Raw genomic sequence first — 461,373 nt, 5'->3', positions numbered from 1 at the left:
GCGATTGTCGACGGCCGCACCGTCGAGGAAGCGGTCAGCAAGCTTGTTTGGCGCGACGGTGATGTGATCATGGTCGGATCGAGTCGGCTCAGCGCACCCAAGCGCCTTTTCCTCGGGTCGACGGCGGCGAAGATGCTGCGGGTACTGGAAGTGCCGATGGTGGTTGTTCCGAGGGACCAGTTCGAGGCCGCGGACCTGCCGTGAGCGAAACCGCGGACAGGCGATGGTCGGTCTGCTAGCACGCTGCGGTGACAAGTCGTCGAAGTTATCCCCAATCGTCTCTTCATCCACAGGTTGTCTGAAGCGGACTCGGGGAGGGCCGGTTGTGGCGGTGGGTGTCGTTAGCGTTGTGGTATGGGCGAATTCGTCACCGGTGAGGCGGCACGTGAGCGGTTTCGCGTGCTGCTGGACCAGGTCGACTATGCCTATACCCAGATGCGCGAGCTGTCTTCCGACGAGGTGGGCAACGCGTTTCGGGTGGAGATGGCCGAACGCCTCGAAACGCAGGAACGCACCAACCGGGGGTTGATGTATCGGGTGTTCGGCCAGATCGCCGACCCACCCGATGAAGTCGGCTTGGTGGGCGGTGTGGTCGACAGTCTGTGGGCGCGGCTGCGGATCCCTGTCGACGAGATCAAGCGGCGGATGAAGGTGGCCGCTCGAATCTCCCCGCGCCGCCAACTCAGCGGACCCGCGCTGCCGCCGCAACTGCCGCTGCTGGCCGCGGCCGTCGAGTCCGGCGTAATTGGCGAGGACCACCTGCGGGTGATCAGGAAGGCCATGGACCGGTTGCCGTCGTGTGTGTCGGCAGCTGACCGCGTGGAGGTCGAACGCAGCCTGGTCCGCGAGGCGGTCAAAAACGACGCGCAGATCGTCAGGGCCGCCGGCCGTCGCATCGATGAGATCTTCAACCCGGACGGCGATTTCGATGAGACCGACCGGCAGCGTCGGCGCGCCATGGTGCTGGGTCCGCAGGGCCCCGACGGGATGTCACGGCTGTCGGGGTGGATCGACCCCGAAACCCGCTGCTATGTCGAAGCCGCCACTGCCGCGGTGCGGCCGGGCCGGCATCTGCCCGACGGGACACCGTCTGAAGTCCACGATGACCGCAGCGCTACCCAGCGCTGTCACGACGGCATCAAACTCGGACTGAAGCTGGGCATCGCCTCCGGCGAGATGGGTTCCCATCGCGGCCATGCCGTCACGGTCATCGCCCGCACCACACTGGCCGAACTCAACCAGGCCGCTCACGCCGTGCACGATCCCGACATCCCGATGCCCTCGCCGGCACGCACCGGAGGGGACACCGCCCTGCCGATGCGGGACCTGATCCGGATGGCCACCGACGGGATCCACTACCTGGCAGTGTTCGAGGACCACAGTGAACGCCCCATCTACCTGGGCCGCCAGAAGCGCGTGGCCACCACCGACCAACGCATCATCTGCTACTCACGCGACGGCGGATGCACCCGACCGAATTGCACTGAACCCGGCTATCACAGTGAGGTCCACCACGGAGTCGACTGGGCCGCAGGCGGCGCCACCGACGCCGACATGCTGTTCTTCGCCTGCGGGCCCGACCACGCAGCAGTCAGCACCCGGCGATGGCACACCACGATCACCGACACCGGACGACTGGCCTGGACCGATGGAACCCGACCTCCAGAGGTCAACCATGCCCACCACCCCGAAGAACTCCTCCGCAGCGACCCCGACCCACCCGACGCCGAGTAATGGCACAGCTCGGCTGCGGTTAGAACATGTGTTCGATAAACTGCGTGGATGGGCTGGCATACCGGACCACCGAGCTGGACAGAAATGGAGCGGGTGCTCTCAGGCAGGTCGCTCCGGGCCGCCGGAGGGGCAAAACCGCGCCGTGCCGGCTGGCCCATCGACCAGCAGATCGGCGACGGCGGGGACAGTCCGGCCTGGTCGCGCAAGCGCGGGTCCTACGAGCCGCTGGACATCGACCGCTCCGGATCGTCGGTGCCGTATGCGGAGTTGCATGCGCATTCGGCGTACAGCTTCCTCGACGGCGCCAGCACGCCGGAGGAACTCGTCGAGGAGGCCGCCAGGCTCGATCTGCGTGCCATCGCGTTGACCGATCACGACGGGCTCTATGGGGTGGTGCGCTTCGCCGAGGCCGCCAAGGAACTCGACATGCAGACGGTGTTCGGCGCGGAACTGTCACTCGGCGGGGGTGACCGCACCGAGGACCCGGACCCGCCGGGTCCGCATCTGCTGGTGCTCGCTCGCGGTCCGGAGGGATACCGGCGACTGTCGCGCGAGCTCGCGAAGGCACATCTGGCGGGCGGTGAGAAGGGCAAGCTGCGCTACGACTACGACGCGTTGACCGAGGCGGCGGGCGGACACTGGCACATCCTCACCGGATGCCGTAAAGGTCATGTCCGCCAGGCATTCTCCCAAGGCGGACCGGAGGCGGCGGCCACCGCAATCGCCGATCTGGTCGACCGGTTCGGCCGTGACCGAGTCAGCATCGAGCTCACTCACCACGGGCATCCCTGCGACGACGAACGCAACGGCGCACTCGCCGAACTGGCGCCCAGGTTCGGCCTCGGCGTCGTCGCCACCACCGCCGCACACTTTGCTGAGCCGGCCCGCGGCAGGCTGGCCATGGCCATGGGTGCGATCCGCGCTCGGCATTCAATGGATGAGGCGGCCGGTTATCTTGCCCCGCTGGGTGGTTCGCATCTGCGATCGGGGGTGGAGATGGCGCAACTCTTCGCACACCGTCCCGAGGTGGTGACCGCGGCGGCCGACCTGGGCGAGCAGTGTGCGTTCGGGCTCGCGCTGATCGCCCCGCAGTTGCCGCCCTTCGATGTCCCGGAGGGGCACACCGAAGACAGCTGGCTGAGACATCTCGTCATGACGGGGGCCCGAAACCGGTACGGACCACCCGAGCGTGCCCAGCGGGCATACGCCCAGATCGAACACGAACTGAAAATCATTGAACAGCTGACTTTTCCGGGCTACTTCCTGGTGGTTCACGACATCACTCGATTCTGCAAAGAGAACAACATCCTGGCCCAGGGCAGGGGATCGGCGGCCAACTCGGCTGTCTGTTACGCACTCGGGGTCACCAATGTCGATCCGATCGCCAACGAGCTGCTGTTCGAGCGGTTCCTGTCTCCGGCGCGCGACGGACCTCCGGACATCGACATCGACATCGAATCGGACCTGCGCGAGGACGCAATACAGTACGTCTACAACCGCTACGGTCGCGACTACGCCGCCCAGGTGGCCAACGTCATCACCTACCGGGGCCGCAGCGCCGTGCGCGACATGGCCCGCGCGCTGGGCTTCTCCCAGGGGCAGCAGGATGCGTGGAGCAAACAGATCGGCCAGTGGGGCAACCTGACCGAAGCGACTCATGTCGACGATGTCCCCGAACCGGTGATCGACCTGGCCGTGCAGATCTCCAACCTGCCGAGGCACATGGGCATCCATTCGGGCGGCATGGTGATATGCGACCGTCCCATCGCCGACGTCTGCCCGGTGGAATGGGCGCGCATGGAGAACCGCAGCGTGCTGCAGTGGGACAAAGATGACTGTGCAGCAATTGGTTTGGTGAAGTTCGACCTACTCGGCCTCGGTATGCTCTCTGCGCTGCACTACTGCATCGACCTGGTGCGCGAGCACAAAGGCATCGACGTCGACCTGGCCAAGCTGGACCTGTCCGAGCCCGGGGTGTACGAGATGCTGCAGCGCGCCGACTCCGTCGGGGTGTTCCAGGTGGAGTCCCGCGCGCAGATGGCCACGCTGCCCCGGCTGAAGCCGAGGGTGTTCTACGACCTCGTGGTCGAGGTCGCCCTGATCCGTCCGGGCCCCATCCAGGGCGGGTCGGTGCATCCGTACATCAAACGGCGCAACGGGGAAGAACGCGTCACCTACGAGCACCCGTCGATGGAATCCGCCCTGCGAAAGACATTGGGTGTGCCGCTGTTCCAGGAACAACTCATGCAGCTCGCGGTGGACTGCGCCGGCTTCTCCGCCGCCGAGGCCGACCAGTTGCGCCGCGCGATGGGCTCCAAACGCTCCACCGAACGCATGCGTCGGCTGCGGGGCAGGTTCTACGACGGCATGCGCGCCCGGCACGGCATCACGGGAGAGGTGGCCGACCGGATTTACGAGAAGCTGGAAGCATTCGCCAACTTCGGTTTCCCGGAAAGCCATTCGCTGAGCTTCGCCTCGCTGGTGTTCTACTCGTCGTGGTTCAAGCTGCACCATCCTGCGGCGTTCTGTGCTGCGCTGCTGCGGGCACAACCGATGGGCTTCTACTCACCGCAGTCACTGGTGGCAGACGCCCGCAGGCACGGTGTCACCGTCCACGGACCGGACGCCAACGCCAGCCTCGCGCACGCCACCTTGGAAGACGCAGGGAAGGTGGTCAGATTGGGGCTCGGCAGCGTCCGACACATAGGTGACGAGCTGGCCGAACGCATAGTCGCTGAGCGAAATGACAACGGGCCGTTCACTTCTCTGCTTGATCTCACCCAGCGGATTCAGCTCAGCGTTCCGCAGACCGAGGCGCTGGCCACCGCGGGTGCGCTGGGTTGCTTCGGAATCACCCGACGAGAAGGGCTGTGGGCCGCGGGCGCGGCCGCCACCCAACGTCCCGATCGGCTCCCCGGAGTGGGAGCGTCATCGCAGATCCCCTCGCTGCCCGGCATGACCGAACTGGAACTCGCCGCCGCCGATGTGTGGGCGACGGGCGTCTCGTCAGACAGCTATCCCACCCAGTTCCTGCGCGAAAACCTCGACGCACTCGGCGTCGTTCCGGCCGACAAACTGCTGGGAATCCCCGATGGGACCCGGGTGCTGGTGGCCGGGGCGGTGACTCACCGCCAGCGGCCTGCGACGGCGCAGGGGGTCACGTTCATCAACCTCGAGGACGAGACCGGGATGGTAAACGTCCTGTGTTCGCGCGGGGTTTGGGCGCGGCATCGCAAGCTGGCGCAGACGGCGTCGGCGCTGCTGATCCGCGGACAGGTGCAGAACGCCACCGGCGCGGTCACCGTCGTCGCCGACCGCATGGGCAAGCTCGACATGCGGGTGGGTTCGAAGTCCCGCGATTTTCGTTGAGCGCTACCGTGAAGAAGTGACGCGTCGCGGGTACTTCCTCGTTGCCGCGGGGACCGCGCTCATCGCATGCTGCTATGGCTTCGCGCGGTTCACCTACGGATTGTTCGCACCCGTGTTCACCGAGGCTTTCGACCTCACGCCCACGCTCACCGGGGTGATAGGTGCGGGAAGCTACGTCGGGTACTGCGCCGCGATCATCGTCAGCCTGGTGCTGACCGAACGACTTGGTGCGCGTTGGGTGGCCGTTGCAGCCGGAGTCGTTGCGACAGTGGGTATCTCGATAGTCGCCGTCGCGACGTCAGCCTGGGTTCTGGCCGCGGGGGTGCTGGTCGCCGGGTGCAGCACCGGGATCGCCTCGCCGCCGCTGGCGGCGGCCGTCGCACAGTTCGTGCCAAGCGGAGCGGCGGATCGAGCCCAAACGGTCGTCAACGGAGGTACCGGAGTCGGCGTGGTGTTGTCCGCCCCGATTGCGCTGGCACTCTTCACGCAGTGGCGTCTGGCGTGGGCCGTATACGCGATCTTGGCCGTCCTCGTGACCATCGCGGTGATCCTGGCGATACCGTCCACGTCGGGCCCGCCTGCCAAGGCTGCAGCCGAACGATTTTGGCGCCCAGGTTCCTTCGGTCTCATCGCCGCATCCTTGTTGATGGGAATCGGCAGCATCGCGGTTTGGACTTTCGGTCGCGATCTGATCACCACGGTCGGTGGAGCCGATACGACGCGCTCGTCGCTCATGTGGATCGTGCTCGGTGCGGCAGGCATCGTCGGAGCGTTGGCAGGCGACGCCGTCGGCCGCTTCGGATTGCGGCGCGCGTGGATCGCAGCGACGGTGACGATGGCCGCTGCTTCGGTGCTGTTGGCGCTGGTGCCGTCCAGCCTTGTCGCGGTCATCGTCGCGGCCGCGCTGTTCGGTGCTGCCTATATAAGTCTGACGGGACTGCTCCTGTTGTGGAGCGTGCGGCTGTACCCGGACCGGACTTCGTCCGGGGTCGGTCTGTCGTTCTTCACCATCGCGGCCGGGCAGGCGTTGGGTGCACCTGCGGCCGGTCTGCTGATCGATGCTGTCGGCGCCGCAGCGGCGTTCGTGACGATCGCGCTGGTGGGCGTAAGCGTCGTTGCCCTGCGTCCGGCGGGGTCAGCTCAGCTTCGAAACGCCTAGCCTTCGGTCGGGGTGGTCCACACCTTGTCGACGTTGATCTTCAATCGCAGGTTGTAGGCCGACAGGAATTCCTCGGTGAAGCCAAGGCTGGCCGCCAGCTCGGCGTACTTGGCGCGATATCGCTCGTCCTGCAACGGATCTGCGTTCTCGGCGTCCACGGTGGCCGCACCACCCACCACGACGACGCCGGAGCCGGCGCCATCGGAATCCAGATTCAGGCTCACCCGAGGGTGGTTCCTGATGTGTCGGACCTTCGCGGCGTTGGGTTCCGAATAGACGAAGACGTCCTTGCCGTCGAAGTAGAACCAGACCAACCGCGGCACGGGCTGGCCGGATTTGGCCACCGTCGTCAACCATCCCGAATGATCGGCTGCAAGCCGGTCGGTGACCTCGTGCGTGAATTCGACTGCCATATCGCCGAATGTAGTCTCGAAATGTGACACTGAACTTGTCTGTCGATGAAGTCCTGACCACCACACGTTCGGTGCGCAAGCGGCTGGACCTCGAGAAGCCGGTGTCGCGCGAGGTGTTGATGGAATGTCTGGAGCTATCGCTTCAGGCGCCGACCGGATCCAACGCGCAGGGTTGGCAGTGGGTCTTCGTCGAGGATCCCGAGAAGAAGAAGGCGCTCGCCGACATCTACCGCCACAACGCCGAGCGGTACCTCGAAATGCCCAAGCCCACCTACGGCGATGAGCGCGACGAGCAGCGGCCGCGCGTCACGGATTCCGCGAAGTACCTCGCCGAGCACTTTCACGAGGTGCCGGTGATGCTGATTCCCTGCCTCGCCGGCAGCCCGGACGACGCGGTTGCGGGCAGCGCCGGGTTCTGGGGCTCGCTGCTACCCGCCGTCTGGAGCTACATGTTGGCCCTGCGCTCGCGTGGGCTCCGTTCGGCGTGGACGACGCTGCATCTGGTCGGCAAGGGGGAGAAGCTGGCCGCCGAGGTCCTCGGGATTCCGTTCGACGAGTATCGCCAGGGTGGCCTGTTCCCCATCGCGTACACCAAGGGCACCGACTTCCGCCCCGCCAAACGGCTGCCCGCTGAGCAGGTGACCCACTGGAATTCGTGGTGACGCTCAGACTGCGCCGCTGAATCCCTGCTGCCGCCACGCTTCGTAGACGACGACCGCTGCGGCGTTGGAGAGGTTCAGCGACCGCCGACCCGCGAGCATCGGAATGCGCAACTGCGCGGTGATGTGCGGGTCGGCCAGTGTCGCCGCGTCTAGGCCGGTGGGTTCGGGACCGAACATCACAACGTCACCCGGCTCATAACTGACGTCGTTAAATCGTGCGCCGGCATGTGCGGTGAACGCGTACACGCGTTGCGGGGCGATGTGTTCCCACGCGGCGGCCAGGTTGCGGTGCACGGTCACCGACGCGAGGTCGTGATAGTCCAAGCCGGCGCGCCGCAGTTTGGGTTCGGACAAATCGAATCCGAGCGGCTCGACGAGATGCAATTCGCAGCCCGTTGCCGCGACCATTCGGATCGCATTGCCGGTGTTGGGTGCGATGCGCGGCGAGAAGAACAGCACGCGGAACATTCATAGATCATTGCGTCGGGCGGGCCGACAGTCCAAAACGTGTTTGCTCTGTTATCACAAAGCGACTTGGACGTGCAGTTATGAACTCTGTCTGTTCAGTAAGAATTGTGGAATCAGCACGGCACGGCTGGCATACTCGACCAATTGCCAGGCGCACACCGCCAGCCCGTGGATGCGGGCGAATTATCAGGAAGCATATGAACCACGCTCCAAAACTGAAATGCCGACACGCGGGCGAACGCCGATGAACGCCTTTTCGCAGGTGGAGCCGTCGGGCGACGCGCCTGCCAATTTCGAAGCCAAAGCCGCGCCGCCGCCCACGAGGCCGAGCCGGTGGTCGGTTTCCAATTGGCCGGTCCGCTGGAAAGTATTTGCGATCGTATTGGTGCCACTGGTTCTCGCAGGTGTATTTGGCGGGTTGCGCATCTACAGCAGCGTCACCGAAGCAACGGATTTGCGTCGTGCCGCCGACCGCACCGAAATGGTGCCTGCGATCGTGGACTACATGGCGGCGCTCGACCGCGCAATGTTGGCGAGTTCCACCGGTGGTGATCCCCAGTCCGCCCTCACCGAGTTCGATTCCAGCAGGCAGGAATTGCAACGCCGGCTATCCGACGCCGACATCGCCGACGACGTTCGCAAGGGCGTCACGAGCATGATCGACGGCGGCCAGGCGCTGATGGACAGGGTCACGGCCAACAACATCAACCTGTTCGAGCGGGTCACTACCTATGCGCCGATCCTGCTCACCGCAGAGGACGCCATCAACGGGTCCGTCCGCGTCGACGACGAACGCATCACGGCCGAGACGCTCGGGTTGTCCCGCGCGGTCGGTGCCCGCGGTCAGATGATGATGCAGCAGCTGCTGGTGAACCTCGGCGGCGAACTGCCAGAACCCGAGCTGCGCACCAGGATGATCGCGTTGGCCGGCACGGAGCCCTCGACGCTGTTCGGCATGAGCCAGGTGCTCGGCGTCGGCTCGGCGGAGGCTCAGCAGTTGCAGGGCGAGATGGTCAAGCGGTTGGCGATCATGTCGGATCCGGCTGCGGTTCTGGTCAACAACCCGGACCTGCGCGCCTCCGAAGCGGTCACCGATCAGATCGCGGGCCAGATCATCACCGACGCCACCGATTCGGTGACGTCGACGGTGGACGAGCGAGCGGCCGCGCAGCGTACGGCGACCATCCGGGATGCGGCCATCGTCGGGGGAGCGATGCTGCTGGCCCTGATCGTGGTCATCGCGGTGGCGCTGTCGCTGGTGCGACCCCTGCGCCGACTGCGCGACAGCGCCCTGCGGGTGGCCCACGACGACCTGGCCCGCGAAATCGAATACGTGCGTGCCGGCGGCGATCCGGGACCGATCGACCCGATCCCGGTGTACACCTCCGAGGAGGTGGGCCAGGTCGCGCACGCCGTCGACGAACTGCACGAGCAGGCGGTGCTGTTGGCCGGCGAGCAGTCGCGGCTGCAGCTGCAGGTCGGCGACATGTTCGAGACCCTGTCGCGGCGCAGTCGCTCACTGGTCGATCAGCAGCTGTCGCTCATCGACCGGCTCGAGCGCAACGAAGAGGATCCCGAGCGGCTGGAGAGCCTGTTCCGTCTCGATCACCTCGCGGCCCGGATGCGCCGCAACGGCGCCAACCTACTGGTGCTCGCCGGCGCCAAGGTCCAGCGTGAGCAGGCGGAGCCGGTGCCGGTCTCGGCCGTCATCAACGCCGCGGCCTCCGAGGTCGAGGACTACACCCGCGTGGTGACCGCGACGGTGCCCGACAGCGAGGTCGCCGGCTCGGTGGCGGGCGACCTCGTGCACCTCGTGGCCGAGCTGCTCGACAACGCACTTCGCTACTCGCCGCCGATTTCACAGGTGCGGGTGTCCGCGGTGCACACCGGCCAGGGTGGCCTCGTCATCGAGGTCAGCGACATCGGTCTCGGCATGACCGATTCGGACCTGCGGGTGGCCAATACGCGTCTGCAGTCCGGCGGTGAGGTCACCCCGTACACCGCGCGGCACATGGGCCTGTTCGTGGTCGGACGGCTGGCGGCGCAGCACGGTCTGGTGGTCAGGTTGCGCAGCACCATTGCGGGCGAGCCGAATTCGGGCACGACCGCAGGGGTCTACGTCCCTCCCGAACTGCTCGGCGGTGCGGATGCGCCGCATCAATACGGCGAGCCCGAGTACGCGGCCGATGCGCACGCGGGCATCGCGACCGCGTTGGCACTCGACGACGACCATTCGGACGGCTGGGGTGACTACGAAGACGAGCCGCAATACCGCAACGGCCATTCCGAGGTACCGGTCGCGTTGTTGCCGCAACGCGATCCCGGCGCCAGTGGGATCTCCGACGTCCCGGCGTCGCTCGCACCGCCCACGCAGCAGGACGAATGGGCAGACGACGAGTGGCCGGAAGACGAGTGGCCCGAGGACTCGATGCCCGCCCAGACCGGCGAGTGGGGTGCACCTCCTGCGCCCGCCGAGCGCCCGACTGACACGTCGGGCTTCTTCGCCGCACGGCAGCAGGCGGCGAGCGACAGTGTGGTCGCCCCGGCCGCGGAACCGGTTCGCCCGGCACCGCAGCCCGAACCGCCTCGGCCCGCGCCGCAGCCCGCGGAGCCGTCAGCCACCTCGGGCTCGGACGATGCGATCTATCAGCGGATGCTCTCCGAATGGCTGGTCGATCCGACGGAGCTGGCCAACAGCGCCGATCTGAATTGGGAATCGGTGTGGGACAGCGGCTGGTCGGCCGCCGAAGCCGCCGACGAGGCTCCGGTCGAGCAGCACACCGAGGAGGGGCTGCCGGTGCGTGAGCCCGGCGCCCGGCTGGTACCCGGCGCGGCTGAATCCGCAGCTAGCGACGTCGAATACCACCGAAACGGCGGCGCTGACAGGAACACCGAGGTCGACGACGAGGTAGCATCGGCGGCTGAGTTCGGCTCCCCGGGGCCGGACGCATCATTCGCAAACGGTGATGTACCGCAGCGCGATCCCGATGCTGTCCGTGCGAGTATCAGCAGCCATTTCGGCGGTGTGCACGCGGGCCGCTCGCACGCGCGAGAGACCAGAGGAACAGATAGCCAGTGAACTCCCCGACCTACCCGCCACGATCGACGCAGCGCGATTCGCTCGACTGGCTGGTTTCGAAGTTCGCGCACGATGTCTCCGGGGTGACCCATGCGGTCCTGGTGTCCGCGGACGGACTCTTGATGGCCTCCAGTGAGCACATCCCGGTCGAACGTGCCGACCAGTTGGCCGCGGTCGCCTCCGGGTTGGCCAGTCTGTCGACGGGTGCCGCGCAGCTGTTCGACGGCGGCTACGTCATGCAGTCGATCGTCGAGATGGAGAACGGTTATCTGCTGTTGATGCGCGTCGGCGACGGTTCGAACCTGGCGACGCTCGCATCGCGCAACTGCGATATCGGCCAAATCGGTTACGAGATGGCGATTCTGGTGGAACGGGTGGGCGCCGTGGTGCAGTCATCGCGGCGGCGCGCACCTCAGCACATGTGAACGGCCGATGGACAACTGGGAGCGGGAGGTCGACGACGAGCCGAGTCTGGTCCGGCCCTACACGCTGACGGCCGGGCGCACCGAGGCCCGGTTGAATCTGCCGTTGGAAGCACCCATCGGAAAGCTCACGACGACCAAGCCGCCGCGCTGGCCGGGAAACGATGTGCGGGGCCGAATACTCACGATGAGCGTCGAGGTCCCATCGGTCGCCGAGATCGCCGCGGGCCTGGCCCTACCGCTCGGGGTCGCACGGGTGCTGATCGATGACCTCGTCACACAGGGATATCTGCAGGTACACACCACGCTCGGCGATTCGGAGACCGATGACGAACGACGAGATCTCATAGGAAGGACGCTGCGTGGCCTCAGGGCACTCTGAGAGGCGGCATGCCTCGACGGACCCGGCGACGAGGCGGGCCGCCGCTTCGACGAAGATCGTCATCTCCGGCGGCTTCGGCGCGGGCAAGACGACGTTCGTCGGCGCAGTCTCCGAGATCATGCCGCTGCGGACCGAGGCGTTGGTGACCAATGCGTCCGAAGGGGTCGACGGCCTGGACGCGACCCCGTCCAAGACCACCACGACTGTGGCGATGGACTTCGGCCGGATCACCCTCGGCGAAGACCTCGTGCTGTACCTGTTCGGCACACCCGGTCAGCGCCGGTTCTGGTTCATGTGGGACGACCTCATCCGCGGCGCTATCGGCGCGGTGATCCTGGTCGATGTCCGCCGCCTGCAGGACAGCTTCGCTGCGGTCGACTTCTTCGAAGCCCGCCGCTTGCCGTTCCTGATCGCGATCAACGAGTTCGATGGTGCACCAAGATATTCCACTCAGGCGCTGCGCAAAGCGCTGGCGCTCTCCGACCACATCCCGGTGGTCACGGTCGACGCCAGAGACCGACACTCGTGCCGGGAGGCGTTGATCGCGGTCACCGAATACGCGCTCGACGCCCTGTCCTCGCTGCCCGGCTGACTCGGTGGACGAGGACGAAGAGGTCTGGGTCGAAAGGGAGTTCGTCGCGTACGACTTTCGCGACGAGGATCTCAGCCGACTGCGCACCGAACGTGCGGTTTTCGACGAATGCGACTTCCGCGGTGTCGATCTGGCCGAGTCCGAGCACGTCGGCTCGGCGTTCCGGAACTGCCGATTCGAGCGGGCCAGGCTGCACCACAGCATATTTCGGCACTGCAGCATGCTGGGATCGGTGTTCACCGAATGTCAGATGCGCCCGCTTGAGCTGGTCGAGGTCGACCTCACGCTCGCGGTCCTCGGCGGTTGTGATCTGAAGAATGTCGACCTGTCCGGATGTCGGCTGCGGGAAGCCAGCCTCGTTGACACCGACCTGCGCAAAGCGGTGTTACGCGGCGCTGACCTTCGCGGCGCTCGCGTGCAGAAAACCCGCCTCGAGGAATCCGATCTTCGGGGAGCGCGCACCGACGCGACGTTCTGGACCACTGCGGCCCTGCGCGGCGCGAAGATCGACGTCGACCAGGCGCTGGCCTACGCCGCGGCTCACGGTCTGAACATCCATGGGGAATAACCGCTGTACCGTCTGGTTGAGAGCATCATGACTGCGCAGACGGGGTTTCACGACGGAGAACTCGCGGTTCAGGACCGCGCGGGCGTCCGCGCGCAGGCGGCGCGCCTCGGGGAGGCGATGCTCGCCACCCCTGATCTGAACGGCGGCATGGGTGCCTTTCTGGCGGCCCGCGACTTCGCCGTGCTGACGGCCCGTGACGCCGACGGCCGGTTGTGGACGTCGCCGCTGCTCTCCTCGCCCGGGTTCCTGCAGGCAGGCGACCGCGAGCTGAAGGTCCACGCCCTGCCCTCGCCCGGTGACCCGTTGCACGACCTCGCCGCGGAGCAGCCGGTCGGATTGCTCGCCATCGAGTTCGCCACCCGTCGCAGGGTCCGGGTCAACGGCACCCTGGCCCAGGTCGGCGACGCCGGTCTACTGCTCGCGGTCGAACAGGCATACGGCAACTGCCCCAAGTACATTCATCCACGCCATCTCGAACGTTCCGACACTGCGGCGCCGGCTATCGAACACCTCCCTGCGCTCAGCGCTGATCACGCACAGCTCATCGCCGGCGCCGACACCTTCTTCCTCGGCACCATCCATCCGTGTCGTGGAGCGGACGCTTCCCATCGGGGCGGCCCACCCGGATTCGTCCGTGTCGAGGGCAACCGCCTATGGTGGCCGGACTATCCGGGCAACAACATGTTCAACAGCTTCGGCAATCTCGCGGTGGATCCCAGTGCCGCGCTGCTGTTCATCGACTTCGACACGGGCACGACGCTGCACATCTCGGGCACCGCCACCGTCGAATGGGTGACGCCAAGCGACATCGACGGTGGGACGGGACGTCGCGTCAGCCTGACGGTCGAGTCGGTGGTGTGGGGTGCTCGCTGGTGAGCGCGCGCAGCAGATCTCGCGGGTCTGGAGCGAGACATTCTCACCCGACGACTGGCTGTTGTCCTGAAAGATGGGGCAATGGCAGCCACCTGGGACACGATCGACCGCTATGTCGTCATCTCGACGGACACGCACGCCGGAGCGGATCTCTACGACTACAAGAAGTATCTGCCCGCGCGACTCCACGATGACTTCGACGCATGGGCGAAGACCTATGTCAGCCCATTCGACGACCTGATCATCGCGACCGCCAAACGCAACTGGGACCACGAGCTGCGCATGTCGGAGATGGACGCCGACGGGGTGGCGGCCGAAGTGCTGTTGCCCAACACCGTGCCGCCTTTCTTCCCGACCTCGCCGAACATCACGATCAGCCTGCCGCGCACCCGCGAGGAGTTCGAGCACCGATGGGCGGGGGTTCAGGCCCACAACCGATGGCAGATCGACTTCTGTGCGCTGGCACCGGATAGGCGTCGCGGGCTGATCCAGATCTTCCCCAACGACATCGAGCTCGCGCTGGAGGAGATTCGCTGGGGCGCGCAGCAGAAGTGTTTCGGTGGGGTACTGTTGCCCGCGGTTTCGCCAGGTGATCCGAACGTCGCGCCGCTGTTTCACACGCGCTACGAACCGATCTGGGCGCTGTGCACGGAACTCGACCTGACCCTGGTTCAGCACGCGGGCGCCGGCAGTCCGGTGATGCCGATGGATCAACCGGCGTCCAACGCCGTGCTGGTGACCGAGATGGCGCTGTGGGCGCAGCGTACGGTCAACCACCTCATTCTGGCCGGGGTGTTCGAACGTCACCCGACACTGCGCTTCGTGCCGACCGAGCAGGGCACGATGTGGCTCCAAGACCAGATGGCCTTGCTCGACGTCATGGTGCCCAGCATGAAAACCGAGGCGGGCAATCGCACCTACGGCATGTTCGGCGGGTCGTCGATCGACGAGCTCACCCTTGTGCCGAGCGAGTATGCGAAACGCAACTGCTACCTGGCGTCCGAACTCACGCCCTACGAGAAGTCGATGATCGACTACATGGGTGCCGACCACATGATGTGGGGAAGCGACTATCCGCACGAGGAAGGCTTCACGCCGCATTCCAAACTGGCGATCCAGTGGGCGCTGCACGACCAGTCCGAGGACACCTGTCGAAAGATCCTCGGCGGCAACGCCGGTCGCCTGTACCGATTCGATCTGGACGCCCTTGCGCCCATCGCCGCCAAGATCGGGCCAAGGGTCGCGGAGGTCGGGACACCGTTGGGCGATACCGGTTACGTTGCTCCGCCCGCGTTCGGCTACCGGCCGTTCGAGGGTGGGCTGGCCCTCAAACGGTTTGCACCGCAGCGGGTTTGACCAGGATCGCGCGCGTGTAGAGCAGGTCGAAACCGCGTCGCTGCACGTTTTCCTGGGACTTCGAACCGGGCGCCGTCGTGACGACCGCGATGTCGCACCCCGCCGCGGCCGCGTCGACGAGCCGCGCCGCCAGCAGCGCCGTCTGTACCCCGCGTCGGCGGTGTGCGGGAGCGGTCGCGGCACCGGTGAGTTGCGCAATGCCGTGGGCGAACCGAACACTCGCCCCGCCCGCGACGGCTCCGTCGGCCGTCGCGACGTAGCGAGTCGCCCCGGCGGCCACCATGTCGCGGGTCGCGACGGCAACGACGTCGCGCGGGAATTCCTCGTGCGACGCGACGCCTTGGGTGTCCGGGTTGGCGAAGCCTTCGACGACCGTGTCGAGCCAGGTCTCGAAATCCTCGTCGGCGCCGGGTCGAACATCGACACCGGGCGGTGTGACCCGCTCCAACCCGTCGGCCAGCGGGCGGCCGAGCACGTTCTCGAAGGAGACCAGCTGATAGCCGCGGGCTGTCAGCGCCGCGGCGATCTCGGGGTCGGCCAGGTGCGCCAGCTCGACCTGGGTCGGGCAGCCGCGCGACCCGAAAGCTGCTTCGATCATGTCTAATTCGGCGTCGGAAGGCACGCCGCCGAAACCCAGCCCGACAACCTTGTTGAACGGCGAGTTCGCACCGGCGAAGCACGCCGCACCGCCGGCCACCGCGATCTCGAAGCCCTCTCTGCCACGGCGCCGTGCCGCGTCGGCACCGGCGGCAATGAGACCCGCCTCCGCACGCTCGATGCGCTCGGCCAGCGTGGTGCTGCAGAACATCGAATCAGTTGGCAGCGGCGAGCCGGATCTTCCACCGCACCAGGCTCAGGTAGCCGACGCAGATCAGCCCCTGCATGGCCATGTTGAACCACCAGGCGCCCGCGGTGTGCTTCCAGTGCGAGTCCTGTGGTGTCAGCGGGCCCGGTACGAGCCTGATCAGATCGATCGTCGATGCGGTCGAGGCGAAGCCCCAGCGGGCTGGGGTGACCCACGCCATCTGGTCGAGCACGATGCGACCGGTCACCGGGATCATGCCGCCCTGGAACACCAGCTGCGACATGATCGCGATCACCAGCAGCGGCATGATCTGCTCGTTCGACTTGGCAATCGCCGAAAGCGCCAAGCCGACCATGGCCGCGCCGACGCAGCACGCCGCGACGTCGACGTATAACTCCAGGGACCGGTTGGGTATCACCGCGCCGCTCTCGACGGCACCGGGACCCCATCCTTTGCCCCAGATGTTGATGGCGACAACGATGCCGGACTGCAGTAACGCAAAGCAGGAGAATACGAAGACTTTCGCGAGCATGTAGGCGGTCGTCGACAATCCGACCGCCTGCTCGCGCAGGAAAATCGCCCGTTCACCGATCAGCGCCCGGATCGTCAGCGCGGTGCCCATGAAGATGGCGCCGACGTTGAGCAGCACCAGAATCTGTCCCGGCTCGTTCGGCGCTTCACCGCCCTTGATCGCCGGAACGGGAACCCCGAAGCCGACGTCTCCGGGCACCGACAGCGACAGTGCGCCCATGATGAACGGCAGGAACGCCAGGAAGAGGAAGTAACCGCGATCCGAGATGATCAGTCGCATCTGGCGGCGGGCGATCGTCGAGAACTGCCTGCGCAGACTCGTCTTGGTCGGTGCGCCGAGATCGGACGGTTTCTCGATCGCCGGGGGCGGCGGTGGCGGCCCGTGCTGGGCGAGGTAGCGCTGCTTGGCCGCTTCGGGGTCGCCGGCGACCGAGCTGAAGATGTCGGCCCAGTTGGTGGTTCCCATCGACGAGCCGATCTCGCTGGGCGGCCCGTAGAACGCGGTCTTTCCGCCCGGCGCCAGCAGCAGCACCTGGTCGCAGACATCGAGATAGGTCAGCGAGTGCGTCACCACCAATACGACGCGGCCCGCGTCGGCGAGCTGGCGCAACATCGTCATCACCTGACGGTCCAGTGCCGGGTCCAGACCCGAGGTGGGCTCGTCCAGGATCAGCAGCGACGGTCCGGTCAGTAGCTCGAGGGCGACGGAGGCGCGTTTACGCTGACCGCCGGAGAGCTTGTCGACGCGGGTCTCCAGGTGCTTGGTCATCTCGAGTTCCTCGAGTACCTGCATGACGACCTGCTCGCGGTCGGCCTTCGTGGTGTCCGGCGGCAACCGCAGCTCGGCGGCGAACATGAGCGCCTGCCGGACGGTCAGCTGGCCGTGCACCACGTCGTCCTGGGGGACCATGCCGATCCGGGAGCGCAGCGAGGCGTACTCGGCGTGGATGTTGTGACCCTCGAAGGACACGGTGCCGCTCGTCGGATGGGTGTAGCCGGCCACCAGCTTCGCGAAGGTCGACTTGCCTGCGCCCGACGGGCCGATCACGGCGGTCAGGGTGCCGGGGCGCGCCGCGATCGAGATGCTGTCCAGCAGAGTCTTGTTGCCCTCGATGGTCCACGTCACCGAGTGCACTTCCAGGCCACCGGTCTGGGTGGCCGCTGCGGTCTCGGTGCGACGGGCCAGCGTGCCGCCGGTGAACACGAGGTCGATGTTGCCGATCGTGACGGTGTCACCCTCACGCAGCAGCGCCGAATCGACACGGGCGCCGTTGACGAAGGTCCCGTTGATGCTGCGGTTGTCCCGGATCTCGGTGCCGTTCGGTGTCGGCAGCAGTGTCGCGTGATGTCGGGACGCCAACACATCGGGTACGACGATGTCGTTGTCGGTGGCCCGGCCGATCTTGATCGCGCCCGGGCCGGCTGCGGCGGCGGGCCTATTCGGCCGCAGGATCTTCAGCATGCTCGTCGCGAGATTGCCCTCGCCCGCACGCGGCGCTGCGGTCGGGCCCATCGCGGTGACCGACTCGAGCGCCGGTTGCGACATCGGCTGTGAAATCGGAGGTGGCCGCAGCGGCGGCGCGGGGCTCGACGGGCTGGACGAATACGCCGGCCCGCCGCGGGCGGCCGGTTGTTGTGGCGAGGACGGGTATCGCGGTTGCGGCGCGGACGGGTACGCCGGCGGGCGCTGCGTGCCCGGTGGCGGCTGCGGCCGTGAAACCTGCGGCGAGGAGGCCGGCGGATGTGACGGTGTCTGCGTGGGCCACGACGTGTCAGCCGCGCGCGCCGCGTTGATGGGTACCGACTGGGTCGGTGTCCGGCCGGCGGCGCCTTGATGCCGCCCGATCTCGAAACTCAATTGCGGCCCATCGGGATTGCCGATGTTGAGATGCTGACCGTCCTGCAAGTCAACGGTGGGCACCCGACGGTTGTTGACGTACATCCCGTTGAGGCTGCCGTTGTCGATGGCGACCCACCGCCCCTGGTCGAACCGCAGCACAAGGTGCGCGCGCGAGATCAACGGATGTGCGATTCGGATGTCGGCGCGAAGATCGCGGCCGACGACTACGTCGTTGCCCGGCGCGAAAGTTCGGGTCGACCCGTCGTGTCGAACGGTCAGCGCGGGTGGGGCTGGTCGGCTCATCGCGACCAACTCTATCGGTATGACACCGATCTCGGCGCAGGTCTGGGGGTCGTCAATCCGCAGTCATCGGCGCGGAATGCGCCATTGGGCAGTGTCAGTGATCTGGTGCAGTGCGGTGATCCGGTCGTCTCGCGTCGTGATGACGTGAGCGAAAGCGGCATCGACGGCAGTCGCGCCGTCACGCGAAGGACCCCGGTACCGACCGATCACGACGATCCGGTCGTCGTCGACGGGGAGGAATTCGTCGGGGTCCACGGTCACGTCGTACAACGCGTCAATGCGGCCCCAGACCCCGGCGATCATGTCGTGCGGGCCGTTGTGCCGGCCGCCGACATCGTGGGGCATACCCGTGCTGACAGTACCGACGAAATCATGGGTGAGCAGCGCGAACAGCTCGTCGGCTGCGGACCGGGCGATGGCGTCGTAGAAGCGTTGCGCGACTGTGACGGGACCGGATTCGGAAAGGGACACGGGTCCTCCAACCTTCATAATAGAGAGTGATCTCTATTATGATAGGACGATGCCGCGGCCCGCGCGATACACCGTCGACCAACTGCTCGACGCCGCCGCGACCCTGCTGGCTGACGAGGGCCCGGCCGCCGTCACCATGTCGGCTGTCGCGCGCGCGGTGGGTGCGCCGAGCGGATCGGTGTATCACCGCTTTCCGACGAAGGCCGCACTGTGCGGCGAATTGTGGATTCGTACCGAAACGCGCTTCCACACCGGCGTCACCGCGGCGCTATCCGAACCGGCAGACCCGCAGACCCGGTGTGTCGCCGCAGCCCAGTTCACGGTGCGGTGGTGCCGCGATCATCCGAACGAGGCGCAGGTGCTGCTGGCCGGGGCCGACGCGCTGGCCGCCGCGGACTGGCCAGAACACCTGACCGCGGCCAGGCGACGTCTGCACCGCAAACTGCGGCACCTCATGAAAGAGGTGCCGGCCGCGACGGATCGAGTCAACGCCGCCGTTGTCGACATTCCCTATGCCGTCGTCCGGCGGCATCTGCTGGCCGGGCAAGCCATCCCCGGGAGCGCGGACAGCATCGTTGCCGACTGCGCGATGGCCCTCATACCTGCCGGCTGAAAAACGCAAATAAATGCCGGTTCGTCCGGCGAGTCGTTCGGCGTCGAAGCTGTGTTCGTGGTGTCGTTGGTCATGGTGTCCAAGCCGCCTGCAGCCCTGCTCACGGGCGTGGCGGCGGTGTTTGGAATGGCCGCGGCGCTCACGTCGCCGACGGCAGCCGCAGACCCGGCGTACCCCACCGATGATCGAGGTTTCGTCGACTCTCAGATTCGTTGCGACGCGCCCCAGTCGGCGGTCGCATTCAGCCGCACCGAGCAATCCATCGTGGCGATCTGCGTGGACCAGGCCGGCCGCTACCAATACCGGGGAGCGCAGGTGGCCAACAAGGACGCCGTGCTCACCGTGGTGGCCGAACCGACCGTGCCCGGCGAATTCTTCGCCCAAAAGGACGGCGTCACCTACACCGTGACCGCGCAGAACCTGATCATCAAGACCGACGAGTGGGTGCGCACCGAACCGGTGCTGCAATTCGGCACGCAGCCGATGCTCGCGGTGGAGATGCCACTGAGCCGCCCCGGCGGCGACGTCGCGCCGGTGCCGCCCCGCTAACCGGGCGAACCTGTGACCACACAGTGCGTGTGGCTGTAGATCGTGGCCATGCACTTGTTGCAGTGCGTGCACAGCGACCGGATCGAGTGGGCGTCCCCGTCGTCCCGGATGCGGTTGATCAGATCGGGCTCGGCGAGCAGCGCTCGTCCCATCGCCACGAAGTCGAAACCCTCGGCCATCGCCAGATCCATGGTTTCGCGATTCGTGATGCCGCCCAACAGGATCAGGGGCATCTTCAGTTCGGCGCGGAACTGCTTGGCGTCGCGCAGCAGGAAAGCTTCCCGGTAGGGGTAGGCGCGAAGGAACTTCTTGCCGGTCATCCGGATGCCCCAGCGCAACGGTGGCTTGAACGCCGCCGCGAACTCCTTGACGGGTGCGTCACCGCGGAACAGATACATCGGATTGACCAGTGAGCTGCCCGCAGTGAGCTCGATGGCGTCCAGACCGCCGTCGGACTCCAGCCACTTCGCCGTCTGCAGCGACTCCTCGAGTGAGATGCCCCCGCGCACGCCGTCGGCCATGGTCAATTTGGCGGTGACCGCGATCGGAGTGCCTTCGGCCTCCACCGCGCGTCGCACCGCCATCACCATGCCGCGCGCCACCTTGGCCCGGTTCTCGAGCGATCCACCGAATTCATCGGCTCGGCGGTTGATCAGCGGGCTGAGGAACGAACTCGCGAAATAGTTGTGCCCCAGGTGGATTTCGACGGCGTCGAACCCGGCTTCGATCGCCATCCGGGCGGCGTTGGCGTGCGCGGCGATGATGTCGTTGATGTCGTCGCGTGTCGCCTTCCTGGCGAACCGCATCGAGAGCGGATTGAAGAACCGCACCGGCGCATATGCCGTCGCCTTCGTTGCGCGGGCATTGGCCACCGGCCCGGCGTGACCGATCTGCGCGCTGATCGCCGCGCCCTCGGCATGGATCGAGTCCGTGAGCTTCTTCAGCCCGGGCATCGCCTCCGGACGCCACCAGATGACGTTGCCCTCGGTGCGCCCACCCTTCGTCACCGCCAGATACGCGACAGTCGTCATGCCGACTCCACCCGCGGCGGGCAGCCGGTGATAGGTGATCAGGTCGTCGGTGACGAGCGCGTCCGGCGATGAGGCCTCGAACGTGGCCGCCTTGATGATTCGGTTGCGCAGCGTCACCGGGCCGAGTTTGGCCGGGGTGAACACATTGGGCTGTGTGTTCATACGCAGTGAGCATGCCAGACTGGCTTCGCGGCCGAGCGAAGCGACGGGAGAATCTTGCGTGGGTGCGATCACATTGGACGGTAAGGCCACACGGGACGAGATTTTCGTCGACCTCAAGGAACGGGTGGCGGCGTTGACCTCCGCAGGTCACACGCCTGGACTGGGCACCGTGCTGGTCGGCGACGACCCGGGCTCACATGCCTATGTCCGGGGCAAGCACGCCGACTGCGCCAAAGTGGGCATCAACTCCATCCGCCGCGATCTGCCCGCCGACATCAGTCAGGCCACGCTCGACGAGACCATCGACGAGTTGAACGCCAACCCCGAGTGCACCGGCTACATCGTGCAATTGCCGCTGCCCAAACACCTCAACGAGAACGCCGCCCTGGAGCGGGTCGACCCCGGCAAGGACGCCGACGGGTTGCATCCGACGAATCTCGGCCGGCTGGTTCTCAACGAGCCTGCGCCGCTGCCCTGTACACCGCGCGGCATCGTGCACCTGTTGCGCCGCTACGAGGTGGAGATCGCAGGCGCCGAGGTCGTGGTGATCGGTCGCGGGGTGACAGTCGGCAGGCCCCTGGGTCTGCTACTGACCCGTCGCTCCGAGAACGCGACGGTCACGTTGTGCCACACCGCGACTCGGCATCTGCCACAGCACACCCTCGAGGCCGACATCATCATCGCCGCGGCGGGGGTGCCGCACATGGTGACCGCCGAGATGGTCCGTCCCGGCGCCGCGGTGATCGACGTCGGAGTCAGCCGCGACGACGCGGGCAAGCTAGTGGGCGACGTACACCCCGACGTCTGGGACGTGGCCGGTCACGTGTCACCAAACCCCGGCGGAGTCGGTCCTCTCACGCGCGCATTCCTGCTCACCAACGTGGTGGAGCGAGCCGAGGTGCTGGCGGCTCAGTGACATTGCGGGAGTTCGCGCGCAAGGTGTTCGGCCGGCAGTGGCCAATTCTGCTGCCCGGCGTGATCGTGGTGGCGGCCTTCGCGCTCGTGGTCGCCGGCTACTGGCGGCGCGGGGCGCTCGTCCTTGCCATCGGAGTGGCCGTCGCCGCGGTGCTGAGGCTGACCCTGCCCGAAGACCGGGCGGGCTTGCTCGCAGTACGCAGTCGCGGCATCGACGTCGCCACGACCGCCAGCGTCAGCGCGGCGATTCTCTACATCGCGTGGACCATCGATCCGTTGGGCACCAGCTAGCGCGACGCCGCCGGCGCTGAGGGCAGTAGGCCTTCGTTCCAATTGAAGTAGTCAACTACGCTGGCGCCCCCACTGGCGCCTTGCGACGCTCCACCAAGCCGACTAGAGCCCACGCGGCTCTGCTTGCGATGGAGGATGTCATGGTCGTGAAGGTCGAAAGCCTCGAACTGAGTACGCTCCCGCCCGTCCCGAAGAATCCGCTGTCGTATTGGCAGACAGTGCGTGCTGTCAGGTCGTTGCACTTCGGTGTCGAGCAGCTGCGCAATGCCGGCGGCCCGGTGACGCGATTCAGCCTGGGTCCGAGGTGGCTCATGCCTCCGGTGGTGTTGGCAGCCTCGCCGCAGGGCATTCGCGACATTCTGGGTCGCAAGGACGATTTCATCGAGAAGACGGTCGTCCATCAGGAAATGCGCCACCTGCTCGGCGGCAACCTGTTCGACCTCATGCACGACGAATGGTTGCCTCGAAGACGTGCGCTGCAACCGGTTTTCACCAAACAGCATGTCCGTCAGTTCGGCGGCCATATGTTCCAGGCCGCGGAGACGGTTGCGGCCCGCTGGCCCGACGGTGGCGAAGTGGACCTCGACACGCAGTGCCGCTCCCTCACCATGCGTGCGTTGGGTCGCTCGGTGCTCGGATTAGACCTCGATGAACGCGCCGACACCCTGGCCGAGCCGATGCAGATCGCCCTCAAGTACATCGCGGATCGGGCATTGCGTCCGGTGCGTCTGCCGAGGTGGCTGCCCACGCCCGCGCGCCGCCGCGCGCGGGCGGCCACCGATACCATGCGGCAGCTCGCGCAGGAGATCCTGCAGGCATGCCACGACGACCCGGCGAGGGACGCGCCATTGGTTCGGGCACTGATCGCCGCCACCGATCCCGTCACCGGAATATCTCTGTCTGACAGTGAAATTCGTGACGAGCTGATTGTCTTCATGGCCGCCGGCCATGACACCACCGCAACCACGCTGGCCTACGCGCTGTGGGCGCTGGGCCGTCAACCGGAATTGCAGGACCGCGTGGTCGCGGAAGTGGCAGAGCTGGGTGATCGTGAACTGACACCCGATGACATGTCGCGGCTGAGCTACACCATCCAGGTGCTACATGAAGCGTTACGACTGTGCCCACCCGGCGCCACCGGGGCGCGGATGGCGATGCGCGATGTCGAGATCGACGGTTACCGAGTCGAAGCGGGCACGCTGCTGTTGTTCGGTATCATGTCGGTGCAACGCGATCCTGCGCTGTGGGACGATCCGCTGACCTTTGATCCCGATCGATTCAGCCCCGAGAAGTCCAAGGGCCGCGACCGTTGGCAGTACCTGCCGTTCGGCGCGGGGCCACGGTCGTGCATCGGCGATCACTTCGCCATGCTGGAGGCCACACTCGCGCTGGCCACGATCATTCGGCTTGTCGAAATCCGCTCTCTGGACGACGATTTTCCGGTCGAGACGCCGTTCACGACCGTGGCCGCCGAGCCGATCCGTGCTCTCGTGAAAGCGCGGCGCGGGTGCACACCGTGACGTACGGCAGTGGAAGGCCGTTCGAGTTGGCCAGTGCGGGATGGGTGGCCAGTAATTCACGCACCCGGTCCAGGGTCTTGGTGCGCACCTTCTCCGGGGACGTGATGCAGTAGCTGCGTGAGGCGACCAAATCGATGACGGCCTGCGGTGTCACGTAATTCGTCCAGTCGACGCGGTGATGTGCGACATCAGTGAACACCTCTGGCAGCGTCGTTTTCTCGTTGAAGTGCGCATCCTCGTGGCCGATGATGGCGCCCAGATCCTTCACCCAGCCAAGCCGCTCGTCGCGCGCATTCCACACCAGGCCCAGCCGGCCACCCGGCCGCAGTACGCGCGCCACCTCCTTGACGGCGCGCTCGGTGTCGAACCAGTGCCAGGCCTGGGCCACCAGCACCGCGTCGACGCTGTCGTCGGGCAGCGGGATCTCCTCGGCCGTCCCCAGCAGCGCGGGGGTATCGGGAAGCGAATTGCTCAGTAGCTCAAGCATTTCCGGGATCGGGTCGACGGCGATGACATCCAGTCCGCGTTCGACCAGCCGCGTGGTCAGCTTTCCCGTCCCGGCGCCGAGATCGAGAACATCGCGCGCCCGGTCCGGCAACAGCCAGTCGATCGCCTCCGGGGGATAGGACGGCCTGCCGCGCTCATATGCCGCGGCTTCCGCACCGAACGACAGCGAGCGCTGCTGGCTGCTCGTCACCGCGCGGCCAACTCCAGCGTCTTGCGAATCAACTCGCCCACCGCCTCCGTCTCGACCAGGAACCCGTCGTGGCCGTAGATCGAGTCGACCACGTTCAGTTCGGTGCAACCCGGAAGCAGCTCGGCCAATTCCTGCTGCAGTCGCAGGGGGTACAGCCGGTCCGAGGTGATACCGCCGACCACCACCGGCACCGGGCAGCTGCGCAACGCCGCCTCCACGCCCCCGCGGCCGCGCCCGACGTCGTGGCTGGACAGGGAATCCGTCAGCGCCACATAGGTGCCGGCGTCGAACCGGGCCGACAGTTTGCGCCCCTGATACTCGAGATAGCTCTGCACCGAGTAGCGGCCGCCGGCCGCGGGATCCTCGTCGCCCTGTGGGGTGTTGGCGAAACGGTCGTCCAGTTCGGTCTCGCCGCGATACGTGAGGTGTGCAAACCGGCGTGCGATCTCCATACCGGTTCTCGGTGCGAGGCCGGTGTCGTAGTAGTCGCCATCGCACCAATTCGGATCGGATTTGATCGCCGCCACCTGCGTGCTCTGGGTGCCGATCTGGTCGGCGGTGGCGCGGGCCCCGACGGCCAGCACCAGCGCGGCGCGCACCTTGTCGGGATAGCCGACGATCCATTCCAGCGCCCTGGCACCACCCATCGAGCCGCCGACCACGGCGGCGACCTCGGTGATGCCCAGCGCACTCAACGCGGCGACGTCCGCTTCCACCTGGTCGCGCACCGAAACCGGCGGAAACCGGGAGCCCCACGCCTTACCGTCAGGATGCGGCGAGCTCGGTCCGGTCGATCCGCGGAAGCCACCGAGCACGTTGGTGGCGATGGCGCACCAACGGTTGGTGTCGATGGGCGCGCCGGGTCCGGCCACGCCTTCCCACCAGCCCTCGGTTTCGTCGCCCGGACCGGTTGGGCCTGTGACGTGGGAGTCGCCGGTGAGCGCGTGCAGGACGACCACCACGTTGTCGCGGTTGGGCGAAAGCTCACCCCAACGCTGCACGGCGATCGTGACGTCATCGATGACCGCACCGTTCTCCAGCGTCAGCGGGCCGATGTCGACGTAGCCGACTTCTCCTTCGGCGGGCAAGGTTTCAGGTTCCACGTCGAGTTCCTTATCGAGCAACGTCATCAGAATGCCGCCGCGGATTTCGGATCGGCCGACCCTCTGACCTGTTTGGCGGCGGCGAAGCCCTGTTCGAGGTCGGCCAGGATGTCATCGATACCTTCGATGCCGACAGCGAGGCGCACAAGCCCGGGAGTGACGCCGGTGGCCAGCTGTTCCTCGGGCGACAACTGCGCATGCGTCGTCGACGCCGGATGGATGACCAGCGACCGGACGTCGCCGATGTTGGCGACATGGCTGTGCAATGTGAGCGCGTTGACGAACGCCTTGCCCGCGTCGATCCCGCCGGCCAGCTCGAACGCCAGTACCGCACCGGTTCCCTTGGGAGCCAGCTTCTTTCCGAGCTCATACCACGGTGAGGTGGACAGCCCGGCGTAATTCACCGAGATGACGTCCCCGTGCCCGGCGAGGTACTCGGCGACGCGCTGCGCATTCTGCACGTGCCGTTCGACCCGCAGGCTCAATGTCTCCAGGCCCTGGGCGACCAGGAACGCGTTGAACGGCGAAGCCGCCGAGCCGAGGTCGCGGAGTAGCTGCACGCGCGCCTTCAATGCGTATGCGGGAGGGCCGAGTTCGGCGAACACCACACCGTGATAGCTCGGGTCGGGTGTGGTGAATCCGGGGAACTTGCCGTTGGTCCAGTCGAATGTGCCACCGTCGACGATCACGCCGGCGATCGCCGCGCCGTGCCCGCCGAGGTACTTGGTGGCCGAGTGCACGACGATGTCGGCGCCGTGGGCAAGCGGCTGGATCAGGTACGGCGTCGCGATCGTGTTGTCGACGATCAACGGCACGCCGTTGTCGTGTGCCACGGCGGCTACCGAGGGAATGTCGAGCACGTCTATTTGAGGGTTGGAGATCGTCTCGCCGAAGAACGCCTTGGTGTTGGGGCGCACCGCCGCCCGCCAGGAGTCCAGGTCGTCGGCGTCTTCGACGAAGCTGACCTCGATGCCGATCTTGGGTAGGGTGTAGTGAAACAGGTTGTAGGTGCCGCCGTAGAGCCGTGGGCTGGAGACGATGTGGTCGCCCGCGTTGGCCAGGTTCAGGATCGCGAAGTGCTCGGCGGCCTGACCGGACGCCAGGAACAGCGCCGCGACGCCGCCCTCCAGCGCCGCAATGCGCTGCTCGACGACGTCCTGCGTCGGGTTCATGATCCGGGTGTAGATGTTGCCCGGCTCGGCGAGACCGAACAGCGCGGCGGCGTGATCGGTGCTGTTGAACGTGTACGACGTGGTCTGGTAGATCGGCAGGGCGCGTGCGTTGGTCGCGCTATCGGGGGTTTGGCCCGCGTGGACCTGCTTGGTTTCGAACGCCCAATTCTGGCTTGGGTCTTCTGGCGCGCTCATGAGACGGCCCTCCATTTGTGTCAGGGGGCCCGACAAACGGACCCGCGCTTGCCGGCAACCGCTCGCTAGCGGCTACTCAACCTGGTCTTCACCCGGAGCACCCCACCGCGGTTGGAGGGTTGCCGGCCAGCAAGCCGGGGCTTGACGCTGGCGCTCATGACCGAGCACAGACTATCGCATAGGCCTGACTGCGTGCCAGCAGCCTGTTTCCTGCGCGCCGAAAGCTACCCGCCAGTAGCCGAAGTCCGCCCGGGAGACCCAGGTGGCCCACGCGTAGCGTCGTGTTCGACGCAATACTTATAGCCGCCGCGCACAACGCGGAGCTTTGTCGAACTGTCCGAGAAGACCCCCGGGAGAGCATCACATGAGCGAAGAGCAGCCGACCATCATCTACACCATGACCGACGAGGCGCCGCTGCTTGCGACCTATGGCTTCCTGCCGATCATTCGGACCTTCGCCGATCCGGCGGGGATCAACATCGAAACCAGCGATATCTCGGTGGCGGCCCGCATCCTGGCCGAGTTCGGCGATCACCTGTCCGAAGAGCAGCGCGTCCCGGACAACCTCGGCGAGCTGGGCAAGCTGACACAGTCCCCGGACACCAACATCATCAAACTGCCCAACATCAGCGCGTCGGTGCCGCAGCTCTACGCGGCGATCAAGGAGCTGCAGGAGAAGGGTTACGCGGTTCCCGACTATCCGGCCCAGCCGAAGAACGACGAGGAGAAGGCGCTCAAGGAGCGGTACGGCAAGATTCTCGGCAGTGCGGTGAACCCCGTTCTGCGCGAAGGGAATTCAGACCGGCGCGCTCCCAACGCCGTCAAGGAGTACGCCCGCAAGCACCCACACAGCATGGGCGAGTTCTCTCAGGCGTCGCGCACCCACGTGGCGACCATGAAGGGCGGCGACTTCTACCACGGCGAGAAGTCGATGACGCTGGATCGCGACCGCAAGGTACGCATGGAGCTGAAAACCAAGGGCGGACAGACGATTGTGCTCAAGCCCGAGACGGCGCTGGAGGACGGCGACGTCATCGAATCCATGTTCATGAGCAAGAAGGCGCTCGTCGAGTTCTACGAGCAGCAGATCGAGGACGCCTACAAGACCGGGGTGATGTTCTCACTGCACGTCAAGGCGACGATGATGAAGGTCAGCCACCCCATCGTGTTCGGTCACTGCGTGAAGGTCTTCTACAAGGAAGCCTTCGCCAAGCATCAGGACGTGCTCGACGAACTCGGAGTGAATGTCAACAACGGGATGGTCGATCTCTACAACAAGATCGAGGCGCTGCCGTCGTTCCAGCGTGAGCAGATCATCCAGGACATCCACGACGTCCACGAGCACCGTCCCGAGCTGGCGATGGTGGATTCGGCCAAGGGCATCACGAACTTCCACTCGCCGAGCGACGTGATCGTCGACGCGTCGATGCCGGCCATGATCCGCCTCGGCGGCAAGATGTACGGCGCCGACGGTCGCACCAAGGACACCAAGGCGGTCAACCCCGAGTCGACGTTCTCCCGCATCTATCAGGAGATGATCAACTGGTGTAAGACCAATGGCCAGTTCGATCCCACGACGATGGGCACCGTGCCGAACGTCGGCCTGATGGCGCAGAAGGCCGAGGAATACGGCTCACACGACAAGACCTTCGAGATTCCCGAGGACGGCGTCGCGGACATCGTCGACGTCGACACCGGGGAGGTGCTGCTGTCGTGGGACGTCGAGGAGGGCGACATCTGGCGGATGCCCGTCACCAAGGACGCGGCGATCCGGGACTGGGTCAAGTTGGCCGTCACCCGTGCCCGCGCATCGGGTATGACGGCGGTGTTCTGGCTGGACACCGAGCGTCCGCACGAGGCTGAACTACGCAAGAAGGTCAAGGCGTACCTGCAGGACCACGACACCGAGGGCCTGCACATCCAGATCATGCCGCAGGTCTGGGCCATGCGGTACACGCTGGAGCGGGTCACCCGCGGACAGGACACCATCGCCGTCACCGGAAACATCCTGCGTGACTACCTCACCGACCTGTTCCCGATTCTGGAGTTGGGCACCAGCGCCAAGATGCTGTCGATCGTGCCGCTCATGGCGGGCGGCGGAATGTACGAGACCGGCGCGGGTGGTTCGGCGCCAAAGCACGTGCACCAGCTGGTGGAGGAGAACCACCTGCGGTGGGATTCGCTCGGCGAGTTCCTCGCGCTGGGGGCCTGCTTCGAGGATCTGGGCAACAAGACGGACAACAAGCGCGCCACCTTGCTGGGCAAGACGCTCGACGGCGCGATCGGCAAGCTGCTGGAGAACGACAAGGGACCGTCGCGCAAAACCGGCGAGCTCGACAACCGCGGCAGCCAGTTCTACCTCGCCATGTATTGGGCACAGGAACTCGCCGAACAGAGCGAGGACAAGGAGCTCGCCGACCACTTCGCGGCGCTCGCGAAATCGCTTGCGGAGAACGAGGAGACCATCGTGTCTGAACTTGCAGAGGTGCAAGGGGATTCGGTGGACATCGGTGGTTACTACTGGCCCGACCCGGAGAAGACGACCGCCATCATGCGGCCGAGCAAGACGCTGAACTCGACCCTGGAGTCCGCGCGCGGCTAGCCGATGGCCTCGTGCGGCGGAGGCGTCGCGTGGCGGTCGGTGAACTCGACGATCAGGTCGGCGACCCGGCGCGGCGCCTCGAACATCGGGATGTGCCCAACGTCGTCGAGATGCGTGATCTGTGTGGACTCTGGCAGGTGAGTGGTGAAGTGCCGGGTGAACCTCGGATGCGGAAGCACCCGGTCTTTCTCGCAGATGACCAGGTGCGTCGGCGTCTTGGCCTCGGCGAGTTCCATCAGGCCGGGCATCAGCAGCGACTTGACCAGCAGCTGGTAGTAGGCCGGGCAGTGGGTGACGTCGTCGATGATGTCGCGCCACTGGTCGTCGTTGAGGCGGTCCGCTGTCGCGCTGATCGGCACGAAGCCGAGCTGACGGACGTAGGGCAGCTTGAGCGCACGTTCGCCCAGCAACTTGGCGCCCAGGTAGACGGGCAAGCCGGCCACGAACTTGAACACGATCTCGAACTTGGCGGGGGTGTAACGATGCCAGCCGCCGGCCGGCGCGATGCCCGTCAATGAGCGGGCCCGGCCGCGGCGCGAGAGTTCGAAGGCCACCCACCCCCCGAGCGAATTTCCGACGATGTGGGCGGTTTCCCAGCCCAACGCGTCCATCCGACGTTCCATGTCGTCGGCCAGCTCGACGGTGTCCAGGAAGAACCTGCCCTTGATACCGCCGTTGTGCCCGGGCATGGTCGGTGCCAGGACTTCGTACCGCCCGGTGTCAGCAATCAGCGGTGCGACGCCTTTCCACACGTTCTGCGACATCATGAACGGGTGTAGCAAAAGCAGTGGCTCTCCGGAGCCCAGGTGGATGGGTGCGCGCTCGATCATCTGCCCGACACTAAAGGTGGTACCGCCGGTACCGCAAGCCCGCCGCCCCGGCGATGGTCAGGGCACCGTCGAATATTCACCCGCTGTGGACTGTGAGCGGGGCGCATGACCGTTAGGGTCGGCAAATGACCGACGAAACCATCGCTCCCCGGCGTCATCGCGTCGTCATCATCGGGTCCGGCTTCGGCGGGCTGTTCGCGGCCAAACACCTCAAGCGCGCGGACGTCGACATCACCCTCATCGCGAAGACGACCCACCACCTGTTCCAGCCGCTGCTCTATCAAGTCGCCACCGGCATCCTGTCGGTCGGTGAAATCGCGCCGGCGACGCGAATCATCCTGCGTAAGAACAAGAACACCGAAGTCTTGCTCGGCGATGTGGTCGGAATCGACCTGAAGAACAAGACCGTCACCTCGAAACTGCTCGATTGGGAGCGGGTCACGCCGTTCGACAGTCTGATCGTGGCCGCAGGCGCACAGCAGTCCTATTTCGGCAACGACCATTTCGAGGCCTTCGCTCCTGGCATGAAAACGGTCGACGACGCGCTGGAACTGCGCGGCCGGATCCTCGGCGCCTTCGAGGCGGCCGAGGTGACGACATCGGAGGCCGAACGCAAGCGTCGGCTGACATTCGTCGTCGTCGGCGCCGGACCGACCGGGGTCGAGGTCGTCGGACAGATCGCCGAGCTCGCCGATCGAACCCTGGCCGGGGCGTTCCGCACCATCGACCCCACCGAAGCCCGGGTGATCCTGGTCGAGGCCGCCCCTGCGGTGCTGCCCCCGATGGGGCCCAAGCTCGGGCTGAAGGCGCAGCGCCGGCTGGAGAAGATGGGCGTCGAGGTCAAGCTCAACACGATGGTCACCGATGTCGACTACATGGGCCTGACCGTCAAACAGGACGGTGAAGAAGCCAGAATCGAAGCCGCCGTCAAGGTTTGGTCGGCCGGCGTGCAGGCCAGCCCGCTGGGCAAGCTGATCGCCGAGCAGTCCGACGGCACCGAGGTCGACCGCGCGGGACGTGTGGTTGTCGAGCCTGACCTCACGGTCAAGGGCCATCCGAACGTTTTCGTCATCGGCGACCTGATGAGCGTTCCCGGCGTCCCGGGGATGGCGCAGGGCGCGATTCAGGGTGCGGTCTACGCCACCAAGCAGATCAAGAGCGAACTCAAGGCTTCGACAGGCGAACGAAAGCCGTTCAAGTACTTGAACAAAGGCAGCATGGCCACCGTCTCGCGGTTCAGCGCGGTGTGCCAGATCGGCAAGGTCGAGTTCGGTGGATTCCTGGCCTGGCTCGCGTGGCTCGGTCTACACCTCTACTACCTCGTGGGCAGCCGAAATCGCATCGTCGCCGTGTACTCCTGGTTCATCACCTTCCTGGGCCGCGGCCGCAGCCAGCTGGCGATCACCGAACGGTGGGTCTTCGCACGCAGGGCCATCGAGGAGACCCGGGAACAGAGCGCTCAAAAAGCCATTGGCTGACCATGCCAAGATTGACGCATCATGAGCACTGCGCGTCGCGTCTTTTCCGGTGTCCAACCCACATCTGACTCCCTGCACCTGGGCAACGCCCTGGGCGCCATCAAGCAGTGGGTGGGCATGCAGGACGACTACGACGCCTTCTTCTGCGTGGTCAACCTGCACGCGATCACCATCCCGCAGGATCCCGAGGAGTTGCGTCGACGCACCATGGTGACGGCCGCGCAATACCTCGCGCTCGGCATCGACCCGTCACGGTCCACCGTCTTCGTCCAGAGCCAGGTGCCCGAGCACGCCGAACTCGCTTGGGTGCTGGGCTGTTTCACCGGATTCGGGCAGGCGTCGCGGATGACGCAGTTCAAGGACAAGTCGCAGAAGGAAGGTGCGGAGGCCACGACCGTCGGGCTGTTCACCTATCCCGTGCTGATGGCCGCCGACGTGCTGCTCTACGACACCGAACTGGTTCCGGTCGGGGAGGACCAGCGCCAGCATCTGGAGTTGGCCCGCGACGTCGCGCAACGGTTCAACGTCCGCTTTCCGGACACCTTCGTGGTGCCCGACGTACTGATCCAGCAGGCCACCGCCAAGATCTACGACCTGCAGGACCCCACGTCCAAGATGAGTAAGTCCGCGGCCACCGACGCCGGCCTGATCAGCCTGCTCGACGATCCGAAGAAGACCGCGAAGAAGATCCGGTCGGCGGTGACCGACAGCGAGCGCGAGATCCGCTACGACCCGGCCGCCAAGGCCGGCGTCTCCAACCTGTTGAGCATCCAGTCGGCGATCACCGGCACCGACGTCGACAAGCTCGTCGAAGGTTACGCGGGCCGCGGCTACGGCGACCTGAAGGCCGACACCGCCGAGGCCGTCGTCGAGTTCGTCACGCCGATCCAGGCGCGTGTCGACGATCTGATGGCCGATCAGGCCGAGCTGGAGGCGGTGCTGGCCACCGGGGCCGAGCGTGCCAGAGAGGTGTCTTCAAACACTCTGCAGCGGGTATATGACCGTTTAGGGTTTCCCCGGGGGACCTAATAGCCAACGCCCGCAACTCGCTTGGAGGCTCCAATGACACCTCCGGTCGAGCCGGGCAATTCGAACGAGTCCAAACCCGGAATTCTCGATCGCTTTCGCGCGCGATACCACTGGTTCGACCACGTGATGCGGGCCCAAGAGCGATACCAGGAGAGCAAGGGCGACTTCTACGCCGCCGGCATCACGTACTTCACCATCTTCGCGTTGTTCCCGGTGCTGATGGTCGGATTCGCGATCGGCGGCTTCATTCTGGCGAGCCAGCCCGAGCTGCTTGCCGAAGTCCAGGAGCGGATCAAGTCGACGGTGCCCGGTGACATCGGGCAGCAACTGGTCGACCTAACAGACTCTGCGATCAAGTCGCGCACGTCCGTCGGCATCATCGGCCTGGCCACCGCCGCATGGGCCGGGCTGGGCTGGATGGCGAACCTGCGTGAAGCGCTGAGCCAGATGTGGGGACTGGCGCGGCAGGAGCCCAAAGGTTTCGTCCGCACCAAGCTGTCAGATTTGGCGGCCATGGTGGGTCTTTTCCTCGCGCTCGTCGTGACCATCGGGCTGACCGTGCTGGGTAGTTCGGGAGCGATGAAGCAGGTCCTGGAATGGTTTGGGCTGCAAGATGTTCCGGGTGTGAATTTGGCGCTGCGGATTACGTCGCTGGCGGTGTCGGTGCTCATCACCTGGTTGCTGTTCACCTGGGTCATCGCGCGGCTACCCCGTGAGTCGGTCAGCTTCCGAAGCGCGCTGCGGGCCGGATTGATCGCCGCGGTGGCCTTCGAAGTCTTCAAGCAGGTGGCGTCGATCTACCTGCGCTCGGTGGTGACCGGCCCGGCGGGAGCGACGTTCGGTCCGGTGCTGGGCCTGATGGTGTTCGCCTACATCACCTCTCGCCTCATTCTATTCGCCACGGCGTGGGCCGCGACGTCATCGGATAACCTGGCGACGGCCCCGGTCGATCCGCCCAACCCGGCACAGATCACCCCGCGCGTCGAGTTCCGAGAGGGCCTGGGGATTCGCGGTGCACTGGCCGCGGCCGCCCTGGGAGCCGTTGGTGCGCTGGGAATTTCGCGGTGGAGCCGCCGCCCGTAAGCCCCAGCTGCGCTATACGGGCGCAGCCTCACCCGCGAGCACAGGCTCCGTCTCGGTCTCCACTGTCGTGGAATCCAGGGCATCGTCCACATCCTGCGCGACCTGAATGTCCAGACCGCGCAGCGTTGCCGGTGGTGTCATCAACGACACGACGACATAGGTCAGCAGGCCGGCCCCGAAGGCGATGAAGGTAGGCCACCCGTCGAACGATGCGGTGATGAGGCTGTTCGGGATGTAGAGGATCGTGTTCTCGACTCCGAACATCGTCGGCGTCATGACGAACAGCACGATCCGGACGACGAACCCGACGCCGATCGCGGCGACCGCGGCCGTCGTGGTCCCTCGGCGCCACACCAACCCGAGTATGAACGGCACGGCCAGGCAAGCGAGCATCAAGTCGAAGGCGAGCGTCAGCAGGATTCCGGTCTGCTGCACGTAGACCGCGAACAGGATCGAGAACAGCGTCATCGGCACCATCGCGATACGCGTCGCCTTCAGTAGCGGATCCTTCTTGCCGGGCTCATGCACCCGGCGGACGCCGCCGAGATTGCGCACGCAGACATTGGAGATGGCCAGGATCGCGCCGTTCGCGGTGGACATCGACGCACCGACCAACCCGCACAGCACCAGGACCGTCAGCCCAAGTGGCGCGTACTGGTCCAGCAGGACGAACAACACCGGGCCGTCGAGTTCCGCGGGCATGAACGAATGTGCCGCCAGTACAACCAATCCGAACGGGACGCAGATGGCGACGGTACCGACTGCCGCGCTGAAACAGGCCTTGCGCGCGGCCTCGGGCGACTTCGCGGAGAACACGCGGGCCATGAAGTCGATCGCCACGATGTCACCGATGCCGAGTGCGATCAGCGTCGCCCAGTTGATGACCGCGCCCTGCGCGGGGTCGGACAATTGACCAAGCGCCAAAGGCCCTGTGCCCTCGGCGATATCGAGACCGTGCGTCGTGGTCATCCACACGAGCAGCCCGATCGCGCCGATCAGGATCAGCGACATCTGGATGATCGCCGTGTAGGCGTCGGCGATCAGGCCGCCGGTTCCGGTGTAGGCCACCGCGATCGCCGCGATCAGGACCACACCCAGCCAGTAGGGCATGCCGAGGAAGTAGTTGAACAGGAAGCCGCCCGCGACGAGGTTGCCCGCCACCAGCATGCAGAACGCGACGGCCAGGAGTACCGAGGCGCCCACCTCGACCGAACGCCCGAACCGCAGCCGGTAGTAGTCGGGAAACGACGTCAGCCCCATCCGGTTCATCGGTTTGGCGAAGAAGATGCCGGTGATCGTCAGGCACAGCGCCAAACCCAGCGGCAGCGCCGCCCCGGCCCAGAAGCCGAACTCGAAGGCGAGGTCGGTGTTGCCGAGCGTCGCGTTGGTGTCGACGGCCGCGCCCATGAGTGCGCCGCCGACGAGCCAGAAGGGCAACATTCGGCCGCCGACAAGGAAATTGGAGCTGTCGCCCTCGATGCGTTTGGACACATAGAAGCCGACGGCCACGACAACGGCGATGCTGATCGCCACGCCGAGAAGAATCATGTGGGATCTCCCGAGGTGATGCGCGGAGGCGGAGCCTCCGCACGAGCGGAAGTCTCCCGGGCTTTTGTCCCGCCGTGGAACGGTCATGCGTCGGTGCCGGCCGCCTGCGTCTCTCGGACCAGACCCGGCATGCCGGCGGAACCCTAGACGCGCCCCACAACTTCTGTGAGTCCATGCCAGAAAAGACGCAGCTCGTTACGACCGGTCGCGACCGGTGTTAACGATGCGTTTCATTCAGCGCTGGACAGGAATACGCCGTCGTGCCGACAATGGCGGCAGGCGCCGTGCGATCCGGCGCCCCGGACGAGGTGCGTCGTACCCGGTCAGCGACAAGACGGCGCGTGAGGAGAATCTCGTGTCCGATTCAGCTGGCCATCCCGATCGTCCGGATCCGTCGCTGCCCAACGCCGAAGGCGCGTGGGCCCAGCAGGTCGAGGCCAGGCTCGGTGACCGCCGGTTGCGCGAGGAGATCGATCGCGGCCTGAGCTACGGCCTCGAAGCCGCCCCGACGATCAACGACCGAACCATCTCGACGTTCGTCCGTGGCGAGAAGCCGCACTTCGCCGGCGAGCGGGGCACCTTTCTGAAGTGCCCGTTCATCGAGGACGTCAACGAGGTCGACGACGCCGAGGTGGCGATCTTCGGTGTGCCGCTTGATGCCGGTGCCACCTACCGGCCCGGCACCCGTTTCGGGCCTCAGGGGATCCGTCGTTCCACAAACCTGTTCGGCACGTACAACTACGAGTCCGGCGTCGACCTGCGCGAGCAACTGAACATGGTTGACATCGGCGACGTGTTCACGATCCCGGGCAATCTGGAGAAGTCGTTCGACCAGATCAGTCAGGCGATGGCACACGTGGCGCAGAAGGGCGTCATGCCGATAGTTCTCGGTGGCGACCACTCGATCGGCTTTCCGACCGTTCGCGGGCTGGCGCCCTACATGGACGGCAACATCGGCATCATCCACTTCGACCGCCATGTCGACACCCAGGAGACCGACCTCGACGAGCGGATGCACACCACCCCGTGGTTCCACGCGACCAACATCAAGAACGCGCCGGCGACGAATCTCGTGCAGATCGGTATCGGCGGCTGGCAGAGCCCACGCGAGGGCGTGAAGGTCGGCCGCGAACGCCAGTCGACCGTCATCACCGTCGGCGACGTGGAACGTGTCGGCGTCGAGAAGATCGCTGAGATGGCGCTGGAAATCGCTTGGAAGGGTGCCAAAGCGGTCTATCTGTCGTTCGACATCGACGTGATCGACGCCGGTTTCGTGCCGGGCACCGGCTGGCCCGAGCCGGGTGGACTGCTGCCGCGCGAAGCGCTGAACCTGGTCAAGATGGTGTCCGAGCCCGGGTTGGCCGGTATCGAGGTGGTGGAGTGCTCGCCGCCCTATGACTGGGCAGAGCAGACCGCGCTGATGAGCTCGCGGGTGATACTCGACAGCCTCGCCGCGCAGGTCCGGTCCGGAAAGCTCGGCAAGAAGCCCGCCGCGCTGCCGCGGCCTGCTTGGGGGCCGTGACGGGGTCGCCGCCGGGAGTCAGTGCTGGGGGCGGCGATTGAGAGACCGGGCGCCCATGATGAGCCCGAACACGATGATCGAGCCGACGATGCCGACGCCCACGCGCACGGGCGTGGCGTCGATGTCGGCGAGTACCGGTGCGGCGTTGAGAGCCTCGGCGCCTGCGGCCGCTTCAGGCTTCGGCGCGAGCAGAGAAGGGTCGGGTTCGATCAGCGTGCCGACCTTGGTGCCCGGCGCCGTCGCGAAGCCGTAGTCAAGCAGATGCGCCGCCTGCTCCCACGGAGCGATCGGTTGGCGGGTTCCGCGCAGCAGCACCGCGACCAGTCGGCGGCCGTCACGGTTGGCCGCACCCACGAACGTCTGGCCCGCGTCGTCGGTGAAGCCGGTCTTGCCGCCGAGTGCGCCGGGATAGTTGGCGAGCAGCTTGTTGTCGTTCTCGATCGGATAGCCGGCATCACCGCGACCGGGGAAGTCGAAGGTGCGCGTGCTCACGATGTCGCTGAAAATCGGGTTCTGCCAGGCATATCGGTAGAACAGGCCGATGTCGTACGCAGACGTGCTCATGCCAGGACCGTCGAGACCCGACGGCGTCGCGACTCGCGTGTCGTGCCCGCCGAGCTTGTCGGCGAGGACGTTGAGCTTGCCGATCGTGGTTTCCATGCCGCCCATCTGGGCCGCCAGCGCGTGCGCGGCGTCGTTGCCCGAATACATCAGCAGACCGTGCAGCAGGTCGTTGATGGAGTAGTGGCCGTTTTCGCCGACGCCGACCTTGGTGCCTTCCTGCGCCGAATCCTCGGCGGTGCCTGGTACGACCTTGTGGATCGGCAGTTCCCTGATGGCCTGCATCGCCACGAGGACCTTGATGATGCTGGCGGGCCGGTGCCTGCCGTGCGGATCCTTGGCGGCGATGACGTCGCCGGTGTCGAGGTCGGCGACCAGCCACGCTTCGGCCGAGATGTCGTTGGGCAGCGGTGGGGTGCCGGGCGCGGTGATGACGCCGCAACCCGAGAGCGCATCGCCGCCCATCGGCTTGGCCGGGACGGGCAGCGGACCGGGTGCGGCCTGGCCGGGTTTGGGCACCTCGGACGCGTCGACGGCCGGGGGTGTCGACTGCTTGTACGGGCAGGCGTTGGTGTCCGGCGCGGCGTCCGGCTGAGCGGCGGCCACCGCGGGGGAGGTCAACAGAAACAGGGCCGCCACCAGCGCAGCAGCGCGCTTCGACGAGGTTCGTACGTTCGCCATGGTGAGCGCAGATTAGGACGTTGCGGGCGGGTTTCCCAGGAGGCGCGCTGTGACTGGTGTGATTGGAGTTTCAAATGTGACTTGGCGGGTACGGTCATCGCGCCGATCTAGCGCAAGGCCGTGGCCGCGAGGTCGACGTGCGCGACGGCCGGCGCACCGATGCTTCCCATCCATAATCTGCCGCCGGCTTCGACCAGACCGGTCACCAAACCGAACCCGGGATGCTCAGTGCGCACGCCCGCGACTGGGTTGCCGGTGTCGGGGTCAAACGCCACCGCCCACACCGTCGGCTTGATCTTCGGTTGTGCCCGGTCCGGTAGTCGCCACAGCAGCTTGCGCAGAACCGGCGGGCTCTTCGGCAGCCACTCCGCGATCGGATTGGTAGCCGACACCATCGCGCACCAGATGCGTCCGTCGGCACCAGTCGACAAGTTGTCCGGACTGCCGGGCAGATTGACCGCGAGCGGCGTCACCGTGCCCGCCATGTCGCCGGTTAGCCAGTACTTCGACAGTCGCCGCGCCTGGGTTTCGGCGAACACCAGCGCCGACCCGTCGGCGGTGGGAGTGATGCCGTTGGCGAAGTACAGCCCGGCGACCACGGTGAGCACCGTGCCGTCCGGGTCGCGACGGAAAACACTGCCGCGGTTGCGGGCCTCGAAGATCGGCCCGAGAAAGTGCTCGTAGGTGAAGGCACTCGTCGACTCGGTGAAATAGATTGTGCCGTCCGGCAATTCGGTGACGTTGGAACAGAATTGTAGTGGGCGTCCGTCGACCTCGGAGACCAGCGTCTCGACGGCGCCGCTGGCCGGATCGAGCGCCAGCAGGCCGCCGGGACTGCTGCAGATGAGCAACCGACCGTCGCGCGCGACGTGTAGGCCCAGCGGCCGGTTGTCGATCTCGGCGACGACCACCGGCGCACCGCCATCGGGCGGGATACGCACGATCTTGCCGTCGATCAGCCCGGCCCAGATGTGGCCGTCGCCGTCGACCACCACATCCTCGGGCGCATCACCCGGCACGGGTACCACCGTCACGTCGGCCGACGGAAACTCCGGCAACGGGTCGACCGGCGGCGGATTCCAGCGAACGGGGTCGATCGGCGGCTTGGGCTGTTTGGCAGGCACGCCGCCGACGTTAGCGCGGTTCGCTAGAGCAACCGACCCGCTTCTTCAAGGACGCCGCGAAGGATCTCGTAAATCGCGTCGAACTCCTTCTGGCCGCTGATCAGCGGCGGCGCCAACTGCACCACCGGGTCGCCGCGGTCATCGGCACGGCAGTACAGGCCCGCCTCGAAGATCGCGGGGGTAAGAAACCCGCGCAGCAGCCGCTCGGATTCCTCGTCGTTGAAGGTCTCCTTGGTGCTCTTGTCCTTCACCAACTCGATGCCGTAGAAGAAGCCCTCGCCCCGGACGTCACCGACGATCGGGAGGTCGTAGAGCTGCTCGAGCGTCGCGCGGAATGCCGGTGCCATCTCCTTGACGTGGTCGTTGAGACCTTCGCGCTCGAAGATGTCGAGGTTGGCCAGCGCCACTGCCGACGACACCGGATGCCCGCCGAATGTGTAACCGTGCGCGAACGTCGTCTTGCCGTCGTTGAACGGTTCGAACAGCCGGTCGGAGGCGATCATCGCGCCGATCGGCGAGTAACCCGACGTCAAACCCTTTGCGCAGGTGATGATGTCGGGTACGTAGCCGAAGTCGTCGCAGGCGAACATCGAGCCGATCCGGCCATACGCGCAGATCACCTCGTCGGACACCAACAACACGTCGTACTCGTCGCAGATCTCGCGAACCCGCTCGAAATACCCCGGGGGCGGCGGGAAGCAGCCGCCCGCGTTCTGCACCGGCTCGAGGAAGACCGCGCAGACGGTGTCGGGGCCCTCGAACTCGATCGCCTCGGCGATACGGTCCGCGCAGTATCGACCGAACGCCTTGGCATCGTGCTCGTACAATGCAGGCGCTCGGTAGAAGTTGGTGTTGGGTGCGCGGAAGCCACCCGGGGTGAGCGGCTCGAACTGCTCCTTGAACGCGGGCAGTCCGGTGATCGCGAGGGCGCCCTGCGGGGTGCCGTGGTAGGCGATCGCACGTGAAATCACCTTGTGCTTACCGGGTTTGCCGGTCAGCTTGAAGTAGTTCTTGGCCAGCTTCCACGCCGACTCCACGGCTTCACCACCGCCGGTGGTGAAGAACACGCGGTTCAGATCGCCCGGTGCGTACCCTGCGATGCGCTCGGCAAGCTCGATCGCCGACGGCGTGGCGTAGGACCACAGCGGGAAGAATGCCAGCGTCTCGGCCTGCTTGGCCGCCGCCTCGGCGAGCTCCTTGCGACCGTGGCCGACCTGGACCACGAAAAGCCCTGACAGGCCGTCGATGTAGCTCTTGCCCTTGCTGTCCCAGATGGTGACGCCTTCGCCACGAGTGATGATCGGCGGTGTGATGCCGGCGCCGTGGCGAGCGAAGTGGCCCCACAGGTGGCGATCGGCGGTGGCGCCCAGCTCGGCGGAGAGATCGATATCGGTAGAAGTCATCTTGTACCCCAATTGTATTGCTGTTTAACGAGTTTCAGGTAGACAAGTGTCTCTGTTGATATCACTCCCGGCAATGCGCGGATCTGGGTGTTGAGGAGATCGAGAAGGTCGTCGTCGTCCGCGCAGACGACTTCGACGATCGCGTCGAACGAACCCGCCGTCAGGACCACGTAGTCGACGGATTCGATGGTGGCCAGCTTCTCGGCCACCTTGGTGGTGTCCCCGGTGCACTTGATGCCGATCATGGCCTGGCGCGCGAAGCCCAGTTGCATCGGATCGGTCACCGCGACGATCTGCATGACGCCCGCGTCGACCATGCGCTGCACCCGCTGCCGGACGGCGGCCTCGGAAAGGCCGACTGCCTTGCCGATGCCGGCATAGGAACGTCGGCCGTCCTGCTGCAGCTTCTCGATGATCTGTTTCGACAGGTCGTCGAGTTGGAACGCCGCGCCAGGTCTGGACTGGTTGACACGGAACGACACGGGTCCAACGCCCGGGTTAGCCATGCATGAGATTGTGCACGGAATCCGTCGTAGCAAGCAACTATGACCATGAAATCACGCGTTTTGACCCCTTCGCGCTGCGGGAATGCGTAGCTTGGCCGGTCGGAGTCGGTTAGCGTTGAACGATGACCGTGTCTTCTCCCAAGACCGTGCCCACCACGTTGGCCGGCAGCTGGATCGATGGGGCGCCGGTGGTCACCGCCGGCGGCGTACATCAGGTGGTCAACCCCGCGAACGGATCGACGGTGGCCGAGATGGCGCTGGCGACTCCGGCCGACGTGGACCGCGCCGTGGCTTCAGCCCGCGCCGCGTTGCGCGGCTGGGCGACGGCTACCCCCGTCGACCGCGCCGGGGTGCTCGCCAAACTCGCCGAACTGGTCGACGCCAACGCGGAGGCGATCGTCGCCGAGGAAGTGAGCCAGACCGGAAAGCCGGTGCGGTTGGCCACGGAGTTCGACGTGCCGGGCAGTATCGACAACATCTCGTTCTTCTCCGGTGCGGCACGCCATCTCGAGGGCAAGGCCACCGCCGAGTACTCCGGAGATCACACGTCGAGTATCCGGCGCGAGGCAGTCGGCGTGGTTGCGACGATCACGCCGTGGAACTATCCGCTGCAGATGGCGGTGTGGAAGGTGTTGCCTGCGTTGGCCGCTGGATGCAGCGTGGTCATCAAACCCGCCGAGCTCACACCGCTGACGACCCTGACATTGGCGCGGCTGGCGAGCGAGGCGGGTCTGCCCGACGGAGTTTTCAACGTCGTGACCGGTGCAGGCGGCGATGTCGGCACCGCCCTGGCCGGACACCCCGACGTCGACGTCGTCACGTTCACGGGCTCGACCCCGGTGGGGCGCAAGGTGATGGCGGCGGCCGCGGTGCACGGCCACCGCACGCAGCTGGAGTTGGGTGGCAAGGCGCCGTTCGTGGTGTTCGACGACGCCGACCTGGACGCCGCGATCCAGGGCGCCGTCGCCGGTGCGCTCATCAACACCGGACAGGACTGCACGGCGGCGACGCGCGCGATCGTGGCGCGAGATCTGTACGACGACTTCGTCGCCGGTGTCGCCGAGGTGATGGGCAAGGTGGTGGTCGGCGATCCGCAGGACCCCGACACCGACCTGGGCCCGTTGATCTCGATGGCGCACCGCGCCAAGGTGGCGGGCATGGTCGAGCGGGCACCCGGTCAGGGGGGCCGCGTCGTCACCGGCGGCGTGGCGCCCGACCTGCCGGGGTCGTTCTACCGTCCGACGCTCGTCGCCGATGTCGACGAGGCCTCCGAGATCTACCGCGACGAGATCTTCGGCCCGGTGCTGACGGTGCGGTCGTTCACGGACGACGACGACGCGCTGCGGCAGGCCAATGACACCGCGTTCGGTTTGGCGGCTTCGGCCTGGACACGCGACGTGTACCGCGCGCAGCGGGCGTCGCGGGAGATCAACGCGGGTTGTGTCTGGATCAACGACCACATTCCGATCATCAGCGAGATGCCGCATGGCGGCGTCGGCGCGTCGGGATTCGGCAAGGACATGAGCGACTACTCGCTCGAGGAGTACCTCACGATCAAGCACGTCATGAGCGATATCACCGGGGTGGCCGACAAGGAATGGCACCGGACCATATTCACGAAGCGCTGACAGGGACTCGACCTACAGCCAGCTAGTCGGCCTTCGGGACCACGATCACCGGGACGTCGACGCCGGCCAGAATGCGTGCGGCGGTCGACCCGAGGAAGATCCGCCGTGGCGCCGCGAAGCGCGCGGAGCCGACGACCAGCAGGTCGCCGTCGTCCCAACGCAACTTCTTCAGGGCGGACTCCAGCGTCATACCCTCGGCGACGCGCGATTCGATCTCGGGTGCGTCCGGAAGCGCCCGCGCCGCGACGGCGAGATTCTCTTCGGCGGCGGCCTTTTGGAGCTGGCGCACCTCTCGCGCATTGGCGGCCTCGGCCAGGTTCTCAGAAGACACCAGCGACACCATCCGGATAGCGAGGTTGCCGGCGCTGGCGAGGGTGATCGCGAACGGCAGCGGGTTGTCGTCGCCCGGTCGGGTCGGGACCGCGGCGGTCACGGCCGCGAACGTCTCATCCGGGTCGTCGGCGTATCCGCGCGGGGCCAGCGCCACCGGAATCGGCGATGAGTGCAGCAGCGCACCCGTAACCGGTCCGATGGTGTGGCCGCCGAAGAACCCGTCGCGTGCACCTCCGACCACGATGAGGTCCGATTCCTTCCGTTCGGCGAATCCGACGAGAGATTCGGCGAAGGACTCACCCACCATCACGGTGGACGATGCGCTGACACCGTTGGCGGTGAGCCGGTCGATTGCCCGGGAGATCCAGTCCTCCCCGCGTTCGACGAGCATCTGCTGGTACTCGACGCGACCGGGGTGACCGTCGGGAAGTTCCTGCCGCACCACGAGAACGACGTCGACCTGCGCGTCGAAGGTCTTGGCGAGAGCGCTCGCCAGCGCGACGCCGTCGTCCCCGGTCGGGGTTGCGAGATAACCGACTGTCAGATGCATTGCAGGACTCTCTCTTTAGAAGGTGTCCGGGACCTTGACTTCGGTGTTCGCATTCAGCGTCTCGCCGCGGAAGAACCGCTTGGTCCCAAACGCGAAGCACGCCAACATCAGCGGGATGCCGAGCACGAGCATGCCGACGCCGAGCACGAAGACGCCGCCGATCGGTCCGAAGGCGGTGTAGCCGTAGTCCGGGGCGATCATGTCCTTGGCGCTGATGCCGAACGCGGCAGCCATCGCGATGCCGCCGATCAGCGGGAAGACACCCCGGAAGAACAGGTTTCGTGCCGAGGTGAACAACGTCGTGCGGAAGTACCAGACGCACGCGAACGCGGTGATGCCGTAGTAGAACGCGACCGCGAGCCCAAGCGATGCGACCGAGTCGGCGAGTGCGTTCTCCGACAGGAATGTCAGCAAAAGGTAGAAGAACAGGGCCGCCAGCCCCATCACGATGGTGCCGAAGGCCGGGGTCATGTACCGGGGATGCACATACGAGAACCGTTTGGGGATGGCCTCGTACACCGCCATCGACAGCGTGCCGCGTGCGGTGGGCAGGATGGTCGTCTGGGTCGACGACAGCGCTGAGACGGAGACGGTGAGCAACAGCAGCGACGCCGCGATGGTGCCTGCGACCGGCTTACCGAGCACGGTCAACACATCGTCGGTGTTCATCGGGTTGTTCAGGCCGATGCCCACGTCGCTGAACCCGGAGAACGACTGCACCGCATAGGCGACGAGGACGTAGGTGCACACCAGGATCAACGTGGTGATCACTGCGGCGATGCCGGGGGTGCGGCCGGGGTCCTTGGTTTCCTCGCCGACTGCCAGGCATGCATCCCAGCCCCAGTAGATGAAGATGCACAGGATGATCGCTGCAGCGATCGAGGACATGTCCAAACCGCTCGGCCACAGCCAGGACAGTTGGGGCGTTATCGCCTGGGCTCCAGCGGTTCCGGAGTACACGCGCACGAGCGCGATGATGCTGACGATGATCAGGACACCGAACTGGATGGCAATTAACACGTTCTGGAACCGCTCGGACACCACGATCCCTCGCGCACTGATCAGGGTCATGGCGATGATGAAGAAGGAGCCCAGCAGCACCTTGGCAAGAATGTTCTCGGCGAGGTCGTCGAGGCCGAGGAACTTCAACAGGTAGATCGCGGCGATCTCGGCCACGTTGGCCAGCACGATGATCGCCGACACGGCCAGCCCCCATCCGCCGATCCATCCGATCCACGGCCCGAATGCCTTGGTGCCCCACGTGAAGGTGGTGCCACAGTCGGGGGTGTCCTGGGACAGCTCCTTGTAGGCGAAAGCGACCAGCAGCATCGGGATGAAGGCGAGCACGAACATCGAGGGTGCCTTCTCGCCGACCGCGAGGACGACGTAGCCGAGGGTGGCGGCCAGGCTGTACGCGGGTGCCACGGCGGCGAGGCCGATGACGATGTTGCCGACGAGCCCGAGGGCACCTGCCTGCAGCCCCTTGCCACCGACGGCGGGGGCGTCGGGTTCCTTGATTGCCATGTGCGGAATATACGGTTTGCGCGGTTTTCCCGCGGCTTCTAACCGGGAATCGGGGAATAAGCGCGGTTTGGCTACGGAATCAGTGCACGACTCAGCGGTTCTAGACTTGGGCCATGACCCGGCTTTCGGGAACCACGCGGATCGATGAATTCGAGGAATTGCGGCCGCACCTGCTGTCGGTAGCGTACCGGCTGACCGGGACGATCGCAGACGCAGAAGACATCGTCCAGGATGCGTGGCTGCGATGGGATCGTGCCGACTCCGGCGCGATCACCGATCTGCGGGCGTGGTTGACGACGGTCGTCAGCAGGCTGGCGCTTGACCGGCTGCGGTCGGCCGCCCATCGACGCGAGATGTATTACGGCGAATGGCTGCCCGAGCCCGTCGTGACCGCGCTGGACGGCGACGATCCGCTGGCCGCCGTGGTAGCCGGTGAGGACGCGCGGTTCGCCGCGATGGTGGTGCTGGAGCGCCTGAACCCCGATCAGCGGGTGGCGTTCGTGCTGCACGACGGGTTCGCCGTGCCCTTCGGTGAGATCGCCTCGGTGCTCGGTGTCACCGACGCGGCCGCACGCCAGCTGGCATCGCGAGCGCGACGTGCGGTGGCGGCCGCACCGCCGGCGGTCTCCGACGATGTGCATGCCGAGGTGGCCGGTGCGCTGATGCTCGCGCTCGCCGCTGGCGACATGAAAGCCGTTGTGGCGCTTCTGCATCCGGATGTGACGTTCACCGGTGACTCGAACCGCAAGGCGCCGACGGCCGCGCGCGTCATCCGCGGTCCGGACAAGGTGGCGCGCTTCTTGTTCGGGCTGGCCGCACGCTATGGGCCGGGGTTCCTGTCGTCGAGCCAGATGGCGAACATCAACGGCCAGCTGGGTACCTACCTCGCCGGGTCGCCCGCGAACGACGGCTATCCGGAGGTCATGCCCCGGGTGACGGCGATGACGGTGCGCGACGGAAAGGTCTGCGCCATATGGGATATCGCCAATCCGGACAAGTTCACCGGCTCGCCGCTCAGGACAGGTCGGTCGCGGCCCACGGGACCCGGCACGCGTCGCCGGAGCTGAAGCCCTGCTCGGTGATGCCCAGCGCTGAGTACATCCGTGCCCGCATGTTCTCAACCCCGATCTGATACGTCAGCTCGATCACGCCGTCGTCGCCGAAGCGGCGCTTCAGATCGGCGACCTGCTCGTCGGTGATGGTGTGCGGGTCCGTGGTCATGGCGTCGGCGTAGGCGATGGCCGCGCGCTCGTCGTCACTGAAGAGCGGGGACGCGGCGTAGTCGTCGATGTGCTTGAGCCGGTCGACGTCGAGTCCGTCGAGACGCTGCAGCATCGAACCGAAGTCGACACACCACGAGCAACCGACGGTGCGCGCGGTCCAGAACACGGCGAGTTCGCGCACGTTCGTGGGCAGCTTCCTGGATGCCGAATCCAGCATGCCCTCGTGCACCACGTTGGCCAACATCAGCCGCGGGTGGTGCGCGGCCACGGCGAAAGGTTCGGGCACCTCGCCGAACTTGCGCTTGGCGACCCGGTACATGAGTCGGGTCAACATCGGTGCGTGGTTGGGGGATACGGGCTCGATGCGGGTTTTCTGAGTCATATGAGTTGGACGAGGCAGGCCGGCGATGTGTGACACGGTGCTTTGGAGGGCCCAGACACTTTGAATCCGCCGTTGGCGGGTAACCACGTCCGGTGAGTGATGAATCGACACCGTTGCCCAGTCGCGGATCGGTCTACAGCGCCCATCTCCGATCGTGCGCGGTGGTGGCGGTGCAGTTCGTCGCGGTGGCCGCCGCGTTGTGGGTGTTGGCGTGGGTGGTGGGCAAGACGTGGGTGATCGTTCTGCCCCTGGTACTCGCGCTGATCGTGTGCACCGTGTTGTGGCCACCCGTGCGCTGGCTGCGGCGAAAGGGTGTGGCCCCCGCCGCTGCGGTCATATCGGTTCTGCTGGTGGCCATGGCGGTGGTCGCCGGTGTGGTGGCGGCGGTGGCGCCTGCGATCGTCGAGCAGTCCGCGGAGTTGGCCGAACAGGCTTCCGCCGGCGTCGTGCAGGTGCGGGACTGGCTGGGCGGTCCACCGCTGGACATCAGTGAGGCACAACTCGATTCAGCGGTCGCCGCGATCAACGACCGGTTGACTTCCAGCAGTGCGCAGATTGCATCGGGGGTGTTCACCGGGGTGGGTGCAGCGACGTCGGCACTGGTCACCCTGTTCACCACGATCGTCGTGACATTTTTTCTGCTCAAGGACGGGCCACGTTTCATCCCCTGGTTACGCGGCGTACTGGGGCGTCCTGCGGCGCCGCACGCTGCGGAGATTCTCGAACGCATCTGGTCAACCCTGGGGGGTTTCATCCGGACCCAGGCGCTGGTCAGCCTCGTCGACGCGGTGCTCATCGGGATCGGCCTCGTCATCATGGGAGTGCCGTTGGCGTATGCGCTCGCAATCATCACTTTTATCGGGGGGTTCGTCCCGATCGTCGGCGCGTTCGTCGCCGGCGGTCTGGCCGTCCTCATCGCGCTCGTCTCCAACGGACTGGTCGACGCGTTGATCGTGTTGGCGATCATCGTGGCGGTGCAGCAGCTCGAGGGCAACGTGTTGCAGCCGTGGCTGCAAGGGAAGTCGATGAAGCTGCATGCAGTGATCGTCCTGCTCGCGGTGATGCTGGGCGCTGCCACCTTCGGCGTCATCGGTGCGTTTCTCGCGGTTCCGGTTGCGGCCGCGTTGGCGGTCGTCGTCCGTTACTACGGCGAGCAGGTACAGGAGCGGGCGGGCGAAGCTTCGCCTCCCTAACGCGCGAACATCAGCGCGCGCTTGACTTCCTGGATGGCCTGCGTGACCTGAATGCCGCGCGGGCAGGATTCGGTGCAGTTGAACGTCGTGCGGCAGCGCCACACACCGTCGACCTCGTTGAGGATGTCGAGCCGTTCGGCGGCGCCCTCGTCACGGCTGTCGAAGATGAACCGGTGCGCGTTGACGATCGCGGCCGGCCCGAAATAGCTTCCCTCGCTCCAGTACACCGGGCAGCTGGTGGTGCAGCAGGCACACAGGATGCACTTGGTGGTGTCGTCGTAGCGGTGACGGTCGGTCTGGCTCTGGATGCGTTCGCGGGTCGGCTCGTTGCCCGACGTCATCAGGTACGGCTTGATCGCCCGGTAGGCGTCGAAGAACGGCTCCATGTTCACCACGAGGTCCTTCTCCACGGGCAGGCCGCGAATCGGTTCGATGGTGATGGTCAGCTGCTTGCCCGCCTTTTTCGGAAGCAGGTCGCGCATCAGGACCTTGCACGCCAGGCGGTTGACGCCATTGATACGCATGGCATCTGAGCCGCAGACGCCGTGTGCGCACGAGCGCCGGAACGTCAGCGTGCCGTCCAGATACCACTTCACGTAGTGCAGCAGGTTGAGCAACCGGTCCGACGGCAGGCACGGCACGCGATAGCTCTGCCAGCCCCCTGAATCGGCGAACGTGTCGGGATCCTCCGGGTTGAACCGGGCGATCTTCAGCGTCACCATCACCGCGCCGTCCGGCACCGGTGGCAGCTCGGGGTCCTTGGTCGAGACCTCGGGAGCGATAGTCATGTCAGTACTTCCGTTCCATCGGCTCGTAGCGGGTCTGCACCACCGGCTTGTAGTCCAGCCGGACGTCGCTCAACAGGTCAGTGCCTTCCTTGTAGGCCATGGTGTGGCGCATGTAATTGGTGTCGTCACGGTTGGGGTAGTCCTCGCGGGCGTGACCACCGCGGGACTCTTTGCGGTTGAGCGCACCGACGACGGTGACCTCGGCCAACTCCAGCAGGAAGCCCAGCTCGATCGCTTCGAGTAGGTCGCTGTTGTAACGTTTTCCCTTGTCGTGCACGGTGATTCGGGAATAGCGCTCTTTGAGAGCATGGATGTCGGTGAGCGCCTGTTTGAGTGTCTCTTCGGTGCGGAACACCGCGGCGTTGTTGTCCATCGACTGTTGCAACGCCCCACGGATGTCGGCGACGCGCTCGTTGCCGTGCTCGGAGAGGATGTCGCCGACCCAGCTGACGACCATGCCCGCCGGGTCCGCGGGCAGGTCGACGAACTCGTGGCCGAGCGCGTAGTTGGCGGCGGCGATCCCCGCACGCCTGCCGAATACGTTGATGTCCAACAGCGAGTTGGTCCCCAGCCGGTTGGCGCCGTGCACCGAAACGCATGCGCACTCGCCTGCGGCGTACAGGCCCGGCAGGGGAGTGGTGTTGTCGCGCAGCACCTGACCGCTGATCGTCGTCGGGATACCGCCCATGACGTAGTGGCACGTCGGGTACACCGGCACCAGTTCGGTGACGGGGTCGACGCCGAGGTAGGTGCGGGCGAACTCGGTGATGTCGGGCAGCTTGGCCTCGAGCACGTCGGCGCCCAGGTGCCGGACGTCGATGTACACGTAGTCCTTGTTGGGACCGGCGCCACGGCCTTCGAGCACCTCGAGCACCATCGAACGGGCCACGATGTCGCGCGGGGCCAGGTCGACGATCGTCGGCGCGTAGCGCTCCATGAAGCGCTCGCCGTCGCCGTTGAGCAGCCGGCCGCCCTCGCCGCGCACGGCCTCGGAGATCAGGATGCCCAGGCCGGCGAGACCTGTCGGGTGGAATTGGTGGAACTCCATGTCCTCCAAGGGAAGTCCCTTGCGGAACACGATACCGAGGCCGTCTCCGGTCAGCGTGTGCGCGTTCGAGGTCGTCTTGTACATGCGGCCCGAGCCGCCGGTCGCGAACACGATCGCCTTGGCGTGGAAGACGTGGATGTCGCCGGTGGCCAGCTCGTAGGCGATGACACCGGTGGCGACGGGACCCGACTGCGTTTCGGTGATCGCGATGTCGAGTGCGTAGTACTCGTTGAAGAATTCGACGTCGTGTTTGACGCAGTTTTGGTACAGCGTCTGCAGGATCATGTGTCCGGTGCGGTCGGCGGCGTAGCAGGCCCGGCGCACCGGTGCCTTGCCGTGGTCGCGGGTGTGCCCGCCGAACCGCCGCTGATCGATGCGCCCTTCGGGGGTGCGGTTGAACGGCATGCCCATCTTTTCGAGGTCCAGCACCGCGTCGATGGCTTCCTTGCACATGATCTCGACGGCGTCCTGGTCGGCGAGGTAGTCGCCCCCCTTGACGGTGTCGAAGGTGTGCCACTCCCAGTTGTCCTCTTCGACGTTGGCCAGGGCCGCGCACATGCCGCCCTGTGCCGCGCCGGTGTGGCTGCGGGTCGGATACAGCTTCGTCAGCACTGCCGTGCGCGCTCGAGGACCGGCTTCGACGGCGGCCCGCATACCCGCGCCTCCTGCGCCGACGATCACGACGTCGTAGCGATGTTCTTGAATCATGAGGTGAGCTCCCCGTAAAAGGTCATGCGATGCTCGCGTCGAAGGTGACGAGCACGTAGCTGCCCAACACCAGGGTGAAGCCGGTCGCCAGCAAGAGCAGCGAGTTCAAGTAGAACTTCGTGGTGTTCTTGCGGGCGTAATCGCCGATGATCGTGCGCATGCCGTTGGCGCCGTGGATCATCGCCAGCCACAGCAGGGCCATGTCCCAGATCTGCCAGAACGGTGAGGCCCAGCGCTGCGCGACGAAGTTGAAGTCGATGCGGTACACCCCGCCGTCCCAGATCAACATGATGAACAGGTGGCCGAGCGCGAGAAAGACAAGGGCGACACCAGAAAATCGCATGAACAGCCATGCGTACTTCTCGAAGTAGGGGATGCCGCGCGGACGCCGCGGTGCCCGAGGATGGTCCAGGCTGGCCGGGCGGTCGTACTCCTTCTCCATCACCGGGGCGATCCGGCCCTCCCTGTGATGCGGTGTCCAGGCTCCGCCCGCCGCCCCGCCCGGCGCGCTCACAGGAACCGCTCCGCCATGTGCATCCCGATCATGCCGAGGGCCGGAATGAAGACGGCGAGAAAGATGCCGATGACGACCCACAGCATTTGTTTCTGATATCGGGGGCCCTTCGCCCAGAAGTCGATGAGGATCACCCGGATGCCGTTGAGGGCGTGGTACAGGACGGCGACCACGAGGCCGATCTCCATCAGCCCGATGATCGGCGTCTTGTACGTCTCGATCACCTCGTTGTAGGCCTGCGGGCTGACCCGCACAAGCGCGGTGTCGAGCACGTGGACGAACAGGAAGAAGAAGATGGTGGCACCGGTGATGCGGTGCAGCACCCAGGACCACATCCCGGGGTCACCCCGATAGAGGGTGCGTCTGCGCGACCGTTCGGATCGCGGAGCAGGCACCTCCGTGCTCGCGGGTGTTGCAGTACTCATCTGGCCTCCAACGCCTTCGGTGGACGTTTGGGCTCGGAGCCGCCACGGCGGCCGGACGCTGGCCGTGGCTGCGAACCGCTGCCCAAACCTCGGGGCGACTCTAAACCCACTTGTACTCCCTAACGAACTACCGTTTAGGCGTCGGTGCACGTAAAACGGGAAAATTTAGGGTTACCTTGGTCACTGGCCTACCGCGGGACGGGAGCTTCGGAATGCATTCAGAATCGCTACGGGCGAGAGCGACATGACGTCCGAAATCGACTGGAAAATGCTGCGCTACAAGGCAACCGAGGCGTCCGTCCATGCGTACGCCCCGTACTCGGGCTTCTCGGTCGGGGCGGCCGCGCTGGTCGACGATCACCGGATGGTGTCCGGCTGCAATGTGGAGAATGTCTCATATGGCCTAGGTCTCTGTGCTGAGTGTTCAGTGGTCTGCGCCCTTCATGCCAGCGGGGGCGGGAGGCTCATCGCGCTGTCGTGTGTGGATCGTGCGGGAGAGGTACTGATGCCGTGCGGGCGGTGCCGGCAGGTGCTGCTCGAGCATGGCGGGCCGCAGATGCTGATCGACCATCCGATGGGGCCACGGCCGCTAGGTGAGTTGCTGCCCGACGCGTTCGGACCGCAGGACCTGGCACGGCGTGAGGGACCCCAGGAAGAAGTACCGTAATCCGGTGATGCAGTTCACATTCGACGCCCCGACGATCATCAGGACTAAGCGCGACGGCGGCGTGCTCTCCGACGCGGCGATCGACTGGGTGATCGACGCCTACACCCACGGCCGGGTGGCCGATGCGCAGATGTCGGCGCTGCTGATGGCGATCTTCCTCCGGGGTATGACGCGATCGGAGATCACTCGCTGGACGGCGGCGATGGTGGCCTCCGGCGAGCGCATGGACTTTACAGATCTGCGCCGCGATGGAAAGCCATTGGCGTTGGTGGACAAGCACTCCACCGGCGGGGTGGGCGACAAGATCACCATCCCGCTCGTGCCGGTCGTGATGGCGTGCGGCGGCGCGGTGCCGCAGGCAGCAGGGCGCGGACTCGGACATACCGGCGGCACCCTCGACAAGCTGGAGTCCATCCCCGGGTTCACGCCCGAGTTGCCGAAAGCCCAGATTCGTCAACAACTTTGCGATATCGGCGCCGCGATCTTCGCCGCCGGTGAGCTGGCGCCGGCGGACCGAAAGATCTATGCACTGCGCGACGTCACGGGCACCACCGAATCACTGCCGTTGATCGCTAGTTCGGTGATGAGCAAGAAGATCGCCGAGGGGGCCGCGTCGCTGGTGCTCGATTGCAAGGTGGGCTCGGGCGCGTTTCTCAACACCGAGGAGGAGTGCCGAGAACTGGCCCACACGCTCGCCGACCTCGGCACCGAAGCCGGGCTGGTGACCCGGGTGCTGCTGACCGACATGTCGACGCCGCTGGGCCGTACGGTGGGCAACGCGATCGAGGTCGCCGAGTCCCTGGAGGTGCTGGCCGGCGGAGGCCCGTCAGACGTCGTGGAGCTGACGCTGGCGCTGGCTGCGGAGATGCTCGACGCCGCCGGGATCGACGCTGTCGATCCGGCCCAGACGTTGAAAGACGGCACCGCCATGGATCGGTTCCGCAAGCTGGTCGCCGCGCAGGGCGGCGATCCCGGTGCCCTCTCTGCGGACGCGTTGCCCATCGGTGCCTATACCGAGACCGTCACCGCGCCGCGTGGTGGCACCATGGACGACATCGACGCGATGGCAGTTGGTCTTGCGGTGTGGCGGCTCGGTGCGGGTCGCTCTGTGCCCGGTGAGCGCGTGCAGTCCGGTGCGGGTCTGCGCATCCACCGCCGTTCCGGCGAGCCGGTAGCACCCGGTGAGCCGCTGTTCACGCTGTACACCGAGACGCCGGAGCGGTTCGAGGCCGCGCTGGCCGAACTGGACGGCGGCTGGCGTGTCGGGGACCATGCGCCGCCCCGGCGCCCGCTGATCATCGATCGGATCACGAGCGGAGGTTGACATGGCTGCACTGACGTTGGAGTCGATCCGGCAGGCGCCCAAGGCGCTGCTGCACGACCACCTCGACGGCGGGCTGCGGCCGGCCACCGTGCTCGAGCTCGCCGACGCGAACGGCTACAGCGACCTGCCGGCCACCGACGTCGACGGGCTTGCCACGTTCTTCCGCACGGCGGCGCACAGCGGGTCGCTGGTGCGCTATCTGGAGCCGTTCGCACACACGGTCGGGGTGATGCAGACGCCCGAGGCCCTGCACCGGGTGGCCTTCGAATGCGTCGAGGACCTTGCAGCCGACAACGTGGTCTACGCCGAGATCCGTTTCGCGCCTGAACTTCACATCGACGCCGGCCTGTCGCTGGACGCGGTCGTCGATGCCGTGTTGGCCGGTTTCGCCGATGGTGAGAAGGCGGCCAGCGCGGAGGGCCGCTCCATCGTGGTGCGATGCCTCGTCACGGCGATGCGGCATCAGGCACGGTCGCTGGAGATCGCCGAGTTGGCGATCCGGTTCCGCGATAAGGGCGTGGTGGGCTTCGACATCGCGGGCGCCGAGGCCGGGTATCCGCCGACGCGGCACCTGGACGCGTTCGAGTACATGCGGGGCAACAATGCCCGGTTCACGATTCACGCTGGAGAGGCGTTCGGGCTGCCGTCCATCCACGAGGCGATAGCGTTCTGCGGCGCCGACCGCCTCGGTCACGGGGTGCGGATCGTCGATGACATCACCGAGCGGCCGGACGGGACGGTGGAGTTGGGCAGACTGGCGTCGTTGTTGCGGGACAAGAGGATTCCGTTCGAGATGTGTCCCAGCAGCAACGTGCAGACCGGTGCGGTCGACAGCATCGGCGAGCATCCGTTCGATCTGCTGGCCCGGCTGCGGTTCCGCGTCACCGTCAACACCGACAACCGGTTGATCAGCGACACGACGATGAGCCAGGAGATGCTGCGACTCGTCGAGACGTTCGGTTACGGGTGGAGCGACCTTCAGCGGTTCACCATCAACGCGATGAAGTCCGCTTTCATCTCGTTCGACGAGCGCCTATCCATCATCGACGACGTGATCAAGCCGCGCTTCGCAGTCCTGATCGGTTGAGCTGCAACCTCATTCGGCGCGCAGTCGCGATTCGAGGAAGGCTTCCAGCGACTCCCACTGTGCAACCGCCTTCGCGTACGGGGGTGTCGGTTTCCGGACATTTTCCGGATCCAGCACGTACGAGACGATCTTGCCCAGCGGCTGGTCGGCGTCCAGGGACTCTTCGACCACGGTGTCCTCGGCGTAGTCGCCTACGTCCCTGAGCAATTCGACGGCCAGGTCCAGCTGGTCACGGTCGATCGCGTCGGGTCCTTCGGCGAGATAGTCGACGATCTCCGTGAGTACGTACACGTTCTCATCGGCGACGTTCACGCGCAGCGACCCGTCGTTGGCGGCCGTGCGGATGTCGTCGTAGGTGGCCAGGTTCGAAATGTCGTGGTCGTGCTCGTCGGCCAGATACCGCGCCAATGCACGCTCGGATCCGAACACGCTGATGCGGCCGTTGCGACCGAGGAAGACCGGCTGATCGTCGAGGTAGCACCGCAGGGTGTAGTACGTACCGCCGGTGGTCATGATCCGGACCGGGTCGATGCCGACCTTGACCCAGAAGTCGTCGTCGCTGCCGAGCACCGCGCCGCCGGCATGGTCCTCGAGGTCGTCGGTCTCCTCGACGTCGTCCTGGTCGGTTTCGTCGACCTCGTCGGCAACCTCTTCCTCGATTTCGGGAGCGTCCTCGGCCAGCTCGGCGGCGGCCTTCTCCACGGCAGCCGCGTCGACCTCGGGGGTGCTGACGAGCTCGTCGATGGCGTCGACGACGTTGTCCCAGCTGCGACCGATCGCGGTCTCGATCTCGGCCCACCGCTTGCGTCCGGCGCGCCCCGAGAACGCCTCGACTCCGCCGCCCAGCTGCCCGAGGCCTGGGTTGCCGTTGAAGAACTTGCTGATCGCCGGCAGCTCGCACACCGATCCGATGGACGATGCGATGGCCAGCGACCGGTGCAATTGGGTCACGGTCTCGTCGCTGGGCTTCTCCGCGGCCAGTTCCGGGACACCGACGACGTCATACTGCCGCTCGTCGGTGGGGTTCAGCCGGTGCGCGTTGGCCTGGGTGAGCTTTTCCCAGGCGGGATGGTCGGCGAGGTCGTTGTCCTTGTTGGTCCTGACGAACGCGACCAGGTCAGCCACCGTTTCAAAGGCATAGAGATCCTCGTCTTTGCCGAGGAACGCCTCCCACTCGTCGCCCTCGTCGCGCCACCGCGGCGCCCATAGCGTGTAGAGGTCGCCCTTGGTCAGCCCAAGCCGGATCGGCACGATGTCAGCAGCCATGGCGCACAGGATAGCCACCGAGGTTGAGCGTGAGGCGCTCGCCGTCAGTAGGAACCCAGCCGGAACCCGCGTTCGGCCCGATCCGAGTTTCCTGCGCGCGCGTACGATCTCCTGATGCACGGAGCGGTGACAGTCCACATGGAAGCTTCGCCACTGGACATCTGGAAGCTGGTCGCCGATGTTCGCAATACCGGCAAGTTCTCGCCGGAGGTGTTCGAATCCGAATGGCTCGACGGAGTAACCGAACCCGCCCTGGGCGCTCGATTCCGTGGTCACGTCAAGCGCAATGAGATCGGGCCGGTGTACTGGTCGACGTGCCGGGTGACGGCGTGCGAGCCGGGGAGGGAATTCGGTTTTGCCGTGTTGGCCGGCGACCGCGCGGTGAACAACTGGCACTACGCCTTCGCCCCCAGCGGTCGCGGAACCGACGTGACCGAGTCTTTCCGGACCATCGAATCGCCGGTCTTGCGGCCGCTGGAGGTCCTGTTCGTTCTCCGAAAGCGACGGAATCTGCGCGATATGCGGACCACACTCGAACGCATCAAGGTCGTCGTCGAAGGCTGATCACGCCGTCGGACGCCAGAACCCCTGGAAGCCCTGCCCGGCGTTCTCGGTCCGGATCGGCGAGAGCCGGACAGGATCGCCCGCCTCGATCATGATCCCGTTCCCGACGATCATCGCGACATGGCCATCCCACACGGCGAGGTCGCCCGGCCGCAAATTGCCTGCCGCGACAGGCGCTCCGACGTCTTGCTCCTGTGCAAGTCGCGGAAGACTCAGTCCCGCTTCGGAATACGCCCACTGGGTGAGTCCGCTGCAGTCCAAACCGACCCCCGGCGTCGTGCCGCCCCAGTCGTACGGCACTCCCAGCTGTGTCAGGGCATGCCGGACCGCGCTGGCCGCCATCGCATTCGGCGCCGTGGCGGTGCTGCCGTCGGGGAGCCGGATCGCGACGCCGTCGCCGAAGACACCCGCTTCGGGTGACGATGCCGGCGGATCCGGCTTGAACAGCGAAGCCAGATCACCGAAACCCGAACCCGACGTGCCACCGGACATGGGGCTCATCGGCGCAACTCCGCCCATCCCCGAGCCCATCGACGGCATTGCCGAGCCGATCCCGGACGGCGCCGTCGATGCCGGTGGCGGAGCCGACGGGCGAGCGAGTGCCGAGGCGTGCCCCTCCAGCTCGGCCTCAAGTTCCTCGACGACTGCGAGGGCTTCGGCGAGCGACCGCTGCGCCTCGGCCCGCAACGCCGCGACGACCTCGCGTGAATCCAGGAACGGCTCCAAAGCTGCGGCGTGCGATTCGAAGTCCTCGATGATGTCGCGCAGCCGCTCATGCGCGCGTGTCACCGCGGCCCCGGCGGTGCTCGCCACCGCATTCATCCGGTCGGCACGATCGGCCAGGTTGTCGATGGCCGCCTGCGTCCTCGCCATGAAGGCAGCTGCCCCGTCGGCGCCCGCCCCGGTCCATTCGGTCTGACGCCACGACCGCCTGGTCGCCGCCGATATGTCGGAAAGCGCGTCTCGCGCCCTGGCCAGTGCGGCCACTGGCTCGGCAGCGGTGCCTGCGGACCATCCCGGACCGACCATGGACTGCACCGCTCGCAGTGGTGCCGTCAGCTCAGCGACCAGTGCGCCGGTCACGGCTAGGCGCCCGCGATGCGGGTGCCCGCGGCGCTGTCGGCCGAGTCGTACGCGGACGCAACGGCGTACGCCGCGGCATCCGACGCCCACAGCCGCTCGCTGAGTGCGGCCGCCGCGCGGGATCCGTCGGCCACGGCCTCGGTCAGGGCGGACAGGAAGCCGGCGCCGACGGGCCCCAGCGAGCTTCCGGATGCCGCAATCGGCAGTGACGACAGCGTGGCGGCAACGTCGGCGAGGTCGTCGGCATGAACCGAGTTGGCGGATCCCAGCGCACGTATCGCATCGGTATCGGCGAACATGCGCTTATGACGGCCTCCGGGCCCGATGGGTTCCACTAATGTGCGCGCATGGACGTTCGTGTCATCGACCATCCGCTCGCCGCGGCGAGGCTGACTACGCTGCGCGACGCCAATACCGACAACGCGGCGTTCCGGGCGGCGCTGCGTGACCTCACCCTCATGTTGGTTTACGAGGCCACCCGTGACTCCGCCGCCGAAACCGTCCCGGTCCGCACCCCGCTCGCGGAGACCACCGGGCACCGACTGGCCAATCCGCCGCTGCTCGTCCCCGTCCTACGAGCCGGGCTCGGCATGGTCGATCAGGCACACGCGTTGATCCCGGAGGCGCGCGTCGGCTTCGTCGGCGTCGCTCGCGACGAGACAACACACCAACCCACGCCGTATTTGGAGTCGCTGCCTGACGATCTGAGCACCCAACCCGTCATCGTGCTCGACCCGATGTTGGCCACCGGCGGGTCGATGGCCCACACGATCAAACTGCTGCAGGCCCGCAATGTTGTTGACGTGACGGCGATCTGCGTCGTGGTCGCACCCGAGGGCCTCGCGGCGCTGGAACGCGTGGCCCCGGATCTGCGTCTGTTCACCGCGACGATCGACGAACGACTCAACGACATCGCCTATATCGTTCCCGGCCTCGGCGACGCGGGAGACCGACAGTTCGGGCCGCGTTAGCCGCTTACGAGCTGCGCGCCGAACCGTGGGGATTAGCGGACAGCCTTTACCGGCGGTCACCAAACAATTGGCTATAAAGTCGTAACATTTCCCAAATTTGGGAATTCTGACCTGGGCCTGCGGCATCTCGAAATTCATGCCATTTCGCTTTGCTAAAAACCGACCATGACGTCACGTACGGTAGCTGCGTCATGCTGGACCCGGTATGAAAGTATGTTTGCGTGACAGCCGTACTGCTAGGCCGTGGCTAATATCGGCTGCGGCGGCGGCACGCGATCTAGCGGTGACAAATCGAAACTGCCAGTAACCAATGGCAATATTCTTGCACGTAAATAACAGATTGCCACGCAGCTTTCTCGGCGCATCAGTATTGCATCGATTCGCTCGTCGGGCTAACCTGGGTCCGCGCGTGTAGTGCTGAGGGTGTCACCCCAGCGGCTAGGCGGTCGAGTTGAGTTCGTCACAGCGCAGTGCGACAAGACTGGCTAAGTGTTAGCCTCCGCGCATAGCAATGAATTTGTCTGACTCGCAGTTTCTGTTCAGAAACCAGACGCGGTAACGGCGTAGCCAGCTAATGACTAAATCGGTAGGGGAATGCATTGCTGAAAGTGCGCATATGCGTTGAGTTTGCACAGCGCGCTGGCGTCGTGATCGACAGTGTCGCGGTCGCGCCGTGAGTGCCGAGATGGAGCTCATGACCATGTTCAACAGCGAACTCGTCGACATCGTCTGTATCGGATCGGGCAGCGCCTGCCTGGCGGCCGCCATCGCCGCCGCTGACGCCGGACAGTCTGTTTTCGTGGCCGAACCGCGTCGACGGACACCGCAGATCGGGTCCCTCGCCGACTCCGACGAGCCCTGGGCCGCGCAGCTGCAGAAGTATTGGGGCGCGAATGAGTTTGATGCGCCCACAACCGCCTACCTCCTAGAGCTGACGGGCGAGCTCGGTCCGGCGCGCCGCACCCACGCCAACGGTCAGCTGCCGACCGCCGCCGTGCGATCTTTCGAAGACGCCGCCACCGACCGATGGGCGCCGGTGCCACCGTTCTATGGGCATGCGCTGGCTGACTGGGCGCGCGACTGCCTGAACTCGCCGTTCGGTCTGGTGTTCAGCAGGTTGTCGGCGTTGGCGATGTCCGAGATGCGACTGCGGGACGGCACGTCGATCCTGGCCAGCGTCGTCGCAGACATTCCTTCGGCTCGACGGTCCGGGCTGACCTTGCGCCAGTGGCTGCGGGAGGTGGCCAGGGAACGCGGAGTAAAGGTCCACGGGTCCAGCGCGATTCAGCGACTGCTCTTCAACGACGGCCAGCCCGTCGGGGCCATGGTCGACACACCCGACGGAGTCCGCCACGTGCGGGCCCGCCATGGCGTGCTGCTCGGCACCGGCAACTCGGTCTCCGATGATCTGCTCGCGATGCACCCGGCGTCGGTGCTGCGCGATGGCAGGGTGAGCCTGGTAAGCAGGGCCGCAAGTCGGTTCGCCCGATTGGAACTGCTGACCACCGCCGAGAGCATGAGTCTTTGCGCACCGCAGAGTCAGCTGGCATGACCTGAGCCGCGGTTCACCACCGCCGCGCCTCGTGCCGCAGCTGCGCGGCCAACGCTTCGGCGCGTGAGCGCGCCTCACCAAGATCATGGATGTCGCCGCGCCGAACTTCGATGTAGCACTTCACTTTCGGCTCCGTTCCCGACGGCCGCATGACCACCCGGATCGTGGTCGGTCCATCCTCACCCGAGAGGATCACCGCGTCGGTGCACAGCGGCCCGCTCGCATGCCGCAGATCGGTGAGCGTCACGTCGAACCCCGCGAGTACATCCGGTGGCGCCGTGCGCAGCCGGTCCATCACTGCTTCGGCCTCACCGGAATTCGCGACCTGCCGCGACACCGTGGTCGTGGTGTGCACACCGTGGCGGCGGGCCAACTCATCGAGGGCATCGAGCAGCGTGTGACCGCGATGCCGAAGTGCGACCACCAGATCACATATCAGCACCGCAGCGCTGATGCCGTCCTTGTCGCGTACGGATGCGGGATCTACGCAGTGCCCGATCGCCTCTTCGTAGGCGTAGACCAGCGTGCAGGCCGGTAGGTCCTGGTCGGCGCGCGCCAGCCATTTGAACCCGGTCAACGTCTCCACATGACACGCGCCGTGCCCGGCGGCGATGGCCGCCAGCATTCGCGAGGAAACCACCGAATTCGCCACCACAGTGGCCCCCATGACGGGGCCGGGTTCGATCTGGGAAAGGATGTAATCACCTAGCAACCAACCAGTTTCGTCGCCGGTGAGCATCCGCCAACCGTCGGGTGTGGGTACGCCGACTGCGCATCGGTCCGCATCGGGATCCAGCGCGACCGCGATGTCGGCATCGACGTCGGCGGCCAGTTTCAACAGAGCGTCCACGGCGCCCGGTTCTTCGGGGTTGGGTAGTGCCACCGTGGGGAAGTCTGGATCGGGGGCGAACTGACTGTCGACGACGTGCACGTCATCGAAGCCGGCACGAACCATCGCGTCGAGCACGAACTCCCCGCCGACACCGTGCAACGGCGTGAGCGCTACTCGTACCGACCCGTGGGTATGTCGCACCTGGGCCGCGCGTTCGACATAGCGCTGAACGACGTCGACGCCCGAGGGGGTGACCGCCTGCCGGCGAATCTGGTCGGCGTGCGGGGCGTCGGCCATAGCCTGCTCGATCTCCCGGTCGACCGGCGGCACGATGGGGAATCCGTCGTCGAAGTAGACCTTGTAGCCGTTGTCGGTCGGCGGATTGTGTGACGCCGTGATCTGGATGCCCGCGACCGCACCGCCGTGCCGGACGGCGAACGCGACGATCGGAGTGGGCACCGCGGTGAACATCAACTGCGGGGAAAACCCATGAGCGGCAAGCACTTCAGCGGCGGCGAGGGCGAAATCGTCAGAGCCGTGCCTGGCGTCGCGGCCGACCACGACTTCGTGGCCCCGCAGGCCGCGGTCGGTCAGCACCTTGGCGAGGGCCCAGGTGGCGCGCAGCACAACCGCGAGATTCATCCCGTTCGGTCCGCCACGCAACGGCCCGCGCAAGCCGGCGGTTCCGAACGTCAGGGGATGTGCGAACCGCTCGTCGAGATCGGCGTCGGTGCATTCGCGAAGTTCGGCTGCGGTCCTCGGGTCGGGATCGTGTGCGATCCACTCCTGCGCGGCGGTCGAGGTCCACTCTCGCGCTGTCATTCGTTCAGTGTGCCCACTTTGGAGTCGGCATATGCGAGCTTGCGCAGCACCGGCGCCACGAGCATCACCAGGTCGAACTCGAGCTCCGAGAGATTGTCGCGCATGGTCGCGTGGAGCCACGCGTCGCGCTCGGCGCGATCGGCCTCGAGCAGTTCGGCGCCTGCGGCGGTGATCTCGATGAGCTGGCGCCGCCGATCGACCTCGTCGGGTCTGCGCCCGATCAGCTCACGGCCCTCCAGCGCGTTGATGCTGTCCGTCAGCGATTGCACCCGGACGCCCAACCGGACGCCGAGCTCGGCCGGGGTGGTCACGCCGGCACGGCTGACCTCTGCGAGCAGTTGCATCTGGCTGAGCGTCAGGCCGTGATCCGAGCGGTGTCGGCGCATCTGCTGATTGACGGCGACGATCGATTCCCGCAGCTCGGTGGCGGCCGATCTGCGCGCGGGTTCAGCCTCGTCCATATACAAGTTATACCTTGGTAATTGTCGCTAGTCCACGACAGTAGTCGCAATTTGCATCGATAACTTAGTAAGAGGATACTTGTAATCAATGGTGATAAGACGGGTGCTGAGATGGTCGTTGCTGGTAGCGGTGACCGTCGCCGTCACCTACCCGCTGACCCTGGTCGGGGTGCCTTCGGCAGCGCTGTTCGCCGCGCTTGTCGTCGGCATCGCCTTGGCGCTATCGGCCCTGGCCCCCACCCGGGTGCCGCGTCCGGCCGGCGTCGCTGCGCAGGGCGTGCTCGGCGTCTACATCGGCACGATGGTCGACCAGAACGCCGTCCATGCGCTCGGTCCGCACTGGCCGATCGTCGTCGCCGTCGCGGTCGCCACTCTGTTGCTCAGTGTCGTCTGTGGTGCGCTGCTGTCGTTGCACCGCGACGTCACTCCACTGACGGGGTCACTGGCGCTCGTCGCAGGCGGCGCGTCCGGACTGGTCGCGATCGCCCGTGAGCTCGGCGGTGACGACCGCGTCGTGTCGGTGGTGCAATACCTGCGGGTGGCATTGGTGACGGCGTCGATGCCCGTGGTGGTGACGCTGATCTATCACGCCGACAAGTCGCATCCCGGCGCGGCAATGACCCAATCCGACTCCGCTCCTTGGTATTTGAGCATTGGCATGCTCATCGCACTCGTCCTGGTCGGCGCCACCGTCGGCAAGCTGATCCGGCTGCCCGGCGCGGGTCTGCTGGGGCCGCTGGCGCTGACGGTGCTCCTCGAGGTGACCGGCCTGGACTTCGGCTTGGCGGTGCCGACGGTGCTGGTGCAGCTGGCCTATGCGTTGATCGGGTGGCAGGCCGGGCTGGCGTTCACCCGCGATTCAATGCGCGCGGTCGGACGTCTCCTGCCGACGGCGATCGGCCTCATCGTCGTGCTCAGCGTCGCAACGGCCGGGCTGGGCGTCGTGTTGGCGCACTTCACCGGACTCACCCTCCTCGAGGGCTACCTGGCCACCAGTCCCGGCGGCGTCTACGCCGTATTGGCCACCGCCGTCGAGACGGGATCCAACGTCACGTTCATCATCGCCGCGCAGGTGGTGCGGATCCTGCTGATGCTGTTCGCCGCGCCGCTGCTGGCCCGCAGCATGGTGTGGCTGAACTCCCGACTCAGCCGTCAGAGCCGGGCGATGACCCCGGCGAGCAGGGAACCCATCAGCGTCGCGGACTGACGGCCCGCCGCCAACACCTCCTCGTGGCTCAGCGGCTGGCCCGTCATACCCGCCGCGAGGTTGGTCACCAGCGACACCGCCAGCACCTGCGCACCGGCGGCGCGCGCAGCGACGGTTTCGTGCACCGTCGACATGCCGACGAGGTCCGCCCCGAGCGTGCGCAGCATCCGGATCTCGGCCGGCGTCTCGTACTGGGGTCCGTTCAAACCGGCGTAGACGCCCTCGGCGAGCGTCGGGTCGATCTCGCGGGCGACGGCGCGGAGCCTGGGGGAATAGGCGTCGACCATATCGACGAAATGTGCCCCGATCAGCGGTGACCGGCCCGTCAGGTTGAGGTGGTCGCTGATCAGCACCGGTTGTCCGACGGCGAAATCCTCGCGCAGGCTGCCCGCCGCATTGGTCAGCACGATCGTGCGCGCACCGGCGGCACACGCCGCGCGCACGGGATGGACGACATGGCGCAGATCGTGGCCCTCGTAGGCGTGGATTCTGCCGACGAACACCAGCACCCGACGGTCGCCGACGCGCAGCGACAGCATCTGGCCGCCGTGTCCCTCGGCCGTGGGTGGAGTGAATCCGGGCAACTCGACCACCGGTACCACCGCCACCGGATCGCCGAGTTCGTCGACCGCGGGAGCCCAGCCCGAACCCAAGACAATCGCGACGTCGTGCTGGTCGACGCCGGTGCGCGCGCGGATCTGTGCCGCCGACTCGGCGGCCACCGCATCCGGCGTCGTCACGGTGGGCAGCTTAACCGTCGAATCGGCACTCATCGGTGCAGTGAGATACTTCGAGGATGCCCAGAGCCACCGCGTCGAGTTGCGTCGAGGACGCCGTCAACCGACGCCGCGGTGATCTGGTCGGGCTGTCGCATTCGATTCATGCCGAGCCCGAACTCGCGTTCGCCGAACACCGCAGCTGCGCGAAGACGCAGGCGTTGGTCGCCGACTTCGGTTTCGAGGTCACGAAGGGGCTCGGCGGCCTGGACACCGCCTTCAGGGCCGACTACGGCAGTGGCCCGTTGGTCATCGGGATCTGCGCCGAGTACGACGCGCTGCCCGGCATCGGACATGCCTGCGGCCACAACATCATTGCCGCATCGGCGGTCGGTACGGCGCTGGCGTTGGCCGAGGTGGCTGACGAGCTCGGGTTGACGGTGGTGCTGCTCGGGACTCCCGCCGAGGAGGCCGGCGGTGGGAAAGTGTTGCTGCTCAACGCGGGAGCATTCGACGACATCGTCGCCACCGTGATGCTGCACCCCGGTCCGCTGGACATCGCGGCCGCGCGTTCGTTGGCGCTCTCGCAGGTCGCCGTCGACTACCGCGGGCGGGAATCGCACGCCGCCGTGGCGCCGTACCTGGGCATCAACGCCGTCGACGCGATCACCGTCTCGCAGGTCGCGATCGGGCTGCTGCGTCAGCAGCTCGCGCCCGGACAGATGATGCACGGCATCGTCACCGATGGCGGACAGGCCACCAACATCATTCCGGGCCACGCCCAGATGCAGTACACGATGCGGGCCAACGATGCCGCGTCGCTGCGTGAACTCGAGCAGCGGATGTCCGACTGCTTCCTCGCGGGTGCCGTCGCGACGGGCTGTGACTACACGGTGGCGGAGACCGAGCCGCCCTACGACGAGCTGAGCCCCGATTCGTGGCTCGCCGACACCTTCCGCGACGAGATGGTGCGGGTGGGCCGCACGCCGGTGCCGCCCGAGGTCGAAGCGGCTTTCCCGCTGGGCAGCACCGACATGGGCAACGTCACCCAGGTGATGCCCGGTATCCATCCGATCGTCGGGATCGACGCGGGTGGTGCGTCGGTGCATCAACCGGCGTTCGCAGCGGCGGCGGCCGGGCCCACCGCGGACGCGGCGGTGGTCGAGGGGGCGATCATGCTGGCTCGTACGGTGGTCAGGCTCGCCGAGACAGCGGCCGAACGGGATCGCGTGCTGGAGCTGAAGGCGAGGCGAGCGGCATGAGTCTGCAGGACGCAACCGAACTCTGGCTCGACGCCCACTACCCGGACCTGGTCGCATGGCGCCGCCACATGCATGCCCATCCCGAGTTGGGGCGTCAGGAGTTCGCGACCACCCAGTTCGTCGCCTCGCATCTGGCCGACGCGGGTCTCAACCCGAAGGTGCTGCCCGGCGGCACGGGTTTGACGTGTGATTTCGGACCTGAGCATGGGCCCAGGATTGCGTTGCGTGCCGACATGGACGCGCTGCCGATGGCCGAGCGCACCGGCGCTCCCTACGCGTCGGTGGTTCCCAATGTCACCCACGCCTGCGGACACGACGCGCACACCTCGATCCTGTTGGGCACGGCCCTGGCTCTGGCGTCGGTGCCGGAACTACCCGTCGGTGTGCGACTGATCTTCCAGGCCGCCGAGGAGCTGATGCCGGGCGGCGCGGTCGACGCCATCGCGGCGGGAGCGTTGTCGGGGGTGTCGCGCATCTTCGCGCTGCACTGCGATCCGCGGCTGGCCGTCGGCAAGGTCGCGGTACGGCCCGGTCCGATCACCTCGGCCGCCGATCAGCTCGAGGTGACGCTGCACTCACCCGGCGGGCACACGTCGCGACCGCATCTGACCGGGGACCTGGTCTACGGAATCGGCACCCTGATCACGGGTGTCCCAGGGATCCTGTCCCGGCGCATCGATCCGCGCAACAGCACGGTGATGGTGTGGGGTGCTGTGAATTCGGGCACCGCGGCCAATGCGATTCCGCAGACGGGCACCCTGGCGGGCACCATTCGCACGGCCAGCCGGGATACCTGGGAAACGCTGGAAGATATTGTGCGCGAGGCGATTACGGCGCTGCTGTCGCCGTTGAACATCGACCACACCGTGCAGTACCGGCGTGGAGTGCCGCCGGTGGTCAACGAGGAGATCTCGACACGCATCGTCACCCATGCGATCGAGGCGATCGGCCCCGAGGTGCTGTGCGACACCCGCCAGTCCGGTGGTGGCGAGGACTTCTCGTGGTATCTCGAGGAAGTGCCCGGCGCGATGGCGAGGCTGGGGGTGTGGTCGGGTCGCGGGCCGCAGCTGGATCTACACCAGCCGACCTTCGACCTCGACGAGCGCGCGATGGCGGTCGGGGTGCGGTTCCTGGTCAACATCGTCGACCAAGCCGCGCAGTTCTAGGTGGCGCCCCTCCCCGTCTAGGTGGTGCCCCTCCCCGCGAGCGGCCGAGTCTGTACGCCGACACGCCGTTAACCGCGTGCATTTCGGGGCCGCTCGTCCGCGGTCACCGTCCACAAATCGCGACCCATCCACAGATGCTCGTCAGGCCCTGCCCGACGAGCGTGCGCTATCCGATGCTGTTGACCCATGGATCCAGAACTTCAGCAGCTGTTCGATAGGCAACGGGGTGTAGCGACGAGCCGTCAGATCCTGACGTTCATGACCAGGCGTGCGTTCGCGTCTGCGGTGGATTCCGGTGTCCTGGAGCGGATTTGGCAGGGCATCTATTGTCTCGGTGAACCGGACGACGGTCTGCGCCTACGCGGACTCGACCTGTCCTGCGGAACCACGGTCGCCACCTGTCTCGGCACCGCCGCGGCGATGTACGGCTTCGACACCGAAGAGCCGGCCGACCTTCATGTGCTCAGTCCGCCGAATACGCACCTGCGATCGGCCGATGGACTAGTGGTGCATCGTCGTGATGGTGCGCCGCTGACCGTGGTTGACGGCCGTCCGGCGACGGCCCCCGCCTGGACGGCGGTCGAAGTGGCGCGCTCACTGTGGCGGCCACGTGCCTTGGCGACGCTGGATGCCGCGTTGCGCAGCGGTACGTGCGCGCGACCAGAAATGTGGCGAGCAGCGATGGAACAGGCGGGGCGCCGAGGCATCGTGGCCGTCCGGGACCTGATCCCGTTGGCTGACGGGCGCGCGGAGTCTCCCATGGAGAGCGAGGCGCGGTTGGCGATGATCGTCGGTGGCCTGCCCATCCCCGAGTTGCAATACGAGATCATTGACGGAAACGGCGAGCTCAGACGCGTCGACTTCGCGTGGCCGGAGCATCGAGTTGCCGTCGAATACGATGGTCTTGACTGGCACAGCGGGTCCGATGCCATGCGCCGCGATCGTAGACGCACGGCGGCGCTGCTGGACGTCGGTTGGACGGTCATCGCGATCGTCTTCGAGGACGTCCGCTATCGCTGCGAGGAGTTCGTGGCTCGTATCGATGCGCAGTTGCGGCGCACTCAGGCCGCGTGAGAGACCGCAAAATGTACGCCGCTTGCGGCGTGTCGGCGTACAAACACGGCCACTCGCGTGTCGGCGGCGGCTAAGTGGTGCCCGGGCCGATGTTACGGGCCGGGCGGGTGCGCAGACTGTGCACGTATTCCTCTGGCGCACCGGCAATTTCAGCGGCATCTGCCATGACGCCGATGTAGCGCGCCGAGGGCAGGCCGCCCTCCCATGCATCGACCACGTACAGCCACGCGAGCACCGGCTCGAAGCTGGTGTCCGACGCGGTGCGATGCACGCGGCACCGAATTTTCTTGTGTATGCCGAGCTCCGAGCCCTCCCAGCGGTCGAGGTTCTGCTCGTCGTCCTTGGTCATGTCGTAGAGCACGACGAACACGCTCGACGTGGGATCCTCGACGACGGTGGCCAGCGCGCCCTCCCAGCCGATGTCCTCGCCGCCGAACGTCAGCCGCCAGCCGTGCAGCCACCCGGTGCCGGCCATCGGTGAATGCGGGGCCCGCTCTTGCATCTGCTCTGGATGCATGTTGGAGCCGTAGGCGGCGTAGAGCGGCACCAGGAAACTCTAAGGCTTGCAGACCCGGCTTCGCCGACAGGCTGCGCGATCGACCGTCGGCTTGGCTAGCGTTGAGCCCGTGGCAACGCGCATCGTCATCATCGGCGGCGGCCCCGCCGGCTACGAGGCCGCACTGGTGGCCGCCGCTCGCGGACCCGAGGTCGCCGAGGTCACCGTGGTCGACGCCGACGGAATCGGCGGCGCGTGCGTGCTCTGGGACTGTGTCCCGTCCAAGACGTTCATCGCCTCCACCGGCGTGCGCACCGAGCTGCGTCGCGCGTCTGGCCTCGGGTTCGACATCGCGATCGAGGACGCCAAGATCTCGCTGGACCAGATCCACAACCGCGTCAAGACGCTGGCGAAGTCGCAATCCGCCGACATCGGTCATCAGCTGCTGCGCGAGGGCGTCACCGTCGTCCACGGACGCGGCGAGCTGGTCGACGACACCTCGGGCATGGCCCACCACAGGGTCAAGGTCACCACGGCAGGCGGTCGGGTCGGCACCCTCAAGGCCGACGTGGTGCTGATCGCGACGGGGGCCAGCCCGCGGGTACTGCCGAACGCGAAGCCAGACGGCGAGCGGATCCTGAACTGGCGCCAGCTCTACGACCTCACCGAATTGCCCGAGCATCTGATCATCGTCGGGTCCGGTGTCACCGGAGCCGAGTTCTGCAACGCGTACACCGAACTCGGTGTGCAGGTGACCGTGGTCGCCAGCCGCGACCAGATCCTGCCGCACGAGGACCGCGATGCGGCGGCTGTGCTCGAGGAGGCTTTCGCCGATCGCGGCGTGAAGCTGGTCAAGAACGCCCGCGCCGACTCGGTGACCCGAACCGCCGATGGCGTGCTGGTCACCATGGCCGACGGCAGAACCGTCGAGGGCAGCCATGCGCTGATGACGGTCGGCTCGGTGCCCAACACCTCGGGACTGGGGCTGGAGAACGTCGGTATCGAGCTGGATTCGGGCAACTATCTGAAGGTCGACCGGGTGTCGCGCACGTCGGCGTCGGGGATCTATGCGGCGGGCGACTGCACCGGTCTGCTGCCGCTGGCCTCGGTGGCCGCCATGCAGGGGCGCATCGCGATGTATCACGCGTTGGGCGAGGGCGTGACGCCGATCCGGCTGCGCACCGTGTCCGCGGCGGTGTTCACCCGGCCCGAGATCGCCGCGGTCGGGGTGCCGCAGACGGCCATCGACAGCGGCAGTGTGCCAGCGCGCACGCTGATGCTGCCGCTCAACACCAACGCCAGAGCCAAGATGTCGCTGCTGCGGCTGGGGTTCGTGAAGATCTTCTGCCGTCCCGCGACCGGTGTGGTCATCGGCGGCGTGGTCGTCGCCCCGATTGCCTCCGAGCTGATCCTGCCCATCGCCCTGGCGGTGCAGAACAACCTCACGGTCACCGACCTGGCCCAGACGCTGTCGGTGTACCCGTCACTGTCGGGGTCGATCGTGGAGGCGGCACGAAGGTTGATGGCACACGACGATCTGGACTGAGTCCACGTAACCTGGGTCAGGGCGAACGTACCGACCAGTAACTAGGAGCCGTTTCAGTGAGCGACCCGATCCCAGCGAACGGGCAGACACTGCTGAGTCCGGAGCAGCGCGCAGAGGCCTGGGAGCGCCTCGGCAGCGAGCAGTTCGACGTCGTCGTCGTCGGTGGTGGGGTGGTCGGTGTGGGTGCCGCCCTGGATGCGGCGACGCGCGGTCTGAAGGTGGCCCTGGTCGAGGCGCGCGACTTCGCGTCCGGCACGTCGAGCCGCTCGTCGAAGATGTTCCACGGCGGCCTGCGTTACCTCGAGCAGCTGGAATTCGGGCTGGTTCGCGAGGCGCTGCACGAACGTGAGCTCTCGCTCACCACGCTGGCGCCGCATCTCGTCAAGCCCCTGCCGTTTCTGTTCCCGCTGACCAACCGGGTGTGGGAGCGGCCCTACGTCGCGGCGGGCATCTTCCTCTACGACCAGTTGGGCGGCGCGAAATCCGTTCCGGCGCAAAAGCATCTGACGAAATCCGGCGCACTGCGGTTGGCGCCCGGGCTGAAGCGGTCGTCGCTCATCGGCGGTATCCGTTACTACGACACCGTCGTCGACGACGCACGCCACACCATGACCGTCGCGCGCACCGCGGCGCACTACGGAGCGGTGGTGCGGACTTCGACGCAGGTCGTGTCGTTGCTGCGCGAGGGCGACCGGGTCGTCGGCGTCGAGGTGCGTGATTCCGAAGACGGCCGGGTCGCAGAGGTGCGGGGTCACGTGGTGGTGAACGCCACCGGCGTGTGGACCGACGAGATCCAGGCGTTGTCGAAGCAGCGCGGGCGTTTTCGTGTGCGGGCGTCCAAGGGTGTGCACATCGTTGTTCCTCGCGACCGCATCGTGAGCGAGGTGGCGATCATCCTGCGCACCGAGCAGTCGGTGCTGTTCGTCATACCGTGGGGTACGCACTGGATCATCGGCACCACCGACACCGACTGGAACCTCGACCTGGCCCACCCGGCGGCCACCAAGGCCGACATCGACTACATCCTCGAAACGGTCAACACCGTGCTCGCGACGCCACTGACGCACGATGACATCGACGGGGTCTACGCCGGCCTGCGACCACTGCTGGCGGGGGAGAGCGAGGAGACCTCCAAGCTGTCGCGTGAACACGCAGTGGCGGTGCCTGCGCCGGGCCTGGTCGCGATCGCAGGCGGCAAGTACACGACGTACCGGGTGATGGGCGCCGACGCGATCGACGCCGCGGCCGAGTACGTTCCCGCGCGGGTGGCGACCTCGATCACCGAGAAGGTGCCGCTGATGGGAGCCGACGGGTACTTCGCGCTGATCAACCAAACGGAAAGTGTCGGAGTGCATTACGGCCTGCATCCGTACCGGGTGCGGCATCTGCTGGATCGGTACGGATCGCTGATCGGGGAGGTGCTGCAGATGGCTGAGGGCCGCCCCGATCTGCTGACGCCGATCACCGAGGCCCCGGTGTATCTGAAGGTGGAGGCGTGGTACGCGGCCGCGGCCGAGGGAGCGCTGCATCTGGAGGACATCCTGGCGCGGCGGATGCGCATCTCGATCGAGTACCCGCACCGCGGCGTGGACTGCGCGCGCGAAGTCGCCGAAGTGGTTGCGCCTGTGCTGGGTTGGAGCGACGAGGACATCGACCGCGAGGTGACGACCTACCTGGCGCGGGTCGAGGCCGAGGTGCGCAGCCAGCAGGAACCCGACGATGAATCCGCCGACGCCCTGCGGGCCGCCGCGCCGGAGGCACGCGCGGAGATTCTCGAACCGGTACCGCTCAATTGAGGCGTCCCGCACCGTTGCCGGTGCGTGACGGACTCGGCCCGGCGCGGGTGCGGTTGCGTGGGGGTTCGGTGCTCGTCGAATTGGCGTCTCGGTTTGGGGAGGGTGCCGCGGCCAAAGTGCTTGCGGGCGAGGTGGTGTGCGCTGACGGCAGCGTCGTCGGGGTGGGAACGGTTCTGCCGCCCGGTGCCTTCGTCTATCTGTATCGCGAACTGCGCGAAGAGATTCCGGTGCCGTTCGACATGCCGATCCTGTATCGCGACGAGGACATCGTCGTGGTCGACAAACCGCACTTCCTGGCGACGATGCCGCGCGGCAGACATGTCGCACAGACGGCACTGGTGCGGCTGCGGCGCGAACTGGACATGCCCGAGTTGTCGCCGGCGCATCGGCTGGACCGGCTGACGGCGGGCTTGCTGTTGTTCACGGTGCGGCGCGAGGTGCGCGGTGCGTATCAAACGATGTTCGCGCGGGGTCTTGTGCGTAAGACGTACCTGGCGCGCGCCGATGTCGATCCGTCGATTGAGTTTCCACTGACGTTGCGGAGCCGGATCATCAAGCGGCGCGGTGTATTACAGGCGATGGAGGAGCCAGGGGAGTCGAATGCCGAGACGTTGGTCGAACATCTCGGTGGCGGCCTTTACCGGTTGACACCGCGCACAGGGCGAACGCATCAACTGCGGGTGCACATGGCCTCGCTGGGGCTGCCGATCACGGGAGACCCGTGGTACCCCGAGGTGGTCGACGTGGCGCCCGACGATTTCTCCAGGCCGCTGCAGCTGCTGGCCCACCGGCTGGAATTCGACGATCCGCTCTGCGGTGAGCGGCGGGTGTTCGTCAGCAGGCGATCACTAGTGTGAACCCGCGGCGATCACCGCGCGGTTGCGCCCTGCCACCACCGGCAGGTCGACTTTCATGATCTGCCGGTCATAGGTCAGATAGCCGTTGACCTCGTTCTCGACGTCCGTGGTCTGCGTGTAGATCGCGCCTGACAAGCCGATCTCCTGCACGACCCGCTCGACGTCCAGGCTGACCTCTACATAGCGTTGGGTCAGCCGCTCCTTGCTGTCGGTCATCTCATAGGCCATGGGCGGTCCCGGCCACCGGTTGCCCTCTTCGTTCAGGCCCAGGCCCCCGTACTCGCCGTTGACGGTCACCCTGCCGTCCCGCACCACCGGACGGCCCGGACCCACGTAGGTATGGTCGTCGAAGATGTCGCCGGTCCGGCTGTCGCCGCGCGACTTACAGCAGTTGGCCCCGCTGTTCGGGACTACCAAGCGCGTGCGGTCCGCGGCCTTCACCGCCCTGGCGATCCTGGCCGTGTCGTACTCGCCCCAACCCTCGTTGAACGGCACCCACCCCACGATCGAGGTGACACTGCTCAGCTGGTGGACCATCTCGGATAGCTCGTTTTCGAAGTGCGCCTGGGCATCACGACGCGGTGTCGGTGCCGGCCCCGTCGGGACGTCGAGCGACACGTCCAGTGACGGCATGTCCTGCCACACCAGCAGTCCCAGCTTGTCGGTCCAGTAGTACCACCGGGCGGGTTCGACCTTGGCGTGCTTGCGGACGAAGTTCATTCCCAGCGCCTTGATCTGCTCGAGGTCGAACTTGAGTGCATCATCGGTGGGTGCGGTGTAGATCCCGTCCGGCCAGTAACCCTGATCCAGCGGGCCGTGCAGGAACGTGATCTTGCCGTTCAGCGCGATCCGCGCCCTGCCTTGTGCGTCCTTCACCGTGCTGATCGTGCGCAGGCCACCATAGCTGGAAACCTGGTCGACGACCTTGCCCGATCGGGTCACCAGCCGGGCCGTCAGGTCGTAGAGGTACGGATCTTCTGGCGTCCACAGATGCGGGGACGGCACCCGCAGGCGCAGCGTCGCACCCGGCTTCCCCGACGCACGTGCGACGACCTCCCCACCCGGCTTGGCGACGACGACTTCGGTGCGCTGATCGCTTGTGCCCGAAACGCGCGGCGTCACAGTGAAACTGGCCAGATCCGACGTGATATCGAGCTTCTCGATGTGGGCGACCGGCACCGGTTCCATCCACACCGTCTGCCAGATGCCCGACGCTCCGGTGTAGAACAGGCCTGCGGGGTTGTAACGCTGCTTGCCGACGGCGAAGCCGCCCCTTTCGTTGCGGTCCTCGACGCGCACGGTCAGTTCCTGCGGTCCCGACGGCCGTAGCGCGCTGGTCACGTCCGCGCTGAACTCCGTGTAGCCACCCTCGTGACGCGCGACCTGCTTGTTGTTCACCCAGACAGTGGCGATCTGGTCGACGGCGCCGAAGTGAAGCATCACATGCCGGTTGTCCCAATCCCGAGGAATCTCAAACACCTTGCGGTACCACATTTGATCGTCGTGTCGCTGTATCCCCGACAGTGCGGACTCCGTCGGAAACGGCACCAGGATCTGCTCGCGGTAGTCGCTTTCGGGCGGCGGCGCGGTCGCGCCGGCCTTGGCGGGCCTGCCGGTGTAACCCCACAAACCGTTGAGGTTCAACCATTTCTTCCGCGCGAGCTGTGGGCGCGGATACTCGGGCAGCGCGTTGTTCGGTCCGACCAAGGCGGTCCACCTCGTCGACAACGGCGGAGTCTTCGGCTGCCAGACGTCGGCCGCATTGGCAGGCGCATTCACGATCGTGATGCTGCCCAGCAGTAGTACCGCCACAGTCAAAGTGACGCGGACGAGTCGAATCTTCGTCATTGCATGAGTGCCGGACGGTTACGACGGGCGGCGCGAGCAGGCATGAACATCCCCCAGGAATCGAAAGAATCAGGACCTGACGTGGCGGCGCCTACCTTCAAGGTCCCCCGGCACACCGATGCGTCGCAGCAAACGTAGCGGGAAGTCGCCGCCGAGGGAAGTGGGCGAGCCTGGCAATTTCCGAAGAATCATGTGACTTAGGCGCAGGCTGCAGACGGCGATCCTACGTATGGCGTATGACGATAGGCCCGAAATGCCATCTAACTCGCTGCTTTTGATGCCTATCCGATTTGCGAAAGTCGCCAAGGGGGATTTCGGCTCTCGGCGGACCGCCATGCGGTTCGGCTGAGACGCCTGGCGCTGATGCAGGCCGGTGAACAGCTGCGACAAATATCACACAGCAAAGTAGGTGGGGGCGGGTGGGTGAGGCTTTCGGCCGATGCTGATCCCGGTTGTTGGTCAACTCGCCCAGTTCTTTCCATCGTGATGCGCGGGCGGGTGCGACAATTTCTTGCGCGCCGTCCTATCGGCGCCCGTTTCAGAGGAGCGAACGTGCGCAAAACATTGCTCTGTGCCGCGGCGGTGTTGTTCGCGGGCGGCCTGGTGAATGCGGGTACGCCCACCGCCGACGCCACACTGTGCGGATCCGTCGGTGGCAGGTTCGTCGACGTGACCGGCTGCAGCGACCCGTTGTCCTATCTCAATGACGCACTTCCCCCGCCTCCACCTCCGCCGCCCCCACCACCACCTCCGCCGCCGCCGGGCGCGCCTCCGCCCCCTCCGCCGCCCCCACCACCGCCACCACCACCACCTCCACCGCCGCCCTACTACGCACCGGTGGCGCCCAACGTCGATGTCTGCGCCAGCGTTGGTCGGCGCATCAGCGTCAGCGGTTGCATCTAGCCTCGACCGACGTCTGTTTGACTGACTTCGTGGACCGCGCAACGTTTGACCGCTTGTTCGACCTGACCGACCGCACCGCCATCGTGACCGGCGGCACCCGCGGCATCGGGTTGGCCCTGGCCGAGGGCTTCGTCCTGGCGGGTGCCCGGGTGGTGGTCGCCAGCCGCAAGCCCGACGCGTGTGAGCGGGCCGCGCAGCACCTGCGCGGGCTCGGCGGCGAGGCCATCGGCGTCCCCACCCACCTCGGAGACGTCGGCGCACTCGAGGCCCTCGTGGACAAGACAGTCGACACGTTCGGCGGCATCGACGTCCTGGTGAACAACGCCGCGAACGCGCTGGCGCAGCCCCTCGGAGAGATGACCGCCGACGCGCTGGCGAAGTCGCACGAGGTGAATCTTCGCGGACCGGTGCTTCTCGTGCAGGCGGCACTGCCGCACCTGAAGGCCAGCTCACACGCCTCCGTCGTGAACGTCATCTCTACAGGGGCGTTCAACTTCGCGCCGGGAACAGCCATCTATTCGTCGAACAAGGCGGCGTTGATGTCCTTCACCCGGTCGATGGCCGCCGAGTACGCCTCGGCCGGTATCCGGGTGAATGCCCTCGCACCGGGGCCCGTCGACACCGACATGATGCGAAACAACCCGCAAGAGGCGATCGCCCGCATGGCCGGTAGCAACCTGATGAAGCGTCTTGCCCAACCGGATGAGATGGTCGGTGCGGCATTGCTTTTGGCGTCTGATGCCGGAAGTTACATGACGGGGACGGTGATCATCGCCGACGGTGGCGGAACGCCTCGGTAGCGTCGGCCATCACGCCGCCCGTCGACGCGAGGATCTGGCTGCGGTTCTCCAGGTGCAGCGCCGATTCGAGGCTGGACGCGTCGAGGTTGGCCCACAGTACCTGCTTGGTCGACTCCACGCCGAATTTGCCGTAGCCACACAGTGTTTCGGCGATGGCTAGGGCGTCATCGACCGCTGCGCCGTCCGCGGACATACGAGAAACCAATCCGAGCCGCAGTGCCTCCTCGGCGTCGACCGCACGCGCGGTCAGAATGAGGTCGAACGCCGGCCCCGCGCCGACGATGCGCGGCAAGGTGTAGCTGACGCCGATGTCGCAGCCGCCGAGGCCGAGCTTGATGAACTGGGTGCAGAACCGCGCGGATTCGGAAGCGATCCGGATGTCGCAGGCCAGCGCGATCCCCATACCGCCGCCGTAGGCCGGGCCGTTGACGGCCGCGATCACCGGTTGCCGAAGGTGGTGAATCTTCGCGGTGAGGTCGGCGATCCTTTCCTGCCAACGCATTCCGGCCCTCGGGAACTCGGTTCCTTCGCCCGCCTTGTTGGGGTTCGGATCGGTGAGGTCGAGCCCGGAACAGAAGCCACGGCCCGCGCCGGTGAGCACCACGACCCGCAGGTCGTTGCTCGCCCGGATCCCGTCGAGGGTGGTGTGCAGGTCCTCGACCAACTCGTAGGACAGTGCGTTGAGCTTCTCCGGCCGGTTCAGCGTGAGGACGGCGATGTCGGGCCTGGGGTGGGTCAATTCGAGATGGGGCATGGGCGACACGTTAGCCCTGTGCCGGATGGCCTCAGATGGTACTGCGCCAGCCGGTGACGCCCACGACGATCATCCTTAGCTGCTTGACCGCAATGCGCCTGATCTCGTTGAGCGCGACCGAGTCGGTGGCGTCCTCGATGGACTCCGCGATCGAGATCATCGCGTTGACGAAGAGGCTGGCCAAGATGTTGAGATCCTCGCCGCTCCAGGTGTTGAGCCCGGGGAAGCGGGCGAGGTCGATCGCCAGTTCCGACGTGATCAGACGGATCTCGGTACGGATGGCGTACCTCAGGACGGTCACGCCGCTGGAGCGCTCACGGCCGATGAAACGCCAGTGCTCGCGACGTTCGTTGACGCCCTCGATCAAGATGTCCACCGACGATTCGATGACCCGGTTCGGATCGAGCTTGCCCGCCCGCGCTCCGCGCAGCATGTCGCGAAGGGCGCGGAAGGACTCGTCGATGAGCACGAGGCCCAGCGCCTCCATCGACTCGAAGTGGCGGTAGAAGGCCGCAGGCACGATGCCCGCCTCGCGAGTCACCTCGCGCAGACTGAGCGCCGCGAAGCTGCGCTCCTCCAGCAGGCGCAGGGCAGCGGCGACTATCGCCCGCCTGGTCGTCTCCTTGCGCTCCTCCCTGGAGAGGGTGTCGCGGGACCGGGGCTTGCTTGACCTGCTCGAACGGCTCGTTCGTGAACTGGGCGTACGATTGTTCACTTTGTGAAACCTACCACAACCTGGGCGAATCGGTTGACGCGCACCCCGTGAACGGCGCACGGTATACACATGTTCACTCAAACTTTGACTCGCCGCGTGCGACGGTCGCCTCTTCTGGAGCTGCTGACCGGCCCCCACGGCGTGGATCGATACACCGAGCTGGTCGACCCGACCTGGACGCGGGCAGACGCCCGCGCGAAGGTGATCGCAGTGCGTCGGCAGACCCCCCGCAGCGTCACGCTGACGCTGGAACCGAATCAGGCGTTCACTGGTTTTCAGGCCGGCCAGCACATCAACCTGACCGTCGAGATCAACGGCCGTCGCCGCACCCGGCCCTACTCGCCGGCAAGTGCCGAAGGCTCCCCGTACATCGAGCTGACGATCGGCCGCCACGAGGGCGGACTCGTTTCCACCTATCTGTGCGACCACGCCCGCCCGGGAATGGTCGTCGGACTTGACTCCGTGGGCGGGGACTTCGTGCTGCCGACCGAGCGGCCCCGTCGCGTTCTGTTCGTGTCGGGCGGCAGCGGCATCACCCCGGTGATGTCCATGTTGCGCACAATGCGCAACGAGGGGTCCGATCGCGAGATCGCCTTCATCCACTACGCACGAAGCCCGCAGGAAGCGTGTTACGCAGACGAGCTCGGCGCGATGTCCGGTGTCCGGGTACTTCACGGCTACACCCGGGACGGGCAGGGCGATCTCACCGGCTATTTCGATGCGGTTCACCTGGCCGCGGCGATGCCTGAGCCCGAGGCGGTCTACGTGTGTGGTCCGCAGGCACTCGTGGATGCCGTGCGGACGCACGCCCCGGATGCATTGTCGGAAAGCTTTGTCCCACCTGTGTTCACCCCGTCCACCGAGACCGGCGGCCGAATCGCATTCACCGACAGCGGTGTCGAGCTGATTGACGACGGCCGGCCACTGCTGGAGCAGGCCGAGGCCTCAGGCCTCACGCCGGAAAGCGGATGCCGGATGGGCATCTGCGGAAGCTGTACCCGCCGCAAGAGCAGCGGCGTCGTCAAGAACCTGATCACCGGAACTGTATCCAGTAGCGAAGCAGAAGACGTGCGTATCTGTGTATCCGCCCCCGTCGGCGACGTCGACCTCGCGCTCTAGATCCGGAACGGACCAGAAAGGAATCGACATGACTACAGCCACCACCGCACAACCGAAGACCATCTCGAAAACCGTCGGCGGCAAGACCGTCACCATGACCCCAGAGCAGGCCGACGCGTTCGGCCGCGAGCTCGACGCGCTGAAGGACCGTGTGATCGCCGACCTCGGCGAGCGCGACGTCACTTACATCCGCCGGATCATCAAGGCGCAGCGCGGTCTGGAAGTCGCCGGCCGTGCGATGCTCTTCGGCGGCATCTTCCCGCCGTTCTGGCTCGCGGGTACAGCGATGCTCGGCCTGTCGAAGATCCTCGACAACATGGAGATCGGCCACAACATCATGCACGGCCAGTACGACTGGACCGGCGATCCGACGTTGGCGGGCAAGAACTTCGAATGGGACACCGCCTGCCCGGCCGACCAGTGGCGGCACTCGCACAACTACATGCACCACACCTACACCAACATCGTCGGCATGGACCGCGATGTGGGCTACGGGATCCTGCGGATCAGCGAGGACCAGAAGTGGAAGCCGTACTTCCTCGGCAATCCCGTGTGGGCATTCCTGCTGATGGTGCTGTTCCAGTACGGCGTCGCGTTGCATGAACTGGAGACCGAACGCATCACCGCCGGCGAGATCTCGATTGCGGACAAGCGCGAGATCCTCGAGGGCATCTGGCGTAAGACCAAGAAACAGACCCTCAAGGACTACGTGGCGTTCCCGCTGCTGGCCGGCCCGTTCGCGCCATGGGTGTTCGCCGGGAACATGACGGCGAACCTGATGCGCAACGTCTGGTCCAATGTGATCATCTTCTGCGGACACTTCCCCGAAGACGTGCAGGAGTTCTCCATCGAGGAGACCAAGGCCGAGACGCGTGGCCAGTGGTACTTCCGTCAGATCCTGGGATCTGCGAACCTGGCCGGCGGCAAGCTCTTCCACATCCTGAGCGGCAACCTATCTTTCCAGATCGAGCACCATCTGTTCCCTGACATCCCGGCGCACCGTCACGCCGAGATCGCGCCCGAGGTGCAGGAGATCTGCAAGCGTTACGGCATCCCCTACAACACGGGACCGTTGCCGCGGCAGATCGCCACGGTCTGGCGCAAGATCTTCAAGCTGGCACTGCCTGGCTGACCCGCTACGTCTGACAGTTCGGACACCAGTAGGAGACACGGTCTCCGCTGGTGTCCGACTGTATGAGGGTGCCGCAGCGCCGGCATGGACGTCCCACCCGGCCGTAGACCCACAGGTCGCGGCCGGCGCGGGTGTCGCCGGTCGTGGTCCGATTGATCCGAGAGCGGTTGAGCCACAACATGTCACGAGCCCGCTGCACCATGCGCAGCGGGTCTTTGACGTCCCCCACCGGTGTCGTCGGCAGATACCCGGTGACAAAGCACAGTTCGTTGGCGTAGACGTTGCCGACGCCGGCCATCACCCGCTGATCCAACAACGCCTCGGCCAGCGGGCGCTGCGGGTCGGCCACCAGGTTGTCGCGCGCGATACGCGGTTCCCAGTCATCGCCGAGCAGGTCAGGTCCGAGATGTGCGACGACGTCCATGTCATGGTCGCGTTTGAGAATCTCCAGTACTCCAAGATCGATACCGGCGGTGCGCGAATCGTCGGTTTCCAGGATGATTCGGATCTTGTGGGGCTGCACGCGGCGGATCTGCCCGCCGAGCAGCCACGCCCCGTCCATTTTCAGGTGCGAGTGGATACTCGCATCGCCGACGCGGATGAAGAGGTGCTTACCCCTGCTGATCACCTCGTCCACGACGCAGCCCGTCAGATTCACCGTCGCAAACTTGGGAACCCGCACGTCGCATCGTGTGAGTGTCTTACCGGCAAGCGCCTCCCGTAACTTGGTCGCAGCACGAAAGACGGTGTCACCCTCAGGCATTGGCGGTCACCGCAACCTGAGTCCTCGCGGCGTGCGTGAGAAGCCGGCGCCGATCAGTGCGTCCTGAACGGCGGCCCGCTGACCGCCCGCACCCGGTTCGAGCACCGGCACGCCGTTGACCTTTTCGACGAGGAAAGACTGCACCCGCCCCGCGGTCACCAGATCCGCCAGCGCGGCCGCGGCCGCGTTGTGCGCGTCGGCGTCATCGGTGAAGCTCAGCAGCGAACGTCCACCGCGTTCGAGGAACCACACCAGTTCACCGTCCACCAGCGCGACGAGAGCCCCGGCTTTACGGCCCGGACGATGCGTGACGTCGTCGACGGAGGTGGCGCGAGTCGGCCACGCGAGTGCTGCGCCGTACGGATTGGCCGGGTCGGCGGCTGCCATCGCGACCGCGTGGTATTCGCGGTGATCGGGGTCGATGCCGTCGAGGTAGGACCGCAGCCTGTCGACCGTCGACGCCACCGCGAACTGCGCGCCGCCGAGTGACTCGACGAAGTACCCGCGCTGACACCGACCAGCGTCCTCGAATGCCGTCAACACCTTGTAGAGCATGGCGAAGCCGCCAGGCACCTGTTCTGATGTGACGGCGCCCTTGGTCAGGACGCCGTGCCGGCCCAGCAGCAACTCGGCTTGGAAATGTGCGCGCACCGTCGATTCCGGTTCTGCCGCCGGCAGCGCGGACCAGCGGCCGGCCACCACGGGGTCGGAGGTGCGCGTCTGCGCGTGCGCGACGCTGTATCGACTCAACCGCGGCGGACGCTGACGCTGGCGGTGCGCCGGTACCCCGCGCCGGCCAGTTGAGCGGCGGGGACCCGTCAGCATCGCCCGCACCGGCGCGAACGTATCGCCGCTGACCCAGCCCGCCCAGATCAGTTCCCAGAGCGCCTGTTTCAGTTCGTCGCCCGGATTGTCGGCGAGCTGGCGGAAGAAGTAGGCGCCGCCGCCGCCGAGCGTCTCCATGATCTGGCGGTGCGTGTCGGTGAACTCGATCTCCGTCGGTGCCGCCAGCGTCATCGGTGCCGAATCTGCCGGGTGGAAGGCGATCCACCCGTCGCCGCCCCCGATCTGTCCCCCGCCCGACCAGGTGACCTCACCGGACGCCAGCAGCTCGTCGAGCATCGCGGGCTGGTAGTCGCGCACCCGCAACCCGAACACCAACGGCTCCACCGCTGACGCCGGAATCGGCACGCCCGCCAACTGATCGATGACCGCCGCGAGCCCGTCAACGCCGCTGGTGTGCGTCGATCCGACCTGCTGCCACGCGGGTAGGAAGCGCCCATAGGCGGCGGTACTGACCGGCTCGACCTGCGCCCGCAGCGCGGCCAGCGATCGCCGGCGCAGGATCTTCAGGATGTCGGAGTCGCACCATTCGGTGGAATCGCTCGCTGTGTTGGATGTCGCCGAGGCGGCCTCCGTGGTGAACTCTCCGCGAATCAACCTGCCGTCGATCGCCATACGGCCCAGCACATCCGCGGTGACCCGCAGGCCGAGACCGAACCGGGCGGCCGCGTCATGTGTGGTGAACGGGCCGCGGGTGCGGGCATACCGGCTGAGCAGTTCACCCAGCGGATCGTCGACCGATTCGGTGAAAGCCGTCGGCACCCCGACCGGGACGGCTACCCCGACCCCGTCGCGCAGCAGCCCGATGTCTTCGACGGCCACCCACCACGTCCGGTCGGCGTATGTCACCGTCAGCGCGCGCTTGCTGGCCAGTAACCCGTCGAGCCAGCCGCCAACCTCGGAAGTGGTGCAGCGTTCGGCGATTTCGGCCTCCGTGAGTGGGCCTAACACCCGCAGCAGGTCGGCGACCCCTTCGGCATCGCGAGCCTTCCGGTCGTCGCTGAGGTGTTGCAACTGCCGCGCGGTCGATGCGATGACCTGCGGATCGAGCAGCTCGCGCAGCTCTACCCGGCCGAGCAGTTCGGCCAACAGCACGCTGTCCAAGGACAGCGCGGCCGCGCGCCGCTCGGCCAGCGGGCTGTCGCCCTCGTACATGAATGCGCCGACATAGCCGAACAGCAGCGACGCCGCGAACGGTGAGGGCCTTGTTGTCTCGACCTCGACCAGCCGCACCCGGCGTTGCGCGACGCGGTTCATCAGCTCCGTCAGCGCCGGCACGTCGTACACGTCCTGCAGGCATTCGCGCACCGCCTCCAGCACGATCGGGAAGTCCGGATACTTGCGTGCGACGTCCAGCAGCTGGGCGGCCCGCTGCCGCTGGTGCCACAGAGGTGACCGTTTGCCGGGGTGGCGGCGGGGGAGAAGCAGTGCGCGGGCGGCACATTCGCGAAACCGCGAGGCGAACAGTGCCGAGCCGCCGACTTCGGCGGTGACGATGGGTTCGATCTCGTCGGCGTCGAACACGAACAGGTCCGCGCCTGGCGCAGCGTCTTCGGTGTCCGGCAGTCGCACGATGATGCCGTCGTCGGATGCCGTCGGCTTCTCGTCGATGCCGTAGCGTTCGCGCAGCCGCCGGGCGACGGCCAAAGCGAGTGGGCCGTGCACCCGCAATCCGTACGGGGAATGCAGGATGACGCGCCAGTCACCGAGTTCGTCGCGGAACCGCTCCACCACGAACGTCGTATCCGTCGGCACGACCGACGTGGCCTGACGCTGCTCGTCGAGCAGTTGCCACAGGTTGTTGGCGGCGTACTCGTCGAAACCCATTGTTTGGCAGCGCTCGTCGAATTCGTCGCGGCCGAGTCGGGCCAGCTCACCGGTGAACGCGCCGACGGCCGCGCCGAGTTCGGCCGGCCTGCCTACGCTGTCGCCGCGCCAGAAGGGCAGCCGGGCGGGTTGCCCGGGCGCGGGAACGACCAGCACCCGGTCATGGGTGATCTCGGTGATGCGCCAGCTCGTCGCACCGAGCGAGATGACGTCGCCGGGCCGGGACTCGTAAACCATCTCCTCGTCGAGTTCGCCTACTCGCGAGGGCTTTTCCGAATCGGTGGCCAGATAGACGGTGAACAGGCCGCGGTCGGGGATCGCGCCGCCGGACGTCACGGCCAGGCGCTGCGCCCCGGGCCGCGCCGTCAACGTCCCCGCATCACGGTCATACACCAGTCGCGGACGCAGTTCGGCGAACTCGGTGGACGGATACTTTCCGGACAGCAAGTCCAGGGTCGCCTCGAATACGCTGCGCGGCAACGTCGCAAAGGGTGCACTGCGGCGAACCGCGTCGAACCATCGGTCGGCGTCCAAGGGCTCGAGCGCCGAAGCCGCGACGGTGTGTTGGGCGAGGACGTCGAGCGGATTGGTCGGTACCCGCATGGTCTCGATGTCGCCGCTGAGCATCCGCTTCACGGTGACCGCACATCCGATCAGATCCGTGCGGTGTTTGGGAAACAGCACACCCTGGGAGATCTCGCCGACCTGGTGGCCCGCACGTCCGATGCGTTGCAGCCCGCTGGCCACCGACGGCGGCGCCTCGACCTGGATCACCAGATCCACCGCGCCCATGTCGATACCCAACTCGAGGCTGGACGTGGCGACGACGGCCTTCAGTCGGCCGGACTTCAGATCGTCCTCGACCTGTGCGCGTTGCTCCTTGCTGACCGAACCGTGGTGTGCGCGGGCCAGCAGTGTCGGGGCGCCCAACGATGCGCCGCTGGCCATCAGCTGTGCCGGGAAGCCGCCACCGACCTTCGGGTTGTGCTCCATGGGCCCCACGTCGCCCGTGCGTTCGGCGTGAATCTCGTTGAGCCGCGAGGTGAGTCGCTCGGCCAGCCGCCGGGAGTTGGCGAAGACGATCGACGAATTGTGCGTCTCGATCAGGTCGACGATGCGTTCCTCGACGTCAGGCCAGATGGTGTTGTTCTCGAGGTTGGCCATATCGGGAACGGGCACGGTCACGGACAGGTCGAAGGTCTTGGTCGCGGGCGGCGCCACGATGGTGGTGCGGGCCTGACCGGACAGGAAGCGCGCGACCTCCTCGGGCGGGCGGACCGTGGCGGACAATCCGATGCGCTGCGCGGGCTGGGCCAGAAGCTGGTCGAGCCGCTCCAGCGACAACGCCAGATGCGCGCCGCGCTTGGTCGCTGCGACGGCGTGCACTTCGTCGACGATGACCGTCTGCACCTCGGCGAGCGTCTCGCGGGCCGCGGAGGTGAGCATCAGGAACAGCGACTCCGGCGTGGTGATCAGGATGTCCGGCGGCCGAGTGATCAGCTCGCGGCGCTGGGCGGGTGTGGTGTCACCGGAGCGGACGCCGACGCTGATCTGGGGTGCGGGGCTCCCGCTGCGTTCGGCGAGGCGGCCGATGCCCGTCAACGGGGTCCGCAGGTTGCGCTCGACGTCCACGGCCAGCGCCTTCAGGGGCGATACGTAGAGAACCCTCGTGCCGGCCGATGCGGGCCTGGGCTCTGAGGCGGCGAGGCGGTCGATCGCCCACAGGAACGCCGCGAGCGTCTTGCCGGAGCCCGTGGGCGCGATGACCAGTGTGTTGTCGCCGTCGGCAATGGCCGACCATGCCTGCGTCTGCGCAGGGGTCGGCTCGGCGAACGTTCCCGTGAACCAGTCGCGGGTCAGCCCACTGAACCGGGCAAGGGGACCGGTGCTCATCTAGCCATCGTGCAGCAGGGCACCGACAACTGTCAGGGACGTGCGGCCGCGATGGTCTCTGCCAGCGCTTCGGGAATCCCGGGAACCCGCGAGACCGTGTCCAGCAGGGCGTGCGTGCACGCGTCGGCGACGACGTCGACGTCGGTCGACGGGTCCAGCATCCGTTGCCTGCACATCTCGAGGGTGAAGGCCAACCATCCGTAGACGACGATGCGCAGGTCGCGTTCGACCTTGGCGTCCAGCTGATCGCCGGCGAGGCCGGCGACGATGCGTTCGGCCTGCCGGTCGTTGTCGACGTCTTCGATGCCGCGCAGGACCGGATCGGTGCGGCCGAGGCCCACGTGGGCCGCCCACGCGACGTTCGGGTTCTCGTCGTAGTAGCGGAGGTAGGCGATGACACCCTCACGCAGCTGGTCGAACAGGCTCAGGTCGGGTCGTGGCTGCGCGTTGGTCGCGTGGAACAGGCGCTCACTCTCGGCGCTCACCACCGCCGCGAAGAATGCCCGCTTGTCGGGGAAATAGTGGTACATCAGCGCGCGCGATACGCCGGCTCTCTCGGCGATCTCGTCGATGCGGACCTCGTCGTAGGGTCGCTGCCCGAACACCTCGGCGCCGAGGGTGAGCAGTTCGTTGCGGCGCTCGTCTGGAGACAACCGCCGTCGGGGCCCAGCCATCAGACCATCTTAGTTGACATATGTACAACAGTGCATTAGCCCCGGCATCGCGAGAGTGGGCTTGTGTGACGCCAATGTCGCTTTTCATGTGCGGGTAACCCACGTTCGCGCGGCTAGCGGCCGCGGCCGCTAGCCGAAGTGCACACCCTGGGCGAGTGGCAGCTCCGACGAGTAGTTGACGGTGTTGGTGGCCCGGCGCATGTACGCCTTCCACGAGTCCGAACCCGACTCACGCCCGCCGCCGGTCTGCTTCTCGCCGCCGAAGGCACCGCCGATCTCCGCGCCCGAGGTGCCGATGTTGACGTTGGCGATGCCGCAGTCCGAACCGTCGGCGGCCATGAACCGTTCCGCCTCGCGCATATCCATGGTGAAGATCGACGACGAAAGACCCTGCGGCACGGCATTGTTCATCGCGATCGCCTCGTCCAACTCGTCGTAGGTCATCACATAGAGAATCGGTGCGAACGTCTCGGCGTGCACTACGTCGGTCTGCCCGGGCATGCGGACGACGGCCGGCGCGACGTAATACGCGCTGTCGTCACCGAGTTCGTGGCGCTCGCCCCCGAATACCTCGCCGCCGTCGGCGCGTGCCCGCTCGAGTGCCCTGACCATGTCGCGGTAGGCGGTCTCGTGGATCAGCGGCCCGACCAACGTGCCGTCGGCCGCCGGCTCACCGATCGGCAGCTGCCGGTAGGCCGCCACGATCCGGCCGACGAGTTCGTCGGCGACCGACGAGTGCACGATCAGCCGACGCATCGTCGTGCATCGCTGTCCGGCAGTGCCCGCGGCGGAGAACACGATGCCGCGCACCGCGAGATCCAGATCGGCCGACGGCGTGACGATCGCGGCGTTGTTCCCGCCGAGCTCGAGCAGCACCTTGCCGAATCGCTGAGCCACCCTCGGTCCGACCTGCTGACCCATCCGCACCGAACCCGTGGCGGACAGCAGGGCCACCCGGGGATCGTCGACCAGGCGCTCGCCGACCTCGCGGCCACCCTGAATCAGCCGGCTGACCTCCCGCGGGACGCCCACTTCGTCGGCGGCTCGCTCGATCAGCGCCTGGCACGCCAGCGCCGTCAGCGGCGTCAGCTCCGAAGGCTTCCACACCACCGTGTCACCACAGACCAGCGCGATCGCCGTGTTCCAGGCCCAGACCGCGACCGGGAAGTTGAACGCGGTGATGACCCCGACCACGCCCAGCGGATGCCACGTCTCCATCAACCGGTGCCCCGGGCGTTCGGACGCGATGGTCTTGCCGTAGAGCTGACGCGACAGTCCGACGGCGAACTGGCAGATGTCGATCATCTCCTGCACCTCACCCAGCGCCTCGGACGTGATCTTGCCCGCCTCGAGGGTGACGAGCGCCGCCACATCGGCCTTGTGCTCGACCAGCAGCTCGCCAAGGCGGGCGACCAACGCGCCGCGGACCGGCGCGGGGGTGGTCCGCCATGTCGTAAATGCCTGCCCCGCTTCGGCAATGGCTGCATCGGCCTGCTGCGGGCTGGTCGCTGCGACGGTGAACAGCACGTCGCCGGTGATCGGGGTGCTGGCCGGGACGCCGTGTGCACCGGGCTCGCCGAGTTCGACGGCGGAGCCGACGGCTGCCAGGGCGTTGCGTGCCTGGGCCCGCAAATCGTCGGCGGTGGGAAGTTGGGACTTCTGCATGGTCGTCATTGTGATGCGGCTTTCTCGTAGAGATCGTAGGGATCGTGGATGTGGTGGCCGACTTGTCCGGCCATCCAGTGCAGGCTGTACTGCGAACTGTCCGCCTCGTCGTGGGCTTGCGAATCGGAATCGAGGTTGGAGCGGAAGATCCCGGCCGCCGAGGCGGGCAGAAAATCCTCGTAGACAACCGGTTTCGACGGATCGCCACCGCGGTAATAGGCCAGCCCCGAGGCTGCCATGGCCTCGTCGGTGGTGGGGAAGTACGTGCTCCACATCGCTGCCGGATCGGCTTCGGCCATCGCCCGGTCGTAGCGTCGCCTGCCCTCGGCGGTCAATGCGACGCCGCGCGACTCGACCTCCCCGAAGCGGACGCGCAACGTGCCCTCGGACACCTGGCCATCCTCGTCGCGGAAACGTCTCGGTTCGGACAGCGCCCGAAACGACGTCTGCCGCAGCAGCACGGCGGGCCCGTCGCATCGCGGGGGTCCTTGAATTGCGTCGATCATCTCGACGCCGTGCTGCGACATCCGCAGGTACAGCTCGTCGATGTCGAGAACCCGCGGCGTCAGGTGATTGATGTGTGTGGTGCGCACCCCGGCGATGTCGGCGGCGACCGCGGACACGCGGGCCAACTCGTCGTACCATGCCCGGTCGATCGGCTCACGTGACAGGGCGAACGCGTCGACGGCGGCGGCGATAAACCGGTCGGCGCTGTCGCGATCTGTGCCTGCTTCGGACGCGATGCGCCGCGCCTCGGCGATCAGCGCGGGATCGAACAGCTGCCTGCCGGCCAGGAACCGCTCGACTCGGGCGCGCAGGTCAGGGGCGAAGAATCTCTCGTCGGCCGTGGCCAACATCGAGGTGAACACCCGAAACGGGTTGTGCTCCAACTCGTCTGAGTCGATCGGTCGAAACGCCGTCGACACCACCGGCACGGGGGGGTCCGCGTCGCGTAGATCGTAGAAGCCGACTCCGAACATGCCGAAGGCGGCGAACAGGTCTGCGACGTCGGCGAGTTCGCGCGGGCTGCCGACCCGGATCGCGCCGTGACGCTCCGTGATCACCCGTTCGGTAGCGCCCAGTCCGCCGTTCACCTCGGCGCTGACCTCGACGAGTGTCGAGTACATCGGCGCCTCGGCGGCGTACAGCCGGGACAGCGCGGCGGCGAACTCCGCACGCAACTGCCAGGTGTGAACGCGGGCCGTCATTCTGCGCCTCTGCTCGGATACAGTGCCGCCATGAGCGAACTGCTCGATGACATCGACCGTGTGCTGGCGCGAGAGTTGGTCGCCGACGGACGCGCGACGCTGGCGCATCTGGCAGCGGTGGCGGGACTGTCGGTGTCGGCGGTGCAGTCGCGGGTACGGCGCCTGGAGGCCAGGGGTGTGGTGGTCGGGTACTCGGCCAGGATCAACCCCGAAGCCGTCGGGAACATGCTGTCGGCGTTCGTGGCCATCACTCCTCTCGATCCCTCTCAACCCGATGATGCTCCCGCGCGGCTCGAACACATCGATGCCATCGAGTCCTGTCATTCGGTGGCCGGCGAGGAGAGCTACGTCCTGCTCGTGCGTGTCGAGACCGCGCGGGCGCTCGAAGACTTGCTGCAACGCATCCGGACAGCAGCGAACGTCCGCACACGAAGCACGGTCATCCTACAAACTTTTTACGACAGACGCGACTCTGTGCCGTAAGCCTTCCTGTCAGATAGTCAGTTCGCCGTAAAATTTCTGCTAATATCGGCTCATGACCGCTGTTCTGACGCAATCTGCCCAAGAAGTCTCCGCGGCCTCGGTGGTCCGTCCGGCCGACGTTCATGACGTGCTGGCCCGCAGCATCCTGGCCGACGGTATGGACCTCGTTCTCGACGTCGACCGCTCATCGGGCTCGTACCTGGTCGACGCGCGCACCGGCAAGCGCTACCTCGACATGTTCACGTTCTTCGCGTCGTCGGCCCTCGGGATGAACCATCCGGCGCTCGCGGATGACGAGGACTTCCGCGCCGAACTCGCCCAGGCCGCGGTCAACAAACCCAGTAACTCCGACATCTACTCGGTGCCGATGGCGCGTTTCGTGTCGACCTTCGCGCGCGTGCTCGGTGACCCGGCGTTGCCTCACCTGTTCTTCGTCGACGGGGGAGCGCTGGCCGTCGAGAACGCGTTGAAGGTCGCGTTCGATTGGAAGAGCAGGCACAACGAGGCGAATGGGATCGACCCCGCCCTCGGTACCAAGGTGCTGCATCTGCGCGGCGCCTTCCACGGCCGCAGCGGCTACACGCTCTCGTTGACCAACACCGACCCCAACAAGGTCGCCCGGTTCCCGAAGTTCGATTGGCCGCGCATCGACGCGCCGTACCTGAGGCCCGGCGCCGATATGGATGCGGTGGAAGCCGAGTCGCTCCGTCAGGCCCGTGCGGCGTTCGAAGCCGACCCGCACGACATCGCGTGCTTCATCGCCGAGCCCATCCAGGGTGAGGGCGGCGACCGCCACTTCCGGCCGCAGTTCTTCGCAGCGATGCGTGACCTGTGCGACGAATTCGACGCTTTGTTGATCTTCGACGAGGTGCAGACCGGCTGCGGAATGACCGGAACCCCTTGGGCGTACCAGCAATTGGGTGTTGCGCCCGATGTGGTCGCATTCGGCAAGAAGACCCAGGTCTGTGGCGTCATGGCCGGCGGCCGGGTCGACGAGGTGCCCGACAACGTGTTCGCCGTCAGCTCCCGCATCAACTCGACGTGGGGCGGCAACCTCGTCGACATGGTGCGTTGTCGGCGCATCCTGGAGGTCGTCGAGTCCGACCAGCTGATGATCCGGGCCGCCCATGCGGGTCGATACCTGCTCGACCGGCTCGCTGAGCTTGCGGTGGAGTTCCCGGAGCAGGTGTTCGATGTGCGAGGGCGCGGCCTGATGTGCGCGTTCAGCCTGCCCAGTGCGGCACAGCGCGATGAGCTGATCGCCAAGCTGTGGGACCGCGGCGTGATCATGCTCGCCAGCGGACCGGACAGCGTGAGGTTCCGGCCCGCGCTGACGGTATCGCGCCCAGAGATCGATGCCGCCGTCGACGCGGCGCGGGACGCGCTGCGCTAAACCTCGGTCGGTGTGGTGGGCGCTGTCAGGCGTTTGATGATCGCCCGCAGGCGGGGCAGATCGGAGCCGCCGACCAGTTCGCAACCGTGCAGCTCCGCCAGTTTGCGTGCGGCAGGGGTGAATTCATGGTTCGTGACCACCATGGTATTGGCGCAGTCGTGCATCGGCGCACCCGCAACGACCTCCTGGATGGCGCCCGCGCCGACGGGTCGCGCCTGTCGTTTGCATTGAATGGCAACGCGATTGGGACGCCTGCCGACGATGATGTCGACGCCCCAGTCGCCGGTGGTCGACGTCATGATCACCGGTGCCCCGCTGGACCGCGCGATCCGTGCAACGTAGTCCTCGAACTCAGTGCCCGACATCGCCGCGGCCACATCCTCGCGGCGATGGGGGGTACTGATGCCGTGGATTGCGCCGCGGATGAAGTGCGGCGCCGCGCCGATGACCAACGGAGCCGCCGCGGCAACCACCAAGCTCCACGCCGGCGTCATGCCCAGCATCCAGACGACCGCGCCGAGGCAGCCCGCGGCGAGCAATTGCCACTTCAGCGCCACGCGGCGAATGGTAGAGGCGTGCGGCGACATCGATTCCCAGCCACGCCGCACACTGTCCGATATACGAATGGTCGTACCAGCCACAATACGCACTCGCAGAATCCCGCGATAATCTGCAAATATGACCGATGAGCTGGCCGAACTCGGGGGGCAGACGCCCATCGAGCACGCGCTGGCCGGCGGCGATCCGCAGCGTGTGGGTTCTTTCAAGTTCTTCTTCGCCGACGAACGCTGGGAGTGGTCACCCCAGGTTCAGCGGATGCACGGCTACGAGCCGGGCGACGTGCAACCGACCACCGATCTGGTGCTCTCGCACAAGCACCCCGACGACTACGGTCAAGTTGCCGCGACGTTGGACGAGATCCGCCGGACGTCGGGCGCCTTCTCCACCCGGCACCGCATCATCGACACCCACGGGGAGATTCACCACGTCGTCGTGGTGGGTAACCAGCTGTTCGACGACGCCGGGTCGGTGGTGGGGACGCACGGCTTCTATGTCGACGTGACACCCTCCATGCAACAACGTCACGACCGGATCCTCAGCGAGGCGGTCGCGGAGATCGCGGAGACCAGAGGCGGCATCGAGCAGGCAAAAGGCATGCTGATGGTGGTCTACCGGATCAGCGCCGACTCGGCGTTCGAGCTGCTCAAGTGGCGCTCGCAGGAGACCAATACCACACTGCGGGCGCTGGCCGAACAGATCACCAGAGATTTCCTGGAGTTGCGGTACGACGAGGCACTGCCGCCCCGCAGCGCGTACGACCGCCTGCTGCTCACCGCGCATCAGCGCATCTCGACCTAGGGTTTACCAGTCCAACGCGCAGGGAATCTTCTACCCGTTCCCATCGGTGACTTTCGGGAGAGTCCAGCCGTGTACCAAAGCCCTGAGCGTGTGCGACAAGGCGACGCCACCGTGCGTGAGGCTGTGCGTTTCGGCGCGGCTTTCGCGGTGGCAGGCATCGCGTTCCTGTTCACCGCCGCCGTCTGGGTGAGTACGTGCACCGGCGCGACGGCGGACACGGTTGCTTGCGGCGTACCCCAGCGCACCCTGCTCGCCCTCGGGGCGCCCGTCATCCTGCTGATCGGCGGGCTGCGCGCCTTCTTCCGCACGTACCAGACATGGCGCAGGCAGGAAACGTGGTGGGCATGGCAGGGTGTCGGCTGGTTCCTGCTGACGATGATGCTGCTGGTGCTGATGATGAGCACGTCGCCGCTGGCCGGATCTGCGGTGTTCGCCGGATGACCGATCAGCCACTGACGGCGCTTGCACTCGTATGCAGCCTCAAGCCCAGCCCGGCACCATCCAGTAGCCAGTTGATGGCCGAGCATGTCTGCGAACAGCTGCGCGAGCAAGGCGTGAAGACCGAAGTTGTGCGCTGTGTCGATTTCGCGATCTCGCCCGGTGTCGAGGCCGATATGGGTGACGGTGACGAGTGGCCGAAGATTCGCGAAAAGGTGTTGAGATCCGACATTCTGGTGCTCGCCACCCCGGTGTGGCTGGGCAATCCGTCGAGTGTCACGCAACGGGTACTGGAACGCCTGGACGCCGAACTGTCCAACACCGACGACGCCGACCGGCCGCTCATGGTCGGCAAGGTGGCGGTGGTCGCGGTCGTCGGCAACGAAGACGGCGCGCACAAGGTCATCGCCGATTGCTTCCAGGGGCTCAACGACGTCGGATACTCGATTCCCGCGCAGTGTTCGACGTATTGGAACGGTGAGGCCATGCAGTCCAAGGACTACAACGACCTCGACGAAGTGCCGGAGGCGATCGCTTCGGCCACGGCGGCGGCGGCCCGTAACGCTGCTCATTTGGCGAGCTTGCTGAGCGAACGGCAATACCCGTCCTACCGGTGATGTTCGTTTCTCCCACAGCGCAGTCGGGTAGTTCTACCGTTGAATCAGCCCGTTTAGGGCGGCCACAGGTATGCCTAGAGAGGAGTACCGATGAAAGGCCCGAAGGACCCCGTCGACCATGCGCGAACTACCCGTCCGCATGCCGGGGAATCAATGAAAGACAACAAAATCATGCCGGGGCTCATCCTGATAGGAGTGGCCCTGGTGCTGTTCGTCTCATGCCTGGCGGCATTCGCCACCAAGCATCATGACGTCGGACTGATGCTGGCTTCTCTGGCCGGCGTCGGATTCGTCGCCGGTGGCGGATGGCTGATGATCGAGCACCTGAGGGTGCGGCGAATCGAAGACCGTTGGTACGCAGAGCATCCCGATGCCCTGCGGCAGCGGCCGAGTAGTTAACGTAAGCAAGCGGCCCAGCCGGATGTCTCCGACTGGGCCCGCTAGCTCAGGTCTTACTACTGGCTACTGCTCGGACTTTTGCCGCTCCTCGGCCGCCTTGGCTCCTCCGCGCGCGGCTTCGGCCTCCGCTTCCTTCTTGGCGGCGTCCTGCTGAGCGTCGGCCTTGTCCTGCTGGGCCTTGCCTTCGCGGACCATGTCGTCGCGGCCGGTCACCGTGCCGACGGCTTCCTTCGTCTTGCCCTTGACGTCCTCAACGGCACCCTTGATGCCTTCTTCAGGGCCACTGTTCTTCTCAGTCATATGTTGCCTTCCCGCTAGCTAGTGGAATTGGTCCAGCCCACTTCTTGAGCGTGGGGCCGCAGGGATCGCCCCGCGATTCAAGGGTTACCCGGGGCTGTGGACGCTAAACGCGATCGTCGTCGGGGTCGATGTCAACTGTTTCCAGCTGTTCCTGCCAGTCGGCGGCGGCGGCCTCGAGGGGCAACTCGCCGGGGGGCTCGGCAGCTGCTTCTTCATCCAGACCCGGTTCGCTCACCGGCCGTTGTTGGTCGGCAGCGTCGGCGTCGGGAATGTCGTAGGGGAGGTCTTGATCGTCGCGCATGATGCTCGAGGATACCCCGTCGCGGATCCGAAAACGTTTTGGTGCTTGAGTTTTTCGTCTCGTACGGCCTCGGCGCTAGCTCTTTGCGACCTTGCGGATCAGACGTGCGGTGCTGTGGTCCAGAAGCTCTTGCCGCTTGGCTGGGGCTCGGGTCCTCGCGGCGCGCTTGGCGGCGGCCGCGATAGTCAGACCGGATTCATACCCCTCGACGACGCGGGGATCCACGTATGAGCGGCGCGCCACGGCGGGGGTATTGCCGAGTTCCTCGGCGACCTCTTTCATGACCGCCGATTCGACGCGCTTGATCACGGACTTGTTCTCCGGCGGATCGGCGTCGACGAATGCCGCCGCCGCCAGCACCGTGCCGTGCCATGTGCGTAGATCCTTGACCGTGTACTCGTCGCCGACGAGTTCCTTGAACCGGCTGTTGAGATCGTCGGCGTGCAGGTCGGTCCACCCGGAACCGTTGCGGCACACCAGTAACCGCTCGCCGCGATGCGGTCTGCGCATCAATGCGCGCACCGATCTGACGACCTCACGGTCCTCGATCAGCAGGGTGCGGCGAACCCCGCTTTTGGCCGGATAGTCGAACTCAACCGCGTCGCTCTGCAGCGTCACGTGTTCACAGCGCAACGTCGCAAGGCCGAAGGAGTTGTTCTCCTCGACGTACTGTTCTGACCCCGAGCGGAAGTAGCCCAGGTCGAGCAGTTGCAGCGCCAGAGCGATCACCCGGTCGCGGGCGAGCCCCCGGCCGCGCAAGTCCGACGCGATCTGGCGCCGCATGTCTGGTAGTGCCGCCGACATGTCCAGGGCCCGGTCGAATTTCTCCTCGTTCCGGTCCTGCTGCCACTTCTGGTGGTAGAGGTACTGGCGTCGGCCGGCGGCGTCTGTTCCCACCGCCTGGATGTGACCGTTGGGATGAGGGCAGATCCACACCTTCTTCCAGGCCGGTGGGATCACCAGCCCGTTGATGCGATCGAGCGTCGTGGCATCGGTGATCGACGCACCGTCGGCGTCGTAATAGGAGAACCCGCGGCCGCGCCGGACGCGGCGCAGTCCGGGACCACGGAGTTCGCTACGACGCAGCCGCATGTTTGGGTGACGACCACGTGAGGGTAAGGAACGTGGACCATGCCGAATCACGCACCACGCTGGACGAGCTCATCTGCGGCATCACTGCATCATCGGCGCGAGGATGAGGAACGCCCCGGCATATATCGCCACCAAGATCAAGATCAATGCCAACAGGACCAGTCCGGCAGTCACGATCACTCGACGCAGTCCCCGGGTGCCTCCCTGGTCTGCGTCGTCGAGTCGGCTGCGCGACCCAATGTGCTTCATGACCGGGGTTTACCCGGCTCGAACGCGCTCCACACTTTGGTAGCGACTGCTCGCGGGAACGCCCGTGGTTAGCCGGGAGCGGACCTGGGGTAACCTCGCTTCGATATTGCCGGGAGGTCAAATGGCCGACGTTGCCAACACGAAGAACGGGCATCTACGGAACGCCGGGTCGGTCGAGCTTCGGGTCGCCGCCACTCTGGAAAACCTTGCAGTGCTGCGCACGCTCGTGGCGGCGGTCGCCACATACGAGGATCTGGACTTCGACTCCGTCGCCGATCTGCGGTTGGCGGTCGACGAAGCGTGTACGCGCCTCATTCGCTGCGCCGTACCCGATTCCACACTGCTGCTCGTCGTCGATCCGCGCGAAGATGCGGTCGTCATCCACGCGTCGGCGCCATGCAAGAGTCCCGACATTCTGGCCCCCGGCAGCTTCAGCTGGCACGTGCTGAGCTCGCTGACCGACGACGTACAGACTTTCCAGGACGGGCAGGGCCCTGAGGAAGGACAGGTCTTCGGGATCTCGATGACGACAAGGCGAGCGAGCTCGTTGCAGTGAGCCCTTCGACGTCACAGGGTTCGTCATCGCGATCGAACTCTGAGTACGCGGATGTCGCGGACATGTTTCGCGAGCTCGAGGGCGTACCCGAAGACAGCGCGGCCTTCCAGCGACAGCGAGACCGCATCGTCGAACGCTGCCTGCCATTGGCCGACCACATCGCCCGTCGGTTCGATGGGCGCGGCGAGTCCCGCGACGATCTCGTCCAGGTCGCCCGTGTCGGTCTGGTGAACGCGGTGATCCGCTTCGACGTGAACGCCGGATCGGACTTCGTGTCGTTCGCGGTGCCGACGATCATGGGCGAGGTCCGGCGACACTTCCGGGACAACAGCTGGTCGGTCAAGGTGCCCCGGCGGCTCAAGGAGCTGCACCTGCGGCTGGGCGCCGCCACCGCTGAACTGTCTCAGCGACTCGGCCGCGCACCCACCGCCTCGGAACTGGCGATCGAACTGGAGATGGACCGCGACGAGGTCGTCGAGGGTCTGGTCGCAGGCAGCTCCTACAACACGCTGTCCATCGACAGCGGCGGTGGAGGTAACGAGGACGCGCCCGCGATCGCCGACACGATCGGCGACGTCGACCTGGGACTAGACCAGATCGAGAACCGGGAAGCGTTGCGGCCCTTGCTCGCAGCGTTGCCCGAGCGAGAACGAACGGTTCTGCTGCTGCGCTTTTTCGAATCGCTCACGCAGACCCAGATCGCCGAACGAGTAGGCATCTCGCAGATGCACGTGTCCCGGTTGCTCGCGAAGTCTCTAGCGCGACTGCGGGACCAACTGCAGTAGGCGGGGCGGCTCACCCTGAACCGCCGACAGTGCGGTGTCGACGTCGCCGAAGAACGGCAGGAGCGAATCGGGATCACAGATCTGCAGCAGCCTCGTGACCGCCGGACTGGGCACCGACGCCCAGGCGATGGATTCGCCGGCGCAGCGGACGTTGAGTGTGTGCAGCGCCGAAAAGCCGGATGTGCCAAAGAAATCGACGCCGCTCAGGTCGAGCACCAAGCGGTTGATGCGATCACCGTGTCGCAGCGCGTAGTCGACGAGTGCCTGCGCGTTCGCCGCGTCGATCTCGCCGTGCGCCGTGACCACAGCGGTGTTCGGCGGTATCGAACGGGTCGCGAAATGCGCTGAATGCGACTCGGCGCGCACGATCAGGGACTGCGGTGGCGTCGGAGCATCTTGTGTTGGGGTAGACATTGTGACTCCATCAGTGGTGAATACATCGATTCGTACTGTGGCTCACGTCAAATTGGGCCCTGCGCTTTTGAAAGCCTGGCTGCAGGGCCACAGCCCTGCACGTCGATGACGTTTGCAGCTGGCTGTGATTTCAACCTGATTCGAACCCTACGCCTCACGATCGAAAACGACAACGTGAATGACGCGGACGTCATAAGTCCAGTTCACAGCGTCGGATGCGCTGCCCGGTTGTCTGAAACGCCTGGTAGACCCACACTTGTCGACATGTCGACCATGGCCGCCGGTATTTTGCTTGCCGCCGGGGCGGGCACGCGGTTCGGTATGCCGAAAGTGCTTGCTGCACAAGGTGGGTGGCTGAAATCAGCGGTGGCGGCCTTACATCATGGCGGCTGTGAAGACGTGGTCGTCGTGCTGGGCGCGGCGATCGTCGCTGTGCCTGCTCCTGCCCGCGCCGTCATCGCGACTGACTGGTCAGACGGGTTGTCGGCATCGTTGCGTACGGGTCTGTCGGCCGTGGAAGCCGACTTCGCAGTGCTGCACACCGTCGACACCCCCGACGTAGGCGCCCAAGTGGTGGACCGAGTGCTGGCCGCAGCGCGATCATCGACGTCGGGCCTCGCGCGCGCGTATTTCGGCGACACGCCCGGCCACCCCGTCGTCGTCGCGAACCGGCATTGGACCGAACTACTCCGAGGACTGCGCGGCGACGAGGGCGCGCGCGCGTTTCTCTCGGCACGCTCAGATGTCGTCGAGGTGGACTGCGCCGACCTGGCGACCGGCCGCGACATCGATTCCGAGTGATCAGCCGCCGATCGGGCCAGGGATCGTCAGCCCCAGCATCGCCGTCGCGAAGCGTCGCACCGACTGTTCGGCAACCGCGACGGCGTCGTCGTGGCCGTCACGCGTTCTGGTCCGCAGAGTGCCGGCCACCGGATCGATACTCACCTCGGCCAACATCTCACCGGTCGTCGGTTCGCAGACCGCCCACGTGTATCCGGTGTCGGAGGCCCATCGCGCCGTACAGCGCGCCACATAGCCAGGGTCGGACTCGCCCATTGCGGCGAGCGCGGGACGGTCGTCCATCAACTCGTCCGCACGCAATGCGCGCAGATACCAAGCACCGGCATTAATTTCCACGGGCTCCACCCGTCGATGGTAGGCATGGCCTATGAGGATCACAGTGATCGGTGCGAGCGGCCTGATCGGCACCAAGGTGGTGGCCCTACTCGAGGCCGACGGGCACGAGGTCGTCGCGGCATCGCGGGGAACTGGTGTCGATGTCCTCAGCGGCGACGGCCTCGGCGAGGCGCTGGCGGGGGCCGACGCGCTCGTCGATGTCACGAATTCTCCGTCGTTCGAAGACGGGCCGGTGTTGGAGTTCTTCACCACGGCGACGACGAATGTGGTGGCGGCCGCGAAGAACGCCGGGGTCGGACACTATGTTGTGCTGTCGATCGTGGGTGTGGACGGTCTGCCGCTCAGCGGGTACATGCGGGCCAAGGTCGCGCAGGAGAGGCTGCTCAGTCAATCCGGCATTCCCTACACCATCGTGCGCGCCACGCAGTTCGCCGAGTTCACCGACGCCATCACCGGATCGATGACCGTCGGCGACGAGGTACGCGTTCCCGATGCGCTGATTCAGCCCATTCCCGCGGACAGGGTCGCCTCCGATGTCGCGCGCGCCGCCGTCGCCGGACCGCTGAACGGTGTCGTGAACATCGGTGGACCGCAGAAGATCCCGTTCGAGCAGATGGCCCGCGACACGTTGGCCCGGCAGGGCGACGACACCAAGACCGTCGTGGTCGACCCCGAGGCCGGCTACTTTGGTACGCCGCTACAGCGCAACAGCCTCGTCACGCCCGACTAGCGCGATTCCCGGGTGAGGACTACTTGATCTCGGCGAGCACCGTGCCCTGCGTGACGGCCGCACCGGGCTCGACCGCGAGGCCGGTGATGACGCCGTCCTTGTGCGCGGTGACCGGGTTCTCCATCTTCATCGCCTCGAGGACCACGACGAGATCGCCCGAAGCAACCTCCTGACCCTCTTCGACAGCCACCTTGACCACGGTGCCCTGCATCGGTGCCGTCACCGAATCGCCGGATGCCGCCGCGCCGCCGGACGAACCGCGCTTGCGTGCCTTGGGCTTCTTGCGGACGACACCGCCGCCCGCGGGCGCACCACCGCCGCCGCCGATGGCCAGATCGCCGGGCAGCGACACCTCGATGCGGCGACCTCCCACCTCGACGACGACCGACTGCCGCGGAATGGTGTCTTCCTCTTCGATCGCTTCACCGCCGGTGAACGGTTCGACGGTGTTGTCCCACTCGGTTTCGATCCACCGGGTGTGCACGTCGAACTTCTCGCCGTCACCGATGAACGCCGGGTCGGACACCACGGCGCGGTGGAACGGGATGACCGTCGCCAGTCCCTCGACGTGGAACTCAGCCAGGGCGCGGCGCGAGCGGGCCAGCGCCTCGTCGCGGGTGGCGCCGTAGACGATCAGCTTCGACAGCATCGAGTCGAACTGGCCGCCGATCACCGAACCGGCCTCGACGCCGGAGTCCAGGCGCACACCGGGACCGGTGGGGATGTCATACCGGGTGACCGGGCCGGGCGCGGGCAGGAAGCCGCGGCCCGCGTCCTCGCCGTTGATGCGGAACTCGAACGCGTGCCCGCGCGGCGTCGGATCCTCGGTGATGTCCAGTGCCTCGCCGTTGGCGATCTTGAACTGCTGCAGGACCAGGTCGATGCCTGCGGTCTCCTCGGTGACCGGGTGCTCGACCTGCAGACGGGTGTTCACCTCGAGGAATGAGATCAGCCCGTCCTGGCCGACGAGGTATTCGACGGTGCCTGCGCCGTAGTAGCCGGCCTCCTTGCAGATGCGCTTGGCAGACTCGTGGATCTCCTTGCGCTGCGCGTCGGTCAGGAACGGCGCGGGCGCCTCCTCGACGAGCTTCTGGAAGCGGCGCTGCAGCGAGCAGTCGCGGGTGCCTGCGACGACGACGTTGCCGTGCGTGTCGGCGATGACCTGAGCCTCGACGTGGCGCGGCTTGTCCAGGTAGCGCTCGACGAAGCACTCACCGCGGCCGAATGCCGCGACGGCCTCACGGGTGGCCGACTCGAACAACTCCGGGATCTCTTCGATCGTGCGGGCGACCTTCATGCCGCGGCCGCCGCCGCCGAACGCGGCCTTGATGGCCACCGGTACGCCGTACTCCTTGGCGAACGCAACAACCTCGTCGGCGTCCTTGACTGGGTCGGGGGTCCCCGGAACCAGCGGCGCCTCGGCGCGCGCGGCGATGTGTCGCGCGGTGACCTTGTCGCCGAGATCACGGATTGACTGCGGGCTGGGGCCGATCCAGATCAAGCCGGCGTCGAGCACGGCCTGAGCGAAATCGGCGTTCTCCGAAAGGAATCCGTAGCCAGGATGGATGGCGTTCGCGCCGGATTTCTCGGCCGCCTCCAAGAGCTTCTCGAAGACGAGATAGGACTCGGCGGAGGTCTGGCCGCCGAGCGCGAAGGCTTCGTCGGCGAGCCGCACGTGAGGTGCGTCGGCGTCGGGTTCGGCGTACACGGCCACGCTTGCAAGCCCGGCGTCCTTGGCTGCCCGGATCACCCTGACCGCGATTTCCCCGCGATTGGCGACGAGCACCTTGGAGATCTTTGAGCTGGCGTGACTTGCCACTGCGCCTCCTGACGGCATGGTTTTTAAGAAACGTCTTTAAGAATGTATCGGAGGCAGTTTAGGCGGCAGCACGACGCCCACGCCAAGCCGGTATCGGTTACTGCCGGGTAGCCCCATTCACAGTGCTCGGTTGCGCCTCATGCGATCGGCGCTGTTCGCCGTTTGCGCTTGGCGTCGCGCCGCGCTCTGACCGCTCGAACGAGCGAGCTCTCCCGTCCATAGGGATGGCCGTACTGCAGCACAAGCGTCACTCGCAGAGTGTCGTTGGCCCAGGGCAGCACGGCGTGAAGCGCACGGTATCCCCTGAAGAGGTACGCATCGCCAGGCCTGAGCGGGATGGTGAACGCGGACGGGTCGCCCTGATAGCGGCGGCGCATCCGGCGCCCGTATATCTGTTTGTGCACGAGCAGTCGCTCGGCCGCGCTCAGCGCGGCCCAACGGCGGTGCGGGCGATGGTCGGGGAATATCGCCACCTGACCCGCCCCGTCGGCGGGCACGACGATCGGAACGAGCATCGTCACCGCATTCGCGTCGTAATGCCAGTCGAATGGCGGGGTGTCCACGTCCGAACCGTCGAGTATGCGAAGAACTCGTTGCTGATAGCCCGCGTAATCCGATTCCGATTCGGGGAACGACGTCAGCGAATGCAAAAACGCTTCAACGCGCTGGTTCTCGGCCAGCGCCGCGATGGTGGGGCACTCCCAGGAATCCCCGTAGACCAAGCTGTGCTCACGCCATCCGTGGCGAGCGAGGTAGTCGTTCACCTCGGTGCGTGCCGCGCTGAGCCACTCGGTCGGGATGACGCCCCCGAGTGAGACGAGTCCGTGCCGGTCGAGGTCAGTCCCGGCGTGGTCGACGTGGCTCTCCAGGCGCACCGCTATCGCAGTGTTGAAGCGCTGACCGTGCGTATCGATCACTGCAGGGTGATACCCGGAAGGTCGTTGCGCTACTCGCTGCTGGTCGCCGCGCACAGATCGCCGACCGGCGTGGGCAGGCTCACCGGCTATCTCAGCCGCTTCTTGATGCGGGCGAGCATCGCGGACATGCCACGCAGTCGCAATGGGCTGATCAGCGCGGCCAGGCCGAGTTCGCTGTAGAAGTCGTCGGGTACCGCGAGGATGTCAGCGGCGGGCTGTGAGTCGAGTCCGGCCGCCAGGATCGCCGCGAAACCGCGTGTGGTCGGCGCCTCCGCGGGCGCGCTGAAATACAGCCGGACGTTGTCCCGGTCGGTGGCGTCGACGTGGAGGAACAGCGGCGACTGACATTCGGGCACCGGCTCCATGGCCGCCTCTTCCAGTTCGGCGGGCAGCGGCGGCAGTTCGCCCGCGAACTCCAGCAGCAGCTGCAGCTTGTCCTGGCCCTGCATCTCCTTGAAGTCGGCCACGACCTCGGCCAGCGCGGTGGGCATTGGGCGCGGTGGTGGGACGACCGAAGTCATGTCGCTTCGCCAGGCTCTTCCCCGACGGCCACGGGCACCCGCACCGCGTTGCCCCACTCGGTCCAGGAGCCGTCGTAATTACGCACGCCGTCGCGGCCCAGCAGATGCGTCAGCACGAACCAGGTGTGGCTGCTCCGTTCGCCGATGCGGCAGTACACGACGGTTTTGTCGTCGTCGGACAGGAAGCCGTACAGCTCGTCGAGTTCAGCGCGGGTGCGGAACTGGCCGTTGTCCTTGGCCGCCTTGGCCCACGGGATCGACCGTGCGGTTGGAATGTGCCCGCCGCGCAGGGCGCCCTCCTCGGGGTAGTCGGGCATGTGGGTGCGCTCTCCGGTGTACTCCTGCGGAGAGCGGACGTCGATCAGCGGTTGCGAGCCGATGATCTCCAGCACGTCCTCTTTGAATGCGCGGATCGGCGCGTCGTTGCGTTCAACGACCGGGTAGCCCGTGGTCTGCTTGGACGGTACGTCCAGGTTGGTGTCGCGGCCGTCGGAGATCCACAGGTCGCGCCCGCCATCGAGCAGACGCACGTCGGGGTGGCCGAACAGCGTGAACACCCACAGGGCATAGGCGGCCCACCAGTTGCTCTTGTCGCCGTAGATGACGACGGTGTCATCGCGGGAGATGCCCTTGCGGTTCATCAGCTCGGCGAACTGGGCGCCGTCGATGTAGTCGCGGACCGTCGGGTCGTTGAGGTCGGTGTGCCAGTCGATCTTCACCGCGCCGGGGATGTGGCCGGTGTCGTAGAGCAGCACGTCCTCGTCGGATTCGACGATGGCCAGCCCGGGCCTGCCTAGGTTGCCCGACAACCAATCGGGGGTGACCAGGCGTTCCGGGTGGGCGTACTCGGCCAGGGCGGGGGCGGGATCGGCGGGTAGCGGCACAACTGCGAGCCTACCCACGCGGCGGATCAACGCAGCGGGTTGGCGGACCAGAGTTGTGCGATCGACAGGCCGCCGTCGGCGAGCAGTCGACGGATCAGCGGAAGTCCGATGCCGATCACCGACGACGGGTCGCCGTCGACGCCGTCGACGAACCAGCCGCCCAGGCCGTCGAGCGTGAATCCACCCGCCACCGCCGCGGGCTCGCCGCTGTCGACATACGCATCCAGATCCGCCGTGGACGGGTGGCCGAACCGCACGGTGGTCACCGTCGCGTCGGCGGCGCGCCACGTTATTCCGTTGTCCTGCAATCGAATAACGCTGTGTCCGGTATAGAGCTCGCCCGAAGTCCCCGCCATCTGCTGCCAGCCGGCGCGCGCCTCGTCGGCCGTGGTCGGCTTACCGCGCAATGCGCCATCGTGGTACAGCATCGAATCGCAGCCGATGACAACGCAGTCGGAAGCGATGTCGGCATCGAGGATCCCGACGACGGCTTCCGCCTTCGCGGCGGCCAGCGCGGTGGTCACCTCGGCTGGGGTGGCCGACGGTTCCAGACGGGCCATCGCGGCGTCCTCGTCGACACCGGAGACGATGACAAGTGGGTCGATTCCCGCCTGGCGCAACACCTTACGGCGGCCGGGCGATGCTGACGCGAGAACGAATCGCGTCATCGATGGCGCATGTGCGTCCGTTGCTGAAGGGTCACCTTCTGCCAGCTGAAGAACGAGTAGCGCAGCCGGTCGACCGGATGGCCCCACAGGTTCTCTTCCTGCTCCCGCGGCTCGGCGGGAGTGCCGGAAGCGGCGGCGAGCACGGCGATGACCGCGCCGATCTCCTCATCGGTCGGCTTGCCCTTCACGACCTGGATGGGCGCTTCGTGGTGTTGTGGTTCCTCACTCACCGTCTCGTCCTCGCTCACAGACGCGCTCACAGCGACCGGATCGTTCGCGCCGCTCACAGTGGGATGTTCCCGTGCTTCTTCGGCGGCACCTGCGTGATCTTGCGTTCGAGCAGACGCAGGGCCGTTGCGACGTAGCCGCGGGTGTGCGACGGCGGGATCACCGCGTCGACATAGCCACGTTCGGCGGCGATGTACGGATTGACCAGGGTGTCCTCGTACGTCTGCTGCAGCTCCAGCCGCAGCGCGTCGACATCCTGACCCTCCTTGGCCGCCTTGGCCAGCTCCTGGCGGTACACGAACCCGACCGCGCCGGCGGCGCCCATGACCGCGATCTGCGCGCTCGGCCACGCGACGTTCACATCGGCGCCCATCTCCTTCGAGCCCATGACGCAGTACGCGCCGCCGTAGGCCTTGCGGGTGATGACGGTGATCTTGGCGACGGTCGCCTCGCCGTAGGCGTACAGCAGCTTTGCGCCGCGGCGGATGATGCCGTTGTACTCCTGGTCGGTGCCCGGCAGGAAGCCCGGCACATCGACCAGCATCACGATCGGCACGTTGAAGCAGTCGCAGGTGCGGATGAACCGCGCCGCCTTTTCCGAGGCGTTGATGTCCAGGCAGCCCGCGAACTGGGTCGGCTGGTTGGCGACGATGCCGACCGGTCGGCCTTCGATGCGGCCGAAGCCGACGATGATGTTCTGCGCGTAGCCCTGCTGCACCTCGAGGAACTCGTCGTCGTCGAGGATCCGCGTGATGACCTCGTGCATGTCGTAGGGCTGGTTCGGCGAATCGGGGATCAGCGTGTCCAGCTCGAGGTCTTCTTCGGTGAGGTTGTCCTCGATCGCGCCCTCCGGCACCGCGGCCGGGTAGCGCGGCGGGTCGGCGTAGTTGTTGGCGGGCAGGTACGACAGCAGGTCGCGGACATAGTCGAACGCGTCCTGCTCGCCTGTCGCCACGTAGTGCGCGGTGCCCGACTTGGCCATGTGCGTGTGCGCGCCGCCCAATTCCTCCATGGTGACGTCCTCGCCGGTGACGGTCTTGATGACATCCGGTCCGGTGATGAACATCTGGCTGGTCTGGTCGACCATGACGACGAAGTCGGTCAGCGCGGGGGAGTAGACGTGCCCGCCCGCGGCGGCGCCCATGATCAGCGAGATCTGCGGGATGACGCCGGAGGCCATGATGTTGTTGTGAAAGATGTTGCTGTACAGGCCAAGTGACACCACACCCTCTTGGATGCGGGCTCCGGCGCCGTCGTTGATGCCGATCAGCGGACGCCCGGTCTTGATCGCCAGATCCTGAACCTTGACGATCTTCTCGCCGTAGACCTCGCCGAGGCTGCCGCCGAACACCGAGACGTCCTGGCTGAAGATGCAGACCTCGCGCCCGTCGATGGTGCCGTAGCCGGTCACCACACCGTCGCCGAACGGGCGCTTGTCCTGCAGTCCGAAGTTCGTGCTGCGGTGCCGGGCCAGCGCGTCGAGTTCGACGAACGAGCCCTCGTCCAGCAGTGCCAGGATGCGCTCACGGGCGGTCAACTTGCCCTTGGCGTGGATCTTCTCGACCGCCGCCTCGCCGACCGGGTGCAGCGTCTCTTCGGTGCGCCTGCGAAGATCGGCCAGCTTGCCTGCGGTGGTGTGGATGTCGATCTCGTGCTCGCCTGCGGGCTCGACCGACTGATCGCTAACACTCGTCATGAGCGTCGATGCTAACGAACGGCGTGAACGACGCGGACAGCGCGTCCTTAATATCTCCTTAAGCAGGCGCGCGCAGCGTCGCTTACGTTTGGCCGATGACTGCTGAGCGCGCTCCCCTCGACGAAACGACGCTGCGTGCCGCCATCGAAGGCGGCCCAGTGTGGCGGACGGTCGAGGTGGCGGCCGAGACCGGATCCACCAACTCCGACCTGATCGCGCGCGCCAACAGCGGCGCCGACATCGCGGGCGCGGTGCTGATCGCCGAACACCAGACCGCCGGCCGCGGCAGGCAGGGGCGCAGCTGGTCGGCGGCGCGGTACGCCCAGATCACGCTGTCGGTGGCGATCGATGCCGCCGCGGTGCCGACGGAAGCCTGGGGCTGGCTTCCGCTGGCGACGGGCGTGGCCATCGTCGACACCGTGACCGGCGTCGGCGTCGACGCCGGATTGAAGTGGCCCAACGACGTGCTCGCCGGTGGCGGCAAGCTGGCGGGAATCCTCGCCGAGGTCGCCGCCGAGCAACGGGTGGTCGTCGTCGGCATCGGCCTCAACGTGTCACTGCGTGGTGACGAGGTGGGCGTCGACTGTGTGACGTCCCTCGTCGGGCTCGGCGTCACGGCGCCGGATCGTGGCGAACTCATCGTTCGGCTGCTGAGCGAGCTGGGCCGTCGCGTCGATGCCTGGCGCAGCGCCGGCGGCGCGGACCCGGAACTGATCGCCGACTACCGGGCCCGCAGCCTGACCCTCGGGATGCCGGTCCGCGCAACCCTCCCCGGTGATCGCGAGATCGTCGGGGTAGCCCGCGATGTCGACGGCCAGGGCCGGCTCTCGATCGACACCGACGGGCAGACGACGACAGTCGCCGCAGGTGACATCGTCCACTTGCGACCCGCGGGCACCTGATCCGGAATAGGGTCTTCGCTCATGGGATATCCGGAGAAGGTGCTCGCCAAAGACGAGCATGTGGTGCTGCACCGCCATCCGCATTGGAAGCGTCTGATCGGCCCCATCTTGATCCTGTTGGTGATCACTGCGGTCGCGACGTTCGCGGCGGGCTACGTCAACACCACCAACTGGGATCCCACCGCCCGCAACGTGGTGATGATCGTGATCGCGGTCGTGTGGGCGGTCATCGTCATCTGGCTGACGATCTGGCCATTCCTCAATTGGTGGACGACGCATTTCGTCATCACCGACCGCAGGGTGATGTTCCGGCACGGGCTGCTGACCCGCTCAGGCATCGACATTCCACTGGCCCGGATCAACAGCGTGGAATTCCGCCACGGCGTGCTCGATCGCATGCTGCGCACCGGCACGCTGATCATCGAGTCAGCGTCTCAGGATCCGCTGGAGTTCATGGACATCCCGCGAGTGGAAGAGGTCCACTCGCTGCTGTATCACGAAGTCTTCGACACCCTGGGCTCGGAGGAATCGCCGAGCTGAGCCAGCCGCCGCGCGCGACGGGTCGGCCTGCGCAGCGGTGTCACGTTGCCGTCCGCGGCGTCGGGGTGCAGAGCCGGGTCGCGCACATCCTCCACAGCCTCGGCGATACCGCCGCCGGTGAGCGTGGCCTCCAGTGCCTTGTCCGGGTTGCGCCCGAACTCGTCGGGGAACACGAACCGCCGGAACGCCCAGAATCGGAAGGCCATCTGGAGCAGGTTGCCGATGATGTAGGCGGCGACGAAGTCGGAGATGTTCTCCACCGTCAGGCTGACTTCGGGCACACGCAACATCAGCACGTAGCTGGAGAACCACAGCGGCGCCATCGACAGCAGCACGCCGACGCCGCTGAACGCGAAGAACATCAGCGCCTCGTGGTGCCGTTCCCGGCCGCCGCGGTCGCGGAAGCTCCATTCGCGGTTGAGGATGTACGACGCGATCACCGCGACGACGCCGGCGATGATCTTCGCTGTCACGGGCTTGGGCTCCAGCACCGTGAGCTTCAGCGTGAAGAAGACCGTCGAATCGATGACGAAGGTGGTGGCGCCGACGATCGCGAACTTGATGAGCTCGTGGTGCCGTTCGAAGTACGGCCGGATCGGGCGTGGGAGCCGCGCGATCGTGGCATCGGTGAAGGACACAACAGGGCAGTGTACGGAAATTGACCACCTCACGCGTACCTGTGCAGGTCACCGCCGGGAAACGCGGCGCTCGCCGCATGACAACATAGGCACGTGCCGCGCAATTGGACTAAGCCGCCGCTGGTGACCATGATCGGCGGCGGACAGCTGGCGAGGATGACCCATCAGGCGGCCATCGCGCTCGGTCAGACCCTGCGTGTGTTGGCCGTCACACCCGAGGATCCTGCGGCCCAGGTGACCCCCGATGTCGTGCTGGGCTCGCACGACGACCTGGATGCGCTGCGCCGTGCGGCGGTCGGCGCGGACGCGCTGACGTTCGACCACGAGCACGTGCCCACCGAGATGCTCGAGAAGCTGATCGCGGAGGGGGTGAACGTCGCGCCGCCGCCGGCGGCGCTGATCCACGCCCAGGACAAGCTGGTGATGCGACGACGCCTGGAGGCGCTCGGTGCGCCGGTGCCGCGGTTCGCGGCCGTGACGTCGCCTGGCGACGTGGACGATTTCGCGGCGGGTTCGGATACCGCGCTGGTGCTCAAGATCGTGCGCGGGGGATACGACGGGCGCGGGGTCACGTTGGCGCGCGATATCGCCCACGCGCGCGAGGCGGCCGCCGAGTATCTGGCGTCGGGTGCCGACGTCCTGGTCGAGGAGAAGGTCGAGATGCGGCGTGAACTCGCTGCGCTGGTGGCACGTTCACCGTTCGGTCAGGGTGCGGCGTGGCCGGTGGTGCAGACCGTTCAGCGCGACGGCATCTGCGTGGAGGTGATCGCACCGGCCCCCGACCTCGCCGACGACGTCGCCGGTGCCGCAGGCGGTCTCGCGCTGCGACTTGCCGAGGAGCTCGGCGTGGTCGGTGTGCTGGCGGTCGAACTGTTCGAGACAACCGACGGCGGACTGCTGGTGAACGAGTTGGCGATGCGGCCCCACAATTCGGGGCACTGGTCGATGGACGGCGCGCGCACCAGCCAGTTCGAGCAGCATCTTCGGGCGGTGCTGGATTACCCGCTGGGGGACACCTCGCCGATCGCGCCGGTGATCGTCATGGCGAATGTGCTTGGCGCTCAAGAAAGCCCGACGATGAGCATGGATGAACGAGTGCATCACCTGTTCGGGCGAATGCCGGAGGCCAAGGTGCATCTGTACGGCAAGGGCGAGCGTCCCGGTCGCAAGATCGGCCACGTCAACGTGCTCGGGGCGGCGTGGGGATCCCCGGACGACGCGGCGTATGTCGCGGAGGTCCGGGAACGCGCGACCCGCGCGGCGCACTGGTTGTCGCATGCGGAATGGAGCGACGGATGGAGTGGGCATGAGTGACGGCACGACGCCACGCGTCGGCGTGATCATGGGCAGCGACAGCGACTGGTCGGTGATGGAGGACGCGGCACTTGCGCTGGCCGAGTTCGACATTCCGTTCGAGGTCGGCATCGTGTCGGCGCATCGCACACCCGATCGGATGCTGGACTATGCGAAGTCGGCCGCAGCGCGCGGCATCGAGGTGATCATCGCCGGTGCCGGCGGAGCCGCACACCTGCCGGGCATGGTGGCTTCGGCGACCCCGCTGCCCGTCATCGGCGTTCCGGTGCCCCTGTCCAAGCTCGACGGCCTCGATTCGCTGCTGTCGATCGTCCAGATGCCCGCCGGGGTGCCCGTGGCGACCGTGTCGATCGGGGGCGCCCGCAACGCCGGGCTGTTGGCCGTGCGGATTCTCGGCTCGTCGGATGCCGCACTGCGCAAGCGCGTCGAGGCTTTCCAGAGCGCGCTGTCGGAGATGGTGCTGCAGAAGGACGCGGCGCTGCGTGACCGGTTGTTCGGCCGGGACGGTAAAGTTACCGACGAGTAGCAAGGAGTTCTTCATGGGCATCGGAAACCCGTCGTTCGACGCATTCAAGCTTTCTGACGAGCACACTGAGTTGCGCGCGGTGTTGCGCGATCTGTGCGACAAGGAGATCGCTCCCCACGCCGCGGACGTCGATGAGAAGGCGCGCTACACCGACGAAGCCGAAGCGGCGCTGACCGCGGCCGGCATGGCCGCGATCCACATCCCCGAGGAGTACGGCGGCCAGGGCGGCGATTCGGTGGCCGCCTGCATCGTCATCGAAGAGGTCGCGCGGGTGTGCGCGTCGTCGTCGCTGATCCCGATCTGCAACAAGCTCGGCACCATGGGCCTGCTGCTGCGGGGGTCCGAAGAGCTCAAGAAGCAGGTGCTGCCGAGCATCGGCGCGGGAGAGGCGATGGCGTCCTATGCGCTGTCGGAGCGTGAAGCCGGTAGCGATGCGGCGTCGATGCGGACCCGCGCGCGCCGCGACGGAGACGACTGGGTGCTCAACGGTGCCAAGTGCTGGATCTCCAACGGCGGGCATTCCACCTGGTACACCGTGATGGCGGTGACCGATCCGGACAGGGGCGCCAACGGCATCTCGGCTTTCGTTGTGCACAAGGACGATCCGGGGTTCGCGGTCGGCGCCAAGGAACGCAAGCTGGGCATCAAGGGGTCCCCGACGACCGAGTTGTATTTCGAGGACTGCCGCATCCCCGGCGATCGGATCATCGGCGACGAGGGCAGCGGCTTCAAGACCGCGCTGGCCACTCTCGACCACACCCGCCCGACGATCGGTGCCCAAGCTGTCGGTATCGCCCAGGGCGCGCTCGAGGCCGCAATCGCATACACCAAGGAGCGCAAGCAGTTCCGTCAGCGCATCGCAGATTTCCAGGCGGTGCAGTTCATGCTCGCGGATATGGCGATGAAGATCGAGGCGGCCCGATTGATGGTGTACACCGCGGCCGCCCGCGCCGAACGTGGCGAGCCCGACCTCGGTTTCATCTCCTCGGCGTCCAAGTGCTACGCCTCCGACGTCGCGATGTCGGTGACCACCGATGCGGTGCAGCTGTTCGGCGGCTACGGCTACACGGTGGACTTCCCCGTCGAGCGGTTCATGCGCGACGCCAAGATCACGCAGATCTACGAGGGCACTAACCAGATTCAGCGTGTGGTCATGTCACGCGCACTGCTCAAGTAGCTTTCTCTGCGAAAAGACGCGAAATCCCCCTAATTCCAGCCAATTCGGGGGTTTTCGCGTCTTTTCGTCGATGGTGTTTGTCGGACCGTCAGCCCGCGTACTCGATGAAGAACGCCATCCCCGCCTCGAGGTGATAGGTGTTGTGGCAGTGGGTGATCCATTTCCCGGGATTATCGGTGTCGAAGTCGACATCGACGGTTTGCAGCGGCGGCACCAGCACGGTGTCCTTGCGGGCCTTACTGGTGTCGCCGTTCATCACCTGGAATGTGTGGCCGTGTAGATGGAACGGGTGAAACATCATCGACTCGTTGATGTAGCGGATGCGGACCCGTTGGTTCGGCTGCACTGCCACCCCATCGCGCGGCGGGTCGTACAGCTTTCCGTTGATCGGCCAGTTGTAGCCGTCGACGGGTCCGGCCAGGCGGGCGTCGATGATCTGATCGGGCTCTTTTGCGGGCAGCGTCACCTCCGGCGCGGGTGACAGCGTCGCGGTGTCCAGCGGTACCTGGGTACGTACCGACGCAACGAACTCGTCGACGTTCACCGTGGCGGGCCTATTGTCGACCCGCATGTTCAGCTGGGCGTGGCCCGGCTTGCCGTAGGGCACGGCGATGACCGGCAGCGACTCGGTGACGGTGATGATCGCGTCGACCCGCTCGCCCATGCCGAGGATGACCGAGTCCGCCTGCACCGGCATCACCGGGTAGCCGTCGGTCTGGATGACCGTCATGGACGTGCCGGGCACCGCTACCCGGAACGCGGTGTCGGAGCCGGCGTTGATCACCCGCATCCGAATCCGTTGGCCCGTACGATAATCCGTGACCTGCGGATCTTTCGCGACGCGGCCGTTGATGATGAAGTAGGGGTAGGTGACGTCGCCGCCGTCTTGGCCGAGCGGAGTCGCCGGAGTCACGCCAGGGCCGCCGGGTTCCATCGGCTTCATCCCCGTCTTGCGCAGGTTCTCGAACACCTGGTCGGCGTTGGTGCCGGTGCCGTCGATCCAATCGTCCAGCACGACAACGAGCTCGTCGTCGTAGTCGACCTTCTCGTCGGGGTCCTCGATGATGAGTGGCCCGTACAGGCCGCGGTCCAGTTGGGTGCCGACATGCGAATGGAACCAATACGTTCCGGCATCGGGCACCACGAAGTCGTAGGTGAACGTCTGACCATTGGCCACCGCCGCCTGCGTCAGGGGCGGCACCCCGTCCATATCGTTGACGATCGCGATCCCGTGCCAGTGCACCGTGACGCCCTGCGGCAGGGCGTTGGTCAATTCGGCCCGGAGTCGCTCCCCCTTGCGCAGGCGAATTTCACGGGCGGGCACCTGATTGTTGTAGGCCCAGGTGCGAAGCGTGGCGCCGGCGAGGTCGATGTCGGTCTCACCGGCCGCCAGAGTGAGGTTCGCGGGTCCGGCTGACGGTGACTGCGACTGCGAGCAGGCCGCGGCCACCCCCGCGAAGCCCATCGCGCCCACGACCATGAACTGCCGTCGACTGATCATGATTTCAGCGTGACACTGTTCACTCAACCGCGGGTGATCTTCTCCATTTGTCTGCGACGACCCATCGCCGCGGCATCCTGATTCGCCACCTGCACCAGCGACGCACCCGCCGCGAAAATCGCCAGCAGATTCTCAGTCAGGTGGTTTGCGTTCGTCCAATCGGCCGTCGACATCACGCGGTCGTCGGCCGTGAGACCCTGTGCGGCAGCGGACGCCTGCGCGCCGGCCAGCACGTCGTCCACCGAGCGGCCCTCCAGTGCGTTACCGGGATGGCGTTCGGGGATGATCTGGTCGCCGTGCACACGGACCGCGGTGGCGTAGTCGGTCACGCCAACGGGTAGATCGGGCGCCGGCTTGCCGAACGGATCCAGCGACAGCACGGCGATCTCGCCCACTCCGACGGCGTCGTCGGCCTCATCGAGCCGATCCGCGGTACACAACGCGATGTCGGCTTCTCCGGCGGTGACGACTTCGGCGCCGATCCACCAGATTCCGAACAGCACGGCCGCGGTCTGCCAGTGTGCGGGCAACAGCACCGCGACCCTGCTGGACGGCCCCGCGCCCAACTCGTCACGCAGCAGGTTGCCGGTCTTGGCCGCCCAGTTCCACAATGTGGCGGTGGACAGTTCGATGCGCTCACCGGTCGCGTCGTCGTAGTAGGTGATCCGCGGACCGGCAGGATCGGCTGCCATGAGCGGATCGAGAATCGCCGAACTGACTGTGCTCACAGCTAGTTGACGCACTCCGGGTCGTTCGAGCCGGCGGTGATGATCGGCGATGCCAGTGGGTCTTCCGCCGTGGAGCCGGCCGCGACGGGGTCGGCGGTGGTCAGCGTCGGGTCGATGCCGTCGAGGCCCGAACCGGGACCCGTGTAATCGGCAGCGAGCACCACCCGCACCGAGCCGGGCGCCACCGACGCGTCCTCCACGATCGGCAGTCCGCCCAGATCCTTCGCAATCGCCTGCGCTCCGAGGTCATCGGCTTTGGCTGCCTGCACCTGGCTGCCCGTGACCGGGGCGCCTTCGTGGTTTCCCGTGCTGCCGGGGGTGAAGCCCTTGTTCGTCAGCACCTGGGAGACCGCGGAGGCCAGACCGTTGACGTCGCTGGCGTTGACCACGTCGGCGGTCGTCTTCTCCGGTGTGTAGGCCAGTTCCTCGGTCTTGCCCTCGTCCTGGTCGTGCAGCAGGCTGTCGACCCAATCCTTGACCTCGCCGGCATCGACTCGCACCACGCTCTGCATGCCGTCGTCACTCCAACCGTTCTCCTGGAGCACGGGAATCGTGGCGAAGGCGACGTTGCCCGCGGCAAGCTTCTGCAATTGTTCGGCGAATTCCATGACGTCCCAACCGTCGGACAGCACGACGGAACGCTGCACCGCCTCCTCGAGCCGGTTCAGCGTCGCCGGGCTGGACAGTGTCTTGCTCGAAATGACTTCGTGGGCAAGCGATGCCATTACCGCCTGTTGGCGCACCACCCGGTCCAGGTCGCCGCGGGGCAGATCGTGACGCTGGCGAACGAAGCTCAGCGCTTGCGGACCGCTCAGCTTCTGCCAGCCCGCCGGAAAATCGGCACCCGAAAGCGGTTCGTAGACAGGGTTCTTCAGGCACACGTTCACGCCGCCGAGGGCGTCGGTGATGAGCGAGAACCCGAGCAGGCCGATCTCGGCGTAGTGGTCAACGGTGACGCCGGTCAGATTGGCGACCGTCTTGATCAACGCTTCGCGACCGGCCTCGACGGCTTCCGGTTCGGCCTGCGCCTTGTCCATACCGTCCTGCTCGACCAGCTCGACGAGCTTCTCGAAATGGGCCGAGCCGTAGACACCATTGATCTTCATCTTGCCGACCCCGGGCGCCTCGACGTAGGAGTCGCGCGGGATCGAGATCGCGGTGGCGGACTTACCGTTGTTGGGGATACGCACCAGGATGATCGTGTCGGTGTTGGTCGCCTCGTCATCGCCTGCCCGCAGCGTCGCGAGCTCTTCCTGGCTCAGCGGGTTTCCGTGCGCATCGGTGCGGCTGTCGACGCCGACCAGCAGGATGTCGATCGCACCGTCTTCACCGCCGCCGCCCAGCGAGATGGGGGAGATGTGGTTGATGCCTGATTCAAACGATCGAATCTTGCCCCAGGCGACGCCGGTACCAACGACGATCGCCAATGCCATCGACACGGCGATGACACGGAGAGTACGAGCGGGCATCAGCCCAGGCTACTGGCGATGAGGGCGCAGAGCCGGTAGCGCGGGTCGGCGTGCCAGACTCGTCACCATGGGTTTCCAAGAATCTGCCCGAATCGTTATCTCCGGTGCCGGTGGCATGGTCGGACGCGAATTGGCAGCTCAGGCGCGCAGTCGGGGCCGCGAAGTGCTGGCCCTGACCTCCTCTGAGTGGGATATCACCGACGCGCCGGCGGCCGAGCGTTTCATCGAATCCGGTGACGTGGTGATCAACTGTGCCGCCTACACCAAGGTCGACGCGGCCGAGTCCGACGAGGAGCGCGCCCACGCCGTCAACGCCGTGGGGCCCGCCAATATCGCGCACGCCTGCGCCCGCGCGGGTGCCGAATTCATCCACATCTCCACCGACTACGTTTTTTCCGGCCCGAAGCGCACCCCGTTCGAGATCGATGACGAGACCGCGCCGGTGGGCGTGTACGGCCGCACCAAACTCGCAGGCGAGTTCTCGGTGCTCGCGGCGATGCCCGATGCGCACATCGTCCGGACGGCATGGATCTACGAGGGCGGCGACGGCGGTGACTTCGTGGCTGTGATGCGGCGTCTTGCCGCCGGAGATCAGACCGTGGACGTGGTGGCTGACCAGATCGGCTCGCCCACCTACGCCGCCGACCTGGTGGGCGCCCTGCTCGAGGTGGCAGAGGGGAACATCCGAGAGCCGGTGCTGCATGCCGCCAACGCGGGCGAAGCGAGCCGCTTCGAGCAGGCACAGGCGGTCTTCGAGGCCGTGGGAGCCGATCCTGCCCGGGTGCGCCCCGTCGGCACCGACCGCCATCCGCGGCCCGCCCCGCGGCCGCAGTACTCGGCGCTGTCGGCCCGGCTGTCCGCCGATGCCGGGCTGACCCCGCTGCGGCCCTGGCGCGAGGCGCTCGCCGCGGCGATCGCCGACCACAGCCCATTAACCTCTACGCCGTGAAGCATGAGTTGGTAGCCGTCACGTGAGTGACGAGCTCGTAGTGGTCACGGTGACGTACTCGCCGGGGCCGCATCTGAACCGGTTCCTGGCGTCGCTGTCGCATGCCACCGACCGTGCGGTGACGGTCATCATGGCCGACAACGGGTCGACCGACGGCGCGCCTGAAGAAGCGCTGGCGCACTATTCCAACGTGCGCTTGTTGCGTACGGGAGCCAATCTGGGTTACGGCAGCGCAGTGAATCGTGCCGTCGACGAGTACCTGAAAGGTGATTCGGCCCAAGCGATCTCGGGGGACTCCGACCTTTTCATCGTTGCCAACCCCGATGTGCAGTGGGGTCCGCGCAGCATCGACATCCTCATCGATGCCGCAGCACGCTGGCCGCGCGCGGGTGCACTGGGGCCAATGATCCGCGACCCCGACGGCACGGTGTACCCGTCGGCGCGACATCTGCCCAGCCTGATCCGGGGCGGTATGCACGCGGTCGTCGGACCACTGTGGCGCTCCAATCCGTGGACCGCCGCCTACCGGCAGGCCAGGGAGGCCCCCAGCGAACGCGCCGTTGGATGGTTGTCGGGGTCTTGCTTGTTGCTGCGGCGGGCTGCATTCGAAGAGATCGCAGGGTTCGACGAACGCTATTTCATGTACATGGAGGACGTTGACCTGGGAGATCGTCTGGGACGCGCGGGCTGGCAGAATGTGTACGTGCCATCAGCGGAAATTTTGCACGACAAGGGCCACGCGACGGGGCGGGACCCAGCCCGCAACTTGGCCGCCCACCACACCAGTACCTACACTTTTCTCGCGGATCGCTATCCGCACTGGTCACAGGGGCCTCTGCGGTGGACAATCAAGGCCGCTTTAGCTGCGCGCGCTGGCCTGGTCGTGCGTAATTCTCGACGCAAACAGGCGAAGGGGGGACGGGTCCGATGAACCCTGCGGATGTAGATGCCGTCATATTGGTCGGCGGCCTGGGTACTCGATTGCGCCCGCTGACGCTGTCGGCACCCAAACCGATGCTGCCGACCGCGGGTTTGCCGTTCCTCACCCACCTGCTGTCGAGGATCGCCGATGCCGGCATCGAGCACGTGGTGCTCGGCACGTCGTACAAGGCTGCGGTTTTCGAGTCGGAGTTCGGCGACGGGTCCAAGCTCGGGTTGCAGATCGAATACGTCGTCGAGACTGAGCCGCTGGGCACCGGCGGCGGCATCGCCAACGTGGCGTCCAAGCTGCGGCACTCCAATGCGCTGGTCTTCAACGGCGACGTGTTGTCCGGCGCTGATCTGCGCGCGCTGCTGGACAGCCACGAGAACAACGACGCCGATGTCACCCTGCATCTGGTTCGCGTCGGCGATCCTAGGGCGTTTGGTTGTGTGCCAACGGATTCCGATGGCGTCGTCACCGCGTTCCTGGAGAAGACGCAGGATCCGCCGACAGATCAGATCAACGCCGGATGTTACGTGTTCAAGCGCGAGGTCATCGATCGCATCCCGAAGGGACGCGCGCTGTCCGTCGAACGCGAGGTGTTCCCGGGCCTGCTCGCGGACGGCCTCCGGGTGTGCGGCTACGTCGACTCCACGTACTGGCGGGACATGGGGACACCCGAGGATTTCGTGCGCGGCTCGGCCGATCTGGTCCGCGGTATCGCGCCGTCACCCGCGCTGCACGGGCACCGCGGCGAGGAGCTCGTCCACGACGGGGCGAGCGTCGCGCCAGGTGCGCTGCTCATCGGCGGCACGGTCGTCGGTCGAGGCGCCGAGATCGCCGGTGGTGCACGTCTGGACGGTGCGGTGATCTTCGACGGCGCCAAGATCGGAGCAGGGGCGGTGATCGAGCGGTCGATCATCGGCTTCGGGGCACGCATCGGGCCTCGCGCCCTCATCCGCGACGGCGTGATCGGCGACGGCGCGGACATCGGTGCGCGCTGCGAGCTGTTGCGCGGTGCGCGGGTGTGGCCGGGGGTCACGATCCCCGACGGCGGCATCCGCTACTCGACGGACATTTAGCGATTTCGGCGCGCTAGCAGTCGCTCAGCGATGGTTCGCGCACCGAAATCACCGGTTGCGAGCGGCGGCCGCCAACTGAGTGAGGCCGAAGTCGACGTCGTCCGGCAATGAGTCCAGTCGCCACCACCGAAGGTCCAGTGATTCGTCGCTACGCTCGATTTCCGCGCCTGCGGGCGCGCGCACGATGAACTGCATATCGAGGTGACGGGTCGGCACGCCCAGCGAACAAGTGACCGGGTGTACGTGCAGCGCGGCCAGCACCGGATCGATCTGCAGGCCGTCGATGCCCGACTCCTCGGTGGCCTCCCTCAGCGCGGCGGCGACGATGTCGGCGTCGGATTCCTCGCAATGCCCGCCCAGTTGCAGCCAACGGCCGAACCGTGGGTGGAGCGTGAGTAGCGCTTGGGTTCCGGTGTGGTCGAGCACCAGGGCCGAACCGGTCACGTGCCCCGGCTCGCAAGCGCGCAGACAGCCGTCGGGTCGCGCGGCCAGGAACGCCAGCACGGCATGGCGCAGCGAGTCCTGCCCGGGATCCGGTGCATGCCATTCGGTCAACGCCTGGACCGCCGACGCGTGCAGGGTCACTTGCGCACCAGCAGATCGTCGGTCGGCACTGGATCGCGTGGACCCGGCTGCTCGGGCGGGAAACCGATCGCGATGGCGCCCAACGGCTCCCAATCGGCTGGCAGGTCGAGCTCGTCGCGCACCAGATCGGCGGCGAAGATCGTGGACCCGATCCAGCAGCTGCCCACACCGCGCACCGCCAGCGCTACCAGCAGGGCCTGCACGGCGGCCCCGACCGCGACGGTGAACATCGTGTGCTCGGCAGCGGTGCGGTCGGCGTCGGGATAACTGTGCGCACCGTCAGGAACCATGAACGGGATGACGAGTTCTGGTGCGTCGTAGAGGATCTGGCCACGGTCGACGCGGCGCTCGACGGCATCGGCCGGTCGGCCATCGCCGATGAGATCGGCGCGCCACTTCTCCTTCATTCGATCCAGAAGGGCCAGCCGCGCGTCCGGGTCCTGCATCCACACGAACCGGACCGGCCGGGTGTGGTGCGGTGCTGGAGCGGTGAGCGCTTCGCCGATCGCGGCCTCGATCAGCTCGGGTGGCACGTCATCGTCGGCGAAAGTGCGTATCGACCGACGCAACAACTGCGCCTGACTGCGACCGAGCGCAATGGCCTCCTCGGTGCCCAGCCAGAACAGATCATCCTCTCCGGCGCGCACCAGGCGACGGGCATTCGAGCCGTCATCTGGCAGCGACAACCCGCGCACCACCGCGACCGGGATGTCGGTCAGCTTGCCCTTGACGAGATCGGCTGCCGCGGCGATCTCGTCGGCGACCGCGATCTCGGTGACAATCAACTCGTTGCCGTGCCGGTCGCGCGACCCTTCGTAGCCGTGCAGCACCTGCAGTCCCGCGGCGCCGATCGCGACGTCGGTCTGCCCGTTGCGCCACGCACGTCCCATGGTGTCGGTGACCACCACCCCGACGGCGACTCCGAGGCGTTTGTGCAGACCGCTTCGCAACGCCGCAGCGCTGGCATCGGGATCCGTTGGCAACAAGGCGAGTTCTGCGGAGTCGACGTTGGAACCGTCCACCCCGGCCGCTGCCTGTACCAGGCCGATCGCGTTCTCGGTGATCAGTGTTCTGCCCTTGCGAGCCAGTACCCGCACCGCTTCGGCGTCGATGAGCTTGCGTCGCAGGATGTCTCGCTGTTCGGCGTCGACGGGTGCATCGACGATACGACCCTCGCACTTGGACATCACCTTGCTGGTGACCACGAGGATGTCGTCGTCGCGGAGCCAGGGTGCGGCCGTGGCGATTGCCTCGGCAAGGTCATCACCCGGGCGAAACTCGGGCAGTCCTGGCACAGGCAGGATTTCGACGGCTGCCGCGGATCCGTGTTCGGTCATCGCCGTGGATCCACTTTCAGCCCGGCGACCTCCACTCCGGTGCGCACCATGTCGGCGGTCGTCGCCGGATCCTTCATCAACAGGGGTACGGCGCGCACCTCGACACCGTCGATCTCGGCGTGGTCACCTTCGTGGATCAGCCAGGCGTCGAGGATGCCGGTGCCGCTGCGCGCCCCGTAGTGCCTGCCGACTGCTTCAGAGGTGCTGTCCACACCGATGACAGACAGACATTCGTCGGCCATGCCGCGCAACGGCTTACCATCGATGATCGGGGAGTAGCCGATGACCCGCGCCGACGTCGTGCGCAGCGCGCCGCGAATGCCGGGGATGTTCAAGATCGATCCGATGCTCACCACCGGATTGGACGGGGCAATCAGGACGACGTCGGCGGTTTCGATGGCTTCGACGACGCCGGGGCCGGCGGTCGCCGCCTCGGCACCGACGAACGCGAAACTATGGGTGGGGACTTGCGCGCGGTATCGCACCCACCATTCCTGGAAGTGGATCGCCCTCTTCTCGCCGTCCTCGGGATCGGTGATCACGACATGGGTTTCGCTGCGGTCGTCGCTCGCGGGTAACAGTCGTGCACCGGGCGACCAACGGGCACATAACGCTTCGGTCACCTGTGACAGCGGATAGCCGGCGCGCAACATCTGGCTGCGCACAAGGTGGGTGGCGAGGTCGCGGTCGCCGAGGCCGAACCAGTCGGGCTGCACACCGTAAGCGGCGAGTTCTTCCTTGGCATGCCACGTTTCGTTGCGATGACCCCAACCGCGTTCGGGGTCGATGCCTCCGCCCAGCGTGTACATGCAGGTATCGAGGTCCGGGCAGATCCGAACCCCGAACATCCACGCGTCATCGCCGACGTTGACCACGGCGGTCAACTCGTGTGCCGACGTCCCGGAATCCTGGAATTGGCCCAGCCCCAACAGGTGCTGTACGCCGAGCAGGAAGCGGGCGCCGCCTACCCCGCCGACCAGAACCGTGACTTTCACAGTGACCGACACTAGGCCGTCGCGCGCGATCTGGGGCACGTGGCCGAGGGTGTGACAGACACGCCGATATTCCGACGCGCCGAATTCCGGTCACGGAATGGTATGAATTTCTGTTCCAACGCTTGACCACGGCTGCTAGCGCGTGTGTAATCACACCAGTGTCATTTCGCGGTTGGCCAGCCGGTTTCGGTGCCGCAGACCGAGATTCGATCATATGTTCGAATCTGAAATGGCCGCACAGTAAATAGTGGGGCTCAAGTTACGGATCTACGACATCAGGTGAGGAGGCGGAAAATGTCTTTTGAGTACAGCGATTTCGAGCATGCGGTCCGGTTCGACGACCGACTGCTTGGCTCAGTGGACAGCGCGCCGCACACCAATATTGGACCGGCACCGTTCGAGACGCCTCGGCGTCCTCAGTTGAGTCTGGTGCCCGCCCCGATTGATGTGCCGCCGGCAATCCCGGCTGTGCCGGCAATGCTCACGCCGGAGGACGACCTCTGGCAAGAGAAGGCATTGTGCGCACAAACCGACCCCGAGGCGTTCTTCCCCGAGAAGGGCGGCTCGACTCGTGAGGCCAAGCGCATCTGCCAGGGCTGTGAGGTGCGCGACGCGTGCCTCGACTACGCCCTGGCCCACGATGAACGCTTCGGCATCTGGGGCGGGCTCTCCGAACGTGAGCGCCGTCGCCTCAAGCGCGGCGTGATCTAGGCGAGTTGTTCACTCGTCCTCGATAGTGGGGTCGATAACGGAGGGTTCGACACCCAGATAAGTGGCGACTTGTGCCACCAGGACTTCGTGCAACAGCTCCGAGAGTTCGGCGGTGTCTTTCGCCCGTCGTTCGATCGGCTTGCGGAACAACATTATTCGCGCCCGTGTGGCGTTGCCGCGGACATCGACGCCCGCGGGGATCAGCCGGGCCAGGGCGACCGGGCCGTCGGCGATGACCTCGGGCGGCCATTGCACGCTTTCGGGATCCTTGGCCGAGATGCGGGGTATTTCGTCGACGGCGATGTCCAGCGTCGACACCCGATCCTGCCACCGGCGTTCGATCGGCTCGTAGGCCTCGAGCACCGCCATGTCGAACAGTTCGGCCCGGCTGCGCCAGCCCGGCACGGTCGGTGGAAGGAGCGGCCCGCGCATGTCGCGGCCGCGGCGTGATCGGTGGTGTCCGCGTTCGGCCACGGAGCGATCGTAACGGTTGGAGATCGACCCTCCGATGGCGCGCGTGTCCGGCGGCTTGCGCCGTTTGCGCACGATAACCTCTCGCTGTGAACGTTCCCCGTCGCTGCTGCCGGCCCGGGTGCCCCCACTATGCGGTCGCGACGCTGACATTCGTCTACTCCGACTCGACGGCAGTCGTCGGCCCGCTGGCCACGGTGTCCGAGCCCCACTCGTGGGATCTCTGCGTCCTGCACGCCGGCCGGATCACCGCGCCACGTGGATGGGAGCTCGTTCGCCACGCGGGTCCACTGCCGTCGCACCCCGACGAGGACGATCTGGTGGCGCTCGCCGACGCGGTGCGCGAAGGACGCGACATGGCGCCGCCGATCAACGGAGTGGCCGCAGGGTTTTCCGATCCGGTGACCGGTGTGTCGGGCGGCGCGCTGATGGCACCGCCGGCCCGCAGGTCCGAGTCCAACGGCCGCCGACGGGGCCACCTGCGGGTGTTGCCCGACCCGCCTGAATAGCAGAGCACTCGGCGAGGGCTAGCGCACATGCCTCTTTCATTCGACGGTTAGGCTGGCGCCAGTAGCCCACGTCACAAGGAGTTGTATGTCCCGGCCTGCCGCGGCTGTCCATCGCGTCATCAAGGCGTATGACGTGCGCGGCCTGGTCGGCGAAGAGATCGACGAGGATTTCGTCCGGGATGTCGGCGGCGCGTTCGCTCGGCTCATGCGCGGTGAGAACGCCACCCAGGTGGCGATCGGCTACGACATGCGAGACAGCTCGCCGTCGCTCGCGGAGGCATTCGCCGACGGTGTGGTCGCGCAGGGCCTCGATGTGGTGCGCGTCGGCCTGGCGTCCACCGATCAGCTGTACTTCGCCTCAGGTCTGCTGGACTGTCCGGGCGCAATGTTCACCGCGAGTCACAACCCGGCCGCCTACAACGGCATCAAGCTGTGCCGCGCAGGCGCCAAGCCCGTCGGCAAGGACACCGGGCTGCTGGCCATCAGCGAGGACGTGATCGCCGGGATACCGGCCTACGACGGGCCGCGTGGCTCGAAATCGGACCGCGATGTTCTCACGGACTACGGCGATTTTCTGCGATCACTGGTCAGCCTGGCCGGATTGCGGCCGCTGAAGGTCGCCGTCGACGCCGGCAACGGAATGGCGGGCCACACGGCTCCGGCTGTGCTGGGTTCGATTGCAGGAATCAGGCTCGCGCCGTTGTTCTTCGAACTCGACGGCACGTTCCCGAACCACGAAGCCAATCCGCTGGACCCGGCGAACCTCGTCGACCTGCAAGCGCACGTGCTGGCCACCGGTGCCGACATCGGGCTGGCGTTCGACGGCGACGCTGACCGCTGCTTCGTGGTCGACGAGCTGGGTAAGCCGGTTTCGCCGTCGGCGGTGACCGCGTTGGTGGCCGCCCGCGAACTCGGTCGAGAGATCGGCGCGACGGTGATTCACAACTTGATCACCTCGCGGGCCGTCCCGGAACTCGTGGCTGAACGGGGCGGCACCCCGTTACGTTCGCGCGTCGGACACTCCTACATCAAGGCACTGATGGCCGAGACCGGGGCGATCTTCGGGGGCGAGCATTCAGCGCACTACTACTTCCGCGACTTCTGGGGCGCCGACTCCGGGATGCTGGCGGCGCTGCACGTCTTGGCCGCGCTCAGTGAGCAGGACCGGCCGCTGTCCGACCTGATGGCCGACTACCAACGCTACGAAGCGTCGGGCGAGGTCAACTTCACGGTCACCGACGCCGAAGCGTGCATCGACCGGGTGCTGTCCTCCTTCGCGGCCCGCGTCCACTCGATCGACCACCTCGACGGGGTGACCGTCGATCTGGGCGACGGATCCTGGTTCAACCTGCGGATGTCCAACACCGAGCCGTTGTTGCGGCTCAACGTCGAGGCGCGGACCACGGAAGAGGTCGACGCGATCGTCGAACAGATCGGGGCCCGGATCTCCGCGCCAACTGAGGCGGCATCCGAGGTGCCGAAGTGAACGCCACCCACTCTCTGGTCGACCTCGACGACGTGGAAGGACTGCTGGCCGCCGACCGCGACGGCTCGCTGCGCGCGGCCGCGATGGCCGGCGCGCAGGTGCGCGCCACCGCCGCGGCGCTCGACGAGGGCGACCTGGATCAGCTGTGGAGCACCGAGCCCCCGCGCACCGTGATCTGGGTGGCCGGTCGCGGAAATGCCGAAGCGGCAGGGTCTCTGCTCGCCGCTGCGCTGGGTGGTTCGGTGGCCGCACCGATCGTCGTCGCCCCTGAGGTGCCGCCGTGGATCGGCGCGCTGGACGTGCTGATCGTGGCCGGCGACGATCCCGGCGATCCCGCTTTGGTGGCGGCCGCAGCCACCGGAGTGCGTCGCGGCGCCCGCGTCGTCGTCGTTGCGCCCTACGAGGGACCGTTGCGCGACGCCACTGCGGGACGATCCGTCGCACTGGCCCCGCGGGTGTGGGTGCCCGATGAATTCAGCTTCTCCCGTTATCTGGCCGCCGGCCTGGCGACACTGCACATGGTCGACCAGGGGCTCCGGGTGGACCTGGCCGCGCTGGCCGACGAGCTGGACGCAGAAGCGTTGCGCAACAGCGCTACTCGGGAGCTGCTCACGAATCCCGCGAAGGCGTTGGCCGAGCGTATGTCGGGCGCCCAGGTCGTCATCGCTGGCGACAACGCGGCGACGCTGGTGTTGGCGCGGCACGTCGCGGCCGTCATGTTGCGGGTCGCTCATCGGGCGGTGGCCGCGGTGGGTCTGGCCGAGGCGATGGTGGCGCTGCGCGGCGGAATGGGGGAGACATCCGGCGCCGACCGCGAGCAGTCGATATTCCATGACGAGCAGATCGACGGTCCGCTGCCGTCACGGGTTCGGACCTTCGTGCTCGCCACCGATGCCGAACGAGCCGTCGTCGCCGCCAGGGTCGCCGGGCTGGACGGCGTCGACGTGATCCACGCCGAAGATGTGCCGGAACCGCTCGAAGCCTCTGACATCGAGCGCGTGCCTGCCGCCCCGACCAGTCCAGGCCGCCTGGAAGAGCAGCTGGCGATGCTGGCTGTCCGGCTGGAGATGACGGCCGTCTACCTGAAGCTGGTTCGAGGTTGAGCAAGTGAACTTGCTACGTGGAGCGGTGCGGACCTATGCCTGGGGGTCACGGACCGCGATCGCTGATTTCACCGGACGGCCAAGCCCGACAATGCATCCGGAGGCCGAGCTGTGGTTCGGGGCTCACCCGGGCGATCCCGCGTGGCTGGATACCGAAGAGGGTGAACGGTCGCTGCTTGACACATTGCGCGATGATCCCGAGGGGCAGCTCGGGCCCGGTGTGCGCGCCAGATTCGGTGACACGCTTCCGTTTCTGCTCAAGGTGCTCGCGGCCGACGAGCCGCTGTCGCTGCAGGCGCATCCGAGTGCGCGGCAGGCGGCGGAGGGCTTCGCCCGCGAGGACCGATTGGAAATTCCCGTCAACGCACCCAATCGCAACTACCGCGACCCCAGTCACAAGCCCGAAATCCTGATCGCTCTAGGCGAATTCGACGCACTTGCCGGATTCCGGCCCCCCGAGCGCACCGTCGAGCTGATGCGTGCGCTCGCGGTGAGCGATCTCGACCCGTATGTGGCCCTGCTGGCGGGTCAGGCCGACGAGTTCGGATTGCGGGCCCTGTTCACCACGTGGATCACCGCACCGCAGCCCGATCTCGACGTGTTGGTGCCCCAGGTGATCGAGGGCGCGATCCACTATGTGCGTTCGGGTAGCAAGACATTCGCCGCCGAGGCAAGGACAGTACTCGAACTCGGCGAGCGTTACCCGGGTGATGCAGGCGTGCTGGCCAGCCTGCTGCTCAACCGCATCACCCTGCAGGCCGGCGAAGCCATCTATCTGCCCGCCGGCAATCTGCACGCATATCTGCACGGCGTTGGCCTCGAGGTGATGGCCAACTCGGACAACGTGTTGCGCGGTGGACTCACCCCGAAGCACGTCGACGTGCCCGAACTGCTGCGCGTGCTCGACTTCACACCTGCCAGCGAGGATTCGATCCGCCCCACCACCACAAGGGACGGAATGGAATTGGTGTACAACACACCGGCTCCGGAGTTCGCGGTGTCTGAGCTGCGCATCGACGGCGAGCATGTCGGTCACGAGATCGACGCGCCGAGCCGTCATGACGGTCCGCAGATCCTGTTGTGCACCGAGGGGTCGACGGTCGTCTACGCCAAGGGCGGCAAGGTCACATTGCAGCGCGGATCCGCCGCGTGGGTGGCGGCCGACGAGGGGCCGATCCGCCTGACCGCCGAGGCTCCGACGAAGCTCTTCAGGGCCACCGTCGGAATCTAGCGGCGTCACGCCGAGCTATCGACGGGCAACCAGCTCCTGATCGGGCCTTGAGCGGGCCCGACGCTTCTCGGCAAGGAGCGCCCGCATGTTGTGCCGAATGGTGCGGCCGACCAGGCGCGCCGACGGCACCATGTACAGGCTGTCGAGCAGGCTGAAGCGGCGCAGAAACCACTCGGCCAGAACGGGATCCGTCTCGGCAGCCCCGAGGAACTGGTCGAATAGTCCGCCCACCGGCTTGTACCAGAACGGCACCTTGTCGGTCGTGGTGGCGTCGTGCAGCGCCAGGTCGCCGATCACCGTCATCATCCACACCGGGTACGTCGTCTTGGCCGTGGCTTTCGCGAGTTGCTTCGCGACGTCCGGAACGCCGGACTCGAGGGTCTTGCGCAGGTTGCCCGCCTGGATCGCAGTCATGGTCATGCCCTGCCCGAATGTGGGGTTGAAGCTGACGACGGCGTCGCCGAACGGGAAGATGCCGTCGGGGAAGCTTTGCAGTTTGTCGTAGCGACGCCACCGGCTGGTCGGGTATTTGTGAAACGCCATCTCGCCGAGCGGGGTCCCCCGCCGTAGCGCGGATGAAAAATGTTCGGGCAGGATCTCGTCGACCAGGTCGCACATCTGCGCAAAGTTCTGCGGCGGCTCGGCCTTGGCGATACCGAAGGTGGTCACGTTCCAGACGCCGTCTTCGTAGAACAGCGCGCCGACGCCGACCGGATGCTCATGGGACGCACCCGCCACCACAACCTTTTCGGCGACAAGGCCGTCGGGAACCCGCACGCGTTGGCTCGCGTAAGCGATGCCCACGTCGACGGTTTCCTCGCGGGGTCGCGGATAGCCCCACTTTTCCAGCCACACAGGCAGACGGGTGCCCCGGCCCGTCGCGTCGACGACGAGGTCGGCCGGCACGACCTCGCCCGAGGTGAGCAGTACGCCGGTGACGCGGCGGCGCGCAGCGTCGTACGTGGCCTCGGTGATCGTCGCGTGCACGATGTCGACGTTCTCGATCGCCATGACGCGCCGCCGGATCTGCCACTCCAGCATCGGCCTGCTCGGTACGTATGCGGTGAACTCGTCCTGCAGTCGGTGTGCGGTCCCCAGCACGTGACCTGCGGCGCCGAAGTGGATGCAGTCGGGCCGGTTCTCGAGGATCGGCACGCCGTCGGCGACCATGTCGTCGAGCAGGCCCGGGAAGTGGCTCTCGAATTCCTGAGCTCCTCGCGCCATCAGCAGGTGGACGTGCCTGCCCTGCGGGACGGCCGTCCGGTTGGCCGGGCCGTCGGGCAGTTCGTCGCGCTCGTAGACCGTCACGCGCTCGCTGACGTCGGAGAGCACCCGGGCAGCGCACAGGCCTCCCAGGCTGGCCCCGATGACGGCTACGTGTTTATAACTCCGCCCCATTGGGTGGACAGTACTCGGTACATTCCCGAGACGGACCACGGGAGGAACGCCGATGCCGAGGCGAACGAAGTCGGTTGAGCAGTCGATCGCCGACACCGACGAACCGGAAACTCGCCTGCGAAAAGATCTGAACTGGTGGGACCTCACCGTCTTCGGTGTCTCCGTGGTCATCGGCGCCGGCATCTTCACGATCACGGCGTCGACGACGGGAAACATCACGGGTCCTGCGATTTCGATCTCGTTCGTCTTCGCCGCGATCGCGTGCGGTCTGGCCGCGCTGTGCTACGCCGAGTTCGCCTCGACGGTGCCGGTGGCGGGCAGCGCCTACACGTTCTCCTATGCGACGTTCGGCGAGTTCGTCGCGTGGATCATCGGCTGGGATCTGATCCTCGAGTTCGCCGTGGCGGCCGCCGTTGTGGCCAAGGGCTGGTCCAGTTATCTGGGCACCGTGTTCGGCTTCGGTGGTGGCACGGCGGATCTGGTTGGGTTGCAGGTGGATTGGGGCGCGCTCCTGATCATAACCTTCGTGACGGTGATCTTGGCGTGGGGCACCAAGCTCTCCGCGGAAGTCAGCTTGGCGATCACGGTGATCAAGGTGGCGGTCGTGCTGCTCGTCGTGACCGTCGGCGCGTTCTACATCAAGGCGGAGAACTTCACCCCGTTCGTCCCTCCCGCGCAGGGCGGCGAAGGTGGTTCCGGCACCGATCAGTCGCTGTTCTCCCTGCTGACCGGAGCCGGGGGCAGCACGTACGGCTGGTACGGCGTACTGGCCGGTGCGTCCATCGTGTTCTTCGCGTTCATCGGCTTCGACATCGTCGCCACCACGGCGGAGGAAACCAAGAATCCGCAGCGCGACGTGTCGCGCGGCATCCTTGCCTCGCTGGCGATCGTCACCGTCCTCTACGTCGCGGTGGCCATCGTGATCTCGGGCATGGTGAACTACACCGAGTTGCGCGAGGCGGGTGAAAAAGCGAACCTCGCAACCGCATTCGCCGCCAACGGCATCGACTGGGCGGCGAAGGTCATCTCGATCGGCGCGCTGGCGGGACTCACCACCGTGGTGATCGTGCTGGTGCTTGGACAGACCCGGGTGCTGTTCGCGATGTCGCGCGACGGGCTGTTGCCGCGGTCGCTGGCCAAGACCGGAAAGCACGGCACGCCGGTACGGATCACCCTGATCGTCGGTGCGCTGGTGGCGGTCACGGCAACGGTGTTTCCGATCGACAAGCTGGAGGAGATGGTCAACATCGGCACGCTGTTCGCATTCGTGCTGGTGTCCGCCGGGGTGATCGTCCTGCGTCGCACCCGCCCGGACCTCGAACGCGGCTTCCGTGCGCCGGGCGTGCCGTTGCTGCCGATCGCGGCGATCGTCGCGTGCGTCTGGCTGATGCTCAACCTCACGGCGCTGACCTGGATCCGGTTCCTCATCTGGATGGCGCTGGGCGTCGTCATCTATTTCATCTACGGGCGCAGGCACTCGCTGCTCGCTCATCGGGAGTCGACTGCGAATTCGGCGCGCTGATCAACCGTGGCCCTCTTTGCCACGCTGGTTGTGAGTCGGTTTGGGCCAGTGTGAAGGGGTTGGGTTGTGTCGATCAGTGCGGGGTTCAGCTCTGCCGAGATTCATGAGTTCGTCATTGAGTATCACTTGTTGCCTCATGGTCAGAAGGGATCCTGGCGTGCTGCTCAGGGGGTATCGGTGCGCCAGTTGAGGCGGTGGGAAGCCACGGTGTTCGCCGGTGATCTCGACCGGGGGCTTATTCCGCGAGAAGGTAGTGGTGTGACGGTTCCCCCGGCGAAACGATCGGCGCTGGCGATGGCGCAGACGGCGAAACAGGAGCGCGACGAGGCCGAAGTGGCTCGACTACAGGCGCGGGTACGCGAGCTCGAACACGCCAACGAGGCCCTGGGAAAAGCTATCGGGCTCTTGCATGCGATGAACGCCGAAGAGCCCGATGCAGCCCTGACGATGACCGATCTCGACGATTCCTCGAGCGCGAGAACGGACTCGTCGCCGAGCTGAGCGCCGCGATCAGATCCCAGCGGGCGCTGACGATGATCGGGTTGTCGCGTTCGACGTGGCATTACCGCCGCAAGCCGCGGCCGCGGGTGAGTAACCCGGTGCCGCAGAAAGATCGGGCCTACCCCGCGCGCATCTGCGCGGGTGACCGCGTGGTGATCCAGGACAAGATCATCACCGGCTGGCAGGCGGGCACGTCGGTGGACCATTCGTTTGCCGCCGCTTGGGATGACGGGGTGATGCTGGCCTCACGGCGGTCCTGGTGGCGTATCGCGGCCGCGATCGTCGATCAAAGCGCTCGTCCGATCTGCCCGACCCGCTCGACGAACAAGATTCCGCGGCCGGCACCAGTACTCAAAGCGACCGGCCCGCAACAGATCTGGAGTTGGGACATCACCGACCTGCGCACCCCGTGGCGGGGCGTGGCGTTCAAGGCGTACTCGATAATTGACATCTTCTCTCGCAAGATCGTGGGCTGGCGCGTCGAGCAACGCGAGAGCGACGATCTCGCCACGCAGATGTTCCAGACCGCGATCACCACCCACGGGTCGCCCGCAGTCGTGCACGCCGATTCTGGGCCGGCGATGCGCTCGACGGATCTCAAAGACCTCCTCGCCGATCTCGGCATCGCTCAGACCCACAACCGGCCACGGGTCAGCAATGACAACCCGTTCTCCGAATCGGAATTCCGCACGATGAAATACCGGCCGAACTATCCCGGTATCTTCGATGATCTCGATGCCGCGCGGGCCTGGGTAAACTCCTATGTCTCCTGGTACAACCAGCACCACCGCCACAGCGGGATCGCACTGTTCACCCCCGCCGAGGTCCACGACGGGCAATGGACGCAGCGGTGGCTCCAACGCGACCACGCCCTCCAGGCCTACTACGACACCCACCCCGAACGATTCCGCGCACGCCCGCACACCGAATCACCCAAGGCCACTGTGGGCATCAACCTCCCACCCGAAAACGACCCCGACCGACTCCACGCAGCTTGACAACGCCCGTGGCGGTTCGTTTGCGCGCCCGATTCGCAAGATAGCGAACCGCCGAGGGACTCCGTCCGTCTGATCAATCGTGCTCAACGATTATTTGCGACGCCACGATGGCGTCGTCACTCTTGATCAGGCGCGCGCGGCCGGACTCAGCGCGCGGGTCATCCAGCGCAGGCTGCAGTCGGGCGATTGGGCGGTGTGGGGCTACGGGACCGGTGCCGCAGCCAGAGGCCTGACGGCGGCGTGGTGGCGCCGAGGAGTTCCAGATCGACCGTCGGCGTCAGACCGCCATCGTTCTCAACGGATCGCAAGTACTGCGTTTCACCTGGCTGGACGTCACCGAGTACCCCGATCGGGTAGTAGCCGTCACTCGAGCTGTGATTTCGGCGCGCTGACGCACCGCCACGGTCGCCCACCGCGCCCGATTCACCGAGAGTGCTTTACAAAACATACATCAATGTCTAGACAGACGACAAAATCGGCTCTATAGTCAACTTCAGTCGTGATGGCACTCACATGAGGAGGCACCCAGTGACCATGCAGATGTCCGAGCTCGAGATCGAACAGTGGCGCGACAAGAAGCGCTATCTATGGTTGATGGGGCTGATCGCCCCGACCGCACTGTTCGTGGTGATGCCGCTGGTGTGGGCGTTCAACCAGTGGGGCTGGCATGGCGCGGCGCAGGTCCCGTTCTGGATCGGCCCGATCCTGCTGTACATCCTGTTGCCCGCCCTGGATCTGCGGTTCGGACCCGACGGTCAGAACCCGCCCGACGAGGTGATGGAGCGACTCGAGAACGACAAGTACTACCGCTACTGCACCTACATCTACATCCCGTTTCAGTACGCCAGCGTCATCTTCGGTGCGTACTTGTTCACGGCCTCGAATCTGAGCTGGCTCGGATTCGACGGCGGGCTCGCGTGGCCGGCCAAGATCGGCCTCGCGCTGTCGGTCGGGATGCTCGGCGGGGTCGGCATCAACACCGCGCACGAGATGGGGCACAAGAAGGACGAGCTCGAGCGGTGGCTGGCGAAAGTCACTCTGGCCCAGACGCTTTACGGCCACTTCTACATCGAGCACAACCGGGGTCACCACGTTCGCGTCGCCACTCCCGAAGATCCGGCGTCGGCTCGCTTCGGTGAGACGTTCTGGGAGTTCCTGCCGCGCAGTGTGTGGGGGAGCGCGAAGTCCTCGTGGGAGTTGGAGGCCAAGCGGCTCGAGCGTGCAGGTAAGAGCAAGTGGCACTGGTCCAACGACGTGCTCAATGCCTGGGCGATGTCGGTCGTGTTGTACGGCGTGCTGATCGCGGTGTTCGGTGTGGCCCTCATTCCCTACATCCTCATCTCCGCGGTGTTCGGGTTCACGCTGCTCGAGACGGTGAACTACCTCGAGCACTACGGGCTGCTGCGGCAGAAGACCGAAACCGGTCGGTACGAGCGGTGCGCACCGGTGCACAGCTGGAACTCCGATCACATCGTCACCAACTTGTTCCTCTATCACCTGCAGCGGCACAGCGATCACCACGCCAACCCGACGCGTCGTTATCAGACGCTGCGCAGCATGGAGGGTGCGCCGAACCTGCCCAGCGGCTACGCCTCGATGGTGGGGCTGACGTACTTCCCGCCGCTGTGGCGCAAGGTGATGGATCACCGCGTGCTCGATCACTACGACGGCGACATCACCCGGGTCAACATCCACCCGCGCGTGCGCGACAAGGTGCTGGCCAAGTATGGAGCCGCAGAGGCCGCCGCATGAGCGCCTACCGTTGCCCCGGCTGCGACTACGTCTACGACGAGACGAAAGGTGCACCGCGGGAAGGGTTTCCCGCGGGCACCGCATGGAACGACATCCCCGACGAATGGTGCTGCCCCGACTGCGCAGTACGCGAGAAGGTCGATTTCGAAGAGATGGGAGCAATGAAATGAACGACTACAAACTGTTCATCTGCGTGCAGTGTGGATTCGAGTACGACGAGGCGAAGGGTTGGCCGGAGGACGGCATCGCCCCCGGGACGCGTTGGGACGACATCCCCGACGACTGGAGCTGCCCGGACTGCGGGGCCGCGAAGTCCGACTTCGAGATGGTGGAGGTGGCACGTTCGTGACTGTGGCCAGGCGAGCGAAGCGACGGGAATGACTAGTGTCGCGAGGGTGAGAAGCTCTCGCGACCGCCGGACCGCGCAGCGCATCCCGTACGCCGAAGCGTCGAGGGTGTTGCTGCGCGATTCGATTCTCGACGGCATGCGCGAGGAACTGCTCAGCCGCGACTGGTCGGCGATCACGCTGTCGCACGTCGCCAAGGCCGCGGGTATCAGCCGTCAGACCATCTACAACGAGTTCGGCTCGCGCCAAGGTCTGGCGCAGGCGTATGCGCTGCGCCTGGCCGACCGGCTCGTCGACCAGATCGACGACGCGATCGTCGGCAACGAGGGCGACGTGCACGCGGCCTTCGTCCAGGGCTTTCGGGACTTCTTCACCGAATCGGCCGCCGATCCGCTGGTGATCTCGCTGCTCACCGGCGACTTCAAACCCGATCTGCTCCAGCTGATCACCACCGACAGCGGTCCGATCATCACGCACTGCTCTCAGCGGCTGACTGCGACCTTCGTCGACAGCTGGGTCAGATGCAGCGATGAGGACGCGGGAGTGCTGGCGCGGGCGATCGTCCGCCTCGCCATGAGCTACGTGTCGATGCCGCCCGAAGCAGATCACGATGTCGCATCTGACCTGGCCCGTTTGATGACGCCGTTCGCCGAACGCTACGGTGTTGGGGATACCTCTTAGCTGTCAGAGCGCCTTCGTCGTTTCACATGCACGAGCGCCTGTCCCGCGAGCCCGCAGGCCGAGGGGTTGGCTGGGCACATCTGTGCCCCCAGAGGCAAAGACGAACGAAGAAGGGCTCTAGAAATCCATGACTGAGTTGAAGGTCGACGTCCGCAACGGCATCGATTACAAGGTTGCTGACCTGTCGCTGGCCGAGTTCGGCCGCAAGGAGATTCGGCTGGCCGAGCACGAGATGCCCGGGCTGATGGCGCTTCGCCGGGAGTACCACGATGTGCAGCCGCTCAAGGGCGCGCGCATCTCGGGCTCGCTGCACATGACGGTCCAGACCGCCGTGCTGATCGAGACCCTGGTCGCGCTCGGCGCCGAAGTGCGGTGGGCGTCGTGCAACATCTTCTCCACCCAGGACCACGCGGCGGCGGCCGTCGTCGTCGGACCGAACGGGACTCCCGAGGAGCCCAAGGGCACTCCGGTGTTCGCCTGGAAGGGCGAGACGCTCGAGGAGTACTGGTGGGCCGCAGAACAGATGCTCACCTGGGCGGGTGAGCCCGCCAACATGATCCTCGACGACGGCGGCGACGCGACCATGCTGGTGCTGCGCGGTGCGCAGTATGAGAAGGCCGGCGTCGTACCGCCCGCCGAAGACGACGACTCGGCCGAGTGGAAGGTCTTCCTGAACCTGGTGCGGACGCGGTTCGAGACCGAGAAGGACAAGTGGACGAAGATCGCCGAGGCGGTCAAGGGTGTCACCGAGGAGACGACAACCGGAGTGCTACGCCTGTACCAGTTCGAGGCGGCCGGTGATCTTCCGTTCCCCGCGATCAACGTCAACGACTCGGTCACCAAGAGCAAGTTCGACAACAAGTACGGCACCCGGCATTCGCTGATCGACGGCATCAACCGCGGCACCGACGTACTCATCGGCGGCAAGGCTGCCCTGGTCTGTGGCTACGGCGATGTCGGTAAGGGCTGCGCCGAGGCCCTCAAGGCTCAGGGCGCCCGAGTCGCGGTCACCGAGATCGACCCGATCAACGCGCTGCAGGCGTTGATGGATGGCTTCGAGGTCAAGTCGGTCGAAGAAGCGATCGGCTGGGCGGACATCGTCATCACGGCGACCGGCAATCAGGGCATCATCACCCTCGAGCACATGAAGGCGATGAAGCACCAGGCGATACTGGGCAACATCGGCCACTTCGACGACGAGATCGAGATGGCGCGCCTGGAGCGCTCGGGCGCCACGCGGATCAACATCAAGCCGCAGGTCGACGAGTGGGTCTTCGGCGATTCCGGTAAGTCGATCATCGTGCTGTCCGAGGGTCGTCTGCTGAACCTGGGTAACGCGACCGGTCACCCGTCGTTCGTGATGAGCAACAGCTTCTCCAACCAGGTGATCGCGCAGATCGAGCTGTGGACCAAGAACGACGAGTACGACAACGCGGTGTACCGCTTGGCCAAGCACCTCGATGAGAAGGTGGCGCGCATCCACGTCGAAGCGCTCGGCGGCACGCTGACCAAGCTCACCAAGGAGCAGGCGGAGTACATCGGCGTGGACGTCGAGGGCCCGTACAAGCCGGAGCACTACCGCTACTGATCTCTGTCCGCCGAAGCGAAGCCCCTGACGCGTTCGTGTCAGGGGCTTTTGCTCTGCGCGGTCAGGGATTGACGATCGAGCCGCAGTGGTTCTTGATGTCCATCAACGGCTGACGGATGCCGGTCATCTCCGACTTCTCCTGCGGATGAGTCTCCATGTAGGTCGTGACATGCTCGGTGACCTGTTCGCGTGACAGGCCAGAAAGCGTGCTCATGAAACCATTCAAGTCGGGGTGGGTGAACAGATAGGCCGATGTCGACGCATCGACCCCGGCCCGGACACCTTCGAGATCGGCTGTGGTGCAGGTGGGCGGATTCATCCCGTTGTCCGCCAACGCGATAGGGGATACGCCAAGCAGTGCGGCACACGAGGCCGCGCCGGCGAACAAGGGAATCACCAGCCGGCGTGCGGTCTGAAGGTTGAGCATCGGAAACTCCTCATGTCTAACGGAGGTGCGGCTGTCTGTTACCAGTCTGGGGTTTGCCGTATGCCGGTGCGCGGTTTCCCAAGGCCTTGCACAGGAAACCGACAGTGGGCGCACATCTGCCCCGCCCGCGGCATAACCGAACTTATTTGTTGGCGTGACTTGTCTTCGGCCATACCGATTCTGTTACGGTCCCTGTGTGCGCTGGGGGGTCGTAGTAGTCGCCATGCTCATTGCTCTCGCATCGCTTTTCGTGCCGTACGCGCACGCTGACGACCCGACCATCGATGACCATCACCCGTACTTCAACGAAGACGAGTATCAGGCGTTTTATACGCCGCCGGTGCCGTTACCGCCCGGACAGCCGGGCGACCTGATCCGTACCGAGCCGTCGCGGTTGGTGCTGGAACCGTCGGGTGAGCTGGGCATGATCATGGCCAACGGAACGCGAATCATGTACCGCAGCAACGATGCTCGCGGAAATCCGATGGCGGTGACAGGCACCTACTTCGAGCCCCACAACGCCTGGCCGGGCAAGGGGCTACGTCCGCTCATCGTGTACGGCCCCGGCACCCAGGGGCAGGGCGATCAATGCGCGCCGTCGCGGCAGTTCAATCAGGGCATCCACTGGTCGCCGTGGCTGGATCTGGCGTTCAACTACGAGGAGTTGTTCGTCGCGACGATGGTGGCGCGAGGGTTCGCGATCGTGATGACCGATTACGAGGGCCTCGGCACGCCGGGACTGCACACCTACGCGAATCGGGTGTCGCAGGGCCACGCGATGCTCGACGCGGCCCGTGCCGCCAAGAATCTGCCTGGCACCTCGCTAACCCGCGACGGACCGCTGGCCTTCTGGGGCTACTCGCAGGGCGGGGGAGCCGCGGCGTCCGCCGCGGAGATGGCCGATTCGTACGCGCCAGAACTCAACATCGTCGGTAGCTACGCCGGCGCGCCGCCCGCCGACCTGAAGGCGTTGTTCCCGTTCATCGACGGCAGCATGCTGATAGGAGCAGTGGGTTATGCGCTCAATGGGGTGATCACGGCTTACCCGGAGCACGAGGCCGCCATCCGGGCGACCCTGACCCCGCGCGGCGCGGACATGCTGTTCAAGGTGCAGGACCAATGCGTGGCGGAGACGCTGACGAAGTTCATGTTCCGGCACCTGCAGCCCTACTTCAATCAGGACATCTTCGCGCTCGTCGAGCAGGAGCCGTTCAAGTCGCTGTTCGACGAGCAGAAGCTGGGCCGTATGAAGCCCAATGCGCCAGTTCTCATCAACTCCAACCGATTCGACCCGCTTGTCCCGTGGGCGCCGGCGATGCAAATGGGCCGCGACTGGTGCGCCCAGGGCGCAGACATCGAGGCGCGCACCAACGAGCAACCGCCGTTCCTGAACAAGGCGATGATCAACCACGGTTTGCCGATGTTGGTCGACGGTGAGCCTGCGATGCAGTGGATTGCCGACCGGTTCAATGGATTACCGACGACGCCGAACTGCGGCCAGTTCTGAGCGTCCGCTAGTTGTCGTACTCGTCGCGCTTGCGTGGCCAGTGGGAGAAGTCGTCACCGCGCCCCTTCGGCGCACGGTCGAGCAGCTGCCACGTGGCGTTCAACGCCTCGGTGCCGCGATCGTAGGTCGAATACGTATGGAAGACGGTGCCGTCCTGCAGGGCGAAGCAACTCAATGCCATCAGCTCCATCACGTCGAGCATGCCGCCGCCACCCGGGCCGGGATCGCGCCGGGGCGTCGGAACATACATGTGCTCGAAGAAATCCGCGTCGAAGTCGCTGCCACCGGACGACACCCACTCCACGTCCCAGCCCATCCGCTCTTTGTATGCGGTGAGGACCGGCAACGGCGAGCGCGATGCGAGCAGAAACGTCACATCCCGGTGCGCCAGATGCTGCACGGCGCCGACCAGGTTGTCCGTTTCGAACGTGCACCCCGGGCAGCCCTCCGGCGTCTTGGGCCCGTGCATGAAGTGCCGCACGATCAACTGCGACCGGCCGTCGAACAACTCGGCGAGCGTGCGCTCCCCGGTCGTCGTGTCGAACACGTACTCCTTGTCGACCGGCACCCACGGCAGTTCTTGCCGTGTCCGCGCAAGCTCGGTCGCGCGACGCGTCAGTTCCTTCTCGTCGGCCAACTGTCGCTCATATGCGGCCCGCCACTGTTCGCGCGTCCCGACGGCGTGCGTTGTCATCGCGTCATTCTCCTCGTCTCCGATGGGTCTTCGGTGTAGACCGCCGGCCCCGGCGAAACTCACCGTTACGCTCGCTGCGTGCTCATCGTGATCGAAGGTGTCGACGGCGCCGGCAAGCGCACACTGACCAACGGTCTGCGTACCGCGTTCGAGGGGGCACGAAAGACCGTCACCACTCTGTCCTTTCCCCGCTACCACGAATCCATCACCGCTGACCTCGCCGCCGAGGCCCTGCACGGCGCCCACGGCGACCTCGCCGAGTCGGTGCATGCGATGGCCGTGCTGTTCGCCCTCGACCGTGCCGGCGCCAAAGCCGAAATCGCTCGACGCGCCGACACCTACGACGTGGTGATCCTCGACCGCTACGTCGCATCCAACGCGGCCTACAGCGCGGCCCGGCTGCACCAGGGAGCCGACGGGGAGGTCGTCGAATGGGTGCGCGACCTCGAGTACGGCCGCCTCCAGCTGCCCAAGCCCGACGCCCAGATCCTGCTGGCGGTGCCGATCGAGCTCGCCGCCGCTCGCGCCGACCACCGTGCCCGCGAGGAAGCCGACCGCGCGAAGGACGCCTACGAGCGCGACGACGGCCTCCAGCGCCGCACCGGGCAGGTCTACGCCGAGCTGGCCGCCGCGAATTGGTGTGGACCGTGGAAGGTCGCCCCGCCGGAGGTCGACGCGGCGAAGCTAGCCGCAGAGCTGGTTCAATAGCCGACTCGCCCCTCTGCTACCGGCGTTTTATCGCGGTTTGGTGACACCATGGACACCATGAGGCAAAGGATTCTGGTTGTCGATGACGACCCTTCGCTCGCCGAGATGCTCACCATCGTGCTGCGCGGGGAGGGCTTCGACACCGCGGTCATCGGTGACGGCACCCAAGCGCTGACCGCAGTCCGCGAACTGCGGCCCGACCTGGTGCTGCTCGACCTGATGTTGCCCGGCATGAACGGCATCGACGTGTGCCGCGTTCTGCGCGCGGACTCCGGGGTGCCGATCGTCATGCTGACGGCCAAGACCGACACGGTCGACGTCGTCCTCGGGTTGGAGTCCGGCGCCGACGACTACGTGATGAAGCCGTTCAAACCGAAGGAACTCGTCGCCCGCGTGCGCGCCCGCCTTCGCCGCAACGAGGATGAGCCCGCCGAGATGCTGTCGATCGCCGACGTGGACATCGACGTGCCTGCTCACAAGGTCACCCGACTGGGTGAGCAGATCTCCCTGACGCCGCTGGAGTTCGACCTCTTGGTGGCGTTGGCGCGCAAACCGCGGCAGGTGTTTACTCGAGATGTGCTGCTCGAACAGGTGTGGGGGTACCGACACCCGGCGGACACTCGTTTGGTGAACGTGCATGTCCAGCGTTTGCGGGCCAAGGTCGAAAAAGACCCGGAGAATCCGCAGGTGGTGCTGACCGTTCGAGGAGTGGGGTATAAGGCCGGACCTCCGTGATCTGGAGCTCGCGAAGGCGCATCCATCGGCGTTCGGCACCACTTGTACGCGGATTGGGCGCGCTGGGTCGAGCGATGGGTCTCGCCTGGCGGCGCTCCCTGCAGCTGCGCGTCGTCACCTTGACGCTGGGCCTGTCACTGGCCGTCATCCTGGCTCTGGGCTTCGTGTTGACCAGCCAGATCACCGATCGCATCCTCGAAGTGAAGGTACGCGCCGCCACCGAGGAGATCGACCGGGCACGTGGCACCGTCAGCGGCATCGTCGGCGGAGAGGAAACGCGCTCGCTCGACAGCAGCCTGCAGCTGGCCCGTAACACCCTGATCGACCGCACCGCCGACGCGGGTCCCGGCCTCGCCGGCGCGTTCGACGCGGTGCTCGTCGTGCCCGGTGACGGACCCCGAGCCGCCACCGCGGCGGGTCCGGTGCAGCAGGTGCCCAACGCGCTGCGCGAGTTCGTCAAGGCCGGCCAGGTCAGCTACCAGTACGCGGCCGTCAACACCGAAGGTTTCTCCGGCCCGGCACTGATCATCGGCAGCCCGACCTCGTCGCCGGTCGCGAATCTCGAGCTGTACCTGATCTTTCCGCTGAGCAACGAGGAGTCCACCATCGCGCTGGTGCGCGGCACGATGGCCACCGGAGGCGTCGTCCTGCTCGGCCTGCTGGCCGTGATCGCGCTCGTGGTGGCCAGACAAATCGTGCTGCCGGTGCGGTCGGCCTCGCGGATCGCCGAGCGGTTCGCCGAAGGGCACCTGACCGAACGCATGCCGGTGCGCGGCGAGGACGACATGGCGCGGTTGGCCGTGTCCTTCAACGACATGGCCGAAAGCCTGCACCGGCAGATCACTTCACTGGAAGAGTTCGGCAACCTGCAGCGGCGGTTCACCTCCGACGTCAGCCACGAGCTGCGCACCCCGCTCACGACGGTCCGGATGGCCGCGGACCTGATCCACGACCACAGCGACGACCTCGACCCGGCGCTGCGTCGTTCGACAGAGTTGATGGTCAGCGAACTCGACCGCTTCGAGACGCTGCTCAACGACCTGCTGGAAATCTCCCGCCACGACGCCGGTGTCGCCGAGCTGAGCGTCGAGGCGGTCGATCTGCGCGCGACGGTGCAGAGCGCGCTCGACAACGTCGGCCACCTGGCGGCGGACGCCGAGATCGAGCTGATCGTCGACATGCCCACCGAGGACGTCATCGCCGAGGTCGACCCGCGCCGGGTCGAGCGCATCCTGCGCAACCTGATCGCCAACGCCATCGATCACGCCGAGCACAAGCCGGTGCGCATCAGGATGGGTGTCGACGACGACACCGTGGCCGTCACGGTGCGCGACTATGGCATCGGGTTGCGACCGGGCGAGGAGAAGCTGGTGTTCAGCAGGTTTTGGCGCTCGGACCCGTCGCGCGTGCGCCGCTCCGGCGGCACCGGTCTCGGCCTGGCCATCAGCATCGAGGACGCCCGGCTGCACCAGGGGCGGCTGGAGGCGTGGGGCGAGCCCGGCAAGGGCGCCTGTTTCCGGCTCACCTTGCCGCTGGTGCGCGGCCACAAGGTCACCACGAGCCCGCTTCCGTTGAAACCCGTTGAGCCTGAACGGGCTCCGCAGCGATCGACTCGGGAAACGGAAGCAGTGTGAAGCGCTTCCTCGCAGTCCTTTCGCTACTGGGGTTCGTCGTCACCGGCTGCGCAGGAGTACCCAGTTCATCATCACCACAGGCGATCGGCACTGTCGACCGGCCCGCGCCGCCGAGCCTGCCCAAGCCCACGCCCGGCATGGACCCCGACGTGCTGTTGCGGGAATTCCTCAAGGCCACCGCAGACCCCGCCAATCGCCATCTGGCGGCGCGTCAGTTCCTCACCGAATCCGGTTCCAGCGCATGGGATGACGCGGGCAGCGCGCTGCTGATCGACAACGTCGTGTTCACCGAAACGCGGGGTCCGGATCGCGTGACGGTGCGCATGCGCGCCGACATTCTGGGGTCGCTGTCGGACCTGGGTGTGTTCGAGACGGATGAGGGGGCGTTGCCGGACCCCGGGCCGATCGAACTGGTGAAGACGTCCGGTGGTTGGCGTATCGACAAGCTGCCCAACGGGGTTTTCCTTGACTGGCAACAGTTTCAGGCCACCTACAAACGCAACACCCTTTACTTCGCCGACCCGACCGGCAGCACCGTCGTCCCCGATCCGCGCTACGTCGCGGTGTCCGATCCTGACCAGTTGGCCACGGAACTGGTCAGCAAGCTGATCGCCGGACCGCGTCCGGAACTGGCCAAGAGTGTGCGCAACCTGCTGGGCCCGCCGCTGAAGCTGCGCGGGCCGGTGACCCGCGCCGACGGCGGCAAGGCGGGCGTCGGCCGCGGCTACGGTGGCGCGCGGATCGACCTCGAAAACCTGTCGACCACCGACCCACACAGTCGCCAACTGCTTGCGGCGCAGATCATTTGGACGCTGTCGCGCGCCGGTATCAACGGTCCGTACGTGATCACCGCCGACGGCGCCGCACTCGACGACCGCTTCGCGAACGGCTGGGAGACCTCCGATGTGGCGGCAACCGACCCAGGGGCATTCCCTGGTGCAGCGGCAGGCCTGCACGGATTGATGGGCGGCTCGCTGGTGTTCTTGGACGGGACCCGTGCGCCGCGTGTTCCAGGAGCATTCGGCGCGACGCCCAACCAGACCGCGGCGGCGATATCGCGGACGGGGCAGAACGTGGCGTCGATTGTGACGTTGCGCCCCGGTGCCCCCGATATGGCGTCGTCGTTGTGGGTCGGTCCGTTGGGCGGCAACGCCTCGCAGGTTCTGGACGGTCGCAATCTGTCGCGGCCCAGTTGGTCCCTCGACGACGCGATCTGGGTCGTGGTCGACGGCAACAACGTGGTCCGCGTCATCCAGGACGCATCCGGTCAACCGGCGCGCATACCCGTCGACTCCACACCCGTGTCGTCCCGCTTTCCCGGGGCGATCCGGGAACTGCAACTGTCGCGGGACGGCACCCGCGTCGCGATGGTCATCGATGGTCAGGTCATCTTGGCCGGGGTGGAGCAGACACCCGGCGGGGGATACGCGTTGACCTATCCGCGCCGACTCGGGTACGGGCTGGGGAACACCGTCGTCTCACTGGCCTGGCGCACCGGTGACGACATCGTCGTCAGCCGCACGGATCCGCAGCATCCGGTCTCTTATGTGAACCTCGACGGCGTCAACTCCGACGGACCCAGCCGCAATCTGCTGATGCCGGTCACCACCGTCGCGGCGAACCCGTCGACGGTCTACGTCGCCGACGAGCGCGGCGTGCTGCAGCTGACGGGTGCGGCGGCCGACAACGATCCGGTGTGGTCTGAGGTGCGGCCGCTGATGGTGCCCGGCACGCAGCCGGTGCTACCTGGCTGACGATCTGTTTGAAATTGCACTGAACCATCTCCTCGCGGCTCCCGTTGTGCTGACGAACCGGCGCTAGAAGCGTTGGCCGACAGCCCAAGGAGAGACGATGAAATTTCGTGGTCCACTGGTCACCCTCAGCGCGGTCGCGGTGTTGGGTGCCGGTCTAATGTTCGCCAACATCTCCCAGGAGCAGGCGCCGGTGGTGACCGGCACTCCGGTGGCCGCGCCGCCGCAGACGACAGCCATCACCGCATCGCCTGCGCCCGCCTCGCCCTCGTTCCCGGCCAAGGCGGACTACGTCGGCAAGATCACGACCGCCAAGGGTGTCATCACCTTGGATATCGCCATCGAGGGCGACACGGCCGTTGCCTATGCCTGTGACGGCAGCGCGATCGAATCGTGGATGCGAGGCCCAGCGCTCAATGGCACCGTCAGCCTGACGAGCAAGGACAAGACCGGCCGACTCGAGGGACGCCTGGACGGCACGGCGGTCGTCGGAACCCTCTGGATCGGCGCCAAGAAGTGGGACTTCACCGCGCAACCCGCGCAGTCACCCGCCGGGCTGTACGTATACGAGCAGGACGGGGTCCGCGGCAGCTGGATCGTGGACGCGTCGGGCAAGGCGACCGGTGTGTTGCGGCGAGACGACGGATCGACAGCGCCCGCTCCGGGGTTGGCGATCGGCGTCGACTATGCGAACACGGTCATCGACGGGAACACGGTCATCGCGCAACGGGTGGAGGGCAGCAGCGATGTCTGAGTCGCCCGTCACGGAGCGGATCACGGCGTCGCGGGGCGATGCAGCGGTGCTGACCGCCGTTCTGATCGGCTCGCTCGTCGCCGTCGGACTCGGTGCGTTCGGTAAAATCCATGAGCCCCAGTTCTTTTCGGTGAACGTGGCGGGTTTCTCCAGTGGCACGGCGGTGAAGGCGTGGCTGGGGACCTTCGCGGTGGTTCTCGCGCTGTTCCAGCTCGTGTCTGCCTTCGTGATGTACCGGCTGATTCCCGGCGGCAGGGCACCCGCGTGGATCAGCGTCGCGCATGTGTGGTCGGGGCGGCTGGCGGTGCTGGCCAGCGTTCCCGTCGCCGTGCATTGCCTGTACGCCCTGGGATTCGCCGAGACAGACAGTCGGGTGCTGTTCCACTCGCTGTTCGGATGCTTGTTCTACGGCGTCTTTGTCACCAAGATGATGTTGCTGACCCGCAAAGGCCTCCGCGGCTGGGTGATCCCGATCGCGGGCGGGTTGCTGTTCTTCGTTCTCGTATACGTCTGGTTGACCTCAGCCCTTTGGTTCTTCCAGACCAGCGGAATCACGTTCTAGTGGAAAGGCTTTCTATGTCATTCACAGACTTGCGCATCCCACGGCAGAAGGTGCTGATCGGGGCCGGCGTAGGACTGCTCGCGTCGGTACTCGCCGCCTGCACGACCTACGGCAAGAAGCCGGAGGCATCCGGTGACACCGCGATGACGACCGCTGCGCCGACGACGGGCGGTACGGCCCCGGAACAGAACAAGGCAATCGCCAAGACGTCGGAGGTGCCGGTCGGGTCGGGGCTCATCGTCGGCGATGTCGTCGTCACCCAAGCGGCGGCGGGCGACTTCAAGGGGTTCTCGTCGACCTGCACACACGCCGGGTGCACGGTGAACGAAGTGGTCGACGGCACCATCAACTGCCCGTGCCACGGCAGCAAGTTCAACCTGGACGGCTCCGTTGCAGCCGGACCTCCGACGAAACCGCTTGCGTCACAGCCCGTCACGGTCCAGGGCGATTCGATCGTGTTGGGCTGACCGCCCGACGAATGCGGGTCTACGTGGACGTGATTCCGGGAATGCGTCCCTCCCTGAACGCCTCGACGAAATGGCGATGGTCATCGCGGACCGTCGCGGCGTACTCCAGACCGAAGGTAACCATGTCGTCGACGAATTCGTCGTCGCGGTCGGCGATGACGTCGACGATCGCTTCTTCGGTCTGGAACGTCACGAGCTCCTGGTCGCTGTCGGCGTCGCCGACGCAGTGCACCTTGGCTACCGCGCGGCCGAGCTGGTCGATCACCTCGGTCAGTTCGTCGGGTTCGGTCAGCTCCGACCAATCCAGGTCGGATTCGTAGGGCGACAGTTCGGCGACGACGAAACCGACACCGTCGATTTCGGTGTAGCCGAGCAGGGGATCGGCATGCGCTTGCAAAGCACGCTGGGACACCGCGGTGCGGTGGCCTTGATGCTTGAAGTAGTTGTGCACCGCCTCGTCGTCGACAACACGGCTCGGCGCCGCGACGTTGCCCTGCTTCATCGACAGGACGATGTCGTTGTCGAGAGCCTGGTTGAACCCTTCGATCAGCACGTTGTAACTCGGCAACCCTGCGCTGCCGATCCCGAACCCCGTTCTGCCGACAATGTCCTTGACGTCGTAGGCCACTTCTCGGAACCGCTTCGATTTAGGGATGGTGTCCTGGTAGGCCTCGAACGCGGCCTCCACTTTCGCGTATTCAGCGTCGTCAAGTCGGCGTACGCCGTGGGATTCTCGGAACCGGCGATCCGATTCATCGAGGCGGGTCATCCGGTCGAGCATCTTGTCACGCGTCGACAAGCGGGCGTCCTGCAACGCCGTCAGCACGGCGCCGCGCGCGGTTTCCAGGTTCAGTGAAAAGGTGGCGTCGTCGTCGGTCTGAAGGAACCAGCGCACCTGATCGAGATACGACGAGGCGAACGTCGTGATCAGGTCGCGAATGACCTCGTCGGACAGCGCTTTCTGCCAACACATCAACGCGACGCTGGCAGCGAACCGCTGCAGGTCCCAGGTGAAATGGCCGACGAACGCCTCGTCGAAGTCGTTGACGTCGAAAATGAGAACCCCGGCGCCATCCATGTAGGTGCCGAAGTTCTCGGCGTGCAGGTCACCCTGGATCCACACGCGCGAGGTCCGCTCGTCCGCCCACCGGTCCTCGCGGTCTGCGACGTCGGCGTAGAACACGCACGCGCTCCCGCGGTAGAAGGCGAACGGCTCAGCCGCCATCTTGCGGAACTTCGTTCGGAACGCGTCGGGATCGGCCCTCATCAGGTCCGAGAACGCGTCGACGAGGCAGTTGACGATGACTGATTCACGTTCCTCGTGCATGAGACGAGGAGTACCCCCAAACAGATGTCACCGATCACCGCCACACTGCGGGCATGCTCGATCTGGTGCTGCCGCTGGAGTGCGGCGGCTGCGGCGCACGCTCGACGCGGTGGTGCGACATCTGCGCCAAAGACCTGGCCGTCAAGCCAGACGAACCGCACCTCGTCAGCCCTCGCGTCGACCCCGGCATACCCGTCTTCTCGCTCGGCCGCTATGCGGGCGCACGTCGCCAAGCGATCGTCGCCGTCAAGGAGCATGGCCGCGCCGACCTCGTCGAGCCGCTCGGCGGCGCGCTCGGCGCGGGGCTGGATCACATGCTGACCTGGGGCGTCGTCGAGACGCCGCTCACCGTGGTGCCTGCACCGACACGTCGGTGGGCGGCCAGGCGCCGCGGCGGGGACCCGGTCACCCGCATCACCCTTGCCGCGACCTCCGGGGAGCCCGACGTCACCGTGGTTCCAGCGCTGCGCACGCGAGCCTTCGTCGCCGATTCTGCAGGCCTCTCCAGCGCCGACCGCCAGCGCAACATCGCGGGCCGGGTGAAGCTGGTACGCCCCGCCGGCCTCTTGGCAGGGGACGTCGTGGTCGTCGACGACGTCGTGACGACGGGCGCCACCGCGTCTGAATCTGTCCGTGTCCTGCAGCGGGCCGGCGTAGCTGTGGCGGCTGTGCTGGCTATCGCCGCTGCCTGACCGCCGGTGGTGACGGTCCCGGTAATTACTCCGGCATCAAGGGGATGTGAAGAACTGAAAACAGGTCCTGAAAACTCAGTGGATTTTGTGGCACGACCGGGTGAACACGGACTACCGTCGGGATCAACCACCCGTGAATGCCTCACGGCGGCGCATCACCAACCAGCGCCGGCATCGCCCACCAGCGGTAGGAGGTGAGTAGACGACACCTTGCACCGGCGGGCCGCGACTAAGGCATAAGACATGCAGGTCCCCTCGGCGCGTATCCACATCCAGCCGGGCACGCTGACGCGTGCGGACGCGAAAGAGAAACGAGTTGCCAAGTATGTCAACCCATTCCATTGACTCGGACCAAGCGACGCTGGTCACCGACGAGACGCCCGAAGCCGAACCGCGAGCCGAGATCGTCGTCAAGGGCCGCAACGTCGAGATTCCCGAGCACTTCCGCATCTACGTCTCAGACAAACTCACTCGCCTGGAACGACTCGACCGCACCATTTACCTCTTCGACGTCGAACTGGACCATGAACGCAACCGGCGCCAGCGTAAGAACTGTCAGCACGTCGAGATCACCGCGCGCGGCCGCGGCCCGGTAGTCCGGGGCGAGGCCTGCGCCGACAGCTTCTACGCCGCGTTGGAGTCCGCGGTCTGCAAACTCGAGAATCGACTCCGGCGAAGCAAGGACCGTCGCAAGATCCACTACGGCGACAAGACCCCGGTGTCGCTGGCCGAGGCCACCGCGATCGGGCCCATGCCCGACACCCTCAACGGTTCCGGATCGGAATCACCGCAGGTCGACCCGGCGATGCTGGACGACCATGAACCCGGGCGCATCGTGCGCACCAAGGAACATCCGGCCACGCCGATGACCACCGACGACGCCCTGTCGCAGATGGAGCTGGTGGGCCACGATTTCTTCCTGTTCCACGACAAGGAAAGCGACAAACCGTGTGTGGTGTACCGCCGCCACGCCTACGACTACGGACTGATTCGGCTCTCGGACCCGCAAGGCTGATCGGCTCGCCTGACACGCTCGCCGGACTCGGCGCGCCACGTCGCTACCATGGGTTGAGCTCTATCAGATCCAACCCACCTGGAAAGCCTGAGGAATAGCGTGCTGGATAAGTTGCTCCGTCTCGGTGAAGGCCGCATGGTCAAGCGGCTCAAGGGGGTGGCTCAGTACGTCAACACCCTGTCCGACTCCGTGGAGAAGCTCTCCGACGCCGAGCTGCGGGCCAAGACGGACGAGTTCAGAAAGCGGTACGAGGGGGGCGAAAGCCTCGACGACCTGCTACCCGAGGCCTTCGCCGTCGCTCGTGAGGCGGCCTGGCGCGTGCTGGACCAGCGCCATTTCGACGTCCAGGTGATGGGTGGCGCCGCGCTGCACTTCGGCAACGTCGCGGAGATGAAGACCGGCGAGGGCAAGACGCTCACCTGTGTGCTGCCCGCCTATCTCAACGCACTGGCCGGCCAGGGCGTGCACGTCGTCACGGTCAACGACTACCTCGCCAAACGTGACGCCGAGTGGATGGGCCGCGTGCACCGCTTCCTCGGCCTCGACGTCGGTGTCATCCTGTCCGGCCTGACGCCCGACGAGCGGCGCGTCGCCTACGGCGCCGACATCACCTACGGCACCAACAACGAATTCGGCTTCGATTATCTGCGCGACAACATGGCGCACTCCCTGGAGGACCTGGTCCAGCGCGGCCACAACTTCGCGATCGTCGACGAGGTCGACTCGATCCTCATCGACGAGGCCCGTACCCCGCTGATCATCTCGGGCCCGGCCGATGGGGCGTCGAACTGGTACACCGAGTTCGCGCGGCTCGCCCCGCTGATGGAGAAGGACGTCCACTACGAGGTCGACATCCGCAAGCGGACCATCGGCGTGCACGAGATCGGCGTCGAGTTCGTCGAGGATCAGCTCGGCATCGACAACCTCTACGAGGCCGCCAACTCCCCGCTCGTCAGCTACCTCAACAACTCGATCAAGGCCAAAGAGTTGTTCACGCGCGACAAGGACTACATCGTGCGCGACGGTGAGGTGATCATCGTCGACGAGTTCACCGGCCGCGTGCTGGTCGGGCGCCGATACAACGAGGGCATGCACCAGGCGATCGAGGCCAAGGAGCACGTCGAGATCAAGGCCGAGAATCAGACGCTGGCCACCATCACGCTGCAGAACTACTTCCGCCTCTACGACAAGCTCGCCGGCATGACGGGCACCGCCCAGACCGAGGCGTCCGAGCTGCACGAGATCTACAAGCTCGGTGTCGTCAGCATCCCGACCAACAAGTCGATGATCCGCCAAGACCAATCGGACCTGATCTACAAGACCGAAGAGGCCAAATACATCGCGGTCGTCGACGACGTCAGCGAGCGGTATGAGAAGGGCCAGCCGGTGCTGATCGGCACCACCAGTGTGGAGCGCTCGGAGTACCTGTCTCGCCAGTTCACCAAGCGCCGCATTCCGCACAACGTGCTCAACGCCAAGTACCACGAGCAGGAGGCCAGCATCATCGCCGAGGCCGGGCGCCTGCGAGCGATCACGGTGGCCACCAACATGGCCGGCCGCGGCACCGACATCGTGCTCGGCGGCAACGTCGACTTCCTGGTCGACAAGAAGCTGCGCGACCAGGGTCTGGACCCGGTCGAGACCCCAGAGGATTACGAAGCGGCGTGGCACAAGCTCCTGCCCGAGGTGAAGGCGGAAGCAGCCGGCGAAGCCAAAGAAGTGATCGAGGTCGGCGGTCTCTACGTGCTCGGCACCGAACGCCATGAGTCCCGGCGCATCGACAACCAGCTGCGCGGCCGCTCGGGCCGCCAGGGCGATCCGGGCGAGTCCCGGTTCTATCTCTCGCTCGGTGACGAGCTCATGCGGCGGTTCAACGGTGCGACGCTGGAGTCGCTGCTGACCCGGCTGAACCTGCCCGACGATGTGCCGATCGAGGCCAAGATGGTCAGCCGCGCGATCAAGAGCGCGCAGACGCAGGTCGAGCAGCAGAACTTCGAGGTCCGCAAGAACGTCCTGAAGTACGACGAAGTGATGAACAAGCAGCGCATGGTCATCTACGACGAGCGCCGCCGGATCCTGGAGGGCGAGAACCTCGCCGACCAGGCTCACAAGATGCTCATCGACGTGGTGACGGCCTACGTGAACGGTGCGACCGCCGAGGGCTACTCCGAGGATTGGGACCTCGAGCAGCTGTGGACCGCGCTGAAGCAGCTGTACCCCGTGGGCATCGACCATCACGACCTCATCGACTCCGACGCCGTCGGCGAGCCCGGCGAGCTGACCCGCGAAGAGCTGCTCGACGCGCTGATCAAGGACGCGGAGCGCGCGTACGCGGTCCGCGAGAAGGAGCTCGAGGAAATCGCCGGCGAGGGCGCGATGCGTCAGCTGGAACGCAACGTGTTGCTCAACGTGGTCGACCGCAAGTGGCGCGAGCATCTCTACGAGATGGACTACCTCAAGGAGGGCATCGGCCTGCGCGCGATGGCGCAGCGCGACCCGCTGGTCGAGTACCAGCGTGAGGGCTACGACATGTTCATCGGCATGCTCGATGCCATGAAGGAGGAGTCGGTCGGCTTCCTGTTCAACGTGTCGGTCGAAGCCGCGCCCGCACCGGCGGTGGCGCCGGTCGCCGCGCCGCAGGGACTCGCGGAGTTCGCGCAGGCCGCCGCTGCCAAGGCTCAGGAGGGCACCCAGGGTGGAGTCGCCACCAAGGAGCGTCCGGCGCCGACCGGCATACAAGCCAAGGGAATTGACAACGAACCGCCACCGATGACCTACAGCGGCCCTGCCGAGGACGGGTCAACCGAGGTCAGGCGCACGGGCGGGGGCGGTAAGCATGCCGCACCCACCGGCTCACGCAGGGAACGGCGGGAGGCCGCGCGTCAGCAGGCCCGCGAAACCAAGCGGCGCGGCTAGGGCGGGTCGCCGGCTCAGCCGATCTGCAGAGCGACGATGCGCCACCGATCCCGGTAAAGCTCGATGCGTGCGGCCAGCGCACGCACCCGCGGCCCATTGGTGAACGTCCCGAACACCTCGGCTTCGGTGCCGTCGGTGCCGTCGACGATGCGCAGCCGCACCCGGTGCAGCCTCGCGACGGTGCGCACCCCTGTCGTGCGATCGTTCCGACTATGCGATGACCGGCTCAACTCGATGACCGTGTCGATCAGCGCCGGCGCCAGCAGTGGCCGCAGCTGCGCCACCGGCCTGCGCCGATCGATCACCTCGAGCACCCTTCGCAACGCGGCATCGGCGAACATGACGGCGGTGCGCGGCGGATCCGCTTCCCGAACCGCCGCCCCGTATCGCGCGGGCGACGACGGCCGCGAGGCACGACGGTGCAGCACCGGCTTCGATCGGCATGCCGCCAAGCCGACGGGCTGCGGCTCGTAGTCGACTACCGGCGATACGAATGGTGCACCCGGCTTAGGGGTCGGGGGTGTGGTCATGAAATGCTCTCCGGCGATTGACGGGGCAGGGACGGCATCTGCCGGAGAGTTGCAGACCTGTTCATGATCGCACGGTTTGCAGTGGGTTCTCTGCACCCGTGCTGCGCAGCGACAGGATTGGTCGCTACGTTGGTAATCAGAACCACCGCGGCCGAGAACCGCGTAGTCAACGAGGGGGCGTCGCGGCGATGGTGACCAGGTTGTCGGCCTCCGACGCGGCGTTCTTCCGTATGGAGAACACGTCGACGCCGATGTATGTGGGGTCGCTGTCGATTCTGCGCAAGCCGCGCAATGGACTGAGCTACGAAACCCTGCTCGAAACCGTCGAGCAGCGGCTCCCACAGATTCCGCGCTACCGCCAGAAGGTTCGCGAAGTGACCCTCGGACTGGCGCGCCCCGTCTGGGTGGACGACCCCGACTTCGATATCACCTACCACATTCGCCGTTCGGCCCTGCCGTCTCCGGGCAGCGACAACCAGCTGCACGAACTGATCGCACGGCTGGGCTCCCGGCAGTTGGACAAGTCCAGGCCCCTGTGGGAGATGTACCTGATCGAGGGTCTGGCCAAGAACCGGATCGCGATCTACACGAAGTCGCATCAGGCGCTGGTGAACGGGATGACGGCGCTGGAGATCGGACACGTCATCGCCGACCGCACGCAGAAGCGCCCGGAGTTCGGTGAGGACATCTGGATTCCGGCGCGCGAACCCAGTGACCGCGGACTGCTGTTCGGTGCCGTCGGCGAATGGGTGACCCGTCCCGCCGAACAAATCGGGGAGCTGCGCTCGGCGGTCACCGGTGTCGTCACCAATGCCGGTCAACTGGCCGACGTCGGCAGGCGATTCGTCGACGTGGTCCGTACCGCCGCGCGTGGCACCGCGCCGAACAGCCCGCTGAACACCACGGTGTCCCGCAACCGCCGGTTCGCGGTGGCCAGCGGCGACCTGGAGGATTTCCGCCTGGTCCGGGCCCGGTACGACTGTGACGTCAACGACGTGGTGCTCGCGGTGGTGGCGGGTGCGTTGAGAAACTGGCTGCTGTCCCGTGGCGAGCCGGTTTCGGCGACCACGACGATGCGCGCGATGGCCCCGATGTCGGTCTACCCCGACGCCGACCTCGACACGACGGGGCCCGGCCAGGCGATCAGCGAGGTATCGCCGTTCCTCGTGGATCTTCCGGTAGGGGAGGGCAATGCGGTCGTCCGGCTGTCGCAGATCGCGCACACCACCGAGTCGCACCCCACCGCCGCCAGTTTGGTCGACGCCAGGACCATTGTCACGTTGTCGGGCTTCGCGCCACCGACGTTGCACGCCATGGGCATTCGCGTGGCAACGGGCTTCTCGGCGCGACAGTTCAACCTCCTGATCACCAATGTTCCTGGCGCGCAGAAGCAGATGTACGTCGCGGGCGCCAAGTTGCTCGAGACCTATTCGGTACCACCGCTATTGCACAACCAGGTCCTTGCCATCGGTGTGACGTCGTACAACGGCATGCTCTATTTCGGTATCAACGCCGACCGCGACGCGATGAGCGACGTCGACATGCTGCCGGCCCTGTTGCGCGAATCGCTGGATGAATTGCTCGAAGCGGCACGATGAACGGTCGCATTTCTGATCTTGGTTGAAATTCAGCCGCGGTGGGAATGGCTCATCGGTGAGCATCGACGCCGAGCACCCAAAACCGAAAACGCCCGTCCGGCGGACCCTCTCGTCGCCCACTGACCGGGTCATTCCGCATCCAGTCCTGGATGTACCCGTCGAAGAAGCCGCGTACACACGGTCGCGCGGAGTGGACTGGGTCGTCTTCGGGGTCACCGCAGTCATCGCGGTCGGGTTTCTGGTCTGGGGCTTCGTCAGCACCCCGTCGCTGGCCGACGCGTCGGGCAGCGCGCTGACCTGGGTCATGGACAACACCGGTTGGTTGTTCGTCCTGACGGGCTCGGGGTTCGTGGTTTTCGTGCTCTGGCTGGCGCTCGGCCGCTACGGAACCATCCCGCTGGGCCGCGACGATGAGGAGCCCGAGTTCAACGGAGTGTCCTGGATCGCCATGATGTTCTCCGCAGGCATGGGGATCGGGCTGATGTTCTTCGGTGTCGCCGAGCCCCTGACGCACTTCACCACCCCGCCGCCGGGAACCGGCGACGCGGGTAATCCGGAGGCGGTCCAGAACGCATTGGCGACCACGCTGTTCCACTGGACCCTGCACCCCTGGGCGATCTACGCGGTCGTCGGGCTGGCGATCGCGTACGGCGTGTACCGGAAGGGCCGGCTACAGCTGATCAGCGCGGCGTTCGAGCCGCTGCTGGGCGCACGCGCAAATGGCCCGTGGGGCAAGGTCATCGACATGTTGGCGATCTTCGCCACGCTGTTCGGATCAGCGGCATCGCTCGGGCTGGGGGCGCTGCAGATCCGTAGCGGCCTGCAGATCGTCGGCGGAATCGGCGAATCCGGCAACACGATCCTGATCGTGATCATCACCGTGCTGACGATCGCGTTCGTACTGTCCGCGGTGTCGGGGATCGCCCGCGGCATCCAATGGTTGTCGAACATCAACATGGTACTGGCCGTCTCGCTGGCGCTGTTCGTATTCGTCGTCGGCCCAACGGTTTTCATCCTCAACCTGATGCCGACCGCGATGGCCAGCTACCTGGGCGACATCGCGATGATGTCCGCGCGCACCGGGGCCGAGGGCGCCGAGGTGAACACCTGGCTGCAGGCGTGGACCATCTTCTACTGGGCATGGTGGGTGTCCTGGACGCCGTTCGTCGGCATGTTCATCGCACGGATCTCGCGTGGGCGCACCATCCGGCAGTTCGTCGCGGGGGTGCTGCTGGTGCCCAGCCTGGTTTCGCTGGTGTGGTTCGCGGTCTTCGGTGGAGCCGCGATCAAGCTCCAGCAGGAAGGCGTCGACCTCGCGGGCGAGGGCAGCATCGAGGCGCAGCTGTTCGGTCTGCTCGACCAATACCCGATAGCGACGGTCGCGAGCGTTTTGGTGATGGTGCTGGTCGCGATCTTCTTCGTCTCCGGCGCGGACGCAGCGTCGATCGTGATGGGTTCGCTATCCGAACGGGGGACCATCAAACCGGGCCGGGGCACCGTTATCTTCTGGGGTGTCGCGATGGGAGCGGTGGCGGCCGTGATGCTGCTGGTCGGCGGAGAAGACGCGCTGAAGGGGCTGCAGACCATCACCATCATCGCGGCTTTGCCCTTCCTGCTCGTCATGGTCGGCCTGGCGGTCGCGCTGGTGAAAGACCTGCGCAACGACCCGAAGGTGGTGCGGCGGCAGTACGCGTCCGAAGCGGTCAACAACGCCGTCGTCAGCGGGGTCACACAGCACGGCGACGATTTCGTGATCGTGGTCGAGAAGGATCCCGAAGCCGGCAAGAGCGGAGCCGGTTAACCTTCGGACGTGCGCGTCTACGTCCCAGCGACCCTGGCCATGTTGCAGCAGCTCGTCGCGGACCAAATGTTGCACGCCCGCAGCGGAACGGCGTTCGCGGTGACGCCGACGCTGCGCGAGGCCTATGCCCAGGGCGACGACGACGAATTGGCCGACGTGGCGCTGCGTGAGGCGGCACTCGCCTCGCTGCGACTGCTCGCAGGGGAGGGCGCATCGGACATGCCGTCGCGCCGGGCGGTGGTGGTGGCCGAGGCCGGTGACCTGACACCTCGGCCCGATCTCGACGACGCGGTGGTGCGGCTGTCCGGCCCGATCGCATTCAGCGACGTGATCGCGGCGTACGTCGACAACGCCGATGCCGAGCCCGCGGTGGTGGCCGCAATCGAGGCCGTCGACGACGCTGACCTGGGTGACGAAGACGCCGAGTTCGTGGTCGGCGATGCCCAAGACCATGACTTGGCCTGGTACGCCCCGCAGGAGCTGCCGTTCCTGCTCGAGCTGCTGTGACGGCGGTAACTGTATTGAGTACGGGACCGTAAGTTACGGTACCGTAGGTTGCGTGGCCAAGAACTCGATAAAGATCTCGGCTAATGTCGCCGACACGGCCCGAGCGGGTGTCGTCGGTGAGAAGCACCCGGCCTGGCATGCGCTGCGTACCGTCGCTCAGCGGATCACCACACCACTGCTACCCGACGACTACCTCAAACTCGCCAACCCGCTGTGGTCGGCGCGTGAACTGCGCGGCCGAGTGGTGGAAGTGCGCCGCGAGACCGAGGATTCGGCGACCCTCGTCATCAAGCCGGGGTGGGGCTTTTCCTTCAACTACCAACCGGGCCAGTACATAGGCATCGGACTGCTGGTCGACGGACGCTGGCGTTGGCGGTCGTACTCGCTGACCTCGAGCCCGGTCACGGCCGGCGCCACGGGACCGGTGATTTCCAGGTCGAGGCGCACGATCACGATCACGGTCAAGGCCATGCCCGAGGGATTCCTTTCGACCCACCTCGTCGGCGGGGTCGCACCCGGCACGATCGTGCGACTGGCCGCACCGCAGGGCAACTTCGTGATGCCCGACCCGGCTCCGGCGAAGGTGCTGTTCATCACTGGCGGTTCGGGCATCACCCCGGTGATGTCGATGCTGCGTACCCTGACCCGTCGCGATCAGATCACCGATATCGTCCACTTGCATTCGGCGCCAACGGAATCCGATGTGCTCTTCGCGACGGAGCTGGCGGACCTGCAGCGCGGTCATGAGGGGTACCGCTTACGACTGCGTGCCACCCGAACCGAGGGTCGCCTGGATATGTCTCGCCTCGACCATGAGGTGCCCGACTGGCGCGAGCGCCACGTCTGGGCGTGCGGCCCCGAGGGCATGCTCGACGCCGCTGAGCGCGTGTGGTCGGCCGCGGGCATCGCCGATCAACTGCACCTGGAACGTTTCGCGGTGTCCAAGGCCGCGGCACACGGTCAGGGCGGCACCGTGGAGTTTGCACGCAGCGGTAAGACCGTGACGGTGGACGCCGCGACGCCGTTGATGGATGCCGGCGAGGGTGCCGGTGTGCGGATGCCATTTGGCTGCCGGATGGGCATCTGCCAATCCTGTGTCGTGGGCCTGCTCGACGGGCACGTCCGTGACCTGCGTACGGGCGCCGAACACGAGCCGGGCACCCGGATACAGACCTGTGTTTCCGCAGCTTCGGGCGACTGCGTGCTGGACGTATAAGGTTTACCGACCAGTAACCTACGGGTACGTAGGTTACGATAACGTAGGTACTTGAGAGGAGGTTTGACGATGGCAATCACTGACGTTCCTGAATTCGCGCATCTGTCCGAAGCGGACATCGAGAGTCTGGCTGTTGAGCTGGATTCCATCCGCCAGGACATCGAAGACTCCCGCGGCGAGCGCGACTCGCGCTACATCCGCCGCACCATCGCCGCCCAGCGTGCTCTCGAGTTGGCGGGTCGATTGACGCTGGCCGCGAGCTCGCGCCGCTCGGCGTGGTGGGCGGGCACCGTCACCCTGGGCGTGGCCAAGATCATCGAGAACATGGAAATCGGCCACAATGTCATGCACGGCCAGTGGGATTGGATGAACGATCCCGAGATTCACTCCTCGACGTGGGAGTGGGACATGAGCGGGTCGTCCAAGCACTGGCGCTTCACCCACAACTTCATGCATCACAAGTACACAAACATCCTGGGCATGGACGACGACGTGGGCTACGGCGTCATTCGGGTCACGCGCGACGCGAAGTGGAAGCCGTTCAACCTTTACGGCAACCTGCTCTTCAACACCCTGCTGGCCATCGGCTTTGAATGGGGTGTGGGGCTGCAGCACCTGGAGCTGGGCAAGATCGCCAAGGGCGGCGACGACCGTGCCGCAACGATGAAACGCGTGCGCGAGTTCGGCGTGAAGGCCGGCCACCAGGTCGCCAAGGATTACGTGGTGTGGCCGGCGCTGACGTCGCTGTCCCCGGGTGCGACTTTCATGTCGACGCTGAAGGCCAACGCGGTTGCCAACGTCATCCGCAATGTGTGGGCCAACGCCGTGATCTTCTGCGGCCACTTCCCCGACGGCGCAGAGAAATTCACCAAGACCGACATGGTCGGCGAGAGCAAGGGTCAGTGGTACCTGCGCCAGATGCTGGGCAGTGCCAACTTCGAAGCGGGTCCTGCACTGCGGTTCATGAGCGGCAACCTGTCCCATCAGATCGAGCATCACCTGTACCCGGACCTGCCGAGCAACCGGTACGAGGAGATCTCGATCCGGGTGCGCCAGTTGTGCGACAAGTACGACCTGCCGTACACGACGGGCAACTTCCTCGTGCAGTACGGCAAGACGTGGCGCACCATCGCCAAGTTGTCGCTGCCGGACAAGTACCTGCGCGCCACCCGCGACGATGCACCGGAGACCCGCAGTGAGCGGATGTTCGACGAACTCGAGCCCGAGCAGCGACGTGGGCTCAAGTCGGCGATCTCCGCAGTGCGCGCACGACGTCGCGAGAAGCGGCTGCAAAGCGGGCGGGAACTCGCCGCCTGATCTGATCGACCGAGAAAGCCCTTCCCGTTTCGGGGAGGGCTTTTTCGTGTCCGCCGATCGGGGGACACGCGAATCCCCCGGTGGACCGGCTGATCGCCCGACATACACCGACACCAGGAGGCGGCAATCTTGAGTCATCGCAGGCACACCCCGGCGATATGGCCGAAAGCCAACTCACACAGGAGTATCGACATGAAGAACCACATCTTCGCCAAGACCGTCGCCCGCATCGCACTGCCGCTGGCCATCGGCGCCGCCGCGCTGGGCATGGCCGGCATCGCCAGCGCCCAGACCCAAGAACCGGTCGGCCCCGGCTACCAGTACGCCCCCACGACCACCGCGCACCCCGCCCCCCAGGCGCCCACCACCCATCACGGCGTGGGCCGTGTCGAGGAAATGGTCCCCGGCTATCACCGCTGAGCCCACACCTTCAGAGGCCCTCTCCGCAAGGAGAGGGCCTCGCTCTTTTCAGTGACCCTCCCGCAGCGCCGCCAGCAGTCGGCGCGCGGCGGCGACCCGAACGGCGGCGGGACCGGTCAGCGTGTCGAGTGCACATTCGGGGTCGGCAGGCGGGCCCATGTGGCCGCAGCCCCTCGGGCAGTCGTTGATCGCCTCGGCCAGATCGGAGAAAGCGAGCATCACATCATCGGGTTCGATGTGTGCCAGGCCGAATGACCGGATCCCGGGAGTGTCGACCACCCAGCCACCGACACTCAGCGGGAGCGCGACTGATTGCGTCGAGGTATGCCTGCCCCGGCCCATGTCCGTCACCTCGCCTGTTGCCCGATCCGCCTCCGGGACAAGGCGATTCACCAACGTCGACTTACCGACCCCGGAATGTCCGAGGAGTACCGTTATCTTGCCGGCGAGCAGCGGGGCCACGGCGTCCAGTGGATCGTCTCTTCCGGCGGTCGTGACTGTGAGATCAAGGTCGGCGAATTCGGCGGCGAACGGCTCGGGGGGTGCGAGGTCGGTCTTGGTCAGGCACAGAATGGGTTCCAGGCCGCCGGCGTATGCGGCGATGAGTGCGCGCTGCACCAGACCTGTGCGCGGCGGCGGGTCGGCGAGAGCGACCACGATCAGCAGCTGATCGGCGTTGGCGACGACGACGCGTTCGGTTGGATCGGTGTCATCGGCGGTGCGGCGCAACACCGTTCGCCGCTCGCCGCGTCGGACGATGCGAGCCAGCGTGTCCTGCTTGCCCGAGACGTCGCCGACGATGCCGACGTCGTCGCCGACGACGATAGGCGTGCGCCCCAGTTCGCGTGCTCGCATCGCGGTCACCAGGCGGTTGGGGTCGTGGTCGAGCGCGCATCCCCATCGGCCGCGGTCAACGGTGACGACCATGGCGTCGTGCGCGTCGGCGTGATCGGGGCGGTTCTTTGTGCGCGGCCGCGATCCTCTGCCGGGACGGACCCGGACGTCGGACTCGTCGTACTCGCGAGGGCTCAATCGCCCGCCAGCATGTCGGCCCACATCTGCGGGAAGTCGGGCAGCGTCTTGGCGGTGGTGCCGATGTCCTCGACCTCGACGCCGTCGACGCGCAACCCCACGATGGCTCCGGCGGTGGCCATCCGGTGATCGGCATACGATCGCCACAGCCCACCGTGCAGCGGACTCGCGGTGATCAGCAGACCGTCGGGCGTCTCCTCGCATTGCCCGCCGAGGCCGTTGATCTCTGCGGAAAGCGCTGCAAGCCGGTCGGTTTCGTGTCCGCGCAGATGTGCGACACCGCGCAGCTGCGACACCGACCCCTCCGGCGCGATGGCAGCGAGCGCGGCCACCGCAGGCGTCAGTTCGCCCACGTCGTGAAGATCGACGTCGATGCCCGTATAGGACTCGGGTCCCTGCACCTCGAGATACGAATCGCCTTGGCGGACAACTGAGCCCAGGTTCTTGAGGACCGTGAGGATCGCGTCGGCGGGCTGCATGCTGGCCGCCGGCCATCCGATGATGCGGACGACCCCTCCGGTGACGACTGCGGCAGCCAGGAACGGTACCGCGTTGGAGAGGTCGGGTTCAATGATCCAGTGTCTTGCGGAGATCGGGCCAGGGGAGACGTGCCACCGGTTGGGGAGCGTGTCGTCGACGTCGACTCCGGCGTCGCGAAGCATGGCGATCGTCATCGCGATGTGCGGAGCCGAGGGCACCGACTCGCCCGTGTGCACGATGGTCAAGCCGTCGGTGAAGGCCGCACCGGAGAGCAGCAGACCCGATACGAACTGTGAGGACGACGATGCGTCGATCTCGACCGTCCCGCCCGCGACCGACCCGGACCCGTGGACGGCGAACGGCAGCGCGTCACCGTCGACGTCGACGCCGAGGCTGCGCAGCGCATCGAGCAGCGGAGCGATGGGCCGGGACCGCGCCTGCTCGTCGCCGTCGAACGTCACGGTCGTCGTGCTCAGCGCCGCCACCGGCGGCACGAACCGCAGGACGGTGCCGGCGAGGCCGCAGTCGATGCGGGTCCCCGGGTGCGGGTCGATCGCACCGCTGAGGGTCAGTTCGGTGTCGGCGCCGTCGACCGTGACACCGAGTGCGGCGACCGCGCCGATCATCAGATCGGTGTCGCGGCTGCGCAGCGCGCCGCTGATCGTCGACGTGCCGTTCGCCGTCGCCAGCGCCGCAAGCACCAGCGCGCGGTTGGTCAGCGATTTCGACCCCGGCACGGTGACCGTGGCATGCACGGGACGCGAGGTCGACGGTGCCTGCCAGTTGCTCACGGCTCTATCCTGCCTTGTCGGTTCGGCGTGCCAACATGGGATATATGTGTGGACGATTCGCGGTGACCACCGATCCGGCGTTGTTGGCCGAGAAGATCCAGGCGATCGACGAAAGCGTGTCGGCGGCAAAAAAGGACGCGCCGGCCGCCAACTACAACGTCGCGCCGACGACAACGATCAACACCGTGGTGAAACGTCACAGCGAGCCGGACGACGTGTCGACCCGCCGGCTGCGGTCGATGCGCTGGGGTCTCGTCCCGCCGTGGGCCAAGACCGCCGAAGACGGCGGACCGGACACCAAGGGACCGCTGTTGATCAACGCGCGTTCGGAAAAACTGACCACCTCACCCGTCTTCCGGAACTCGGCGAAGAGCAAGCGGTGCCTCATACCGATGGACGGATGGTACGAATGGCGGCCCAACGGAGCGACGGCGACGGGCAAGAAGGCTCCCAAGACGCCGTTCTACATGTACGGGGGCGATGGCGAGCCGCTGTTCATGGCCGGTCTGTGGTCGACGTGGCGCCCCCGGGAGGCGCCGAAGGACTCGGCGCCGTTGTTGAGTTGCACCATCATCACCACCGACGCCGCGGGCCCACTGGCCGACATCCACGACCGGATGCCGCTGACCGTCAGTGAACGCGACTGGGACCGCTGGCTCGACCCGGATGCGCCGATCGACGAGGGGCTGCTGCGTGGTCATGGTGACCTGGACCGGATCGAGATCCGTGAGGTGTCCCGGCTGGTCAACAGCATCCGCAACAATGGCCCCGAGTTGATCGAGCCGGCCGAGCCCGAACCCGAACAGGCGACCCTGCTGTAACGGACCATTCCTGCGTATACGACCGCTCAAGGCAGAATAGCCATTAACATATCGGCATGCTCGCCGCTGCCAGGAAGGCCCTCGCCTTCGAGATGACCATCGCCGAGTGGATCGGTACCGGAGCGATGCCCGCGATTCCCTATCTGCTCATCGGCATGGCGTGGACGGCCATCGCGGGCGACCAGGTCGGCTGGGACGGGTCCGCGCGGGTCCTGTCGATTCTCGTATCGATCGCCTCGTGGCCTGTGTTGATCGTCCCGGCAGTGTGCACGATATGACCGCTGAACGAAGCCGGATCTCCATCCGCAGGCGCACCGCCAGGTGGGACGCCGACGAACACGTCACCGCGGCCGATGCAATGGATTTCTGGTCGTTCGCGGCGGGCGCGGCCAACGTCATCATGCAGCTGTCGCGTCCTGGGGTGGGCTACGGCGTCGTCGAAAGCAAGGTGGACTCGGGCAATCTGCTCAAGCATCCGTGGAAGCGGGCGAGGACGACGTTCCAGTACCTGGCGGTCGCGATCATTGGAACGCCGCAGGACCGCGCAGCATTCCGTGAGGCCGTCAACAGCGCGCATCGACACGTCAAGTCCACTCCGGACAGCCCGGTGTGTTACAACGCTTTCGATCGAGACCTTCAGATGTGGGTGGCGGCGTGCCTGTTCGTCGGACTGGAAGACACGTACCAACTCCTGCGTGGTGAGATGACCGCTGAACAGTCCGAGCAGTTCTACCGGTCGGCATGGACCCTGGGCACGACGCTGCAGGTGACCGAGGACCAATGGCCGCCCACCCGAGCGGAATTCGATGCGTACTGGGCCACGGCGTGCGCTCAGGTCACCATCGATGATCGCGTCCGCGGCTATCTATTGGACCTGCTCAACCTGCGCATGATCAACCCCGTGCTGGGCCTGCCGTTCCGGCCGTTGCTCAAGTTTCTCACCATCGGGTTCCTGGCGCCGGTGTTCCGTGATGCCATGGGTGTGCAGTGGGGTGATTTCCGGCAGTGGCTCTTCGAAAGCCTTTTCCTGGTAGTCGCTTTGACGAACCGATTCCTGCCGGTGTTCGTCCGTCAGGGCGGCAGTTATGTCCTGCTGGCAGATGTGCGGCGCCGGGTTCGTCGAGAACGCGCGTTGGTGTGAGCCTTCTGCGCCGGGTGCTGAGCCGGAAGGTGAGCGTGGCGGCGATGATCGAATTCGCGCTATGGCTTGCGATTCCGTACCTGCTGATCGGGTTCGTGTGGGCCTTCTTCGACGCCGAGCAGGTGCAACTGTTCGACACCGCGTTCCGCATCCGGTTGCCCGCCGGCTCCGAGATCCTTGCGTACGTCCAGACCGCGGCCATGTGGCCTCAGCTCATGCTCGGGGCCGACATCTGCGCGGCGTGAAAAGCGCGGACCAGGGCCGCCTCTAGGTACCGAGAATTTCTCGGTATTGATAGAGTATTGCTCGTGCCTCGGACAGGCGTGGACGCACGGGCCAGATTGTTGGGCGTCGCGCGCCGGCGGTTCGCGATCGATGGGGCACTCTCGGCGACCTTGGACGAGGTGCGGCGCGAGGCGGAAGTGAGCGTCGGTGCCCTCTATCACCACTTTCCCAACAAGCTGTCGCTCGCGACCGCCGTCTACGCGCAGTTGATGAGCGAGTACCAGACGGGGTTCATCACGATGCTGCGCGACCACGCTACGGCCGAGGGAGGTATTCGTGGCGGTGTGAGGTATCACCTGCGATGGGTGACCGCCCACCGCGGCGAGGCCGCGCTGTTGCTGGGTTCCCGACTGGACAGCGACGAGTTGCGGCATTCCAACAGCGTGTTTTTCGCGGCGGTCCGGGACTGGTGGCGCCCGCACCAGGCTTACGGGGCCCTGGGACCGCTGGATATCGCGATCACCGCCGCGCTGTGGCTCGGGCCTGCGCAGGAGTTCTCACGCTATTGGGTGGCCGGCTCAGCGGCCAAGCTGCCGCGCGGGGCCGTGGATACGTTCGCTGATGCCGCCTGGACGGCGTTGCGCGCCAACAAAACTGAGGAGTGAATCACGATGAACAACGAAACCGATTCCCTGTACCGGCGGTTGCTGGCCGAAGGCGACGCCACTGACGCTCCGGAGCGGGTGCGGGTGGACCGTCGAGGTGACCGAGCGGTCGTCACGCTCGACGAGCCGCAGCGGCTCAACGTGCTCTCCGCGCCGCTGGTCCGACAACTGCGTCGGGCGCTGACCGTCCTGGATACCGACCCCGACGTGCGATCCATCGTCATCACCGGTTCCGATCCGGGTTTCAGCGCCGGCGGTGACCTGAAGATGATGAGCGCCGCCATCGAGAACCGCGATGCCCCGGAGGGCGGCGCCGACGTATGGCGTTGGATCAGACGCGAATTCGGCGGCATCGCCCGGCTCATCGCCGGATCGGACACCGTGTTCGTCGCCGCGCTCAACGGTCCCGCTGCCGGTGTCGGTTTGGCGTGGGCGATGACGTGCGACCTCGTCATCGCCAGTGAACGGGCCGTGATCGTGCCCGCCTTCGGTCGGCTGGGACTCATCCCCGAGGTCGGGACCAGTTGGGCGCTGACCCGACGGCTGGGCTATCAGGGGGCGTTGGCGTTCTACCTGTGCGGCGAGCACATCGACGCCGAGACGGCACTGCGTCTGGGGCTGGTGCAGCAGGTGGTCGCTCACGGCGAGCTGCTGAACGCGGCCGACGAATGGTGCTCACGCATCGCTGAGATGCCCCCGCATGCGATGGCGATGACGAAGCCGCTGCTGCGCGCCGCCGCCGATGCGAGCTGGAATGACGCGCTCACCACGGAGGAGTTCGCCGAGCCGACCTGCTTCACCACCGCGGCCTTCGCGGACAACGTCCACGGCATGCTCGGTCGACGGACATCGTCGTAGCGCGAAGACATCGCCTCCGCGCATGCCACGATGGCGCGGTGAGCTTTCAGGTCACCGCGCCGCCGCTGCCGCGGCCCGTGCTGTTCGACCAGTTCTGGGGCGACCTCACCTTCGTCCACTGGCCGGTTCAGCCACAGCGCGTCGCGCACCTGTTTCCGCCGGGCACCCGCCCGGACGTGTTCTCCGACGGCCTCACCTATGTGGCGCTGGTGCCGTTCGTGATGCGCCACAGCGCGTTGGGCACGTCGCTGCGACTGCCGTACTTTGGACGCTTCGCCGAGACCAACATCCGGCTGTACTCGGTCGACGACGCCGGTCGCCACGGCGTGCTCTTCAGGTCGCTGGAAACCGAGCGACTGGCCGTGGTGGGGCTCACGCGCGCGCTGATGGGAGTTCCGTACGCCTGGGCGAAGATGCGCGTCATCCAGCGCGACGGTGAGATCACGTATTCCAGCGTGCGGCGCGTACCCGCCAGGGGATTGCGCAGCAGGCTGCGAGTGCGGATCGGCGACCCGGTGGCGTCCACGCCGCTGGAGGTGTGGCTCACCGCGCGCTGGGGCGGGCACACCCGTAAGGCCGGACGCACGTGGTGGGTGCCCAACGAACACGGCGAGTGGCCGCTGCACGAGGCCGAAATCCTCGACCTCGAGGACGATCTGCTGACCGCGGCCGGAGTGGAGGTCGCGGGCGGACGCCTGCGGGCGCTGTTCTCCCCGGGCGTGCACGCCCGGTTCGGAAGGCCCTCGCAGGTGGTCTAGGGGCCGGTGTATCCGGGCGGATTCGGCGTGTCCACCCATAGATCGACGCCTAGTTCGGCGCCGGGGACGCAGTCGTATACCGCCAGATCGGTGACACCGGACTCCAGCAATACGTCCTCGCACAGCAGGGTGTTGCCGGTGTACTCGCGGGCCGGCTTGTTGAGGATCACGTAGGCGGCGTCCGAGTACACCGCCGGCTTGCGGGCCCGGCCCATGGCCTCGTCGCCGCCGAGCAAGTTCTGCACTGCCGCCGTCGCGACCATCGTGCGGGGCCACAGCGTATTGGAGGCGATGCCCGCATCACGCATCTCCTCGGCAATTCCCAAGGCGCACAGTGTCATCCCGTACTTGGCCATCATGTAGGCCGTCGGCTTGAGCCACTTGGGCTCCAACCGGATCGGCGGCGACAGGGTAAGAATGTGCGGATTCTCGCGTCCCATCATGTGCGGGATGCACGCCTGCGACACGGAATAGGTGCCCCGCACCTGGATCCCGTTCATCAGGTCGAACCGCTTGAGCGGGACCTCGGTCACCGAACCCAGGTTGATCGCCGAGGCGTTGTTGACGCAGATGTCGATCGCGCCGAACTGTGCGACCGCCGCCTCCACCGCCGATGCGACCGATTCGCCGTCGCGGATGTCGCCGACGATCGGTAGCGCCTGGCCGCCCGCCTGCTCGATCTCCTTGGCCGCCGTGTAGACGGTGCCGTCGAGCTTGGGGTGTGGTTCGGCGGTTTTGGCGACGAGCGCGATGTTCGCGCCGTCGACGGCCGCGCGCTTGGCGATCGCCAGCCCGATACCGCGGCTGGCTCCGGAGATGAACATGGTCTTCCCTGAGAGCGACATGGCCTCACCCTATGACTCCGGCCGACGCGCCCCGGCGCGAACGTGGGTTACCGGCACACCTTTCGGCCTTGGGGTCTAGGGGTCGATGCAACAGTCTCTGATTCGTGTGGAGGCGTGTTGCGTTGTCTGTTTTGACTTTGAGCTCTGTTGTTCGTCAGTTCTGGAGGCATGTCAGTGATGGCCATACTGTCGAGGAGGCAAGCTGGGCTGTCGGCGTGTCGAGGCGCACGGGATTTCGCTGGTTCCGCGACGCTGGCGGGGTGAAACCACGATCGGTAGTGCCCAGCTCATCGGGCCTGAAGCCGCGGATGACGCTGCAGGATCGGATTCAGATCGAAATCGGCGTGGCGACCAATGAGTCGCTGCGTGCGATTGGTAGCCGGCTGTTACCTCCTCGGCCGGCGTCGACAATCAAACGCGAAATCGACAACAACGGCCGACACACCGTCGATCACCCGGACCGCAACTCAGGGTATCGGCGAAAGCATGCCTTCGGGGCACGCCAGAGTGGCCGCAGCGCCGCGGGGGGCTACTGCGCGCTGACGGCGCAGGCATACTCTGATCGGCGGGCGCGTCGCCCGAAAGCGGGCAAGCTGGCTGTTAGCGAGAAGCTGCACGATGAAGTGCAGGCCCGGCTGCTCGACGAGCACAGTCCCAAGCAGATCGCCAAGCGGTTGGTGCTGGATTTTCCCGACGATGTGGAGATGCGGGTGTCGCACGAAACCATCTACACCTCGATTTATGTCCAGGGCAAAGGCAGTCTGCGTCGCGAACTGCATACCTGTCTGCGCACCGGGCGAGCGTTGCGTAAGCCCCAGCGCCGCCCCGATGAACGCCGTGGTCGCATCCGCGACATGGTCAACATCAGTGAGCGTCCACCCGAGGCTGAAGACCGCGCGGTGCCCGGGCATTGGGAGGGCGATCTGATCCTGGGCAGTACTGCCTCGGGTTCAGCGATTGGCACCGTGGTCGAACGGATGACCCGGTTTGTGATGTTGCTGCATCTGCCCGACGATCACACCGCGGTGGCCGTGCAGGAAGCGATCGTGGCGAAAATGGCGCAACTGCCGTTGATCCTGCGCAAAACACTGACCTGGGATCAGGGCAGCGAGATGGCCAACCATGCGGCGATCGCCCAAGCCGCCGAGCTCAATATTTACTTCTGCGATCCGCACTCCCCGTGGCAGCGCGGCACCAATGAGAACACCAACGGCCTACTGCGCCAATACTTTGCCAAAGGCACCGACCTATCGGTCTTTCCGGCCGATTACCTCGACTACGTCGCGACCAAACTCAACCGCCGGCCCCGCGAAACCTTGAGCTGGAAAACACCCGCCGAAGCCCTCGACGAACTACTGTCCAACCCGTCCAAACCACCCGCTGTTGCATCTACCGCTTGAAACCGCCGGCCCTCAAGCGTGCGGGTAACCCACGTTCGGCAGATGGTCAGGCGCGGATGGCGGCGGTGGTCGCGTTGGTCAGCGCGATCAGATCCCGCGGATGCACCGCGACGTCCCAGCCTCGCTTGCCCGCGCTGCACAGCACGCGATCCCAGGTCAGCGCCGACGCGTCGACAACTGTGGGCAGGGCCCGGCGCTGGCCGAACGGCGAGATCCCACCGATCACGTAGCCGGTCGAACGCTCGGCGGCCGCGCGCTCAGCCATCGTGACCTTCGGCACGCCCAGCGCGGTGGCCGTCGCCTTGAGCGAGAGCTTGGCGGGCACCGGCAGCACGGCGACGCCGAGCCTGATGTCGCGGCCGGGGCCTCGGGGCCCCGCCGGCATTGCCACCACCAGCGTCTTGAACACCTGCTCGGGCTCGACGCCCTCGGTGTGCGCCAGCGCCCGCGCGGCCTCCTCACCGAACGACGAATTGCGCGGGTCGTGGTGGTACTGGAGAACCTGGTGGGGCACCCCGGCTGCCACCAAGACCGCGATCGCAGGAGTTGCCGCACGCGTCACGGGCTCGAGCGTAGTGCGGGAACAAGCCCACCCGGTGGCGCTGTTGTTGACGGCAGTCAGGGCTGCCAGCAGCGGCAGCCGGGAAAGATGTCCGTCTCAACCTCTACGATCGAAGGAGGGGTCAAGGTGCCAGCACTTGCCTTAGAGCGTCCGGTGGACCTGCCGGGCCTGTTTGGTGGCGCCGCAACAGAAGGGACGGTGCTTCCCGCGATGACCGACGTTGACGGGTCGGCGCCCGCAAGATCGGACGAGTCAGACGCCGAGCTGACCGCCCGGTTCGAGCGTGACGCGATACCTCTGCTCGACCAGCTGTACGGCGGCGCGCTGCGCATGACGCGCAATCCGGCGGACGCCGAAGACCTGCTCCAGGAAACCATGGTCAAGGCCTATGCAGGCTTCCGCTCGTTCCGTGAGGGCACGAACCTCAAGGCGTGGCTGTACCGGATCCTGACCAACACCTACATCAACAGCTACCGCAAGAAGCAGCGCCAGCCTGCGGAGTATCCGACCGAGGAGATCACCGACTGGCAGCTCGCGGCCAACGCCGAGCATTCGTCGACCGGGCTGCGCTCGGCCGAGGTGGAGGCTTTGGAGGCGCTTCCGGACAGCGAGATCAAGGACGCGCTGCAGGCGCTGCCCGAGGAGTTCCGGATGGCGGTGTACTACGCCGACGTGGAAGGGTTCCCGTACAAGGAGATCGCCGAGATCATGGATACCCCGATCGGCACCGTCATGTCCCGGCTACACCGAGGCAGGCGTCAGCTGCGCGAATTGCTCGCCGATGTGGCTCGCGACCGCGGATTCATTCGCGGTGAACAGGTCGAGGCACCTGAGGAGGTTTCGTCATGAGCTCGACCCACGACGAAGAGCGCTGGCAGCCGCCGGTCGGTCCAGTAGACCCGGAGCATCCGGAGTGTGCCGCGGTGATCGCCGAGGTGTGGACGCTGCTCGACGGTGAGTGCACCGCCGAAACCCGCGACAAGCTGCGCCATCATCTCGAAGAGTGCCCCGCGTGCCTACGCCACTACGGCGTGGAGGAGCGCGTGAAGAAGCTGATTGCGAATAAGTGCGGCGGGGAGAAAGCCCCTGACAGCCTGCGTGAGCGGCTGCGCATCGAGATCAGCCGCACCACCATCATCCGGCGCGGTTAGCCGCTACTTGACGGCCTTCGAGCCCGCATTGGGCCGCTTTCCGTGGTTGGCCTTCGAGTGCTTGCGGTCGCGCTTCTTACGGCCACGCTTAGCCATGGTCGTCCTCCATTCGGTACAGGGGATTGTGAAGCCCGCATCCAGCGGGTGCTCGTAGCCATTCTCTCACGGCCTGGCGACAACTCTGCCGGGCCGGTGGTGTGGTTCGATATGAGCGTCAGGTACGCGGAGCCGGGTGCCGACGACATAGGACTCCGAAGGGGTGAAGATGGCCGAGGATGTTCGCGCCGAGATCGTGGCCAGTGTGCTCGAGGTCGTGGTGAACGAGGGCGATCAGATCGGCGAGGGCGACACCCTGGTGCTGCTGGAGTCGATGAAGATGGAGATCCCGGTCCTGGCCGAGGTCGCAGGCACCGTCAGCAAGGTGAGTGTGTCGGTCGGCGACGTGATCCAGGCCGGCGACCTCATCGCAGTGATCAGCTGATGCGGGTTCGACGCCCGCAACAGTGAGGCCCGATGTCGACCCTCGGTGACCTACTCGCCGAGCACACCATGCTGCCCGGCAACGCCGTCGATCATCTGCATGCGGTGGTGGGCGAGTGGCAGTTGCTGGCCGACCTCTCATTCGGTGATTTCCTGATGTGGGTGCGTCGCGACGACGGTGCGCTGGTGTGCGTGGCGCAGGTCCGACCGAACACCGCGCCGACAGTGCTACTCGCCGACGCCGTCGGCACCCTGAACCAGGCACATGAGATGCCCGTCGTGGCCGATGCGTTCGATTCGGGTGCCATCGGCAGGCAAAACCCGGCGGGCTTCAAGGATTTGCCGGAGGATCCCCCCAGTCTCAACGTGGAGGCGGTTCCGGTGCGCTACAACAACAACGTGGTCGCGGTGCTGACGCATCAGACCGCACTGGCGGCGCGCAAAGCGAGTCCGCTGGAGAGCGCGTACCTCGACTGCGCCGACGACCTGCTGCTGATGCTGTCCGAAGGCACCTTCCCAAATGTCGGTGACGTCGCCATGTCGCGCTCGAGCCCACGTGTCGGAGACGGCTTCATCCGCCTCAACGGAACCGGCATCGTCACGTTCGCCAGTCCGAACGCCATTTCGGCCTACCACCGGATGGGCCTTGCGGCCGAGCTCGAGGGACACAACCTGGTCACTGTGACCCGGCCGCTGATCTCGGACCCATTCGAGGCCCAGGAATTGGCCGACCACGTCCGTGACTCGCTGGCCGGCGGTTCGAGCATGCGGATGGAAGTCGACGCAGGAGGCGCCGCGGTGTTGCTGCGCACGTTGCCACTTGTGGTGCACGGCAACGCTGTTGGGGCCGCCGTGCTGATCCGCGACGTGACCGAGGTCAAGCGCCGCGACCGCGCGCTGCTGTCCAAGGACGCGACGATCCGCGAAATCCACCATCGGGTGAAGAACAATCTGCAGACGGTCGCCGCCCTGCTGCGACTGCAGGCGCGGCGCACCAACAACGCCGAGGGTCGCGAGGCGCTGATCGAGTCGGTGCGCCGAGTATCCTCGATCGCGTTGGTGCACGACGCGCTGTCGATGTCGGTGGACGAAGAGGTGAACCTCGACGAGGTCATCGACCGAATCCTGCCGATCATGAACGACGTTGCGGCTCCGGTTGATTCGGACAACCCGATCCGGATCAGCCGCGTCGGCGAACTGGGTGTACTCGACGCCGACCGGGCCACGGCCTTGATCATGGTGATCACCGAACTGGTGCAGAACGCCATCGAGCACGCCTTCGACAGGTCCACTCAACAGGGGTGTGTGACGATCCGTGCCGAACGTTCGGCTCGTTGGCTCGATGTGGTGGTACATGACGACGGCCGCGGGTTGCCCGAAGGCTTCAGCCTGGAGAAGTCCGACCGGCTCGGACTGCAGATCGTGCGGACGCTGGTGTCGGCGGAGTTGGATGGTTCGCTCGGCATGCACGAGGTGGACTCCGGCGGCACGGATGTGGTGTTGCGGGTGCCGATCGGGCGCCGTGCCCGTCTGGCGCAGTAGGTAACTTGTGTCGACCGATGCAAATTGACATCGACTGACGCCATTCCGGTGAATTTCATTACCAAAAAATTACGGCCCCGACTTTCGTCGGGGCCGTAATACGTGTCTGATGCGGGTGGGAGCTTTAGACCCCGCTGCGGGCCTTGGTGCGGGCATTGCGCCGCTTCAGCGCGCGCCGCTCGTCTTCGCTCATTCCGCCCCACACGCCTGCGTCCTGTCCAGACTCCAACGCCCAGGTGAGGCAGTCGGTAGTCACCGGACAGCGGTTGCAGACAAGCTTCGCGTCAGCGATCTGAGCGAGGGCCGGGCCACTGTTTCCCACCGGGAAGAACAGTTCCGGATCCTCGTCGCGACAGACCGCCTTGTGGCGCCAATCCATAGCTATAACTCCTTATCGTGTGCGCAGCACAGCGCACTGACGTTTTCTCGGCTGTTAACGCGCGCGCATGAAATGTTTCTGCACTGTTGCATCCGAGTTTTTCACAGGCTGAACAGATGTCAATACTGATGAGTTAACAAGTGGGCAACCTCACTAGCAGGCCCGCAATTTCAAGCCCTCACTCGTTTGTACTACACTCGTTCCACCTGCGCCCTGGATCGGGCGATCCGTCGGAGTTATCGCTGCTCAGACTAGGTGTTTGCGGGCGGCGCAACCACACCCAGGGCGTTTGGCACCGACGTGAACGTCATCGCGTCGCGCAGCCCGAGGTAATCGCCGTCGATCTGGCAGGCGACCGGTGTGTCACTCGTCACTCGCAGCTCTGGTAGGTCGTCATCCCGGATCAAGTGCGCTGCGTCTATTCGCGGGCGTCTCGCCAGCATCTTGCGCACCAGCCGCAGATTGGCCCATACGTTCATGCTGGTAATCGCGAAGACACCCAGGCCGGTCTCGAACGAGGTCGTCGGGTTTGTCCACACGGGCCTCGTATTGGCGTACGTCCACGGGCTGGAGTTCGACACAAAGGCGAAATGCACGTTCTCCACGGGGTCGCGGCCGGGGATGTGCAACGTCAGCGAGGGATCCTTGCGGGCGCTGGAGAGCATTTCGCGGATCGCCACGCGGATGTAGCGCGAGGCCGTGACCTTGCGACCCTTGGCGCGCTGCGCCTCGACGGCGGCCACGACGTCACCATCCACACCCATGCCCGCGGTGAACACCGCCCAGCGTTCGCCGCAGTCCATCAGGCCGATGCGCCGCCAGGTCTTGCGACGGCGGTAGGCGGACAGCAGGTCGACGAGTTGATTCGTGGCCTCTATGGGGTCCGGGCTGATCCCGAGGGCACGTGCAAACACGTTCGCCGAGCCGCCCGGCACGACGCCGACGGCCGGCGCCCCCACACCCGGCCCCCCGACCTCGAGAATGCCATTCACCACCTCGTTCACGGTGCCGTCGCCGCCGTGCACGATCAGCACCTCAACACCGTCGGCCGCGGCCTCGCGGCCGATCTCCACCGCGTGGCCGCGGTGGTCGGTGTGGATGACGGCGAGCTTCACCCGGCTCTCGAGGGCGTGAGCCAGCAGATCACGCGTGGCCGGGGTCGTCGACGTCGCATTGGGGTTAACGATCAGCACGGCGCGCACAGAGGACGACCCTATCTAAAGGGGCAAGCCGAACCTCTACCCTCGAGGTCGTGACCGTTCCCTCCCCGGCATCCGTGCGTCAGGCAGCCATCGTGGTAGCGCTGGAAGGCGTTGCCGGCGTAAGTGCTGCGGTCTGGTACGTGGTGAGCGGGCTGCTCGGCACCCGTGAGCCCGGAATGAACCTGTTCGGCACCGCCGGATGGTTCGTGGTCATGGGGTCGGCCGTCCTTGCAGCGGGATGGGCGCTGTGGACGGGCCGGCAGTGGGGACGCGGCCTGGCCGTGTTCGCCCAGCTGATCCTGCTGGGGGTGGCCTGGTACGTCGGCGTCGGATCGGGCCAATGGGTGCCCGGCGTCGCGGTTGCGGTCATGGTGCTGGCCGTGCTGGGCCTGCTGTTCAGCCCGTCAGCCCTGCAGTGGGCGACGGCTCAGGGCTCGCCCGCCGCCGACGACGCGGCGAGCGCCGACAAGTCAGGGCCGGATACCCGGTAGGTGATCCACTCGTTCTGCGGCTTGCCGCCGACGGCGTCGTAGAGCGCGATCGCGTTGACGTTCCAGTCCAGCACGGCCCACTCCAGCCGGGCGCCGTCGATGTCGATGCATTGGCGCGCGAGTGCGGCGAGCAGTTTTCGCGCCAGTCCCAGCCTGCGGAATTCGGGGCGCACGAACAGATCTTCGAGATAGATGCCGGCCACGCCCTCCCATGTCGAGAAGGTGCGGTACCAGATGGCGCACGCGGCGGCTTTGCCGTCGACCTCCGCGACGTGCGCCCACGCGGTCGGCACATCACCGAACAACGCCGCCGTCAGCCGCTCCTCGGTGAGCGTGCACTGGTCTTCGGCATGCTCGAACGCGGCGAGCTCATAGACCATGGCGGTCAGTTCGGGCTCGTCGCCCGCCCGGGCAAGACGGATCAGCTCGCTCATGGCTGCACGCCAAGGGCTGCGAATATCGTCTTGAATTTCGTTGTGGTTTCGTCGACTTCGTCGTCGGGCTCGGATTCGGCGACGATCCCGCCGCCGGCGTAGGCGTAGGCGGTGCGACGGTCGGCGGACAGTTGTGCACAGCGGATCGACACCACCCAGCGGCCGTCGCCGCGCTGATCGCACCAGCCCACCGCGCCCGCATAGAACCCGCGGTCACCTTCGATTTCGTTGATCAACTGCTCGGCCGCATCGGTGGGCACTCCGCCCACCGCCGGCGTTGGGTGCAGAGCGACCGCCAAATCCAGTGCTGTGGTGGAGTTCTCGCGCAGTCGCCCACTGATTGGGGTGTAGAGATGCCAGACGGCAGCGGTCTTGTTCAGTTTCGGTTCAGCCGAGATGTCCAATTCGGTGCACAGCGGCTCCAGCGCGGTGCGCACCGCGTCGACGACGAGCTGGTGCTCGTGCCGGTTCTTCGCCGAGGCCACCAGCGCGGCCCCGCTCTTTTCGTCGGCCTCGGGGTCGGCCAGGCGTGGTGCCGATCCGGCGAACGGTGCGCACAGCATCCGGTCGCCCTTGCGTGCCACCAGCAGCTCCGGACTCGCACCGATGAGCGCACTGCCCGAGTACCCGCCGCCGGCCGCGGTCAGGTCCGCCAGAAACGCATTGGCCGCGGAGTCCTGGGCGACGATGCGGTGCAGGATCGTGCGGGCGTCCAACGGACCATCGGCAACCAGGCGCAACGCGCGGGCCAGTACGACCTTGTGCAGGCCGCTGCCGGGATCGCGCAGGCGTTGCAGCGCAGCCGCGATGCGGGAACGGTGTTCGTCCGGCTCCGGCAGCGTCTCGGCGATGTGCACAGATGGCAGCGTGCGCAACGGCCACTCCGGCAGCGCATCGAGAAACTGGACTCCCTGCGGCCGGATCAGCGCCGCCGGCTTCGACATGTCGAAGGGTAAGGCGCCCACAACGATTGGGGCGCTGTGCGAGGCCAGCGCGGCCCGTGCCTCCGCGACTCTCGGAAATGCGGTGTGCACGCCGTCGGCGATGACGGCGCTGCCGCCCGAGGCGAGGACGAACGACGGTTCGCGCGTCATGAGGGCAGGCACGGGTGGCGATGGCCCGTCAATCCCAGTGCGATGATCTGGCGCACGCCGTGCTCGTATCCGCACACCGCGATCGAGGCGGCCACCATCGCGAACCTGATGCCCTCGGAGATCTCGAGCTGCACCCAGCGCGTCAGGACCGCCCGGGAGAAATGGCCGTGGCCGACGAACAGGACGTCACGCGACCTCATCTGCTCCAGCGCGAACTCGATGGCGCGGTCGGCGCGATCGCTGACCTGCTGGGTGGATTCACCACCCGAACATCCGTGCGTCCACACCAGCCAGTCGGGCACGGATTGTTGAATCTCCTTGGTGGTCAGGCCCTCGTAGTCGCCGTAATCCCATTCGGCGAGAACGGGGGAGACCTTGTCGACAGTCAGTCCGGCGAGCTCAGCGGTGACGAGTGCGCGTTGCCGTGGGCTGGACACCACCAGCGGGTTGTCCAGGCTCAGCACGTCCAGCGCGTCGGCGGCCAGCTTGGCCTGCACGCGGCCGGTCTCGGTGAGCTCGAGTTCAGTGCGGCCGGTGTGCCGACCCGTGCGGGACCATTCCGTCTCCCCGTGACGAAGAAGCAGCAGGCGATGCTGCTGCCATCCCCTGGCTTCGCTGTGGGCCGACACTCTGGCGATTCTGCCCCACGTTGGGTCGTGGCGTTCGCGGGCGTGCCAGGATGAAAGGGTGACGCGGGTACTTGCGGTCGCCAATCAAAAGGGTGGGGTCGCCAAAACAACGACAGTGGCATCGCTCGGTGCGGCGATGGTGGAGAAGGGGCGACGGGTGTTGCTCGTCGACCTGGATCCCCAAGGGTGTTTGACGTTCTCGCTGGGCCAGGACCCAGACAAGCTGCCGATGTCGATCCATGAGGTGCTCCTCGGTGAGGTCGAGACGGAGGCGGCGCTCGTCGAGACGTCGGAGGGTATGACGCTGTTACCGGCCAACATCGACCTGGCCGGGGCCGAGGCGATGCTGTTGATGCGGGCCGGCCGCGAATACGCCCTCAAGCGTGCGCTGGCGAAGGTCAGTGACCAATTCGACGTCGTGATCATCGACTGTCCGCCGTCTCTGGGCGTGCTCACGCTCAACGGGCTGACGGCGGCCGACGACGTGATCGTGCCGCTGCAGTGCGAAACTCTGGCACACCGCGGCGTCGGCCAGTTCCTTCGGACCATCAACGACGTCCAGCAGATCACCAACAGCGACCTGCAACTGCTGGGTGCGCTGCCGACGCTGTACGACTCGCGCACCACCCACAGCCGCGACGTGCTCCTCGACGTCGCCGATCGATACGACCTGCCGGTGCTCGCGCCGCCGATACCTCGAACCGTGCGTTTCGCCGAGGCCACCGCGTCGGGAGCGTCGGTGCTCGCAGGCCGAAAAAACAAGGGTGCCATCGCCTATCGCGAGTTGGCCAACGCGTTGCTCAAGCATTGGAAGCAAGGCAAGGCGCTGGCGACCTACACGCCCGACGTCTAGCGATTTCGGTGCGGAAACAGTCGCACAGCGATTGTTCTCGCACCCAAATCGCCCCTAGCCGAGCGCGACCACTTCATCGCCGCGCTGCTCGAGCACCGTCGATCCTGCCACCGCGGGAACAACGGGATCCGAACTCGGCGGGCGGGGCACCGGGATATGCCGGTCGCCCTTTCCGCTATTGGCGTCGAACACGTCGTAACCGCCGGTGACCGGAACGAGCAGCTTTCCCGCCATCACCGTCGCGGGTCCGAGCGGAACGTTGGCACCCGCGGGCGAGACGGTGTACTTGTACTGAAGTCCCTTGGCGGAGAACACCATTACGCTGTCACCGGTCCACCAGGTGAACAGGTCGCCCGCGCGGTTCATCGTCGCGTTCGGCGTCGCAGGCTTGGGCAGCGGCGTGCTCGCGATGGTGGCGCCGGTTTCGTCGACGATGTTCACGACCGGCTTCGGCGTCGGCACGTACACCGCCGTTGTCGTGTCGGAGACAGCGACCACTTGTGCATCGGAATCCACGCTCACCCCGGACTGGGTCACGTACTTCAGTTCGGGGGTGTCCTCGTCGTCGGAAGGCCGCAACAGGGTCAGGCGCAGATCCTCCTCCTTGGGGCAGGACTCGAGCACCGAGACTGCCGTCGAACTGGCGGCCGCCGAGACCAGCCGGCACAGCGGCGACGCCGGGGTGCCGGGTTTGATCTTCGCGTCCAGGGAGCCGTAGCTCAGCATCCTGACCATGTCCGAGCGCCACAGCTCCAGTCGGCTGTCCCCGGCCGACAGCACGGCCGTGCCATCCGAGGACAGACGCACCTCGGGATCCGCGTAGGCGGTGCGGGTGGGACCGCGTTGGCCCGTCTTCGCGTCGATGGTGCTGACCTGGCCGCAGCCTCGGCTGTCCGGGTAGACCGCAACGGCGTACTGGTATACCCAACTGATCCCGCACAGCTCGAGGTTTGTTCGCGCATAGCTCCACACCGGGCTGCCGGAAGCCGGGTCGCGGCCCTGCACGGTGTGGCCTTCCCCGGTGACCACGCTGCCCGCGACCACCAGAGGTTCCGTGGTCTTGGGGCTGGGCGCGGTCCACAACTGGCGCAGCGCCGAGGGCACCACCTTGGCGGTGCCCAGGGTAGGAACCGGATCGGCGGCGGGGCGGTTGATCGTCGCCCTCGCATCGCTGACCCACCACACCACGCCGACCGTGATGGCGACGACTACCGCGATCGCGATGGCCGCCACCACGTCGGCGCGCGTGCGGCGTTCAGGTTTGACCATCGGGCGGTGGTGGTGTCTTCTCGACGTCTTCTCGAGGGCTGCTAGCCCGTGCTGGCCGCGGTCTTGCGGGGACGCCGACGACGCCTGCGCCGTGGCGCACCGTCACTGCCCGCCTCGGCCTCTGGCGAGCCTGTGTCGGCCGGCGTCGCAGGGGAGTGTGCGGAGACCGGCTCCCCGCCGCGGGTGCGCCGACGGTTGCGGTTGCGGACGGGTCGATCGGCCTTCTTCTCGGCGGGCGGACGCTTGGCAGCACAATCCCTGTGCGGTGCGCCGATGGCCCCGGCGGCCTCGGCGGGGATGTTCAGCTCTTCGTACAGGTGCGGCGAGCTCGAGTACGTCTCGGCCGGATCGGGGGTGTTCAGCCCTAGCGCCTTATCGATCATCGTCCAGCGGGGCAACTCGTCCCAGTCGACCAGCGTGACCGCGATACCCGTCTTGCCTGCGCGGCCGGTACGGCCGATGCGGTGCACGTAGGCCTGCTCGTCCTCGGGGATCTGGTAGTTGATCACGTGGGTGATGTCGTCGATGTCGATACCGCGGGCGGCGACATCGGTGGCGACGAGCACGTCGACGTCACCGGTGCGGAACGCCTTGAGCGACTTCTCGCGGGCGCCCTGGCCCAGATCACCGTGCACCGCGCCGACCTTGAAGCCGCGCTCGGCGAGTTCGTCGGACACCTTCTGGGCGGTCCGCTTGGTCCTGGTGAAGATCATCGTGGCGCCGCGGCCTTCGGCCTGCAGAATGCGGGCGACCATCTCGATCTTGTCCAACGCGTGCGCGCGGTAGGCGAACTGCTCGGTGGTGTCGTGGGTGGCCGCCGAATGCGGGGCCTCGGCCCGGATGTGGGTTGGCTGGTTCATGAACGTGCGCGCCAGCGTGATGATCGGATCCGGCATGGTCGCCGAGAACAGCATGGCCTGCCGTTCGCTTGGGATCTGACGCAGGATGCGCTCGATGTCGGGCAGGAAGCCCAGGTCGAGCATCTCGTCGGCCTCATCGAGCACCAGCATCGAAAGCCCGCCCAGCTGCAGGTGACCCTGCTGCGCGAGGTCGAGCAGACGGCCCGGCGTGCCCACCACCACGTCGACGCCCTTCTGCAGGGCCTCGATCTGGGGTTCGTAGGGCCTGCCGCCGTAGATGGAGGTGACGGTCAGCTTGCGGTCGCCGACCGTGAGATATTTGGCCGCGATTTCGAGGTCGCTGAACACCTGCAGGCAGAGCTCGCGGGTGGGGACGACGACCAGTGCGCGCGGGATGCCGGACAGCTCGCGGTCGGGGTCGGTGGTGATCCGCTGCAGCAGCGGGACCCCGAACGCGAGCGTCTTGCCCATACCGGTGCGGGCTTGGCCGATGAGATCATCGCCTGCCAGCGCCATCGGCATGGTGAGTTCTTGGATAGCAAACGGGTGTTCCTTGCCGTCCTCGGAGAGTGCGCGCACGATTTCGTCGCGGACTCCGAGCTCAGCAAAGGTTGGATTGAGATGTGTCATACGCTGGGGGCTCAGCCTTTCGATTATCGATTCCTCATGGCGTCCACGCGCGCACGAGTTCGACGAAGCTTTGCCGGGGCCCTGCGCTGAGGTAGGCGGGCCGACTGCGTGCACGCACATTTCTTAGGTAGCGACGTGGTCTTTTCGACCCTGACTCGAGCATTTCAAGCCGCTGCCTGCCTCCATGATAGCTGGCCGGGTTCGCCGTGAGAGCGACTGGCGGCCGGCGATTAGAGTTGGGCCATGACTGCCCCCAAGTCTCCGGCACCACCTGCGGCCTCCTCCGAGCAGTTGACGGACTCGGTGCGCTCGGGTGTGTCGGCCGACCATCCCGGTGTCAACGAGCTGTTCGCGCTGCTGGCATACGGCGAGGTGGCGGCGTTCTACCGACTGACCGACGAAGCGCGGATGGCGCCCAACCTGCGGGGCCGCATCAACATGGCGAGCATGGCCGCCGCGGAGATGAACCACTACGAGGTACTGCGCGACTCGCTGGAGCGCCGAGGCGTCGACGTCGTGCCCGCGATGACGAAATACGCATCGGCCCTTGAGAATTACCACCCAGCACGTGGCTGGAAGCGCTCGTCAAGACATACGTGGGCGACGCGCTGGCCGCCGATTTCTATCTCGAGATCGCGACGTCGCTACCCACCGAGGTCGCCGACGTGGTGCGCGCTGTGCTGTCGGAGACCGGCCATTCGCAGTTCGTGGTCGCCGAGGTGCAGGCCGCCGTGACAGCGAGCCAGAAGCAGCGCCACCGGCTGGCCCTGTGGTCGCGCCGGCTGCTCGGCGAGGCGATCACCCAGGCTCAGTATGTGCTGGCGGATCACGACGAACTCGTTGACCTCGTCATGACGAGCGGCGAGGGTCTGACCCAGATGACCGAGTTCTTCGACCGCCTCCAGCGCACCCATATGTCCCGGATGCAGGAGCTGGGCCTGGCCTGACCGCTACTGGGTGCAATTGGCGATCATCGTGTTGTTGCTCTGCACGGCGACCAGGGTGCCCGACGCGTCGTAGATGCCGCAGTTGAGTTGGCCGCCCACGCTCGTCGCCGTGACCGACTTCAGCTCGACACCCGGGTCCAGCACGACCGTCTTCGCCCACGGCAGCGCGACGTTGACCTCGGTCTGCAATGCGCCCTGCTGATCGGTGTAGATGACGGTGACGAGGTCCAGTAGGGGGCGGTTGCCCGTCACGCGGTAGGTGATCGTGCGCGGCGAGACCGCCGGTGCGGCCGCCGGCGGCGGCGCGACGGGGGCGGCGATCTCGGGCTGTGGGGCCGCCACGGTGGCATCCGCGGTCGGGCTCACCGTCGTGACGGTCTCGGCAGGCAGCGACGGTGCCGCGACAGCGGGGGCTGACGTGGCCGGGGCCGATGTGGGGGTCGGGGCCGACGAGGTTCCGGTGGCCGATACCGGACCGCTGTCGCCGCCGCCGAGGATGATGCCCGTCGTGCCGATGGCGATGAACAGGATCAACCCGGCGATGCCGGCGACCCACATCCACTTCCGGTCGATGCTCTCCTCGTCGTACTCGACAACGTCGGTGTAGTCGTCATCGTCGGGATACTCCAGCAGCCCGTTGTATTCGAACTCGCCGGCGTCGTCGCCGGTGTAGACGGGGATCTGCTCGGTGGGTGTCAGCGAATACGGAGAATGGGCGGTATAAGGCCTGTTCATATCGGGTTCCCATGTTGTCTCGTTCATGTATCGGGCCGATGCTATCGATGCTCAAGTGACAGATGAGGTTCCGCGCCGGTGTGTACGGTCACGGTCCGGACTCGGTTGGGTCGCCGTTCTGCACGCGGTCCGACTCCGGCGCGAAATGCGCTTCGCTGACCGCGAACTCACCGGCGCGGCACCAGCGTGGACGCGTCCACTAGCCTTACGTCAAGGTTCTTCGAGGGTTTCTCGAGCAACACGAAAGTTATGGAAGAGACGGAAAGGGTTCACAGCGTGGAGGTCAAGATCGGTGTCACGGACAGCGCGCGCGAACTCGTGTTCAACAGTGCGCAAACGCCCACCGAGGTGGAGAAGCTGATCACCGATGCGCTCGGCGAGAGCTCAGGTGTGCTGGCCCTGACCGACGAGAAGGGCAGGCGATTCCTGGTCCAGACGTCGAAGATCGCCTATGTCGAGATCGGTGCCGCAGACGTTCGCCGTGTCGGCTTCGGCGTGGTCGGTTCAGAGGCGGTCAAGAACGCGTAAGCGGCACGTGCGACAGACCGCCCCAGGCGAATAGCACCGTGCTGTCCACCGCATCGTCCTTGGTGATCGGCCGGTCGGTGTTCAGCCAGTAACGCGCCGAGTCGACGCTGATCGCCACCAGGCCGACGGCGATCATCCTCGCCCGGTGCGCCTCCAGTCCAGAATCGCGGCTGATCAGGTCGAACACCGCGTCAGTACATGCTTCGGTCGCCACTTTGACCTGCGCGGCGACCTGCGGTTCCGTCACATAGTCGTTCTCGAATATCAGCCGGTAGCCCTGGCTGTCGTGCTCGATGAAATCGAAAAAAGCGTGGACCGCGGCGCGCAACCGCTGCCGGTTGTCCGTGGTGGTGCGCAAGGCTTGACGCACACCGGAAACCAGGTTCTCGACGTGGCGTTGCAGCACGGCGAGGTACAGCTCCAACTTCGATGAGAAGTGTTGATAGAGAACAGGTTTGCTCACTCCGGCCCGGTCGGCGATCTCGTCCATACCGGCGGCGTGATACCCGCGGTCGACGAAAACCTCACTAGCGGCGACGAGTAACTGCCCGCGTCGCTCGTCACGGGGCAGCCGGTTGCCGCGTCGGCTCATTCCTTCACCGGAGCCCGACTGCGCACCCCGCCTGGCAGCGGGGTTGGCGAGATCGCTCATTACGTCCTTTATCTGGCTTCTTCTGCGTGGTTTCGCAACGAGGTTACTACCGTTGGCAAAGCCACCACGCAAAGTCGAGGTCGCGGCGCGGTCGGCGCGGCGTGGCGCGGCCCCACCACTGCCGGGTGGCGCGCCGGAGGTATCAGCACTCTGGCCTGTGTCATCCTGTTTCCGTGACCTACGACTCGGAGCGTCGCGGGGGAGGCGTACCCGCGCTGCGCAACGAGTGGCGCGAGCCACTGCGCGCGCAACGCGACCCGTTGTCGAATGACTCAGGGCGGCCCAGGTCCAACCGCGAAGAGCACCGAAACGCCCGAAAGCAGAGCAAGCTGGGCCGTTTCGTGCACACCTACGGCTGGCGGGCCTACGCACTGCCCCTGCTCGTCGTGTGGACGGCCGTTGCCCTCTACGTGACCTTCGCCGGCGCCACCGAGCCCGCGACCGACGAATCCCAGGGGCCGGTGCAAGGTCCGCCGACCATCGGCGTCGCGAGCACGGCGATCATCGGCGCCCCGCCAAGGGGTTTGACGCAGTTCGACGCGAATCTGCCGACGGGCATCCTGCCCCAAGGCGGTCCGTTCACCGAGGCGGGCGCCAAGACGTGGCACCTCGTTCCCGGCGCATCGTCCCAGGTCGGCGAGGGTACGGCAAAAGTCTTCACCTACACGGTCGAGGTGGAAGACGGCATCGACACCACGACATTCGGCGGTGACGAGGGCTTCGCCCGGATGGTGAGCGAAACGCTGGCGAATCCGAAGAGTTGGACCCACAATCCGCAGTTCGCCTTTCAGCGCATCGACGGGACCGCTCAAGTCGAACCCGATTTCCGGATCTCGCTCAGCTCACCGATGACCGTCCGCGAGGGATGCGGTTACGACATCCAGCTCGAGGCGTCCTGCTACAACCCGTCCTACCTCGACGGGCAGCCGCGGGTTTTCATCAACGAGGCGCGCTGGGTGCGCGGCGCGGTGCCGTTCCAGGGGGACATCGGCTCGTATCGGCAGTATCTGATCAACCACGAGGTGGGCCACGCGATCGGCTATCAGCGACACGAGGCGTGTGAAGCCAACGGCGAACTGGCGCCGATCATGATGCAGCAGACGTTCTCGACCAACAACAACGATGCCGCCCGCTTCGATCCGGGCACCATCAACCCGGACGGCAAGACCTGCCGGTTCAACCCCTGGCCCTATCCGATCGCCTGAGCATCGATCGTCTGGCGCTTCCCGGGAAGCCTCGCGATGCATTCGCTGTTGTGGGATGTGCCTATTGTTGGGACAGCACAGCCAATCAAGGAGCATTCGGTGACGACAGCGTTGCCGCCGCTGGTAGAACCGGCGGCCGAACTCACGCGTGAAGAGGTGCAGCGCTACAGCCGTCACCTCATCATTCCGGACCTCGGTCTGGACGGGCAGAAACGGCTCAAGAACGCCAAGGTGCTCGTCATCGGCGCGGGCGGGCTGGGTTCGCCGACCCTGCTGTACCTGGCCGCCGCGGGGGTGGGAAAGATCGGGATCGTCGAGTTCGACGTGGTCGACGAATCGAACCTGCAACGTCAGATCATCCACGGCCAGTCCGATATCGGCCGGTCGAAGGCCGAGAGCGCGCGCGACTCCATCCTCGAGGTCAATCCGCTGGTCGAGGTGCATCTGCACGAGTTCCGGCTCGAGCCGGACAACGCCGTCGAACTCTTCGAGCAGTACGACCTGATCCTCGACGGCACCGACAACTTCGCCACCCGCTACCTGGTCAACGACGCCGCGGTACTGGCGGGCAAGCCGTACGTCTGGGGTTCGATCTACCGGTTCGAAGGTCAGGTGTCGGTCTTCTGGGAGGACGCGCCCGACGGGTTGGGCCTGAACTACCGCGACCTGTACCCCGAGCCGCCGCCGCCGGGGATGGTCCCGTCCTGCGCCGAGGGCGGCGTGCTGGGCATTCTGTGCGCGTCCATCGCGTCGGTGATGGGCACCGAGGCCATCAAGCTGATCACGGGCATCGGTGAGCCGCTCCTCGGCCGGCTGATGGTGTACGACGCACTCGACATGACGTATCGCACGATCAAGATCCGCAAGGATCCGGAGATCCCGAAGATCACCGAGCTCATCGACTACGAGGGATTCTGTGGTGTGGTGTCCGAGGCTGCGGCCGAGGCTGCCGCCGACTCCACGATCACCCCGCGTGAACTGCGTGAGCTGTTGGACACGGGCAAACCGCTGGCGCTGATCGACGTGCGCGAACCCGTTGAGTGGGACATCAACCGTATCGAGGGCGCCGAGCTGATCCCCAAGGGCGCGTTCGAAACCGGTGAAGCGCTGTCCAAACTGCAGGTGGACCGTACCCCGGTGTTCTACTGCAAGACCGGCGTGCGTTCGGCTGAGGTGCTGGCCATCGTGAAGAAGGCCGGCTTCTCCGACGCGAAGCACGTGCAGGGCGGCATCGTCGCCTGGGGAAAGCAACTCGAACCCGACATGGTGATGTACTAACGGCCCGTTTGCCCGACCTGCGCTTACGCTGATGCGGTGAGTGTCGAGCAACCGCCTGATCATGTGCTGGCGGGGTTCGGGTTGAGCGGAGTCCAACCTGTGCCGCTCGGGTCGAGCTGGGAGGGCGGCTGGCGCTGCGGCGAGGTCGTGCTGTCGATGGTCGCCGACCACGCGCGTGCAGCATGGTCGGCAAAGGTGCGCGAGACGCTCTTCGTCGACGGTGTGCGCCTGGCCAGGCCCGTGCGCTCGACCGACGGCCGGTATGTGGTGGCGGGCTGGCGCGCCGACACCTTCGTCGCGGGGACCCCGGAACCGCGTCACGACGAAGTGGTGTCCGCGGCCGTGCGGCTGCACGAGGCGACGGCCAAGCTCGAGCGTCCGCGTTTCCTGACTCAGCCTCCGGTGGCGCCGTGGGCTGACGTCGACGTGTTCATCGCCGCCGACCGGGCCGCATGGGAAGAGCGTCCCCTGCACTCGCTGCCGCCGGGCGCGCGGGTGTCGCCCGGGTCCGCGGACGGTCAGAAGTCCGTTGAGCTGATCGGTCAGTTGGCCACACTGCGCAGGCCGACCAAGAGTCCCAGCCAGCTGGTCCACGGAGACCTCTACGGCACAGTGCTTTTCGCCGGTACGGCGGCCCCGGGAATCACCGACATCACGCCGTATTGGCGGCCGGCATCGTGGGCTGCCGGAGTGGTGGTCGTCGACGCGTTGTCATGGGGCGAGGCCGACGACGGGCTCATCGAACGGTGGAGCCCCCTGCCGGAATGGCCGCAGATGTTGTTGCGCGCGTTGATGTTCCGTCTCGCGGTTCACGCGCTGCATCCGCGGTCGACGGCCGCGGCGTTTCCGGGCCTGGCGCGGACGGCAGCGCTGGTGCGGCTGGTGCTCTAGCGTTTCGCGCCGTGGGCCCCCGCGGAGCTGGGGATGCACGCTTGTTGGCGCCTCTACTCGACGTTTACGTAAACAAGCGTGCATTCACGCTCAGAATTCGTGGCGGACTTCGCGCAGCGGGATCCGGCCGTCCTCGGCCAGCACACCTTCGGCTCGCAGCAGTTCGAGCTGCTTGGCAGTGAGGTGCGGCGCTGGGCGGCCGGAGGCCCGGATCACCCGGTGCCACGGAAGGTCCGACGAATCGGTGCGCATGATCCAGCCGACGATGCGGGGACTGGAAAGGCCTGCGACGGCGGCGATGTCACCATATGTCGAGACGCGCCCCCGCGGAATGGCGGCGACGAGGGCGCGCACGGCTTCGACCTGTTCGTCGGTGATCGCCGCCATCTACCCGAGTGCCTTGCCGATCACCGCCGCCGTCTCGACGGGCAGTGCTTGAGCGACCATGTGGTCACAGTCGAATTCCAGCAGCGTGAAGTCCCGCTCGGAGCCGAGCCGCGCGACCAACTCATCGGTGACATACGGCGGGCTGGTCCGGTTAGCCCGGATCAGGGTCACGGGAATCGTGCTGGGCGGCAACGTGATCGGTCGGGCCAGCTCACTCCAGTAGGACATCATCGCCGGGATGCTGATGCGCCAGCCCACGCGCCCGTTCGGCTGATCGACGAGGTGCTCGTCCAGCTCACGATCCAGCTCGTCTTCGTCCACGTCGGCCCATGAACCGTAGGCCTTCTCCGCGCGCGCCTCGGCGCGGTCGGTGTAGTCCGGTGACGCCAGCATGTCGTCCGCGATGTCGCGCATCCAACCGCCGTCCAGGCCCACCGCGGGGTCGAGCAGAACCAGCGCGGACACCAGATCCGGGCGGGACGCGGCCAGGGCAAGTGCCACGGCGCCGCCGAACGAATGCCCGGCCACCACCGCTGGAGCATCGAGTAGCTCGGCCAGTGCCGCGACGTTGGCGTCGATGGTCCACGGTGCGGCCCACGTCGATCGTCCGTGGCCCAGCAGGTCCGGTGCGGCAACCGTGATTTCGGCCAGGTGCCGTGTGGCCATGGTCTGCCACCGCTGCCCGTGCCCGGTCAGGCCGTGAATGGCGAGGACCTGTGTCGGACCCGACGGGCCGTAGCGGTGCAGGTGCAGATCGGTCACAACGTCGATGCTAGGACCACCGCCGACTTGTCAGACCCCCGTGGTGTCATTCGGGGCATGTCCGCACCACACACCGATCTCACGCCGGCCGCGCTCGCCGAACCCGGAATGCGCGGCGTGGTGCGAGTGCTGGGTGGAGCGGGCACCGGCAAGAGCACTCTGCTGATCCACACCGCAGCTGCCCACATCGCGGCGGGCGCCGACCCGGAATCGGTTCTGCTGCTGACGGGTTCGGCACGCCTCGGCATGCAAGCGCGTGCCGCAATCACCTCCGCGCTGCTGAAGGCGGGCACCCGGGCGGTCGTCCGCGAGCCATTGGTCCGCACCGTGCACTCATACGCCTTCGCGGTGTTGCGGCTCGCCGCGCAACGCAAGGGCGATCCGCCGCCGCGCCTGATCACCAGCGCCGAGCAGGATGGCATCATCCGCGAGCTGCTCGCCGGCGACCTCGAAGACGGTGACCGGTCCAGTGTCGCGTGGCCCGCACAGCTTCGACCCGCACTGAGCACCGTCGGTTTCGCCACCGAACTGCGTGACCTGTTGGCGCGCTGCACGGAACGCGGGGTGGATCCTGTCGAGTTGCAGCGCATCGGACGGCGCGCCGGCCGAGCCGAATGGCTGGCGGCCGGACAGTTCGCGCAGGCCTACGAACAGATCATGCTGCTGCGTTCGGCGGTCGGAATGGCAGCGCCGCAGGCGACCGTGCCTGCCCTCGGCGCCGCCGAATTGGTGGACGCGGCCCTGGAAGCACTGGCGATAGACGATGATCTGCTGGCGTCCGAGCGCGCGCGCATCAAACTGCTGCTCGTCGACGATGCCCAACATCTGGATCCGCAGGCGGCACGCCTTGTCCGTGTGCTATCCGGCGGTGCCGAGCTCACCACCCTCGCCGGCGACCCGAATCAGTCGGTATTCGGTTACCGCGGCGCCGATCCTGCACTGCTGCGCGGCGACGAGCCTGCGCTCACCCTCACCGAATCGCATCGCTGCGCCCCCGCCATCGCGCGCGCCATCAGTGGGGTCGCCCAACGGCTTCCGGGTGTCGATGACGCGCGACGCGTGGACGGCGCCGACGGGGAGTGCGGCTCCGTGACGGTGCGCATCGCGGCGTCGCCGCACGCCCAATCCGCGCTGATCGCCGATGCCCTGCGACGTGCCCATCTGATCGACGGGGTCCCCTGGTCCGAGATGGCGGTGATCGTGCGGTCGGTGCCGCGACTGGGGTCGGCTCTCGCACGCGCCCTTGCCGCCGCCGGCGTGCCCGTGGACTTGCCGACTTCTACTGCGCCGCTCGCCGACCAGCCCGCGGTACAAGCCCTGCTGACAGTGCTCGCAGCCACCGAAGGCGACCTCGACGGAGCACAGGCGCTTTCGCTGTTGACCGGCCCGATCGGTCGGGTCGACCCCGTGTCGCTGCGCCAGCTGCGGCGGGCTCTGCGCCGCTTGGATGGTGCGCAGCCGCCCCGCGACCTCGGCGACCTGCTCGTCGACGTCCTGACCGGCGACCCCGAGACGAAGGTAGAAGGACTCTCCGCCGAACTCACCCGCCCACTGCGCCGGGTCGGCGCGGTGCTAGCCGCTGCGCAGCGCTCAGCGTCGGAGGGCGGGGATCCGCGGTACACCCTCTGGCAGGCGTGGCACCGGTCCGGTCTACAGCGGCGTTGGCTGACGGCCAGTGAACGCGGGGGCGCCGCGGGCGCACAAGCCGATCGCGATCTCGATGCGGTCACCGCGTTCTTCGACATCGCCGAGCAATATGTGAACCGCACCGCGGGCGCATCGTTGCGCGGACTCCTCGATCACGCAAGTGCGCTCGGTCTGCCGTCTGCCTCGCGCGATGACCGAGCCACCGCCGATGCCGTTCCGGTCCTCAGCGCGCACGAGGCGCTCGGCGGGGAGTGGGAGTTCGTCGTCATCGCGGGGCTGCAGGAAGGGCTGTGGCCCAACATCATTCCGCGTGGTGGCGTGCTCGGTACTCAGCAGCTGGTGGACGTCCTCGATGGGGTAGTTGGTCCTAATGACAAGGTGGTGTCAACGCGTGCGCCGCTGCTGGCCGAGGAGCGCAGGCTGCTCATCGCGGCTATCGGCCGCACCCGCAACCGGCTGCTGGTGACCGCGGTCGACAGCGACTGCGGCGACGAGTCGATGCTGCCGTCGCCGTTCTGCTACGAATTGACATCGCTTGTCACCGATCCCGATCCTGAGCCGCCGATTCCGGTGCACGCACCGAAGGTACTGGCGCCGACGGCCCTGGTCGGGCGTCTGCGCGCGGTGGTCTGCGCCCCTACCGACGATGTCGAAGACGGTGTACGCGCCTGTGCGGCAACGCAACTGGCCCGACTGGCGCAAGCTGGCGTACCCGGTGCCGATCCCGGCCAGTGGTACGCCACCACGCCGCTCTCCACCGACCAGCCCCTGTGGTGCGGTGACGAGCACACCGTGACGTTGTCGCCGTCGACGCTGCAGATGCTCACGGACTGCCCGCTGCGCTGGCTTCTCGAACGCCACGGCGGCAACGACACACGCGATGTGCGGTCCGCGATCGGCTCGCTGCTGCACGTCTTGGTCGCCGATCCGGGCAAGACCGAGAATCAGATGCTCAACGAACTGGAAAAGGTCTGGGAAAAACTGCCGTTCGATGCGCAGTGGCACTCGGACAATGAGCTGGAACGTCATCGGACGATGTTGTCGACGTTCATGCAGTGGCGAGCGCAGAGTCGCCACCACCTGACCGAGGTCGGCACCGAGATCGACGTCGCGGGCGAGATCGTCGAACCGACCGGTGAGGGTCCCGGAGTACGGGTCCGCGGTCGGCTGGACCGGCTGGAGCGCGACAGCGAGGGCCGCCTGGTGGTCGTCGACGTCAAGACCGGCAAGAGTCCGGTCACCAAGGACGACGCTCAGCGGCATGCCCAGCTCGCGATGTATCAGCTGGCCATCGCCGAAGGGCTGCTGCCGCAGGGGGCGGAGCCGGGCGGCGGCAAGCTGGTATACCTCGGCAAGACCAGCGGCGGCAAGGCGGCCGAGCGTGAGCAGGACGCGCTGACGGCCGAATCGCACGCGGCATGGCGGGCGAAGCTCCAGGGCGCGGCGGCCGCCACGCAGGGCCCGCAGTACATCGCGCGGATCAACGACGGCTGCGCACACTGCCCGGTGCAGAAAATGTGCCCGGCCCAGACACTCATCGGGGGTCAGCAGTGAACGCCCGCTACAGCCCAGCCCAACTCGCGTCAGCGCTTGGGCTCTTCGCCCCGACCGACGAGCAGGCAGCCGTGATCGCCGCACCGCCGGGCCCGCTGGTTGTCATCGCCGGCGCTGGTGCGGGCAAGACGGAGACGATGGCGGCCCGGGTGGTCTGGCTGGTCGCCAACGGCTACGCCAGCCCAGGTGAGGTGCTAGGTCTGACGTTCACCCGCAAGGCGTCGGGACAGCTGCTGCGTCGTGTCCGCACCAGGCTGGCCAGGCTCGCGGGCGCGGGTCTCGTTCCCGTTGGCCCCGGACTGTCCGACAGCACCGACGACCCGGCGACCGTCAGCACCTACCACGCGTTCGCGGGAAATCTGCTGCGCGAGCACGGTCTGCTGCTTCCCATCGAACCGGACGCCCGCTTGCTGAGCGAAACCGAGATGTGGCAATTGGCTTTCCGGGTCGTGTGTGAACATCCGCAGCACCTCGACACCGACAAGACGCCGGCCGCCGTAACCGCGATGGTGCTCCGACTCGCCGGGCAATTGGCCGAGCACCTCGTCGACACCGAGCAGTTGCACGACACCCACGTCGAACTCGAACGGCTCGTGCACACCCTGCCCGCAGGCCCGTATCAGCGAGACCGCGGACCAAGCCAATGGCTGCTGCGCTTGCTGGCCACCCAGACAGAACGCACGCACTTCATCGGGCTGATCGATGCGCTGCACCGGCGGATGCGCGAGCTGAAGGTGATGGACTTCGGCATGCAGATGGCGTCGGCGGCGCGGTTGGCATCGGCGTTCCCCCAGGTCGGCGAGCAGCTGAGAAATCGGTATCGGGTTGTGCTGCTTGACGAATACCAGGACACCGGTCACGCCCAGCGGGTCGCGCTGTCGGCGTTGTTCGGCGGTGGCGTGGACGACGAGCTTGCCCTGACCGCCGTCGGCGATCCAATCCAGTCGATCTACGGTTGGCGCGGCGCATCGGCCACCAACCTGCCGCGCTTCACCACCGACTTCCCGTATTCCGATGGCAGACCCGCGCCGACGCTGGAGCTTCGCACCAGTTGGCGCAATCCACCGGGCACTTTGCATCTGGCGAATGCGGTGTCGGCAGAGGCGCGGCGCCGCTCGGTTGCGGTTCGCGAGCTTCGGCCCAAGCCGGATGCGGCCGAGGGCACCGTCCGATGCGCCCTGCTGAACGACGTCGTTACCGAACGCGATTGGGTCGCAGATCATTTGGCGCGGATCTATCACCAGGCGCGAGGTAGTGGTGTCGCGGCGCCGACGGCCGCGGTGTTGGTGCGGCGCAACGCCGATGCCGCACCCATCGCTGATGCGCTCACCGCTCGCGGCGTACCGGTAGAAGTCGTGGGCCTCGCCGGGCTGCTCGGGGTGCCCGAGGTCGCCGATGTGGTGGCGATGCTGCAAATGGTGGCCGATCCCACCGCCGGTACTGCCGCGATGCGCGTGCTCACCGGGCCGCGCTGGCGGTTGGGTGGCCGCGATATCACCGCGCTGTGGCGGCGTGCTGTCGAACTCGACGACGTCGGCAAGCCCGAGAATGGTGCGGTGGCGGATCGCGTAGTCGCGCAAGCCGCACCCGACGCCGACATCGCCTGCCTGACCGACGCCGTCGGCGATCCCGGATCAGCTGCGGCATACTCCCCGGCGGGATACGCCCGCATCGTGGAATTGAGTCGCGAACTGACCGCGCTGCGTGGACATCTCACACACCCGCTGCCTGAGCTGGTCGCCGAGGTGCGACGGGTGCTCGGGATCGACACCGAGGTCAGGGCGGCGCGGCGGGTGTCGGCGGGCTGGGCGGGCACCGAACACCTCGACGCGTTCGCCGACGTGGTGGCCGACTTCGCCAGCCGTCCCGGTGCGACGGTGCCCGGCTTGCTGGCCTACCTCGATGCGGCCGAGCAGGTCGAGAACGGCTTGGCGCCGGCGGAAGTCTCCGTCGCCGACGACAGGGTTCAAATACTGACCGTGCACGCCGCCAAGGGGCTGGAATGGCAGGTCGTGGCGGTGCCACACCTCAGCGGCCGGGTGTTCCCGTCCACCGCGTCAGCCCGCACTTGGCTGACCGACGCGGGTGATCTGCCGCCGCTGTTGCGGGGCGACCGGGCAACGCTGTCAGAACACGGGGTGCCGGTCCTGGACACCTCAGCCGTGAGCGATCGAAAGAGGCTGTCGGACACGATCTCTGATCACAAGGACAGCCTGGCGCAGCGCCGCATCGACGAGGAGCGCCGCCTGTTGTACGTGGCGATCACCCGTGCGGAGGACACGCTGCTGCTCTCGGGTCATCACTGGGGAGCGACGGAGACCAAGCCACGTGGTCCGTCGGCGTTTCTCGAAGAGCTCAAGGAGATCATCGAACAGGCGGATGCAGCGGGCCACCCCTGCGGTGTTGTCGAGGAGTGGACCCCCGCACCGGCCGACGGTGAACCCAACCCGTTGCGTGACAAAGTCGTTGAGGCGGTGTGGCCCGCCGACCCCGTCGGCTCCCGCCGCGCCGACGTGCGCACGGGCGCTGAACTGGTCGTCAGGGCCATGTCGGGTGAACCGGGCGGCGAGCTGGCCGTGGAAACCGAGGGGTGGGTTTCCGATGTCGACGCTCTGCTGGCCGAACGCGATCGGGCCCACGAACGTGCGGTCCCGCCGTTGCCTAAGCAGCTGTCGGTAAGCGCGCTGGTGGAGCTCGGCCGTGACCCGGACGCGGCGGCACAGCGACTGCGGCGCAGGCTGCCCAGCCGGCCCGATCCACACGCGTTACTGGGCAGCGCTTTTCACGATTGGGTGCAGCGTTTCTACCACGCCGATCGGCTCTTCGACCTCGATGATCTGCCCGGCGCCATGGATCACGCCACCACCGTCGCCGACGAACTCGTCGAACTACAGGCGGCATTCGCGGTATCGCCGTGGGCAGCCCGGACTCCGATCGACGTTGAGGTGCCGTTCGACATGGTGCTCGGCGGGCGGGTGGTGCGCGGACGGATCGACGCGGTGTTCGGCGATGACGACGGTGGGGCGACTGTCGTCGACTGGAAGACAGGTGACCCGCCGGACACGCCGGAAGCCAAGCAGCAAGCGGCCGTTCAGCTCGCCGTCTACCGGCTGGCATGGGCTGCGCTGCAGGGCTGCCCGGCCCAATCGGTGCGCGCGTCGTTTCACTACGTGCGCAGCGGGCTGACTGTCACCCCCGATGATCTGCCCGGCACCGCCGGCCTGCTGGCGCTACTAGGATGGGCTACTGCGGCTTAGTCGAGCGGTAAATCTTCAGCGCCTCGGTGATCATCGGGATCTGCAAAGGCAGGCGGGCCATCGCCCCCACCCTCATAGGAAGGGTCTTGGCAGGGTCTTTGAACCACAGCCGGACCATGTTCACGTTCCCGGGAAACACGCCGATGAACAAAGCGATGGCCGCCAGTGCGCCGAGGCGACGCGTCTTCGGCGCCAGTAGCAGGCCGCCAACCGCCAACTCACCGACGCCGGAGGCGTAGGTGTAAAAACGCGCGCTGCCAGGCAGCTCCTCCGGGATGATCGTGTCGAACGGCTTGGGCGCCACGAAGTGGAGGACGCCCATGCCGAGCAGTCCGGCGCCCATCAGGTGGGCTCGTTTGGGATTCGCGATCTGCTCGGGTTCGGGTGCGGGTGTGGTCATGGTTACATAATGGCGTGCGGCGACTTGCAGCGATGATGGGTTCTGATGGCTAGGGGACGATTGCGCCGTCGGCTCAGCAGAATCAATCAGTCGCTCGACGATCGGCCGGTCCATTCGCTGGTCGACCGCGTCCAGATTCCCGAAGACGTGCCAAGCCCGTGGGTGCGCATCACGAAGCGGATCGTGATCGCGATGGGCGTGCTGTGTGCTGTCGTGCTCATCGTCTACATCGACCGCGACGGCTACAAGGACACGCAGACCGACGGCCTTTCGCTACTGGATTGCTTCTATTACGCGACTGTTTCCCTGTCGACGACCGGGTACGGCGACATCACGCCCATCACGGAGGGCGCGCGGCTGGTCAACATCGTGATCATCACGCCACTGCGCGTCGCATTCCTGATCGTGTTGATCGGTACGACGGTAGAGACGCTCACCACCGAATCGCGACAGGCATTCAAGATCCAGCAGTGGAGGAACAAGTTGCGCAACCACACCGTCGTTATCGGATACGGCACGAAGGGCCGGACGGCAGTCGCCGCGATGGTGGGCGATGAGATCGCTCCCGCCGACATCGTGGTCGTCGACGAAAGCCCCGTCGCCCTCGAACGGGCCAAGAGCGCAGGTCTGGTCACTGTGCGCGGCAGCGCCACGGACTCGGAAGTGCTGCGGCTGGCCAGCGCGCAGCATGCGAAATCGATCATCGTGGCCACCAATCGCGACGACACCGCCGTTCTCGTGACGCTGACTGCTCGCGAGCTGGCGCCGAACGCCAAGATCATCGCCGCAGTGCGGGAAGCCGAGAACCAGCACCTGCTCCAACAATCCGGCGCCGACTCGACGGTGGTCACATCGGAGACAGCGGGACGGCTGCTGGGCATAGCCGTCCAGACCCCGAGCGTTGTCGAGATGATGGAGGACCTTCTCACCCCCGATGCCGGGTTCGCGATCGCCGAACGCGAGGTGGGCCCCAAAGAGGTGGGCGGATCGCCGAAACACAACACCGACATCGTCCTCGGCGTCGTGCGAGACGGAAAGCTGATGCGTGTCGACGATGAGGTGGTCGACTCACTCGAGTACGGCGACCGGCTGCTGTACATCCGCAGCGCGGACGCGGAGCGATGACCGGCGGGTTCCGGCTCCGCAACGTCCCGCTGCTGTCCCGCGTCGGTGCCGACCGGTCCGACACGCTGCGCACCGACGTCGACGCGGCGCTGGCCGGCTGGGCCGATGCCCGCGTGCTGCGGGTCGATCACCGAAATCAGGTGTTGATCGCCAACGGCAGCGTGGTGCTTGGCAAGGCCGCCGACTTGGGTGCCAAGCCTCCCGAGAACGCCGTGTTCCTCGGGCGGCTCGCCGACGGTTCGCATGTGTGGGGGATCCGCGCGGCGCTGGAGGGGCCCGAAGACCCACACACCGAAACAGAGGTACTCGACCTTCGTCGTGCGGGCCCGATCTTCGACGATGTCAGCGCTCAGCTGGTCGCGACCGCCACCGCCCTGCTGAATTGGCATGACAGCGCGCGGTTCAGTGCCATCGACGGCGCGCCCACGAAGCCGATCAGGGGTGGCTGGGCCAGGGCCAACGCCGCCGCCGGCCACGAGGAGTTTCCGCGCATCGACCCGGCGGTGATCTGCCTCGTTCATGACGGGCATGACCGCGCGGTGCTGGCCCGTCAGACGGTGTGGCCGGAGCGGCTGTTCTCGCTGCTGGCCGGGTTCGTCGAGGCGGGGGAGTCGTTCGAATCGTGTGTCGTGCGCGAGATCGCCGAAGAGATCGGATTGCACGTCACCGATGTCCAGTACCTGGGCAGCCAGCCGTGGCCGTTTCCGCGATCACTCATGGTCGGTTTCCACGCGATCGGGGATCCGGAGCAGGAGTTCTCGTTCAACGACGGCGAGATCGCGGAGGCGGCCTGGTTCACCAGAGACGAGGTCCGCGCCGCGCTGGCCGACGGGGACTGGACTAGCGACTCGTCGTCACGCCTGCTGCTGCCCGGTTCGATCTCGATCGCCCGCGAAATCATCGAGTCCTGGGCGGCGCTCGACTAGCGGCCGAGTTTCTTCTTGACCTCGGCTCCGCTGGGGTTGGTCAGCGTCGAGCCGTCGGGGAACTTCAGCGTCGGGACCGTCTGATTGCCGCCGTTCGCGGTTGCGACGAACTGCGCCGCGGCGGGATCGGTCTCGATGTCGACCTCGGCGAACGCGATGCCCTCGGACTTCAGCACCTTCTTCAGGCGGACGCAATAGCCGCACCACGACGTGGTGTACATGGTCAACTCAGCACTCATAAAGCAGTCAACGTAGTCGATGCGCCGAACATGCCCGCGGCATGCCCCGGTTTTGTCGGCCCACCCTGACAAGATGGTCCGCATGCCGTTAGAGGTCGCATGCTCGCGCATCATCGACGACCTCGACGATGAGCAGCGCGAGGCCGTGCTCTCCCCCCGCGGTCCGGTCTGCGTGCTGGCCGGCGCGGGCACCGGAAAGACGCGCACCATCACCCGTCGCATCGGCCACCTCGTATCCGCCGGGCACGTCGCACCGGGACAGGTGCTGGCGGTGACGTTCACCCAGCGCGCCGCCGGTGAGATGCGTGCCCGGCTGCGTGCCCTCGATGACGGAGTCGGCACCGCGTCGGTGCAGGCGATGACGTTTCACGCCGCGGCCCGCCGTCAGTTGGCGTATTTCTGGCCCCGCGTGGTCGGCAACACCGGATGGGAACTGCTGGACACGAAGTTCGCCGTCGTCGCACAGTCCGCCAACCGCGTCGGGCTCAATGCCGGCACCGACGACGTCCGCGACCTCGCGGGCGAAATCGAATGGGCCAAGGGATCTTTGATCAGTCCGGAGACTTATCCCGCCGCCGTCGCGAAGGCAGGACGTGACATCCCCTTCGACGCGGCCAAAGTCGCGGCGGTGTACGCGGGATACGAGACGCTCAAGGCCCGCCGCGACGGGACGGCACTACTGGACTTCGATGACCTGCTGTTGCACACCGCCGCCGCCATCGAGAACGACGCGGCCGTGGCCCAGGAGTTCCGCGATCGGTATCGCTGTTTCGTGGTCGACGAGTACCAGGACGTCACACCGCTGCAGCAGCGTGTGCTCGACGCATGGCTGGGCGACCGCGACGACCTCACCGTCGTCGGCGATGCCAACCAGACGATCTACTCGTTCACCGGCGCCACACCGCAGTATCTGCTCGACTTCTCGCGGCGCTTTCCCGACGCCGCGGTGGTCCGGCTGGAGCGCGACTACCGCTCCACCCCGCAGGTGGTGTCGCTGGCCAACCGCGTCACCGCCGCGGCCCGCGGTCGGATGGCCGGCAGCAGGCTGCACCTGGTCGGACAGCGTGACGCCGGCCCGGTGCCCACGTTCGCCGAACACCGCGACGAGGTCACTGAGGCCGCCGCCGTCGCCAAGAGCATCAAGCGACTCATCGAATCGGGTACCGAAGCCGCCGAGATCGCGGTGCTGTACCGCATCAACGCGCAGTCCGAGGTCTACGAGGAGGCGCTGACCGAGGCGGGCATCCCGTTCCAAGTGCGCGGCGGCGAGGGCTTCTTCAGCCGCCAGGAGATCCGCCAATCGATGGTGGCGTTGCAGCGCGCCGCCGACCGCGGTGCTGAAGAAGACGGCAACGGACCACTGCCCGAGATCGTCCGCGCCGTGCTGGAGCCGCTGGGCCTGACCGCCGAACCGCCGGCCGGCACCAAAGCGCGCGAGCGGTGGGAGGCGCTGACCGCGCTCGCCGAACTCGTCGATGAGGAGGTCGCGCAGCGCCCGTCGCTGGATCTGCGCGCTCTGCTCGTCGAGCTTCGGCAGCGCGCCGACGCCCGGCACCCGCCCGTCGTCCAGGGCGTCACGCTCGCGTCGCTGCATGCCGCGAAGGGTCTGGAGTGGGACGCGGTGTTCCTCGTCGGTCTCGCCGACGGCACCCTGCCGATCTCCCATGCTTTGGCGCACGGTCCGGACAGCGAGCCGGTCGAAGAGGAACGCCGGCTGCTCTATGTCGGAATCACAAGGGCGCGAGTACATTTGGCGCTGAGCTGGGCACTGGCCAGGGCTCCTGGTGGGCGACAGAGTCGTAAACCGTCGCGGTTCCTCAACGGTGTCGCGCCGCAGGCGTCGGCCGACAGCAGCCCCAGCAAGCCGCGTCGGCCCAAGGGCGCTGCGCCGCGCTGCCGTGTGTGCAACGCCGCCCTGACGGCCCCTGCGGCGATTGTGCTGCGACGCTGCGAGGGGTGCCCGTCCGATATCGACGAGAACCTGCTCGCGGAGCTCAAGGACTGGCGGCTGCGCACCAGCAAGGAGTTGAGCGTGCCTGCGTACGTGGTGTTCACCGACAACACCTTGATCGCGATCGCCGAGACGTTGCCGGGCGACGACGCCGCGCTCGTGGCGATTCCCGGCATCGGTGCGCGCAAGCTCGAGCAGTACGGCGCCGACGTCCTCGCGTTGGTGAAAGGCCGCCAATCCTCGTAAAAATCGTGCCAAAGCCGCAGGTCAGAAAATCAGTTGTCACTTTTCCCTGTTACGCTTAGCCTCAAGATCGCACACCCCAGCCGTGTGATTTGTCGTGTGAAAGGAGGGTTCCGAGAACATGTCGAGCATCAATGCATTTGACGCCGTAGGCATCGCCGGCGGTTCGTGGACCCTCCGTGTCCCCGCTGCCGCTGAGCATCCCGCCATGGCGCACGTCGCCGCGGGTGCCGCAGCTGCTATTTCCCCGCAGCGCAAGCGCCGCACCGCCACCGCGACTGAAGAGTCCGTGAATCGGGGCACCATCTAGGTAAGCCACGATTTCGCCCAAAGGCCACGGACCCGCAGTCACCGGATCCGTGGCCAAGTCCTTTTGGGAGTCAGTCGGACACCGAAAGACCTGGTCAGGATCCATCGAAAAGACCGATGAGATACGAAACCGACGACCAGGAAGCTGAGGTACGAGCCATGTCACTTGCGATGAACGCTCGCGCGAAGAGCGTCCAAACGCAGACATGCCGACAAAGGGCGAAGCTGGCGGTGCCCTGTCACCTGAACGACCCCGACCTGTGGTTCGCCGAGAGCCCTGTCGAACTGGAACGCGCCAAGTCGCTGTGTGCCGAATGCCCGATCCGGCGCGAGTGCCTGGCGGCCGCGCTCGAGCGCGCGGAACCGTGGGGCGTCTGGGGTGGCGAGATCCTCGATCACGGCATCATCATCGAGCGCAAGCGCCCAAGGGGCCGCCCGCGCAAGAACACCGAGGACAGCCCGGCAGCGGCGTGAGCCCTGCCGGGCTGCCCCGGGACCGCAGTATCAGGCCGCTTCGTCGGCGAAGCCCGGGATCAGCTCTGTCGCAAGCTGTCTGGCTGGAACATGCGCCTCGAGCTGACACGCGATGGCGACGTTGGAGGCGATAACCCGCATCGGAATCGCCAAGTGGGCCGGAATATCCATCTGACGCGCGGCCTTGATCTGGGCCACCGACCGGTCCATGTCGAAGTTCATCATCTTCTGTAGCCACTTGCGTCGGTAGTGGAAGACTTCGACCTCGAGCGGTTCGACGTACTGACGCATCATGTCGTCCATCTCGCGCTTGGACACCTGCTCGCCCTTTTGGATGAATCCGATGGCCTGCATGGTCGCCTGCAGGTTCTCATAGTCATCGTTCAGCGCGTAGCGCGTCGCCAGACCGATCTCTTGCGGAATCCCGCCGGGCAGCGGGGCCACCGCGCCAAAGTCGATGACGCCCATCCTGCCGTCGGCCAGCAGCATGAAGTTCCCGGGATGGGCGTCGCCATGCATCATCTCGAGACGTTTCGGCGCGTCGTAGGTCAACTCGAAAAGTCGAGTGCCCATCAGATCGCGCTGTTCCTGGGTGCCTTCGCGGATGATCACCGACATCGGGACGCCCTCGATCCATTCCTGGATCACCACCTTGGGCGCGCTGGCGACGATGTGCGGAACCACGAAATGCGGATGTCCCTCATAGGCTTTGGCGAAGGCTCGCTGGTTGTCGGCCTCCAGCCGATAATCGAGTTCCATCTCCGTGCGCTCGATGAGCTCGTCCACGACGCCCTGCACATCGGCGCCGGGGGAGAGCTGCTTGAACACACCGACCAGCCGCTGGATGGTCTTGAGATCGGCGCGCAGCGCCTCGTCGGCGCCGGGGTATTGAATCTTCACCGCGACCTCGCGGCCGTCGGCCCACACCGCCTTGTGCACCTGACCGATGCTGGCCGACGCGACGGCCTTGTCGTCGAAAGAGGTCAACCGATCGCGCCACTTGGTGCCCAGTTGTCCGTCGAGGACCCGGTGCACCTTGGCTGCGGGCAGCGGCGGGGCCTCCCTCTGCAGTTTGGTCAGAGCTTCGCGGTAGGGCTTGCCGTACTGCTCGGGAATGGCAGCCTCCATGACGGACAGCGCCTGGCCGACCTTCATCGCGCCGCCCTTGAGCTCACCCAGAACGGTGAACAGCTGCTGGGCGGCCTTGTCCATCAGCTCCGCGTTGACCTCGTCTTTATCCTTGCCGGTCAGCCGTTTACCGATGCCCAGCGCGGCCCGGCCGGCCATGCCGGCACCCAGTCCCGCCAGCTTGGCGTTGCGCGCCGCTCGACCCCGCTTGATCTCGCTCACCAGACCATCATCCCTGACGATGCTGAGCGCACCGAAGCGACTTGCCTACACGCGTTGTCAGCAGCCGCAGCCTGGATGCCTCGGCCAATGGCGCGCAGCAATGGTGCCGACGTTCACGTCGAACTCCAGGGTGGTGTTCAACGTCGGGGGCGGCTCCGCAGTGTCGGCTATGTCGAGGCCGTCGTGCACCGCGCGCACGACGCGCTCGACCTGGTTGAGTGCCAGCGCCGCGGTTGCCAGCACCGTCGCCCGGTCGGCGCTGCCGACGGTGTCGCGTAGCTGTGCAGCGACCGCCGGCCAGGCCGAATCCCGTTCGCTGCGATGCAGATCCGCACATTGCAGGCAGGACGTCACCCCGGGTAACACCAACGGTCCGACGAGGCCGGCACCGTCGCGCACCCGCACCGGAAGATAGGGGACCCCGTCGGCGTGCAGGTCACGCACCACCCGCGGGTCTGACACCAGGAAGTCGGTCAACACCGCCAAGTCGGCGGGTGCACCGGCATGCGTGCGGCTGCTCTGCGTGATGAGGGCGCCCGAGCAACGCAGTGCCGAGGCGAGCAGGTCCGACAGCGGACCTCGGCCGTGGATTCGGATGGACGCGGCCCGGGTGCGTCCTCGGGACGTGCTCGTCACGACCGCGGCGTCGACCAGCGACGAAACCAGCTCCGCCACGACGTGGGTCCCGATCCCGTCGGCGTGTTCGTCGAGCTGCGCCAGGGTCGCGCCGGACTGCAGCCGGCGCAGCAGATCAGCCAGCGTGCGCGCGGTCATTCCCGTCGGTGGACGAACCAGGACCGCTCGCCGCGGATCCCAGCCAACCTGCACGACGCCGTCGGGCCGCAACAGGACCGGTCGCGCGGGGTCCAGGACGTATCCCGCCATGCGAGGAGTGTGGCACGTCGGCGGCCAAACGCCGCCGAGTTATCCACAGGCGCCGAATCAGCGCTCGGAATCGTCTGTGCCCGAGTCTTTTTCGAGATCGGCCAGTGCCTGGTCGATGCCGCTGGTATCGCCGCCGATCATGCGGTCGATGAAGCCGGCCGGCTCGTCGAGGTCCTGCGCGCTGGGCAGCAGGTCTGGATGCTGCCACACCCCGTCGCGGGCGTCGGAGCCGACGGCTTCGGTGAGCCGCTCCCACAACGCTGCGGCCTCGCGCATCTTGCGCGGCCGCAGTTCCAGGCCGACGAGGGTGGCGAAGGTCTGTTCGGCCGGCCCACCGGTGGCGCGTCGTCGACGCAATGTCTCCGACAGCGCCGACGTGCCGGGGATCCGGTCGCCCAGCGCATCGGTGACGACGGTCTGCACCCATCCCTCGATCAGCGCGAGCAGCGTCTCGAGCCGTTCGAGGGCGGCGGTCTGCTCCGGCGTCGCCTTCGGTTCGAACATGCCCTGGCTCAACAGCTGTTCCATCTGCGCCGGGTCGGTCAGCGCCGCGGGGTTGAACCCCTGCGCGAGCTCCTCGAGTCCGCTCATGTCGATCTTCATGCCCTTGGCGAACGCCTCGACGGCGTTCATCAGCTGGCTCGACAGCCACGGCACGTGACTGAACAGGCGGTGATGCGCGGCCTCGCGCGCCGCAAGGAATGTGATGATCTCGCTGCGCGGCTGCTCGAGCCCTTCGGTGAGCGATTCGACCGCGGCAGGCATAAGGGCCGCAACGCCTTTGGGGCCCAAGGGCAATCCGATGTCGGTGGACGTCAGGACTTCCTTCGACAAGGTGCCCAGCGCCTGGCCCAGCTGCGAGCCGAAGGCCATGCCGCCCATCTGCGTCATCATCGACAGCAGCGGCCCGGCCATGGACTTCGCCTCTTCGGGCAGCGATGACGCCCACACCGTGGAGATCTGCTCGGCCACCGGATCGCAGAGTCGTTTCCACGTCTCGAGCGTGTTGTCGACCCAGTCGGTGGGCGTCCATGCCACGGTCTTGGTGGTGCCGGCAGGCAGTGCTGTCACGCCGTCGAGCCAGGTCTCGGCCAGGTGGACGGCGTCGGAGATGGCCGAGCTGGTGTTCTCGCTGACCGGTGCGACGAAGCCGATCGAGCTCGACGCCAGCTGGCGGGCCAGGTCATAGTTCACGGGGCCCGACTTGGCGCCGTCGGCCGTGACGTTGCCGGCGCCGCTGAACATCTCGCCGAGGCGGCTGAAGATCTGACCCAGCTGGGACATGTCGAACTCGGAACCGCCCGCGAACCCCATGCCGAACGGGTCGCCGGGCGTGGGGCCGCCGGCATCGCCGGACCCCGAGTCCGGGTCCTTCTTACGTTTGTCTCGCTCGGGGTCGTCCCCGGGGGAGAAGCCGAAAGGCAGGTCAGCCATGCCCCCAACGGTACTCACAGGTGCCGCGCCATGTGAGACGGCAGGTCACGCCGAGAGCGAAGTCCCGGCCAACCTTTACATTGGGCGGCGTGAACAGGCGCATTTTGACGTTGCTCGTCGCGCTGGTCCCGATTATCGCGTTCGGAATCGTGCTGTCGGTGGTGACGGTGCCGTTCGTGTCGCTGGGGCCTGGGCCGACGTTCGACACACTTGGTGAGGTCGACGGCAAGGAGGTCGTCGACATCGAGGGCACCGAGGTCCATCCGACATCGGGACACCTGAACATGACAACGGTGTCTCAGCGCGACCAGTTGACTCTCGGTCAGGCGCTCGTGCTGTGGATGTCGGGCCGAGAACAACTGGTACCGCGCGACCTGGTGTACCCGCCGGACAAGTCGAAGGACGAGGTCGACGAGGCCAACAACACCGACTTCCGTCAGTCCGAGGACAGCGCCGAATACGCCGCACTGCTCTACCTGAAGTATCCGATGGCTGTGACGGTCGAATCGGTCAACGAGGACGGTCCGTCGGCGGGCAAGCTGGAGGACGGCGATGCGATCGACTACGTCAACGGAAAGCCGGTGGCCGACCTCGACGCGTTCCAGGCGCTGATCAAGGACACCAAACCGGGGGAGCAGGTGGTCTTGGATTACCGCCGCAAGAACGGTGACCTCGGCGCTGCGACCATCACGCTGGGTAAACACCCGGACAAAGACCAGGGTTACCTCGGGATCGGGGTGCTCGACGCGCCGTGGGCGCCATTCACCGTCGAATTCAACCTGGCCAATATCGGCGGGCCGTCCGCCGGGCTGATGTTCAGCCTCGCGGTCGTCGACAAACTCACCACCGGAGACCTCAACGACGGCAAGTTCGTCGCGGGTACCGGAACCATCACCGGCGACGGCAAGGTGGGCGCGATCGGCGGCATCACGCACAAGATGCTGGCCGCCAGGGACGCGGGGGCCTCCATTTTCCTGGTCCCCGCCGAAAACTGCGAGGAAGCCAAGACGGCCCATCAGGACGGACTGGAACTGGTCAAGGTCGAGAACCTCGATCAGGCCGTCGACGCGCTCAAGACCCTCTCAGCCGGTGGCGAACGCCCCGCATGCTGAGCGAACGCTGTACGACGCATGCGTAGAGTTGGGGCACGTCGTCACAAGACGTGTGGGAACGGTTAGAAACTGGAGTTGACGAGTGGGTATGCGGCCAGCGGCAAGAATGCCGAAGCTGACACGACGAAGCCGGGTTCTCATCGGGATTGGTGCGATCTTCGTCTTGATCCTGTTGATCGGGCCTCGCCTGATCGATACGTACGTCGACTGGTTGTGGTTCGGCGAGCTCGGATACCGCTCCGTGTTCACCACGCAGCTGTTCACCCGCCTTGTGGTGTTTCTGATCGCCGCGGTGTTGATCGGCGCGATCGTGTTCGCCGGGCTTGCACTGGCGTATCGCACCCGGCCGGTGTTCGTCCCGACCACCGGCCCCAACGACCCGGTCGCGCGCTACCGCACCGCGGTGATGTCCCGGCTGCGGCTTGTCGGCATCGGTATCCCGGCATTCATCGGTGTTCTGGCGGGCATTGTGGCGCAGAGTTATTGGACCCGTATCCAGCTTTTCCTACACGGCGGCAGCTTCGGGATCGCCGATCCGCAGTTCGGTATGGACCTCGGCTTCTACGCGTTCGAGCTGCCGTTCTACCGGCTGGTTTTGAGCTTCCTGTTCGTCGCGACGTTCCTCGCGTTCATCGCAAACCTTTTGGGCCATTATCTCTTCGGCGGTATCCGGTTGTCCGGTCGCAGCGGAGCACTGACCCGCGCGGCGCGCATTCAGCTGATCACGTTGGTCGGCGTTTTGATGCTGCTCAAGGCTGCCGCATACTGGCTGGACCGGTATGAGCTGTTGAGCCATACCCGCAGCGGCAAGCCATTCACCGGCGCGGGATACACCGACATCAACGCGGTGCTGCCGGCGAAGCTCATCCTGATGGCCATCGCGGTCATCTGCGCGGCGGCTGTGTTTTCGGCGATTGTGTTGCGTGACTTGCGGATCCCCGCCATCGGCGTGGTCCTGCTGCTGTTGTCGTCGCTGGTGATCGGCGCCGGGTGGCCGTTGGTCGTCGAACAGTTCAGCGTCAAACCGAACGCCGCGCAGAAGGAAAGCGAATACATCAGTCGAAGTATCACCGCGACCAGACAGGCGTACGGGCTGACCGACGAGACGGTCACGTATCGCGATTACAGCGGGGATGCGCAGACGACGGCTCAGCAGGTGGCCAATGACCGTGCGACGACGTCGAACATCCGGTTGCTCGATCCGACCATCGTCAGCCCGGCGTTCACTCAGTTCCAGCAGGGCAAGAACTTCTACTACTTCCCGGACCATCTGGCGATGGACCGCTACACCGGCCGGGATGGAAACCTGCGTGACTTCGTCGTTGCCGCCCGCGAACTCAACCCCGACCGGCTGATCGACAACCAGCGCGACTGGATCAACCGGCACACCGTCTATACGCACGGCAACGGCTTCATCGCCTCGCCGGCCAACACCGTTCGTGGAGTCGCCAATGACCCCAACCAGAACGGTGGATACCCCGAGTTCCTCGCGAGTGTGGTCGGCGCGAACGGCAGCGTCGTCTCGCCAGGACCCGCACCGCTGGATCAGCCGCGAATCTACTTCGGTCCGGTGATCGCGAACACCGCAGCCGATTACGCAATCGTCGGTAAGAACGGCGACGTCGACCGGGAATACGACTACGAGACCAATACCGAGACCAAGAACTACACCTACGGCGGATCGGGCGGTGTGCCCGTCGGCAGTTGGCTGGCGCGTTCGGTGTTCGCCGCGAAGTTCGCCGAGCGGAACTTCTTGTTCTCCAACGTGATCGGTGAGAACAGCAAGATCTTGTTCAACCGCGATCCGGCCGATCGCGTCGAGGCCGCTGCGCCGTGGCTGACGACCGACACGACCGTGTACCCGGCCATCGTGAACAAGAAGATGGTGTGGATCGTGGACGGCTACACCACGCTCGACAACTACCCGTATTCACAGTTGACGACCCTGTCGAGCGCCACGGCGGACTCCAGTGAGGTGGCCGTCAACCGCCTGCAGGTCGACAAGCAGGTGTCTTACATCCGTAACTCGGTGAAGGCGACGGTCGACGCATACGACGGCACGGTGACGCTGTATGCGCAGGACGAAAACGATCCGGTGCTGCAGGCCTGGATGAAGGTGTTCCCGGGCACCGTCAAGCCCAAGAGCGACATCAGCCCCGAACTGCAACGGCACCTGCGTTACCCCGAGGATCTGTTCAAGGTTCAGCGCGCGTTGTTGGCCAAGTACCACGTCGACGATCCCGTGACGTTCTTCTCGACATCGGATTTCTGGGACGTTCCCCTGGATCCGAACCCCACTGCCAGCAGCTATCAGCCGCCGTACTACATCGTCGCTAAAAACCTTGCGAGCAACGATAATTCGGCATCATTCCAGTTGACGAGCGCGATGAACAGGTTCCGCCGAGACTTCCTGGCGGCCTATATCAGCGCCAGTTCGGACCCCGATACATACGGCAAGCTCACCGTGCTGACCATTCCCGGCCAGGTGAACGGACCGAAACTGGCGTTCAACGCGATCAGCACCGACACCGCGGTGAGCCAGGATCTCGGTGTCATCGGACGGGACAACCAGAACCGCATCCGGTGGGGCAATCTGCTCACGTTGCCGGTCGCCCAGGGTGGTCTGCTTTATGTCGCACCTGTTTACGCGTCTCCGGGCACCAGCGATGCCGCGTCGTCGTACCCCCGCTTGATCCGGGTGGCGATGATGTACAACGACAAGGTCGGTTACGGCCCGACCGTGCGTGACGCGCTCACCGAGCTGTTCGGGCCAGGTGCCGACGCCACCGCCACCGGCCCTGCGCCGACGGGTCCGGTGAACGGACAAGCGCCGGCGGCCACGCCGGCTTCCGAAGGGCAGCCGCCGGCCGCGCAGCCGGGGGATCAGCGCCCACCCGAGGCGCAGGTTCCGGCAGCAGCGGTGCCGCCCGGTGGCCCCGTGCAGTTGTCGGCGGCGAAAGCCGCAGCGCTGCAAGATGTCAACGCGGCGCTGGAAGCCCTGCAGGGCGCCCAGACGGGTGGCAACTTCGCGGAGTACGGCGAGGCTCTGCAACGCCTCGACGACGCGGTGGAGAAGTACCAGTCAACTCGCTGAGCACTCGATTTGGAGGTGCACCGGCGCCTTGGGTAACCTTGCGTTCACCCGTCGCGGGGTGGAGCAGCTCGGTAGCTCGCTGGGCTCATAACCCAGAGGTCGCAGGTTCGAATCCTGTCCCCGCTACTAAATGGAACAGCCCTCGGAGATGTCTCCGAGGGCTGTTCTCATGCCTGGCCCCGTACCGCGAAAATAGCATTCCTGGTCGTGATTTTCGAATAGTCATGGCTTCCCGCTGACAAGACCCGCACTTACCAGCACCCGCCAGTACCGCCGTTGCCGACCCAGGTGTTGACCAGGGGTGTCGCGCCCGCGAGATCGAGGAAGGGGTCGAGTGCGGCCGGGAACGGATCGAAGACGTGGGCCGGCGCCACGTTGGGAGCGAGGAGACCGATGGGCACGGCGCCCGGTCCGATACGGCTCGCGACGGCCTGCGCCCCCCCCGGGCTGAACAAAATAGTGCCGCGGCAGGGCCGCCGAGGAGGCCGGCGCCCCGAATGCGGCCGCGGTGGCCGCAGTGGACGAACCCGCGTGCGCGGACCGTCGGAACCCATGATCTCGCTTGGACATGCCGGTTCCTTTCAGCCGCATACCAACCAAGAAAACACCGCGAAATTAGCTGGGCTAACCAAGCTCAGAGTTAGTTTGTTTCACATTCAGCAGGCGCGGCTGGCGACGGTCGGATCTCGCGACGCTCGTAGTACCGTCCCACCGTGGTGAACCTGGCCTACGACGACCGCGGCAGCGGCGACGCGGTGCTGTTCATTTCCGGCCACGGCGGTGTTGGACGCACCTGGGACATTCACCAGGTGCCGGCTTTCCTCGACGCCGGTTACCGCGTCGTCACGTTCGACAACAGGGGAGTGGGCGCGACCGCGAATGCCGACGGCTTCACCACCGCGACGGTCGTGGCTGACACCGCGGCGCTCATCGAGCAGCTCGACCTGGCCCCGGTGCGACTCGTGGCGGTCTCGATGGGCTCTTTTATCGCCCAGGAACTTATGCTGGCTCGCACCGACCTGGTCAGCCAGGCCGTCCTGATGGCCACCCGCGGCAGGCATGACCGTGCGCGCGAGTTCTTCGCGCGAGCCGAAAAGGATCTCATCGAAGCCGGCGTCCGGCTGCCGGTGAACTATGCGGCGAAACTTCGTGTGATGGAAGGATTTTCGCCAAAGACATTGAACGACGACGACGCCGTCGCGGAGTGGATCGACACCTTCACGATGTGGCCCGCCGCCTCCACTCCCGGAGTTCGCGCCCAGTTCCGCATCGCCCCGGACAGCAATCGGCTACCCGCATACCAGGCGATCACCGCTTCGGTGTTGGTGATCGGGTTCGCTGACGACCTCGTATTGCCTCCCCACCTCGGAGCCGAGGTGGCGGCCGCCATACCCAACGGCCGATATCTGGAAATCGCCGACACCGGTCATCTCGGATTTCTCGAACGGCCCGATGCGGTGAACGCGGCGATGCTGGACTTCTTCGCCACCGGCTGATCATCGGCTTGTCGCTGGGAATTGGTGGCACTCCGCGGACCGTGGTTTATCGAGTTGCAGGGGTCGACCCACCAGGGTCCTCAGTCGACGACACACGAACTCCAGGACGCAGTGGATGTCGACAAGCTCGCATAAGAACTTTCGAGCGCCGTGGTCGTGGACCGAGCCGTTCCCGTCCCGGCGATGCTGGCGAAGAGCAAGGGGCGGCGCCAGAAGGTGACGCTGTATGTCCGGCCCGCCGCCTGGGGCATGTGGACGTTCTATGAGCTGTCCGAAGAAGACCAACGCCAGCTCGTCCAAGACAACCCTCTCCTCAGCGCGCTTGCCAATGTCGCACAGCGAGGGCAAACGAAGTCTGCGGGGCGCCAGAACCCGCTCATGGGTCAACAGTTCACGTAGCCGACCGCTACCGGGCCGCGTCAGCATCAGCGTGTGGTCCGTTACGGCGTAACGCCAGTGAGACGCCCACGCCGGTCAACGGTCGATGACGGCGAGCCGATGACGCACGGTTGCGAGCAAAGCAAACAGGACCCTGTGCGGCTACGGCCTCCGGCTAATCTCGAAGCCCCGCGCCGCGCCCGTCGAAACTGTTGGCCGGTCGGGGCTTCAGCAAACCAGCCCCGGACCCAATTCTGCTCGCAATAGAGAACGGCGAGAGCCTCGTCGTCGATCTGGCAGGGCGGTCGCGGCGCAGATATTACAAATGTATGTCGACTCGGTATAGCACACACTTGCCTGCGCAAACAGCGGTATACCGGTTTGCGAGACGCGTAAATTTACATCGCCGTATGTCTGAAGCTGGGCTCTTTCAGTAATTTGCGGTCGATGCCGAATGTTCGTACCGTACTTTTGCACAAGCAGTTTGCATCGATCCCATCTCACGTTGGGAACAAGCACGGATGGGAAGCTAACGGCATGCTTTACTCAAGGCGCAGTTGCGCTCACCGACGCTCAGCTAAGTTCGAGGCCACCCGTATCCGACGAGTGACCACCGAGTGAGTTGACGTGTCCGAGCGGCTAGCATGACGCCGGGGCGCAGCACAGGGAAGGGGTTCGACGATTTTAAGGGTTCTGAAGCGGCTTTGGATCCCGCTCCTGGTGCTGGTGGTCGCCTGCGCCGGGGGGTTCACGGTGTCGCGCCTGCATGGCATCTTCGGCTCTGAGAATCGTCCCGCCTACGCCGACACGAAGGTCGAGGACAGCAAACCCTTCAATCCCAAGCATCTGACCTATGAGGTGTTCGGGCCTGCCGGTTCGGTCGCAAGTATCAGTTACTTCGACGCGAATTCTGAGCCAACTTTTATCGAGGGCGCGAGTCTGCCTTGGACGCTGGAATTCGAAATCACCGAAACGTCGGCCGCGGGCAGCGTCTTGGCGCAGAGCAACAGCGACAGCATTGGGTGCCGCATCCTCGTCGACGATGAGGTCAAAGCCGAGAAGATCTCCAATCAACACAACGCCTTCACGTCGTGTCTGCTGAAGGCCGCATGAGTAACGGCACCATGCTCGAGGAGCGCACCGAGCGACCGAGAATTGCGCGCTTCATCCACCGTTTCTCGGGGCTCATCATCGTGGGGTGGTTGGCGATCACCGTCGTATTGACGTTGCTCGTACCACCCCTGGAGGTGGTCGAAAGACAGAAAGCTGTACCGCTGACCGCCGTGGATGCGCCGTCGTTCAGGGCGGCCCAGCGGGTAGGTGAAGCCTTCAACGAATCCACGTCCGGGGCGGTCGCGGTGATCGTCCTGGAGGGCCAAGAACCTCTTGGCGACGATGCGCACCAGTTCTACGACGAGCTCATTCGTCAGTTCCGCGACGATACGGCGCACGTGCAGCACGTTCAGGATTTCTGGGGCGATCCACTCACCGAGGGTGCGGCGCAGAGCGCCGACGGCAAGGCCGCATACGTGCAAGTGACCCTGGTCGGTCAAGCCGGCCAGGCGACGGGGAACGAATCGGTCAAGGCCCTCCAGGAGATCGTTGCGCGCACCCCCGCACCGCCAGGCGTGCAGGCGCATGTCACAGGTGGTGCGGCGATCGTCGCTGACATGGGCGAAAGTGGTAACCGCACCGTCGTCCTGGTCACGCTCGTCAGCCTCTCGGTTATTTTCGTGATGCTGCTGCTGACGTTCCGTTCGATCGCCACCACGCTCGTCATATTGGTGACCGTCGGAATCGAACTGCAGGTAGCGCGCGGAATCATCGCGTTCCTCGGGTTGCACGACATCGTCGGTTTGACGACCTTCGTCGTGAATCTGTTGGTGTCACTCGGAATTGCGGCGGGCACCGACTACGGGATCTTTTTCTTCGGCCGATATAAAGAGGCGCGCGCTGCCGGTGAGGACCGGGAAGCCGCCTTCTATACGACCTACCGCAGCGTCGCCAAAGTCGTGTTGGCCTCTGGTTCGACGATCGCCGGCGCCATCTTCTGCCTGCATTTCACGCGTCTGCCATTCTTCCAACCCGTTGGCATCCCCGGCGCTTTGGGGATCATGGTCGCCGTCGCGGTCGCTCTGACGCTTGTTCCCGCGGCCCTGGCCGTGGGCAGCCGCTTCGGTCGGTTCGAGCCCAAGAGGCAGATTCATACGTACCGATGGCGACGCATAGGAACGATGGTCGTCCGGTGGCCAGCGCCTATTTTCATCGCCACGGTGGTGGTTTCGCTGATCGGATTGTTGACGCTGCCTGGATACAAGCCCAGCTACAACGATCAGAAGTATCTCCCGCAGGACATCCCCGCCAACATGGGCTATGCCGCCGCCGCGCGGCATTTTCCCGAATCGGCACTGACTGCTCCCGATCTACTCATGATCGAGTCCGATCACGACATGCGGAACTCCGCTGATCTCCTGGTGCTGAACAAGTTGGCCAAGGCCGTCTTCGCCGTGCCGGGCATTGCCAATGTGCAGTCGATTACTCGTCCTGAGGGAACTCAGATCGCGCACACGACGATTCCGTTCATGATGAGTACCCAGAACGCCGGCCAGCTCTTGGCCATGCCGTTCCAGAAGGAACGCATGGAGGACATGCTCGTACAGGCCCAAGAGATGGAAACGACGATCGGCATCTTGCAGCGCATGTACAGCCTGATGCAACAACTCGTCGACACGACTCATCGCATGGTGGCGACCACGCACGATCTCCAGGACATCACGAACGAGCTGCGCGATCATCTGGCGAATTTCCAGGACTTCTTCCGGCCGCTCTTCAATTACCTGTACTGGGAGCCGCACTGCTACAACATCCCGCTCTGCTGGTCCATCAGGTCCATATCTGACGCGCTGGACGGAATCGACCGAATCACCGTATCGATGGAAGCGCTGGTCAATAACCTCGACGAATTAGATGCGTTGCTACCTCAGATACTCCTGTCCTTCCCGCAGATGATTGCGACGTTGGAGAGCACCCGCTCGATGATGCTCACCATGCACAGCACCATGGGCGGCACCATCAGCGCGATGGAGGAAGCCTCCGACAACGCCACGGCCATGGGCAAGGCGTTCGATGCCGCCAAGAACGACGACTCCTTCTATCTGCCCCCAGAAGTATTCGAGAACGAGGATTTCAAGCGGGTCCTGGACGTCTTCCTTTCGCCGGACGGAAAGGCTGCGCGCCTGCTGATTTCGCAGCGCGGCGATCCGTCGACGCCGGAGGGTGTCTCGCGGGTCGAGCCGATCAGAGATGCAGCTGAGGAGGCCCTCAAAGGCACCCCACTGGAAAGCAGCCGAATAAGTCTCTCCGGCAGCGCGGCGTCCGTGAAGGACATCGTGGAAGGATCCACCTACGACCTCCTGATCGCGGCAGTCTCAGCACTCTGCCTCATTTTCATCATCATGCTGCTCATCACGCGAAGCTTCGTCGCTGCCCTGGTGATCGTCGGTACGGTGGCGCTTTCGATGGGTGCGTCCTTCGGCTTGTCGGTCCTCATCTGGCAGCATCTGCTCGGGATTCAGATCCACTGGATGGTCCTGGCGATGGCGGTGATGGTCCTTTTGGCGGTCGGGTCCGACTACAACCTGCTGTTCGTGTCGCGGATGAAAGAGGAATTGGGCGCGGGAATCAACACGGGCATCATCCGGGCCATGGGTGGCAGCGGCAGGGTCGTCACAGCCGCCGGTCTGGTATTCGCCGCCACCATGGCGTCCATGCTGGTGAGCGACCTACTCAGCCTAGGCCAGCTCGGCGCCACCATCGCCGTGGGACTGTTGTTCGACACATTGGTCGTCCGAGCGTTGATGGTGCCCTCGATCGCCGCGTTGTTGGGACGCTGGTTCTGGTGGCCGCAACTCGTGAGAACTCGGCCGGCGAGTGGACTACTTAGGTCGGTAGGTCCCCGCCCCCTCGTGCGCTCCCTGTTGCTGAGGGACTAACGAACGCCTGATGAGAAACGAGCACCATCGGCCCCCGTTCATCGCGCGGACGATACGCAGATTCTCACTACTCATCATCCTGGGTTGGCTGGTGATGATAGTGGTTTCGAACCTGGCATCGGTCGGCTGGAACTGGGCCGCGGCGATCCCCTCGCTGGAGCACGTCGCGGAGAGGCATTCGGTCTCTTTGATGCCCGAGGACGCGCCGTCCGGCCAGGCTATGAGGCGTATGGGCGAAAAGTTCGAAGAATCCAGCTCGGACAGCTCTGCCATGATCGTCCTGGAGGGAGAGCAGCCACTCGGCGAGGACGCGCAGCAGTACTACTCCGGGCTGGTCACGGACTTGAGAAACGATCCTGCGCATGTCGAGCATGTGCAGGACTTATGGGGCGATCGCCTCACGTCATCGAGCGTGCAGAGCCCTGACGGCAAGGCCGCATACGTACAGCTCAACCTGGTGGGCGACCAAGGGACGCCGGCGGGCGACCAGTCGGTGGACGCGGTCCGTGACATCGTGGATCGGACGTCGCCGCCGCCTGGGGTCAAGGTTTACCTCACCGGAGCCGCACCGCTCGCGTCGGACATGCAGCGCAGCGGCAACGACTCCATTCTGAAGATCACTGCAGTGACCGTCGTGATCATCTTCACGGTGTTGCTGATCGTGTACCGATCGGTCGTCACCGTGATCTTGCTGCTGATCATGGTTGGCGTCGAGTTGGCGGCGGCCCGCGGAGTGGTGGCCCTCCTCGGCCACTTGGAGGTATTGACGCTCTCGACGTTTGCCGTGAACATGCTGGTGTTCCTCGCTATCGCGGCAGGAACCGACTACGGGATCTTTTTCTTCGGTCGGTACCAGGAGGCCCGTCAAGCCGGCATGGACCGCGAAGCGGCCTACTACAACATGTATCGCGGCGTCGCCCCGGTCGTCCTGGCGTCCGGTCTGACCATCGCAGGCGCGATCTTCTGTTTGAGCTTTGCCCGGTTACCGTACTTCCACAGCATGGCCATCCCGTGCGCCATCGGCATGCTCGTTGCTGTCGCCGTCGCGGTGACGCTTGTTCCGGCAGGAGTCGCCGTCGCCGGCAGGTTTGGGCTGCTGGACCCCAAGCGCAGTTTGCGGGCGGGTCGATGGCGCGGGATCGGCACGGCAATCGCGCGGTGGCCCGCTCCCATCCTGGTATCTTCCCTTGCTCTCGCACTCCTCGGTGTGGCCACACTTCCAGGCTACGAACCGAGCTACAACGATCGGGAATATGTATCCGGCGACATTCCGGCAAATGAGGGCTTTGCGGCGGCCGAACGTCATTTTTCTCAGTCGCGTTTGATGCCGGATATTCTGCTGCTCGAAGCGGATCACGACATGCGCAATCCAGCCGATTTCCTGGTGTTGCACAGGCTGGCCAAAGCAGTCTTCAACATCAAGGGCATTTCTCGCGTGCAAGGCATCACCAGGCCCGAGGGGGCGCCGATCAGTCGCACCTCGATTCCATTTCTCATCAGCATGCAAAACGCCAACCTGACGCAGACCATGAAGTTTCAGGAAGCGCGCATAGACGATCTGCTCAAACAAGCCGACGGTCTTTCGACGATGATCGGCATTATGCGCGAGCAATACAGTTTGATGTTGAAGATGAATGCGATCACTCATCGCACGATCGAACTGACGCGCGAGTTGCAGGTGTCGGTGGAAGACACGCGGGATAAACTCGCCGATTTCGACGATTTCTTCCGCCCGATTCGCAATTACTTTTACTGGGAACCGCACTGCCAGAACATTCCCATTTGTTTCGCCCTCAGATCAATATTCGAAACTACGGATGGCACCGACCGGATAACCCAGGAATTAGATATTCTGGTCGCCAACCTCGACGACCTCGATGTGCTCATGCCGCAGATCGCCGCCCAATTGCCGCCGTTGATCGACAGCATGTCGAGCGTGCGGGACATGCTGCTCACCATGCACAGCACCATGTCGGGGTTCATCAAGACGATGGACGAATCGACGCAGAACGTCACCGCTATGGGGCAGGCGTTCGACGACAGCCGCAGCGATGACTCCTTTTATTTGCCCCCGGAGGTATTCGAGAACGCGGACTTCAAGCGAGCAATGGATTCTTTCCTGTCCCCCGATGGGAAGGCGATCCGATTCATCATCTCGCATCGCGGCGACCCGGCTTCGCCGGAGGGCATTGCGCGGATCGATCAGATCAAGTTGGCGGCCGAGGAGGCGCTGAAAGGGACCCCTCTGATCGACGCCAAGATCAGTATGACGGGCGCTGCGTCAACCGCGAAGGACTGGAAGGACGGGTCCAAGTACGATCTGTGGATTGCAGCAATCGCGGCAATTTGCCTGGTCTTCATCATCATGCTCGTCATCACCCGTAGTTTCATCGCGGCCTTGGTCATCGTCGGCACGGTTGTACTTTCGCTGGGCGCATCGTTTGGCGTGTCCGTATTGGTCTGGCAGTACATTCTGGGGATCAACCTGCACTGGATGGTTCTCGCAATGTCGGTGATCATCCTGTTGGCGGTGGGATCCGATTACAACCTGCTCCTGGTCTCGAGGATGAAAGAGGAAGTCGGCGCCGGTATCAACACGGGCATCATTCGGGCAATGGGCGGCACCGGCAAAGTCGTCACGACAGCCGGAGTCGTGTTCGCGGCGACCATGGCCTCCATGGTGGTCAGCGATCTGCGGATCATCGGGCAGATCGGCACCACCATCGCTCTTGGCCTCTTGTTCGACACCTTGATCGTGCGATCGTTCATGACGCCCTCCATCGCTGCGCTGCTCGGGCGCTGGTTCTGGTGGCCTCAACGAGTTCGCCCCCGGCCGGCCAGTGCGCTGCTGGAGCCGATTGGGCCCCGCTGGGCGGCACGGCGATACCTGCTTGGAGAGCGGCGCCCCGGCGACGAGGACCCGGTCACTGACGTGATCCCGCGGCCTCTGGGGTAGTGGGTTGGACTCCGACACAGCCGAGATGACTGGCCCGGACACGACGGTGTAACACCGGCGCGACGTCGGTCGATAGTGCTAGTGCCGCCCGCAGTAGTTTGAGATTGACGGGATGGTGGTAGCTGAGCCGATGATGGGTAATCGCGGCGAGAGCTTCGAAGGGTTAGCTTTGAATGATGCAACTATGTTCGGGAGGGATCCACACATGATCAAAGTGACGTTGACCAGACTCGGCGCCGCGGTTGGCGGTCTGGCATTGTCGTTGGCCGCTGGAGCCGGGGTCGCCTCCGCAGCTCCTGACCTCGGCCCCGCCGTCAACACGACGTGCAGTTATCCACAGCTGGTTTCGGCGCTGAACGCCCAAGGACCGGAAGCCGGCGCGCAGTTCAACAAGTCGCCGATGCTGCAGGCTGGATTGCGTCAGTTCCTCGCCTCAGATCCCGCCAAACGGCAGCAGATGGCCCAAAACGTGCTGGCTGCGCCGGCGTTTGCGCCGTTCATGGGACCGGTCGAGCAGGCGTTCCTCACCTGCAACAACTTCTGATCGGGTTCGATCCGAACTTCTGACGGAATTGGGCGCGAGGTCTTACCTCGCGCCCAATTCTTATGTCTCCACTCTGAGGAGCCCGGTTCCATCTAGCCGACGGACGGGCCACGTCTCACGATGGCGTCACGTGCCGCCCGCGGGCGCCAGCTTCTCGGACAGCTGAGTCGCGAGATCACGAATGGACGTGGACGCGATTCCGCTGGAGGTAAGCCGAACACCCGTTTCGGACTCAATACGGGTACGCAGTTCGAGGGCTCCCAGCGAGTCGACTCCATACTCGGCGAGCGGCCGGTCGGGGTCGATGTTGCGACGCAAGATCAGGCTGACCTGATCGGACAGTAGTCGCCGCAGTCGGGCGGGCCACTCCTCGGGAGGCAACTCGTTGAGTTCGGCATTCAATCTGCTGTTGCCCGCAGCGTTCTCCCCGGTGGAACGGAATGCCTCGGCGAAGGGGCTGCGTTCAGCGAAGGCGGTCAACCACGGTGCGCCCGTGATCGGCGCGTAGCCGGTATAGCCACGGTCGTGGCGCAGCAGCGCTTCGAACGCGTACGCGCCCTCGTCGGCGGTGATCGCGACATCAGCACTCGCCGCCACCGCGGTGGCGCGCCCGACCTCAGCCCACGCGCCCCAGGCGATCGAAGTCGCCGGCAGCCCCTGAGCCCGACGCCACAGACTGAACGCATCCAGCCAGCTGTTGGCCGCGGCGTAGGCCCCTTGTCCGGGCGAGCCGACCAGCGCCGCTGCCGAGGAGAACGAGCAGAACCAGTCCAGCGGCTGATCCGCGGTGGCCATGTGCAGGTTCCAAGCGCCGTAAACCTTTGGTGTCCAGTCACGGTCGATGATCTCGTCGGTGATATTCACCAGTGTGGCGTCCTCGACCACGGCCGCCAGATGCAGCGCACCGCGCACCGGTAGCCCGGTGGCGGTGGCGGCGGCCACCAACCGCTGTGCGGTGCCGGCTTCGGCGATATCCCCGCAGTCCACCACGACGTCGGCACCCGTCGCACGGATGCGCTCGATGGACTGCAACGCTTCGGGCGTCGGCTGCGAGCGTGAGGACAGCACGATCCGCCCGCAGCCGCCCGCTGCCATCTTCTCGGCGAGGAACAGCCCCAGGCCCCCCAGCCCGCCGGTGACGACGTAGGCGCCGTCGCGGCGGAACACCGGAACCTGATCCGGCGGCATCTGCACGGTGCTCGTCCCCTGACGCGGAATGGTGAGCACGAGCTTGCCCGTGTGCTCTGCCGCGCCCATCACCCGGATGGCGGTCGCGGCATCGGCGATCGGGTAGTGCGTGCTCGCCGGCATCGGCAATTCGCCCACTGCGACCAACCGATACACCGTGCGCAGCAGTTCCTGAATCTGCCGAGGGTGGGTCTGAGACATCAGCGCGAGGTCGAGGCCGTAGAACGTCAGGTTGCGACGGAAAGGGAAAAGTCCCAGCCGGGTGTCGCCGTAGATGTCCCGTTTACCGATCTCGACAAATCGTCCACCGAAGGCCAGCAGTTCCAGCCCGGCGCGCTGCGCTGCTCCGGTCACCGAGTTGAGTACGATATCGACGCCGTAACCGCTGGTGTCGCGCCTGATTTCGTCGGCGAAGTCAATGCTGCGCGAGTCGTAAACATGCTCAATGCCCATGTCGTGCAACATCTGACGCCGCTCCGGGCTGCCGGCGGTGGCGAAGATCTCCGCTCCCGCGGCGCGCGCGATCGCGACGGCTGCCTGACCCACGCCCCCCATTGCGGAGTGGATCAACACCTTGTCGTCGGCTGCGATCCTGGCCAGGTCGTGCAGGCCGTACCAGGCGGTGGCGTGTGCGGTGGTGACCGCGGCAGCCTGTTCGTCGGACAGCCCAGCGGGCAATTTGACGGCCAAGTCGGCGTCGCAGGTGATGAACGTGCGCCAACAACCGTCGGCGACGCCGCCGACGCGGTCACCGATGTGGTGATCGGTCACGCCGGGCCCAACCGCGGTCACCACGCCGGCGAAGTCCATACCCGGCTGCGGCAGGTACCCCTCGAAGCTGGGGAAGCGGCCCATGGCCAGAAGCACATCGGCGAAGTTGATGCTGGACGCGCTGACCGCGACTTCAATCTGTCCCGGCCCCGGTGGAACCCGATCGTAGGCAACAAATTCCATGGACTCCAGATCACCGGGAGTGCGGATTTGTAGACGCACGCCGTCGTGCTCGTAGTTGGCGACGGTGGTGCGCCGCTCCTCGGGCCGCAGGGGAGCGGGGAGCAACCGTGCGGTGTACCACTGGTTGTTTCGCCAGGCCGTCTCGTCTTCCTCGGACTCGCTGAGCAACTGCTGCGCCAGCTGCTTGGCATCTGTCGCATCATCCAGATCGATTTGGGTGGCGTGCAGGTGCGGATGCTCAGCGCCGATCACTCGCATCAGGCCGCGCAGCCCGGCCTGCTCCAGATTGGCCACGTCGGCCGCCGCCACGGTTTGGGCATTGCGTGTCACGACGTAGAGACGGGGCGATCCCACCGCGCTCTCTGACAATTCGCGGGCGATGTGCACCAAATGCTGCACGCTCTCGCGCCCCGAGTGCGGGGACTGGTCCGCTGCGTCGCTGTCTTGCGGTCCCGTCAGGATCACGACACCGCTGAATCCACCGGGACGCAGGTGGTTTCGAAGCTCCTGGGCGGCCGCCGCGACATCGGCGTGCGGTGACCATGACATGCTGGAGCACTGTGCACCCTGACCTTTCAAGGCATCCGTCACTGTGGCGGCGACCGCCTCGGTGGCGGCGGCTCTGATCACCAGCCAGCTTCCGGCGTCAGTGTGGGGGAGTTCAGGCAACTGCGCCTGACGCCATTCGACGCTCAGCAGCCGCTCGGCGAGCTGTCGATCGTTGAGGTGCTCCTGGGATGCCCCCGTGCCCAAATGCAGTCCCCGCACGGCGAGCAGGACCGTCCCGCCCTCGTCGAGCAGATCCAGGTCCGCCTCGATCCCGGAACTGTCCGACTTGGTCACCCGGGTGTAGCAGTAGTGCGCGTTGCGCGCAGCGCCGTACGAACGCAGGCGACGGATGCCCAGTGGCAACGCCAATAGGTCCCCGCCCTTGGCCTGTACGTCCGGATGAGCCGCGACGGACTGGAAACAGGCATCCAACAGTGCGGGATGCACGCCGTACGCGTCCTGCTGAGAGCGGATCTCGCGTGGGAGGGCGACTTCGGCCAGCACGGTGGGGGTTTCGTCGTCGCCGGTGTGCACGACGCCGAGGCCGGCGAACGCCGGGCCGTACGTGACACCACGCTGGTCGAGGCGCTTACGTGACTCGGCGCCATCTTCTCGGCGCGGGTGCCGGGCAAGCAGCGCCGACGTGTCGTACGCGGGTGGGACGTCGTCCTCGGGGGCGGCCTGGAGGACGGCGGTGGCCTGTCGGGACTGCTCGTTGTCGTGGTTCGTTTCCACACTGAATTCGACGATGCCCGGTGATACGACTACCGCCGAGGCGCCGATCGTGGTGTGTTCGTCCAATAGCAGCGCGTCCTCGAAACTGATGTCACGGACTTCAGCCGTTTCGCCCAGCACGGCATGCGCTGCCCCCAAAGCCATCTCGCAGTACGCCGCTCCCGGCAGCACTGCCACGTTGCGGATCTGGTGGTCGCCCAACCATGGTTGGGCGGCGGTGCCGACTTCCCCTTGCCACACGTGGCGCTCGGGTTCTTCCTGAAGGCGCACATGTGGGCCCAACAGCGGGTGCACTGAGATGGTGGAGCCACCATGTGTCGGGGTTTCCTGGCCGTCGGTGTCCAGCCAAAGCCGACGGTGTGTCCACGTCGGCAAAGGAGCGTCCACCAGTCGCCCGTTCGGGTACAACACGGAGAAGTCCACCGCGGCACCCGCACTGTGTAGATCTGCCACAAGTCCACTCAGCCCGGACGGCAGCGGTTGTTCACGGCGCATGCTCGCGAACGCGGCCAGCGGCATGTCGAGACTGCGGGCGGTCTGCTCGATCGCATGCGTGAGCAGCGGATGGGGCGCCAACTCCGCGAACACCCGGTAGCCGTCTTCGAAAGCGGCTCGCACCGCCGCAGCGAAGCGCACCATGTTGCGCAGGTTGTTCACCCAGTATCCGCTGTCGCACACCGGCTGTTCGCGAGGGTCGAATTGGGTTGCCGAGTAGAAGGGCACGGCGGGCGTCATCGGATTGAGCTCAGCGAGTGCAGCTTTCAACTCATCGAGGATCGGGGCGACCTGAGGTGAATGCGAAGCGACGTCGACGGCGATCTCGCGGGCCATCACGTCGCGCTGCTCCCAGGCCGCGACGAGCTCGCGAACCGTCTCGGTGGCTCCGCCGATCACCGTAGACTCCGGCGAGGCCACTACCGCCACCACGACGTCCTTGATGCTGCGCACTGCCAACTCCGAAATCACTTGCTTAGCAGGCAATTCGACCGATGCCATGGCGCCGGAACCGGCGATGCGGGCCATCAGCCGTGAGCGGCGGCAGATGACGCGTAGGCCGTCTTCCAGCGACAGCGCGCCGGCGACGACAGCCGCTGCGGCCTCACCGAGCGAGTGTCCGATGACCGCGCCGGGGCGTGCCCCGTGGGCCTTCAGGGTGGCGGCCAGCGCGACCTGCATGGTGAACAATGTCGGCTGAACGCGGTCGATGCCGGTCACGATCTCGGGTGACGACATCGCATCTGTGACGGAGAAGCCGCACTCGCGAGCGATCACCGGCTCGATTTGCGCGACCGTGGCCGCGAATACCGGTTCGGTCGCCAACAGCTGCGAGCCCATCTGGGCCCACTGTGAACCCTGGCCGGAAAACACCCAAACCGGACCCCGATCATCGCGCCCGACGGCGGCCTCATACGGAGTGTCGCCGTCGGCGACCTCACGCAAAGCCGCGGTGAGTTCCCGCCGGCTGCTCGCAGTGACGGCGGTGCGCACGGGACGATGCGCGCGCCGACGCGTCAGCGTGTAAGCCAGATCCGCCAACGCCACGTCGTCGTGACCGTCTACCCAATCAGCCAACAGGCCTGCGGTTCGGCGCAATTCGTCGGCCGAGGTGGACGACACAGGAAACAGCAGTGACGCGGCCTCGGTTTTTTCGGCTGCGCCGTGGTGGTCTGCATTGATCACCGCGGTCGCGGGTGCCTGCTCCAAGATGGCGTGGGCGTTGGTGCCCGTCACCCCATACGATGACACTGCGGCGCGGCGGGGGTGGTCCCCACTCGTCGGCCAGTCTGTGATCGCTTGCGGCACAAAAAGTTTGGTGTCAATGCCGGCGATGTTGTCGGGCAGCCTGGTGAAATGCAGGTTCGGTGGAACAACGCCATGCTGCAGAGCGAGCACGGCCTTGATCAGCCCGAGCGTCCCGGAGGCCGACTGGGCATGTCCGAGGTTGGTCTTGATCGACGTCAGTGCACAAGCGCTCTCGACGCCGTATATCTCGGCCAAACTCGTGTATTCGATGGGATCACCGACCGAGGTGCCGGTGCCGTGCGCCTCGACCATGCCGACGCTGCGGGCGTCGACCCCCCCAGCGGCCAAAGCTGCCCGATACACGGCTTTCTGCGCGTCCAGCGACGGCGTCGAGATGTTGACGGTGTGGCCGTCTTGGTTGGCGGCCGTGCCACGCACGACCGCGAGGATTCGGTCACCATCCCTCAGCGCATCCGGCAATCGCTTGAGCAACACGACGGCAGAAGCTTCGCCACACACGTATCCGTCTGCCGCGACGTCGAACGCATGACACCGTCCGGTGGGCGACAGATGGCCCTGCGCCGTCCCCGCGACGAACTTGCGCGGTTCCAGCATCACGAAGGCGCCGCCCGCGAACGCCATATCGCTTTCGCCGTCGATCAGGCTACGACAAGCCATGTGCACCGTGACCAGACCCGAAGAACACGCGGTGTCTACCGTCAGCGCGGGACCCTTCAGGCCCAGGCTGTAGGCGATCCGACCGGACGCCATACTCAAGATGTTGCCCTGATAGCCGTACGGTTCTTCCATGGCGGGGGAATCGGCCGTCATCAACTGGTAGTCGAAATGCGTCAGCCCCATGAACACACCGGTGAGAGATTCACGCATGGTCTCGGTCGACACACCGGCGTGCTCCATGGCTTCCCAGGAGCTTTCCAGCAACAACCGGTGCTGCGGATCGAGCGAGGCGGCCTCGCGCTCGCTGATCCCGAAGAACTCGGCATCGAAGCCCGCGACGTCATCGAGGAAAGCGCCCCATTTCGACACCGACCGACCGGGCACCCCGGGCTCGGGATCGTAGTAATCGTCGGCGTCCCAACGCTCGGAGGGGATTTCGGTGATGAAGTCCTCGCCGCGCAGGAGCGCGTCCCACAGCTGCTCCGGAGAGGTGATCCCGCCAGGCAGACGAAAGCCCACGCCGATGACAGCGACCTGAGTCTCCGGTGCGTTCGCCTCGGGCGAAGGCTTGGCCAGGGCCGAGCGGTCTGAGCGATCGTCGATCGGCCCCAATGAAGCCATTACGTCTCCTCACAGCAAATCTCACGCAGGCTTGCCGTTGCTTGACTTAAGCCGCGGCACCGCATCTCTACCCCCGGGGGTGCCTACGTCTCCATCATTTGATGCTTACCGTATCAGGGCCTTCTGGCACGTCAACGGGGCTGTGTGGCCCCGCGGAATTTAATATGCAGGTGCTGCAGATTTAGGGTAGTGCCGCGAACCGTTACCTAACCGTGACTTTGCTGGTGGTGGCGTCCAACACGTTGACGATCCGTGGACGGATGACGGTAACCTCATGCGATGGTCGAAACATCTCTGCCGGCCCTGCTGCGCGAGCGTGCCAGTCTCCAGCCTGACGACATCGCATACACGTTCATCGATTATGAGCAGGAATGGGCCGGCATTGCCGAGAGTCTGACATGGGCTCAGTTGTATCGGCGAACGCTGAACGTCGCACGCGAGCTCAGACAATGCGGATCCCCCGGCGATCGCGCGGTGATATCGGCGCCGCAGGGACTGCCCTATATCGTGGCGTTTCTGGGTGCACTCGAGGCCGGGCTCATCGCGGTGCCGCTTTCGGTCCCGCTGGGCGGTGTCAGCGACGAACGGGTGGATTCGGTGCTGCGTGACGCGGCGCCCGCTGCTGTTCTGACGACGTCGGCGGTCAAAGGCAACGTCCAGAAACAGTTGCTGTCGGATGCGCCGGCGCCGGCGATCGTCGAGGTCGATCTGCTGGATCTGGACGGACCGGCTCGAGCTGAATCCCGCGACGCTCTTCACGAAGATACGGCGTATCTGCAATACACCTCTGGATCGACTCGGACTCCGGCTGGAGTGACGATCTCCTATCGAAACCTGGTAACCAATTTCGAGCAGCTGTTGACCGGTTACTTTCCGGACAGCGGAGGCGTTCCGCCGCAGGACATGTCTATTGTTTCGTGGCTGCCGTTTTACCACGACATGGGTCTGGTTTTGGGCGTCTGTGCGCCGCCTCTGCTGGGACTCCCCGCTGTGCTCACCAGCCCGGTGTCCTTCCTGCAGCATCCGGCTCGGTGGATGCAATTGCTGGCTACCGAGCCGCACGCTTTTTCGGCAGCGCCGAACTTCGCGTTCGAATTGGCGGCGCGGAAGACGTCTGACGACGACATGAGCGGCCTCGACCTAGGCAGCGTGGAGTCCATCCTCAGCGGTAGCGAACGGGTGCATCCCACGACCCTCAAACGCTTTGTGGAGCGGTTCGCGCGCTTCAATTTGTCCGAGAAGGCGGTCCGGCCCTCCTACGGCCTTGCCGAGGCGACGGTCTACGTCGCCACCAGCAGAGCAGGTCAGGCACCCAAGATCGTCGATTTCGAGCCGACGAAACTCACCGACGGCCGCGCGGAGCGGTGCGAAACCGGAAGCGGCACACCGCTTATCAGTTATCCGCTGGGCGAATCTCCAGATGTACGCATCGTCGACCCTGAGACACGGACCGAATGTCCGGAGAGCACCACTGGCGAGATCTGGGTGCACGGCGAAAACGTGGCAATGGGCTACTGGCAGAAAGACGAGGAGACGGAGCGCACCTTCGGAGGCATGCTTGTCGCGCCGTCGGCCGGCACACCTGAGGGGCCTTGGCTGCGAACTGGGGACTTGGGCTTCGTCGCCGATTCGGAGCTGTTCATCGTCGGCCGTATCAAGGATCTCTTGATTGTCTACGGGCGCAACCACTCTCCCGACGACATCGAGGCGACGAGCCAGGAGATAACCGGTGGTCGGGTCGCGGCGATAGCCGTTCCACATGAGGGCAGCGAGCAGCTTGTCGTCATTGCCGAAGTCAAGAAGCGGGGTGCTTCCGACGAGGAGGCGATGGACAAGTTGTCCGTCGTCAAGCGCGAGGTCACCTCGGCCATCTCGAATTCGCACGGTCTCGGCGTCGCGGATCTGGTTCTGGTGTCACCCGGTTCGATTCCGATCACGACAAGTGGGAAGGTCAGACGGGCGGCCTGTGTCGAGCAGTACCAGCACGGTGAGTTCGCGCGCGTGGACACTTAGGCAGTACCCAGGTACCGCGTGGAGGGTCGACCGTGGCTACTCGATTCTTCCAATAAGGTCGAACTCCGCCAGCGTCTGCGCAGCCAGTTCCCGCATGGCGGGCTTTGTGTTCTCGGCGCCAGGTTGGTAGGCGTTGATGCTGATGACGAAACGGTCGGGAATGCGCAACGACTGAAGCGTCATCAGGCCGCCGATCCGCTCCAGCCACTCTCGCCTCTCGTGCTGCGCGGTCACCCGCGCGGTGCACCACTCGGCGTCTGTTCCATCGAGACGGTTGACCACCGTGCCGACGTCGCCGAGATTCGAATAGAACACCGGGCTATCCGGGTCGGCGACCATCGCATCGTCCATCCGTTTCAACGCCCGCTTCGGCGTGAACGCGGCCAGCCATGCAACCTGCAAAGAATCGTCAGGCGTCTCCCGAAGTGCCTTCAGCGCCTGCTTGATCGCCGAGCGAGCCTCACCGAGGTCCTTTGTCACCCGGGTCGGGTCGACGGTGACGCGTGCGAACCCCATGGCGTTCGCACGCGTATCGCCCTCGGAACGCTCACTGACAGGCAGTTGCAGGGTGACGGCGCCGTCGGCATGGCAGCGGCCAATGAGCTCGCCGAACTTCGCGGCGAACCCTGCGCCCAGAGTGTTTCGCGTTCCGCCAAGAGCACTCGCCCGGGCATCCCAGTCGGCCAGGTCGACGCCGACGGTGACACCGGGCACGACGATGGGCTCATCGTGGTCGCTGTCGAGGCGGACGGGGGGCCGCGGCGCCGGTGATTTGGCAGCCTCTTGGCGCTGACGGCGAGCCTGTCTGGTGGCGACGCGGAGCGCCCGCGCCACCTCGCGTGCGTCCCGCGCGGTTTGTCGGGCATCCGCTGCTAGCGCGCGCCGCCGAGTGCGTGAATGCGGCGGCGGGTAACCCAGATCGTGCGTGTTGCCCATCAGCCCGTCGACTAGCGCGAGGACCAGCCCGAGGCCGTCGATCAGGTAGTGGGACAGCACCAGGGTGACCGCGGCCGAACCGTCCGTGAGGGGGAGGACGCCGAGATGCCAGCCGGGGCCCTGCTCGGGATCAATCGGCAATTGCGCGCGTTCGTCAGCCCAGTCGCTGACTTCGCTGCGTGGACGCGCAGATTGCTCGATGTCAATGTCCGATGGCCCCCGATCCACCACCCAGTGGGCGCGGGCGAACGGCAGCGGGGAGCGCTCGATGCGGCGTCCCAACAATCCGCGACCGAGATTGTGGTGAAAGCGCCGGACCGCATCCAAATCGATGGGGTGCTCGTAGAGCCACACGCACTGAATGACCAGGTTTCGTCCGATGGCGTGATGCTGCGTGTACAAGCCGTGGTCGACGTACGCAAGCCGATTGTCCGGCCGCGCTTCACCCATGGATAGCGCTCTCAACGGCTTCGCGCGAAGGACGTACCTGGCCTCCCACTGTCAGCCTGCCCTCGTGGTGGCCATGCCATTTCATGAAAAGGAGAGTAGCTGATCGGCAGCTACTGAGTATCAGACTGCGAGCGGCCAATTGCGCATCTTTCTACCGGGCCGGCATCTGGAGTTGAATCCGGCCCGAGCCGGGCGTTTGTGCCACATCTGGTATTCAACGCGAATCGCGTTGAGCCGTCGTCTAATCTGTCGCCATGAACAAGGGCCGGCGCATTGACGCGAAGCGCTCCGGAGGATCGCGGTCCTTCGGCAACAGAACGCAAACTGCGCCGCAGGTCGCATCAAGCGGGAAGCCGCGGCTGTGACCACTTCTACCGGGGGGGCCGGGACGGCGCCGCGCCCGGTCATCGTGTTCGTGCTGGGCATCAACCGGTCGGGGACTTCGGCGCTCACCCGCGTTCTTTCACTATGTGGTGGGGCGCTCCCGGCCAAGCTGTTGGGTGCCATGCCGGACAATCCGCTCGGTCACTGGGAGCCGCGCCAAGTCAATGTTCTCAACGAGGGGATCCTGCGCCGCCTCGGAAGCAGCGCGTTCGACCCGTCGTTGCCGTTGCGAGACGAAGATGCGATCGGGCCCGAAGATAAAGCCGCTTGCCTCAAAGAGATCCGGGCATATCTCGACACGTTGCCTGCCGCGCCGCTCGTGGTCCTGAAGGACCCGAGGTTCACGTTGATGTCCGACATGTGGTTTGACGCGGCGCGTCAGGCCGGATTCGACGTTGTCACCGTGATTGCGGTGCGCCACCCGCAGGAGGTCATCGAGTCGATTGCGGTGCGCAGCGGAGCGTCGCCGGAGCTCTCGAGTGCGTTGTGGCTGAAATACAACCTGCTGGCCGAGAGGGACACGCGCACCACGCCGCGCGTGTTCGTCCATTACGACAATCTCCTCGAGGACTGGCGCCGGGAAATGAAGCGGATCTCCGCGGCGCTCGCCATCGATCTCAACAACCGGGACGAGGCAGCAATCGAGGAGTTCCTCAAAGATGATCTGCGCCACCAGCGCAACCGCGGGTCAGTGGCGGAGCCTTTCGGTACCGACTGGATGTCCACGGTCTACGATGCGCTGTGCGCGGCGGCCACGGATGAGCCCTGTGACGAGCCTGCGCTGGATCGCGTTTTCGAGACGTATGGGGCAAGCGAACGTGCTTTCCGTACGGCATTTGAGAATCTGCAACGCTTCAACAAGGTCTACCGGTTCATCCGGCCAGGGACGTTCAAGCTCCTCACGGAGTTCCTGGCAACGGCTAACCGGCGCAAGGGGACTTGGGCCTGAGATCGCTTGGCCGCAGAGCCAACTGAGTCCCATTGTTCAACATGGGCTGGACGACCTAGCGCCGTGTTCACCTACGGCTGAGCTCCGCACAGGCATAGAATGCGCCCTCGCAGAAGGCAAGTGCGGCAGGGCGAAATCAACTGTGGGTGATCGGTGACCTAAGAGGCGCTGAAGAGGTAGTACCACTTGGGGGAGATGCCGTATTTCTGCACCTCTGAGTTGGCGTACTTCGGCTCGACGTGCGACAAGTGATAACCATAATTCGCGAGTATCGGACTGTAATCGGTGCCGTTGACCAGGCGGATCGCTTCGTCCCCGTCGCTGATGTTGGGAACAATGAAGAGATGCTCGATCTTCAGCTCGGCGCACCGAGAAATCCAGTATTCGACCGCCTCGATCGCGCACTCGGAAAAGCTGAGAATGTTGACCGCTAGTTTGATGGTCCCGGGAACGAGGTCCTGTTGATCGTCCAGCGGCACGACACGTGCCCGAGCCGCGCCTTTGCTGGAGAGGTAATGGGAGGAGATGAACGTCGACTCGGGAACGGCGTCGATGCAGAAATACGTCTCGATGTTGGGAAGCGCGGAGACGGCGCGGTAGGCAAGCCGACCGTACCCCGCACCGATATCGAGCACCTTCACCTCCGGCAGCTGCGAGATTTGCAGCGTCCGATCGAGAAATAACAGCTCGTTAGCGGAGTCCAGCAGGTCACGGCTGACGAATCGCTTGTTTCCGTTTTTGTCCGTGTCGCCCGTGGGATACGTAAACACGCCGAAGTCGCCGTCCTCCGCGAAATCGTCGAGAAGGCCGAGCGTGTCGATGGTTTTCAAATACAGGTACGTCAGCACGTACTTTTCCGGTGTGTTGTTGTCCTGGTTCTGCCAGACGTAGCAGTTGTCACCTCGGAAATACAGCAGATCTTCCGGCCTGACGAAACCGGGAATCCAGACGGTCGACGTGCCGACGATGTCGCCCAGCCCGGCATAGCGCTCACGTAGCGACTGGAGTTCAGGGTTTGTCTCATCGAGGGCAGCCCGATCAGCAGCCGTGATGCCCTGGCCCGAGTGGCCCCTGCGGTTCTGAAGCCATGTTCTGACCTGCGCTCGGGCCGCCTCCATCGGCTGCCGCGCTCCGTACGAGACCAGCCATCTCAACGCCTGGGCGCGCTGGCCCAACGAGAGGTTTTCCCCCACCATGCTCCTATCGCCGCTCTTGCCCTGGCACACCGCGCCTTATCGAGGGATGCTGTCGGACAAACTACAAGACCCGGATCCGTTCGCTGACATCCAACGCGATACCAGTTGGGCTGGCCCGATTCATATCATGGTCAGGCTAGCAATGAACGCGGATACCGATGCACCGCGGGACGTAGGAAGGATTTGCCATCTGGTCGCGCTGTGCAACGGGTCACCGCAAACGTCCAATCGGGCGTTCTGTATTGAGTTCAGCATCGGGCCGTGAACGCGCTTAGGTCGGTTGCAGTCATGGTTTGCAGTCATAAGGAAATACTTCGTAAGGTTGCTGTAGCGTGCCCGCTATGCCTGCTCGACTGATGCAGCGTTCGCACGACTCCACTAATCGACCGAAGGCCGGGGAGTAGCTACTCGATGCCAAGGCAGCGTCCCGGACCTCGACACCGTGCACCGAAAGAATGGTCGAGCAAGCGCACCGCGCTCAGCTCTGCGAACGCGAGCACGCTGACTGAGCTGCCTTCTCGCCGATTTGCTGCCGCACTTGTCGCCATCGGCGGCATGCAGCTGATGTCAACGATGAACGCCACCATCGCGGCGGTCGCGCTGCCCAAGATTCAGGACGAGCTGGGTCTGTCTGACGCCGGGCGAAACGGTGTCATCGTTGCCTACGTACTGGCCTTTGGCGGCCTCATGCTGGTGGGCGGTCGCCTCGGGGACACAATCGGGCGCAAGCGCACCTTCATCATCGGGGTGGCGCTGTTCACGCTCGCATCGGGAGTGTGCAGCATCGCCCAAAGCGGTGGCACCCTCATCGTGGCGCGGATGATCCAAGGCGTCGCCGCCGCGATGTTTGCACCGACCAGTGTGGCGCTGGTGGCGACCACGTTTCCCATGGGGCCGGCACGCAACCGTGCGATGGCGGTGTTGGGTGCGTTGGGCAGCGCCAGCACGGTGCTCAGTCTGGTGGTGGGTGGAGCGCTGGCCGAAGTGGCGTGGCGGCTCATTTTCTCGGTGAACGTGCCGATCGGGCTCCTGGTGATCTATCTCGCTTTCACCACGCTCGAGGAAACCGATCAAGAGCGGGTGAAGCTGGACGTGGCCGGGGCCGGGCTGGCCACGTTTACCTTTATCGCCGGGGTCATCGCTCTCTCGATGGGGCCGGAGATCGGCTGGCTGTCGCCCGCCACGGTCGGCTCGGGGGTGCTGGCGTTGGGCGCTTTTGTGGCGTTCATCTTCGTGGAGCGCAAGGCCGAAAACCCCATCGTGCCGTTCGACTTGTTCTTTGACCGCAGCCGGTTCGCCACGTTCGCGACGATCTTCCTGTCCGGTGGGGTGCTGTTCACCCTGACCGTCATCATCACCCTGTATGTACAGAATGTTCTGGGCTACAGCGCGTTGCATGCCGGCCTCGGGTTCATTCCCTTCGTCCTTGCGGTCGGCGTCGGGGTGGTCGCCTCGTCGCCCTTGGTGACGCGGTTCTCGCCACGTGTGCTGGTGATCTCGGGCGGCAGCCTGGTGGTGGGGGCGATGCTGTACAGCTCGACCTTCGATAGCGGCATCCCGTATTTCCCGGATCTGGTGATGCCGCTCATCGTCGGCGGTATCGGTATCGGCGTGGTCAGCGTCCCACTCGGACTGGCACTGATCGCCGGTGTCGGTCCAGACCGGATCGGGCCGGTATCAGCGATCTCGCTCATGTTGTTCAGTCTTGGGGGGCCGGTCGTGATGACCGTCATCCAGGCCGCCATCACGTCCCGCACGATGTCGCTGGGCGGCACCAACAGGCCGGTGAGGATATTGAACCCCGAACAGTTGCATGCGCTGGATCAGGGCTACACCCACGGTCTGCTTTGGCTGGCCGGGGTGAGCCTGTTGGTCGGCGTAGCGGCACTGTTCATCAGCTACACCGCGCAGGAGGTTGCGCACGCGCAGGAAGTCAAGAAAGCCATGGACGCCGGGGAACTGCAAACGTGAGCTCGTGCAACATCGAGGCCCTTGCCGTGCGCGCACGACACCTGCAGGCGCCGCGAGCTCGTCGATGAAATTCGCGCTGGCAAGCTATGGAAGTCGGGGCGATGTCGAGCCTTGCGTCGCGTTGAGCCGCGAGCTGCTGAGCCGTGGGCATGAAGTGTGCATGGCTGTCCCGCCGGACATGGTTGGGTTCGTCGAGTCGGCTGGGGTCACCGCGATCGAGTACGGGCTGCCGACGCGCCCGTGGCAGGACGTGCACCGCGAGTTGTCGACGCATTTCTCCCGGCACCTCTGGAAAGACCGCGATCTGATCAGTCTCATCCGTGAGGATTGGAAGCTGTTCAAGCAGAGCTGGGGGCAAATGAGCTCGGCGTTGACCTCTATGGCCAAGGAAGCCGACCTCCTGTTGACCGGGATTCTCGCCGAGGATGCCGCTGCGAACGTCGCGGAATACTACGACATTCCCTTGGCCACACTGCATTTCGCCCCGCTGCGGGCCAACGGTCAGTCCCTGCCGTTCCTGCCTGTGGCGTTCGGCCGGTCCATCGGGAGGGCATCTGATTGGGTCGGTTGGCGTTTGACGAAAAGGCTCGAGGACAGGCAACGGCGTGAACTGGGCCTGCCGAAGGCCAGCCACCCGGCCCCGCGACGGATCGTCGAGCGCGGATCACTGGAAATTCAGGCCTACGACGAGATGTTCTTCCCCGGGCTGGCATCCGAATGGGCGACGTTGAACGTCCAACGGCCCTTCGTCGGCGCGCTGACGATGGAGTTGCCTTCCGATGCCGACGACGAGGTGATCGACTGGATCAACGCGGGAACACCGCCGATTTACTTCGGTTTCGGCAGCGTCCCGGTCGGCTCTCCTGGCGAAACCCTCGCCATGATCAGCGCGGCATGCGCAGAGCTGGGCGAGCGGGCGTTGATAGTGAGCGGCTGGACTGAGTTCAGTGACGTCGCCCATTTGCAGCATGTCAAGGTGGTGAACTCGGTGAATCACGCGGTCGTGTTTCCGGCCTGCCGTGCGGTCGTGCACCACGGTGGCGCCGGCACCACGGCCGCTGGTCTGCGAGCCGGGGTTCCCACCCTGATCCTTTCGACATGGGTCGAGCAGGCGCTTTGGGGGGCATCAGTCAAGCGTCTGCAGGCGGGTACCACCCGTCGTATCCCGCGCACTACTGCGCAGTCCCTGGTCGCGGATCTGCGAACCGTCCTCGCGCCGCAATGCGTCGCCCGGGCCCGCGAGGTCGCTGCCAAGATGACCAGCTCTGCTGAAAGCGTTGCGACGGCCGCAGATCTCGTGGAAGAACATGCCCGCCGGCGGTGATACCCGCGTCGTCGGCGGTGCATTCTGCGGCCCACCAAAAAGGGCTTCTCCCTTGCTGATTCGGTGATCGCGTATCGCGTCCATGGGACCGCAACAGGACGACCACTGACGCCGGCGGGACGGTCGGGCTTCAGTCCCCAGGCCGGACGTCACGTCGACGATGCGGTTAAACTACCGACGGCGATTTCGGTGCGCGAAATTCCCCATTTCAGCTCGCACAACGCTGATGAGTTGTGACGAGTTGAGTCGAGGCGAGGATTTCCAATGAAATTTGTGGTGGCGTGCTACGGAACTCGTGGCGACGTCGAGCCCTCTGCCGCCGTGGGTCGCGAGTTGTTGCGTCGAGGCCACGACGTGCAGATGGCCGTCCCGCCTGATCTTGTCGGCTTCATCGAGTCTTTGGGGCTTCCTACGGCCGCCTACGGGCCGGACTTGCAAGCGATTCTGGACGCACACCGCAACTTCTACACGTTCGTCTTTCGCAACTTCTGGAAGTTCCGGGAGGTCTCCAGGTTGTCACGCGAAGCCTGGGAGCCGAGACTCGCGTGCTGGGATGAGATGTCCACGACGCTGACGTCGCTCGCGGACGGCGCCGACCTCCTGTTCACCGGCTTGGTTTTCGAGGAGGTCGCGGCAAATGTTGCGGAATACCGCGGCATCCCCCTGGCCACGCTGCACTATTTCCCGCTCCGGCCCAACGGCCAGCTCCTCCCGTTCCTGCCCGCTCCGTTGGGTCGTATCGCGATGACCGCGCAGCAGTGGCTGACGTGGCGGGGAACGAAGAAGACCGAAGATGTACAGCGCCGCAAATTGGGCCTGCCCAAGGCGACACACCCCTCGTCGCGACGGATCTACCAGCGTGGATCGCTGGAGATTCAAGCCTATGACGAGGTTTGTTTCCCCAGGCTCGCAGCGGAATGGTCGAAGTTCGATGGTCAACGGCCGTTTGTCGGTGCGCTGACGCTGGACATGCCCACGGATGCCGATGAGGACGTGGCGTCCTGGATCGCCGCAGGTAAGCCCCCGATCTTCTTCGGGTTCGGCAGCATGGCAGTGGAGTCCGCCGTCGACACCCTTGCCATGATCAGCAATGCCTGTGCGGAGCTTGGCGAACGAGCGGTTGTCTGCGCCGCCGGGACTGATTTCACCCGCGTCCCCGTTCCAGACCACGTCAAAGTCGTGCCCGCCGTCAACTACGCGGCCACTTTTCCTGCCTGCCGCGCCGTGGTGCACCACGGCGGCGCGGGCACCACAGCCGCGAGCCTGCGTGCCGGGGTGCCCACGCTGATCTTGTCGACAGACCTCGATCAGACACTGTGGGGAGTGCGGGTCAAGCGACTGAAAGTGGGCGCTGCCCGCCGCTTCTCGACGACCAATCAGAAGTCGCTGACCGAGGACCTTCGTCGGATCCTTGCCCCAGAATATGCCGCTCAGGCACGTGAAATCGCGACCCGGATGACAAAGCCGGAGGTAAGTGTTGCGGCGGCCGCCGATTTGTTGGAGAGTTTTGTGCGGCGTGCGGGCTGTTGAGCGGCTAAGTCACATCTACCTGATTGCCCCGGCATTATGTACATCGCGAGGACGACCGCAAGAGTTTGTTAGCCTGTAATCTACTTGTGATCTTGAAGGTTGCTGTCAACCACGTCGCTTTGAGCGCCCCGTGCCAGCCCAATTTCGATATGTCATATGGTCAAACCCGTCGCCGCAGGTCACGGGGTGAGATGCCCCAACCGGGAGTGCCCGAGGCCCCGCACGCAATTGCTGAACGGCTCTAGCGATAGGATTATTCCCCCTTCCCGGGGATTTGCCAAACGGCCGCCCGAGGCGTCACGCTTGAGTACGATTGCAACGAGTTCCGCTGATATCAATTCGATGGCCTGGAGTAACCGATGAGCCTCAATCCTTTCGATGACGACAACGGCACGTTTTACGTCTTAGTCAATAACGAGGAACAACACAGCTTGTGGCCGACCTTTGCTGATGTGCCCGCCGGCTGGCGGGTGGCCTTCGGCGAGGCCCCACGTGCCGACTGCCTGGACTACATCGAGCAGCACTGGCCAGACATTCGGCCGAAGAGCCTACGGGAGAGGTTGGCGGGCCGAACTGTTGGCGAGTAGACCGTCCGGATCCGTGGAGTCGCTGGGAGAGCCGGATGGAATTGGATGACCGCGCACTTCCGCTGACGCGCGGACAGCTGGACCTATGGCTTGCGGACGAAACGGGTCATTCGACTACTGAGTGGCAAATCGGCCTGCTCGTCAGGATCGAGGGCACGGTCGACCGTGATGCCCTCGAATGGACCATCCGCCGTGTGGTTCGAGAGGCCGAACCCCTCAGGGTGAGCTGCGCTGAGATCGATGGCCAGGTATTCCAGACCCCTGTCGATTACCCAGATGTCCAGCTGGCCTTCCATGACCTGAGTGGTTCGCGCGATCCCGCCCAGGAAGTCCACGAGATTGCGCATTCGATTCAACGCACCCCGATGCCGTTCACCGGGCCGCTGTTCCGATTCGACTTGTTCCAGACCGGCGCCGAACAGTTCTTCTTGTTCGCCTGCGTGCACCACCTCGTCGCGGACGCATCTGGTATCGCACTGGTCGGCAACCGCATTGCAGCCGTTTACTCTGCGCTCGTCGCCGGCGAACCCGTCCCGCCTGCGTTCTTCGGCTCGTTGCAGGACTTGGTCGACTGCGAATTGGAATACGAAGCGTCCCAAGACTATGTCGACGATGAGGCTTACTGGATCAGTAACCTCCCCCCGGAAAGTGGACCGCTACCCCAATTACCCACGGCCACTGGCGAACGTGATCCGAACCAATTTTCGACGCCGGTCCAATTGGACCCTGCGGCTCTTCGCCGCGCCCAAGAGCTTTCCGAGGTCTGGAATGTGCCTCGATCCGCCGTCATAACGGCGGCCTGTGCACTTCTGGTGCGCGCGTGGAGCGCCGAGGGCTCAGATGTGGTGCTCGATTTCCCCGTCGGCAGGCGAGTACGTCCTGAAACAAAGACGCTTCCTGGCATGGTGGCCGGTGTCGTACCGCTGGTTCTGCGAGTTGCGCCGGAATCAACGGTGGCAGATTTTTGCGGTCATGTTAATGAGCGGATGCGAGAAGCTCTGCAACATCAGCGATTTCCGGTGCAAGCCCTGGAACGTAAGGCCCAGCGCGGCCAAGACCAGACCGCGCAGCGGGTGATCCTCGACTTCTTCCCGACGGCGTTCTCTCTGGACTTTGGTGGTGTCGCCGCATCGGCGACGATGACCAACTCCGGCCTCGTCGGCGGTTTCGGCCTGGTGTTCTCCGGCGCGGGCGACGAGCTCTTCCTCTCGACGCTGGGCGCCGGCCACCCACTGGCGAACCTCGAGGTGTCCGACCTCGCGGAGCGGCTGCGTCAAGTGCTGGTCGCCATGACCGCCCATCCGGGGCAGTCGCTGTCGTCGATCAATGCGCTGGACCGCGCCGAGTACACCCGGCTACTGGATGACTGGGGCAACCGGGGGGTGCTGGCTGCGCCGGAGCCCGAACCGGTATCGCTTCCGTCGTTGTTCGCCGCCCAGGTCACCCGCACTCCCGACGCCGTGGCGCTGACGGCCGACGGCCGGTCGATGACCTACCGGGAACTGGACGAGGCCGCCAACCGGATGGCGCACCTGCTGGCCTCGGCGGGGGCGGGCCCCGGACGGTCGGTGGCGCTGCTGTTCCCGCGGTCGGCCGAGGCGATCGTGGCGATCGTCGCGGTGCTCAAGACCGGGGCCGCCTACGTACCGATCGATCCTGCGGTCCCCGATGCGCGGCTGCAGTTCACCGTGGACGACGCGGCGGCGGTCGCGGCGGTCACGACCGCGGAACTGCGCGCCCGGCTGGACGGCTGTGACCTCCCCGTCATCGACGCCCACGATGCCCGGATCGAGGCCCAACCCGCCGAGGCGCCGCCGCTTCCCGCCGCCGATGACATCGCCTACATGATCTACACCTCGGGCACCACAGGTGTGCCCAAGGGCGTGGCGGTGACCCACCGCAACGCCACCAGCTTGCTGCAGTCGCTGCCCGCCGACCTGCCGCGCGATGGCGTGTGGACCCAATGGCACTCCTATGCGTTCGACGTGTCGGTGTGGGACATCTGGGGACCGCTGCTTGGCGGTGGGCGGCTGCTGATCGTGCCCGAGGCGGTGGCGACGTCGCCCGAGGACTTCCATGACCTGCTGGTTGCCGAGCAGGTCAATGTGCTGAGCCAGACTCCGTCGGCCGTCGGCGTGCTCTCCTCGGCGGGGCTGGACTCGATGGCGCTGGTGGTGGCCGGGGAGGCCTGCCCGGCCGAGGTGGTGGACCGGTGGGCGTCCGGGCGCACGATGATCAACGCTTACGGCCCGACCGAGGCCACGATCTACGCGGCGGTGAGCGCACCCCTCACGCCGGGCGCTACCGTGCCGATCGGCGCCCCGGTGCCCAACGCCGCGGCGTTCGTGCTGGACAAGTGGCTGCGCCCGGTTCCGGCGGGTGTCGTCGGCGAGCTCTACATGGCCGGGCGCGGCGTCGCGGTCGGATACCTGGGCCGGGCCGGGCTGACTGGATCGCGGTTCGTCGCCTGCCCCTTCGGTGAGGCCGGCGCGCGGATGTACCGCACCGGCGACCTGGTGTATTGGGGCACCGACGGCCAGCTGGTCTACTTGGGCCGCGCCGACGAGCAGGTCAAGATCCGCGGATACCGGATCGAGCTCGGTGACGTGCAGGCCGCGCTGGCCGCAATCGACGGCGTCAAGCAGGCGGTGGTCGTGGCCCGCGAGGACCGCCCCGGCGACAAACGCCTTGTCGGCTACGCCACCGGCACGGTCGACCCGGCCGACGCCCGCGCTGCGCTGGCCGAGACGCTGCCGCCGTACATGGTTCCCGCGGCGGTGGTGGTGCTCGACGCGCTCCCGTTGACGGTCAACGGCAAGCTCGACCGCAGGGCGCTGCGTGCCCCCGAGTACCAGGGTGGCGACACCTACCGCGCGCCGACCTCCGCCGTCGAGGAGGTGCTGGCCGGGATCTACGCCCAGGTCCTCGGCCTCGAGCGAGTCGGCGTCGACGAGTCCTTCTTCGAGCTCGGCGGGGACAGCATCCTGTCGATGCAGGTGGTGGCCCGCGCCCGGGCCGCAGGCGTGGCGTGCCGGCCGCGCGACGTGTTCGTCGAACAGACCGTGGCCGGACTGGCCCGGGTGGCCGGGGTGGCCATCGAGGACGCCCCGGTGGACGAGGGCACCGGGGCGGTACTGGCCACCCCGATCATGCGCTGGCTGCACAGCGTCGACGGTCCGGTCGACCAGTTCAACCAGACCGTCGTGGTGCGGGCCCCGGCTGGGGTCGGCGAAGCCGACGTGGCGGCGGTGCTGCAGGCGCTGCTCGACCGGCATGCGATGTTGCGGGCGCGTGTCACCGAGGACGCGGACGGCGAATGGTCGGTGACGGTGCCCGACGCCGGTGCCGTTGAAGCCGGTGCCTGCCTGCATACGGCCGAGGCCCTCTCGGACGATGCGCTGACTGCGGCTCGGTCGCGGCTGAACCCTGTTGCGGGTGCAATGGTCAGCGCGCTGTGGGTGCCCCGCACGGGCCAGCTGGCCCTCATCATCCACCACCTGGCGGTTGATGGGGTGTCCTGGCGAATCCTGTTGGAAGACTTGAACATCGGCTGGGCTCAACGACACACCGGACAGCCGATCGCGCTACCGGGAAGCGGCACCTCGTTCGCGCGGTGGTCGTCGCTGCTGAACGAGCACGCATACGCCGAAGCGGTGGTCGAGCACGCCGACACCTGGCGGCAGGTCGCTGCGGCGCCGGCGGCGTTTCCGCCCGTGCAGCCGGCCGCCGATACCTACGCCAACGCCGGGCGGGTGGCGATGACGCTGGATACCGACACCACCCGGTTGCTTCTGGGCGAGGTTCCCGCGGCGTTCCACGCCGGCGTGCAGGACATCCTGCTGATCGCCTACGGGTTGGCGCTCGCGGAGTTTCTGAAGACCGGCGGCTCGCCCGTCGGCATCGACGTGGAGGGCCACGGTCGCGACGACGAGTTGGCCCCCGATGTCGATTTGTCGCGCACCGTCGGCTGGTTCACCGCCAAGTACCCGGTGGCGCTGGCCCTCGGCGGGCTGGACTGGACGCAGGTCGCCGGCGGAGACGCCGCGCTCGGCGCGGTGCTCAAAGAGGGCAAGGAGCAGCTCCGCGCGCTCCCCGACGGCCTGACCTACGGCCTGCTCCGATATGTCAACAACGACGTCGACCTTGCCGGCTCGGATCCGGCCGTCGGCTTCAACTACCTCGGCCGACTCGGCGGCGGCACTGGTCTCTCGGAAGAGCTGTGGCGGATCGACGACGACGGCATGACGGCCGGCGCTGCCGCCGCGGTGCCGACCCCACTGATGCACACGCTGGACCTCAACGCGGGCACGGTCGACACCGCCGACGGCCCGCGCCTGCGCGCCGACTGGACGTGGGCGCCGTCCGCCCTCGACGAAACTCAGGTCGAGCGGCTGAACGCGCTGTGGTTCGGGGCGCTCGAAGGCATTTGCGCGCACGTCCGCAACGGTGGCGGCGGGTTCACGCCCTCCGACATCGCGCCCGCTCGGCTCAGTCAGGCCCAGATCGACGAACTCCAGCAGCAGTACGACTTCGCCGACGTGCTGCCGTTGACCCCCGTCCAGCAGGGTCTGCTGTTCCACACCGCGGTCGCTAAGGGCGCCGGAGACGACATCTACGCGGTACAGCTGGATCTCACGGTCTCCGGCGTCCTGGACCAGCAACGCTTGCACAGTGCCGTGCGCAGCGTGATCGCCCGCCACCCCAACCTTGCCGCCCGCATCGACGACCGGTTCGGTGAACCGGTACAGATCATCCCCGCGGATCCTGAAACACCCTGGCGCTACCTCGATTTCGCCTCTGAGGCGCAGGCCCAGAGCCTGATCGAACAGGTGTGCGCCGACGAACGGAGCGCAGTCTGCGACCCGACCCACGAGCCGGTCTTCCGCGTCGCGCTCATCCGCACCGCAGAGGGCCGGCACCGGTTCGTGCTCACCATCCATCACCTCGTGCTGGACGGCTGGTCGCTGCCGATCCTGCTGCAAGAGATCTTCGCCGCTTATCTCGGCCAGCAGCTGCCCTCGCCGGTGCCCTACCGCCGGTACGTCACCTGGCTCGCCGAGCAGGATCACACCGCCGCCCAAGCGGTTTGGGGCGAACTGCTCGACGGGTTCGAGACTCCGACGTTGGTCGGCCAGGCCGGCCGGGTGGCGCTCGGAAGTAGAAGCGTGCAGTCCTGCCTGCTGTCCGAGCAGGCCACCACCGCGCTCGGCGAGCTGGCGCGGTCCTGCCACACCACCGTCAGCACGGTGCTGCAGGCCGCGTGGGCGCAGCTGCTGATGCAGCTGACCGGCCAGCCCGACGTTGCGTTCGGTGCGGCGGTGTCCGGCAGGCCGGCCGAGCTGCCCGGTTCCGAATCGATCGTCGGCCTGATGATCAACACGGTGCCGGTGCGCGCCAACATCACCGCGACGACCACCACCACCGAATTGCTGGAGCAGCTGCAGACCGCCCACGGCGACACCCTCGAGCACGAGCACGTAGCGCTCACCGAGATCCAGCGTGCCACCGGTCACGACCAGCTCTTCGACACCGTATTCGCCTACGAGAACTATCCGATCGACAACGCTGCACTTGACGTCGACGGCGAGTTGGCCGTCACGTCCATCGAAAGCCGCGAGAACGTTCACTACCCGCTTGCGGTACAGGCCGTGCCGGGCGACGAATTGAGCCTGCGCCTGCACTACGACACCGACCAGTTCGACGCGGCCACGGTCGAGGCGCTGCTCGAGCGGTTACGGCGGGTGCTGGCCGCGATGACCGCCGACCCGTCCCGGCGTTTGGCGTCGATCGATCTGCTCGACGATGGCGAGTACGACCGAATCGACAGGTGGGGCAACCGCGCGGTGTTGACCCGCAAACCTCTTGCGGCGGTGTCGATTCCAGCGGTGTTCGGCGAGCGTGTGGCACGCACGCCCGAGTCGGTGGCGCTGACCGCCCACGGTCACTCCATGACGTACGCCGAGCTGGACGAGGCCGCGAACCGGCTGGCACACGTGCTGGTGGCCAGGGGCGTCGGCCCGGGGCAGCGGGTGGCTCTGTTGACCGAGCGCTCCGCGCAGGCTGTCATCACGATCCTGGCGGTGCTCAAGACCGGCGCGGCCTATCTTCCGATCGACCCAGCAGTGCCGGCATCGCGACTGGATTACATCCTCGCCGACGCGGCACCAGTCGCCGTGATCACCACCGCCGACCTGCGGTCGCGGCTCGACGAGTCGGGCGTGCCGGTCATCGACATCGACGCCCCCGTCGGCGACAGCGAGCCCACCACTGCCTTGCCGATGCCTGCGGCCGACGACGTCGCCTACATCATCTACACGTCGGGCACCACCGGCGCCCCCAAGGGCGTGGCCGTCACCCACCACAACGTCACCCAGCTCATCACGGTGCTCGACGCCGGATTGCCGAACCCGGGCGTGTGGCCGCTGTGCCACACGCTGGCCTTCGACGTCTCGGTGTGGGAGATCTGGGGACCGCTGCTGCGCGGCGGACGGCTGGTGGTGGTGCCCGAGACGATCGTGGGATCGCCGGAGGACTTCCACGACGTGCTGGTCTCCGAACAAATCAGCGTCCTCACCCAGACCCCGTCGGCGGTCTCCATGCTGTCGCGCGAAGGCCTGGAGTCGACGGCGCTCGCGGTCGTCGGCGAGGCCTGCCCCGCCGAGGTGGTCGACCGGTGGGCGCCGGGGCGCGTGATGATCAACGCCTACGGCCCGACCGAGACCACGATGTGCGTGGCCATCAGTGCCCCGCTCACGGTCGGGTCGGGTGTGGTGCCGATCGGTTCGCCGGTGCCGGGGGCGGCGCTGTTCGTCCTGGACGCCTGGCTGCGGCCGGTGCCCGCCGGCGTGGTCGGCGAGTTGTACGTGGCAGGCGAGGGAGTGGCGTGCGGCTATCTGGGCCGGGCCGCCCTCACGTCGTCGCGGTTCATCGCGTGCCCCTTCGGTGCGCCCGGTGCCCGCATGTACCGCACCGGCGACCTGGTGCGGTGGGGAGCCGACGGCCAGCTCATCTACCTCGGCCGCGCCGACGAGCAGGTCAAGATCCGCGGCTACCGAATCGAGCTCGGCGAGGTGCAGACCGCGCTGGCCGCGGTGGCCGGTGTGGATCAGGCCGTGGTGATCGCCCGCGAAGACCGGCCCGGAGACAAGCGTCTCGTCGGCTACATCACCGGGACGGCCGACCCGGCCGACGCCCGCGCTCAACTTGCGGACCGGTTGCCGCCGTACCTGGTGCCCGCCGCGGTCGTCGGCTTGGCCGCGCTGCCACTGACGCCCAACAACAAAATCGACACTCGGGCGCTGCCCGCCCCCGAGTACCGCGGCGCCGGCGTCGAATACCGGCCTCCGGCCAACGCCGTCGAGGAGATCCTCGCCGGCATCTATGCCCAGGTGCTCGGCGTCGAGCGGGTTGGGGTCGACGACTCGTTCTTCGACCTGGGCGGCGACAGCATTCTGTCGATGCAGGTGGTGGCCCGTGCCCGCGCGGCTGGCGTGCAGTGCCGGCCGCGCGACATCTTCGTCGAACAGACGGTGAGCCGGCTGGCGGGCGTGGTCGAGATCGCCGACACCGAAGCCGCCGTCGACGATCCGGGCACGGGTCCGGTCCTGGCGACTCCGATCATGCGGTGGCTGCACGACATCGACGGACCGGTCGACGAATTCAACCAGACCGTGGTGGCGCAGGCGCCGGCCGGAGCGACAGCAGCCGACGTGGTCGTCGTTCTGCAGGCCCTGCTGGATCACCACGGCGCGTTGCGGCTTCGTGCGCAAGACGCCGCGGACGCGCGAACGGAAACCACGACCGACGGCGAATGGTCGCTGACGGTGCTCGAGCCGGGATCGGTCGACGCCGCGCAGTGTGTGCAGACGGTCGATACGTTGTCCGACGAGGCGCTGCTGGCGGCCCGTTCCAGGCTGAACCCGGCCGACGGTGTGATGCTCAGCGCGTTGTGGGTGACTGGGACCCGGCAGCTGGCATTGGTGATCCACCATCTGGCAGTCGACGGCGTGTCTTGGCGAATCCTGTTGGAAGACTTGAACATCGCGTGGGCTCAGCACCACAGCGGGCAGCCGATCGTGTTACCGGCAAGCGGTACGTCGTTCGCCAGGTGGTCGGCGTTGCTTACCGAGCACGCCCGTAGCTCTTCCGTGGTGGATCTCGCCGACACCTGGCGCGAAGTCACGGCCGTTGCGCCGGCACTACCGTCACCGCACCCCGAGCAGGACACCTATGCGACCGCACAACAGCTGGCGGAGTCATTGGACGCCGACACGACGCGGATGCTGCTCGGCGAAGTGCCCGCGGCGTTCCACGCCGGCGTGCAGGACATCCTGCTGATCGCCTTCGGCCTGGCATGCGCGGAGTTCCTGGAGAAGTCCGGTATTCCGATCGGCATCGACGTCGAGGGCCACGGCCGCCAGGAAGAGCTGGCCGCCGACGTCGATCTGTCCCGCACGGTCGGGTGGTTCACCGCCAAGTATCCGGTGTCGCTGGCTGTCCAGCGGTTGCCCTGGGCACAGGTGAAAGCCGGTGGGGCAGCGCTTGGTCCGATCGTCAAGAGCGCCAAAGAACAGCTCCGTGCGTTGCCTGACGGTCTGACCTACGGTTTGTTGCGTTACCTGAACCCGAATCTCCAGCTGCCCGAAACGGATCCGGTGATCGGCTTCAACTACCTGGGGCGCATCGGCGGCGGGGCGGACGCGCTCTCCGAAGGGCTGTGGCGGATCAGCCCGCAGAGTATGTCGGTAGCCGGTGCGGCCGCGGCGATTCCGATGCCGTTGGCGCACACCGTCGCGCTCAACGCAAGTGCCACCGATGGAGACGACGGCCCGCGACTGCAGGCCAATTGGACGTGGGCCGCCTCGGCGCTGGACAGCGCGCAGGTGCAGCGGCTGAGCCGACTGTGGTTCGAGGCCCTCCAGGGCATCTGCGCGCACGTCCGAGGCGGCGGTGGCGGTTTGACGCCGTCGGATATCGCGCCGGCCCGGCTGACCCAGTCACAGCTCGACGAGTTGCAGCAGCGAGACCGGATTGCCGACGTGCTTCCGCTGACGCCAGTGCAGCAGGGGTTGCTGTTCCATTCGAGCTACGCGCAGGAATCCACCGAAGATCTCTACGCCGTTCAACTGGGTGTCACTGTCACGGGTCCGCTCGACCGCGAACGCCTGCGCGATGCAGTGCATTCCGTCGTCATCCGACACCCCAACCTGGCGGCCCGCTTCTGCGACCAATTCAGCGAGCCTGTGCAGATCATCCCCGCCGACCCTGGGCTGGCGTGGCGGTATGTCGAGCCGGTCGACCACGTCGAGGTCGATGAGCAGGTCGAGCAACTGTGCGCTGTCGAACGTGCTGCGGTCGGCGACATTGCGGACGGACCGACCTTCCGCGCCGCATTGATCCGCATGTCCGATGATCGGCACCGGTTCGTGTTGACGATTCACCACATCGTGATCGACGGATGGTCACTGCCGGTGCTGATGCACGAGATCTTCGCGGGCTACTTCGGAGAACGTCTGCCCGCCGCAGCGCCCTACCGCAACTTCGTTTGTTGGCTGGCCGACCAGGATCGCGACGCGGCGCTCGCAGCCTGGCGCGAAGTCTTGGCCGGATTCGACACGCCCACCCTCGTCGGGCCGCCGGTCCAGGGCAGCCAGAGAAGCGTCGAGACCTCCTGGATGCCAGCCGAGTTGACGCGGGAACTGACAGAGTTGGCGCGCGCTCAGCGCACCACCGTCAACACCGTGCTGCAGGCCGCGTGGGCGCAGCTGCTGATGCGGTTGACCGGCCACCGAGACGTCGCGTTCGGTACCGCGGTTTCGGGTCGACCTGTGGACCTCGCCGGCGCGGAGTCGATGGTGGGCCTGATGATCAACACGGTCCCGGTTCGCGCCCGCATCGCCGCGACCGCCACCGTCGAAGACCTGCTCGACCAAATACAGCGCGGCCACAACGATGTCCTCGAGCATGAACACCTGGCGCTCAACGAGATTCACCGTATCTCCGGCCACGACCGGCTGTTCGACACGCTGTTCGTCTACGAGAACTATCCGATGGACACCGACGCGTTGCTCGGTGCGCACGAGCTGGCCGTCACCGACATCAGCAGCCGCGAGTACAACCACTACCCGTTGTCGGTGGTGGTCATGCCGGGTCACGAATTGCGAGTGCGGGTCGAATTCGATACCGACGCCTTCGATTCGGCGAGCGTCAAGAACTTGATCGAGAGACTCCAGCACGTGCTGGAGATCATGACGATCGATCCCACCCGCCGACTGTCGTCGATCGATCTGCTCGATGGCAGTGAGCACGCCCGGCTGGATCAGTGGAGCAACCGGGCGGTGTTGACACAGCGAGTGCCCACACGGGTATCGATCCCGACGCTGTTCGCCGCGCAGGTGGTTCGCGCGCCCGACGCGGCCGCTTTGACGTTCAAAGGTCGCTCGATGACCTACGGCGAGCTGGATCAGGCCGCCAACCGGTTGGCGAACCTGTTGGCAAGCCACGGGGCCGGCCCGGGTCGACGTGTGGCGCTGTTGCTGCCCAGGTCCGCCGAAGCCATCGTGGCGATCTTGGCGGTGCTCAAGACGGGTGCGGCATACCTGCCCATCGACCCTGCGCACCCTGACAACCGAATCGCGTTCACGCTCGCCGACGCCGCGCCGATCGCTGCGATCACCACCGCCGAGCTGGCCGGCCGGCTGCACTCGGCCGAGCTGCCCGTGATCGACCTCAACGATCCCGCCATTGCCGACCGGCCGACCACCGCGTTGCCGGTGCCGGCACACGACGACATCGCATACCTGATCTACACCTCGGGAACCACGGGAGTGCCCAAGGGCGTGGCCATCACCCACCACAACGTGATCCAGCTGCTGGAGGCTGCGGGCGCCGAGCTGGAGCTCGCAGGACAAGTGTGGACGCAGTGGCACTCGTTGGCCTTCGACGTTTCGGTGTGGGAGATGTGGGGTGCCCTGTTGCACGGTGGCCGATTGGTCGTGGTGCCGGAGGATGTCGCGCGCTCCCCGGAGGATTTCCACTCCTTGTTGGCTGCCGAACAAGTCACTGTGCTGAGTCAGACCCCATCGGCGTTCTATGCCCTGCAGCCAGAACTGGGCAATCAGCTGAAGCTGCAGACGGTGGTGTTCGCCGGGGAAGCGCTGGAGCCCCACCGGCTGCGGACGTGGCTGCACAGCCATCAGGGTTTGCCCCGCATGATCAACATGTATGGCACCACCGAAACGACGGTTCATGCGTCGTTCCGAGAGATCGTCGAGCGTGACGCCGACAGCGCCAGCAGTCCGGTCGGGGTGCCGCTGGCGAATCTGGCCTTCTTCGTGCTGGATGATTTCTTGCGCCCGGCCGCTGTCGGGGTGGTCGGTGAGCTGTATGTGGCGGGCAGCGGCGTTGGCTACGGCTACGTGGGTCGGGCCGGGTTGACGGCATCGCGTTTCGTGGCGTGCCCGTTCGGCGGCCCCGGAGCGCGGATGTATCGCACGGGTGATCTCGCGTCGTGGGGTGCCGACGGTCAACTGCAATATCTGGGCCGCGCCGATGAGCAGGTCAAGATCCGCGGGTACCGGATCGAGCTCGGAGAGGTACAGGCGGTGTTGGCCGACCTGGATGGGGTGGACCAGGCGGCGGTGATCGCCCGAGAGGACCGCCCCGGCGACAAACGTCTGGTGGGCTACATCACCGGGACCGCCGATCCGGCGAAATTGCGCGCGGCGATGTTCGAGCGGCTGCCCGAGTACATGGTGCCCGCGGCGGTGATGGCGTTGGACGTGCTGCCGTTGACGGTGAACGGCAAGCTCGACCGCAGGGCGCTGCCTGCCCCGGAGTACCAGGGTGCCGACGATTACCGCGCTCCGGCGACCGCGATCGAGGAGATCCTGGCCGGCATCTACGCCCAGGTGCTGGGCGTGGAACGGGTGAGCGTCGACGATTCGTTCTTCGATCTGGGTGGTGACAGCATCCTGTCGATGCAGGTGGTGGCGCGCGCCAGGGCCGCCGGAGTGCATTGCCGGCCACGGGATGTCTTCGTCGAGCAGACCGTGGCGCGGTTGTCCTCCGTGGTCAGGGTGATCGACGGGGCGGGCCGCCCGGTCGATGAGGGCACGGGTGCGGTTACCGCGACCCCGATCATGCGCTGGCTGCTCGATGTCGAGGGCCCGGTCGACCAGTTCAACCAGACCGTGGTGGTGCAGGCGCCGGCCGGGGTGACCGAGGACGACATACCCGTCGTCCTGCAGGGGCTGCTGGATCGACATGCGATGCTGCGCGCGCGTGCCACTGTGGACGCCGCCGGGGAGTGGTCGTTGACGGTGCCAGAGGCGGGGTCGGTGGACGCGGCCGCCTGCGTGCAACCCGTCGATGCCTTGTCGGAGGACGTACTGCGGGCGGCGCGATCGCGACTCAATCCGGCCGACGGGGCGATGTTGGCCGCGGTGTGGGCAGCGGAGTCGAGCCACCTGGTGCTGATCGTTCACCATCTGGCCGTTGACGGGGTGTCGTGGCGAATCCTGTTGGAAGACCTGAACTTGGCGTGGACCCAGCACCGCAGCGGGCAGCCGGTGAAGTTGCCTGCGGCGGGTACCTCGTTTGCGCGGTGGTCGTCATTGTTGGCCGAACATGCGTACAGCCCGGACGTCGTTGACCTGGCGGACACCTGGCGGCAGGTGTTGGCGACTCCGGCGGTCTTGCCCGCCATCCAACCGGCGACCGACACGTATGCGACTGCCGAGTCGATGTCGGAGTCGCTGGACACGGAGACGACGCGGCTGCTTCTCGGTGAGGTGCCTGCGGCATTCCGCGCCGGGGTACAGGACGTTCTGCTGATCGCTTACGGGTTGGCCTTGGCGGAGTTCCTGGGCACCAGCGACGCGCGCATCGCCATCGACGTGGAGGGCCACGGCCGCCAGGAAGAACTGGCCGACGACGTGGACCTGTCGCGCACGGTGGGATGGTTCACCAGCAAGTATCCCGTCTCCTTGGCGGTGAACGGTTTGGACTGGCAACAGGTCGTGGCCGGCGAAGCCTCGCTCGAGGCGCTGATCAAGGGTGCCAAGGAACAGCTCCGCGCCCTGCCGGACGGAATCACCTACGGCTTGCTGCGCTACCTGAACTCGGATGTCGAGTTGGCTGACGCAGACCCGACCATCGGTTTCAACTACCTCGGCCGCCTGGGTGCGGGCACGCAGTTGCCCGAAGAAATCTGGCAGATCAACGAGGTCGGCGGGTCCCTGACCGCTGCCACCGCTGCGCCGACTCCGTTGATGCACACGCTCGACCTCAACGCCGGCACCGTGGACACCGAGACCGGCCCGCAACTGCAGGCCAACTGGACATGGGCGCCGTCGGCCCTCGATATGACCCAGGTGCGGCGGCTGAACCAGCTGTGGTTCGAGGCCCTGGGCGGCATCTGCACCAGCGTCAGGAACGGCGGGGGCGGGTTGACCCCATCGGATGTTGCCCCGGCCCGGCTGACCCAGCTGCAGCTCGACGAGCTCCAGCAGCAATATCCGTTGGCCGACGTCCTCCCACTGACTCCGCTGCAGCAGGGTCTGCTGTATCACGCGGGTACCGCGGCGGGTTCTGGCGACGACGTCTATTCGGTACAGCTGGATATCACTGTGACCGGCCCGCTGGACGCCGAGCGACTCCGTCGCGCGGTGAACACCGCGGTCGCGCGTCATCCCAACCTGGCGGCCCGATTCTACGAACAACTCGACCAGCCGATTCAGATCATTCCGGCCGATCCCGAAACGCCTTGGCAGTACGTCGAACTCGACGCCGGAGCGGATATCGAGGAGCAGCTTGCGCGGATATGCGCCGCAGAACGCGCTGCGGTTCTCGACCTCTCCTCCGAACCGGCCTTCCGGGTCGCGCTGATCCGTGTCGCCGAGGACCGGCACCGGTTCGTGATGACCAATCACCACATTGTGTTGGACGGCTGGTCAAAGCCGATCCTGCTGCAGGAGATCTTCGCCGCCTACTACGGGCAGCGACTGCCCGCCCCGATGTCCTACCGCAGGTTCGTCACCTGGTTGGCCGATCAGGATCAAGATGCCGCGCAGGCGGCGTGGCGCGAGGTATTCGACGGTTTCGACACCCCCACTCTCGTCGGACTCGGCCACGAGGGAATGGGCCGTCGGGGCTACGAATCGCTCGTGCTGAACGCAGAGACCACGGATGCCCTCGGGCAACTGGCGCGCTCATGTCGCACCACGGTCAGCACGGTGCTCCAGGCGGCGTGGGCGCAATTGCTGTACTCGCTGACCGGTCAGCACGATGTGGCGTTCGGCACCGCCGTCTCCGGTCGGCCTGCCGACGTCGCCGGTGCCGAGTCGATGGTGGGCCTGATGATCAACACGGTGCCGGTGCGAGCGAAAATCACCGCCGAGACGACGATCGCCGGCCTGTTGGAGCAGCTGCAGACCACCCACAACCACACCCTCGAGCACCAGCACCTGGCGCTCACCGACGTGCATCGCGCCACCGGTCATGACCGGCTGTTCGACACCGTTTTCGCCTACGAGAACTATCCGGTCGACACGATCGCACTGTCGGGGGTCGACGGACTCGAAATATCAGACATCGCCACCCGGGAATACACTCATTACCCGCTGGCGGTGCAAGCTGTGCCCGGCGACGAACTAAGCCTGCGTTTCGAATACGACACCACTGTGTTCACCGCGGCCAAGATTGCAAAGTTGATCGAGCGTTTGCGGCGGGTGCTGGTTGCCATGACCGCTGATGTGCGGGAGGAATCATGAGTATCGACGCTTCACGGCGGTTGCTGTCCTTTGATCTGCTCGACGACGACGACCATGACGAACTGGCTGAGTGGGGTAACCGGGCGGTATTGACCGAGCCCGACCCCGCGGCGGTGTCGATTACCGAGCTGTTCGCCGAACATGTGGCCCGCGCTCCCGAGGCCGTGGCGTTGGTGTGCGGGGAACTCCTGCTGACCTATCGCCAGTTGGACGAGACTGCGAATCGGTTGGCGCACTTGCTGGTTGGCCTCGGTGCTGGACCCGGCAAGTCGGTGGCGTTGTTGATTCCGCGTTCCGCTGAGGCGATCGTGGCGATTTTGGCGGTGCTCAAGACAGGTGCGGCGTATCTGCCGATCGACCAGGCACATCCGGATGAGCGGATCAGGTTCATGCTCGGTGACGCCGCGCCGGTCGCGACGATCACGACGGCGGATCTACGTGAGCGGCTTGATGAATCCCACATGGTCGTCCTCAATGTCGACGACCCCCGCATCGACGATCAGTCCAGCGCGCCCTTGGCGGCGCCTGCGGTCGACGACCTGGCTTACATGACCTATACCTCCGGGACAACCGGGGTGCCCAAGGCGGTGGCGGTCACCCATCGCAACGTGACCCAGTTGGTGGAGTCGCTCCACGCTCACCTGCCCGCCGGGCCGGGACAAGTGTGGTCGCAGTGGCATTCGTTGGTGTTCGACGTCTCCGTGTGGGAGATCTGGGGCGCACTGCTGCATGGTGGCCGACTGGTGGTCGTGCCGGAGTCGGTGGCGAGTTCGCCGGATGATTTGCACGACGTGTTGGTCACCGAGAAGGTGACGGTGTTGTGCCAGACCCCGTCGGCGGCGGGGATGTTGTCGCCGGAGCGGCTGGAGTCGACGACGTTGGTCGTGGCCGGTGAGGCCTGCCCCAGTGAGCTGGTGGACCGGTGGGCGACGAACGGTCGGGTGATGATCAACGCCTACGGCCCGACCGAGGCCACGATATATGCGGCGATGAGCGGGCCGCTGACGGCGGGTTCGTCCGTGGTGCCGATCGGTTCGCCGGTGCCGGGTGCGGCGTTGTTCGTGCTGGACAAGTTGCTGCGACCGGTGTCGGCGGGTGTGGTCGGGGAGCTGTATCTGGCTGGCCGTGGGGTGGCTGTCGGCTACGTTCACCGAGCCGGGCTCACGTCTTCGCGTTTCGTGGCATGTCCATTCGGGGGGCCGGGCGCGCGGATGTATCGCACCGGAGATCTGGTGCGGTGGGGCGATGACGGACAGCTGCAGTACCTCGGTCGCGCTGATGAACAAGTCAAGATCCGCGGCTACCGCATCGAATTGGGCGAGGTGCAAGCCGCTCTGGCCGCACTCGAGGGTGTTGATCAGGCAGCGGTGATCGCCCGCGAGGACAGGCCCGGGCACAAGCGCCTCGTCGGTTACATCACCGGCACGGCGGACCCGGCTACGACGCGGGCCAAGCTGGCTCAGAAGTTGCCCACCTACATGGTGCCCGCCGCGGTGGTGATGATCGATTCGCTGCCGCTGACCGTCAACGGCAAACTCGATACCCGGGCCCTGCCCGCACCCGAATACCGCACGACCGGCGACGAATACCGGGCCCCGGCAACCGCCGTCGAAGAGATTCTGGCCAGTGTTTTCGCGCAGGTGCTGGGTGTGGAGCGGGTCGGGATCGACGACTCGTTCTTCGACCTGGGTGGTGACAGCATCCTGTCGATGCAGGTGGTGGCCCGCGCCCGAGCGGCCGGGGTGCTGTGTCGGCCGCGTGACGTCTTCGTCGAACAGACGGTGTCCCGGCTCGCTTCCGTGGCGGTGGTCGCTGGTGGCGAAGCCGCTGAAGTCGACGAGGGTGTCGGTTCGGTGGTGGCCACTCCGATCATGCGCTGGCTGCACGGTGTGAAAGGTCCCGTCGACCAGTTCAACCAGACCGTAGTGGTGCAGGCCCCGGCGGATGTCAGTGAAGACGACGTGGTGGTCCTCCTGCAGGCCTTGCTGGATCGGCATGCGACCTTGAGACTGCGGGCCGAAGACGATTCCAGCGGCGGGTGGTCGTTGACGGTGCCCGACGTCGGCTCGGTCGACGCGGGCAAGTTGGTGAAGACGGTCGACGAGATCTCCGATGAGGCGTTGGTGGCAGCGCGTTCGCGGTTGAACCCAGCCACCGGGGTGATGGTCAGCGCGCTGTGGGCGACCGACACAGGCCAGCTGGCGTTGATGATCCATCATCTGGCTGTTGACGGGGTGTCGTGGCGAATCCTGTTGGAGGACTTGAACATCGCCTGGGCTCAGCTTCACAACGGGCAGTTGGTGGAGTTGCCGACGGGGGGAACGTCGTTCGCCAGCTGGTCGTCGTTGTTGGCCGAACACGCGCAGCAGCCGGAAGTGGTTGCGTTGGCTGACACCTGGCGACAGGTGACCGCCATCCCGGCGGTATTGCCGGCGGTGCAGCCGGCGACCGACACCTACGCGACTGCCGAGTCGATCTCGGTGTCGTTGGACGCCAAGACAACCCGCCGGCTGCTCGGTGAGGTTCCCACGGCGTTTCACGCTGGCGTGCAAGACATTCTGCTGATTGCGTTCGGGCTGGCGTGGAACGAGTTCCTGGACCACCGCGGAGCGCCGATCGGTATCGACGTGGAGGGCCACGGCCGCCACGAAGAATTGGCGCTCGACGTTGACCTGTCGCGCACGGTCGGGTGGTTCACCACCAAGTACCCGGTGTCATTGGCAGCGGGCGAATTGCCCTGGACACAGGTTGTCGCGGGTGACGCCGCACTGGGTGATGTCATCAAGGACGTCAAGGAGCAACTGCGCGCCCTGCCGGACGGGTTGACCTACGGACTGCTGCGCTATCTGAACCCCGATGTCGATCTGGCCGGATCGGATCCCACGATCGGCTTCAACTATCTGGGTCGACTCGGCGCGGGCGGGGGCGACCTGTCTGACGACCTCTGGCGGCTCAGGCAGGACAATCTGGCGTTGACCGGGGCCGCCGCGGCGGTGCCCATGCCGTTGATGCACACGATCGACCTGAACGCGGGCACCGTGGACACCGACACCGGCCCACGCCTGCAGGCCAACTGGACGTGGGCGCCTTCGGCGCTGGACCGCGCCCAGGTGCAGCGGCTGAGCCAGCTGTGGTTCGAGGCCCTGTCCGGCTTGTGCGCCCTGGTCCGAAGCGGCGGGGGCGGGCTGACGCCGTCGGATATCGCGCCGGCCAGGCTGAGCCAGTCGCAGATCGACGAGCTTGATCAGCAGTATCGGATCGCCGATGTGTTGCCGTTGACCCCGCTGCAGCAGGGACTGCTGTTCCACTCGACCGTCGCCAATGGCGCCGCGGACGACATCTATGCGGTGCAGCTGGACGTCACCATCGCCGGCCTGCTCGACCAGCATCGGCTGCGCGATGCGGTGCATACCGTGGTCGCACGTCACCCCAACCTGGCGGCCCGCTTCTGCGACCAGTTCGGCGAGCCGGTGCAGATCATCCCGGCCGAACCGGTGATGGCGTGGCGGTATGTGGACCTTCGCGAGCACGACCGAAACCCCAATGACGAGATCGAGCAGCTGTCGGCTGCCGAGCGCGTCGCAGTACGCGACCTGGCCGACCGGCCGACCTTCCGGGCCGCGCTCATCCGCACCGCAGGGAACGAGCATCGGGCTGTTTTCACGTTCCACCACATCGTGATCGACGGGTGGTCGCTACCGATCCTGCTGCAGGAGATCTTCGCCAGTTACTTCGGGCAGCGGCTGCCCGCTGCTGCGCCGTACCGCAGTGTCGTCAGCTGGATCGCCAAACAGGATCGCGATGCCGCCCGAGCGGCGTGGCGTGAGGTGTTGAACGGTTTCGACACCCCGACCCTGCTGGCCCCGTCGGCCCCGGCCGGGCAGCGCGGAGTCGAATCGTATCGGCTTTCCGCCGAGACGACCGAGGCCCTCGGCGAGCTCGCCCGGTCGTGCCACACGACGGTCAGCACAGTGCTGCAGGCCGCGTGGGCACAAATGTTGATGATGCTGACGGGCCAGCCCGACGTCGTCTTCGGCACCGCAGTCTCGGGTCGGCCGGCGGAACTGGTCGGCTCCGAAACGATCGTGGGCCTGTTGATCAACACGGTTCCGGTACGGGCGCGCACCACCGCGACGACGACCGTGGCCGACCTGCTGGCGCAGCTGCAACGCGCGCACAACGACACCATCGAGCACGAACACTTGGCGCTCAATGAGATTCACCGCGCCACCGGTCACGATCGACTGTTCGACACGTTGTTCCTGTACGAGAGCTACCCCATAGACACCAGTGCGTTCTCGGGCGCGCACGAGCTGACCGTCACCGAGTTCACCAACCGCGAGTCCAACCACTACCCGCTGTCGGTGATGGCCCTGCCGGCTCACGAACTCGGGCTGCGTGTCGAATTCGACACCACCGCCTTCGACGCGGCGAGCATCGGAACGCTGATCGAGCGGTTCGAACGGGTCTTGGCGTTCATGACAGCCGATCCCACTCAGCGGTTGTCGTCGGTGGATCTACTCGACGCCGGTGAGCACGCCCGGTTGGATGGGCTGACCAATCGCGCGGTGTTGTTGCGGGCGCCGTCGGTGATGAAGTCGATCCCTGAGGTGTTCGCCGGTCAGGTGGCGCGTGCTCCGCAGGGCGTGGCGTTGACGTTCGAGGGTCGTTCGTTGACTTACGCCGACCTCGATCAGGCTTCGAATCGGTTGGCGAACCTGTTGGTTGAGCGTGGAGCCGGTCCGGGTGAGTCTGTGGTGTTGATGGTCCCCCGTAGTGCCGAGGCGCTGGTGGGCATGCTGGCGATCCTCAAGACTGGTGCGGCGTATGTGCCGGTGGATCCGGCGGTGCCCGCGGCGCGGCTGGAGTTCATGGTGGCCGATGCGAAGCCGGTCGCGGCGGTGACGGCGGGGGATCTGGGCTCACGGCTCAGCGGATCCGGTGTCGCCGTCATCGATGTCGGCGATCCGGCGGTGGAGATGCAGGACGATACTGCGTTGCCGCTGCCATCGGGCGAGGACATCGCGTACCGGATCTACACCTCGGGGACCACCGGTGTGCCCAAGGGAGTCGGCATCACGCACGGCAACGTGACGCAAACGCTGCACTCCTTGCCGCGCGATCTGCCTGCAGGGCCGGGGCGGGCGTGGACGCAGTGGCATTCATTGGTGTTTGACGTGTCGGTGTGGGAGATCTGGGGTGCGCTGCTGCACGGCAGTCGATTGGTGGTCGTGCCGGAGTCGGTAGCAGGCTCCCCGGACGACCTGCATGACCTACTGGTCGCCGAACAGGTCGATGTGGTGTATCAGACCCCTTCGGCGGCGGGGATGCTGTCGCCGGAGCAATTGGAGTCCACGGCGTTGGTCGTGGCCGGTGAGGCCTGCTCGACTGAGCTGGTCAGTCGGTGGGCGAAAGCCGGGCGCGTGATGATCAACGCGTACGGTCCGACCGAGGCGACAATCTATGCGGCGATCAGTGCGCCGCTCGTCGCGGGTTCGAGTTCGGTGCCCATCGGTTCCGCGGTGCCCAATGGCGCGACGTTTGTTCTTGATGAGTGGTTGCGGCCGGTGCCGGTAGGTGTGGTGGGTGAGCTCTATCTCGCCGGTCGTGGCGTCGGTGTGGGGTACATGGGGCGGGCCGGCTTGTCGGCGTCGCGGTTTGTGGCGTGTCCATTCGGCGGACCGGGGGCCCGGATGTATCGCACCGGCGATCTGGTGCGGTGGGGCGAAGACGGGCAGTTGCAGTATCTGGGCCGGGCCGACGATCAGGTCAAGATTCGTGGTTATCGGATCGAGCTCGGTGAGGTGCAGGCCGCGCTGGCCGACCTGCCGGGGGTGAATCAGGCGGCGGCGATTGTCCGCGAGGACCGTCCCGGTGACAAACGACTGGTCGGTTACATCACTGGAACAGCCGATTCCCTCGAGGTGCGCGCAGCACTGGCCGAGCGGCTGCCGGGGTATATGGTTCCCGCTGCGGTGGTGGCCATCGATGCGTTGCCGCTGACGGTCAACGGCAAACTCGACAAGCGGGCGCTCCCGGCACCCGAGTACCAAGACGTTGACCGCTATCGGGCTCCGGTCACCCCGGTCGAGGAAATCCTCGCCGGTATCTACGCCCAGGTGTTGGGTGTGGAGCGCGTCGGGGTCGATGACTCGTTCTTCGATATGGGCGGGGACAGCATCTTGTCGATGCAGGTGGTGGCCCGCGCCCGCGCTGCCGGGCTGGTGTGCCGACCGCGCGATGTTTTCGTCGAGCAGACCGTGTCCAGGCTTGCATCCGTCGCCCAGGTTGTCAGTGGTGAAGCCACTGAGGTCGACGAGGGTATCGGTCCGGTGGTGGCCACCCCGATCATTCGGTGGCTGCACAGCGTCGAGGGTCCGGTTGACGAGTTCAACCAGACAGTGGTGCTGCAGGCCCCGGTCGGCGTCACCGAGGCCGACGTAACCGTGATGGTGCAGGCATTGCTGGATCGGCATGCCATGTTGCGGGCGCGCGTCGGTGACGATGGAACCGGCGCCTGGCTACTGCAGGTTCCCGAAGTCGGGGCGGTGGAGGCCGGCGCGTGCCTGCGCACGGTCGAGATGTTGACCGATGAGGCGGTGGCCGAAGGTCGTTCGCGACTGAATCCAGCCTCCGGGATGATGCTCAGCGCGCTGTGGGCGACCGAGACCGGCCAGCTGGCGTTGATGATTCATCATCTGGCTGTCGACGGAGTGTCGTGGCGAATCCTGTTGGAAGACCTGAACATCGCCTGGGCTCAGCATCACAGTGGGCAGCAGGTCGAGTTGCCCGCGGGTGGCACGTCCTTTGCCCGGTGGTCGGCGCTGCTCGCTGAGCACGCGCGCCACCCGGAGGTCGTGGGCCTGGCCGACGCATGGCGGCGCGTGGCGGCAACCCCGACGGTCTTGCCTGCGGTGCGCCCCGAGGTGGATACGCGTGCCCGTGCCGGTTCGTTGTCGGAATCACTCGATTCGGAGACAACGCGGCTGCTGCTGGGTGACGTTCCGTCGGCGTTTCACGCTGGGGTGCAGGACATTCTGTTGATTGCGTTCGGGTTGGCGTTGGCGGAATTCCTGGGTACTGGCAGCGCGCCGGTCGGAATCGATGTGGAGGGCCATGGCCGCGCCGAGGAACTGGCCGAGCACGTGGACTTGTCGCGCACGGTGGGGTGGTTCACCACCAAGTACCCGGTGGCGCTGACGGTCGGCGGGCTGTCCTGGGCGCAGGTGACCGCCGGGGACGCCGCGGTGGGGCAGTTGGTGAAGGATGCCAAGGAACAGTTGCGCTCCCAGCCGGAGGGCCTGACCTACGGCCTGCTGCGCTACCTGAACCCCGACGTCGACCTCGCCGGGGCGGACCCGACGATCGGTTTCAACTATCTCGGGCGGTTGGGTGCCGCCGCAGCCGAGGCTTCCGAGGATCTGTGGCGGGTCAGCGCCGAGGCGGTTTCGCTGGGCGATGTCGCCGCGGCGATACCCATGCCGTTGATGCACACCCTCGAGGTCAACGCCAGCACCATCGACACCGACAACGGTCCGCGCCTGCAGGCCAACTGGACATGGGCTCCCTCGACACTCAACGAGACACAGGTGCAGCGACTCAACCGGCTCTGGTTTGACGCGCTGTCCGGTATCTCCACGCATGTCAAGTCGGGTGGCGGCGGGTTGACCCCTTCGGATATCACCGCACGGGTCAGCCAGCAGCAGCTCGACGAGCTCCAGCGGCAATATGCAGATCGCTGACGTACTGCCGCTGACCCCACTGCAACAAGGCCTGCTGTTTCATGCCAGCGCCTCGGTGGGTTCCGGCGACGACATCTACGCGGTGCAGCTGGAGATCTCGGTGGCCGGCTCGCTGGATGCCGACCGGCTGCACAATGCCGTACGCACGGTGGTCAACCGCCACCCCAACCTGGTGGCCCGGTTTCACGAACAGCTCGAGCAGCCGGTGCAGATCATTCCCGCCGATCCCGAGGCGCCATGGCGGCAGGTCAACCTCGAACCCGGCGACGATATCGAGGAGCAGATCCAGCGAATCTGCGCCGCCGATCGCGCCGCGGTCTGTGACCTGACCGATGGCCCGGTCTTCAGGGCCACGTTGATTCGTGTCGCCGAGGACCGGCACCGGTTCGTGCTCACCAACCACCACATCGTGATGGATGGCTGGTCGCTGCCGATCCTGCTGCAAGAGATCTTCGCCAGTTACTTCGGGCAGTGGCTGCCTGCACCGGCGTCGTACCGCAATTTCGTTGCGTGGCTGTCCAATCGGGACATCGACGCCGCCCGCCTGGCGTGGGGCGACGTGCTGGCTGGTTTCGAGACCCCGACCTTGGTCGGTCCGCCCGGCCGGGCGGGGCTGGGGCGGCGGGGCGTGGAACTGTTCCGGTTGCCCGAGGAGAGCACCCAGGCGCTCGGTGAGTTGGCGCGGACCTGCCATACGACGATCAGCACCGTGCTGCAGGCGGCGTGGGCGCAGGTGTTGATGATGCTGACCGGCCAGCACGACGTCGTCTTCGGCACCGCGGTCTCGGGGCGGCCGGCCGAAGTGGCCGGTTCGGAATCGATGGTCGGCCTGATGATCAATACGGTTCCCGTGCGGGCGAACGTCACCGCCGAGACCACCGTCGCCGACCTGCTCGACCAGCTGCACCGCACCTTCACCAACACGCTGGAGCATCAACATCTGGCGCTCAACGAGATTCAGCGCATCACAGGTCATGACCAACTTTTCGACACCGTATTCGCCTACGAGAACTTCCCGATCGACAGCGGCGCCCTCGGCGGCGCCGATGGACTGGCCATCACCGACGTGGCCCGCCGCGAGTACACCCATTACCCGCTGACGGTCCAAGCCCTGCCCGGCACCGAGTTGGGGGTGCGCGTCGAATACGACACTGATGTGTTTGATGTGGCCGGTGTTGAGGTGTTGGTGGGGCGGTTGCGTCGGGTGTTGGAGGTGATGGTTGCTGATCCGGGGCGGCGGTTGTCGTCGGTGGGTGTGGTGGCTGAGGTTGAGTGGGATCGGTTGCAGGGGTGGGGTAATCGTTCGGTGTTGATGCGGCCGGTGGGTTCGGCGGTGTCGATTCCGGGGTTGTTTGCCCGGCAGGTGGGGCGGGCGCCGGGGGCGGTGGCGGTGTGTTGTGGTGGCCGTTCGTTGACCTATGGCGAGTTGGATGTGGCCTCGGACCGGTTGGCTGCGGTGTTGGTGGGTCGGGGTGTGGGCGCTGGTGATCGGGTGGCGTTGTTGTTTGACCGCTCGGTGGATGCGGTCGTGGCGATTTTGGCGGTGTTGAAGACCGGGGCGGCGTATGTGCCGTTGGATCCGGGTCATCCTGATGAGCGGATCGGGTTTGTGCTCGGTGATGCGGCGCCGGTGGTGGTGGTGACCACGGCGGGGTTGCGGTCGCGGTTGGGTGGTTCGGCGGTGCCGATCGTCGATGTCGATGTCGATGTCGATGTGGATGGTGTTGGGGTGGTGGGGGTTTCGGGTGCGGCGGTGCCTGATGCTGAGGGTGTGGCGTATTTGATTTATACGTCGGGTACCACCGGTGTGCCCAAGGGGGTGGCGGTCACTCATCGCAATGTGTGCCGGTTGTTGGAGGTTCTGGACGCTGAGGTGGAGCTGTCGGCGGGGCAGGTGTGGACGCAGTGTCATTCGTTGGCCTTCGATTTCTCGGTGTGGGAGATCTTTGGGGCGTTGTTGCGTGGTGGGCGTTTGGTGGTGGTGCCTGATGCGGTGGTGCGTTCGCCTGAGGATTTGCATGCGTTGTTGGTGAGCGAGCAGGTCAGTGTGTTGAGTCAGACGCCGTCGGCGTTTTATGCGTTGCAGGCCGCGGATGCGTTGCAGCCCGAGCGTGGTGGGCAGCTCAAGTTGGAGACGGTGGTTTTCGGCGGGGAGGCGTTGGAGCCGGGGCGTTTGCAGGTGTGGTTGGAGGCTCATCCGGGTCGGCCGCGGATGATCAATATGTATGGCATTACCGAGACGACGGTGCATGCGTCGTTCCGCGAGATCGTGGCCGGTGATGTGGACAGGGCGGTCAGTCCGATCGGGGTGCCGTTGGCTGATCTTGGTTTTTTTGTGTTGGACAAGTGGTTGCGTCCGGTGCCGGTGGGTGTGGTCGGGGAGTTGTATGTGGCCGGTGCGGGGTTGGCGTGTGGGTATGTGGGCCGCCCGGATTTGACGTCGTCGCGGTTTGTGGCGTGTCCGTTCGGGGGTGCGCACGCGCCGGGGCAGCGGATGTATCGCACCGGTGATGTGGTGCGTTGGGGTGCTGATGGGCAGTTGCAGTATGTGGGGCGTGCCGATGAGCAGGTCAAGATCCGTGGGTATCGCATCGAGTTGGGTGAGGTTCAGGCGGCGCTGGCCGCACTGAACGGTGTCGAGCAGGCGGCGGTGATCGCGCGCGAGGATCGTCCGGGACAAGCGTCTGGTGGGGTATGTCACCGGCAGGGTGGATCCGGGTGAGGCGCGCGCGAGAAGTTGCCGGTGTATATGGTGCCCGCGGCGGTGGTGGTGATCGAGGCGTTGCCGTTGACGGTCAACGGCAAGCTCGATACTCGGGCGTTGCCGGCCCCGGAATACCAAGAGGTTGACCATTATCGGGCTCCGGGCAATCCGACCGAGGAAATCCTGGCCGGTATCTACGCCCAGGTCCTGGGACTCCAACGCGTCGGCGTCGACGAATCCTTCTTCGAACTCGGCGGGGATTCATTGTCGGCGATGCGGTTGGTGGTCGCGGTCAACGCAAGCTTCGATGCCGGTCTTTCGGTGCGCGCCGTCTTCGACGCACCCTCGGTCGCCCAGCTGGCGACGCGAATCGGCGACGAGGCGGATCGGCTGGCGCCGCTCGTGGCGGCCCAGCGCCCGGCGGTCGTTCCGCTGTCGTTCGCTCAGAGCCGCTTGTGGTTCATCGACCAATTGCAGGGCCCTTCACCCGTTTACAACATCCCGGTCGTGTTGCGGCTGAGCGGCCAGCTCGATGGGGACGCGTTCGGGGCGGCACTGGCTGATGTCGTGGGCCGCCACGAGAGCCTGCGCACACTGTTCCCCGCGACCGAGGGGGTACCCGAGCAGTTGGTGGTGCCCGCCGATGAGGTCGACTTGGATTGGCAAATCACCGACGCCATCGGCTGGCCGCCAAGCCAACTGAGCGATGCCATCGAGCAGGTCGCGCGCCACCAGTTCGACCTGGCGACCGAAATCCCCTTGAAGGCAAGGCTTTTCCGGATCGCCGACAACGAACACGTGCTGGTCGCCGTCGTGCACCATATCGCCGCCGATGGCTGGTCGATCACTCCACTGGTGCGTGACCTCGGGGTGGCGTACACCGGACGGTGCGCGGCACGGATGCCGAGCTGGGATCCCTTGCCAGTGCAATACGTCGATTACACGTTGTGGCAGCGCGAGCAGCTCGGTGATCCCGACGATGACGGCAGCCCCATCGCCGCGCAGCTGGATTACTGGGAGGGCGCGCTGGCCGGCATGCCGGAGCGCCTCGAGCTTCCCACCGATCGGCCCTATCCGGCGGTTGCCGATCAGCGCGGCGCCGGCGTGGTGGTCGACTGGCCGGCCGAACTGCAGCAGGGGGTTGCCAGGGTGGCTCGCGAGCACGACGCGACCCCCTTCATGGTCGTCCAAGCGGCCCTGGCCCTGCTGTTGTCCACGATCAGCGCCAGTCCCGATGTGGCCGTGGGCTTTCCGATCGCGGGGCGGCGCGATCCCGCGCTTGACGAGCTGGTTGGGCTGTTCATCAACACATTGGTGTTGCGGGTCGAGGTGAGTGGGGACCCCACATTCGCCGAGCTGCTCGAGCAGGTGCGCCAGCGCAGCCTGGCTGCTTACGAGCATCAGGATGTGCCCTTCGAGGTGCTTGTCGAGCGGCTGAACCCCGCGCGAAGTCAGGCCCACCACCCGCTGGTCCAGGTGTTGTTGGCGTGGCAGAACAATCCGCCCGCCGAGTTGCGCCTGGGCGGTCTGCTCGCCACGTCGGTGCCGGTGGAAACGCGCACTGCCCGAATGGATTTGGCGTTTTCACTGGCCGAGCGATGGACCGAGGACGGTGTGCCCGCCGGAATCGGCGGCGAGGTGGAATTTCGTACCGACGTGTTCGACGCCGCCAGCATCGAGGCACTCATCGACCGGTTGCGGCGCACGGTGGAGGCGGTGACGGCCGCTCCGACCAGGCGGTTGTCATCGATCGATCTGCTCGACGCCACTGAGCGAGGCAGGCTCGACGCGCTGGGTAACCGGGCCATGCTGACCCGGCCGGTGACCACAGCGGCATCGGTACCAGAGTTGTTCGCCGCCCAGGTGGCGCGTGTGCCGGACGCGGTAGCAGTGACCTGTGAGGGTTCCTCGATGACCTACCGGGAGCTCGATGAGGCTTCGAATCGATTGGCGCACTTGCTGATTGACCGGGGAGCGGGTCCGGGCGAGTGTGTGGCGCTGCTGTTCTCCCGGTCCGCTGAGGCGATCGTGTCGATTGCGGCGGTCCTGAAAACGGGCGCGGCCTATCTGCCCATCGACCCCGCCCACCCAGACGCGCGCATCGGATTCATGGTGGCCGACGCGGCACCGATCGCGGCGATCACCACCACCGCGCTGATGGACCGGCTGCGCGAGCATGACTTGCCGGTCATCGATGTAAGCGACCCGATGATCGACACCCAGCCCAGCACCGCGTTGACGCCGCCTGCGCCGAACGAGGTGTCCCACCTCATCTACACCTCGGGCACGACGGGTGTTCCGAAGGGCGTCGCTGTCACCCATCGCAACATCACCCAGCTGCTGGGACGACTTGACGAGTACCTGCCGACCGCGGGGTCGTGGGCGCAGTGTCATTCCTACGGATTCGACTCGTCGATCTGGGAGACCTGGGGTCCGCTGCTGCATGGCGGCCGGGTGGTGGTGGTGCCGGAATCGGTGGCGGGATCGCCAGAAGATCTGCATGCGCTCCTGCTCGCCGAACGGGTCGACGTGTTGACCCGTACTCCGTCCGCGGTGGGGGCTCTGTCGCCGGATGGGCTGGAATCCATGGCGTTGGTGGTGGCCGGCGAGCCCTGTCCGCCCGAGGTGGTGGATCGGTGGGCGCCGGGGCGGGTGATGCTCAACGCCTACGGCCCTACCGAGACCACGATGGTGGTGTCGATCAGCGCGCCGCTGACTGCCGGGTCGGGCATGGTGCCGATCGGCGCGCCGGTTCCCGAGGCGGCGCTGTTCGTGTTGGACAAGTGGTTGCGACCGGTGCCGCCGGGCGTGGCCGGTGAGTTGTACGTGGCCGGTGCCGGGGTGGGTTGTGGGTACGTCGGCCGGGCAGGGCTGACGGCGTCGCGCTTCATGGCATGCCCGTTCGGAGCGCCGGGACAACGGATGTATCGCACCGGCGACCTGGTGTATTGGCGCGCCGATGGGCAGCTGCAGCATCTCGGGCGTGCCGACGAGCAGGTCAAGGTCCGCGGGTATCGCATCGAGTTGGGTGAGATCCAGGCGGCGCTGATCGCACTCGATGGGGTCGAGCAGGCGGCGGTGGTGACCCGCGAGGATCGCCCCGGTGACAAGCGTCTCGTGGGTTATCTCATCGGTTCGGCCGAACCGGCCCGAGTTCGTGCCGCGCTGGCCGAGCGGCTGCCGGCCTACATGGTGCCGGCGGCGGTGGTCGTGGTCGACGCGCTGCCGTTGACGCCGAACGGCAAGCTCGACACCCGGGCCCTTCCGGCGCCCGACTACCAGGACGACGAGGGCTATCGTGCGCCCGCTAATCCGGTCGAGGAGCTCCTCGTCGGCATCTATGCCCGGGTGCTCGGTCTGGAGCGGGTCGGAGTCGATGCCTCGTTCTTCGACCTGGGTGGGGACTCGTTGTCAGCGATGCGGGTCGTCGCCGCGATCAACACGACCCTGAACGCCGGTCTTGCCGTACGCGTTCTGTTCGAGGCTCCGACCGTGGCTCAGTTGGCAGTGCGGATCGGTGCCGATGGGGGAGCGCTTGAGCCGTTGGTCGCCGCCGAGCGCCCTGCGGTGGTTCCGTTGTCGTTCGCCCAGGGCCGGTTGTGGTTCATCGACCAGCTGCAGGGGCCTTCACCGGTCTACAACATCCCGGTGGCGTTACGGCTGAGTGGTCGGCCCGATGTGGACGCGCTCGGTGCGGCTCTGGCCGACGTGGTGAGCCGCCACGAGAGCCTGCGCACACTGTTCCCCGCAGTCGAGGGGTCACCTCAGCAGCTGGTGGTGCCCGCCGACGAGGCCGACTTCGGTTGGCAACTCACCGATGCCACCGGTTGGCCGGAAAGCCGGCTGAGTGAGGCCATCGGTGAGGTGGCGCGCCAACCGTTCAACCTGGCCAACGAAATCCCTTTGCGGGCAAGGCTTTTCCGCATCACTGAGGACGAGTACGTGCTGGTGGCGGTGGTGCACCATATCGCCGCCGACGGCTTGTCGGTCACTCCGCTGCTGCGGGATATGGGTATCGCCTACGCCAGTCGGTGTGCGGGCCAGGCGCCGGAGTGGGATCCGTTGCCGGTCCAGTACGTCGATTACACGCTCTGGCAGCGGGCGCAGTTCGGTGAGTTGCAGGATCCCGAGAGTCGCATCGGCGAGCAGCTGGCTTACTGGGAGGAAGCCCTGGCCGGTATGCCGGAGCGTCTCGACCTTCCCACCGATCGTCCCTATCCGCCTGTCGCGGATCAGCGCGGAGGCCGGGTGGAGCTGGAGTGGCCGGCCGAGCTGCAGGCGCGGATGCTCGAGGTGGCCCGCGAGCACAACGCGACGAGCTTCATGGTGATGCAGGCCGCTCTCGCGGTTCTGTTGTCGAACATCACCGCCAGCAGTGATGTGGCGGTGGGATTCCCGATCGCCGGACGCAGGGACCCCGCGCTGGATGAGTTGGTGGGCTTCTTCGTCAATACCTTGGTGCTGCGGTCGGATCTGACCCGTGACCCCACAGTGGCCGAGCTCCTCGCTCAGGTGCGGCAGCGCAGCCTGGCCGCCTATGAACACCAAGATGTGCCCTTCGAAGTGCTTGTCGACCGGCTCAACCCGACCCGATCGCTGACCCACCACCCCCTGGTTCAGGTGATGTTGTCGTGGCAGAACTGGCAGGACAACGACTCCGCCGACGGCCTACGTCTGGGTGATGTGGAGGTCGCACCGCTGCCGGTCGACACCCACACCGCCCGAACAGATCTGACGGTCGCCGTGGCCGAGCACTGGAGCGAGACCGGTGAGCCCGCGGGGATCAGCGGTGGGGTGGAATTCCGCACTGATGTGTTTGATGTGGCCGGTGTTGAGGTGTTGGTGGGGCGGTTGCGTCGGGTGTTGGAGGTGATGGTTGCTGATCCGGGGCGGCGGTTGTCGTCGGTGGGTGTGGTGGATGAGGTTGAGTGGGATCGGTTGCAGGGGTGGGGTAATCGTTCGGTGTTGATGCGGCCGGTGGGTTCGGCGGTGTCGATTCCGGGGTTGTTTGCCCGGCAGGTGGGGCGGGCGCCGGGGGCGGTGGCGGTGTGTTGTGGTGGCCGTTCGTTGACCTATGGCGAGTTGGATGTGGCCTCGGACCGGTTGGCTGCGGTGTTGGTGGGTCGGGGTGTGGGCGCTGGTGATCGGGTGGCGTTGTTGTTTGACCGCTCGGTGGATGCGGTCGTGGCGATTTTGGCGGTGTTGAAGACCGGCGGCGTATGTGCCGTTGGATCCGGGTCATCCGGATGAGCGGATCGGGTTTGTGCTCGGTGATGCGGCGCCGGTGGTGGTGGTGACCACGGCGGGGTTGCGGTCGCGGTTGGGTGGTTCGGCGGTGCCGATCGTCGATGTCGATGTCGATGTCGATGTGGATGGTGTTGGGGTGGTGGGGGTTTCGGGTGCGGCGGTGCCTGATGCTGAGGGTGTGGCGTATTTGATTTATACGTCGGGTACCACCGGTGTGCCCAGGGGTGGCGGTCACCATCGCAATGTGTGCCGGTTGTTGGAGGTTCTTGACGCTGAGGTGGAGCTGTCGGCGGGGCAGGTGTGGACGCAGTGTCATTCGTTGGCCTTCGATTTCTCGGTGTGGGAGATCTTTGGGGCGTTGTTGCGTGGTGGGCGTTTGGTGGTGGTGCCTGATGCGGTGGTGCGTTCGCCGGAGGATTTGCATGCGTTGTTGGTGAGCGAGCAGGTCAGTGTGTTGAGTCAGACGCCGTCGGCGTTTTATGCGTTGCAGGCCGCGGATGCGTTGCAGCCCGAGCGTGGTGGGCAGCTCAAGTTGGAGACGGTGGTTTTCGGCGGGGAGGCGTTGGAGCCGGGGCGTTTGGCGGTGTGGTTGGAGGCTCATCCGGGTCGGCCGCGGATGATCAATATGTATGGCATTACCGAGACGACGGTGCATGCGTCGTTCCGCGAGATCGTGGCCGGTGATGTGGACAGGGCGGTCAGTCCGATCGGGGTGCCGTTGGCTGATCTTGGTTTTTTTGTGTTGGACAAGTGGTTGCGTCCGGTGCCGGTGGGTGTGGTCGGGGAGTTGTATGTGGCCGGTGCGGGGTTGGCGTGTGGGTATGTGGGCCGCCCGGATTTGACGTCGTCGCGGTTTGTGGCGTGTCCGTTCGGGGGTGCGCACGCGCCGGGGCAGCGGATGTATCGCACCGGTGATGTGGTGCGTTGGGGTGCTGATGGGCAGTTGCAGTATGTCGGGCGTGCCGATGAGCAGGTCAAGATCCGTGGGTATCGCATCGAGTTGGGTGAGGTTCAGGCGGCGCTGGCCGCACTGAACGGTGTCGAGCAGGCGGCGGTGATCGCGCGCGAGGATCGTCCCGGGGACAAGCGTCTGGTGGGGTATGTCACCGGCAGGGTGGATCCGGGTGAGGCGCGCGCGCAGTTGGCCGAGAAGTTGCCGGTGTATATGGTGCCCGCGGCGGTGGTGGTGATCGAGGCGTTGCCGTTGACGGTCAACGGCAAGCTCGATACTCGGGCGTTGCCGGCCCCGGAATACCAAGAGGTTGACCATTATCGGGCCCCGGGCAATCCGACCGAGGAAATCCTGGCCGGTATCTACGCCCAGGTCCTGGGACTCCAACGCGTCGGCGTCGACGAATCCTTCTTCGAACTCGGCGGGGACAGCATTCTGTCGATGCAGGTGGTGGCCCGGGCCCGAGCGCTCGGCGTGGTCTGCCGGCCGCGCGATGTCTTCGTCGAGCAGACGGTGGCGAGACTGGCCAGGGTCTCACGGCAGGCCCCCTTCGCTCAGCAGATCCAGGCCGCATTCGGCATGGGTGGGCACTTCGAAGAGGGCGTGGAGAAGGTGGCGGCCACCCCGATCATGCGCTGGCTGTACGAAACTGACGGGGCGGTCGGTGAGTTCAATCAGACGGTCGTGCTGCAGGCTCCCGCCGGGGTGACCGAGGCCGACGTCGCAGTGCTGTTACAAGCGGTGATGGATCGGCATGCCATGCTGCGGGCGCGACTCGACACGGGGAACACGAGCAGCCGCTCAGCCCGTCGTGGCGGCGAAGGCTTGTCGCTCACGGTGCCCGAAGCGGGCTCGGTACATGCGGGCGGATACCTGCAAGCGGTCGAGACGCTTTCCGATGCGGCGGTGCTGGAGGCGCGATCGCGGCTCAATCCGGCCGCGGGGGCGATGCTGTCTGCGCTGTGGGTGACAACCACGAGCCGTTTGATACTGATCATCCACCATCTCGCTGTTGACGGGGTGTCATGGCGAATCCTGTTGGAGGACCTCAACGTCGCGTGGGTCCAGCATCGCAGCGGTCAGCCGGTGGTGCTGTCGGCGCCGGGTACATCGTTCGGCGCATGGTCCTCGCGACTGGCTGAGTACGCTCGTGATCCGCACGTGGTGGAGCTGGCAGAGGTATGGCAGCGGGTCGCTGCGGCGCCGGCGGTGTTGCCGACGGTGGAGCCTGGTGTGGACACCTATGCCACCGCCGGATTGTTGTCCGCGGAATTGGATGCCGAGACGTCACGAATGCTGCTGGGCGAGGTGCCTGCAGCGTTTCGCGCAGGCGTCCAGGACATTCTGTTGATCGCATTCGGTTTGGCGGTGGCCGAATTCCTCGGCACCGGTGCGGCGCCGGTCGCGATCGACGTCGAAGGTCATGGACGCCAAGAGGAATTGGGCGACGACGTGGACCTGTCGCGCACGGTGGGTTGGTTCACCACCAAGTACCCGGTGTCGTTGGCCGTGGGCGGGATCTCGTGGACGCAGGTAGTGGCCGGCGATGCGGCACTCGGTGCGGTGGTCAAAGAGGCCAAGGAACAACTGCGTGCGATGCCGGACGGGTTGACCTACGGCGTGCTGCGGTACTTGAACCCCGCAGTCGACTTGGGCGGATCGGAACCGTTGATCGGGTTCAACTACCTCGGTCGGCTGGGTGCTGCGGCCGGCGAACTCTCCGAAGACTTTTGGCGCATCAGCCCCGACGGTGGGCAGGCCGCCGGCCTCAGCCAGGCTGTCGACGTCACGCTCCCACACACCATCGAGCTCAACGCCAGCACAGCTGACACCGACTCGGGTCCGCACCTTCAGGCCAACTGGGCGTGGGCGCAATCGGCGGTGGAACGGGAGCAGGTCGCTGCGCTGAGCCGGTTGTGGTTCGAGGCGTTGGCGGGCATCTGTGCGCACGTGCGCCGCGGCGGGGGCGGGCTGAGTCCCTCCGACATCGCGCCGGCGCGGCTGAGCCAACAACAGATCGACGAACTGTGCCGGCAGTACCGGGTCGCCGACCTCCTACCCCTGACACCGCTGCAGCAGGGATTGCTTTTCCACGCCAGCGCCGCGCGTGGGTCCGGCGACGATGTGTATGCGGTGCAGCTGGACCTCACGCTGACCGGTCCGCTGGATCTGCACCGGCTGCGCGATGCGGTGCGCACGGTGATGAACCGTCATCCCAACCTGGCGGCGCGGTTCCTCGGCCGGTTCGACGAGCCGGTGCAAATCATCCCCGCCGAAACCGAGCCGCCCTGGCGGGTGGTCGACCTGAGCTCCGGCGTCCTCGATGTCGAGGAGCAGATCCAGCAGCTGAGCGCCGCCGAGCGCGCCGCGGTATGCGATCTCGCTGACCCGCCGGCATTCCGGGTCATGGTGGTTCGCACCGGGGCAGATCGTCACCGACTTGTGCTCACCAACCATCACATCTTGATGGACGGCTGGTCGTTACAGATCGTCCTGCAGGAGATCTTCGCCGGCTACTACGGCGCTCGTCTGCCCGCACCCGTGTCGTACCGGAAGTTCGCCGGGTGGTTGGCGGACCGGGATCGAGGTGCTGCCGAGACCGTATGGCGCGAAGAGTTGGCCGGGTTCGACACGCCCACACTGGTCGGGACGCCGGATCTGTACGGGCCGGTGCGGCGCGACACGAGATCGATTCACGTGTCTGAAGAGATGACGGAGGCGCTTCGTGAGCTCGCGCGTTCGCAGCACACCACCGTCAACACCGTGCTGCAAGCCGCCTTCGCGCAGCTGCTGTTCTCGTTGACCGGCCAACACGACGTCGTCTTCGGCACCGTCGTCTCCGGCAGGCCGGCAGAGGTGGTCGGCGCCGACTCGATGGTGGGGCTGTTGATCAACACGATTCCCGTGCGCGCAAAGTTCACGCAGGACACCACCGTCGCGACGCTGCTGAAGCAGCTGCAAAGCGCCCACAACCGCACCCTCGAGCATCAACATCTGGGGCTTACCGACATACACCGCCTGACCGGTTTGAAGGCGCTCTTCGACACCGTTTTCGTATACGAGAACTACCCGACGGAGACCGACGCGTCGGGCAGCGTCGGCGAGCTGGTCATCACTGAGCCCGCGAACCGCGACTACTACCACTACCCGCTCACGATCCAGGCCGCGCCCGGCCGCGAACTGTACGTTCGCCTGCAGTTCCGCACGGATGTCTTCGACGACGCCGGCGTCGACGCGCTGATCGAGCGGTTCGAGCAGGTGTTGGCGACCATGACCGCGGACCCCGCACAGCAGTTGCCGGTGGGCGAGCCGCTGGCATGGGGCATTCGGGAGAGGTCTGAGGCCGCAGTCGCGCCCGAAGCCGCAGTCGCACAAGGCGACACCGGTCCTCAACGTCATCGCGAGCCGGACCCGGAGACCGAGCAGATCTTGTCAGGCATTTGGTCTGACGTGTTGGGCGTGGATCTCGTCGACGTCGACGTGTCGTTCTTCGAACTGGGTGGAGATTCGCTCGCCGCAATGCGGGCGATCGCCGCGATCAACGACGCGTTTGGCATCGACATGGCGGTGACCGCGCTTGTCGCGGCGCCAACGATCAGAGGTCTAGGTGAGCAGATCCGGGATTCGAAGGCCCCGGGGCTTGCGGCGCCGGCGCAATCGCCTTCGGCTCGTGACGCGGGAAGCGGCTAGTTACCTCGTCTATTTCTCATCCACGCCCCCAACCAGGTTTCCACCCCGGATCAGGCACGATGATCAGGCAGATCGCCGACACGGTCCGACGGCGACGCACCCAGCAACCGTCACCTGCCCACGACAGCAGGTACATTTGGTGGGGATGAGCAACGCTGCGGCAAACTTCATGGAGCTGGCCACCTTACCGATGCGTCGTTACGCTGCCCGCCGAAAATCTCTCGCGGCGGCCGCGCCTGAATTGCGCGCACCCCTGTTGGTGGTGCCGCCTGTTCCGCTCAACAGAGCAACTCTGTCCATGGCCCGTTTCATGACCGGCGTCGGCGAGTTGGCGGTCCCCGCTGTTCGACTTCTCACGGGACGTGACCCGGCATCGGGGCCGGGAATCTCGGCGAGCCGACGTCGCCTGGATGCCGCAGGCGTCGATCTGCTGGTGCAGGAACCCACTGAGCATCCGGCGCCTCGACCGGGCGTGCTGTGGCTGCACGGCGGCGGAATGGTGTCGGGCAGCGCGTTGTCTGAAGCGTCGCTGGCCGGTGGTCTGGTCACGGCCCTCGGGGCTGTCGCAGTATCACCGGATTACCGCCTGGCCCCGGAGAATCCCTTTCCCGCGGGGTTGGATGACTGCATGGCGACACTGCGGTGGATGGTGGAGCACTCCGACGAGTTGGGTATCGATCCGGATCGCATCGCGGTGTGCGGCGGCAGCGCGGGCGGCGGGCTCGCCGCGGCCGTCGCCCAACGCGCATACGACGAGGGGATTCCGGTGCGTGTGCAGGGTCTGATCTATCCCATGCTCGACGATCGCACCACGTTGCACGACAACCATCACGGAAAGGGCGAGCTGACGTGGTCGGCCGCATCGAACAAGTGGGCCTGGACTGCGTACCTGGGTCGGGAGCCACGTCTGGCCGACGCGCCCGACTATGCCGCGCCGGCCCGTCGGTCGGATCTGACCGGACTGCCGCCGACGTGGATCGGAGTCGGCGATCTAGACGTCTTCCACGACGAGAACGTCGCGTATGCCGAGAGGCTGGCCGCGGCCGCTGTCCCGTGCAAGCTCGTGACCGTTCCAGGGATGTATCACGGGGCCGACGGCATCGCCAGGAAAGCGTCGTCCATGCAGGACTTCTACTCCAGCATGGTCGAGTTTCTGGGCAGCCATCTGATGGAAACCAGCTCGCCTCCGGTGGGCGGGCGCGGTCACCACATATAAGGCACCAGCCGATAGCGGACCTTCTGCGCGTACTCGCTGTATCCGGCCAGTTCTTCCAGAAGCAACTTCTCCTCGTCGCGGATGCGCAAGGCGAGCACGATCAGGCCGGGAATGAAGAAGACGAGTCCCCAGTAGGAGCCGAGCGCCAACGGGATGCCGAGCATGATGAGCACATTGCCCGTGTACATGGGGTGCCGCACCAACCCGTAGAAGCCGGCGGCGATGACTTCTTGGCCCTGCTCCACCCGGACGGTAGCGGCGGCGTGGCTGTTCTGAATGAGCACGAGCATTCCCAGACCGAGCCCCGCGGCGACCAGCGCATCGCCGATGAGGCAGACGGCCACCGGAACGTCCGACCAGTCGAAGCGGCGGTCGAGCGCGCCGACGATCAGCATTCCCGCCAGTGACAACCACCAGCCCGCCATGGAGACCTTCTGAACCAGTCGGGTCTCCGCCGTCGGTCCCGCACTCTGACGCCGCTCGAGCGCGACGGGATTCGTCCGCGCCAGGTAGGCGGTGGGGATCGCTGTCGAAAGCGCGGCCACGGCCAGCAGGACCCATGCTTGCCAGTAGTCGAGCGTGCCCGCCACCAGGAACAGGGCCGCGCCGAGCAGGACGGGCTCGACGAGCCCGCGCACCAGCATCCGCTTGGGAATGGTCGTCACGATCCCCCTCATGTCTGTCGCTGACACCCCGAACGTCGACGGCACCGCGCGTTGCCGGCAGCCGAGTTCGGCGCATCGCCAAACCTACCGGTGTCGACGTGGAGATGGGCAAATTGGATCACGGCCGCGCCGTAGCCGTCACCCACCGCTGCATATCATCAGCGCATGAACGCACACGTCGAGCAATTGGAGTTTCAGGCGCAGGCGCGTCAACTACTGGACTTGATGGTCCACTCGGTGTACTCCGCCAAGGAGTCGTTCCTGCGTGAATTGATCTCGAATGCATCCGATGCCCTCGACAAGCTCCGGCTTGAATCGCTGCGGAACAAGGACCTGGGCGTCGATACCTCCGACCTGCACATCGAGATCGAGGCGGACAAGGATGCCCGGACGCTGATTGTTCGCGACAACGGCATCGGTATGACACGCGAAGAGGTCGTGGACCTGATCGGCACACTCGCGAAATCGGGTACCGCCGAGTTGCGTGAGAAGCTGCGTGCGGCCAAGAACGCCGCCGCCTCCGAGGAACTCATCGGTCAGTTCGGCATCGGGTTCTACTCGACGTTCATGGTGGCTGACAGGGTCGAGTTGCTCACCCGTAAGGCCGGTGAAAGTGACGCCACCCGGTGGGTCTCGAGCGGAGACGGCACCTACACCGTCGAATCCGTTGACGGTGCTGCGCAGGGTACGTCGATCACACTGCACCTCAAACCCGAAGACACCGAGGACGACCTGCACGACTACACGTCGGAGTGGAAGATCAGAGAACTGGTCAAGAAGTACTCCGACTTCATCGCCTGGCCCATCCGGATGCAGGTCGAGCGACGCACCCCCGCTACCGAGGAGGGCGGCCAAGAGCGCTTCACCGTGGAAACGCAGACCCTCAACTCGATGAAGGCACTGTGGGCCAAGTCCAAAGACGAAGTATCCGAGGAGGAGTACAAGGAGTTCTACAAGCACATCGCGCACGCGTGGGACGACCCACTCGAGATCATTGCGATGAAGGCCGAGGGCACCTTCGAGTACCAGGCCCTGTTGTTCATCCCCTCGCATGCGCCATTCGATCTATTCGCCCGGGACGGCAGGATCGGGGTTCAGCTGTATGTCAAGCGGGTCTTCGTCATGGCCGATTGTGACCAACTCCTTCCCGGATATCTGCGGTTCGTCAAGGGTGTCGTCGACGCAGCGGACATGTCCCTCAACGTTTCCCGCGAGATCCTCCAGCAAGATCGCCAGGTCACGGCGATCCGTCGCCGTCTGACGAAGAAGGTTCTGTCGACGATCAAGACACTTCAGTCGGAACGACCGGAGGACTACCGCACCCTGTGGACACAGTTCGGTGCGGTCCTGAAAGAGGGTCTCATGTCGGATTTCGACAATCAGGAGACTCTGCTGAGTATTTCTTCATTCGCCTCGACCCAGGGCGAGGAGGAATCCACCACACTGGCTGAGTACGTCGCGCGAATGAAGGATGGTCAGGAGCAGATTTTCTACGCCACCGGCCAATCGCGTCAGCAGCTCCTAAAGTCACCGCATCTCGAGGCATTCAAGGCCAAAGGCTATGAGGTGCTGCTGCTCACCGACCCGGTCGATGAGATCTGGGTGGGATCGGTGCAGGAGTTCGGCGGCAAGGCGCTGCAATCGGTCGCCAAGGGCGAGGTGGACCTCGACTCAGAAGATGAGAAGGCCGCGCAGGAAGCCGAGCGCCTTGAGGCGGAGCGGGATTTCGCCGACCTGCTGACCTGGTTGCAGGAAACTCTGGGCGAGCATGTCAAGGAGGTGCGGCTTTCCACGCGGCTGACCGAATCGCCGGCCTGCCTGATCACCGACACCTTCGGCATCACGCCGGCCCTCGCGCGCATGTATCGCGCTTCGGGCCAGGCGGTTCCGGTGGGTAAACGGATCCTCGAACTCAACCCGAAGCATCCGCTCGTCACGGGTTTGCAGCAGGCGCACAAGAGCGGCGGCGACGATGGCCAAATGCGGCAGCTCGCCGAAACCGCCGAATTGCTCTACGGCACAGCTCTTCTCGCTGAAGGCGATGTGCCAGAGGATCCGGCGAAGTTCGCCGGACTGCTCGCCGACCGGCTGGCCCGCACCGTATAGAGCGGCCGACTAAGCGGGCTTGACCATCAAGTACATGCGGTAGGGCATCAGCCCGTTCTGCGCGTTCTCCCAGATCTTGGACCCGGTGGCCGGCACTCCTCTGCGGGCTACCCGTCGCGCGAACCGGGGAACCAGGGAGTCGGCTGCGGCTTCCCACCGCTCCGAGTTCAGCTCCATACCTCGAATCACCTCGCCTGTGATGTCGCGCTGGGCGCTCACCGACAGCGCCGACGCGTTCAGGTCGCTGTCCCAGCGCTCGCAATGCGACTGCGGGCGCGTATCCGCATACAAGAACACACCGCCCGGCGTGAGAACCCGCGCGACCTCGGATAGGAATCGATCGAAATGCGGATAGCAGTGCGACGATTCGATGTTGATGACCGCGTCGAAGGATTCGTCGGGGAACGGGAGATCCTCGGCGTTTCCGACAACGAAATCCAGGCCCGGCACCTGATGCCGTCGGCGGCAGAATTCGATCCCGGACGCGTTCAGGTCCAGGCCCGTGTACGACGCCGGGTTCAGTGTGCGGGTGAGATAGGAGGCGCCGCCGCCGCGCCCGCACCCGACCTCTAGCACCCGCTTCCCCGTGAGGTCGGATTGCGTGGCGGTGGCATGGTAGAGCTGGATGGGATACCGGTCAGCCTCGTCGTTGGGATCCAGTGCGATTCCCATCGGAGGGTCGGTCTCATAGCACCAGTTCATGAACACCACGTCGTCGTCGAGTCGACGCGTCAGATAGCGGTAGAACCCGTTTTGTGCCGCCTGAAAGAAGTGGCGGTGCGGCGCGGTGAACAGCTGTGACATTTTTCCCCTACTCAATGGGTCGCGTACAAAAAGGGCTGGTGAGCTCGCCGACGGTTGGCTGTCAGCCTCCGGCGAGCGCGCGGTCGGCCAGCGCTCCGACTACCGGGGCCAACTGGCGGGCGTATTGGGAGGTTACGTGAGTCCAGTCGAAGTAGACCAGCGAGTTGCCCACGATGACCGGGCAACGCTCAGAGGTGCAGAACAGGTCGGTGATGTCGACGTATTGTCCGCCGCCGGCTACGACGGCGGCGCTCTCGGCCGCGACGCCCGATTCGTTGACCGCCGTCGATCTCGGCGCCGCGCAGGCGGCCGCGTCATCGAGGTGGCCGGACAGGCAGATCGGCACCGATTGGCGCGGAGCCGGGATCGGCCCGATCACCAGCACCTTCGAACCAATACCGCGCAGCCGCTCCACCAAGCTGGTCAGGCTCTCGTTCCACGCTGTGTCGTACGACGTGAAACCGGGGTCATAGCCACCCTGCCCGGCAACGTAGCCCCGCCACATGCTCACCACCACCAGTTGCGGTGGCTTGGCCCGTAGCCGGTCGATGATTTCGTCACGCCATTGCCCGCAGCGTGAAACGAGACGACGAATCGGGTTGGTGATGGGCAGGTCCAACAGCGGGCAGGCCGCCTTGGCCATTGTCTCCAGCCGCCATCCCTGCTGTTGGGCGACCTGCTCGAGCGCGGGGCGCCACATTGCGGCATGCGAGTCGCCGACCAGCGCCACCGTCGTGGCCGAGGAGGTATCACCCGTCGCGCACTCGGGCTGTCCGGCTTGAACACCATTGCGCATGCAGCCGCCTGCTAATAGGTCCTTGAGTTCGGCTCCAGCGACGGTGAGGGGCGGGTTCAGGTTCGACGGCACCGCGCCTGGAGCGAGGGATGCCGCAACCGCGGCCTGCACTTGCTCGAAGCCCTGCTGCACCGCCGCGTCAGACGCGTTCATGTTGCGGCCCATGAAGGGAGGGGCGGTTTCGCTGACATTCAGCGCATCAGTGGGCGCCCCACGGCCGGTGCCGGGGTTGGGCACCAACAGCATCAACACGACGCATACGCAGACCGCCACCGCGGTGGCGGCACCGCCGAGCGCGAGACTGCGGGCGGGGGATTGGCGGATGGACGTCGCGAACCGCAGCGGGTTTTCGATCAGACGAAGTGTGAGCACCGCCAGCCCAGCGGAGACGAGTACCGCCACCAGCCTGCCGGGCAGCCCGAGCGAGTGACCGAGCAGGAGCGGTGCGAACAGCAGCACCGGCCAGTGCCACAGATACCACGAATACGACACTCGACCGATGGCCTGCATCGGCGACGTTGTCAGCACACGGCCACATCCCTGAGAAGGAGAGGCGCAGCCGGCACCGATCACCAGCACTGCGCCGAGCACTGGCAGAAGTGCGGCGACACCGGGATAGAGGGTGGTCGCGTCCAGCAGGGTGCAGGCCAGCACGATCACGGCCAGCCCTGCCCACCCTACGATCGCGGCTGGTAGTGCCGATAGTCGGCTCCACTGACTGGCTGTGAGGGCCAGCAAGCCGCCGACGGCCAACTGCCAGGCCCTGGTGGGCAGCGAAAAGAACGCGACAGCAGGTATCACATACGAAACCACCAGTGACAGCGCGAACGAGGTGGCAGCGACGAACACCAAAACCGCCACGTACGGACGCCGCGACGGGGCGGCATGGGCTCCGGTGGGCCGCCGTCGCGTCCGCCGGATCAGCCACGCAGTGCCGATGATCATGGCCGGCCACACCAGGTAGAACTGCTCCTCGACGCCCAACGACCAGTAGTGCTCGAACGGCGACGGCGGCATGACCGGCGCGAGGTAGTCGACGCCGTGCAGGATGAACCAGTAATTGCTGACATACAACGCGCTGGCGATGCCATCGCCGAAGGCGCTGTGGGCCTGCAACGGGGGCAACAGGAAGGCCGCGGCGATCGCGGTTACCACTCCTACCGTGGCCGATGCCGGTAACAGTCGGCGCGCGCGTGCCCCGTAGAAGCGTCGCAACCGGACTGTCCCGGCGGTGCTCACCTCGCGCCAAAGCAATCCGGTGATGAGGAAGCCCGAGATGACGAAGAAGACGTCCACGCCGATGAATCCACCGCTCACCCCGGGCACGTCAGCGTGAAAGAGGACAACAGCCACCACAGCCACAGCGCGCAGACCCTCGATGTCCGGGCGAAATCCCGCCTTTGCTGAGCGCCTGGCCTGCTGTTCTTTCACAGGGCTGAGACCGTGGGTATGGCTCAAAATCACCGCCTTCCAAAGCAGCTGCGTCCGGTTGTAGCGGCATTATTGCACTTCCACAGCAAACGATCCTGCGCTTGCGCACAACTGCGAAATCGCACCGAAAACGACGGAAATGTTCTAGTGGACGCTGCCGCGAAAATGTCGATGGCGTCAATTCAGTGGGCCTCCAAGTCGACATGTCGGTCGCCGGGAGCGTCATGCCACGGCGACGCGAATGGAGGTTTTCACCTGCGGCGAGAACGCCGATTTCACGAGGACGACACCGGAGGATCATCTTGGGGGGGGGATCGGCTTTCCATGCACCTGACCTAGTCGCCGGCCTGGGCTGGTGATCGACTCCTTTCGGGGATAAGCACGTATGTATCGCGTTTCAGTGCAGGCGGTTTCGGTGGGCACGCAGATCCTCGAACCCGGTGCCGAACCGTCCTCTTCGCAACCCATCAGCCCGTTGAAATTTATGGATTGCGTTACAGCGCAGCGGTTTTACAGGGCTGCTGAGCATCAGAGAAATCCGGTGGAGTGTGGGGGCCTGCTCGCCGCCGTCGGGCACGTACCGACTGGGACGCGCCGCGAAAATCCTGTCGGACTTCAACAGTTGCGACTCGCGCGCCTGCTCGCTGTGGCTCGGACGAGTCGCTCGCGTACGTCGACCCGGCGGGCGTCTCCGCTACGTCGATGTCCGCAATGGACCGCACGTCGCCGACCGCGAGGCCGTCGACGGACGGCCCCGCTACGGGCGCTTTCCGGGCGTGTGATCGACGCCGAAGTGGTTGCTAAATATGAGAGAAGTACAGACCGTTGGTAGCGCGGTATCGACCGCAATGGGCCGGCGCCGCTGCGCGGCGTGATTCGCGATTTTGATCAGGTGTGCAATTTTTCAAGATCGACCTTGGGCGTCAAAGCGAGCAAAGCTCTTACCGAATGCGCAGCTTCGCCGCCGGAATGAGTCGCCCTCTGGTCGCCGAGAGCCTCGGGCGTGAAGTCCCGGATTTGCGGCGTGGTCGAGCCAAACCGGGTGCGAGGTTGCCACACGCAATGTGGTCCGGCCCGCGGTCGGTGCGTGCGGAGAAGCGTTGGCAGCCAACGGTGGTTCGCCTCAGCGAACGCGCATCGGTTAGCTTGGCCAGTACCGAACCGCATCGAGGTTGCTGGTTCTCCGGGCGCGCAGATGTATGAGGGTGGCAATGAACTCGTTGGCAACGGCTTTGGCCAACCGGCTGTCGAGCAGTGGCCAATTTCTGGCCGTCCTGGACGACGGACAGTGGACCCGTCATCCGTGGCCGGAGGTGCACGCGCGGTCCCAGAACGTCGCGGAATGGCTGCTGAACGACGACGTCGCCGCGCTCGGCCTGACCGGTGAACCGACCGTCGAGTTCATCGCCGCGATTCTGGGCGCCTTCCAGGCCGGCGCGGCGGTCTCGATCACCCACGGGCCGGTCCGCGGCGCCGACCCCGATCAGTGGTCACGCACGACGCTCCGCGGATTTGCGGGCATGGGTGTCAGCCACGTGCTCAGCCACGGCGCCCACCTCGAACGGTTGTCGGCCTCCGAAGGGCCGCTCGTCGTCAAGGAACTCGACTCCGTCGCACCCGCGGGTCGATCTACCACATTCGTGCCGCCGGACCGCCTCGCCCCGGTGGCGATCCTGCAGGGCACTGCGGGGTCGACGGGAGTCCCGCGGACGGTCAAGCTTTCGCCGGACGCCGTGCTGGCCAACCTGAGCGGACTCAACGCCCGCATCGGGGTGTCCACGGTCGACGTCGGATGCTCCTGGTTGCCGCTGTATCACGACATGGGCCTGAGCTTCCTGCTCGCCGGGGCGTTGGGGGGCACAGCCGTGTGGCAGGCGCCGACGACTGCATTTCAGGCGTCGCCGTTCCGATGGCTGAACTGGCTCACCGAGAGCGGGGCGTCCATCACGGCAGCGCCGAATATGGCCTACGGCATGATCGGCAAGTATTCGCGCCGCGTCACCGAGGTCGACCTGAGCGCCATGCGGTTCGCGCTCAACGGCGGTGAACCCGTCGACTGCGAACTCACCGCGCGCTTCGCCACCGAGATGGCCCGCTTCGGCTTCGACGCCGGCGCACTGGCGCCGTCCTACGGGTTGGCCGAATCCACCTGTGCAGTAACGGTTCCCGAACCGGGGCGCGGCCTTGTCGCCGACGAGTCGGGCAACGCGGTGCTCGGCGAGCCGATACCGGGGATGTCAGTGCGCATCGAACCGCGCGACGATGCGACGACGCCGGACGCCGGGCATGAGGTCGGCGAGGTCATGATTCGCGGCACGTCGATGATGTCGGGCTATATCGGGGACGCCGCAGTGTGCGCCGATGAATGGTTCGCGACCGGCGATCTGGGTTACCTCGTCGCCGGCGGACTGGTGGTGTGCGGGCGCGCCAAGGAACTCATCACCGTCGCGGGCCGCAACATCTTCCCCGCCGAGGTGGAGCAGGTGGCCGCGACGGTCCCTGGGGTGCGCGAGGGCGCCGTCGTCGCAATCGGTGTCGGTGAGCGGTCGATACGTGCGAGCGTCATGATCGTCGCGGAGTTCCGGGGACCCAACGAGGCGGACCTTCGCGCCCAAGTCGTACAGCGGGTCGCGTCCGAGTGCGGTGTTGTGCCATCGGATGTCGTCTTCGTACGCCCCGGCTCGCTGCCGAGGACGACGTCGGGCAAGCTGCGCAGACTGGAGGTCAAGCGCGGTCTCGAGGCCGGCGAGTTCTAGAACCCGCCGAGACAGTCTCGGTGCGCGGAATGACAGGATGACGCCCGTGGCCGAGCGTGTCAGATTTCCGAGCACCACGGGCCCCGTCCTGGCGGGCCTCGTCGATCTTCCCGAGGGCGACCTGCGCGGATGGGCTGTCTTCGCACACGGCTTCACTCTCGGCAAGGACAGTCCCGCCGCCAGCCGGATCTGCAAGCAGCTCGCCGTCGAGGGCATCGGTGTGCTGCGTTTCGACAACCTCGGCCTCGGCGATTCCGAGGGGGACTGGGGCGACGGTTCGTTCTCGCACAAGGTCGACGACACCGTCCGCGCGGTCGAGTTCATGAACGAGTCGGGCCGCGAGGTTCGGCTGCTCGTCGGTCACTCCTTCGGCGGCTCGGCGGTAATCGCTGCCGCACACGAATGCCCGACCGTGGCGGCGGTCGCGAGCGTCGGCGCGCCGTACGAGCCCGGACACGTCGAAAAGAATTACGACGCGCTGGTCGCACGGATCGAGGCTGAAGGGGAGGCGCCGTTCTTGGCCGGGGGAAAGGCGCTCACGCTGAAGCGGCACTTCATCGAAGACGTTCGCAATGCCGATCTCCGCGAGCAGATCCGGACCCTGCGCAGGGCGCTGATCGTCATGCATTCGCCCACCGACAACACCGTCGGCATCGCCAACGCCAGCGAGATATTCCGCGCGGCCAGGCATCCGCGCAGCTTCGTCTCGCTGGAGGGGGCCGACCACCTGCTCACCGGCAAGAACCAGGCGGCGCGAGCCGCCAAGATCATCAGCGCCTGGGCCGACCCCTACCTCTGACGGACGAGCCGGCACTCCACGCCGAAGTGGTCGGAGGGAAACACCCGCGGCAGCTCAGGGGAGATCGGTTGTGTACCAAGCAATTCGATGCCGGCTGAACGCCAGCGGGTTCCCTTGAGAAGCACGCGGTCGAACCGCACGTGTCGCTTCTTGTTCCGAGCGTCGAAGCGCATCAGATTGATCGAGGTGTTCTCGGTGTAGCCGGGGTCGTCCGGCCGCAGCGCGGGCCACACGTCGCAGAACGGCGCGGCGATCCGTTCGTTCTCTGTGTCCCGCATGTTGAAGTCCCCGAGCACCAAGGCATTTTCGACTGTCCGCAGCGCACGGAAGATCCTGCGCAACTGCCAACCGCGTAGCCGTGCCGAGGACTTGCCGCTGTCCAGGTGCACGCAGCAGACGATCTGCCGGGCGCCGTCGAGGGCCAGCTCCGCTTCGAGGAATCCGCGCGTCTGGCGCGTCGGCAGCTGTGAGTACGTGGCACGCACGACGGGCACCCGCGACAGCATCAGCATCCCGTAGTTGCCGGTGCCATCGCCGACCACCGACGCGGTCAGATAAGCCTCGCGTATCCACGCCTGTTCGAGGAACATGTCAAGCGCCACCGGCGTGACCTCTTGCAGGACAATGACATCGGGCGTGCGCTCACCGAGCAGATCGGCGATCGCCTGGTAGCGCAGCTGGGCGTGGTAATCGTCGAACCAGATGTTGAATGTCGCGACAGTCAACTCGTCGGGGTCGCTGGCCCGTCCGTCATCGACGTCCACCCACGCACCTGTCGCCGCATCGAAGCGCCGGACCGTGACGCGGCGTCGCCGCCGAAACAGCCTCACCGCAGCTTGACGACGACTTTGCCCTTCGCGCTGCGGTCTTCCAGCGACGCGATCGCATCGGCTGCGCGCTCGAGCGGGTAGATCTCGGGGGTGGGCGCGGAAACCTTGCCCGACGCGAGCAGCGGTTCGAGCTCGCCCCACTGTTCGAGCAGATAGCCCGGATGCGTGCCCGCCCAGGCGCCCCAACCGACACCGACGGCGTCGACGTTGTTGAGCAGCAGCCGGTTTACCTTGACCTCGGGGATCGAGCCGCCGGTGAATCCGACCACGAGCAGTCGCCCGCCCGGCGCCAGCGAGCGCAGCGAATCGGTGAACCGGTCGCCGCCGACCGGGTCGACGACGATGTCGACGCCGCGGCCTGCGGTCAGTTCCTTGACGGCATCCTTGAAGCCGTCGGCCAGTACGACGTCGGAGGCGCCGGCCGCCTTGGCGATCGCGATCTTGTCCTCGGTGCTGACAACGGCGATGGTGCGCGACGCGCCCCACGCCGGTGCCAGCCGCAGCGTCGATGTCCCGATACCGCCGGCAGCACCGTGCACGAGGACCGTCTCACCCTCGGCAAGACGGCCCCTGGTGAGCAAGGCGTGATGCATGGTGAGGTCGTTGAACAGCAGACCGGCCCCGGCCTCGAACGACACCGAGTCGGGCAGCTTGAACACCCGATCCGGTGCCAACGCAACGACTTCGGCCATCGCCCCGCACAGCATTGTCAGGCCGCATACCCGATCGCCCGCCGAGACGTGTGCGCCGTCGGGTGCGCTACGCACCACGCCGGCGATTTCGGCGCCAGGCGTGTAGGGCATCTCCGGCTTGTACTGGTAGAGCCCGCGCGACTGCAACGCATCGGGGAAGGCCACCCCGGCGGCGTGTACGTCGACCAGGACAGCGCCGTCGCCCGCCGGTTCGTCGATCTCGACGAGCTTCGCCGCTTGCGGTCCGTCCAGGCTGGCTATCTGTATCGCGCGCATTGTGGCCTTTCTTTCGTCGACGCCACCATTTAACTCCTGCGGGAACTCCGACCAACCGACCGGTAGGCTGATAAATCCGGCAACGTTGCCGAGCGCGAGGGGAGTACCAATGGCGGGAGGTCAAAGAGGCCGATCGCGGGTGAGAAGATTCGCGGCGGCCGAGGCGTTGGGCCGCGGGCGCAGCGTCGGCGTGCGTTCGAAGGACGGCATCCGCCTGCACGCCGAGGTCTTCGGACCCGAGGACGGTTACCCCGTGGTGCTGGCTCACGGCATCACCTGCGCCCTTCGGGTGTGGGCCTACCAGATCGCCGACCTGGCGAAGGATCACCGCGTCATCGCCTTCGATCACCGTGGCCACGGCCGCAGCGCAATACCCGTCGGGCGCAGCGGCTACAGCCTTGACTGCCTGGCCGGCGACGTCGACGCCGTGCTCGAGGCAACGTTGAAGCCGGGGGAGCGCGCCGTCATCGCGGGCCACTCGATGGGCGGTATCGCGATCTCGTCGTGGGCGGATCGTTACCCCGATCGGGTGTCAGAGCTTGTCGATGGAGCCGCCCTGATCAACACGACCACCGGCGACCTGCTCCGTCATGTGAACTTTCTGCCGGTGCCACCGCCGTTGGCCGCCGCCCGCGTCCGCACCGCGGGCACATTGCTCAAGACGTTCGGTGAGGCGCCGCTGCTGCGAGTGGCTACGCGCACGAGCCGACGATTCGTGTCTTCCCTGGCGGTGGGCCGTGACGCCGATCCTGCGATCGCGGAGTTCATCTACGAACTGTTCACCGCGACCCCGCCCGCCGGACGAGGCGGTTGGGCCCGCACGCTCGTCGACCAACTCGGACCGCAACACATCGGGTTGACGAACCTGTCGGTGCCGACCCTGGTGATCGGAAGCGACGAGGATCGGCTGCTGCCGATGGTGTCGTCGCGCCGAATTGCCAAAGAGGTGCCGAATCTCGCGCAGTTCGTCGAGCTCTCGGGCGGTCATTGCGCGATCCTCGAGCGTCCCGATGAGGTCAACAAGCACCTGCGCTGGCTCATCGACTCGGTCACCGAGGAGCGACGGGTCAGCTCCTAGCCGACAGCTCCCGGTCCACCTCCTCGGCCGCGCGCCGACCCGAGCGGATCGCACCGTCGAGGAAGCCCGTCCAGGTATCGGCGGTTTCCGTTCCGGCCCAGTGGATGCCGTCGACCGGCTTACGCAACCACGGCCCGTACGTCGTCCACGAACCCGGCGGCACCGCTGCGGTCGGGCCGCCCGGCGCGAATTCCTCTGCGCTCCAGCAGTGATCGAGGTAGTCGATGGGGTCCAGCGCGGCATCACCGAACAACGCCGCGAACCCTTTCAGCGCGCGGTCGCGCCGGTCGGCGGGGGGCAGCGGGTCGAACGTCCGCGAGTCGGTGAATCCCAGTAGGACGCCGGGACCTTGAACGTCGGAGTCGCCGGGGCTGACGTCGAACGTGATGAAGACCGGGCCCTCGTCGGACAACGCCTCACCCGAACAGCCGTTGGCACGCCAGAACGGCGTTTCGTAGGCGGCGTACGCCTTGCTCAGATTGCCCTGCGGCCAGTGCTGTGCGAGCTTGCCGTATTCGGGTGGCAGCTCCGGTAGGAATGCGATGCCCTTGCGATGTTCCGGCGGAATGGCCACGATGACGGCCTTCGCGGTGACCGTTCCCTTGTCCGAAATGATTGCCAACGTGCCGTCTGTGTGGCGTTCGATCGTGCGCACCGCGGCGTCCAGCACCACCCGCGGACCCAGCTCGTCGGCCATCCGGATCGCGATCTGCTGCGTGCCGCCGGGGAAGCGGTCCTGCTGGGCGCCGCCCTCGACGTCGAGCATGCGGCCGAGGCCGCCCGCGGCCTTGACGTAGCGCACGGCGTGCAGCATCGACACCGCATCGGGCTCGCACCCCCACGTCACCCGGGCCATGATCGTCATCAGGTCCCTGGTCCCGGCGCTAGCGTGCACGTATCGCAGCCACTGGTCCAGCGTCTTCGAGTCGAGGATGTCGGCGATCGGCGACGTCCACGGTTCGTCCACCGGCACCCGCCGGCACACCCGCTCGAACCGCCACTGGATGCGGGATACGTCGAGGAGTTCGAGGATGGACAGCCTCGGAATCGTGCTGCGATAGGCGCGGACCTTGCCGCGCCACCGAATGAGGTTCTTTCCGCGGCTGTGGGTCGGCACCGTGAGGCAGCCCAGCTCGTCGGCCATCGCGACGACCGCGTCCTGGGTCGGCCCGACGAAGGTGCCGCCGAGGTCCACGGGGACGCCGGCGATGGTCGCCGTCGACGATCGGCCGCCGACGCGGTCGCGGCCCTCGAGCACCACGACGTCGCGGCCGCGTTTGTCCAGTTCGCGCGCGGCCGCCAAGCCTGCGAACCCGGCACCCACTACGACGACGTCGGCACTTGCAGGGGTGTTCACGCCACTAGGCTCTCACGCTGTGAAGATCATGACAGCGTTGTTCGGCCCGACGGATGCGATCGAACGCGCGCACGCGCTGCGCGAGGCGGGAGCCAGTGGCGTATTCACGTTCGAAGGGCCGCACGACGTGTTCGCCCCGCTGACGGTCGCTTCCACCGTAGGCGGCCTCGATCTCATGACGAACGTGGCAATCGCGTTCCCGCGCAACCCTGTTCAGCTCGCGCACGAGGCCAACGACATGCAGCTGCTGGCGCAGGGACGCTTCACGCTCGGCCTCGGCACGCAGGTGCGCGCCCAGATCGAGAAACGCTACGGCACGGACTTCGACAAGCCGGTCGCGCGGATGAAGGAGATGGTCGGCGCGCTACGCGCGATCTTCGCCGCGTGGAACGACGGCGAGCGGCTCGATTTCCGCGGCGAGTACTACCGGCACACCCTGATGACGCCGACCTTCAACCCGGGACCGAATCCGTTCGGTCCGCCCCCGATCTACCTCGGGGCGCTGGGTCCGTTGCTGACGCGGGCGACCGCCGAGGTCGCCGATGGCCTGCTGGTCATGCCGTTCGGGTCGAGGCGCTTCCTCGACGAGGTCACCATGCCCAATGTCCGGAAGGGACTGGCGTCGGCCGGGCGCGACGCCGCGGACCTCGCGATCGTTCCCGAGATCATCGTGTCGGTGGGAGAAGACCACACGGCCGCTCGCCGCCTGCTGGGCTTCTACGGATCGACGCCCGCGTACCGCCCCGTCCTGGACGTGCACGGCTGGGGTGACCTGCAACCGGAGTTGAACACGCTGTCCAAGCAGGGTCGCTGGGAGGAGATGGGCAAGCTCATCGACGACGACATCCTGCACACCATCGCGGCCTGTGGAAGTCCCGCCGAGGTCGCCGCGCACATCCGCGGCCGGGTCGACGGCGTCGCGGACCAGATCTGCCTCTACCAGCCCGGACCGATCGCGGTGGAGTCATTGGCGTCGATCGTGGACGCGCTCGGGTCCTGACCCATATCGTGGTACCCAGCCGAACCAAAGGAGGTTGCGGGTGGAGCAGCGCGATTATTTCGATGTCTTGATCATCGGCGCGGGAATATCCGGTATCGGCGCCGCGTATCGAATCCACGAGAAGAACCCGAACCTGACCTATGCGGTGCTGGAACGCCGCGCCCGCATCGGCGGTACCTGGGACCTGAATCGCTATCCGGGTATCCGGTCCGACAGCGACATCTTCACCCTCAGCTACCCCTTTGAACCGTGGCGGCGTCCGGAGAACGTGGCCGACGGTGAGGACATCCGCGAATACCTGGTCCAGACGGCCCGCAAGCACGGCATCGAGCAGCACATCCGGTTCAACACCCGAGTGCTGTCGGCCGATTGGGACTCGAGCACCGACACCTGGACCGTGCGCACCGAACACGACGGCGACTTGACGACCTACCGCTGCCGCTTTCTGTTCTTCGGCACCGGCTACTACAACTACGACGAACCCTACCGACCGGAATTCCCTGGCCTCGAACAGTTCTCGGGCGAAGTGATCCATCCACAACACTGGCCCGAATCGCTCGACTACACCGGCAAGAAGCTCGTGGTGATCGGTAGCGGCGCGACCGCGGTGAGCATGATTCCCTCGCTGACGGAGAAGGCCGGCCACGTCACCATGCTGCAGCGGTCACCGACGTACATCCTGTCGACGCCCCGCATCAACCCCATCGTGCAATTCCTGCGCAAGCTACTGCCGGGTCGACTCGGCTATTCTGCGGCCCGTCTCTACAACACCTTTTTCACGGTGGTCGTCTACGCCTTCGCGAGGACGTTCCCGCGGCTCAGCAGGTCCTACGTACGCAGCAGCGCGAAACGTCATCTGCCGCAGGGCTATCCGGTCGACACGCATTTCAAGCCACGCTACGACCCGTGGGATCAACGACTGTGCGCCATTCTCGACAACGACTTCTACGACACGATCGCAGACGGCCGCCTGGATGTGGTCACCGACGCGATCGACCACATCGACGCCACCGGAATCGTGCTGCGCTCGGGAAAGCGAATCGACGCGGACATCATCATTTCCGCCACCGGAATCCAACTGCAGGCGCTGGGCGGTGTGGCGTTGAGTGTCGACGGTACGGAGGTCAAGCCACAGGACCGGTTCGTCTACAAGGAGCACATGCTCGAGGACATCCCCAACGCCGCGTGGAGCGTCGGCTACATCAACGCGTCCTGGACGTTGCGTGTCGATCTGACGGCGCGAGCGGTGGCAAAGCTGTTGGCGTACATGGATGCCCACGGCTACACGCATGCGTACCCGCATCTCGGTGACAAGCCGATGCCCGAGAAGCCAGCGTGGAACATCAACGCCGGTTACGTCCAGCGTTCTGGACATGTGCTGCCCAAATCGGGCACTCACCGGCCGTGGAACGTGCGGCACAACTATGTGCTCGATGCCATCGACCACCGGTTCGACCGGATCGAGGAATCGATGGTCTTCGGCCGTGCGCATGACCGGGCTGTGAAGTCCGCCTAGGAGGTTAGCCATGACTGACTACAGCGACGTGCTGATCATCGGTGCGGGTTTCTCCGGCATCGGCGCGGCCTACCGCATCCGCGAGGAGAACCCCAACCTGAGCTACGTGATCCTGGAGCGGCGCGAGCGCCTCGGCGGCACGTGGGACCTGTTCCAGTATCCGGGCATTCGATCCGACAGTGACATCTTCACACTGAGCTTTCCCTGGGAGCCGTGGACGCGGAAGGAGATGATCGCCGACGGCGGCGACATCTGGCAGTACATGGCCGACGCGGCACGCAAGCACGGTATCGACGAGCACATCCGTTTCAACACCCATGTCATCTCCGCCGACTGGGATTCGGACAGCGACACCTGGACCGTTCAGACGGAACAGAATGGCGAGCCGAGGACGTACCGCGGACGGTTCCTGTTCTTCGCCAGCGGCTATTACAACTACGACGAGCCCTACACGCCGCCCTTTCCCGGTATCGAGGACTTCAAGGGCGATGTCGTGCATCCCCAGCACTGGCCCGAAGGATTCGACTACACGGGCAAGCGATTGGTCGTCATCGGCAGCGGCGCGACGGCCATCAGCATGATCCCGTCGCTGGCCGAGGGGGCCGCGCACGTCACCATGTTGCAGCGCACGCCGTCATACCTGATGTCCCTCCAGCGAGTACAACCCGTGATCAACGGCATCCGCAAAGTGCTGCCGCGCAGAGTTTCCCATGCGGTGGCACGCGTGATCTTGTCATTGTTCGGCTCGGTGCTCTGGCTGGTCGCGCGAAAGGCGCCCGAATTCAGTAAGCGTCTGCTGCGAAGGGACGCGGAGAAGTACCTGCCCGCAGGATACGACATCGACACCCATTTCACGCCGCCCTACAACCCGTGGGATCAGCGGCTGTGCTTCATCCTCAACGGCGATTTCTACAAGGCTGTGGGCAGGGATGACGTCGATGTCGTGACCGATCAGATCGACCACGTGGATGCCTCCGGCATTGTGCTGAGATCGGGCCGACGCATCGATGCCGACGTGATCATCACCGCGACCGGCATTCAATTGCAGGCGCTCGGTGGCGTCACGGTCAGCATCGACGGTGAGAAGATCGACCCGCACGACCGGTTCGCGTTCCGGCGTCACCTCCTCGAGGACGTGCCGAATGCGGCTTGGTGCTTCGGATACTCGAACGCGTCGTGGACGTTGGGCGCCGACATGACGGCGCGATCGGTCGCGAAGCTGTTGGCGTACATGGACTCCCACGGCTACACGCATGCCTACCCTCACCTCGGCGACGTCGACATGCCCGAGCAGCCGGTATTCAACCTCACGTCGGGCTACGTCCAGCGAGCACCGAATGTGCTGCCGAAGTCGGGCGTCGAGCGGCCATGGGCGGTGACGCACAACTATCTGCGGGACGCCATCGGTAAACGGTTGGAGGACATCGAGGAATCGATGGTGTTCGGCCGCGCGACTACGGCGTCCGCACCTGCAGCCCAGTCTGAAGCAGTCGGCTAGCCGAGAGCCCGAACGTCGACTTGAAGCGGTCGGCGAGATGCGACGGGCTCGCGAAGCCGGACTTCATCGCGGCCTCGGTCAGGTTGGCACCGCCCGCGATCGCGGTGCCGGCATGCATGAGCCGCACCCAGATCCGATAGCGCCGCAGGCTTGTTCCCAGCTCGTCGCGGAACAGGTGGAGGAACCGCGACTCTGAGAGCCCGGCTTCGGCGGCGAGTTCGCGCGACGGGACTGCCGTCGCAGGGTCCGTACGGATCCGGTGCGCTGCGGCCGCGATGCGTGCGTCGACACCCCGCTGCTCGGCTGGTGCTGCCAGGTCGAGCCAGCGGCAAGCGCTTTCGTCGTCGACCGGAGTGAACGTCAGCTCGGTCTCGGCACCGTGGGTAACTCCGATGTCACCGGCCCACTGCATCATCCGGCCCCGGCAGGACTCGGCGCGAACAGACGTCGGCTCCAGGTAGCAGGACACCAGCCCGCTGCCGCGGCATGTCAACTGGTGGGTCAGCCGCGGCGGAATGAGCACGCTGGTGCCTTCGCGGGTGGAGCCGTCGGGCGTCGTCACCGTCAACGGTCCGCCGATACCGGCGGCAAAGCACCACACCGAGCCCGAATGCGGCTCCAGATTCAGGCTCGGGCCGGCATACAGCGCTTGGCCCGGCCACAGCCAGACCGTGGGGCAGCAGGTTTGTGGAAGCGCCGCCGCCGTCCCTGCCGTCATGCTGATCTCCTAGGTCAACCGCACAGGAGGCTACCGTGACGATCGCGGTCATCGCCGTAATCGGCGTGTTCTTCGCGGGCATGGGCTGCTACGCGCTCGCGGTCCCGGACGCGATCATCCGCCCGTTCGGCATCGACCTCGGGTCGGCGGCGGCACGCTCGGAGGTCCGCGCGGTCTACGGCGGGTTCGGGCTCGCGATCGCGGGGGTGCTCGGATACGCGGCGGTTGCCGAGGGCGCCGTTCGTACGGGCATCCTGATCACCGTCGGCGCCGCGCTGGCCGGCATGGCGTTCGGCCGCCTGGTGTCAGCGGTGCTCGACGAACGAACGGCGTTCTACCCGAACTGGTTCTACTTTCTGGTCGAAGCCGTCGCCGCAGCCGCCCTCTTTGTGATTTCGGTGCGCTAACGCTCGCTGACGGGCGTTGTCAAGCTGCGTGGAGTCGGTCGGGGTCGTTTTCGGGTGGGAGGTTGATGCCCACAGTGGCCTTGGGTGATTCGGTGTGCGGGCGTGCGCGGAATCGTTCGGGGTGGGTGTCGTAGTAGGCCTGGAGGGCGTGGTCGCGTTGGAGCCACCGCTGCGTCCATTGCCCGTCGTGGACCTCGGCGGGGGTGAACAGTGCGATCCCGCTGTGGCGGTGGTGCTGGTTGTACCAGGAGACATAGGAGTTTACCCAGGCCCGCGCGGCATCGAGATCATCGAAGATACCGGGATAGTTCGGCCGGTATTTCATCGTGCGGAATTCCGATTCGGAGAACGGGTTGTCATTGCTGACCCGTGGCCGGTTGTGGGTCTGAGCGATGCCGAGATCGGCGAGGAGGTCTTTGAGATCCGTCGAGCGCATCGCCGGCCCAGAATCGGCGTGCACGACTGCGGGCGACCCGTGGGTGGTGATCGCGGTCTGGAACATCTGCGTGGCGAGATCGTCGCTCTCGCGTTGCTCGACGCGCCAGCCCACGATCTTGCGAGAGAAGATGTCAATTATCGAGTACGCCTTGAACGCCACGCCCCGCCACGGGTGCGCAGGTCGGTGATGTCCCAACTCCAGATCTGTTGCGGGCCGGTCGCTTTGAGTACTGGTGCCGGCCGCGGAATCTTGTTCGTCGAGCGGGTCGGGCAGATCGGACGAGCGCTTTGATCGACGATCGCGGCCGCGATACGCCACCAGGACCGCCGTGAGGCCAGCATCACCCCGTCATCCCAAGCGGCGGCAAACGAATGGTCCACCGACGTGCCCGCCTGCCAGCCGGTGATGATCTTGTCCTGGATCACCACGCGGTCACCCGCGCAGATGCGCGCGGGGTAGGCCCGATCTTTCTGCGGCACCGGGTTACTCACCCGCGGCCGCGGCTTGCGGCGGTAATGCCACGTCGAACGCGACAACCCGATCATCGTCAGCGCCGGCGCTGGGATCTGATCGCGGCGCTCAGCTCGGCGACGAGTCCGTTCTCGCGCTCGAGGAATCGTCGAGATCGGTCATCGTCAGGGCTGCATCGGGCTCTTCGGCGTTCATCGCATGCAAGAGCCCGATAGCTTTTCCCAGGGCCTCGTTGGCGTGTTCGAGCTCGCGTACCCGCGCCTGTAGTCGAGCCACTTCGGCCTCGTCGCGCTCCTGTTTCGCCGTCTGCGCCATCGCCAGCGCCGATCGTTTCGCCGGGGGAACCGTCACACCACTACCTTCTCGCGGAATAAGCCCCCGGTCGAGATCACCGGCGAACACCGTGGCTTCCCACCGCCTCAACTGGCGCACCGATACCCCCTGAGCAGCACGCCAGGATCCCTTCTGACCATGAGGCAACAAGTGATACTCAATGACGAACTCATGAATCTCGGCAGAGCTGAACCCCGCACTGATCGACACAACCCAACCCCTTCACACTGGCCCAAACCGACTCACAACCAGCGTGGCAAAGAGGGTGAGCGGTCGTATCCGCACCGAAGTCGCCGGAATTACGGAGCGACGGTGAGCCAGTCGGCGAAGCCCGACGGGTCGTGGCGGCCCAGCGCGCCGTGCTCGAACAGGCCCCAACCCTCGACGGACTTGCCGTTCTCGACGCACACCGCGCGGCCCACGTGGTCGATGACGCCGAAGCCCGCACGCCCGACGATCGCCGGATCGGTCATGTCGTAGGTGAGGCGTTCGGTGAACTTGTCGCCCTTCCACATGCCGTGCAGCCAGTCCGAGTCGCCGCCGTAGCCGCCGCCGACGTGGATGGGCACGGGCAGCTTGGACTCGACGTCGAAGCGCACGGGGGAGCCGTCCTGCGCGGTGGCCTCGATCGTCGCGCCGGTCGGGATGCGCGTGCCCGACGTGTAGTGGATTTTGACTCTCGGCCACCCCATCTGCTCGACCCGCCCGTCGCGCCAGATCCGGGTGACGTCGTTGAGGCTGCGGAACCCGTTGGGCTCCTCCTGGATGATCAGGCAGATCGCGAAGTCGTCGAACGCCATCGGCACGTACAGCCACCACATGCCCTCGAACGGCGGATGCGCCGGCCGGCCTGCGGGTTCGGCCTCACCGATCGGTCGGATGCCCCACGACCGATCGCGGCTGCCGATCCACACGTCGGGATTGACCTTGATCTCCTCGCCGTCGATCGAGATGGTCCCGGCCCAGCTGCCGACCTGGGCGAACCGTTGTGCATCCAGCGTCACGCGCGTCCCCGACCGAAGCACGTGGCGCTGCTCTTGGATGACATCGAACAGTCCGTCCCAGGTGAGGTCGGCAGCGATGCCTTCGGTCTCCTCGAGGATGATCCGAAGCTTGTGCAGCGGCTCGATGACCTCGACGCGGTAGCCCAGCACGTGCTGGTTCAGTCGGTCGGAGTCGATGCCGTCGCTCAGATGGACGGCAGTCTGGGTGTCGCCGCGGCGCACCAGGAAGAACGCGTCCTTGACGCCGAGGTTGGGGTAGTAGCCGAGGCCGGTGATCAAGAAGATGTCACCGGTGCGGTCGTGGGCGTTGAAGTAGGACCGGTCGTAGAAGTTGCGATCTGACGCCCCGGGCCACGCAATGGGTTGCGGGATCTGGTGGATCGGAAATTCGTCGGTGGGGCCGAGCATCAGGCGTCATCTCCAATGAGTCGTTTGAGTACAGAGGCGTGGTAGAACAGCGATTCGATGTCCTCGGGTGCTTCCATCTCGCCGAAGCGGACCCGACGTGCGGTGGTCCGCATGAAGACGCAGCACCAGATCACGCCGGAGTACACGTAGAACCACTTCAGGTCACCCAGCTCGACGCCGCTGTGCTGGGAGTAGACGGCGCGCACGTCCTCTTCGCGCATGACGTCCGGCAGTCCGGGTAGGCCGGCCAGTCCGGCCAGCTCCTGAAAGACCATGTGAGCGAAGATGATCCACGCCACATCCATCTCGCGCGGACCAAGCGTGGCCATCTCCCAGTCGAGCACGGCAGTTGGCTTGAACCCGTCGTAGAGCACGTTGCCGATGCGTGAGTCGCCCCAGACCAGAACGGGATCGGTGGCGGCGACGTCCTCGGGCCAGTTGACCTCCAACCACTCGAGCGAGCGCTCCACCAGCGATGAGGTGCCAATGTCGGGAACCGCGAACTGGTACCAGGATTTCAACCAGTTGAAGTTGCGGCGCAATGCATTCGGCTCCGACCCGTCGTCGAGAAAGTCGAACACCTTTTCCGGCTCGGGGATGGCATGCAGCTTGGCGATCACCTCGACGGTGCTGTCCTGCAGTTCGCGCTGGTTCTCGTAGGGGGCATCGGCAAACCAGTTGCCACCGAACGTATATGGCATCACATCGGGTGGCACGCGTCCGTCGACGTAGTCCATCAGGAAGAACTGCGTGCCCAGGACCGAGCCAGTGGCTTCCAGCCAGCGCACCGGGGGCACCGGCACGTCGGTCTTCTCGCCGACGATGCGGATGACGTCGAACTGATGGTCCATGCGGTAGGACGAGAACACCGGAACGTCGTGCTTGGCGGGGGCCACCCGGGCGACGAACTTCTGCTCGCGGCTTTCACCGTCTTCGTCCCAGCGGCCGGTCAGGATGATGGTCTCCGACGACATGCCGTTGGAGTCCACCCCGCTTTCCACGGTGACCTCGGGAACGGCCCCGCCGGGCATCACCGTCGACAGCCATTGCGACATCACCTCGGGGAGCGCGGTCAGGTCGCGGCTTGAGTGTTCTAGACGGCTGATGTCTTCGACAGCCGGTTCGCTTGGCATCAGAACTGTTCCTTCGGCCGGTAATTACGATACGATCCGTAGCGATATGAAATCAGACGTGTCGATCGTTGACAAGACCCCGGGCGCCGGGCGGCCCCGCGATCCACGCATTGACGCTGCCATACTTCGCGCCACCGCCGAACTACTTGTGGAAATTGGCTATTCGAATCTCACAATGGCCGCCGTCGCCGAGCGGGCAGGCACCACCAAGACCGCGTTGTACCGGCGATGGTCTAGTAAGGCGGAGCTGGTGCACGAGGCGGCCTTTCCCGCAGCGCCCACCGCGATCGAGACGCCGCCTGGCGACATCACCGCCGACATCCGCGCGATGATCGACGCCACCCGAGCGGTGTTCACCAGCCCGCTGGTACGCGCCGCGCTGCCCGGACTGATTTCCGACATGTCCGCCGACGCCGATCTCAACGCCCGTGTCATGGATCGCTTCACCGGTGCGTACGCCGCGGTGCGTACCCGATTGGCCGACGCCGTCGTGCGCGGCGAGGTACATGCCGACATCGACCCGGACAGGCTCGTCGAGGTGATCGGCGGTGCCACCCTGCTGCGCATGTTGTTGTGGCCCGATGAACCTCTCGGGGCCGAATGGGTTGACCAGACCACCGCGATCGTCGTCCACGGTGTGGTCGCATAGGAGTCCGTGGCTGTACGGCGAGCGACCGCGTCTGAACGGCGACACGCCACACGGCGCGTACATTTCGGGGTCACTCGCACGAGAGTCAGCGTTCGATCTGGTCCTTGTTGCGCTCTGTGACCGCGCGGAACCGATCGCCGAGGCCGTCGAAGTCGCGGCTCTGCGCGTTCGCGATGCGGTCTTCGGCCGCCAATGCCGGATCGATGACGGCGGCCGCGCCTGTCGTGTAGATCTCCTTGAGCCCCAGCATCGTTGAGCCTGCAACCTCGGCGATCTGCGACGCCAGCTCCAGCGCCCGGTCGAGGAGACCCTCGTGGGGGACGACCTCGGTCACCAGGCCGATGCGCTCGGCGCGCGCCGCATCGATGACTTCGCCGGTCATCGAAAGGCGCCTGGCCATCCCGAGGCCGACGAGCTGGGGCAGGCGTGCCGTCATTCCGCCGCCGGGCAGGATGCCGACGCGGGCGTGCGTGTCGGCGAAGACCGCCCGCTCGGATGCGATGAGAAAGTCGCAGCCGAGCGCCATTTCCAGGCCACCGGTGAACACCGCCCCGTTGATCGCGGCGATGATCGGGGTGCGCATTCTCCCGGTGGCCTCGATGCAGCTGTGCGACCGGAACTCCGCGAAATACTCGGTGCCGTCGCGCTGCGCCTCCTTGAGGTCGACGCCCGCGCAGAATGCCGGGTCGGCGCCGGTGAGCACGACGGCACGCACTGAATCGTCGGCGTCGGCGTCGGTCAACGCAGTGTACGTCGCGCGGATCAGGTCGCGGCCCAGGGCATTTCGGGCTTCAGGGCGGTTGAGCGTCAGTACTCGGACCGCGCCGTGGTCGGTTCGGGCGAGGATGTGTGTAGGAGTCATGCTGGCACACAATCTTTCTCGTCGGTTCGCTGCCAGCGGCGAACCTGGAAGAAGAACGCCCCGGTGAAAGCCAGGCCGCAGGCGAAGGTCACTGCTAGATCGACGCCGGAAACGAGACCGCGTTCGACGTAGAAGTTAGTGATGACGGTGAAGCCGGGGATGTAGACAACTGCCCCGGTGACCGCACCGGGGAAGTAGCGGCCTGTCTTCAAGGACTCGCAAATATGGAAGAACCCGTTGATCAACAGAACAGCGATGAAGAACCACACCGCGGGCAGGTACGTGACGCTCATGACCAGCACCACGATGGGATTGAAAAGACCGGCGACGGCATCGGTCAGGAAAGCTCGTCGCGCAGTCAGCGGTCCATGGGGATCCGCGCTGCCCCATGCGACGCCGTTGAAGTAACGCAAAAAGCCGCCGGGCCAGACGTATTCCTCGATCGTGTGCAGTGTGGCCATCGGCCAGATCAACCAGAACACCCAATCCGGATCCGTGCGGCGCACGGGATCAATCAGGATGAAGATGCCAAGTGCCACTGCAACGACTGCGCCTGCGGTGTTGAGCCATTGTGTCGCGCGCGTGTACCGACGATAATCGTCTACCGAATAGGACGGACTCGGCGCTTGCAAAGTTGTTGCTGTGGACATTATTTCGCCTTCCTTCGGTTGGATTTCACTCGAACGGCGTGTCCGTCGAGGAAGCGCTGAACATGGGTGGCTATGTCGACTTCCGGCGGTTGGGGCAACAGGCGGCTGATGATGCCGAGGTACACCAGCGGTCCGACGAGCGACGCGTAAGCCTGTAGTGGTGGCTCCTTGAGCAGCAGTCCGTCGTCCTGGTAGCGCTCGAGCGTGGCGGCGACCCGCGCGACTGCGTCCATCGAATGGCCCGCCGCCGCACGCAGTTCCGCGTTGGTGGATAGTTCGGAGAGGATCACCGGCAGGGTGAGCCGTCGACGTCCCGCGGCGTCCCAGATGGCGGCGGCAATACGTTCGAGATCGGCGCGCAAGTCGCCGCTGTGTTCGCCGACCTGATCACCGATGGCGGCGGCCTCGCGCTCGAATGCCGCGGCGATGAGCTTGGCCTTCGAACCAAAGCGCCGGAATATCGTCACCTCGTTGACGCCGGCAACATCTGCAACTCGGCGCGTGGTCAGCGCGCGGAACCCACTTTCTTCGGCACACGCAATGACGGCGTCGAGTACCGCAGTCTGCGTTGCATCCCAGTCCTGGTGGGGCACCTCGACCTCCAATATGTGTGCATGTAAGTGCTTGCTTGCATCGAGATTAAGCCCGAGGGTGGGCTGTGTCAAACGATTGCGTTCTCGCGAGGCGCGCTCGACAGGCGTACATTAAGTTACGTACTCGTATCGTAATGTTAGGGACGTCAATGACGCAGATATTGGTTGTCGGAGCCGGTCCGGCGGGATTGGCCCTGGCGTGTGCCCTGCTACAACATGGTGTAGCGGTGCGGGTCGTGGACAAGGCCGCGGGACCGGCCACGACGTCACGGGCGAACTTCCTGCATGCGCGTGGATCGGAGGTGTTGGACCGACTCGATGCACTCGGCGATCTGCCGCAGCGGTCCGTGCGCGCGATGCAGATCACGAACTTCTTGGGCGACAAGCCGATTGGGCGGATCCGCTTCGGCGACCCAGGTATGAAGACGGCCGCTCCACCGATGGTGATCTCGCAGGCCGAGGTCGAGGCAACACTGCGGGCCCGGCTTTCCGAACTCGGCGGCGCGATCGAGTGGAGCACGCCGCTGGCCGACTTGCGCCAAACACCTTCCGGAGTGGTCGCCACCGTTGGAGACGAGGAGGCGACTACGGCGTGGCTGATTGGCTGCGACGGGGCGGCCAGCACCACCCGCGGGCTCGCTGGTATCGGCTTTCCCAGGGTGAAAATCAGCGAGCGCTTCCTGCTTGCCGACGTCGAATTGAATTGGGATCTGGATCGCTCGGGCACCACTGGCTGGATCCATCCGAGCGGATTGATCGGCGTGATGCCGATGCCCGGGGGGCTGTGGCGTGTCTTTGCCTACGATCCTGGTCAGCAGGCCGACAAGCCGAGCGAGTCGGAAATCCTTGCTCGACTCGTGCAGATTCTCCCCGAGCGGACCGGCCGTGACGTTCGTGTTCTCGACGCCCATTGGTTGTCGATGTTCACCGTGCACCGGGGGCTGGCTGACACATATCGGCGTGGCCGGGTGCTGATCGCCGGAGACGCCGGCCATATCCACGCCCCGTTCGGCGGGCAAGGCATGCTCACCGGGCTCGGTGACGTGGAGAACCTCGCGTGGAAGCTCGCTCTCGTCGTCGACGGCCGCGCCGACGTGGCGTTGCTCGACACCTATGAATCAGAGCGTCGGCCGCTGGCCACCGAGGTGTTACGCGGCACCAGCGCGGTCACGCGGATCAATGTGGCCCAAAGCCGTATCGGACGCTTCATCCGCGATCGGGTCGTCGCGCCTCTCTTCAAGATTCCCGCCCTTCAACGGTCGGTCACTTTTCGAGCCTCGCAGCTGTGGGTGAGCTACCGACGGGGTCCGCTGGCCGAAACTTCGCTCTTGAGAGGGAAGCTGACAGAAAAGCCGGGACCGGGTGACCGCGTTGCCGACCGGGACTGCTTCCGCGCTGACGGTGCGTCGACACGCCTCTATGTGGAGTTGCGTGGACGGTGGGCGCTGCTGAGCGCCGACGAGTCGCTACTGCAGACCGCCCGTGCACACCTTGGAGATCGAATTGCCTTGTTGCGCAGGGTAGATCACGACAACTGGCTGGTGCGTCCGGATGGCCACCTGGCCTGGCGAGGCCACGATCCTGCGGCGTTGGAACGCTGGCTGCGATCGGCGCTCGGCAACGGAACGGTCAGATGACGACCGCCGCTCGTGGCCGGCCGCGCGACCCCGCACTGGACAAGGCGATCATGACCGCCGCGCTGGACTCGTTCATCGAACATGGCATCGCAGGGATGAGCATCGAACAGGTCGCCAAGCGCGCGGGCGTCGGAAAGCCGACTGTCTACCGTCGCTGGTCGAGTAAGGAGCAACTCGTCGCGGATGCGATCGAGGCGTTTGTCGCCACGGGAGTGCAATGGCCGTCTCGCGACGAGATTGACGCCGTCAGGCCACAGGAGCTGATCCGCCGCAACATCGATACCGCCGCGCGCACCGCCGCCGACGCGATGTTCCGAGCGCTCGTCGCGCAGATCTACGGCTCTGCGGTGACGCATCCCTTGTTGATGCAGACGTACTGGGACCACTACGTCGGTCCCCGCCGCACATTGGCGATCGCGATGCTGAAGCGGGCTCAAAGCGAAGGCTCGGTTCCACCTGACGCCGACCTCGACGTGCTCGTCGACATGCTCGCGGGCGCCGTCACTTACCGTGTGCTGCAGCCCAATCCGCCCAATGCTCGGCAGATGCGGCGCTACCTCGAATCCGCCTACCGGCAAGTCGGGCTGCTGCCGTGACGCGCTAGCGCAGAAACTGGTTGGCGGTGTTGGCGAGGTCCAGCAGCGGCTGCGGCAGCGCGCCGAGGGCGAACGTGACGGCGGCGGTGACGGTGACGACGGCGGTGCTGAGCACGCTGGGCACCACGACGGTCGGTGCGTCGTCGGGCGGGTCGGTGAAGAACATCAACACGATGACCCGCACGTAGAAGTACGCGGCGACGGCGCTGGCGAGCACGCCGACGATGACCAGCGGTATCGCGCCGCCCTCGCCCGCGGCCTTGAAGACCGCGAACTTGCTGACGAACCCGCTCGTCAAGGGAATACCCGCGAACGCCAGCAGGAACAACGAGAACACCACCGCCACGACGGGATACCGTCTGCCGAGCCCCGCCCAGCGGGCCATCGCGGTGTCTTCTTCACCGGCAGAATTGCGGACCAGGCTCACCACGGCGAAGGCACCGACGGTGCTGAATCCATAGGCGAACAGATAGAACAGGGTCGACGACAGGCCGGACTCGTTCTCGGCGATCACACCGGTGAGAATGAACCCCGTATGCGCCACCGCCGAGTAGGCCAGCATGCGCTTCACGTCGGTCTGCGTGATGGCGGTGACGGTGCCCACGACCATCGTGAGGATCGCGATCGCCCACAGGACCGGCCGCCAGTCGTCACGCAGTTCGGGTAGCGCGACGTAGAACACCCGCAGCATCGCACCGAAGGCGGCGATCTTGGTGGCGGCGGCCATGAACGCGGTGATCGGGGTCGGAGCGCCCTGGTACACGTCGGGAATCCACGAGTGGAACGGCACGGCGCCGACCTTGAACAGCACGCCCACCAGCAGCATCGCCGTACCGATCAGGGCCAGCGACGTCTTCCCGGACCCGGCGGACACGACCGCGGCGATCTCACGTAGGTCCAGGGTCCCCGAGTAGCCGTACAGCATTGCGGCGCCGAAAAGGAAAAATGCCGACGAAAAGGCGCCGAGCAGAAAGTATTTCAGCGCGGCTTCCTGCGAGAGCAGACGCTGTCGACGGGCTAGACCGCACAGCAAATACAGGGGCAGCGACAGCACCTCGAGCGCGATGAACATCGTCAGCAGGTCGTCGGCTGCGGGGAACAGCAGCATGCCGCCGACGGCGAACATGGTCAGCGGGAACACCTCGGTCTGGATCACCCCGGCCTTGGTGGCGAGTTGCTCGGCCACCGAGCCGGGAATCGCGGACGCCTGCGGCGTGAACCCGTCCAAGCCGCGAGCTCCATTGCCGCCCTCCGTGTCTGTCCCGATCTGGCGTTCGGCGATCAACAGGATGCCGAGCACCCCGACGAGCAGGATCGTGGCCTGGAGGAACAACGCCGGCTTGTCGATGACGACGGCACCCATGATCGCTGAGTGGCCGATCGTGCCGTGCAGATCGCGGGCAAGCATCACGACGGCGACCAGCGCGGCGATCAGGCCGCCGAGGCACAGCACGAGCTGAGCGGCGTACCTGCGCTGGCGCGGCAGAAACGCCTCGACAAGCACGCCGAGGATGGCCACGCCGAACACGATCAGCATCGGGGACAGCAGGTCGTATTCGACGACGGGCGTAGTCAGATTCATCGCGTCGGCCCTTCTGCGAACTGAGGAACCGGATCAGGTTGATCGATGGTGGTCAACGTGTGGGTGACCGCCGGGTTGATCACGTCCAGCGCGGGTTTGGGATAGACGCCCAGCACGATCAGCAGCGCGATAAGCGGTGCGACGACGAGGATTTCGCGTGGGACGAGATCGCGGATCTTGTCGTTGCCGTCCTTGACGGGTCCAGTCATCATCCGCTGGTACATCCACAGGATGTAGACCGCGGACAGCACCAGCGCCGTCGACGCGAACACCGCGAACACCGGGTAGCGGGTGAACGTGCCGACCAGCACCAGGAATTCGCTGATGAACGGTGCCAGACCCGGCAGCGACAGGGTCGCCAGCCCCGACACCAGGAAGGTGCCGGCGAGGACGGGTGCGACCTTCTGCACTCCGCCGTACGACTCGATGAGGCGACTGCCTTTGCGTGACACCAGGAATCCCGCAATCAGGAACAGCGCCGCCGTCGAAAGGCCGTGGTTGACCATGTACAGCGTCGACCCGGACTGGCCCTGGCTGGTCATCACGAAGATGCCGAGGATGATGAAGCCGAAGTGGGAGATCGACGTGTAGGCGATCAGGCGCATCACATCGGTCTGGCCGATCGCGACAATAGCCCCGTAGACGATGCCGATCACGGCCAGCGTGATGATCATCGGCCGGAAATACGTTGCGGAGTCGGGGAACAACTGCAGGCAGTACCGCAGCATGCCGAACGTGCCGACCTTGTCCATGATCGCCATCATCAGCACGGCGCTGGCGGGCGTGGCCTCGACCGCGGCGTCGGGCAGCCAGCGGTGGAAGGGCCACAGCGGAGCCTTCACAGCGAACGCGAACATGAAGCCGAGGAACAGCAGGTTCATCACGGCCGGATTGACGACGAACTCGCCGCTGGACACCGCTTCGACAATCAGGCGGAAGTCGAACGTGCCCGCCTCGAAGGCGTCGCTGCCCGCGGTCACGACGTAAAGCCCGATCACCGCGGCCAGCATGACCAGACCGCCGAACAGGTTGTACAGCAGGAACTTCACCGCCGCTTTGGACCGACCCGCACCGCCGAACCCGCCGATGAGGAAGTACATCGGGATGAGCATCGCTTCGAAGAAGACGTAGAACAGCAGGATGTCCAGCGAGACGAGCGACATGATCACCATGCCCTCGACGGCCAGCGTGAGCGCGAAGTACGCGTGCGTGGAGCGTCCACCCCATGCGGCCTGGTCGCTGACGTCGTTCCAGCCGGCGATCAGCAGCAGCGGCACCAGCACCGCCGTGAGGGCGACGATCGCCAGCGCGATGCCGTCCAGCCCGAGGATGTAGCCGGTGCCGAACGACGGTATCCACTTGTGGGATTCGACAAACTGGTACTGGTCACCGGCGGGGTCGAAGTTGACCGCGAGCAGCACCGTGATGGCCAGCACCACCACCGAGACGACCAGCGCCAGCCACTTGGAGGCCGCGCGCAGCGATGCGGGCAGCAGGATCACGATCGCGGCGCCGACCATCGGCACCACCCAGAGAACCGTCAACCACGGGAATGAAGTCACCACAGCTGCACCGCCAGGATCGCGCCGACGACGAGTAAGGCCCCGACCAGCATCGACAACGCATAGGAGCGGGCGAACCCGGTCTGCAGGTGGCGCAGTCCTGACGATGAGCGGGACACGAGCGCCGCCAATCCGGTTCCCGCGCCGTCCACTACCTCATCGTCGATTTCGACCAACCCCTTGGCGACCAGCTGACCCGGCCGCATGAACAACTCTTCGTTGAGCGCGTCGCCGTAGAGGTCCCTGCGTGCCGCACCGGTGAGCGCAGAACCGGCGGGCATCTCGACGGGAATCTCGCGCGTGCCATACATCCGGTAGGCGATCACGATGCCGACAGCCACGACGGCCAGGATCACGGTGGTGACCACCCAGACCGGCGCGACGTGGTGGATCTCATGGGTGCCGACGACGGGCTCCAGCCAATGCTCCAGCGTGCCGCCGATTGCGAATGCGGCGCCCGAACCCACGGAGCCGACAGCCAGCAGGATCATCGGCCACGTCATCACTTTCGGCGACTCGTGCGGATGTGCATCCGGGGCCCAACGCTTTTCGCCGAAGAACGTCATCAGCATCACCCGGGTCATGTAGAACGCGGTGATGCCCGCGCCGAGGATCGCTGCGCCGCCGAGGATGTAACCCTTGACTCCGCCCGCGCCGAGGGCCGCCTCGATGATGCCGTCCTTGGAGAAGAAGCCGGCCAGCGGGGGAACGCCGATGATCGCCAGGTAGCCGAGGCCGAACGTCGCGAACGTGATCGGCAGCGCCTTGCGCAGGCCGCCGTAGCGGCGCATGTTGACCTCGTCGTTCATCCCGTGCATCACCGACCCTGCACCGAGGAACAGGCCCGCCTTGAAGAAGCCGTGGGTGAGCAGGTGCATGATCGCGAAGGCGTAGCCGGCCGGTCCGAGGCCCGCCGCCAGCACCATGTAGCCGATCTGCGACATCGTCGATGCGGCAAGCGCTTTCTTGATGTCGTCTTTGGCGCAACCGATGATCGCGCCGAACAGCAGCGTCACCGCGCCGACGATCACGACGCCCAGTTGCGCGTTCGGTGCGAGGTCGAAGACCGGGCCGGATCGCACGATGAGGTAGACGCCCGCGGTCACCATCGTCGCGGCGTGGATGAGTGCCGACACCGGCGTCGGACCCTCCATCGCGTCCCCGAGCCAGGACTGCAGGGGCACCTGGGCGGACTTGCCGCAGGCGGCCAGCAGGAGCAGCAGGCCGATGGCGGTGAGCACGCCCTCGCTGACGTCCGGCGCGGCGGCGAAGACGCCGTCGAAGGAGATGGACCCGATGTAGGCGAACATCACCATCAGCGCGACCGCCAGGCCGATGTCACCGACACGGTTGACGACGAACGCCTTCTTCGCCGCGGTCGCCGCCGACGGCTTGTGCTGCCAGAACCCGATCAGCAGATACGACGCGAGACCCACGCCCTCCCAGCCGACGTACAGGCCCAAATAGTTGTCGACAAGCACCAGCAGCAGCATCGCCGACAGGAACAAGTTGAGGTAACCGAAGAAGCGCCGCCGCTCGGGATCTTCGGCCATGTAGCCGATCGAGTAGATGTGGATCAGCGAGCCGACGCCGGTGATCAGCAGCACGAAGCACATCGACAGCTGGTCGAGGTGCAGGCCGAAATCGACCTGCAGGCCGGCCACCGGCACCCAGCTGAACAACGCCTCGTGCACGGTGCGATGTTCGGCGTCGCGGCCGAGCATGTCGGTGAAGAGCATCGCGCCGACCACGAACGAGCCGAGTGAGGCCGCGGTGCCCAGCAGGTGGCCCCAGCCGTTCGTGCGCCGCCCGCCCAACAGAAGTATCGTCGCGCCTGCCAGCGGCAGGGCGATAGTGAGCCACACTGGAATCGTCATCGCGCCTTAGTGTTTCAGCAGACTGGCGTCGTCGACCGAGGCCGAACGGCGGGTGCGGAAGATTGTCATGATGATGGCCAACCCGATCACCACCTCACAGGCGGCGACCACCATGGTGAAGAAGGCGACCATTTGGCCGTCGAGATGCCCGTGCATGCGTGAGAACGTCACGAAGGCCAGGTTGCAGGCGTTGAGCATCAGCTCGACGCACATGAACATGACGATGGCGTTGCGGCGCAACAGCACTCCAGCTGCGCCGATCGTGAACAACAGCGCCGAAAGGTATAGGTAGTTGTCGGGGTTCACTTGTCGTCACCCCCGTCGCTGGTCACCGTTCGCCTCTGCAGGAGCGCGCTGACCGACAGCTCCGACGCCGAACCGTCGGGAAGACGGGCGGCCATGTCGACGGCGTTGTTGCGTGCGTACACACCGGGGTTCGGCAGTGTCGTCGGGTGTCCGCCCGGCTGGAGACGCTCCTGCGCCAGCTCGCGCTGGGTCCTGCGTCGTTCGAAGCGTTCGCGGTGGGCCAGCACCATCGCGCCAAGGGCGGCGGTGATCAGCAGTGCGCCGGTCAACTCGAACGCCCACAGGTACTCGGTGAAGATGAGGACGGCCAGGCCCTGGACGTTGCCGCCGGCGTTGGCCTGCGTCAGACCGACGAAGCCGCCCACCGAGACGCTGCCGATGCCCGCGATGAGCAGAATGCCGAAGCCCAGACCGACGACGATCGCCGCAATGCGTTGTCCCCGAATCGTTTCGACCAGCGACTCCGACGTGTCGACGCCGATGAGCATGAGCACGAACAGGAACAGCATCATCACCGCGCCGGTGTAGACGACCACTTGCACGACGCCGAGGAACAGCGCGTCCTGCGCGATGTAGAAGACCGCGAGCACGATCATCGTGGTGGCGAGGAACATGGCCGAGTACACCGCTTTGGGGGCGGCGACCACGCCGATCGCTCCGGCGACCGCAACGGTACCCAGTACCCAGAACAGCACCGCTTCGGTGGTGGAAGTGTGACCGGCGACGTCGGCGGTCGCTGACGCGAGGAACTCCAGTGTCACGTCACATCCTCGGCGACGGGCTTGATGTTGCCGCGGTAATAGTCCTCGTCGGTGCTACCCGGCGCCATCGGATGTGGCGGCGGAAGCATGCCGGACTTGAGCGGGGCGAGGAGTTTGTCCTTGCCCCAGATCAAGTCGGCGCGGTTGTCGTCGGCCATCTCGTACTCGTTGGTCATGGTCAGTGCCCGGGTCGGGCACGCCTCGATGCACAGCCCGCAGCCGATGCAGCGCAGATAGTTGATCTGGTACACGCGCCCGTAACGCTCACCGGGGGAGAACCGTTCATCCTCTTTGTTGTCCGCGCCCTCGACGAAGATCGCGTCGGCCGGACAGGCCCACGCGCACAACTCACAGCCGATGCATTTCTCCAGTCCGTCGGCGTAGCGGTTGAGTTGGTGCCGCCCGTGGTAGCGCTTGGCGACCGGACCCGGCTTCTCCGGGTACTCCTCGGTGATCCGCTTCTTGAACATCGTGGAAAACGTGACCCCGAAACCCGCGATCGCGTCGAGGAACTTAGGCATGCGTCTTCTCCTTTGAAGCCATCTCCTTGGTGGGCAGCGGTGGTACCGGGAACGTGCCCGGCTCCATCGTCGGCTCAGGGATCTTCCGAATGTTTCTGGCGCGCACTGTTCTCCACAACGCAAACAGCACCAGCAGTCCGACCACCACGGCGACAGTGATCAGATAGGTGGTCAGTTGATCGACGCCCTGGTTGCGCAAGGTGCGGACGGACGACACGATCACGATCCATGCCAGCGAGACCGGAATCAGGACCTTCCAGCCCAGCGCCATGAACTGGTCGTAGCGCATGCGGGGCAGCGTTCCTCGCAGCCAGAAGAAGATGAACATGAAGCCCCACACCTTCGCCACGAACCACAGCAGCGGCCACCAGCCGGTGTTGGCGCCGTCCCACATGTTGATCGGCCATGGGGCATGCCATCCGCCAAAGAACAGCGTGGTTGCCAGCGCCGACACCGTGAACATGTTGACGTATTCGGCGAGCATGAACATCGCGAACTTGATGGACGAGTACTCGGTGTGGAATCCGCCGACGAGCTCCCCCTCCGCTTCGGGCAGATCGAAAGGAGCACGGTTGGTTTCGCCGACCATCGAGACGAGATAGATGATGAACGACGGCAGCAGCGGAAAGATGAACCAGAGGCCCACCTGCGCGGCGACGATGCCTGATGTCGACATCGTTCCCGCGTAGATGAAGACCGCCGCGAAGGACAGGGCCATCGCGATTTCATAGGAGATCACCTGAGCGCTGGAGCGCAGCCCACCCAACAGCGGGTAGGTGGAGCCGGAGGCCCAGCCCGCCAACACGATTCCGTAAACCCCGATCGACGTGGCGGCCAGGACGAAGAGCACCGCGACGGGCATATCGGTCAGTTGAAGCGCGGTCCGATGGCCGAAGATCGACACCTCACCGCCCATTGGAATCACGGAGAATGCGATGAACGCGGGGACCACCGAGATGACAGGCGCCGCCAGATAGATGAACTTGTCGACGCCTGCGGGAATGAGCCCCTCCTTGAGGGCCAGCTTGACGCCGTCGACCAGCGATTGCAGCAAGCCCCACGGACCGACACGGTTGGGGCCGGGCCGCATCTGCATATAGCCGAGGATCTTGCGTTCCATCAGGATCGCCACCAGCAAGGACAGCATCAGGAACGCGAAGATCGCGACGGCCTTGATGACGATCAGCCACCACGGGTCGTGCCCGAAGAGCGTGGGGTCGGGGTAGGTCATATCGAAGCCCGTTCGATCGAGACGACGGTGCCCGTGGTCACGCCGAGCTGTCGGTAGACCGCCGACTGGGGTGAGTTCATCGGCAGCCACACGGTGCTGTCGGGCATTTCGGTGATGACCAGTGGCAGCGTGACTTCGCCGCGTTCGGTGCGCACGGTCACCAGATCGTCGTCCCCAGCACCGATTGAGGCCGCGGTGGCCGCCGACATGCGAGTGACAGGTTGGCGGGCGGTGCCTGCGAGATGCAGTTCACCGTCCTGCAGGCGTCCGTCGTCGAGCAGCATGCGCCAACCGGCGAGCACGGCCTTGCCTTCGCCGGGCTTTTCGGGCTGCGACGACGCCACCGTCGGTGCGCCCGCCCGCTCACCCGCCCACAGTCCGAGCTGCGCCAACTCCTCACCAGCGGCCAGCGCCGTCGGCATGTTGAGGTCGACGCCCAGCTCGTCGGCGAGAAACTGCAGGACCCGTCGGTCGGGCGTGGCGTTCGTCTGCAGCGCTGGTTCGAACGGGCGAATCCGGCCCTCCCAGTTGATGAACGCTCCACCCTTCTCGACGACGGGCGCGATCGGGAAGACCACGTCGGCGCGTTCGGTGACGTCACTCTCGCGCAGCTCCAGGCTCACCACGAACGGCGCTGTGTCGATCGCTGCCAGGGCGGCGTCCGGGTCGGGTAGGTCGGCAAGCTCGACGCCGCCGACCAGCAGGGCGCCCAGCTCGCCCTTGCGGGCGGCGTCCAGAATGCCCGCGGTGTCGCGGCCGGGGGTGGTCGGTAGCTCACCGACATGCCAACCGGCGGCGGTTTGCTCGCGGGCCGCGGTATCGCTGACCGGTCGGCCACCGGGCAACAGGCTGGGCAGCGCACCCGCCTCCAGTGCGCCGCGCTCACCGGCTCGTCGCGGTACCCACGCCAGCCGAGCACCGGTCGCGGCGGCCAATTTGCCTGCCGCGGAGAGCGCTCCGGGCGAGGTGGCGAGCCGCTCACCGACCACGATGACGGCACCGGGCAGCTTCAGCTGAGCGTCATCGCCAAGCGCGTCGAGTGCGACGCCTTCACCGCCGGGCACCGTGGCGATCAGTTCGCCGCGCAGCTTGCCCAGCGACCGGGTGGCGAACGGCGCGATCGACTTGACCTGCAAGCCGTGCTTGCGGACGGCCTTACGCAGGCGCAGGAACACGATCGGTGATTCTTCTTCAGGCTCCAACCCGGCCAGCAGCACCGCGGGTGCGTTCTCCAGGTCGGCGTAGGTCACAGTCATCGGCCGGCCTGCGATGTGCGCGGCGAGGAACTCCTCCTCTTCCACGCTGTGCGCGCGGGCCCGGAAGTCGATGTCGTTGGTGTCAAGCACCATTCGGGCGAACTTCGAGTACGCGTAGGCGTCCTCGACGGTCAGTCGCCCGCCGACCAGCACGCCGGCGTTGCCGCGTGCCGCGGCCAGCCCCGCGCATGCCACGCTGATGGCCTCCGACCACGACGCCGGTCGAAGCTCACCGTCCTCGCGAACCAGGGGCGTGGTGATGCGATCGCCCAGGGTCGCGTAGGTGAACGCCCACCGTCCCTTGTCGCAGTTCCATTCCTCGTTCACTTCCGGGTCGTCACCGGCCAACCGGCGCATGACCTTTCCGCGACGGTGATCGGTTCGTTCGGCACACCCGTCTGCGCAGTGTTCACACACGCTGGGGCTGGACACCAGGTCGAACGGCCGCGCGCGGAAGCGGTAGGCCGCGCTGGTGAGGGCGCCGACCGGGCAGATCTGCACGGTGTTTCCGGAGTAGTACGACTGGAACGGCTCGCCGGGGGCGATGCCGACCTGTTGCAGCGCACCGCGTTCGAGCAGATCGATGAACGGGTCGCCGGCGATCTGTTCGGAGAATCGGGTGCAGCGCGCGCAAAGCACGCAGCGTTCCCGGTCGAGCAACACTTCCGACGAGATGTTGATCGGCTTCGGGAAGGTGCGTTTGACGTCCTCGAAGCGGGTTTCGGGCCGGCCGTTGGACATCGCCTGGTTTTGGAGCGGGCACTCGCCGCCTTTGTCGCACACCGGGCAGTCGAGTGGGTGGTTGATCAGCAGGAGTTCCATGACGCCTTGCTGCGCCTTGTCCGCGGACTCCGATGTCAGCTGGGTCTTCACCACCATGTCGGGTGTGCACGTGATGGTGCACGAGGCCATGGGCTTGCGCTGGCCTTCGACCTCGACCAGACACTGCCTGCACGCGCCGACGGGGTCGAGCAGCGGGTGGTCGCAGAACCGTGGAATCTGGATGCCGATCAGCTCGGCGGCGCGAATCACCAAGGTGCCCTTGGGGACACTGACCTCCACACCGTCGATGGTGAGGTTCACCATTTCGACGGGCGGGGCGTCGTTGGCCGGTTCGGTCACGGTCATCTAGACCCCCACCCCTTCCGTTGCCATCAGAGCCGAGGCGTGCGGATCGAACGGGCAGCCGCCGGACAGATGCTGGTAGTACTCGTCGCGGAAGAACTTGATCGACGACAGGATGGGCGCTGCCGCGCCGTCACCCAGCGCGCAGAACGACTTCCCATTGATGTTGTCGGCGATGTCCAACAGCTTCTCGATGTCGGCTTCGGTGCCCGTGCCGGTCTCGAGTCGTGCATAGATCTGCGCCAGCCAGTAGGTGCCCTCCCGGCACGGTGTGCACTTGCCGCACGATTCGTGTGCGTAGAACTGGGTCCATCGGCGCACCGCGCGGACGACGCAGGTCGTTTCGTCGAACACTTGCAGCGCCTTGGTGCCCAGCATCGTTCCGACCCCGGCCATGCCTTCGTAATCCAGTGGCACGTCGAGGTGTTCGTCGGTCAGCAGCGGTGTGGACGAACCGCCGGGCGTCCAGAACTTGAGACTGTGGCCGGTCCGGACACCGCCTGCGTAGTCGAGCAGTTCGCGCATCGTGATGCCCAGCGGTGCCTCGTACTGGCCGGGTGTGGTGACGTGACCGGACAGCGAATACAGCGTGAAGCCTGGGGATTTCTCGCTTCCCATCGACCGGAACCAGTCCACTCCGTTGAGCAGCACGGGCGGCACGCTGGCGATGGATTCGACATTGTTGACCACCGTCGGTGAGGCGTACAGACCGGCGACGGCGGGGAACGGCGGGCGCAGGCGCGGCTGACCGCGACGCCCCTCCAGGGAGTCCAGCAGCGCTGTCTCCTCACCGCAGATGTATGCGCCCGCCCCGGCGTGCACAATCAATTCCAGATCGAAGCCAGAGTCGAGGATGTTCGTTCCCAGATAGCCGGCCTCGTACGCCTCGGCCACCGCGGCCTGCAGTCGCCGAAGTACCGGTACCACCTCGCCGCGGACGTAGATGAACGCGTGATGCGCGCGGATCGCGTACGACGCAATGATGACGCCCTCCACCAGGAAGTGCGGGGTGGTCAGCATCAGCGGAATGTCTTTGCACGTACCGGGTTCGGACTCGTCCGCGTTGACGACGAGGTAGTGCGGCTTGGCACCGGCGCCGGTGTCGTCCTGCGGGATGAACGACCATTTGGTGCCCGTCGGGAACCCTGCGCCGCCGCGCCCCCGCAGGCCCGAATCCTTCACGGTGGCGATGAGGTCGTCGGGGTCCATCTTGAGCGCTTTGTCGAGTGCCCGGTAGCCGTCATGCCGGCGGTAGGTCTCCATCGACCAGGGTTCCGGCTCGTCCCAGAACCGGCTCAAAACAGGAGTCAGTGGTGTCATGTCTTCGATTCCGTTGCGTCCGGGTCGGTTTCGGGCTCGTTCGGCTGGGCCGGCACATCGGCGGACGGTGCGGGCGCCGCTTGATTCTTCGTCGCCTCGGTCGCGACCTTCTCGTCGTCGGGCCCGCTGTGGGAGTCCGTCGCCGCGTCGGCCGCGGGCGCCTCCATGCCACGTTCCTTGGCGATCCGCAGCCCGGCCAGCGTGGCGTCCCCGGTCGGGGTCTGCGCGGCGGCTGCCTGCGGATCGGGCAGGCCTGCAAGGACTCTCGCAGTCTCTTTGAACTTGCACAGCGGCGCGCCGCGCGTCGGCATGGGCGGTTTGCCGTCGCGTAAGCCGTCGACGAGGTCGCGGGCCGATGACGGCGTTTGGTTGTCGAAGAACTCCCAGTTGACCATCACGACCGGTGCGTAGTCGCATGCGGCGTTGCACTCGACGTGCTCGAGGGTGACCTTGCCGTCTTCGGTGGTCTGGCCGGCGTGCACGCCCAGGTGGTCTTCGAGCGACTCGAGAATCGCGTCGCCGCCCATGATGGCGCACAGCGTGTTGGTGCACACGCCCACGAGGTATTCACCGGTCGGCGTGCGGCGGTACATGGAGTAGAAGGTGGCCACCGCGGTGACTTCGGCGTCCGTCAGCCCCAACTGCTTGGCGCAGAACGCGATACCCGCCGGTGTCAAACATCCGTCTTCTGACTGGACGAGGTGCAGCAGCGGCAACAACGCCGAACGGCTCTGCGGATAGCGGGCGATGACCGTCTCGGCGTCTGCCGCCAGGCGCGCGGCCACCTCGGCCGGATATGTCTTGGCGCCGTGAATCGGCGGGCCCGGCTCATCGGGGCGCTGACCGAGCTCGAGGAACACCGTCATCTGTCCACGCCTCCCATCACCGGGTCGATGGATGCCACCGCGGTGATGGCGTCGGCGACCATGCCGCCTTCGCACATCGCTGCCACGGCCTGCAGGTTGTTGAAGGAGGGGTCGCGGTAGTGCACGCGGTAGGGCCGGGTGCCGCCGTCGGAGACCATGTGGACACCCAGTTCGCCGCGCGGGGATTCGACCGCGACGTAGACCTGTCCGGCGGGGACGCGGATGCCTTCGGTGACGAGCTTGAAGTGGTGGATCAGCCCCTCCATCGAGTGGCCCATGATCTTGGCGATGTGTTCTTCGGAGTTGCCCAGCCCGTCGGGGCCGAGTTTGAGGTCGGCGGGCCAGGCCAGCTTCTTGTCCTGGATCATCACCGGCCCGGGGTTGGGCACGTCGAGTCGGTCGACGCATTGGGTGATGATTTTGAGCGACTCGTGCATCTCTTTGACCCTGATCAGATAGCGGCCGTAAGAGTCGCAGGCGTCGTCGGTGATGACGTCGAAGTCGTAGGTCTCATACCCGCAGTAGGGCTGCGATTTGCGGAGGTCGTGGGGCAGACCGGTGGAGCGCAGGCAGGGGCCGGTGATCCCCAGCGCCATGCACCCTTCCAGACCGAGATAGCCGATGCCCTGGGTGCGCGCTTTCCAGATGTAGTTCTCCGAGAGCAGGTCCTCGAGATCTTTGAGCCTGGTGGGCATCAACGTGAGCATGTCGCGCAGCTCGCCGATGGCCTCCTCGGGCAGATCCATGGCCACGCCGCCGGGGCGGATGTAGGCGTTGTTCATCCGCAGGCCGGTGATGGTCTCGAACAGCTTCAGGATCTGCTCACGCTCGCGGAATCCGTAGAACATCGCGCCCATGGATCCCAGCTCCATGCCGCCGGTGGCCAGGGCGACCAGGTGGCTGGAGATCCTGTTGAGTTCCATCATCATCACGCGGATGACGCTGGCGCGTTCGGGGATGTCGTCGGTGACGCCGAGGAGCTTCTCCACACCTAGGCAGTACACCGTTTCGTTGAAAAGCGGTGACAGGTAATCCATTCGGGTGACGAAGGTGACACCTTGGGTCCAGGTGCGGAACTCGAGGTTCTTCTCGATGCCGGTGTGCAGATAGCCGATACCGCAACGGATCTCGACGATCGTCTCGCCCTCGATCTCCAGGATCAGGCGCAGCACCCCGTGGGTGGAGGGATGCTGTGGTCCCATGTTGACCACGATGCGTTCCCCGGCGTGCGACGCCGCGCTCTGCTTTGCCGCCTCCACGACCTGGTCCCAGTCCTGGCCGCCGACGACGACGACGGTTTCGCCGCCGCCTGATTCGGATGTGCTCATCAGTTGTAGGACCTCCGCTGATCGGGCGGCGGAATTTCAGCGCCGTGGTACTCGACGGGAATACCGCCGAGCGGGTAGTCCTTGCGCTGCGGATGCCCTACCCAGTCGTCGGGCATTTCGATGCGCGTCAGCGCGGGATGGCCGTCGAAGATGATGCCGAAGAAGTCGTAGGTTTCGCGTTCGTGCCAGTCGACGGTCGGATACACCTCGTACAGCGAGGGGATGTGGGGGTCGGCGTCGGCAGTGGCGACTTCCACGCGGATGCGACGGTTGTGCGTGATCGACAGCAGCGGATACACCGCATGCAGCTCGCGTCCTTCGTCGTCGGGGTAGTGCACGCCGCTGACGCCCAGACACAGTTCGAACCGCAGGGCCGGATCGTCGCGCAGCGCCTGGGCCACCGCCGGCAGCTGCTCGCGCCGGACCTCCAGCGTCAGCTCGTCGCGATAAACCACCACCCGCTCGATCGACTCCGCGTAACCGTCCTCGCCCAGTGCCGCGGCCAGTGTGTCGACCACCTCGTCGAAAAACCCGCCGTAGGGGCGTGGCGAACTGCCAGGCAGCGCGACGGAGCGGACGAGACGGCCATACCCGGACGTGTCACCGGAGCCCTGGGCGCCGAACATGCCACGGCGCACCCCGATGACCTCGGGCGGATCGATGTCGGCCTGTGGGCCGGGACCGGTGCCATTGCTGTGTTCTGTCACCTCAGCAAACCCTTGAGCTCGATGGTCGGCGTGACCGACAGGGCTGCCTTCTCGGCTTCGCGAATCGCCTCCTCGCGGTGAACACCTAGTGGCATCTCCTGAATCTTGTCGTGCAGCTTGAGGATTGCGTGCAGCAGCATCTCCGGGCGCGGCGGGCAGCCCGGTAGATAGATGTCGACGGGTACGACGTGGTCCACACCCTGCACAATCGCGTAGTTATTGAACATCCCGCCCGAGGAGGCACACACGCCCATCGCCAGCACCCACTTGGGCTCGGCCATCTGGTCGTAGATCTGACGCAGCACCGGCGCCATCTTCTGGCTCACCCGACCTGCGACGATCATCAGATCGGCCTGCCGCGGCGTCGCCGAGAACCGCTCCATGCCGAAACGCGAGATGTCGAACCGCGGACCCGCGGTCGCCATCATCTCGATCGCACAGCAGGCCAGCCCGAAGGTCGCCGGCCACAGCGAGCCCTTCCGGATGTAGCCGGCGACCTTCTCGACCGTCGACAGCATGATTCCGCCGGGCAGTTTCTCTTCTAGTCCCATGACAGGCCACCTCTCCGCCAGACGTACGCGTAGGCGACGAACACCACCACCATGAAGAGAAGCATCTCTACCAGCGCGAACAGTCCGAGATTGTCGAAAGCGACGGCCCAGGGATAGAGGAAGACGATCTCGATGTCGAAGATGATGAACAACATCGCGGTCAGGTAGTACTTGATCGGGAATCGCTGGCCCGCCGAGTGGGCACTGGCCAGTTCTGGGACCGGTTCTATGCCGCACTCGTAGGCCTCGAGTTTGGAGTGGTTGTAGCGCCTCGGGCCGACCAGCAGAGCAATGCCGACCGAGCCGACCGCGAACACCGCCGCGACGGCTCCGAGCACCAGTATCGGGGTGTACAAATCCATGCCGAGCAAACGCTCCCTCGTGGGCTGTCGATGTGAGCTTACCCACACCCTAGCGGGCTGGACGATGAGCGCCACACCTTGGGGTTAGTATGGCTAAGATCACACTTCGGCTATGCCGTCATGCCGCGAATGGGCAAGTGCAACAGCGAGTTTGGCGTCTCGGGTTACTGCACGGGCGTGCGCAGCAGTGAGACCACCGCGTCGCCGAGTCGGATCGGGTCGATCGGGTGGGGGACAGCAGCCTCGGCGCGCGACCAATTGGCCAGCCAAGCGTCGTCGGGGCGTCCGGTGAGGACGAGGACGGGCGGGCAGTCGGCGATCTCGTCCTTGAGCTGCTTGGCAATTCCCATGCCGCCGGTCGGAGTGGCCTCTCCGTCGAGGATCACCAGATCGAAACCGCCCTCGTCCATCTGTCGGATGACCATCGGACCGGTGGCGATCTCGACGTATGTCAGCTCCGGCAGGTCCGGGTGCACGCGCTTTCCGAGCGCGAGCTGCACCTGCTCTCGGGTTCTGGGATTGTCGCTGTAGACAAGGACCCGAAGTGGTGATTGCTCGACCATGCGCCCGATCGTACGGCTAGGTTGCGCGTCGGAACACGAGGTCGCCGGAGATCGTCACGTTGTCGGTGATCATGCCCATCATGTTGCCGTCGACTCCGAAGTCCTGGCGGTTGATGGTCGCCTTCGTCGTCAGCCGCATTGCGCCGTCGCCGACGGGCGTCACCTTCGCCGTCAACTCGACCGGCTTCGTCGTGCCCTTGACGGTGAGCTGCGCACGCAGTCCGACGGTGTCGGCGGTCACCGAATCCGCCGAGCTGACGACCACGCTGATGTCTGGAAACTTGTCGGCTTCAAAGAAGTCGGCGGAGCGCAGATGCTCGTCGCGTTTGCCGATGCCGCTGCGTAGCGATGCCGCCTTGATATCGACGCGCCCGGAAACCGTTTGTGGGGCAGTGACTTGGCCCTCGGCGTCGAACTCGGTGAACCGTACCTTCACCGGCATCACACCCCACAGTGACTTGCTCGTCACCGCGACGGTCGATTGGTCTGCGACGGCGGTCCAGGTTCCGGCCGACGCTGGGTCGCTGAAAAATTCGCTGAGGCTTGCCATGTCGTCTCCTGTCAGTTGGATGTATCGAGCAGTGGGGCCATCTCCGCCGGATCGAAGTACTCGTCGATGCGGGTGATCAACCCGGCGGTACCCACTTTGATGACGATGCAGACACGCATATGGATCGATGTCCCGTTGCGGCCGTCGGCATGCAGGATGTGCTGCTGCACGAAACCGCCGTCGAAGAATTGGCGCTCGATTACTTCGTAGCGGCGCGAGGTCGTCGCGTTGATGAACCAGTCGATGATCCGCGCCGCCCGCTCTTTCGCGCTGTCTCGGCTGTCGCCCGAGTGCCAGACCAGCACCTCCTCGCTGAGCAGCTCTTTCACCGTGACGATGTCGCTGTTGGCGATCGCCTCGAAGAGCCGATCGGCGACGTCGACCAGCACGCCCGATTGCGTAACGGACATTTACCTGACCTCTCTTGACCTAAAGCAAGGTTGAGGTAGAACCCTGGACTTCATGGATTCCACCCCAACCTTCTCCCGATTCGACGATGCCTACAAGACCCGAACCGCGCCGTGGGTGATCGGCGAACCGCAGCCCGCGATCGTCGGCGTCGAACGGGCCCGTCTCATCCGAGGTGCCGTACTCGACGCCGGCTGCGGGACAGGTGAGCACACGATCCTGCTCACCCGCCTCGGTTACGACGTGCTCGGCGTCGACGCCGCCCCGACGGCAATCGAGCAGGCCCGCGAGAACGCGGCGGCCAAAGGCGTCGACGCGCACTTCGAGGTCGCCGACGCGATGAACCTCGGCGACGAGCCGCGCTACGACACCATCGTCGACAGCGCGTTGTTCCACATATTCGACGACACGGACCGCGCCCGATACGTCGCCGGCCTGCACGCCGTGTGCAGGCCGGGAGCGGTCGTGCATGTGCTGGCGCTGTCCGACAAGGGCCGCGGATTCGGCCCCGAGGTCAGTGAGGCGGTGGTTCGCGAGGCGTTCCGAGACGGCTGGACGCTGGAGGCGCTGGACGAGACCACCTATCGCGGCGTCGTCCAGGAACCGCATGTCGAGGCGATCGGCCGGCCGGTCGGGACCGTGGTCGACGAACCGGCTTGGCTGGCCCGTATCCGCCGCCTCTAGCTCGCCCCTCCGCCGCCGAATCTGTTGCGTTTGTTGCCGCGTATCGCGAGATACGGCGGCAGCAAACGCAACAGAAATAGCGAGATCGCTACGATTCCGCATAGCCGGGGTGGTTGACGTCGAGGCGTCGTCGCACGATCGTGCGCAGACCGGCCAGCAGTTCGTCGGGCCGGTCGTCGAGGTCGCCGGCGCGGATGGCCATCGCGAGCTCGGTTTCGTCCGCGTAGCCCAGCCCGTTGAGTGCAGCGGCGACGTCATCGGCGAACCCGTCGAGCAGTTCGCGCTCGACGATGCGCAGCACATTGGCGGCGACGCGGGCATGGAAGTCGAGCGGCGGCCCGACAGCGCCGCGCACATCGTCGTCCAGAAAATCAGCGACCGCCCCGACCAGTTCGGCCGCGGTCGGCCGGCCGTACAGCCCGCTCATCTCGGACCACCTCCCGTCAGCAGATCCAGCACGTCCCATTCGGTTTCGGCGACGCGGCGACCGATCGCCGCCAACTCGACCGAACGGTTGAGGCCCGAAAGATGCCGTTCGGCCTGGAATCGACAGATGACACCCCAGCGCAGGGTTGCCACGGTGAGCCACCAGCGGAATACGTCGCGATCCAGCTCGGTTTCCGCGGCCGATTCGTAGGCCGACAGGAAGCTCTCGACGCTGCCGAGACCACCCGCGCCCATGTCTTTTGGCGCACCGAAGCGCCAGGCGCGGATGCAGAACCATGCCAGGTCTTCGTACACCTCGCCGGTATGAACCAGCTCCCAGTCCAGCACCGCCGCCAACCCGTTCTCGTCGACGATCAGATTGCCCATTCGGAAGTCGCCGTGCACGAGCACCCGCCGGGTGGGCGCAGGACGATTGGCGGCCAGCCATCGGAACGCCCACTCGAACGTTGCTGTGGTGTCCTTCATTTCGTCGAGCCGGTCACGCCACTCGGCAAGGTCGTCGAACCCGGCGAGTCCAGACACGTCGGTGTCTGCCCGGTGGACGGCCGCCAGCGCCTGTGCGCATTGCTGCAACAACCGGTCCCGGCCCGCGTCGTCGAGTGTTCGGTAGATCCGCCTGACGATCGTCTCGCCTGCGATCGCGTTGCAGATGAGGTACGGATTACCCAGTGCGGCAGAGGAATTGTCGGCCGCCACGATATGGGGGACGGGGGCGCCCGCGGCGGCAGCACGCTGCTGCACAGCCGCCTCCAGCTCCATGCTTGCGTGCACGTCGTCGGGCGGCCCGGTGCGCAGGATCAACGGCCGCCGCGCCTCGGTGACGGCGTCGAACGCCCACGTCGTCCTGCTCGCCCCGCCGGTCAGGGCGCGCAGGTTCTCGACGACCACGCCGTCGCCCAGTTCCGGGCGGAGCACGGCCTCGAGCTGATCCTTCACTTGCGCCCGAATCCGAAGAGCCGCTGCGCCACCCGTCGCATCTGGATCTCCTCGGCGCCCTCGGTGATTCGGTACCGGCGGTGATGACGGTAGATGTGCTCCATCGGCTCGTGGCGGCTGTAGCCGATGCCCCCCAACACCTGCATCGCCCGGTCGGCCGCATCGCACACGAGCCGGTTGGCGCGATAGTTGGCCATCGACACTTTGTCGGAGACCTCCATGTGGTGGTTGCGATCCAACTCGGAGGCCGCGTACCGCACCAGCAGCCTCACCATCTGAGCCTCGGTGTGCAGTTCGACGAGCGGCCACTGCACAGCCTGGTTCACCGACAGCGGCTTGCCGAACACCCTGCGTTCGCCCGCGTAGGCGACGGCGCGGTCGATACAGTGCTGCGCGGCACCAAGGCTGCTGGCGGCCTGCCGAATTCTGTTCTCGTGCAGGAAGGTCTGACCGACCTCCAGGCCACGGTCCACCTCTCCGAGCACCGCATCGATAGGCAATCGAACATCCTTGAGTTCCACCTCGCCGTGGTCGGTCGGCATGTTGAAGGTCCACCAGTAGTACGGCACCGTGAAGCCCGGCGTATCGGTCGGCACCAGGAACGCGGTGATGCCGCGGGCCTGGCCTGGCTCACCGGACGTACGGGCGAAGACTAGGTCGTGGGTGGCGCGGTGCACACCGGTGTTGAACCGCTTGGCGCCGTTGATGACCCACTCGTCACCGTCGGTTATCGCCGTGGTTTCCAGCCAGGTGGCATCCGACCCATGATTGGGCTCGGTCAGCCCGAACGCCATCGACCGCTCGCCGGTCAACATGGCCTCGATCCACTCGGCCTTCTGCGCGTCGGTGCCGAACCGGTCCATCATGATGACCTGCGGGAAGTTCCCGACGATCGACGATTCGTCCTGCAGGTCGTTGTGCAGACCGAGTCCCTTGTGCGCCAGGTGTTCCCGGATGACGGCCATGTCGATGTTGGTGCCGTCGCGGCCGCCGAACTGCGATGGCAGGCCGTAGCGCAGCCAACCGGCCGCATCGGCACGCCTGCGCATCTCGCCGAGCAGGTCCTCCCATTCCCGCCGCGGGATGCCGCCGTTCTCCCAGTCGGTGCGGGCGTACTCCCGGCGCTGGTCGAAATACTGCATGTTCTCGCGTTCGAGCGGCTTGATCTCGGTTTCGATGAACGCATCCATCTCGGCGAGCAGGCCCGGAAGATGCTCCGGGAGGGCGAAATCCACTGTGTCTCCTTAGCGTCCTGGGTCTCTAGAACCCGTACAGCGTCTTCTTCCAAATCCTCGACAGCGTGTCGATTGCGTCCTCGTCACTCATCTCCAGCCCGAGACCGGATGTGCCGACGAATACGGTGGTGAAGTTCTCGAACAGCAGCGCGATCGCCGCGGCGGTGTGCTCGGGATGCAGTTCGGCACCGTGGCCCTGTTCCTGGGCGCGGCGCACCGAGGCGGCGACGATGTCGATGCCGAAGCGGCGGAACTCGTTCTGCACCGCGGCGAAGCGGGGCTGCGTGGCCGCGAGTTGGGCGACCGCGATCATGATCCCGATGTTCTGCTTGAACATGTTCCAGTAGCCGGTGACCACGGTGCGAAAGAACGCATCGTCATCCGGGGATTCCGGCAGCTCGACGCTCAGTCCGGACGGCGCGACCACCTCGTGCAGGAAGGACTCTGCGAGCACGGCCAGCAGATCTTCCTTATCTGCGAAGTAGCGGTAGAACGCCGCGGGTGATTTGCCGGCCGCTGACGTGATGTCACCCAGGGTGGTGCCGTGAAAGCCGCGCTCGGCGAAGAGCTTCCGGGCGGCCTGCTCGATGGCCTCCCTGGTCTGGCGGCCCTTGGCGCTCAGCGTCTCGACGGGCACGGCTAGGTGTCGAGAATCCGGTCGCCGGCGCGCAGCAGCGAGCTCGGTAGGTCGTGCCCGACGACTTTTTGCGCGACGCGCGCGGCGGCGATGGCGCCCTCCAGGTCGACGTCGACGCCAATCTCGCTGTCCCTCAACAGATAGACGAGGTCCTCCAACGCGATGTTGCCGCTGGCACCCGGCGCGAACGGACAGCCGCCGAGCCCGCCGACCGACGCGTCCAACCGGGTGATACCGGCCTCGACTGCCGCGTAGGCGCTGGCCAGTCCGGCGCCGCGAGTGTTATGGAAATGCGCCCCCAGCGGGATGTCACCGATGAGGGGACGCACCTGCGCCACCAGAGCGCTGACCCGGCGCGGGGTGGTGGTGCCGATGGTGTCGGCGATCGCGAGGCGATCGGCGCCGTGGTCGCGGGCGGCGGTCACGATGTCCAACACGCGTTGCGCGGGTGTCGGGCCGTCGAAGGGGCAGTCCCACGCGGTGGCGATGATGACCTCGACGGTGACGCCGCTGTCGTGGGCGATCGCGACGATCTCGGGAATTTGCGCGGTGGCTTCCGCCGTGGCGCGACCTACGTTCGCTTGGCTATGGCCGTCGGCGGCCGACACCACGTACTCGATCGACCGCAAACCCGCCGCGATCGCGCGCTTGGCGCCATTGGGGCTGGCCACCAGCGCCGAGAACTCGATATCGGGAAAGTTGTGCAGCTCGGCGGCGAGTTCGGCCGCGTCGGCAAGTGCGGGCACCTTCGACGGCGAGACGAACGCCGTCGCCTCCATCTCCCGCACGCCGGTGGCGGCGACGGCCGCGAGCAGTTCGAGCTTGGCCGCCAACGGAATCGGATCCTCGATCTGTAGTCCGTCGCGCAGTGAGACGTCGCGAATGTCGACATGCGCCGGAAGCGCACTCATATCACGCCCTCCTCTGCCAGCTTCATGATCTCGGCATGACTGCGACCCAGCAGACCGCCGTAGATCTCGTCATTGTGCTGGCCGGGCCGGGCCGAGCCGGCGTTGCGGATCGTGCCCGGCGTATCCGAGAGCACCGGTATCACACCGGGACCCTTGATGTTTCGCTCGATGCGTTCGTCCCAGTGGTCGGCGATCATGCCGCGGGCCTGCAGCTGTGGATCCTCGACGACCTCGGCGACGGTGTTGATGGGTCCGCTGATCACCCCGGCTTCTGAGAGGGTGGCGATGATGTCGGCGGGCTGACGGGTGACCGCCCAGTCGCCGATGATCTTGTCAAGCTCATCCTGATTGCGGCCGCGGGCACCGTGAGTGACGAATCGGTCGTCGGTGGCGAGTTCCGGTTGTCCCATCGCGGCGCACAGCCGACGGAACACGGTGTCCTGATTGGCGGCGATGACGACCCAGCTGCCGTCGGCGGTCGGGTAGATGTTCGACGGGGCGATACCCTCCAGACGCGTGCCGGACGGCCCGCGGATCACGCCGCCCACGTCGTAGTCCGGAATGGTGGATTCCTGTACGGCCAAACAGGATTCGGTGAGAGCAGCGTCGACGACCTGTCCCTTGCCGGTGACCGAGCGTCGATACAGCGCGGCCAGTGCGCCCTGGGCGGCGAACATCCCGGCCAGGCTGTCGCCGAGCGACAGGGCGAGTCGCGGGGGCGGACCGCCGGGGAACCCGTTCATGTGCCGCAGGCCACTGGCCGCCTCGGCGACCGACGCGTAACCGGCCTTGTGCGCCTCAGGACCGGTCTGCCCGTATCCGGAGACCCTTACCAGGATGATGCCCTGGTTGCGCTCGCGCAGCACGTCATAGCCGAGGTTCCACTTCTCCAGCGTGCCGGGCCGGAAATTCTCCACGATGATGTCGGAGCGCTCGACGAGGTCCAGGAACAGTTCGCGGCCGGCATCCTCGCGCAGGTTCAGCGTGACGGCCTTCTTGTTGCGCGCGTGCACGGTCCAGAAGAAATTGTGGCCGTCGAGTTCGGCTTGCCCCCAGGTGCGCAACGGATCGGGGGCCCCCGGCGGCTCGATCTTGATGACCTCGGCTCCCATGTCCCCGAGCAGCCGGCCGGCGAACGGTCCGGAAATGAGCGTGCCCACCTCGATGACGCGGATGCCGTCGAGCGGGCCGGTGACAGTCATGTCGAGAACTCGTGCCTGTGTAGCCAGTCGGTGCAGATGCCGACGGCCTCGCGCAGCGTGCCGCGCTGGTCGGGTCCGGAGTAGTAATGGTTCGCGCCGGGGATCTCGTACATCTCCTTGTCAGGATGCCCGATCGCGCTGAACAGACGCTGGGTGTGGCTGGGTGTGCAGGCGTCATCGGCCATGTTTCCGATGACCAGCGTGGGCACCGCGATGTCCGGGCCGCACTTGACCGCATCACCGTTGGCGTCGTCATAACTCCATTGCGAGAGCCAACTGCGCAGCGTGCAGAAGCGGGCCAATCCGACGGGACTGTTGTTCACCACCTGAGGATCGCCCAGATAGCACTGTCCGGGGGTGCGTTCGTTCGGATCGACCGTCGGGTCGAGCCACCGCGGGTCAGCCATGGTGCCGTGCACGACGAACGCGAACTCGTCCTCGGGACGGCCCTGCGCCTTCAAGTCGGCCAGTTTGTCTTTGACCCACTTGGTGATTCGGCGATTGCGTGCGATCTGGGCGGCCCGGTAGCGCTCGAGAAACTCGGCGGTGTAGGGCGGTTGATTCGGGTTGTCGGGGTTGTACAGGTCCAACTCGGGGTCGCGGTTGGACGGGTCGGACTCGTCGAGGATCGACGCGTCCAGCCATTCGGTCATCGTTCCGTGGCGGCTGACGTGTGCGGCCAGCAGCATGATGCCGTCGGCCGGGATCAGGCCGAGCCTGGTGAGGTCGGGGCCGTCACCGGAGGGGCTGGCCGTCACGGTCGGATGCTGCGCTTGCTGCTGATAGAACACCGACAGCGAACCGCCGCCGCTCCAGCCGGCGAGCACCACCTTCGAATAGCCGAGCCGGTTCTTGGCGTCCTTGATGCACTCGCCGAGATCCTCGACCACCTTCTCCATCAGCAGCGCGGAGTCGGTGCCGCGGAAGCGGCTGTTGCAGTAGATGACGTGGTGTCCCGCCTTGGCCAGGGCGTTCATCATCGGCAGGTACGCACCCCCGCCGATGGGATGCATGAACACCAGCACAGTATCCGAGGATTTGTCCTTCGGGCGCAGCAGGTGGCTTTCGAGCACCACCAGTTCGGCCACGCCGCCGTACACGTCGCGGACGCCCGAATTGTTGGCGTAGGCAACCAGATAGGGGATTCGGTCGTACTCGTGCTTCACGGCGGTGGTCATCAATGCTGCCCCAGGTCGTTGGCCAGTACTTCGGCGGACGGGATGAGCCTGCGTCGCGTGTCGATGGCGATCACCGACCAGTCGACCTTGTCGTAGTCGTCGAACTTGCGGCGGGCCCGCTCGCGTGCCTTCTCTGGCGCACCGTGGTGAACCCCTTGCGGCGCATGGGAAACCAAGCCGGGCGGCATCGGAATCCCGTACAGCGATCCACCGTGGAAGAACGCGATCTCGTCGAAGTCGACGTTGCGGTGATACCAGGGCGTGCGCTCGGTGCCTGGCACGCCTTCGGCGGGCTTGGGCAGGAAGTTCATCACGTAGACGCCGGTGGCCTCCATGAACAGGTGCACCGTGGGTGGCAGGTGCACGCTGTTCGACGTCACCACGTTGTAGTCCTCGATGTTGAAGGTGAACGCGAAATTGTCGCCGCGCCAGCCTTCCACGTCGAGCGGATGATGTTGGTAGAACAGAGAAGTCGGGCCACCTTCGTGAACAAGCCGGACCTCGTACTCGTCACGCCCATCGTCGTCGATGGGCGACGCCTCCGGGATGACGGCCTGGGATGGATCGAAGGGGAAGTGCCGACCCAGGTACCCCGGTGCCGGCACCCGGAACTCGTCGGTGGCCTGGATCATCAGCAGCGTGGACGCGCCGTTTTCGCTGTCGGGAACCTGACGGAACGTGCACGCCTTCGGGATGTAGACCCAGTCGCCTTCGCGGTAGCGCAGCGGGCCGAACTCCGTCTCCAGCAGTCCCGAACCCTTGTGGACGAAGCTGAGCAGGTCTCCGTCGACATAGCGGACGAAGAACGGCATCGGCTCGGTACGCCGCGACAGCATGACGCGGCAGTCGGCGTTGCTGAACATCAGCAGTGGACCGCCGGCGGCGTCGCTGGCGTCGCTGGGTTTGAGCTCCGAGGACAGCACGTCGACGGGCCGCAGCGGGCCGACCGAGCGGAACGCCGTCGGGTCGTTGCGGCGGTACATGTTCGCCGTCCGACCGGTGAAGCCGCCCCGCCCGAGTTCGTCGTCCTTCAGCCCATCCAGATCGGCGTGCAGGCGTCGGGGAGTACGGCCTTTTCGCAGGTGAACAAAGGATTCCATGGTGTCTCCATCGACAATGGGCGAGCCGAACTAAAACTGAGGTTAGTTTTACTTTTAGGCACCGGTCAACCCCGGATCAGCTCTTGAGGTCCACCCGGATGGTCAGCAGGTTGGTGCCGAAGGTCCGCACGCCGAAGCTGTTGAACTGAGGCAGCGAGCGCAGTCGTGCGTGCGGGTCGTCGTCGGGCACCAGGTGGGCCGTGCCGCGATGCCACTTGCCGTTGATCCGGACGCGGACGTTCGGATTCGCCTGGATGTTCTTGACGTACTGCGACTTGTCTCCGAATTCCGAGACGAACCAGAACTGGTCACCCTCGCGGCGTCCACCCAGCGGCGTGCGGCGGGGCTCTCCGGTCTTGCGGCCGGTGGTTTCCAGCAGCGTCTGGAACGGCATCAACCGCATCATTCGGTTGGCGACGTTCTTCTGGAAGGTTTTCGTGATTCGATCACGCAAATCGTCGGCCATGATTCCCCTTTGTTAGACCATCGCGGTGCGCGAGACCTTCATGCCCAGTGTGAGCGCTCCGGCGAGTTCGCGACTGGTGTCGTAGTCGAAGACCACATGACCGGCAAGAACATCGACGTCGCGTTTGATGCGCTGCAGCGGATTGTCGGCGAAGTGAACGCTGGCGCCGCACGCCTCCAGCAGATCTGCGATCACCGACCGCGACTCGTGCACGATGTGCGCAGCGGCGAGGCGGGCCTCGGCCCGCACCGGCGGCGGCACCGGGTTACCCGACGCGACAACGGCTTCGATATCTCCGACGGTGTCGGCCAGCAGCCCGCGTAGCGCACGCAGCCGGACCCGCGGCTCGCCGAGCCGCGCCTGTGCCAGCGGTTTGTCCTTCTGCGCGACGCCTTCGTACGCGAGGATGCGCTCGCCGAGGCGCTCGGCGTAGATCTCCGCGACGCGCTCGGCGCTGCCCAGCGCCGGCATGGCGGCCAACAGCGAAAGGGCGGGCACCATCGGCCACCGGTAGGTGTCGGCGTCGTGCAGTCCGGCGCCCGGTGCGGTGCCGGAATAGATGTCGGCCACGCGGAGGAGCCGGTGGTGGGGGACGAACGCATCGGCGATGACCACGTCATTGGACCCGGTGGCCCGCATGCCGTCGGTGTGCCAGACGTCCTCGATGCGGACGTCGGAGATGGGCAGTAGGGCCAATGCCGGATAAATGGCGGTCGGATCCTCCTCGGGGCCGCAGATCGCGCCCACCATGATCCAGTTGCCGTCCATCACGCCCGTCGCCCACGACCACCGACCGGTCAGTCGAATGCCGTCGCCGGTCGGCACGCCTCGGCCCGTCGGCGCCAGGGGCGCCGGCGCGAGGAACGGACGCGTGGCGAACGCCTCCGCCTGGGCGCGCTCGTCGAACAGGGCAAGCATCCAGTTGTGCAGGGCATAGAAGCCAAGCGTCCACGCGCTCGACGCGCAGCCGTGCGCCATCCGCCGAACCGGGTCGAGGATCGACGGCCACTCGGCCTGCTGACCGCCGAAGCGGGCGGGCACCAGCAGTTCGGTAAAGCCCGAAGCGGTGAGGTCGGCGACCGTATCGGCAGGTAAGCGGCGTATCCGCTCGGCCTCCGGTGCGCGCTCTGCCAGCCGGGCGACAAACTCGGGGGTGATGGCCGGGGTGGCCGAAACCGCGGTCACGATCGCGACGCTACCATACTATTTAGTATGGAAAGTGTGCCGTTCACGGCCTGCTGGCCTGGTCAGCGCGGCAGCATGATCCACGCCCAAAGCGGACTTTTGTACAGAAAGTGCGAGTAATCGTCTACAAAACTCGGATTTGGGCGTGCTCGGGGAGGGCAGCGTGCAAATCGCCGAGACGGTCTGCTGGCCTGGTCAGCGCGTCAGCATGATGTCGAGGAAGCGCTCGCGCCGCGCGGCTCCGCGGGCGCTGGGCTTCGCCCCGGACAGGTGCAGGAAGCCGATTCCGACCGCAAAAGTGGCGGTCGCGCGCAGGTCGGCCTCCTCGGTATCGAACCCGTAGTCGAGAAACGCCTGTCGGACAGCGGCCACGACACGCCGGTCCGCAGCGCGCACGCTGGCCGCCACCCCCTCGTCGGTGCGCGCCCATTCCCGCATCGCGCGCTCCAGCGTCCAATGCCGAGCGTCGACCAGCGTCGTCATCATTTGCGAGAGTCGCTCCCGCGCGGGCACGTCGTTCGACGTACCGAAGTGGCTTCGTTCCTCGTCTCTGGAGGCACCCCACGCGTCGACCAGTGCGGAGCGGTAGCTCGCGATATCGGCGAAATGCCAGTAAAAGCTGCCTTTGGTCACGCCGAGGCGGGTGCACAACCGGTCAACCTTCAGCGACTTGATGCCTTCTTCGGCAAGGACCGCATAACCGGCCTGGATCCAGTCATCGACGGCCAGGCGAGAGGCGCGAGCCTTTGCCATACCCGGAAGCCTACGGTGCCGATGGCCGGACATGTCGGCATCAACATCAGACAGAATGTTCACAGGAATCTCGCCGACGCCGCCGTTCGGACTTTCTCCTCGCGCTGGTCACATGTTTTACTGCACACGCGACAACTGAAATTTTCTCGGTCCGCTCCATGGGCCACCGGGCTCAGTCGAGCGGGCACGACAACGCAGCATTCCGCTGCGCTGTCGATGACGATTGCTTGATCGTGGGAAAAGCGGAAACCGGAAGATGGATGGGTTTGCAGTATGAGCTTCATTGACAAGATTCGACGTCCCTGGGCGCGCCGGCTCACCATGGCTGCCGTAGCGGCGGCCCTGCTGCCAGGCGTAGTGGGCCTCACGGGGCAGTCTCCGACCGCTGAGGCGTTCTCGCGGCCCGGTCTGCCAGTGGAGTACCTGATGGTCCCCTCGCCGTCGATGGGCCGCGATATCAAGGTGCAGTTCCAGAAGGGCACCGGGTCGAAGGCCGTCTACATGCTCGACGGTCTGCGCGCCCGCGATGACTTCAACGGCTGGGACCTCGAGACCCAGGCGTTCGAGTGGTATTACGAAACCCCGTTGTCGCTCATCATGCCGGTCGGCGGGCAGTCCAGCTTCTACAGCGACTGGTACGCGCCGGCCTGCGGCAAGAACGGCTGCCAGACCTATAAGTGGGAGACGTTCCTGACGAGCGAGCTGCCGAACTGGCTCGCCGCCGAACGCGGAGTGTCCACGACGGGCAACGCCGCCGTCGGCCTGTCGATGTCGGGCAACTCGGCGATGATCCTCTCCGTCTACCACCCCCAGCAGTTCATCTACGCCGGCGCGCTGTCGGCGTTCCTGAACCCGTCCGAGGGTCAGTGGCCGTTTCTGATCAATCTGTCGATGGGCGACGCTGGTGGCTATGACGCCAACGACATGTGGGGCCGGACCGAAGATCCGAACAGCGCGTGGAAACGGAACGACCCGATGTTGCAGATCCCCGCGCTCGTGGCCAACAACACCCGCCTGTGGGTCTACTGCGGTAACGGCAAGCCGAACGAGCTGGGTGGGGCGAACCTGCCCGCCGAGTTCCTCGAGGGTCTGACGATCCGGACCAACGAGACCTTCCGCGACAACTACATCGCCGCGGGCGGCAACAATGCCGTGTTCAACTTCCCGCCGTACGGCACGCACAGCTGGGAGTATTGGGGTCAGCAGCTGCAGGAGATGAAGCCTGATTTGATCTCGTACCTGGGCTCGTAGCGACGACGCAAAGGTCCGCGACACTCGGGCTTGCCCGGGTGCTCGGGGACTTTCGCGTTCCCCTACTCCCCAGCTTGCGCGTGGGCCCATCGGTGTGGGCCCAGATGAGAATGGATTCCATGTCTGAAGTCAACGCGTTGGTCGCGCACCAGGACGCCGAGGGATCCATCACGCTGCAGCATGAGGTCGTCGACGCGTCCTTCCTGCCCGACGGCGATGTGCAGATAGCGGTCGAATACTCGGGGATCAACTACAAGGACGCCCTGGCCATCACGCCGAAGGGCGGAGTCGCGCGGGAGTACCCGCTGATTCCCGGCATCGACGTCGCCGGAACGGTCACCTCGAGCTCGTCCACCGAATTCGCGGTGGGTGACCGCGTCGTCGCCCACGGTTACGACATCGGCACCGGTCGCCACGGCGGCTACGCGGACACCGCGCGCTACCCCGCCGACTATGTGGTGAAGCTCGACGAGTTGACGACCGCCGAGGCCGCGGCTATCGGCACGGCGGGATTCACTGCGGCCATGAGCGTCAATGCAATTCGCGCGGCGGGTGTACAGCCGGCCGACGGCCCGATTCTGGTGACCGGTGCGACGGGCGGGGTCGGCAGCGTCAGTGTCGATCTACTGGCCGGACTCGGATACGAGGTCGTAGCGTCCAGCGGCAAGGCCGAAGCCCACGACTGGCTGATGGAACTGGGCGCCACGCAGGTGATCGGTCGGCTCCCCGCGGAGGGGGAGAAGGTCCGAGCGCTCGGCAAGTCGCAGTGGGCCGGCGTCGTCGACAGCGTGGGCGGCGACACCCTGGCCTACGCATTGAGCACGTTGAATTACGGCGCGATCGCAGCGATTTCAGGTCTGGCCCGGTCGGCTGACCTACCGACGACGGTGATGCCGTTCATTCTGCGTGGCGTAACGCTGGACGGCATCGACTCGGTACAGCTGCCGATCGGGGCGCGCCGCGACATGTGGCGTCAACTCGCGGGCGAGCTCAAGCCCCGTCACCTGGGCAGCATCACCAAGGACGTCTCGGTGCTCGAAGCGCCGCACACGTTGCGCACGATCATCGGCGGCGGCGTCACCGGCCGCACGCGAGTCGTCGTACACGACGGATTCTGAGCGCGATCTGGGCCCGCCCCGCAGGGTCGGGTTTTACTTCAGTTCCGACGACGACAGGCCCAGCAGCCGACGGGCAACCACCAGCTGCTGAATCTGCTGTGTGCCCTCGAAGATGTCGAGGATCTTGCTGTCGCGGGCCCACTTTTCCAGCAGGGTCTGCTCGGAATAGCCGACGGTACCTGCCAATTCGACGGCCTTGAGCGTGGTGTCACTGGCGACGCGGCCGGCTTTGGCCTTGCCCATCGACGCTTCCTTGGAGTTCGGGATGTTGTTGTCGGCCTGCCACGCCGAGCGCACCATCAGCAGATACGCGGACTCCCAATCGGATTCCATCCGCAGGAACTCCGCCGCGGGCGCGCTCTGCACGTGCGAGGGCTTGTCGTAGGAGATCTCCACGCCGGCGTCGGTGAGGATCTTGCGCAACTCCTCGAGGGCGGCGCGGGCGATGCCGACGGCCATCGCGGCGACGACAGGCCGGGTGTTGTCGAACGTCTCCATGACGCCCGCAAAGCCCTTCTCGACCTCGATGTCCGGGCTGCCGAGCAGGTTTTCCTTCGGGATGCGCGCGTTGTCGAAGCGGATGGCGGCCGTGTCGGAGGCCTTGATGCCGAGCTTGTCCTCGAGGCGCTCGACGGTGACGCCGGGGTGTTCGCGCGGCACGATGAACGACTTGATCGCCGCACGGCCCAACGACTTGTCCAGGGTCGCCCACACCACAATGTGGGTGGCGCGCGATCCGGCGGTGACGTAGATCTTCTCACCGTTGATGACGTACTCGTCGCCGTCGAGCTTGGCCGTGGTGGTCACCGCGGCCGAATCGGAGCCGAAGCCCGGTTCGGTGATCGCCATCGCGGCCCACACGTCCTTACCGAGCTTCGCGAGCTGTTCGCGGGTGGCGACGCTGGAGATCGCGGCATTGCCGAGACCCTGGCGGGGCACGGACAGCATCAATGCCACGTCACCCCAACTGACTTCCATCACGTTGAGCACGGCCGACATGTTGGCGCCGTTGTGGTTGGTGTCCTTGGCCTCCCCGGCGGCGAACGCCTCGGCGCCCGCGAAGGCGATGGCGTTGGCGCCCGAGATACCCTCGAAGAGGGTGGCCAGCGTGTCGAGTTCGACCGGGTACTCGTGTTCCCGCAGATCCCACTTGCGTGAGATCGGCCGCAGCATCTCGGCGGCGCCGTTGTGCGCCATGTCGATCACTGCTTCGAGCTTCTTCGGCAGTTCCAGATTGATTGCCATGATTCGACTTTCGTTAGAAGACTAGATAACGACGACGCCCTCGGCGACGCCGATCGCCCGCAGATCGCGGTACCAGCGTTCGACCGGGTGCTCCTTGGTGTAGCCGTGGCCACCGAGCAGTTGCACTCCGTCGAGTCCGATCTGCATGCCCTTGTCGGCGCCGAGTCGCTTGGCCAGCGCCGCTTCCCGGGCGAACGGCAGACCCTGGTCGGCGCGTGCGGCACCGCGCCAGGTGATCAATCGCAGACCGTCGAACTCGATCGCGATGTTGGCGCACATGAACGCGACTGCCTGCCGGTGCGCGATCGGCTCACCGAATGCGTGCCGCTCCTTGACATATGGCACCACGTAGTCGAGCACCGCGTGCGCCGTGCCGACCGCCAGCGCGGCCCAGCCGAGGCGGGACAGCGCGATGGCCTCCGAATAGTCCTGATCGCTGGCCCCGCCCTCGCCAAGACGCGCGGACAGCGGGACGATGACGTTCTCCAGTTCGACCTGTCCGAGCGCCGCGGCCCGGATACCCATGCTCGGGTCCGCTTTGACGGATACACCGTGCGACGACGATTCGACGATGAACAGCGCCGGCTTGCCGTTGAGTTGTGCTGCCACAATGAATAATTCGGCGTTCGCGGCGGCGGGCACCAGTGACTTGACGCCGTCGAGACGATAGCCGCTCGGGGTGCGAACCGCCGTCGTCTTCAGCGCGGTCGGATCGAAAAGGGGGCGCGGTTCGGAGATCGCCACGCATGCCTGCGGCACATTCTCGCCGGCGAACTCTTTCAGGTAGGTCGCCTGCTGGTCGGCGCTGCCCCAGTGGGTGAGAGCCGAGGCGACACCTGCGGGAGCCAGGATCGGCAGCGCGAGTCCCATGTCGCCGTAGGCCAGCGCCTCGGCGACCAGCACGTTGGTGACCGCTGCGCGATGGGCGGCGATTCCGTCGAAGTCTTCGGGGACATTGATCGCCGTGACGCCCAGTTCGGCGGCCTTGGCGACGAGATCGGGCGGATAGGTGGCGGTCTCGTCGGCCTCGCGAGCCGACGGACGCATGACTTCTTCGGCGAACTCGCCGACCGTGTCGACGATCATCTTCTGCTCGTCGTCGGGTGTGAGATCGAAGTAGTCCGAGCCGCTCTTCTTCAGCCGGGCGGGCCCGCCCTGGGCGCCGGCGGCACGCTTGAACTGACGGCTGGCCGCGCCGGCGACTGAGAACACCTGCTTCACGCCGTACTTCAGACCGCCGTTCAGCGGCTCGCGCAGTTTGTAGCGGTCGAGGAACTGTTGGCCGACCAGCGGTGTGACCAGTGCCAGGGCCACGTCGGTCGCGGTGCGCTTGTGCTTGCGCAGACCGACCGCACTCTCATTGCCTTTACGCTTTCGCCGCCGTGCGGATCCATCGTTCGACGGCAGGGTGTTGGTCATGTCGACCGCCTCGCTTAGAAATTGACGTTCACAATTCGGGAACTGACTCCAGAGTAAGGTATGTGAACTGACTCCTGAGTAAGGTAGTCGCGATTGTTGTCCAATTCACAGGTTCGCCGCGGCTGCTCAACACGGCAGGCCGCGCTAACCGGCCGCTGCCAACAGTTCGTCGAACGCGGCCTGCATGCACTCGGCATAGTGAGCGGGATCCGGCAGCGCGTCACGGTCTGCGGTGACGCCCATCGAGACGGTGCCGTTGTAGCTTGCGATGACGTGAAACAGGTTCATTCCCGCGATCAACGGACCCATACCGGTGACCCGGACAAGTCGTGCGCCGGCGAAATAGACCGGCACCGTCGGGCCCGGCACATTGCTCACCGTCGTGTTGGCGATCGTCGGGCCGCTGAACGGCATCGCCGACGCCGCCTTGACGGTCAAGCCCAACAGTGTGGTGGGCACCAGTCCGACGAGTTCCATCAGTTGACTCGTGTTCGCCGTATCGGAGCTATCCCGGAATCCGGCCGACTGCTCGGAGATCATCGCCAGCCGTTCGAGCGGATCGGACGAATCCGTCTGCAGCGACTGCAATCTGCCGAACAACCGGTTGCCCCCCGCCCCCTTCTCGTTGGAGTCCCGGATCGACGCCGGGCAGGCGGACACCAGTGTCTGCTCGGGCAACTCGTCGTGGTCCTGGAGATAGCGTCTCAGCGTTCCGCCCACGTAGGCCACGGCGACGTCGTTGATCGTCGCTCCCGGCACGCTCGCTTTGATGCGCTGAAAGTCGGCGAAGTCGTGGAAGCGCGCCTCGAACACCCGGTGAGGCGAGGCCGCGTTGTTGAATCTGGTGCTGGGCGCAAACAGCGGGCCCGGTCTCGACGCCAGCGCCGAAGCGACGCCACCGACGAGTTTGGTTGGCATACCCGCCAATTGGCGAACCGCTTTCAGCGCGTTGGGAACCACGACACCGCTCGCCCGCAATGGATATGACGCGATGTTGACTGCGGTCTTCGACACGAGCGTGCTTGTTGACGGCGGTTCGTCTGGCGCCCATGGCTTTTCGGGTGCCTCGGGGCGTGGACCGTCGGGTTCGAGGCCGTGCAGCGCGGCCATCAGCTCGACGCTTTCCATGCCGTCGGCCGCGCAGTGGTGGAGCTTCAGGCCGACCGCGAACGATCCCGGCGGTACACCGGGCACCGAGTTGAGTCCCTCGATGACGGTCATCTCCCACGGCGGACGGCGCAAGTCGATCTGCCGGGCATGGATGCGCGCGATCTGGATGCACAACTGACGCCAGTCTCCTGGCTGCGGCAGCGCAATGTGGCGGACGTGGTATTCGAGATCGAAGTTGGGGTCGTCCACCCAATACGGCTTGTGCAGGCCGCCGGGGAGTTCGGTCAGCCGCCGCCGAAATGTCGGCGCGAGGTGCAGCCGGCTGTCGACCTCTTCGAGGATGCCTTTGAAGGTGACCCGCCCGCCGGGCGCCGTCGCCGGGTCATAGATCAACAGCATCTGGATCTGCATCGGAGTCTCGGGACGCTCGGCGCGCAACATCATGTCATCGGTCCAGCTCAGCTGCTGCACGGATGCTCCCCTCTGAGCAGAATTGCTCGACGCGACGGCGTCATCACATGATGACGCCATTCGCACTCAGATATCGGGCTATCGGAGACGCGCGAGCACAGCGTCGTGCAGCTTCCCGTTGGTGGCGACGGCGCTTCCACCGTGAGGGCCCGGCTGCCCCGCGACGCTCGTGAACGTGCCGCCCGCCTCCCGCACCAGGATGTCGAGGGCGGCCAGGTCCCACAGCTTCACCTCCGGTTCGACGGCGATGTCCACGGCGCCCTCGGCGACCAAGCAGTAGGACCAGAAGTCGCCGTAACCGCGAACCCGCCACACCTCGTCGGTGAGCTCCAGGAATCGTGGGCGTAAACCGTCCCACCCGGTGGTGAGATCGGAGTACGTCAGGCTTGCCGAGGCGATGTCGTCGACGCCGGACACGGAGATGCGCCGCGTCTGCCCGCCGAACGATGTGAAGGCGCCCTCGCCACCGCCGGCCCACCAGCGCCGGTGCAGCGCGGGAGCGCTGACGACGCCCACCACGGGCACGCCGTCGTCGAGCAACGCGATCAACGTGGCCCACACCGGAACGCCGCGGACGAAGTTCTTCGTTCCGTCGATGGGGTCGACGACCCACTGGCGGCCGCTGAAAACCGCTGTACCGCCAAACTCTTCACCGAGCACGACGTCATCGGGCCGTTGCGCCGCCAACGCCTCTCGGACCAGCTCCTCGACCGAGCGATCGGCATCCGTCACGGGAGTGAGGTCCGGTTTCGTCTCGACCCGAAGATCCAGCGCGCCGAAACGAGCCAGCGTCTGCGCGTCGGCGGCGTCGGCCATCTGGAGCGCGAAGGCAACATCATTGCGGATGTCATCGCCAACGGTCGTCATGCTTCACGTCCTACCATGTCGGTGTGTGGGAAATCGCGATGGTCCTGGTCATGCTCGGGGTGCTGGTCGCCATCGCGGCCCCCTGGATCATGAGACGGCGCGGTGCGGGCAGCGACTGGGTGCACGGGCAGCTGTTGGTCACCGGCGTCAGTCCGCGGCCGGAGGACGTCACCGGCGAGCAGTTCGTGACGATCACCGGGGTCATCAACGGCCCGACGGTCAACGAGCATGTGATCTATCAGCGCATGGCGGTCGACGTCGACCAGTGGCCGACGATGTCTTCGCTGTTTCCCGTCGTCTACTCGCCCAAGAACCCCGACAACTGGCGATTCGCACCGACCGAAGCCCCGCCGCCGCCACCCCCGCCGGGGCCCGAGATTTACTAGCGGCGTCAGCCGTGGGCGATGCGCAGCAGCTCCGCGACGCTGGTCAGCTTCACCCGCGGCCGCCCGTGCGGCTCGCCGGAGGTGCGCTCGTGTTCGTCGATCAGCTTCCAGTGGTCATCGGTGATCACCTTGGGCTGACGCTCGACCAGCCATTCCGCCAGCTGCTCGGCATGATCGCTGCCGAAGTCTGACAGCGACGCCGACGACAGGTCGGCGACCAACGTGTCGACGGTTTCCTGCGAGTCGCTCTTGTTGCTGCCGATGACTCCGGTGGGGCCGCGCTTGATCCAGCCGACGACGTACTCGTTGCGACGACCTTCGATCCGGCCATCCGTGTGCGGAATCGTGCCGTTGCGCTCGTGGAACGGCAGACCTTCCAACTTCACCCCGCGATAGCCGACCGCGCGTACCACCAACTGAGCCGGGACCTCCTCGCGTTCGCCGGTGTCCTTGGCGACGACGCGGCCATCCTCTTCGACCAGTTCATTGCGCCCCAGCACGATGGACTCGACCTTGTCGGTGCCCTTGATCTCGATCGGCGACGTGCGGAACCGGAAGACGATGCGGCGCTTGGCGCCCTTCGGTGTCTGCTCGCCGTATCCGCGCAACACCTTGATGTTGTTCTTGACGGTCTTGCCCGCAGCGTCCAGATCCTCGTCGGAGATATCGGCGAAGTCGGCGGGGTCGATGATCACGTCGACGTCGCCCAGGCCTTCCAGGTGGCCGAGTTCCCGCAGTTCCAGCGTGGTGAACGGGGCCTGCAGCGGACCGCGCCTGCCGATGATGAGGACCTCCTCGACACCGCGGTCGTGCAGGGACTGCAGCGCATGGTCGGCGATGTCGGTTGCGGCCAGCACATCGGGGTCGGTCACCAGGATGCGCGCCACGTCCAGCGCGACATTGCCGTTGCCGACCACCACGGCTCGCCCGGTCGACAGATCCGGCGCCATCTCCTCGAAGTGAGGATGGGCGTTGTACCAGCCCACGAAGTCGACGGCGGGCACGCTGCCGGGCAAATCCTCGCCGGGAATACCCAACGATCGATCGGACTGCGCGCCGACGGCGTAGATCACCGCGTCGTAGCGTTCGGCCAGCTCAGCAGCCTGCACGTGGTCGCCGACCACGATGTTGCCGAAGAACCGGAAACGGGGGTCCAGCGCGGTTTTCTCGAACTGGGCGCTGATGGATTTGATCTTGGGGTGGTCGGGTGCGACGCCCGAGCGCACCAGCCCCCATGGCGTGGGCAGCATCTCCAGCATGTCGACGCGGACATCCGCGTCATCGGTGGCGTCGGCGAATTTCAGGAGCGAAGCGGCAGCGAAGTAGCCCGAGGGGCCGGAGCCGACGATCGCCACGTGGTAGGGACGCATGAATACCTTTTGTTGAAGGTTGTCGCTGCCCGGCCGCACGCAAGGGGCTGTCGCGTCGCGGCAGGGCCGGTTGCCATCTCCGATGCTAAAGCCGAACGCTTCCGAATTGCCGTCAGTCAGGGATAACAGTGTCGGCTTCTGCCACAGGTACCCTGAATTCCCGTGGATCCCGACCGGCAAGCCGATATCGCAGCACTTGACTCCACCCTGACGACGGTGGAGCGGGTGCTCGACGTCGAGGGCCTGCGTGTCCGGATCGAGAAGCTCGAACACGAGGCCTCTGACCCGAACCTGTGGGACGACCAGTCGCGGGCGCAGAAAGTCACCAGCGAGCTGTCCCACACCCAGGGCGAACTGCGCCGCGTCGAGGAACTCCGGCAGCGCCTCGATGACCTGCCCGTGCTCTACGAGATGGCCTCCGAAGAAGAGGGAGCGGGCGCCGCGGAAGCCGAAGCCGAGGCCGACGCCGAGCTCAAAAAGCTGCGCGAGGACCTCGAGGCGATGGAGGTCCGCACGCTGCTGTCCGGCGAGTACGACGCGCGTGAGGCGCTGGTCAACATCCGGTCCGGCGCGGGCGGGGTGGACGCGGCGGACTGGGCCGAGATGTTGATGCGCATGTACATCCGCTGGGCCGAGCAGCACGACTACCCGGTCGAGGTGTTCGACACGTCCTACGCCGAAGAGGCGGGCATCAAGAGCGCGACCTTCGCGGTGCACGCGCCGTACGCGTACGGCACATTGTCGGTGGAGCAGGGCACCCACCGGCTGGTGCGCATCAGCCCGTTCGACAACCAGGGCAGGCGCCAGACCTCTTTCGCCGAAGTAGAAGTGTTGCCCGTCACCGAAACCACCGACCACATAGACATTCCCGAGGCTGACGTGCGTGTCGACGTCTACCGATCCAGTGGACCGGGCGGTCAGTCGGTGAACACCACCGACTCAGCGGTTCGACTCACGCACATCCCGACCGGTATCGTGGTCACCTGCCAGAACGAGAAGTCGCAGTTGCAGAACAAGGTCTCGGCAATGCGGGTTCTTCAGGCAAAGTTGTTGGAACGCAAGCGTTTAGAGGAGCGCGCCGAAATGGATGCCCTGAAGGGCGACGGCGGAAGCTCGTGGGGAAATCAGATGCGTTCTTACGTTTTGCATCCGTATCAAATGGTAAAGGACTTGCGCACCGAGTATGAGGTCGGCAATCCGACTTCAGTGCTGGACGGAGACATCGACGGGTTCCTCGAGGCCGGAATCCGTTGGCGCAATAGACGAGATGACGAATAGCAACTTGATCGCATTCGCCTTGGGAGACCGGTGGACCGGTTTCTGGCAGGGCAATATCGGTGTCTGGATCCTCGAGCGAGGGGTCCCGATCGCCCTGCTGCTCATCGGGGGACTGCTGGCTGCCCGATTCATCAACTGGGGCGCGCGCCGCGTGGTGCGGCGGATCGACGCCGAGTACCAGGAAAGCGACCAACTGGTGCGCACCGAGAGCGCGAAGCATCGCCAGGCCGTCGCTTCAGTGATCTCCTGGGTATCGGTCGCACTGTTGTTCGTCGTCGTATCCGTCGAGGTCAGCGACACCTTGGCCATCCCGATAGGGTCGCTCGTGGCGCCAGCCGCGGTTTTGGGTGCGGCGCTGGGTTTCGGTGCCCAGCGGATAGTTCAAGATCTGCTTGCGGGATTTTTCATCATCACCGAAAAGCAGTATGGATTCGGCGATCTGGTGACGTTGTCGATGGTGGGTGTGGACGACGCCACGGGCACGGTCGAAGAGGTCACGCTGCGAGTGACCAAACTGCGCTCCAACGAGGGCGAGGTTTTCACCATTCCGAACGGCCTGATCATCAAGTCCACCAACCTGTCGAAGGACTGGGCACGGGCTGTCATCGACATCCCGGTACCAATCAGCGCCGACCTCAACGAGGTCAACTCGCTGCTGCACGACGTGTGCCGAGATGCGATGCAGGACGTCACCTTGCATCAGTTGTTGCTCGACGAGCCGTCCCTGATGGGAGTGGAGAGCATCGAGCTAGACACCGTCAACGTGCGGATAGTGGCGCGCACGCTCCCGGGCAAGCAATTTGAAGTCGGCCGCCGCCTCCGCATTCGCGTGATTGCCGCCCTCACGAAGGCCGGCATCGTCTCCCACACCGAGGCCCAGACGACTTCTGTCGAAGCGATCGCGCATCCCGCGAGTGCCGTCGGCGCCGAGGCGGAATCCCGCGGAGCGCCGGAGAAGAAACCGTGACCTCCTGGTTCAAGGCAAGGTTCGGTCGGATGCGGGTCTCGACGATCGTACTTCTCGTCGTCTTCGTCGCACTTTTCTGGGTGAATCAAACGTTCCAGCCCGAACCGCCTCCCCCCGCACCATCGCCTGCGGTCGTACCCCCTGGGTTCGTTCCCGACCCGAACTACACCTGGGTGCCGCGCACCAACGTGCGGCGGCCCAAGGAGACTTTCGAGTCCACGACCGCAACCACGACCACCACGACACCGACCACCACGAGCCCGACGGACACCACCGGTCCGACGTCGCCGACCTCACCGACAGAGACCACCCCGACCACGCCGACGACCACCGTCGTGGATCCCGACGGATCCGGGCCGCTGCCGCCGACGACGCAGACGATCGTGACGCCGACACAGGTGTCACCGGCCGCGCCCGGCCCAAGACCGGCGACCACGGCTCCGCAGAGCTAGGCCCGAGGACATACCCCGCTACACTGGCGTGCCGTGATGATCACCCTTGACCATGTCTCGAAGATGTATAAGTCGTCGGCGCGGCCGGCGCTCGACAATGTGTCGGTCAAGATCGACAAGGGTGAGTTCGTTTTCCTCATCGGCCCGTCGGGTTCGGGCAAGTCCACCTTCATGCGGTTGCTGCTCGCCGAGGAGACTCCCTCCTCAGGCGACATCCGGGTGTCGAAGTTCCACGTCAACAAGCTGGCCGGTCGCCACATCCCGGGCCTGCGGCAGGTGCTGGGCTGCGTCTTCCAGGATTTCCGGCTGTTGCAGCAGAAAACGGTGTTCGAGAACGTCGCCTTCGCGCTGGAGGTCATCGGGAAGCGCTCCGAGGTGATCAATCGTGTGGTGCCCGATGTCTTGGAGATGGTCGGCCTGTCCGGCAAGGCCAACCGGCTGCCCACCGAGCTGTCCGGTGGTGAACAACAGCGGGTCGCGATCGCCCGGGCGTTCGTCAATCGGCCGCTGGTGCTGCTTGCCGACGAGCCGACCGGCAACCTCGACCCTGAGACCAGCAAGGACATCATGGACCTACTCGAGCGCATCAACCGCACCGGGACGACGGTGGTGATGGCCACTCACGACCACCACATCGTCGACTCGATGCGCCAGCGTGTCGTGGAGTTGGAATTGGGCAGGCTGGTTCGCGATGAGCAGCGCGGCGTCTACGGAATGGATCGCTAGTGCGCTTCGGATTCCTCATCAATGAGGTCCTCACCGGTTTTCGTCGCAATGTGACGATGACGATCGCGATGATCCTCACCACCGCGATCTCGATCGGCCTGTTCGGCGGCGGCCTGTTGGTGGTGCGACTCGCCGACCAGTCACGCGACATCTATCTGGATCGTGTCGAGAGCCAGGTCTTTCTGACCAACGACGTCTCCGCGAATGACCCCACCTGCGACGCCGATCCGTGCAAGGCGCTGCGACAGCAGATCGAGGACCGCGACGACGTGCGTTCGGTTCGGTTCCTCAACCGTGAAGAGGCGTATGCCGACGCCGTGAAGAAGTTCCCGGAGTTCAAGGAATTCGCCGGGCAGGACGCGTTCCCGTCGTCGTTCATCGTCAAACTCGACGACCCGGAACAGCATCAGGCGTTCGACGAGGCCATGGCCGGTCAGCCGGGGGTTCAGCAGGTTCTCAACCAGAAGGTGTTGATCGACCGGCTGTTCGCCGTCCTCGACGGCGTCCGCAACGCGGCGTTCGCGGTGGCGTTCGTGCAGGCGATTGGAGCAATTCTCCTGATCGCCAACATGGTTCAAGTCGCGGCCTACACCCGGCGAACAGAGATCGGCATCATGCGACTTGTCGGCGCCAGCCGGTGGTACACACAACTGCCGTTCCTGGTCGAAGCGATGCTGGCGGCCTTCGTCGGTGTGGTGATCGCCATCGTCGGGCTCATACTGGTGCGTGCCCTGTTCCTGGAAAGCGCTCTCGACCAGTTCTATCGGGCCAATTTGATCGCCAAGGTCGACTATGCGGACGTCCTGTATTTCAGTGCGCCGTGGATGCTGTTTCTCGGTCTGGCAATGTCGGGTGTCACCGCGTACGTGACACTGCGGCTGTACGTCCGAAGATAACCATGGCCAAAAAAGCTGACCCGACGCGGTCTGCCAACAACAAGGTCGTCGCGACGAATCGTAGAGCGCGGCACAACTATTCGGTCCTCGAGACTTTCGAAGCCGGAGTGCAGTTGGTGGGTACCGAGGTGAAGAGCCTGCGGGACGGGCAGGCATCGCTTGCCGACTCGTTCGCCACCATCGACGACGGTGAGGTGTGGCTGCGCAATCTGCACATCCCGGAGTATCACCACGGCAGTTGGACCAACCACACGCCGCGGCGCAATCGCAAGTTGTTGTTGCACCGCAGCCAGATTGACAATCTGATCGGCCGGATCCGCGACGGCAACCTCACTCTGGTGCCGCTGTCGCTCTATTTCTCCGACGGCAAGGTCAAGGTCGAGTTGGCGCTGGCACGCGGTAAGGAAGCCCGCGACAAACGGCAGGACATGGCCAAGCGCGATGCGCAGCGGGAGATCACCCGGGAACTCGGCCGCCGGGCCAAGGGCATGACCTGATCAGCTTCGTGACCGCGCTGATCGCAGCGTTCGGTTACGGCGTAAGCGATTTCGTGGGAGGTATCGCCTCGCGCCGGGTCGCGGCGCTGCGCGTCGTGGTGATCTCCTACCCGGTGGCGCTGATCCTGCTGACGGTGATCGCCGTACCGGTCGGAGGGGTGGTCTCGGCCCCGGCGGTGATGTGGGGGGTGACCTCCGGTGTTGCGCAGGCGTTCGGTGTCTGGTGGTTCTACGCCGCGCTGGGCGCGGGCCCGATCTCCGTCGTGTCGCCCCTCACGGCGATTCTGGTCGCGGGTATTCCCGTCGGCGTCGGCCTGGCGCTCGGTGAGCGGCCGGGCCCGCTGGCGGTCGTCGGCGTCGTCATGGCGTTGGCGGCGGTGGTGCTCGTCAGCCGGGACGCCACCGATGAGCCGCTTGCGGGAAGAGCGACAGATACCGACGAGGACGACACGCGGCACAGGTTCACGGTGAAGGTCGCGTGGCTGACGGTGGGTTCCGGAGTGGCGTTCGGAATGAATTTCGTCCTGCTCGACCAGGTGCCGGTCGAGGCCAAGCTGTGGCCCCTGGTATTCGGCAGGTTCGCGGCGACAGCGATCGTGTTGCTGGCAGCGGCGCTCACCGCGAACCTGGCCATCGAAAGGGGTGTGCCGTTGCGGCTTGCGCTCACCGCGGCGGCGCTCGATACCGTCGCCAATGTCGCTACGCTGCTGGCACTGCAGTCCGGGATGCTGTCGTTGGCCGGCGTGCTGATCGCGCTGTATCCGGCCGCGACCGTGCTGTTGGCGATTGTCGTGCTGCGCGAGCGGGTGACCCGCTGGCAGGCGGTCGGCATGGCGTTGGCGCTGGCGGCCGTCGCGATGATCGCGGCGGGCTAACCGATGTATGCGGGTTTGCTCGGGTAGGGCATCATTGCATCCAGGTTTCGCGAGATAGCGGGATGAAATGAACCGGGTGTCGGTGACGAACGGCCAGTTGCGCCTCGGACTGTTTGCCGGCGTCCTGGTGCTGCTGTGTGTCAACGCGTTGGCACTGTGGGGCGAGGCCACAGCGCGGCAGGTGCATTTCGCGCTGTTGGTGATAGCTGGCATTGCGGTGGTGGTCACCGGTGTGGCGGTGTCGCGGCGGGTGACCGGCGTCGCGCGGGCGTGGCGGCTGCTGGGTGTTGCAACGATCGTGTGCATCCTGGTCGGCGACGCGATCTGGTGGTCGGATGGCGCAACACCGACCGGTACCGCGCCGTGGCCTGCCGTCGCTGCATATCTCCTGTCCGCGTTGTTGGCTCTCGTGGTGCTCGCGCTGCTAGCGTCCGCCGGTGTCGGCCCGACCGGCTGGCGCAGCGGCCCGGCGCGCACGACGCGCATCATCACAGTCATCGACGGTCTGGTGGCGGCTCTGGCATTCGCGATTCTGGCGGTAGCGGCGGGAGTCGGTGCTTCGACAGGAGCGTCGTTACCTCGATCCGGCAACACCGTCGCGGTGATCCTGTACTCCGCGATCCAACTGGTGGTTGTCGTGGCGGCGGTCCTGATCGCGACGTGGTACGGGCGCGACCGCCCCTATCGAGCGAACTTTCTTCTGCTGGCGGCAGGCACCGTCATGCTGGTGAGTTCAGACAGGCTGGTCGCTTATCTAAGGACCGTGGGCTTCGAACGCGGCGACCTGTGGGTGGGGATCGGATTCGTTCTCGGGCTCCTGTTGATCGCGTACGGAATGCTGGAGCTGACACCGCCACGGCCGATCGAGGTCAACCGCGACGCCCTGGACTGGCTGCGGCTCCTGTTGCCGTACGTGGGATTCGTGGGCACTGCGACGTTGTTCGCTTTCCACGTCTTGATCGGACAGCGGCTGAACGTCTTCCTCGTCTGCGGGGCCGTCGTGATGGTCGCACTCGTCGCTACCCGGCAGCTCATCGAGACGCGCGCACAGTGGTTGCTGATCAGACGCCTCTACGACGCGCAGCGTCGACTGGCCCATCAGCTGCACCACTACGCGTTGACTGGGCTGCCCAACCGGCTGCTGTTCACCGAGCGGCTCGACGAGGCCATGCGCGACGGCCGTTTCATGCTGATCTTGATTGACCTCGATGACTTCAAAGAGGTGAACGACCGCTTCGGCCACGCAGCGGGTGACGAATTGCTCTGCGCGATGGGGGAACGGCTCAAACGTTGCGTGCGCGACACCGACACGCTGGCTCGGATCGGCGGAGATGAGTTCGCGATTCTGATCGCCGGCGAGTCCGAACAACTGGAAGACGCTGCGGAGCGCCTGCGCGTCGCGCTGCGGGATCCTTTCGCGCTGCACGGTTCTGCGGTGCGGGTCAAGGCCAGCATGGGTCTGGTCAGGCCGGGAGCCGACGGCGTGCCCCAGACGTCGGACGATCTGCTGCGGCAGGCCGACGCCTCGATGTACGCCGGTAAGCGGCTCGGTAAGGACACCGCCGTGGTCTATCAACCGGCTTCCGGTTCGACCATCGATTTCCCGACGGCACTGCGGAATGCCGACGGCGAGGCCCCGCCCGGCTTCCGGCTCGTCTATCAGGTGGTGGTGCGGTTGCCCGACGGCAAACCGGTCGCTGTCGAGGCGCTGGCCAGGTGGACCACGCCGACCGGAATCGAAATGTCACCCGAGACGTTCGTTGGCGCGGCGGAGGCGGCGGGCCTCGCGGCCGACCTCGACGCGTTGGTACTCAACATGGCGTGCCGGGACGTCCAGCAGGCAGGCCTGGACCTCGTCATCCACGTGAACATCGGCGCGGGTCGGCTGGGCAATCCCACCTTCGAGCAGCAGGTGCGACTGGCGCTGACGCGACATCGCCTTCCGCCGAACCGACTGGTCGTGGAGATCACCGAGACGCTGCCGATCGTCGACCTCGCCTACGCCGCAGCGCAGATCAAGCGGCTCAATGCGCTCGGTGTGAAGGTGGCGCTGGACGACTTCGGTGCGGGGTTCAATTCGCTGACGTACATGCACGCCCTTCCGGTGCAGATCGTCAAGCTGGACCGCGGCCTGGCCACCGCCGATCAGGCCCGGGACCTGACGCTGTATCGCTCGGTCATCGGACTGTGCGACGAGCTCGGATTGACCGTGATCGTCGAGGGTATCGAGTCTGCCGCGCAGTCCGACACGGTGTACCGCGCGGGCGGCCGCCTGGCCCAGGGCCATTTCTACGGGTATCCGGTGCCGATATCCGAGCTGAGCCTGGCCCGGCCGGCGCGCGTCGGGGGGGTCTGAGTTCGGACGACGCAGTTTCGCGAGCGGCCGTGTTTGTCCGGCGACACGCCGCCAACTGCGTGCATTTTGGGGCCGCTCGTCGCGGGCCGAGTGTGTTCACTCGCCTGGATGATCCTCTGGCGCACTGAGATTGCGCACGATCTCGCCCGCCCGCCGCAGCACGTCCAACTGCGCCGGGTTGTACAGGTCGACCATCGCGGCACCGATCGCCTCGTCTGCGAATCGTTCTCCTCGCGGTGCATCCGATCGGAACTCCGCGAGGTTGGGGTGCGCGTCGTTGATCGCCCGGATGTAGGGGGCGAGTCGTTCGGCGAGTTCGCGACGCGTCGCCTCGTCGGCGTCGGCGGGCAGGTTGTCCAACTCGGTCCCCGCGGGATCCTCGGGTGTCTCGCGCATCATGTCCGCGTAGGTCTGCCTGCCGCGCGGTCCCAGCACGCGGCTCAGCACGACGACGAGCTTGCGGTCGGCGTCGGTCATCTTCGCAGCGGTGTCAGGTGCCACGAAATCGGGTGGCAGATCCGTCGGCGCCGCGTGCTCCAAGAGCTCGCGCAGTTCGTCGCGGGCGCGCTGCAGGCGATCGATCGTCTCGGCCAGTTCGGCGTCCAGCTCGCGCAGCGCCTGTTCGGGATGATCGTCGGATTCGCCCATCGCGGCGATCTGGGGGAGGGAGAAGCCGAGTTCGGTCAGCCGTTTGATCCGCACCAACCGGACGAGGTGCGCGACGCCGTACTGCTTGTAGCCGTTGCTGCGGCGTTCCGGCTCGGGCAGCAGCCCGATCTGGTGGTAGTGCCGCACCGCCCGCAGGCTGGTGCCGGCGAGTTCGGCGACTTCCCGGGTGCTCCACGCCACGGGTTCCATCATGGTTGATCAGCGCGAGTTGACTGTGCCGCTACGTCCGAGTGTGCGATGGAGACATGAACAAACCCGAACTGATATCCGTCGAAGACTTGTTCAAGTCGCCTGTCCGAGCGGGGGCGGCGATCTCCCCGGACGGCACTCGCGTCGCCTACCTCGCGCCGTGGCGGGACCGGCTCAACATCTGGGTGGCAGCCCTCGACGGTGACTTCGGCGCCGACGCGCGCCGCGTCACCGCCGACGAGACCCGCAGCATCCTGCACTTCTCGTGGACCGACGACCCGCGCTGGCTGCTGTACCTGCAGGACACCGGCGGCGACGAGAACTGGCACATTTTCCGTGTTGACCTCGACAGCCCGGACGCCCCCGCCGTCAACCTCACCCCGTTTCCCGGCGTCATGTCTGCCTTCGAATTGCTGCCCGACAAGCCGGGAAAGGCGCTTGTCCACTCCAACAAGCGTGCTCCGACGCAGATGGACGCCTACGAACTCGACATCGCCTCGGGTGACCTGACAATGCTCGCCGAGAATCCGGGCGACGTGGTCGGCTGGCTGACGAGTCGTCGCGGCGATCTGTTCGCGACCAAGCTGAACCGAGAAGGCGACCTAGAAATCCTGGAGCGGGACCGAAAGACCGAATCGCTGCGCTCCATCGCGCACTACGACGGCAAGGACTACACCATGGGCATGTATCCCATGGTGGTCACGCCCGACGGCACCGGGATCTGGATGGGGTCGAACGAGGGCACCGACCGCACCCGGCTCGTGCGGCTCGACGTGGCCGACGGCAAGCAGTACGCCGTCGACAGCCACCCGACGTTCGACGTCGACACCCGGGCCCAGGTGTGGCCTGGCCTGCCCGAGCCGCTCATCCAGAGCCGGGCCACCGGCGAGCTGTTGGGCGTGCGGTATCTCGGTGAGCGACAGGTCATTCAGGCACTCGACCCGCATTTCGCCGATGTGCTCGCGGGTCTGGAGAAACTGTCCGACGGCGACATCGGCGCGCTGTCCTCTGACATCAAGGGACGCAAATGGGTGGTCAGCTTCAATCACGACCGCGAACCCGGCGTCACCTTCCTCTACGACCACGAAACCGGCGAAAGCCGCGAGCTGTACCGTCCCTATCCGCATCTTGATCCGGAGCAGCTGGCGCCGATGCTCCCGGTGACGATTCCCTCGCGCGACGGGCTCGACCTGCCTTCGTATCTGACGCTGCCGGTCGGAATGCCGTCGGAGAACCTGCCGCTCGTCCTCGTGGTGCACGGCGGACCGTGGGCGCGCGACGGATGGATGTACACACCCGCCGTCCAGCTGCTCGCCAATCGCGGATACGCGGTATTGCAGGTCAACTTCCGCGGTTCGGCGGGATACGGCAAGGCTTTCCAGAAGGCGGCGATCGGTCAGTTCGCAGACAAGATGCACGACGATCTGATCGACGGCGTCAACTGGGCCGTCGAACAGGGTTACGTGGACCCGGAGCGGGTCGCCATCTTCGGTGGCTCCTACGGCGGCTACGCGACGCTGGTCGGTGTCACGTTCACCCCAGACGTGTTCGCCGCCGCGATCGATTACGTCGGCATCTCCGACCTGTCCAACTTCATGCGAACGCTGCCCGAGATCGCGCGTCCGCACCTGGCGAACAACTGGCATCTGTTCGTCGGCAACCCCGACGATCCTGAGCAGTTGGCGGACATGCTGGCTCGATCCCCGATCACGAAGGTCGACCAGATCCGCACGCCGCTGCTTGTTGTCCAGGGCGCCAACGATGTTCGCGTCGTGCAGGCCGAATCCGACAACCTCGTCGAGGCGCTGCGTGGCCGCGGGGTGGAGGTCGAGTACATGGTCAAGGAGGACGAGGGCCACGGATTCGTCAACCCGGACAACGTGATCGACATGTTCAACGCCGTCGACCGGTTCCTGGCCAGGCACCTCGGCAAGCGGAGGGACGCATGACCGACGCCCACACCCCGACGGTGCTCGAGCGGATGGGCGGTGTGTCCGGCTTGGTGTACGCCAGCGTGCCGACGATCGCCTACGTGATCGTGAATGCGATCGCGGGGTTGACAGCGGCGGTCGTGGTGGCCGTCGGCGCCGGCGCGGGACTGATCGTCATGAGGTTGCTCCGCAAAGAGCCGCTGCAGCCGGCGGTGTCCGGGCTGCTCGGCGTCGTTGTCGCGGCGCTGATCGCGTACTACACCGGTTCCGCCGAAAACTATTTCCTGCCGGGGATTTGGCTCAGTCTGGCCATGACCGCGGTGTTCACCGCGTCCCTCGTCGTGCGACGTCCGCTGATAGGAGTGGCCTGGAATCTGATGCGCAGTGCGGGCCCCGATCCGGCGTGGCGGCGCGACAAGACTGTGCTGCACGCATTCGACATGGCGACGCTGGCGTTCGCCGCGGTCTTCGCCGCGCGGTTCGTCGTTCAGGATTCGCTGTACGACGCGGGGTCCGCGGGGTGGCTGGCGTTCGCGCGGATCGCGATGGGCTATCCGCTGCTGGCGCTGGCGCTGCTGGTGGTGTACTGGGCGGTGCGCCGCGCCAATCGGCGGCGCGTCGATGACGAGGCCAACGAGCGGATGCACGGCCAAACAGTGGAGGCGAGAAGCTGATCCAGCATCAGATCGAGATTGGCCTGCTGCGCGGACTCGCTGAGCTCGAGCGCACCGAGCGAGGCTGGCTGCCGCACCGACTGCCTGCTCGAGCCCGCGCGCAGTGTGACGACCCGCAGTTGCTCGGTGCTGAATCACAACCGTCCGGAGTGCGTTTCGCGCTGCGGACGGCCGCGAGGGCGATCGAGCTCGATATCATCCGTACGCGCGTGGTCCTGGTCGGAGTACCGGAACGACCCGACGGCACAGTCGATCTCGTCGTCAACGGCCGCGTGGCCCGACAGGCGGCGACCAGCGGTGGTGACGTGGTGCGCGTCGACCCGGCCACCGGGGACACCCGGGTGGAGCCGGGCCCGGTCGCCACAGTCCGATTCGACCTGCCCGCCGGTGACAACGACGTCGAGATCTGGCTGCCGCACTACGAGCGCATCCAGCTGGTGTCACTGCGCGCCGACGCTCCGATCGGCGTGCTACCGGAGCAGCGAAGGCGCTGGGTACACCACGGCAGTTCGATCAGTCAGGGGTCGAACGCCTCGAGTCCGACGACGACGTGGCCCGCGCTCGCTGCCGGCTTGGCGGGTGTAGATCTCGTCAACCTGGGATTCTCCGGAAGCGCGCTGCTCGACCCGTTCGTCGCCCGTGCCATCCGGGATCAGCCGGCCGACATCGTGAGCGTCAAGCTGGGCATCAACCTCGTGAACGCGGATCTGATGTCCCAGCGTGCCTTCGGTCCCGCCGTGCACGGTTTCCTGGACACCATCCGCGAGGGACATTCCGATACGCCACTGATGGTCGTCGGCCCGCTGTACTGCCCGATCCACGAAACCACGCCGGGGCCAGGCGCTTTCGACGTCAGTGCGCTGGCCCGCGGCGAGGTGCGCTTCGTCGCGACGGGTGACCCGGCACAGGCTGATCGACCAGGCGGGTTGGGGCGGCTGACGCTCACCTACATCCGCGCTCAATTGGCCGCGATAGTCGCCCGCAGGCAGGTCGACGACCCTGCGATCAGCTACCTCGACGGTCTGGCCCTTTACGGTCCAGCAGATGCCGACACGCATCCGTTGCCCGACAATCTGCATCCCGACGCGGCGACGCATCGGCTGATCGGGGAGCGGTTCGCCAGAGCCCTACTGCACTAGGTGATACTGGTGGCAATTTAGTTAGATTGCCGAAATGTAGGAGCTGCACCGTTGGCCGAGTCGACGATCACACCGAGCACCGCGTATTTCGAGCGTCGTGGCGACACCTTCAGCCCTCGTGCGTTCGCCAGGGGCGGCTGGGGCGCACTGATCAGCGGACATGTGGTCGGCGGGCTGTTGGGTTGGGCGGTCGAAGAGTTCGTTGACGATCCGGAGTTCCTGCCTGCCCGGCTCACCGTCGACCTGCCGAGGCCGGCCGCCATTGAACCTGTTGAGGTGCACACCCGCGAGATTCGCGGCGGCAAGCGGTTACGTCTCGTGGAGGCCGTCGTTCGCCAGGAGGGCAAGATCGTCGGCCAGGCGACGGGTCTTTTCCTGCGTCGTGGCGACCAGCCTAGCGGGACCATTTGGTCGCCCCATGTCGAAATGCCCTCGCTTCCAACGGCTGCGCAGCCGCACGACAATCCGTTGTTCGTCCGCGCCTACGGCTGGGGACTGTCGATTCAGAATCCGGACGAAGACTGGCCGGAGGGCGGTAAGAAGTACACGTGGCTACGGTTGACGCAGCCGTTGTTCGACGACGCGCCCCTGACCCCCTTCACGCGTGCGGCCATGGCGGCGGATGTGACTGCCTCCCTGGTGAATTGGAGTTCAGAGGGCCTGGAGTTCATCAACGCCGACTACACGCTGACGCTGAGCCGGCTCCCAGAGGGTGTGCATATCGGTATGGCGTCGCACAGTCACTCCACGCAGGACGGAATCGCGACTGGATCCGCCATTCTTTTTGATGAGGACGGCCAGATCGGCAGCAGTACATCCGTTTCGGTGGCGCAGTCGGGGTTCGCCCCGCCGCCGCCGTGATCGTCCGAAGTGGTCCGGCTCGTATCGGCTATTGAGCAGAGGCGAACTGGACAGGTGCGGCGGGAACGGGGCGGGCCGCGATGCGGTCGCCCTCAGGACGCTGCTTGCGCGCATCCCGCGCGATGCGGCGGGCGAGAACGCGCGCCTGACGATTGGTGATCGCGCGGTTCTTCGCGGCCAGCAGGTCGAGTTGTTGCCAGCTGAGCCCGTCGAGGTCGCCGTCCGAGTCATGCGTGGCGATGACCACGCAGCCACGCAGCAGCGGAACCGTTCTGGCGGAGAAGTTCGTCGTCGCCATCAGTAGTTCAGTGGCAATGGTGTTGGGTTGGCGCTGGCACTTGCGCGGCGACGCGGAGAACCAGAAGTCGAACTGTCGATCCGCACTACTCAGGCAGTGCAGACCCTGAGTCTGAACGAGCTTGTCGATATCGGCCTTGGTGTAGGCGCGGGTTTCATATACGAGGCCATTGGGGCTGCAGTACAGGACAGTGTGCATTCGGATAATCCATTCCACTCTTTTCTTTGTTATGGAGCGTGGCTAGCCACGTCTCCCTTGTTACTCCTGTTACCCGTGTGACAACTGAGACAAACCTGAATAACAAATACGAAACGAAGAGTTTGGCTTTCGACCGCCGGAAACCCTCCCGGCGGCGCTAGCGGGGGCCGGTGAAACTCGACGGGTGTCGAGTTCCTATCGTGACTGGTTATGAGCAACGACGCTGACGCCGAAAAGGTCGCCGACCTGGCACGGGGAGTGGCCACCGACCACGATCCGAAAACGGCTCCGGTCCAGGAGTACCTGGGCGCCTGCTACGACGCCGGTTTGTCCTGGGTCCACTTTCCCCAGGGCCTGGGCGGGCTCGGGGTGTCCCGTGGCCTGCAGGCCGTGGCCGATCGCATCCTGCAGGGCGCCGGCGGGCCGGTGCCGCTCGGGCTCAACCCGATGGGCTACGGCATGGCCGCGCCGACGATCCGCGAGCACGCGCAGACCGAGGACGTGAAGCGTCGATGGCTGCGGCCGCTGGCCACCACCGAGGATCTGTGGTGTCAGCTGTTCTCCGAGCCCGGCGCCGGATCTGACCTAGCGGGCCTGGCCACGTCCGCGGTGCCCGACGGCGAGGAGTGGGTGATCAACGGTCAGAAGGTGTGGACGAGCCTGGCCCATCGCGCGCGCTGGGGTCTGCTGCTGGCCCGCACCAACCCGGATGTGCCCAAGCACAAGGGGTTGACCTACTTCGTCATCGACATGCACGGCGAGGGCGTCGAGACGCGGCCGTTGCGTCAGATCACCGGGCAGGCCGAGTTCAACGAGGTCTACTTCACCGACGCGCGCATCCCGGACAAGCACCGCCTCGGCGAGGTGGGCAACGGCTGGAACGTCGCGATGACGACGCTGATGAACGAGCGCACTGCGCTGGGCGGCAGCGGGAGCAGGCGCGGGGCGGGCACCATCTCCGACGCCACCGCGCTGTGGGCATCGCGCCCCGAGCGGCATACGCCGGTGTTGCGGGACCGGCTCACGCAGCTGTGGTTGCGGTCGGAGGCCCAGCGACTCACCTCGGAGCGCTCGCGCGCCGCCGCCACGGTCGGCGGCCCGGGTCCGGAGGGGTCGATCGGCAAGCTGGTCGGCGCCGAGCTGAATCAGCACATCTACGAGTGGTGCATGGATTTCCTTGGGCCAGAAGGACTTCTGTACCGAGGCTACGACCAGGGCACTCCCACCGGCGAGCGGGACTGGCAGGGCCCGATTCAGCAGAAGTATCTGCGCAGCCGTGCCAACACCATCGAGGGCGGCACGTCGGAGGTCATGCGCAACATCCTCGGCGAGCGCATTCTCGGACTGCCCGGCGACCTGCGTGCCGATGCCGGCATGCCCTGGAAGGAGATTCCGCGTGGCTGAGTTCAAGTTCACCGACGAGCAGAATCAGCTGCGCGATGCCGTGCGCAAGTTCAGCGTCGACCATTTCGCCGAGGACAAGATGCGGGCGCTGATGGAGTCCGACCCGCCGTTCGACCCGAAGGTGTGGGCGCGGCTCGGCGGCGAGCTGGGCGTCCTCGGCCTGTCGGTGCCCGAGGCCGACGGGGGAGTGGGCGGCACGCTCGTCGATCAGGCGGTGGCCATCGAGGAGCTCGGAGCGCGGCTGGCGTGCGGCCCGTTCTTCGGCACGGTCTACCTCGCGATTCCCGCATTGGTCGCGGCGGAGCCCGGAGCCGCGCGCGATGAGCTGCTCGGTGATCTCGTCGAGGGCCGCCGTACCGCCGCGGTCGCGGTCGTGGACCGGGTGGGCGTCTTCGACCTTGAGACCGTGTCGGTGACCGCTGAACGTGACGCGGTGTCGGGCACAGTCAATCAAGTTGTCGACGGCGGTTTCGCCGACGTGCTGTTGGTCGCCGCGCGCGGATCCGACGGGGTCGCGCTGTACGCCGTCGACGCCACGGCGGACGGCGTCGAACGCACCCCGCTGGCGACACTCGACCTCACGCGCTCGGCGGCGAACGTAACCTTCACCAATGCGCCGGCCACGCTGGTCGCCGGGCCCGATGCGGCTCAGCGGGTCCTCGACCACGCACTGCAGGTCGGCGCGTCGCTGCTGGCGATCGAACAGGTCGGTGCCGCGCAGCACCTGCTCGACCTGTCGGTCGAATACGCGAAGACCCGGCTACAGTTCGGTCGGCCTATCGGGTCGTTCCAGGGCGTGAAGCACCGGCTCGCGAATTTGCTCGTCGACGTCGAGCACGCCAGATCGACGGGGTATCACGCGATCTGGGCGCTGAGCGACGGATCCGACGACGCTGAGTTGTCGACGAGCATTGCGCAGGCAGTCTGCTCGGCGGCCCTCAGTCACGTCGCCACCGACACCATCCAGGTGCACGGTGGTATCGGGTTCACCTGGGAGCACCAGGCACACCTCTATTACAAGCGCGCCACGACGAACGCGGTGCTCTTGGGCAGCGCGGAGGAACACCGGGACCGGGTCGCGGCGATGGTGCTGGACAGCGCCACCGTCGACAAGGTGCCGTGGGTGGCCGACGGCACCGCCGTCTGACAGCCACTGCCGTTGCGCGAGCGTGCGTGTTTGCACCCCGACACGCCGCCCGCGCCGAGCATTTCGCGGACGCTCGCGGGCCGCGAGGGCTAGCGTCGGCTCCGTGAGTAGCCCCTCGCGCCCCGTCACCGTGCTCGACAAACCAGCCGTCCTCGCCGGCCTTTTCGAGGTCTGGAGGGACCTCGACGCGCTCGTCGCCGAACTCGGCGACAGCCAATGGCAGACGGCGACGGCGCTACCCGGCTGGAATGTGCACGACGTGATCGCACACGTCATCGGCGTCGAGTCGATGCTGCAGGGCGTCGATACCCCGGAGGTCGACATCGACGTGTCGACCCTCGAGCACGTGCGCAACGAGATCGGCGTCATGAACGAGCGTTGGGTGCGCTCGCTGCGCGACCTCAGTGCGGCGGAAATGCTCGAGGCGTTCCGTTCGACGACGGCGCAACGGCGTCAGGCGTTGTCGGATCTGTCGAATACGCAGTGGAACGACGTCGGCTTCACCCCGGCCGGGCCGGACAGTTACGGGCGGTTCATGCGGGTGCGCACCTTCGACTGCTGGATGCACGAACACGACATCCGCGACGCGATCGGCGCGCCGGCGAGTGCGGCGGAACTCGTCGGGCCCGCGTCCGACCTTGCGTTGGATGAGATGGCGACAAGCATGGGCTTCGTGGTCGGCAAGCGGGCGGGTGCTCCCGACGGGTCGCGGGTCTCGCTGGAGCTGACGGGACCGCTGGGCCGCACGATCAATGTGGCGGTCGACGGCAGGGCCAAGGTGGTCGACGACTTCGGTGACGACGATCCGACGACGACGGTCCAGCTCGACGGCCTGCTGTTCACCCGCCTGGCGGGCGGGCGGGTGCCGCTGGCCGAGCATGCGGATGCCATCGAGTATGGCGGCGACGAGGCCGTCGGCAGGCGTGTCGTCGAGCATCTCAATTACGTCATCTGACCTGAGCACCACGCCGGCATCTGGCCGCCGCTCACCTGCCCTGACGCCGCGGTTTCGGTGAAGTTGCCTGTGAGCCGTCCCGCATGGGTAGGTTGGACTGCGATGCAGCAGTTCATTCGGGGGCTACCTACCAGCCGGCCTGGACAAGGATCTGAACTGCGCCTCGGCATTTCACAGGCATCGGTTGGCTGAGTTGGCGTTTTTCGATTTCGTCCGTGAACGCTGGTCAGTGCTGTCATTCCTGGCTTATCAGCATATGAGCCTCGTTCTGCAGACACTGCTGGTCGCGGCCGCGCTCGCCCTCATCGTGGGCGTGCTGATCTATCGCTCACCGTGGGGTTCGACGGTCGGCAACACCATCACCGCGGTTGGCCTGACGATCCCGTCGTATGCCCTGCTGGGTGTCCTCGTCGGGATCGTCGGAATCGGGGTACTTCCGTCGGTGATCATGCTGGTGTTCTTCGGGTTCTTCCCGATCCTGCGCAATGTCGTGGTGGGCCTGAACGGGGTGGATAAGTCGCTGGTCGAATCGGCTCGCGGCATGGGCATGAACCGTCTGATGACGCTGTTGCGCCTCGAGTTGCCGCTGGCCTGGCCGGTCATCATGACCGGGGTCCGGGTGTCGGCTCAGATGCTGATGGGTATCGCGGCGATTGCGGCATTCGCCCTCGGCCCGGGCTTGGGTGGCTACATCTTCTCCGGTATCTCGCGGACAGGTGGCGCCAACGCGACGAACTCCATCGTGGCTGGCACCGTCGGCATCCTGATCCTCGCGGTCATTCTCGACACCGTGCTCAACGTCATCACTCGACTCACCACCTCAAGGGGGATCCGTGTCTGACTCAACAGTCGAAGATTCGCCACCTGCGGGAGCCGGCGGGGCACGTGGCGTCGGCGGTGCCCGTATCTTGCTCGACGGTGTGACCAAGCGCTACCCGGGTCAGGCGACGGCGGCGGTGGACGACGTCACCCTGGAGATTCCGGCCGGCGAGATCGTCATGCTCGTCGGGCCTTCGGGTTGCGGCAAGACCACCACCATGAAGATGATCAACCGCCTCATCGAACCGACCTCCGGCCGCATCCTGATCGGCGAGGACGACGTGACTCATCGCGATCCTGACCAACTTCGGCGCCACATCGGGTACGTCATCCAGGGCGCGGGGCTCTTCCCACACCTGACGGTCGGTGACAACATCGCGATCGTCCCGCGGCTGCTGAAGTGGGACAAGAAGCGGGTGACCGGCCGCATCGATGAGCTGCTGGATCTCGTCGGCCTCGAGCCAGACAAGTACCGGGATCGGTACCCCCGTGAGCTTTCCGGCGGTCAGCAACAGCGCATCGGCGTTGCCCGCGCCCTGGCTGCCGACCCGCCGGTATTGCTCATGGACGAGCCTTTCGGTGCGGTCGATCCAATTACGCGGCAGCGTCTACAAGACGAATTGCTGCGGCTGCAAGAGGAATTGCGCAAAACCATCGTGTTCGTGACGCACGATTTCGACGAGGCGGTCAAGCTGGGCGACCGGATCGCGATCCTGCAGGTCGGGTCGAAGGTCGTGCAGTACGACACTCCCGAACAGATTCTCGCCAACCCCGCCGACAGCTTCGTCAGCGACTTCGTCGGCCATGGTGCGGCGCTCAAACAACTCACGTTGACCAGAGTCCGCGATGTCCAACTCCACGAGGCCGCGGTCGCGCGGGTCGGTGGCGATGCCGCCGAGGCCGTCAGAGCGGCGCAAGCGATCAACCGAGAGCATGTCATCGTGCTCGACGCCCAGGATCGCCCGCAGCGCTGGATGTCGCTTGCCGACCTCCGCGTGCCGAATTCGCTTGAGCGAGTGGACCGTGACGAAGATCTGGAGTCGGTGAACCTGGCGTCGACGCTGAACGACGCGCTCGACGAGATGCTGACCTCATCGCACGGCGTCGTGGTCGTGACGGGACGCCGTAATGCCTATCAGGGCGTCATCCGGATCGAGACCATCATGGATGCAATGTCGGAGTTGCACAGCGCAGCCGAATCCGCCGAGCCGGTATCGTGACGGTTGTCGTCCCGGCGATCACCGATACCGAAAGTGGTTCGCGGACAGCGAAAGACCGTCGCCGAAGTCTCGCGCGCTGGGTGATCCAGCCGCTCGCATGTGTCGTCGCCGTCGTCGGCTCGCTGGTCTATGTCAACGTCACCGATGTGTCCGATTCGGAGCGCCGATCGCTGGGTGTCTCGAACCTGGTGACATTGCTGCGCGAGCACATGACGATCAGCCTTGCGGCAACGGTACTCACGTGCCTGATAGCCATCCCGATCGGTATCGTGCTGACCCGAGGGGGTATGCGCCGTTATTCCAAGCCGATCATCACCGTCGCGGGTTTCGGGCAGGCCGCGCCGGCGATCGGGTTGATCGCGCTTGGGGCGGTGCTCTTCGGTATCGGGCAGGTCGGCGCCGTCGTCGCATTGACGGTCTACGGCGCACTGCCGATCATCGCCAACACAGTGACCGGCCTGGATGGTGTGGATCCCCGTCTCGTCGAAGCCGCCCATGGCATGGGCATGTCTTCGTTCTCCACGCTGCTCCGCGTCGAGTTGCCCTTGGCGCTGCCCGTGATCGTGGCCGGCGTGCGAACGGCGTTGGTACTCATCGTCGGCACCGCCGCCCTCGCGTCGTTCACGGGCGGCGGCGGCTTGGGGCAGCTGATCACGACGGGGATCAAGTTGCAGCAGAACGTGACATTGGTGGTCGGTGCCATCCTCGTCGCCGCGTTGGCGCTGTTCATCGACTGGCTGGCCCGCGTCGTCGAAATCGTCGCGGCGCCAAAGGGACTCTGATTCGTATGGCGACACCCGTCGGCACTTGGTCCAAGGTCGTCGTCGCCATTGGCTGCATCGTTGTCGTCGGCGGGTGTGGATTGCGATCGGCCAGCGGGGCGGTACTGGAAGCCCGCCCCGGGATCATTCAACATTACGATTCGCTCGAAGGCGTGCAGATCACCGTTGCAGCCAAAGACTTCACCGAGCAACTGATTCTGGGCAATATGCTCTCGACCATCCTGAGTACCGCGGGGGCCGACGTCACCAACCTGACCAATACACCCGGCAGCTTCGGTGTGCGCCAAGCCATGCTCAATGGCGACGCGAACATCTCGCCCGAGTACACCGGAACGGGGTGGATCAATTACCTGGGCAACGAGCAGCCGATCAAGGGCGAGACCGCTCAGTGGCAGGCGGTCAACGAGGCCGATCAGACCAACGGGTTGACCTGGCTTCCGCCGGCTCCGATGAACAACACGTATGCGTTTGCGATCCGTGAAGACGCCGCAGAACGGCTGGGGGTCACCCAGCTCTCCGATCTGAGGAAGCTCGACCGGTCTGAGCTGACGTTCTGCGTGGAAAGCGAATTCGCGAATCGCAATGACGGTTTTGTGCCGATGCTGCAGACCTATGGACTGACACGCGCCGACCTGGGGCGCGTCACGACACTCGATACCGGCGTCATCTATACCGCGACAGCCAACGGCGACTGCAATTTCGGCGAGGTTTTCACGACCGACGGCCGCATTCCGGCGCTGAACCTGCGGGTACTCGAGGATGACAAAGAGTTCTTCCCGCTCTACAACCTCACCGAGGTCGTAAATACCGACCTGCTCGACGCGCACCCCGAGCTGGAAGAGATCTTCGCCCAGCTCAATCCGAGACTCACGAACGACGCGATGCTCGCGTTGAACGCCAAAGTCGACAATGACGGCGAGGATCCTGCGCTGGTGGCGCGTGACTGGCTGATCGAACAGGGCCTGGTGTCGTAGCCCAGTCGGATGCTCGGGACCTCAGTCAGGTGATCTAACTGGGATTATTTGTCCGCTGGCGCGTGTTGTGCGTGCCGGTAGAATGAAATGTCCTGCCGATGGTCGGCAGGGGTGCGAGGGGCTGAACGGTTTCGACTTCGCGCATCGAATCAAGGGAAGCGTGCCGGTGCAGGCAAGAGACCACCGTAAGCGTCGTTGCAACCAATTAAGCGCCGATTCCAATCAGCGCGACTTCGCACTCGCTGCCTAAGCGACTGTGAGTCTGTCAGCCCGGGAGTGCCCTCGGCCCGGACCCTGGCATCAGCTAGAGGGACCCACCCACGGGTTCGGTCGCGGAATCCGTGGGGACATCAAACAGCGACTGGGATCGTCATCCTGACTTGTTCGCGTGATCGGGAGATCCGAGTAGAGGCATAGCGAACTGCGCACGGAGAAGCCTCGAGGGAATGCCGTAGGACCCGGGTTCGATTCCCGGCAGCTCCACCAAGAAGGCCCAGGTCAGGGATAATCCCCGAGCCTGGGCCTTTCTCCATCAAGACATCAAAGTGCTGAGCCGCCGTGCTCCTCGCCAACACCGCCGCGCATCCTGCCCCTGGTTTCCCGGCTCTCACAGGAATCTTCGCCTAGTTGAGGTGTATGTGATGTGTATGCTAGGTGTATGTCGCGCACGAATATCGATATTGATGACGAGCTCGTCGCTCAGGTGATGCGAAGATACGGGATTCCCACCAAGAAGCAGGCCGTCGACCTGGCTCTACGGCGGCTGGTTGGCGTCCCGTTGAGTCGGGAGTTTCTGCTAAGTCTGGAAGGCGTCGGATGGGACGCCGACCTTGACGACATTCGGCGAGAGCGACCCAGCGAATTCTGATGATCCTGATCGATACGTCGGCCTGGATCGAATACCTTCGCGCAACCGGGTCGGCCGCCGCGATCGAGGTGCGCCGACTGCTGTCAACCGACGCGGATCGGGTCGTTATGTGCGAGCCCATCGCGATGGAGATATTGTCCGGCGCAGTCGATGACGACAAATACGCCAAGCTCGAGCAGCTTGTGAATGGGCTACCGTCGCTGAAAATCGATGACTCAGTCGACTATCGCAGTGCTGCAGCCATCTACCGGGCGGCCCGACGCACCGGTCAGACAATCCGAAGTATCAATGACTGTTTGATTGCCGCTTTGTCGATTCGCCACGGCGCCAGCATCATTCACCGCGATGCAGACTTTGAGGTCATCGCGGCGATCACAGGTCTTGAGGCCGAGTCATTCCGCTGAAGCAGGCGACCCGCGTCAGCCCTGCCAGCCAATGAGCCGCGCCGGTGCTGTTCCTTGCCCGCCCCGCTGGCGCGACCGACGACGAGCCGACCGTTGCGATGGGTTCGATTCCCGGCAGCTCCACCAAGAAGGGCCGCAGATCTGCGGCCCTTCTTTCGTGGTAGCGATCTTTTCCATATGACCGGAGACAGTCCCATAGGGCATGTGTCGCTGTCGGCCGCGAAAAGAATGCGCTCAGTGCTGACATAGCTCGACCGGGCCACATCGCCACGGATCGCGATCGGCGTCGGTACTCCGTCGCTGGTCTGGTTCGGAAAGCGAGCGTCAAAGACTGCTGTTTTGCGTTTGCTTGAAATTGTCCCCTGCGTCAGATTCAATTGCTGTCCGGGACGGACACCTATGGCCGGTGATAGCACGCCCGTACTCCGGTACCGCGGGTAAAACCACGGCACCCCAGGCTTGCGTCTTCCTGGGGAGTAGTCGTCGCCGAGAGCTGGAGGAACCAGCGTTTGACCGTCAGGGTTGATAGCGCGAGCGGGGCCGACGCCGCGACCGACATCGAAGTCAATCGGCTTCCCGGTATCGACGCGAGTACCACCACCGACGGCATCGACGCCTCCCATCGCGAGAAGCTCGGCTCACACGAAGACCTCGCGGCGGAGTCGAGGGGCCGCCACATCGGCGCGATGCTGCGCAAACCACTGCGGTCCATCCTCAGGAAGTCCGATTCCTCGTTGCAGACCTTGGGCCGCTTCTTCGGCTTGGGAGCCCATGCGTTCGGCTATTTGATCGCCGATTTGTTCCGGTTGCGCCATCCATGGCGGGACACCGTCAACCAGGCCTGGTTCATCATCAGCGTGACGGCGATACCTGCGTTGCTGGTGTCGGTCCCGTTCGGGGTCATCGTGGCCGTGCAGGTCGGCAGCTTCATCCAGCAGGTGGGGGCTTCGTCGGTCTCGGGTGCCGCCGGCGGCCTAGGGGTGATCCGCCAGGGTGCGCCGATGGTGGCCGCCCTGCTGCTCGGTGGTGCGGCCGGATCGGCAGTGGCCACAGACCTCGGCGCCCGCACCATTCGCGAAGAGGTCGACGCACTGCGCGTCATGGGCGTCGACCCGGTGCAGCGGCTGGTCACCCCACGGCTGGCCGCGATGGTGCTCGTCGCACCGGTGCTCTGCTCTTTCATCATCTTCATGGGGCTGGCGGCCGGCTATGCAATCAACGTCGGCTTCCAGGGCGGGACGCCGGGTAGTTACATCGCATCGTTCGCGGCCTTTGCCAGCGTCGGCGATGTCGTGGTCGCCGCACTCAAGACTTGGCTCTTCGGTGTCGTGGTGATCCTGGTCGCCTGCCAGCGAGGTCTGGAGGCCAAGGGCGGTGCACGCGGCGTGGCCGACGCGGTGAACGCGTCGGTCGTCATCGGCGTGGTCGCCGTCTTCATCCTCAACCTGATCATCACTCAGGGAGTGTCGATGTCCATGCCCCTGAGGATGGGTTGAGTCGATGGCGACACCCTCACGATATCTTCCGCGCGCCCTGCGGGGCCCGCGGTGGATCGTCGGCCAGGGTGATTCGCTTCTGCAACACCTCGGTCACCAGCTCTCCTTCCTGACCCAGGTGCTCGCCGCGGTACCGCACACCCTGAAGCATTACCGTCACCAAACCGGCGTGTTGTTGGTCGACGTGATCTGGGGCAACGGATCGCTCATCGTTGGTGGGGGCACCGTCGGCGTCCTGGTGCTCATGGGAGCCGCGGTCGGCGGTGCGGTGGGGATAGAAGGGTACGGGGCCCTAGACATGGTGGGCATGGGTCCGCTGACCGGGTTCGTCTCCGCCTATGCGAACGCCCGTGAGATGGCCCCGATGATCGCGGGCATCGGATTCGCCGCGCAGGCGGGGTGCCGGATGACAGCCGAGATCGGTGCGATGCGGATCAACGAAGAAATCGACGCCTTGGAAGCCCTTGGTATCCGGTCGATCCCGTTCGTGGTCACCACCCGCGTGCTCGCAGGCATGCTGACCATCGTTCCGCTGTACATCGTGACCCTGCTGTTGAGCTATGCGTCTTGCGCGCTGGTCGTCAACGGGCTTCACGGACAGTCATCGGGCACCTACTACCACTACTTCAACTCGTTCATCCAGCCGTCCGACGTGCTGTTCTCGGTGCTCAAGGCGGCCATCTTCGTCACGCTGATCATCGTGATCCACGCGTATCACGGCTACTACGCCTCCGGCGGTCCCGAAGGTGTTGGCCGCGCCTCTGGTCGAGCCATCCGGGCCAGCATCGTCACCGTGGTCGCCGTCGACATGGTCTTGACGCTGTTGTTCTGGGGCAACAGCGCCGGAATTCGGATATCGGGGTAGCCATGCCTCCCTCTTTCAGCCAACCAGTGTCATCCGACCAGGGGGTGCGGGCGCTCGGTTCGCGCTCGCTGCGGATCCGAGGCCTCATCGCCGCGGTGATCCTCGGCGTGGCGGGCACAGTGCTCTACCACGTGAGCACCGGCGGCCTCGCCGACACGTTCAAGCTGACCGTGCTGGCCGATACCCTCGGCGAGGGTCTGGCGCCGGGTGCCGAGGTGAAGTTTCGCGGCCTGACCATCGGATCGGTGGAGAGCCTGCAATCCGTCGGATACGACAAGCAGAAGATCACGCTGGAGCTCGAGCCACGCCAAGCGGCCGCCTTGACGGCAGACACGACCGCGAACTTCATGTCATCCAACACGTTCGGTCTCGCAGCCGTCGAATTGGTCAGCAGCGGAACCGGGCCACGGTTGCGCCCGAACCAGACGCTGATGGTTGACTCCAGCGTGCGGTCGGCCTCCATCACCGGACTGCTGCGCGAAGGCCAGAAATTCGGCCGCATCATCGATTCGCCCGACGTCGAGCACATCATCGATGTGGTGCGTCGACATGCCGACCTGACCGAGCCGGTGACCCGGTCATACTTCGATCTGATCCGAATGCTCGCCGACTCCCAGAAAGTTCCCTTCTCGCAGTCACTTTCGGTGTTCGCCTCGGTGATCAACGGTGTCAGCGACTCGGTGCCACTCATCGGACTGGCATATGAACTGCTCAACGGGATGGAGTTCTTGGCACACCCCGATGGAGTCGAGCGGATGAACATGATCCTGAACCAGACCACAGAACTGCTCTTCACTGCCAACGGGATCCTCGCGAAGAACATGTCGTGGCTCGTCCCGATCATCGACGCGATGATGAGCGTGTCGTTACCGCTCTCGTACTTCCAGGGCAGCTTTGCGCCGGCCTATGACCGGTTGTCCGGCCTGCTGGACCGAACGAGCGCGGCGTTTCCGATCATCGACGGCAAGGTGCGCATGCAAATTGAAGTCACGCTGGACACCATGCCCGGATTGGCGGCGGCCTTGCCGTTACCCGCGCCCGACGCGATGCCGCATGGAGGTGGCCGGTGAGAAGTGTCGCCAAGTCGGTGGTGTGGTTGACCATCTTCACGACGGTTTCGGTGGTTTGTACGCTCGTTGTGCTGACCGCCTTACGCAGCCCGGTCAGCGGGGCGATTGCCCGCTACGGTGCCGAGTTCTCCGACGTGTCAGGACTTTACGTCGGCGACCACGTGCGTATCTCCGGCGTGCAGGTGGGCAAGGTGGAAGCCACCCGGCTCGAAGGGCGAAACGCCAGAGTGGATTTCACCGCACAGGCTGATCACCCGTTGTTCACCAACACCGTTGCCGCCGTGCGCTATCAGACTCTGGTCGGCCAACGCTATGTGGAGCTCGTGCAACCGGCCCAACCCGATGCTCAACTGCCCAACAGCGGCACGATTCCGCTGGGACAGACGATTCCGTCATTCGATGTCGCCAAGCTGTTCAACGGCTTTCAGCCGATATTCCAGACCCTTGATCCCGCTCAGTTCAATCTCTTGGGCGAGAATCTGCTGCGGTTGATTCAAGGTGACGAATCTGGCATCGGCCCGTTTCTCCATCACCTCGACGTCATCGCCAAGTTGGCGGTGGACCGCCAGGCGGTCATCACCGTCATGATCCGCAACCTCAGTGCGATCTCCCAAGACCTGGGCGGCAAATCACAGCAGCTGTTCCACCTCATCGCCCAGCTCAACGACGTGCTGTCCAGGTTCGCGTCCGTGGGTGAGCAATTCCGTGCCACTCTCGACACTCAGCTGCCCGGGCTGCGCAGCACCGTCCATCTCCTGCAATACACCGAGCGCACCTTCGATGGGACGACGGTTCCGCTCTACGACCTCGTCAGCCGAATGTGGCCGCAGACCCCGACGATCATCGCGGGGCTGTCGTTGACGCCCTCCCTGATCCAGGGAATGCGGGACTGGCTGGTGGACGCCCGACCAGCTGACCCGACGTTCTTCTGCTCGAACGGAGAAGTCGCCTTGCCGGGAATCGGCGAAGTGTCGTTCGCACAACAGAACTTGGTGGTGTGCCGGTGATGACGTTCGGCAACCGACTCTCCGCCTTGCGCGCGAGGCTGGGCGGGCGCGGTGTGCTCGATGAGCGCGCGGTCGCCGTCCGCAGTCGCCGGCACGGCATCATCGGCGTGCTTATCATCGTGGTGTCGGTCGCCGTCACCGCGATGGCCTATCTCAACCCGACGGGTCACACCAGCTATACCGCGCACATGGCGAACTCGGCCGGGGTTCGCGTCGACGATCAGGTACGCATCGCCGGCATTCCGGTCGGCAAGGTCACCAGCGTGCGCCTCGACGGTGCGCTTGTCGAGATGAAATTCGATGTCGAGAGTTCGGTACCGGTCGGTTCGGATTCCACCCTGGACGTCAAACTGCTCACCCCGCTCGGTGGCCACTATGTTTCGCTCGACCCGAAGGGGCCTTTTCCGCTGGGGCGTAACGCCATTCCGTCAAGCCGCGTCACGTTGCCATTCGAGATCAACGACATCATTCAGGCGGCGACACCGGTGATCCGAGAGGTCGACGGCGAAGTCATCCACGATACCTTCACGGAGGTCGCCAACGCGGCCAACAACTATCCCGACGCGGTGCGCAACCTCATCTCGTCGGCGAGTTCATTGACCACATCGATGAGCGCGTCCACCGTCGACTTTCACCGCGGTCTAGACTTCGTCAACAACGGACTGCGGGCGATGGTCGCCAACCGTGCGCAGCTCATCACGCTGGTCGAGCAGTTCGACACCCTCGGGCGGATGTACACCTCGAGAGCCGTCGAGATTGTCGAGTTCTTCGGCCTGCTCAAGGAATTGGCCCGTATCCTCGACCGCATCGCGGTGTTCTACGGCCGAGAGGTCGCGCCTATCGCCGAGGGGCTGGAGGACATCACCGACACCCTTAGCGCCCATCCGGAGCGTTGGGGCATGGCCCTGGACGCCCTGGGGCAGACGCTGAACATCGTCGTGCCGATGCTCAGTGGCAACGGAGTCGTGTTCGACCAGAGCGACCGGCGGCTGGCTCCCGGGCAGGACCTGTGCCTGCCCAACATCATGAGGCACTGTTGACATGGCCGGGCTGTCCGCAATAGCCGCGCGGTTGCGTTCCCCACCTGGTGTCGCGACGGCAACGGCCGTCGTGGTCGCCGTCGTGGTGGCGGCAGTCATGGGCGCCAAGATCGTGACGCCCGCGGTCAGCAACACTCGGGCCATGTGCGCTGAATTCACCGACGCGGTGGGCCTTTACCCCGGCAACAAGGTGGCGCTGCTCGGCATCGAAATCGGCTCCACGAGCTCCATTGTCAACAAACCCGACCACGTCGAAGTCCAGTTCACTGTGCCCGCCGATCTCGATCTGCCCGCCGACGTCGGCGCGGTCACCTACTCGCAATCGATCGTTACCGACCGCCATATCGAGCTGACCAAGGCCTACACCGGTGGGCCCAAGTTCACCGGGCCTGGGTGCATCAAGCTGAATTCCACCAAGACCCCGGTGAGCATCAGCGAAACCTTCTCTGCCGTAGGTAACCTCGCCGACGCGATCATCGGATCCGAGCCCGGCCAGGACCCGTTCAACGCACCAGGCGTGCAAGCCATCAATGACAGCCTGAGCGCGGCCAGCCGCTCTCTGGAGGGCACCGGCCCCGGTCTCAACCAGACGATGCGCAATCTGGTCACCATGCTCGCCGACCCGTACCAGGCCGACGCCGACTACCGGCAGCTGTTCGAGAACAGCGAGATCCTCACCTCGGATTTCCTCCACAACTGGGACAGCTTCGCGTCGGTCATCCGAGCGCTCCCCGTGACCACCCAATTGATCGAGGGCCTGTCGGAGAATTTCGGTGCCGGCCTGGCCCATCTCTCGCACCTGCTGCCGATCCTGGTCGATGCCATGAACCGGTTCGGCCCGCGGATGTATGACACCGCCGGCTCGCAGGTCGCTTGGCTGCGGGACCTGCTGAACGACCACAGCCCCGCGATCCTCGCCATGATCAAGTCGTGGCCGCAGTTCAGCAACTGGTTTGCCGATGTCTACGAGCCGGCGTGGGGTACCCACAACGTCACCTACCTTCCACCCCAGGTGTCCATCGCCCCCACACAAGCGGGCGCGATCTGCCAGGCGCTGACGCAACGGAACATCCCCGGTGTCGCATCGGCATGTGCATCGGGCAACGCATCCGATCCCATCACCCTTGGTCTCACCGATCTCGTCCTGGGAGCCGCGTTCGGATGACCCGACGACCGATGTACACCGTCCGCGTACTGCTGGCCGCAGTGGTGATCAGCATCAGTGCGGCGTGCCAGCTGGATCCGACTCGGCTGCCGGTCCCGGGCGCCTTCAACCCGCACGATGATGCGTACAACATCAAGGTTGAATTCTCCAGCGTTCTCAACCTGCCGGCCCGAGCCAAGGTGGACTCCGGTGGTGTGCAGGTCGGCGTCCTCGATCATGTTCAGCTCGAAGGCAACACGGCGGTCGCCTACGTCGAAATAGCCGGTGACACGACCCTTTCCGATAACACGCGCGCTGAACTCCGCCAGGCAACTCCGCTCGGTGACATCTACATCGCACTGCTGTCACCGGAGGATCGGTCGGCGGCGACCCTGCGGGACGGCGACACCATCCCGTTGCGCAACACCGCACCGGCCGACAACGTGGAAGACCTCCTACGGTCCATGTCGAATCTGGTGGGCGGCGGCGCGATCGGCACGTTGCAAACCACCGTGGTCGAGGCCAACAAGGCGTTCCCGGATGACCCTGCTGAGCTGACCCGCATGCAGCACACCGTCGCCGGAGTGCTCAACGACCTTGCGGTCAACCAAGACACCATCAACGGCATGCTCTCCAGCATGGAGAACATCAGCACCGCGATGGCGGCGAATACGACTGTGTTCAATCGGTTGGTCGCCGAAGGCCCGGCGAAGCTCGAAGGTCTTTCGGAGATCACACTGGCAATCCTCAACACGGTCAACGGCTCTCGCGATATCGGCACGCTCAACGCAGAACTGCTCACCCCGATCGCGGGCGATCTGATGCAGATGCTTTCCCACCTCACGCCGATGGTCGGGACGATGGCGACCGTCGACACCACCATCCCGGTACTGGCCGACAAGTTTGTCGCGTTCCTGCGCTACAAGCTCCTCGGGTTCTTCCGTAAGGGCGGACCGAAATTCACCGTCACCGAACTTCATCCACCGACCGGACGCGAGGGTGTGGATCCCGCGGACAAGGCCGACGCGGCGGTCGAGGCGATGCAAACGATGGGACTGCTGCCGCCATGAAATTCAACGCCCGCACCACACTGGTCATCCTCGCGGTGATGACACTTTTCGGAGCCGCTTATATGACATTCGCTGTGCTGGACGTGAGTCCGACCAAGCAGGTCACCCGACTCACCCTTCTGCTCAACGCTTCCGGCGGGCTGATGCCCACATCGGACGTGACGATGCGCGGCATCAAGGTCGGTCGCGTGTCAGGTATCCAGACCACCAACTTCGGGCTCGCGGTCTCGATCGAACTCGACCGGGCACACCAGGTTCCCGCCGCCAGCCCGATCAGCATCGAGAACCTCTCCGCCGTCGGCGAGCAATACATCGACTTCAAGCCGGAATTGATTGCGCCGCCGTACTTCACCGATGGGGCGGTGATCCCCGCGGATCAGGTTGCGCCGATCGTCACTGCCAGTGACTTGCTCGCCAAGGTCAATGTCTTGTTCACGGCGCTGAACCTCGACCAGATTCGGTCCATCGTCAACGAGATGTCCGCCGTGTTCGCCGACAACGACGACACCATCGACTCGCTGGCCACCACTGCCGGATTGACCGCCGACGTGATCCAGGATGACAAGGCACTGCTGGCCACCCTCGTTAACAACGTCTCGACCCTCACCACCAACCTGGGCGACCTCAACGCCGGCTACGTGATCAGCGAGACCGGTGATCAGCTACCACCCTCGGTTCAGGCATTCCTGGGCCTGATCCACGAAATCGAGACGATCTCACATGCCGGAGTGGGGGTAATTGGCCCTGACGATGCGGTCACGGTCATGGTCGCGAAGCTCGGCGAATACCTCGACCTCTTGGCCGGGCCGCTGGGCAGCTTTGCCACCGTCCTGCAGCCTGCGCTCGCACCGCTACACGACATCAAAATAGACGCCGGGCACTGGCTCGACTTCTGGGAATCAACGTTCAACGACACCGGGGGAGTACGGGTCCAACTCAACGTGCCCGAATGGCACCAGGGTGCGCGATGACGCGACGGCACAGAAAGAAGCTCGTATGACCAACCCAACCGACAACGGAGACGAAGAAGTCGACGACGCCGAACGCGACGGCGCCGGGGACGACAGCGACGCCACCGGAGCCGACGAAACCCAGCCCAAGCCGACAGATCGTGACGACGACCCGCCTCGGCTGCTGCCCAAGCGCTGGCTATGGGTCGCAGCGGTACTGGTGGCCGCGGTACTCGGCGGCGCCGTATTCGGGTTCGTCAAATATCACCAAGCGACCAGCCAGCTGGAGGCGCTGCGCCAGAGCCAGGCCGATCGCGACGCGGCGGCACAGCTGGCCAAGGACTATGCCCTGAGGTCGCTGAACTACACCTTCGAAGATCCCGACGCCTTCTTCCGTGCGGTCGAAGATGGCGTATCGCAGCAACTCAAGGACAAGTACGTCGACGCCACCGAGGTGCTCAAAGCCGTCATGCTGGAGGCCCAGGTCAGCTCTACCGGCGAAGTGTTGGCCACCGATCCCGTGGCACAACCCGACGGTTCCTATCAGGTGGTGGTGGCGGCGCACCAGACCACTCGCAACTTGCAGAACCCCACACCCAAGGTGTCGATCATCCTGCTGGAGGTCACCGTGCACAAGGTCAGCGATACCTGGCAGGTATCGGACATCGGCCCCAAGGCAGGTGCCAATCCGCCTGTAGGGCAACAGATCCCGACACCGCCACCCCCCGCAGGGTCCGCGCCCGCCAAGCCGACCCCGCCGCGGTAGGTGCACGCCATGAGGCGGCTGTCACTACTGGCCGGGGTCGTGGCGATGGTGGCTGCCGGCACCGTGTGGCCCACGGCCGGTGCTGACACCGCGTTGCCGCCGTGCCCGCAAGCGGTCCCGGTCATCAGCCCGGAGGGCACTTCGCCGCATGTCGACTGCTCCCTGCGCTCCGGCGCTCTCGACTTCGCCGTCACCTATTGGTCCGTGCCCGAGCTGCCGCAGCCGAGGGCGGTGAAGGTCACCGTGACAGATGCGGCGGGCGAGGTCGTGCAAACGATCGATGAGTTGTTGGAGCCGTCGAGTCCCGGGGGCGTCGGGTTGCAGGACGTCGACGCCGACGGTCGCGAAGAACTGATCATCCCGGTCGCCCGAAATCTGTTCAACGGCAGCCCAAACACCCGTTTCACGACGTGGCGCGCGCCCGGTGACCGCCTCCATTACGAACGCACGCAGATGGTCGGGCAATCCGCGTATCCCAGCGGAGACGGCTACCTCGTCGTTAACGGAGGCGGCCTGGTCAGCCGGGATCTCACCTTCTATCTTCCAACCGGCGCCGGGTACACGCTCGTCGTGGTGTTGACCATCGAAGCTCAGGAAGTCGATCCGGCGACCCACCGTGTCTTGACCGTCATCTGCCGCGCCCACCAGCAAGACGGCCTCCATGCGGTCGGCATGACCATCCGCCGAGCCGAGACAGCCTTCTGCGCCTCACCGGCTGCGAACGCCATCTGGCCTGGCGCAGAACGTCTATCGGTTCGAGTCTGGGGCCCGGGGAGCTAGCCGCTTACCTAGGCGCGCAGTATTCGCGCGCGGCGGCGAGCAGTTGCGTCGCCTTGACGAGGTCGCTGACCGGTAGCTCTGGGCTTGCCGGTCGATATGGGTCACTGTTGTCCACCTGAGTTGCCAGCATGTCCGACCGGATCCGAAGGTCGATGGCGGCGGGGCTTCTCAAGGCGTATAGCGGTGACAGCGCCTTACGAATCTGGCCTGCGACGTATGGCGGTGTCCCGGAAGGAGAAACCGAATCCAACACCGTCTCCAACCGATCAGTCGCGGGCGAGAGGACGCTGCATTCGTCACCGGCGGCCGCTGGTGCCGTGAGGCAGATGGCCACCGCGGCAACCGAGAAAGGCACCGCCAGAGTCAGATGCATTGGTCTTACCTTGACACCGGCCCGGTCGGTCTGTCGCCTTTTTCACCTCAGTCGACCTCCTCACCACTGCCGTCCGGTTCATCGTCAGCTTCCTCGCGCTCCTCTCGGAGGCGGTCCTTGGTACGCACCAACCGAAGAAGCGTGACGAGTCCTAGGCCGCCGACGATGTTGCCGGCGAGGGTGTAGCCGAACCAGCTGAGCCAGCTGAGGTACCCGAACGGAGCGCTACCGGTCGCAATTGCTCCGAAGATCAGCAGCGAGTCCAGGATGGAATGGAACATCTGCAGCCCCGCCAGCAGGAACGCCCCGGCGACGGCGGCTGCGATCTTCCCGAACATCGAGTCGGTGCCGTGCTGCATGCGCGTCATCAGGGTGATCGCCATTCCGCCGAGCAGGGTCAATGCCACCGTTTCCGCCGATATCGGTGCGGCGATGAAGTGGGTGGCTGACTCGATGGTCTGCTCGTGCAACTTCGGGTAGGCCTTCATGATCAGCCACATCAACACCCAACCGCCGGCGAGGTTGGCCGCCAGCGTGCCGGTCCACAGCTTGAACAGCTGGCCCACACTGGCCCGTTTGGCCGCCACTGTCGTGACCGGCACCAGGAAACCCTCGGTGAAGAGCTCGCTGCGGCCCAGGAGTAGGGCGAGAAATCCAATCGAGAAGGCCAGCCCGGCCAGCAGCGAGTTATGCGTGGCATGCAGGACCGACAGATAGGCGAGGACGCCCATCGCGACTTCGGTACCGCCGAAAAAGCCCGTCGCCAGCACTTCGCGCCATGTTCGGTGTAGGCGCTGCGTACCCTCATCGATCATTCGGGCGAAGGCGTCCTCGAGTTCGTCTTCGATGGGACGGTTGGAATCGCCGAGCTCGCGCCGACTCGTCTGGCTCACGTGTGCTCCCTGTTCGCGCATGCGGATGAATGGCTTTCAATACCCGTCACGGTGCCGCCGAAGCGAGCCGTCAGGATTAGGTAATCACTTTGGCGATGCTCGCCCGCCGCGTTTGTGGTTCGCTCGACACGGGGATCCTGCATCGATTCTGCATCGAACGCCGGACGATCCCCATTGAGGTCATGGGCTAGTCCGTGGTGGTCGGTCGAGCGACGGGCCTGCTGGTGGCACGAGTCGAGAGGGGTAGCGCGTGGATATTCGGGCGCAGGTGTCGCAGATGAGTCCGCAGGCGCGCGAAGCGCTTGCGCTGCGAATCAAGTCGCGCCTCACGCAGGGCGGCCATCCGGCAACGGATCACGACATCGGCATCATCGGCGGAGGCGTGGCGGCGCTGACGCTGGCACTGGAGATTCGCCGGGCCCGTCCGGCGACACGAATCGCGGTCATCGAACCCAACGCTCATCCGGTACCGGAGATCACCCATACGGTCGGTGAGTCCACGGTCGAGGTCTCCGCGCACTATCTGCGCGACCGGCTGGGATTGGGTGATCACTTGCAGTCCGCTCAACTGCGCAAGATGGGGCTCCGGATGTTCTTCTCCGACGAGCTCAACACCGACATTGCGCAGCGCGTCGAACTCGGCAGCTCGTCTTTCGTCCCTCAGGTGACGTATCAAATCGATCGCGGCAGGTTGGAGAACGAGCTCGCACGTCGTTGCCTTTCGGAGGGAGTCGAGATCGCCTGTGGCCGAGTTCGTTCAGTCGACTTTGGACAGGACGACGGCCCACACACGATCACGGTCCAGAACGGCGACGCGGTGGCACACATGACTGCGCGGTGGGTCGTCGATGCCTCGGGCAGGAATCGGGCGCTGTCCCGTCAGCTGGATCTCAAGCGCGAAAACGAGCATCACTGCAATGCAGTGTGGTTCCGGGTCGCGGCGGAAGTCGACATCGGGCGGTGGAGCGATGAACCGTCCTGGCAGGCACGGCTGCACGAGGGTGACCGTGCGATGTCCACCAATCACCTCATGGGTGAGGGTTACTGGGTCTGGCTCATCCGACTCGCATCCGGTGCGACCAGCGTGGGTATCGTGGCCGACCCGGCGTTCCACGCGTTTGACGACTTCAACACACTGGCCAGGGCAAAAGCATGGCTCAGCGCGCACGAACCGCAGTGCGCCGCAGTGCTCGCGGAACTCGACGACCTGATCATGGACTTCCGTGTGATGAAGAAATACAGCCATGGTGCGACCAAGGTGTTCGACGGGCACGACAGGTGGTGTCTCACGGGAGACGCGGGAGTATTCCTCGACCCCTTGTACTCGTCCGGACTGGATCTCGTTGCGATCGGAAATGGGCTGATCACCGATATGGTCGTTCGCGACCTCGACGGTGAGGACGTCCTTGCTCGCTCACAGATCAGTGATTCGCTGTATCGGTCGCTCACCGAGATGTGGCTCGCGGTGTATCAAGATCAGTACACGCTGATGGGATCCGCGCCGGTGATGTCCTCGAAAATCGTCTGGGATATCGCGTTCTATTGGGGATTCGTCGGTCTCCTCTACACAAACGACCGCTTCGTGCGGGTGGCTGATGAGCCGGATTTCGTTCCTCACCTCGAAGGTCTCATCGCGCTCAGTAATCGCGTTCAACGGTTCTTTCGGGAGTGGGCTGCGGTGGAGGTCGGCGAGTCGTCGTTGGCATTCGTCGACCTGTATGCGCCGCTGAAGTTCATGGAGCTATTGCACATCGCAATGATGGGAAAGGCCGCGAACTTCACCGAGCAGTTCGAAGCCAATGCTCGGCTGTTGCGTCAGCTGGCCGGTCAGCTTGTCGAAACCGTCATCGCGGACAAGTCTGCGATGTTCGGAGACGATGACACGATGCATCAAGTGCAGGAATGGCAACGGGATTCGTTACTACGCGAATTGCGATCGGTCTACCGGCGCGAGCAAGCAAGCAATCCGGTGAGCGGCGACTGGATTGTCGCCACCACGCCGGCACTTCAATCGAGTTGAGCATGTTGGCTGAAAACAACACCCGCGAGCCGTTGGCGATCGTCGGAATCGGCTGCCGTTTTCCTGGCGGAGGCGAGTCGGCCGAAGACTTCTGGAACCTGCTGTGCAACGAAACCGACGCTACCCGCGACGTCCCTGAAACGCGTTGGCATGCCGCTCGGTATCACGATCCGAACCCCGCGAAGATCGGCAAGATCGCCACGCGACGCGGTGGATTCCTCAACGAAATCGACCAGTTCGACCCACAGTTCTTCGGAATGTCACCCCGCGAGGCACATTCGCTCGATCCGCAGCAGCGACTCCTGCTGCACGCCACCTGGGAGGCGCTGGAGGACGGGGGAATTGCCGCCGACAGACTGGCGGGCACCAACGTAGGTGTCTTCGTCGGCGGATTCACTCTCGATTATCAGCTGCTGCAGAACCAAGGGCGCACCAGCCGGTACCGATTCAAGGCCCATTCAGCCACCGGAATGATGATGACGATGCTGGCGAACCGCATCTCTCATGCGTTCGACTTCCGCGGGCCGAGCATGGCGATCGACACGGCTTGCTCCAGCTCTCTGGTGGCCGTACATCTTGCTGCGCAGAGCATCTGGAACCACGAATGCGAGATTGCGCTTGCCGGCGGCGTGAACATCATGGCCGGGCCGAACACCGCCATCGCGGAGTCGAGGAGCGGGTTCCTGAGCCCGGAGGGACGCTCGAAGGCTTTCGATGACTCCGCGGACGGGTACGCACGCGGGGAAGGGGGCGCAATCGTCGTCATCAAGCCGCTCCGGCAGGCGCTCGACGACGGCGATGACATCTACGCACAGATTCTCGGCACTGCGGTGTCGCAGGACGGTCACACCGACGGCATAACGGTGCCCCGCGAGGAAGCTCAAGAGGCAGCGATCAAAACGGCACTGAATCGCGCCGGTATCCACGCGGCCGAAGTGGGATACGTGGAGGCACACGGCACTGGAACGCCGGTCGGCGATCCGATTGAGATGAGGGCGCTGGCGAGCGCGTTGACTTCCGACCGACCATCAAACCACCCTCTGCTCATCGGATCGGTCAAGACCAACATCGGCCACCTCGAGGCCGGCGCAGGGGTAGCAGGTCTGATCAAGGCGGCGTTGGTCGTCAAGCACGGCTACATTCCCGCCAACCTCCATTTGCGCACCCCTACCCGCCACGTCTCGCTCGCGGAACTCAAGATCGATATCCCTCGAACGGGGCAGCCATTCCCCAGCGGTGCACGACGTGTCGTGGGGGTCAACTCCTTTGGGTTCGGCGGCACCAACGCCCATGTCGTGCTCGCCGAGCCGCCGACCGCAGTGAGCGCCCCGGGGCGGGAAAACTCCACGTCGCTGCCGCTTGCCGTTCTGCCGATCTCGGCGCGCAGCGAGGAAGCGCTCGTCGCAACCGCCGGACGTTTGGCCGGACACCTGGATACCCATCCAGAGCTCACGTTAGCGGATCTCGGCTACACGCTCGGCCAGAGACGTGTCCACCTCAGCCACCGTCACGTCGTGGTCGCCGACAGCATTCGCGATCTGCGGGAACAACTTCAAGCCCTCGCCGACGGCGGGCAGATTTCGACGGGCCGCGTCAGCACCCCAGCGCCGCGACTGGCGTTCGTCTGCACGGGTATGGGCCCCCAGTGGTGGAAAATGTGCCGTGGGTTGCTCGACGTTTTTCCCGTCTTCACCGAAAGCATCACACGCAGCGACAAAGAGCTGTCGCGATACACGGACTGGTCGCTCTTGGACGAACTCCGATGGGACGAGCCGCAGTCGCGTATGACTGAGACGGAAGTGTCGCAGCCCGCGAACTTCGCCATCCAAGTCGCACTGGCTGAGCAGCTTGCTCACTTCGGAATCACCCCGGATGCCGTAATCGGCCATAGCGCAGGCGAAGTGGCTGCACATCATCTCGCCGGTCTGCTCACCTTCGAGCAGGCGATTCACGTCATCTACCACCGCAGCCGTCTCCAGCAACGGACGAGTGGGCAAGGACGGATGCTGGCTGTCGGCCTCGATGCCGAATCGCTCATGCAAACGGTCGACGCGAGAGCGCTCGACGAGTTCGGTCGGCGGGTCTCAGTGGCCGCGATCAACAGCCCGTCGGCGGTGACCATCGCAGGAGACGGTGATGTCCTCGAGGACATCGCCGGGCAGCTGGACCAGGCAGGGGTCTTCAATCGCCGGCTGGCAGTCAAGGTGCCCTACCACACCCACTACATGGACGCGGTGAAGGACGATCTATTCAGCGCCCTGGAGAGTCAATCTTCGAAAGCCGCCACGCTTCCGCTGTATTCCACGGTCACCGGCGAGCTGCTGGACGGCTACGACGCCGGCGCCGCGTACTGGTGGCAGAACACTCGCGCCACCGTTCTATTCGAGCCGGCACTGCGCCGAATGCTCGATGACGGCTACACCCAATTCGTCGAACTGGGTCCACATCCCGTGCTGGCGGCGTCGATATTCGAAACCGCTGGTGCGCAGAGGGTTTCGGTGGTAGCTACCCAGCGGCGTGATCAGGACGACAGCCGAACCCTGCTGAACTGTGTCGGTGCTCTGCACTGCCACGGGCACGATGTCGAGTGGAACGCCGTGCACCCGCGCGGACGGGGGAGTCTTCTCAAGCTGCCCTCGTACCCATGGCAGAGCAAGCGGTACTGGGAGGAGACGCAGGAAGCGGCGGAGTCGCTGTTCTACCGTGCGGTGCATCCACTTCTCGGGCAGCCGGTCAGCGGCGTCCATCCGACGTGGGAAGCCGAGATCAGCGCCGTCCTCAACGCATTCCTCGCTGACCATCGAATTCAGAACAGCATCGTCGTGCCTGGGGCTGTCTACATCGAAATGGCCCTCGCCGCCGCCGAGGAAACATACGGGTCGATTCACAGCGTGGACAACCTCGTGCTCCACCGTGCCGTCCTGCTCGACGACACGTGCGATCCCATCCTCCGGACGACCCTCAACCAGGACACCGGGAGCCTGGAATTCGCCGCATTCACTGCCACGGCCGACGGCGACCTCAAGTGGACGATCACCGCCACCGCAGAGCTCAACATGCTTTCGGCGGCACCCACCCGTCGCGGCACACCGCAGATTTGCGAGCCGGTCACCACGGTCAGTGCCGACGACTTCTACGCGCGCACGGCGGCCATAGGGTTCGAATACGGCGAAGCCTTTCGATCCGTGCAAAGCGTGACAGCCGGCGAGGACTGGGCGGCTGCCGAACTCGGGATCCCCGCGCCGATCTCCGACGAACTCGACGACTACCGTTTTCATCCGGCGCTTATCGACGGTGCCTTCCAAACACTCTTCGGTGCACCGTTTCTCGGGCAACAAGAGAACGACGAGCCATTTCTTCCGACCCGCATCCGGCGCGTCTCCGTCTACAGCCGACCCGACGCGCAGATGCGGGTTCACGTCGACGTCGTGTCGGCAACGAGCGAGGCCGTCGAATGCGACATCACCATCACCGATCGACCGGGAAATACGCTCGCCGTCATCGACGGCTTCGTCGTGCAATCGCTGAGCGCGTCGTCTCGGATGTCACCCGCTCACATCGACAAGGGCCTGTACGAACTGCATTGGGAGAAAACACCCGACCAGTCCCGTGAGGACACGGCGTCCGCTGGGTCATGGCTGATCCTCCTCGACGACTTCGGTATCGGCGCAGCCATGACCGACGAGCTACGCCGCCGCGGACACCGCGTACACACTGTCGGCCGGCAATCCGTCGAATTGCTCACCGCCACCGAGGGGGGATACCTGGTGAACCCTCGTCGCCCCGAGCAGATGACCGAGTTGGTCGCCACTCACCTCCGCCGGGAAAAAGATTTCGCGGGTGTCATCGACTGCTGGCCCGTCGACATGTCCGAAGCCGCGACCGACACGAACCTCCACGTGGGTGCGTTCACGGTCCTCCGTCTCGTCAAAGCGCTCGCGGAGCACGGCAACAGCAAGCCACGCCTGCATCTGATCACAGCCAATGCGCAACCGGCGTCGCCCTCGCAGGCGACGCAACCCGACCAGGCGACCATCTGGGGTCTCGGCCGAGTCATCGGCCACCAGGAGTTCGCCGAACACTGGGGCGGCCTGATCGACATCGACCAAGCAGATGACCGCACTCGAACCGCCATACGCATCTGCGACCAGGTTCTCGACAGCGAATCCGAGGACCAGATCGCGATCCGCGGATGCGCCACCTTGGTCCCGCGTCTTCGCCCATGCAGAAGCCTCACCAAGCCCTTCCCCACCAAACTCACCCCAGACGCAACGTATGTCGTCACCGGCGGCACGGGAGCACTCGGTCGTGTGGTGGCTACCTACCTGGCTGAACGGGGGGCGCGGCACATCACGTTGTTGGGTCGCACTCCGATCCCGCCAAGAGACCAGTGGTCGACGCTCACCGAGGACGATCCCCACTTCGCCACCGTCACCGCGATCCGGGCCGTCGAACGCCTCGGCGCCCAGATCACCACCGCCAGCGTCGATATCACCGATACCGATCAGATGGCAGGGTGGCTGCGGAGCCATGTCCGAGACGGCGGTCGGCCGATCCGCGGCATCGTCCATGCCGCGGGATCGGTCGCCGACCAACTTCTCGTCAACATGAGCGAGGATGACTTCGCCAAGGTGCTTGCGCCGAAAGTCATCGGTGCTCGCGTGTTGCATGACACCTTCATGAGCCACGATCTGGAATTCTTCATCATGTTCGGTTCCGCGGGATCGACCATCGCTGCGCCGGGGCAGGGTAATTACGCCGCCGCCAACGCGTTCCTCGATGCTTTCGCGCATTACCGTCGGGCACAGGGGCTTCCAGCTATCACCATCGGGTGGGGACCGTGGTCGGTGGGGATGGTCGAAGACCTCAAGTTGGAAAAGGTATACGCCCAGCGTGGCATCGAGCTGATCACACCCGCCGTGGGGAAACGAATCCTGGATCGTCTGGTGAATCAAAAGGTGTCCAGCGTCGTCGCCATCACGGCCGACTGGAATCGCGCCCGGCACATCGGTCTTGGCGGCCGATTCCCCGCGATGTTCGCTGAGCTCGAAGCGGCCGAGAACTCAGTGCAGGAACTCGGCTCGGAATCTTCGATACTCGACATTCTCGCTGTCACCGCGGAAGCCGACAGACGCCCCGTGATCACCGAGCACGTCCAGCGCGTCGTCGCCGCCGTCTTCGATTGCGCCGTGACCGACATCGCCCCCGACGACATGCTGGATGACATCGGCCTGGACTCCATGATGGCGATGGATTTCAGGGTGAGGGTCAACTCGATGTTCTCCATCGATCTGCCCGTGCTTGAGATACTTCAGGGCGTCAGCGTGAATTCCTTGTCCGAGCGCATCCTCGCCGAGCTGCGCTCGATCCACGGTGAGCCCGCGACCACCGAACAACCGGTGCAGCCTCAACCGATCGTCGCTGACGACTTGGACCATCTGATGGGCGAGCTGTCGGAAGCCGAGATGAGGGAGCTACTCGCCGAACTCGATGCGTCCACCGCAGAGCCGAATTCCGGTGGGATGCCCTGATGACAGCGACCGCGGTGCATGTGCGCGGGCTGTCCAAGGCTTACGGACGAACACCCGCTGTTCAAAACCTCGATCTGGACGTTGGCTATGGCGAGATCTTCGCCATCCTCGGACCGAACGGGGCGGGAAAGTCGACGACGATAGAGATCCTCGAAGGCAACCGGAAGCGTGACGCTGGGCAAGTGCTGGTGTTGGGCGAAGATCCGGGCACTGCTGGTCGGAGCTGGCGCGCGAAGATCGGCATCGTCCTCCAAGAGGCCAGCGACGCCGGAATGCTCACCGTGCACGAAACCGTGCAGATGTTCACCAATTGCTATGGCACCACGCGGTTGCCGGAGGACGTGCTCGACCTCGTCGGTCTCTCCTCCTCTGCCGGGAACAAGGTCAAGACGTTGTCAGGCGGACAACGCCGGCGACTCGACGTCGCTCTCGGCATCGTCGGTACGCCGGAACTGCTGTTCCTGGACGAACCGACCACCGGCTTCGATCCCGAAGCCAGACGGCAGTTCTGGGATCTCGTCAGGCTTTTGGCAGCTGACGGTACGACGATCCTCCTCACCACTCACTACCTGGAAGAAGCAGCCGCGCTGGCAGACCGCGTCGCGGTCATAGCAGGCGGCAGGGTAGTGGCAGTGGACTCGCCGATGAAATTGGTTGAACACGTCGACTCGGCCGCGACCGTCACGTGGATGCAGGGCGACGAGATTCGCGTCGAGCGCACCAACTTCCCGACGGAACTGATCAGGCAGCTGAGCCACGCCGGTGCAGAACTGGCGCAATTGACAGTCACCAGGCCGACACTCGAAGATGCGTACCTTCACCTGATCGGTATGGCGTGATGTCTGTCAAACCCACTGAAACGCCTCTGCCCGTGCGACAGCGCGCCGTACATGCCGCAACACCGATTCCGTCGTCGGTGCGCATCGGTTTTTCAAGAGTCGTACCCGAGCTGAAGATGTTCTACCGCCGACCCGAACAAGTGGTTTTGACGTTCTCGATGCCGGCCCTGATCTGTCTTCTCCTGGGTTCGATCTTCACGGCGGAACTTCCGAACACCAACATCAGTATGGGGGCCGTAATCGCGGCAAGCATGCTTGCGTACGGAATTCTGTCGACTTCGTTCATCAACCTGGGCATAAGCATTGCCGCCGACCGCGATACAGGGGCGCTGAGGCGACTCCGCGGAACACCGGCGACCGCGTCATCGTACTTCATCGGCAAGATCATGCTGGTTGCCATCGTCAGCCTGGCAGAGGCCGTAATCCTTTTGCTTGTAGCCGTTTTCGCCTTCGGCCTGCACCTGCCAACAGACAGTTACGGGTGGTTCACGTTGGCGTGGGTTTTCGTACTCGGCATCATCAGCTGCTCCCTGTTGGGCATCCTGATCAGCAATGTCGCAAGCAATGCCGTCTCTGCCGCCGTCATCACCAACGGCCCAGCCGTGGGCCTGCAATTTCTCTCGGGCACCTACGTGCCGCTCATGTTGCTACCGACCTGGATGTTGATCGTCGGATCGATCTTCCCCGTCAAGTGGTTGGCTCAAGGATTTCGGTCGGTTCTCTTGCCGGAACAGATGGCCGCGTTCGAACCGGCGGGGAGCTGGGAGCATGGACGCATATTCCTCGTGCTGGTGGCCTGGAGCATCGGCGGATTGATCGCCTGCTTGGCCGTGTTTCGATGGTCGGACAGGGGCTGATCGATGCCATCACTACTGGGGATCGCCTATCACTTCTTTTTCCAGATCGCGGTCATTCTGCTGACGTACCGGCTTCTCTGGCCCGTGTTCCGCCGGCTCGGCCAGGTTCAAGTGGTCGCGATCATGGTGGCCGGATTTCTGCTCGGGCCTTCGGTATTGGGCTGGATATGGCCGGCGGCACAGCAATGGCTGTTCCCCGCCAAGCTGACCATCGGCGCCGAGACGATCACGCATCCGAACCTCACCGTGATCTATGTCGTCGGTCAACTCGGGCTCGTGCTCTACATGTTCCTGGTGGGAACGTCGTTCAAGCTCGACATCCTGGCCTCCCACACCAGGCAAGCCGGAGCCACCTCGATCGCCGGTATCGGTGTCCCGTTGATCCTCGGGAGCGTTGTCGGATGGTGGATGGTCAGTGTCGGCGGCTATTTCACCGACAAGGTGGCGCATTGGCAGGGCGGCCTGTTCATCGCTGCGGCCGTGGCGATTACTGCGTTCCCGATGCTGGCCTGGATCGTTTGCGACTCGGGCCTACTCAACACCCGGTTGGGAACGATGTCTTTGTCATGCGCCGCTGTTGACGACGCGTGCTCGTGGGTGCTGCTGGCGACCGTTGTGTCCACCGCGAAGGGGAGCCTGCTCGGTGCCTTCTTGGCGATCGGAGGCGGGCTGGCCTACCTGATGTTCATGATGTACATCGGCCGACCGCTGCTCGCGCGACTCGAAACGTGGACACCGCGCCGTGCTGACACCGAACGCACCGGCGGCCTACCGATCGCCCATTTGAGCGTCATTCTCTTGGTCGTGCTGACCGCCAGCTGGTTCACCGACATCGTCGGAATCTATTCGGTCTTCGGCGCTTTCGTGGCCGGCTTGATGATGCCGCGAGGTTCGCTGCTCGAGCTCATCCGTGAACGATTCGAACCGCTGACCGCCTACCTGTTGCTACCCGCGTTTTTCATCTATTCGGGCCTGAATACGCAGCTGAATTTGATTCTGGATGGGCCAACCCTGCTCATGGCGGCGATCGTTTTGGTGGTGTCGTTCGTGGCGAAGTTCGGCGCGGTCGGTCTGGCCGCGCGCTGGCAGGGCATGAGCTGGTACGAAGCGGGTTCGATGGGTGCACTCGCCAACGCTCGCGGTCTGATGGAACTGATTCTGCTCAACATCGGATTCGAGGCGGGACTGATTTCGGGCAAGCTCTATACCATTTTGGCGCTCATGACGATCATCACTACGTTCGCCGCAACGCCTCTGCAACGGCTGTTCGGACGTCGCCTGGAGAAGTCAGGGTCGCGGTTCGGACCTGACGGGGTGGAACGCCGCACCGACGTTCCAGCTCCGTCTGCGTCCGCTTCATAGGCGAAGGACCGGCGGCTGCCGTCGAATCGTTATCCGACCTTGCCGCGGATGACATGTACGACGGCAAAGATGCGATCGTGTGAAGCTGCGCGCGCTGGCGCTCATCGGGGTGTTATTCCTGACCCTGCTGCTGGCGGCACCCGCAACCGCAGACGCCACTGCACAGTGGATCGTCGTTGGTGTACCGGCGGCGGACGCGACGACAGGGACCTTGACCGCCTATCAGCGGGTCGGGCAGCGATGGAAGGTGGTCCTGGGGCCTGTACCCGCGAAGGTGGGAGCTCTCGGCGTCGGTGCCCCCGCTGACGGAGTACATCGCACTCCCGTCGGGACCTTCGCGTTCGATCAGGCGTTTGGCCGCCAGCCGAACCCCGGCACGAGAATGCCGTACTTCCAAGCCACCAGCCAGGATTGGTGGGACGAGGACGCTCAGTCGCCGACGTACAACACCCACGTGCGCGGGCCCGACCGTCCCTCGTCGATTGCGGAGAACCTGTACGACTCGGGCCCCGTCTACGACTACGCCGTCAACATCGCGGTGAATCCACAGCGCATACCCGGTCGCGTTTCCGGGATTTTTCTCCATGTGACCGACGGCAGTCCCACGTGGGGATGTATTGCGATCGGTCGCGATGAGATGCGTACCGTGCTGAACTGGCTGGATCCTTCCGCGTCTCCGCGAATCACCGTCGGCGTGGGAAATCCGTCGTTGGTCTCGACCTAGCCCGCCCACACATCCTCGACGTAGCGGTCGGACTCGACGAGGTCGATGAGCCAGTCGCGGGCCTGACTTTCGTCGGATCCGGTTCGCGCGCGGTAGATGTCGAGGAACGCCCGGCGCACCGCAGGCGCCATTTTCGCACCGTCGCCGCACACATAGACGTGTGCATCTTTCGCGGAATCGCCGAGCAGGTCCCACACCTCGTCGGCGTCGGCGGCTATCCGGTCTTGCACGTAGCGAACGCCATCCTGTGGTGCGCGAGAGAACGCCGGTCGCATCCGCACGATTCCGAGCTTTTCGCCCATCTCGAACTGGTCGCGGAAGATGTAGTCCACGTCGGGGTCGCGTACCCCGAAGAAACACAGCGCGGACGAGTACGGTTCGTCGGCCTCTTGTGCCGCCAACCGGTCGCCCAGGAATCCGCAGAATGGGGCCACGCCGGTACCCGCGCTGACCAGGATCACATTCTTCTCGGGGTCGGCGCCGGCCCGGAAAGCCTCCCGCGCCTGGTCCACTCGCGCGCGAATCGCCACCCCGGGACTGATCGCCGCCAGATGGTTGGACGCGACGCCCTTGTAGAGGCCGCGACCAGACCGGGCGGGCGAGTCGAGCACGCTGACGATGAGGTGCACCACGCCGGGAGAGCGCCTCGAGGACGACGCGATTGAATAATGACGCGGCGTCATCGGCTCGAGCAATTCGAGCAGTTCGGCACCGGTGACATCGCACGCCTGAAACTCCAGCAGACACTCGAGCGGGCTGAGCTCACACGGTCCGCTCGCTTCGGCGAGCGCTTCCAGCTGTTGCTGCTCCGGCTTGCACGCGTTCGACGCCGCGAGCCGACGCAGTTGGCTGGGGGTGGCAGGCTTTCTCAATTCCACGAAGTGCGTGAGCAACTCACGCACGCTGACCTCGCGATCCAGCGCGATGAGTCGACGGCTGCTACGCCGAGGGTTGATCGCCAACCGCTGATCCCCATCGATGCCGAGCCCTTCCAGCACTGCGTCGACGAGCTCGGGCGGGTTGTCGGCGAGCACGGTCAGATGATCACCGGTGTGGTAGGTGACGTCATCGGGAAGGGCAACTCGAACATGACGTTTGGCCTGGCCCAACGCGTTGTCGGCGCTGACCAGTGCGTCGTTTTCCACGACCGTCATCGGAACCACCATGAATCGCGCATCGATGGCGGTGGTGACCGGTCCGACGATCGGACGGAGGTCGTAGAGCGGCTCGTCGGCGGCGGTGACCGGGGCGGCGTCGGGATCGCCGAAGCGCTGAGCCATGGCTGTCCACAACGCTGCCGAGAACTCTTCGAGCGCCCCGGTGAGATCTCCCGAGGTGTCGGCGGCGGCCCTGGGAACCAGCGGAGCGGCGCCCAGTCCCGTCAGCCGTTCGTAGATGCGAATGGGCACCGCTTGGTAGGTGTCAGCCCAGTTTCGATCGCCGACACCGAGCACGGCGATGTTCGGGGTTCCGCGCAGCGCGGCCTGGTCGCTCGACAGCCAGGCCAGAAACGCTCGCGCGTCGTCGGTGGGCTGCCCGTTGTAGGACGAGGTGACGATCAGGATCGAGTCGGCGTCCGGCAGACGACCCACCGCGTCGTCCAGCGGCCCGACGGTGACGGTGCACCCCATATCGGTCGCCTCTTCGCCGAGCTGCGTCGCCAATGCGCGGCATGTCCCCAGATTCGAGCCGAACAGCACGCTCAGCGTGGTCCCCGGTTTCATCGTCGCCGCGTGGTCGGTGCGTGGTTGCGCGGACTCCTCGGCGACGACGACGGACCGGCGATCATCGAGAGTGCGTGGCACGACATCGAGCACGAAGCCGACCGGCCGTCGGCTCAGCGCGCTATCCCATTGCAGCACATAATGTTGCGAATCGATCAACCGATATCGATGCACCACCCGGGCCAACGCCATCGTGGCTTCGTGCAGGGCGAACTGGCGCCCGATGCAGGAGCGCGCCCCGGTGCCGAAGGGTTTGAACAACGCCGCGGGACGCACGGCGGAGCGAACGGTGCCGAACCGGTCCGGATCGAAGAACTCGACGTTGTCCCCCCAGCCCGGCTGGCGATGAAGTGCCCCGGTGAGCACCGTGACTGCCTCACCGGCCTTGATCGGGTACTTGTCACCGATGACGGTGTCCGCCAGGGCCATTCGATCGAATCCGAGAACCGGCGGGGATAGCCGCAGGGTCTCGTCGATCACCTGGCGCAGGTAGCTCAGCTTGCCGATGTCGTCATAGCTCGGCACATAGTCGCTGTCAGTGCCGAAGACGCCGTCGACTTCGGCTTCGACCCGCTGAAGCACAGCCGGATGATGCATGAGGTTGTAGAGCACATTGGGCATGAGCTCCGAGGTCGTCAGCTGCCCGGCGATCAAGAACGTCATGATCTGGTTTCGGACGTTCTGCCGATCGAGCACGGGATTGCCGTCGGAATCGTGACCGACCATGACGTAGAGCAGGTCGTCGACATCGGCGGGTTCGCCGGTCGTGTGCGCCGCGATCAGATCATCGAAATACGCGTTCAGATAGGCGAATTCGGTGTCGAATCGCTGGGTCCTGCCTTCCTGACCGAGTTCACCGAGCGCGGCGGTGAAGCTGGCCGGCACGGGTGAGAGACCATCGTGGTCGAACGAGTCGAATCGCGCTCCGAACCCGGCCAGGGCAACCGTGTCCATCGCCAGCTTCTGCAGATCGGTCGAGGCGTCCACCAGTCCATTACCCACGCGCGCATCCCAGCGGGCGATGAGCTGCGAGCTGATGTCGAGCGTCGCCGCGTGGTAGTTGCGCAGGCCGGTGTAGCTGAAACCGGGCAGCAGGACGTCGTGCGCCTTCTGCCAATTCGGTTCCCCGTGGTACGCGGTGAACAATCCGTCGCCTGCGAGCGGACGAACCCGGGCCAGCGACTGGGACAGGTTCTTGGCGAATCTGTTCTCGTCGCACAGTTCGTCGACCAGCTCGGCTGAGCACGCATAGAGCTTGCGGAAGCCGTTGTGGTCGGAGTAGAACAACGGCCCGTGTCGCTCGCCGAGAATGTCGATCGGCAGCGCGTAGGGGCGGCCGGCGACGTCCGCCCAGGTGGGGAGACCGCCCACCGCGGAAGGGACGTCGTCGAGCTGCGGCGGCAGTGACGGCGTGAACTCGGCCATGCCGGGCAGCATAGGAACACTGCGCCACCTATCTGACGTTTCCGACAATTCCGATGGCGTTATCGCCACCCACCGGGCCCGCGTGGCAATCCGAGGATCTGCGCGGCCTCGTCGGGCGTCGCGATTGCTCGGCCGTACCGCCGGCACAGCGCCACGGCTTCGGTCACCAGGTCGACATTGGTCGGCGTGCGATCGCCGCCATAGAACTCCAGTCCCACGTGGAGATTGCCGCCGCGTTCCAGCGCCAAACCCGCGATCCGATCCGCGCACAGGTCCCCGCCGACGACGGAGACCGCCCACGGAACACTGCACCCGTCGAGCACCTCGAGGTACGCGTCGAGCGCACGTTCGGTCGGAGGCAACCCGAAAGGTGCTCCGAGGTAACCTCTTTCGGTCGAGAAGTACAGCTTGATCATCGCACCGGCGGGCAACTGGCCGGCGCGCCACCACGCCATGGTGGCGCGGAGGAAGCCCGGTTCGTAGATCGCGAGACTCGGGCCCAGCTGCCCGTCACGGCAGATGTCGAACGCGCGACCGATCACGTCGAAGGAGTTGCGGTACACGAAGCCGCCCGACGGTAGGCCGTCGGCGTCACGGACGCCCAGGTTCACCGAGCCTGGGTCGGTGATCCCGACCCGCATCCCCGCGGCGGCCAGCGGTATCAGATGCTCGTAGGAACACGAGCCGTCGGTGTCGAAGTGAATCGTCGGATAGAGCAACGCGTCCGGCCGCGCGTCGAGCACCGGCCCCCACGCCTCGAGATAGCGCTCGACGGCGCGTTCCACGCTCACGCCGGACAGGTCGATGTGGTTGTGGATGATCGCCGCGCCGGCATCCATGCAGGCCAGGGCGTCAGCGACGATCTCAAAAGGCTCGAAGGGAACGTGTGGGTTGGTGGCCTTTGACGTGACACCGTTGATCGCACATTCGATGATGACCGGATCCATCGGATTCCTTTCGTGACGATCGCCTGTCTGGAGATTCCACCGTTGAGATGCTCGCTCCCGCAACCTAGTGTGCAGTGGTGACGAGTCGTCCGGCCTTCGTCGACTTTCATTTCGACGTGATGTGCCCCTACGCCTACCAGACCTCGCTGTGGATCCGCGAGGTACGAGATCGCACCGGCCTCGAGGTGAACTGGCGCTTCTTCAGCCTCGAGGAGATCAATCGCCAGGACGGCAAGAAACACCCGTGGGAACGCGAGTGGTCCTACGGCTGGTCGATGATGCGCATCGGCGCGCAGTTGCGGCGACGGTCGATGGCGGACCTCGACGCGTGGTACGCCCGGGCGGGCCGTGCGCTGCACGTCGACGGGCACAAGCCGCACGAGAAGGCCGTCGCACGTCACCTGCTCGCAGAGATCGGTCTTGATCCGGAATTGGTCGACCAGGCGATCGCGGACCCGACGACCGGCGACGAGGTGCTGGCCGAGCATCAGCGGGTGGTTGGTGCCGGCGGATACGGGGTGCCGACGCTGTTCTTTCCCGACGGACAATGCCTCTTCGGGCCCGTTCTCGTCGACCCGCCCACCGGGGAGGCGGCGCTGAGGCTCTGGGATGCCGTCGTCGCCTGGACGGAGTTCCCACACCTCTATGAGCTCCAGCGGCCGAAGACCCCTGAAGACGGAAAGCTGATCACCGAGACATTCCGCCCGTATCTCGAGGCTCGCGATTGGGTGTCGATCAATCGGGGAGAGGTCATCAACTTCGACAGGTGACGTCTCAGCGATCGCCCGCATTCGGTGATCTCGCGAGACGTAGGGTTGGCGACGTGGATCTGCTGCTCGGCATTGACATGGGCACAGGTAGCACCAAGGGCGTCCTCGTCGACGCCGACGGCTCGGTACTCGCCACCGAGACCGTCTCCCATGGCATGAACCTTCCTCAGCCCGGATGGGCCGAGGTGGATGCCGAAAGGTTGTGGTGGCGCGAGGTGTGCGAAGTCAGCCGCGCACTCACCGCTCGCGTCCCGAGCGGAGCCAGGGTCAGCGCGATGTGCGTCAGCGGTGTCGGGCCGTGCCTGGTGCTGTGCGACTCCGATCTGAACCCATTGCGGCCCGCCATCCTGTACGGCATCGATACGCGTGCCACTGCCGAAATCGAACTTCTGACCGAGGAATTGGGTGCCGACGCCATCCTCGACCAAGCGGGCACGACCTTGTCGAGCCAGGCCGTGGGCCCCAAGCTGGAGTGGGTGTTCCGGCACGAGCCGGAGGTGTTCGCCAAAGCGGCCGGCTGGTATGGGTCCAACTCCTATATCAGCGCGAAGCTCACCGGTGAGTACGTGATAGATCATCACACTGCCAGCCAGTGTGATCCCCTCTACGCGACTCGCGATTTCGACTGGAACCTGCAGTGGGCCGAGCGCATTTGCAGACACTTGCCCCTCCCGAGGTTGGTCTGGCCCAGCGAGGTGATAGGCACGGTGCGTCCCGATGCGGCGGATGCCACCGGCTTACCGACGGGCACACCGGTGGTCGCGGGCACCGTCGACGCGTACGCCGAAGCGTTCTCGGCCGGGGTACGGCATCCCGGAGATCTCATGCTCATGTACGGATCGACGATGTTCCTCGTCCAGGTCATCGACGAGTACCACCCCGACCCCACGTTGTGGACCACGGCCGGTGTCGAGCGTGGCACCCTCGCGCTGGCCGCAGGTACCTCTACCGCCGGAAGCCTGATCGCATGGCTGCAAACCGTCACCGGCGACGCCCCACTCGACGAGTTGATGGCCGAGGCCGGCGCCGTCCCACCGGGCAGCGAAGGTCTGCTGATGCTGCCCTACTTCGCGGGAGAGCGCACACCGGTGTTCGATCCGCAGGCCCGCGGCGTGGTGGCCGGCTTGACACTTCGTCATGGCCGTGAACACCTGATTCACGCTGCGTACGAAGGGATTTCATTCGGCATCAGGCAGATCTTGGAACGATTCGACGACGCCGGCAGCAGCACGCGGACCGTCGCGGTGGGTGGCGGTCTACGCAGCCCGCTGTGGGCGCAGACGCTCAGCGACATCACCGGACGCGTCCAGCTGGTACCGGAGCAGGCGATCGGCGCCAGCTACGGCGATGCACTGCTCGCGGCGATCGGAATCGGCATGGTGCCGGGCGACACCGATTGGGCAAGAATCGAGCGCGAGATTGTGCCGAATCCGGCCGCGGTCAGTTTCTATGACGATCTCTACGGCACCTGGCGCGAGCTGTATCCCTCGACCAAGGACGTGGTGCATCGGCTGACCGAATCCCACCCCGTCCGAGATGCGCAACACTGATGAGGTGACAGGCACCCTGATGCCGGCGGCGTTCATCGGACACGGCAGCCCCATGAACGCGATCGAGACAAACCGCTACACCGAGGCGTGGCGGGAGTTCGGCGCCGTCGTGCCCACGCCGCGCGCGATCCTCGTGATAAGCGCGCACTGGTACATCAATGCGACGGCAGTGACTGCGATGTCGAAGCCGCGCACCATCCACGACTTCTTCGGTTTCCCCGACGAGTTGTTCGCGGTCGACTATCCCGCACCGGGCTTGCCCGACCTCGCGGAAGAAGTCGCTGAACTCGTCAAGCCGACCTGGGTCGGCGCAGACATCGACAGCTGGGGCATCGACCACGGCACCTGGTCCGTTCTGGCCCATGCGTTTCCGGACGCCTCGATCCCAGTGGTTCAGTTGTCGATCAACGCCGACAAACCCTTCGACTATCACTTTGACCTCGGTGCCCGACTTGCGGGCCTGCGCGAAAACGGTGTGCTCATCCTCGGGAGCGGCAACATCGTCCACAATCTCGGGCAGCTTCGCTGGGAAATGGCCGACGGTGGATTCGACTGGGCGCGGCGTTTCGACGACGCTGCGCGGGAAAGCATGACCCAAGCCCCCGAAGATTTCGCTGGGTTGTCAGGCCACCGGGATTTCGGTGCCGCGGTCCCCACTCCGGACCACTACATCCCGTCGCTGTACTTCGCGGGTCTGGCCGCCCAGGAGGACACGCCGGCCGGCGTTCTTGTTGAGGGCTTCGCGTACGGATCGTTGTCGATGACGGCCTACACGCTGGGGGTGACGTGCGAGCCTGACGCCGACGATCGCGGCGCACCCGCCACCGCGCCAGAGTCCCCGGCCGATCAGTCCAACATTTGAGCCTGTTACCTGGCCCTTTTGAATTCGGGGATTCGGGGGACGTTGCCATACTCTTCCTGGGTGAACGCGATCGACCCAGACAAGCTCAACACCTGCCTCCAGGTGTTGGCCGACGTCGAGTCCTTGCCGCCTGAGCACCCGGATGCCGTGGCGGTACGCCTGGCCACTGCCAAGGTGTTCAAGGCGGTGAAGAAGGCCCGCCGGGACGCGAAGCGCGAGGCAGTGGCCGCCGCCGACCACGCCGTCACCGCCGCTACCGCGACCGGCGCACCCGGCCGCATCGACGACGAGACCCAGGGTCTTCCGTTGGTGTCCGCTGCTGTGGGCGCCACGGCGGGCAGGTTGCAGCGGCCGCGTGCCTGCTACATGTGCAAGAACCGCTACACCGTGGTCGACGCCTTCTACCACCAGCTCTGCCCGGAGTGTGCCGCGTTCAATCGCGCCAAGCGCGATGCCCGCGCCGATCTCGAGGGACGGAGCGCCCTGCTCACCGGTGGCCGCGCCAAGATCGGCATGTACATCGCGCTGCGCCTGCTGCGCGACGGGGCCCACACGACGATCACCACCCGGTTCCCGAACGACGCGGTCCGACGGTTCGCGTCGATGCCCGACAGTGCCGACTGGCTGCACCGGTTGCGGATCGTCGGCATCGATCTACGCGATCCCGCTCAGGTGGTCGCGCTCGCCGACACCGTGGCCGAGCGCGGTCCGCTGGACATTCTGATCAACAATGCGGCGCAGACCGTGCGACGCTCACCAGGTTCCTACTCGGCCCTCGTCGAGGGCGAACGGACTCCGCCGCCGCAGCTTGTTGACGTCGTCACGTTCGATCACGTCAGCGACGCCCATCCGGCCGCACTCGCGGGAAGCCTTGCCGAGCACCAAAAGCCGCACGCCGTGACCGAATTGGCGCTGACCGCGCGAAGTGCCTCTCCGCAACGGATCGCCGCGGGCACCGCCATCGACGCGGGTGGTCTGCTGCCCGACACCGCATCGATCAACAGCTGGACCCAACGTGTGCACGAGGTGGACGCGATGGAATTGCTCGAGGTTCAGCTGTGCAATCAGACCGCGCCGTTCATTCTGGTGAGTCGCCTGCGCCCCGCGATGGCCGCCTCGCCGGCCCGGCGCAAATACGTCGTGAATGTGTCGGCGATGGAGGGGCAGTTCAGCCGCGCCTACAAGGGGTCCGGCCATCCGCACACCAACATGGCCAAGGCCGCGTTGAACATGCTCACTCGCACCAGCGCCGCCGAGATGCTCGAACGTGACGGCATTCTCATGACCGCGGTTGATACGGGCTGGATCACCGACGAGCGGCCGCACCCGACGAAGCTGCGGCTCGCCGACGAGGGTTTCCACGCCCCGCTCGACCTCGTCGACGGGGCCGCCCGCGTGTACGACCCCATCGTGCGCGGCGAACTCGGTGAAGACGTGTATGGCTGCTTCCTCAAGGACTACTCGCCGAGCAATTGGTAGCGCAGCGGCAGCCACAACGGTGTCGGCCAGCTCCATCAGGGTGGCGCGACGCTTGTCGACCGTCAGTAGATGCCCATTCCCGTTGCGCCTCAACGCTACTGCTCACCGCAAGCTCGATCTCCGGCTCCCGGCTATCTCAGTGCTGAAGTTCACCTGTCCGGTGCCGGGCTAGACGTGTTGGTAGGTGCCGCCCGAGGCACCTATCTGATTGACACGCCTGCGTCGACCTTGAACTCCAACCCGGTCACGTAGCGAGACTCATCGGAGATGAGAAACAGCACCGCGTTGCTGACATCGACGGCTTCGATTAGCGCGGCGGGCAGCGCGTTGAGAAAGAGGGGGACAAGGTCGGTCCGTGAGGTCATCTGGTCGTGCATCGATGGCGGTGCCATGCCGGTCATCACCCCGGTCGGATGAACTGTGTTGACCCGAATACTTTGTGCGGCAAGCTCATTGGCCAAGGCGCGTGACATGCCGACGATACCGTGTTTGGAGGCTGTGTAGGGGACATGCAACGGTGTGCCCTTGACGCCCGCAGACGAGCTGATGTTCACCAGACTGCCGCCGCCCTGTTCGACCAGATGGGGGATCACCGCGGCGCAGGTGTTCCAGACCCCGATGAGGTTCACGTCGACCACGACGCGCCACTGTTCTGCCGTCGTGACATCCCAGGTGCCTACCGTGAGGACGCCGGCGTTGGCGACGGCGGCGTCCAGACCGCCCAGTTCTTCGGCTGCCGCGTCGACGGCGCCTTTCATCGCGTCCTCGTCGCGCACATCCGCCACGCATGTGATCGCCGTGCGGCCGTGTTCACGAACCAGGCGTGCCGTCTCCTCCAAATCGGCTTCGGTCGACAGCGGGTAGTCCAATTCGTCTATGGGAGCGCAGATGTCGACCAGTACGAGGTCTGCGCCTTCTTCGGCGAGCCGGATGGCATGGCTGCGGCCCATGCCGCGGGCCGCGCCGGTGACCACGATCCGTTTGTCGGCCACGCGGCCGACCGTTTCATTGCCGGCCACGGTCAGAGCTTGTTGCAGAAGCCGGCGTCAACCGGGAACGTCACGCCGGTCACGTATTTGGCTTCGTCGGATACCAGATACGCGATAGCGGCGCTGATGTCTTCTGGCTCGAGCATCTCGACAGGCATCGGGTTCTGCAGGTGCGGACCACCCCCGGGATAGTTCTCCAAGAACTCGGTCATCACCGGGTTTGTCGCCATCATCGTGTTGACCGCAGTCGGATGCACTGTGTTCACACGAATGCTCAACGGCGCCAATCCGTTCGCGAGTGTGCGCATGAGTCCCACGATGCCGTGCTTGGATGCTGCATAACCGAGACCACCCCCCTGGACGCCGCCGAAACCCCTCAGTCCGGCGGTGGAACTGGTGAAGATGATCACGCCACCCCGGTTACCGGCGATGAGGTGCGGGATACATGCGAACGCAGCGTGGTAGGAACCGTCCAGGTTGACGGCGGTCACCGCTCGCCACTGCTCGAGTTCTTCTTCGATGCTCAGCTCGCGGAACGCCAGGGGCGAGATGCCCGCGTTGGCCAACACGATGTCGAGGCGTCCGAAGAATTCCACTCCCGCGTCCACTGCTGCCTTGACGGCGTCGAAATCGCGCACGTCCGCCACTGTCCCAAGCATTTTCCCGCCGGCCTGCTCGACGAGATCGACCGTCGCGTCTAGTTCTTCGCGCGATGCCATCGGGTAGTGGTTGGCGGCGATGTCTGCGCAGATGTCGATGCCAATGATGTTCGCGCCCTCACGCGCCAATCGCACTGCGTGGCTGCGACCCTGGCCTCGCGCTACCCCGGTGATGAAAGCGACTTTCTGCTCGAGTGATGTCGACACTGTTCACTGCCCTTCTTGGTTGGACGCTGATATCCGCTGCCACGAATCGCTGGCAGCCTTCTGCAGAACACGGCCTTTGGGGAACCCCGCGTACGCGGAGAATTGCAGGATCACCTCGTCCATTTCCGAACGACTGATGTCACCCGACTCCAGTGCTGATCCCACATGCGAATAGATCGGACCGAGTGCCCCGGATACGCCGACGGCGGCCACCGTGATCAATCGGCGCTCTCGGCGGCCGAGGTTGGGGCGCTGCCAGAGGTGGCCGAAAACGAACGCCAGAATGCCTGCCTGGAAGTACGGCGAATCCCGCGGCGGCGCGGGTAGCAGATTCACGTCCACGAAGCACTTCTCGCCTTCGTCGAGACGACGCCCGTGATCGTTCGGTCCCAAGGATTCCAGCGGGAGATCCGAACGCGGTGGGACGTTCTCGCCTCGTTCGGCCGTGAGACGGGCGAACTGCGATCGCACCGCCCCCTCTGCCTCCGACCCGCGTGGCCATCCGCAGTACACCGCGAAGTGCAGGACGAACTCCAGCAGCTCGTCATAGGTGATGTCACCGCTCGCCAACGCGGCGTATACGTGGTCGTTCATGTCGCCCACACTCTCCGACGCGCACACGCACGTCAGCGTGACGAATCGGCGGTCGCGCCCGCTCAGACCGGGCCGCGCCCACACCGGTCCGAAGACCGGGTCGGCGACCATGACGTCTTGGTAGGTCTCCACGTGCACCACTCTCTGTTGCAAATCTGTGGACTGAACTCTAAGGCGATGGACTTAATTCGTCCAGTGTGAAATTCTGGGCCCATGTCCACGTCCGAACCCGTGCCGGTGGAGCCGTCGGCCAAACAGCAGCTCGTGCTCACCGCGGAGCGGTTGTTTGCACAGCGCGGCCTCGACGGGGTTCCGCTCCGCCAGATCGGCACCGAGGCGGGGATGGCGAACAAGTCGGCCGTGCAGTATCACTTCGGGTCCAAGGAAGGCCTTGTCCAGGCGATTCTGCTCAACCGACTCGAGCATCTGACCCGACGTCGACAGCTCTTGGAAGCCCGTACGCTATCTGATGATCTGCGGGCCATCGTCGAGGCGCACCAACTTCCGTTGATCGAGCTGGCCGAAGACGAAACATGTTTCTATCTACCGTTCCTCGAGCAGCTGCTGCGATACGACTATTCGGTCAATCCGCTGACGTCGTTGCCTGATACGCATCGGAACTCACACCAAAACTACGTCGACAGGGTCGGCGCACTGATCGAGCACGTGCCGCAACCGCTGCGCGACAATCGCATCCACGATGTGTCCTCGATGTGCGTCCACGCTTGTGCCGATCGCCATCGCGCGCGCCTGGTCGGCCTGCCCGTGCCCTCGTATGCCGTGCATGTCAGTGCGCTTCTCGACGGCTTCGTCGCTCTACTTGCGGCGCCGCCCTCCGAGGAGACTCTCGTCGCGCTGAAGGGTGCGAGCTCGAAACGGCCGACGCTACGCGCGCTGCCGTAACCCGGCTCAGAGTCTGCGCAGCAGTGCTGCGGCGCGCACCTCGTCGTCCACGCCGATCGCGATGTGCACGTCGTCATCGCGACGCGCCCAGCGCAGGCTGACGTCTTCGCCGTACTGGATCGGCCGCCGGTACTCGACCACAGCGCGGTACGGAGCGCGGCACACGTCGGGCGCTTCGGCCATCACCTCATGGATGGCGTGCCAGTAGGCGGTGTTGGTGACGTGCTCGAACACGTCGATGTCGGTGCGGCGCAACGCGAATGGCGTGACGACGTCAAAGTGGTCCGGGTTGGTGAGCCATGGTCGCCACTTGAGGCGGTGTTCAGTGGTGGTGCTCGCGAACTTCTCGATCAGGCTGTCGGAGACCCGCTGCGGTGTGAGGGTGCGCTCGTTGATCGCGATCCAGAAGCCCTCGGTTTCGATGCGGCCACCCTCGTTTCCAACAAGGTCGACCCGCATGGTGCACCACCGAGTCGACAGCGCAGAGCACCAACGGCTGAAGGACACCTCGTTGGGCCATTCGATCGGTTCGATGACATCAATCACCGTGCGTTGCACCAGCCAGTGCGGATGTTCCTCGGCCTCGCCCGCGTCGAGCAGATTCTCCGCACCGACTTCCTGGATGTAGCGGGCCACCCCGTCCAGGCGGAGCTGCAGCTGACTGCCGATGTCGCCGGTCGGGACGGGCCACGACGTGCGGTAGACGTAGCCGACAGACGGCAGCGGGCTCAGGCGGCGGTCGACATCTTTGTTCGGCATCGCTTCTTGTCTACCTGGTGCGTCGGCGGGCGGGCACCCCAAGGACCGCATTTGTCGATGTGTTCGATGAGAGGGCCGTCCGCAAATCGGAACCCCGCCCTGGTTCATCTCGCCGAACGTGCGCGTCGGGACGCAAGGCCATCGTGCCGAACCGAATATTTGTTCTCAAATAGGTCCCGGTATACGCGCCGCCGACGACAATGCTCTTGTGCGGGTCATCGTGACGGGCGGCAACAGTGGAATCGGCAAGGGCATCGCTGCATCGCTGGCGGCCGACGGACATCAGGTGACCATCGCGTGTCGGACTCTCGCGAAAGCCGAAGAGGCGTTGACGGAGATGACCGGCGACGTAGACGTCAAATTTCTGGATCTCGCCGACCTGTCCAGCGTCGTGGCTTTCGCCAATTCGATGCAGCCGGTGGACGTGTTGATCAATAACGCGGCCGTATTCGGGATTCCGCTTACTCGAACCGTCGATGGCTTTGAGGCCCACATGGGCACAAACCATCTCGGTCACTTCGCTCTGACATGTCTGCTCGGCAACAGAATCAGGGATCGGGTGGTCTCGGTGGTGAGTACCAACTATGCATTCGGGCGTCTTCATCTCGATGACCTGAACTGGAATCATCGACGCTATTCCTCGATGGCGGCATATGCGGAATCCAAACTCGCGATGATGTTGTTCATCAACGAGTTGGCTCGCCGCGGGGTTCGTGCCTATGCGGCCAATCCGGGTCAGGCCGCCACCGACATCACGCGTTACAGCACCGGCGCGGTCAAGTGGATTGTCGACCGTCGGCCTGCCGCGTTGACGTGGACTTCGCAGAGTCTGCCGCAGGCCGCCCGCAGCGCAGTTCAAGCCACGAGCACCGACTTGCCCAGCGGAACGTATTTCGCCCCTGCGTTCAAGCAATGGGGGAAGCCGCGGGTCACCGTGCCGTTGACGAAGGCGCGCGACCCCATTCGCGCGGCGGAACTCTGGAGACTGTCCACCGAGCTGACCGGGTGCGACTGGCCGGACGGCGAGAAGGCGACCACGCGTTGACGGTTCACCCGTGGGTCACGCGCTGACGAGCGGCCTGAGCAGTTCACCGACCTCCGTGATCAGTCCCGGGGTATAGCCCAGTTGCGTTGCCGGGCTGAGTATTACGCCGTCAACACCGGCGTCAAGTACATTGGTTTTGATCTGCTCAACGACTTCCCGCGGGTTGCCGGCGACCGCTTGCTGACTCACCTCAGCCGGAAGCATCTCTGGGGACAGTCCGTCCCCGATCAACGCGGGGACCAGCGCGCTGGTTTCCAGCGTGGCCGGATCCCGTCCGATCTCCTCGCAGCGCTGCCTGACCACCTGCACTTTGTGTGGCAGCTCATCGAAGCCAGCAAGGATGTTGAGATGGTCAAAAGCGCGGGCTGCCAACGGAATGGTCTTCTTCTCGCCGCTGCCACCGATCAACAACGGAATATGAGGGCGAAAGCGAGGCTCGGCCATTGCCTCCACCGTTTGGTACCACTTGCCCGAGAACGTCGGTCGCTCGCCCCGGATCATGGGCAAGACGATCTGCAGTGCTTCATCAAGTCGGTTGAAACGGTCGGTAAAGGAGCCGAAGTCGAATCCGAGCGAAAGATGCTCATACTCGAACCAACCGGTTCCGATTCCCAGGACTGCGCGGCCTTGGCTAACGATGTCCAGCGTCGTCACCGCCTTGGCCAATAAGGTCGGATTGCGGTAGCTGTTTCCGGTGACCAACGTTCCCAACTGGACCCGCTCCGTTGCGACAGCCAGGGCACCCAAGGCCGTATAGGCCTCCAACATCGGCTGGTCCGGAGATCCCGCCTGCGGGAGCTGATAGAAGTGGTCCATTAGAAACACTGAGTCGAATCCCGCGGATTCAGCCTCCCGCGCTTGGGCTATGACGGTGGGAAAGAGCTGTTCTACCGTTGTGCCGTAACTGAAGTTGCCGATCTGTAATCCGAGGCGAATGCCCATGGCATGGACCTTAGCCAAATTTCTGTTCCAGGCGGCGGAGAAAGCCCGCCGCGAGGCGAAACTCAGCCGGCAGCCTGCAGCGTGACCTCCGAGATTTCCGTGCGACTCTTTCCGTCCGTCGTACCCAATTTGGAGATCCACACCAGCACATTGGATGTCTTCGTTTCGTCGCGCACGTCGATGCGGTTCTGTCCCGGCTGCAAAGTCGTAGTGGGTGTCAGCTCGGTGGTGTCGGACAACGCGGCGGGCTGCTCGGTCGGCGACGAGCGGATCTGCACTTCGGTTCCAGTGCTGGAGATGTCGATGGTGACCGCGCTCAGTGCAGTCGGTTCGGACAGGTGCAGCATCAAACCCTGACCCTCGATAAAGGTCGGGAAGGGTACGGCGTCGCGATAGGTGACCGTCGTCCACGCGGTGTCGGGATTGCCGTCGATCGCCTTGCCCGCGTCTTGCGGGTTGTCGGGTGAACCGCCGGGGGCGAAGACGGTCGCGCTCTCCGGTTTGACGATCGGCCCAGGCCCGCTCGACCTGGCGGTGGTGAAGTACAGCACCGCCCCGGCGACCACCACGATCACTGCAAGAAGTGCCGCGATCGGGATCCATCTGCGTTTGCGCGCCTTGGTCGGCGCTTTGCCGCCGGCTGGTTTGGCCGGGACCTGCGGTCGCCGCCGCTTGGGGCCGGCGGAGATGTTGACGATCGTGTCCGCGTCGAGGCCGTCGCCATCCCATATTCCGCTGACCTCGACCTCGTCTCCGTCGGTGAGCTGATCGGGGACGAGCGCCGTTTGTATCTCCACCGGGACCGGAGCCTGGCGACCGGCGACGGGTTCGAATGGCACCAAGTGGAAAGACAGCAGGCCGATTTCGGCCTGGGCGCCGATCGCGCGGCGCTGCACCCCTCGCGCGGTGCCATGAATGACGAGACGCTCGAGACGTTGCGTGGTGGGACGCTCATCCGAAGTCTCGCTGGCCGGCGGGGCGATTTGGGCGCCACGACCTTGCCGAGTCAGCGCGCGAGCGAACTCCATACACGTCGCATAGCGCTGGTTGGGATCCTTGGACAGCGCCCGCGCGAGCACATCGTCGAAGTGCGCGAGATCGGGTCGACGCTCCGAAATTCGCGGCGCCGTCGTGCCCAGATGGTGGCTGATTATGACGGCGGGATTCGGGTCCTCAAAGACCGGTGAGCCGGTCAATAGGTGAAAGGTCGTGGCGGCCAACGCGTACTGATCCGCCCGGCCGTCGAGCGGCTTGCCGAGCAGTTGTTCGGGCGCCACATAGTTGATCGTCCCCAACGCGATGTTGGTGTTGGTGAGGTTGCTGGCGTCGTCGATCCTGCGGGCGATCCCGAAGTCCGTCAGCAGCACCCGTCGCCGGTGACCATCGGACGCCGTCACGAGGATGTTCTCCGGTTTGACGTCGCGATGAAGCAGACGGCGCTCGTGGCCGAAGTCGAGCGCATCGGCCACTGCCGTCACGATCTCAAAGACGTCGTGTTCCGGCATCCCGCCGACGTAGTTCTCCCGAAGTAATCGGCCCGCGTCGGTGCCGTCCACGTAGTCCATCGAGATCCAGAGCCGCCCGTTGAACTCGCCCCGATCGAGCACACCGACGATGTGGGGGTGCCACAACGTCGCCGCCAATTCGGCCTCGCGGTTGAACCGTGCCCGAAACTCGTCATCGGCCGTCGAGTCCAGCGACAGCACCTTCAGTGCGTCCTGACGAGGCAGGCGCGGGTGCTGGGCAAGGTAGACCTCTCCCGAGCCACCGGTGCCCAGCAATCGCTGGATCACGTAGCCGGCGAAGACCTCGCCGTTGTCGAACGGCATCCCCGAAGACTACAAACCCGCATGCCCAGGCGACGAACTATGCCGATGACGAGCATTTTCGGACCGGACAAAGCGCGCCACACTCCCGCGTTCGCCCGCCGTGTGAACACTTTCTCGATAGTGTCGCCTGCGTGGACTTCGAGGTCGACGACGAGCAGCGAGCCTGGGTGGCCGAAGTGCGGCAGTTCCTCGACGAGAACGTCACCGCGGCACTACGGGCAGAGATGGCCGAGCACGGACTCGAACACCAGGGCGGCGAGCTGACGGCATTCCGGCGCAAGATCGGCGAGAGGGGCTGGTTCGGGCTCAATTGGCCGAAGGAGTACGGCGGCCTTGGGCTCACCGCCATGCATCAGCACCTGCTGATGAGCGAGTTCGAGTACGCCGGCGTGCCCGGGCCTGACCTCACGGTGACGTCGGTGGCGCCGATGATCATGCGGCACGGCACGGAACAGAACAAGAAGGAGTTCCTGCCGGGCATCGCCCGGGGCGAGATCGTATTCGCGCTCGGCTACTCCGAACCCAACGCCGGCACCGACCTCGCGAGCTTGCGCACCCGTGCGGTGCGCGACGGGGACGAATGGGTGATCAACGGCTCCAAGATCTGGAATAGCGGTGCCCAGCGATCCACCCACGAGTGGCTGTGCGTGCGCACCGACCCGGACGCGCCGAGGCATCGCGGCATCTCGGTGATCGCAGTCCCGATCGACACGCCCGGAATCGAGATCCACCCGCTGTACGCGTGGTCGGGCTACCGCACCAACGAGACCTTCTTCCGCGATGTCCGGGTGCCGGTCACCAACCTGATCGGCGAGCTCAACATGGGCTGGACCTACATCACCGGCGCGCTGGATCTGGAGCGCGGCGCCCTGATCAACGTGGGCGACCTACGTCGTGCACTCGACGAGCTGACCGCGCTGGCCGGGGATCCCGATCCGGTGTTTCGCCGGCGGCTGGCGCAGGCCGAGGCCGATATCGAGGTTGCCAGGTTGATGGGACTGGAAGCGGCGTCGATGCTCGACAGCGGACGCATACCTTCCGTAGAGGTCAGCGTCGAGAAGATCTTCACCAGCGAGCTGCGGCAGCGGATCGCCGACCTTGCGCTCGACCTGCTCGGCCCCGAAGGCCTGCGCGCCCATCGCAGTGCGGGCGCACCCGCGGACGGTTTTTTCGAGCGCCTCTACCGGGTGTCGCCTCTCATGCGGTTCGGCGGCGGCACCAACGAGGTCCTTCGCGACGTGATCGCCCAGCGCGGTCACAAGATGCCGTCGTACGGGAGGTGATGGGATGCGGGTGATCCCTTCGCAGGACGAACGCGACCTCGCCGCGATGTGCCGCAGCGTGCTGGCGGCCGACCTCGAGCCGGACGGGAAGTGGAAGGCGCTGGCGTCGGCGGGAGTCCTCGGCTTGGTGGTCGATGGCAGCCTCAATGACATCGGTGTCTTCTGCGTCGAAGCGGGGCGAGCGTTGTGCCCCAGGGCGGTTCAGAGCACGCTGTACGCTGCGCTGGCGGTCGACTGGCTCGGCGTCGGCTCCGCCTGGCTGCCCAGGCTGACGTCGGGAGAGGCGCGGGGCACGTATGTGTTGTTCAATCCGCGCGACGCCTCCGACGTGACGCCGAGACTGAATGTGCGGCGAGACGGTGACACGTGGCGGATGAACGGCAGCGCGGACTACGTCGCGGACGCGGACCGGGCCGACGTGATCGTCGCGAGCACAGACGCAGGAATCGTTGCCGTCGACGCGACGGCGAACGGGGTCGAGGTCGAGCCGCTGCCCATCATGGGCGGCTTCGGAGTGTTCACAGTCCGGTTCAACGACGTCCTGGTCGACGAACCCACACCGGTCGACGCAGATGCGCTGCGGCGGACGGTCAATGCCATGGTGGCGCTGGACTGTCTGGATCTCGCCGGAGTAGGCGACGCGGTGATCGACCGCACCGTCGCCTACACGACGATGCGCGAGCAGTTCGGCAGGCCGATCGCCTCCTTTCAGGCCGCGCAACACGTGGTCGCAGATATGCACATCGCGTTGTCCGCGGCACGACTGGCGGCGCAGTCGGCGACGTTCTGGATCGGGCGCGGCAGCACGGCGACCCGCGAAACCGCGATCGCGCGGATGCGGGCCGCCGACGTCAAGAAGATCACCCTCGACGCGCACCAACTGCACGGTGGAATGGGGTACGTCGTCGACACCGGTCTGCACCTGTTCTCCGAACGCGCTCGAGTGCTTTCAACCTTGGGTGGCGGCGCGGACGTCGCGGCGAAATGGCTTGACGGCAAGTCGACCTGGGCAGGTGCGCGGTGAGTCTCGTCGACTCGGAGTCGGCCGCCAAGGTCGGCACCGTTGTCGCCGTCGCCACCGGCGAGGTGTACCGACGGGACTGGCAGCGATGGGCGGCCGCGGTCGGTGATCACAACCCGCTGTGGTTCGACGCCGACTACGCGCGTCGGCACGGCTATCGCGACATCACCTGTCCGCCGCTGTATCTCCAGTACGCGATTCTTGGGGTCGCCGCACTCGGCGAGTTACGGCCCGATGGGTCGTCAGGCGCGGTGACGGGAAGTATGGCCTTCCCGAAGGCCCCGCGACGAATGGCAGGGGGTGAGAGCACGACCTTCCATCTGCCTGCGTATCACGGTGACGAGGTCGAGATGACGCGCACCGTCGAGTCGATCGTCGAGAAGGAAGGCAAGTCAGGCAGATTCGTTGTGGTGACCTGGCGCGCCGAATACCGCAACCAGCATCGTGAGCTTCTCGCCGAAGCGACGACGTCGATGATCGCGCGTCCCACATGAGCCGGGATTCTCCGGACCATGCTCCCGCGAACAGACGCAAACCTGCCCAAAACGCAGTGGAAAAGGGCAGTTTTGCGTCTGCTCGCGAACAAATCTTCGACGAGGACGTCGCGACCGGAGACGAGATCCCGGCCCTGACGGTAATCGTCGACGAGACGCAAATGTTCTTCTTCAGCGCCGCGACATACAACGGCCATCGCATCCACTACGACAAGGACTGGGCTCGGGACACCGAAGGCTATGACAACGTCCTCGTCCAAGGTCCGCTGCAGTCGGCCCTGCTGTCGCGGGCGCTGACGGACTGGATCGGCGGCGCCGGCCGGCTGGTGGCGTTCTCGGTCCAGAACCGGGCGATCGCATATCCCGGGCAGCAGTTGACGTTCGGCGGGGTGATCACCGGGAAACGGGAGGGTGGACTTGTCGACCTGGACATCTACTGCAAGCGTGGTGACGAGGTGCTGATGCCGGGAACCGCGACCGTCGCGCTGCCGTCGAAGGTCGGGCCGTGACGGGTCTGCGGGGCGAGGCGGCGATCGTCGGCATCGCGGAGTTGCCCGCCGAGAAGCGTCAGAGCGCCCCACCGTCCTTCACCCTGGACCAGTACGCGCGGCTTGCCAAAATGGTGATCGAGGATGCCGGAGTGGATCCCGCTGTGGTGAATGGTCTTTCGACACACGGCATCGCGGAGTCCGATATGTTCGCCCCGGCCACGCTGTCGGAGTACCTGGGTCTGCCACTGAACTTCGGTGACCGCGTCGACCTCGGTGGGGCCACGGCAGCGGGCATGGTGTGGCGCGCTGCCGCCGCCGTCGAACTCGGTCTGTGTGATGCCGTGCTCGCCGTCGTGCCGGGGTCGACCGAGGTGCCACGCTCGGAGTCCAAGCCCGCGCGCACGCTCAGCTGGTACGGCGCGTCGAGTAACAACTACGGTTCACCGCAGGCCGAATACGAGATTCCATACGGCAACGTCGGCCAGAATGGTCCCTACGCTCAGGTCGCAACGCGTTATGCGCATGAATTCGGTTACGACGCAGCGGCGTTGGCGAAGATCGCGGTGGATCAGCGGACCAACGCGTGCGCCCACCCAGGGGCGGTCTTCCACGGCCGGCCGATCACCGTCGACGACGTGCTCGACAGCCCGGTGATCGCCGATCCGATCCACATGCTCGAGACCGTGATGCGCGTACAGGGTGGCGCCGGTGTGCTGATCGCCAACGTCGACGTGGCACGACGGAGCCGCCATCGTCCAGTGTGGCTCAAGGGCTTCGGGGAGCACATCCGCTTCAAGACACCGACCTACGCCGACGATCTGCTCACCACGCCGATCGCACGCTCCGCGGAACAGGCCTTCGCGATGGCGGGGTCGCAGCGGTCCGACATCGACGTGGCGTCGGTGTACGACTGCTACACGATCACCGTGCTGATGACGCTCGAGGACGCGGGCTTCTGCGGCAAGGGTGAGGGGATGATGTGGCTGGCGGATCGCGATCTGACCTTCCGCGGCGACTTTCCGCTCAACACCGCGGGCGGGCAACTGTCCTACGGGCAGCCCGGGATGGCGGGCGGCATGCACCACGTCGTCGACGCTGCCCGGCAGGTGATGGGCCGTGCGGCCGGCGCCCAGGTTGCCGACTGCAACACGGCGTTCGTCAGCGGCACCGGCGGCATCATGAGCGAGCAGGTCGCCTTGATCCTGGGCGGTGACTGACATGACCGCACCTGTGCCCGAACCGACTCCGGTGTCGCAGCCGTATTGGGATGGGTTGCGTGAACACCGAATACTGATCCAGTACTCACCGTCTTCGGATCGGTACGTGTTCTACCCGCGCACCCTGGCGCCCGGCACTCTCCTCGACGATCTCGAATGGCGTGAGATCGACGGCGCGGGAACGCTGTACACCTACACCGTCGCGCACCGACCCACCGGGCCGCCGTGGGCCGAGAAGCAGCCACAGCTGCTGGCCGTCGTCGAATGGGATGCCGGCCCCCGCGTGAGCACGGAACTGGTCGACGTGGCGCCCGAGGACATCCGGATCGGCATGCGCGTCCTGCCGGTGTTCTGCGACGAGGGCGGGATGACACTGCTCCGCTATCGGCCCGCCGGTGATTGAGACGATGCAGCAGCTGCTGCGCACCCGCATGGACGACGAGGGCCTCGCAATGGCGCACGGCGACCGGACGTGGACGTGGCGCGAGCACCTCGCCGAGGCGTGCGCCGAAGCTGCCTCGCTGATTGACATGGCCGGGACGGATGGGCCGCTGCACGTTGGTGCGCTGCTGGGGAATACGCCGGCGATGCTGCGGTCGATGGCCGCGGCGGCGCTCGGCGGCTATGTGCTGTGCGGGATCAACACGACACGGCGCGGCGGGGGGTTGGCGACGGACATCCGACGTGCCGACTGCCGGCTGGTGCTCGTCGACGCCGACCACTTGCCGCTGCTCGACGGCCTGGATCTGGGCGGCGCCACCGTTGTCGACGTCGACAGTGCCGGCTACCGTGCGGCCACGCAGGCCGCGAAACCGCTTGTCCCGCATCGTGAGGTCTCGGGCCAGGACACTGCGCTGATGATCTTCACCTCGGGAACAAGTGGTGACCCGAAGGCGGTGCGGTTCGCGCACGCAATGGCGGTGCTGTGCGGCGCCAGCCTGGTGGACCGCTTCCAGCTGACCGCCGACGACGTGGCCTACCTGTCGATGCCGCTGTTCCACTCGAACGGCGTGGCGGCGGGGTGGGCGGTGGCGATCGCCTGTGGGGCGGCGATGGTGCCTGCGAAGTTCTCGCCGTCGCGGTTTCTGTCCGACATCAGGCAGTACGGCGCGACATACATGAACTACGTCGGCAAGCCGCTCGCACTGATACTGGCGACGCCGGAGCACGCCGACGACGCCGACAACACACTGCGGGCGGCGTTCGGCAACGAAGCGACCGAACGCGATATCGAGTTGTTCGCCAGGCGTTTCGGATGCCGGGTCGTGGACAGCTTCGGGTCCAGCGAGTTCGCGGTCGTGGTGATGCGCGAGGACGGGTGCCCACCGGGGTCGATCGGCAAGGGGTATCCGGGAGTCAGCGTCTACCACGCCGATACCGTGACTGAATGTGCGACTGCGGAATTCGACGAGCACGGCGCGCTGATCAATGTCGACGACGCCGTGGGGGAGTTGGTGAACACCTATGGTTCGGGTGGGTTCACCGGCTACTACAACGACCAGTCGGCCACCGATGAGCGGATGCGGCACGGCATGTACTGGTCGGGCGATCTCGCCTACCGCGACGCCGACGGCTGGATCTTTCTGGCGGGCCGCACCGCGGACTGGATGCGGGTAGACGGTGAGAATCTCGCGGCGGGTCCCATCGAGCGGATTCTGCAACGCATGCCGGAGATCAGCCTGGTCGCGGTGTACGCCGTGCCCGACGAGCGCGTCGGTGACCAGGTGATGGCCGCCGTCGTCTGCAACCACGAGCTCACACCTCAGCGCTTCGAGGATTTCCTTGGCGCGCAGCAGGACTTGTCACCGAAGGCGTGGCCGCGTTACGTGCGGATCAACGACGAGCTGCCGCAGACCGCGACCAACAAGATCCTCAAGCGGGCGTTGATCCAGGAAGGTGTCACCGCCGGTGACGGTGTGCTGTGGGAGCGCGAGGCCCGCGCTTGGCGCTACTCGGCGATTTCGGTGCGCGAACAGCCACTGAGCGAACGTTAGCGCACCCAAATCACACGCTGGCCGGGGCAGTAATCCACCTGCCAGTGCTTGATGCCGTTGATGAAGCTCGACCGCAGCCGCTCCGGCGTCGACACCGGCTGCAGATCGGGCAGATAGTCGGCGATCGCGTTGAACATCAGATCGATCGTCATGCGAGCGAGGTTGGCGCCGACGCAGTAGTGTGCGCCGGTGCCGCCGAATCCCTGATGGGGGTTGGGGTCTCGCAGAATGTTGAATGTGTACGGTTCGTCGAACACGTCCTCGTCGAAGTTCGCCGACCGGTAGAACAGCACCAGCCGTTGGCCTTTCTTGATCGGTACGCCCGACAGTTCGGTGTCGGCGAGCGCGGTCCGCTGAAAAGCTGTGATGGGCGTCGCCCAGCGGATGATCTCGTCGGCCGCGGTCTTCGGCCGCTCGCGTTTGAACAACTCCCATTGGTCGGGAAACTCGGTGAACGCCATCATGCCCTGGGTGATCGAGTTGCGACTGGTCTCGTTACCGGCCACCGCCAGCGTGACGACGAACATCCCGAACTCCGCCTCGGTGAGCTGCCCGTCGGCCTCGGAGTCGATCAGCGTGCTGACGATGTCGTCCCCCGGCTCCTTCTCCCTCAGCTTCGCCAGTTCCATGGCGTAGCCGATCAATTCGACGACCGCCGCCAGCGAGTTGTGTTCCTCGAACTCGGGGTCGTCTCCGCCGATCATCTGGTTGGACCAGTCGAACAACTTCTCACGGTCCTCCAGCGGGACACCGAGCAGGCCCGCGATCGCCTGCAGCGGTAGCTCGCGCGCGACCTGAAGAACAAAATCACCCGAGGACTGAGAGGCGGCGTCGGCGGCGATGCGCTGCGCCCGCTCGTTGAGTTCCCCTCGCAGCCGCTCGACGGCGCGCGGCGTGAAACCGCGGGAGACGATCTTGCGCAGCCGGGCATGCTCCGGGTCGTCCATCATGAGCATCGACAGCTTGGATGCCGCAATCTGTCCTTCGACGTCGACCGACGGCTTGAAATGCGGAACGACGGTCTTCGCGGCCGCCGAGAACACGTCGCTGCGCAACGACACCTCGCGGACGTCGCGGTGCTTGCTGACCACCCAGAAGCCGCCGTCGCGGTAGCCCCCAGCGTCGGGCGCCTGTTCGTTCCACCAGATCGGCGCTGCGCGACGAACCTCGGCGAGCTCCTCCGTCGGCAGGCGGGCGGCGTAGATGTCGGGATCGGTGAAATCGAAACCGGCAGGCAGATTCGGAGCGGCCATGAGTACTCCTCAGGATGGTCGGACTCGGCACGGCACACCATTGACCACCTGAGTATTGCTGGGCACGTCGATCAGGTGGGCGGGGTTCAGCAGATTCGAGTTGACGCCGGGGTGGTCGTTGGCAACCTGCAACTGGGTGCGGTCGAGCCCGTGGCCCCAGCCGTGCGGCAGCGACACCACGCCGGGCATCATCTCGTCGGACACTTCGACGGGCACCGTCAGTGCGCCTTCGTCGGTGGATATCTCGGCAATGTCACCGGACCTGAGGCCCGCCCGATGCGCATCGTCGGGATGGATCAGCAGCGTGCAGCGGTCCTTGCCGCGCATGAGTGCGGGCACGTTGTGCATCCACGAGTTGTTCGAGCGCAGATGTCGACGGCTGGTGAGGAGCAGCTCACCGTCGGCCCGCTGCAGTCGCGCGCGCAGCCGGGGCACGTCGTCGACCAACCGCTGGTGGACCAGCTCGACGGTGCCCGACGGTGTGCACACCACGTCATCCAGGCGGCCGCCGTCCAGGTCCTCGAGGTGCAGGCCGTTGGGGTGCTCGCGCACCTGCGCCAAGGTCAGCCCACCGGGCCGCCCGCCGAGGTCGTCTCCCCACGGACCGAGCCGAATCCCCATGTCCACGAGGCGTTCCGGGCCGCGTCCGACCAGCGCCGCCGTCGCCTCCTGCGGATCCCGTCCACTCAACGGCGTCCCCGGCGACGCGCATGCGGTGGCGACCAAGCCGGCCACATAGAGGTCGTCCATCGCGGAGAGGTCCACGTCGGACACGGACATGCCGAGCATCGCACCGGCGAGCCGCAGCAGGATCTCCCACTCCGGTGGTTGGCCCGACGGGGGCGTGAACACCGGGTCCGACCATTTCAGGCAGGACGACACCGCGTAGATCCAGTAGAGGTCGTCGGCGTGCGGCCGCTCCAGCGGCGAGAGCCCCGGCAGGATGACGTGGGCGTGCCGGGTCGTCTCGTTGAGGTAGTTGTCCACCGAGATCATCGCGTCGAGCGTCGCCAGCGCCGCGTCGAGCCGGTGCGCACCCGGAGCCGACACCACCGGGTTCCCCGCGACGGTGATCAATCCGTGCAGCTGACCTTCGCCGGGAGTATCGATCTCCTCGGCGAGGCAACTGACCGGAAACTGGCTGAACACTTCCGGCGCACCCCGCACCCTGCTGCGGAACCGACCGAACTGCCAGCCCGGACCGGTGTGGTCCGGCGGCTTCATGAACATCGGGGACCATACGGCCGGCTTGGGGAACACCGCGCCGCCTGCGCGATCCAGTGCGCCGAGCGCGACGTTGACGACGAACACCAACCAGGTCGCCAACGTGCCGAACTCCTGAGTGCATGCGCCGATCCGGCTGTACAGCACCGGGCTTTCGGCGTGGGCGAGGTCGTGCACGAGTCGGCGGATGGTCGACACTTCGATACCGCACACCGCAGCGACGGTCTCCGGCGCGAAGTCGTTGGCCAATGCGATGACCTCGTCCAGCCCGGTGACACGGCCGTCGAGATGAGCGGGGCGCCGCACCCAGTTGTTCTCCTCGAGCGTGCGCAGGATCGCGAACAGGAGCAGCGCATCGGTGCCGGGCCGGATCGGCACCCACTGCGAGGCGCGTTGCGCGGTCAGCGTGCGGCGAGGATCGACGACGGTCACGGTGCCGCCCCGACGGCGGATCGCGGCGAGTCGGCCCATCAGATCGGGAGCGGACAGCATCGAGCCCTGCGACGCAGCGGGATTCGCGCCGAACATCATCAGATGATCGGAGCGGTCGACGTCGGGTATGGGCGCGTTCCACATGTGGCCGAACAGCAGCGCGCTGACGAGGTTCAGCGGCCACTGGTCGACAGTGCCCGGCGAGTAATACGCCGACATTCCCGCGGCCTGCGCCATACCGATGAGCGCACCGATGTGGGTGCTCAATCCGAGGTTGTGGGCGACCGGGTTGCCCACATAGACGGTGACCGCGGACGCGCCGTGACGGTCGAGCACCGGTCGTAGCACGCGCTCGACTTCGGCATAGGCGTCGTCCCATGACACCGGGACATGACCGCTCGGTGTCCGCACCAAAGGTTCGCGCAGTCGATCGGGGTCGGTGTGCAGCTGGGCGAGCGAGGTGCCCTTCGGGCAGATGTGTCCCCGCGACCACACGTCATCGCGGTTGCCGCGGATGTCGGTGACCGCGTCACCGTCGACGCGGACCTGCAGACCGCACATCGCCTCGCAGAGGGGGCACGTCACCGCAGCGAGGCTGGACACCTGTCCAGTATCTCAGGTATAGGCGACGTGCACGCGCTTGATGTGGCCTTCGAAGGGGAACGGAGCGCGCTCACGGTAATCCAAAGACACCGGAGAGCCCAGACACGTGCCGATGTCCAGGCAGTCGTTCGCGGTGAACAACAGCGGAGCGCTGACCGGCACCTGACCCGAGGCGACGGTGTCGTCCCCGACGCGGAGCGTGACGTCGAGCGGTCCTGCCGGACGCTGCTCGGCGTAGCGCGTGTCCACCGTGATGGGCGTGTGGCCCGCAGGCAGCTTCTCCTTGGACCGAATCTTGGTGCGCATCAGGATGAACAGGTTGTACTCGTAGCAGAGGTAGCCGTCGTCGAGATAGCACGTCAGTCCGCCCGCGGCCGCCCCGAGGGCGTAGAGCACGCCGTTGGCGTTCTCGGGTAGGTCCAGGTCGATCGTGACGGTGTTGTTCTTGTTCCCGAGCGCCGGCGCACAGAACTCGGGCATACGGACGGTGTCTCCGGAGAACTCCCACTCGTGGTAGGGCGGTGCGATGCGTAACTCCGGGTGATAGACAGGCACCCACAGGCCGCCGCCGACGGGCAGTACCGAGTTCCGTGCGGCTTCGATGGCAAACATCTCCCGCATCTGCATGAGCTTGTCGGGGTGGTGTTCGGCGAGGTCGTTGGCCTGCGACCAGTCTTCGTCCAGGTGGTAGAGCTCCCACTGGTCGTTATCGGGTGTCCAGGTCGCGATGCCCTCGGGCGCGCCGGGCACCCAGGGCAGCCGCGGTCCGCGCGCGGAAGCCAACCAGCCGTCGTGGTAAATCGCCCGGCTGCCCATGATCTCGAAGTATTGGGTCTTCTTGCCGCCGTCGGCGGCTCGGTCGGTGAGCGTGCGTGCGAAACTCGCACCGGCGAGCGGAATCTGCGGGGTGCCGTTGACGACGAGCGGCGGCTCGATCCCGATCACGTCGTAGATGGTCGGAACGACGTCGTTGCAGTGCAGGAAAGTGTCGCGGGGAGCGGCGTCGGACCGAATCTGCTTGGGCCACTTGATCGCCATCGGGTTGCGGGTGCCGCCCAGGTGCGATGCGAGCAGCTTCATCCCCTTGTACGGTGTGCTGCCGGCCCACGCCCATGCCGCGTGATATTGGTTGTCGACCAGCGGCGAGCCAAGCACGTCCAGGCCGCCGAGCTCATCGAGCGCATCGATGTGCTGCCGCACCGTCGTGGGAATTCCGTTCTGCGCCAAGAGCTCAGCGATCGTGCCATTCTGACCTTCGCCGGACGACCCGTTGTCGCCCCAGATGTAGAAGAACAAGGTGTTGTCGCCGTACCCGAGTTCGTCGAGTTCGTCGGCGATGCGCCCTACCTGGACGTCGACGTGTTCGGCGTAGCCCGCGGCCACCTCCATCAGTCGCCGCTGGAACGGCTTCTCGTCGTCGGGGATACTGTCCCACGAGGCCAACTTCTCATCGCGCTCGGTGAGCTGGCAGTCCTGCGGAATCCAGCCGGTCTCCTTGGCCCGCGCGAAGACTCGCTCGCGGTAGGCGTCCCAGCCGTCGTCGAATTTGCCCGCGTACTTATCCGACCATTCCTTCATGATGTGGTGCGGGCCGTGCAGACAGCCGCTGGCCCAGTACATGAAGAACGGCTTGTCGGCGTTGAACGCCTTGTGCCGCCGCAGCCAGCCGATGGCGTCGTCGGCCAGATCTTCGGACAGGTGATAACCCTCTTCGGGTGTCTTCGTCGGCGCGACGACTGTGGTGTTGCGCACGAGATGCGGCTCGTACTGAGAAGCTTCGCCGGCCAAGAAACCGTAAAAGTACTCGAATCCCAGTCCGGTGGGCCAGTTCTCGAAGGGTCCGGCCGCGGTTGTCTCCTCGGCCGGTGTGTTGTGCCATTTCCCGAACGCCGAGGTCGCATACCCGTATTGCTTGAGCACCTCGGCAACTGTCGCGCTGCTGCGCGGGATCTTGCCCGCGTACCCGTCCCAGTCGTTGGCCAGCTCGGCGATCTGACCGTTGCCGATCTCGTGGTGGTTGCGGCCGGTCAGCAGCGACGCGCGCGTTGGCGAGCACATCGCGGTGGTGTGAAACCTGTTGTAGGAGATACCGTCAGCGCACACCCGGTCCATGGTGTCGGTACGGACCTCGCCGCCGAAAGTCGTCGGCAGGCCGGGTCCTGCGTCGTCGATGAGCACGATGACGATGTTCGGCGCATCTTCCGCTAGCCGTCGTGGGACGACTCGTTGCGCGTACGTGGACTCTTGCAGCGTGCGCCCTGCGATGCTCGCCGACGGGGTAGGCGCGAAGGGCAGCGTTTCTCCACCGGGGAGTTTTCGAGCCACAACGTCGCTGTCTTTGCCCTCATGCATTGTTTCCCTTTCCATGGTTGCCCTACCCCGTAATGACACTGTAGAGGCGGCGTCGGTGGACGGCGGTGACTAACGAATGAACGGATTGTCCGCCGGCAACGGCTTGATCAACGGGTCGAGCAATTTCGCGGACTGTTGGACCGTGAGGACGTCGATGGGATCGAGTTCGATGAACTCGCGCGCCGTCTCGTCGTACTCCCAGACGTCCTCGCCGACCAGTCGGCCACGATCGTCGTAGGGCCAGATCATGTGCTCGGCGGTCTTCACCAGATATGTGGCGTTCGGGTCGACGGGTGCTCCCTCGGCCGCCAGCACGACCCCCGGGGTCTGCTGGTAGATGATCGACGTCGACACGATCATCGTGTCGCTGATCGCCAGCTTCTCGTCGTCGGCGTAGAAGATGCACTGGGCGGTGTCCGCCCACGCGCTGTACAGCGACTTCACTGCCTGGGCACCCTCGACCGTGAGGCACTTGCCGAGCATGTTGAAGTGGTACACGGGCTTCTCGACGGTCATGTCCGGCGCGAAGATCTCTTCGTATCGACCGGCCATCTCCAGGTAGCGATGGCGGTTGTAGGCGTGCAGCAGATACAGATGGCGCGGGTTGTCCGTCGTCTCGATCAGACGTTCCACGGCGCGGTTTGTCTGGGTGATGTCGAAGCGGGTCATTTCGGTTTCCTTTCAGAGGGTTGTAGGTCAGGCTGGTACGAAGAGGTTTCGCAATTCGGCTTTCTTGAACTTGCCCGTGGCCGTGCACGGAAGGGCTCCCATGAACTCGAAGCGGTCGGGCAGCTGCCACTTGGCGAAATCCTGGGCGAGGTGCTCACGAAGTTCTTCCGCCGATGCCGCGGCGCCCTCTCGAAGCGACACGACCGCCAGCGGGCGCTCGCCCCACCGGTCGTCGGGGACGGCGATCACCGCGGCCTGTGCCACGGCCGGATGGGACATGAGCTGGTTCTCCAGGTCAACAGAAGAAATCCACTCGCCGCCGGACTTCACGAGATCCTTTGAGCGGTCACAGATCCGGATACAACCGTATGCGTCGATACGGACCACATCGCCGGTCTTGAACCAACCGTCCGGAGTGAAGCTGTCCGCACCTCGGCCGCCGTGGTAGCTCGCCGCCACCCACGGGCCGCGCACCTCGAGTTCGCCCATCGCGGCGTCGTCCCAGGCGATGATCTGGCCGTTGTCATCACGAGCACGGACGTCGAAAAACGGGCTCGCGACGCCCTGCCTGATGCGGTAGCCGTACTGCTCGTCGCGGCCGCCATCGTCCAGGCGTGCGGGCTGACGGCAGACTGCGCCCAGCGGTGCGGTCTCGGTCATTCCCCACGCCTGAACGACGGTCAGGCCGTGCCTGTCGAACCCCTCGAACATCGACCGCGGCACAGCGGCGCCACCGACGATCAACCGATCCAGTTCGGACAGTTCCCATCGGTCGGGTTCGGCATCAAGTGCGGCCAGCATGCCCATCCACACGGTGGGAACGCCTGCCGTCATGGTCACGTGCTCATCTGCGCACAGGTCGAGCACGCTCTCGGGGTCCAGGCGCGGGCCGGGCAGTACCAGGCGCGCGCCGGCCAATGCGGCGGCATATGGCAGGCCCCAGGCATTGGCGTGGAACATGGGTACGACGGGAAGGACTGTGTCTCTTGCCGATACCGCCAGCTGGTCGGGCAGTGCCGCGACGAGTGAGTGCAACACGAGCGCCCGGTGGGAGTACACGACACCTTTGGGTCGCCCGGTGGTCCCGGATGTGTAACACATCGCCGCGGCGAGATCTTCGTCGAGCACGGGCCAGCCGAGCGGTTGCGCGTCGGTCACCATGGACTCGTAGTCCAGCATGCCGGGTGGGACTAGTCCGGTGTGTGCGACGACGATGACGTGACTGAATTCGCTTCCGGTGGAGAAGCTTTGGAATACCTCCAGAAGTGACTCGTCGACAATGATCACACTGTCTTGGGCATCGCTGACGATGAACGCGAGCTCCTCAGGAAACAGTCGCGGGTTGAGGGTATGGACAACCGCACCCATCGCCGGGACCGCGAAGTACACCTCGAGGTGTTCGCTCTGATTCCACAGCAGGGTGGCGACCCGATCGCCCTTTCCGATTCCGAGACCCGCCAGCGCGCTCGCCAGGTATCGGGCCCGACGGGCACACGCACCAAAAGTGGTGCGGGAGACCGCTCCCGACGGCCGCCGCGAGATGACTTCCTGATCGGCATGGAATCGCTCCGCCCGCTCGACGATGCTCGTCAGAGTGAGCTGATAGTCGTCCATGCTGGTTCCGCAGGGCATGTTTGTCGTCATGACGTGGTCCTCCTTCGGTTCACGGGCGCGCGGCCAATCGGGGTTTCGGAAGCGTGGGCGTCGGCCGCCCGGTGCAGCTCGTCCATGCCGGCACGCATCGCATCGAAGATCGACCATGGATCGTCGAGCACCTCGCGGTCGACGACGATCCCGAATTCGAGTGAGTCCTCGTAACTCATCACGGTGATGTTGATGCCGATTCCGTCCAGCACACCGGAAACCGGGAACTGGGCGCGTTGACGCGCCCCGCCGAGATACAGGGGGGTCCCCGGCCCGGGGACGTTCGAGATCATCACGTTGGCGGGCTGCCTCAGGCCGCGCACGCCCGCCAGCCGGGATGTGGCGCGGGCTGCCTGAGCGAAGAGCGCGGGCGGAATGAAGTGATTGGCGTCCTGCAACAGCGACGCCGGCAGCGCGCGTTGACGCTCCTTGGCGGAACGCATCGCGTCGTTGATTCGGCGCAGCCGCTCGACCGGATCGGCGATATCGGTCGGCAGCTCGGTGAGCATCACCGAAACCCGGTTACCGAACGTTCCTTTCTGTTCGGGCGTACGGACAGACATCGGAACAAAGCCGGCGAGCGGTTCGGCGGGAAGCTCGCCACGCTCGTCCAACCATGTGCGAAGGCCGGCCGTGCAGATGGCCATCACCACGTCGTTGACTGTGCAACCGAACGTGTTCTTGATCGCCTTGACCGTGGTCAGTGACAACGAGCCGAATGCGACGCGTCGGTGTGGCGAGACGCGTGCCTGGAAACGGGTCTGAGGCGCTGAGATGTCGGTGCCGTGCGGGGCTTTGCCCGCACCGTGGCGGAGAGACCTGCGGATCAGGCGGCTGCTACGTGCGATCGCCTTGACGCCGGGCAGGTGCCTGATCGTCGGCACGTCGTCGAGATGGGGCAGCGCCGTTGGCCCGGCACGCATCACCCGCAACGGCTGGCTCATCAGTCCGACCAGACCGCGGCCGAACATTTCCATCTCTGACGGAAAGGCTTCAGCGGCAACCGTGCGGGCGGGTTGCACGTCTCTGCCAGTGGTGTCGTCGAGGAGGATGCTCATCACCTCGGCACCGGATACTCCGTCGACGGCGGCGTGGTGCATCTTCGTCAGCACGGCGACGCCGCCGTCTTCGAGGCCGTGGATCACGTACACCTCCCATAGCGGGCGTGACCGGTCGAGCTGGCGACCGATGATCCGGGCCACCTGTTCTGCGAGTTGTCGCTGGTCACCGGGCGAAGGCAACGCGAGCTCGCGCACGTGGTACTCGACGTCGAAGGTGCCGTCATCCACCCAATAGGGGTAGTCGAGTGAGAACGGCACCTGGGCGAGGCGCCACCGGAAGGTCGGCAGTAGGTGTAGACGGTCGCTGATCAGTTCACGGACACGCGCGGCATCGAGCGGTCGGCCCGCGGCGGTCTGGGGGTCGTAGATCCCGAGCACGCTGACGTGCCCTTGAACGCGGTCGTTCTCCATGGCCAGGAACTGGGCATCGAGGCTGGTCAGTTGTCTCATGCCAGAAATGGTCGCGCGTCGCGTCTGCCCACCGCTTGTCTGAAACCGCCAACGTCGCTCCGCGCGGTTGTCCAATATCCGCACTACCACTACGGCGCGGCGATAGCGTGCCCTGCATGGAGCCCGACTGGGCAGGCGCCGCCAGTGACGACCACCGCCGCGTGTGGTCAGCGGTACTGCGTCCCGCAGCCGCCGAAATGATGCAGCGCGCCGCCGAGTTGGCCGCGGCGGTCAACACCTACACGAGCGAACGATTGCCCGAACTGCTCGCCAGCCCCCAGGCACTCGAAGTGAATCGCGCCAGCACAGAAGCGAGCATTCGCGACTTCGCCGAAGTATTGCTGGCCGGGGCTGACCCGGTCGCGGCGGCTCGGCTCGGTTCGCCGACCCTGGCCTATGCGCAGGATGGTGCGCAACGCGGCATATCGCTCACCACATTGTTGCGCAGTTACCGGCTCGGCCACGCGGCGACGTCTGAGCAGGTCAATGCGATCCTGGGCTCTCACGCGCGGAACGCCGGAGACCTCAAGCTGGCCACCGAGTTGTGCTCGGCGTGGATGTTCGCGTACGTGGACACCGCGCTGTGCCTCGTCGAGGAGGTGTACACCGCTGAGCGTGAACGATGGATACGCAGCACCGCGGCCAGTCAGGCCGAGACCATCAGTGCCATCCTCGCCGGCCAACCAGTCGACGCCGATGTCGCGACTCGCCGCCTTCGCCACGAGGTCGGCCGCGTCCATGTCGCGGCCATCGCCTGGCTCGACTCCCACGAAGAAGGGCGTGACACCCAGGCGATGCTCGAAGCCGCGATCCGGGACCTCGCCGCTACGGTCGGCAATCAGAAACCGCTCATTCAGCCGTTGGGCATCTTGTCGTTAGCCGCGTGGATCAGCTCCCATAGCGACGTCCCCTCGAAAGTGCTCGACGAGTTGAGGTTTCGGACCGCGAGTGCGCCCGGCGTCCGGGTCGCGGTCGGCGAACCGGCGCGCGGCCTCGCCGGCTTTCGCACGAGCCATTGCGAGGCGCGCGAGGCGCAGCGTGTCGCCGTGCTGGCCGGTCGTCCCGTGGGCAGTGTCACCCGTTACCACAACGTCTCTCTATCCGCCATCGCCACAGTCGATTTCGAGCAGGCTTCCGTGTTTGTGCGACGCGAACTAGGGCCGCTGTCCTCCGATGACGAAACCACCCGCCGTCTCGCCGCGACGTTGCGGGCCTACCTCGACGAGAACTGCAGTCGGGGGCGAACCGCAAAGCGACTACACGTTCACGAGAACACCGTCGCCTACCGCATCCGTCAGGCCGAGGAAATCCTGGGCAGGCCACTGGAGAAGCGCACCCTCGAGTTGCGCACCGCGCTGGCGCTGGCGGACCTCGTCACCGTCGCGTCCGGCGCATCGGCGCCGGCAGTCGCCGACCGCGAAAACGGCACGGCGACAGGCAACGGTCTGCTTGGTGCCGGCTGACACCCGTCGCTGCTAGGGCTGGGCGCGGTCGAGTATCGCCTCGCGGACGCGTCCGGCTCCAGCCAAGCGGGCGAGTTCGCCTATCAGTACCGGCGCGACCGCGCCAAACCCCACCAACATGCGAAGACCGGCCGATGCGACCGTCGTTTCGGGCCGGTCCTGCTCGATCGCCCTCGCCACTGCCTTCGCCACGTCCTCAGGAGAACTCGTACCGAATGCACGGGGGAGAGCGACGCCGGTGTCTGCCAACATTCCGGCATTTCGGATGGGTCCGGGAAAGATCGTCGAGACACCGATCCCCGTGCCGTGCAGTTCCTGTCGCAGTGCCAGCCCGAGGCCGCGCAGGCCCCATTTGGTGGCGGTGTACACAGTGCCGTTTCCCGGCGTCGCGACCAGTCCGGCTCCCGAGGAGATCAATACGATGTGACCCTGGCCGCGAATTTGCATGGGAGCCAACGCTGCCCGTGCCAGCATCATAGGGGCCAGTAGGTTCACGCGGATCGCCTGCTCGATCTCCGCATCGGTCAGCATCCCGAGATCTTCGGGTATTCCGATGCCGGCATTCGCCACGAGTACGTCCACCGGAGCCGCCTCGACCATGAGATCGTGCACGTCGTCGATCTTCGTGAGATCGGCGGTCAACCCGCGGGCGGACACACCGAGTTCGCCGACCAATCGTTGAAGTTCTGGTTCTCGGCGACCCGTTACCGTAAGCACACACCCGCGCGCTGCCAGATCGCGTGCGATTGCCTCACCTATCCCTCCGGTGGCGCCGGTGACCAATACGCGTCGACCCTCAAGTCGCATCTCAACACCTCAATTTCGTCATGTCACTTCGACAGATCGGCTAAACGCGCGGCCAACCAACGAGCCAGTGGCGGGGTGGCACGCGACAGCGCATACATCAGGTGCGCCTCCGCTGCGACCGGCGCGACCGCACGGTTGCGCTGAACTGCGCGAAGGATGTTGTGCGCGGCGCGATTTGCTGTGTATCCGCGCTTGCGGTACACGGACATGAGGCGTTTGCGCCGTTCGTCGGTGTCACCGCCGCTGCGGATGGGGCTGTCTTGCGTAATCGCGGTGTCGATGATGCCGGGGCACACCGCTGTAACGCCGATTCCATACGGCTTCATCTCCATGCGCAGCGCCTCAGATAACCCCAGCACAGCGAATTTCGTTGCACTGTAGGCGCTTAGCTGCGGGTTGGCCAGCAGTCCCGCGGCCGAGGACAGGTTGACGATGTGACCACCGCGGCCGGACCGGACCATGGCGGGCAGGAACGCCTCGCAGCCGTGCACCACACCCATCAGGTTGATGTCGATGAGCCACTGCCAATCCTTGCGGTTGGTTTCGAGAAATCCGCCGACGACTGCGACGCCGGCGTTGTTGACCAACAGGTCGACTCGACCGAACCGGTCGAACGTGGCCTGCGCAAAGCGGCGCATCGCGTCCGCGTCGGACACATCTATTTGCGACATCAACACCTGGGCGCCGTGCTCGTGGGCCTCCTCGGCGGTGCGGGACACCCCCACACCATTGATGTCACAGAGTGCCAGGAGGGCACCGCGCTGCGCGCACAGCAGTGCCAGTTCACGGCCGATGCCGCTACCCGCTCCGGTTATGACGACCACCTGACCGGCAAGGTCGATGCTTCTTACTCGGCGATGAAAACTAGGCATGACGGCAAAACTAGGTTCGCGACACAGCCTTCCGCTCGTGCGATCGCGCCAACGCGTCTGTCGCGCGTTGTAGTGAAGCGACAACGTTCAGCCGCCTTAGTGACTCTTCGGAAAACGCAAGCTACGATGGTGACACTGTTGAAGTCAGGGCCAGTCGGGGGCCACTGCATAAGTTGGAAGGTCCCCGGATCATGCTCACATCTCCGTTGAAAACCCTGGTGATCACCGCTGTCGGTGGTGCTGCCCTGTCATTGACCGCTGGACTCGGGGTGGCGTCCGCCGACCCCATCATTGATACGACCTGCAGCTACCCGCAGGTCATGGCCGCGCTGAGCAGCGAGAATCCCGCGCTGGCAGAGAAGTTCAACGCGAACCCGCTTGCGGGCGTGATGCTGAGCAATTTCTTGTCCGCGCCCCCCGGTGAACGGGTGCAGCTCGTTCAGGAATACCAGGCCACGCCGTGGGGACAGAAGTACTTCGGCGCCATGGCGTCGATCGCCAACACCTGCAACAACTACTGACCCAAACCTGCTGAATACGGCAAGTGCGGGGACCTCGTCGGGTGGGGCCCCCGCACTTGCTGGCAGCAGAGTGGTGCAGCGGACTTGGAGGTTTCTTGGATCGTCGCGAGAACGTCTACCGCGCCAGTGACCACTGCCCGAAGTCCGGCGCGAGGACAAGGTCCACGTCCACGCTGGTCCCGCCCAGGATGACGCCCGGATCGGTGGGTGTGACGATGACGTCCTGATACAGCACCGCCGCGGGCTCGCGCTCGCCGTACGACCACGCTCTGGTCTGCCATGCCCACGCGTGGCCGGGAGTGGTCGAGGGTCCGATGACGCCATTCTGGATCGCCCATGCACACGCGTTCGCGTGGCCGTACATGCCGGTGCGCTCTGCACCCAGGACGGAGTTGATTCCTCGATACCACTGCACCGCAACGCTGTTCCAGGTATCGAGGTCGATGTCCTCGTCGACGCTGAAGAAGATCGGCGCGGAATCGGGTCCGCCGGCCGCGGTGTGTAACCGCATCGCCGTCTGTCCGTCGGCCACGCCGCCGTCGAACCCGCGGGTGTAATCCGACGGGGCATTCGGCCAGTTGGGTTTTCCGTACTGGTAGCAGCTGACGACCTCGAGGCCCGCCGCTTGCAGACCGTCCGCGTATTCGCGGGAGACGGGTTTGAAATCGAAGTCTGCGCCCGGCCGTAACTCGGACACATAAACGAGGGCGCCGTCGAAGCCCGCCGACTTGATCAAATCTGGCGCGACCTGCCGGTGCGTGAAATCGATGAGCTTTGCCGGGGCGGCTGACGCGCTTGGGGCCGCCGTGGAGGCCGCGGCGGAGCCGACAACCAGGAGACCAGATGCCGAGAGGGCATATTTGAGTACCTCGCGACGTGTCGGCGCTCCGCCGCGATCGGGTGGTGGCGCACTCGAGTCGACCACGGCGCGATGGTAACAAGGTGCTGACTACATATGCTGAGGGTTGACACGACGAGGTGGCGATGACGGCTTCACGTACGGCCCGCGCTGTCGCTGCTGTCCTGCTGGCACTGACTGCGACGACATCGTGCAGCGAAACATCCAGGCCGGACGTGGCTGACAGCACCCAAACTTCGCAGACCACCGCGTCCGCCACGTCGTCGATGTCGCCAAAACCGCTCCCTGACACAGAATTCGACACGGTCTCCACGCTCATCAACGACGCGATTGCGGCACACGAGTTGCCGGGGGCCGTGGTCGTGGTGGGGCACGGCGGCACGACCGTCTTCGAGCAGGCGTTCGGCCTGCGCAAGCTCGCCGGCGAACCGGGGCCGGATGGTGCACCGGCGCCCGAAGAGCCGATGACCGTAGACACGATCTTCGATCTGGCGTCGTTGACCAAGTCGCTCGCCACGGCGACCGCCGTCATGCAGCTCTACGAACAAGGCAAGGTCCAGTTCGACGACGCCGTCGAAAAGTATCTGCCCGACTTCAACCCCGCGCGTGATCCTCAGCGTGCGCAAGTGTCGGTTCGGATGTTGCTCACGCACACTTCGGGTTTGGTGGGCGAACTGGACCTGCGCGATACGTGGGGGCTGGACGGTCCCGACAAGTCGGAGGGCATCCGTCGTGCACTCACCAAGCCGCTGGAGGGGGTGCCCGGCGCGAGCTTCCGCTACTCCGACGTCAACTTCATTCTGCTCGGGTTGATGGTGGAGAAAATCACCCGTCAGCCGGAAGACGATTATGTTCAAGAGCACGTCTTCGGGCCGCTCGGCATGTTAGACACCCGCTATCTGCCGCCGGCCAAAGCGTGTGGGCCGCACCAGATCAGGGGATCTGCGATCGCGTGGGCTCCTGGACCGCCGGAGACGTGTGCTGCGGGGGAATGGAGTGCAGGCGTCCTACCTCGGGTAGCGCCGACCGCACGCGATGAGGAAGGTCGCGCGGATCCGGGCGCCAACCCCGATCTCGACTTTTTGCTGCGAGGCACCGTGCACGATCCGACCGCGCGTCGTATGGGTGGAGTAGCCGGCAGCGCCGGCGTTTTCTCGACGGCGCATGACGTCAGCGTCTATGCGCAGGCGCTGCTGGATCGGCTGGCGGGCCGGCCGAGCAAGTTCCCGCTCACAACGGCGACTTTGCAACTGATGACGAGTCCCGAGCAGCCAGGGCACACGCCCGAACAACTCGAGGCGGCGAACGCAGCGACGCAGGAAGCCATCGCGACAATGCCGAACACCGAACATCCACTGCTCGCGCCGCACTATCCGGCGATCCCGGGCCAGAATCTGCGCGGTTTCGGCTGGGATATCGATACCAGCCATTCCAAGCCACGGGGAATGGTGTTTCCCATCGGCAGCTTCGGTCATGTGGGGTTCACCGGAACCTCACTGTGGATCGATCCGGCCTCAGACACCTACGTCGTTTTTCTGACCAACGTGATCCATCTGCGCGGCAGCGCGCCCCTCACGAACCTGCAGGGCGAACTCGCTACGCTGGCCGCCCGGGCCCTGCGCCTGTAACGGGTGCTGGCCAAGCTACCGAAAGGTCGAACATCGGTGAAGAGCGTCGTGATCGATACGCCGGGACAAGTGCGCGTGGAGACGCTGCCCGACCCGGCTCTACCCGGCCCCGACGGTGCCGTCATCGAGGTGAGATCTGCTGCCATCTGCGGCTCAGATCTCCATTTCTACGAAGGCGATTACCCGTTGGGCGATCCGGTTGCACTTGGACACGAGGCGGTCGGCACGATCGTCGAGATCGGCCCCGATGTGCGCACGTTCGCGATCGGTGATGACGTGCTCGTCTCGTCTGTCGCCGGCTGCGGATCCTGCGCGGGGTGCGAGACCCGTGATCCGGTGACGTGCGTCGGAGGTCCACGAATCTTCGGCGCCGGCGCACTCGGCGGGGCTCAATCGGAGCTCTTGGCGGTGCCCGCAGCGGACTTCCAGCTGATGCGCCTGCCCCATGACATCGACACCGAGGAGGCGCTCCTTCTGACGGACAACCTCGCCACCGGGTGGGCGGCCGCACAGCGCGCCGACTTTCCGCCCGGCGGAACGATCGTCGTCCTCGGACTCGGTGCTGTCGGCCTGTGCGCGGTGCTGAGCGCGCTGACCCTCGGCGCGGGCACCGTCTTCGCCGTCGACCCGGTCGAAGGCCGACGACTCCGTGCCGAACGGCTCGGCGCCACCCCGCTGGAACCGCCTGCGCTGCAGACAGTGCTGGAGGCAACCGGCGGACGTGGCGCGGCCGCCGTCATCGACGCCGTCGGTAGTGACGGATCGATGTCAGACGCGCTCAACTCGGTCCGCGCCGGCGGCACCGTCTCGGTCGTCGGCGTGCACAACCTCGATCCGTTTCCGTTCCCTGCCACGATCAGCCTCATTCGCAGCATCACGCTGAGGATGACGACCGCGCCCGTTCAGCGCACCTGGCCCGAATTGGTTCCGCTGCTCCAGTCGGGTCGTCTGGACGTCAGCGGCATCTTCACCGACGCCATGCCGCTGTCCGACGCGCCGGCGGCATATGCCGCAGTGGCGGCGCGAACCGCCGACTGTGTCAAGGTCTCCCTGACCATTTGAGCCGAGACGACGTCGGTCGACGGCCGACGAAGCCGCGAAAAGTCCTTAGACCCAGCTGTTCCACCCCACGCAGATGCAGTGAACGGCCGAATTGAGACCGGTCATGTGCCGGCACACGTATTCGCCTTGACCGTAGAGTCGGTGAGCGTCTTCCGGGCCGCCCCGAAAATCCAGATTGTGACTCTCTTTTGCGTGGCCACAGGTACGGCAGTACTCCGTCAGTGGTTCAACAACGTCTTGCGATTCCATGCTGTCTGTCATGATCGTGCGCTCCTCAACGATTGATTACCGTCAGAATGTGCGTCGACAACGCTGGCATGTAGGGCCGATTGGCCCTCATTGGCAGTGGCATTGTGCTCACGGCCGCCGTGAACAGTACGTTTGCCGCTAGCGGCGTGAGACCGCGAATGCTCCCGGTCCGATGAACGTCAAAAGAAGGAAGACGAAGCAGTACAGGACCGCGGTCTCACCGCCGTTGCTGATGGGCCAGAAGCCATCCGGGAAGTGCATCCAGAAATAGGCAACCGCCATCATGCCAGATCCGACGAAAGCTGCGGCCCGGGTGAAAAGGCCCAGCGCGATGAGTCCCCCGAGCACGACCTCGAGCGCGCCTGCCCACCACATCGGCCAGGCGCCCAGTGCGGCCGGGGAACCGGCGGGCCACCCGAACAGCTTGGCTGTCCCGTGTGTCATGAACAAGAGTCCCAACAAGATTCGGAAAGCCCCGAGGGCGATCGCGGACGCTTGCCGCGAATTCACCTTGCTATTGCGGGTCGACGTCGAGGTCATGACTTCATCGTGCGTGATGCGCACACCGATGTCACTGCACTCATAGGCGATTCAAATCTTGTGTGTTCGGTATGAGCATCTGGCGGCGGTCTGGCGTGAACCTACATTGGATGAACAAGCAGAACAACAACTTTGGAGGTTCTCCCATGAAGCACGCCATCTTGATCGGCATCACAGCCAGTGCTCTGGCGACTTCGGCGCTCGCCGCCGTCGGCGCTGCCTCGGCCGCACCGACAGGTCCGTCCGATGTCGACGAGACCGTACGGTCGCTCGAGGCAAGTGGTTACACGGTGATCATCAATCGGACCGGCGCCGCGTCGCTCTCGGGGTGCTCTGTCACATCAGTCCGTCCCGGGGTCACCCACCAGACGACTGACGTTCGAGGCAGCGACATCGAGCCGTTGATCATCTCGGATACGGTCTATGTCGATGTGACGTGCTGAGCCAGGGCCGCCACGGCCGGCATCCGCACGATGAACGTGGTTGTCCCGGAATCGGATTGGGCTTGTATCGTCCCGCCGTGTGCCTCGACGATCGAGGCGGCGATCGACAGGCCCAATCCGAAGCTGCCGCCTTCCCCGGATCTCGACTTGTCGGCGCGCACGAACCGCTCGACCAGATGGGGGAGGAGTTCGGAATCAATCCCCGGCCCGTCGTCTGACACTGCGACTTCGGCGTAGGCCTTGCCGTCGTCGGCTCGACCGGTCGCGACGACGGTGATCACGGTCGTCCCTTCGGGCGTGTGCACCCGCGCGTTGGACAACAGCACTGCCAGCATCTGATGCAGTCGGGCTCGGTCGCCACGAACCCACACCGCACCGTCGGGGACCTTGACCCGCCACTGGTGGGTCGGTGCCGAGACCCTCGCATCGTTGACTGCGTCAGTCACCAACTCCGCGAGATCCACGTCGGCGTTGTCAAGATCGTGGCCCTCGTCCAGACGTGCCAACAGCAGCAGGTCGGCAACCAAGGAACTCATTCGATTCGCTTCGGCCTCGATTCGTGCCAGCGAATACTCAGTGGTCTCGGGCAATACCGAACTGTCCTGCCGGGTCAACTCGGCATAGCCGTGGATCGCCGCTAGAGGCGTGCGTAGTTCGTGACTGGCGTCGGTGATGAACTGACGCATGCGCCGGTCCGACGCGGCGACATCGGCGAGGGCGCGTTCGACGTGATCGAGCAGACGGTTGAGCGTGTCGCCGACGAGCCCGACCTCGGTGCGGGGATCAGTGTCACGGGCCGGAACGCGCGGTGTGATGGCGTAGTTGTCGCGGTCGAGCGGAAGGGTCGCCACCTCGGCTGCCGTCGACGACACACGCCGCAGAGGGCGCAGCGCGTACCGCACGATCGCCACCGTGCTCAGCGCCGTGACCAGCAACGCGAGTGCGGTCATCGCGGACACGATCACGGTCTCACGCACCATCGCGTTCCACGCCGGCGTGCGCGATACCCCGGTAACCAGGATCTCGTCGCCGTCACCGGGGCGGCTGACCATCCGGTACCAACCCAGACCGGGCAGTTGGACGGTGTGTGGTCCCACTCCGGCCGCAGATGTCTCGGCGATCGCCCCGATGGCTATCTCCGGTGCGGGTCGTCCCTCGCCGTCGACGAAGTAGGCCGAATCGACAACCTTGCCATCCTGGATCAATGCGACGACATTGCCCTCCGCCTGCCCGATGAGTTGCGTGAGGGGCTTCATCGCCCCTTGCGGCGGAACATCGCCTGTTTGCAGCGGAGTGCCGCGGTATTTTGTGACCGATTGGCTGAAACCGTCTGCGGCGCCCGATAGTTGGCTGTCAATGATGCCCAGGACCGAGGATCGCAGCGACACCACCGACATGGTTCCCACGGTCACCAGGACGACCACGACCACTGCGGAAACACCAATGACCAGTTGTCGCAGCAGGCTCCACTGCCGCCACGCTTGCTTCATTCCGGTTGCCGCAGCATGTATCCCACGCCGCGTACGGTGTGCAGCATGGGTTCGTGTGCAGCGTCGATCTTCTTTCTCAGGTACGACACGTACAGATCGACGATGCTCGATCGCCCACCGAAGTCGTAGTTCCACACTCGTCTCAGAATCTCTTGACGAGTCAGTGCCCGTCGCGGATTTCGCATGAGGAACCGCAGCAGCTCGAACTCGGTCGAGGTCAAGGAGATCGGCATACCAGCGCGAGTCACTTCGCGGCTGGCCACATCGAGGTTGAGGTCGCCCACCGTCAGCGTCTCGTCATCGGTCGGGGTGAGATAGGCAGATCGGCGCACTAATCCACGCAGCCGCGCGACGAGTTCCTCGAGTGAGAACGGCTTCGTCATGTAGTCGTCGCCGCCGGCGGTCAAACCGCTGACGCGATCGGCGACCGAATCGCGTGCAGTCAGGAACAGGATCGGTGTGTAGGTGTCGGAGTCACGTATTTGCGCCAGCACACCCAGGCCGTCCATGTCCGGCAACATGATGTCGAGGACGATCACATCAGGCGTGTCGGCGTGATACTTGTCGACCGCTTCGGCGGCATTGTGTGCGACGTCGATCTCCCAGCCCTCGTATTGCAGGGCCATCCGCACCAGGTTGGTCAGCGCGCGTTCATCGTCGACCAAGAGCACACGAATAGCTGACCCGTCGGCGCGGTACATCCGGGGCAGTTGGCCGAGGACAGCGCGACGGGGCTCCCGCTTTCCGACTGGCGCAGACGTCACCGGACCATTCTCGCGGTCTCACAGCCCGCCGTCACCGTCCTCATAGGAATTTCACATGTACGGTCGCACGGCCAAGCCGATTCGAGTTGAGTCGATCGAGAGTGACGCCATGACCTGCAGTGACGCCGGCGCCGGGGAGTCGTCGCCGTGGTCTCCTCGGCCCAGGTCATGCCCGCTTTGTGTGCCGCACCCGGCGTCGACGACCCGCGGTGAGAATCAGTGACATAAACCGGCACCACATGGGACCTTCGGCCCTGGGATGTGGATTACGCGAGGGGTGGGATTGGCGTCGAGATCGACAGATCTCGTGAATCATCTTCGAATCGAGGAGATCATGAGTGTGCAAGTTCAACACCGCACCCGGATGTTCGCCCGCGTGCTGGGCCCATTCCTTACGATCATCGTCATCATCGTCGCGGTGCGCGCGCCGGACATGCGGCAGCTACTGTCCGAGTTCACCGCCAGTGATGTGTGGCCCTGGGTGACAGGGGCCTTCATCCTCCTGGGCGGCGTCGCGATCGTTGCGTTTCATCAGCTCTGGCGCGGCCCGGCCGCGATCATCGTGTCCGTCCTCGGATGGCTGCTCGTGGCGCGCGGAGTGTTTCTTCTCGCCTTCCCCGACACTTTCGCCTCCGCGGCCAATCGTGTCATCGGAGCGGCCGTCGTATGGCAGGTGGCATACCTTGGGTTTGCGGCGATCGGTCTCTATCTGACATATGTGGGGTGGAAACCAGTCCCAAGAGATCAGCAGGATTCGAATCTCCACATCAGTATCGATTTTCCCAGCGCTGCCTGAGGCGCTGACCGGTGGTGCAAAGCGTTGCGACCTCGTCGTGCATCATTCGGGCAAGCATCGAAGTGACCCTAGCCGCCGGTTTCGGGACTTTGGTCCGTAGATGCTTGGTCCTTCGTCGACGCAGACTCTGGCGATGACCACTTTCGCGGCACCGTTGGTGCGCGACGAACTCGACAGCGTCGTGTCGACACTGTGCACTCGACTCCCCGGCCGCACGCGAAGCGAGGTCGAGGCGGTCGTGGCGGCGGTGTACGCCGAGTTGGCCGCCGGAGCGACTGTCACCGCCCATTTGATCCCGTTGACGCTCAATCGAAGTCGACGCCTTTTGAGCTCCGGGCCAGGAGAGACTTCGGATCTGCATTCGTCTGTACCGATGTTGATCGAGGCGAACACCGGAAGAATCCTTCCGGCAAATGAAAGGAACGCGAAATGAACTCTGCCACAGGTTCTTCAGAGGCGAAATATCACGGCATCATCGTCGGTGTTGACGGCTCGCCTGCCTCAGACGTGGCGACGGAGTGGGCCGCTCGGGACGCGGCATTACGCAACGTGCCGTTGACGATCGTTCACATCCTTCCGGCGACGTCCGTCGGGCCGTGGGTGGACATGCCCGTATCGGCGGACTATTGGTCCCAGCGCGACCGACGTGCCGACCAGATAATTGATGACGCGATGCTGGTGGTCGCCGAGGCCACCTCCGGCACACCGGACCTCGCCACGGCGCGTCGCGTAGTTTCCGGATCTGCGGTGCCGACACTCGTGGACATGTCGAAAGACGCGGAGATGGTGGTGGTCGGGCGCCGCGGTCTCGGCGGCGTGGAGAGGCTTTTGCTGGGCTCGGTCAGCTCGGGCCTGCTGCACCATGCGCACTGTCCGGTAGCGGTGATCCACGACGAGGAGCCGGTCACTGACTACTCCGTCTCGGCGCCTGTGCTCGTCGGTATCGACGGGTCGCCGGCCTCCGAGGAAGCGACGGGCATCGCCTTCGACGAGGCGTCGCGGCGTGGCGTAGAGCTGGTGGCGGTCCACACTTGGATGAACAACGCGGATTTCCCCCTCGATGTGCCCCCCGAGGGTGTGGCCGAGCAAGCCGATGAGGAACTCGCGCAACGGCTTGCAGGCTGGGGCGAGCGTTATCCGGATGTCGCCGTCCGGCGCGTCATCGGTCAGGACAACCCGGTCCATCGTCTGCTCAAGGAATCCGAACGTGCACAACTCCTGGTGGTAGGCAGCCACGGACACGGAGGATTCGCCGGTCTTCTCCTGGGTTCGGTGAGTTCGGCTGTCGCGCAGGCAGCACGCATCCCGGTCATCGTGGCACGCCGGTCCTAAGACGACGGTATCGATTCCGCAAGTCATATGTGTCCGGGTCTTTAGACCCTCTCGATTTTGACCCAGACAGCGGCACTCTGGAAAGACAAGAACTTCTCCTATCGAGATGGGGACGAGATGAGCGCGCATTTTCCAGATGCCGAGACCATCAGGTCGGCGATGCTGCTGGCCCTGCGGGCGCCGTCGGTGCACAACTCGCAGCCCTGGCGTTGGGGGATCGGCGAGCGAAGTCTGCATCTCTACGCCGACCGCGACCGGCAACTGCCGAACACCGACCCCGACGGCCGGGACCTGTTGCTGAGTTGTGGTGCCGCGCTCAACCACTGCGTGACAGCCTTCGCTGCACTGGGGTGGGCGGCCAGGATCCACCGGTTCCCCAACCCGGCCGATGCTGACCACCTGGCTTCGATTGAGCTTCGTCGACAGACGCCGGCCGATCTCGACATCGCCCTGGCGGCGGCTATCCCACGCCGACGCACCGACCGCCGAAATTACAGTCACTGGCCGGTTGCGAAAGGCGATCTTTCGTTGGTAGGTGCTCGCGCTGCACGCGCGGGGGTGACCATGCGCCGAATCGACGACCTCTCACAGCTGAAGCTGATCGTGGCCGAGGCTGTTTCGCGCCATTCGACCGACTTCGCATATGCGGCGGAATTGGCAGCGTGGAGCGGCAGGTACGCGTCGGAGGCCGGAGTTCCTGCTCGGAGCACGCCGGTGCCGGATCCCGCGGCGATGATTCCTGCGCGGTGGTTCGCTGGTGCGGTGCTCGCTCAACCACCTGACCTGGATGCAGCCGAGGACAACGCCATGGTCGTCGCCCTAGGCACGTCGAGTGACGACGACCTGTCCAGGTTGCGCGCCGGTGAAGCGACGAGCGTGGCACTCCTCACGGCGACTGCGCTGGGCCTCGCCACCTGCCCGATCACCGAGCCGCTCGAGATCCCCGAGACCCGAGAAGCGGTCAGGGCGGACGTGTTCGGCGAGGAGGGCTATCCGCAGATGCTATTGCGCATCGGCTGGGCTCCGGTCAACAGTGATCCGTTGCCCGCCACACCGCGCCGTGAATTGGCAGAAGTGGTTGCCAGGTTGGACAACTCACGACTCGACTGAGCAGTGTGCCGTGAGCCTGAGGAGAGGTCATGCAACAGTTCACGATCACGTGGGGTAGGTACTGGTTCAGCCGGATTGCGGGGCGCAATCCACTGGTACGGGGCAACGAGCGAATTCAGGCATGGGGTGCCCTTCTCGCCGTCCTCGTCACGGTTCTGGCACTGCCTGTTGCCGCTGCCATCGGAACATCCGTATACGACGTCCGTGTCCGGTTCTATGCGGAAGAGGCCAAGCACCGACACGCGGTGACCGCCACAGCACTCGAGAACAGCACCGTAAGTGTGGGACCAGGACCCGCAGATGTCTCCTTTCTTGTCCGAGCTTCCTGGACCGCTGCGGGTAGCGACCACGTCGACGTCGTCGAGTGGGCCGACGAAGCGACTGCCGGAGATCATTCCGATATCTGGGTCGACGACATCACCGGCGAACCCGTCGACGCGCCCGCACAGCCGAGTCGTGCAGTCGCCGATGCCGCGGGCGTTGCGTTGTCCGTCTGGTTCGCCGTGATGGCAATCACCGCCAGTACCGCGTATCTGATCCGGTTGCGAATGAGTCACCACCGACACCTCCAGTGGGATCGCGAGCTGGAGGCGCTCAAGTACCAAACCTAATTGACAGAGGACCTTTGACCTACGGAGTTGGTGACCACTGCCCCCGGACTGGATCCATCGACGAACGTAGCGTCGCGCATATCGTGGCCGACTACGTCAGGCCGTGGACCGAAGGAGTCTGCAAATGTCAACCTCCCCAACACATCACGGCATCGTCGTCGGCGCTGACGGTTCGGCCCCGTCGAAGGTGGCCGTTGACTGGGCGGCGCGGGAAGCCGCGATGCGCGGGGTTCCGCTGTCGATCGTCCACGTCATTCAGTCACCCGCTGTCCGAATGTGGCCCGAGGTCCCCATGCCCCCCGAGGTCCTCGCGCGCATGGAGAGAGACGGCCATGAGCTGCTCAGTGACGCACGCAGAACCGCGGCCGAGGCGATCGCGGAGAAGCGTCAGATCCATATCGAGACGGAACTGATCGCGGGCGGTGTCCTGCCTACGCTGATTGATCTTTCGAAGGACGCGGACATGATCGTCGCGGGATGCCGCGGGACCGGGCCGATCAACCGGCGACTGCTCGGGTCGGTCAGCAGGGGTCTCATCCAGCATGCGCATGCCCCAGTCGCCGTCATTCACGATGAGGACCCGCTGATGGCGCACCCCGCCAAGGCGCCTGTCCTTGTCGGCATCGACGGTTCGCCGGTATCAGAGGCGGCCACCGCGGTCGCATTCGAAGAAGCCTCTCGCCGTGGCGTCGACCTCATCGCCTTGCACGTTTGGAGCGACTTCACGCTGTACGACGTGCCCGAAACCGAGTTGCCGGCTCTGCAGCGGCGCGCCGAGGAGACACTCTCCGAGCGCCTGGCCGGCTGGCAGGAGCGTTATCCCGACGTGCACGTGCGGCCCGTCGTCGCCCTCAACCGTCCCGTGCACCAGTTGCTCGAGACGTCCGACGCGGCGCAGCTGACCGTCGTCGGCAGCCACGGCCGAGGTGGGTTCGCAGGCATGCTGCTGGGTTCTGTCAGTCTGGCCGTCGCGGAGTCGGCGCGCATGCCGGTTCTGGTGGTACGCCCGACCTGAGATTGCCCAGGCCGTGGCTTATTCCTCGGGGCGGCGTTGGGATTGATCGAGTTTGGACACGAACACTGCCGCCTGGGTGCGCCGTTCCATTCCCAGCTTGGCCAACAGCCGTGATACGTAGTTCTTGACCGTCTTCTCCGCCAGGAACATCCGGGCTGCGATCTGCTTGTTCGTCAGACCCTCGCCGAGCAAATCGAGCAAAACGCGCTCCTGCTCGCTGAGGCCCGCCAAGGGATCGGACTTCTCCGCAGCTCCACGAAGTTTGGCCATCAGCGCTGCCGCAGCCCGGTTGTCCAGAAGTGAACGGCCGGCCCCGACCTCTTTGATCGCCTGAGCGAGCTCCATGCCCTTGATGTCCTTGACGACGTACCCGCTCGCACCGGCCAATATCGCGTCCAGCATCGCCTCGTCAGACGTGAACGACGTGAGCATCAGACAGCGCAAATCCGGAAGCCGAGACAGCAGATCGCGGCACAGTTCGATGCCGTTGCCATCGGGGAGCCGCACGTCGAGGACCGCGACATCAGGCTGGAGGGCGGGAATTCGTGCGAGCGCCTGGGCCGCAGATCCGGCCTCGCCGATCACCTCCAGCTCCGGATCGGCGCTCAACAGGTCGATCAGCCCGCGCCGGACGACTTCGTGGTCATCGACGAGAAAGACTTTCACCATGTGAAGTCCCCTCTCCGGAATAGCAGCCGCGACGCAGGAATCACAATACGGCGTGTGGTTGACAGATCAGGACCGAACAGCCTGCTTCGTGCAATGGCGCGTAGCCGGGTGGCCCGACCAGATCCCTTATCCCGCGTGCGCGCTCGCGACCGACGACCAGCAACTGGACTGAGTCGGCATGTTCGGTCAGGTAGTTGAGGGTGTTCCCGTGCACGACGATGGGCTCGACGTCGAGGTCGGGGTAGCGCTTCTTCCACTTCGCCAGTTGACGGTCGAGCTGGGCCTTGGCGCTCCTGTTGCCCTCGGCCACGGGGCGATTGTTGTAGACGTCGGTGAACCGAGTCTGCCAGCTGGTCAACACCCGCAGCGGCGTCTCGCGAAGTCGTGCTTCCTCGGAGGCATGCTGCAGGATGCGGTTGCCGACCGGCGACCCCTCGATCTCGGCGACCACCCAGTTGCCGCGCCGGGGGCGTGCGTCATGGTTGCGGACAATGGCCACCGGGCAATGGGCGGAGGTCGTGACTTCCGCGGCCGTGGAACCGATTCGGCCCTGCGCGCTCTGCTCTGGGCCCGTGTCTCCCAGGCATAGCATTGCGGCCGATGCGGACGCATCGATCAGTGCCCGGGCCGGCCGGGCTCGCAGGATCTCCATCTCGATCTTGACGGGCTTCGCGGTCGATTCGACTGCTGTGACCGCGCAGCGAACCGCGGTCTCTGCGGTGGCAAGGTCGCCCGCCGCATCTCCCAGCTCAGGGGAGGGGTGGTCGGGGTCGATCGCATAGACGAGGCGTAGGGGGATATCGCGGCTAACGGCTTCGTCAACGGCCCACAGTGCGGCATCGAGCGCTGAGTGCGTACCGTCCAGACCGACCACGACTGAGGCCGGCGAATGCGTCGGGTCTCGCATGGTGGCTCCTTGGGCTGGGCCTTACGGCGGGAAACTCTGAAACGAAAGCCGCTGCCAGGTCAGAGATCCTTCGCCTGAACGTCGAAGACCTCGTCGATCGGCCGCCGCGGCGTCGGCGGTGGCTTGTCGTCGATCTCCGGAGCTGATCCGACACGGATCAATACCTGGGGAGTGGTCGGCTGGTCGATCAACGATGCGACGATGTCCCGGCCCGGATAGAGCTCGGTGATATTCGTCAGCGTGCACGTGGCGAGGCCCGCCATCGTGGCCTCGAGCAACACCGCGGAGAGCATTTCGCCGCACTGCAGGACAGAACTGCGGTCGGTGTCGTAAGTCGATAGCACAAGAATCTTCGCGTGGTCCCGCCCGACCTCGAAGCGCCGATCTGTGTCGTGGGTGACTGGGAAGTTACGCCCGACACCGACACGGTCACCTTCGGAGGCAGACACCAGCGAACTGTGGGGTATCCCGTCCGTCGCCTCGAATGGTCCTGTCCACCATGATAATTCCGAGTGGTAGGACGAATCGTAAAGGCGCAGCGACTCGGTGAGCTTGGCCGCGCTCGCAAGTTCGGCACGTAATTCGTCGGCGATCACGTCGAGGCGGACTGCATCGGAGGTGACGTTACGGCGCAACTGTGATTCGGCCGTCGCCCAGTCTGGCGGCTCAGCGTAGGGGAGGCGATCGCTCCGCCGCAGCAGAATCGCGTCGGCACGACGGATGTGCCCCTCGGTGACGAACTCCATCGGGCTGAAATCGACCGCCGCCAAATGCAAAGAGTTGTTGGGATTCGGATATCGGTCGACGTGGGAGGCCCACCCCGCCGCAGCCATGGCGACGCGAAAATGGTCGAGTACGGCGCCACAGCCGATCAGGGCGTCACGGCCGGTGTGGTCGGTCGAGTGGAGGACGCGTTCCTGGTCGAGGAACAGATGGACCGCTTTGCCTGCGGCGACCCAATGCCACGGCTGGCTGTTGTGCAGCGATGGTGCGCGGCACGCCAATTGCACTGCATCCTTGATCACTTTGGTATCGACCATGGTGTCACGCATGTTTCTAGCTTGGTATCTGGTTCCGACCCACAACCAGGGTAAATGGTCCTTAAGCCTGGGCCTTAGGACCCTGGCCGACTGGACGCCGCGGGATGAACCATCTGGGTATGGATGGCATGACGGCCGAAATGAGCGGCGTCGAAGCTCCTTGGACGATCGCGGGCAACCTGGACGCCCAGGTACGCGAGACGCATACGGGTGTGGTCGTCCTTCTTGGTGACAAGGCGTACAAGGCAAAGAAGCCGATCGCCACCGACTTCCTCGACTTCACCACTACGAAACAGCGGGAGGCCGCCTGCACGCGTGAGGTCACTCTCAACAGCAGGCTCGCCCCGGGCAGCTACCTGGGGGTTGCGCACTTTGCCGGCCCGGGCGATGGCCCTGCCGAACCGGTGGTCGTAATGCGGCGCTACGCCGACTCGACGCGCCTGGCATCGCTGGCCAGAGGTGGTCGCCCGGTCCACGATCACTTGGAAGAGATCGCGGACAAGCTGGCGCGTTTCCACGCCGAGACGCTGAGAAGCGCCGCGATCGACAGCTTTGGGACAGCCGAAGCAGTTTCAACGCGATGGCGGCAGAATCTCGTTGAACTCCAGCGGTATGCGGACACCATAATTCCCAGCGAGATGCTCGATGAGGTCGAACGGTTGTCGGCGCAATTCATCGCAGGCCGGGGCGAACTGTTCGCCGAGCGCATCAGCAGCCGCCGAGTCGTCGACGGGCACGCGGATCTATTGGCCGATGACATCTTCTGCACACCAGGGGAAACGGCCATCCTCGACTGCCTCGAGTTCGACGACAAACTGCGATATGTGGATTCCATCGACGACGCAGCATTTCTCGCGATGGACCTCGAATTTCTCGGTCGCCGTGACCTCGGCGAGTTCTTTCTCGAAGCGTACTGTCGCTCTGCTCGCGACCCCGCCCCGGATGCACTCAAACACGTCTATGTCGCATACCGCGCGCTGGTCCGCGCCAAAGTCGATTGCGTTCGCTTTACGCAGGGTCATGCGGAGTCTTCTACCGATGCGCGTCGGCATATCGACATCGCGCTCGATCATCTGCGGGCCGGTACGGTTCAACTCATCGTCATTGGGGGAGGTCCCGGTACTGGAAAGACAACTCTGTCGCGTGGTTTGGCTGAACAGTGTGGTGCGGAGGTCATTTCAACCGATGATGTGCGACGTGAGCTCGAGCAGACCGGCGTCATCGCCGGAGCGATCGGTGTTCTGGACTCGGGTCTGTACACACGCGAAAACGTGAATGTCGTGTACGACGAGGTTCTTCGGCGGACGCGGATGTTGCTGGGCCATGGCGTGTCCGTGATTTTGGACGGGACTTGGCGCGATCCCGCGCACCGTGCCCGGGCCCGCCGATTGGCCGGCCAAACGCATTCGCCGATCGTGGAACTCACCTGCACCGTACCTCTCGACGAGGCCTCGGAGAGAATCGAGAACAGGTCTGGGACATCTTCCGATGCAACGCCGGAGATCGCCACCGCGATGGCCGAGCCCACCGGCGCTTCAAGCGACGGACATCCCATCGACACTTCGCGTCCGCTCGCCGATTCGGTCGCCGAGGCCCGCCAAATCTGCTGTCTCGCGATCTGACGACGCTGACCGGAGAGAGGCGGGAATTCTATGGAAGACACTGTGAATCCTGTGGTCGTCGGAGTCGACGGCACGGACAATGCGATGCGCGCGGCTCGTTGGGCGGCGGGCGTCGCGCACAAGCTGGGGACCCCACTCCACATCGTGCATGCCAGACCGTACCCGGGCCATAATCCGTCAGATGTCATTGCCGCTGTGCGGGCCTGCGAAATGTCCGCGCAACAGGAAAGGGCCTCGGCGATTCTCGACGCTGCCAGCCGAGCCGTCCACGATGAGCACCCCGACCTGCGCATCACCACCGCACATGTGTCTGAAGCTGTCGATCGATTGCTTGTCGATTTGAGCCAGCATGCGAGGTTGGTTGTCCTGGGCTGTGACGACCTCTCGGTCGCCGAGGCTGTCCTGATCGGCTCGACCACCGTTGCGGTGGCGGCGAACTCGATGTGCCCGGTGGTCGCCTGGCGTGGAGAGGCGACGGCGCCCACTGGGCAGCCGATCGTCGTAGGCGTCAACGATGACGACCCGAGCCGGGTGGCGATCACGTCAGCCTTCGAACTCGCTGACCGATTCGCGGTGAACATCATCGCCGTCCATGCGTGGTCGACGCGCCGATCGGTCGGCGATGTCACTCTGCCTTTCATGATCGACTGGAATGCGGTCCACGCAGACCAGCGCGAGCACCTCGTGAACGCATTGGCGCCGTGGACACTGCAATACCCGGAAGTCGATGTGCAGTACGTGGTCGACCAGGACAAGCCGAGTCGTGCTCTGCTGAATCACTCTGACGGTGCGCAGCTGGTGGTCATCGGCAGTCGTGGGCGCGGTCCGTTGGCGGGTGCGGTGTTGGGTTCGACAGGGCTCAACCTGCTCCACCACTCCTTAGTTCCGACGATGATCTGCAGATCAATGGGCGCACGCGGTGACGTCTCATTCGAGCATCAATTCAGAGAAAGAGCTCAAGAATGAACAATGCGGCGAGATTACCGGTGGTTGTCGGGATTGATGGCTCGAAACATGCAGTCCACGCGGCACTTTGGGCAGTCGACGAAGCAATTGACCGAGACGTACCGATGCTACTGGCCTGCGTCGTCAACCCAGAAGCCAAGGATCTCGAGCGCGAATACGCCTATGCCAGGCATGCGATACACGAGGCGTGGATCGCCGCTGAGGCCACCGGCCAGCCCGTCAAACTCGAGTCAACGATATTGCAGGGCGATGCCACCGAACAACTCAGGGAGGCATCGCGATTGGGGCAGCTGATCTGCGTCGGATCACGAGGGACGGACGACTCACCCCACGATGAGCGCGGATCGACGGCCGCGGCACTGGCGCAGGTCGCCTTCACCCCCGTAGCGATCGTCCGCCGCCGCCATCCCCATAAGCCGTTGACCGACCCCCTCTGGATTGTCGCCGCGGTGGACGAATCACCGGGCGGCAGCGCGGTGCTGCAAACGGCGATAAACGAAGCGACTCTGCGAAAAGCACCGGTGTTGGCTCTGACGCGATGGGGATCGGCAGTGACAACCGAGCCCGACGACAAGCGCGACGTGCGTACGCGGCTCGCCCAGTACCTCGCTGAGGCGAGGGAAGACGACGACGCAGACGTCCAAATTCATGCGCTGCCGATCTCGGACCACATCGCAGGTGTGCTGGCGCAGAGCGCCAACATCGACCAACTGGTCATCGTGGATGCGAACGATGCTGTACTGACATCCGAAGCCGTGGGCGCCGAGGCGCGAAAAGCGCTTCGGCACACCAATTGTTCTGTACTGGTTCTGCGCTGACTGGCGAGGCGACGCAGATGGAGCGCATGCCGATGCACGATTTGGTGGTGACGTACGAAAGGAGACGGTGTGATGAAGGCAGAGGTCGGCGATTGGTTGGTGATGAAAGGCCTCACCATCGACCAGCACGAACAGCGCGGACTGATCACGGAGGTGCATTCCGCTGACGGCTCACCCCCTTACGTGGTGCATTGGCTGGAGAACGACCATGTGGCGACTGTGTTTCCGGGCCCTGACGCATTGGTGGTGACGGCCGCGGAGCAGCGGGCGGCCGACGAGCGCGCCGAGCGGCGCATCACGGCGGTTCAGGCCGGCATCGAACGCCACGCCGAGAGCGAATAGTGACCGATTCCGGGATCGTCGTCGGCACCGACGGGTCACCGACGGCAGACGCGGCAATCCGCTGGGCTGCCGAGGATGCCGCTATCCGCGACGTTCACCTGACCATCGTCCATGCGATGCCGCCTGTCGTAGGAACGTGGCTCGCCACACCGGTCCCGCCGGGTGTCTTGGAGTGGGAGTATGAGAGCGGTCGCCAACTCCTCGACGAGGCAACGGCTACGGCGAAAGCGGCTGCGGGCGAGGACCTGTCGGTATCGACGGAAGTTTTGGTCTCTGGGGTAGTTCCGGCGCTGGTCCAGCTGTCACGAGAAGCACAGCTGGTAGTCGTAGGCAGTCGAGGAAAAGGCATGCTCGCGCGAACCGTGCTCGGCTCCGTGAGCATGGGGTTGGTGCATCACGCGCGCTGCCCCGTAGCGGTCATCCACGACGCAGAGCGACCCGCCAGCGATCAGCCGGTTTTGTTGGGATTCGACGGCTCTCGCGCTACGGAATCAGCGACCGCGCTCGCCTTCGACGAAGCCTCCCGACGTGGTGTCGAGCTGGTGGCACTGCACGCCTGGTGGGGTTCGGGGGCGTTCGAATTCTCGCTGGACTGGGATGACCTGCGCTCCGAAGTGGAGGAATCCGTGACGAAGCAGTTGGCGGGATGGCGAGGACGCTATCCGAACGTAACTGTCCGACAAGTTGTCGTCCGGGATCAGCCGGCACACAGACTCGTCGACCACTCGAGCTCCGCCCAGTTGATCGTGGTCGGCAGCCGCGGTACAGGAGGTTTCGCCAGCACGCTTCTGGGGTCGGTGAGCACCGCGGTGGTGCAAGCAGCCCAGATCCCGGTGATCGTCGCGCGGTCGTAGCTTCATATCCGCGTTGCGCTGAATTTCGGCCGAGGAAGTGTGTAGTGACGAAAAGATATGTCAAACATCGAGTCTCATTCGATTCGGAAGGATCAGCCCTTGCCGGTGTGCTGTACGTGCCTGGCGGGGAAACCGGGAAATGGCCGTGTGTGGTGATGGCACACGGATTTTCCGGGACCATGGACTGGATAGTGCCGGATTTCGCCGACAGGTTTGCCGACGGGAGATTGGCGGTCTTGATCTTCGACTACCGATGCTTGGGTGAGAGCGAAGGTGAACCGCGACAGTGGATCGATGCTGCTCGCCAACGTGAAGACCTGCGTCACGCCGTCGAGTTCGTGCGCTCACACAGGGACATCGATGCGAACCGAATCGCCCTGTGGGGCACCTCGCTCGGTGGAAGTCATGTGGTTCAGGTGGCAGCGGAGGACTCAGGAATTGCGGCTGTCGTCGCGAATGTGCCGGGTTTGGACCTGTTCACCGGACTCCGCGGGCGCCATCGTCCGCCAGGTGCGCGGTCGAGCCCGTGGCAGATCGTGCTGGCGACAGGAAGCTTGCTGGCGGCAGCCATCCTCGATGAGGTCCGCGGTGCTGTCGGATTGCCGCCCTACTACATCGCCGTTTATGGACGCGCCGGGCGAGCGGTTTTCAGTGACCCGGCCCTGGCCCCACTCTTTCGAGACGTCGGACTGAACGCACCGTCGTGGCGCAACGAGGTCACGCCGCGGTTCTTCTTCCATGCACCCCGTTACCGGGACGGCACAATGGAGCGCATCACCGCGCCCCTGTTGGTCACGGTGGCCCGCGACGACGAAGTCATTTCGACTGCCTTCGTCGTGGAGAAGGCTTCGAGGGCCCGGCGCCATGAGATCCGTGAATATCCGGTGACGCATTTCGACATGTACCACGGTGCTGTACGGGACCAGGTGGCGGCCGACCAGCTGGCGTTCCTCCGACACCACTTGGGAAGCGGGTTCTGTGACAACCAGAGTGCGCATGGCCACTCGGCCGCCGAGGGGGACTAACGTCGCCTTTCACGTGACTGAAGGCCCTCGTATCCGCACCGGATTGCGGCGTATGAACGAGGTCATGACGCACAAAGTTGATTCGCCACCTGTCGATGTCGACGTGACGACGCACGGCCTGCTTCCGGGCGCAGCCGATTACGCGCGGAGCAAGATCGGAGGGCTGGGCAAGTTCGCGCATCAACCCGTGTTGCACGCCCACGTAAAGCTGACGAGGCACCGCGATCCTGCGATCTTTCGTCCGGTTGTCGCACAGGCAAATCTCGACGTGCAGGGTCGGCTCGTCCGCGCGCAGGCCGAGGGGGTCACCGCGCGCGAAGCAATTGATCGACTGGCGGCGAGGCTGCGTCACCAATTAGGGCACGCCGCCGAACACTGGAAAGCGACCCGGGGGGCGATTCGGCCAACGACCGCCTATCCATGGCAGCACGGCTCAAGGCCGACTCGCCGGCCGAGCCACTTCCCACGCCCGGCCGACGAACGTCGTGTCATCCGACGCAAATCATTCGCCATGGCGCCTTGCACCGTAGACGAGGCGGCCCTTGAAATGGACCTGCTGGACTACGACTTTCATCTGTTCAACGAGAAGGGTTCGGGGATCGCCGGTGTCCTCTACCGCGGTGGCCCGACCGGGTATCGCCTGGCGCAGGTGGCGCCGATCTCACCAGACGACCTGACCCCTTACGAGCTGCCTCTGACGATCAGTCCGCATCCGGCTCCGTGCATCACCGTCGAGCAGGCCGCCGAGCGTCTCGGACTCCTCGGACTGCCATTTCTGTTCTTCATCGAGGCTCGGCAAGGCCGCGCGGCCGTGCTCTACCTCCGCTGCGACGGACATTACGCCTTGATCACTCCGGCCGGTTAGCGCTTGCTCGCTGCGCCGGCGTACCCACGATCAGGCGGCCCCGGAGCTACTCCCTAGCGGCTCCGGGGCCGTTGCCCGCACTCGGCCGGTCTACGGGGATGGGGATCCGATTTCTGCTTCGAGGGCCAAATGGCCGATTCTCCGGGACCAACGCCTCCTGCAGGGGGCACGCGATGTTCGTAGCGTCATCTATGTTCGTCGACTGCTAGGAGAACGAATGTCTACGCGGACCGTGCATCGCGGTGTGGTCGTGGGGGCTGACGGGTCTGCGTCCTCCCAAGGGGCGGTCCGCTGGGCCGCGCGCGAGGCAGCGATGCGCCACACCCGCCTGACGATCGTTCATATCGCCCAGGAGAACGACGCTCGAAACGTCATCGCCGAAGCAATCTGCGCCGCGCACGCCGCCGCTCCCGGCGAACGTCCGGAGATCGATAGCGAGCTTCTCTTCGGAAAACCTGTGCCGTCTCTCGTCGATCTCTCGAAGGACGCCCAGATGGTGGTGGTCGGCCGCCGCGGACTTACCGGACGACACGAGCGCCTGCTCGGGTCGGTCAGTTCTGGGTTGATCCACCACGCCCACTGTCTCGTCGCGGTCATCAACGACCAGGTGTCGTCGTTGTCACCGCCGTCGGAGCGATTACCGGTTCTGGTGGGGGTCGACGGTTCGCAGGCTTCGGAGTCGGCCTTGGCGATTGCGTTCGACGAAGCTTCCTGGAGGGCAGTGGATCTGGTCGCATTGCGCGTCCTGTGGAACGCCGACGTTTCACCATTGAGGATGGAACGGTCGGATCTCCGACGTGTGGCTGAGGAGACTCTCGCCGAATCCATTGCCGCATGGAAATACCGGTACCCGGAGGTCAACGTGCGCGTAGTGGTCGAATTCGAGGACCCGGCGCGCCGTCTGCTGGAGCAGTCTGAAACAGCGCAACTTGTCGTGGTCGGAAACCGCGGGCGTGGCGCGATCGCCGAGATGCTGCTCGGTTCGGTCAGCTCCGCCTTGGCGAAGGATGCACCGTCCCCGGTCCTGGTCGCACGTCAGCGCTGACGCGAAGGACTGGTGCTACAACATTTTGGTACGGACGTGCACACAACCGGACTCCTGCCACGATGTTACTGTCCCTCGGGTGCGTTGTGGCACAACATCACCGGTACAGGGCAGTGGTGCAGCAGGTTGAGGCTGGTGGAGCCAAGGAGTGCACCCGCGAGGGCATTGCGACCTCGGTTGCCAACCACGACGAGTTGTGCATCCTGCACGTGGTGCATGAGGGCCTTACCGGCACTCTCGGTCTCGACGAAGAGGGTCACCACGACGTTCGGATACAGCTCGGTCCACGGGTCGAGCACGTTCAAGAGGCTCTGCCACCGGAGGGCTTCCAGAGCATCCCAGTCCACACCGTACGGGGTGATGGCGTCCACCGGTGGGCGGAATTCGGACCATGCGTGGACGGCGTTGAGTGCCAACCCGAATCGGTCTGCGAACTCGAAGGCGGCCTTGAATGCGTTCGCGCCGGTGTGCTCATAGTCGACGCCGAGCACGACGGGCTGGTCGGTCGGCGCCGCATTGCTCCCGCGCCACGCGATCACAGGACAGGTTGAATGTGCCGAGACGGCAAGCGTTGTCGATCCGATCATCAATGCGGCCGCGGGAGTCACGTCTTCGGACCCGAGAACTACAAACCGCGCGTGACGGCTCCGCTCCGTCAGGAGAACGTCTGTTGGTTCGTCGGAAAGAATCGTGGTGATGTTGAGCGAACCGAAGTCGCCGCGTATCTCCTCCTCGACGGATTTGAGCATCGTTTCAGCGGACTCGCGCTGGGCGGTGACCGCCGCTGCCAACAGCGCTGCCGCGGCGTCGGTCAGTGGCCGGCCCGTGGCGTGGCGACCGTTGACGATCTCGAGAGGCGCGCCGAACCTCTTGGCCACCGCGGCCGCCCAGCGCGCTGCCCCTCGCGATGCCGTCGTGCCGTCCACACCGACGATGACGGGCTCTGTGTCGGTGGGCATCTCGGGCGTCACCGGGGCCGGATCACGATCACCGGAGCGTGGGAGGCCTGGGCCACCTTTACGCCGACGGAGCCCAGCATCATGCCGCTGAAGCCACCGCGCCCGTGGCTACCGACCACGACGAGCTGAGCCTTCTGCGATTCGTCTACCAGCCAGCGCGCAGGTTGATCGCAAACGATTCGGCGCTGGATACGGACGTCTGGATACTGCTCCTGCCAGCCGGCCAGGCGTTCGGCCAGTATCTCGTGTCCTTCATCTTCGTACCGGTGCCAGTCCATTCCGAGGACGGGGAGCACGCCCACATCACTCCATGCGTGCAGCGCCACAAGATCCACGCCTCGCCGTGATGCCTCGTCGAATGCCAGTGCCGTTGCATCCTCCGAACTGGGTGATCCGTCGATGCCGAGCAAGACAGGCAACTCACCGTCGGGTGTCTTGGCGTCGTCGGCATGGATGATCGCGACCGGACCATGCCCGTGGTGAACCAGACCGCTGCTGACTGAACCCAAAAAGGCGCGGCCGAGAGCGCCCATACCCCGGCTGCCGGCGACGGTCATGTATGCGTTGCGCGACCCGATGACCAATGCCGACGGGGCGTCCGTATGTCTCGTCTCGGTTCGGACAGGTGGTGGCTGTGAATCGCGCGCGCTCGCCTGAACTATCTTCTGCGCCTTCTCAATAACCTCGCGGGCGCTCGCCTCTTGAGATGCGACGAAACTCGTCTCCAGATAACCCACCGGCCAGCTGACGCGCACGGGCGGGATGGCATGCATCAGAGTGAGAGGTTGGTCGTGCAGGACGGCCTCCTCGGTGGCCCAGCGTATCGCAGCCTCGGACTCCGGTGATCCGTCAACCCCGACCAAGATCCCGTATTTCGCTTTGCCCTGTGACATTTGAAGTCCCGTCTACTTCTTGGAGGAGCGGCTGGTGATATACGTGGTCACGATCGCCATCACGGCGATGATGACGGCGATCAGGACCACTGCGGTCGGCCAGTCCATGGCGTCCCTCCTCGATAATTCCGACGTGTCAGTGCTTGACGCTACGTCCGGCGTGTTCGCGTCAGCAGAGTCGTTGGTCCCCTTGCCGGGTGCCGGAGGGCCTGCGCGATCCGCCCGTGTTCAGCTCTGCTGAAGCGTGCGGGCTTCGACGTAGAGCACCACGTCTGACAGGGTGCGAAGTGACGCGTAGTCACTCTCCGCGACGTCTACGTTCAGTCGTTTGTGCACGCCGACAAGGAAGTTCAGCCAATCCATCGAGTCGAGATCGACCTGGTCGCGTAGCAGCGCATCGTCCGTGATGTCGTCGGCCTCGACCTCGGGGGCGATCGTCGTCAACACCGACAGGATCTCCCCGCGAACATCATTGTCGATAGTCATGGGTGCTCACCTCTCCAATAGCTCCGGCTGTTGCAGTAATTCGTTGATCGCGGCGAGGAACAGCGCCCCGCGGTGCCCATCGCTGGCTCGGTGGTCAGCCGCCAAGGATACGTGCACGGTCGTGGCGATGCGGATGCCGCCATCGATCGCGACCACCCGTTGCGCCGGCTTGCCGAATCCCACCAGCGCGACCTGCGGCGGGTAGATCACCCCGAATACCGCCGCGACGCCCTGGTCGCCCAGGTTGGTCACGGTGATGGTGGGATCGGACATCTCCGAACTGCGCAACGAGAACGTCCTGGCGCGGGACACCAGATCTGTGAGGTCGGCCATCAGCTCGTCGACCTTACGGTCGGCGACGTCGTGGATCGCCGGAGCTACCAGACCGCCGCCGCGCAGCGAAATCGCCACACCGACATGGACATTCGGCGCGGATTCGAAAGCCTCATCTCGCCAGAATCCGCTGAATTCGCCGAACCGTTGCGCCGCCAGCGCGACTGCCTTGAGCTGCAGCACGGCAGGCAGTACCCGCTCGGTGATGGGGCGCTGCGCGTTGCGGTCGGCCAGCCAGTCCAACGCCGGGTCCATCACGATTTCGTCGGCGAGGTAGTAGTGCGGAATCTCCCGTTTGGATCGGCTCATCGCCGCCGCGATGGACCTGCGCATCTCGGTGCCGCGTTTGGCTGCAAGCTCTTTCGGTGACAGTGCTGCGGTCGGTGTCGCGACGGGTCTCGGCACTTCGGCCCTGCTTGACTCGATGTGGGCTGCGGCGTGTTCGACGTCGTTGATGGTGACGGCCCCTTGCGGGCCGGTGCCGGTCACGTGATCGACGTCGACGCCCAGCGATGCCGCGAGGCGACGGGCCGCGGGCGAGACCCAGCGGCGCCGATGCTCGAACGGCGGTGCCGGCGAGGGCACGGAAGGCACCGGGGCGACCGGCTCGAGGACGGGTTGGACGGGCGCTGTCGGCGTGATTGGTTCGGGAACCGTTGTCACGGCAGGGGGTGGCGCCTGTTCCGCGGAATCGCCAGGGGCCACCAACCGCGCCAACGGTGTTCCAACCTGCACGGTTTGGCCGATCGGCACCAGCAGCTCTGCGACGGTGCCCTCCTGCCAGCACTCCACCTCGACCGCGGCTTTGGTGGTCTCGACCACTGCGACCACCTGGCCGCGGGTGATGGCGTCCCCCGGTTTGACGAGCCACTCGTTGAGAGTCCCCTCGTCCATGTCCGCGCCGAGGGCCGGCATCGTGAACTCGATCATGAGGACTGGCCGAACAGAGATTTCACTGCTGCAACGATCTTGTCCTTCTGCGGCAACGCTGCTTCTTCGAGATGCTTGGGGTAGGGAATGGGCACTTCCTCGGTACAGACGCGAGTGATCGGCGCGTCGAGGTCGTAGAAGGCGTTCTCCACGATGCGTGCGCTGATCTCACCGGCCAGACTTCCGGTGCGCCAGGCTTCGTCGACCACGACGACTTTGTGAGTCCCGCGTACCGAGGTGAGGATGGTGTCGTCGTCGAGCGGGCGCAGAACCCGCAAATCGATGACTTCACAGTCGATTCCGGCGAGGGACAGTTCGTCGGCGGCGTCGAGCGCCTTCGGCAGGCAGCCGCCGTACGCGATCACCGTGACGTCCTTACCGGCCCGCCGAACCACGGCCCGGTCGATGTCGGTCGGCGTGAGGGCGTCGATGTCTATCGAGGTGTTGTACAACTGCACGTGCTCGAAGATGATCACGGGGTCCGGTTCGGCCAGCGCGGTGGGCAGCATCCCGTAGGCGTCGGCTACCGTCGCCGGGGCTACCACCTTGATTCCGGGGATGTGTGCGTACCAGCCTTCCAGGCTGTGGGAGTGCTGCGCGGCCAGCTGGCGTCCCGCTCCCGTCGCCATCCGGACCACCAGCGGCACCGAGAACTGGCCGCCGGACATATGCCGCAGCGCCGCAGCGGTATTCACGATTTGATCCAGGGCCAGCAGACTGAAGTTGACCGTCATCACCTCGACGATCGGGCGCAATCCGCCCAGTGCGGCACCGATTCCGATACCCACGAAGCCGAGCTCCGACAGCGGGGTGTCTCGCACCCGCTCCGGCCCGAACTCCTCCAACAGGCCCTTGGACACCGCGTAGGTGCCTCCGTAGGCGCCGACGTCCTCGCCCATCAGCACCACCCGCGGGTCGGCGACCATCGCGTCGCGTATGGAATCGTGCACCGCGGTGCGGTATGCCGTTTTGCTCATCGGAGCGCCTCCGCCGTCGCAGGTGTCATCACGTCACGGCTGAGATCCTCCACGGGCTCCCAGGTGCCGGCCTCGGCGTAGGCCACCGCCTCGTCCAGTTCCTCTTCGGCGGCGCGGCGGATCGCGGCGATGTCGTCGTCGGTGAGCGCGCCGTCGGCCAGGCACCGCTCGGTGAAGGTGCGGATCGGGTCACGCTCCTTCCAGTGTTCGACTTCGCTTTTGCCCCGGTACAACTCGGGATCGAACATCGAATGCGGACGGAACCGATAGGTGCGGAACTCCAGGAAGAACGGACCGCCACCATTGCGGACGTGGTACACGCCCTCTTGGGCGGCGGTATGGCATGCCAGCACATCCATGCCGTCGACCGCCAGCGCCGGTATCCGGTACGACGACGCCTTCGCGGTCATGTCCGTCTGCGACTGCTCCACCGCGAGGGCCGTCCCCATCGCATAGAAGTTGTTCTCGCAGCAGAACAGCACCGGCAACTGCCAGAGTTCGGCTAGGTTCAGCGATTCGTGAAAGGCGCCTTCGGCGACCGCACCTTCGCCGAAGTAGCAGGCGGTAACCCGTGGCTTGCCCAGCTGCTTGTCGGCCAGCGCGAGACCTACCGCCAGCGGGAGGCCGCTGCCGACGATGGCGTTGCCGCCGTAGAAGCGGGTGCGCGCGTCGAACAGGTGCATCGAGCCGCCGCGCCCACGGGAGCAACCCTCCTGCTTGCCGAACATCTCGGCCATGATTCTGGTCATCGGGACACCCCGAAGCAGGGCGTGCGCGTGATCGCGGTAGGTGGCCACCACAGCGTCCTCGGCTTCCAGCATCCGCAGCGACCCGGCGGCCACCGCCTCCTCACCGACGTAAAGGTGCAGGAATCCGCGGATCTTGGCCGCGCTGTAGAGCTCAGCGCACTTCTCTTCCATCAGGCGCACCCGCACCATGTCCGACAGCAGCGTCGTCGCGGTGTCGTGGTCGATCACGGTGACACCCCCTGACGTTGTACGGCCGGTGCTTCGACGGTCGATGTGTCACCTTCGGGCAACCCGAGTTCGCGGGCTTTGAGCAGGCGTCGCATGATCTTGCCGCTACGGGTATGCGGCAATGCGTCGACGAACTCAATCTCCTTGGGCGCCACCGCTGCTCCCAGCCGTTTGCGCGCGTGGCCTAACACTTCGAGCCGTAAAGTCTCGTCTGCGGCGAACCCGTCCTTGAGGGTGACGAACGCCTTCACCAGCTCGCCGACTGTCGGGTCGGGCTTCCCGATCACAGCGGCCTCGGCCACCGCGGGGTGATCGGTCAGCGCGTTCTCCACCTCGAACGGCCCGATCAGGTGTCCGGCTGACTTGATCACGTCGTCGGCGCGGCCGACGAACCAGAAGTAGCCGTCGGCGTCGCGCTTGACCAGATCCCCGCTCAGGTAAAGGTCACCGACAAAGCACTTGCGGTAGCGCTCTTCCTGATTGAGGTAGGCGCGGAACATCGAAGGCCATCCCGGCTTGAGTGCCAACTCGCCCTCAATGTCGGGCTCCTCGATCACCGAGACAGTGCCGTCGTCGCCGTGACTGACCACGTATGCGTCGACGCCCGGCAACGGCCGCCCCATCGAGCCTGGCTTTATGTCGAAGGCCGGGGTGTTGGCGATCATGATGCCGCCCGTCTCGGTCTGCCACCAGTTGTCGTGAATCGGTAAGCCCAGTACGCGTTTTCCCCACCAGACCGCCTCGGCGTTGAGCGGCTCGCCCACGCTGGCGATGAACCGCAGGTGCGGAAAGCGGTACCGTTGCGCCACTTCCGGCCCGGCCTTGATCAGCATCCTGATCGCGGTGGGAGCGGTGTACCACACCGTGACGCCTTCGTCCTGCAGGATCCGGTACCAGCGTTCGGCGTCGAACTCGGCTTCGTCGATGATCGAGGTGATTCCGTGCAGGAGCGGGGCGATGATGCCGTAGGACGTGCCGGTGACCCAGCCGGGATCGGCGGTACACCAGTAGATGTCGTTGGGATGTATATCCAACGCGTAGAGGCCGGTGAGGTAATGCATGGTGACCGCGCCGTGCACGTGCCGTGCCCCTTTGGGCGTGCCGGTGGTGCCGCTCGTGAAGTGCAGCAGCGACGGGTCATCAGGCGTGGTGGCCTCGATCGGAGCGTCTTCGGAGGCCTCGGCCATCAGCTGCGCGAGGTTCAGCGTGCCGGGCTCGTCGCCGTCGACGAGTAACACGTGCCGTACCGACGCCATCTCGTCGCGCACCTTGGCGATCTTGCGCTTGTACAGCGCCTTCGTCGTCACCAGTACGGTCGCCTCGCCGATGGCGACGCGGGTGGCGATGGGTTCGGGACCGAACGCCGAGAACAGCGGCGACACCACACTGCCGTTGCGCAGCGCACCCAGCATCGCGACATACAGCTCGGGGATACGTCCCATGATCAGAAAGACCCGGTCGCCCTTGCCCACGCCAAGCCCGCGCAGCACATTGGTGAAGCGGCGGGTGCGGCGGCCCAGTTCCGCGTAGCTCAGGTCATTGGCGACCAACTCGCCATCCGAGCCGGTGTCGGTGATGAACCGCAGCGCGGTGCGATCCGCTTCGGGACCTTCGGCGTGCCGGTCCACCGCCGCATACGCGATGTTGCAACCGCGGGAGGGCATACCGGCGCACGGGTCCGAGACCATCGACCAATCGAACGTCGCGCGGGTCTGCTCGTAGTCGGCGAAGTTCGGGGCGACTTTCCAGTCTTCGGCAGTCTTGCGAATGATCGTCACGGCAGGTCCGATGAACCCGGTGTCGGAAGGACTCCATCGCGGACGGCCGGACCGATGTTGGCCATCACGCGTTCCAACAGGAGGTTGTAGGAGTAGCCGTCGGTGAGGAACGCGGAGGCCTCGTAGTGCCGAAGATAGGCTTCGATCCGTCGGTCGATCGGCCAGTCGGAGTAGATCTGACTCGCGAATTCGGATCGCAGGAACCGACAAGCAACGGCGTCGAGATCCTCGGCAGTGCGTTCAGCGGGCTCGGTCGGCGTCATGTGCATCCTCCGGTCATGTTTCGCGTCCCCATCTTTTTCGAGCCGCCCTCCCGGCACTAGAGACGAAAGTCACCAACGCCGCGTCTGTTTCGCCACCGACGACGGATGGTTCCGCACCGCGCGTGCGGCGTATGCCATAAGTCCTCGCGTTGTTGGTCCGGTCGGCCCTTTTGGCCAGGTGAGGTGGAGACGAATATCGGGACATGCTCACCGAAACGCCGCCCATCAGGGGCGTAATGCGCCGCTTCAACAAGCACGTGCTGAATCCAGCGATGATGCACCTGGCAGGCCGCAAGCATTTCTACGCGGCAGTCCTGCGGCATACCGGGCGTCGGTCGGGGCGGCACTACGCGACACCGGTGGTGGCCGATCGGGTGGCGAATGGATTCATCGTGCCTCTGCCATACGGAACAGATGTCGACTGGTTGCGCAATGTGCGGGCCTCCGGGGAGGCCGCCGTCTCACTAGGCGGCCACACCTATGACGTCGTCGAACCCGAAATCATCGATGCGGCAACGGCAGGTCCTCAACTGTCGCCGAGTCGTCGACGAGTCTTCCAGGCCTTCGGCATCAAGAGGTTCGTCAAACTGAAAATGGACAGGAGCTGACATCGTGGTGGAATGTCCTCAGGGTCACTCCAACCCGGCCGGGTGGCAGTTGTGCGGAGAATGCGGTAGCCCGATCGAGGCGACGCCGGATCTTTCCCGTGACGTCTGGTATCGGGCCAAGTGGGCGATCGCAGGAGCGAGTGTTCTAGCAGTCATTGCGCTCTCGGCTGCGATCATCGCCTTCATGGCCACGGGTGGCGATGGTCAAGCCGGTCCTCCAGCTGGCGCATCAGCCGACAAGGCGACCATTCTGGAATGGTGGTCGCAGGCACGTGCACCCTTCGGCGATCTACAGCGGTCCCTGACTGATGCGCGGCGTGCGCTGGCTACTGTCGACCGCACGGCGATGGATGAGGCATGTCGGCAGATGCATGACACTGCGGCGGTCGACCTTCGGGCGCATCTGCCGGCGCCAACCCCGCAACTGACGAGTGAACTGGAAGCCGCGGTCGAGGATGCGCATGCGGCCGCACACATGTGCCTGTCGGTGTTGGCAAGGTCTACGAACAGCTATGACGGTGAGTTTCCCGTCGACGTCGAGCAGGCAGACGAGCACCTGTTGGCGGCGCAGGAGCTGGTACGCCAGGCGCTGGCCGGAGCTCCGTAGTCGCTGCGCTCGTCAGTGCCGCACGATCAGCATCGAAGCCGCCCTGCGGTGAAACAGAGGGTGCCCCCAGGGGCCGAGAATCTGCATGACCTCATCGGCGCCGGCGCGCGAACCGCCGATCACGGCGAGTTGGACTAATTCGTCATGCTTCTTGAGGAACCGGGCCACATCGGCCCCATCGGATACGGGGTAGACGTGGATGTCGGGATAGCGTCCCTTCCATTGCTCGACAATGTCGTCCAGGCCGTCCCGATCACCGAGCATCAGAACCGGCGTTCGACGCAGCCGCGCTTCCTCCATCGCACTCTCGATCACCGACTCGTTGTCGCTCTCACCGGTCGCCGCGACGACTATCCAGCGAATGTCGACCTCGTCGCGCGGTATCTCGTCCTGAGGACGGATGATCGCTACCGGGCAATGCGCCTTCTCGGCGAGCTCGGTCGCGATGGATCCCAGTATCGCCCGCGCGGACCGGCCTATGCCGACCGAGCCGACGCAGATCATGTCGGCAGCCTGTGATTCCTCGATCAGGTTGAAAGCCGGTAAACCCGAGAGGATTGCGGTCTCGATCTTGACGGGCCGACCCGTGGCTTCGACAGCATCCTGTGCCGCACGAATCGAGGCCTCGGCATGGTGCTTGTCCGCGTAGTAATCCTCGGCAGAGGGGTGCTTGGCCTTCATCACGCACACGAGGCGCAATGGCACACTTCGGCTGATCGCTTCGTCAACCGCCCACAGCGCGGCGTTGATCGCCGTGCCCGAGCCGTCGATCGCGGCGACAACCGGCTTGGGGGAGTCGCTTTCAGTCATCGTGCACTCCTATTTGCAGTTGATGTTGTCGACGCTATGGAGTTCGGTCGCCCGACCGGTGGGGCACTAGGTCCCTCAGTGTTGGACATTGGTCCTCAACACGCTCTCGGGCAGGCCGTCGCCAGAACAGGTCTGTAGCGTCAGTGGCCATGGTCACTGATGTCACAACCGATTTCGGCGGTCTGCCGGAGACGGCGTTGTCACACGCCTATACGGAGATACCGAAGGCGTCGCCGGACGATCTGGTCGGCACGACCCTGGAACGAATGCGGGGCAGGCGCTTCGACAGTGCTGCCGCCGTGGCAGTTCTTGACGGGGATCGTCTCGTGGGTGTCGCGACCATTGAGCAGATGTTTGCGGCGGACAGCGATGCGATGTTGCGCGATGTGATGGACCGGACGCCACCCGTGGTGACGCCGGACACCGACCAGGAGCGCGCCGCCTGGCGGGTGGTGCAGGATAACGAGCCAGGTCTCGCGGTTGTCGACGAGCACGGTCGGTTCTATGGGCTGATTGCCCCGCAGCAGCTGCTCGCTGTCCTGTTACATGAACACGACGAAGACATGGCGCGATTGGGCGGGTTTCTGCACACGGTCGAGTCGACCAGAAGGACAACACTCGAGACCGTCACCAGGCGGCTGTGGCACCGCCTGCCATGGCTGGTGGTCGGGTTGATCGGCGCAATGTTGTCGGCGGGGATGATGGCGGCCTTCGAAGACCAACTCAACGCCGTGCTGGCGGTTGCCTACTTCGTGCCTGGGATCGTCTATCTGGCTGATGCCGTTGGCACGCAAACGGAAACGGTCGCGATCCGCGGTCTGTCGGTCGGTGTTGGGATTCGCCGCATCCTGGCTCCGGAAAGCCTGACGGGGCTGACCGTCGGCATACTGCTCGGCTTGCTCATGCTGCCGGTGGTGGCACTCATGACGAACGACTGGAGGCTCGCGGCGGCGGTCGCGATCGCGGTGCTGGCGGCGAGCACGATCGCCACGATGGTGGCGTTGATACTGCCTTGGTTGCTCCAGGCGCTGGACAAAGATCCCGCGTTCGGTTCCGGTCCGCTGGCCACCGTGATCCAGGATCTGTTGTCGATCGCGATCTATCTCGGTGCGGTCACCGTGTTGCTCGGTTGACCACATCTGGAATCAGCATTGGCATCGCGTCAAGGGCCAACGCCTCCCCGCCGCGGGACTTCGGTCCCTATCGTCGTGATCCGCGATGTAGTCGGATCAAAGTCGGCTCATGAAGCGAGGAGGCTGTGCCATGGATTCAATCGTCACCCTGACGATGAACCCGGCGCTCGACATCACCGTGGCCGCCGACGCCGTGCGTCCCACCAGCAAGATCCGCTGCTCACGCGCTCGTTACGACGCCGGCGGCGGGGGGATCAACGTGGCAAAGATCGCACACGTCCTCGGCGCGCCGGTATCGGCCGTTTTCCCTGCTGGAGGTGCCAGCGGCGACCTCGTCAGCCAGCTTGTCGCTGAGGCGGGTGTGCCGTTTAGACGGATCGACATCACCGAGCCCACGCGGGAGAGCCTCACCGTCGATGAGACCTCCACTGGTCTGCAGTACCGGTTCGTGCTTCCGGGCCCGCGGCTGACTACGTCCGAACAGGCCGGGTGTGTGAATCGGCTGCGTGTTGAGGCGGCCTCGGCACAATTCGTCGTCGCCAGCGGGAGTTTGCCGCCGGGTGTGCCCACGGACTTCTACCAGCGAATCGCGGACGTCTGCGGTGAGGTCGGGGTCAGATTCGTCTTGGACACCTCGGGCGCCGGTCTACAGCACGTCACTCGTGGTGTGTTTGTGCTCAAGGCAAGCGAGCGCGAACTCCGCGAATGCGTGGGACGTGAGCTGACGACCGAAGCCGAACAGCTCGACGCTGCGCACGAACTCGTCGATTCCGGCCGCGCCGAGGCCGTCGTGGTGTCGCTAGGAGCTCAGGGCGCACTGCTCGCTACCCGGACCGAAAGCTGCCGATTCACCGCCATTCCGATGCGTGCGGTCAGCGGAGTTGGCGCGGGGGACGCGATGGTCGCCGGCATCACCGTGGGTCTGACTCGCGGATGGCCGTTGAGCACGGCGGTTCGTTTCGGCATGGCCGCCGGCGCGGCGATGCTGATGACCCCCGGGACCGCCCCGTGCACGCGCGCCGACACCGAGCGACTTTTCGAAATTGCGGAAGAGCCAGTAGAAGTCGCTGTCGTTTGCGGATGAATCTGTCTTGAGAACAGGGCACGGACGTCCGAAGAGATTGGCTGAATCGCTTGCTGCACTGAGCTTTCCGATCCGCTCCCGCGGGCAGTACATGTATCTTCGGGTCAGCGGAAAGCGCGCGAGGCTACGGTTGCCGCGCGACGATCACCGGCATGCGCGCTGACTGAACCACCGCGGCGCTGACCGAGCCGAGGAGCATGCCGGCGAAGCCGCCACGGCCGTGGCTTCCGACGACAACCAGCTGGGCCTGTTCCGAGTGCTCGACGAGCGTGCGAGCGGGGTGATCGCAGACCACAACCCGTCGGACCGTCACGTCCGGGTAGCTCTCCTGCCATCCGGCCAGTCGCTCAGCGAGCGCTGCATCCTCCGACGACTTCATCTCCAGCCAGTTCATCCCGAGAAAGTCGCCCACCCCGAATTCGGTCCATGCGTGCAGGGCGATGAGGTCAACGCCTCGGCGTGACGCCTCATCGAACGCGATCGCGGTGGCCAGCTCGGACGCGGGGGAGCCGTCGATCCCGACCAGGACCGGTGCTTGCGCCGGATGCGGCATCAACGGATCTTCGTCGTGAATGACCGCCACCGGGCAGTGCGCGTGCTGTACGACGCCTGCGCTGACCGAACCAAGCAGATTGCCGATGGCGCCGTGGCCGCGACTACCCACTACGACCATGCCCGCGCCCTTCGACATGTCGACGAGCGTGGGAACGGCGGACGAGTAATAGATTTCGGTGCGGACCTCCAACGGGCCGGTGTCCCGCTGCGCCGCTGCAACGACAGCCATCGCCTCGTCAACGGCTTCGTGAGCCTTCTGCTGTTGCCATTTTCCGATACCGGTAGGCACGGGCGTGTGGGACAAGGAACCGAGGACACTGCTGACGACGTGGACCAGGGTGAGCGTTGCGCCGCGCTGTGCGGCGTCGCGTGCCGCCCAATCGACCGCAACCTTGGCCGCGGGTGACCCGTCGACGCCTACCACGATTTCCGGCGGAGCAATCGAAGACATACGGCACGTTAAGGCAGCCGGGCCGTTCCAGGCGTGAGTCTTTAGTCCCTACCCGTTCGGCCAAAGGGCCTCGCCCGGCGCGCCGAAAACCAGGCCGAAAGCACTGCGGGCACCGTGCCTTGGCCCCTACGTCGCCGATGTTCGCGAGTGGTGTGATCAGATGGTCCGCTCAACGGGGAGGCCACCCATGAAGTCACAGCGGGTGAGAACCTATCAGCTCACTGACCGCCTGCATGCAGGACGGATCGTCCGCGTATCGGCTGATGGCATCGTCGCCGCGGTATCGGCATGGCTAGCGGAATTGGACACCCGTAGCCCCCTGGTCGACGACCTTGCCCGCACGGTGCGCACCGGCAATTGGACGGCCGCGCACGCCATCGCTGAATACCTGTCTATCGAAGTGACCGTCGCCGCGTAGCCCTGGCTGAATTCCTAACCGAAACCGACACTTTCACCCTGGTCGAGTAGTCGCTGTCCTACACCCAAAACCATCGCCGGAGTCCTCGACCCGATACCGGTCTTTCTCGCAGCCTCGTCGCCGGCTTCGACGACGTGCTCGCAGTCGCGAATTAGCCCGCGTTCTAACAAAAAACTGCCCGAAGGCGGAGGCCCGGTCCTGAGTCCCCCACTCAGCCACGGCTTCCGGCCTTCGGGCAGATCGCCGGTTGCCCGGCACCACTAACTATCGCACCGTCGGGGTACCCGATCGGAGGGCCGAACGACCCTGGTCGACGGTCGAAGGTCATATCATGCGGTGGCGGTGGTCAGGTCCTCACGCGGGTGCCGGCGTCCCCGGCGATTATTTTCGCGATGTCAGTGAGCGATCCTATGACCGCCTCATTGCCGGTGGATTGCGCGAAGCCGCACGCAGCGTGAGCCTTGGGCCCCATCGATCCCGGTGGGAGGTCGAGAGCGGCCAGCTCTTCGGGGGTTACTCGCCCGAGGCGCGCCTGTCGCGGTGTGCCCCAATCGGTATAGACACCGTCCACGTCGGTGGCGATGACGAGCAGGTCGGCGTCGAGTTGTTCGGCCAGCAGAGCCGAGGCGAGGTCCTTGTCGATGACCGCCTCCACGCCGTGCAGTAAGCCGGCTTCGTCGTACATCGTCGGAATTCCACCCCCGCCCGCGCAGATCACGATGGCGCCCTGCTCCACCAGGCTCCGGATCGATCGAATCTCGAATATTTTCTTGGGTTTTGGGCTGGCGACGACTCGCCGAAACTTATCGCCGTCCGGTGCGATGGCCCAGCCGCTGACGGCCTTGAGGCGCTCCGCGGTTTCCCGGTCATAGACCGGGCCGATTGGTTTGGTGGGATGGGCGAACGCCGGATCGTTGCGGTCGACCTCGATCATCGTCAATAGCGTGGCGAGCGACTGGTCGGCGGGCAGTAGGTTGCCGAGTTCCTGTTCGATGACATAGCCGATCATCGCCTCGGTCTGCGCCCCGAGCACATCGAGGGGATACGGCGCGACCTCGTGATAAGCCGCCGCCTGCAGCGCCAACAACCCAACCTGCGGGCCGTTGCCATGCGCGACGACGATCTCGTTTCCAGGCACCACTTGGGCGATCGCCTCCGCCGCGACACGGATGTTGGCGCGCTGATTCTCCGCGGTCATCGGCTGTCCCCGTCGCAGCAACGCGTTGCCACCCAGGGCGATCACGATTCGCACTGCGGCTCCCTCTTCGCTCAGGCCAGCGCGGACACGAGGACCGCCTTGATCGTGTGCATCCGGTTTTCGGCCTGCTCAAAGGCAATGTTCGCCGCAGACTCGAAGACATCCTCGGTGACCTCGATGCCGTCGGACAGATGCGGATACTGCGAAGCGATTTGCGCACCCACCGCGGTCTCGGAGTTATGGAAGGCGGGCAGGCAGTGCATGAACATCACCCGCGGATTAGCTGCCGCAGTCATCGATTTCGCGTTGACCTGAGAGGGCAGCAGCAGGTCTATCCGATCTCCCCACGTCTCCACCGGCTCGCCCATGGACACCCACACATCTGTGTAGATGAAGTCCACACCGCTCACCGCCTTGAACGGATCGTCGGTGACCATGATCCGAGCCCCGGATGCGGCGCCGAACTCCCGACACTGCGCTACCAGGTCATCGTTCGGCCACAGGTCCGGTGGCGCACCGATGCGCACGTCTATGCCGAGCTTGGCCGCCACCAGCAGCAGCGAATTGGCGACGTTGTTGCGGCCGTCACCGACGAACGCGAAAGCAATGTCGGTCAACGGTTTTGAGCAGTGCTCGGTCATCGTGAGGACGTCGGCGAGCATCTGGGTGGGATGGAACTCATCGGTGAGCCCATTGAACACCGGCACCCCCGCATACTCCGCCAGCTCCTCGACGATCTTCTGTCCCGCACCCCGGTACTCGATCGCGTCGTACATCCGTCCGTGCACGCGGGCGGTGTCCTTCATCGACTCCTTGTGTCCGATCTGCGACGACGCGGGATCTATGTACGCCACGTGGGCGCCCTCGTCGTATGCCGCCACCTCGAACGCGCACCGAGTCCGCGTCGAACTCTTCTCGTGACGAGGCTATCGACATGACTCACGGCGCTGAGAAGGCCTTGGTCCCTGATCATCAGCCTCAAGTTCCACGCCCGATGCGGAGGTGTCGCGTGCTGTGGACCCTTCGGCGTTCGCTGCGATCTGTCGAAGGGTGGCCCGCAGGATGTGGCCGACGAACGGCCGGATCAGGTGCCAGTAACCCAGAAACCGGCGACGAGACTCGGGATCTGTTGTCACCGTGCGACATTCGTAAGTGAGCAGCGTCGCAGAGACGCCGTAGGGCAGCATGGAGAAGTTCGCAGCGATCTTTCCCCAACCAGGTTCGTCGAAACCACGGAAGTCAGCGACCGGCACATCGAGCCACTCGATGGTGGGCTTCCAGAATCTGCCGATGGCGCCGAAAGCGATCTCGCGGTTCGAGCGTTCGCCGAGGAACGTCCAGCCCGGCAGTCCCATGTCCGTGGCGATGACGATCTTGGGCGCGGTTGTCACAGCGTGTCCCGTGAGTCGGGCCGGCAGCCCTCGTATCCACATCGACGCGTCCAGCAGCGGTGAGTGCACGGTGAGCAGGTCGAGTTCGCGTGCCGCGGCGAATGTCGTAGCCGGGCCCGCCGCTACCACCATGTGCTCGGCAATCACGGCGTCGTAGGCGGGCATCGCCGAGTCGATGAGAAGCGGGCCGCAATCAGAGGTGGTCATGAGGTTCATCGTGGACGGACAGGCCGGACCGACCTAGGGTCTATGGTCCCCGACCAGCAGGCAACGACGTCAGGGGCGGAAACGCACGTGGTGCCGGACAAGCACGAAGGGACCATCGCCACTCGCGGGGTGACCTTCGTCGGTAGTGGCCGGCCCCAGCGATCAATAGCGTCGACAGCTGTAACGATTCCACGATGAGAGGTTCTACATGGTCCAGGCAGTTGAATCGCAACGCGCGACATCCCCGAGCGGGCCCTGACCAAAGTCCGACGGCGACAAGCAGTAGATCGCTCGCAAGCCCGCCGCTCCGCGCCGTGGCCACTATCGTGAATGGTGGGACGCTTCGCCGGCCGTCGGGGCAGCGGATTGGTGCCGATATCAGCGGCACCGCTGTTTCTTCGGCGTACCCACGCTGGAGGCTGACGTAACGCGGCGGGTCCGCCCCGGGACATCGGTCGACAGCCGAGAGGAGTTTCAGATGGCGATCGCGTCAATCGGATCCGCACGGGCGAACGCAGATAGATGAACGCAGATATCGACACTGTGCTCCGGCGCTACCGCTACGACGGAACGCGGCTGATCGACATCCTGTGGGATGTCCAACATCTGTACGGCTACATCCCCGCCGAGCATCTGCCGCAGATGGCGATTGGGTTGAATCGGACTCCGTTGGACATCGTCGAGACGGCTTCCTTCTATCACTTCTTCCACAGCACGCCAGCCGGACGCCACCGGATTTACTTGAGCAACACCGTGGTTGCCAAGATGAACGGTTTTCAAGCGGTCTACGATGCGCTCGAGCGCCAGACCGGGGCTCGCTTCGGGGAGACCGACGCGGACGGGATATTCGGTCTTTTCGAAACGCCGTGTATCGGGCTCAGCGATCAGGAACCCGCGATGATGGTCGACAGCGTGGTGTTCACCCGACTGACACCTGACAGCGTCGCGACCATCATCGCGCAGTTGAAAACGGGTAAAACCGCCGCCGATATCGCCAACCCTGAGGGGCTGCCCGACGATGGCATCGCCTACGTCGAGGCTCTGGTGGAGTCCAATGTCCACACGCGGGGCCCCGTGTTCTTCCGCGGCGAGCCGGATTACCAAACGTTGCTCAAGAACTGCCTCGCCGGCACGCCCGAGCAGACGATCGGCGTTGTCAGCGAATCCGGGCTGCGGGGCTACGGCGGTGCAGGGTTTCGAACGGGGTTGAAGTGGCAGTTGTGCAGGGCCGCGCCTGGCGACGAGAAGTACGTCATCTGCAACGCGGATGAGGGGGAGCCGGGCACGTTCAAAGACCGTGCGCTCCTGACCCGATCACCGAAAGACGTGTTCATGGGGATGGTCATCGCGGCCTACGCGATCGGCAGCTCTCACGGAATCGTCTATCTCCGTGCTGAATACGTCTATCTGAAGCGCTATTTGGAAGGCCAGCTTCAGCAACTCCGCGACGACGGATTGCTGGGACGCAGTATCGGCGGGCGATCGGGTTTCGACTTCGACATCCGTATCCAGCTGGGTGCCGGTTCCTACGTCTGTGGTGAAGAGTCTGCGCTGATCGAGTCCTGTGAAGGCAATCGGGGCACCCCCCGGCTGAAACCGCCCTTCCCCGTTCGGGAGGGCTACCTCGGCAAACCGACCAGCGTCAACAACGTCGAGACCTTAGCTGCCGCAACCCGCGTCATGGAAGAAGGCGCCGAATGGTTCCGGCGCATGGGTACCCCCGACTCGGCAGGCGCCCGCCTGTTGAGCGTCGCCGGAGACTGCAATCGTCCGGGAGTTTATGAGGTCGAGTGGGGCATCACCCTCGATGAAGTACTGACCATGGTCGGTGCGGCCGACGCCCGCGCGGTCCAGATCAGCGGGCCATCGGGGAGTGCGTGTCGGTTGCGGCTGATGGCCGACGCCGCATCGCGTACGAGGACATCCCGTGCAACGGAGCAGTCACCATCTTCAATTCCAACCGTGACCTGCTGGACTGCGTCAAGGATTACTCCAAGTTCTTCGCCGACGAATCCTGCGGCATCTGTGTGCCCTGCCGGGCGGGCACCGTGGATCTGCACGGCAAGGTCGAACTCGTCATCGCAGGCAACGCGGTAGTAAAGGATCTCGACGAGGTGGCCCGGTGGGGTGCCCTGGTGCACGCGACCAGTCGGTGCGGCCTCGGGGCGACTGCCGCCAATCCCATCCTGACCACACTCGAGAAGTTCCCCGAGATCTATCGGCAAAGATTGCGCACCGGGGAACACACCCTGTTGGCATCGTTCGACCTCGATGCCGCGCTGGCCGGGCACGAGAAGGCGCGGATCGAACTGCAGTCGGGTGAGACGACATGACCATCGGAATCGAGATCGATGGAGTATCGGTGTCGACCGAGGAGGGCGCAACCCTGGTCGATGTCGCCGCCGACGCCGGTGTGTACATCCCGACACTGTGCTATCTCAGAGACAAGCCGTGCCTGGGGACATGCCGGGTGTGCTCGGTGAAGGTGAACGGCGCTGTGGTCGCGGCGTGTACGGTCGCCGTCTCGGACGGGATGACGGTCGAGGTCGACGAACCGGAAACAGCCGATATGCGAAAGGCGTTGGTAGAACTGCTGTTCACCGAAGGCAACCACAACTGTCCGAGTTGTGAGAAGAGCGGCCGCTGCACGCTGCAGGCGGTCGGTTACGAGCTGGACATGCTGGTGTCGCGCTTTCCGTACCGGTTCCCGGTTCGAGAGCGCGAGCACGCGTCGGAACGGATCTGGCTGGAGCGCGACCGTTGCATCTTCTGCCAGCGCTGCGTGGAATTCGTCCGCGACGAAGCAACCGGCCAGAAGATCTTCAGCATCAGCCACCGCGGCGCCGAGTCCCGGATCGAAGTCGACGCCGAACGTGCCAACGCGATGCCGGCCGAGCAGGTCCGCTATGCCGTCGAGATTTGTCCGGTCGGCGCCATCCTCGAGAAACGGGTCGGATTCGACGTCCCGATCGGCCGACGCAAGTACGAAGTGAAATCTGTCCGCGACCGGGCACTCGACCAAGCAGGCGGATCGGACGCGCCGTGACTGACGAAACCAGATCGGACGAACTCCCCTCGACGCCAGCAGATCCGGCGTTGTCGGCGGCTCGCGAGGGCAAGATCCATGTGGCAATGATCGGTTTGTGTGGCTGCTGGGGATGCACGTTGTCGTTTCTGGACATGGATGAGCGGATCGTTCCGCTCTTGACGAAGGTCACCATCCACCGGTCCTCGCTCACCGATATCAAGAGAATCACCGAGCGTTGCGCAATCGGCTTCATCGAAGGTGGTGTCGCGAATGAGGAGAACATCGAGACGCTGCGACATTTCCGGAACAACTGCGACATTCTGATCTCCGTCGGAGCCTGCGCGGTCTGGGGCGGCGTCCCGGCGATGCGCAATGTCTTCGAGCTGAAGGATTGCTTGGCTGAGGCGTATGTCAACTCGCCGACCGCCGTTCCCGGTGCCGAACCCGTCATCCCCTGCCACCCGGACATCCCCCGAATCACCACCAAGGTCCACCCCTGCCACGAAGTGGTCAAGATGGACTACTTCATCCCCGGCTGTCCACCGGATGCCGACGCCATCTTCACCGTGCTCGAGGATCTGATACATGGTCGTCCAGTTGCGCTGCCCCGCTCGCTCAATCACTACGACTGATCTCGGAGGCTTCGCGTGAGCAGAAAGCTCGTCATCGACCCCGTTACCCGCATCGAGGGCCACGGCAAGGTGACCGTGAACCTCGACGACGACGGCAACGTCGTCGACGCCAGGCTGCATGTCGTCGAGTTCCGCGGTTTCGAGAAGTTCGTTCAGGGCCACCCGTACTGGGAGGCGCCGATGCTGATGCAGCGCATCTGCGGAATCTGCTTCGTCAGTCACCACCTGTCTGGCGCCAAAGTGCTCGACGACATCATCGGCGCCGGCGTGAACTCAGAAGTCGCCATAACGCGCACAGCAGAGAAGATCCGTCGGCTCGGCCATTACGCGCAGATGCTGCAGTCTCATGCGACGGCATACTTCTACTTGGTGGTCCCCGAGATGATGTTCGGGATGGATGCCGCGCCCGAGCAGCGCAATCTTCTCGGTCTCATCGAGGCCGACCCGGCGTTGATGCGAAGAGTGATCATGCTGCGCAAGTGGGGCCAGGAGGTCATCAAGACCGTCTTCGGCAGGAGGATGCACGGCATCAACTCGGTGCCCGGAGGTGTCGACAAGAACTTGAGCCGCGCCGAATGCGACCGTCTGCTCAACGGGGAGGAGGGACTCCCGTCGGTCGACGAGATCATCGACTACGCGCAGGACGGGCTTCAACTGTTCTACGACTTCCATGAAAAGAACCGAAGCGCGGTGGACGGGTTCGCCAACGTTCCCGCCCTCAACATGTCCCTGGTCGACGCCGACGGCAACGTGGACTACTACCACGGCGCCCTGCGTATCGTCGACGAGAACAAGCGCATCGTCGGTGAATTCGATTATCACGACTACCTCGATCACTTTTCGGAAGCCGTCGAAGAGTGGAGCTACATGAAGTTCCCCTTCCTCAAGGACCTCGGCAGGGAGAAGGGCTCGGTCCGGGTGGGCCCGCTTGCGCGGATGAATGTGACCAAGACGCTGTCGACTCCGCGCGCGCAGGAGGCGCTGGAGCGGTTCCACGCCTACACCGGCGGCGCCCCCAACAATATGACGCTGCACACCAACTGGGCGAGGACCATCGAGGTGCTCCACGCCGCGGAAGTGATCGAAGGATTGCTGCGCGACCCCGATCTGCAGAACGAGGATCTCATCGTCACGCCCGCGGCGGGCGCTTGGGTCGGCGAGGGCGTCGGTGTCGTCGAAGCACCTCGCGGCACGTTGCTTCATCACTACCGCGCCGGTCCGGACGGGGACATCACCTTCGCCAATCTCATTGTGGCCACGACACACAACAATCAGGTTCTCAACCGCACGGTGCGCTCGGTGGCCGAGGACTACCTGGTGGGTCGCGGCGAGATCACCGAAGGGATGATGAATGCGATCGAAGTCGGAATCCGTGCCTTCGATCCCTGCCTGAGTTGTGCGACGCACGCCTTCGGCCAGATGCCGCTGATCGTGACGGTCCGCGATGCGGCGGGATTGGTGATCAACGAACGTGTCCGCTCGGGGTCAGGTTCATGAGACTCGACGATTTCGACAACGATTCCTGTCTGATCTATGGCATCGGCAACGTGGGTCGCCAAGATGACGGCTTGGGCTGGGCGTTCGTCGATTGGCTTCAGGCGCTGGGTCTTTGCTCGAGCTCGGAGATGCAGCGGGGCTATCAGCTTCTGCTGGAGGACGCCGAACTGATCAGCAACAAGAAACGGGTGTTGTTCGTCGATTCCACCAAAGAGGCTTCGGTGGAATCGTTCACCTTGGGCCGCCCAACGCCCCGAATGGACTTCACCTTCACGTCGCACGCCATCTCGATCCCCGCCATCATGGCGACCTGCCAGCAGTGTTTTCAGCGGCTGCCGGAGGTGTATGTCCTCGCGATCAGGGGATACGAGTTTGGACTCGCAATGGGGTTGACCCCCGCGGCGCAGCGCAACTTGGACGGTGCGACAGCCCATCTTCGTGGAGAGCATTGGTTGTGACCGGCGACTCGCCGCGGAAACCGTCATTCGATCTGGAATCAGCCATCAGCCGGGGAATCGGACGGTGGTGCCGGGCATCAGCTCGACGACCTTGCCGTGGCACTCCACTTCGATCCCGGCGGCGTTGCGCGGATCAACGCTGATGATCACGCCCTTCCCGCTGACCCGCAGATGCAGGTGCAGGCCGCGGTAGAGGATCGGTATCGCCAGCACGCCAAGGCTTTCCGGCCAATGTGGCGAGAGGATGATGCGGTTGGACCGGGTTTCCAGCCCGGTGAAACACCGCTGCATGAGGTCGACGGTTCCAGCCATGGCCGCCAGATGAATGCCTTCGGATGTGGTGCCGCCCTGGATGTCGGAGACGTCGGCCTTCAGCGCCTGGGTGAAGAACTCCATGGCCCGGTCGCGGTTGGCTCTGGCCAGCACCCAGGTGTGTACGACACCACTGAGCGTCGACCCGTGCGAGGTGCGGGCCAGGTAGTAGTCCACCATCTTCGGTACCTGCTCCGGGGTGAAGCGGTAACCGAGCCGGGTGAGCAGCTCACGCAGCTCGTCTGCCGACAGCAGGTACAGCAACATCAGCGCGTCGGCTTGCTTGGACGCTTTATAGCGGTTCACGTCGTCGTGCTCGGCCTCCAGGATGCGGTCCAGCCGTTGGATGTTCCCGTACTGGCTGCGCAGGCGGTCCCAATCCAGATCCGCCAAGTCGCCATAGCCCTCGAACTGGCTGATCACACCGTCGTGGAACGGGACGAACATCCGTCGGCTGACGTCGTTCCAGTGCGCGAGCTCGGCACTGCTGAGGCCCAGAGTCTCCATCAGATCCAGGCGGTTCGGCAGCGGCAACAGGTTCAGTGCGTCGATGGCGCGCATGATGACCCAGACCGCCATGACGTTGGTGTAGGCGTTGTTGTCGATGCCGTTGTAGGGAGCGTCGGGATAGCCGGAATGGAACTCGTCGGGGCCGATGACGCCCTTGATGCTGAAGCGTGCGCGCTCGTCGTCGTAGGTGGCCAAGCTGACGAAGAACCGCGCGATCTCGGCCAGCAGTTCCGCGCCGTAGTCGATCAGGTAGGCGAGGTCGCCGGTGACCTGATAGAACTTCCAGGCGTTGTAGCCGACCGCGATGCCGATGTGGTGCGCGCGGGCGCTGGCGTCCGGGTTCCAGTGGCCGCTGCGCGGATTCAGGTGCAGCCGTTGACTTTCCTCGCGACCGTCGCTGCCGGACTGCCAGGGAAACATCGCCCCGGTATGGCCCGCCGCGCGGGCGGCGTGCCTGGCTTCCGGCAAGCGCCGGTAGCGGTAGCCGAGCAGGGACCGGGTGACCGTCGGAATCCGCAGGTTGAGTACCGGGAAGATGAACAACTCGTCCCAGAAGATGTGGCCGCGATACGCCTCACCATGCAGTCCGCGGGCCGGCACGCCGGCGTCGAGGTCGGCGGTGTTCGGTGAGACCGTCTGCAGCAGGTGCAGCAGATGCAACCGCAGAATCCGCACTTCGTCGGTGAAGTCGTCGAATTCGATGGACAACCTCTCCCACAGATGCGTCCAGGCGGTTCGATGCCCGTCGAGCAGTTCGGCGAAGCCGCCGAGCCTGCCGACCCACCGCTGCGCGTCGACACCGGGTTCGGAGGTAGCCACGTCCCGGCCGGTGTAGACGGTCACGACCTTCTCGATCGTCACCGACTCTCCGGCCGACAGCTGGACAGCGATGTCGTGACCGATCTCGGCGTCGAGAGTGAACAGCTGAAATGTCGCGGGGACGGGTTCACCGTCGCGCAGCGCGGCGTTTCGCGCGGCCATGGCGACGGGGATGTGGGACTGGTTGGTCTGGACGGTCAGCAGGACCGAGTTGTTCGAGATTTCGCGGGTGACCGGCGACCCGAGATGCTCGCTGGCCAGGTCCCTGTATCGCTCGACGAGGGAGTTCGTCACGTTGCCGTCCACGGTCGAGCGGAATTCGATTGTCCCCGACCAGTCCTCGGCGACGATCGTCGTCTCGAGGGCGCCGACGTGGGGCAGGTGCATCGCCACGAACCGTCGTTGCCTCAGGGAGCTCGTCCGGCCTGCGTCGTCGCGGAAGCGCACCTCCCGATGCAGCACCGCCCCGCGAATATCGAGCCTCTGCCGGTACGACAGCACGGTGACCGCGTCGATGTCGAACCAACTGCCGCCGTCGATGCGGAAGGTCAACGACACCCAGTTGGGCAGATTGACCAGGCTTTCGTTGTCGATCTCGGTTCCCGACACGTTGTCGACGAGCCGGTTGAACACCCCGGCCGCGTAGGTGCCCGGGTAGTGCACCTGCCCGGCCTTCGACTCGGGCGCGGCTCCCCGGGTGGCGAAGTACCCGTTTCCCAACGTGCACAGGGCCTCACGGAGCTTTTCGTTTGTCGGGTCGTAGCCGTCGAAGACGTAATCCCACGCCTCACCTGAGACCTGGTGCTTGTAGGCCAGCCACTGCGACCCGCGCTGCATGAACTCGCGCACCTGATCCGGACTCTGCAGGGTGAAGTGCGCAGCTGTCTTGCGGTCGCCGTCCTCA

General features: G+C 65.5%; 403 protein-coding genes, 1 tRNA gene, 1 other RNA gene, 5 pseudogenes and 3 riboswitches (2 of these 413 running past the window's edge). Of the genes and pseudogenes, 232 read left to right on the top strand and 178 right to left on the bottom strand.

The annotated features are described in order from the left end of the window. The 4 genes from G6N36_RS13095 to G6N36_RS13080 all read left to right on the top strand — a co-directional run. Positions 1-204, top strand: the 3' portion of a protein-coding gene (locus G6N36_RS13095; protein ID WP_163686891.1) for a universal stress protein. The gene continues 684 nt to the left of window position 1, outside the view; only the last 204 of its 888 coding nucleotides appear in the window; its start codon lies beyond the left edge, outside the window; the stop codon is at positions 202-204. A gap of 150 nt (positions 205-354) precedes the next feature. Next, positions 355-1,734 (top strand): DUF222 domain-containing protein, encoded by a 1,380-nt coding sequence (locus G6N36_RS13090; protein WP_163686890.1) that lies wholly within the window; start codon positions 355-357, stop codon positions 1,732-1,734. 48 nt (positions 1,735-1,782) lie between these two features. Then, a complete protein-coding gene (locus G6N36_RS13085; RefSeq protein ID WP_163686889.1) occupies positions 1,783-5,103 on the top strand; it encodes an error-prone DNA polymerase in 3,321 nt (1,106 codons plus the stop codon). Between the two features lie 16 nt (positions 5,104-5,119). Continuing rightward, entirely contained in the window at positions 5,120-6,262 is a 1,143-nt protein-coding gene (locus G6N36_RS13080) for an MFS transporter (protein WP_163686888.1), read from the top strand. Here the strand turns inward: G6N36_RS13080 and G6N36_RS13075 are convergent. Beyond that, positions 6,259-6,675: a TIGR03667 family PPOX class F420-dependent oxidoreductase gene (locus tag G6N36_RS13075; RefSeq protein WP_163686887.1), complete on the bottom strand. Its 417-nt coding sequence runs from the start codon at positions 6,673-6,675 to the stop codon at positions 6,259-6,261. The two genes, G6N36_RS13080 and G6N36_RS13075, sit on opposite strands and share 4 nt — an antisense overlap. Before the next feature lie 23 nt (positions 6,676-6,698). Between G6N36_RS13075 and G6N36_RS13070 the strand changes: the two genes are divergently transcribed. Continuing rightward, complete coding sequence (locus G6N36_RS13070) at positions 6,699-7,337, top strand: nitroreductase family protein (protein WP_163686886.1); 639 nt, start codon at positions 6,699-6,701, stop codon at positions 7,335-7,337. Between the two features lie 3 nt (positions 7,338-7,340). Here G6N36_RS13070 and G6N36_RS13065 read toward each other — a convergent pair whose 3' ends face one another. Then, complete coding sequence (locus G6N36_RS13065; protein ID WP_163686885.1) at positions 7,341-7,805, bottom strand: tRNA (cytidine(34)-2'-O)-methyltransferase; 465 nt, start codon at positions 7,803-7,805, stop codon at positions 7,341-7,343. Positions 7,806-8,049: 244 nt separating this feature from the next. On the opposite strand from G6N36_RS13065, the gene G6N36_RS13060 reads away from it, so the two are divergent. The 7 genes from G6N36_RS13060 (at position 8,050) to G6N36_RS13030 (ending at position 15,077) form a co-directional block, all read left to right on the top strand. Then, positions 8,050-10,884, top strand: coding sequence for an ATP-binding protein (locus G6N36_RS13060; protein WP_163686884.1), 2,835 nt, complete (start codon positions 8,050-8,052; stop codon positions 10,882-10,884). Continuing rightward, a complete protein-coding gene (locus G6N36_RS13055) occupies positions 10,881-11,309 on the top strand; it encodes a roadblock/LC7 domain-containing protein (protein WP_163686883.1) in 429 nt (142 codons plus the stop codon). The genes G6N36_RS13060 and G6N36_RS13055 overlap by 4 nt, the downstream gene beginning before the upstream one ends. A 7-nt stretch (positions 11,310-11,316) precedes the next feature. Beyond that, complete coding sequence (locus G6N36_RS13050; RefSeq protein ID WP_163686882.1) at positions 11,317-11,688, top strand: DUF742 domain-containing protein; 372 nt, start codon at positions 11,317-11,319, stop codon at positions 11,686-11,688. After that, the gene (locus tag G6N36_RS13045; protein ID WP_179964775.1) at positions 11,669-12,280 is read left to right on the top strand and encodes a GTP-binding protein; all 612 of its coding nucleotides are present in this window, start codon (positions 11,669-11,671) and stop codon (positions 12,278-12,280) included. Before G6N36_RS13050 ends, G6N36_RS13045 begins: the two co-directional genes overlap by 20 nt. A gap of 4 nt (positions 12,281-12,284) precedes the next feature. Next, positions 12,285-12,848, top strand: coding sequence for a pentapeptide repeat-containing protein (locus G6N36_RS13040; protein ID WP_163686881.1), 564 nt, complete (start codon positions 12,285-12,287; stop codon positions 12,846-12,848). A gap of 27 nt (positions 12,849-12,875) precedes the next feature. Next, positions 12,876-13,724 carry a pyridoxamine 5'-phosphate oxidase family protein gene (locus G6N36_RS13035; protein ID WP_163686880.1) on the top strand — a complete coding sequence of 283 codons (849 nt, stop codon included), beginning with the start codon at positions 12,876-12,878 and terminating at the stop codon, positions 13,722-13,724. A 78-nt stretch (positions 13,725-13,802) separates the two neighbouring features. Continuing rightward, on the top strand, positions 13,803-15,077 hold the full coding sequence (locus tag G6N36_RS13030; RefSeq protein ID WP_163686879.1) for an amidohydrolase family protein: 1,275 nt from the start codon (positions 13,803-13,805) through the stop codon (positions 15,075-15,077). Here the strand turns inward: G6N36_RS13030 and G6N36_RS13025 are convergent. From G6N36_RS13025 to G6N36_RS13015, 3 genes are all read right to left on the bottom strand, one after another. Next, on the bottom strand, positions 15,049-15,885 hold the full coding sequence (locus G6N36_RS13025) for a GNAT family N-acetyltransferase (RefSeq protein ID WP_163686878.1): 837 nt from the start codon (positions 15,883-15,885) through the stop codon (positions 15,049-15,051). The two genes, G6N36_RS13030 and G6N36_RS13025, sit on opposite strands and share 29 nt — an antisense overlap. A gap of 4 nt (positions 15,886-15,889) precedes the next feature. Further along, the gene (locus G6N36_RS13020; RefSeq protein ID WP_163686877.1) at positions 15,890-18,556 is read right to left on the bottom strand and encodes an FHA domain-containing protein; all 2,667 of its coding nucleotides are present in this window, start codon (positions 18,554-18,556) and stop codon (positions 15,890-15,892) included. A 63-nt stretch (positions 18,557-18,619) separates the two neighbouring features. After that, positions 18,620-19,027, bottom strand: coding sequence for a nuclear transport factor 2 family protein (locus G6N36_RS13015; RefSeq protein ID WP_235690033.1), 408 nt, complete (start codon positions 19,025-19,027; stop codon positions 18,620-18,622). A gap of 49 nt (positions 19,028-19,076) precedes the next feature. On the opposite strand from G6N36_RS13015, the gene G6N36_RS13010 reads away from it, so the two are divergent. Together G6N36_RS13010 and G6N36_RS13005 are read left to right on the top strand one after the other, a co-directional pair. Further along, the gene (locus tag G6N36_RS13010) at positions 19,077-19,640 is read left to right on the top strand and encodes a TetR/AcrR family transcriptional regulator (RefSeq protein ID WP_163686875.1); all 564 of its coding nucleotides are present in this window, start codon (positions 19,077-19,079) and stop codon (positions 19,638-19,640) included. A 57-nt stretch (positions 19,641-19,697) separates the two neighbouring features. Next, complete coding sequence (locus tag G6N36_RS13005) at positions 19,698-20,189, top strand: hypothetical protein (protein ID WP_163686874.1); 492 nt, start codon at positions 19,698-19,700, stop codon at positions 20,187-20,189. Here the strand turns inward: G6N36_RS13005 and G6N36_RS13000 are convergent. Then, complete coding sequence (locus G6N36_RS13000; protein WP_163686873.1) at positions 20,186-21,382, bottom strand: NADH:flavin oxidoreductase; 1,197 nt, start codon at positions 21,380-21,382, stop codon at positions 20,186-20,188. The two genes, G6N36_RS13005 and G6N36_RS13000, sit on opposite strands and share 4 nt — an antisense overlap. Before the next feature lie 58 nt (positions 21,383-21,440). Here G6N36_RS13000 and G6N36_RS12995 point away from each other — a divergent pair, with 58 nt between their 5' ends. The 3 genes from G6N36_RS12995 (at position 21,441) to G6N36_RS12985 (ending at position 24,108) form a co-directional block, all read left to right on the top strand. Beyond that, positions 21,441-22,298 (top strand): bifunctional methylenetetrahydrofolate dehydrogenase/methenyltetrahydrofolate cyclohydrolase, encoded by an 858-nt coding sequence (locus tag G6N36_RS12995; RefSeq protein WP_163686872.1) that lies wholly within the window; start codon positions 21,441-21,443, stop codon positions 22,296-22,298. Continuing rightward, entirely contained in the window at positions 22,295-22,588 is a 294-nt protein-coding gene (locus G6N36_RS12990; RefSeq protein WP_163686871.1) for a DUF3017 domain-containing protein, read from the top strand. Before G6N36_RS12995 ends, G6N36_RS12990 begins: the two co-directional genes overlap by 4 nt. A 140-nt stretch (positions 22,589-22,728) precedes the next feature. After that, positions 22,729-24,108 (top strand): cytochrome P450, encoded by a 1,380-nt coding sequence (locus G6N36_RS12985; RefSeq protein WP_163686870.1) that lies wholly within the window; start codon positions 22,729-22,731, stop codon positions 24,106-24,108. Here the strand turns inward: G6N36_RS12985 and G6N36_RS12980 are convergent. The 3 genes from G6N36_RS12980 to G6N36_RS12970 are packed head-to-tail and all read right to left on the bottom strand — an operon-like array spanning position 24,044 to position 27,275. Beyond that, positions 24,044-24,805 (bottom strand): class I SAM-dependent methyltransferase, encoded by a 762-nt coding sequence (locus G6N36_RS12980; RefSeq protein ID WP_163686869.1) that lies wholly within the window; start codon positions 24,803-24,805, stop codon positions 24,044-24,046. The two genes, G6N36_RS12985 and G6N36_RS12980, sit on opposite strands and share 65 nt — an antisense overlap. Next, positions 24,802-25,935 (bottom strand): homoserine O-acetyltransferase MetX, encoded by a 1,134-nt coding sequence (gene metX / locus G6N36_RS12975; protein ID WP_163686868.1) that lies wholly within the window; start codon positions 25,933-25,935, stop codon positions 24,802-24,804. Before metX ends, G6N36_RS12980 begins: the two co-directional genes overlap by 4 nt. Further along, positions 25,935-27,275, bottom strand: a complete 1,341-nt coding sequence (locus G6N36_RS12970; protein ID WP_163686867.1) for a bifunctional o-acetylhomoserine/o-acetylserine sulfhydrylase — start codon at positions 27,273-27,275, stop codon at positions 25,935-25,937. Before G6N36_RS12970 ends, metX begins: the two co-directional genes overlap by 1 nt. Positions 27,276-27,314: 39 nt before the next feature. Then, positions 27,315-27,437: riboswitch (SAM riboswitch) on the bottom strand. A 202-nt stretch (positions 27,438-27,639) separates the two neighbouring features. On the opposite strand from G6N36_RS12970, the gene G6N36_RS12965 reads away from it, so the two are divergent. Further along, positions 27,640-29,877 (top strand): NADP-dependent isocitrate dehydrogenase, encoded by a 2,238-nt coding sequence (locus G6N36_RS12965; RefSeq protein WP_163686866.1) that lies wholly within the window; start codon positions 27,640-27,642, stop codon positions 29,875-29,877. On the opposite strand, the gene G6N36_RS12960 is transcribed toward G6N36_RS12965, so the two are convergent. Further along, complete coding sequence (locus tag G6N36_RS12960; RefSeq protein ID WP_163686865.1) at positions 29,874-30,707, bottom strand: epoxide hydrolase EphH; 834 nt, start codon at positions 30,705-30,707, stop codon at positions 29,874-29,876. The two genes, G6N36_RS12965 and G6N36_RS12960, sit on opposite strands and share 4 nt — an antisense overlap. Before the next feature lie 125 nt (positions 30,708-30,832). On the opposite strand from G6N36_RS12960, the gene G6N36_RS12955 reads away from it, so the two are divergent. From G6N36_RS12955 to yhjD, 3 genes are read left to right on the top strand one after another with little or no spacing between them, the layout of a single operon-like run. Next, positions 30,833-32,185 carry an NAD(P)/FAD-dependent oxidoreductase gene (locus tag G6N36_RS12955; RefSeq protein WP_163686864.1) on the top strand — a complete coding sequence of 451 codons (1,353 nt, stop codon included), beginning with the start codon at positions 30,833-30,835 and terminating at the stop codon, positions 32,183-32,185. Positions 32,186-32,206: 21 nt separating this feature from the next. Continuing rightward, positions 32,207-33,214 carry a tryptophan--tRNA ligase gene (trpS, locus tag G6N36_RS12950; protein WP_163686863.1) on the top strand — a complete coding sequence of 336 codons (1,008 nt, stop codon included), beginning with the start codon at positions 32,207-32,209 and terminating at the stop codon, positions 33,212-33,214. Positions 33,215-33,247: 33 nt separating this feature from the next. Beyond that, positions 33,248-34,297, top strand: coding sequence for an inner membrane protein YhjD (gene yhjD, locus G6N36_RS12945; protein ID WP_163686862.1), 1,050 nt, complete (start codon positions 33,248-33,250; stop codon positions 34,295-34,297). A 12-nt stretch (positions 34,298-34,309) separates the two neighbouring features. On the opposite strand, the gene G6N36_RS12940 is transcribed toward yhjD, so the two are convergent. Then, on the bottom strand, positions 34,310-35,845 hold the full coding sequence (locus tag G6N36_RS12940; protein WP_163686861.1) for a high affinity choline transporter 1: 1,536 nt from the start codon (positions 35,843-35,845) through the stop codon (positions 34,310-34,312). 51 nt (positions 35,846-35,896) lie between these two features. Continuing rightward, positions 35,897-36,003: riboswitch (guanidine-I (ykkC/yxkD leader) on the bottom strand. 117 nt (positions 36,004-36,120) lie between these two features. After that, positions 36,121-36,189: riboswitch (guanidine-III (ykkC-III) riboswitch) on the top strand. 11 nt (positions 36,190-36,200) lie between these two features. On the opposite strand from G6N36_RS12940, the gene G6N36_RS12935 reads away from it, so the two are divergent. Further along, complete coding sequence (locus G6N36_RS12935) at positions 36,201-37,367, top strand: agmatinase family protein (RefSeq protein ID WP_163686860.1); 1,167 nt, start codon at positions 36,201-36,203, stop codon at positions 37,365-37,367. 18 nt (positions 37,368-37,385) lie between these two features. Here the strand turns inward: G6N36_RS12935 and G6N36_RS12930 are convergent, their stop codons facing one another. The 4 genes from G6N36_RS12930 to G6N36_RS12915 form a co-directional block, all read right to left on the bottom strand. Beyond that, on the bottom strand, positions 37,386-38,609 hold the full coding sequence (locus G6N36_RS12930) for a D-alanyl-D-alanine carboxypeptidase family protein (RefSeq protein ID WP_163686859.1): 1,224 nt from the start codon (positions 38,607-38,609) through the stop codon (positions 37,386-37,388). Between the two features lie 107 nt (positions 38,610-38,716). Then, positions 38,717-39,733: an SMP-30/gluconolactonase/LRE family protein gene (locus G6N36_RS12925; RefSeq protein ID WP_163686858.1), complete on the bottom strand. Its 1,017-nt coding sequence runs from the start codon at positions 39,731-39,733 to the stop codon at positions 38,717-38,719. Between the two features lie 23 nt (positions 39,734-39,756). Further along, a complete protein-coding gene (locus G6N36_RS12920) occupies positions 39,757-41,136 on the bottom strand; it encodes an aspartate aminotransferase family protein (protein WP_163686857.1) in 1,380 nt (459 codons plus the stop codon). Beyond that, a complete protein-coding gene (locus tag G6N36_RS12915) occupies positions 41,133-41,642 on the bottom strand; it encodes an Lrp/AsnC family transcriptional regulator (RefSeq protein ID WP_163686856.1) in 510 nt (169 codons plus the stop codon). The genes G6N36_RS12920 and G6N36_RS12915 overlap by 4 nt, the downstream gene beginning before the upstream one ends. Positions 41,643-41,764: 122 nt before the next feature. Here G6N36_RS12915 and G6N36_RS12910 point away from each other — a divergent pair, with 122 nt between their 5' ends. After that, complete coding sequence (locus G6N36_RS12910; protein ID WP_163686855.1) at positions 41,765-43,270, top strand: gamma-aminobutyraldehyde dehydrogenase; 1,506 nt, start codon at positions 41,765-41,767, stop codon at positions 43,268-43,270. 22 nt (positions 43,271-43,292) lie between these two features. Here G6N36_RS12910 and G6N36_RS12905 read toward each other — a convergent pair whose 3' ends face one another. After that, on the bottom strand, positions 43,293-44,153 hold the full coding sequence (locus tag G6N36_RS12905) for a universal stress protein (RefSeq protein ID WP_163686854.1): 861 nt from the start codon (positions 44,151-44,153) through the stop codon (positions 43,293-43,295). A gap of 15 nt (positions 44,154-44,168) precedes the next feature. Further along, positions 44,169-45,677, bottom strand: coding sequence for an APC family permease (locus G6N36_RS12900; RefSeq protein ID WP_163686853.1), 1,509 nt, complete (start codon positions 45,675-45,677; stop codon positions 44,169-44,171). Positions 45,678-45,790: 113 nt separating this feature from the next. On the opposite strand from G6N36_RS12900, the gene G6N36_RS12895 reads away from it, so the two are divergent. After that, positions 45,791-46,744 (top strand): sigma-70 family RNA polymerase sigma factor, encoded by a 954-nt coding sequence (locus G6N36_RS12895; RefSeq protein WP_163686852.1) that lies wholly within the window; start codon positions 45,791-45,793, stop codon positions 46,742-46,744. Here G6N36_RS12895 and G6N36_RS12890 read toward each other — a convergent pair. After that, positions 46,692-47,297 (bottom strand): annotated as a pseudogene (locus G6N36_RS12890) (carboxymuconolactone decarboxylase family protein); the annotation flags it as partial. The gene G6N36_RS12895 and the pseudogene G6N36_RS12890 sit on opposite strands and share 53 nt — an antisense overlap. A gap of 77 nt (positions 47,298-47,374) precedes the next feature. Here G6N36_RS12890 and G6N36_RS12885 point away from each other — a divergent pair. Continuing rightward, positions 47,375-48,475, top strand: a complete 1,101-nt coding sequence (locus tag G6N36_RS12885; RefSeq protein WP_163686850.1) for an AI-2E family transporter — start codon at positions 47,375-47,377, stop codon at positions 48,473-48,475. On the opposite strand, the gene G6N36_RS12880 is transcribed toward G6N36_RS12885, so the two are convergent. The 4 genes from G6N36_RS12880 to sdhC all read right to left on the bottom strand — a co-directional run bounded on the left by G6N36_RS12880 (position 48,472) and on the right by sdhC (position 51,958). Next, positions 48,472-49,263 carry a succinate dehydrogenase iron-sulfur subunit gene (locus G6N36_RS12880; protein ID WP_163686849.1) on the bottom strand — a complete coding sequence of 264 codons (792 nt, stop codon included), beginning with the start codon at positions 49,261-49,263 and terminating at the stop codon, positions 48,472-48,474. The genes G6N36_RS12885 and G6N36_RS12880 overlap by 4 nt on opposite strands. Position 49,264: 1 nt before the next feature. Further along, positions 49,265-51,019: a succinate dehydrogenase flavoprotein subunit gene (gene sdhA / locus G6N36_RS12875; protein ID WP_163686848.1), complete on the bottom strand. Its 1,755-nt coding sequence runs from the start codon at positions 51,017-51,019 to the stop codon at positions 49,265-49,267. A 22-nt stretch (positions 51,020-51,041) separates the two neighbouring features. Then, a complete protein-coding gene (locus G6N36_RS12870) occupies positions 51,042-51,461 on the bottom strand; it encodes a succinate dehydrogenase hydrophobic membrane anchor subunit (protein ID WP_163690651.1) in 420 nt (139 codons plus the stop codon). A gap of 68 nt (positions 51,462-51,529) precedes the next feature. Next, entirely contained in the window at positions 51,530-51,958 is a 429-nt protein-coding gene (sdhC, locus tag G6N36_RS12865) for a succinate dehydrogenase, cytochrome b556 subunit (RefSeq protein ID WP_163686847.1), read from the bottom strand. Between the two features lie 244 nt (positions 51,959-52,202). On the opposite strand from sdhC, the gene G6N36_RS12860 reads away from it, so the two are divergent. The 3 genes from G6N36_RS12860 to G6N36_RS12850 are packed head-to-tail and all read left to right on the top strand — an operon-like array spanning position 52,203 to position 55,036. Next, positions 52,203-52,625: a cytidine deaminase gene (locus G6N36_RS12860; RefSeq protein ID WP_163686846.1), complete on the top strand. Its 423-nt coding sequence runs from the start codon at positions 52,203-52,205 to the stop codon at positions 52,623-52,625. A 7-nt stretch (positions 52,626-52,632) separates the two neighbouring features. Next, positions 52,633-53,949 (top strand): thymidine phosphorylase, encoded by a 1,317-nt coding sequence (locus tag G6N36_RS12855; RefSeq protein ID WP_163690650.1) that lies wholly within the window; start codon positions 52,633-52,635, stop codon positions 53,947-53,949. A 1-nt stretch (position 53,950) separates the two neighbouring features. Beyond that, positions 53,951-55,036, top strand: a complete 1,086-nt coding sequence (locus G6N36_RS12850) for an adenosine deaminase (protein ID WP_163686845.1) — start codon at positions 53,951-53,953, stop codon at positions 55,034-55,036. A gap of 9 nt (positions 55,037-55,045) precedes the next feature. Here the strand turns inward: G6N36_RS12850 and satS are convergent, their stop codons facing one another. Further along, positions 55,046-56,302 (bottom strand): protein export chaperone SatS, encoded by a 1,257-nt coding sequence (gene satS, locus G6N36_RS12845; protein ID WP_163686844.1) that lies wholly within the window; start codon positions 56,300-56,302, stop codon positions 55,046-55,048. 114 nt (positions 56,303-56,416) lie between these two features. Between satS and G6N36_RS12840 the strand changes: the two genes are divergently transcribed. Further along, entirely contained in the window at positions 56,417-56,866 is a 450-nt protein-coding gene (locus G6N36_RS12840) for an SRPBCC family protein (protein ID WP_163686843.1), read from the top strand. On the opposite strand, the gene G6N36_RS12835 is transcribed toward G6N36_RS12840, so the two are convergent. Together G6N36_RS12835 and G6N36_RS12830 are read right to left on the bottom strand one after the other, a co-directional pair. After that, entirely contained in the window at positions 56,867-57,949 is a 1,083-nt protein-coding gene (locus G6N36_RS12835) for a C40 family peptidase (protein ID WP_163686842.1), read from the bottom strand. 2 nt (positions 57,950-57,951) lie between these two features. Then, on the bottom strand, positions 57,952-58,248 hold the full coding sequence (locus G6N36_RS12830) for a hypothetical protein (RefSeq protein ID WP_163686841.1): 297 nt from the start codon (positions 58,246-58,248) through the stop codon (positions 57,952-57,954). 48 nt (positions 58,249-58,296) lie between these two features. On the opposite strand from G6N36_RS12830, the gene upp reads away from it, so the two are divergent. Continuing rightward, positions 58,297-58,920: a uracil phosphoribosyltransferase gene (gene upp, locus G6N36_RS12825; protein WP_163686840.1), complete on the top strand. Its 624-nt coding sequence runs from the start codon at positions 58,297-58,299 to the stop codon at positions 58,918-58,920. Positions 58,921-59,593: 673 nt separating this feature from the next. Next, complete coding sequence (locus tag G6N36_RS12820; protein WP_235690032.1) at positions 59,594-60,472, top strand: FAD-dependent oxidoreductase; 879 nt, start codon at positions 59,594-59,596, stop codon at positions 60,470-60,472. A gap of 13 nt (positions 60,473-60,485) precedes the next feature. Here the strand turns inward: G6N36_RS12820 and G6N36_RS12815 are convergent, their stop codons facing one another. Continuing rightward, positions 60,486-62,126, bottom strand: coding sequence for a phospho-sugar mutase (locus G6N36_RS12815; protein WP_163686839.1), 1,641 nt, complete (start codon positions 62,124-62,126; stop codon positions 60,486-60,488). Continuing rightward, positions 62,123-62,587 carry a MarR family winged helix-turn-helix transcriptional regulator gene (locus tag G6N36_RS12810; RefSeq protein ID WP_163686838.1) on the bottom strand — a complete coding sequence of 155 codons (465 nt, stop codon included), beginning with the start codon at positions 62,585-62,587 and terminating at the stop codon, positions 62,123-62,125. The genes G6N36_RS12815 and G6N36_RS12810 overlap by 4 nt, the downstream gene beginning before the upstream one ends. Before the next feature lie 88 nt (positions 62,588-62,675). On the opposite strand from G6N36_RS12810, the gene G6N36_RS12805 reads away from it, so the two are divergent. Beyond that, positions 62,676-63,794: an AbrB family protein gene (locus G6N36_RS12805; RefSeq protein ID WP_163686837.1), complete on the top strand. Its 1,119-nt coding sequence runs from the start codon at positions 62,676-62,678 to the stop codon at positions 63,792-63,794. Here G6N36_RS12805 and G6N36_RS12800 read toward each other — a convergent pair. Beyond that, complete coding sequence (locus G6N36_RS12800) at positions 63,740-64,534, bottom strand: purine-nucleoside phosphorylase (protein WP_163686836.1); 795 nt, start codon at positions 64,532-64,534, stop codon at positions 63,740-63,742. The two genes, G6N36_RS12805 and G6N36_RS12800, sit on opposite strands and share 55 nt — an antisense overlap. 56 nt (positions 64,535-64,590) lie before the next feature. Here G6N36_RS12800 and G6N36_RS12795 point away from each other — a divergent pair, with 56 nt between their 5' ends. From G6N36_RS12795 to G6N36_RS12785, 3 genes are all read left to right on the top strand, one after another. Beyond that, positions 64,591-65,772 (top strand): M20 family metallopeptidase, encoded by a 1,182-nt coding sequence (locus G6N36_RS12795; protein WP_163686835.1) that lies wholly within the window; start codon positions 64,591-64,593, stop codon positions 65,770-65,772. After that, positions 65,769-66,938 (top strand): M20 family metallopeptidase, encoded by a 1,170-nt coding sequence (locus tag G6N36_RS12790; RefSeq protein ID WP_163686834.1) that lies wholly within the window; start codon positions 65,769-65,771, stop codon positions 66,936-66,938. The genes G6N36_RS12795 and G6N36_RS12790 overlap by 4 nt, the downstream gene beginning before the upstream one ends. Before the next feature lie 186 nt (positions 66,939-67,124). Further along, entirely contained in the window at positions 67,125-68,012 is an 888-nt protein-coding gene (locus G6N36_RS12785) for a type IV toxin-antitoxin system AbiEi family antitoxin domain-containing protein (protein WP_163686833.1), read from the top strand. 70 nt (positions 68,013-68,082) lie between these two features. Here the strand turns inward: G6N36_RS12785 and G6N36_RS12780 are convergent, their stop codons facing one another. After that, positions 68,083-68,559: a gamma-glutamylcyclotransferase family protein gene (locus G6N36_RS12780; RefSeq protein WP_083124952.1), complete on the bottom strand. Its 477-nt coding sequence runs from the start codon at positions 68,557-68,559 to the stop codon at positions 68,083-68,085. Between the two features lie 79 nt (positions 68,560-68,638). On the opposite strand from G6N36_RS12780, the gene G6N36_RS12775 reads away from it, so the two are divergent. From G6N36_RS12775 to G6N36_RS12765, 3 genes are read left to right on the top strand one after another with little or no spacing between them, the layout of a single operon-like run. Continuing rightward, positions 68,639-70,054: an NAD(P)H-quinone dehydrogenase gene (locus tag G6N36_RS12775; protein WP_163686832.1), complete on the top strand. Its 1,416-nt coding sequence runs from the start codon at positions 68,639-68,641 to the stop codon at positions 70,052-70,054. A 56-nt stretch (positions 70,055-70,110) separates the two neighbouring features. Then, a complete protein-coding gene (locus G6N36_RS12770) occupies positions 70,111-71,850 on the top strand; it encodes a glycerol-3-phosphate dehydrogenase/oxidase (protein ID WP_163686831.1) in 1,740 nt (579 codons plus the stop codon). 20 nt (positions 71,851-71,870) lie between these two features. Beyond that, complete coding sequence (locus G6N36_RS12765) at positions 71,871-72,707, top strand: pseudouridine synthase (protein ID WP_179964774.1); 837 nt, start codon at positions 71,871-71,873, stop codon at positions 72,705-72,707. Here G6N36_RS12765 and G6N36_RS12760 read toward each other — a convergent pair. Next, positions 72,699-74,555, bottom strand: coding sequence for a glycoside hydrolase family 2 protein (locus G6N36_RS12760; protein WP_163686829.1), 1,857 nt, complete (start codon positions 74,553-74,555; stop codon positions 72,699-72,701). The genes G6N36_RS12765 and G6N36_RS12760 overlap by 9 nt on opposite strands. Positions 74,556-75,107: 552 nt before the next feature. Between G6N36_RS12760 and G6N36_RS12755 the strand changes: the two genes are divergently transcribed. Next, a complete protein-coding gene (locus G6N36_RS12755) occupies positions 75,108-75,458 on the top strand; it encodes an RNA-binding protein (RefSeq protein ID WP_163686828.1) in 351 nt (116 codons plus the stop codon). 29 nt (positions 75,459-75,487) lie between these two features. Further along, a complete protein-coding gene (locus G6N36_RS12750; RefSeq protein WP_163690648.1) occupies positions 75,488-76,258 on the top strand; it encodes an SDR family NAD(P)-dependent oxidoreductase in 771 nt (256 codons plus the stop codon). Here the strand turns inward: G6N36_RS12750 and G6N36_RS12745 are convergent. Next, positions 76,227-77,012, bottom strand: a complete 786-nt coding sequence (locus G6N36_RS12745) for an enoyl-CoA hydratase/isomerase family protein (protein WP_163686827.1) — start codon at positions 77,010-77,012, stop codon at positions 76,227-76,229. The two genes, G6N36_RS12750 and G6N36_RS12745, sit on opposite strands and share 32 nt — an antisense overlap. A 31-nt stretch (positions 77,013-77,043) precedes the next feature. After that, positions 77,044-77,727, bottom strand: coding sequence for a TetR family transcriptional regulator (locus tag G6N36_RS12740; RefSeq protein ID WP_163686826.1), 684 nt, complete (start codon positions 77,725-77,727; stop codon positions 77,044-77,046). 69 nt (positions 77,728-77,796) lie between these two features. Here G6N36_RS12740 and G6N36_RS12735 point away from each other — a divergent pair, with 69 nt between their 5' ends. Continuing rightward, positions 77,797-78,846, top strand: coding sequence for a ferredoxin reductase (locus G6N36_RS12735; RefSeq protein ID WP_163686825.1), 1,050 nt, complete (start codon positions 77,797-77,799; stop codon positions 78,844-78,846). Between the two features lie 28 nt (positions 78,847-78,874). Then, positions 78,875-79,978, top strand: a complete 1,104-nt coding sequence (locus G6N36_RS12730; RefSeq protein ID WP_163686824.1) for a fatty acid desaturase family protein — start codon at positions 78,875-78,877, stop codon at positions 79,976-79,978. 4 nt (positions 79,979-79,982) lie between these two features. On the opposite strand, the gene nei2 is transcribed toward G6N36_RS12730, so the two are convergent. The 5 genes from nei2 to hglS all read right to left on the bottom strand — a co-directional run bounded on the left by nei2 (position 79,983) and on the right by hglS (position 88,851). Next, positions 79,983-80,741: an endonuclease VIII Nei2 gene (gene nei2 / locus G6N36_RS12725; protein WP_163686823.1), complete on the bottom strand. Its 759-nt coding sequence runs from the start codon at positions 80,739-80,741 to the stop codon at positions 79,983-79,985. A gap of 6 nt (positions 80,742-80,747) precedes the next feature. Then, on the bottom strand, positions 80,748-85,304 hold the full coding sequence (locus tag G6N36_RS12720; protein ID WP_163686822.1) for an ATP-dependent helicase: 4,557 nt from the start codon (positions 85,302-85,304) through the stop codon (positions 80,748-80,750). 32 nt (positions 85,305-85,336) lie between these two features. Further along, positions 85,337-85,978 (bottom strand): TetR/AcrR family transcriptional regulator, encoded by a 642-nt coding sequence (locus G6N36_RS12715; RefSeq protein ID WP_163686821.1) that lies wholly within the window; start codon positions 85,976-85,978, stop codon positions 85,337-85,339. Positions 85,979-86,107: 129 nt separating this feature from the next. After that, complete coding sequence (gene amaB, locus G6N36_RS12710) at positions 86,108-87,652, bottom strand: L-piperidine-6-carboxylate dehydrogenase (RefSeq protein ID WP_163686820.1); 1,545 nt, start codon at positions 87,650-87,652, stop codon at positions 86,108-86,110. After that, a complete protein-coding gene (gene hglS, locus G6N36_RS12705; RefSeq protein WP_163686819.1) occupies positions 87,649-88,851 on the bottom strand; it encodes a 2-oxoadipate dioxygenase/decarboxylase in 1,203 nt (400 codons plus the stop codon). The genes amaB and hglS overlap by 4 nt, the downstream gene beginning before the upstream one ends. Positions 88,852-88,881: 30 nt before the next feature. On the opposite strand from hglS, the gene G6N36_RS12700 reads away from it, so the two are divergent. Together G6N36_RS12700 and lat are read left to right on the top strand one after the other, a co-directional pair. After that, positions 88,882-89,334 (top strand): Lrp/AsnC family transcriptional regulator, encoded by a 453-nt coding sequence (locus G6N36_RS12700; RefSeq protein ID WP_163686818.1) that lies wholly within the window; start codon positions 88,882-88,884, stop codon positions 89,332-89,334. Between the two features lie 52 nt (positions 89,335-89,386). Further along, positions 89,387-90,727, top strand: coding sequence for an L-lysine 6-transaminase (lat, locus tag G6N36_RS12695; RefSeq protein ID WP_163686817.1), 1,341 nt, complete (start codon positions 89,387-89,389; stop codon positions 90,725-90,727). On the opposite strand, the gene G6N36_RS12690 is transcribed toward lat, so the two are convergent. Beyond that, positions 90,724-91,314 carry a restriction endonuclease gene (locus G6N36_RS12690; protein ID WP_163690647.1) on the bottom strand — a complete coding sequence of 197 codons (591 nt, stop codon included), beginning with the start codon at positions 91,312-91,314 and terminating at the stop codon, positions 90,724-90,726. The two genes, lat and G6N36_RS12690, sit on opposite strands and share 4 nt — an antisense overlap. A gap of 91 nt (positions 91,315-91,405) precedes the next feature. Here G6N36_RS12690 and G6N36_RS12685 point away from each other — a divergent pair, with 91 nt between their 5' ends. The 4 genes from G6N36_RS12685 to usfY all read left to right on the top strand — a co-directional run bounded on the left by G6N36_RS12685 (position 91,406) and on the right by usfY (position 93,540). Then, positions 91,406-92,086: a PAS and ANTAR domain-containing protein gene (locus tag G6N36_RS12685; RefSeq protein WP_163686816.1), complete on the top strand. Its 681-nt coding sequence runs from the start codon at positions 91,406-91,408 to the stop codon at positions 92,084-92,086. 69 nt (positions 92,087-92,155) lie between these two features. Next, complete coding sequence (locus G6N36_RS12680; protein WP_163686815.1) at positions 92,156-92,527, top strand: hypothetical protein; 372 nt, start codon at positions 92,156-92,158, stop codon at positions 92,525-92,527. Next, entirely contained in the window at positions 92,524-93,141 is a 618-nt protein-coding gene (locus G6N36_RS12675; protein ID WP_163686814.1) for a flavodoxin family protein, read from the top strand. The genes G6N36_RS12680 and G6N36_RS12675 overlap by 4 nt, the downstream gene beginning before the upstream one ends. 90 nt (positions 93,142-93,231) lie before the next feature. Further along, on the top strand, positions 93,232-93,540 hold the full coding sequence (gene usfY / locus G6N36_RS12670) for a protein UsfY (protein WP_083124974.1): 309 nt from the start codon (positions 93,232-93,234) through the stop codon (positions 93,538-93,540). Between the two features lie 63 nt (positions 93,541-93,603). Here the strand turns inward: usfY and mbp1 are convergent, their stop codons facing one another. The 4 genes from mbp1 to G6N36_RS29410 form a co-directional block, all read right to left on the bottom strand. Continuing rightward, positions 93,604-93,840 (bottom strand): microaggregate-binding protein 1, encoded by a 237-nt coding sequence (mbp1, locus tag G6N36_RS12665; protein WP_083124975.1) that lies wholly within the window; start codon positions 93,838-93,840, stop codon positions 93,604-93,606. Between the two features lie 103 nt (positions 93,841-93,943). Beyond that, positions 93,944-94,141, bottom strand: a complete 198-nt coding sequence (locus G6N36_RS12660; protein ID WP_163686813.1) for a hypothetical protein — start codon at positions 94,139-94,141, stop codon at positions 93,944-93,946. 75 nt (positions 94,142-94,216) lie between these two features. Next, entirely contained in the window at positions 94,217-95,233 is a 1,017-nt protein-coding gene (locus G6N36_RS12655; protein ID WP_163686812.1) for a DNA topoisomerase IB, read from the bottom strand. 81 nt (positions 95,234-95,314) lie between these two features. Next, positions 95,315-95,482 carry a hypothetical protein gene (locus G6N36_RS29410; protein ID WP_170311117.1) on the bottom strand — a complete coding sequence of 56 codons (168 nt, stop codon included), beginning with the start codon at positions 95,480-95,482 and terminating at the stop codon, positions 95,315-95,317. Between the two features lie 121 nt (positions 95,483-95,603). Between G6N36_RS29410 and G6N36_RS12650 the strand changes: the two genes are divergently transcribed. Continuing rightward, positions 95,604-96,038, top strand: a complete 435-nt coding sequence (locus G6N36_RS12650; RefSeq protein WP_163686811.1) for an ATP-binding protein — start codon at positions 95,604-95,606, stop codon at positions 96,036-96,038. Continuing rightward, the gene (locus G6N36_RS12645; protein WP_083124979.1) at positions 96,035-96,823 is read left to right on the top strand and encodes an RNA polymerase sigma factor SigF; all 789 of its coding nucleotides are present in this window, start codon (positions 96,035-96,037) and stop codon (positions 96,821-96,823) included. Before G6N36_RS12650 ends, G6N36_RS12645 begins: the two co-directional genes overlap by 4 nt. Here G6N36_RS12645 and G6N36_RS12640 read toward each other — a convergent pair. Then, entirely contained in the window at positions 96,794-97,237 is a 444-nt protein-coding gene (locus G6N36_RS12640) for an STAS domain-containing protein (RefSeq protein ID WP_163686810.1), read from the bottom strand. The two genes, G6N36_RS12645 and G6N36_RS12640, sit on opposite strands and share 30 nt — an antisense overlap. A gap of 264 nt (positions 97,238-97,501) precedes the next feature. On the opposite strand from G6N36_RS12640, the gene G6N36_RS12635 reads away from it, so the two are divergent. Further along, positions 97,502-98,038 carry a nucleotidyltransferase family protein gene (locus tag G6N36_RS12635; protein ID WP_163686809.1) on the top strand — a complete coding sequence of 179 codons (537 nt, stop codon included), beginning with the start codon at positions 97,502-97,504 and terminating at the stop codon, positions 98,036-98,038. Here G6N36_RS12635 and G6N36_RS12630 read toward each other — a convergent pair whose 3' ends face one another. Then, entirely contained in the window at positions 98,039-98,383 is a 345-nt protein-coding gene (locus G6N36_RS12630; RefSeq protein WP_163686808.1) for a hypothetical protein, read from the bottom strand. It lies immediately after the preceding gene. Between the two features lie 22 nt (positions 98,384-98,405). Here G6N36_RS12630 and G6N36_RS12625 point away from each other — a divergent pair, with 22 nt between their 5' ends. Further along, the gene (locus G6N36_RS12625; RefSeq protein ID WP_163686807.1) at positions 98,406-99,104 is read left to right on the top strand and encodes an SDR family oxidoreductase; all 699 of its coding nucleotides are present in this window, start codon (positions 98,406-98,408) and stop codon (positions 99,102-99,104) included. 19 nt (positions 99,105-99,123) lie between these two features. Here G6N36_RS12625 and G6N36_RS12620 read toward each other — a convergent pair whose 3' ends face one another. From G6N36_RS12620 to G6N36_RS12590, 7 genes are all read right to left on the bottom strand, one after another. Next, positions 99,124-100,923, bottom strand: a complete 1,800-nt coding sequence (locus tag G6N36_RS12620) for an acetyl/propionyl/methylcrotonyl-CoA carboxylase subunit alpha (protein ID WP_163686806.1) — start codon at positions 100,921-100,923, stop codon at positions 99,124-99,126. A gap of 137 nt (positions 100,924-101,060) precedes the next feature. Beyond that, positions 101,061-101,840 carry a hypothetical protein gene (locus G6N36_RS12615; RefSeq protein ID WP_163686805.1) on the bottom strand — a complete coding sequence of 260 codons (780 nt, stop codon included), beginning with the start codon at positions 101,838-101,840 and terminating at the stop codon, positions 101,061-101,063. A gap of 86 nt (positions 101,841-101,926) precedes the next feature. After that, complete coding sequence (locus G6N36_RS12610; protein ID WP_163690646.1) at positions 101,927-102,331, bottom strand: SufE family protein; 405 nt, start codon at positions 102,329-102,331, stop codon at positions 101,927-101,929. Between the two features lie 26 nt (positions 102,332-102,357). Next, positions 102,358-103,245 carry a sulfurtransferase gene (locus G6N36_RS12605; RefSeq protein WP_163686804.1) on the bottom strand — a complete coding sequence of 296 codons (888 nt, stop codon included), beginning with the start codon at positions 103,243-103,245 and terminating at the stop codon, positions 102,358-102,360. 26 nt (positions 103,246-103,271) lie between these two features. Next, complete coding sequence (locus G6N36_RS12600) at positions 103,272-103,913, bottom strand: Maf family protein (RefSeq protein ID WP_163686803.1); 642 nt, start codon at positions 103,911-103,913, stop codon at positions 103,272-103,274. Next, complete coding sequence (locus tag G6N36_RS12595) at positions 103,910-104,143, bottom strand: acyl-CoA carboxylase subunit epsilon (protein ID WP_234809614.1); 234 nt, start codon at positions 104,141-104,143, stop codon at positions 103,910-103,912. The genes G6N36_RS12600 and G6N36_RS12595 overlap by 4 nt, the downstream gene beginning before the upstream one ends. 53 nt (positions 104,144-104,196) lie before the next feature. Continuing rightward, complete coding sequence (locus G6N36_RS12590; protein ID WP_163686802.1) at positions 104,197-105,837, bottom strand: acyl-CoA carboxylase subunit beta; 1,641 nt, start codon at positions 105,835-105,837, stop codon at positions 104,197-104,199. Between the two features lie 95 nt (positions 105,838-105,932). On the opposite strand from G6N36_RS12590, the gene G6N36_RS12585 reads away from it, so the two are divergent. Together G6N36_RS12585 and G6N36_RS12580 are read left to right on the top strand one after the other, a co-directional pair. Continuing rightward, positions 105,933-106,739 (top strand): biotin--[acetyl-CoA-carboxylase] ligase, encoded by an 807-nt coding sequence (locus G6N36_RS12585; protein ID WP_163686801.1) that lies wholly within the window; start codon positions 105,933-105,935, stop codon positions 106,737-106,739. A 21-nt stretch (positions 106,740-106,760) separates the two neighbouring features. Next, positions 106,761-107,279 carry a PH domain-containing protein gene (locus tag G6N36_RS12580; protein ID WP_163686800.1) on the top strand — a complete coding sequence of 173 codons (519 nt, stop codon included), beginning with the start codon at positions 106,761-106,763 and terminating at the stop codon, positions 107,277-107,279. Here G6N36_RS12580 and G6N36_RS12575 read toward each other — a convergent pair. Continuing rightward, complete coding sequence (locus G6N36_RS12575) at positions 107,234-107,917, bottom strand: GtrA family protein (RefSeq protein WP_163686799.1); 684 nt, start codon at positions 107,915-107,917, stop codon at positions 107,234-107,236. The genes G6N36_RS12580 and G6N36_RS12575 overlap by 46 nt on opposite strands. 93 nt (positions 107,918-108,010) lie before the next feature. Here G6N36_RS12575 and G6N36_RS12570 point away from each other — a divergent pair, with 93 nt between their 5' ends. From G6N36_RS12570 to G6N36_RS12560, 3 genes are read left to right on the top strand one after another with little or no spacing between them, the layout of a single operon-like run. Next, positions 108,011-109,231, top strand: coding sequence for a 5-(carboxyamino)imidazole ribonucleotide synthase (locus G6N36_RS12570; protein ID WP_264001798.1), 1,221 nt, complete (start codon positions 108,011-108,013; stop codon positions 109,229-109,231). Next, on the top strand, positions 109,224-109,757 hold the full coding sequence (gene purE / locus G6N36_RS12565) for a 5-(carboxyamino)imidazole ribonucleotide mutase (RefSeq protein WP_163686798.1): 534 nt from the start codon (positions 109,224-109,226) through the stop codon (positions 109,755-109,757). Before G6N36_RS12570 ends, purE begins: the two co-directional genes overlap by 8 nt. 13 nt (positions 109,758-109,770) lie before the next feature. Beyond that, a complete protein-coding gene (locus G6N36_RS12560; protein WP_163686797.1) occupies positions 109,771-110,934 on the top strand; it encodes an acyl-CoA dehydrogenase in 1,164 nt (387 codons plus the stop codon). 88 nt (positions 110,935-111,022) lie between these two features. Here the strand turns inward: G6N36_RS12560 and G6N36_RS12555 are convergent, their stop codons facing one another. From G6N36_RS12555 to G6N36_RS12545, 3 genes are read right to left on the bottom strand one after another with little or no spacing between them, the layout of a single operon-like run. Continuing rightward, positions 111,023-112,435: a multicopper oxidase family protein gene (locus G6N36_RS12555; protein ID WP_163686796.1), complete on the bottom strand. Its 1,413-nt coding sequence runs from the start codon at positions 112,433-112,435 to the stop codon at positions 111,023-111,025. Positions 112,436-112,458: 23 nt separating this feature from the next. After that, complete coding sequence (locus G6N36_RS12550; RefSeq protein ID WP_235690030.1) at positions 112,459-113,163, bottom strand: TIGR03089 family protein; 705 nt, start codon at positions 113,161-113,163, stop codon at positions 112,459-112,461. Between the two features lie 2 nt (positions 113,164-113,165). Then, entirely contained in the window at positions 113,166-114,632 is a 1,467-nt protein-coding gene (locus tag G6N36_RS12545; RefSeq protein WP_163686794.1) for an LCP family protein, read from the bottom strand. A 67-nt stretch (positions 114,633-114,699) separates the two neighbouring features. Here G6N36_RS12545 and rfbD point away from each other — a divergent pair, with 67 nt between their 5' ends. Genes rfbD through manB form a run of 3 tightly spaced genes read left to right on the top strand, consistent with a single transcriptional unit; the run spans position 114,700 to position 117,585 of the window. Further along, positions 114,700-115,581, top strand: coding sequence for a dTDP-4-dehydrorhamnose reductase (gene rfbD / locus G6N36_RS12540; RefSeq protein WP_163686793.1), 882 nt, complete (start codon positions 114,700-114,702; stop codon positions 115,579-115,581). 22 nt (positions 115,582-115,603) lie between these two features. After that, positions 115,604-116,512, top strand: coding sequence for a glycosyltransferase family 2 protein (locus tag G6N36_RS12535; protein WP_163686792.1), 909 nt, complete (start codon positions 115,604-115,606; stop codon positions 116,510-116,512). Continuing rightward, positions 116,509-117,585 (top strand): mannose-1-phosphate guanylyltransferase ManB, encoded by a 1,077-nt coding sequence (manB, locus tag G6N36_RS12530; protein WP_163686791.1) that lies wholly within the window; start codon positions 116,509-116,511, stop codon positions 117,583-117,585. Before G6N36_RS12535 ends, manB begins: the two co-directional genes overlap by 4 nt. A gap of 48 nt (positions 117,586-117,633) precedes the next feature. Here manB and G6N36_RS12525 read toward each other — a convergent pair whose 3' ends face one another. From G6N36_RS12525 to cofD, 3 genes are read right to left on the bottom strand one after another with little or no spacing between them, the layout of a single operon-like run. Further along, positions 117,634-118,170, bottom strand: coding sequence for an NUDIX hydrolase (locus tag G6N36_RS12525; protein WP_163686790.1), 537 nt, complete (start codon positions 118,168-118,170; stop codon positions 117,634-117,636). Next, complete coding sequence (locus G6N36_RS12520; protein ID WP_163686789.1) at positions 118,167-119,507, bottom strand: coenzyme F420-0:L-glutamate ligase; 1,341 nt, start codon at positions 119,505-119,507, stop codon at positions 118,167-118,169. The genes G6N36_RS12525 and G6N36_RS12520 overlap by 4 nt, the downstream gene beginning before the upstream one ends. Continuing rightward, positions 119,504-120,502, bottom strand: coding sequence for a 2-phospho-L-lactate transferase (cofD, locus tag G6N36_RS12515; protein WP_163686788.1), 999 nt, complete (start codon positions 120,500-120,502; stop codon positions 119,504-119,506). The genes G6N36_RS12520 and cofD overlap by 4 nt, the downstream gene beginning before the upstream one ends. 477 nt (positions 120,503-120,979) lie before the next feature. Between cofD and G6N36_RS29530 the strand changes: the two genes are divergently transcribed. Then, positions 120,980-121,213, top strand: a complete 234-nt coding sequence (locus G6N36_RS29530; RefSeq protein ID WP_173390246.1) for a WhiB family transcriptional regulator — start codon at positions 120,980-120,982, stop codon at positions 121,211-121,213. Between the two features lie 9 nt (positions 121,214-121,222). Here G6N36_RS29530 and G6N36_RS12505 read toward each other — a convergent pair whose 3' ends face one another. Next, positions 121,223-121,645, bottom strand: coding sequence for a metallopeptidase family protein (locus tag G6N36_RS12505; RefSeq protein ID WP_163690643.1), 423 nt, complete (start codon positions 121,643-121,645; stop codon positions 121,223-121,225). A gap of 128 nt (positions 121,646-121,773) precedes the next feature. On the opposite strand from G6N36_RS12505, the gene G6N36_RS12500 reads away from it, so the two are divergent. The 4 genes from G6N36_RS12500 to manA all read left to right on the top strand — a co-directional run bounded on the left by G6N36_RS12500 (position 121,774) and on the right by manA (position 126,013). Next, on the top strand, positions 121,774-122,193 hold the full coding sequence (locus G6N36_RS12500; protein WP_083125002.1) for a DUF3499 domain-containing protein: 420 nt from the start codon (positions 121,774-121,776) through the stop codon (positions 122,191-122,193). An 85-nt stretch (positions 122,194-122,278) separates the two neighbouring features. Continuing rightward, positions 122,279-123,679: a phosphomannomutase/phosphoglucomutase gene (locus G6N36_RS12495; protein ID WP_163686786.1), complete on the top strand. Its 1,401-nt coding sequence runs from the start codon at positions 122,279-122,281 to the stop codon at positions 123,677-123,679. Then, the gene (locus G6N36_RS12490; RefSeq protein ID WP_163686785.1) at positions 123,676-124,782 is read left to right on the top strand and encodes a TobH protein; all 1,107 of its coding nucleotides are present in this window, start codon (positions 123,676-123,678) and stop codon (positions 124,780-124,782) included. The genes G6N36_RS12495 and G6N36_RS12490 overlap by 4 nt, the downstream gene beginning before the upstream one ends. A gap of 4 nt (positions 124,783-124,786) precedes the next feature. Continuing rightward, positions 124,787-126,013 (top strand): mannose-6-phosphate isomerase, class I, encoded by a 1,227-nt coding sequence (manA, locus tag G6N36_RS12485; protein ID WP_163686784.1) that lies wholly within the window; start codon positions 124,787-124,789, stop codon positions 126,011-126,013. A 15-nt stretch (positions 126,014-126,028) separates the two neighbouring features. On the opposite strand, the gene G6N36_RS12480 is transcribed toward manA, so the two are convergent. Continuing rightward, positions 126,029-127,411 carry an FAD-dependent oxidoreductase gene (locus G6N36_RS12480; RefSeq protein WP_163686783.1) on the bottom strand — a complete coding sequence of 461 codons (1,383 nt, stop codon included), beginning with the start codon at positions 127,409-127,411 and terminating at the stop codon, positions 126,029-126,031. Between the two features lie 52 nt (positions 127,412-127,463). On the opposite strand from G6N36_RS12480, the gene G6N36_RS12475 reads away from it, so the two are divergent. From G6N36_RS12475 to ahcY, 8 genes are all read left to right on the top strand, one after another. Continuing rightward, positions 127,464-128,933 carry an amino acid permease gene (locus G6N36_RS12475; protein ID WP_163686782.1) on the top strand — a complete coding sequence of 490 codons (1,470 nt, stop codon included), beginning with the start codon at positions 127,464-127,466 and terminating at the stop codon, positions 128,931-128,933. A gap of 66 nt (positions 128,934-128,999) precedes the next feature. Beyond that, a complete protein-coding gene (locus G6N36_RS12470) occupies positions 129,000-129,434 on the top strand; it encodes a hypothetical protein (RefSeq protein ID WP_163684331.1) in 435 nt (144 codons plus the stop codon). A 41-nt stretch (positions 129,435-129,475) separates the two neighbouring features. Then, positions 129,476-130,432, top strand: a complete 957-nt coding sequence (locus tag G6N36_RS12465) for a DDE-type integrase/transposase/recombinase (protein WP_163686781.1) — start codon at positions 129,476-129,478, stop codon at positions 130,430-130,432. 534 nt (positions 130,433-130,966) lie between these two features. Further along, complete coding sequence (locus tag G6N36_RS12460; RefSeq protein ID WP_163690642.1) at positions 130,967-132,184, top strand: alkane 1-monooxygenase; 1,218 nt, start codon at positions 130,967-130,969, stop codon at positions 132,182-132,184. Then, positions 132,181-132,354, top strand: a complete 174-nt coding sequence (locus G6N36_RS12455; RefSeq protein ID WP_163686780.1) for a rubredoxin — start codon at positions 132,181-132,183, stop codon at positions 132,352-132,354. Before G6N36_RS12460 ends, G6N36_RS12455 begins: the two co-directional genes overlap by 4 nt. After that, complete coding sequence (locus G6N36_RS12450) at positions 132,351-132,533, top strand: rubredoxin (protein WP_163686779.1); 183 nt, start codon at positions 132,351-132,353, stop codon at positions 132,531-132,533. The genes G6N36_RS12455 and G6N36_RS12450 overlap by 4 nt, the downstream gene beginning before the upstream one ends. Positions 132,534-132,561: 28 nt before the next feature. Continuing rightward, positions 132,562-133,212 (top strand): TetR family transcriptional regulator AlkX, encoded by a 651-nt coding sequence (gene alkX / locus G6N36_RS12445; RefSeq protein WP_163686778.1) that lies wholly within the window; start codon positions 132,562-132,564, stop codon positions 133,210-133,212. Between the two features lie 127 nt (positions 133,213-133,339). Then, entirely contained in the window at positions 133,340-134,800 is a 1,461-nt protein-coding gene (gene ahcY / locus G6N36_RS12440; protein ID WP_163686777.1) for an adenosylhomocysteinase, read from the top strand. Between the two features lie 61 nt (positions 134,801-134,861). Here ahcY and G6N36_RS12435 read toward each other — a convergent pair whose 3' ends face one another. Further along, complete coding sequence (locus G6N36_RS12435) at positions 134,862-135,227, bottom strand: heme-binding protein (RefSeq protein ID WP_163686776.1); 366 nt, start codon at positions 135,225-135,227, stop codon at positions 134,862-134,864. Between the two features lie 223 nt (positions 135,228-135,450). Between G6N36_RS12435 and G6N36_RS12430 the strand changes: the two genes are divergently transcribed. After that, positions 135,451-136,734 carry a lipase family protein gene (locus tag G6N36_RS12430; RefSeq protein WP_163686775.1) on the top strand — a complete coding sequence of 428 codons (1,284 nt, stop codon included), beginning with the start codon at positions 135,451-135,453 and terminating at the stop codon, positions 136,732-136,734. A 7-nt stretch (positions 136,735-136,741) separates the two neighbouring features. Here G6N36_RS12430 and G6N36_RS12425 read toward each other — a convergent pair whose 3' ends face one another. Next, entirely contained in the window at positions 136,742-137,428 is a 687-nt protein-coding gene (locus G6N36_RS12425) for a DUF899 domain-containing protein (protein ID WP_163686774.1), read from the bottom strand. 78 nt (positions 137,429-137,506) lie between these two features. Here G6N36_RS12425 and G6N36_RS12420 point away from each other — a divergent pair, with 78 nt between their 5' ends. The 7 genes from G6N36_RS12420 to G6N36_RS12390 all read left to right on the top strand — a co-directional run bounded on the left by G6N36_RS12420 (position 137,507) and on the right by G6N36_RS12390 (position 144,039). Beyond that, positions 137,507-138,136: a dTMP kinase gene (locus tag G6N36_RS12420; RefSeq protein WP_163686773.1), complete on the top strand. Its 630-nt coding sequence runs from the start codon at positions 137,507-137,509 to the stop codon at positions 138,134-138,136. 48 nt (positions 138,137-138,184) lie between these two features. Beyond that, the gene (gene mtrA, locus G6N36_RS12415; protein WP_163686772.1) at positions 138,185-138,871 is read left to right on the top strand and encodes a two-component system response regulator MtrA; all 687 of its coding nucleotides are present in this window, start codon (positions 138,185-138,187) and stop codon (positions 138,869-138,871) included. Next, positions 138,868-140,505 (top strand): MtrAB system histidine kinase MtrB, encoded by a 1,638-nt coding sequence (gene mtrB / locus G6N36_RS12410; protein WP_163686771.1) that lies wholly within the window; start codon positions 138,868-138,870, stop codon positions 140,503-140,505. The genes mtrA and mtrB overlap by 4 nt, the downstream gene beginning before the upstream one ends. Continuing rightward, on the top strand, positions 140,502-142,259 hold the full coding sequence (lpqB, locus tag G6N36_RS12405) for an MtrAB system accessory lipoprotein LpqB (protein WP_163686770.1): 1,758 nt from the start codon (positions 140,502-140,504) through the stop codon (positions 142,257-142,259). The genes mtrB and lpqB overlap by 4 nt, the downstream gene beginning before the upstream one ends. Before the next feature lie 97 nt (positions 142,260-142,356). Continuing rightward, positions 142,357-143,010: a hypothetical protein gene (locus tag G6N36_RS12400; RefSeq protein WP_163686769.1), complete on the top strand. Its 654-nt coding sequence runs from the start codon at positions 142,357-142,359 to the stop codon at positions 143,008-143,010. Further along, positions 143,003-143,572, top strand: coding sequence for a DUF6529 family protein (locus G6N36_RS12395; protein ID WP_163686768.1), 570 nt, complete (start codon positions 143,003-143,005; stop codon positions 143,570-143,572). The genes G6N36_RS12400 and G6N36_RS12395 overlap by 8 nt, the downstream gene beginning before the upstream one ends. A 14-nt stretch (positions 143,573-143,586) precedes the next feature. After that, positions 143,587-144,039 carry a QcrA and Rieske domain-containing protein gene (locus tag G6N36_RS12390; RefSeq protein WP_179964772.1) on the top strand — a complete coding sequence of 151 codons (453 nt, stop codon included), beginning with the start codon at positions 143,587-143,589 and terminating at the stop codon, positions 144,037-144,039. Between the two features lie 19 nt (positions 144,040-144,058). Here the strand turns inward: G6N36_RS12390 and G6N36_RS12385 are convergent, their stop codons facing one another. Next, a complete protein-coding gene (locus G6N36_RS12385) occupies positions 144,059-145,366 on the bottom strand; it encodes a DUF2252 domain-containing protein (RefSeq protein WP_163686767.1) in 1,308 nt (435 codons plus the stop codon). A 53-nt stretch (positions 145,367-145,419) separates the two neighbouring features. Here G6N36_RS12385 and G6N36_RS12380 point away from each other — a divergent pair, with 53 nt between their 5' ends. The 3 genes from G6N36_RS12380 to secA all read left to right on the top strand — a co-directional run bounded on the left by G6N36_RS12380 (position 145,420) and on the right by secA (position 149,989). Continuing rightward, positions 145,420-146,058: a ComF family protein gene (locus G6N36_RS12380; RefSeq protein ID WP_163686766.1), complete on the top strand. Its 639-nt coding sequence runs from the start codon at positions 145,420-145,422 to the stop codon at positions 146,056-146,058. 325 nt (positions 146,059-146,383) lie between these two features. Further along, complete coding sequence (hpf, locus tag G6N36_RS12375; RefSeq protein WP_163686765.1) at positions 146,384-147,073, top strand: ribosome hibernation-promoting factor, HPF/YfiA family; 690 nt, start codon at positions 146,384-146,386, stop codon at positions 147,071-147,073. Between the two features lie 99 nt (positions 147,074-147,172). After that, on the top strand, positions 147,173-149,989 hold the full coding sequence (secA, locus tag G6N36_RS12370; protein WP_163686764.1) for a preprotein translocase subunit SecA: 2,817 nt from the start codon (positions 147,173-147,175) through the stop codon (positions 149,987-149,989). A gap of 14 nt (positions 149,990-150,003) precedes the next feature. Here the strand turns inward: secA and G6N36_RS29615 are convergent, their stop codons facing one another. Further along, positions 150,004-150,519, bottom strand: a complete 516-nt coding sequence (locus G6N36_RS29615) for an Rv3235 family protein (RefSeq protein ID WP_163686763.1) — start codon at positions 150,517-150,519, stop codon at positions 150,004-150,006. 188 nt (positions 150,520-150,707) lie between these two features. Here G6N36_RS29615 and G6N36_RS12360 point away from each other — a divergent pair, with 188 nt between their 5' ends. The 6 genes from G6N36_RS12360 (at position 150,708) to G6N36_RS12335 (ending at position 157,378) form a co-directional block, all read left to right on the top strand. Then, complete coding sequence (locus G6N36_RS12360; RefSeq protein ID WP_163686762.1) at positions 150,708-152,117, top strand: WS/DGAT/MGAT family O-acyltransferase; 1,410 nt, start codon at positions 150,708-150,710, stop codon at positions 152,115-152,117. A 55-nt stretch (positions 152,118-152,172) separates the two neighbouring features. Next, a complete protein-coding gene (locus G6N36_RS12355) occupies positions 152,173-153,918 on the top strand; it encodes a BCCT family transporter (RefSeq protein ID WP_163686761.1) in 1,746 nt (581 codons plus the stop codon). A 9-nt stretch (positions 153,919-153,927) separates the two neighbouring features. Next, positions 153,928-154,425 (top strand): DUF6912 family protein, encoded by a 498-nt coding sequence (locus G6N36_RS12350; protein WP_163686760.1) that lies wholly within the window; start codon positions 153,928-153,930, stop codon positions 154,423-154,425. 52 nt (positions 154,426-154,477) lie between these two features. Beyond that, a complete protein-coding gene (locus G6N36_RS12345; protein ID WP_163686759.1) occupies positions 154,478-155,641 on the top strand; it encodes a ferredoxin reductase in 1,164 nt (387 codons plus the stop codon). A gap of 69 nt (positions 155,642-155,710) precedes the next feature. Further along, positions 155,711-156,958: a fatty acid desaturase family protein gene (locus G6N36_RS12340; RefSeq protein ID WP_163686758.1), complete on the top strand. Its 1,248-nt coding sequence runs from the start codon at positions 155,711-155,713 to the stop codon at positions 156,956-156,958. 192 nt (positions 156,959-157,150) lie between these two features. Then, on the top strand, positions 157,151-157,378 hold the full coding sequence (locus G6N36_RS12335) for a hypothetical protein (protein WP_163686757.1): 228 nt from the start codon (positions 157,151-157,153) through the stop codon (positions 157,376-157,378). A gap of 48 nt (positions 157,379-157,426) precedes the next feature. On the opposite strand, the gene rsgA is transcribed toward G6N36_RS12335, so the two are convergent. Continuing rightward, positions 157,427-158,410, bottom strand: coding sequence for a ribosome small subunit-dependent GTPase A (rsgA, locus tag G6N36_RS12330; protein ID WP_163686756.1), 984 nt, complete (start codon positions 158,408-158,410; stop codon positions 157,427-157,429). Further along, entirely contained in the window at positions 158,407-159,681 is a 1,275-nt protein-coding gene (aroA, locus tag G6N36_RS12325) for a 3-phosphoshikimate 1-carboxyvinyltransferase (RefSeq protein ID WP_163686755.1), read from the bottom strand. The genes rsgA and aroA overlap by 4 nt, the downstream gene beginning before the upstream one ends. Positions 159,682-159,725: 44 nt before the next feature. On the opposite strand from aroA, the gene G6N36_RS12320 reads away from it, so the two are divergent. The 7 genes from G6N36_RS12320 (at position 159,726) to G6N36_RS12290 (ending at position 164,149) form a co-directional block, all read left to right on the top strand. Continuing rightward, positions 159,726-160,502 carry an SOS response-associated peptidase gene (locus G6N36_RS12320; protein WP_197746608.1) on the top strand — a complete coding sequence of 259 codons (777 nt, stop codon included), beginning with the start codon at positions 159,726-159,728 and terminating at the stop codon, positions 160,500-160,502. Positions 160,503-160,558: 56 nt separating this feature from the next. After that, complete coding sequence (locus G6N36_RS12315) at positions 160,559-160,780, top strand: hypothetical protein (RefSeq protein WP_235690029.1); 222 nt, start codon at positions 160,559-160,561, stop codon at positions 160,778-160,780. Continuing rightward, a complete protein-coding gene (locus G6N36_RS12310) occupies positions 160,777-161,643 on the top strand; it encodes an oxygenase MpaB family protein (protein ID WP_163686754.1) in 867 nt (288 codons plus the stop codon). Before G6N36_RS12315 ends, G6N36_RS12310 begins: the two co-directional genes overlap by 4 nt. Further along, entirely contained in the window at positions 161,640-161,888 is a 249-nt protein-coding gene (locus tag G6N36_RS12305; RefSeq protein WP_163686753.1) for a hypothetical protein, read from the top strand. The genes G6N36_RS12310 and G6N36_RS12305 overlap by 4 nt, the downstream gene beginning before the upstream one ends. A 63-nt stretch (positions 161,889-161,951) precedes the next feature. Next, positions 161,952-162,533 (top strand): TetR/AcrR family transcriptional regulator, encoded by a 582-nt coding sequence (locus G6N36_RS12300; protein ID WP_163686752.1) that lies wholly within the window; start codon positions 161,952-161,954, stop codon positions 162,531-162,533. A gap of 6 nt (positions 162,534-162,539) precedes the next feature. Continuing rightward, the gene (locus G6N36_RS12295; RefSeq protein ID WP_163686751.1) at positions 162,540-163,391 is read left to right on the top strand and encodes an enoyl-CoA hydratase/isomerase family protein; all 852 of its coding nucleotides are present in this window, start codon (positions 162,540-162,542) and stop codon (positions 163,389-163,391) included. Positions 163,392-163,429: 38 nt separating this feature from the next. Continuing rightward, positions 163,430-164,149 (top strand): YqjF family protein, encoded by a 720-nt coding sequence (locus G6N36_RS12290; protein WP_235690028.1) that lies wholly within the window; start codon positions 163,430-163,432, stop codon positions 164,147-164,149. On the opposite strand, the gene G6N36_RS12285 is transcribed toward G6N36_RS12290, so the two are convergent. Further along, positions 164,146-164,994 carry an SDR family oxidoreductase gene (locus tag G6N36_RS12285; RefSeq protein WP_163686750.1) on the bottom strand — a complete coding sequence of 283 codons (849 nt, stop codon included), beginning with the start codon at positions 164,992-164,994 and terminating at the stop codon, positions 164,146-164,148. The genes G6N36_RS12290 and G6N36_RS12285 overlap by 4 nt on opposite strands. 122 nt (positions 164,995-165,116) lie before the next feature. On the opposite strand from G6N36_RS12285, the gene G6N36_RS12280 reads away from it, so the two are divergent. Next, positions 165,117-166,394, top strand: coding sequence for an IS30 family transposase (locus G6N36_RS12280; protein ID WP_163686749.1), 1,278 nt, complete (start codon positions 165,117-165,119; stop codon positions 166,392-166,394). A 46-nt stretch (positions 166,395-166,440) separates the two neighbouring features. Here the strand turns inward: G6N36_RS12280 and G6N36_RS12275 are convergent, their stop codons facing one another. Beyond that, the gene (locus tag G6N36_RS12275) at positions 166,441-166,956 is read right to left on the bottom strand and encodes an aminoacyl-tRNA deacylase (RefSeq protein ID WP_163686748.1); all 516 of its coding nucleotides are present in this window, start codon (positions 166,954-166,956) and stop codon (positions 166,441-166,443) included. Positions 166,957-167,166: 210 nt separating this feature from the next. Here G6N36_RS12275 and G6N36_RS12270 point away from each other — a divergent pair, with 210 nt between their 5' ends. Both G6N36_RS12270 and rsrA read left to right on the top strand, forming a co-directional pair. Beyond that, the gene (locus G6N36_RS12270) at positions 167,167-167,805 is read left to right on the top strand and encodes a sigma-70 family RNA polymerase sigma factor (protein ID WP_170311162.1); all 639 of its coding nucleotides are present in this window, start codon (positions 167,167-167,169) and stop codon (positions 167,803-167,805) included. Continuing rightward, positions 167,802-168,107, top strand: a complete 306-nt coding sequence (gene rsrA / locus G6N36_RS12265; RefSeq protein WP_163686746.1) for a mycothiol system anti-sigma-R factor — start codon at positions 167,802-167,804, stop codon at positions 168,105-168,107. Before G6N36_RS12270 ends, rsrA begins: the two co-directional genes overlap by 4 nt. Positions 168,108-168,110: 3 nt before the next feature. Here the strand turns inward: rsrA and G6N36_RS30355 are convergent, their stop codons facing one another. Beyond that, positions 168,111-168,203, bottom strand: a complete 93-nt coding sequence (locus tag G6N36_RS30355) for a 50S ribosomal protein bL37 (RefSeq protein ID WP_014208825.1) — start codon at positions 168,201-168,203, stop codon at positions 168,111-168,113. Positions 168,204-168,372: 169 nt separating this feature from the next. On the opposite strand from G6N36_RS30355, the gene G6N36_RS12260 reads away from it, so the two are divergent. Together G6N36_RS12260 and G6N36_RS12255 are read left to right on the top strand one after the other, a co-directional pair. Further along, entirely contained in the window at positions 168,373-168,588 is a 216-nt protein-coding gene (locus G6N36_RS12260; protein ID WP_014208824.1) for a biotin/lipoyl-binding carrier protein, read from the top strand. Between the two features lie 32 nt (positions 168,589-168,620). Beyond that, entirely contained in the window at positions 168,621-170,129 is a 1,509-nt protein-coding gene (locus G6N36_RS12255; protein WP_163686745.1) for a two-component system sensor histidine kinase PdtaS, read from the top strand. Between the two features lie 124 nt (positions 170,130-170,253). Here G6N36_RS12255 and G6N36_RS12250 read toward each other — a convergent pair whose 3' ends face one another. Together G6N36_RS12250 and G6N36_RS12245 are read right to left on the bottom strand one after the other, a co-directional pair. Continuing rightward, on the bottom strand, positions 170,254-170,508 hold the full coding sequence (locus G6N36_RS12250) for a WhiB family transcriptional regulator (protein ID WP_006245866.1): 255 nt from the start codon (positions 170,506-170,508) through the stop codon (positions 170,254-170,256). A 251-nt stretch (positions 170,509-170,759) separates the two neighbouring features. Further along, positions 170,760-171,710: a diacylglycerol/lipid kinase family protein gene (locus G6N36_RS12245; protein WP_163686744.1), complete on the bottom strand. Its 951-nt coding sequence runs from the start codon at positions 171,708-171,710 to the stop codon at positions 170,760-170,762. Between the two features lie 50 nt (positions 171,711-171,760). On the opposite strand from G6N36_RS12245, the gene G6N36_RS12240 reads away from it, so the two are divergent. After that, positions 171,761-172,201 carry a hypothetical protein gene (locus tag G6N36_RS12240; protein ID WP_163686743.1) on the top strand — a complete coding sequence of 147 codons (441 nt, stop codon included), beginning with the start codon at positions 171,761-171,763 and terminating at the stop codon, positions 172,199-172,201. Here G6N36_RS12240 and G6N36_RS12235 read toward each other — a convergent pair. Genes G6N36_RS12235 through G6N36_RS12225 form a run of 3 tightly spaced genes read right to left on the bottom strand, consistent with a single transcriptional unit; the run spans position 172,138 to position 174,358 of the window. After that, positions 172,138-172,635: a GNAT family N-acetyltransferase gene (locus G6N36_RS12235; protein ID WP_163686742.1), complete on the bottom strand. Its 498-nt coding sequence runs from the start codon at positions 172,633-172,635 to the stop codon at positions 172,138-172,140. The genes G6N36_RS12240 and G6N36_RS12235 overlap by 64 nt on opposite strands. Further along, positions 172,632-173,729, bottom strand: a complete 1,098-nt coding sequence (locus G6N36_RS12230; protein ID WP_163686741.1) for an isochorismate synthase — start codon at positions 173,727-173,729, stop codon at positions 172,632-172,634. The genes G6N36_RS12235 and G6N36_RS12230 overlap by 4 nt, the downstream gene beginning before the upstream one ends. Beyond that, the gene (locus tag G6N36_RS12225; RefSeq protein WP_163686740.1) at positions 173,726-174,358 is read right to left on the bottom strand and encodes an acid phosphatase; all 633 of its coding nucleotides are present in this window, start codon (positions 174,356-174,358) and stop codon (positions 173,726-173,728) included. Before G6N36_RS12225 ends, G6N36_RS12230 begins: the two co-directional genes overlap by 4 nt. A gap of 58 nt (positions 174,359-174,416) precedes the next feature. Between G6N36_RS12225 and G6N36_RS12220 the strand changes: the two genes are divergently transcribed. Beyond that, complete coding sequence (locus G6N36_RS12220) at positions 174,417-175,211, top strand: ParA family protein (protein ID WP_163686739.1); 795 nt, start codon at positions 174,417-174,419, stop codon at positions 175,209-175,211. A gap of 54 nt (positions 175,212-175,265) precedes the next feature. Here G6N36_RS12220 and G6N36_RS12215 read toward each other — a convergent pair whose 3' ends face one another. After that, entirely contained in the window at positions 175,266-176,480 is a 1,215-nt protein-coding gene (locus tag G6N36_RS12215; protein ID WP_163686738.1) for an Rv3212 family protein, read from the bottom strand. A gap of 41 nt (positions 176,481-176,521) precedes the next feature. After that, positions 176,522-177,970, bottom strand: coding sequence for a DEAD/DEAH box helicase (locus tag G6N36_RS12210; protein ID WP_179964770.1), 1,449 nt, complete (start codon positions 177,968-177,970; stop codon positions 176,522-176,524). A gap of 243 nt (positions 177,971-178,213) precedes the next feature. Between G6N36_RS12210 and G6N36_RS12205 the strand changes: the two are divergent. Further along, positions 178,214-178,917, top strand: a pseudogene (locus G6N36_RS12205) (ferritin-like fold-containing protein). Between the two features lie 3 nt (positions 178,918-178,920). Here the strand turns inward: G6N36_RS12205 and G6N36_RS12200 are convergent. Continuing rightward, entirely contained in the window at positions 178,921-179,652 is a 732-nt protein-coding gene (locus tag G6N36_RS12200) for a hypothetical protein (protein WP_163686737.1), read from the bottom strand. 276 nt (positions 179,653-179,928) lie between these two features. On the opposite strand from G6N36_RS12200, the gene G6N36_RS12195 reads away from it, so the two are divergent. After that, positions 179,929-180,180 carry a DUF3107 domain-containing protein gene (locus tag G6N36_RS12195; protein ID WP_083125143.1) on the top strand — a complete coding sequence of 84 codons (252 nt, stop codon included), beginning with the start codon at positions 179,929-179,931 and terminating at the stop codon, positions 180,178-180,180. Here G6N36_RS12195 and G6N36_RS12190 read toward each other — a convergent pair. Further along, on the bottom strand, positions 180,167-180,832 hold the full coding sequence (locus tag G6N36_RS12190; protein ID WP_163686736.1) for an HTH-type transcriptional activator FasR: 666 nt from the start codon (positions 180,830-180,832) through the stop codon (positions 180,167-180,169). The genes G6N36_RS12195 and G6N36_RS12190 overlap by 14 nt on opposite strands. A 173-nt stretch (positions 180,833-181,005) precedes the next feature. Here G6N36_RS12190 and G6N36_RS12185 point away from each other — a divergent pair, with 173 nt between their 5' ends. The 3 genes from G6N36_RS12185 to G6N36_RS12175 all read left to right on the top strand — a co-directional run bounded on the left by G6N36_RS12185 (position 181,006) and on the right by G6N36_RS12175 (position 184,206). Then, a complete protein-coding gene (locus G6N36_RS12185; RefSeq protein ID WP_163686735.1) occupies positions 181,006-182,037 on the top strand; it encodes a DUF3152 domain-containing protein in 1,032 nt (343 codons plus the stop codon). Between the two features lie 99 nt (positions 182,038-182,136). Continuing rightward, on the top strand, positions 182,137-183,315 hold the full coding sequence (gene moeZ, locus G6N36_RS12180; RefSeq protein ID WP_163686734.1) for an adenylyltransferase/sulfurtransferase MoeZ: 1,179 nt from the start codon (positions 182,137-182,139) through the stop codon (positions 183,313-183,315). A gap of 36 nt (positions 183,316-183,351) precedes the next feature. Beyond that, positions 183,352-184,206, top strand: coding sequence for a TIGR02569 family protein (locus G6N36_RS12175; RefSeq protein ID WP_083125057.1), 855 nt, complete (start codon positions 183,352-183,354; stop codon positions 184,204-184,206). Between the two features lie 90 nt (positions 184,207-184,296). On the opposite strand, the gene G6N36_RS12170 is transcribed toward G6N36_RS12175, so the two are convergent. After that, the gene (locus G6N36_RS12170; protein WP_163686733.1) at positions 184,297-184,593 is read right to left on the bottom strand and encodes an MGMT family protein; all 297 of its coding nucleotides are present in this window, start codon (positions 184,591-184,593) and stop codon (positions 184,297-184,299) included. Then, on the bottom strand, positions 184,594-185,355 hold the full coding sequence (locus G6N36_RS12165; RefSeq protein ID WP_163686732.1) for an alpha/beta fold hydrolase: 762 nt from the start codon (positions 185,353-185,355) through the stop codon (positions 184,594-184,596). It lies immediately after the preceding gene. 57 nt (positions 185,356-185,412) lie between these two features. On the opposite strand from G6N36_RS12165, the gene G6N36_RS12160 reads away from it, so the two are divergent. Both G6N36_RS12160 and G6N36_RS12155 read left to right on the top strand, forming a co-directional pair. After that, complete coding sequence (locus G6N36_RS12160; RefSeq protein WP_163686731.1) at positions 185,413-188,556, top strand: ATP-dependent DNA helicase; 3,144 nt, start codon at positions 185,413-185,415, stop codon at positions 188,554-188,556. Further along, positions 188,553-191,813, top strand: coding sequence for an ATP-dependent helicase (locus G6N36_RS12155; protein ID WP_163686730.1), 3,261 nt, complete (start codon positions 188,553-188,555; stop codon positions 191,811-191,813). The genes G6N36_RS12160 and G6N36_RS12155 overlap by 4 nt, the downstream gene beginning before the upstream one ends. Here the strand turns inward: G6N36_RS12155 and G6N36_RS12150 are convergent. Continuing rightward, on the bottom strand, positions 191,800-192,213 hold the full coding sequence (locus G6N36_RS12150) for a DoxX family protein (RefSeq protein WP_163686729.1): 414 nt from the start codon (positions 192,211-192,213) through the stop codon (positions 191,800-191,802). The two genes, G6N36_RS12155 and G6N36_RS12150, sit on opposite strands and share 14 nt — an antisense overlap. A 45-nt stretch (positions 192,214-192,258) precedes the next feature. Between G6N36_RS12150 and G6N36_RS12145 the strand changes: the two genes are divergently transcribed. Continuing rightward, on the top strand, positions 192,259-193,338 hold the full coding sequence (locus tag G6N36_RS12145) for a potassium channel family protein (RefSeq protein WP_163686728.1): 1,080 nt from the start codon (positions 192,259-192,261) through the stop codon (positions 193,336-193,338). Beyond that, complete coding sequence (gene nudC / locus G6N36_RS12140; RefSeq protein ID WP_163686727.1) at positions 193,335-194,264, top strand: NAD(+) diphosphatase; 930 nt, start codon at positions 193,335-193,337, stop codon at positions 194,262-194,264. Before G6N36_RS12145 ends, nudC begins: the two co-directional genes overlap by 4 nt. Here the strand turns inward: nudC and G6N36_RS12135 are convergent. Continuing rightward, entirely contained in the window at positions 194,261-194,503 is a 243-nt protein-coding gene (locus G6N36_RS12135) for a mycoredoxin (RefSeq protein ID WP_163686726.1), read from the bottom strand. The two genes, nudC and G6N36_RS12135, sit on opposite strands and share 4 nt — an antisense overlap. A gap of 73 nt (positions 194,504-194,576) precedes the next feature. Here G6N36_RS12135 and G6N36_RS12130 point away from each other — a divergent pair, with 73 nt between their 5' ends. The 3 genes from G6N36_RS12130 to G6N36_RS12120 all read left to right on the top strand — a co-directional run bounded on the left by G6N36_RS12130 (position 194,577) and on the right by G6N36_RS12120 (position 197,480). Next, positions 194,577-196,700, top strand: a complete 2,124-nt coding sequence (locus G6N36_RS12130) for an ATP-dependent DNA helicase UvrD2 (protein WP_179964769.1) — start codon at positions 194,577-194,579, stop codon at positions 196,698-196,700. 118 nt (positions 196,701-196,818) lie between these two features. After that, positions 196,819-197,007, top strand: coding sequence for a hypothetical protein (locus G6N36_RS12125; RefSeq protein ID WP_163686724.1), 189 nt, complete (start codon positions 196,819-196,821; stop codon positions 197,005-197,007). A gap of 158 nt (positions 197,008-197,165) precedes the next feature. Beyond that, on the top strand, positions 197,166-197,480 hold the full coding sequence (locus G6N36_RS12120) for a WhiB family transcriptional regulator (RefSeq protein WP_163690636.1): 315 nt from the start codon (positions 197,166-197,168) through the stop codon (positions 197,478-197,480). A 30-nt stretch (positions 197,481-197,510) separates the two neighbouring features. On the opposite strand, the gene G6N36_RS12115 is transcribed toward G6N36_RS12120, so the two are convergent. The 3 genes from G6N36_RS12115 to G6N36_RS12105 are packed head-to-tail and all read right to left on the bottom strand — an operon-like array spanning position 197,511 to position 201,149. Further along, positions 197,511-198,830: a macrolide-binding ATPase MABP-1 gene (locus G6N36_RS12115; protein ID WP_179964768.1), complete on the bottom strand. Its 1,320-nt coding sequence runs from the start codon at positions 198,828-198,830 to the stop codon at positions 197,511-197,513. A gap of 57 nt (positions 198,831-198,887) precedes the next feature. Beyond that, on the bottom strand, positions 198,888-199,715 hold the full coding sequence (locus G6N36_RS12110; protein WP_163686723.1) for a bacteriocin biosynthesis cyclodehydratase domain-containing protein: 828 nt from the start codon (positions 199,713-199,715) through the stop codon (positions 198,888-198,890). Between the two features lie 57 nt (positions 199,716-199,772). After that, positions 199,773-201,149, bottom strand: a complete 1,377-nt coding sequence (locus G6N36_RS12105) for a zinc-dependent metalloprotease (protein WP_163686722.1) — start codon at positions 201,147-201,149, stop codon at positions 199,773-199,775. An 89-nt stretch (positions 201,150-201,238) separates the two neighbouring features. Here G6N36_RS12105 and G6N36_RS12100 point away from each other — a divergent pair, with 89 nt between their 5' ends. The 3 genes from G6N36_RS12100 to G6N36_RS12090 all read left to right on the top strand — a co-directional run bounded on the left by G6N36_RS12100 (position 201,239) and on the right by G6N36_RS12090 (position 205,481). Beyond that, entirely contained in the window at positions 201,239-202,261 is a 1,023-nt protein-coding gene (locus tag G6N36_RS12100) for a YlbL family protein (protein WP_163686721.1), read from the top strand. Between the two features lie 82 nt (positions 202,262-202,343). After that, positions 202,344-205,355 carry a UPF0182 family protein gene (locus G6N36_RS12095; RefSeq protein WP_163686720.1) on the top strand — a complete coding sequence of 1,004 codons (3,012 nt, stop codon included), beginning with the start codon at positions 202,344-202,346 and terminating at the stop codon, positions 205,353-205,355. A gap of 52 nt (positions 205,356-205,407) precedes the next feature. Then, positions 205,408-205,481 (top strand) — tRNA-Met (locus G6N36_RS12090). A 125-nt stretch (positions 205,482-205,606) separates the two neighbouring features. Here the strand turns inward: G6N36_RS12090 and G6N36_RS12085 are convergent. Beyond that, positions 205,607-205,756, bottom strand: a complete 150-nt coding sequence (locus tag G6N36_RS12085; RefSeq protein ID WP_163686719.1) for a hypothetical protein — start codon at positions 205,754-205,756, stop codon at positions 205,607-205,609. A 315-nt stretch (positions 205,757-206,071) separates the two neighbouring features. Here G6N36_RS12085 and G6N36_RS12080 point away from each other — a divergent pair, with 315 nt between their 5' ends. The 6 genes from G6N36_RS12080 to G6N36_RS12055 all read left to right on the top strand — a co-directional run bounded on the left by G6N36_RS12080 (position 206,072) and on the right by G6N36_RS12055 (position 214,721). Then, positions 206,072-206,851: an alpha/beta fold hydrolase gene (locus G6N36_RS12080; protein ID WP_163690634.1), complete on the top strand. Its 780-nt coding sequence runs from the start codon at positions 206,072-206,074 to the stop codon at positions 206,849-206,851. Between the two features lie 150 nt (positions 206,852-207,001). Beyond that, the gene (locus tag G6N36_RS12075) at positions 207,002-207,250 is read left to right on the top strand and encodes a hypothetical protein (protein WP_235690027.1); all 249 of its coding nucleotides are present in this window, start codon (positions 207,002-207,004) and stop codon (positions 207,248-207,250) included. A gap of 672 nt (positions 207,251-207,922) precedes the next feature. Beyond that, positions 207,923-208,342 carry an MmpS family transport accessory protein gene (locus G6N36_RS12070; RefSeq protein WP_163690633.1) on the top strand — a complete coding sequence of 140 codons (420 nt, stop codon included), beginning with the start codon at positions 207,923-207,925 and terminating at the stop codon, positions 208,340-208,342. Next, entirely contained in the window at positions 208,339-211,221 is a 2,883-nt protein-coding gene (locus tag G6N36_RS12065) for an MMPL/RND family transporter (RefSeq protein ID WP_163686718.1), read from the top strand. Before G6N36_RS12070 ends, G6N36_RS12065 begins: the two co-directional genes overlap by 4 nt. 10 nt (positions 211,222-211,231) lie before the next feature. Further along, positions 211,232-214,177, top strand: a complete 2,946-nt coding sequence (locus tag G6N36_RS12060; RefSeq protein ID WP_163686717.1) for an MMPL/RND family transporter — start codon at positions 211,232-211,234, stop codon at positions 214,175-214,177. A gap of 205 nt (positions 214,178-214,382) precedes the next feature. Next, complete coding sequence (locus G6N36_RS12055) at positions 214,383-214,721, top strand: hemophore-related protein (RefSeq protein ID WP_163686716.1); 339 nt, start codon at positions 214,383-214,385, stop codon at positions 214,719-214,721. 126 nt (positions 214,722-214,847) lie between these two features. On the opposite strand, the gene pks2 is transcribed toward G6N36_RS12055, so the two are convergent. Continuing rightward, complete coding sequence (gene pks2 / locus G6N36_RS12050) at positions 214,848-221,189, bottom strand: sulfolipid-1 biosynthesis phthioceranic/hydroxyphthioceranic acid synthase (protein WP_163686715.1); 6,342 nt, start codon at positions 221,187-221,189, stop codon at positions 214,848-214,850. Between the two features lie 279 nt (positions 221,190-221,468). On the opposite strand from pks2, the gene G6N36_RS12045 reads away from it, so the two are divergent. Continuing rightward, a complete protein-coding gene (locus G6N36_RS12045) occupies positions 221,469-223,202 on the top strand; it encodes an AMP-binding protein (protein ID WP_163686714.1) in 1,734 nt (577 codons plus the stop codon). A 36-nt stretch (positions 223,203-223,238) separates the two neighbouring features. Here G6N36_RS12045 and G6N36_RS12040 read toward each other — a convergent pair whose 3' ends face one another. Continuing rightward, a complete protein-coding gene (locus G6N36_RS12040; RefSeq protein WP_163686713.1) occupies positions 223,239-224,588 on the bottom strand; it encodes a condensation domain-containing protein in 1,350 nt (449 codons plus the stop codon). A 361-nt stretch (positions 224,589-224,949) separates the two neighbouring features. Here G6N36_RS12040 and G6N36_RS12035 point away from each other — a divergent pair, with 361 nt between their 5' ends. Beyond that, on the top strand, positions 224,950-225,921 hold the full coding sequence (locus G6N36_RS12035) for a sulfotransferase family protein (protein WP_235690026.1): 972 nt from the start codon (positions 224,950-224,952) through the stop codon (positions 225,919-225,921). Positions 225,922-226,079: 158 nt separating this feature from the next. Here the strand turns inward: G6N36_RS12035 and G6N36_RS12030 are convergent, their stop codons facing one another. Continuing rightward, positions 226,080-227,117 (bottom strand): putative sugar O-methyltransferase, encoded by a 1,038-nt coding sequence (locus G6N36_RS12030; RefSeq protein WP_163686712.1) that lies wholly within the window; start codon positions 227,115-227,117, stop codon positions 226,080-226,082. A gap of 411 nt (positions 227,118-227,528) precedes the next feature. On the opposite strand from G6N36_RS12030, the gene G6N36_RS12025 reads away from it, so the two are divergent. The 9 genes and pseudogenes from G6N36_RS12025 to G6N36_RS11985 all read left to right on the top strand — a co-directional run bounded on the left by G6N36_RS12025 (position 227,529) and on the right by G6N36_RS11985 (position 268,851). Beyond that, positions 227,529-229,088, top strand: coding sequence for an MFS transporter (locus tag G6N36_RS12025; RefSeq protein WP_163686711.1), 1,560 nt, complete (start codon positions 227,529-227,531; stop codon positions 229,086-229,088). A gap of 64 nt (positions 229,089-229,152) precedes the next feature. After that, complete coding sequence (locus tag G6N36_RS12020; protein WP_163686710.1) at positions 229,153-230,412, top strand: glycosyltransferase; 1,260 nt, start codon at positions 229,153-229,155, stop codon at positions 230,410-230,412. A 264-nt stretch (positions 230,413-230,676) separates the two neighbouring features. Continuing rightward, positions 230,677-231,942 carry a glycosyltransferase gene (locus G6N36_RS12015; RefSeq protein WP_163686709.1) on the top strand — a complete coding sequence of 422 codons (1,266 nt, stop codon included), beginning with the start codon at positions 230,677-230,679 and terminating at the stop codon, positions 231,940-231,942. A gap of 359 nt (positions 231,943-232,301) precedes the next feature. Beyond that, on the top strand, positions 232,302-232,529 hold the full coding sequence (locus G6N36_RS12010; protein WP_163686708.1) for an MbtH family protein: 228 nt from the start codon (positions 232,302-232,304) through the stop codon (positions 232,527-232,529). 35 nt (positions 232,530-232,564) lie between these two features. Next, the gene (locus G6N36_RS12005; RefSeq protein ID WP_163686707.1) at positions 232,565-247,300 is read left to right on the top strand and encodes a non-ribosomal peptide synthetase; all 14,736 of its coding nucleotides are present in this window, start codon (positions 232,565-232,567) and stop codon (positions 247,298-247,300) included. Beyond that, positions 247,297-255,042 carry a non-ribosomal peptide synthetase gene (locus G6N36_RS30230; RefSeq protein ID WP_179964767.1) on the top strand — a complete coding sequence of 2,582 codons (7,746 nt, stop codon included), beginning with the start codon at positions 247,297-247,299 and terminating at the stop codon, positions 255,040-255,042. Before G6N36_RS12005 ends, G6N36_RS30230 begins: the two co-directional genes overlap by 4 nt. Beyond that, positions 255,029-256,258 (top strand): annotated as a pseudogene (locus G6N36_RS30440) (condensation domain-containing protein); the annotation flags it as partial. The gene G6N36_RS30230 and the pseudogene G6N36_RS30440, both read left to right, overlap by 14 nt. A 96-nt stretch (positions 256,259-256,354) precedes the next feature. Continuing rightward, a pseudogene (locus tag G6N36_RS29780) lies at positions 256,355-267,635 on the top strand (amino acid adenylation domain-containing protein). A 145-nt stretch (positions 267,636-267,780) separates the two neighbouring features. Then, positions 267,781-268,851 carry an alpha/beta hydrolase gene (locus tag G6N36_RS11985; RefSeq protein ID WP_163686706.1) on the top strand — a complete coding sequence of 357 codons (1,071 nt, stop codon included), beginning with the start codon at positions 267,781-267,783 and terminating at the stop codon, positions 268,849-268,851. Here G6N36_RS11985 and G6N36_RS11980 read toward each other — a convergent pair. Further along, complete coding sequence (locus G6N36_RS11980) at positions 268,839-269,495, bottom strand: methyltransferase family protein (RefSeq protein WP_163690631.1); 657 nt, start codon at positions 269,493-269,495, stop codon at positions 268,839-268,841. The genes G6N36_RS11985 and G6N36_RS11980 overlap by 13 nt on opposite strands. A gap of 186 nt (positions 269,496-269,681) precedes the next feature. Here G6N36_RS11980 and htpG point away from each other — a divergent pair, with 186 nt between their 5' ends. Continuing rightward, on the top strand, positions 269,682-271,622 hold the full coding sequence (htpG, locus tag G6N36_RS11975) for a molecular chaperone HtpG (protein ID WP_163686705.1): 1,941 nt from the start codon (positions 269,682-269,684) through the stop codon (positions 271,620-271,622). Between the two features lie 9 nt (positions 271,623-271,631). Here htpG and G6N36_RS11970 read toward each other — a convergent pair whose 3' ends face one another. Next, positions 271,632-272,426 (bottom strand): phthiotriol/phenolphthiotriol dimycocerosates methyltransferase, encoded by a 795-nt coding sequence (locus G6N36_RS11970; RefSeq protein WP_163686704.1) that lies wholly within the window; start codon positions 272,424-272,426, stop codon positions 271,632-271,634. A gap of 61 nt (positions 272,427-272,487) precedes the next feature. Next, on the bottom strand, positions 272,488-274,653 hold the full coding sequence (locus G6N36_RS11965; RefSeq protein ID WP_235690025.1) for an acyltransferase family protein: 2,166 nt from the start codon (positions 274,651-274,653) through the stop codon (positions 272,488-272,490). A 1,211-nt stretch (positions 274,654-275,864) separates the two neighbouring features. On the opposite strand from G6N36_RS11965, the gene mbtM reads away from it, so the two are divergent. Together mbtM and G6N36_RS11955 are read left to right on the top strand one after the other, a co-directional pair. Beyond that, positions 275,865-277,409, top strand: coding sequence for a long-chain-fatty acid--ACP ligase MbtM (gene mbtM / locus G6N36_RS11960; protein WP_163686702.1), 1,545 nt, complete (start codon positions 275,865-275,867; stop codon positions 277,407-277,409). A gap of 46 nt (positions 277,410-277,455) precedes the next feature. Further along, positions 277,456-278,208 (top strand): alpha/beta hydrolase family protein, encoded by a 753-nt coding sequence (locus G6N36_RS11955; protein ID WP_163686701.1) that lies wholly within the window; start codon positions 277,456-277,458, stop codon positions 278,206-278,208. Here the strand turns inward: G6N36_RS11955 and G6N36_RS11950 are convergent. Both G6N36_RS11950 and G6N36_RS11945 read right to left on the bottom strand, forming a co-directional pair. Next, positions 278,199-278,972, bottom strand: a complete 774-nt coding sequence (locus G6N36_RS11950; protein WP_235690024.1) for an endonuclease/exonuclease/phosphatase family protein — start codon at positions 278,970-278,972, stop codon at positions 278,199-278,201. The two genes, G6N36_RS11955 and G6N36_RS11950, sit on opposite strands and share 10 nt — an antisense overlap. Before the next feature lie 62 nt (positions 278,973-279,034). Further along, complete coding sequence (locus G6N36_RS11945; protein WP_163686699.1) at positions 279,035-280,006, bottom strand: NADPH:quinone oxidoreductase family protein; 972 nt, start codon at positions 280,004-280,006, stop codon at positions 279,035-279,037. A gap of 109 nt (positions 280,007-280,115) precedes the next feature. Between G6N36_RS11945 and G6N36_RS11940 the strand changes: the two genes are divergently transcribed. Further along, positions 280,116-281,084, top strand: a complete 969-nt coding sequence (locus G6N36_RS11940; protein ID WP_163686698.1) for an alpha/beta fold hydrolase — start codon at positions 280,116-280,118, stop codon at positions 281,082-281,084. Here the strand turns inward: G6N36_RS11940 and G6N36_RS11935 are convergent. Next, a complete protein-coding gene (locus G6N36_RS11935; protein WP_163686697.1) occupies positions 281,074-282,441 on the bottom strand; it encodes a flavin monoamine oxidase family protein in 1,368 nt (455 codons plus the stop codon). The genes G6N36_RS11940 and G6N36_RS11935 overlap by 11 nt on opposite strands. A 28-nt stretch (positions 282,442-282,469) precedes the next feature. Between G6N36_RS11935 and G6N36_RS11930 the strand changes: the two genes are divergently transcribed. Genes G6N36_RS11930 through G6N36_RS11920 form a run of 3 tightly spaced genes read left to right on the top strand, consistent with a single transcriptional unit; the run spans position 282,470 to position 286,455 of the window. Further along, entirely contained in the window at positions 282,470-283,441 is a 972-nt protein-coding gene (locus G6N36_RS11930) for a TIGR03617 family F420-dependent LLM class oxidoreductase (RefSeq protein ID WP_220096937.1), read from the top strand. A gap of 40 nt (positions 283,442-283,481) precedes the next feature. After that, positions 283,482-284,957 (top strand): flavin-containing monooxygenase, encoded by a 1,476-nt coding sequence (locus tag G6N36_RS11925; RefSeq protein ID WP_163686695.1) that lies wholly within the window; start codon positions 283,482-283,484, stop codon positions 284,955-284,957. Positions 284,958-284,967: 10 nt separating this feature from the next. Then, positions 284,968-286,455, top strand: a complete 1,488-nt coding sequence (locus G6N36_RS11920; RefSeq protein WP_163686694.1) for a flavin-containing monooxygenase — start codon at positions 284,968-284,970, stop codon at positions 286,453-286,455. Here G6N36_RS11920 and G6N36_RS11915 read toward each other — a convergent pair. Further along, the gene (locus G6N36_RS11915; RefSeq protein WP_163686693.1) at positions 286,412-287,173 is read right to left on the bottom strand and encodes a helix-turn-helix domain-containing protein; all 762 of its coding nucleotides are present in this window, start codon (positions 287,171-287,173) and stop codon (positions 286,412-286,414) included. The two genes, G6N36_RS11920 and G6N36_RS11915, sit on opposite strands and share 44 nt — an antisense overlap. Positions 287,174-287,208: 35 nt before the next feature. Between G6N36_RS11915 and G6N36_RS11910 the strand changes: the two genes are divergently transcribed. Next, positions 287,209-287,580: a DUF4345 family protein gene (locus tag G6N36_RS11910; RefSeq protein ID WP_179964766.1), complete on the top strand. Its 372-nt coding sequence runs from the start codon at positions 287,209-287,211 to the stop codon at positions 287,578-287,580. 19 nt (positions 287,581-287,599) lie between these two features. Here G6N36_RS11910 and G6N36_RS11905 read toward each other — a convergent pair whose 3' ends face one another. From G6N36_RS11905 to G6N36_RS11885, 5 genes are all read right to left on the bottom strand, one after another. After that, positions 287,600-288,178, bottom strand: coding sequence for a DDE-type integrase/transposase/recombinase (locus G6N36_RS11905; RefSeq protein ID WP_163686692.1), 579 nt, complete (start codon positions 288,176-288,178; stop codon positions 287,600-287,602). Further along, the gene (locus G6N36_RS11900; protein ID WP_163686691.1) at positions 288,154-288,555 is read right to left on the bottom strand and encodes a hypothetical protein; all 402 of its coding nucleotides are present in this window, start codon (positions 288,553-288,555) and stop codon (positions 288,154-288,156) included. The genes G6N36_RS11905 and G6N36_RS11900 overlap by 25 nt, the downstream gene beginning before the upstream one ends. Before the next feature lie 43 nt (positions 288,556-288,598). Continuing rightward, positions 288,599-289,033, bottom strand: coding sequence for a hypothetical protein (locus G6N36_RS11895; protein WP_163684331.1), 435 nt, complete (start codon positions 289,031-289,033; stop codon positions 288,599-288,601). 89 nt (positions 289,034-289,122) lie between these two features. After that, positions 289,123-290,235, bottom strand: coding sequence for an Rv3169 family protein (locus G6N36_RS11890; RefSeq protein ID WP_163686690.1), 1,113 nt, complete (start codon positions 290,233-290,235; stop codon positions 289,123-289,125). After that, positions 290,235-291,368: a phosphotransferase family protein gene (locus tag G6N36_RS11885; protein ID WP_163686689.1), complete on the bottom strand. Its 1,134-nt coding sequence runs from the start codon at positions 291,366-291,368 to the stop codon at positions 290,235-290,237. Before G6N36_RS11885 ends, G6N36_RS11890 begins: the two co-directional genes overlap by 1 nt. 46 nt (positions 291,369-291,414) lie before the next feature. Here G6N36_RS11885 and G6N36_RS11880 point away from each other — a divergent pair, with 46 nt between their 5' ends. Further along, a complete protein-coding gene (locus G6N36_RS11880; protein WP_163686688.1) occupies positions 291,415-292,017 on the top strand; it encodes a TetR/AcrR family transcriptional regulator C-terminal ligand-binding domain-containing protein in 603 nt (200 codons plus the stop codon). An 85-nt stretch (positions 292,018-292,102) separates the two neighbouring features. Here the strand turns inward: G6N36_RS11880 and G6N36_RS11875 are convergent, their stop codons facing one another. From G6N36_RS11875 to G6N36_RS11865, 3 genes are all read right to left on the bottom strand, one after another. Beyond that, entirely contained in the window at positions 292,103-292,879 is a 777-nt protein-coding gene (locus G6N36_RS11875; protein WP_163686687.1) for an enoyl-CoA hydratase, read from the bottom strand. After that, complete coding sequence (locus G6N36_RS11870; RefSeq protein ID WP_163686686.1) at positions 292,876-293,418, bottom strand: HXXEE domain-containing protein; 543 nt, start codon at positions 293,416-293,418, stop codon at positions 292,876-292,878. Before G6N36_RS11870 ends, G6N36_RS11875 begins: the two co-directional genes overlap by 4 nt. Positions 293,419-293,528: 110 nt before the next feature. Then, positions 293,529-294,122 carry a TetR/AcrR family transcriptional regulator gene (locus G6N36_RS11865; RefSeq protein ID WP_163686685.1) on the bottom strand — a complete coding sequence of 198 codons (594 nt, stop codon included), beginning with the start codon at positions 294,120-294,122 and terminating at the stop codon, positions 293,529-293,531. Positions 294,123-294,256: 134 nt separating this feature from the next. On the opposite strand from G6N36_RS11865, the gene G6N36_RS11860 reads away from it, so the two are divergent. Together G6N36_RS11860 and G6N36_RS11855 are read left to right on the top strand one after the other, a co-directional pair. After that, positions 294,257-295,759, top strand: coding sequence for an FAD-dependent monooxygenase (locus G6N36_RS11860; RefSeq protein ID WP_372512233.1), 1,503 nt, complete (start codon positions 294,257-294,259; stop codon positions 295,757-295,759). Then, positions 295,756-296,355 (top strand): TetR/AcrR family transcriptional regulator, encoded by a 600-nt coding sequence (locus tag G6N36_RS11855; RefSeq protein WP_163686683.1) that lies wholly within the window; start codon positions 295,756-295,758, stop codon positions 296,353-296,355. The genes G6N36_RS11860 and G6N36_RS11855 overlap by 4 nt, the downstream gene beginning before the upstream one ends. Positions 296,356-296,359: 4 nt before the next feature. On the opposite strand, the gene nuoN is transcribed toward G6N36_RS11855, so the two are convergent. The 17 genes from nuoN to G6N36_RS11770 form a co-directional block, all read right to left on the bottom strand. Further along, positions 296,360-297,937, bottom strand: a complete 1,578-nt coding sequence (nuoN, locus tag G6N36_RS11850) for an NADH-quinone oxidoreductase subunit NuoN (RefSeq protein WP_163686682.1) — start codon at positions 297,935-297,937, stop codon at positions 296,360-296,362. Continuing rightward, positions 297,934-299,502: an NADH-quinone oxidoreductase subunit M gene (locus tag G6N36_RS11845; protein WP_163686681.1), complete on the bottom strand. Its 1,569-nt coding sequence runs from the start codon at positions 299,500-299,502 to the stop codon at positions 297,934-297,936. The genes nuoN and G6N36_RS11845 overlap by 4 nt, the downstream gene beginning before the upstream one ends. After that, on the bottom strand, positions 299,496-301,376 hold the full coding sequence (gene nuoL, locus G6N36_RS11840; protein ID WP_163686680.1) for an NADH-quinone oxidoreductase subunit L: 1,881 nt from the start codon (positions 301,374-301,376) through the stop codon (positions 299,496-299,498). Before nuoL ends, G6N36_RS11845 begins: the two co-directional genes overlap by 7 nt. A gap of 6 nt (positions 301,377-301,382) precedes the next feature. After that, the gene (nuoK, locus tag G6N36_RS11835; protein ID WP_163686679.1) at positions 301,383-301,682 is read right to left on the bottom strand and encodes an NADH-quinone oxidoreductase subunit NuoK; all 300 of its coding nucleotides are present in this window, start codon (positions 301,680-301,682) and stop codon (positions 301,383-301,385) included. Further along, entirely contained in the window at positions 301,679-302,443 is a 765-nt protein-coding gene (locus tag G6N36_RS11830) for an NADH-quinone oxidoreductase subunit J (RefSeq protein ID WP_179964765.1), read from the bottom strand. Before G6N36_RS11830 ends, nuoK begins: the two co-directional genes overlap by 4 nt. Continuing rightward, positions 302,440-302,964: an NADH-quinone oxidoreductase subunit NuoI gene (gene nuoI, locus G6N36_RS11825; RefSeq protein ID WP_083128481.1), complete on the bottom strand. Its 525-nt coding sequence runs from the start codon at positions 302,962-302,964 to the stop codon at positions 302,440-302,442. Before nuoI ends, G6N36_RS11830 begins: the two co-directional genes overlap by 4 nt. Then, on the bottom strand, positions 302,957-304,195 hold the full coding sequence (nuoH, locus tag G6N36_RS11820; RefSeq protein ID WP_163686678.1) for an NADH-quinone oxidoreductase subunit NuoH: 1,239 nt from the start codon (positions 304,193-304,195) through the stop codon (positions 302,957-302,959). Before nuoH ends, nuoI begins: the two co-directional genes overlap by 8 nt. Beyond that, on the bottom strand, positions 304,192-306,579 hold the full coding sequence (locus G6N36_RS11815; protein WP_163686677.1) for an NADH-quinone oxidoreductase subunit G: 2,388 nt from the start codon (positions 306,577-306,579) through the stop codon (positions 304,192-304,194). Before G6N36_RS11815 ends, nuoH begins: the two co-directional genes overlap by 4 nt. Beyond that, on the bottom strand, positions 306,580-307,896 hold the full coding sequence (gene nuoF / locus G6N36_RS11810; RefSeq protein ID WP_163686676.1) for an NADH-quinone oxidoreductase subunit NuoF: 1,317 nt from the start codon (positions 307,894-307,896) through the stop codon (positions 306,580-306,582). Then, entirely contained in the window at positions 307,893-308,762 is an 870-nt protein-coding gene (nuoE, locus tag G6N36_RS11805; RefSeq protein WP_163686675.1) for an NADH-quinone oxidoreductase subunit NuoE, read from the bottom strand. Before nuoE ends, nuoF begins: the two co-directional genes overlap by 4 nt. Further along, complete coding sequence (gene nuoD, locus G6N36_RS11800; protein WP_163686674.1) at positions 308,759-310,090, bottom strand: NADH dehydrogenase (quinone) subunit D; 1,332 nt, start codon at positions 310,088-310,090, stop codon at positions 308,759-308,761. The genes nuoE and nuoD overlap by 4 nt, the downstream gene beginning before the upstream one ends. Beyond that, the gene (locus G6N36_RS11795; protein ID WP_264001040.1) at positions 310,090-310,797 is read right to left on the bottom strand and encodes an NADH-quinone oxidoreductase subunit C; all 708 of its coding nucleotides are present in this window, start codon (positions 310,795-310,797) and stop codon (positions 310,090-310,092) included. The genes nuoD and G6N36_RS11795 overlap by 1 nt, the downstream gene beginning before the upstream one ends. Beyond that, the gene (locus tag G6N36_RS11790; protein WP_014208709.1) at positions 310,794-311,348 is read right to left on the bottom strand and encodes a NuoB/complex I 20 kDa subunit family protein; all 555 of its coding nucleotides are present in this window, start codon (positions 311,346-311,348) and stop codon (positions 310,794-310,796) included. The genes G6N36_RS11795 and G6N36_RS11790 overlap by 4 nt, the downstream gene beginning before the upstream one ends. Then, positions 311,339-311,710 (bottom strand): NADH-quinone oxidoreductase subunit A, encoded by a 372-nt coding sequence (locus G6N36_RS11785; RefSeq protein WP_163686673.1) that lies wholly within the window; start codon positions 311,708-311,710, stop codon positions 311,339-311,341. The genes G6N36_RS11790 and G6N36_RS11785 overlap by 10 nt, the downstream gene beginning before the upstream one ends. Before the next feature lie 164 nt (positions 311,711-311,874). Further along, positions 311,875-312,273 carry an Rv3143 family two-component system response regulator gene (locus tag G6N36_RS11780; protein ID WP_083128525.1) on the bottom strand — a complete coding sequence of 133 codons (399 nt, stop codon included), beginning with the start codon at positions 312,271-312,273 and terminating at the stop codon, positions 311,875-311,877. Positions 312,274-312,289: 16 nt separating this feature from the next. Beyond that, positions 312,290-312,823 (bottom strand): YceI family protein, encoded by a 534-nt coding sequence (locus G6N36_RS11775; RefSeq protein WP_163686672.1) that lies wholly within the window; start codon positions 312,821-312,823, stop codon positions 312,290-312,292. Between the two features lie 11 nt (positions 312,824-312,834). Beyond that, complete coding sequence (locus G6N36_RS11770; protein ID WP_163686671.1) at positions 312,835-313,233, bottom strand: nuclear transport factor 2 family protein; 399 nt, start codon at positions 313,231-313,233, stop codon at positions 312,835-312,837. Between the two features lie 52 nt (positions 313,234-313,285). Here G6N36_RS11770 and G6N36_RS11765 point away from each other — a divergent pair, with 52 nt between their 5' ends. Beyond that, positions 313,286-313,915: a class I SAM-dependent methyltransferase gene (locus G6N36_RS11765; protein WP_163686670.1), complete on the top strand. Its 630-nt coding sequence runs from the start codon at positions 313,286-313,288 to the stop codon at positions 313,913-313,915. Positions 313,916-314,003: 88 nt separating this feature from the next. On the opposite strand, the gene G6N36_RS11760 is transcribed toward G6N36_RS11765, so the two are convergent. From G6N36_RS11760 to G6N36_RS11710, 11 genes are all read right to left on the bottom strand, one after another. Further along, positions 314,004-314,342 (bottom strand): DUF6285 domain-containing protein, encoded by a 339-nt coding sequence (locus G6N36_RS11760; protein WP_163686669.1) that lies wholly within the window; start codon positions 314,340-314,342, stop codon positions 314,004-314,006. Further along, complete coding sequence (locus G6N36_RS11755) at positions 314,339-315,298, bottom strand: phosphotransferase family protein (protein ID WP_163686668.1); 960 nt, start codon at positions 315,296-315,298, stop codon at positions 314,339-314,341. Before G6N36_RS11755 ends, G6N36_RS11760 begins: the two co-directional genes overlap by 4 nt. Beyond that, positions 315,295-316,533, bottom strand: a complete 1,239-nt coding sequence (locus G6N36_RS11750; RefSeq protein ID WP_163686667.1) for an acyl-CoA dehydrogenase family protein — start codon at positions 316,531-316,533, stop codon at positions 315,295-315,297. Before G6N36_RS11750 ends, G6N36_RS11755 begins: the two co-directional genes overlap by 4 nt. Before the next feature lie 25 nt (positions 316,534-316,558). Continuing rightward, on the bottom strand, positions 316,559-317,170 hold the full coding sequence (locus tag G6N36_RS11745; RefSeq protein WP_163686666.1) for a TetR/AcrR family transcriptional regulator: 612 nt from the start codon (positions 317,168-317,170) through the stop codon (positions 316,559-316,561). 2 nt (positions 317,171-317,172) lie between these two features. Beyond that, a complete protein-coding gene (locus G6N36_RS11740; RefSeq protein WP_163686665.1) occupies positions 317,173-318,081 on the bottom strand; it encodes a hydroxymethylglutaryl-CoA lyase in 909 nt (302 codons plus the stop codon). Continuing rightward, positions 318,078-319,283 carry a CaiB/BaiF CoA transferase family protein gene (locus G6N36_RS11735; RefSeq protein ID WP_163686664.1) on the bottom strand — a complete coding sequence of 402 codons (1,206 nt, stop codon included), beginning with the start codon at positions 319,281-319,283 and terminating at the stop codon, positions 318,078-318,080. The genes G6N36_RS11740 and G6N36_RS11735 overlap by 4 nt, the downstream gene beginning before the upstream one ends. Beyond that, positions 319,280-320,461 (bottom strand): alpha/beta hydrolase family protein, encoded by a 1,182-nt coding sequence (locus G6N36_RS11730; RefSeq protein WP_163686663.1) that lies wholly within the window; start codon positions 320,459-320,461, stop codon positions 319,280-319,282. Before G6N36_RS11730 ends, G6N36_RS11735 begins: the two co-directional genes overlap by 4 nt. After that, a complete protein-coding gene (locus G6N36_RS11725; RefSeq protein ID WP_163686662.1) occupies positions 320,461-321,561 on the bottom strand; it encodes a homogentisate 1,2-dioxygenase in 1,101 nt (366 codons plus the stop codon). Before G6N36_RS11725 ends, G6N36_RS11730 begins: the two co-directional genes overlap by 1 nt. A 76-nt stretch (positions 321,562-321,637) precedes the next feature. Further along, the gene (locus G6N36_RS11720) at positions 321,638-322,027 is read right to left on the bottom strand and encodes a nitroreductase/quinone reductase family protein (RefSeq protein WP_163686661.1); all 390 of its coding nucleotides are present in this window, start codon (positions 322,025-322,027) and stop codon (positions 321,638-321,640) included. Between the two features lie 12 nt (positions 322,028-322,039). Next, positions 322,040-323,212: an acyl-CoA dehydrogenase family protein gene (locus G6N36_RS11715; protein WP_163686660.1), complete on the bottom strand. Its 1,173-nt coding sequence runs from the start codon at positions 323,210-323,212 to the stop codon at positions 322,040-322,042. Between the two features lie 195 nt (positions 323,213-323,407). Next, positions 323,408-323,965, bottom strand: a complete 558-nt coding sequence (locus G6N36_RS11710; protein WP_163686659.1) for a TetR/AcrR family transcriptional regulator — start codon at positions 323,963-323,965, stop codon at positions 323,408-323,410. A gap of 273 nt (positions 323,966-324,238) precedes the next feature. Here G6N36_RS11710 and G6N36_RS11705 point away from each other — a divergent pair, with 273 nt between their 5' ends. Together G6N36_RS11705 and G6N36_RS11700 are read left to right on the top strand one after the other, a co-directional pair. After that, complete coding sequence (locus G6N36_RS11705) at positions 324,239-325,216, top strand: esterase family protein (protein ID WP_163686658.1); 978 nt, start codon at positions 324,239-324,241, stop codon at positions 325,214-325,216. Between the two features lie 119 nt (positions 325,217-325,335). Beyond that, positions 325,336-326,334 carry an acrylyl-CoA reductase family protein gene (locus G6N36_RS11700; protein ID WP_163686657.1) on the top strand — a complete coding sequence of 333 codons (999 nt, stop codon included), beginning with the start codon at positions 325,336-325,338 and terminating at the stop codon, positions 326,332-326,334. A 33-nt stretch (positions 326,335-326,367) separates the two neighbouring features. On the opposite strand, the gene G6N36_RS11695 is transcribed toward G6N36_RS11700, so the two are convergent. The 4 genes from G6N36_RS11695 to hisN form a co-directional block, all read right to left on the bottom strand. Next, entirely contained in the window at positions 326,368-327,579 is a 1,212-nt protein-coding gene (locus G6N36_RS11695) for an acyl-CoA dehydrogenase family protein (protein ID WP_163686656.1), read from the bottom strand. A 21-nt stretch (positions 327,580-327,600) separates the two neighbouring features. Further along, positions 327,601-328,998 carry an acyl-CoA dehydrogenase family protein gene (locus G6N36_RS11690; RefSeq protein WP_163686655.1) on the bottom strand — a complete coding sequence of 466 codons (1,398 nt, stop codon included), beginning with the start codon at positions 328,996-328,998 and terminating at the stop codon, positions 327,601-327,603. A gap of 144 nt (positions 328,999-329,142) precedes the next feature. Further along, entirely contained in the window at positions 329,143-330,579 is a 1,437-nt protein-coding gene (locus G6N36_RS11685; protein WP_163686654.1) for a WS/DGAT/MGAT family O-acyltransferase, read from the bottom strand. A gap of 78 nt (positions 330,580-330,657) precedes the next feature. Continuing rightward, the gene (gene hisN / locus G6N36_RS11680; protein ID WP_163686653.1) at positions 330,658-331,446 is read right to left on the bottom strand and encodes a histidinol-phosphatase; all 789 of its coding nucleotides are present in this window, start codon (positions 331,444-331,446) and stop codon (positions 330,658-330,660) included. A 38-nt stretch (positions 331,447-331,484) separates the two neighbouring features. Here hisN and G6N36_RS11675 point away from each other — a divergent pair, with 38 nt between their 5' ends. Then, positions 331,485-331,832 (top strand): hypothetical protein, encoded by a 348-nt coding sequence (locus G6N36_RS11675; RefSeq protein ID WP_276067210.1) that lies wholly within the window; start codon positions 331,485-331,487, stop codon positions 331,830-331,832. Positions 331,833-331,837: 5 nt separating this feature from the next. Here G6N36_RS11675 and G6N36_RS11670 read toward each other — a convergent pair whose 3' ends face one another. Next, positions 331,838-333,202: an FAD-dependent oxidoreductase gene (locus G6N36_RS11670; RefSeq protein WP_163686651.1), complete on the bottom strand. Its 1,365-nt coding sequence runs from the start codon at positions 333,200-333,202 to the stop codon at positions 331,838-331,840. Positions 333,203-333,364: 162 nt separating this feature from the next. Here G6N36_RS11670 and prfB point away from each other — a divergent pair, with 162 nt between their 5' ends. The 8 genes from prfB (at position 333,365) to G6N36_RS11630 (ending at position 341,249) form a co-directional block, all read left to right on the top strand. Next, complete coding sequence (prfB, locus tag G6N36_RS11665) at positions 333,365-334,480, top strand: peptide chain release factor 2 (RefSeq protein WP_163686650.1); 1,116 nt, start codon at positions 333,365-333,367, stop codon at positions 334,478-334,480. Continuing rightward, positions 334,470-335,447 carry a mechanosensitive ion channel family protein gene (locus tag G6N36_RS11660; RefSeq protein WP_163686649.1) on the top strand — a complete coding sequence of 326 codons (978 nt, stop codon included), beginning with the start codon at positions 334,470-334,472 and terminating at the stop codon, positions 335,445-335,447. Before prfB ends, G6N36_RS11660 begins: the two co-directional genes overlap by 11 nt. Beyond that, the gene (locus tag G6N36_RS29775) at positions 335,444-335,899 is read left to right on the top strand and encodes an Rv3103c family proline-rich protein (protein ID WP_170311115.1); all 456 of its coding nucleotides are present in this window, start codon (positions 335,444-335,446) and stop codon (positions 335,897-335,899) included. The genes G6N36_RS11660 and G6N36_RS29775 overlap by 4 nt, the downstream gene beginning before the upstream one ends. Positions 335,900-335,935: 36 nt before the next feature. Next, positions 335,936-336,625 carry a cell division ATP-binding protein FtsE gene (gene ftsE, locus G6N36_RS11650; protein ID WP_163690627.1) on the top strand — a complete coding sequence of 230 codons (690 nt, stop codon included), beginning with the start codon at positions 335,936-335,938 and terminating at the stop codon, positions 336,623-336,625. Next, positions 336,625-337,521 (top strand): permease-like cell division protein FtsX, encoded by an 897-nt coding sequence (gene ftsX / locus G6N36_RS11645; protein WP_163686647.1) that lies wholly within the window; start codon positions 336,625-336,627, stop codon positions 337,519-337,521. The genes ftsE and ftsX overlap by 1 nt, the downstream gene beginning before the upstream one ends. 2 nt (positions 337,522-337,523) lie before the next feature. Continuing rightward, the gene (gene smpB / locus G6N36_RS11640; protein WP_163686646.1) at positions 337,524-338,018 is read left to right on the top strand and encodes an SsrA-binding protein SmpB; all 495 of its coding nucleotides are present in this window, start codon (positions 337,524-337,526) and stop codon (positions 338,016-338,018) included. A 20-nt stretch (positions 338,019-338,038) separates the two neighbouring features. Beyond that, positions 338,039-338,893, top strand: coding sequence for a DMT family transporter (locus G6N36_RS11635; protein ID WP_163690626.1), 855 nt, complete (start codon positions 338,039-338,041; stop codon positions 338,891-338,893). 67 nt (positions 338,894-338,960) lie between these two features. Further along, a complete protein-coding gene (locus G6N36_RS11630; RefSeq protein ID WP_163686645.1) occupies positions 338,961-341,249 on the top strand; it encodes a putative bifunctional diguanylate cyclase/phosphodiesterase in 2,289 nt (762 codons plus the stop codon). Positions 341,250-341,345: 96 nt separating this feature from the next. Here the strand turns inward: G6N36_RS11630 and G6N36_RS11625 are convergent, their stop codons facing one another. Next, positions 341,346-342,110 carry a MerR family transcriptional regulator gene (locus G6N36_RS11625; protein ID WP_179964764.1) on the bottom strand — a complete coding sequence of 255 codons (765 nt, stop codon included), beginning with the start codon at positions 342,108-342,110 and terminating at the stop codon, positions 341,346-341,348. A 53-nt stretch (positions 342,111-342,163) separates the two neighbouring features. Here G6N36_RS11625 and G6N36_RS11620 point away from each other — a divergent pair, with 53 nt between their 5' ends. The 4 genes from G6N36_RS11620 to G6N36_RS11605 all read left to right on the top strand — a co-directional run bounded on the left by G6N36_RS11620 (position 342,164) and on the right by G6N36_RS11605 (position 346,712). After that, positions 342,164-344,056, top strand: a complete 1,893-nt coding sequence (locus G6N36_RS11620) for a S9 family peptidase (RefSeq protein WP_163686644.1) — start codon at positions 342,164-342,166, stop codon at positions 344,054-344,056. Then, on the top strand, positions 344,053-344,712 hold the full coding sequence (locus tag G6N36_RS11615) for a DUF3159 domain-containing protein (protein ID WP_163686643.1): 660 nt from the start codon (positions 344,053-344,055) through the stop codon (positions 344,710-344,712). Before G6N36_RS11620 ends, G6N36_RS11615 begins: the two co-directional genes overlap by 4 nt. Before the next feature lie 209 nt (positions 344,713-344,921). Continuing rightward, the gene (locus G6N36_RS11610; RefSeq protein WP_372512234.1) at positions 344,922-345,851 is read left to right on the top strand and encodes an SGNH/GDSL hydrolase family protein; all 930 of its coding nucleotides are present in this window, start codon (positions 344,922-344,924) and stop codon (positions 345,849-345,851) included. Between the two features lie 51 nt (positions 345,852-345,902). Beyond that, positions 345,903-346,712: a thioesterase family protein gene (locus G6N36_RS11605; RefSeq protein ID WP_163686642.1), complete on the top strand. Its 810-nt coding sequence runs from the start codon at positions 345,903-345,905 to the stop codon at positions 346,710-346,712. Positions 346,713-346,740: 28 nt separating this feature from the next. Here the strand turns inward: G6N36_RS11605 and G6N36_RS11600 are convergent, their stop codons facing one another. Next, positions 346,741-347,208 carry a hypothetical protein gene (locus G6N36_RS11600; RefSeq protein ID WP_163686641.1) on the bottom strand — a complete coding sequence of 156 codons (468 nt, stop codon included), beginning with the start codon at positions 347,206-347,208 and terminating at the stop codon, positions 346,741-346,743. A 210-nt stretch (positions 347,209-347,418) separates the two neighbouring features. Between G6N36_RS11600 and G6N36_RS11595 the strand changes: the two genes are divergently transcribed. From G6N36_RS11595 to G6N36_RS11500, 20 genes are all read left to right on the top strand, one after another. After that, positions 347,419-348,612, top strand: coding sequence for an acyl-CoA dehydrogenase family protein (locus tag G6N36_RS11595; protein WP_163686640.1), 1,194 nt, complete (start codon positions 347,419-347,421; stop codon positions 348,610-348,612). After that, positions 348,605-349,759 (top strand): acyl-CoA dehydrogenase family protein, encoded by a 1,155-nt coding sequence (locus tag G6N36_RS11590; RefSeq protein ID WP_163686639.1) that lies wholly within the window; start codon positions 348,605-348,607, stop codon positions 349,757-349,759. Before G6N36_RS11595 ends, G6N36_RS11590 begins: the two co-directional genes overlap by 8 nt. Before the next feature lie 103 nt (positions 349,760-349,862). Then, positions 349,863-350,714 carry a maleylpyruvate isomerase family mycothiol-dependent enzyme gene (locus G6N36_RS11585; protein ID WP_163686638.1) on the top strand — a complete coding sequence of 284 codons (852 nt, stop codon included), beginning with the start codon at positions 349,863-349,865 and terminating at the stop codon, positions 350,712-350,714. A gap of 193 nt (positions 350,715-350,907) precedes the next feature. Next, a complete protein-coding gene (locus tag G6N36_RS11580) occupies positions 350,908-351,555 on the top strand; it encodes an ABC transporter permease (protein ID WP_163690623.1) in 648 nt (215 codons plus the stop codon). Beyond that, positions 351,548-352,753: an ABC transporter ATP-binding protein gene (locus G6N36_RS11575; protein WP_179964763.1), complete on the top strand. Its 1,206-nt coding sequence runs from the start codon at positions 351,548-351,550 to the stop codon at positions 352,751-352,753. The genes G6N36_RS11580 and G6N36_RS11575 overlap by 8 nt, the downstream gene beginning before the upstream one ends. A gap of 17 nt (positions 352,754-352,770) precedes the next feature. Continuing rightward, entirely contained in the window at positions 352,771-353,535 is a 765-nt protein-coding gene (locus G6N36_RS11570; protein ID WP_163690621.1) for an ABC transporter permease, read from the top strand. A gap of 5 nt (positions 353,536-353,540) precedes the next feature. Continuing rightward, the gene (locus G6N36_RS11565) at positions 353,541-354,509 is read left to right on the top strand and encodes a glycine betaine ABC transporter substrate-binding protein (RefSeq protein ID WP_163686637.1); all 969 of its coding nucleotides are present in this window, start codon (positions 353,541-353,543) and stop codon (positions 354,507-354,509) included. Between the two features lie 117 nt (positions 354,510-354,626). Next, positions 354,627-354,995, top strand: a transfer-messenger RNA (tmRNA) gene (gene ssrA, locus G6N36_RS11560). Between the two features lie 172 nt (positions 354,996-355,167). Further along, a complete protein-coding gene (locus G6N36_RS11555; RefSeq protein ID WP_179964762.1) occupies positions 355,168-355,377 on the top strand; it encodes a type II toxin-antitoxin system VapB family antitoxin in 210 nt (69 codons plus the stop codon). Further along, positions 355,377-355,781 carry a type II toxin-antitoxin system VapC family toxin gene (gene vapC, locus G6N36_RS11550; protein ID WP_163686635.1) on the top strand — a complete coding sequence of 135 codons (405 nt, stop codon included), beginning with the start codon at positions 355,377-355,379 and terminating at the stop codon, positions 355,779-355,781. The genes G6N36_RS11555 and vapC overlap by 1 nt, the downstream gene beginning before the upstream one ends. A 509-nt stretch (positions 355,782-356,290) precedes the next feature. After that, the gene (locus G6N36_RS11545; protein WP_163686634.1) at positions 356,291-357,277 is read left to right on the top strand and encodes an MlaE family ABC transporter permease; all 987 of its coding nucleotides are present in this window, start codon (positions 356,291-356,293) and stop codon (positions 357,275-357,277) included. Between the two features lie 4 nt (positions 357,278-357,281). Next, on the top strand, positions 357,282-358,142 hold the full coding sequence (locus G6N36_RS11540; RefSeq protein WP_163686633.1) for an MlaE family ABC transporter permease: 861 nt from the start codon (positions 357,282-357,284) through the stop codon (positions 358,140-358,142). Positions 358,143-358,144: 2 nt separating this feature from the next. After that, entirely contained in the window at positions 358,145-359,212 is a 1,068-nt protein-coding gene (locus G6N36_RS11535; protein ID WP_163686632.1) for an MlaD family protein, read from the top strand. Next, on the top strand, positions 359,209-360,219 hold the full coding sequence (locus G6N36_RS11530) for an MlaD family protein (protein WP_163686631.1): 1,011 nt from the start codon (positions 359,209-359,211) through the stop codon (positions 360,217-360,219). Before G6N36_RS11535 ends, G6N36_RS11530 begins: the two co-directional genes overlap by 4 nt. Then, positions 360,219-361,259, top strand: coding sequence for an MlaD family protein (locus G6N36_RS11525; RefSeq protein ID WP_163686630.1), 1,041 nt, complete (start codon positions 360,219-360,221; stop codon positions 361,257-361,259). Before G6N36_RS11530 ends, G6N36_RS11525 begins: the two co-directional genes overlap by 1 nt. A gap of 1 nt (position 361,260) precedes the next feature. Further along, the gene (locus tag G6N36_RS11520; protein WP_163686629.1) at positions 361,261-362,424 is read left to right on the top strand and encodes an MlaD family protein; all 1,164 of its coding nucleotides are present in this window, start codon (positions 361,261-361,263) and stop codon (positions 362,422-362,424) included. Then, complete coding sequence (locus G6N36_RS11515) at positions 362,421-363,473, top strand: MlaD family protein (RefSeq protein ID WP_163686628.1); 1,053 nt, start codon at positions 362,421-362,423, stop codon at positions 363,471-363,473. The genes G6N36_RS11520 and G6N36_RS11515 overlap by 4 nt, the downstream gene beginning before the upstream one ends. Beyond that, a complete protein-coding gene (locus G6N36_RS11510; RefSeq protein WP_163686627.1) occupies positions 363,470-364,444 on the top strand; it encodes an MlaD family protein in 975 nt (324 codons plus the stop codon). Before G6N36_RS11515 ends, G6N36_RS11510 begins: the two co-directional genes overlap by 4 nt. A gap of 25 nt (positions 364,445-364,469) precedes the next feature. Beyond that, positions 364,470-365,189 (top strand): hypothetical protein, encoded by a 720-nt coding sequence (locus G6N36_RS11505; RefSeq protein WP_163686626.1) that lies wholly within the window; start codon positions 364,470-364,472, stop codon positions 365,187-365,189. 9 nt (positions 365,190-365,198) lie between these two features. Next, positions 365,199-365,969: a hypothetical protein gene (locus G6N36_RS11500; RefSeq protein ID WP_163686625.1), complete on the top strand. Its 771-nt coding sequence runs from the start codon at positions 365,199-365,201 to the stop codon at positions 365,967-365,969. Positions 365,970-365,973: 4 nt separating this feature from the next. On the opposite strand, the gene G6N36_RS11495 is transcribed toward G6N36_RS11500, so the two are convergent. After that, entirely contained in the window at positions 365,974-366,342 is a 369-nt protein-coding gene (locus G6N36_RS11495; RefSeq protein WP_163686624.1) for a hypothetical protein, read from the bottom strand. A gap of 47 nt (positions 366,343-366,389) precedes the next feature. Beyond that, complete coding sequence (locus G6N36_RS11490; protein ID WP_163686623.1) at positions 366,390-367,235, bottom strand: formate/nitrite transporter family protein; 846 nt, start codon at positions 367,233-367,235, stop codon at positions 366,390-366,392. Positions 367,236-367,512: 277 nt separating this feature from the next. On the opposite strand from G6N36_RS11490, the gene G6N36_RS11485 reads away from it, so the two are divergent. The 6 genes from G6N36_RS11485 (at position 367,513) to G6N36_RS11460 (ending at position 378,568) form a co-directional block, all read left to right on the top strand. Continuing rightward, positions 367,513-369,255 (top strand): NAD(P)/FAD-dependent oxidoreductase, encoded by a 1,743-nt coding sequence (locus G6N36_RS11485; RefSeq protein WP_179964924.1) that lies wholly within the window; start codon positions 367,513-367,515, stop codon positions 369,253-369,255. A 2-nt stretch (positions 369,256-369,257) separates the two neighbouring features. Further along, the gene (locus G6N36_RS11480; protein WP_163686622.1) at positions 369,258-374,786 is read left to right on the top strand and encodes a type I polyketide synthase; all 5,529 of its coding nucleotides are present in this window, start codon (positions 369,258-369,260) and stop codon (positions 374,784-374,786) included. Further along, the gene (locus G6N36_RS11475) at positions 374,786-375,625 is read left to right on the top strand and encodes an ABC transporter ATP-binding protein (protein WP_163686621.1); all 840 of its coding nucleotides are present in this window, start codon (positions 374,786-374,788) and stop codon (positions 375,623-375,625) included. Before G6N36_RS11480 ends, G6N36_RS11475 begins: the two co-directional genes overlap by 1 nt. A 77-nt stretch (positions 375,626-375,702) precedes the next feature. Then, complete coding sequence (locus tag G6N36_RS11470; RefSeq protein ID WP_235690022.1) at positions 375,703-376,482, top strand: ABC transporter permease; 780 nt, start codon at positions 375,703-375,705, stop codon at positions 376,480-376,482. A gap of 3 nt (positions 376,483-376,485) precedes the next feature. Next, positions 376,486-377,844 carry a cation:proton antiporter gene (locus G6N36_RS11465; RefSeq protein ID WP_163686619.1) on the top strand — a complete coding sequence of 453 codons (1,359 nt, stop codon included), beginning with the start codon at positions 376,486-376,488 and terminating at the stop codon, positions 377,842-377,844. Between the two features lie 79 nt (positions 377,845-377,923). Continuing rightward, on the top strand, positions 377,924-378,568 hold the full coding sequence (locus tag G6N36_RS11460; RefSeq protein ID WP_235690021.1) for a L,D-transpeptidase family protein: 645 nt from the start codon (positions 377,924-377,926) through the stop codon (positions 378,566-378,568). Here the strand turns inward: G6N36_RS11460 and G6N36_RS11455 are convergent. Together G6N36_RS11455 and G6N36_RS11450 are read right to left on the bottom strand one after the other, a co-directional pair. Then, a complete protein-coding gene (locus G6N36_RS11455; protein WP_163686618.1) occupies positions 378,565-381,717 on the bottom strand; it encodes a bifunctional cytochrome P450/NADPH--P450 reductase in 3,153 nt (1,050 codons plus the stop codon). The genes G6N36_RS11460 and G6N36_RS11455 overlap by 4 nt on opposite strands. A 59-nt stretch (positions 381,718-381,776) precedes the next feature. After that, positions 381,777-382,664 (bottom strand): beta-keto acid cleavage family enzyme, encoded by an 888-nt coding sequence (locus tag G6N36_RS11450; protein ID WP_163686617.1) that lies wholly within the window; start codon positions 382,662-382,664, stop codon positions 381,777-381,779. A 77-nt stretch (positions 382,665-382,741) separates the two neighbouring features. Here G6N36_RS11450 and G6N36_RS11445 point away from each other — a divergent pair, with 77 nt between their 5' ends. Genes G6N36_RS11445 through G6N36_RS11430 form a run of 4 tightly spaced genes read left to right on the top strand, consistent with a single transcriptional unit; the run spans position 382,742 to position 387,325 of the window. Beyond that, on the top strand, positions 382,742-383,434 hold the full coding sequence (locus G6N36_RS11445) for a mycothiol-dependent nitroreductase Rv2466c family protein (RefSeq protein WP_163686616.1): 693 nt from the start codon (positions 382,742-382,744) through the stop codon (positions 383,432-383,434). Positions 383,435-383,487: 53 nt separating this feature from the next. Then, positions 383,488-384,984, top strand: a complete 1,497-nt coding sequence (locus G6N36_RS11440) for an FGGY-family carbohydrate kinase (RefSeq protein WP_163686615.1) — start codon at positions 383,488-383,490, stop codon at positions 384,982-384,984. 19 nt (positions 384,985-385,003) lie between these two features. Next, complete coding sequence (gene ygiD / locus G6N36_RS11435) at positions 385,004-385,846, top strand: 4,5-DOPA-extradiol-dioxygenase (protein WP_163690618.1); 843 nt, start codon at positions 385,004-385,006, stop codon at positions 385,844-385,846. Between the two features lie 60 nt (positions 385,847-385,906). After that, positions 385,907-387,325: an SDR family NAD(P)-dependent oxidoreductase gene (locus tag G6N36_RS11430; protein ID WP_163686614.1), complete on the top strand. Its 1,419-nt coding sequence runs from the start codon at positions 385,907-385,909 to the stop codon at positions 387,323-387,325. Positions 387,326-387,525: 200 nt separating this feature from the next. On the opposite strand, the gene G6N36_RS11425 is transcribed toward G6N36_RS11430, so the two are convergent. The 3 genes from G6N36_RS11425 to G6N36_RS11415 are packed head-to-tail and all read right to left on the bottom strand — an operon-like array spanning position 387,526 to position 389,885. Beyond that, positions 387,526-388,344, bottom strand: a complete 819-nt coding sequence (locus G6N36_RS11425; RefSeq protein ID WP_163686613.1) for a mycofactocin-coupled SDR family oxidoreductase — start codon at positions 388,342-388,344, stop codon at positions 387,526-387,528. 2 nt (positions 388,345-388,346) lie between these two features. Then, the gene (locus G6N36_RS11420; protein ID WP_163686612.1) at positions 388,347-389,180 is read right to left on the bottom strand and encodes a mycofactocin-coupled SDR family oxidoreductase; all 834 of its coding nucleotides are present in this window, start codon (positions 389,178-389,180) and stop codon (positions 388,347-388,349) included. A gap of 3 nt (positions 389,181-389,183) precedes the next feature. Further along, on the bottom strand, positions 389,184-389,885 hold the full coding sequence (locus G6N36_RS11415) for a carboxymuconolactone decarboxylase family protein (RefSeq protein ID WP_163690617.1): 702 nt from the start codon (positions 389,883-389,885) through the stop codon (positions 389,184-389,186). Positions 389,886-389,987: 102 nt separating this feature from the next. Here G6N36_RS11415 and G6N36_RS11410 point away from each other — a divergent pair, with 102 nt between their 5' ends. After that, positions 389,988-390,677 carry a TetR/AcrR family transcriptional regulator gene (locus G6N36_RS11410; protein ID WP_163686611.1) on the top strand — a complete coding sequence of 230 codons (690 nt, stop codon included), beginning with the start codon at positions 389,988-389,990 and terminating at the stop codon, positions 390,675-390,677. Positions 390,678-390,683: 6 nt separating this feature from the next. Here G6N36_RS11410 and G6N36_RS11405 read toward each other — a convergent pair whose 3' ends face one another. Then, positions 390,684-391,436: an acyl-[acyl-carrier-protein] thioesterase gene (locus G6N36_RS11405; RefSeq protein ID WP_163686610.1), complete on the bottom strand. Its 753-nt coding sequence runs from the start codon at positions 391,434-391,436 to the stop codon at positions 390,684-390,686. 208 nt (positions 391,437-391,644) lie between these two features. Between G6N36_RS11405 and G6N36_RS11400 the strand changes: the two genes are divergently transcribed. Continuing rightward, a complete protein-coding gene (locus G6N36_RS11400) occupies positions 391,645-392,481 on the top strand; it encodes an SDR family NAD(P)-dependent oxidoreductase (RefSeq protein ID WP_163686609.1) in 837 nt (278 codons plus the stop codon). Positions 392,482-392,496: 15 nt separating this feature from the next. On the opposite strand, the gene G6N36_RS11395 is transcribed toward G6N36_RS11400, so the two are convergent. Continuing rightward, positions 392,497-393,423, bottom strand: a complete 927-nt coding sequence (locus tag G6N36_RS11395; protein ID WP_163686608.1) for an LLM class F420-dependent oxidoreductase — start codon at positions 393,421-393,423, stop codon at positions 392,497-392,499. A 62-nt stretch (positions 393,424-393,485) separates the two neighbouring features. Further along, on the bottom strand, positions 393,486-395,252 hold the full coding sequence (locus tag G6N36_RS11390; protein WP_163686607.1) for a serine/threonine-protein kinase: 1,767 nt from the start codon (positions 395,250-395,252) through the stop codon (positions 393,486-393,488). Positions 395,253-395,383: 131 nt separating this feature from the next. Between G6N36_RS11390 and G6N36_RS11385 the strand changes: the two genes are divergently transcribed. The 7 genes from G6N36_RS11385 to fadD1 are packed head-to-tail and all read left to right on the top strand — an operon-like array spanning position 395,384 to position 401,752. Next, positions 395,384-396,535, top strand: a complete 1,152-nt coding sequence (locus G6N36_RS11385; protein ID WP_163686606.1) for an acyl-CoA dehydrogenase family protein — start codon at positions 395,384-395,386, stop codon at positions 396,533-396,535. Between the two features lie 4 nt (positions 396,536-396,539). After that, a complete protein-coding gene (locus tag G6N36_RS11380; protein WP_163686605.1) occupies positions 396,540-397,559 on the top strand; it encodes an acyl-CoA dehydrogenase family protein in 1,020 nt (339 codons plus the stop codon). Further along, complete coding sequence (locus G6N36_RS11375; RefSeq protein WP_163686604.1) at positions 397,556-398,050, top strand: MaoC family dehydratase; 495 nt, start codon at positions 397,556-397,558, stop codon at positions 398,048-398,050. The genes G6N36_RS11380 and G6N36_RS11375 overlap by 4 nt, the downstream gene beginning before the upstream one ends. 56 nt (positions 398,051-398,106) lie before the next feature. After that, positions 398,107-398,559 carry a MaoC family dehydratase gene (locus G6N36_RS11370; protein WP_163686603.1) on the top strand — a complete coding sequence of 151 codons (453 nt, stop codon included), beginning with the start codon at positions 398,107-398,109 and terminating at the stop codon, positions 398,557-398,559. Further along, positions 398,556-399,758, top strand: coding sequence for a thiolase family protein (locus G6N36_RS11365; protein ID WP_163686602.1), 1,203 nt, complete (start codon positions 398,556-398,558; stop codon positions 399,756-399,758). The genes G6N36_RS11370 and G6N36_RS11365 overlap by 4 nt, the downstream gene beginning before the upstream one ends. 1 nt (position 399,759) lies before the next feature. Further along, positions 399,760-400,161 carry a Zn-ribbon domain-containing OB-fold protein gene (locus G6N36_RS11360; RefSeq protein ID WP_163686601.1) on the top strand — a complete coding sequence of 134 codons (402 nt, stop codon included), beginning with the start codon at positions 399,760-399,762 and terminating at the stop codon, positions 400,159-400,161. Next, positions 400,154-401,752 (top strand): fatty-acid--CoA ligase FadD1, encoded by a 1,599-nt coding sequence (gene fadD1 / locus G6N36_RS11355; RefSeq protein WP_163686600.1) that lies wholly within the window; start codon positions 400,154-400,156, stop codon positions 401,750-401,752. The genes G6N36_RS11360 and fadD1 overlap by 8 nt, the downstream gene beginning before the upstream one ends. Here fadD1 and G6N36_RS11350 read toward each other — a convergent pair. The 6 genes from G6N36_RS11350 to G6N36_RS11325 all read right to left on the bottom strand — a co-directional run bounded on the left by G6N36_RS11350 (position 401,749) and on the right by G6N36_RS11325 (position 411,440). After that, complete coding sequence (locus G6N36_RS11350) at positions 401,749-403,005, bottom strand: cytochrome P450 (protein WP_163686599.1); 1,257 nt, start codon at positions 403,003-403,005, stop codon at positions 401,749-401,751. The two genes, fadD1 and G6N36_RS11350, sit on opposite strands and share 4 nt — an antisense overlap. Positions 403,006-403,014: 9 nt before the next feature. Beyond that, on the bottom strand, positions 403,015-405,264 hold the full coding sequence (locus tag G6N36_RS11345) for a molybdopterin-dependent oxidoreductase (RefSeq protein ID WP_264001055.1): 2,250 nt from the start codon (positions 405,262-405,264) through the stop codon (positions 403,015-403,017). 12 nt (positions 405,265-405,276) lie between these two features. Next, positions 405,277-407,616, bottom strand: coding sequence for an arylsulfatase (locus tag G6N36_RS11340; RefSeq protein ID WP_163686598.1), 2,340 nt, complete (start codon positions 407,614-407,616; stop codon positions 405,277-405,279). A 69-nt stretch (positions 407,617-407,685) separates the two neighbouring features. Then, positions 407,686-408,285: a hypothetical protein gene (locus G6N36_RS11335; RefSeq protein WP_163686597.1), complete on the bottom strand. Its 600-nt coding sequence runs from the start codon at positions 408,283-408,285 to the stop codon at positions 407,686-407,688. Positions 408,286-408,312: 27 nt separating this feature from the next. Beyond that, complete coding sequence (locus G6N36_RS11330; RefSeq protein WP_235690019.1) at positions 408,313-409,929, bottom strand: long-chain fatty acid--CoA ligase; 1,617 nt, start codon at positions 409,927-409,929, stop codon at positions 408,313-408,315. Continuing rightward, positions 409,926-411,440 (bottom strand): WS/DGAT/MGAT family O-acyltransferase, encoded by a 1,515-nt coding sequence (locus G6N36_RS11325; protein WP_163686596.1) that lies wholly within the window; start codon positions 411,438-411,440, stop codon positions 409,926-409,928. Before G6N36_RS11325 ends, G6N36_RS11330 begins: the two co-directional genes overlap by 4 nt. A gap of 116 nt (positions 411,441-411,556) precedes the next feature. Here G6N36_RS11325 and G6N36_RS11320 point away from each other — a divergent pair, with 116 nt between their 5' ends. Next, entirely contained in the window at positions 411,557-412,903 is a 1,347-nt protein-coding gene (locus G6N36_RS11320) for a PucR family transcriptional regulator (protein ID WP_163686595.1), read from the top strand. A 12-nt stretch (positions 412,904-412,915) separates the two neighbouring features. On the opposite strand, the gene G6N36_RS11315 is transcribed toward G6N36_RS11320, so the two are convergent. Both G6N36_RS11315 and G6N36_RS11310 read right to left on the bottom strand, forming a co-directional pair. Further along, the gene (locus G6N36_RS11315; RefSeq protein WP_163686594.1) at positions 412,916-413,710 is read right to left on the bottom strand and encodes an SDR family NAD(P)-dependent oxidoreductase; all 795 of its coding nucleotides are present in this window, start codon (positions 413,708-413,710) and stop codon (positions 412,916-412,918) included. A gap of 23 nt (positions 413,711-413,733) precedes the next feature. Further along, positions 413,734-414,582, bottom strand: a complete 849-nt coding sequence (locus tag G6N36_RS11310) for an SDR family NAD(P)-dependent oxidoreductase (protein ID WP_163686593.1) — start codon at positions 414,580-414,582, stop codon at positions 413,734-413,736. 191 nt (positions 414,583-414,773) lie between these two features. Between G6N36_RS11310 and G6N36_RS11305 the strand changes: the two genes are divergently transcribed. Further along, positions 414,774-415,103, top strand: a complete 330-nt coding sequence (locus G6N36_RS11305; protein WP_163686592.1) for a hemophore-related protein — start codon at positions 414,774-414,776, stop codon at positions 415,101-415,103. Between the two features lie 115 nt (positions 415,104-415,218). Here G6N36_RS11305 and G6N36_RS11300 read toward each other — a convergent pair whose 3' ends face one another. Beyond that, the gene (locus G6N36_RS11300) at positions 415,219-416,028 is read right to left on the bottom strand and encodes a DUF1906 domain-containing protein (RefSeq protein WP_163686591.1); all 810 of its coding nucleotides are present in this window, start codon (positions 416,026-416,028) and stop codon (positions 415,219-415,221) included. A 59-nt stretch (positions 416,029-416,087) separates the two neighbouring features. Between G6N36_RS11300 and G6N36_RS11295 the strand changes: the two genes are divergently transcribed. Beyond that, a complete protein-coding gene (locus tag G6N36_RS11295; RefSeq protein WP_163686590.1) occupies positions 416,088-417,590 on the top strand; it encodes a serine hydrolase domain-containing protein in 1,503 nt (500 codons plus the stop codon). A 36-nt stretch (positions 417,591-417,626) separates the two neighbouring features. Then, positions 417,627-418,652, top strand: a complete 1,026-nt coding sequence (locus tag G6N36_RS11290; protein ID WP_163686589.1) for an alcohol dehydrogenase catalytic domain-containing protein — start codon at positions 417,627-417,629, stop codon at positions 418,650-418,652. 387 nt (positions 418,653-419,039) lie between these two features. Here the strand turns inward: G6N36_RS11290 and G6N36_RS11285 are convergent, their stop codons facing one another. Further along, a complete protein-coding gene (locus G6N36_RS11285; protein WP_163686588.1) occupies positions 419,040-419,441 on the bottom strand; it encodes a DoxX family protein in 402 nt (133 codons plus the stop codon). Positions 419,442-419,587: 146 nt separating this feature from the next. Here G6N36_RS11285 and G6N36_RS11280 point away from each other — a divergent pair, with 146 nt between their 5' ends. Beyond that, complete coding sequence (locus G6N36_RS11280; protein WP_163686587.1) at positions 419,588-419,884, top strand: hypothetical protein; 297 nt, start codon at positions 419,588-419,590, stop codon at positions 419,882-419,884. Here G6N36_RS11280 and G6N36_RS11275 read toward each other — a convergent pair. Together G6N36_RS11275 and G6N36_RS11270 are read right to left on the bottom strand one after the other, a co-directional pair. Continuing rightward, complete coding sequence (locus G6N36_RS11275) at positions 419,863-421,374, bottom strand: sensor histidine kinase (RefSeq protein WP_163686586.1); 1,512 nt, start codon at positions 421,372-421,374, stop codon at positions 419,863-419,865. The two genes, G6N36_RS11280 and G6N36_RS11275, sit on opposite strands and share 22 nt — an antisense overlap. Then, positions 421,371-422,075, bottom strand: coding sequence for a response regulator transcription factor (locus G6N36_RS11270; RefSeq protein ID WP_163690614.1), 705 nt, complete (start codon positions 422,073-422,075; stop codon positions 421,371-421,373). Before G6N36_RS11270 ends, G6N36_RS11275 begins: the two co-directional genes overlap by 4 nt. A gap of 397 nt (positions 422,076-422,472) precedes the next feature. Here G6N36_RS11270 and G6N36_RS11265 point away from each other — a divergent pair, with 397 nt between their 5' ends. From G6N36_RS11265 to G6N36_RS11240, 6 genes are all read left to right on the top strand, one after another. Then, on the top strand, positions 422,473-422,934 hold the full coding sequence (locus tag G6N36_RS11265) for a hypothetical protein (RefSeq protein WP_163686585.1): 462 nt from the start codon (positions 422,473-422,475) through the stop codon (positions 422,932-422,934). Positions 422,935-423,067: 133 nt separating this feature from the next. Beyond that, on the top strand, positions 423,068-423,367 hold the full coding sequence (locus G6N36_RS11260) for a three-helix bundle dimerization domain-containing protein (protein ID WP_179964761.1): 300 nt from the start codon (positions 423,068-423,070) through the stop codon (positions 423,365-423,367). After that, positions 423,364-424,266: a universal stress protein gene (locus G6N36_RS11255; protein WP_163686584.1), complete on the top strand. Its 903-nt coding sequence runs from the start codon at positions 423,364-423,366 to the stop codon at positions 424,264-424,266. The genes G6N36_RS11260 and G6N36_RS11255 overlap by 4 nt, the downstream gene beginning before the upstream one ends. 117 nt (positions 424,267-424,383) lie before the next feature. After that, on the top strand, positions 424,384-425,376 hold the full coding sequence (locus G6N36_RS11250; protein ID WP_163690613.1) for an Acg family FMN-binding oxidoreductase: 993 nt from the start codon (positions 424,384-424,386) through the stop codon (positions 425,374-425,376). A gap of 29 nt (positions 425,377-425,405) precedes the next feature. Next, positions 425,406-425,987, top strand: a complete 582-nt coding sequence (locus G6N36_RS11245; RefSeq protein ID WP_163686583.1) for an Rv1733c family protein — start codon at positions 425,406-425,408, stop codon at positions 425,985-425,987. Positions 425,988-426,111: 124 nt separating this feature from the next. Continuing rightward, positions 426,112-427,002 carry a universal stress protein gene (locus G6N36_RS11240; RefSeq protein ID WP_163686582.1) on the top strand — a complete coding sequence of 297 codons (891 nt, stop codon included), beginning with the start codon at positions 426,112-426,114 and terminating at the stop codon, positions 427,000-427,002. An 18-nt stretch (positions 427,003-427,020) separates the two neighbouring features. Here G6N36_RS11240 and dosR read toward each other — a convergent pair whose 3' ends face one another. From dosR to G6N36_RS11225, 3 genes are read right to left on the bottom strand one after another with little or no spacing between them, the layout of a single operon-like run. Continuing rightward, positions 427,021-427,671, bottom strand: coding sequence for a hypoxia response regulator transcription factor DosR/DevR (gene dosR, locus G6N36_RS11235; protein ID WP_163686581.1), 651 nt, complete (start codon positions 427,669-427,671; stop codon positions 427,021-427,023). 40 nt (positions 427,672-427,711) lie between these two features. Then, positions 427,712-428,578: a universal stress protein gene (locus tag G6N36_RS11230; RefSeq protein WP_163686580.1), complete on the bottom strand. Its 867-nt coding sequence runs from the start codon at positions 428,576-428,578 to the stop codon at positions 427,712-427,714. Positions 428,579-428,637: 59 nt separating this feature from the next. After that, on the bottom strand, positions 428,638-429,630 hold the full coding sequence (locus G6N36_RS11225; RefSeq protein WP_163686579.1) for an Acg family FMN-binding oxidoreductase: 993 nt from the start codon (positions 429,628-429,630) through the stop codon (positions 428,638-428,640). A gap of 116 nt (positions 429,631-429,746) precedes the next feature. Here G6N36_RS11225 and G6N36_RS11220 point away from each other — a divergent pair, with 116 nt between their 5' ends. The 8 genes from G6N36_RS11220 (at position 429,747) to G6N36_RS11185 (ending at position 437,155) form a co-directional block, all read left to right on the top strand. Further along, positions 429,747-431,240 (top strand): bifunctional aminoglycoside phosphotransferase/ATP-binding protein, encoded by a 1,494-nt coding sequence (locus tag G6N36_RS11220; protein WP_163690612.1) that lies wholly within the window; start codon positions 429,747-429,749, stop codon positions 431,238-431,240. Between the two features lie 30 nt (positions 431,241-431,270). After that, on the top strand, positions 431,271-432,206 hold the full coding sequence (locus tag G6N36_RS11215; RefSeq protein WP_163686578.1) for a universal stress protein: 936 nt from the start codon (positions 431,271-431,273) through the stop codon (positions 432,204-432,206). Next, entirely contained in the window at positions 432,203-433,024 is an 822-nt protein-coding gene (locus tag G6N36_RS11210; protein WP_163686577.1) for a universal stress protein, read from the top strand. The genes G6N36_RS11215 and G6N36_RS11210 overlap by 4 nt, the downstream gene beginning before the upstream one ends. 72 nt (positions 433,025-433,096) lie before the next feature. Further along, the gene (locus G6N36_RS11205; RefSeq protein ID WP_163690611.1) at positions 433,097-433,366 is read left to right on the top strand and encodes a DUF1918 domain-containing protein; all 270 of its coding nucleotides are present in this window, start codon (positions 433,097-433,099) and stop codon (positions 433,364-433,366) included. Beyond that, the gene (locus G6N36_RS11200; RefSeq protein WP_308205910.1) at positions 433,366-434,220 is read left to right on the top strand and encodes a universal stress protein; all 855 of its coding nucleotides are present in this window, start codon (positions 433,366-433,368) and stop codon (positions 434,218-434,220) included. Before G6N36_RS11205 ends, G6N36_RS11200 begins: the two co-directional genes overlap by 1 nt. Before the next feature lie 44 nt (positions 434,221-434,264). Next, on the top strand, positions 434,265-435,245 hold the full coding sequence (locus G6N36_RS11195; protein ID WP_163686576.1) for an alpha/beta hydrolase: 981 nt from the start codon (positions 434,265-434,267) through the stop codon (positions 435,243-435,245). A gap of 64 nt (positions 435,246-435,309) precedes the next feature. Then, positions 435,310-436,110, top strand: coding sequence for a ribosome hibernation promotion factor (locus G6N36_RS11190; protein WP_163686575.1), 801 nt, complete (start codon positions 435,310-435,312; stop codon positions 436,108-436,110). 217 nt (positions 436,111-436,327) lie between these two features. Then, positions 436,328-437,155 (top strand): universal stress protein, encoded by an 828-nt coding sequence (locus G6N36_RS11185; RefSeq protein ID WP_163686574.1) that lies wholly within the window; start codon positions 436,328-436,330, stop codon positions 437,153-437,155. A gap of 65 nt (positions 437,156-437,220) precedes the next feature. Here the strand turns inward: G6N36_RS11185 and G6N36_RS11180 are convergent, their stop codons facing one another. The 8 genes from G6N36_RS11180 to G6N36_RS11145 all read right to left on the bottom strand — a co-directional run bounded on the left by G6N36_RS11180 (position 437,221) and on the right by G6N36_RS11145 (position 444,751). After that, positions 437,221-438,114, bottom strand: a complete 894-nt coding sequence (locus G6N36_RS11180) for a universal stress protein (protein WP_163686573.1) — start codon at positions 438,112-438,114, stop codon at positions 437,221-437,223. Between the two features lie 8 nt (positions 438,115-438,122). After that, positions 438,123-439,007 carry a universal stress protein gene (locus tag G6N36_RS11175; protein ID WP_163686572.1) on the bottom strand — a complete coding sequence of 295 codons (885 nt, stop codon included), beginning with the start codon at positions 439,005-439,007 and terminating at the stop codon, positions 438,123-438,125. A gap of 228 nt (positions 439,008-439,235) precedes the next feature. After that, positions 439,236-439,493 carry an acyl carrier protein gene (locus G6N36_RS11170; protein ID WP_163686571.1) on the bottom strand — a complete coding sequence of 86 codons (258 nt, stop codon included), beginning with the start codon at positions 439,491-439,493 and terminating at the stop codon, positions 439,236-439,238. Positions 439,494-439,499: 6 nt separating this feature from the next. After that, positions 439,500-440,756 (bottom strand): dihydrolipoamide acetyltransferase family protein, encoded by a 1,257-nt coding sequence (locus tag G6N36_RS11165; protein WP_163686570.1) that lies wholly within the window; start codon positions 440,754-440,756, stop codon positions 439,500-439,502. Then, positions 440,753-441,733 (bottom strand): alpha-ketoacid dehydrogenase subunit beta, encoded by a 981-nt coding sequence (locus G6N36_RS11160; protein ID WP_163686569.1) that lies wholly within the window; start codon positions 441,731-441,733, stop codon positions 440,753-440,755. Before G6N36_RS11160 ends, G6N36_RS11165 begins: the two co-directional genes overlap by 4 nt. After that, positions 441,730-442,707 carry a pyruvate dehydrogenase (acetyl-transferring) E1 component subunit alpha gene (pdhA, locus tag G6N36_RS11155; protein WP_372512237.1) on the bottom strand — a complete coding sequence of 326 codons (978 nt, stop codon included), beginning with the start codon at positions 442,705-442,707 and terminating at the stop codon, positions 441,730-441,732. Before pdhA ends, G6N36_RS11160 begins: the two co-directional genes overlap by 4 nt. Further along, positions 442,707-444,488, bottom strand: coding sequence for an acetate--CoA ligase (gene acsA / locus G6N36_RS11150; RefSeq protein ID WP_163686567.1), 1,782 nt, complete (start codon positions 444,486-444,488; stop codon positions 442,707-442,709). Before acsA ends, pdhA begins: the two co-directional genes overlap by 1 nt. Further along, positions 444,485-444,751: a hypothetical protein gene (locus tag G6N36_RS11145; RefSeq protein WP_163686566.1), complete on the bottom strand. Its 267-nt coding sequence runs from the start codon at positions 444,749-444,751 to the stop codon at positions 444,485-444,487. The genes acsA and G6N36_RS11145 overlap by 4 nt, the downstream gene beginning before the upstream one ends. Before the next feature lie 203 nt (positions 444,752-444,954). On the opposite strand from G6N36_RS11145, the gene G6N36_RS11140 reads away from it, so the two are divergent. Next, a complete protein-coding gene (locus G6N36_RS11140) occupies positions 444,955-445,359 on the top strand; it encodes a nitroreductase/quinone reductase family protein (RefSeq protein WP_163686565.1) in 405 nt (134 codons plus the stop codon). A gap of 4 nt (positions 445,360-445,363) precedes the next feature. Further along, positions 445,364-445,966 (top strand): hypothetical protein, encoded by a 603-nt coding sequence (locus G6N36_RS11135; RefSeq protein WP_163686564.1) that lies wholly within the window; start codon positions 445,364-445,366, stop codon positions 445,964-445,966. Positions 445,967-445,978: 12 nt separating this feature from the next. Here the strand turns inward: G6N36_RS11135 and G6N36_RS11130 are convergent, their stop codons facing one another. Continuing rightward, positions 445,979-446,776, bottom strand: coding sequence for a universal stress protein (locus tag G6N36_RS11130; protein ID WP_163686563.1), 798 nt, complete (start codon positions 446,774-446,776; stop codon positions 445,979-445,981). A 149-nt stretch (positions 446,777-446,925) separates the two neighbouring features. On the opposite strand from G6N36_RS11130, the gene G6N36_RS11125 reads away from it, so the two are divergent. Then, a complete protein-coding gene (locus tag G6N36_RS11125) occupies positions 446,926-447,909 on the top strand; it encodes a magnesium transporter (RefSeq protein ID WP_163686562.1) in 984 nt (327 codons plus the stop codon). A gap of 130 nt (positions 447,910-448,039) precedes the next feature. Beyond that, positions 448,040-448,993: a 1-phosphofructokinase family hexose kinase gene (locus tag G6N36_RS11120; RefSeq protein ID WP_163686561.1), complete on the top strand. Its 954-nt coding sequence runs from the start codon at positions 448,040-448,042 to the stop codon at positions 448,991-448,993. 124 nt (positions 448,994-449,117) lie between these two features. Here G6N36_RS11120 and G6N36_RS11115 read toward each other — a convergent pair whose 3' ends face one another. After that, positions 449,118-449,999: a universal stress protein gene (locus tag G6N36_RS11115; RefSeq protein WP_163686560.1), complete on the bottom strand. Its 882-nt coding sequence runs from the start codon at positions 449,997-449,999 to the stop codon at positions 449,118-449,120. Between the two features lie 187 nt (positions 450,000-450,186). Here G6N36_RS11115 and G6N36_RS11110 point away from each other — a divergent pair, with 187 nt between their 5' ends. Next, positions 450,187-450,417, top strand: a complete 231-nt coding sequence (locus G6N36_RS11110) for an Rv2628 protein family (protein WP_235690017.1) — start codon at positions 450,187-450,189, stop codon at positions 450,415-450,417. Positions 450,418-450,763: 346 nt separating this feature from the next. On the opposite strand, the gene arcC is transcribed toward G6N36_RS11110, so the two are convergent. The 3 genes and pseudogenes from arcC to G6N36_RS11095 form a co-directional block, all read right to left on the bottom strand. Further along, positions 450,764-451,669: a carbamate kinase gene (gene arcC / locus G6N36_RS11105; RefSeq protein ID WP_163686558.1), complete on the bottom strand. Its 906-nt coding sequence runs from the start codon at positions 451,667-451,669 to the stop codon at positions 450,764-450,766. Between the two features lie 17 nt (positions 451,670-451,686). After that, positions 451,687-452,520 (bottom strand): annotated as a pseudogene (gene argF, locus G6N36_RS11100) (ornithine carbamoyltransferase); the annotation flags it as partial. A 21-nt stretch (positions 452,521-452,541) separates the two neighbouring features. Continuing rightward, entirely contained in the window at positions 452,542-453,213 is a 672-nt protein-coding gene (locus tag G6N36_RS11095) for a hypothetical protein (protein ID WP_163686557.1), read from the bottom strand. Positions 453,214-453,735: 522 nt separating this feature from the next. Here G6N36_RS11095 and G6N36_RS11090 point away from each other — a divergent pair. The 6 genes from G6N36_RS11090 to G6N36_RS11070 are packed head-to-tail and all read left to right on the top strand — an operon-like array spanning position 453,736 to position 458,828. Next, positions 453,736-455,310, top strand: a complete 1,575-nt coding sequence (locus G6N36_RS11090; RefSeq protein ID WP_308205911.1) for an NAD(P)H-dependent oxidoreductase subunit E — start codon at positions 453,736-453,738, stop codon at positions 455,308-455,310. After that, positions 455,241-455,546 carry an NADH-ubiquinone oxidoreductase-F iron-sulfur binding region domain-containing protein gene (locus G6N36_RS30220; RefSeq protein ID WP_308205912.1) on the top strand — a complete coding sequence of 102 codons (306 nt, stop codon included), beginning with the start codon at positions 455,241-455,243 and terminating at the stop codon, positions 455,544-455,546. Before G6N36_RS11090 ends, G6N36_RS30220 begins: the two co-directional genes overlap by 70 nt. Then, on the top strand, positions 455,543-456,259 hold the full coding sequence (locus G6N36_RS11085) for a 2Fe-2S iron-sulfur cluster-binding protein (RefSeq protein ID WP_163686556.1): 717 nt from the start codon (positions 455,543-455,545) through the stop codon (positions 456,257-456,259). Before G6N36_RS30220 ends, G6N36_RS11085 begins: the two co-directional genes overlap by 4 nt. Further along, on the top strand, positions 456,256-456,873 hold the full coding sequence (locus G6N36_RS11080; protein ID WP_163686555.1) for an NADH-quinone oxidoreductase subunit B family protein: 618 nt from the start codon (positions 456,256-456,258) through the stop codon (positions 456,871-456,873). The genes G6N36_RS11085 and G6N36_RS11080 overlap by 4 nt, the downstream gene beginning before the upstream one ends. A 15-nt stretch (positions 456,874-456,888) precedes the next feature. After that, on the top strand, positions 456,889-458,370 hold the full coding sequence (locus G6N36_RS11075; protein ID WP_163686554.1) for a Ni/Fe hydrogenase subunit alpha: 1,482 nt from the start codon (positions 456,889-456,891) through the stop codon (positions 458,368-458,370). Next, positions 458,367-458,828: a hydrogenase maturation protease gene (locus G6N36_RS11070; RefSeq protein ID WP_163686553.1), complete on the top strand. Its 462-nt coding sequence runs from the start codon at positions 458,367-458,369 to the stop codon at positions 458,826-458,828. The genes G6N36_RS11075 and G6N36_RS11070 overlap by 4 nt, the downstream gene beginning before the upstream one ends. Before the next feature lie 45 nt (positions 458,829-458,873). On the opposite strand, the gene otsB is transcribed toward G6N36_RS11070, so the two are convergent. Further along, a protein-coding gene (gene otsB / locus G6N36_RS11065) for a trehalose-phosphatase (protein WP_163686552.1) crosses the window boundary here: on the bottom strand, positions 458,874-461,373 show its 3' portion. 1,178 nt of this gene lie beyond the right edge of the window; 2,500 of the gene's 3,678 nt are visible here — the last part of the coding sequence; its start codon lies beyond the right edge, outside the window; the stop codon is at positions 458,874-458,876.

The organism is Mycolicibacterium gadium (assembly GCF_010728925.1).
GTDB classification, from domain to species: domain Bacteria; phylum Actinomycetota; class Actinomycetes; order Mycobacteriales; family Mycobacteriaceae; genus Mycobacterium; species Mycobacterium gadium.
Note: the sequence above shows the minus strand (reverse complement) of the source record. Positions and strands in the feature narration are given on the sequence as shown.

What these genes read in the sequence shown, in the direction of transcription:
- G6N36_RS12135 (WP_163686726.1), bottom strand. Translation starts at nt 194,503, where the DNA reads ATGAGTGCTGAGTTGACCATGTACACCACGTCGTGGTGCGGCTATTGC.
- G6N36_RS12855 (WP_163690650.1), top strand. Translation starts at nt 52,633, where the DNA reads ATGCAGTTCACATTCGACGCCCCGACGATCATCAGGACTAAGCGCGAC.
- G6N36_RS12255 (WP_163686745.1), top strand. Translation starts at nt 168,621, where the DNA reads ATGTCGACCCTCGGTGACCTACTCGCCGAGCACACCATGCTGCCCGGC.
- G6N36_RS11705 (WP_163686658.1), top strand. Translation starts at nt 324,239, where the DNA reads ATGAGCTTCATTGACAAGATTCGACGTCCCTGGGCGCGCCGGCTCACC.
- nuoD (WP_163686674.1), bottom strand. Translation starts at nt 310,090, where the DNA reads ATGAGCACATCCGAATCAGGCGGCGGCGAAACCGTCGTCGTCGTCGGC.
- G6N36_RS12905 (WP_163686854.1), bottom strand. Translation starts at nt 44,153, where the DNA reads ATGCATCTGACAGTCGGTTATCTCGCAACCCCGACCGGGGACGACGGC.
- G6N36_RS12785 (WP_163686833.1), top strand. Translation starts at nt 67,125, where the DNA reads ATGGATCCAGAACTTCAGCAGCTGTTCGATAGGCAACGGGGTGTAGCG.
- G6N36_RS11920 (WP_163686694.1), top strand. Translation starts at nt 284,968, where the DNA reads ATGACTGACTACAGCGACGTGCTGATCATCGGTGCGGGTTTCTCCGGC.
- G6N36_RS11945 (WP_163686699.1), bottom strand. Translation starts at nt 280,006, where the DNA reads ATGCGCGCGATACAGATAGCCAGCCTGGACGGACCGCAAGCGGCGAAG.
- G6N36_RS11220 (WP_163690612.1), top strand. Translation starts at nt 429,747, where the DNA reads ATGACGGCCGAAATGAGCGGCGTCGAAGCTCCTTGGACGATCGCGGGC.
- rsrA (WP_163686746.1), top strand. Translation starts at nt 167,802, where the DNA reads ATGAGCTCGACCCACGACGAAGAGCGCTGGCAGCCGCCGGTCGGTCCA.
- G6N36_RS11360 (WP_163686601.1), top strand. Translation starts at nt 399,760, where the DNA reads ATGACCGCACCTGTGCCCGAACCGACTCCGGTGTCGCAGCCGTATTGG.
- G6N36_RS12015 (WP_163686709.1), top strand. Translation starts at nt 230,677, where the DNA reads ATGAAATTTGTGGTGGCGTGCTACGGAACTCGTGGCGACGTCGAGCCC.
- G6N36_RS11540 (WP_163686633.1), top strand. Translation starts at nt 357,282, where the DNA reads ATGGCGACACCCTCACGATATCTTCCGCGCGCCCTGCGGGGCCCGCGG.
- G6N36_RS12480 (WP_163686783.1), bottom strand. Translation starts at nt 127,411, where the DNA reads ATGGGGCGGAGTTATAAACACGTAGCCGTCATCGGGGCCAGCCTGGGA.
- G6N36_RS11295 (WP_163686590.1), top strand. Translation starts at nt 416,088, where the DNA reads ATGACGGCTTCACGTACGGCCCGCGCTGTCGCTGCTGTCCTGCTGGCA.
- G6N36_RS29615 (WP_163686763.1), bottom strand. Translation starts at nt 150,519, where the DNA reads ATGACCACACCCCCGACCCCTAAGCCGGGTGCACCATTCGTATCGCCG.
- mbtM (WP_163686702.1), top strand. Translation starts at nt 275,865, where the DNA reads ATGAACTCGTTGGCAACGGCTTTGGCCAACCGGCTGTCGAGCAGTGGC.
- G6N36_RS12560 (WP_163686797.1), top strand. Translation starts at nt 109,771, where the DNA reads ATGGGCATCGGAAACCCGTCGTTCGACGCATTCAAGCTTTCTGACGAG.
- G6N36_RS30230 (WP_179964767.1), top strand. Translation starts at nt 247,297, where the DNA reads ATGAGTATCGACGCTTCACGGCGGTTGCTGTCCTTTGATCTGCTCGAC.
- G6N36_RS11415 (WP_163690617.1), bottom strand. Translation starts at nt 389,885, where the DNA reads ATGGTCGCCGACCCGGTCTTCGGACCGGTGTGGGCGCGGCCCGGTCTG.
- G6N36_RS11725 (WP_163686662.1), bottom strand. Translation starts at nt 321,561, where the DNA reads ATGGAATCCTTTGTTCACCTGCGAAAAGGCCGTACTCCCCGACGCCTG.
- G6N36_RS13025 (WP_163686878.1), bottom strand. Translation starts at nt 15,885, where the DNA reads ATGTTCTGCAGCACCACGCTGGCCGAGCGCATCGAGCGTGCGGAGGCG.
- G6N36_RS12295 (WP_163686751.1), top strand. Translation starts at nt 162,540, where the DNA reads ATGAACAACGAAACCGATTCCCTGTACCGGCGGTTGCTGGCCGAAGGC.
- G6N36_RS11320 (WP_163686595.1), top strand. Translation starts at nt 411,557, where the DNA reads ATGGAGCCCGACTGGGCAGGCGCCGCCAGTGACGACCACCGCCGCGTG.
- G6N36_RS12360 (WP_163686762.1), top strand. Translation starts at nt 150,708, where the DNA reads ATGGTGACCAGGTTGTCGGCCTCCGACGCGGCGTTCTTCCGTATGGAG.
- G6N36_RS11520 (WP_163686629.1), top strand. Translation starts at nt 361,261, where the DNA reads ATGGCCGGGCTGTCCGCAATAGCCGCGCGGTTGCGTTCCCCACCTGGT.
- G6N36_RS11500 (WP_163686625.1), top strand. Translation starts at nt 365,199, where the DNA reads ATGAGGCGGCTGTCACTACTGGCCGGGGTCGTGGCGATGGTGGCTGCC.
- G6N36_RS12790 (WP_163686834.1), top strand. Translation starts at nt 65,769, where the DNA reads ATGAGTCTGCAGGACGCAACCGAACTCTGGCTCGACGCCCACTACCCG.
- G6N36_RS11495 (WP_163686624.1), bottom strand. Translation starts at nt 366,342, where the DNA reads ATGCATCTGACTCTGGCGGTGCCTTTCTCGGTTGCCGCGGTGGCCATC.
- G6N36_RS13075 (WP_163686887.1), bottom strand. Translation starts at nt 6,675, where the DNA reads ATGGCAGTCGAATTCACGCACGAGGTCACCGACCGGCTTGCAGCCGAT.
- G6N36_RS11325 (WP_163686596.1), bottom strand. Translation starts at nt 411,440, where the DNA reads ATGAGACAACTGACCAGCCTCGATGCCCAGTTCCTGGCCATGGAGAAC.
- G6N36_RS12735 (WP_163686825.1), top strand. Translation starts at nt 77,797, where the DNA reads ATGTTCACTCAAACTTTGACTCGCCGCGTGCGACGGTCGCCTCTTCTG.
- G6N36_RS11525 (WP_163686630.1), top strand. Translation starts at nt 360,219, where the DNA reads ATGACGTTCGGCAACCGACTCTCCGCCTTGCGCGCGAGGCTGGGCGGG.
- G6N36_RS11510 (WP_163686627.1), top strand. Translation starts at nt 363,470, where the DNA reads ATGAAATTCAACGCCCGCACCACACTGGTCATCCTCGCGGTGATGACA.
- G6N36_RS11170 (WP_163686571.1), bottom strand. Translation starts at nt 439,493, where the DNA reads ATGACTATCGACAATGATGTTCGCGGGGAGATCCTGTCGGTGTTGACG.
- G6N36_RS13035 (WP_163686880.1), top strand. Translation starts at nt 12,876, where the DNA reads ATGACTGCGCAGACGGGGTTTCACGACGGAGAACTCGCGGTTCAGGAC.
- G6N36_RS11675 (WP_276067210.1), top strand. Translation starts at nt 331,485, where the DNA reads ATGGTCCTGGTCATGCTCGGGGTGCTGGTCGCCATCGCGGCCCCCTGG.
- G6N36_RS11690 (WP_163686655.1), bottom strand. Translation starts at nt 328,998, where the DNA reads ATGACCAACACCCTGCCGTCGAACGATGGATCCGCACGGCGGCGAAAG.
- G6N36_RS11085 (WP_163686556.1), top strand. Translation starts at nt 455,543, where the DNA reads ATGACCATCGGAATCGAGATCGATGGAGTATCGGTGTCGACCGAGGAG.
- G6N36_RS11985 (WP_163686706.1), top strand. Translation starts at nt 267,781, where the DNA reads ATGAGCAACGCTGCGGCAAACTTCATGGAGCTGGCCACCTTACCGATG.
- G6N36_RS11860 (WP_372512233.1), top strand. Translation starts at nt 294,257, where the DNA reads ATGTTAGGGACGTCAATGACGCAGATATTGGTTGTCGGAGCCGGTCCG.
- G6N36_RS11110 (WP_235690017.1), top strand. Translation starts at nt 450,187, where the DNA reads ATGAAGTCACAGCGGGTGAGAACCTATCAGCTCACTGACCGCCTGCAT.
- G6N36_RS12840 (WP_163686843.1), top strand. Translation starts at nt 56,417, where the DNA reads ATGCACGGAGCGGTGACAGTCCACATGGAAGCTTCGCCACTGGACATC.
- rfbD (WP_163686793.1), top strand. Translation starts at nt 114,700, where the DNA reads ATGGGTTTCCAAGAATCTGCCCGAATCGTTATCTCCGGTGCCGGTGGC.
- hisN (WP_163686653.1), bottom strand. Translation starts at nt 331,446, where the DNA reads ATGACGACCGTTGGCGATGACATCCGCAATGATGTTGCCTTCGCGCTC.
- G6N36_RS11485 (WP_179964924.1), top strand. Translation starts at nt 367,513, where the DNA reads ATGAGTCCGCAGGCGCGCGAAGCGCTTGCGCTGCGAATCAAGTCGCGC.
- G6N36_RS11410 (WP_163686611.1), top strand. Translation starts at nt 389,988, where the DNA reads ATGTCCACGTCCGAACCCGTGCCGGTGGAGCCGTCGGCCAAACAGCAG.
- G6N36_RS11625 (WP_179964764.1), bottom strand. Translation starts at nt 342,110, where the DNA reads ATGATGGAACCCGTGGCGTGGAGCACCCGGGAAGTCGCCGAACTCGCC.
- G6N36_RS11535 (WP_163686632.1), top strand. Translation starts at nt 358,145, where the DNA reads ATGCCTCCCTCTTTCAGCCAACCAGTGTCATCCGACCAGGGGGTGCGG.
- G6N36_RS11380 (WP_163686605.1), top strand. Translation starts at nt 396,540, where the DNA reads ATGCGGGTGATCCCTTCGCAGGACGAACGCGACCTCGCCGCGATGTGC.
- G6N36_RS13020 (WP_163686877.1), bottom strand. Translation starts at nt 18,556, where the DNA reads ATGAGCCGACCAGCCCCACCCGCGCTGACCGTTCGACACGACGGGTCG.
- G6N36_RS11395 (WP_163686608.1), bottom strand. Translation starts at nt 393,423, where the DNA reads ATGGGCATTCGCCTCGGATTACAGATCGGCAACTTCAGTTACGGCACA.
- G6N36_RS11980 (WP_163690631.1), bottom strand. Translation starts at nt 269,495, where the DNA reads ATGCTGGTGCGCGGGCTCGTCGAGCCCGTCCTGCTCGGCGCGGCCCTG.
- G6N36_RS13085 (WP_163686889.1), top strand. Translation starts at nt 1,783, where the DNA reads ATGGGCTGGCATACCGGACCACCGAGCTGGACAGAAATGGAGCGGGTG.
- G6N36_RS12985 (WP_163686870.1), top strand. Translation starts at nt 22,729, where the DNA reads ATGGTCGTGAAGGTCGAAAGCCTCGAACTGAGTACGCTCCCGCCCGTC.
- G6N36_RS11735 (WP_163686664.1), bottom strand. Translation starts at nt 319,283, where the DNA reads ATGACTGTCACCGGCCCGCTCGACGGCATCCGCGTCATCGAGGTGGGC.
- G6N36_RS12580 (WP_163686800.1), top strand. Translation starts at nt 106,761, where the DNA reads ATGGGATATCCGGAGAAGGTGCTCGCCAAAGACGAGCATGTGGTGCTG.
- G6N36_RS12250 (WP_006245866.1), bottom strand. Translation starts at nt 170,508, where the DNA reads ATGGATTGGCGCCACAAGGCGGTCTGTCGCGACGAGGATCCGGAACTG.
- G6N36_RS11620 (WP_163686644.1), top strand. Translation starts at nt 342,164, where the DNA reads ATGAACAAACCCGAACTGATATCCGTCGAAGACTTGTTCAAGTCGCCT.
- G6N36_RS12270 (WP_170311162.1), top strand. Translation starts at nt 167,167, where the DNA reads ATGACCGACGTTGACGGGTCGGCGCCCGCAAGATCGGACGAGTCAGAC.
- purE (WP_163686798.1), top strand. Translation starts at nt 109,224, where the DNA reads ATGAGTGACGGCACGACGCCACGCGTCGGCGTGATCATGGGCAGCGAC.
- G6N36_RS11180 (WP_163686573.1), bottom strand. Translation starts at nt 438,114, where the DNA reads ATGCCCACCGACACAGAGCCCGTCATCGTCGGTGTGGACGGCACGACG.
- G6N36_RS11780 (WP_083128525.1), bottom strand. Translation starts at nt 312,273, where the DNA reads ATGGTCGAGCAATCACCACTTCGGGTCCTTGTCTACAGCGACAATCCC.
- G6N36_RS11760 (WP_163686669.1), bottom strand. Translation starts at nt 314,342, where the DNA reads ATGAGCGGGCTGTACGGCCGGCCGACCGCGGCCGAACTGGTCGGGGCG.
- G6N36_RS12555 (WP_163686796.1), bottom strand. Translation starts at nt 112,435, where the DNA reads ATGATCAGTCGACGGCAGTTCATGGTCGTGGGCGCGATGGGCTTCGCG.
- G6N36_RS30355 (WP_014208825.1), bottom strand. Translation starts at nt 168,203, where the DNA reads ATGGCTAAGCGTGGCCGTAAGAAGCGCGACCGCAAGCACTCGAAGGCC.
- G6N36_RS11875 (WP_163686687.1), bottom strand. Translation starts at nt 292,879, where the DNA reads ATGACTCCTACACACATCCTCGCCCGAACCGACCACGGCGCGGTCCGA.
- G6N36_RS12005 (WP_163686707.1), top strand. Translation starts at nt 232,565, where the DNA reads ATGGAATTGGATGACCGCGCACTTCCGCTGACGCGCGGACAGCTGGAC.
- G6N36_RS11255 (WP_163686584.1), top strand. Translation starts at nt 423,364, where the DNA reads ATGAACTCTGCCACAGGTTCTTCAGAGGCGAAATATCACGGCATCATC.
- G6N36_RS12055 (WP_163686716.1), top strand. Translation starts at nt 214,383, where the DNA reads ATGATCAAAGTGACGTTGACCAGACTCGGCGCCGCGGTTGGCGGTCTG.
- G6N36_RS12105 (WP_163686722.1), bottom strand. Translation starts at nt 201,149, where the DNA reads ATGGCTGACCTGCCTTTCGGCTTCTCCCCCGGGGACGACCCCGAGCGA.
- G6N36_RS12895 (WP_163686852.1), top strand. Translation starts at nt 45,791, where the DNA reads ATGACCCGGCTTTCGGGAACCACGCGGATCGATGAATTCGAGGAATTG.
- G6N36_RS12955 (WP_163686864.1), top strand. Translation starts at nt 30,833, where the DNA reads ATGACCGACGAAACCATCGCTCCCCGGCGTCATCGCGTCGTCATCATC.
- G6N36_RS12920 (WP_163686857.1), bottom strand. Translation starts at nt 41,136, where the DNA reads ATGACTTCTACCGATATCGATCTCTCCGCCGAGCTGGGCGCCACCGCC.
- G6N36_RS13060 (WP_163686884.1), top strand. Translation starts at nt 8,050, where the DNA reads ATGAACGCCTTTTCGCAGGTGGAGCCGTCGGGCGACGCGCCTGCCAAT.
- G6N36_RS12285 (WP_163686750.1), bottom strand. Translation starts at nt 164,994, where the DNA reads ATGTCGCTCTCAGGGAAGACCATGTTCATCTCCGGAGCCAGCCGCGGT.
- G6N36_RS11275 (WP_163686586.1), bottom strand. Translation starts at nt 421,374, where the DNA reads ATGAAGCAAGCGTGGCGGCAGTGGAGCCTGCTGCGACAACTGGTCATT.
- G6N36_RS11885 (WP_163686689.1), bottom strand. Translation starts at nt 291,368, where the DNA reads ATGCCAAGCGAACCGGCTGTCGAAGACATCAGCCGTCTAGAACACTCA.
- G6N36_RS11565 (WP_163686637.1), top strand. Translation starts at nt 353,541, where the DNA reads ATGGCGACACCCGTCGGCACTTGGTCCAAGGTCGTCGTCGCCATTGGC.
- G6N36_RS11695 (WP_163686656.1), bottom strand. Translation starts at nt 327,579, where the DNA reads ATGGCAATCAATCTGGAACTGCCGAAGAAGCTCGAAGCAGTGATCGAC.
- G6N36_RS12150 (WP_163686729.1), bottom strand. Translation starts at nt 192,213, where the DNA reads ATGACCACACCCGCACCCGAACCCGAGCAGATCGCGAATCCCAAACGA.
- G6N36_RS12380 (WP_163686766.1), top strand. Translation starts at nt 145,420, where the DNA reads ATGCTCGATCTGGTGCTGCCGCTGGAGTGCGGCGGCTGCGGCGCACGC.
- ftsE (WP_163690627.1), top strand. Translation starts at nt 335,936, where the DNA reads ATGATCACCCTTGACCATGTCTCGAAGATGTATAAGTCGTCGGCGCGG.
- sdhC (WP_163686847.1), bottom strand. Translation starts at nt 51,958, where the DNA reads ATGAGTACTGCAACACCCGCGAGCACGGAGGTGCCTGCTCCGCGATCC.
- G6N36_RS11730 (WP_163686663.1), bottom strand. Translation starts at nt 320,461, where the DNA reads ATGACCACCGCCGTGAAGCACGAGTACGACCGAATCCCCTATCTGGTT.
- G6N36_RS12110 (WP_163686723.1), bottom strand. Translation starts at nt 199,715, where the DNA reads ATGGCGGGATACGTCCTGGACCCCGCGCGACCGGTCCTGTTGCGGCCC.
- G6N36_RS11630 (WP_163686645.1), top strand. Translation starts at nt 338,961, where the DNA reads ATGAACCGGGTGTCGGTGACGAACGGCCAGTTGCGCCTCGGACTGTTT.
- G6N36_RS11210 (WP_163686577.1), top strand. Translation starts at nt 432,203, where the DNA reads ATGAACAATGCGGCGAGATTACCGGTGGTTGTCGGGATTGATGGCTCG.
- G6N36_RS12590 (WP_163686802.1), bottom strand. Translation starts at nt 105,837, where the DNA reads ATGACGAGTGTTAGCGATCAGTCGGTCGAGCCCGCAGGCGAGCACGAG.
- G6N36_RS11660 (WP_163686649.1), top strand. Translation starts at nt 334,470, where the DNA reads ATGACGAATAGCAACTTGATCGCATTCGCCTTGGGAGACCGGTGGACC.
- yhjD (WP_163686862.1), top strand. Translation starts at nt 33,248, where the DNA reads ATGACACCTCCGGTCGAGCCGGGCAATTCGAACGAGTCCAAACCCGGA.
- G6N36_RS11160 (WP_163686569.1), bottom strand. Translation starts at nt 441,733, where the DNA reads ATGAGCAAAACGGCATACCGCACCGCGGTGCACGATTCCATACGCGAC.
- G6N36_RS12315 (WP_235690029.1), top strand. Translation starts at nt 160,559, where the DNA reads ATGCTCGCCGCTGCCAGGAAGGCCCTCGCCTTCGAGATGACCATCGCC.
- G6N36_RS11175 (WP_163686572.1), bottom strand. Translation starts at nt 439,007, where the DNA reads ATGTCACAGGGCAAAGCGAAATACGGGATCTTGGTCGGGGTTGACGGA.
- G6N36_RS12450 (WP_163686779.1), top strand. Translation starts at nt 132,351, where the DNA reads ATGAACGACTACAAACTGTTCATCTGCGTGCAGTGTGGATTCGAGTAC.
- G6N36_RS12260 (WP_014208824.1), top strand. Translation starts at nt 168,373, where the DNA reads ATGGCCGAGGATGTTCGCGCCGAGATCGTGGCCAGTGTGCTCGAGGTC.
- G6N36_RS12320 (WP_197746608.1), top strand. Translation starts at nt 159,726, where the DNA reads ATGTGTGGACGATTCGCGGTGACCACCGATCCGGCGTTGTTGGCCGAG.
- G6N36_RS12815 (WP_163686839.1), bottom strand. Translation starts at nt 62,126, where the DNA reads ATGACAGCGCGAGAGTGGACCTCGACCGCCGCGCAGGAGTGGATCGCA.
- upp (WP_163686840.1), top strand. Translation starts at nt 58,297, where the DNA reads ATGGACGTTCGTGTCATCGACCATCCGCTCGCCGCGGCGAGGCTGACT.
- G6N36_RS13000 (WP_163686873.1), bottom strand. Translation starts at nt 21,382, where the DNA reads ATGAACACACAGCCCAATGTGTTCACCCCGGCCAAACTCGGCCCGGTG.
- G6N36_RS11240 (WP_163686582.1), top strand. Translation starts at nt 426,112, where the DNA reads ATGTCAACCTCCCCAACACATCACGGCATCGTCGTCGGCGCTGACGGT.
- G6N36_RS12120 (WP_163690636.1), top strand. Translation starts at nt 197,166, where the DNA reads ATGTCACTTGCGATGAACGCTCGCGCGAAGAGCGTCCAAACGCAGACA.
- G6N36_RS12475 (WP_163686782.1), top strand. Translation starts at nt 127,464, where the DNA reads ATGCCGAGGCGAACGAAGTCGGTTGAGCAGTCGATCGCCGACACCGAC.
- metX (WP_163686868.1), bottom strand. Translation starts at nt 25,935, where the DNA reads ATGACGTTGCTCGATAAGGAACTCGACGTGGAACCTGAAACCTTGCCC.
- G6N36_RS12830 (WP_163686841.1), bottom strand. Translation starts at nt 58,248, where the DNA reads ATGTTCGCCGATACCGATGCGATACGTGCGCTGGGATCCGCCAACTCG.
- G6N36_RS12145 (WP_163686728.1), top strand. Translation starts at nt 192,259, where the DNA reads ATGGCTAGGGGACGATTGCGCCGTCGGCTCAGCAGAATCAATCAGTCG.
- G6N36_RS11090 (WP_308205911.1), top strand. Translation starts at nt 453,736, where the DNA reads ATGAACGCAGATATCGACACTGTGCTCCGGCGCTACCGCTACGACGGA.
- G6N36_RS11130 (WP_163686563.1), bottom strand. Translation starts at nt 446,776, where the DNA reads ATGACTGAAAGCGACTCCCCCAAGCCGGTTGTCGCCGCGATCGACGGC.
- G6N36_RS11600 (WP_163686641.1), bottom strand. Translation starts at nt 347,208, where the DNA reads ATGCACACTGTCCTGTACTGCAGCCCCAATGGCCTCGTATATGAAACC.
- G6N36_RS11125 (WP_163686562.1), top strand. Translation starts at nt 446,926, where the DNA reads ATGGTCACTGATGTCACAACCGATTTCGGCGGTCTGCCGGAGACGGCG.
- G6N36_RS11140 (WP_163686565.1), top strand. Translation starts at nt 444,955, where the DNA reads ATGCTCACCGAAACGCCGCCCATCAGGGGCGTAATGCGCCGCTTCAAC.
- G6N36_RS12025 (WP_163686711.1), top strand. Translation starts at nt 227,529, where the DNA reads ATGCCAAGGCAGCGTCCCGGACCTCGACACCGTGCACCGAAAGAATGG.
- G6N36_RS11070 (WP_163686553.1), top strand. Translation starts at nt 458,367, where the DNA reads ATGAGACTCGACGATTTCGACAACGATTCCTGTCTGATCTATGGCATC.
- G6N36_RS11465 (WP_163686619.1), top strand. Translation starts at nt 376,486, where the DNA reads ATGCCATCACTACTGGGGATCGCCTATCACTTCTTTTTCCAGATCGCG.
- G6N36_RS12385 (WP_163686767.1), bottom strand. Translation starts at nt 145,366, where the DNA reads ATGCACGAGGAACGTGAATCAGTCATCGTCAACTGCCTCGTCGACGCG.
- htpG (WP_163686705.1), top strand. Translation starts at nt 269,682, where the DNA reads ATGAACGCACACGTCGAGCAATTGGAGTTTCAGGCGCAGGCGCGTCAA.
- G6N36_RS12715 (WP_163686821.1), bottom strand. Translation starts at nt 85,978, where the DNA reads ATGGCTGGGCCCCGACGGCGGTTGTCTCCAGACGAGCGCCGCAACGAA.
- G6N36_RS12505 (WP_163690643.1), bottom strand. Translation starts at nt 121,645, where the DNA reads ATGCGCGGGCCGCTCCTTCCACCGACCGTGCCGGGCTGGCGCAGCCGG.
- nudC (WP_163686727.1), top strand. Translation starts at nt 193,335, where the DNA reads ATGACCGGCGGGTTCCGGCTCCGCAACGTCCCGCTGCTGTCCCGCGTC.
- G6N36_RS11205 (WP_163690611.1), top strand. Translation starts at nt 433,097, where the DNA reads ATGAAGGCAGAGGTCGGCGATTGGTTGGTGATGAAAGGCCTCACCATC.
- G6N36_RS12960 (WP_163686865.1), bottom strand. Translation starts at nt 30,707, where the DNA reads ATGATCGAGCGCGCACCCATCCACCTGGGCTCCGGAGAGCCACTGCTT.
- G6N36_RS12730 (WP_163686824.1), top strand. Translation starts at nt 78,875, where the DNA reads ATGACTACAGCCACCACCGCACAACCGAAGACCATCTCGAAAACCGTC.
- G6N36_RS12010 (WP_163686708.1), top strand. Translation starts at nt 232,302, where the DNA reads ATGAGCCTCAATCCTTTCGATGACGACAACGGCACGTTTTACGTCTTA.
- G6N36_RS12065 (WP_163686718.1), top strand. Translation starts at nt 208,339, where the DNA reads ATGAGTAACGGCACCATGCTCGAGGAGCGCACCGAGCGACCGAGAATT.
- G6N36_RS12310 (WP_163686754.1), top strand. Translation starts at nt 160,777, where the DNA reads ATGACCGCTGAACGAAGCCGGATCTCCATCCGCAGGCGCACCGCCAGG.
- G6N36_RS12060 (WP_163686717.1), top strand. Translation starts at nt 211,232, where the DNA reads ATGAGAAACGAGCACCATCGGCCCCCGTTCATCGCGCGGACGATACGC.
- G6N36_RS12860 (WP_163686846.1), top strand. Translation starts at nt 52,203, where the DNA reads ATGACGTCCGAAATCGACTGGAAAATGCTGCGCTACAAGGCAACCGAG.
- smpB (WP_163686646.1), top strand. Translation starts at nt 337,524, where the DNA reads ATGGCCAAAAAAGCTGACCCGACGCGGTCTGCCAACAACAAGGTCGTC.
- mtrA (WP_163686772.1), top strand. Translation starts at nt 138,185, where the DNA reads ATGGACACCATGAGGCAAAGGATTCTGGTTGTCGATGACGACCCTTCG.
- G6N36_RS11515 (WP_163686628.1), top strand. Translation starts at nt 362,421, where the DNA reads ATGACCCGACGACCGATGTACACCGTCCGCGTACTGCTGGCCGCAGTG.
- alkX (WP_163686778.1), top strand. Translation starts at nt 132,562, where the DNA reads ATGACTAGTGTCGCGAGGGTGAGAAGCTCTCGCGACCGCCGGACCGCG.
- G6N36_RS12635 (WP_163686809.1), top strand. Translation starts at nt 97,502, where the DNA reads ATGTCGACCATGGCCGCCGGTATTTTGCTTGCCGCCGGGGCGGGCACG.
- amaB (WP_163686820.1), bottom strand. Translation starts at nt 87,652, where the DNA reads ATGACGACCATGCAGAAGTCCCAACTTCCCACCGCCGACGATTTGCGG.
- G6N36_RS11310 (WP_163686593.1), bottom strand. Translation starts at nt 414,582, where the DNA reads ATGCCTAGTTTTCATCGCCGAGTAAGAAGCATCGACCTTGCCGGTCAG.
- G6N36_RS12520 (WP_163686789.1), bottom strand. Translation starts at nt 119,507, where the DNA reads ATGACCGAACACGGATCCGCGGCAGCCGTCGAAATCCTGCCTGTGCCA.
- G6N36_RS12795 (WP_163686835.1), top strand. Translation starts at nt 64,591, where the DNA reads ATGCCCAGAGCCACCGCGTCGAGTTGCGTCGAGGACGCCGTCAACCGA.
- G6N36_RS12170 (WP_163686733.1), bottom strand. Translation starts at nt 184,593, where the DNA reads ATGGCGGCGATCACCGACGAACAGGTCGAAGCCGTGCGCGCCCTCGTC.
- G6N36_RS11770 (WP_163686671.1), bottom strand. Translation starts at nt 313,233, where the DNA reads ATGTCCGTTACGCAATCGGGCGTGCTGGTCGACGTCGCCGATCGGCTC.
- G6N36_RS12610 (WP_163690646.1), bottom strand. Translation starts at nt 102,331, where the DNA reads ATGCCCACCGCGCTGGCCGAGGTCGTGGCCGACTTCAAGGAGATGCAG.
- G6N36_RS12030 (WP_163686712.1), bottom strand. Translation starts at nt 227,117, where the DNA reads ATGGTGGGGGAAAACCTCTCGTTGGGCCAGCGCGCCCAGGCGTTGAGA.
- G6N36_RS12915 (WP_163686856.1), bottom strand. Translation starts at nt 41,642, where the DNA reads ATGGCTAACCCGGGCGTTGGACCCGTGTCGTTCCGTGTCAACCAGTCC.
- G6N36_RS12900 (WP_163686853.1), bottom strand. Translation starts at nt 45,677, where the DNA reads ATGGCAATCAAGGAACCCGACGCCCCCGCCGTCGGTGGCAAGGGGCTG.
- G6N36_RS12125 (WP_163686724.1), top strand. Translation starts at nt 196,819, where the DNA reads ATGTCGAGCATCAATGCATTTGACGCCGTAGGCATCGCCGGCGGTTCG.
- G6N36_RS12215 (WP_163686738.1), bottom strand. Translation starts at nt 176,480, where the DNA reads ATGGTCAAACCTGAACGCCGCACGCGCGCCGACGTGGTGGCGGCCATC.
- G6N36_RS12460 (WP_163690642.1), top strand. Translation starts at nt 130,967, where the DNA reads ATGCAGATGTCCGAGCTCGAGATCGAACAGTGGCGCGACAAGAAGCGC.
- G6N36_RS11230 (WP_163686580.1), bottom strand. Translation starts at nt 428,578, where the DNA reads ATGCGAGACCCGACGCATTCGCCGGCCTCAGTCGTGGTCGGTCTGGAC.
- nuoH (WP_163686678.1), bottom strand. Translation starts at nt 304,195, where the DNA reads ATGACCTACCCCGACCCCACGCTCTTCGGGCACGACCCGTGGTGGCTG.
- G6N36_RS12655 (WP_163686812.1), bottom strand. Translation starts at nt 95,233, where the DNA reads ATGCGGCTGCGTCGTAGCGAACTCCGTGGTCCCGGACTGCGCCGCGTC.
- G6N36_RS12940 (WP_163686861.1), bottom strand. Translation starts at nt 35,845, where the DNA reads ATGATTCTTCTCGGCGTGGCGATCAGCATCGCCGTTGTCGTGGCCGTC.
- G6N36_RS11555 (WP_179964762.1), top strand. Translation starts at nt 355,168, where the DNA reads ATGTCGCGCACGAATATCGATATTGATGACGAGCTCGTCGCTCAGGTG.
- satS (WP_163686844.1), bottom strand. Translation starts at nt 56,302, where the DNA reads ATGGCTGCTGACATCGTGCCGATCCGGCTTGGGCTGACCAAGGGCGAC.
- G6N36_RS11265 (WP_163686585.1), top strand. Translation starts at nt 422,473, where the DNA reads ATGAGTGTGCAAGTTCAACACCGCACCCGGATGTTCGCCCGCGTGCTG.
- G6N36_RS11815 (WP_163686677.1), bottom strand. Translation starts at nt 306,579, where the DNA reads ATGACCGTGACCGAACCGGCCAACGACGCCCCGCCCGTCGAAATGGTG.
- G6N36_RS12020 (WP_163686710.1), top strand. Translation starts at nt 229,153, where the DNA reads ATGAAATTCGCGCTGGCAAGCTATGGAAGTCGGGGCGATGTCGAGCCT.
- mbp1 (WP_083124975.1), bottom strand. Translation starts at nt 93,840, where the DNA reads ATGACTGAGAAGAACAGTGGCCCTGAAGAAGGCATCAAGGGTGCCGTT.
- G6N36_RS11475 (WP_163686621.1), top strand. Translation starts at nt 374,786, where the DNA reads ATGACAGCGACCGCGGTGCATGTGCGCGGGCTGTCCAAGGCTTACGGA.
- G6N36_RS11145 (WP_163686566.1), bottom strand. Translation starts at nt 444,751, where the DNA reads ATGACGCCGACCGAGCCCGCTGAACGCACTGCCGAGGATCTCGACGCC.
- G6N36_RS12200 (WP_163686737.1), bottom strand. Translation starts at nt 179,652, where the DNA reads ATGAACAGGCCTTATACCGCCCATTCTCCGTATTCGCTGACACCCACC.
- G6N36_RS12335 (WP_163686757.1), top strand. Translation starts at nt 157,151, where the DNA reads ATGAAGAACCACATCTTCGCCAAGACCGTCGCCCGCATCGCACTGCCG.
- G6N36_RS11970 (WP_163686704.1), bottom strand. Translation starts at nt 272,426, where the DNA reads ATGTCACAGCTGTTCACCGCGCCGCACCGCCACTTCTTTCAGGCGGCA.
- nuoF (WP_163686676.1), bottom strand. Translation starts at nt 307,896, where the DNA reads ATGACACCACTGACTCCTGTTTTGAGCCGGTTCTGGGACGAGCCGGAA.
- G6N36_RS12435 (WP_163686776.1), bottom strand. Translation starts at nt 135,227, where the DNA reads ATGCTCAACCTTCAGACCGCACGCCGGCTGGTGATTCCCTTGTTCGCC.
- G6N36_RS12400 (WP_163686769.1), top strand. Translation starts at nt 142,357, where the DNA reads ATGAAATTTCGTGGTCCACTGGTCACCCTCAGCGCGGTCGCGGTGTTG.
- G6N36_RS11185 (WP_163686574.1), top strand. Translation starts at nt 436,328, where the DNA reads ATGTCTACGCGGACCGTGCATCGCGGTGTGGTCGTGGGGGCTGACGGG.
- G6N36_RS12545 (WP_163686794.1), bottom strand. Translation starts at nt 114,632, where the DNA reads ATGCCCGCTCGTACTCTCCGTGTCATCGCCGTGTCGATGGCATTGGCG.
- pks2 (WP_163686715.1), bottom strand. Translation starts at nt 221,189, where the DNA reads ATGGCTTCATTGGGGCCGATCGACGATCGCTCAGACCGCTCGGCCCTG.
- G6N36_RS11120 (WP_163686561.1), top strand. Translation starts at nt 448,040, where the DNA reads ATGGATTCAATCGTCACCCTGACGATGAACCCGGCGCTCGACATCACC.
- G6N36_RS12745 (WP_163686827.1), bottom strand. Translation starts at nt 77,012, where the DNA reads ATGCCCCATCTCGAATTGACCCACCCCAGGCCCGACATCGCCGTCCTC.
- G6N36_RS12650 (WP_163686811.1), top strand. Translation starts at nt 95,604, where the DNA reads ATGGCCGACGTTGCCAACACGAAGAACGGGCATCTACGGAACGCCGGG.
- G6N36_RS11615 (WP_163686643.1), top strand. Translation starts at nt 344,053, where the DNA reads ATGACCGACGCCCACACCCCGACGGTGCTCGAGCGGATGGGCGGTGTG.
- G6N36_RS11165 (WP_163686570.1), bottom strand. Translation starts at nt 440,756, where the DNA reads ATGATCGAGTTCACGATGCCGGCCCTCGGCGCGGACATGGACGAGGGG.
- nuoL (WP_163686680.1), bottom strand. Translation starts at nt 301,376, where the DNA reads ATGACGATTCCAGTGTGGCTCACTATCGCCCTGCCGCTGGCAGGCGCG.
- G6N36_RS12810 (WP_163686838.1), bottom strand. Translation starts at nt 62,587, where the DNA reads ATGGACGAGGCTGAACCCGCGCGCAGATCGGCCGCCACCGAGCTGCGG.
- nuoE (WP_163686675.1), bottom strand. Translation starts at nt 308,762, where the DNA reads ATGACGGTGTTCCTCGAGCTCGGTCAGCGCCCCGATGAGCCGGGCCCG.
- G6N36_RS11390 (WP_163686607.1), bottom strand. Translation starts at nt 395,252, where the DNA reads ATGCCGTTCGACAACGGCGAGGTCTTCGCCGGCTACGTGATCCAGCGA.
- G6N36_RS12130 (WP_179964769.1), top strand. Translation starts at nt 194,577, where the DNA reads ATGGTCCGCATGCCGTTAGAGGTCGCATGCTCGCGCATCATCGACGAC.
- G6N36_RS12660 (WP_163686813.1), bottom strand. Translation starts at nt 94,141, where the DNA reads ATGCGCGACGATCAAGACCTCCCCTACGACATTCCCGACGCCGACGCT.
- G6N36_RS12045 (WP_163686714.1), top strand. Translation starts at nt 221,469, where the DNA reads ATGGTCGAAACATCTCTGCCGGCCCTGCTGCGCGAGCGTGCCAGTCTC.
- G6N36_RS11260 (WP_179964761.1), top strand. Translation starts at nt 423,068, where the DNA reads ATGACCACTTTCGCGGCACCGTTGGTGCGCGACGAACTCGACAGCGTC.
- G6N36_RS11190 (WP_163686575.1), top strand. Translation starts at nt 435,310, where the DNA reads ATGACGCACAAAGTTGATTCGCCACCTGTCGATGTCGACGTGACGACG.
- G6N36_RS12230 (WP_163686741.1), bottom strand. Translation starts at nt 173,729, where the DNA reads ATGACGCGCGAACCGTCGTTCGTCCTCGCCTCGGGCGGCAGCGCCGTC.
- G6N36_RS11765 (WP_163686670.1), top strand. Translation starts at nt 313,286, where the DNA reads ATGGATTCCACCCCAACCTTCTCCCGATTCGACGATGCCTACAAGACC.
- G6N36_RS13030 (WP_163686879.1), top strand. Translation starts at nt 13,803, where the DNA reads ATGGCAGCCACCTGGGACACGATCGACCGCTATGTCGTCATCTCGACG.
- G6N36_RS11450 (WP_163686617.1), bottom strand. Translation starts at nt 382,664, where the DNA reads ATGGATCCGGTCATCATCGAATGTGCGATCAACGGTGTCACGTCAAAG.
- G6N36_RS29410 (WP_170311117.1), bottom strand. Translation starts at nt 95,482, where the DNA reads ATGAAGCACATTGGGTCGCGCAGCCGACTCGACGACGCAGACCAGGGA.
- usfY (WP_083124974.1), top strand. Translation starts at nt 93,232, where the DNA reads ATGAAAGGCCCGAAGGACCCCGTCGACCATGCGCGAACTACCCGTCCG.
- G6N36_RS12930 (WP_163686859.1), bottom strand. Translation starts at nt 38,609, where the DNA reads ATGGCGAACGTACGAACCTCGTCGAAGCGCGCTGCTGCGCTGGTGGCG.
- G6N36_RS12760 (WP_163686829.1), bottom strand. Translation starts at nt 74,555, where the DNA reads ATGACGAAGATTCGACTCGTCCGCGTCACTTTGACTGTGGCGGTACTA.
- trpS (WP_163686863.1), top strand. Translation starts at nt 32,207, where the DNA reads ATGAGCACTGCGCGTCGCGTCTTTTCCGGTGTCCAACCCACATCTGAC.
- G6N36_RS11330 (WP_235690019.1), bottom strand. Translation starts at nt 409,929, where the DNA reads ATGACGACAAACATGCCCTGCGGAACCAGCATGGACGACTATCAGCTC.
- G6N36_RS12390 (WP_179964772.1), top strand. Translation starts at nt 143,587, where the DNA reads ATGTCATTCACAGACTTGCGCATCCCACGGCAGAAGGTGCTGATCGGG.
- G6N36_RS12700 (WP_163686818.1), top strand. Translation starts at nt 88,882, where the DNA reads ATGAGCGAACTGCTCGATGACATCGACCGTGTGCTGGCGCGAGAGTTG.
- G6N36_RS12340 (WP_163686758.1), top strand. Translation starts at nt 155,711, where the DNA reads ATGGCAATCACTGACGTTCCTGAATTCGCGCATCTGTCCGAAGCGGAC.
- hpf (WP_163686765.1), top strand. Translation starts at nt 146,384, where the DNA reads ATGTCAACCCATTCCATTGACTCGGACCAAGCGACGCTGGTCACCGAC.
- G6N36_RS12160 (WP_163686731.1), top strand. Translation starts at nt 185,413, where the DNA reads ATGTCCGCACCACACACCGATCTCACGCCGGCCGCGCTCGCCGAACCC.
- G6N36_RS12880 (WP_163686849.1), bottom strand. Translation starts at nt 49,263, where the DNA reads ATGACTATCGCTCCCGAGGTCTCGACCAAGGACCCCGAGCTGCCACCG.
- G6N36_RS11340 (WP_163686598.1), bottom strand. Translation starts at nt 407,616, where the DNA reads ATGCATGAGGGCAAAGACAGCGACGTTGTGGCTCGAAAACTCCCCGGT.
- G6N36_RS12685 (WP_163686816.1), top strand. Translation starts at nt 91,406, where the DNA reads ATGACCGATGAGCTGGCCGAACTCGGGGGGCAGACGCCCATCGAGCAC.
- G6N36_RS12395 (WP_163686768.1), top strand. Translation starts at nt 143,003, where the DNA reads ATGTCTGAGTCGCCCGTCACGGAGCGGATCACGGCGTCGCGGGGCGAT.
- lat (WP_163686817.1), top strand. Translation starts at nt 89,387, where the DNA reads ATGACCGCTGTTCTGACGCAATCTGCCCAAGAAGTCTCCGCGGCCTCG.
- G6N36_RS11700 (WP_163686657.1), top strand. Translation starts at nt 325,336, where the DNA reads ATGTCTGAAGTCAACGCGTTGGTCGCGCACCAGGACGCCGAGGGATCC.
- nei2 (WP_163686823.1), bottom strand. Translation starts at nt 80,741, where the DNA reads ATGCCTGAGGGTGACACCGTCTTTCGTGCTGCGACCAAGTTACGGGAG.
- G6N36_RS11335 (WP_163686597.1), bottom strand. Translation starts at nt 408,285, where the DNA reads ATGACCCGCTTCGACATCACCCAGACAAACCGCGCCGTGGAACGTCTG.
- G6N36_RS11115 (WP_163686560.1), bottom strand. Translation starts at nt 449,999, where the DNA reads ATGTCTTCGATTGCTCCGCCGGAAATCGTGGTAGGCGTCGACGGGTCA.
- G6N36_RS12970 (WP_163686867.1), bottom strand. Translation starts at nt 27,275, where the DNA reads ATGAGCGCGCCAGAAGACCCAAGCCAGAATTGGGCGTTCGAAACCAAG.
- nuoI (WP_083128481.1), bottom strand. Translation starts at nt 302,964, where the DNA reads ATGCCTAAGTTCCTCGACGCGATCGCGGGTTTCGGGGTCACGTTTTCC.
- G6N36_RS11280 (WP_163686587.1), top strand. Translation starts at nt 419,588, where the DNA reads ATGAAGCACGCCATCTTGATCGGCATCACAGCCAGTGCTCTGGCGACT.
- G6N36_RS12625 (WP_163686807.1), top strand. Translation starts at nt 98,406, where the DNA reads ATGAGGATCACAGTGATCGGTGCGAGCGGCCTGATCGGCACCAAGGTG.
- G6N36_RS11670 (WP_163686651.1), bottom strand. Translation starts at nt 333,202, where the DNA reads ATGCGTCCCTACCACGTGGCGATCGTCGGCTCCGGCCCCTCGGGCTAC.
- G6N36_RS11940 (WP_163686698.1), top strand. Translation starts at nt 280,116, where the DNA reads ATGGCGGGAGGTCAAAGAGGCCGATCGCGGGTGAGAAGATTCGCGGCG.
- G6N36_RS13090 (WP_163686890.1), top strand. Translation starts at nt 355, where the DNA reads ATGGGCGAATTCGTCACCGGTGAGGCGGCACGTGAGCGGTTTCGCGTG.
- G6N36_RS12430 (WP_163686775.1), top strand. Translation starts at nt 135,451, where the DNA reads ATGCTCATTGCTCTCGCATCGCTTTTCGTGCCGTACGCGCACGCTGAC.
- G6N36_RS13050 (WP_163686882.1), top strand. Translation starts at nt 11,317, where the DNA reads ATGGACAACTGGGAGCGGGAGGTCGACGACGAGCCGAGTCTGGTCCGG.
- G6N36_RS11890 (WP_163686690.1), bottom strand. Translation starts at nt 290,235, where the DNA reads ATGCTCGGCCCCACCGACGAATTTCCGATCCACCAGATCCCGCAACCC.
- G6N36_RS11710 (WP_163686659.1), bottom strand. Translation starts at nt 323,965, where the DNA reads ATGGCAAAGGCTCGCGCCTCTCGCCTGGCCGTCGATGACTGGATCCAG.
- vapC (WP_163686635.1), top strand. Translation starts at nt 355,377, where the DNA reads ATGATCCTGATCGATACGTCGGCCTGGATCGAATACCTTCGCGCAACC.
- G6N36_RS12850 (WP_163686845.1), top strand. Translation starts at nt 53,951, where the DNA reads ATGGCTGCACTGACGTTGGAGTCGATCCGGCAGGCGCCCAAGGCGCTG.
- dosR (WP_163686581.1), bottom strand. Translation starts at nt 427,671, where the DNA reads ATGGTGAAAGTCTTTCTCGTCGATGACCACGAAGTCGTCCGGCGCGGG.
- G6N36_RS11790 (WP_014208709.1), bottom strand. Translation starts at nt 311,348, where the DNA reads ATGGGACTAGAAGAGAAACTGCCCGGCGGAATCATGCTGTCGACGGTC.
- G6N36_RS11225 (WP_163686579.1), bottom strand. Translation starts at nt 429,630, where the DNA reads ATGCGTGACACCATGGTCGATACCAAAGTGATCAAGGATGCAGTGCAA.
- G6N36_RS11270 (WP_163690614.1), bottom strand. Translation starts at nt 422,075, where the DNA reads ATGTACCGCGCCGACGGGTCAGCTATTCGTGTGCTCTTGGTCGACGAT.
- G6N36_RS12640 (WP_163686810.1), bottom strand. Translation starts at nt 97,237, where the DNA reads ATGTCTACCCCAACACAAGATGCTCCGACGCCACCGCAGTCCCTGATC.
- G6N36_RS11245 (WP_163686583.1), top strand. Translation starts at nt 425,406, where the DNA reads ATGCAACAGTTCACGATCACGTGGGGTAGGTACTGGTTCAGCCGGATT.
- G6N36_RS12040 (WP_163686713.1), bottom strand. Translation starts at nt 224,588, where the DNA reads ATGGGTGAAGCGCGGCCGGACAATCGGCTTGCGTACGTCGACCACGGC.
- G6N36_RS11785 (WP_163686673.1), bottom strand. Translation starts at nt 311,710, where the DNA reads ATGGATTTGTACACCCCGATACTGGTGCTCGGAGCCGTCGCGGCGGTG.
- G6N36_RS13010 (WP_163686875.1), top strand. Translation starts at nt 19,077, where the DNA reads ATGCCGCGGCCCGCGCGATACACCGTCGACCAACTGCTCGACGCCGCC.
- G6N36_RS11285 (WP_163686588.1), bottom strand. Translation starts at nt 419,441, where the DNA reads ATGACCTCGACGTCGACCCGCAATAGCAAGGTGAATTCGCGGCAAGCG.
- G6N36_RS11350 (WP_163686599.1), bottom strand. Translation starts at nt 403,005, where the DNA reads ATGGCCGCTCCGAATCTGCCTGCCGGTTTCGATTTCACCGATCCCGAC.
- G6N36_RS11855 (WP_163686683.1), top strand. Translation starts at nt 295,756, where the DNA reads ATGACGACCGCCGCTCGTGGCCGGCCGCGCGACCCCGCACTGGACAAG.
- G6N36_RS11720 (WP_163686661.1), bottom strand. Translation starts at nt 322,027, where the DNA reads ATGGCCGACGATTTGCGTGATCGAATCACGAAAACCTTCCAGAAGAAC.
- G6N36_RS11880 (WP_163686688.1), top strand. Translation starts at nt 291,415, where the DNA reads ATGAAATCAGACGTGTCGATCGTTGACAAGACCCCGGGCGCCGGGCGG.
- G6N36_RS11215 (WP_163686578.1), top strand. Translation starts at nt 431,271, where the DNA reads ATGGAAGACACTGTGAATCCTGTGGTCGTCGGAGTCGACGGCACGGAC.
- G6N36_RS11775 (WP_163686672.1), bottom strand. Translation starts at nt 312,823, where the DNA reads ATGGCAAGCCTCAGCGAATTTTTCAGCGACCCAGCGTCGGCCGGAACC.
- G6N36_RS12720 (WP_163686822.1), bottom strand. Translation starts at nt 85,304, where the DNA reads ATGAGCACCGGTCCCCTTGCCCGGTTCAGTGGGCTGACCCGCGACTGG.
- hglS (WP_163686819.1), bottom strand. Translation starts at nt 88,851, where the DNA reads ATGACGGCCCGCGTTCACACCTGGCAGTTGCGTGCGGAGTTCGCCGCC.
- G6N36_RS12425 (WP_163686774.1), bottom strand. Translation starts at nt 137,428, where the DNA reads ATGACAACGCACGCCGTCGGGACGCGCGAACAGTGGCGGGCCGCATAT.
- G6N36_RS12190 (WP_163686736.1), bottom strand. Translation starts at nt 180,832, where the DNA reads ATGAGCGATCTCGCCAACCCCGCTGCCAGGCGGGGTGCGCAGTCGGGC.
- G6N36_RS12910 (WP_163686855.1), top strand. Translation starts at nt 41,765, where the DNA reads ATGACCGTGTCTTCTCCCAAGACCGTGCCCACCACGTTGGCCGGCAGC.
- G6N36_RS12805 (WP_163686837.1), top strand. Translation starts at nt 62,676, where the DNA reads ATGGTGATAAGACGGGTGCTGAGATGGTCGTTGCTGGTAGCGGTGACC.
- G6N36_RS11305 (WP_163686592.1), top strand. Translation starts at nt 414,774, where the DNA reads ATGCTCACATCTCCGTTGAAAACCCTGGTGATCACCGCTGTCGGTGGT.
- ahcY (WP_163686777.1), top strand. Translation starts at nt 133,340, where the DNA reads ATGACTGAGTTGAAGGTCGACGTCCGCAACGGCATCGATTACAAGGTT.
- G6N36_RS11455 (WP_163686618.1), bottom strand. Translation starts at nt 381,717, where the DNA reads ATGGCCGAGTTCACGCCGTCACTGCCGCCGCAGCTCGACGACGTCCCT.
- G6N36_RS11095 (WP_163686557.1), bottom strand. Translation starts at nt 453,213, where the DNA reads ATGACCACCTCTGATTGCGGCCCGCTTCTCATCGACTCGGCGATGCCC.
- G6N36_RS12690 (WP_163690647.1), bottom strand. Translation starts at nt 91,314, where the DNA reads ATGTCGCCGCACGCCTCTACCATTCGCCGCGTGGCGCTGAAGTGGCAA.
- G6N36_RS12495 (WP_163686786.1), top strand. Translation starts at nt 122,279, where the DNA reads ATGTCCCGGCCTGCCGCGGCTGTCCATCGCGTCATCAAGGCGTATGAC.
- G6N36_RS13065 (WP_163686885.1), bottom strand. Translation starts at nt 7,805, where the DNA reads ATGTTCCGCGTGCTGTTCTTCTCGCCGCGCATCGCACCCAACACCGGC.
- G6N36_RS11595 (WP_163686640.1), top strand. Translation starts at nt 347,419, where the DNA reads ATGAGCAACGACGCTGACGCCGAAAAGGTCGCCGACCTGGCACGGGGA.
- G6N36_RS12600 (WP_163686803.1), bottom strand. Translation starts at nt 103,913, where the DNA reads ATGACGCGATTCGTTCTCGCGTCAGCATCGCCCGGCCGCCGTAAGGTG.
- G6N36_RS12675 (WP_163686814.1), top strand. Translation starts at nt 92,524, where the DNA reads ATGACCGATCAGCCACTGACGGCGCTTGCACTCGTATGCAGCCTCAAG.
- sdhA (WP_163686848.1), bottom strand. Translation starts at nt 51,019, where the DNA reads ATGATTCAAGAACATCGCTACGACGTCGTGATCGTCGGCGCAGGAGGC.
- G6N36_RS12870 (WP_163690651.1), bottom strand. Translation starts at nt 51,461, where the DNA reads ATGGAGAAGGAGTACGACCGCCCGGCCAGCCTGGACCATCCTCGGGCA.
- G6N36_RS12210 (WP_179964770.1), bottom strand. Translation starts at nt 177,970, where the DNA reads ATGACACATCTCAATCCAACCTTTGCTGAGCTCGGAGTCCGCGACGAA.
- G6N36_RS11915 (WP_163686693.1), bottom strand. Translation starts at nt 287,173, where the DNA reads ATGACGGCAGGGACGGCGGCGGCGCTTCCACAAACCTGCTGCCCCACG.
- G6N36_RS12235 (WP_163686742.1), bottom strand. Translation starts at nt 172,635, where the DNA reads ATGAGCGAGCTGATCCGTCTTGCCCGGGCGGGCGACGAGCCCGAACTG.
- G6N36_RS11405 (WP_163686610.1), bottom strand. Translation starts at nt 391,436, where the DNA reads ATGCCGAACAAAGATGTCGACCGCCGCCTGAGCCCGCTGCCGTCTGTC.
- G6N36_RS11315 (WP_163686594.1), bottom strand. Translation starts at nt 413,710, where the DNA reads ATGCGACTTGAGGGTCGACGCGTATTGGTCACCGGCGCCACCGGAGGG.
- G6N36_RS12965 (WP_163686866.1), top strand. Translation starts at nt 27,640, where the DNA reads ATGAGCGAAGAGCAGCCGACCATCATCTACACCATGACCGACGAGGCG.
- G6N36_RS29530 (WP_173390246.1), top strand. Translation starts at nt 120,980, where the DNA reads ATGCTCACGCCGGAGGACGACCTCTGGCAAGAGAAGGCATTGTGCGCA.
- G6N36_RS11480 (WP_163686622.1), top strand. Translation starts at nt 369,258, where the DNA reads ATGTTGGCTGAAAACAACACCCGCGAGCCGTTGGCGATCGTCGGAATC.
- nuoN (WP_163686682.1), bottom strand. Translation starts at nt 297,937, where the DNA reads ATGAATCTGACTACGCCCGTCGTCGAATACGACCTGCTGTCCCCGATG.
- G6N36_RS12455 (WP_163686780.1), top strand. Translation starts at nt 132,181, where the DNA reads ATGAGCGCCTACCGTTGCCCCGGCTGCGACTACGTCTACGACGAGACG.
- G6N36_RS11930 (WP_220096937.1), top strand. Translation starts at nt 282,470, where the DNA reads ATGACAGCGTTGTTCGGCCCGACGGATGCGATCGAACGCGCGCACGCG.
- G6N36_RS11505 (WP_163686626.1), top strand. Translation starts at nt 364,470, where the DNA reads ATGACCAACCCAACCGACAACGGAGACGAAGAAGTCGACGACGCCGAA.
- G6N36_RS11740 (WP_163686665.1), bottom strand. Translation starts at nt 318,081, where the DNA reads ATGAGTGCGCTTCCGGCGCATGTCGACATTCGCGACGTCTCACTGCGC.
- G6N36_RS11250 (WP_163690613.1), top strand. Translation starts at nt 424,384, where the DNA reads ATGAGCGCGCATTTTCCAGATGCCGAGACCATCAGGTCGGCGATGCTG.
- G6N36_RS12585 (WP_163686801.1), top strand. Translation starts at nt 105,933, where the DNA reads ATGACTGCTGAGCGCGCTCCCCTCGACGAAACGACGCTGCGTGCCGCC.
- ygiD (WP_163690618.1), top strand. Translation starts at nt 385,004, where the DNA reads ATGCCGGCGGCGTTCATCGGACACGGCAGCCCCATGAACGCGATCGAG.
- manB (WP_163686791.1), top strand. Translation starts at nt 116,509, where the DNA reads ATGAACCCTGCGGATGTAGATGCCGTCATATTGGTCGGCGGCCTGGGT.